This window comes from Endozoicomonas sp. 8E, from assembly GCF_032883915.1.
In the GTDB taxonomy this organism is placed as follows: Bacteria; Pseudomonadota; Gammaproteobacteria; order Pseudomonadales; family Endozoicomonadaceae; genus Endozoicomonas_A.
Map to the genome: position 1 here is coordinate 461199 of NZ_CP120717.1, position 346302 is coordinate 807500.

A 346302-nucleotide genomic window follows, 5' to 3' on the forward strand; every position below is an offset into this window, starting at 1 on the left:
CGGTGATGGCACAATTGGGTCAGGGGTAAAGCGCGGTCAGTACTCGTCCTCAAGGTCGTCCTGACTGTCCCAATCATAGAAGTTCTTCAGATGCTCATAATTGAGCATCCACTCCCTCTGTCGCGAGTACGCACCAGCAGCAGTGGGGACGGCGGGTGGGATGACTCTACCAATAAATTCCAGGGGTTCTCCCTCTCGATAGATCTGAAAGTCGGTGACTTCCTTCTGGTCTTTGAGGCCTTGTAACCAGTACTGACAGAGTTCAGCCAGGTCGATTGAGATATTATTTGCCTCATCCAGCCGATTTTCTTCGAATATCAACTGTTTGAGCATCTGATAAATCTCAAGATCCTCTACCGCTATCTGTTTATTAAACCGGCTCATTTCAAGCCTCTCAATATCCCGGACTATTGAGGCTGGAAGACTGTTGGAGAGCGCTGTTTCGGACTGTTCGACACCGATATGAAGACGGGGCTGATGGCTGCCAGTGACGTCCATGGCAACTACTTTCGCTACTTCCGGGTGCACATCATCAAAATCAGTCAGCAGCTTCTGACAACGTTTTCTCTCTGTATCACTGCCGTTGCCTTCAAGGAGCTTAGCGGTGTTTGGCGAGGTAGCAGCGAGTCCCACCTGATAGGCATAGATGGCTTCTGTGGGAAACTCCTGGGCTGCAGGATGCTCATACTTTCGCATCAAATTCATGAGTATGGGGAACAACATCGCTTTTCTTGCTGAATGTGCTGAATCCTGGCGGCTGTAGTTTTGTCCTGATAATAAAGCCGGAGTCCCGACAGAAGCTTCTTCCATGAGCGGATTGCTTTGCCTCAACACAACAGCCTTATCTCCTTTTAAGTCAAAATCTCTGGTTTCAGTGCTACCTTGATAAAGTTCTGCCTGATAGTACTTGAGCGTTGCGATCACTGGGTCACTGGTTGGAGTCGCCAGATCCGGCTGCGGGTCTTCTTTCGAAGAGGGAAACTTCAGTTTAGAGGTCAACGGGTCAAACAGAAGTTTCTCACTATTGTCATCTGTCTCCGAAAGATGTTGTGGTACTGCATGAATGCCAGGTCTGTGGCTATCAGGTCTGGAAAACTCTGGTGATTTCTCCAGTAAAGTTGGTTCAATGCGAATACCTCTTCCTTTCAAATTTGGTTGAGGTAAGGGAAGCCCCATGTCCAGCAAAGTTTGCTCGCTGCTTTCCAGTTCCCTTTTTGCTTTGGCGAGGTCCTTTTGCAGAGCGGCTTTTTTTTCTGAGGTGTAATACCGGCTGACTTCCGTAAACGTCTTTGCCAGTGACTCCCTGATTACTCTTGCAGCCTGAGGATCTCCCATGTTCTCGTCGGCAGGGATAATATTGGTCATCTTGCCATTACTGCCAACATGAATGACCAGAAGAGGTGTCTCTTTACTGTCAGGGATACCTGAAGCAATCTGCTGGCTCAAGCTGGCTGCAGACCTGGCCAGCGTTGCGCGGGTTTCAAGAGCTTCTACCTTGAAGCTTTGCTGAATGAAATGCTTTTCGGCTTCTTCCGGGGTTGTCGGAGAAGGAGTGGCAGGCCCGGGCCTGGTGTTGGGAACAGGTGCGGTTTTTGCTGTTTTTCGCTGTCCCAGAGACGTTTGCGGCAGATGATTCTCTCCCCTGGGAAGCACAGGCCTGGTTTCATCGCCTGGCTGACTGCCCGGCTCGTTGGGTGGCTGTGAGCCATGAACGCCAGGCTTATGGGGATGGGAAGGAGGTATGCTCATAGTATGCTTCCGTTGAAAACCGGTCAGAGGCCATATTCGTATTGGACTTCCCTGATCGTATTGTGATCAGGACTGATGTTTTCAAAGTAATCATTAATACCCTCTCGAATGGCATCTGCTACTTCCTCCTCACTGGCTTCAGGGTGACGATAAAGATCGTCAACAAATACGCCGGTGCGAAGAACAGGTAGGGTGGGGTGACCTTCCCGGGCTGCCCAGTGGTTGTATTTGTTCTGTGTAGTAACAAGGTTTTTAGCGGTTAGCCGGACACTTTGGAGAAAATGATCTTTGTTATCAAAATGGTCACTGGAACCGTTCGGAGGCACCACATAAATCATGGCGCGGTTCTTCCTGATACCGACCGGACAGTGCTCATCCTTGAAAACGTTGACAAGGACAGTCCCCTGATTTTCGGTTTCGTCGGTGACGAAACCATACATGGCTGCCAGAGGCGTACCATCAGTGAACTCCTTGCTAGAAAAGACAATTTCCGAGAGTCCTTCGGCCTCTTCAACTTCTGAGTGTCCTTCGTCCTCTTCAATTTCTGGGTGTCCTTCGGCCTCATCAATTTCTGAGTGTCCTTCGTCCTCTTCAATTTCTGGGTGTCCTTCGGCCTCATCAATTTCTGGGTGTCCTTCGGCCTCATCAATTTCTGAGTGTCCTTCGGCCTCATCAATTTCTGAGTGTCCTTCTTCCTCTTCAACCTCCGGTTTTGCCAAAAAATCCTGCTGAGCCTTTCTTATGGCTTCTTGCTGGGCAGAGGTGAAAAATTCTCCAAACCGGGCATTAATTTCGTTGGCTTCTTCTCCAAATAGTAAGTCGATAGGGCCTGCATTCACAGACGCGATATTCCCTGTTTGCCCTTGATCAGACTCAGTCTCCCTCGTCAGGTAGATATCAGAAAATTCACCTCCCGGGTTCATGGGTAGCTGACGTTCTATGGGCCTCACAAAAATGCTATGCGGTTCGAGAGGTCCAGTTGGCCTGATGCTGGTGTCTTCATCAGGGATGTCAAAGGGCATAAACGGCCTGGGAGTGGGAGGGGGCACGTATCTGGAAGCATCTTTTGGAATTAAAAGAAACTGGCCTTCAGCCGATTGTTTGTCGGCGGCTTCGCCAAGGTTAAGTGGTCTTGCCGGAGCCCGGGCGGTGAACTGATTTTCATCAATGACCAGTGTGATTTTTGGGATCGGAGGAGTAGGTACGGTGCCACCGTTCTCTTCGATGTCTCTACTGATATGAATCAGTTTTTCTTCAGTGTTTTCTATCTGTTTTCTGAGTGCAAGTTTCTCTTCGGGACCATTCTTTTGGTCAATCACTGTGAGTTTTTTCTGCAGTGACTCCCTGAGTTTGATGGCTTTTTCCGAGTCGGTTGGCAGCTCAGGGTCTGGTGGTAAAACGGAGGTCATTTTGCCATCTTTTTTTACATAAACAATTTCAAAAGGCAGGTTATCCTGAAACTGTGATGGATCACGAAGGCATTCTTTCAGGTCAGGGATGTAGTTCAGGAAATCATGCTGGGCGTGAAAGCAAAGAACCTGATTGAACTGTTCATGGTATTCATTCTCCAGAGCGTTTAACAGGCTGAGCCGGGGCGTGGCAGATGTCGCTAGCATTTTGCGTCTGCTGATCGGGGTATCAGGTGCTTCGCGGTGACCACCGGGGATTGCATTGGGTTTTGTGTGCGGTGTGATCTCCCCTGTGCCTGACGAGGACGGAGTTTGAGACTCGGGCACAAACGGGATAGATCCCGGACGCTGCGAAGGAGGTATATTTCCGCTACCAGTTGGCATAGCTTATTCCCGAATTAGTTGACCTTAAATGCTTTTCTGTACTCACGAGTGTTTAACTTATTGCTTTGTTATCGGTCGGTAGAAGCAACAAATGAGATAGGGAGATGAAATCGCTATAATGTCGGGTTAAATGACCCCGGCAATGCCCGCAGTCTTCTATATCAGAGACTGGCAGCACAGGCTGGAAAGGCGGTCAGCTATTCCCGATCGGACACCGGGGCTGACTAGCCAGGAGCGAAAGCAACCGATAGAGCCGTTGATGAGTAAACAAGATACAGACTTGAACCAGAAAGAAGCCGTGAGCCAAAAAGACTGTGCTCAGCGCTTTATATTTGAGAATGCCGACCTTCGTGGAGAGATTGTCTCCCTCAGCAGCAGTCTGACAGAGTCTCTGTCAGCTCACGACTACCCGGTAACTGTTAAGGCATTGTTGGGAGAGCTGGCGGCGGCTGCCGTCCTGCTGAGTTCCACCCTCAAGTTTGAAGGTATTCTGAGCCTGCAGGCCAAGGGTGATGGTCCTCTGTCGTTGTTGATGGTTGAGTGTACCGATCAGAAAACCTTTCGTGCTCTGGCGCGCTGGGACGAAGAGAATACCGACAAGCTGACCGCTAAAGGCCTGTCAGGTCTTCTGGGGAATGGCCAGCTGGTAATGACCATTGACCCTCACAAAGGCAATCGTTATCAGGGTATTGTGCCTCTGCATCATGAAACCCTCGCAGAAGGTCTGAATGCTTATTTCAAACAATCCGAACAGCTGCCAACCCGTTTCTGGTTGGCCAGTAATGGTGATCAGGGAGCAGGTATTCTGTTGCAGGCTTTGCCAGCCAGTATTGAGCAGGAAGAAGGTGAGCGTCAGGAATCCTGGAGTCGTATGGTCATGCTGGCGGATACGGCAACTGAAGCAGAAATGCTTGAGCTGGAGCACGAGTCTCTGTTGCTCAGGCTGTTCCATGAAGAAGAAGTGCGGGTTTTCGATCGCGAAGCGGTGACCTTCAGTTGCAACTGTTCACGTCCTCGCAGTGCAAAAATACTGGCCAGTCTGGGCCGGGAAGAAGCTGAGTCCATGGTAGCGGATCTCGGAAAGATCGAGATGGGTTGCCAGTTCTGTAGTCAGACTTATACTTTTACGGTACAGGATGTGGCTGAGATCTTTCGGGGTAATGAGCCCAAGACGCACTGAATGGCCTCGCAGCTTTTGCGAATCCTCACTTCGGCCGGAGAACTTCCGGCCAAATCCTCACTCCCTTGAACTCAGACAATCAATCTTTAACAGAGAAATAGGCCATTTAAGCGTTTATCTGAACCAATATATCCCCTATCATAGGTGCCGCTTCATCGATTATCATAGAATCACAAATGCAAACATAACAACTTTTTTGAAGCTTGGGAGAGCTCTTAATGGCAGAAGTTAGCGCAAATGTTGAGCTGAACAAAGAGGCTCTGGCCAGACTTGGCATCAGAGACGTTGCAGACATTGTTTACAACCCGTCCTACGAGCTTCTATTTGAAGAGGAGACACGTCCTGAGCTGGAAGGTTATGAGAAAGGCGTGGTAACCGAATTGGGGGCTGTCTCTGTGGATACGGGCATATTTACCGGCCGTTCCCCAAAAGATAAGTACATAGTAAAAGATGATACGACCCGCGATACTCTGTGGTGGTCTGACCAGGGTAAAAATGACAACAAGGCGATCACCCAGAGCGTCTGGACTGATCTGAAAGGCCTTGTTACCCAGCAGTTATCCGGCAAGCGTCTGTTCGTGATCGATGGTTTCTGTGGTGCCAACGAAGAAACCCGCCTGAGTGTTCGTTTTATCACTGAAGTAGCCTGGCAGGCACACTTCGTTAAGAACATGTTTATTCGTCCTTCTCAAGGGGAGTTGGAAGGTTTCGAACCTGACTTCGTGGTCATGAATGGTGCCAAATGCACCAATCCAAACTGGCAGGAGCAGGGCCTGAACTCTGAGAACTTCGTAGCCTTTAACCTGACTGAGCGGGTACAGATTATCGGTGGTACCTGGTACGGTGGCGAGATGAAAAAAGGTATGTTCTCCATTATGAACTACCTGCTGCCTCTGAAAGGTATGGCTTCCATGCACTGCTCAGCGAATGTTGGTAAAGACGGCGATGTTGCAATATTCTTCGGCCTGTCCGGTACCGGTAAAACCACCCTGTCTGCTGATCCAAAGCGGGCATTGGTAGGTGATGATGAGCATGGCTGGGATGACGATGGGGTCTTCAATTTTGAAGGCGGTTGCTACGCCAAGACCATCAATCTGAGTAAGGAAAACGAGCCGGACATCTTCAACGCTATTCGTCGTGATGCGCTGCTGGAGAATGTGACGGTCCTTGAAGACGGCAGGATTGATTTTGCCGATGGCTCCAAGACGGAAAACACTCGTGTCTCCTATCCGATTGAGCACATTGAAAACATTGTTAAACCTGTCTCAAAAGCGGGTCATGCGAGCAAAGTGATCTTCCTGACGGCTGATGCGTTCGGTATTCTGCCTCCGGTATCCAGACTGACACCAGAGCAGACCAAGTATCATTTCCTGTCTGGTTTTACAGCCAAGCTGGCCGGTACTGAGCGTGGCATTACTGAGCCAACGCCAACCTTTTCTGCGTGCTTTGGGGCAGCTTTTCTGACCCTGCATCCGACCCGATACGCTCAAGAGCTGGTTAAAAAGATGGAAGCCAATGGTGCAAAGGCCTATCTGGTTAATACCGGCTGGAATGGCACTGGCAAACGTATCTCCATCAAGGCCACCCGTGCCATCATTGATGCCATCATTGATGGCAGCATTGATGAAGCAGAAACAGTGACAGTTCCTTACTTTGGTCTGCAAGTTCCAACCCGGGTTGAAGGTGTGGAAGATGGCATCCTGAATCCTCAGGATACCTATGAGAACAAGGAGGATTGGGATAATAAGGCCCGTGATCTGGCTGATCGCTTTATCACCAACTTCAACAAGTTTACTGATACCGAAGAGGGTAAGGCTCTGATTGCCGCTGGCCCCTCACTGGACTGATGTAAATAAAAACTGTCGTTCAATAGGTGTTGTAAATGCTATTGTCCGGCAGTTTTTTTATGCTCGCATTTTTTCCACACAAAGGAAAACAGCCCGGTGCTATCCGTTATTTTGCCTTCCGGAACCATCAATTGGCTGACTACTGGTGAAAGACACTGATAAGATAATTAACCTTTCTCAAGCTAATGAGTCTGGCGATAAGGCCATAATCAAAAAACAATATTCGCCCCGATCTTGTAATAATTCCATTCATTTACTGGCAATTTGATGATTTAGTGCCATTCTGTTGATCTGCTTTTAGAGCAATCTGTGAGAAGCGAAGTTTTAACATCAGTAGTATGAATACATGCTCTGGATGTAGTTTCTCGATCTCTATTGCATGTTGTTTACACAAGTCAGGCTACAAGTAATGTTTGCATTGCTTAGCGTGTTTTACTGAGCTTGTGAAAGTTTAATATGGTCATTAACTGATAGAGTTTTGTTTTATGTTAAAAAAAAGAACTTTGTCTAACGTCATCCATTTTCTTGTATTGCTTCTTGTTTTTTTAATATCGGCAGCAGGCCACTGTGATGAGACTTATCACATATTTTCCCAGCCTTATGCGCCCCCGTTGATTAATGAGCTGAGGCCACTCCCACCCAATGTTTTGAGCATGATGCTTAATTTTCATGGAATACAGGGCAAGAGTGTACTACCGGTGGATTTATCTGGCTATGAGCCTTCCATAAGCTATGAAAAGTTCATGCGTTGGGTAGATACTTTTTTCTTATCCGGCCGCTTTAAGGATTATTCCTGGAAAGTCAGGTCAGTGTCTGATGGGGCTGGCACATCAAAAGATTCATCAGAGACTCCACCCGGTAATAATAATGAGGTTGAAAATACTGGTCATTCAGACACTCAGCAGTCAGCAGCAGATGCAGGCACTCAGCAGTCAGCAGCGGATTCAGACACTCAGCAGGTAGCAGCAGATTCAGACACTCAACAGCCAATGACGGAAAGTGAATCTATTGTAGACGAAGCTCCTGTTGGTAAGAAAAAACATGTAAGTAAGCGACGTAACAAAAAAGCGGCCAAAAATTCAGCTAACACTCTCGAGGAAGAGTTGAGGCTACAGGCACTCAAAGTTGAAGCAGCTTCTCTAGGAATTACATGGGAAGAAGTTACTACAGATCATATGCCTGAAAGTTGTCCTTTGATCATCTGGATGATAATGCATGAAGTTGATGATGCACTAAGGTCTATCGCAGGCTCTGATGAAGTCAACGAGGACTTCTCCGAAGCGTTGGAAAAATTCGACCCGGCATTAGAGCTGGTATTGAGAGCAATGTTGGAGGTAACGGAAGGCAGCAGAATAGCAAAACTCGCCAAGCTCTGGATCAAGCATGGGCTCATAATAAACAACAATCATTTGGATGTTGAAAGTTGGCTGCTCAAGGAAAAAGATTTGTCTTATTTTAACTTTGAAATTGAGGATACACCTCTGTTTTACGAAAATCGTTTAAGACCATGGGGAAAGAGTTACATGATTCACAACGGGGTAACATCTAAACAATTGTATGCCAATAAGTTGAACAAAAAAGATTTCCGTTCGCAGGTATTATGGAACCTTCTTTTTCACTTTAGTGAATTAGAAGAATACATAGAGAATAAATCCCTTGCTGAATTTAAAGTGTTCGAGAACACTATCCTGTCTGTTTTAGATGATTTATTCCGTGAGACCAGCAATATGAAGCACGATGAATTGGCCCTGATGGTAATGTGGCTCGACATGGAAATTGACAGATGCAATATCGATTTTAATTGGAGGGATAAACTCCGGGAACTCAGGATAGACAGAAGTAATGCTGTCGGCTTGATGCGCCGACAAAAAACTTCATTATCCAGCCATGCTGCCAAAAGGCGCAAATCAGAGGATGAAGATAAAGATAAAGGAGAGGTAAAGCGCAAGCGTTCCAAAGACACTGATGAAAACTCTGTTTCAACCAAGTCAGGGCGTAAAGTCGTTGTTCCAGTGCGATTCAAAGAATAGTTTTGCACAGAAGTCAGGGCTGCCTCTTTCACAAATAGACGAAGAAGGATTAAGATAACGCTGGTCGTTTTATCACTAACTTCAGCAAGTGTATTGATACCAATGAAGGCAAGGCCCCCTCCGCTGCAAGCCTGCCACTGGACTGATGTAAAAAACTGTCGTTCAATAGATGCCTTGGTGAGCAGTTGTCCGGCAGTTTTTTGCGAGGAGCTTTTCCACAGCAGGGAAGATCCACAGAAAGGAAGACAACTCGCTGCCATCCGTTATAATTCGCCTTTTCGATAAATTCAAAGCTAACATTGAGTGGGTTCTATGGAGATCATCTTTCAGCGTATTGCTGAAGAGCTGAACGTTCGTCCGGCGCAGGTCACCAGTGCTGTTGCGCTGCTGGATGATGGCGCTACAGTCCCTTTTATTGCCCGTTACCGTAAAGAGGCTACTGGTGCTCTTGATGATACCCAACTGCGTACGCTGGAAGAGCGTCTAAGGTATCTTCGTGAGCTGGAGGAGCGTCGTGAAACGGTTCTGAACAGTATTCGGGATCAGGAGAAACTGACGCCTGGACTGGAAAAGGATATTCGTGCTGCGGACACTAAAACCCGCCTTGAAGATCTTTATCTTCCTTACAAGCCGAAGCGCCGTACTAAAGGTCAGATCGCCATTGAAGTCGGTCTGGAACCACTGGCTGATCGACTGTTCAACGAGCCGGATACCGATCCGGAAGCAGTCGCAGCTGATTTCGTTGATGCCGATAAAGGCGTTGCTGACAGCAAGGCGGCACTGGAAGGTGCTCGCTACATTCTGATGGAAAGGTTCAGTGAAGACGCCGAGCTGCTCGGTAAGCTCAGGGATATGCTATGGATTCAGGGCATTCTTTCCAGCCGCTGTGTTGAGGGTAAGGAAGAAGAGGGGGCGAAATTCCGGGATTACTTTGAGCATGATGAGCCGATCAAACAGGTTCCTTCTCATCGCGCCCTGGCTATTTTTCGTGGCCGTAATGAAGGTGTGCTCCAGTCTAACATTCGTCTCGAGAATGAACCTGAGTCGCGCCTGGAAACACATCCCTGCGAAAAAATCATTGCTGATCACTGGGATATTTCAGATCAGGGCAGAGCGGCTGACAAGTGGCTTAAGGATGTCGTACGCTGGACCTGGAGAGTAAAGCTCCTGACTCAGCTTGAAACCGACTTGATGACCCGTGTCCGTGAAAGTGCAGAGGAAGAAGCGATCAAGGTGTTTGCCAAAAACCTGAAAGATCTGCTTCTGGCAGCCCCTGCAGGCCTGCGCCCAACTCTGGGTCTTGATCCGGGTCTGCGAACGGGTGTCAAAGTGGCTGTCGTGGACGCTACGGGCAAACTGGTAGAACACACCACCATCTTCCCTCACGCTCCTCAGCGTCAGTGGAAAGAAGCTCTGGGTACTCTGGCAACGCTCTGTCTGACACATGGTGTTGAGCTGGTCAGTATTGGCAACGGTACGGCATCCCGTGAAACGGATCGTCTCGTTGCTGAGCTGATGAGAGCTTACCCAAAACTGGGTCTGACTAAAATTGTCGTCAGTGAAGCCGGGGCGTCGGTTTATTCTGCTTCTGAACTGGCAGCCCGTGAATTTCCTGACCTGGATGTTTCTATACGTGGTGCAGTATCCATTGCCCGACGTCTGCAAGACCCACTGGCTGAGCTGGTCAAGATTGAACCTAAAGCGATTGGTGTGGGCCAGTATCAGCACGATGTCAGTCAGACTCAGCTGTCACGCTCTCTGGAAGCAGTCGTTGAAGACTGTGTGAACGCTGTCGGCGTTGATGTAAACACAGCTTCCAGTGCTTTGCTGACCCGTGTGTCCGGTTTGAACAGAACACTGGCAGATAACATCGTTGCTTTCCGTGACCAGAACGGTGTGTTTTCCGATCGTGAGGCGCTCAAGAAAGTAGGTCGTTTTGGTCCCAAAGCCTTTGAACAGGCAGCCGGTTTCCTGCGCGTCATGAAGGGTGAAAACCCACTGGATGCTTCTGCGGTTCACCCTGAGTCTTATCCGGTTGTGGAGAAGATCGCCCGTCAGTCCGAGCGTGCAGTGCATGGCCTGATTGGTGACTCCCTGTTCCTGAGGTCTCTGGATCCCAAAACATTTACGGATGAAAGCTTTGGTTTGCCCACCGTGACCGACATTATTTCTGAACTGGATAAGCCTGGACGTGACCCCCGTCCAGAATTCAAAGCGCCAGAATTCCAGGAAGGTGTTGAAAAAATCAGTGACCTGAAACTAAACATGGAGCTGGAAGGCGTTGTCACCAATGTAACCAACTTTGGTGCCTTTGTTGATGTCGGTGTTCATCAGGACGGTCTGGTTCATATTTCTGCGTTGTCCAATAACTTTGTAAAAGATCCCGCTGAAGTGGTTAAGGCCGGTGATATCGTCAAGGTGAAAGTCATGGAGGTAGACGTCCAGCGCAAGCGAATTGGACTCTCTATGCGCATGAATGACAAGGCGGAAGAAGTGGCTCAGGCAAGGCAGCAGCCTCGTGGTGAGCGCTCCGGTGGCACAAAACCTCAGAATCGTGGTGGTAAAAGAAACAACCATCAGGGTAAAAAAGAGCAGTCCGCCGGGTCTTTTGCTGACCTGTTTGCCAATGCTAAAAAACTTAGAAAGTAAACAGGTCAGGGAGCAGTCTCCAGGAGGCTGCTCACGATCTGGAAGGTTTCGCGGTCATTCGATGGGTGCAAGGCCGATTCTAACGTTATATAGTCCGCCCTGAGAAATGATTACCGCCTTCTGCACTGCTCGCAGGCTCCTGGGAGGCTGACTGGGAATAGCGCCCGTCTAGGCGACCCTTAGCGAGGACGGCACAGTGTTGATCTCGAAAAAACGCATCTGGATTGGAATTGTATTTTGACTAGCCAGTATGAGTGTCGTCTGCAACTACTACAGCAGTCGTCCAACCAAAACCTGCTCAGTGGTATACAACACGGAATCGAACGTGAAGGGTTGCGGGTATCGGCTGATGCACGTTTGTCGCAGTTTTCTCATCCGCAAGTGCTGGGTAAGTCCCTGACGCACCCTTATATTACGACTGACTACTCTGAAGCTTTGCTGGAGTTCATCACTCCGGTCTACTGCAAGGTGGAAGATGTTATGAAGTTTCTGGAAGAACTCCATAGCTACACCTGCAAAAACCTTGATGGTGAATTGCTCTGGGCGGGCAGTATGCCAGCTTTGCTGGAAGGTGAGCAGAGTATTCCTATTGCCCGTTATGGTGACTCCAATTCGGGCAAAATGAAGACGGTCTACCGTGAAGGGCTGGCGCATCGATATGGCAAGGCGATGCAGACTATTGCCGGCATTCACTATAATTTTTCGCTGCCAGAGTCATTCTGGCAGTTGTTGTCTGATGCCAAATCTTCAGATCGTTCGCTGGAAGATTTCCAATCAGAATCCTATTTGGCAATGATCAGAAACTTTCGTCGTTATTCCTGGCTGCTGATGTATCTTTTCGGCGCTTCCCCCGCAGTCAGCAGGAGTTTCTTTACTCAGGAAAAACCCTTCGAGTCACTGACACAGCTGGATGAAGACACCTTGTATTTGCCCTGGGCAACTTCTTTGAGAATGAGTGATCTTGGCTATACCAATAATGCCCAGTCATCCTTGAGTATTTGTTACAACACTCTGGGAGAGTATGTTTCCAGTCTTGCTAAAGCCATTAAAACGCCTTATCAGCCTTATGAAGAAATCGGACTCAAAAATGGCGATCGTTACTTACAGCTGAATACCAACCTGCTCCAGATTGAGAACGAATATTACAGCAACATTCGACCCAAGCGAATTGCCAAACGGGGTGAGAAGCCTCTAACCGCATTGTCGAACTATGGTGTTGAATACATTGAAGTGCGCTGCATGGACATCAATCCCATGGAGCCACTGGGCTTGTCTTCGGTTGATGCTGCATTTCTGGATGTGTTCCTGGTGTTTGCTGCATTGATGGACAGTCCTGCAATTGATCATGCAGAGTGTCAGAGAGTGACCGGGAACTTTGCCCTAACGGTTTCAGAAGGAAGACGTCCCGGATTGAAGTTAAATGATGAGCAGGGTCCGGTCCCTCTGACTGACTGGGGATTGCGTTTAATCGACAAGATGGTGCCCGTTGCCCAGATACTGGATAAGGCAAATGAGTCTCATCTCTTCTCGGAATCCCTGGCTCAACAGAGAGCGAAGCTGCAGGATTCTGAGAACACACCTTCAGCCAGAATCCTGCAGGCACTGAAAAACAGCGGAGACAGTTATATTGATTGGATGCTCAAGCAGTCTGAAGTGCACTCCCGCTATTTCAGTCAGCAAAATATTCAGCCTGAAAGGTTGGAGTATTTTGGGCGTATAGCCGCAGAATCAAGAGAAAATCAGGAACGATTGAAAGCTTCTGATACGACACATTTTGATGAGTTTCTGAAACGTTATTTTGAATCTGAATGATTCGTGATTTTTTGAAAAACCGGATCTGGTGAGTAAGCAAATGACCACCAGATCCTGTCATATTCTCTCACAAATGGGGCTTTTTTCTGACCAGAACAACCTTTCTTACCGGGGTGAAAGTTGTTCTCTACTGTTTGCCCCCGTTTTGTTTTTCTGTGAAAAAGATTTTCACCCGTGAGGGAGGAAAAAAATTGTTTCAGTTGCTCATGGCTGATTTACGCGATCGATCAAGCCCTGTTTTTGAATCGGCCTGGAACTCATCGCACGGGAGTGAGAATCTTATTTTTTGACTGCTTTAATAAATAATTTTTTTGAATCAAAGCAGACTCTCTTATCTTTTATAGAATTAAAAAACGCTAAAAACCCTGAAAAAAACGACTTTTAGTGCGATCGTCTAAATATAATCAAGATCGAAATTGACTGTAAATTGAAATTACCTCTTGCCGCAAAAAATCCACTGTCATAACCTAGCAACTGAGTCGCCGTTTCCAAGGGGCGAGAAAGTGATCCCGTTTCAAGTAGATGAGATCCAAACGAAGAGGAATAGTCATGCTGGAGGGGTGCAAAACGGCCAGAGAACGTTGGGGTGGCGTATCAGAAATCATTGACCGCTGGCTAAACGAGCGGCAGGCGCTGATCGTTCTCTATTGCTCAATCAATGGAGTGAATCAATTTCACGATGATAAAAGGCCTGTTGCAAACAAATTGAAAGAAATGTGCCAGATTCTGGTTGATTATGTTTCAGCGGGTCATTTCGAAGTTTACGAACAACTGATTCAGGAAGGTATCGATTTTAATGATGGGGGATTGGAAATGGCACAGTCCATTTTGCCGAAACTGGAAAAAAATACGCAGGTTTGTCTGGATTTTAATGATGGTTGTGAGTCCCTCAGCAGTGTCATTATGCTGCAGACCCGCCTGTCTGAACTGGGTGAAGCTTTAGAAGAACGGTTTTCTCTGGAAGACCAGATGATTGAAGTGCTTCACGAGTCCCACAGAGAATTGCTTGCCTCGCAGTAATACCGCTGGCAGATAGTCCGAATATCTGCCAGTAGTATTAAGGAAACTTGCTCAGCCTGTGGCGGGCTGTTTACTTCTTTTTCTCTTCTTTTTCCTGTGAGTCTTTTTTCACACTCAGCAGCTCGACTTTAAAAATCAGCACCTCGCTAGGCCCAATTCTTCCAGGAATACCTCCGGGACCATAAGCAAGCTCCGAAGGAATATAAAGCTCCCAAACGGAACCTTCTTGCATCTGTTTCAGACCTTCAGTCCAGCCTTTGATGACCTGATTCAGTTTGAACGTTGCCGGTTGGTTTCTGCTGTAAGAACTATCAAAGACTTTGCCATCCAGAAGGCGTCCTTCGTAATGGACAGTCACTTCACTGTTTTCTGCTGGTTTGATGCCTTGACCGCTCTTAATCACTTTGTACTGAAGGCCACTTGCCAGTGTTTTGATACCTGACTTTTTCGCGTTATCTTTCAGGAAAGACAGACCCCTTTCAAGGTTCTTTTTTGTCTCCTCTGCCAGTTGAGCCTGACGCTTTTTCTCCTGATCCTTACGAGCTTTTTCGATCAGCCTGAACATTTCCTGCTTGTCAAAAGCCAGTGGTTTGTTCTCCAGAGTATCCTCCACTCCCTGAGACAATGCGTCGGAGTTAATGCCCTCAAACTGCTTGAGTTGCTCGGCTAAAATTGCACCCAGACTGTAGCTGAGTTTGTCTGCTTCTGTTTTCAGAGCAGCAACTGATTGCAGGGAACAGGACACCAGGGCGATGCCAGCAAGCACTTTTAGTCTCATGAAGTTTCTCTATTTATTTTGAAAGTGCAGCTCTTCCTGACTTTGCAGTTATTGTTTTCATGTTCCGGCCAAGCTGCACTTCCGGCTCATGGCTATTTGTATTGGTTCGACTCACGAAGGGTCAAATTTTTCTTGGTACAAGAGTTTCTCTATCTTTGTGCAAACATAGAGAGATAGCAAGTGTTCTGGAACGTTACTTTTACAAAAAGGCCTTAAATTTAAGGGTTAAATGACTTTCGCCGATGATAAAATGAAAGACGACAAGTTTTTTTTTGAAGGAAAAAAAACATTTTATATAAAAAAATGTATAAAAAAATTTGCAGTCGTGTGATAAGCACTCTATTTTCTAATTAAAACTGGATATAAATTATTCAGCTTTTATATAGAAGTACTTCTAAAGGCAATGACGAGGGATGACCAAATGCCTGTAGCTAAAAGGAAACCAGCCGCTAAAAAGGCTGTTAAAAAACCAGCAGCTAAAAAGACAGTGGCAAAGAAGCCGGTTGCTAAGAAACCAGCAGCTAAAAAACCGGTCGCTAAAAAAACTGCAGTGAAAAAAACTACTCGCAAGGTAGATCCGGTTAAGAAGCTTGAAAAAGAAGTTGAAGCACTCAAGAAGAAATTGGATAAGGCCAAGGAGTCTTTGAAGAAAGCAAAGACAAAAGCCAAAGCTGATGCCAAGAAAAAAGCCCCTGCAAAGAAGGCTGCTGCTAAAAAGAAAGTGGTAGCGAAAAAAACCTCTGCCAAGAAAAAGGCCCCTGCCAAGAAAAAAGCACCAGCTGGTAAAGCAGTTGCCAAAAAAACGGTTGCTAAGAAAAAGGCACCGGCTCGCAAAGCAGCAGCCAAGAAGGCGGTAGTTAAGAAAAAAGCCCCAGCTCGCAAGGCCGCTGCTAAAGCTCCAGCCAAGAAAAAAGCCAAGAGCTAATCGCTATGCAGTATATGCAGGAGAGGGAAGCCTCTCCTGCAATAATTCTAAATATCTCTCTCCCTCTCGCCATCTATCAGCGAGTACTTCTTTGTGGCAATGATTCCGTTGCCACTTTTTTGGAAGTAGCCTGGCCCGAATTTTGACCTCGAATCGCCTGATCACTCTGCATGATATTAACGTCTCGTTGTATATAGATCCCTGTATCCGCAGCGGGTTGATATTCCCGTAGGAATGCCAGTGAAACAGTGTATAAGTACTCAACCATACGAAATCATATTTTCTGACTTATTGTTCAGGCACTCGCGGCAACTGCTCCTGCGTTGCTCTAGCAGCCTGTCGGACTTAAGACTGTCCTACACGGCAACTGCTCCTGCGTTGCTCTAGCTCCTGCATCCATGCAGTCGTGCTGCGTTGCAACTCTGGTCACATAGCTTGCTATGTTCCCGTCGTTGCGCCTTGCAGAGCACCTGCCCAATAAGCCAGAAATATTCGATTCCGTATGGCTGAGTACTTATAATGCGCGCCATGATTAATTTGAACTCAGTCAGTTTATTGCGCTCTGGCAAGGTTTTGCTGGAAGAAACCAGCGCAATAATTCATCACGGCCAGCATGTTGGACTGGTAGGAGCCAATGGGTGTGGCAAGTCGAGTCTGCTGTCCCTGATTATGGGAAACCTGCAACCGGACAAGGGCGATGTCAGTATCGACTCCGGTCGCGGGATTGCTCACATGGCTCAGGAGGTTCTGGCTCTGGACCAGAAGGCCGTCGATTATGTGTTGGACGGTGATGAGACACTCAGGAAAATAGAAAAAGCTATTGAGCGTGCCGAACGAGACGAAGAGCACAGCAAGCTTGCTGAACTTCACGAAAAACTGCTCCAGGCGGATGGCTATACAGCGCGTTCTCGTGCTGAACAATTGCTCCATGGTCTTGGATTTTCCCATGAACAAATTGAGCGCAGTGTAAAAGATTTCTCTGGTGGTTGGAGAATGAGATTGAATCTGGCTCGTACCCTGATGTCTCCTTCAGATTTACTGTTCCTTGATGAGCCAACCAATCACCTTGACCTGGATGCCATCGTCTGGCTGGAAAGTTTCCTTAAACGTTATCACGGCACACTGATTATTATCTCCCACGACCGTGATTTTCTGGACGCAGTGATTGATATCACCCTTCATATCGAGCATCAGAAACTGAATACTTATCGTGGCAATTATTCTGCTTTTGAACGCATGCGTTCTGAACGTCTTCAGCAGCAGCAGGCTGCCTTTGAAAAGCAACAAAAGCAGCGCGCTCACATGGAGAAGTTCGTTGAGCGGTTTCGTGCCAAAGCGACCAAGGCCAAACAGGCACAGAGTCGCTTGAAAGCACTGGCCAGACTGGAAGAAATAGCACCGGCTCATGTCGATTCACCTTTCAGCTTCAGCTTTCCTGATCCTGAAAAAATATCTTCACCGCTGTTGACCCTGGAGAAAGCCGAACTCGGTTATCAGGGCAGCACACTTATCAAGCTGAAAATGAATATCCTGCCTGGCAGTCGCATCGGTTTGCTGGGGGCTAATGGTGCGGGTAAATCAACCTTGATCAGGACACTGGCAAGAGAGCTACCCCTGGTAGCTGGTCAGAGGCATGATGGAGAACACCTGAGAGTGGGATACTTCGCCCAGCATCAATTGGAAAAGCTGGATGCCGATGCCAGCCCATTGCTTCATTTACAACGAATGTCGCCTGAAGCGCGGGAACAAGAGCTGAGAAACTTTCTGGGTGGTTTTGGTTTTCATGGTGATAAGGCCCTGGAAACGATTGAAGGCTTTTCTGGCGGTGAACAGGCGAGGCTGGCACTGGCAATCGTAGCCTGGCAAAAGCCTAACCTGTTATTGCTTGATGAACCGACCAACCATCTTGATCTAGAGATGCGTCATGCCCTGACTATGGCTCTGCAGACATTCGAAGGAGCCGTGATATTGGTGTCGCACGATCGTAATCTCCTGCGCAGTACTACAGATGATCTTTTTCTGGTTCATGATGGCCGGGTTGAAGATTTTGAAGGTGATCTGGAAGATTACAGCCTCTGGTTGACTCAGCAGCGCCATGAAGATAAATCAGAAGCACTTTCTGAAACGGTTCAATCGGCGCACTCTGCACAGGTCCGCAAAGAGCAAAAGCGTCTTGAGGCAGAGCGTCGCAAACAACTCAGGCCGATGAAAAAGAAAGTGGACTCTCTGGAGCAAAAACTGGAGAAGCAACAATCTTTGCTGGCGGATTTGGAGTCTGAACTGGCCAGTCCAGCACTCTATGAAAGTTCAGAAAAAGAGCGTTTGAAATCTTTGTTGGATCAGCAGGCTCAATACAAAAAAACGATTGCACAAATCGAAGAAGATTGGATGGAAACGCTGGAGCAACTGGAAGCAATGGAAAGAGAGTAGGCATCTTTTGCCGTCTGATAAATATCAGGCGGCAAAATCAGGGAATATCGTATAGAAGAGTATGAGTTGTCAGAGATCGATCATAATCTTTCTGGCAGCCTCTTTTGCCTGGCGCAATAAAGGGCAGGAACTCCATTCCAGAAAAACGGGTCATGAATCTGAAGTATGACCTTATTATGCTTGCTCGTATGCCACTTCTTCAGCCTCGTCGGATACACTGTCCAGTTTGCCTAGCAAACTACCCACCCTTTCGCTCCAAGAGCTCAGTTCCTGTTTTAGATGAGTGTTTTCATCTTCCAGACGGGTATTGGTTGAACGCAATTCCTCAAGCTCCATTCGAGTGAGCTCAAGTTTGTCGATCAGGTTCTGAAGTTTGTTTTCAAGTTGGCCTAAGGATTCAATGGACATAATTGTTACTTTTTCACCAGGAAATAGTTCGGACGAAATCAGCTTGTCTGTAACCGACGGCCGCCAGCCTGTTCTGTAAGCAGCAGTCCGGCAGGCTCCTGTGCAAATTAAGGGCGGCTTTTGCACTGGCTCTACGATAGCACATACTTCAGGCTAAGTTCAGATAAGTTACTTATATGCAGGCTATACTTGCGAAGTAATTACAAAAGAATGCGGGTGATAGGTGAATGTTTGTGACACTGTTCTGAATCGAATCTATCGCTTCTGAAATGCTTTAAAAAACGACGATCATTTTATAATGCCCGGGCAGTCTGCTACCGACATACCAATCGTCTTTTCAAGTTCTTTTTCAAAGAGGCTTTTGCGACAGCCACTAAAGTCGGGGCAGCAGGAACATATTCGCGGTAATTGAGACCTTTGGCGTGGTCCACCGGAGTTTTAATGACGCCAGTTAGAAATTTTGATGCTTTTCAGAGTTGCACGGGACAGCCAGATGGTCCTGTGCGATGAGGTGAGATGCCTCAAGGAGTTTTGCATGAGCGAAACTGCACTACCTGACGCAACCATTGTCTCTGTTCTCAATGTCGAGGATGAGGCCATGAGGGCCTTTTACATCTCCCTGACCTGTAATCAGAGTGTTGACGAATACATTCATGATCAGCATCTTTACTTTTCTTCACGTCAGGTAGAAGGTGTTTTTCTGAGTCATCTGCTGGCCTTGACGGAATTGGCCCTGGATCGCTGTTTTCTGCTCACTCGATGACGGCAATGAGTGTTGTCGGGCTGAACTGACTCTTGTGATACCCGGCTTGCGTACTGACAACTACCCACCAAATAGATACACTTCCCAGCTACGAATGTAAATGCAGGTCGTGCTTCCGGGCTGACTGGGGTCAGTCTGATGTTCATGCATATCTGTGGACAATTTGCGCAAAGCACCATGAGCAAAAGAACCGTTTTTCACCACTTGACGTGTTGGAAAGTGTTTCACGGTAACAAGTGATAGATAAGTAACTATGCCAGAAACTATTCCCCCTGACTCGGTGGGCCTGGTCGAACCCGAAACGGTCCATTTTGATCAGCCCCTTCAGTTAAGTTGTGGCCAGACCCTGAACGAATATGACCTGGTAATTGAAACCTACGGTGAGCTGAACACCGAAAAGAGTAATGGTGTTTTGATCTGCCATGCGCTCAGTGGCCATCATCATGCAGCCGGTTACCACACCATGGAAGATCGCAAGCCTGGCTGGTGGGATAACTTTGTTGGTCCGGGTAAGCCTCTGGATACCCGGCATTTCTTTGTTGTCAGTCTCAACAATCTCGGGGGCTGTCATGGCAGCACCGGCCCAACCAGTATCAACCCGCAAACCGGCAAACTTTATGGCTCTGATTTTCCCATAGTCACCGTAGAAGATTGGGTCGAGAGTCAGGCCAGACTGGCAGATCATCTGGGTATTCGACAATGGGCTGCCATTGTCGGTGGTAGCCTTGGTGGCATGCAGACGCTTTACTGGTCTATGGCTTATCCTGAACGACTGCGTCATGCTGTTGTTATTGCCTCTGCACCGAAACTGTCGGCACAGAATATTGCCTTCAATGAAGTGGCTCGACAGGCCATTCGCTCCGATGAAAACTTTCGGGATGGCCAATATCTTGAAGAAGGAACCCTGCCCAAGAACGGTCTGGGACTAGCCAGAATGGTAGGCCACATTACCTACCTGTCGGATGACGCCATGGGACAGAAGTTTGGGCGTGAACTGAAGAATGAAGAGTACAGTTTCGACTATGGTGTTCAGTTCCAGGTAGAGAGTTATCTTCGCTATCAGGGGGAAAATTTCTCTGGCAGCTTTGATGCCAACACCTATCTGTTGATGACCCGGGCCCTGGATTATTTTGATCCGGCCCGGAAGTTTAATGATGATCTTGCTCAGGCTTTGTCTCCGGCTAAAGCACGCTTTTTGCTGGTTTCATTCACTACCGACTGGCGTTTCTCCCCGGAGCGTTCCAGAGAGATCACCGATGCACTTCTCAAGGCGGGCAAGCAGGTCTCTTACCTGGAAGTGGATGCACCCCAGGGCCATGACGCTTTCCTGATGAACATTCCCCGGTATGTGAACGCCGTTTCAGGCTATATGAAACGAGTCGCTGACGAATGCAGGGAGACTGCCGTATGAGTACCCGTGTTGATTTTGCCATCATCAGTGACTGGATTGACCAGGGCAGTCGAATTCTTGATCTGGCCTGTGGTGAGGGCACTCTGCTGGCGGATCTGGGGAGAAACAAACAGATCAGGGGTTATGGGCTGGAGATTAATCCACAGAATATCCAGAACTGTATTCAAAACGGCGTCAATGTTCTTGAGCAAAACATTGACCAGGGTTTGGGCAATTTTGGCGATCAAAGCTTTGATACCGTGGTGATGACTCAAGCTCTGCAGGCTTTGCAATTTCCTCATCTGGCACTGGATGAAATGCTGAGAGTAGGTCGGGAATGCATTGTCACCTTCCCGAACTTTGGTCACTGGCGTTGCCGTTGGCATCTGGCTACCAAGGGTAGAATGCCGGTATCCAAATTTATGCCTTATACCTGGTATGACACGCCTAATATACACTTTTGCACGTTTAAGGATTTTGAAGATCTTTGTCGTCAGAAAAAGCTGAAGATCATCAATCGTATGGTAACCGATAGCGCCAACAGGGGAGGCTGGAGAACCCGCCTGCTGCCCAATCTGATGGGAGAAGTGGCTATCTATCATTTGACTCGAGGAGAGTGAAGTCATGGCTTGTGTAAGGCTGCTTAGTTTACTGTTGGCGCTTGCCGTTTATTCAGGAGCCCATGCTGCCGCAGTGCCTGAAGCCCGTGTTATGAATGACAAACCGGCCCGGTTTGGCGATTATGAAGTCTATTACAGTGCCTTCCCCAGCACCTTTATTCAGCCCGGCATAGCCAAGACGTATGATCTGGAGCGCGGGCCCAAAAATGGCCTGGTCAATATGGTTGTCAGAAACGTCAGGGACAGTGAAGAAGGCAAGGCGGTAAAAGCCTCTTTTGATGGTAATGCCGCCAACCTTCTGGGTCAGCAGTCGACTCTGAAATTCAAGGAAATAAAAGAAGGTGATGCCATCTATTACCTGGCAGGTTTCCGGTTCAGTAATGAAGAAATGCTAAAATTCACCATCAAAGTACACCCTGAAGGCTCCAGTCAGAGTCATATCATTCAGTTCAGCCAGAAATTTTTCGAGGGCGGCCAGTGAGTTCGATGCTAAAAAAAGAGCCAAAAAAAGTGGTATTGGCCAGTGGTAACCAGGGCAAGCTGAGGGAGCTCCAGCAGATGCTGTTGGGGCTCGACTTTGAAGTGTTGGCTCAAAGTGAGTTCGGTATAGGTTCTGTTGAGGAAACGGGGCTGACCTTTATAGAAAACGCCTTGATCAAGGCCAGAAATGCAGCAAAAATCTCAGGTCTTGCAGCTATTGCTGATGATTCCGGAATTGAAGTGGATGCCCTGAATGGCCAGCCAGGCATTTACTCGGCACGATTTGCCGGTGAAGATGCCACCGACAAAGCCAACAATCAGAAGCTTTTGCAGAGCCTGGACGGATTACCCAAAGAGCAGAGAACCGCTCGTTTTCACAGCGTACTGGTCTATATGCGTCATGCTCAAGACCCAACCCCTGTGATCTGTCACGGCAGCTGGGAAGGCTACATTCTGGAGGCGCCCGCAGGCAATCAGGGTTTTGGTTATGATCCGCTTTTTTATGTACCTGATCACAACTGCGCAGCGGCTGAACTCAGTCGGGAACAGAAAAACAGTATCAGCCATCGGGCCAAAGCCATGGCGCAGCTTCTGGCGCAGTTAAAAGAACGCTCCTGATAGACGACTTTTTTTCTTTATGCGGCCGGTGATGTCATCTGGCTGCTTTAATCACCTGACCTGATTCTCGATATGCTCGAACTCCCTCCATTGAGCCTTTATGTACACATTCCCTGGTGTGTCAAAAAATGCCCCTATTGCGACTTCAACTCCCATGCACTCAGTGATGGTATTCCTGAAGAAGCTTATGTCGATGCCTTGCTGGAAGACTTTGACAGCGAAGTGAGTTCTCTCCAGGGGCGAGCCCTTCATACGATTTTCTTTGGTGGCGGTACCCCCAGTTTGATGTCTGCCAAAGGCTTTGATCGTTTTCTCTCTGAGCTGGAAAAACGAATCCGTTTCTCGCCGGATATTGAAATTACCATGGAAGCCAACCCCGGCACCTATGAGCATGATCGGTTCAAAGATTATCGAAAAGCCGGTATCAACCGATTGTCATTGGGGGTTCAGAGTTTTCAGGATGAAAAGCTCAAGGCGCTGGGCCGTATTCACAGCTCGGAAGAAGCACTCAGAGCGATCGAGTCCCTCAGGGGGATGGGCTTTGATAACTTCAATATTGATCTGATGCACGGACTGCCCGGGCAAAGCATTCAGGATGGCCTGTCAGATCTGAAAAAAGCGATTGCACTGGAACCGACTCATATTTCCTGGTACCAGCTCACCATTGAACCCAATACGGTTTTCTATTCAAAAACGCCGATCTTGCCAGAGGACGATACCCTCTGGTCCATCCAGGAAGAAGGGTGGGATTTACTGGCAGAGGCGGGCTATCAGCAGTATGAGATTTCAGCCTATAGCCGACCCGGTAGGCAGGCAAAACATAATCTGAACTATTGGCAGTTTGGTGATTATATCGGTATTGGTGCAGGGGCTCATGGCAAGATCACCGAACGGGAGACGGGCAGGATTTATCGAAACTGGAAAACCAGAATGCCTTCCGATTATCTGGCAATGGATAAACCCTTTGAATCGGGCAGCAGGATATTGACTGGGGATGATCTGCCGATTGAGTTTATGATGAATGTTCTGCGTCTTAACCGGGGGGTTGATCACTCATTGTTTCAGCAGAGAACCGGAATGGCACTCTCTGACATAGACGCTCAATGTCAGCTGGCGATTGAAAAAGGGTTACTGGAGCAGGATCGACTACAGCCAACAAAGCAGGGGCGACTCTTTCTGAATGATCTGTTGGCTTTGTTTACGAATGGGTGATTTTCTCGCTCAGGTAGCGACTGGGCGCCATTTTTTGGAATCTGTTGCGAATTGTTTACGCACTCAAAACGGAGGGTGAACTATGGAATGGATAACAGACGGCATTATTTTTCTGTCAAAGTTAGCTCGTGAGCATCTTGATGTCATCGCTATGGCCCTGACAGCGGTAGCCGTGGCATTTGTGGGGCGTTTTATTGCCTCATGGAGCAGTGGCTGGATGAACCGGCTGCATGCTGCAGTGAGAATCCCTGCAAGAGCTGTTTTGAATCTTGCCCTGTTCGGCGCCATCTTCTATTTTGTGCCTCAGTGGCTCGGCAATTTACTGGGCTACTTCAATCATTACACTCTCGCTCCGGTGTTGCTGGTAATCGCAGTCTGTGTCGGGATATTGTCGGAGAAGCTGGGGCATTGAGAAGAGGAGCAGCGAAGCTCTGCTCCTTCTGAATGCGGTAAGGTTTATTCCGTTCTTTCGAACAACAGATCCCAGACTCCGTGACCCAGCCTGTGACCGCGCTTTTCAAACTTGGTCAGCGGTCTGAAGTCTGGCCGTGGTGCGTATTGACCTTCACTTTCCTGATTTTTAAAACCTTCAGCGGCCGTCATGACGTCCATCATTTGTTCGGCGTAGTTTTCCCAGTCTGTGGCCAGATGAATAACGCCACCCACCGCCAGTTTCGGTCTGATGGCTTCAATAAATTTGGGTTGAATCAGGCGGCGCTTGTGATGACGCTTTTTGTGCCAGGGATCAGGGAAATAAATCTGAACTCTGGACAGGCTGCCATCGGCAATGCACTCGCGAAGCACTTCAACGGCATCATCGCAATAGCTGCGAACATTGGTGACGCCTGCCAGCTGGGATTCATTTAACAGACTGCCAACTCCCGGGCGGTGAACCTCAATACCGATAAAGTTCTTGTCGCTTTCGGCTTTTGCCATGGCCACCAGTGACAGTCCCATGCCGTAACCGATTTCCAATACGACAGGTGCCTCCCGGCCAAAGGCTTCACTGATATTTAATGGGCCGTCTTCTTTTTGTAGACCCCACTTGTCCCAGCATTCATCCCAGCCACGACGCTGCCCTGTGGTCATACGACCTGCGCGCAGGACAAAACTTTTGATTTCCCGACGTTTAGTCGGGTCAGGGGTGTGATCAGGTTCAACTGAGCTGGTCATGAGAAGTACGTAATCTGCAAATGAAAAAGTCGGCGTAAGATACCTAAACTGCGTTGACTTGGAAACCTTCGGCAACTGGATTCAGGTTTGCACATGTGTTTGTTATCCAACCTTGAGTACAGCGGAGTCATCCTTTCTGAACTGGTCGTGCTTTAACTTGAACACGTTTATCAAGTTGGTGAGCGTTCTAAAACGGCTGATTGAGTCTTCAATATCCTCTGAGCTAATGGGGTCAGAGTACTTGGAAGGGAGGTTTTCAGGGGCATCAGGTTCCATCTTGCCATGTAACTTTTTTCCATCTGATTTTAAAATGGATAAAAAAATTTCTTCCAGCTTTCTGATAGCGGCTTCAACATCCGAGTCATTAAAGCAGTCTATTGAATAGTGATCTTCAGAACCTAGAGCTTCAAAGATATTCTTTTCTGCTAAGGAAAATTGATTCTTTAATTCCTCGAGTAAGGATGAAGTGACAAAAGCTGTTTCAATGAGGTCAGCATTGGTTTCGTAGAGCTTTCCATCATTGGCTGCCTCGTATTTAACGAGATTAATACTCAGTGACATGGTTGACCTCCTGTGGAGTCTGGATCAATCAAAAAGCAATGCTCACGTCTCCCTTCAACAACCGGATCAAGGTAGCCAGTCGTCTCCCATTATTTGCTCAAAAGTCCAGGGGCAATCATCCGGGAAGCTGCTGGCATTGAGTTTTCTGCTTTTTTGCTTGATGTACCTGTTCATTTGTTTGATGGCATCAATTCTGGCTTCTGCGTAGGCATCATGCATAAACTGGCGGCTAATCAAAAGATGCTTTTGCTTCTGAACTCATCGGTAAAAGTCAGTCTCGTAAAGATTATCCATAAATCACCTCCATGAACTTCCTAATGTAGGCAAAAAGTACGAGAGCATCAAAAACATTAATCATAAAGCTCGGTGACAGCAAAAATGGCCAGAAAAAGCCAACCCAGCATGAGCGAGACGCCACCCAGTGGAGTGATCGCACCCAGCCAGCCAACTCCGGTGATGGCAAGAATATAGAGGCTACCGGAAAAGAGGATGATACCCGCCAGAAACAGTCTGGCGCTCCATCTCAGCTTTCTGGAGTCTTTGAAATGGAGGGCAAGAACGGCAACAAGAACCAGAGCCAGACTGTGGTAGAACTGGTAATCCGTCGCTGTTGCCCATACGTCTATGTAGCGTTCGGACAGCTGATCTTTCAGAGCATGGGCCCCGAATGCGCCCAGAGCCACGGACAAAAAACCGCAGAGGGCACCGGGTAACAGGTAGAGTCGGGTCATTTTTTATCCGTAACTTTTGTCGGCAACAGATCAACAACACTCCCCGCTGCGAGTCTCAATCCTTCCTGAAAGTACAGAGAGCTTTTTTCATGATCTTCCATATGAGCCAGAAGGCGCCCCAACTCGTTATAAGTATCAATCCGTTTGCTGAGTCTCAGGCTGGTTTCAAAGTATTCCCTGGCTTTACCCCAGAGTTCATTACGGAGAGACAGACGACCCAGGGTCAGTAGCAGGTCGGCGTCGTTAGGTCTTTCATTGAGCATGGTTTCGGCAAAATGCAACTGCTTCTTCACATCCTTGCCCTTGATCTTGCCGTAGAGTAGAGCCATGTCGCTGCTGTAGTGCTTCCTCAGGTTTTCTCTAAGCAGAGTTTCAGCTTTCTCTTGTGCTCCCAGGTCCGTCAGACACTTACCATAGCGGTAGATCATGGCAGAATTATGCTTCTGGCTGGACGACAAACTGTTCCAGATTTGGGTTGCAGGTTCTATTTTCTGGTCCAGAGAGGTAAAACTGCGACCATTATTGAAGGCCTGATTGAAAAGAGCTTCAAAGCACTGAAGCTCAATGGTGCGATACTCTTCATCGGAAACGACTTTTTGCTTTTTCAGCTTGGGTAACAGGGCTGCGAGGGATTGCCAGTCATTCAGGCGGGTATAAACCTGCTTCAGCATCTTCAGGACGTAGGCATGTCGTGGGACTTGCTTGTGCAGCTTGGTCAGGGTAGCCAGCGCCTGCTCCAGTTGACCGGATGACAGTTGCAGCTGAGCCTGGGTAATACCAATAGCCAACTCTGCGCCGGGCTCCTTGTGATCGGCTCGCCGAAGGTATTCGGCAGAGGCTTCAGGGTCATCATTTTCATGAGCCGCCCGGGCGGCAGCAAGATAATTCAGTAAAGGTGAGGAGCCATAGTCCGCTGCCTGAGAAAGCAGTCGCTCAGCTTTTTTCCAGTGTCCCTGAGTAAACTCGACAAAGCCGCGGGTTGTTAATTTACGGGCTCGCCTTTCTTTGGCACCCGAAGTCATTGGATAGATAAAACCAGTGACGTCAAAAATCAGTTTCAGGATAATCCAGATAAGCCATAACGCACCTATGGCAAGACCTATCAGTAAAAACAGTCCCCACAGTGTGCTTTCGAATGTTGTCGTGTTGTAAGAGATAAGCACATAGCCGCTGTCACTGATCATGGTGTTTGCCAGACCAAAAGTAATGCCCAGAATCGCCAGGAAGATGATAAAACTCTTCATTTCCGGGGCTCCTCTGAAGAGTCAGCAGGTGCTTCTGAGGGCTGAGAACGTTCTGTCTTGTTTTCAGTAGCTGTCTGATCAGTCATTTCAGGTGTTTTTTCGGCTGGACTGTTCTGAACAGTCGGAGCACTCTGGACAGATTCAGTTTGCCCTGTCGTATTTTTTTTATTCTCCGGGGTATCGTTTAACTGGCTGGATTTCAGCAAGCTCAAAGCACGGCTGATATTGATGGTTACAGGTTTTACAGTGATTTTGTCTAAAGCCTTCAGCTCGTCGAGCATTGCGGTGGCCTGAGCTCCTGACAGGGGGAAGTATTTTTCTATCCAGTTTGAAGCCTGTTGCAGGCTACTGTTGTAGATAGCCTGGTCTCTGGAGAGGACTGACAACTTGGCCTGCTCCAGCATCAACTGAAGGTTTTGGCGAATGATAATACTCTCTTCGGGTGACAGCAGTGAGGTAATTTTCTGATCACGATCCGGAGTGAATCTGAACAGGCTGACAAAGCTCTCCCAGGTATTCTTCAGCATTGAGAGGGCGACAGCCTGCCATTTGGCAGTCTCTGTAGATGGAGCGCTTGCGGATGGAGTGCCTGCGGATGGCATTGCAGAAGATTTTGGTACGGTTGCTAAAGGTTGTTGCAGAGTCTTTTTTTCCATCAGGGGCAATTGGTCAATCTGCCGGGTGAGCGCTTCAAGCTTCAGGTAGAGCCCTTCCTGATCGAGATCCGGGAGGCCGTTGAGAGAAGCTATATCTTCTGCCAGAGCTTCTCGCACGGGATACAAATTATAGTTGTCCAGCTCAAGCAGCATCTTGTCAGCACTGTCAAGGAGAGCCTTGGCTGATTGGATATCAGATGACATGAGCAGGCGCTGGTTAGCGAGACTGAGCAGGTATTCTACTTCTGCCAGCTTCCAGCCATCCTGACTGCTGCCGGTGAGTTCCTGAAGGTTTTTGGTCAGGCTGTCGGTGCGACTGAGCAAACGTTCACTTCGACTTTCCTGTTCGTGGAGTCCGGTTTTGATAGGCGTGAGATCACTGTTTATTTCAGCGAGCCTGGCCTGAAGTCGTGCAATTTGGGTTTGTTGCTGTTCCTGCCCTTCAATAAGGGAGGGTTGTTTCTGCTCCCACTTTATGAGCTGCCAGCCAAAACTGCCACTTAATCCCAGTGCAATGACTGCAAGCAACAAGGCCAGGACAGAGAGCTTTTGTCCTGGTTTTGATGCTGATTTTTGAGGCTGTTTTCTGGAGCCTGCTGAAGTCGGCTTGCTTTCCTGTTTTTTGGAAGGCCCTGCTGACCTGGCCAGTTCTTTCGGTTCGGCCTGCTCGAGTTTACTGGCGTTCTGATCTTTCTTGCTCACGTTAACCCTTCGCTGTTAATCAGGTTCAGTACCGAGACCATGGCGTGATTGTCGGCGCCCCGGGCGGTATAAACCCGTTTGAATGCTTGAGCCTCTGGCATTCTGGCAATTCTATCGCTGGGAACCACCAGATAGCACTCCTGACTTAAAGCCGGAGAAAGGTAGCCCACAGTATTGGCCAGAATCTCACCACTGCTGGTCAGTATGACATTAATAGCATGATCTTTGATCAGCCTGTTCAGATAATCTTTCGGGTAATCGGGCTTCCGGCGTTCATAAAGTTCCAGGCAATCCACCTGGGCTCCCCGATTTCTGAGGGTGGTCTCCAAAAGCTCTCTGCCACCTTTTCCTTTCAGAATCAGTATTTTTTCTCCACTGACCTGCTGCAGGCTCTCCAGTCGCAACAGTGCTTCGCTGTCCCCGGGCTTTTGTCGTATTTCCGGGCAAGTAGCCTCAATGTCATTATTCTTAAGCCATCGTCGTGTTTTTGGGCCGACGGCATACCAGTGGATTTTCAAAGGCATTTGTGGCCAGTAATTCTCTATATGTTCCAGACCCAGCCTGGCGGCATTCTGACTGATCACAATGACTTTGCTGTAATGATCCAGCTGTAAAATCCGGTCTCGCAGCGTCTGACTTTCTGCCAGCGGTTGGATTTGGATCATCGGTAAAGACCATGCCATGGCTCCCAGGCTCTGAATCATGGCAACCAGTGGTTCTGCCAGCTCTGCGGGGCGAGTAACCAAAGCCCTGATCTCACGGCTGTTTATCATGACATGGCTCACATTAATGCAGCAACTCTGCGAGAATTCGGTCCGCACCCTGTGCCAGTAAGGATTCAGCCAACCGGACACCGCCTTTCTCGCCATCGGAAGGTGCACAATAGACTTCTGCGCTCAGTATGACTTTGCCATCCGGTTGACCCACAAGGCCCCGGATGTAGAGCTGGTCGTTGATGAGTTCAGAGTAGCAACCAATGGGTACCTGACAGCCGCCATTTAATTTTCGGTTCATGGCTCGTTCTGCAAGGACTCGTGTTGCCGTTTCTTCATGATGCAACGGGGCCAGAAACTGTTTGATCGATTCATCGTCAGAACGAATCTCAATACCCACCGCACCCTGACCCGCCGCTGGCAGACTCAGTTCAGGGGGCAGGGCCGTTTTGATCCGATTTTTCATCCCCAGTCTGATCAATCCTGCCGCTGCAAGAATAATGGCGTCGTATTGGCCATCGTCCAACTTGGCCAGACGTGTGTTAACGTTGCCCCGCAGGAATTCAATCTTTAGATCCGGTCTTTTTGCCAGAATCTGGCATTGGCGGCGCAGGCTGGATGTACCCACGATGGCGCCCTCAGGCAGATCGCTCAGCTGGTTGTAGGTGTTGGAAACGAATGCATCCAGTGGGTTTTCGCGAGGGCAGATAACACCCAGCTCAAGCCCTTTTGGAAACTCCATAGGTACGTCTTTCATGGAGTGAACGGCGATATCAGCCCTGCTCTCCAGCATAGCCGTTTCCAATTCTTTTACAAACAGGCCCTTGCCACCGATTTTGGCCAGAGGTGAATCCAGAATCCGATCACCCTGGCTGGTCATCTTCACCAGCTCCACCCGGATACCCGGGTGAAAGTGCTCCAGACGCTCTTTTACATATTCAGCCTGCCAGAGGGCCAGGGCACTTTTTCTTGTCGCGATGCGGATGATTTTCATGGGAGGCTTTCAATCAATAAACGTTCAAACTATAAAAAAGGACAACGATGGCTGAGCGGTGCTGTGTCTTATGGAGTGGCCTGATTGATAAGCTGATAAGGCCAGCATACAGATTCATTCATCTATGAAGATTGGGATAATACGATAGTCTGTAGTTGTGACCAACCGTTACTTTTTCCTGAAGGCAGTTGCCGGAGGTTAAAATAGCAACTAGCTTGTTATTCCACTGGAGGCGCTTATGACAGACCTTTATCTCAGCCTTAAACCGTGTCTGTTCACAGGTTTCGGCTGAGACCTGCAGCAGAGATTGGGGGGATCTCAAAAGCGAAGACTTTTTGCCCGATGCCAGACTTGGCCAAGCCTGGCACCCGTAGGCTTCACAGCGATTGCATAAACTTCTTCATCAGTGGCACATGCCGACGGCTTACTGAAAGAGGCTTTTCGACACCACTGAGCTGGATAGAGTAGTGACCCTGCTCGTCACGAATCATCCTCTCTATGGCTTTTCTGGCCACCAGAGCGTTCCTGTGGATTCGAACAAATCTGGAATTAAACTCGGACTCCAAGTCTTTCAGTGGGTCATCAATGAGCACTTCACCGTTTTTGTGATAAACCGTGATGTATTTGCTGTCTGCCATAAAGTAGTAGATATCATCCAGAGGAACCAGCTCTATTCCTCTGAGTGTCTTGGCAGCGATATGACTGCGGGCGTTATCATTCAGATCATCTTTGAGGCTGGCCAGCTGCAATCGATTAACTTTAGCGGCTCCGGTCAGCGCTTGTTGCAGATCTTCAAGCTTGACAGGCTTCAGCAGGTAGCCAACCGCCTGAACCTGAAAAGCTTCAATGGCGTGAGTGTCATAAGCGGTGCAGAAAATGATAGCAGGTGGACGCTCCAGCTTGCTGATATGAGCGGCTGCCTCCAGGCCTCCCATAACAGGCATACGAATATCCATCAAGACAATGTCTGGCTGGTATTTACGACAAAGTTCAAGGGCTTCAATGCCGTTACCTGCATCGTACTCCAGAGCCTGGAAGCCCTCTAAACGTCCCAACAGGTGTCGCAGACGGTCTCTTGCCAGCGGTTCATCATCGGTGATCAGTATGTTCATGGTTATCGCCACCGTAAGGGTAAGTGATCAATGTTTCAAACTCCTGGGTATTTCCACTCTCACCCTCAAACAGCTGAGCTTCTACACTGGCTTTGTTACCAAAAAGCATATTCAGTCGGGAGCGGATATTTGCCAGAGCCAACTGATTCCCCTGAGCCCCTTTGGCAAAGCTGGAAGGGCTACTCTGGACCGGGTTTCGGACTCTGATAGTGATGTTATCGTTGCTCCTGCGAATATCTACACTCACAGTGCCACCTTTTTCCAGTGGCTGGATGCCATGATAAACCGCATTTTCAACAATGGGCTGCAGAGTAAGGGGCGGAATGTCAACGTCTTCAGGGGTTAACTCAATATTCCACCGGGTTTGCAGACGGTTTCCCAGCCTGTGCTGTTCAATTCTCAAATAGCGCTGACAGAGCTCGATCTCCCGACTCAGAGTAATATTCTTGCCATGATCCTGAAGGCTGGAGCGAAAGAGGTCCGACAAATCTTCAACGGCCTGCTCGGCCTTGTCCTGGTCAATATGAATCAGACTGGCAATGATATTCATCGAATTAAAAAGAAAGTGAGGGCGGATTCGAGCCTGCAAAGCCTCAAAGCGAGCGGCGTGGCTGGCTTTCTGCTCTTTTCTGGCTTCCTGTTGAACATAGAAATAGCGCAGCAGCATGGTTGTGATGATGAGAGCAACGGTGACATGCCTGATCAGCTGGGTCCATTCCGGATAGGTTTCAATAAAAGCATCCCGCCACAGAAACCATTGTGCTGCGAGAGTGAATAGCAGAGTGATAGTAGCCACGACGGCAAGACAGCTGCTGATGATAACCGTCAGCTTCTGACGCTTCAGAATGGGCCTGAGTCGGCAAAGAACAGCGCCTGAGACCAGAGAGATCCACTGGACAAACATGGACGTCATGGCCAGACGGTTCCAGTCAAGATCACCCGGACCGGGTAAAGTGAGTACCTGAATCAGGACAAAAAGCTCAGAGACCAGAACCAGCATAAAGACGGCACCGGGAGAGCATAAATCCGGCAGGAAAAAGTCGTCTTCATCCTGGATCCTGGTGGTTTTAAATGGCAAGAGTGAGCATCCTGTCTCTGGTATTTGAAAATTTATAAAAATTCACAAAAATAGAATAATTATTCTTATTTGGTTGGGTGCGCTATCAAAAATCACCCGGTTACCCTTATAATGCCGCAGCCAGCTTCAGTCATCCACAGGCTGGCTATAAAAATCAGAACAATGATGCTGCCGGTATGAAGAAATCAGCCTGCAGAACGCGAAACAGCCATGAGCTAACCAACAGCCATGAGCTAACTAAAGAAAGAGGTAGAACATGTCTGATAGCAGCAATCAGCAGTGGGGCGGAAGGTTCAGCGAGGGGGTGGATGCATTTGTCGCTCGATTCACCGCCTCCATTGATTTTGATCGTCGCCTTTATCGTCACGATATTGAAGGCTCGATGGCTCACGCTCGAATGCTGCAAAAATCAGGCATTCTGAGTCAGGATGAGCTGTCTGCCATTCTCGATGGACTCGAAAGCATCCTGAAAGATATCGAAAACAACAACATCGACTGGTCTATCGAGCTGGAAGATATTCATATGAATATTGAAGCCAGACTGACAGACAGAATTGGTGATGCGGGTAAGAAACTGCACACTGGTCGTTCCAGAAACGATCAGGTGGCGACCGATATCCGTCTGTGGCTCAGGGAAGAAATTGACCATATAGCTGATGAGTTAAAGCGTTTGCAGACAGGTCTGGTCAATCTGGCAGAGCAGGAAGCTGACACCATTATGCCGGGCTTCACTCATCTGCAAACCGCACAACCCGTGACATTTGGACATCACCTGATGGCTTGGTATGAAATGCTGGTAAGAGACAGCGAGCGTCTGCAGGACTGCAGAAAGCGGGTCAACGTATCACCTTTGGGAGCGGCTGCACTGGCGGGTACAACTTATCCGATTGATCGTGAATTCACTGCCAAGGCTCTGGGTTTTGATCGCCCATCCAGAAACTCATTGGATTCTGTCAGTGACAGGGACTTCGCCATCGAGTTTTGCTCGGTGGGTGCACTGCTGATGACGCACCTGTCGCGTATGTCGGAAGAGCTGGTACTTTGGACATCGGCTCAATTTGATTTTATTGATCTGCCTGATCGTTTCTGTACCGGTTCATCCATCATGCCTCAGAAGAAAAACCCGGATGTACCCGAACTGGTAAGAGGTAAGACAGGAAGGGTGAATGGCCACCTGGTCAGCCTGCTGACGCTGATGAAATCTCAGCCACTGGCCTACAACAAAGACAATCAGGAAGATAAAGAACCACTGTTTGATACCGTAGATACCCTCAAAGACTGCCTGCGAGCCTTTGCCGATATGGTTCCGCATATCCAGTCCAGGAAAGCAAACATGAAAGAAGCCGCTCGCCGCGGATTCAGCACCGCGACCGATCTGGCAGACTACCTGGTCAGACAGGGCATGCCATTTCGCAATGCCCACGAAGTGGTTGGCAAAGCAGTGGCCTATGGCATTGAGAAGAACAAGGACTTGTCAGAGATGACTCTGGAAGAACTCACGGTTTTCTCAGACTCTATTAAGGAAGATGTGTTCGATGTGTTGACGCTGGAAGGGTCTGTTGCTGCGAGGGATCATATAGGCGGGACTGCGCCGGGGCAGGTGAGGTTGGCTGTGAAGCAGGCTCTAAGTCAGTAATTTCCTTCATCTGCTTGAGCTTTGAACGTGTATAAGAAGTCCTGTTTTTCTACACAGATCCAACAAACATGTATAGAGAATTTCGGTTTTCTATACATGTTCTGATAACCTGTATAGAAAATGGCACTTTCCTATACATATTGGGAGTAACTGTGGCCCCCCCTTACCAACCGACAGATCTGCCCCTGCCCCGGGAAAATGAGCTGGAAACACGGCAGGTATTAAAAAAACTGGCTTTAGCCCACCGGCATCTGGCAGAACTGAAAGGTGTAGTACGCTCCATTCCCAATGAAACCATTTTGATCAGCACCCTGACGCTTCAGGAAGCCAAAGACAGCTCAGAAGTGGAGAATATTGTCACAACTCATGATGAACTGTTTAAAAACAACCTGACGGCGTCACCCTACAACCCTGCAACCAAAGAAGTTAAAAATTACGCCAGAGCATTGAGCCGCGGCTTCGACACCGTCAGGAAAACGGGGATGCTTCGCTTTCAGGACATTCTTGATATTCAGCAAACACTGGAAGAAAACCGGGCAGGCTTACGCAAATTGCCTGGTACCGAACTAAAAAACATCTCTACGGGTGAAGTCGTCTATACCGCTACTAAAAATCTAACATAATCTGTAATTATGTAGACTTATCTACGCCGTCGACATGGATGCACGACGAATCGTATCTGACTCCACTCTTGCGTAGGGTTTAGCGTCGAGCTGTAACGTGTCTCGACCATAATTATCAAGGTTAAAACTCGCACTGTAATCCCTATCATGCAGAGTTTTACATTTTGGACACCGCCACTCACGATCAGACAGAGTAAGATTGTCATTTACGTAGTCGCAAGTATGAACCGCACACTTCTTCGAGCTGGGAAAGAACCGATCTGCAATCACAACCTGGCATCCTCTCAGCTCTGCCTTGTATTCAACAAGTTCTCTCAGCTTACCGAAACCTGCATCACTGATTGCTCTTGCCAGTTTGCGGTTTTTTACCATGCCTTTGACATTCAGATTTTCGAGGGTGATTATTTTGAATCTTGAAGTCAGATAATCACTTACCTCATGTAGTACGGCTGTTCGCTGGTTACTTATCCGGTAATGCAGTTTGGCAACCGCTCGCTTGGCTTTCACATAGCGGTTGCTTCCCTTTGTTTTGCGGCTTAACGCCCTCTGTTTCCTGTTAAGGCGTTTCAGAGAGCCTTTCAGTTTCTGATTAGCAGCAAAGGTTTTGCCATTCGAACAAATAGCTAAATCCTTGATGCCAAAATCAACGCCTACAGACTCATTGCTTTGTGCTTTTGGGTCGTAATCCTGAGTGTCTACCAAAATAGAAGCGAAATACTTTTCGGCTCGCTTACTGATCGTCACCTGACAGGGTGTTCCTGTAAATCTCAGCTCCTGGCGCATCTTGATGCGGGTTTTCAGTTTCTCAATGCGAAGTGTTCTGCCATCAACATCAAACTTGGGTTTTTCTCTGAGAGAAAAACTGTCGTGTAGTCCTCGCTTCTTGAATCTTGGATAACCTGCTTTTTCTCCTTTCTTCACCCGACGAAAGAAGTGAGTAAAGGCGTCATGAAGATCGTCGATTGTGTTCCTGGTCACACGTTGGCTGACTTCGGCATACCAGGGAAACTCAAGCCTGAGTTCTTGGTATTTTTCATTCGCAGCCTTCTTTGACCATTTAACGCCTTCTTGATTGAAATGGGCTAACAGTTGATTGAACGCATGACGACGGGAACCACAAGCCCTATCAAGATAATCGGCTTGTTGTTTTGTCGGTCTGAGTTCAATCTTGTGAGCTAACAACATCTCGCAAAGTCTCAAGCATTTTTTCGTATAACCTGAGTTCGCCAACCTTCTATAGAACAGTAGGCTTCCAGTAACTCTTGCTGCCTGTCTAAGTCTGGCTTTTGGTCGTGACTGGATACTCTGCAATAGCAAAGCGTAGGCGCAGCTTCGTTACTGTAGCCCATCAATTCAGACACGTCGTAGTAACAAGTTCCAACTTTGGTCTTTCTGGCAGGAAGCAGCTCACCTGTACTTTCCGATTTTCGTAGTGTTACTGGGTCTGTACCATGCAAACGAGCTGCCTCACCTATCTTCAGTAATCACTTATCCATGCTTGAGATTTTATAAGATAGTTTTAGATTATAATAGATTTCTGCGAACTGTTTTTAACCCCTCCTCAAAACCCGGAAAGGGTTGAGTCTCTGATGACAAATCTGGTGGCTTATCTCAACGACAGTGAGCTTTCAGACAACGATCCACTGGTAAAAATGGCAGTTATTCACTTCCAGTTTGAGAGTATTCGTCCATTTTACGACGGGAATGGCCGAACAGGTCGAATCATCAATATCCTCTACCTGGTCACTCAACAGTTACTGGACCTGCCAGTGCTCTACTTAAGCCGTTACATTATTCGCAACAAGGCTGAGTACTACTCACGATTACAGGCAGTAAGAGACCATGAGGAGTGGGAAGGCTGGTTACTGTTCATGCTTGAAGCCGTGTCAGAAACATCGAAAGAAACCACAACTCTGATTGATGAAATAAAAAACCGGATGCAGGCTGTAAAGCATAGAATGCGTGAAGAACTCCCCAAAATCTACAGTCAGGATCTGCTAAACCATCTGTTCAGCCACCCTTACACAAAAATAGAGTTTATTGAAAAAGAGCTGAATGTCAGCCGACTGACTGCCACCAAATACCTGAATCAGCTGTGTGACAAGGGGTTTTTGAACAAGCAAAAAATGGGGCGAAGTAATTATTATATTAACGAGCCTCTGGTTACACTGTTTTTGAATATTGGTCAGTGATTGGAGAGCAACTTTCCGGTCAGGGTTTGTTGCAATGTCTGGTTGGTTAGTGAAGGTATTTTGGATTCCTGCATGTAAGAAGTGTGGTATCAGGCTGTAAAGTCTAAGGTTATTCACACACAACAAGGACAATCAGGAAGATAAGGAACCACTGTTATTAAGCAGATACCTTCAAAGACTGCCTGCGAGCCTTTGCTGATATAACTCCACATATCCATTCCAAGAAAGAAAACATGCAGGAAGCCGCTCGCATTGGATTCAGCACCGTGACTGATTTGGCTGATTAGCTGGCCAGACGAGGCACGCCATTGCGTAATGCCTTCGAAGTAGTTGGCAGAGCAGTGGCCTATGGTATTGAGTAGAGTCAGGGCTTCTCAGATGTGAGTCTGGGAGAGTTGAACGACTTCTCAGAATCCATTGGGGAAGATGTGTTTGATATGATGAGGTTAGAGGGTGTTGTTGTTGCGAGGAATCATATTGGAGGAGAGCTTACTGGGTAGGTTGGGTTGGCGGTGAAAGTCGCACGAAAGTAAAATTATGGGTGGGATCAATAAATGTTTGAGTAGTGACCCCTATGACTATTTGGTATAGTGCTGTGCAATTTTTCAAGACAGACTATTTTTATGAGTATGCAAAGCAAGTCTGACTATAAAGTCATATTACTTAGTAATTATTTTGGGCGATGGCCTTTTTGGATTGACTTTTTCTTTGAGTCGTGCAGAAGAAATACTAATTATACATGGATTATTTATACTGACTGTGTAATACCCGATTCTGTCCCGAATAACATAATTTTCAGGCCAACTTCTTTTGAAGAATACTGTCATTTGGTATCAAAGAAATTGAAAATTAATTTTCGACCAAGTAATCCGTATAAGTTATGTGATATAAAGCCAGCATTAGGCTATATCCATTCTGACGACTTGCATGAGTGTGATTTTTGGGGATATACGGATATTGATGTTATATATGGCCGACTTGAAACATTCTTCACACCAGAGAAAATGTCTAAATACGATATAATTTCTTCGGGATTCAGAAGGGTTTGGGGTTTTTTATGCCTACTTAGAAATTCTTCAGAAGTGAAGTCTTTGTTCAAGAAAGTACCAGATTGGAAGGAAAAGTTTGAAGACTGTAACCATAAGGCATTTGATGAAAAAGACTTTAGTGATCTTTTTGTAAAGTGCAAAAATTTTCCTTCACTTCTTAGAAAAATAATAAATAAATTTGAAGGAAATGCACGAAGAGTTTGTTTTGATGAGGCGTGGTGTAATCCTGACTGGAAGTACGGGTGGATTGATGGGAGTACGAAGTATCCCAAAAATTGGTACTGGAAGAACGGAATTCTTACCAACGACCTTAATGGGGATAGAGAGTTTTCATATCTGCATTTTATTCACTGGAAAGCCGATGAGTGGAGGGGGATTTCTGATTGCCGAAGTAGCTTGAGTTTATATAAAAAAAACCACTCTTTTTGGACTATAAACAGTAAAGGTATAAGCATATCTGAATAAAGTTTTTGTGCTTCGTCAGGATAAATGGATAGATTGCATGGGCTTTTCTGATGATGCAAAAATATAATTTTTCTGTGCGCCCAGAGATTCTGATTTTTAACAATCCTAATTGCTTCAGAACCTGATTTTTTTGCTTGTAAAACTTTTGATAGATGGCGCTATAATTCCTGAAAAACAGCAGATTATTTTTAGCTGTGAACTTTTTGAATGTAATTCTTTTTATCAGTTGTAACAAATTATTTTTTACCATTGAGAAAGTTCTGAAAAACTACAGTACTACATTAGCTAAGTTGCTTTTTTTACAATTTTGAAAGGTTACTCAAGGCCAATGGCGGTAAGCCTAACCTAACCTTCTACTTTTAGTTGTTGTTAAAAATGGGAGATTACAAAATATCTTCACCCGCTTTTTTCAGCGGTTATTCCTCCTTCCTAAGAGCTTTTCAAAAAGCTTTCGTCTTTTCTTGTAAAGTCTATCTCCCAGATTCTTTTTTCCAGGGGTTCTCCAGGAGCCATCCCAGTCATGTTTTGTATAACAATTTTGTAGTTCTTCTTCAGAGCTAGGGTAGAATAAAGCTCTTTGTAAAATTCTTATGTTGCCAAGATTTTGGGTTTCAGATGAAGACAGCCCTTTTTGTTCAAGAAGTGGAGTAAGTACTTTAGGTCCGGTTACCCGGTCATTTCTTGCCATCATCCGGCCTAACCTATTGTCGTACTGATTAAGAAAGCTTTTAATAAAGCTTGATTTTTTTTGTGCGGCTATTACTGCAGTACCTACATAGTGTTTATTGGAAGAAGCATCTGTCTCAAATCCAAATAAGCATTCTACTTCGTTAGTTAGCTCATCTTCGAAGTTTTTAATTACTTTTATGTCTGTATCAAAGTAAATGCCACCATAGTTATAGAGGGCATAGAGTCGAACATGATCTGCCAGAAAGGCCCATTTTTTAGCTGCAAGAACACGCTCTACGTACACATCATCGGAAGGTATATTGTCTTCATGCCAGTGTTTGATTTCATAATCTGGGAAAGCAGCTCTCCAACCTTCAATATATTCTTTTTGATGTTCAGGAAGGGAACCTCCAAACCAGCAATAGTGAATGATTTTTGAGTGCATTTTATACTCCAAATATGACTAAGCCACCCCTTGTGATGGCTAAACTTAGTGAATCTAGGTTCGGTGTTTTTCAGGAGTTAAAATATAAAAAACTTTAGACTACCAATGGGTGAAAGTTTCAGTTTGTTGGAAATCATAGTAGTATTATATATCTGGAAAACTATTGACCAGATTGTCGATTAGCCTGCTCAAATTGGGTCTATGATATTTTTGATGAATAAGGTCAAGAGTTTTGCCAAGACAAAAATTCTCATCAATGATTAATGGGGTCGGTTCATCAATGTTAAAAGAAGAGTAATAGTCAACAAATTTATAGTTATCTATTATACCATCTGAAAACTTTACGCGGTTATTTGGAATTCCAAAAGAGTCAGCAACAATAAGGCCGTGCATGCTTGATGAAATAATGAATTCACACTGCTGTATCTCACGAAGCACCTCTTCTACTGGAGAAAAAACATCTATAAGTTTTATGCTTGATAGACTTCTTATAAGCTGGATCTCTTTCGAACCCTTGTCAACATAATGCGGTACTACACCCAAACGGTATTTTTTCTTAACCGCCCCTTTACCTAGCCACCACTCATTGGATAGGAGTCCAGGATCCCCATATGCAGGTTTAATGGATTCTGATCCAACTATATTATCATGGGTCTTTTTACCACGAACCGCGTGATAGTAATGATGTGCAGAGAAAGTCTCACTGGGCTTCCCAATACCACTACCCCAGACATGAAGCGGTCTAGGAAAAAAAATGAATCTCTTGGACTTGACCTCTTTGCCAAGTATTGTACCTAACGAAATCATATCGGCAGACTTTATTGGCGAATATTCTACTTTTTCTCTTGAGATCATTTCGACAATGAGTGGTGATAAATAGTCCCCAAAGTTTCTTTTTGATGAGTCAGCTCTGCCTTCTCCTCGGCACCAGTAAAGTTTTATAGCCATGAAAAATACCTTTAGAAACTGGATGCTGGAGTTAAATTACGTGAGTAATAAGTGTTCAATAATGTCGCACTTATTTGTCGTTCTTGTGTTGCATATGAAAAGTTTTTTGTAGCGTGATCTTGAGAGTTTTTTAGAATATATTTCTTTAAGTTAATATTATTACTCACTAAATTTATTTTCTTTGTAAGTTCGTTGGAATCGCTATATAGTATGCAGTTTTCCAAGTCTTTTAATCCAAGCGCTTCCTCTTCTCCAAAGCCTTGTCTCCAAGCACATAGAATACAGCCAGCAGCCATTGCTTCAAAATTCTTGATCATGTACTCGCCCAATCCTTTATCGGCACTAACAAAGTACTCTATTCTGTTGAGCATTTTAACGTACTCAATTCCGGGATCTGTTTTCAGTATTTTTAGGTCAGTATGTTTTTTTAGGAAAAGTAGAGTTTCTCTTCTTTTTTTATAAACTTTGTTTTCAATGTTGCCAATAAAGCCAAGTGTTATGTCCCTATCCCGATTATAGTTTTTGATGAGTGTATGATCGTATGCTTTTGTTATGAAGTAAGAACATACTCCTTCTCTGGATAGTTTTTCAGCGGTTGAATAACCTGATGTCATTACCGTAGAGTCAGGTAAATTCTTATAAAATCGAGAAAAAATACCATACCACTGAGATGATTGTATGTAGTTTTGACATGCATCTTCCTCTAGGAAAAAAAGGTTCCTAATTGTTTTAAAAAAATACGGCTGTTTATGTATATTTTTGAAATGAAGATCAGAAATTACTGCATCGTAGTCACTAAAATTGACTTTCCTTAGTCGCCAGCTAAGCCACTTTTGTTTGCTTTTGTCTAGGTAAATCAGTTTTAGATCGTGATCTTTTGCCAAGATTTGGTACATAGCAGAGTTATCTGGTCTGCGCTTGCTAGATACTAGTGCCAGAATTTTCATACGTCATTCCCGATCGCTACCGCCTTTCAGCTTGAATGCAACTTCTGAAACTGCGACTTGATCCTGCTCTTTATTTCTGTTCTGTATGTTTTTTAGATTGGATTTTAGCGAGTTTTAGCTTGTAGACTGTGACTACTGAATACGCATGTTTATTTTAGTTTTTTTTGTTGTTTTATCTATAGGTAAAAATACTTTGATTTGTTGATAACCTCTGGGCATAAGAGAGGCTGTTTTTACCGCCTTAATTCGTATTGGAGCCATTTAAGGTGGTAAAAACAGTCGCAGTCTAACATGTGTCTGATATCCTCAAGCAACAAACTAGTCAATTACAGCTCATAAGCCGTATTTTTTGATAAACATGACTGGAGTAAATATTAAAGATAAATCTTACCAGAAGAGCACAGGTGCCTGACTGAAAGAACATTGCTCTGAAAAAATAGTAATTGGCTTCAGAATTTGGCTTTGTCTATTGAGTGGGGTTGATCATGCTCACCTCTCAAAATCCAATTTTCAGCCGATCTCGATATAGACTTCAGTTTATTGGGAGACATTCTGGCTACCACCCCATAGGTTCTGTTTTTTCACTAGGCCAATGACATCATAAGCGAGTTTTTTTTGTTGTTTGTCGTCAAAGCGCTGATAGCTGGAATTATAGTGCTTGTAGAAGAGCAGTCTGTCTTTAGCAGAAAACTGATCGAATGAGATCCTTTTTATTAATTGAATCAGGTTTTTCTTAACTAGGCTAATTGGTATTACGTTATGTTGAGAGTTTCTCTCAATATCGATCATGACAAAAAGTGGAGGTAGACTCGGCTCCATTAAAATATTGCCTGCACGCAGGTCACCATGAACTATACCTGCCCTGTGCATTTTACCGATGTAAGAGCCAAAGGCTTTTATAAACTCTTGACGCTTTTGTTCGTCGCACTTAGGTTTTTTTAAAATATATTCAGGGACTGCACCGGAAGGGCCTGATGCCGTTATTAGATAGTGATGATGGTTTTTGAGCACACCTGTTGCAACAATTTCAGGAACCTCAAAGCCTGCATTCATGGCTATATGAGCTTGTTTCACCCAAACTTCACAGCGAGTGCCACGAAACTTCATCTTAAGCTTTTCCAGAAAACTTTTAGGAATAAACTCTTTGAAATAGCAAACAGGGCTTCCATTATAGCGTGCCATTTTGGCCTGTTTGGAACAGCTGATCCACTCCCAGTTTTCAGGAAGGATATTGTTTTCAAGTTGGGAAACATCGTCTTCAAAGTTAGGCTGCATAGAACGGCTTTTTTGCTTACTGGCTCAGACAATCTGCTGGAGCGAGAGTATACCAGATCATTGATCTGAGGAGTGATTTATCCTGAACTTTCTAATCGTCTGGATCAGATCCGATACACATCCCGGTCGCAAAAACCAGTCATGACCGTCATGTAATTGCCTTCTCACTGTATCTAGCTTAAAAAATACCCGGGTATGACATTTTCCAGTTGGCGCAGGCACTTCTAAGGAAAAAACGGTGCGAAAGCCATTAAGTAGCGAGAGTAACTGTCGATGGCGGATATAAGCAGCAGACTAACCAGAGGAAACTGTATGCCTGCAGTCCAGCCATCTAAAGCACAGACCCATTATCTACCCAGAGATAATGACTATGTTTATTCTCACAACCGCTTTGGTCGTGGTTGCCATTATATTGGCCGGTTTCTGTCCCGGCCGGTTTCGCTGGTCGCCGATTCGGCAACAAAGCTGTTTGCCCATGAACGACCGGGCAAAAGCAACACGACTTCCGAGAGTGAAAAAAAGAAGCAAAATGTACCACTGTGGGCCAGAAAAGTAGCCCGGGCAACTGCTGTTACGCTATTTCTGGTGCCCTCGCTGGCATTGGGAATGATGGGATTCTCCCTGCGCATGATCGGCAATCTGTTCAGGAACGAAATTTCCCTGATTCAGACTACTGTTCCACCCGCCGTTTATAATCCTGAACGGGGCCTGCATTTGATGACCTATAACATTGGCCTCATGCCCTCGTTTATACGCAATCTGAACGACCTGCGCTCATCACAGCAGCGCAGCCAGGAGATTGCCGAAGCATTAACCCGGAATCCTGACGTTACTCCTGATGTTGTCTGCTTCCAGGAGGCGTTTGACCAGCAGGCGACGAAGCAGCTCTGTAAGGATCTCAGTGGCCACTACCATCATATTGTTCACAGTGTTGCCCCCCGTGAAACCGGATTGAGTAGTGGTCTGGCCATTGCCAGCAAATATCCCGTAAAGGAGGCAACATTCAGGCCTTTCTCTGATCTGGCTGCAGAAGACCAGCTGGCCAATAAAGGATTGCTGCGGATCGTGCTGGATCTCGGTAACGATAAAACGGCCGTGGTTTATAATACGCACCTTCAGGCCAAAGACGGAAAAACCTATGAGACGATTCGCTATGAGGAGTTGCTTCAGGTAAGAAAATGGATTGAGGAAGATAGCAATAACGACAGGCTTAATAACGTACATCATCATGGCACCTTCCTGATGGGAGACCTGAACAGTGCACGGTCAGACGAGCAGGGTGTGATGAGTAAAAAGTCGGAGTACGATAACGCCATGCAGGCACTGGGGGACAGTTTTTCCAACAGCTACTACGACACCCATGATAAAGGAAATGATACCCGGCTGCTTGACCGCAGCGAGTCGTTTTTTGTCAATAGCGATCAGGAAACCATCAAGCCGGAAGATCGTCTGGAGCCGAATGGCACATGGTATCTTGGAGCCGGAAACAGAATGCATCGACCTTGGGGCAGCAGGGGCTGGAAAGAACATCCCAAGGTGGCAATGCAGTGTATTTATGATTACCAGATGGTGTATGGAGACTCTGAAGAAAAATGGGCAGCCCATGCAGAAATACGGCAAATGGGACTTGATATTGATAATGACCTGGAAAGCGGGCTATCTGACCATTTGCCAGTTTCGGTTATCTACCGGGAAACGGAAGGATTTTCTGCTGCCATTGCCAGTTTGAAGCCGGAGGATTTTAACGCCCCGGAGGTCAGGGAACTGGTTAATAAGCTGAAGCATGCCTATGGTCATCAGTCCAGTAATCAGATTAGTGAGAATATACTTGATCCAGAGTTCGCAGGCGTCAATCCCTTGCATAAAATTGCTAAACTCAGGGATCAGTACAAAAGGGAATCTTTGATTGTGAACGAGCTTAACCAGCTCGAAAAAATAGTCAGGCAAAGTATGAATCCTGTTTTCGGAACGTCTGGGTCGAACACCGGGTAAAACTCAATTTCTGTAATGCAGTTTTTTACCGCCTTCAAACTCGAAGGTAATGCACTCTTGATTAAATCCGCAACGAGCGCAACACTCGCTGTTATGGATAAGGTTCAAGCTACCTTGTCAAACACTTAAGAAAGACATTTCTGGCACCGTTGATATCACGATCAACGGTGAAGCCCTCACCCTTTATAATTTTGGAAGAACCTAATTTTTCGTCAATGGTCCCGTTCCATGATTGAGTCTTGGATGTATAGGCTTCGTTGCAATCAACTACATGCTTTCCATACTTTTTTGCGTACCACTTAAGCCGCTTTTTGAATTGGTAGTGATTGAGGTCAAGCATCTGGCGGCAGGTGTTACGGCGAATGGTGCGAACCTTCTTATCTTTGCGTGTGACCATACCTCTTGTCTCAAAGGTTGGCAAAAATACAACGTCGTAGTTCGACACCAGCTCGAACGCCAGCCGGTTATGCAGATCAAGAACAATGTCATCCTTTTTGCGTTTCAGCCGGTCAATTTCCCTGTTGAAATGAATAATCCGATCTCTTGCCCACTGGGGCATGTCGGGGAACTTAACGCCCTTCTGCGTGTTCAGGATTTTTTGCTTTTGACTGATCAAGCTGTCCACTTGTTTCATCAGTGGGAACAGCTTTGTTTTTGCAACGTTATCACCCGCTATCAATGCCTCTTTTTCGCTGTAGCACGTGGCAAAGGTGCGAACTCCGGGGTCAACTCCAATGCATCTAACCTTCCCTTGGATTTCGGGATTTAGCTCAATATGTTGTTGAACCTGAATGAACCAGCGACCTTTGTCGTAGGTTACGACACAAGATTTACCAATCGCTTCTGCTGGCACATCTTCTGCCAGGTGAATCTTGCCAAGAGCCTGTACGCAGGGATTTAATCCCTTTGGCAAACGGTCAATAGAGAATGAGTGCCTGCTACCTTTGCGGCTTTTGAAACTGATTTCTGCAAAGCCCTCTTTAGCTCCCTTGAGCTTCTTGTTGTGCTCGCAGACCGCTTTGAATGTGGTCGCTGCCGCCAGTGTTCCATTATCAGAAACAATCGAGTTATAAGCCCTGCCACTTTCTTTTTGCTCCTGCTCCACTTGAGCTTTAATGGCGGGTCGCATGTTGATGAATTTTCCGCTGGCATCTTTATAGTCATCGTTACGGAAACGCTCAACAGCAAGGTTGTACGACCTCCTATAGAGCATCAGGGCATCGTGATAGGCTTGCTCATTCTCTGGGTAAAACCTGATCTTTTTTGACGCTACTATCTTTGCGTCTTTTAGCAGATCGCTTCCCGTAGTGGCTATTGCAGAATGAGGTAATGAAACCGATAAGCTCTTGGGTGTCGAATGGCTCACAGGCGTTATCCGGGTCATCCAAAACTTCGATTTGTCCTCCCGATAATTCAACAAGCCACTTGATAAGTTCAAATCCTGATCGGGCAAGGCGATCTTTTGTGGCAACCACAATATGGGTTGGATTTCCGCACACCGCTGATTCCAGAATGGTTTGCAGTGTTTTTCGCTCAAAGTTGAAAGCACTGGCAATGTCGCTGAGAAATTCTGCGTCAGGATGTTTTTGGAGTAAGATATGCTTTTGCGTGTCGATGCTGGATTTTTGCTTTCCAGAACTGACTCTTGCATAGCATATCTTCCTTTACTGGCTAATGAATATGCGGAAGTGACCACCACTGGTTTGCTTCACTTTTTCGTAGTGACCGCTTTCGATCTTGCGCCTTATAGTTTGGCTGGTCAAGCCTTCAATCTTGGCGAGCTTTGTAGCTGAAACCCACAAGATAAATTCACCTTTTAATGATTTATCTTGTGTCTAGCGTAATTGATTTTGCGATTGTTGCAATTTTATTTGACTGACCCAAAGGGCCTAAAGCATGGGAACCAGAGTTTTGCTACATCCTCAGGTGGGAGAGGATTTAGAAGTCGTGCTTTCCAAAATCCATGTTTGTTACAATAGTTGGTCTGCAAAGGTACTACGGATTCATGCATGAGCCAGCTGTTACATCAATTACTGTTTGATCAGGCCGAAAAAGCACCTCTGTCTCAGGCTCTGGGGATTAAATCTCAGTGGTATGATTATGCTTCGGTTGCCCTGCATGTAAAAAGCGTGGCTTCAGGCTTGCAGAGTCTGGGATTATCGAGGCACGCAAGAGTCGCTGTTTATCTGCCAAAAACTGCTGAAGCAGTATTCAGTTATCTTGGAACAACGGCGGCCGGTGGCGTCATGGTGCCTGTCAATCCGGTGTTGAAAGCACCTCAGGTGTTGCATATTCTGACGGATTGCAAAGCCAGTGTTCTGATTACTAATAAGGCTCGCTTCAAGCAGATTGAGGCCAGCCTGACCGATTGCCACGATTTGAGTCATATCATTTTGGTGGATGGGCACTCTGAAGAGGAAAGTCGTGTTCAGGTTATTGCCTGGTCAGATTTCCTGAAGGAGGAGAAGGCCTGGTTTCAACCGCCCTCTATTGATATGGATATGGCCGCGATTCTCTATACCTCCGGAAGTACCGGTAGGCCCAAGGGGGTGGTACTTTCTCATCGTAATATGGTGACCGGAGCTTATAGTGTCTCTGAATATCTCGAAAATACTCATCATGACCGACTCTTGTGTGTACTGCCGTTTAGCTTTGACTATGGTTTCAGTCAATTAACCACTGCCTTTGCCTCCGGTGCCAGCTGTTATCTGCTGGAGTATCTGCTGCCCGGAGATATCATCAAACAAGTGGCTCAGCAGAAAATTACCGGCCTGGCTCTGGTGCCACCCCTTTGGGTACAGCTTTCTGAAATGAGCTGGCCTGAAGAAGCCGCATTGAGTCTGAGGTATTTCACGAATTCTGGTGGAGCTATGCCATCGTCAACCCTGGATGCACTTAGAAATAAATTGCCACAGACTTCACCTTATTTAATGTATGGCCTGACAGAAGCCTTTCGATCGAGTTATCTGCCACCCGAAGACGTGGACCGTCGTCCAGGCTCCATGGGCAGGGCTATTCCCAATGCTGAATTACTGGTTATCAATGAGCATGGACTACCCTGTAAACCCCATGAGCCGGGAGAACTGGTGCATCGGGGAAGTCTGGTGGCACTGGGCTATTGGAATGATCCTGAACGAACCAAAGAGCGTTTCAAACCCGTACCTTTGTCGATTCAGGAAATTCCAACCCCTGAGCTGGCTGTCTGGTCGGGTGATACTGTTACCCAGGATGAAGACGGTTATTTGTATTTCGTCGGTCGCAAAGATGACATGATCAAGACGTCAGGCTATCGGGTAAGTCCCAGTGAGCTTGAAGAGCTAATGTACGCATCTGGAATGGTATTGGAAGTGGCTGCTATTGGTGTTTCCCATGACCAGCTGGGTCAGGCTATCGTACTTATCGTGGTATCTGCGACAGATGAGCCTGTTGAAGAGAAAGCAGTTATCAAGTATATCCAAAAACACATGCCAACCTATATGATGCCTTTGCGGGTAATTACTCAAAGTGCTTTAGCCAGAAACCCTAACGGCAAAATAGACAGAAAAACCTTAGCTGCAGAGTATGAAAATCTGTTTGTATCCGGAGAAAGTAAATGAGCAAGCAGCATGATCGTCTGCAGAGAATTTCAGTCAAGAATAATCATCTTCAGGTCGCTGGCCGTCCTGCTGAGCAGCTGGTGGCCATGGCCGGCGGAACACCTTGTTACATATACGACAGAAAGTCTCTCACTGAGCGGGTACAGTCCCTACGTTCGGTGATGCCTTCTGACTTAAAGTTGCATTATGCGATCAAAGCCAATCCAATGCCCGCTGTTGTTTATCATCTGGCAGGTCTTGTCGATGGCCTGGATGTGGCTTCCCAGAGGGAAATGATGGTCGCTATAAGTTCGGGTATTGATCCTGAATCGATTAGCTTTGCCGGGCCTGCAAAAAGAGTAGAAGAACTCAGGGCGGCTGTGGCCGCCAGTATCGTGATTAATGTTGAATCCAGTTTGGAACTGGAGAGGCTTTACCAGCTTTCCTTGGAGTTGCCGATAAAGCCCAAAATCGCTTTTCGGGTCAATCCTGATTTTGAACTTAAGTCCTCTGGCATGAAAATGGCTGGAGGTCCGAAACAGTTTGGTATTGACGCAGAATTAATGCCTGACGTGTTATCCGGGCTGGATACCGAAAAAGTAGACTTTTATGGTTTTCATATTTATTCCGGCTCACAGAATCTGAATCCGGATGCATTGATAGATGCTCACGGGAAAACATTTGAGCTGGCTGCACGACTTTGTGATTTGGCTCCTGTTCCGGTTCGGCATGTCAACATAGGTGGCGGCTTGGGGATTCCCTATTTTCCGGGTGAACAGGCGCTGGATCTTATCCCTGTTGCTGAACATTTGAAAAAGTTGATGGAGGCTCGCTCGGGCCGATTAAAAAACGCTGAGATAGTCATGGAGTTAGGCCGATATCTGGTCGGTGAAGCGGGTTACTATTTCTGCCAGATTACTGATAAAAAAAAATCCAGGGGGCAAACCTACCTGATGACAGATGGAGGGCTGCATCACCACCTGTCGAACTCTGGCAATTTTGGTCAGGTTATCCGTAAAAACTACCCCGTGCTGATTGCCAGTCGCATCGCATCGGAAGAGAAAGAAATCGTTGAGATCGTTGGGCCTTTGTGCACGCCTCTGGATATTGTTGGGGCCAAGCTGGAGCTGCCTGTAGCCGGAGTGGGTGATCTGGTTGTTGTACTTCAGTCAGGCGCCTATGGAGCCACGGCCAGTCCGCAGAAGTTCTTGAGTCATCCCGAAGTGAAAGAGATTTTGATTTGAGATGGGTCAGTTAATAGCAACAGGTTTGTGAATAAAGCAGGTGAGCAAGTATGAAAACTGTTCTGGTGAAGGTGTCGGACTTTCGAGAAAACTTGCAATTTTGGCTTTCCCGGGTCAGCAGCGGAGATAGCCTTGCCCTGTCCAGGCATGGCAAAACTATCGCCCGTATTATCCCAGAGCCAGATGGGCAGAGTGAGGCCAGGAACAGACTAAACAACATGGCCTCTCGGTCTCAGATAGATGATGTTATGTCCCCAATTGGGGAAAGCTGGGATGCTATGTCAGATTTCGTATAAAAAAACGTTCAGGGGGCTGACTTTTCTGATGACCGATCAGGACTTTCTCAGCCATCCTTATGTCGGGGAATTACTCATGTGATGTCTGCAACAGATAAACCAGAAGCTAAAGTACGTGAGGCGGTGGCTGAGGATTTTGCCTGGGTTTATCCTTTGTTAAGGCAGCTAAACAGCACACGATTTACAGAAGCCATATGGAAGAGGCTGTTTACTAATCTTTGGGGACAGGAGAATTGGTCAGCGGGTTACGTTCTGGATACGGGTGAAAAAATAGTGGGTTTTCTTGGCGGGCTCTATTCTGAGGAAATTGTTGGCGGGCAGAGGCAAGTGACCTGTAACCTGACAGCATGGATTGTTGATGAAGCATATCGCAGTTCCTCCTTGATGCTATTGATGCCTTTTTTGCGTAAAAAGTCCGTGGTGCTCACCAGCCTGACCTCTTCACCTGAGGCCTATGCCGTTTATAAAAGGCTTGGGTTTAAGGATCTTGATACCCACGCCAGAGTCATTTATCCATGGCCACCTTTTATGCATTCTCCAGAGTTGGTCACTGATCCAGAGAAGGTGAGAAAACTATTGAATGATCAGGAGCGCCAGTGTTTTGATGCTCATCTTCCTTTGGATGTTGGGCAGTATGTGATCAGGAAGGAAGATCGTGTCTGTTATTTATTGATTACTCGTCGTTTAAATCGAGGTCACATACACCGGGTAGGCGATGTCGAACTGTTCAGAGAAACCATCAGCCAGGTGCGATGGCCTCTCTGTAAAACATTGGGTGTTAAGGCATTACAGGTTGATGAGCGGTGGCTGGCTGGAAAACGATTGTTGTTGTCTCGTTTGAAACGCTTTTCTCAACCGAAGCAATACAGAGGCAGCATTCCGGCAGACAGGGTGAATGCCAGTTACTCAGAATTGGTGGTCTTGGCAACAAACTGAAGTGCTGCTTTTTGTCTCTAGAGGCCGTAGGAATTGTTTGAGTTGGTGGTTTTGTAAGCTTAGGTCGTGCCTTGGTTTCGCCTGATCTCATTGGCCAGCCAGTATTTAATCAGTGACTGATAAGGCATATCTCTTTTTTTGGCCTCTTGTTTAATGCCGTCCAGCAAGCTTTCCGGCAGCCGTAAGGATATGGTCTTGGTTGAAGGCTTCAGGTTCGGCAAGGTAACAGCTTCAGCCTTGCACCAGTCCACATAATCACTTGAGTCGTGGTGTTCCCAGAACGCTCGCTCTTCTTCCTCGGTTTTGAAATCAGGTCGTTTTCGTGTATCGCTCATAGGCTGTTTCGGAACAAAAAATGACTCAGGAAACCTGATCAATATAGCTCAACAAACTACCAACCGTTTCGAAGATGGTGGCATCAATATCATCATCTGCCACGTTGATGCCAAAAGACTCTTCCATAGCAGTGATCACACCCACTACAGCCATGGAGTCAAACTCAGGAAGAGCGCCCAAAAGCTGGGTCTCTTTGTCAAAGGCCTGGGTGTCGACTTCCAGCACTTCCGCCAGTATCGTTTTGAGTTCGTCAATGTGTGCCATTTATATTTCCTGGTACTGCCGATCTGGAGCCCGGCCCTTGAACAGTCTGTACAAATAAATCAGAGAGGCAACTCTATAGAGTTTCGGGGTCGGCATCAAGCCAGAGATGTTGGCAAATCTGCTGCATTCTGGTTGACTCTTTGAGTTCCGCTCAGTTTATTGAAGACAGCAAATAACGACCATAAACACTTTATCAAAAGGCCTGCCGCCAGCTCTTGAAACTCTGACTCATTAATCCAGCCATTTCTTCATAAAATCTCTTCCAGAGAGGCAATTTGTTTCTCTGTCGTTTGAACGAAGCAGTGGCTTTGGATGCAGAATAGGATGAGCTGGGCTCATAAGGTGATTGCTCCGTAAAGAGGTTCCACCCAAACCATCATACACCTCATCATTTAAGGGGTACGATTTGTATTTCTCTCTAATTACCAAACCACCTGGTGGCCAAGAAATTAGCCCAGAATTGTCTAAGCGCACTTTTCTAATATCTTTGATTGGTGACTTTTAAGAAAAGATTGTAGGCTATGAAGGTGATTGCATTTGGTATTTTGAAGCCTTTTTCATAAGCCCAGCATTTTATGTCATTTTTTATTTTTGGGTTGTTCTTTATTAGTCGATATAAGAAATATGAAAAGTTACTCTTGCAGTTGCAAAAAATACTGACAAAATTATATAGTCTTTCTAAAGTATGTTTGTATTCTTTGAACTCATCTCTGCTGATTTTATGCTTGTTTTTTATTACTTCGTAATGAAAAAATATTTCTTTGTCTTTAAATGAATAGCCGAGATTTTCTGAGTTTCTTTTTATGGAGCTAGTTAGGGCGTATTTGTTTTTTTCTACTAACTTTTTAGAAAGTTGGTTTGAATGTATTCTGTATTTCACTAATGGCTTTTTAATGATTCCTAACTGACATCTACTTTCTGTTATAGTTCTCATTAGGAAGTCGTAGTCTTCAGCAAAGTCTATAGAACTATCGAATTGTAAGTTTCTTATTGACTCTGCTCTCATCATTACTGTAGAGCAAGGTATAGTTTTTCTGAAAAAAAAGTAATTGAACTTTAGGCTGTTATCTTTCTCTGGATAAGACTTTATTTTGTTTTTCTTAGTATTGAACTCTTTTATCCATGAACCACAAACATCAATATTATTTGATTTCATGTAGTTGATTTGTTCTTCTAGTCTGAACGGATAGCATATATCATCAGAATCTATAAGAGCAATATAAGATCCCGAAGCAACTGATAAGCCTTTGTTTCTAGCTTTCGATACTCCAAAATTTTCTTGCTCTAAATACTTTATTCTTTTCTCCCGGTCTTTTATTTTTAAAATAACATCCTTTGTTTTATCAGTGGAACCATCATTGATAACTATTATCTCAATGTTATTATAGGTTTGGTTTATTATTGAAATTAAGCAATCTTCAATGTAAAGCTCAGAATTGAAAGCGGGTATAATTACACTAATAAGATTTTCTTGGGTGTTCATTGGTAAGCTTTATCCGCATTGGGGAAAATTCCTTTATTAGATAGAGAATGTGTTATCCCCAGGTTCTTTGTTACTTATCTTTAGTCAATTTATATAAATTCTTACTGATTTCTTGAAAAACTTAAAGGCGAGGCATTAGTTTTTATTTTAATAGCTATAGCTATTCCTAGAGGTAGCCAGAAATTAATCCAGTATATATGTGGCTTTGTGAAAATTTTGCTCACATCGGTTATATAAGAAAAAAGTCCTATGCACAGCAAAGCAATTGCAATTTTAGTATTGATGTTTTCTCTACTGGTATATAAGTGTTTTATCAGTAAACATATTAAAAGTACAAACAAAAATAAGCCAATAAAACCCAGCTCATAGAATACTTGTAGATATATATTATGAGCGTGAAAGGCTATAGTTCTATTTTGATTGTATGGTATTTGAAATTTTGCTCCGACACCGTGACCAAACCAAAACCTTTCAAGAGACTTTTTGTAGGTTGTAATCCAAATGCTTCCCCTTTCACTAAATGTTTTATTAAGAAAATCTTCTGATTCTTCTAATGACTCCATGAATTTAAAGTTTGAGCCAGTTACACTTATTCCAGACGAGTTAATTTTTATTTCGTTAGTGGCATAAATTGACTGACTGTTATTTAATCTGTCTGAAATACTTGTTGATATTTGGTCAGAAAAGTAAATTATAGAGCTTGAAATTGTTATAGCTAGCAGTGCAATGGTTGATTTTTTATTCTTTATAAGAATCCATGAAAGAAAGTAAGATAAGAATAAGGAGATTATGGGGCCTCTGGACCAGGTAAGCATGACATAGGTGTTGAGTATTAATAATGAAGTTAACTGTAAGAAAGATCTGGCTTTTGATGATTTTCTATCCGAAAAAAGCACAAATAAAATAGCTGAAAACGAACCGTAATAGATAGCGGCCGGGATTGGGTTGTCGAGATTTCCAAAGCCCCAGTCACCCATGTTGCTGATTCTATATTCTCGAACTCCGGTGGGTGCATCCAGAATAAAGAAGTGATTCAATAATGAGATAGCTGCACCAATAGAGATTATTAGTGCTGATGTTTCGAGTATTCGGCTGAAATCCCAATAATCTGAACGAAGTAGCATATATATGCTGAATATAAATAAAACAATGTATATACCATCTTTGACAAACCTACCTGCATCTTCATCTGTGTCCGACCACAAGAAGGACAGAATGTATAGGACTATAAAACATAGGGTCAATATTGTTAAGGTATTGAGCCTATGTTCTTTGAATACTTCCTTACCCGAAGAGAGGAACAGTATAAATGCAGGAAGAATAAGCCAAGTATAAGTTTGAGAGATATGTGAGCTGTTGTTTGGAAGTATGATCTGACCTGTTAGGAAAATAATCATACCAAATGGAATAATCCATTTTAAAATAATGTGGTTGGTTTTATCTTGTATCGATATATTCATAAATAAAAAATATAAGATTCTAGCTCTATATGCTATCTCTTTAGAATCCTAATGCCTAAGTATTTTTTGGGTTGAAGATTTGACTAGAAATACAGCGAATATAAGCATATCCTTCGCCTTTTCTTTATTTGGTAGAGCAATGACTGAACGCAAGAAGCAGATTTTACAGCTTCAGAACAGCTTTAATGTCATGTCTTCTGACTTGGCAGAACAAATCATCAAGGCGTTGCCATCTGATCAGTACGAAATTACAACAGCCTTTCTAAAAGGAAAGCCAGAAGCGGGACAACCCGTTAGTGCTGCCGGAAATTCGGTCTATTTTGATTTTAGTAATAAGCAGCTCAAAGGGATTCGACGCTGGTTTGCTATACGAAAATTGTTACGCTTTTGCCGAGAACATCATTTTGACGGCATCATATGCCATCGCTTCAAACCGGCTCACATCATGCTCAACCTTGCCAGGAAGCTGAACACAAAAGCTTTTATCAGTATCGCCCATGGTTTTGGTGATTACGACCGCTCTTACCGGCAAAAGCTGGTTAACAGACTGGTCGATGAACGCTGGTGCTTTGTAGGGGTATCGAAGCCGGTTCAGAGCTATCTTATGAACACTATAAATCGCTTGAATGAGAGCAATACGGCAGCGATCGGTAATGCTATTGATATTGAACAGGCTGTTTCGGTACAGCTAAGCCGTGAGCAGGCGAGGCTAGAACTGGGGTTGCCTGACGATCGTTTTATTTTTGGCACTATAGGTCGATTGGTCGAGATTAAAGGCCATGCTGTAATGATTGATGCTCTGGCTCACATTAACCGGAAATATCCGACTGCTGCAGTGGCCATTATTGGTTGGGGTGAGGAAGAACAAAGCCTCAGGCAGCAGATCAATAACCTTGGTTTGCAAAACAGTGTTTTCCTGCTTGGAAAGAGAGAAGAAGCCATCAAATATGTTAAGGCATTTGATGTCTTCACTCTGCCCTCCTTCACAGAAGGTCTGCCCCTCGCGTTATTGGAGGGCATGTCGGGAGCTTTACCCATCATAGGTTCAGATATAGATACCATAAAACCTTACATAGAAGGGTTAGGGCAGGTATCTAAAGCGGGTGATCCGGAGAGTTTGGCTAAGGCCATGGAATATTATCTTTCACTGCCACCTGCTGCTATGGCAGAGGAGGGTCGTCATCTCTACGAGGCACTTTGTACAAGACACAATATTAATGATTTTCGAGAGTCCTATCGCGATCTGTTGGATAAGATGCTAACCCGAAAAAGTTGAGCCATACGTAATTAAAAACTGGTTACATTGAAATATGAAATCGTTATTCAGAGCCTTGAAACTATCAGGCATTTTTGCGGTGCTGGCTGTAATTGGTGCAGGCATGTACCTATACACCAGCTGGCTCTGGATAATGCTTTTCTTCATGGCCTATATTCTACACGGGCTATTTTTTGCCGATCATATTTACTATCGAAGACACTGTGATTATCAGTGGGAAGTCGATAGTAAAGATTTCCAGCAAGCCGTGTTTAATGAATCTGTTTTGATGTTACCTGAATCATTAAGAACAGGGGAGCACACTGTTTTTCTCAAAGTTAAGATCAGTGCGAAATTTACCGGAAAGCTTTTTGATCCTGCTCTGAGGATTCTATCCAATGGTCAGAAGTACGCCCAGTTCTTTGAGCGCAGTTGTAAAGGCTTCCGTTATATCAATCTAACCCCTGCTATAGAAGCGTTGGAGTATGCAGAGACATTGAGTCTCAGTGGCAGGCATTGTCGTTTTGACAAAGAAAATGCCGAACTGATTGCATTTAAAAAGCCTGATCTGGTGGGCAAAAAAGTTTTATTTATCTCCCCTCACGCGGATGATGCCGAAATTGCGGCTTTCGGTCTCTATAAAAATACCGACAGTCTTGTTGTAACCATTACCGCCGGAGAGGCTGAGCCAGAAACTTTTGATCGCTACATCAGCGATAAACAACAGGCTGCCATTATGAAGGGCAGGGTAAGAGCCTGGGACAGTATCATGGTGCCACAATGGGCAGGACTGAAGAGTGATCGGGTGATCCAGCTGGGTTACTTTTGCAAGCATTTAAAAAAAATGTACGACAGCCCTGACCAAACCATGACATCTGAATATGCAGGGATATCGGATACCCGGGTTTTTCGGGAGTTTAACCATATCAAGCTGGCTTCTGATAACCATGGCACAGCCAGCTGGCAGCAGCTGGTTGATGATCTTGCAGAGCTTGTCTTCCTCTTTCAGCCTGACTATGTGGTGACACCACACCTTAATGTAGATGTCCATCAGGATCATCAATACAGCACTGTGGCTATCCACGAAGCGATTATAAATAGTGGTCAGACAGATGTTTTTGTCATGTATTACGCCAACCACTTGGCCAATACAGATATGCACCCGTTTGGTCCATCTGGTTCCATTGTATCCCTGCCTCCTGTGACTGGTGATGCAGTGAAACTGTCGGGTGCATTCTCCTACACCCTGAATGATTCAGAGCAAAAAAATAAGATTATGGCCATAGAGATGAACCATGATCTACGAAGGCCTGTCCGATTCAAAAAGTGGTTGAGAAAGCGTCTTCAGAAAGCACTGATCAAGCGCTATCGACCAGACTATGGAGAGGACGAGTTTTTTAGAAAATCAGTTAGGTCTAATGAGATTTTCTTTTATTAATCTTTCACGGTTACTTCCAAATACAGTATATTGCAGAACGAATAGCTTTTCTTAGAGATGCAATATGTAGTAATGCTGCTGGTGATTGTTTTACTGCATTTAAATAGTACCTTAGGGCTTGGCTGTATCTACCTGACATATAGAGTGACCTGAAAAGAGATAACAAGCGTCGTACAGTATAGTCGGCTTTATACTTCATCATATTCTCTGGAATCTTACCATTAGAGAATACTTCCTCAACCAGATCCAAGCCAATAGACAAGTCCTTATCTACATTATGTCTCATGCTAGTTGAGTGTTTGTGGATTTTAGCTACGGGCTTGTTTAGAGATTGACAATTAAAGTTGGCAAGAATGTAGGCAAAAACTGGAATATCTTCAACGCATCGAAATTTTTCCGGATATTTATAATTGTCAAAAACACGACGGTGCATAGCGGATGCGCCATGAGAAACCGGAATGCTATCTTCAATTAAGTACTTTTTAAACCTCTTTTCTGGGTTTGATGGTATTGGAGGCCTAGGACGGAGTCGTTCATTGCCTTCGGGTGTAACTGAAATATGTGCTCCAATAATAAAATCAGGTTCGGAGTGATCTTTTATAAATAACTCAAGATTATGGAGCGAATTTTCAGTCAACTCATCGTCTGCATCCAAGAAAATGAGATATTTTCCGGAAGTCACCTGAATACCAAGGTTTCTGACTGCAGCTTGACCTCGGTTGCTCTGATTAATAACACGAAAATGATGCTTACTTTTTTTCTGTAAGTCGCTTAGTAGCTCTTCAGTATTATCCTTCGAGCCATCATTAATAACTAATAATTCAAAACTTTCCTTGTTCTGCTTAAAAACAGAATGGATAGCTCTTTCAAGTGTATGAGCATAGTTATAGGTTGGTATTATAATACTGAAAAGTGGATTATCAACAGACTTTCTTATTTCAGACATTGTCTCGAAGTTCTTTTATTAGGCTTGAAAATAGAGAATAAGCCTTTGGTTCTTCTTTCCAGTTTCTATCAAAGCGCTCCAAATCTTTAGGGTGTTTCTCGAAAAATCGAATTTCTGACTGGAAGGATTTTAATGAATCCAAGTCAATCAGGAACGCATGATGATTTTGGATGATGAAGTTATGTGCTTTCAAATCACCATGAATAATCAGAGATCGTTTCAAGGTATAAAGTATGTCATCTATTTCCTGAGCAACCGCAGGCCATTCAGGCTGAGGCTCAGCGCCTTCAGCAAAATATTTCATAGCATGAATACTTTCGACATATTCATGAATAACATAGCTGGTCTGTTTAAAAGGCCCCCAGCGCTTTTCCAGAAGGGCGACGGGCCGTGCTGTCGGGATGCCAATGCTCTCCAGTAACTGAGTAGCATGCCAGGTTACAGCTGCTCTTGATGGAATAAGGCTACGAGTCAGGCTGTAGAGAAACCCTTTTGAATTGTACCTTTTGATGAAATACTGTTTTTTCCCGGATGTCACAACTGCGACGGTCGTGGCTTTACCTGTCTTGATGATATGGCCTTGTCGGATAAAGGGGCCGGGGTCAGCAAGAAGGTTTGAAAGCTCCGGGCATTCATCTCTCTGATCGGTAATAGCCAACTGAAACCAGGACTTCTGATAACTAAATCCCCTCCTGGGCTTTAGACATTCTTGCAGCTTTAATTCTTTCTGCTTGCGAATACGTTGTATTTTGTTCAACAGTTCGAGTGGGGCTTTGTGCGTCTCAAGAAAGCGATCAAACTTGGGTGGTAGTTCGGCAAAATGTTCAGGTTGTTCACCAGCCAACAAAGCCTGGCGGATAAACTCGGACTTTTCGGAATCAGAGCTCAGTGCCTGCCATTTCTGAAGGAATGGATCAGGCATATCACTCCCTTCCTTCAAAGAAGTTCAGAATTTTGCGGATTCGAACCTTGTCACTTGCCTTCAGTCGGCCTCCACAATAGAGCCGATAAAATCTTAGCCGCTGAGTGCGCGTAAGATGCTGCTTGCCCATCTTATCCAAACAGGCCAAGTCTTTGATAATGCCTCGCTCCAGGAAAAAGGGAAGAACCTTCTGGCCAGCAGGACAGTCAATGAAACAGATTTCAGGCTCTTCATTTTGGGAAACCAGAATATTTCGCCACTTGAGATCAGTATGGATGAAGCTCTGGCTATGCATGATCCTGACAGCTGGCGCTAATTGTTCAATAACTTTGGCCATCCAGATTCGATCTTTTAGCCAGGGAATACTGTCTCTAACCATCTGGCGAAGGTCCAGTGTATTGGGAGCCTCTTCAGTCACCAGAGCACCGCGCGTCATGACACCCCATTGGATCTCCTGTCCATAAGCGACCACTTTGGCTGCAGGGATACCGTGTTCATGGAAAAACAGCATACTTTCCCACTCACCCCGGATACGGCTTCTGCCAATGTAACGGCGAAGATTTTTTCCGCCGCCGGTATATCGTTTCAGATAGTAACCTTTACCATCAATTTCAATACGGCTCATGGAGCTTATGATATCCCGGGTAATTTCAACACCTGTCAGAGCAAAAGTGCTACTGAGTGTGGAGACAGCATTGCCGACTGGCGTGTCATTATAGGATTCCGTCAGTGTCCAACTGGACGACATCAAAAAAGGAATGCGCATATTTCAACATGGCCCATAACTGGGCGGAATCTTCATAAATTCAAAGCTTGGATATTGCGGTTGCAGATGGGTATTCCAAACGGTCTTTCTCATCAGGAATCGTAGTGTTGACATCCTCCCCGCCTTAAAGAGGCTGTCGCAAAACTCTGGTTCCCATGCTCCAGCGTGGGAACCCATACCTATCTCGCGCTGCAGAGTACGCTTTTCAGGGGAGGTATGCATTCCCACGCAGAGCGAGGCTGTCGCAAAACTCTCACCAGTCTGGGAACAGTTGACTCCCGTCATTCCCGAATTCATTCCCGCGAAGGCGGGAATCCACACTGACTCACCATCAGAACCATACTGCCCGGAGTCCCCCTGGCCTTGTCATCCCCGAGAAGGCAGAGATCCACCGTTGGCACTGGATTCCCGCCTTCGCGGGAATGACGACCTCAGAGCGTGGGAACGAGTTGTATGTCCATTAGGATTTTGTCAGCATCTATGTCCCATTTCTTTTTGGCGCATTCGTTTGTAAAGTTTTGTCGTTTTCATTTCTGCTGTTTTTCACCGGTTCAGGTATTGTTCCAGAACTTCTCTCAAAGGCATGCTGTTTCACACCTCCGGTATATCGTTTCAGGTAGTAGCCTTTATCACCAATCTCTGTACGGCACATGAAGCTGGTAATATCCCGGGTGGTTTCGCACCAATCACGGTAAAAGTGCTCTCGAGCGAAGCGACAGCATTGCCAACCGGTGTGTTATTACAGGATTCCGTCAGTGTTCAACTGGCTGACTTTGGCTCCTGTTGCCAAGGGGCAGTTATTTGCCTTTGAGATAGCCTTTTCTCCTTTGAGAATCTCATTGATGGCTTGAGGAGGTCGACCCATTCTACGAGCTAGCTCTGCTTGGGTAATATCCATCTCTTCAAGCACTTCCTCCAAATACTCACCCGGGGGAATGGCCAAATCGGACATGTAAGTCTGTTCAGTCATCATAGTGCTTGCTCACTTCTTCAATCATTGCGATATTCAGCGTGTCACCCTCGACGGTGAATATCAGTCTGTAAAACCCCGTCAGATTAATAGCATACTGCCCTTTTCTGTCCCCCTTGAGAGGGCGACATTTTAAGATTGGCAATCTCATTAGCACAAGTAAGAAAAGGAGGAAAATGTAGGTTTAGGGCTAAGTTTTAGGCGCCACTCTTTCCTGTTTTCGTTCCATGCGCTGATACAGTTTTACGGCTTTCTTCTCAATGCGAGTGAGCAAGGCGCTGTATTGTTTCAATGTGTCTCTGAGAGACAGCCCTGTATAGGCTTTCAAAAAACGAAAAACATCATTTCGAGAGATGCCATAATCCATGGCAGAGAAGTAGAGTCCAGATAAGTCTTTCAGTCGCCAGCGCTCGGGAATTTTATCCCGAATCTGGGCCCGGTGAAGATCAATCAGATAAAACTTCAAGTTTTCCAGATCAGGGGCCTGAGTTTTTGGCATCATGAAATGGCAAAGATAGTAATCACGATGGTTGATGCCATTGTCATGGAGTTTTTTGCTGATTTCTGCCAGCTTCAACGTCATGGCTCGCTTCAATCCAAAGCCAGGAGGAGCAGTTTTCCAGTGCTCGCAAAAATCCTCCAGAGTCACCATATTCGCCAGTTCTTCCGTCACCAGGAAAGAGCGACGTGTGGCAGGGTTCTTCCCGGTTTCTCCATAAGCGACAGGTGTCATGGTATCAATGCCAATGTCATGGAGTTTGTTCAGAGCTTCCCATTCGTTTCTGGCACCAAGAACGGGTTTACGCAAATGCACAAAGTTCTCAAGAATTTCAAACCAGCCCACACCGCCATGCACTTTGGCAAAATAGCCTTTGCCATTCAGTTCAAATCGAAAGGTACGGCGAGCCTCAAGTGCTCTGTAGACCTCTCCATCCATGGCTTCCAACAGTGATTGAGGGTCCTTGCCTTGCCAGGCTTTTTTAAAATCGTCTCTAAGATATAGCATTAAGAAATCGAGAAGTGGTCAGACTTTCGATCAGCCTGTTCAATAATAATATCAGCAGCCCGCTCAGGCAGACTATACAGGTCTTCAGACTGACTGAATGCAATGGCATTGTTCTGCCATTCCAGCCAATGCTCTGAATCAAGCATTGTGCTGACAGCCTCATTCAGAGAATCCTGATTAAACGGGCTTGGTAGTACAATGCCTGCTTTAGCATCACGAATATAGTGCGCATAGCCACAGACATCGGTGGTCAGCACAGGCAACCCAGCAACCAATGCTTCTAGCAGAACGGTACCGGTATTCTCGTTGTAAGCTGGATGAATCAGCAAGTCGGCACCCAGCAGAAACCGGGGGACATCATCTCGGCCAGCAAAAAAGCGAAGTTGGTGCTCAATACCTAATTGTTTGGACAGTGACTCAAAGGTTTTTTGTTTGTCCTGACCAATCACAAAGAAGCGAGTGCTCTGTTTCTGACGAGCGGGTAATGAAGCAATAGCCCTGATGGCTCGATCCAAACCTTTGGTTTTGAAACCTGAACCCACCATCAGAACGAGCTTATCCCTATCCGTGAGCGAAAACTCTTTTCTGAATTCTGCCCTTAGGGTCTCGGCATTTTCAGGTCGACAGCGATCCTTTGAAATACCCGGAGGAAGCAAATGAATGCGCTCTTCAGGAGTATGGTAATACCGCTGAAAGACAGGTTTTTGCAGTGCAGATATTAGCAGGGAAACGGTTTTGCTTTCCTGAGAGAAAACCGCTTCTTCAAAGGCTTTGTAATATCGAAAGCGTGATGTGAGTCGATACCACCAGCCTTTTGACAGGGCTTTATCCAGATAACAGGTGTCAGCGGCATAATAGACATCCAGCCCCGGCATTTTATTAAACCCTACCAAAATGACTTCTGGCTGGTCGGCTAATGTTTTGCCGATCTGCTGTTGGAAGCTCTTCATCCTGACGTGGTTTGAATAGCCGTTGACTTTAAGAAGCCGGATATCAAAGCCGTCAGGCTTTTCGCCCTGCCAGCAGGTGGTAAAAACAAGAACTCTATGACCTCTTTTCTGGCATTCAAGCGCAATCCTCAGAAAATCTCTCTGTAACCCCCCAAAAGGAAAATACTTATAAAGCGCAAAAGCCAATATCATGAAGACGCCCCTTGCAGAAGCTTCTCCAGGTAGGACCAGACATAATCCGGGGTCATAGGGGTAAAAATGTCCGGTTCGGCTTTAGGGAGCTGGCATTCAGGGCACTGGTCAACGGTCAGATGAATCTGTGAGCTTCCGTAGGCTCCCACCCGGTCAGGACGGGTCGGGCCGTATAGAGATACAGCGGGTGTTTCCAGAGCTGCCGTCAAATGGCCCAGTCCTGTATCCACAGCAACAGCCGCTTTAGCATTCGCTATGACCCCGGCAATACCACTCAGGCTGAGGCGTGGCAGCACCTCAATATTATCGGAACATTTTGCGATGCAGTGGGCTCGCTCTTTCTCTTTTTCGTTGCCCCATGGAATGACGATATGCATTCCGGCTGCCTGAACTTTCTGGGCCAGTTGGCACCAGTAAGTTTCTGGCCAGTGTTTGGTGGGCCATGTGGTGCCATGAATAAAGACGACATAGGGTTTTTTTTGAATCAGGTCGTCATCGAATCGGGATTGGTCAAGCAAAAACTGTCCGGGTTCTACTGGCAATTCGTAGTTCAGTGATTTGGCAAACAGCTGTCGTACACGCTCGACGGCGTGTTGCCCCCAGTTAACTGTTTTTGGGAAGTCATAAAACATGGCAGAAACGGGCTCCCGGGCTGAGTTTTTATCCAGCCCGAACTTAGGGCCCCGTGCCATTCGCGTAATTAGAGCGCTTTTCAATAATCCCTGGGCATCAATAACTGCATCGTATTTTCTGAATTTAATATCTTTGCGAAAACGACGCCACTCGCCTGAGTGAACTGTGTTCAGTATCGATTTTCGCCATCTTCTCACCGCCACAGGTATGACTTTATCGACAGCAGGGTGCCAGCGTGGGATTTCCGCAAACCCTTCTTCTACAACCCAGTCAAACCGGATGCCCGGAATCGCTTTGGCAGCATCGGTGAGGGCTGGAAGTGTGTGAATCACATCGCCCATGGACGTGGTTTTTACAATAAGAACTTTCAACCCTGAATCTCCAGAGTCTGTTCATTAGAAAGTCGTTCCAGGGCGTCCAGAACCATTTCGGGTCCCAGCTTTTTCATACAGTCCATGTGTTCCAGAGGGCATTCACGTTTAAAGCAGGGGCTGCATTCCAGTCCCAACCAAAGTGTTTCACTGTTGTCGTTCATTGGCGGGGTATGAGCCGCAGTGGTCGAGCCATAAACGGCCACCAGAGGTCGAGAAAGTGCAGCGGCAATGTGCATAAGGCCAGAGTCATTGGACACCACAGCGTGGGCCAGAGACATCAGGTCAACGGCATCCGCCAAAGTGGTTTGCCCTGCCAGATTAAAACAACGTTTATGCAGGTTTCTGGGCAGGTAGCCCATGATTTCCTGGGTGACGGCATGGTCTTTTTCAGAGCCGAACAACCATATTTGCCAGCCTTTCTGAGCCATCGTCAAAGCCACTTCGCCGTAGTAACCGGCGGGCCATTGTTTCGAGGGGCCAAATTCAGCGCCAGGACAAAGCGCCAGAATGGGCAAGTCATCAGACAGTTGGTAGCGATGCAATGCTTTGGCAACACTCTGGCTGTCAACACTCAAGGCAGGTTTGGGCAGAGGGGAGGGCAGTGGCGACTTATCCGGATAGGCCAGAGCAACAAAGCGTTCAACCATAAGAGGGTATTGCTCTTTATCCAGAACTCTCAGGTCGTTAAGCAGGCCATATCTCATTTCTCCCCGCCAGCCAGTTCTGACAGGAATGCCGGCAAGGAATGGAATCAGAGCAGACTTCAGTGAATTGGGCAGAAGAATGGTCCGGTCATAACCTTGTGCTTTCAGGTCTCTGGCTATTCTTCTGCGCGCGGCCAGATTCAGGCTGCCATGGCCTACAGGCATATCAATCCCGTTCCGGACTTCAGGCATGCGCTCAATGATGGGGCGGCTCCAGCCTGGTGCCAGTACGTCGATGACAGCCTCTGGATGTTGTCGTTTCAGGGCAATGAACAAAGTTTGAGCCATTACCATATCCCCCACCCAGGAGGGACCGACAATCAAGTACTTCACGTTGCTGCAGTTCCTGTTTCTGAGAGGCTGTCTATTCCCGGGCAGCCTCCGGGGGATCGATCCAGAATCGATCTCTTGTAATTGGGCACGCTACCGCCCTCAGTGAGAGCAGGCTGTCACCGATGGCAGAATAAGAACACTGGACAGTGTCCAGTTTCAAATATGCAGAGCAACACTTATGGAGAGAGGGTGTCGCAAAACTTCCACCGCTCGTTCCCACGCTCTGAGGGTGTCGCAAAACTCTCTCCAGCGTGGGAACGAGTTGACTCCCGTCATTCCCGGCTTCATTCCCGCGAAGGCGGGAATCCACACTGACTCACCACCAGAACCATACTGCCCGGTGCCCCCCTGGCCTTGTCATCCCCGAGAAGGCAGAGATCCACCGTTGGCGCTGGATTCCCGCCTTCGCGGGAATGACGGGAGTCAACTCGTTCCCACGCTGGGACCCACAGGGCCTGAAAGCATGGGAACCAGAGTAATATGCAAGAGTATCCCGCTGTATACAGGTCGGAATACATTTCACCCCTGTAAATAAAAAGCGGCGTAGATTATACGCCACTTTTTTTGATCAATAACTCAGTAATTGTTACAGCTTACGGAATGAAAGCCAGTGAGTTACATCACATGAGCCAGCCATTCCGGGTAAGCTTCCCGCTGGCCCTGAACCTGATCAAAGTACATGGTTTGCAGCTGTTCGGTGATGGGGCCGCGTTGACCACTGCCGATGATGCGGCCATCGTGCTCGCGAATAGGCAGCACTTCAGCGGCTGTTCCTGTGAAGAAAGCTTCTTTGGCAATATAAACTTCGTCACGGGTAATGCGCTTTTCCCTGACTTCCAGACCCAGTTCCCCGGCAAACCGGATAATGGTGTCACGGGTAATCCCTTCCAGACAGGAAGTCAGCTCAGGTGTGTAGAGAATACCATCTTCTTTGACAATGAAGATGTTTTCACCACTGCCTTCTGCCACGTAACCTTCGTTGTCCAGCAGCAGAGCTTCTTCGCAGCCGCTGTCCAGTGCTTCACGCAGTGCCAGCATGGAGTTCATGTAGTTACCATTGGCCTTGGCCTTGCACATGGTGATGTTAACGTGGTGACGGGTGTAGGAAGAGGTACGGATTTTGATACCTTTCTCTTTGGCGTCAGGGTCCATGTAAGAAGGCCAGTTCCATGCCGCAATAATGCAGTGAACGGTTAGCCCTTCTGCACGAAGGCCCATGCCTTCAGAGCCCAGGAAACACATGGGGCGGAGATAGGCACTGTCAAGACCGTTCTCACGAACCACCAGCTTTTGGGCTTCGATCAGCTCTTCACGGGAGTAAGGGATCTTCATACCCAGAATATGGGCACTTCTAAACAGTCGATCCGTATGTTCTTCCAGGCGGAAGATAGCAGGACCCTTGTCGGTGCTGTAGGCTCGAACACCCTCAAAGACGCCCATGCCGTAGTGCAGGGTATGGGTCAGAACGTGGGTTTGTGCTTCTCGCCATGGAACCAGCTTGCCATCAAACCAAATAACGCCATCTCTATCGGCGAAGGACATGCGAAAACTCCCGATGCAATCCAGTAATTTTAACCATGAGAATGTAGCTAAGTTCATCGCCAAATGGGCAGCTTTGTTTTCTCACGGTGGTATTGTGATTTTATTGAAGACCCTGTTTTTAGTGAAAGTCTGTTCATCACTTTGGGTGACAAAAGTCTTTCTATGCTCATGGTTGTTTCGTTTTCATGGCTACTCAGCCCGGTAGGTCTCAAGCCCGGCTGGCAGGCCGCTGTGGATAGGGCGGCCATGATTCTGTCTGTGCTTCGGTTATCTGCAGGCAGATGAGTATTGGATCATACTTTGCTACTGATTCCAAACCGCCGGGCTGTTGCCAGAGGACAGCGCCGGGATATTCATTCCAGCCATAGCTGCCAAAGCGCTTCAACCTGTCGGACGAAGGGCTCCACCAGGGGGATTTCCACAAAGGATGGCTGGTTTTGCAAAGCTTTTAAGTGAGCCGCTTTTCTCAGGGCTTTATAAGCTTCTCTCAGTCCTTTACCTTCACTGGCCGTCAGGTAACCGGCTTTTTCCAGTGACTCCGAGATTCGAATGTTATCCGGAAATTGCGCAATTTCCGGGTGAGTGTGTGCATGGGCTAATACAGCGTATTGCATAAGAAACTCAATATCGACAATGCCGCCGCGATCATGCTTTAAATTGAAGAGGGGTTGCCCCAGTTCATCCCGCCGGGACTTTGTCAGATACTCTTGCATCTTATGGCGCATCCTGATGACCTCTGTTTTCAGGGTGGCAGGGTCCCTGTCAATGGCCAGAATACTTTTGCGAAGTGATTCAAACTGTGCTGTCAGCTGTTTATCGCCAGCCACTGCCCTGGCCCGGACCAGAGCCTGGTGCTCCCAGGTCCAGGCGTCATTGCGCTGGTACTTCTCGAAAGATGTCAGTGAACTGACCAGCATTCCTGAAGCGCCGGAAGGGCGCAGACGCATGTCGACTTCGTAGAGTCTTCCGGAAGGGGTTTGAGCGGTGAGGATGTGTATGATTCTCTGTCCCAGTCGTGTATAGAAGGTAGAGCTTTCTATGGGGCGTGGGCCGTCTGTTTCTTTATTTAAGGCGCCGTTATGCACGAACACCAGATCCAGGTCCGATCCCGGACTGAGTTCAATGCCACCCAGTTTGCCGTAGCCAATGATGATAAAGCCGGGGTCACAGATGGAACCGTCTTCACCCACAGGGTGCCCGTGTCGCTCAACCATGGTTTTCCAGGCGAGACCGACCACCTGATCCAGCAAGGCTTCGGCAATCCAGGTCAGGTAATCGCTTTCCTTCATTAAAGGTAATGTACCTGCGACCTGTGCTGCCGCTACTTTCAAAAGATGTGACATCTTGAAGTAGCGCAGCGCTTCCATCTGGGCTTCCAGATCATCTTCCGGAATATGAGTCAGTTGTTGTCTGAGGTCGTGCTCCAGTTCGGCTTTTTTGGGTGGGTTATAGAGGTCACCGATATCCAGGAACTCATCCAGCAAGGCGGGATGTCGGGCAATCTGGTCTGCTATCCAGGGGCTGGCGGTACACAGACTGATCAGGTGTTCCAGAGCTTTGGGGTTTTCCATCAGCAAAACCAGGTAGGCCGTTCGGCGCAAAACACTTTCAATAAGCGGAAGAATTCGGGTCAGTGCCAGATCAGGCTGTTCGCTATGAGCGATATGCTCCAGCAGCGAAGGCATGAAGTGGTCAAGTCGCTCACGGCTTTGGCGGCGGATTCTGGTGATGGCTTTGCCATCCCTGAGTGCTGACAGACGTCGCCTCGAAGCTTGTGGCTCTGAAAAGTGGTTCTCCTGAAATTGTTTTAATTCTTCGTCTTCGTTGAGACTGCCCTGCCAGAGAAGCTTCCAGTGTTCCTCAACCTTCTGTTCCTGATCGTTGGATGCTTCCGGTAAGGACACAACCTCATCAAAGTGTCCCAGGACCTGCTCTCTGTGATGATCCAGCTTACTCATCAGGGAAGACCAGTCCTGATGCCCTGCACTAAAAGCGATTCTTTCCTGTTGCAGGGTGTCGACAGGCAGCTCCTGAGTCTGTCTGTCTTGCAGCGCCTGAATAGCATGCTCTAAATTTCGAAGGTATATGTAGGCTTCAGTTAATGCCTGTGTGACGCACTCTGGCAGGTAATATGACGAGAGTCGGCTGAGAATGTTGAGCAACCCCTTTTCCTGAAGACTTCGATCCCGGCCGCCGTGGATCAGCTGAAATGATTGGGTAATGAATTCAATTTCTCTGATGCCGCCAGGACCTAGTTTGATGTTGCCCTGCATGCCTTTGCGCTTCACTTCTCTTTGAATCAGGGCCTTCATATCCCTGAGAGCAGAAATAGCACTGAAATCAATGTACTTTCTAAAAGTGAATGGTTTCAGAGTATTGAGTAGATTCTGACCTTCCGGGATATCTCCGGCAATGGCTCTGGCCTTGATCATGGCATAGCGTTCCCAGTCTCTGCCCTGATCCTGATAATACTGCTCCATAGCGGAAAAACTCATGGCCAGCGCCCCGCTGGTACCATAAGGCCTCAGTCGCATATCAACCCGAAATACAAAGCCGTCCACTGTTTGATTGTCCAGGACTTTGATCAGACGTTGCCCAAGCCGGATAAAAAACTCCTGATTATCCAGAGAGCGGACTCCACCCACCGTTTCACCCTTATGGGGATAGGTGAACATCAGGTCGATGTCGGAAGAAAGATTCAGCTCCTGCCCACCCAGCTTGCCCATGCCGAGTACGATCATCTTTTGTGGTTGAGGTGTTTCTCCATAGGAAGCCCCCATCGGGGTACCCCAGGTTTTGCAGGATTCTTCATAGAGCCAGTTCAGAGACTGATCGACGCAGGCATCCGCCATGGCAGAAAGATCCAGTGTGGTTTCCTGCATGGAGCACAGACGGTTGAGGTCACGCCAGATGATTTTGACCATCTCCCGGTTTCTATAAACCCGGAGTCGCTGCATCAGGTCATTTTCGTTGAGAACTTCCTGAGTGAGCTGGCGGAGGCTATCCTGATGCCTCTCGGGTTTGGGGCTTTTTAATAAATCCGGATTCTGATGGAGTTGGACAACAAGATCCGGATGCTTCAGGCATTGTTCAAAAGCAAAGTCGCTGCCCGCCCAGGTTTTATAAAGTTGGGAGAGAAATTCGGGAGATAATGAGTCAGATCTGTCAGCCAGATCTTTTGCCCGACAGGTTTCCAGAAACTCCTCCCATTGTTTGTTCAGGATGGTTTTTACCGATGCAGGGCAATTCATTCGCTCAAGGCTTTTGATTGACTTAAGGCTGTGATCTGGCAACGCCATTAGTGGAAGCCCTCTTTAGCAAGGTGGGTGAGCAGTGCCCGAACTTTGGGGGTTGAGCCACGGTGACTGGGGTACAATGCATATAAGTCCACAGGCTCGAACTGCCAGTCGGGCAGAATATTGATGAGCGTACCTTCTGCCAGGGCACGCTTTGCCATGTATTCTGGCAGTTCGGTGATACCCAGCCCCTTGATGGACATTCTCATCAGCATGGAAAAGTCATCGCAGCGCACACTTGGCTCAAACTTCAGGGTCCTGTTTTCCTGTTCGCAAAAGAGATGCCAATCGGGGTTGCGCTCCTTTGCACTCATCAACATTAATGGATGCTCCAACAAGTCGCCGGGGGTTTTGATTTTATGTTTTGCAAAACCCGGAGCCGCATAAAGACGCAGGTGGATGGAGCACAGTTTCCTGGCAATCAGTCCAGAGTCCGGCAAGTCTCCAATTCGAAACGCCAGATCATACCCTTCTTCAATCAAATCAACACGTCGATTGGTCAAACTAAGATCAAGTTCAACCTCAGGGTAGAGTTGGCAGTAGCTGGCAAGGTGATCGCCAAGCAGTGACTGACCGACACCGAGAGAGGTACAAACTCGCAGGCGGCCCTGAGGTTTCTCCAGCATGGATTCCACTGCGCTGCCCGCGGCTTCATATTCCTCTTTGATTCTTTTGCAGTACTGATAGTAGCGCAGACCGATTTCAGTCAGGTGCAAGGTTCTGGTTGAACGCTCCAACAGCCGCACATTCAATTGGGACTCAAGCCGGGTGATCTTGCGACTGATGTTGGATTTCGGCGTATTCAGTGCTTCCGCTGCCTGAGTAAAGCTGCCTCTCTCGACTACCGTTGCAAACACCATCAGATCATTAAGGTCAGTCATTTGTTATCAAATATTGAACAGTGTTTTGTATGAATGAATATATATCAACTTTGGATAACAAACTAATCTGGTCTCATCACTTAGCAGCAAACAGGGATTGAGCGATGGAAATTTTGACCTTAGACCAACTGCCACAAGGCGGTTTTGCCGGACTGGAAGAAAAACAGGTCGTCACAGATCAGCGAGTATTTGGTGCTCGAAAGCGCCCTGAAACAGCCAACGGCATTGGTAACTTCGTTTATCTCGCTGATGCCAGCTTCTTGCCCCATGGCGAGACAGGTATGCACCCTCATCAGGAGATCGACGTCATCAGTGTAATGGCAAAAGGTCGGGTAAGCCACGCTGGATCTCTGGAACACGGCAAAGGTTTAGTCGCCCCAGAGGCGCAGGTACAACGAGCGGGTGGCGAAGGGTTCGCACACAACGAAGTGAATCCGGACAAAACCCCCAATCAGTTGATTCAACTGTGGGTTCTGCCGGAAACAAAAGGCGAGCCAGCGGGTTACAAGGCTTACACCCCGGAAACCAACGTCAGGACACGTATCTATGGAGGAAGCAAAAAACAGAAGGAAACGTTTGATAGCCACACCGTGATCGAAATGGTTCAGGCCACGAAAGGGTATCAGACTGAGCATAGCGGTGAGGTTTTGGCTTACCTCAGTACTGGCAGGGCAAGCATTAATGGCGAGACCATTCAGGCTGGCACTTTGGTAAGAGCGACGGAATTGAACTTTGTTGCCCAGCAAGAGAGCCAGCTGATCTTGATTTTTACCGAATCTTTTAATGAAACAGAGCACTGATAAGGACATGACCATGACAACAAAATACTCCGAATTTTTAACGCCGGACAACGCAGTATTGACAATGATCGACCATCAGACGGGTTTGATGGTTGGACTGGGTGATGAACACCCGACGGTGCTCAAAAATAACATTGTCGGCCTGATCAGAACGGCAAAAGCCATTGGACTGCCATCGGTGGTCACCGCCAGCTTGCCCGAGGGACCAAATGGTCCGGTGATGCCCGAAATTACCGACGTACTAGGCGGGGAAGTGATTGAACGTGAAGGGCAGATCAATGCTTGGGATAGCCCGGCGTTCAGCCAAGCCATTGAGAAAACAGGCCGCAAAAAGATCATCATGGCCGGTGTCGTAACCGACGTATGTTTATTGTTTCCGGCATTGTCCGCCATTGAAGAAGGCTACGATGTGTATGCCGTGATCGATGCTTCGGGTACCTGGAATAAAACGGTTCAGGAAGTCACGATACAGCGTTTGACCCAGGCGGGTGTGAAAGTGACGACCTGGGCTTCGGTTCTGGCAGAGCTGATGAACGACTGTCGCAGTGAATACGGTGAAGTATTGGGACAGGTATTGGCTGAGCATACGACCAAATACGGTTACGTGATGAACAGTTATTTCGCAAGAGGATAGTCATGGGTGGCGAGCTCAACGGCTCGCCATTCAACCGTCATTGGATGGCGCCATTTTCACAACTTGTTGAAGCAGTGTCCTTATCCGGAATTAAAGAGTTTTTAAGTTGGTTAACCAGTCTTTGCAAATGAGTAATATCTTTTATATTTCTTACCGAAGAATAAACATATTCATAAGTTCTTGTTGGGTCAGTTGTATACATTGTGCGGGGTTTAGGGGAGTCATCATCCTGAGTTATCCTGTTGCCGTCTGCATCTTTAAAACAAGCCTCCCAGAAAAGATCAATGGCTTGATCGCGTTTGTTGGCGGAAAGGGCAAAGAAAATTAATGCAAAATTACCAACCGCCTCATACTTGTCTTCCAGGGATGAGCCTTGTTGAAGAATAATGTTTACACGTTCTATCTCTCGACGGGCAATCTTCTCTACCAGAGCCTGTCGATCTGTATTCAAGCCTTCGATGACATTTTCTGTGAACTGATGCAAGTTAAAGCTTTTACGTGCATGAAATTTTCTTGACATCTTGGCTATACGGACAAGGGAGTGGCAGAAGCCCAAGCGGAAGGTATGGGTACAACTGGCACAATAATCAACAATATATTCATAGTCTTCCCCCAGGGCATTGCACATTGCAGCAGCAAGATGTACATATACGTCGCCGATTGCTTGTTTTTCCATGAGCCTTTTGCAATTCAGCACAAACATAATTGGATCAACGAAAGACTTTTCTAAAACTTTGAAAGGTATTTCTTCATCATCCTCTGAAAGATCAGGGTTGGGTTGATGAGTATTCCGGGACGGATCATCACCTCTATGATCAGACGACGGACGAGGTATCGGATGTTCAGTCTCTCTTTGAGCACGGGAAGGAGAGTTTTGCTGGCCCCCTCCAGCCAACCCGCTACTACCGGATGGCGGTTGGACTTGACAAACGCCATGACAGGAGCCGACGTAACAATTGAAACCGTACGTGTGCCGGTGTTGTTCAGGGCCCTGGTTACCGCCGCCAGAGCCGGAAAACCTGAGCCAGAAAGGAGGGCCTCTAAGTTGGGTGGTTGATCCAGAGGCCTGCTGACCGGATGATGCTGATGGCGGGTTCTGTTGGCTACTATTTTGTGGGCCACTTTGTTGTTGACCCCGCCCGGGGAGCATCATAGTGGTGATCTCAAATGGGTGCTCCTGATCTGTCTCCGGTTGATCCACCGGGTTGAACTGCGGCGAATCCTTGTTCCAATATCTCTCCAATAGCCAGCCAACGGTGACAAACACTTCTAATGGTATTCTTGAATAGGGTTTGGCGTTCAGAGCGGCGTCACTGGTGGTCATCATCAGTTCGTTAGCAACCAGAAAATGAGCGGCGTGAATCAATGGCCAGTAGATCGACTCAAAAAAGGCAGTTTTTACCCCGTAACCCTCAAGATTGAGTGGATGATCATCAGGCGGAAAAGTTGATTCTGCACAGCTGTTTGTGTCGGCAGGATAAAACGGGTCGCCTGGCAATGTATGCTGGTCTGGCTTTATAGAAAAGCTATCTTTTGAAAAGCTTTCATCCTGTTGAAACTCGACAACAAAACGTCCTGTTAATGATTCGGCCTGACAGACGACAGACAACCACGAAAGCAGTAACAGCAGCGGCGCAGAGAACGAGTTTTTCATTAGATATCACTTTGATAGTCTGTTGCTTGTTCCAGTGCTTGGGTATTCATTTTACAGAGGGGAAAGTTAGACCAATAAAGTGATAGATCAAAAAAATAAGCGTGTTTTTTTCAAAAACAAACGGTGTCATCCCTGATCTATGCTGCGAATACCTCTATTATTCACCATCGGTTTTCTGGTTGGGCTTATTTTCACTGCTTGTTGAGGCAGTGCTTTTATCCGGAATTAAATAGTCTGCAAGCTGATTAACCAGTCTTTGTAAATGAGTAATATCTTTTATATTTCTTACTGAATAATAAACATATTTATAAGTGTTTGTGGGTTCAGTTGTGAACACTCTGGAGTATTCAGGGGAGGGTTTATCCCGAGCTATCTTGTTGCCATCTGCATCTGTAAAACACACCTTCCGGAAAAAATCACCCGCTTCTTTTAGATGGTGTGCGGAAAGAGCAAAGAAAATTAATACAAAATTACCAACCGGCTCATACTTATCTTCCATCGATGAGCCTTGTTGAAGAATAATGTTTACACGCTCTATCTCTCGACGGGCAATCTTCTCTACAAGCGTCTTGCGGTCTGTATTCAAGCCTTCGATGACATCTTGTCTGAACTGGTGCAAGTTCAAGCTTTTATTTGTATAAAAGTCTTTTACCACATTGGCCATACAGCTAAGGGAGTGGCTGAATCCAAAGTTGAAGTTATGGGTAATATTGGCACAACAATGAACAATGTATTGATATTCTTCGCCCAGGGCATTGCACATTGCAGCAGCAAGATGTACGTATTCGTCGTCAGCGTCGTGTCTATTCGCGAGCACTCTGTAATTCAGAAAATTTAAAATTGGACGAACGAAAAATTCAGATATAAGTATGGATATTTTTTTGTCAATCTTTGAAGGATCAAGTTCTTCAGAATCTGATAAAGCCCGGGTTTCTCGAAGAGCCATTTTGGCAGTACACTCTTCAAGGCTGGGTAAATGAGGATTTCGGGACGGTTCACTACCTATGTTACCAAACAACAGACGAGCTATCGAAGGTTCAATCTCTCGTCGAGCAGGGGAAGAAGAGTCTTGCTGGCCCCCTTCAGCTAAATCGCTACTATCGGATGCGCGTTGGAGTTTACAAACGCCATTACAGGAATCGACGTAACAATTTGAGCCGTATGTATGCTGTTGTTGTTCAGGGTCCTGGTTACCGCCACCAGAGCCGGAATGCGTAAACCTGAAGTTTCCAGGTTGGGTGGTTGATCCAGAGGTCTGCTGACCGGATGATGCTGATGTTGGGTTTTTTTGGCCACTATTTTGTTGGCCACTTTGCTGTTGACCCTGCCCCGGGAGCATCATAGTGGTGATCGCAAATGGGTGATCCTGACCTGACTCCGTTTGATCCCTTGGGTTGAGCTGCGGCGAATTGTGGTTCCAATATCTTTCCAATAGCCAGCCAACGGTGGCAAACACTTCTAATGGTATCCTTGAATAGGGTTTGGCGTTCAGGGCGGCGTCACTGGTGGTCATAATCAGTTCATTAGCAACCAGAAAATGAGCGGTGTAAATCAATGGCCAGGAGATCGACTCAAAAAAGGCGGTTTTTACCCCGTAACTCTCAAGATTGAGTGGATTATCATCAGGCGGAAAAGCTGACTCTGCATAGCCGTTTGTGTCGGCAAGGTATGACGGGTTGCCCCGCAATGTATGTTGGTCTGGCTTTGTAGAAAAACTCCCTTTTGGAAAGCTTCCATCCTGTTGAAAATTGACAACATAACGTCCTGTCAATGGTTTGGCCTGGCAGACGACAGATAACCACGAAAGCAGTAACAGCAGGGCGACATAGAACGAATTTTTCATTAGATCCCACTTTGATAGGCTGTTGTTTGTAGTGCATAGGTATTCATTTTCCAGAGAGAAAAGTTAGACCAAGAAAGTGATAGACAAAAAAAGAAGCGTGTTTTTTTCAAAAACGAACGGTCGCAGCTGGAAAAAAAAGCCCGCTACGGTAAAACAGCCCTGGGCTTTTTTTATCATTCACAGTCGGTTTTCTGGTTGGGCTTATTTTCACAACTTACCGAAGCAGTGCCCTTACTCGGAATTAAATAGTCTGCAAGCTGATTAACCAGTCTTTGTAAATGAGTAATATCTTTTATATTTCTTACTGAAGAATAAACATATTTATAAGTGTCTGTGGGTTCAGTTGTGAACTCTTCGGAGTATTCAGGGGACGGATTATCCCGAGTTATCTTGTTGCCATCTGCATCTGTGTAACAAAGCTTCCAGAAAAAATCGCTCGCTTCTTTTAAATTGTTGGCGGAAAGGGCAAAGAAAATTAATACAAAATTACCGACCGGCTGATACTTATCTTCCATCGATGGGCCTTGTTGAAGAATAATGTTTACACGCTCTAACTCTCGACGGGCAATCTTCTCTATAAGAGTCTGGCGATCTGTATTCAAGCCTTCGATGACATCCTCTCTGAACTGATCCAGGTTCAAGCTTCTATTTGCATAAAAGTCTTTTATCACATGGGCCATACGGCTAAGGGTGTGACAGAAGCCAAAGTTGAAGGTATGGGTAAAACTGGCGCAACAGTCGACAATGTATGCATATTCTTCACCCAGTGCATTGCACATTGCAGCAGCAAGATGTACGTATTCGTCGTCAGTGTTGTGTTTATTCACGAGGACTCTGTAATTCAGAAAATTTACAATTGGACGAACGAAAAATTCAGTTAAAAGTCCGGATACTTTTTCGTCAACCCCTTCAGAATCTGATAAAGCTGCGGTTTCTTGATGAGATACTCTAACAAGACTCTCTCCAAGGCTGGGTAAATGAGGATTTTTGGACGGGTCACTACCTATGTTACCAAACAACAGACGAGCTATCGAAGGTTCAGTCTCTCGTCGAGCAAGGGAAGAAGAGTCTTGCTGGCCCCTTTCAGCTAACTCGCTTCTGGATGGCGGTTGGACTTTACAAACGCCATGACAGGAACCGACGTAACAATTGAAACCGTATGTATGCTGCTGTTGTCCAGGGCCCTGGTTACCGCCGCCAGAGCCGGAAAGCCTGAGCCTGAAAAAAGCTCTAGGAGAGGCCTGCTGACCGGATGATGCTGATGTTGGGTTTTGTTGGCCACTATTTTGTTGGCCACTTTGTTGTTGACCCTGCCCGGGGAGCATCATAGTGGTGATCTCAAATGGGTGATCCTGAACTGACTCCGTTTGATCCATTGGGTTGAGCTGCGGCGAATTGTGGTTCCAATATCTTTCCAAAAGCCAGCCAACAGTGGCAAACACTTCTAATGGTATCCTTGAATAGGGTTTGGAGTTCAGAGCGACGTCATTGGTGGTCAAAATCATTTCATTAGCAACCAGAAAATGAGTGGCGTAAATCAATGGCCACGAGATCGACTCAAAAAAGGCGGTTTTTACCCCGTAACCCTCAAGATTGAGTGGATGATCATCAGGCGGAAAAGTTGAGGCTGCATAGCCGTTTGTGTCGGCAAGGTATGACGGGTTGCCCGGCAATGTACGCTGGTCTGGTTTTATAGAAAAACTCCTTTTTGGAAAGCTTCCATCCTGTTGAAAATTGACGACATAACGTCCAGTCAATGGTTTGGCCTGGCAGACGACAGATAACCACGAAAACAGTAACAGCAGGGTGGCATAGAACGAATTTTTCATTAGATCCCACTTTGATAGACCGTTGATTGAAGTGCATAGGTATTCATAACCCAGAGAGAAAAGTTAGACCAAGAAAGTGATAGACCAAAAAAAGAAGCGTGTTTTTTCAACGACACCCCGGGAATAGCAGGGGCCGGATTCTGTTACCGGCACGGGTTTCGCGGACCTTCTTTTAAGGCGTCGTCAGCCTGTTGAAAAAATGGGTCTTGTGTATTCCTGCCAGGTGGTCACAGTGTCATGCCTGATCTATGCTGTGGCTCAGTTTTTGCCGGGGTGGTTATAGACAAAGAGCAGATTGCTGGTGAGATTGATCCTGCTCAACAGCTGAGCATCAGCTTTAGGACAAGCTTCAGCTGGAAGCAGAAAATTGCTTTTCCATTAACTGGCATCAAAGCGGATCAAAGTCGGGTCCGGGATATCAGCTCATGGCAGGACAATACGCCAATATCGTAAGAGTTTTTACGCCAATCCGATGAATCGTCAGCATTTTTCTTTTTCCAATAGGGAATTTCGACTTTTCTCTACGTAAATTCAGAGTAAAGTCCAGCGCGGAAATTGCTATCGGGGTATGCACTGACAGAGTTTTTTCTTGTTTGATAATAGTTATGTCATGGGAATTTCATGAATAAATGTAATGATGTAGCGGCTTTTGATATATTTCTGTAACTTTACTGTGCCTAAGTACTGGTACTCATTGCGGATTTTGCTTATCTTGTAGTTCAATTGCAAAATTGATCGAAATCAATTTTCTGAAGTTTTAAACTCTGTCTTCTTTGCACCCGGTTAAACCTCTATCCGGGACCAATCGTCCCCTTGGAAGCCTGATGGCACAGTGGTTGGACCTGAAGCTCAAGCAGACTGGACAGATTTTTCATAGATAACAGTTTGGCGCTGGGAGCCATGACAGGGGTAGCCCTCAAGCAATCTGTTCTTGTCCGGGCTCCTGAGGCTCACATCGTTTGATCATTGGTTTTCACTGGTGATATGGGTTGAAGAAAGCGGCCCCTAAGAGCCTCGACTACCCTGACAGACAGAATTTCACTGGCACATTGATGAACAACCGTCTTTTAAAAGTGTGGTTGTTCATCTCAGATTGAAGCGATTTATTTGCTCAAGGCTGAGTCGCTAAAGTGTACTCTGGTTCGGGTAATCGAAATGGAAAGATGCATCAGTGGCTGATGACCCCTTCACAGATGCCTTTTTTAGAACTGGTTACAGCGCTCAATTCTCGGAGCAAACTATATGCATGACATCGATCCCATCGAAACCCAGGAGTGGCTGGAAGCCCTGGATTCCGTACTGGAAAAAGAAGGGGAAGACCGGGCTCATTACCTGATGACCCGACTTTCCCAGCATGCCAGAGCGAAAGGCACCCAGCTGCCCTATGCGATTACTACCCCTTATCGCAACACCATTCCGCCTGAGAAAGAGGCGAGAATGCCGGGTGACTTGTTCATGGAACGCAGAATCCGTTCCCTGGTTCGTTGGAATGCGCTGGCAATGGTCATGCGTGCTAACCAGAAAGACAGTTCACTGGGCGGTCACATTTCTTCCTTCGCTTCCAGTGCAACCCTTTATGATATCGGCTACAACTACTTCTTCCATGGTTACAACAATATCCGTGAAGGCGATCTGGTTTACTACCAGGGGCACACGGCTCCGGGTATTTATTCCCGTGCTTTCCTGGAAGGTCGTCTGAGCGAAGACCAGCTGGACGGTTTCCGTCAGGAGGTAGAAGGCAAGGGGCTTTCTTCCTATCCTCACCCCCACCTGATGCCAGACTTCTGGCAGTTTCCCACGGTATCCATGGGTCTGGGCCCACTGCAGGCCATCTATCAGGCACGTTTTATGAAGTACCTGATCAACCGTGGTATGGCCCCGGAGCAGAACCGTAAAGTCTGGGCTTTCCTGGGTGACGGTGAAATGGATGAGCCGGAATCCACAGGTTCAATCTCTCTGGCGGGTCGTGAAAAGCTGGACAACCTGATCTTCGTGGTGAACTGTAACCTGCAGCGTCTGGACGGACCGGTTCGTGGTAACGGCAAGATCATGCAGGAGCTCGAAGGCGTATTCCGTGGCGCTGGCTGGAACGTGATCAAGGTGACCTGGGGGCGTCACTGGGATCAGCTGTTTGCTCAGGACAAAGATGGTATGCTTCAGAAACTGATGGACGAAGCCGTCGATGGCGACTATCAGAACTGTAAAGCCAAGGGCGGTGCCTGGACACGTGAACACTTCTTCGGTCGTTACCCTGAAACCAAAAAGATGGTGGAACACCTGTCTGACGACGACATCTGGCGTCTGAACCGGGGTGGTCACGATCCATACAAGGTTTACGCAGCCTACCATGCTGCGGTAAACACCACCGACAAGCCAACGGTTATTCTGGCCAAGACTGTAAAAGGTTACGGCACCGGTACCACGGGTGAAGCCTCCAACGTTAGCCACAACGTCAAGAAACTGCCTATCGATGACCTGAAACAGTTCCGTGACCGTTTCGACCTGCCGATCAAAGATGAAGATCTGGCCAGTCTGCCTTACTTCAAGCCTGCAGAAGACAGCCCTGAAATGGTTTACATGCGAAAGCATCGTGAAAAACTGGGTGGTTTCATTCCTCAGCGTCGCGAGCAGTCGGATGTACAGTTGGAAATTCCTGAACTGAGTGCCTTCGACGCTGTTCTCAAAGGCAGTGGTGAGCGAGAAATCTCAACCACCATGGCCTACGTACGTGTTTTGGCGGCTCTGGCGAAAGATAAGAACGTCGGCAAGCACATCGTACCGATCATTCCTGATGAAGCCCGGACTTTCGGTATGGAAGGCATGTTTCGTCAGCTGGGTATCTACTCTGCTGAAGGTCAGATGTATGAGCCGGTCGACTCTGATCAGGTGATGTTCTACAAGGAGTCCAAGCAGGGTCAGATTCTGGAAGAAGGTATTAACGAAGCCGGTGCCCACGCTGCCTGGATCGCGGCGGCGACTTCGTACAGTAACAACAACGTACCCATGATTCCTTTCTATGCTTTCTACTCCATGTTCGGTTTCCAGCGAACCGGCGACCTGGCCTGGGCTTCAGGCGACATGCAGGCTCGTGGTTTCCTGATCGGCGCGACTTCCGGTCGTACCTCCCTGAACGGCGAAGGTCTGCAACACCAGGATGGTCACAGCCACATTCTGGCTTCCACTGTTCCTAACTGCATCAGCTATGACCCGACTTACGGCTACGAGCTGGCGGTGATTGTTCAAGACGGTCTGCGTCGCATGTATAGCGACAACGAAAACGTGTGGTACTACATTACCACCATGAACGACAGTTATAAGATGCCCGCTATGCCGGAAGGCGATGCCGTCATTGAAGGCATAGTGAAAGGTCTCTACTGCTTCGAGGAAAACGCCGGAAACGACGGCCTGAAAGTACAGCTGATGGGCTGTGGCACTATTCTTGAGGAAGTGCGTGCTGCTGCTGACATTCTGCGTAACGATTTCGGTATCGAGTCTGATATCTGGAGCGCCACAAGCTTCAACGAACTGCGTCGTGATGGTATGGCGGCAGCTCGTCACAACATGTTGAACCCTGATTCCGGAAGGCGTGCAGGCTGGGTCGAACAGCAGCTGACTGGCCGCAAGGGTCCGGTTGTTGCCGCCTCTGACTACATGAAGATCTACGCCGACCAGATTCGCGAATTCGTACCAGGTACTTTCATTGCCTTGGGTACCGATGGCTTTGGTCGTTCCGATACCCGTGAGAAATTGCGTGAGTTCTTCGAAGTGGATCGTTACTTCGTTGTTATTGCTGCCCTGTACGGTCTGGTAAAAGACGGTGAACTGGAAGTGTCTGTCATGAAAGACGCTATGAAAAAGTTCAACATCGACGGCGACAAAGCTAACCCACTGTACTGCTGATTTCATAAGGTTATCCCGAATGAGCGATGAAATAATCAAGATCCCCGATATCGGCAGTGGCAGTGCAGAAGTTATTGAAATCTGCGTTGCCCCCGGTGATTCAGTTTCTGCCGATGACTCCCTGATTGTTCTGGAGTCAGACAAGGCATCCATGGAAGTGCCTGCACCCCGTGACGGCAAGATCTCCGAGATCATGGTCAAGGTAGGCGACAGTGTGTCTGAAGGTGATGACATGCTGAAAATGACGGCAGGTGCCGCAGATCAGGAAAGTTCTGTTATTGCCACCGAAGCGGCTCCAGCTCAGGCTGCACAGCCAGAACCCATAGCTGCGCCAGCTGCTCCAGCAACTGGCAGCAGTATTCAGGACGTTCTGATTCCAGACATCGGGGCAGAAAACGTCCCAGTTATCGAAATCTGTGTTGCTGTGGGTGACGAGATTTCTGAGGAAGATTCTCTGGTTGTCCTGGAGTCTGACAAGGCGACCATGGAAGTTCCTTCACCTTTCTCTGGCGTAGTAAAAGAGATCTGCGTGAAAGAAGGCGACGAGATGAGTCAGGGCGATCTGGTGGTGAAAGTCGAAACCACGGGTGGTGCTGCTCCTGTTCCGGCTCCTCAGACGGAAGCTCCCCAGGCCGCCGCAACGGCTCCAGTCGCTGCGCCTGTTGCGGGTGGTGTTCAGGAAGTGACGGTGCCCGATATTGGTGCCGAAGACGTCCCCGTTATCGAAATCTGCGTAGCCGTGGGTGATGAAATCGCTGAAGAAGATTCCCTGATTGTTCTGGAATCTGACAAAGCGAGTATGGATGTACCTTCTCCTTTTGCCGGTGTTGTCAAAGAGATCTGCATTAAAGAAGGTGACAAGCTGAGCCAGGGCAACCTGATTGCCAGGATTGAGACTCAGGGCAGTGTTACTGCTCAGGCTGCTCCTGCGCCACAGGCTTCTGCCCCCACACCGCAGGCTTCTGCACCGGCAGCATTGGCTCCTGCGGCTGCCAAAGCACCAGCACCTGCTGCTCCGGCTTCTGCTCAAAAACTGGTTGAACTGGAAAAAGCCAATCGAAATTTCCACGCAGGTCCAGCGGTTCGCAGGCTTGCCCGTGAGTTTGGTGTTAACCTGGAACGGGTAAAAGGCACAGGCCCACGCAGCCGTATCGTGAAAGAAGATGTTCAGGCCTATGTTAAGGCTAGGCTGACTGAAGCTGACAAGCCTCAGACAGCTGCCGCCACAGGGGGGGCGGGCATTCCTCCGGTGCCTGCCCAGAATTACGCCAAGTGGGGTGAAATCGAAGAAGTCGCCCTGAATCGTCTGCGTAAAGTAGCGGCTCAAAACTTCCAGCGCTCCTGGCTGAATGTGCCCCACGTCACCCAGTTTGATGAAGCGGATATTACTGAACTGGAAGCTTTTCGTAAGGCCAACAAGGCAATGGCTGAGGCCCAAGGCACCAAGCTGACTCCGCTGCCTTTCTTCCTGAAGGCCGTGGCTTACGTTCTGAAAGAGATGCCGGTATTCTGCTCTTCCCTCAGTGAAGACGGTGAGTCGGTTATCTACAAAAAGTACATCAACATTGGTGTTGCTGTAGATACTCCTGACGGCCTGCTGGTACCTGTCATCAAAAATGTTAACCAGAAAGGCATCTGGGATCTGTCCAGAGAGTGCATTGAGCTGGCTGGCAAGGCCCGTGACAAGAAGCTGAAACCTGACGAAATGCAGGGGGGGTGCTTCACCATCTCCAGTCTGGGTTCAGTCGGTGGTACCGCCTTTACCCCCATCGTGAATGCGCCTGAAGTAGCGATTCTGGGTATCTCCAAAGCATCCATGAAGCCTGTCTGGAACGGCAAGGACTTTGATGCACGCCTGATGTGTCCACTTTCACTGTCGTACGATCACCGCGTGGTGAACGGTGCCGATGCCGCCCGTTTCACCACCCTGCTAAGCAATCTATTAGCTGACATGCGTCGTCTTCTTCTGTGATCCCCGGATTCCGGTGAATAAAAAAGCCCGCGACTGTTTTGCAGTGCGGGCTTTTTTTTAGCCGGTACAATTTTTTTGGGAGAAAAGCACGCTTGCTTTCTTGAACTATCACTTTCTTGGTCTAGCTTTAGCGGTCTAAAAAATCGAAACATAAAAATAGATGTAAGGATAGAGTTTTGAAAAAAATACTCTCTGCCCTGCTGCCACTGTTTTCGTTGACTGTCAGCTGTCAGGCCGAACCGTTGCACAGACATTTTATTGTTGAGTTTGAGCAGTGGGGAGGCTCCCCGGGCACGATCTTTTCCGTAAAGCCTGTCCAGCCTGCATTCTCAGACCACCCCTCATACCTTGCCGTCACAAACGGCTATGCAGAATCCGTTTTGCCTCCTGATGACAAACCACAAAAACTGGGTGATTACGGGGTGAAAACGACCTTTTATGATTCGATCTCGTGGCAATTGATTTACGCCACTCATCTTCCGTTTGTTTGCGAACTGGTTCTGGCCACCCATAACGCCGATATGAGCGTTAAACCTTCTTCATCGCTTCCTTTAGGAGCACTATTCGCTGTCGGCTGGCTTATGGACAGCTATTGGAACCCCGATTCTCCGCTGTTTAACCCGATGGGTCAACTGGAGGCAAGTCAGGTCCACCCGTTTGCGATCACTACCATGATGCTTCCCGGGCAGGGCCAGGGAAAAAAAGACCAGCAAAACCCACCATCATCATCCGGTCAGCAGGCCTCAGGAGCAGCCGCCCAGATTACCGGTTTTTTCACCAGCCCTACGGATTTTGGCTCTGGCGACGGTAATGAAAACCCTGAACAACAGCAACATACTTTGTGTTTCAATTGCTTCGTTGATTCATGTAATGGCGTTTGTAAACACCGACCATCACCCGATGGCGATAGGCCTGCTGAATGGGGGCCGAATCCCGGAACAAGTTCGACTGGCTGCGCGAGAGTAAAACACGAACAAATCTTGCCTTCCGGAGTAAAGACTCGTGAGCGGGCGCGGCAGATGGAATTGTTGCACTTAAGTACTAAAAAACGGCGAGTTCAGGAAAGAATATCCGTCATTGATCGATTGAAAGAATGTCAGATCCTGTTGGCCCATGAAATTAGAGCTGAAGAAAAGGCCCGAAAGGCAGGAGTAACACCCGAACAAAACTCGCCTTCTGCGTCAGTAGTGCCTTTCGGGCAGCAGCTGACAGATTGGTGGAACCCCAGGGACCCAATTCTGCGGCATCAGAAAAAAAGAGTTGTCCTGGGGCAATTGAAGGAATGTGAACTCAGGTTGGCTGAGATTTCGGCTGAAGAAATTGCCGAAAGTTTCAAAATTCAAAACGAGTTACTGGTTTGTGACCTGAGGGTGGTCGAGGAAGGCCAGCAGGTTTTATGCGGGAAGGCCTTCAACACTGCTCAAGCTCTGTCGGATCACAAAAGAAAGCAGCATTGAAATCGTAAGGCTGAGACGAAGCAAGATGATGACCCCATGGAGTGATCACAGCTCTGCGTTCAGCAGGGAGGCTTTTGTCTATTCCATCATGTTGGGTAAGCTCTTTACTGAAAGAAAAACACGCCTACTTTCTTGATCTCTCACTCTTCTGCTTGATCTCTCACTCTTCTGATCTAAATTTCTACTCGGGAAAATAGAAATACAAAGCATAAAAGTAGACGTAAGGTAAAATTTTGAAAAACTCGATACTGCTGTTGCTCATATGCTGTTTGTCTGCCATCTGCCAGGCCAAGTCGTTAAAAAGAAGTCTTGTTGTCGAGTTCGAACAGAATGGAGGTTTTCAAAGCGGGAGCTTTTCCATAAAGTCTGGCCAGCATCCATTATCTGGCATCCTGTCGTATCCTGCCGATAAAAACGACTATGCAGGATCGACTTTACCGCCTGAAAACGAATCATTCCGACTTGGCGGTTACGATGTAAAAACATCTCTTGTTGAGTCAGTCTTGTGGCAGTTAGTTCACGCCACTAATCTGCCGGTAGTTTACGAACTGGTTCTAACCACTCATGACGGCACTCTGAGCGGTAAACCTTATTCATGGCTGCCTGTGGAAGCGTTTGTCGCTGTCGGCTGGCTTATGAAAAACTATTGGAACCCTGATTCACCGCTGTTTAACCCGATGGATCAAGTGGAGACCAGTCACTATGACCCGTTTGTGATTACCACCATGATGCTCCCCGGACGGGACCAACCATCAAGCCAACCATCAAGCCAACAATCAAGCCAACAACCAACCCAGCGTGCCTCAGGAACTCTTACCCGTCTTACAGACTCTTTTGCCAATCTCCTGTCATCCGGTTTTGGCGGCGACGACCAGGGCCCTGATCAACAACAGCATACTTTGGGTTTAAATTGTTACGTTGACTCCTGTCATGGCGTTTGTAAACTCTTACAATCATCTGATAACTCAGCTGAAGGGCCGCTCAATTCTGTAAAGAGTTCGACCGCCCATGAGGGAGCTACATCCGGACAGGCCTCATCCCCGGATATCACTGGTCGATCCTTCACATCGCCACTGGTTTATTTCGACAGAAACACATTTATGCCAGTTACTGATGCCCCCCCAGATGAACTCAATAATCAATTCTTTGTTGATTTCTCTGACATTCACCGCATTGATATCAACCTGACAAATGGTTGCAAGAATCCGAGGTCGCTATTATGGGTATCTCCGAGGCATCCATAAAGTCTGTCCGCAATGGCAAGGACTTTGATGCAGGTCTGATGTACCTACTGTCATTGTGCTGATAGTTGCGCGGTCAATGGTGCCGATGCTGCCTGTGATCCCCGGATTTTAGTTTCGTGCTCCTAATCCTCTCATCTATCCTCACTGCTCCTATCCCCAGAAAACAGAGGGTAGAACCATTAACAGTTTACTCTCCCAGGTATTGGTCTTTTTGCCTATCGTCTGCTGGTTTGAGCCGCAGACTTACCGCTCTATCGTTGAGGTTCATCAGAATGGGGCTTCGACAAGCCAGAGTTTTTCTATAAAAACTGGGCCGGGCACATTATCTGCAATGGCAATCACCGATTGGAGGCCGATCCAAAACAAAACACCATACATGACCAGCACAAACGGATATTCAGTTTCAGGCATGCTACCCGATGACAAACCCTCTAGGCGAAACAAACTTCAGATCATCACTTTGATGTACGGAACGGGCGGCGCTGACTATTCCCGGACAACAGGGCCAGAGGATCATGGTCAGTCATCCAATAGACATTCAGAAAAATCGCATTATCTATACGACAACGACCATAATGATGAAAATTCGGGCCAGCCCACCGACTCCCGACATAGCCTTGACAAAAATTGCCATGAACAGCCCTGTTGTAATCAACGAGGAGTCTGTATCTTCGCTCCTTCCACAAGTACACGGTGTCGTTCAACCTCAGATGACTCTTTGGCTTGCAGAACAGATGTCTATTTGCAGACAGACAATCAGGAATCTGGCCCGGTAAGCCGTCCTGCTGAAGCACCGACAGTTGTCTCAGGAGCTGACAGCACAACCGGTTCATCATTAAAATTAAATCCACCTCCTGCGAAAAAACAAAAGAAGGCAGGCTCCAAAAAATGCCGATGTGATTACCCCGGCTGTGAAAAATTACTCAGCTCTCAAGCCTCATTGTCCAGTCACAAAAGTCATTATCACACCGGGGAGCAAACCTGCCCTGAGTGCAAGAAGATCCTGCCAAACGCTCAATCCCTGTTGAATCACAAAAGAAAAAATCACAGCGGAGAGCAAACTTGCCCTGAGTGCCAGAAGACCCTGCCAAACGCTCAAGTCCTGGCGCTTCACAAAAGAAAAGATCATACCGGAGAGCAAACCTGCCCTGAGTGTCAGAAGACCCTGCCAAACGCTCAAGCCCTGTCGGATCACAAAAGAAAAGATCACAAAGGAGAGCAAATCTGCCCTGAGTGCCAGAAGCCCCTGCCAAACCCTCAAGCTCTGGCGGTCCACAAAAGAAAAGATCACACAGGAGAGCAAACCTGCCCTGAGTGCCAGAAGACCCTGTCAAACGCTCAAGCCCTGTCGGTTCACAAAAGTCTATATCACAAAGGAGAGCAAACCTGCCCTGAGTGCCAGACGACCCTGCCACACGCTCAAGCCCTGTCGGCTCACAAGAGAAAGGATCACACCGGAAGGCAAACCTGCCCTAAGTGCCAGAAGACCGTGTCAAACGCTCAAGCCCTGTCGGTTCACAAAAGTCTATATCACACAGGAGAGCAAACCTGCCCCGAGTGCCAGACGATCCTGCCACACGCTCAAGCCCTGTCGAATCACAGAAGAAAAGATCACACCGCAGAGCAAATCTGCCCCGAGTGCCAGACGCCCTTGCCAAGTGCTCAAGCCCTGTCGAATCATAAAAGGCAACACCGGAAACGAAAGCTTGATGATACAAAGTCAAGTGATTGATTTCTGATTGTCATTTCGCGCTGCAAGCTTTTTTAGACCGAAAAAATGCCTGTTTTCTTGATCAATCACCCTCTTGGTCTAGCTTCCTATCTGAAAAAAAGAAAGACAAGAAACAAAGCACGAAACAGGTGTAAGGTAAAGTTTTGAAAAACACACTCTCTACGGCACTGCTGTTGCTGTTGATTTTGTTCTCTGTCATCTGTCAGGCTGCAAAATTGAAAAGAAGTTTTGTTGTCGAACTTGAACAGGGTGGAGATTCTTCAATCCGGAGCTTTGCCATAAAGCCTGAGCAGCTTATATTGTCAGGCAATCCGTCATACATCGCAGACACACACGCCTGTCGGGGCCCAGCTTCGCCGCTTGGTGACAAACCACACAGAATTGGCGGTTACGGAGTGGAAACGTTCCTTATTGGATCGGCCTCGTGGCAATTGATTTACGCCGCTAGTCTGCTGGTTGCCTACAGACTGGTTCTGTCCACAAATGACGCTGCTCTGAGCGGAAAACCTTATTCATGGCTACCTGAAGAAGCACTGATCGCTGTTGGCTGGCTTTTGAAAAGCTATTGGAACCCCCATTCATCGCTGTTTGACCCGATGGATCAAATGAAGGCCAGTCAGGATGATCCGTTTGTGATCACCACTATGATGCTTCCCGGACAAAGCCAAAAACAAAATGGCCAGCAACAAAGTCAGGCATCAGCCTCATCCGGTCAGCAGGCATCAGGGTCAACCACCCATGTTACAGGCTCTCACCCCCCCCCCCGTCTTCCGGATCTGGCGGCGGTGACGAAGGCCCTGAACAACACCAACATACTTTGGGTTTAGATTGTCGCGTCAATCCCTGTAATGGCATATGCATCTTCCGACCGCTACTAAAAATCTAACATAATCTGTAATTATGTAGACTTATCTACGCTGTCGGCATGGATGCACGACGAATCGTGTCTAACTCCACTCTTGCGTAGGGTTTAGGGTCTGGGCGACCCCGTCGAGCTGTAACCTGTCTCGACCGTAATTATCAAGGTTAAAACTCGCACTGTAATCCCTATCATGCAGAGTTTTACATTTTGGACACCGCCACTCACGATCAGACAGGGTGAGATTGTCATTTATGTAGTCGCAAGTATGAACTGCACATTTCTTCGAGCTGGGAAAGAACCGATCTGCAATCACAACCTGACATCCTCGCAGCTCTGCCTTGTATTCAACCAGTTCTCTCAGCTTACCGAAACCTGCGTCACTGATTGCTCTTGCCAGTTTGCGGTTTTTTACCATGCCTTTGACATTCAGATTTTCGAGGGTGATTATTTTGAATCTTGACGTCAGATAATCACTTACCTCATGTAGTACGGCTGTTCGCTGGTTACTTATCCGGTAATGCAGTTTGGCAACCGCTCGCTTGGCTTTCACATAGCGGTTGCTTCCCTTTGTTTTGCAGCTTAACGCCCTCTGTTTCCTGTTAAGGCGTTTCAGAGAGCCTTTCAGTTTCTGATTAGCAGCAAAGGTTTTGCCATTCGAACAAATAGCTAAATCTTTGATGCCAAAATCAACGCCCACAGACTCATGGCTTTGTGCTTTTGGGTCGTAATCCTGAGTGTCTACCAAAATAGAAGCGAAATACTTTCCGGCTCGCTTAGTGATCGTCACCTGACAGGGTGTTCCTGTGAACCTCAGTTTCTGGCGCATCTTGATGCGGGTTTTCAATTTCTCAATGCGAAGTGTTCTGCCATCAACATCGAACTTGGGTTTTTCTCTGAGAGAAAAACTGTCGTGTAGTCCTCGCTTCTTGAATCTTGGATAACCTGCTTTTTCTCCTTTCTTCACCCGACGGAAGAAGTGAGTAAAGGCGTCATGAAGATCGTCGATTGTATTCCTGGTGACACGTTGGCTGACTTCGGCATACCAGGGAAACTCAAGCCTGAGTTCTTGGTATTTTTCATTCGCAGCCTTCTTTGACCATTTAACGCCTTCTTGATTGAAATGGGCTAACAGTTGATTGAAAGCATGACGACGAGAACCACAAGCCCTATCAAGATAATCGGCTTGTTGTTTTGTCGGTCTGAGTTCAATCTTGTGAGCTAACAACGTCTTGCAAAGTCTCAAGCATTTTTTCGTATAACCTGAGTTCGCCAACCTTTTGCAGAACAGCAGGCTTCCAGTAGCTCTTGCTGACTGTCTAAGTCTGGCTTTTGGTCGTGACTGGATACTCTGCAATAGCAAAGCGTAGGCGCAGCTTCGTTACTGTAGCCCATAAATTCAGACACGTCGTAGTAACAAGTTCCAACTTTGGTCTTTCTGGCAGGAAGCAGCTCACCTGTGCTTTCCGATTTTCGTAGTGTTACTGGGTCTGTACTATGTAAACGAGCTGCCTCACCTATCTTCAGTAATCACTTATCAATGCTTGAGATTTTATAAGATAGTTTTGGATTATAATAGATTTCTGCGAACTGTTTTTAACCCTCACACGTGAGCGATGAACCGTTTGCAGGGTCGCTGAGTTCCGGAGCAATTGCGGGACAAGTAATTGCGACACACGATAGAGAGGGAAGCTTGCTAAACACATCCGTTAATTGCACTGATAACATTACACCGATCTCTGACATAGTGTTTGCCAATGCCGAACCTGCCCCGGTTCTGCTGATGAAGATGATTTTGAGGCTAATTAAAATCGGTCGGGGGATAATGGCCAGAATAATGGGTGAGGAAGCAGAAGAAGAATTCTTCAGACAAGTACTGGTCGGAATAATGAACGAGGAATTGATCAAAGAACTCGGTGGAGAATTCATCAAAAAATCGGTCGAAGAATTTGCTGGAGAATACACCGAAGAAGTAGTCAAAGAAATAGCCAAAGCAATAACCAAAGAAATAGCCAAAGAAGTAACCAGAGAATGGCTCATAATGACCAAAAGTGGATAGGGCAGCAGCAACACCAAAAACACGTTTATTTCCTTGAACAACCGATTACTTGATCTATCTTTCCTCTTTTAAAATAAGAATTGAATACTATAAGCTACAGACTGGAATGTAATGAAAAACTCTCTGTCTGCGGCACTGCTGCTGCTGTTGCTTTATTCGTTATCTGTCATCTGTCAGGCCAAACCATTGACAAGGAGTTTTGTTGTTGTGCTTGAGCGGAGTTCAGGTTCTCCAGACGGGAACTTTTCTATAAAGCCTGGCCAGCGTAGATTAGCGGGCAAACCGTCATACATTGCGCAGACAAATAGCCATTCAGGTTCAAATAGGCTGTTTAATGACAAACCACACAGACTTGGCGGTTATGGGTTAAAAACGACCCTTATTGAGTCTATTTCATGGCAGCTGCTTTATGTCACTCAACTGCTCGTTGCTTATGAACTGATCCTGAGTACTAACATTCCTTCAGGCGCCAAACCTTGTTTAAGGATGCCAGTAGATGCGTTTGTCGCGGTCGGCTGGCTCCTGAAAGGCTATTGGAACGCCAATTCAGCGCTGCCCAACACGATGGATCAACTGGGGGCGGCTTCTATGATGTTACAGTGGGATGACCCCTATGCGATCACCACAATGACGTACCTCGAACATGGTCAACAAAAAAACCAGCAACGAAACCAGCCAGTGGTATTATCAACTGATCAGCAGGCCCCCGGGGCAAACAGCCAAATTAAAGGTACTTTCAACAGCCCCGGGCATTCCGGCTCTGGTGGCGGTAATGAAGGCTCTGAACAAAACCGGCATACATTGAGTTTCAACTGTTTCGTCGATTCTTGTATTGGTGTTTGTAAACTTCGACCACCACTGCGAAACAGAGAGTCAGCTGAACAGTCGCTGAATTTCCCAGATAGTTCGGTATGCGACACTCTTCATGCTGATCCACCCGATTTTCACTGTGAACAGCCCCACAATCGAGAGAACTCTGCATCGACTGATCCTGACACATTGAATGACCCCCCCGTTTATATCATTTCTGATCTTGGCACATTGCTTGACCCCCCTGTATATATCATTTCTGATTTTGGCACATCGATTGATCGTTCTGTTTACCTACCTGATGATGTCGACAGAGAGATGGATCCTTCTATTTATCTCCCTGATGACTTCGACACATTGATGGATACTTCCACTTATCTTCCCGATGATTTTGAAATATTAGTTGACCTCTCTATCGATCCTCCCGCTGATTTTCCTGTCACTCAAAGCATTTGTATCAACTCAACAAATAGCCAGACACTTCTACACTCAATCAATGCAGTTACAGCCCATACAAAGAATGATGAAAGGGAAGATATCTCTGACAAATAATGTTCAGTGAGAATGGCCAGCAGCAGAAATGCCGTGATGCCATCGAAAAAGCTCAATGCCTGGCGGATCACAAAAGAAGATACTGCGGAGCAGGCTGACAAACGTGACCTGATTCCTCCAGAAGTTGGGGAATGATTCGACTTCCAGCCAAGCTTGAACAAAAAAACCAACAACTGTTATGCAGCAGCAGGCTTTTGTTAACCGCTGCAAGCTTTGGTTTTTGCCAGAAAAAGATGCTTATTTCTTGATCTATCACATGACTGGTCTAGTTTCCTATCTAAAAAAGACAAAACAGATGTAAGAATAAAGTTTTGAAAACACCCATTTCTGCGGCATTCCTGTCGGCACTGTTGCTGTGGTCCATGGTCTGTCAGGCTAATTCATGGACACCTGTAGAAGCGTTTGCCGTTGTTGGTTGGCTTTTGAAAAGCTATTGGGACTCCGATTCACCGTTGTCTGACCCGATAGAACAGCTGAAGGCAAGTCAGGATGACCCGTTTGTGATTACCGCTATGATGCTACCCGGACAAAACCAACAACAAAATGGCCAACAAGACCAGCCATTGGCAGTATCCGGTCAGCAGGCCTCAGAGGCAACCACCACCCAGCTCACAGGCTCTCACACCAGCCTCCTGTCTTCTGACTCTGGCGATGGTAACGAAGACCCTGAACAACACCAGCAGCATACTTTAGGTTTAAATTGTTACGTCGATTCCTGTTATGACATTTGTAAATTCCGATCATCATCCGATCAAGGAGAGTCAGCTGAAGTAATGCTCAATTTCGAAGAAAGCTCGGGTCACACAGAAGTAGTAACATTCGGACAAAGCTCATATCCTCACCCGGAAATAACAGAGCTCGATCCTTTTATCCCGCCTTTACGCTCAATGAATGCAGGGGCCGCCAATGTAATCGATCATGCCGTGAGAATAGTCTGTGACGGGATAAGTATCGGTAAGAATGGTGAGCAGCGGCGATGCGGGATGTTCCTGGAAAATGTCGAAGAGCTTTCTTACCATCTGCCTTTCACCACACCGATTGATATTTGCCTAAAATCTGTTGTCAAAGAAATAAACAGACATTCAGGTACACCAACATGCCTCAAGCTCAATACCAGTCTAAGAACCTCAACCACCTTGGCTTGGTTGCCGCTATGTGTCGGGAGTTAAAGATAGCCGAATACATTGATGCCCGTATCACAAATGACTCCGATGTTCGTAATGTCACTATTGGACAAGCTGTAGTTGCAATGATCATCAATGGCTTGGGCTTTACGGGGCAAACTCTGTACATGCTCCCTGAGTTTTTTGAGGATAAGCCGATTGACCGCCTTATCGGGGAAGGTATACAGGCTGAACACTTGAACGACAAGGTACTTGGTCGGGCTCTCGACAGTTTGTACGACGCTGGTGTTAGCGACTTGTATCTCAATCTGGCCGTCAAGGTCGTCAATCATCTGAAACTTCCTTGCAAGGCATTAAATCTGGATGGCACCAGCTTTCATGTGGATGGAGTCTATAACAGTCATGACAATCCAGACGACTTAAATTGTATTCATATCTGCCAAGGTTACAGCCGTGACCACCGGCCTGACCTGAATCAGGTAGTCTTGCAGTTAATGACTGAAAATCAGGCGGGCATCCCTGTGTTTATGGCCCCTGCCAGCGGTAATGTAAACGACAAAACCTGTTTTCAGGAAATTATCAAAAATCATCTGTCATGTTTTAAGGCCGCTTTGAATAGCCGCTATCTGGTTGCTGATGCTGCCATGTATGTTGCAGAAACCCTTCAGTTGCTTGATGAGCAAAAGCAGCTGTTTATCTCCCGGGTGCCCCTGAACATCAAGGAGGCAAAGGAGCTGGTCTGCAAAGCGCCAACCATGTCGCTGGTGCCTGTTGAAGGCTATGAAGATTACTACTCAGCTGAAGTGCCTTCCTGCTACGGAGGGGTTCAGCAACGATGGTTCCTGTTTCTCAACAAAAAGCGCGGGCTTAGTGAACGGAAAACATTGACCCGAAAGATGCAAAAGCAGTCACTGAAAGAGGCCCGTGATCTGGAGAAGCTGAGCAAAAAGGCCTTTTTGTGCCGGGACGATGCATTGAAGGCTTTTGCCTTGTGGCAGAAACAATCGAAACTTTGCCAAAGCGAAACAGAGCCAGAGGTTATCCGTAAACCCTGCTATTCGGGCAAAGGAAGACCATCGCCGGATAGCAAGCCTGATCACTTCGAGTACTTTGTGCAGGCTGAATGCTTTGTTTCCTGCGAGAAAAGGGAGCATGCAGAAGCCTCACTGGGTTGTTTTATCCTAAGCACCAATGAACTGGATAAAAATAGTTTGAATGCCTCTGAGCTGCTGTCTACTTATAAGTCGCAACAAAAAGTTGAAGGCGGCTTTCGGTTCCTGAAGAGCCCGGACTTTCTGGTATCTTCGCTCTATCTGAAGAAAGCGGAACGTATTGAAGCCCTGTTAATGGTGATGACTCTATGCCTGATGGTCTATGCTGCTATCCAGCACAGAATCAGGCAGGAACTGAAAAAGCAAAGTCGTGTATTTCCAGACCAGAAAAAAAAGCCCTGCCAGAACCCAACAGCAAGATGGGTATTTTTCTGTTTCCAGGGGCTTAGTGTATTAACGGTCAATAATCAGGAGGAGCATGTGATTGGCTTGAAGGAAAGGCAGTGGACGATCATTCAAATTTTGGGCATTTTTTACGAGTCCATGTATTCCTGATAGGGGTGGTGAAAGGCGGTTACCATAAAAGCATATACCACGCTTGGCAACACGGTCAGCACGTCTGTTGCGAGCCAGTGCGCAATACGGATGGCGAGTGGGAGCCATGTGCAAAGATCTTACGCGATGCTAAAAAGCTGTTGCGCCACAAAAGAATACACCACACTGGACCACAACTTTGTTTTGAGGCAATGAGCGGGGGGGGAAGGCGCGCAGCAGATATGTGAGATGACACAAGCCGCAACTCCCACCCAGATTACAAATGCTATCACCGGCCTCCCGTCTACCGGCTCTGGTGTCGGTGATGAAAACCTTGAACAACATCAGCAAGAGCACGGACCAGCTAATCCCACTTTATACCAGACAGATTCAAGGGCTGTATTGTCACAGAAGTGGATATCACCAGAATTGATGTCATGCTGGGTAGCATTCTTGAGCAGGCTTCAATTTCATCCATCTTTCTATTTTTAACCGAACAGCAGTAAGTACTCAGCCATACGGAATCGAATATTTCTGGCTTATTGGGCAGGTGCTCTGCAAGGCGCAACGACGGGAACATAGCAAGCTATGTGACCAGAGTTGCAACGCAGCACGACTGCATGGATGCAGGAGCTAGAGCAACGCAGGAGCAGTTGCCGCGAGTGCCTGAACAATGAGTCAGAAAATATGATTTCGTATGGTTGAGTACTTAGACGTCATTTACACTCTGGTCAGGGATAGCGTGTATTCTGGCCTCTTATTTCTGGCAAACTTTCACCTGATGCAACCTTTGGTTTTTGACAGAAAAACAGGATTATTTTCTTGATTTGACACTTTCTCTATCTATCTTTTCTATAGGTCAGTTGCGGGAATGGAATGATGAAAAAATCACTCTGCATGTCACAGCTGTTGCTGATTGCTTCGTTATCTGCAATCTGTCAGGGTGCGTCGTTGAAAAAACAATTTGTGGTGGGCTTTCAAAAGGATAATGCAGGTTCTTCAGTCCAGAATATTTCTATAAAGAATGGTTCTTATACAGTGTCGTGCAATCAGTCTGCCAACAATAGCGGCTATGCAGGGTCAGCTGCTCTGCCTGATGACAAACAACGCGGACTTGGCGGATATGGGTTAACAACCCTTATTGATTCCTTTTCGTGGCAAGTGATATGCCTTAGCAATCTGCTGGTTTTCTATGAACTGACCGTTACCAACAATGCCGCTCTTGGCCAGAGAGATATTCTATTGCTACTCTGGGAAGCGGTAATCGTTGTCGTCTGGTTTGTTAAGAACTATAGGAATCCTGATTCACCGCAGACGGGTCAACCGGAGGCGGGTCAGGATGGACCATTTGCGAATACCAGCATGGTGCCCCGCGGAAATGGCCAACAGCAAGGCCAGCAACAAAGCGACCAATCAGAATCATCCAGTCAGCAGGCCTCAGGGGCAAACACCTCCCAGACTCTGTCACCGGCTCTCTGACTTCTGATTTCTGCCTTCTGACTCTGGCGGTGGTAATGGAAATCCTGAACAACACCAGCAGTTCATTTTGCTTTAAATTGTTTCGTCGATCCCTGTCAAGGCCTTTGCCAATATCGACCATCATCTGATAGCAGAGAGTCAACTGAAGGGCCGTTTGATTTCGAAGAAAGTTTGACAGGTGATACAGGAGCAACATCCGGACAAAACTCATATCCTCGGCAGGAAATCCAAAATAAGGTAGAGATCCAAAATGATTTTCACGAGCCAATTAACCAGCAAGAGCCCGGACCCGTTAATCCAACTTCATCCAAAATAAATGCAGGGGAAGCCACTAGAACTCGTAACAGGATAATCGAATGTGAGGCGATAGTGATCGGGAAAGGCTGCCAGCGGCGGCTATGCGGGAAGCTCCTCAGGAGCGCCAGGATGCTGTCTGATCACAAAATGAAATGCCACGTTGAACTGGGATTTTGTGATCTGATAGTGGTCGCCGGGGTCGGCCAGAAGCGACTATCTGGGATGGTCTTAATATTCCAGATCAGCAGATTCACAATTTAAAGCTTATCAATCTCTTTCTTTTCGTCTGAGGCTGTTAGTTCTTTCTTGAGCCCGAAAATCTGTCCGCTTCGCCTGAAGCTGCTACACTCCTTCCACTTGCGCTCTCCACTACTGACCATTCGACATTAGTAGCGTTTTCAATTCATCAGGTCAGCTTTCATCTCAAGCACTGATGACTTTGGCAGATATTTGAAGGTATTGGGAAAATATGAACTGTGTCACTAGCGGAATCGACAGAATGAAACTGGTTCTAAGCTCTGACGATTGTTGGGGAAGTTCAAAGCTTGTAGTCATTGGTTTGCTCTGTTTGACACTCTCCACCTTGACGGCTGCAGATACAATGTCGAATGGAATCTTTCAGTTAATCAACCAGCGGTTGAACTATATGCAGGATGTAGCCTTATCCAAGGCCAAAAGCCATAGTGCGGTCGAAGACCTGGCCAGAGAAAAGCAGGTGCTTGAGAAAGCATTGGTCGATGCGCAGCAGGCAGGTATACAACCGGACTCTATTGTTGGTTTCTTTCAGGCACAGATGGATGCTGCCAAGGCGATTCAATATCGCTATAGGGCTGACTGGTTATCTACCCATCCTGAAAAGAGTGAATATCGGGATTTAGCTTCTGAGGTCAGGCCAAAGCTTTTGGAGCTTGGTGATGAAATAGTGGTTAGAATCAGCGAATACCTGAAAGATGGAGGGTCTTTTGATAATAATCTGCAGAAAGATTTTGTCAGAACGGTGAATACAAAGCATCTATCTGAAAACGATAAAAAGAAAATGTTTGAAAGTCTTCAGATGATACGTTTGATCAAGAGCTAGTGCAGTGCGTTGAAAGCTGTACTGCATATCATTTTCAAACCAGTCATCAGTCCACTTGGCTCGCTGCTGAAAAATCATACTCCCGGCTGAAAAAGGCAAAATGGTCTCAAATCTCTTACGGTTTTTGACTGAGCGATAGTAAGTACTCAACCATACGAAATCATATTTTCTGACTTATTGTTCAGGCACTCTGACTGCGTTGCAACTCTGGTCACATAGCTTGCTATGTTCCCGTCGTTGCGCCTTGCAGAGCACCTGCCCAATAAGCCAGAAATATTCGATTCCGTATGGCTTAGTACTTAGACGTCATTTATACATTCTGGCCAGAATGGTTTGTATTCTGGCATCTTCTTTCCGGTTGATTTCACATGGTGCAACCTTTGGTTTTTGACAGAAAAACACGTTTATTTTCTTGATCTGATACTTACTCGATCTATCTTTCATGTCTATAAATCATATGCACAAGTGGAATGATGAAAAACTCACTCTACATGGCACTGCTGTTACTAGTTGCTTCATTATCTGTCGTCTGTCACGCGGAATCGTTGAAAAGACGATTTGTTGTCGAGTTTCAACGGGGTGATGCAGGTTCTCCAATCCAGAATTTTAGTATAAAGATCGACTCTAACACATTGTTGTTCAACCAGTCAGACATTGCCGACAAAAACAGTTGTGCAGGGTCGGCTTCGCTGCCTGATGATAGCCCACGCGGAATTGGCGGTTGTGAGCTAAAGACGACCCTTATTGAATCTCTTTCGTGGCTATGGGTTTACGCTACCAGTGCGCTGGTTGCTGACGAGTTTCTGATCACTAATACAGCTCCTCGCTTCAGAGCTAATCTATGGTTAGGCGTCGGAGCCTTTATCGCTGTCGGCTGGATTATTAAAAGCTATTGGAACCCCGATTCACCGTTGTTTAAACCGATGGGTCAACTGAAGGCAAGTCAGGATAACCCATTTGCGAACACCATCATGATGCTCTCCGGAAATGGTCAACAGCAAGGCCAACAACAAAGCGAGCAATCAGAATCTTCCAGTCCGCAGGCCTCAGCAAACACCTTCCAAATTCAAGGTTCTGTCACTGGCTCCCTGTCTTCTGACTCTGGTGGCGGCAACGAAGACCCTGAACAACACCAGCAGCATACTTTGGGTTTAAATTGCTTCGTCGCTTCCTGTAATGGCGCTTGTATATTCAGACCATCACCGGAGAGCAGAGAATCAGCTGAATTACCGCTGAATGTCGGGGAAAGTTCAACAGGACAAACAGGAACAACACCAGAACAAAGCTCATATCCTTGCCCGGAAATCCCAAATAACGTTCAGCCCAAAAATAATTTTCACGAGCCAATGAATCAGCAAGAGCCCATTCCGGTTAAACCAACTGTAAGCCCAACAAATGCAGGAGCTGCCAATACAGCCGCTGGCAGGAGGTACGAATGTGAGGTGATAGTGGTCGGGCAGGATGGCGACCAGCGACCATGCGGGATGATCTTCTGGAGTGCCAAAAGGCTGGCGTGTCACAAAATCAGATTCCACTCCAGACTGAGTACAGGGACAGCCTGTAAAACTCGTCTCAAAGAATTTGTCTGTGACGCAATAGTGATTTTGGAGAATGGCAGGCAGCTGCCGTGCGGTTCGTCCTTAAGGAATAAAAAAAAGCTGTCGATTCACAAAAAGAAATACCACGTTGAGCCAGCATTCTGTGACCTGATAGTGTGTGGGGAGGATGCTAATCTGCGAGTATGCGGGACGGTCTTCATAAATAGTCTACAGCAGCAGAGTCACAGCCAATTATATCACGAAGGTGAATGGGATATCAGATGGTCGCATCCCGGAAGAAGTGACCACATTACCGGGTCACATTTTTGTGATCTGGCTTTGTTAGTGGATGACGGCGTGGGGGGAATGCTGCGGCGACTATGCGGAGTGATCTTCAATAGTACTGAAGAACTGCTTCTTCACAGAAGAACATTCCACCAGAATCGATACCCATCTGAATAAAATAATCGAAGGGTTTGAAAACGCATCAATCTCACATATCTTTTGATTTTTAACCGAACGACGGTAGACGTCATTTCTAATCAGATCATGGATGAATTGTATTCCGGCATCTTCTTCCCGGCAATTTTTACCTGATGCAACCTTTGGTTTTTGACAAAAAAACGTTTTTTTGATTTGTCACTTTTTCGATCTATTTTTTTCTTTACAAATTAGAATGTAGAGATGGAATAATGAAAAACTCGCTCTTTGCGACACTGCTAGTGATAATACCTGTCTTTTGCCAAGCCGAACTGTTGACAAGGCGTTTTGTTGTCGAATTTCAACACGATGCAGGCTCTTCAACCCAAAGCCTTTCTATAAAGGGTGATACCAATACACAGTCGTGCATCTCGGCAGACATCGCTGACACAAATGTCTATCCAGGTTCAGATTTTTTATCTGTTGATAAACGACATGGACTTAGCGGTTATGGGTTAAAGGCAGCCTTTATCAGGTTCATTTCATGGCAATGGCTTTACGCCACAAATCTACTGGTTGCTCACGAACTGATCTTTACCATCCACGACGCCGCTCTGGGCGCCAAGCCAATTTCATGGCTGCCTTTAGAAGCATTTGTTCTTGTTGGTTTGCTTTTGAAAAGCTACTGGAGCACCGGTTCACTGCGGTTTGATACGTTGGAAAAGCCAGAGGTGGCCTCTATGACGAAGCAGGGGGATGAGCCTTTTTCAATCACCAGGATGATGCTCCCCGGAAATAGCCAGCAACAACACGGCCAACGAAACCAGCAGTCATCATCATCCGGTCAGCAAGCCTCAGGAACCACCTCCACCCAACTTACCAGTTATTCCAGTAGTCATCTGTCTTCTGGTTCTGGTGGCGGTAACGAAGGCTCTAAACAACGCCAGCATACTCTGGGTGTAGCTTGTTACTTCGATTCCTGTCATGGTGTTTGTAAACTCCGATCATCAACCGGTAGCAGGGAGTCCGCCGAAAGGCCACTGAATACTGGTGTTTTTCCAGCTCAATTTTCCAGTCAAAGCACTGATATCAAGCAGACGATCCGCCATGATAGGACGGGCGTGGCTATTTCATCCATAAACTCAGAAAAGAGCATTGTTAGTGGCATGAGAAGAGAGTTACTGAGCTTCGCTGGCTCTATGCTTTGGAAGAATCCGCGTGTGTGTGCAGTGGGAACATCCGGTGGGACCAGAGGTCAACTTCAGTTGGAAGTAATGGCTGATTACAATTGCAGTCAGGAAGAAAGGCAACAGTTAAGCACCTATGTGGAGCGTTTCCTGCGGGAAAATGTTCCGGAGCGGTTACGCAATGAATTTAAACTCATAATCAAATATGAGGGACCTCTGGAACCCTTGTAGGCAGTTTTCTATCTATTTTTCATGTCCATAAACCATATGCACGACTGGAATAATGAAAAACACACTCTTGGCGACGTTGCTAGCGGTAATATCTGTCTTCTGCCAAGCCGAACTGTTGACAAGGCCTTTTGTTGTCGAGTTTCAACAGGATGCAGGCTCTTCAACCCAGAGTTTTTCTATAAAGAGTGACCCCAATACACAGCCGCACATCTCGTCAGGCATCGCTGACACAAATGGCGATTCAGATTTTCTACCTGTTAATAAACGACATGGACTTAGCGATTATGGGTTAAAGACGGCCTTTATCAAGTCCATCTCTTACGCCACAAATCTGCTGGTTGCTTACGAACTGGCCCATAACGCTGCTCTGGGCGCCAAGCCAGTATCATGGCTACCTTCAGAAGCTTTTGTCCTTGTTGGTTGGCTTTTGAAAAGCTATTGGAAACCCGACTCACTGCTGTTTAATCCGTTGGAAAAACCGGGGGTGGCCTCTATGATGTCGCAGGGGGATGAGCCTTTTACAATCACCAGGATGATGCTCCCCGGAAATAACCAACAACAAAACGGCCAAGGAAACCAGCAGCCATCATCATCCGGTCAACAAGCCTCAGGAACCTCCTCCAACCAACCTGGCAGTTATTCTACCAGTCCTCTGTCTTCTGGTTCTGGTGGCGGTAACGAAGGCTCTGAACAACACCAGCATACGTTGGGTTTAGATTGTTACGTGGATTCCTGTCATGGCGTTTGTAAACTCCGATCATCAACCGATAGCAAAGCGTCCGCCGAAGGGCCGCTGAATACTGGTGTTTTTCCAGCTCAATTCTCCACTCAAGGCACTGATATCAACCAGACAATCGGCCCTGATAGCGTGACTATTTCATCCATAAACTCAGAAGTGGTATGCACCACGCCCAATCAAGGGGGCGATGCAAATGCCCGGTGCCACAGTGGATCATTGTTGCATAATGCAGTATCGAGAGGTCATAGTAATACTGTCCAATTTCTGTTGGCTGATGGTGCTGACCCCGATGCCCCGGACCACAATGGCCACTGTCCGCTATGGTTTGCGATAAGGGATGGACATGCTGAAATCGTTGAACTATTGCTTCATAGCGGTGCCAGTCTGTACCATTCCGGTTACTTTGACCGTGCGCTGCTGTTGTGCTGGGCGATACGCAGTGGTCCGCAAATGACAGCCACTCTTCTGGCAAACGGCGTGGAACCAAGTGATCCCAGAGGCTTTATCTTTCCATTGTCTGTTGCGGTACGCTCAAGTGATCTGAAGGCGATCAAGCTCCTGCTGGCCAATGGTGCCAATCCAAATGTTCGTGATTCTGAGGGCGTTAAAGTTATCCATGAAGATCTGCAAAGTGAGCTAGGTTATGGGTACGGGTATTATTCAGAAAGAGTAGAAATCGTCACCATTTTGCTGGCCAGGCACTTTGTTCCATTTGACCAGCTATGGGTTCCCCCGAATGTCAGTAATAAGCACAATAAGCCCGATTTGAGCTTACTCCATCTGGCTGAGAAGAACGGGCATATCAAAGTTGCTAACATTCTGAAGAATTATACACCTGTACCTTATCAACCGGCGTCGCTACAGTGTTGGGCCCGTGCCTCTATCCGCTCGCGGCTGGTGCAGAACCGGGCTAATTTTTGGCAGACCCTGCGCGCCGATTCCCATTGCCTGCAGCTGCCCAGGCACCTGAAAGCTTTTGTGTACCGACCGCTATCCTTCTAGCAAAAACGTCATAAACCCTCGCCCAAACGGTGGGTAAAGGAGCGGACATTACAGGTCGCGGTAAGAGGCCTTCATATTGTTATCAATAAATACCCTGAGGGGTATCTTTTACCTGATTCAACCTTTGGTTTTTGACAAAAAAACGTTTTTTTGATTTTTCACTTTCTCAATCTATTTTTTTCTTTAGAGATCAGAATTTATTTAGAGATGGAATAGTGAAAAACTCACTCTATGCGACACTGCTAGCGATAATATCTGTCTACTGCCAAGCCGAACTTTTGACAAGGCGTTTTGTTGTCGAATTTCAACAGGATGCAGGCTCTTCAAACCAGAGCTTTTCTGTAAACAGTGGCCTCAATACACAGCCGTGTAAGTCGTCAGACATTGCTGACAAAAATAGCTATCCAGAGTCAGATTTTCTGTCTGTTGATAAACGACATGGACTTATCGGTTATGGGTTGTTAAAGACGGACTTTATCAAGTCCATTTCATGGCAATGGCTTTACGCCACGAATCTGCTGGTTGCTTTCGAACTGGTCTACGGCGCTGCTCTGGGCGCCAAGCCAACATTATGGCTACCTTCAGAAGCTTTTGTCTTTGTTGGTTTGCTTTTGAAAAGCTATTGGAACACCGACTCACTGCTGTTTAATCCGTTGGAAAAACCAGAGGCGGCCTCTATGATGACGCAGGGGGGTGAGCCTTTTGTAATCACCACTATGAAGCTCCCCGGAAATGACCAACAACAAAACGGCCAAAAAAACCAGCAGCCATCATCATCCGGTCAGCAAGCCTCAGGAACCACCTCCACCCAACTTACCGGTTATTCCAGTAGTCATATGTCTTCCGGTTCTGGTGGCGGTCACGAAGGCTCTGAACAACACCAGCATACTTTGGGTTTAGATTGTTACTTCGATTCCTGTCATGGCGTTTGTATACTTCGATCATCAACCGATAGCAAAGTGTCCGCCGAAGGGCCGCTGAATCCTGGTGTTTGTCCAGCGCAGTTCTCCAGTCAAAGCACTGATATCAAGCAGACAACTGGCCATGACAGGACGGGCGTGGCTATTTTGTCCAGAATCTCAGAAGAGAGCATTATTAGTGACATGCAAAAAGAATTTATGCATTGTGTTAGTTCTCTGCTTTGGAAGCATGTACGCGTGTGCGGGTTGCATATGACTGGTAAGGCCAGAGGTCAACTTCAGTTCAAAGTAATGGCTGATTACGATTGCAGTCAGGAAGAAAGGCAGCAATTACGCACCTATTTGGAGGGCTTCCTGCTGGAAAATGTTCCGGCGCGGTTGCGCAATGAGTTTAAACTCACTATCGAATACGGTGGGCCTATAGAAGCTTTGTAGGCAGGCTTTTCTTATGGCGTCGAGTATATCGGATCTTTTCGGTAAAAGGCTTTGCAATTTCTCAGTGTGGGCTAAAACTCCAAACACGCATCTGGTCTCACATATCTTTTGATTTTTAAACAAGCGACAGTAGACGATAATTATACTCGGGTCAGGGATGGCTTGTGCTCTGGCATCTTATTTCCGGCAAATCTTTACCTCATGCAACCTTTGGTTTTTGACAAGAAACGCTTTTTTTGATTTGTCACTTTCTCTATCTATCTTTCTTGTCTGTATACCATATGCACGAGTGCAATGATGAAAAACTCATTCTATGTGGCAATGCTTTTACTGCTTGCCTCATTATCTGTCATCTGTCAGGCCTACCTGTTGGCAGAAAGTTTTGTTGTCGAGTTTCAAAAGGAGGATGCAGGTTCTTCAATCCAGAGTTTTTCTATAAGGCGTGACCTCACTACTTTGTCACTTAACTCGTCAGATATTGTCGACACAAACGGCTATGCAGGGTCCGGTTTACCGCCTGAAGATGAAACACATGGATTTAACAGTTACAGGTTAAAAACCACCCTTATTGAGTCCATTCCATGGCAATTGATTTACGCCACCCATCTGCTGGTGGCTTACGAACTGACCCTGATCACCCATGACACTCCTCTGAGCGCTAAAGCTTTTTTATGGATAACCGTAGAAGCTTTTGTCACTTTAGGCTGGCTTTTAAAAAGCTATCGGAACTCCGATTCATTATTGTTTAAACCGATGGAACAAATTAAGGCAGCCACTATGGTGACACAGGGAGATGACCTGTTTACGATCACCACGATGATGCTTCCCGGAAATGGTCAACAACAAGGCCAACAACAAAGCGGGCAAGAAGAATCATCCGGTCAGCCAGCCTCAGGAGGAACCACTAGCCAACTTACAGGCTTTCTCACTAGCCCACTGTCTTCTGACTCTGGCGGTGGTAATGAGGACCCTGAACAACACCAGCAGCATACTTTTGATTTAAATTGTTACGTCGATTCCTGTAATGGCGTTTGTATATTCCGACCATCATCCGATAGCAGAGAGTCAGCTCAAGGTTCGCTGAATTCGGAAGAAAGTTCGACAGGCGATACAGGACCAACATCCGGACAAAGCTCCTATCCTCTCCCGGAAATCTCATATAACGTTCAGATCCAAAATGATTTCGACGAGCACATTAACCAGCAAGAGCCCATTCCAGTTAACCCCAATTTACGCCTGATAAATGCAGGGGCAGTCAATAGAATTCGTAACAGGAGAAACGAATGTCACGCAATAGTGATCGGGCTGGATGGAGAGCAGCGGCCATGCGGGATGATCCTCAGGAGTGTCAGAATGTTGTGGCTTCACAGAAGTAAACACCATGCCAGGCCACATTTCTGTGACGTGAGAGTGGCTGAGGAGGACGGCGGACGGCGGCTATGTGGGAAGATCTTCGGGAATACTGCAGAGCTGCTCCACCATAAATTAAGGCATGCAATAATGCAGAATAGAAGACTTCATGGAAGGCTTAATAGAAGGCGTTGAGAGTACAAGTCAGGAACGTGCTATGATCTCATATGCCTTTCGTTTTTTTTAACAGGACAGAGGAGTTTTTGTCTACCCTGAACAAGGGGATATCCTGCCCTCTTCTTCCCGGCGAATTCTTATCCGCTGAGGCCTTTGGTTTTTGAAAAAAACACTCTCTTCGTCATTGCTGTTGTTGCTGATGTCGGTGACTGTTATCTGTCAAGCCGAATCATTGAAAAGACATTTTATTGTCGAGTTTCAACAAAATGAAGGTGTTCCAAAAGGGAGCTTTTCTATAAAGCGTGATATTAATTCATTGTCGTGCAATCCGTCATGCCTTGCTGACATAAATTATGACGCAGAGTCAATTTTTCCGCCTGATGACAAACAACCCAGTGTTGGCATTTACGGTGCAACAAAGTCCCTTATTGAATCGATCTCGTGGGAGTTGATTTATGCCACTCATCTGCTGGTTGCTTACAAACTGGTTCTTACCACCAGCGACAACCCTATGAGTACCAAAGCTAATTCATGGATACCTGTAGAAGCATTTGCCGCTGTCGGCCTGCTTTTAAAAAGCTATTGGAGCCCCGAATTGCTGCTGTTTAACCCGATGGATCATCGGGAGGCGACTTCTATGATGACAGAGGGAGGTGACCCATTTGTGATCACCACTATGATGCTCCCCGGGAATGGCCAGCAACAAAGCCAACCAAATAATAAGCAAGCAAAATCATCCGGTCAGCAAGCCTCAGGGGCGACTAACACCCGGATTTCAGGCTCTATCACCGGCTCCCTGACTTCCGGCTCTGGCGGTTCTGGCGAAAGCCCTGAACAACAACATACTTTCGATTTAAATTGTCATGTTGATTCCTGTCATGGCGTTTGTATACTCCGATCATCATCCGACAGCAAAGAGTCTGCTGCAGGGTCGCCGAATTCCGAAGAAATCAGGACAGGTCGCAGGGCAGCAAAAGCCGGACGAACCACCACCTCCAACTTGTTGCCCGACGCGATTCCAGATCGTTTTTTTTCCAACCATTTGCCTGGACTAAATGATCCATTACCTGAACCTGTCGTTGTTTTTGAAACTCTAATTAGCTTACGTGAGGTAGATGGTATCAGCCAGCCAATCTATCATCCCCACATTCGGCATGTGGGTGAAAGGGCAGCTTATAGACCCAGGAGTTTAGACTGTGACGAGCTGGTGGACGAAGGGGATGGCGAGCGGATACCATGCGGGAAGATCTTCAGGAATGCCAGAAAGCTTGCGCGTCATAAAAAAAGAAGGCATTGAGAACGCAAGTGTGTTGATCTGGAGCAGAATGCCATTAGAAGGTAGAGCCCTCTTCTTCCCGGCGAATTCTTACCCGGTGAGACCTTTGGTTTTTGAAAAAAATGCTTTTTTTCTTGCTCTATCAATTTTCTGATCTAACTTTTCCGTTCAGAGAAAACACAAAGCGGATGTAAGGCTTAAGTTTTGAAAAAAACACTCTCTTCGTCATTGCTGTCATTGCTGATTTCAGTGACTATTGTCTGCCATGCCGAATCGTTGAAAAGACATTTTATTGTCGGGTTTGAACAGGATGAAGGTGTTTCAAAAAGGAGCTTTTCTATAAAGCGGGATATTAATTCATTGTCGTGCAATCCGTCATACCTTGCCGACATAAATGATGACGCAGAATCAATTTTTCCGCCTGGTGACAAACCAGACAGTGTTGGTGGCTACGGCGCAACAAAGTCCCTTGTTGAATCGATATCGTGGGAGTTGATTTTTGCCACTCATCTGCTGGTTGCTTACAAACTGGTTCATACCAGCAGCGACAGCCCAATGAGTACCAAGGCGAATTCATGGGTACCTGTAGAAGCATTTGCTGCTGTCGGCCTGCTTTTGAAAAGCTATTGGAACCCCGATTCGCTGCTGTCTAACCCGATGGATCATCGGGAGGCGACCTCTGTGATGACACAGGGGAATGACCCATTTGTGATCATCACTATGATGCTCCCGGGGAATGGCCAGCAACAAAACCAACCACAAAATGAGCAAACTGGTTCATCCGGTCAGCAAGCCTCAGGGACAACAACCAGCACCGGGATTTCAGGCGCTATCACCGGCTTGCTGACATCGGGCTCGGGCGATGGTGGCGAAAGCCCTGAACAACCCCAACATACTTATGGTTTAAGTTGTTACGTCGGTTCCTGTCATGGCGTTTGTCAACTCCGATCATCACCTCGTAGAATGGCGAATAATGAACAAAGTTTGTTTAGCCAGGTTGTAGAGGGGCTTCTCACTCCCGTCCTGTATTTGGCTGGCATCTATTTTACCCCCTGCGCAGCGCGGACTGGCCAAACGAAACGTTCAGAGGGCCATAAACAACCCCAACATACTTACGGTTTCAATTGTCACATCGATTCCTGTCATGGTGAGTGTAAATTCCGAGCACCATCCGATGGCTGAGACCCGGCGCATACACTTCGTACCGGGCCAATGTCTACAAAATCTGTGATGTGTGCGGGGCACCCTGCTTGAATGCTGACGCCCTGAGAGAACAAAGCATTAGACTTTATCGCAAGCGGTGATAGCGAAGCAGTTACTCAAGGGACATTTTCTTACCCGTTGCGACCTTTGGTTTCCAGAATCGTTCCCATGTTGGGACCCACAGAGCCTAAAAGCGTGAAGAACAGAGTTTTGCGACCCTCTCTGGGCATTGGAAGAAATGGTTGTTTTTGAAAAAAATGCTTGTTTACTTGATCTATCAATCTCTTGGTCTAACTTTCTTGTTCAGAAAAAGCACAAAACACATCTAAGGATTAAGTTTGAACAAAACACTCTCTTCGTCGTTGCTGCTATTGCTCGCGTGGCTGACTGTTATCTGTCATGCCGAATCTTTGAAAACACATTTTATAGTTGAGTTTGAACACGACGGAGGCGTTCCGGAAGGAAGCTTCTTTATAAAGCGTGATCTTGATGCGTTGTCGTATAATCCATCATCCGTCGCAGACATAAATGATGACGCAGGATTAATTTTGCCGCCTGATGACAATTCACACAGAGTTGGCGGTTACGGCGAAACAAAGTCCCTTATTGAATCGATCTCGTGGGAATTAATTTACGCTAGTCATCTGCTGGTTGCTTACAAATTGATTCTGACCACCGGCGACACCCCTCTGAGCGCCAAATCTTATTCATGGATGCCCGCTGAGGCGCTTGCCGCTGTTGGCCTGCTTTTGAAAAGCTATTGGAACCCCGATTCGCTGCTGTGTAACCCGATGGATCAATTGGACCCGGTATCTATGTTGGCACAGGGAAATCACCCGGTTTTGATCACAACCAAAACAAACCCCAAAAACGGTGAAGGACAAAGCGGACAACAAAACCAGCCACAAAACCAGCCATCTCAATCGCAAGCCTCAGGAACAACTCCCCATCTTACAACGGCTTTGTCCAGCCTCATGGCCTCAGGCTCCGGGGGCGGTAATCAGGGCCCTGAGCAACCCCGGCATACTCTGAGTTTCAATTGTTATGTCGATTCCTGCAATGGCTTTTGCAGACTCCGACAATTCGGTAGCAGTGAATCAGTTGCAGGGTCACGGAGTTCCGAAAGAAGTTCGACGGGCCACACTAATCGTGGCATGACAGGAATGCGAAACTATCAGCTAGGAGTCGGTAGTTCTCTGCTTATTGTCATTCCATCAATTGCATTTCGCGAACGACAAAACTCAGCAGCAATCGGCCATCTTGTGGCTGGTTTCGACCCCTCGACTACCAGTGAACCTTGGGTTCGTATCGTCTGGTCACGTTCACTAGCCGACAGGTTCCCACTTGATCGATTTCGGCCATATGGCGTTATGGTAAGCGACGCTCATGGTCATCTCAGGGAGCTTGGGAACCACACTATGGGTTCTAATTGTTCCTTCGATTCCTGCAATGGCTTTTGCAGACTCGGACAATCCGGCGGTAGTGGATCAGCTGAAGGGTCACTGAGATCCGAAGGAAGTTCGGCGAGCCACACTAATCGTGGCATGACGGGAATGCGAAACAATCAGCTAGGAGTCGGTGGTTCTTTGCTTATTGTCATTCCATCAATTGCATTTCGCGAACGACAAAACTCAGCAGCAATCAGCCATATTGTGGCTGGTCCCGACCCCTCGACTACCAGTGAACCTTGGGTTCGTATCTGCATAGGACGTTCAGAAGCTGCCAGGTTCCCACTTGATCGATTTCGGCCATATGGCGTTATGGTAAGCGACGTTCATGGTCATCTTAGGGAGCTTGGGAACCATACTATGAGTTCTAATTGTTTCTTCGATTCCTGCAATGGCTTTTGCAGACTCGGAGAATCCGATGGATCAACTGAAGTGTCGCTGAGATCCGAAGTAAGTTCGGCGGGCCGAACACAAACCTTTCAGCCACAAGCCGGTGGATCTTCGGTGAGTGTCATGCCATCAAGGGCAAATAGTGAAGGACAAAACTGGCGACAAAACCAACCACAAAGCCAGCCATCTCAATTGCAAGCCTCAGGAGCAAGCTTACATTTTCTGCCTGGTTTCAACCTCACGTATTGCGGCTTTGGCCGTGGATCTCGGTTTCCTAACGCCATACCACCCGAGTTATTACCAATTTCGCGACTTCCGCCAATAAGCGACGCTCATAATCATTCAACGGAGCTTGCGGGCGTCCCGGAAGATTCCAGCGATACCCATGGAGCATGGTGGGATGTTGATTCCGATATGGATGTCGATCCCTATGAAGAGTAGTCCACAGTGTTCAATAAACCTGTGACTTGTTCCCGGGCTCCAGAGGTCGTCGCAAAACTCTGGTTCCCACGCTGGGATCCACAGGGCCTGAAAGCGTGGGAGTGGGTTGCGAGAGTTTTGCGATACCGGCAAAAGCCGGAGATTTGGGGGTCTAAAACTTTATTACAAAGCAGCAATGAAGTTTTTCAGAGTAATAATAATCAAAACCAGTACCATCAGGGAAAAGTCCAGCCCTCCCAAAGGCGGAATCACTCGTCTGACCCTGCTGCTCAGTGGCTCGGTCAGTTGATGCAGCAGCATCAGGCCCGGGTTGTAACTGCCGGGCGCTACCCAGCTGGCAATAGCGATGATGATCAGGCTGAACATATAGATGTTCAAAATTTCACCTGCCAGCTCCTTAAGGCTGACAATCAGCACCTGGGGAAAAGGAATCGCATCGGCAGCAAAACCCTGAACCATAAAGAGTACGTAAACCAGCAGTATCTGCAAGATCAGGGCAAGGACCAGAGCTGCCAGATCCAGGCCACCCATTCCCGGAATCACTTTCCTTAGAGGATTCAGTAGCGGCGAAGTGACTTTGACAATGGCCTGGGAGATGGGGTTATAAAAGTCTGCTTTAACCAGTTGCAGCAGAAAGCGCAGCAATACAGCCATGATGTACAGACCTCCCAGGGTCTGTATCAGAAAGACGAGGCTGGAGGAGAGTGCTGACATAAAAATCCTTCGTGTTCAAACAGCCATGAGCGTTAAATTCAGCCATGAGCGTTAAATAAAAGTGAGCAAGCCGGGGAAGCAAGGTGGCTTATGTGGCTGAGCCCAATATCCTGACCAGTTTACTATGAAACTTCCGGGTGCGGGAAATAGAGGCTATTGCCTGACGGCACTAGTCAGCCAGCTGTTCTGCCAGTTCCGCACCCCTTTCTTTTGCAGCCTTAACCGCTTTGTAAACCACCGCTTCAAAGCCTTCCTGGCGGAAGGTTTTTAAAGCCCGTTCAGTGGTGCCACCAGGGGAGGTGACTCTTCTGCGAAGCTCGGCAGCATCAACATCACTCTGAACAGCCATGTTTGCAGCTCCCAGAGCGGTTTGCAATGAAAAACGTTCAGCGGTTTCATGATCCAGCCCCAGCCTGACCCCGGCTTCTGCCATGGCTTCCATCATCAGGAAAAAGTAAGCCGGACCCGAGCCTGACAAGGCGGTGATGGTATCGACCTGTTCTTCTTTGTCCAGCCAGTGAAGAATGCCAATGGGGGAAAAAATCTCATTGGCAATGGCTTTCAGTTCATCCGTCACCCGGGGATTGGCGAACAGACCCGTCGCACCACAATGCAGGAGTGATGGGGTATTAGGCATACTGCGGACAATCGGCAGGCCGCCGCCACTCCAGACATCGAGACTATCAAGGCGGATACCGGCGGCTACAGAAATAATGAAGGGCTTTTGCGCCTGAAGCACGGGGGCCAGTTCAGTCAGAACCGCCCTCATCTTCTGAGGTTTGACAGCAAGCACCACAATTTCAGCCTTTTCTGCTGCTTCCAGGTTGCTGGTAGATGTATGAATACCGAGTTGGTCAGAACATTTTCTGGCACTTTCCTGTGTTTGGCAGGAAGCGAATATTCTGTCTTTCGGCCAGCCGTGTTCAATCAATCCACCCATGATACTGGTAGCCATATTGCCAGCACCGATGAATGCGATGGTCTTATTGGTCATTCCTGACTCCTTGGTGGTTCCGACTTCTGGCCCCGAAAAGAGCCGTACCAATGCGAACCATGGTTGCCCCTTCAGCAATGGCTGCCTCAAGGTCACTGGTCATTCCCATGGACAATGTGTCCATAGTTAGATGGTGCTCATGATTAAGAGATTCAAGGGTATTTGCCAGCTTTTTAAAGGGAGCCCGCTGTTTAGCTTCATCTTCTTCCGGTGCGGGTATTGCCATGAGCCCGCGCAGCCGAAGCCTGGGAAGTTGGGATATGGCTACTGCCAGTTCGGGAAGTTCTGTCAGAGTGGCTCCGGATTTGCTTTCTTCTTCGCTGATATTGACCTGAAGACAGATATTCAGGGGCGGAAATTGTTCCGGGCGTTGATCATTCAGTCGTTGGGCAATTTTAAAACGATCGACACTGTGTACCCATTGGAAGTGACTGGCAATATCGCGGGTTTTGTTCGATTGGATCGGTCCGATAAAATGCCAGACCAAACCTTCCAGATCCCTGAGTCGGGTGATTTTATCCACAGCCTCCTGCAAATAGTTTTCACCAAAATCCCTCTGACCCAGCTGCCAGGCCTCGGCAATCATCCCGGCAGGCTTGGTTTTACTGACTGCCAGAAGTTTTACCTGGCTTTCCCGGCCGCTGGCTTGCTCGGCTTTGTGAATTCTTTCAAAAACCTGGTCGAATTGACTTTTTAATGAGGTCATCAGCCTGTACAGTAGTTGATTAATAGGTAGAAACCGATATTTCGGTTGAACATAAGAAGGAGTCCCGGTCTATTTTACCTGCGTCCGGGTTTCAGGGGGAAATTCATGGACATAACCGAACTGCTGGCCTTCAGTCACAAGCAAGGCGCTTCGGATCTTCACATCTCAGCCGGCCTTCCGCCCATGATTCGTATAGACGGTGATATTCGCCGGATTAACCTGCCTCCCATGGATCACAAGCAAGTTCACAGCCTGATCTATGACGTCATGAACGACAAGCAGCGAAAGGACTACGAAGAGAAGCTGGAAACCGACTTTTCGTTTGAGGTCCCCGGTGTCGCCCGCTTTCGTGTCAACGCTTTTAACCAGAGCCGCGGAGCCGGTGCTGTATTTCGTACTATCCCCAGTAAAGTGCTTTCGATGGAAGACCTGGGCATGGGCCAGGTGTTCAAGGATATTGCCCTGAAGCCCCGGGGTCTGGTGCTGGTGACGGGTCCTACAGGTTCCGGAAAGAGTACCAGTCTGGCGGCCATGATGGATTACATCAATGACAACAAGTATGAGCATATACTAACCATCGAAGACCCCATTGAATTTGTTCACGCCTCGAAAAAATGTCTGGTAAACCAGCGGGAAGTTCACAGGGATACCCACAGTTTCAGCGACGCACTGCGCTCGGCACTTCGTGAAGACCCCGATATTATCCTGGTGGGTGAGATGCGCGATCTTGAAACCATTCGTCTTGCGCTGACGGCTGCAGAAACCGGTCACCTGGTTTTCGGGACTCTGCATACCACCTCCGCAGCCAAGACGATAGACCGTGTGGTGGACGTATTCCCGGGAGCTGAAAAAGCTATGGTGCGCTCCATGCTTTCAGAATCCCTGCAAGCAGTTATCTCCCAGACCCTGCTCAAGAAAAACGGCGGCGGACGTGTGGCAGCCCACGAGATTATGATCGGTACTCCTGCTATTCGTAACCTGATCCGCGAAGACAAGATTGCCCAGATGTACTCTTCCATCCAGACCGGTGGTGCCCTGGGTATGCAGACACTTGACCAGTGTCTCCACGAGCTGGTGAGAAAAGGCTTGATTGCCAAAGATGTGGCTCAGGAAAAAGCCCGGGACCCGGAAAACTTTTAACCATGGATATCAATCGTTTACTAAAAGTGATGGCCGAAAAGAAGGCCTCTGACCTCTTTATCACGGCTGGCTTTCCACCCAGTTTTAAACTCAATGGCAGGATTGTGCCTGTCACCAGGGAGCCTCTGACACCTGCCATGACCCGGGACATGGTCTACGGTGTGATGGATGAAGATCAAAAAGCCGAATTTAATCGCGAGCATGAATGCAACTTTGCAATATCAGCCTCTGGAATAGGCCGCTTTCGTGTCAGTGCTTTCTACCAGCGAAATTTGGCTGGCATGGTATTGAGAAGGATTGAGACCGAGATCCCGACGCTGGATCAGCTGAAGTTGCCGAAGGTGATTAAAGAGCTTTCCATGAGCAGAAGAGGTCTTGTGCTTTTTGTTGGGGCCACCGGTGTTGGTAAATCGACTTCCCTTGCGGCGATGCTCGGGCATCGGAATGAACATGCCTGCGGGCACATCATCAGTATTGAAGACCCGATTGAATTTATCCATCAGCATCGCAAATCCATTGTCACCCAGCGTGAAGTAGGCATTGATACAGAGTCCTATGCCGTGGCTCTGAAAAACACCCTGCGACAGGCACCGGATGTCATCATGATTGGTGAAATCAGAACCCGTGAAACAATGGAATATGCCCTGGCATTTGCGGAGACAGGGCATCTCTGTCTGGCGACACTGCACGCAAATAATGCTAACCAGGCACTGGAAAGGATTATCCATTTCTTCCCGGCGGATCGTCATGGTCAGATATGGATGGACTTATCCCTGAACCTGAAAGGCCTGGTTGCCCAGCAGCTGGTGAGAACCCGGGATGGCAAAGATCGCCGGGCAGCCGTTGAGGTTCTTCTCAATACACCCTTGATTCAGGATACTATCCTTCACGGTAATGTTCATGAACTCAAGACCATTATGAAGAAGTCTCATGAGCTGGGTATGCAAACCTTTGATCAGGCGTTGTTTGAGCTTTATAACAATGGAGAAATCACTTACGAAGAAGCTCTGTCGCATGCGGATTCACCTAACGATCTGCGTCTCATGATCAAGCTGGGGCCAAAGACTGATGGGGAGCATCTGACCAAAACGGCAGACAAGCTCAGTTTACAGCATGAGGAGATCTACTAGCTGGACAGACAGCCCGATTGAAGCCCTGTATCAGAGCTCCCCAAGGGAGGGAGTATCGTAGTCCGGGCACTCTTTAATGTAATTCTGTTGAAGGGTTACAAGATCCTCTTTGGTGAAAATATCGGTATGGATGTCTGCTTTGGTGAGACGGTTCAGACAGCGTTCCTGTTTTGTAGCCGTTCCACGCAATTCTCTTGGCAGCAGAATGACGTTCACCAGCTCCCTGTTGCCTTTCATATCCACCTGCTCCACTAAACTGCCTATACAACATAACGCACAATCTGGCAGGCCTTTCGTCATTCGCTGTGCGTAGTCTGCCTTCATCCCATAACCAATGAGCGCGCTGGGTGTCAGTTTACGCCGGATCTCAAATTTCTGAGGCGAAATAATCGACAGGTGTTCAATACTTCCGAAGCAGCGGTCACCGCCTTCAACGAGCAAAGTCTGGGTCAGTGTCGTGTTATTGGGGACCTGCTTATGCAGTGATATGCCCTCAACCAGAAAGGCATGGCTGAACGTGCCGCTGCCTCCGTAACTGGCGGAATAACTCATCAACACCTGCTGGTTTTCCATCTGCCCAATCAATTTATAACTGGAGTATGTTGGTAAGCCGGTTTCACTGTTGTGTTCGGGTTGATCATTTTTTTCAAAAACAGCCTGCCATGGGGTAGGCTCCTTGAAAGGGTAACTGAGGTATTTGTTCGTGCAGCCATTCAGGTCGATGGTCTTCTTGCCTGACGACTGGCTGCCTGTTTCCAGACTGGCGAAAGGTTCAAAGCAGAGAGGGTGAATAATTTCTCTCTCACCGGCCCGGGATTTCAGGTACAGGGTACCCAGAAACAGAATCAAAAGAGTTGAAAGAGCGTAGCTAGAGTACCGGGTTGTTCTCATCGTTCATCCAGCCTTCCAGTATAATTTGTGCTGCCATACCATCGACCGGATTAGAGCCATAGTGCCCACTATGGCCCAGTTTGTTTGCCCAGTCTTTGGCTTCAAAAGAGCTTAGACGCTCATCAGCTTCGAAGAAAGGCAGGTTGTAACGACCATGGAGACGTTTGCCGAATTTTCTGGCTCGCATCGACATCTGGGACTCGGTGCCGTCCATGTTCAGGGGGATACCCACCACGACTGCATCAGGCTGCCATTCTTCAATCAGCGCAGCGACATCGGTCCAGTTTGGAATACCATCTTTTGCTTTGATAGAAGCTAATGATGTTGCTGTTCGGGTCACAGCCTGACCGACAGCCACACCAATATTACGTGTACCAAAGTCAAAGCCCATCAGGGTCTTCAGTTTTTTTTCAGTCATGTCTTCTTTAACATCGCCAGAGGGAGCCTTTTGCTGAGGGGAGCTATGAGTGGCCAACCTGATCAGAGAGCAGCCGAAGATCGACACCCAATGATTTGGCGGCAGCATCCAGACGTCGCTGGAAAGGCGTTTCGAAAATAATCTGTTGATTGGCCTTGCAGGTGAGCCAGGCATTATCAGATAACTCTTTTTCAAGTTGACCGCCACCCCAGCCGGCATAGCCCAGGGCCACCAGTGAAGCATCAGGGCCTTCATCCCGGGCCATGGCGAACAGAATGTCCCTGGAAGTGGTTAGCGCAAGCCCATGACTGATTTCAAGACTGGAATCCCATCGATCGCTGCCAGAGTGGAGAACAAAGCCCCTTTCAATCGCCACCGGGCCGCCGGCATAAATGGTGTCGGGACTGAGGAAGCATTCGTCCGCATCGCGGATGCCTACCTGACTGAACACTTCACCCAGCGTCAGATCGGTCGGGCGATTAACAATGATTCCCAATGCTCCGGCGGGATTGTGTTCACAAACCAGAGTCAGAGTACCTGCAAAAGAAGCATCTGCCATGCGAGGCATAGCAATCAGGAAGTGGTTTTTGAGGCTTTGAAAGGTTTCACTGCTCATGGTGGGAGTATCAGGGTAAACGGTCCCGATGGCAAATAAAGTGCTCAATGAATATTGGCCCAGAAACGTTACTGGCTGAATAGTCTGTTACCTTTTTCAAAGCGCCAGGTACGAATGATCTCTACAATGTCGTAATCCCGTAAATCGTCTGTGAAGGGTGCATAGGGAGCCGCTAATCTGACGATTCGGATAGCCGCGTCATCCAAAATGCTGAAACCCGAAGATTTTAAGATTTCGACACTGGACAGAGTGCCATCACGGTTAATTGCCACCATCAGACGGAGTTCGCCGTACAGTTGTTGTTGGCGGGCTTTGGCAGGGTAGTTCAGGTTACCGATACGTTCGACCTTCTGTTTCCAGGCATTTTTGTAAGCGGCACCGGGCTCAAGCATGGTGGAGGCTGAGGTCAGTCGTTTCACATTAGGGCGTCTGGCATAGGCCTGGCGCTGGTCACTGAGCTGAGCTTCGAGGCTGGCAATCTCCTGACGCAGATCGATCTGCTTGCTGGGCTCGGCCTTTTTGGGTTGCTCTTGTGTGGGTTGGTTAATAACGTCACTGTCCTGAACCTTTTTCTCGCTCTCAGCTCGGGTAACGACCTGAGGTGTTTTCTTTGCCTCTGTTTCAGGCGCAGCCGCTTCCTGAGGCTGAAGCTCAACCTCGCTGATTTTGTTGTCCTGTATATCGGCTTTTCGGTCGGTAGTGGGTGTGGCTTTTTTTTCAAGTGTGCCACTGCCCTGCTGATTCAACTGGGCCAGAAAGTCGGCATCTTCCGGCTTTTTCTGGCTCTTGTAGGTCGCAAGGGTGACTTCAAGCGTTTTCGGAGGTGGCGCTTTGTCTTCAAGTCCAAAAGAGAGGCCGAGCACAATCACGGCATGAATAGCGGCTGCCATGAACAGGGTAAAGCCTAAGCGGTCGGCAGAAGAAACGGTCGTCATTGACGGAGTGGGCCTCTTGGATAGTGCATCCTGAATCTTATAGTTGATCTCCCTGGGGCCTGGAAGGTTATCACAATACCTCACCAGCTACATAAGCATTGTCATCAATGAGCATAGGGTACGCAAGTACTGCTTGCTGGGTTTGGGGACATATTTCCAATGGGTGTAGGTGTCAGGGCTACTCACTTGCCGTATGGTAACGAAAATTGTGTATTATTGAGGTCTGAGAAAGTTCGGTACGCTCATCATTATGAAATTTACGTTTAAAAATCTGGGGTATGTGGATCAGGGATCAATAGAGTTGGGAGAGATGACTCTGATCTGTGGTCCAAATAATGTCGGCAAAACCTGGCTCAACTACGCTATGTATGGCTTGTTGAAAGATTACCCTTTTACAGCCTCGTTTAATCTTGAACCTGAGATGTTTAAGAATTTGAAGGAGCACGGAACTGCAAAGCTCTCGTTGACAGACTATGCGGGAAAGCTCGATCAGATTCTCAAGAACATGTCTGATCGTTTTAGCCACAATCTTGGGAAGTACTTCAACACGGATTCCGACCTGATGTCGAAAGCCAGGGTGGGTCTGAAGCTTGAAAACTACACGCTGGATTTGAGTGAAAATATCCATCGAGTAGTGAGATTGGGTAGAAAGGATGTGCTACTTATCTCTAAAGAGGCAGGGGATAATACTCTTATTGTCACGCTTCAGGATACTGATTCAGATCTACCTGAGCCTGCCGTTATTGATATTGTAGAGCGGGAGCTGGCCAGGACGCTTCTTGGTGCTTGCATATTGACACCTTTTGTACTGACTTCTGAAAGGACTGGTATTTCTCTTTTCTATAAAGAGCTGGATCTTAGTAAGAATATTCTGGTTGAGCATTTGTCCGATAGCAGCAAGAAAGGGATTAACCCATTCAGGTTGTTGAATAGTATGCGTTCCAGATATGCAGAACCTATTAAGGATAATATCGATATTATTCGTGATGCTGATAATATTGCAAAGAAAAAAAGTTTTCTTAAAGAAGATAAAGCAGGTGAATACAAGCCTGTTTTTGATGCGTTAAGAGAGATTATTGGTGGCGGTTTTAAAACTGTAAATGACCAGGTCCTTTATCAACCTGTTAAAGAGAGAAACAGGGATAAAACAGCTCTACCCATCTATCTGGCTTCTTCTTCGATTAAGTCACTGTTTTTGTTGGATCTGTATATCAATTCTATAGCTGAAAAAAACAGCATTCTGATTATTGATGAGCCAGAGTTAAATCTTCACCCAGATAAGCAAAGGCAAATGGCCAAGTTACTGGCCAGGTTAGTTAATGCAGGCATTAAAGTTGTTATGACTACCCACAGCGATTTTCTGGTGCGTGAAATAAATAACAGAATCATGCTTAATGTTGATTTCAAAGGGCGATCCAACCTCATGAAAGAACATAAGATGGTCAAAGAAGATATATTACGGCCAGAACAGGTTAAGGCGTACACAGTACACTCTGATCATAAAGTTCATCAGTTGGAGGTCACTGAAGAGGGTATTGATACCGATGTTTTTGATCAAAAAATAGAGGATGCCAATGCATTGCAAGATGACATTTATTATCAGATGAGTTGAATTCAGGGGCTTGGTTTTATGAGATCTGAATTTCTTGCTTTGCTTGCGCCAGAGGTTATATTGCCCATAGTGGAAAGGTCAGGCATGTTTACAGTTACTGTTAAAGAAACTGGAGCAGATGCAAAACTCAGGAGTCTGGAAATAACAGGCCTTACTGATGAAGATATTGCTTTTACTCTGGATTATCGGTCATCTGGTCGGTTGAAAGCATGTTTTAAACAGCTTTCATGCTATCTAAATGTTCAGCATGACAAAGTTAATAAAAGCTGTGATTTTGTTATTTTGACAAGAAACAAAGGGAGTTTAATTGCTGTTGTTGGCGATATGAAGTCAAATAAACCAAGAGAAAGTGAGGTAAGGCTACAGCTTCAGAACTCTGAGCTTTTTGTTGAGTATCTATTTTCTCTTGCTAAAACATGGCACTCGGTTAAAGAAGAATTATCCTTCAAGAGGGTTTGTGTCCATAGCGGAAAGTCAATGATTAAGAAAAGATTAACAAGGGCAAAAAGATCATCCAATAAAGAGGATGGTAAAGTACACTTCCATTCAGTTCGAGGCAGGATGGCAAGAATACGGCTGAACGAATTAATAGAATGAATTGATACAAGCCGAGCTTATGTCTCCATCCTCACAGTAAGGGGTTTTATACTCGTTAGATAGTTTTACTTGAGTAAAACCGCTACTAAAAATCTAACATAATCTGTAATTATGTAGACTTATCTACGCCGTCGGCATGGATGCACGACGAATCGTGTCTAACTCCACTCTTGCGTAGGGTTTAGGGTCGAGCTGTAACGTGTCTCGACCATAATTATCAAGGTTAAAACTCGCACTGTAATCCCTATCATGCAGAGTTTTACATTTTGGACACCGCCACTCACGATCAGACAGAGTAAGATTATCATTTACGTAGTCGCAAGTATGAACCGCACACTTCTTCGAGCTGGGAAAGAACCGATCTGCAATCACAACCTGGCATCCTCTCAGCTCTGCCTTGTATTCAACAAGTTCTCTCAGCTTACCGAAACCTGCGTCACTGATTGCTCTTGCCAGTTTGCGGTTTTTTACCATGCCTTTGACATTCAGATTTTCGAGGGTGATTATTTTGAATCTTGACGTCAGATAATCACTTACCTCATGTAGTACGGCTGATCGCTGGTTACTTATCCGGTAATGTAGTTTGGCAACCGCTCGCTTGGCTTTCACATAGCGGTTGCTTCCCTTTGTTTTGCGGCTTAACGCCCTCTGTTTCCTGTTAAGGCGTTTCAGAGAGCCTTTCAGTTTCTGATTAGCAGCAAAGGTTTTGCCATTCGAACAAATAGCTAAATCTTTGACGCCAAAATCAACGCCTACAGACTCACTGCTTTGTGCTTTTGGGTCGTAATCCTGAGTGTCTACCAAAATAGAAGCGAAATACTTTCCGGCGCGCTTACTGATTGTCACCTGACAGGGTGTTCCTGTGAATCTCAGCTCTTGGCGCATCTTGATGCGGGTTTTCAGTTTCTCAATGCGAAGTGTTCTGTCATCAACATCGAACTTGGGTTTTTCTCTGAGAGAAAAACTGTCGTGTAGTCCTCGCTTCTTGAATCTTGGATAACCTGCTTTTTCTCCTTTCTTCACCCGACGAAAGAAGTGAGTAAAGGCGTCATGAAGATCGTCGATTGTGTTCCTGGTGACACGTTGGCTGACTTCGGCATACCAGGGAAACTCAAGCCTGAGTTCCTGGTATTTTTCATTCGCAGCCTTCTTTGACCATTTAACGCCTTCTTTATTGAAATGTGCTAACAGTTGATTGAACGCATGACGACGGGAACCACAAGCCTTATCAAGATAATCGGCTTGTTGTTTTGTCGGTCTGAGTTCAATCTTGTGAGCTAACAACATCTCGCAAAGTCTCAAGCATTTTTTCGTATAACCTGAGTTCGCCAACCTTTTGCAGAACAGCAGGCTTCCAGTAACTCTTGCTGCCTGTCTAAGTCTGGCTTTTGGTCGTGACCGGATACTCTGCAATAGCAAAGCGTAGGCGCAGCTTCGTTACTGTAGCCTATGAATTCAGACACGTCGTAGTAACGAGTTCCACCTTTGGTCTTTCTGGCAGGAAGCAGCTCACCTGTGCTTTCCCATTTTCGAAGTGTTACTGGGTCTGTACCAAGTAGACGAGCTGCCTCACCTATCTTTACTAATCTCTTATCTATGCATGAGATTTTATAAGATAGTTTTAGATTATAATAGATTGTTGCGAACTGTTTTTAACCCTGTCGCGGTTGTACTTGGGTAAAACATCAGGAGAAAAGTACCATGACATCTATAGCTGTCAGAAAGTCCGGTGGAGCAAGTATCGTCAGTATACCCAAAGTCGTACTGAAAACCTTAGGTATAAAAGTAGGATCAAGGCTGAATCTGTCCATTGAGGACAACAAGATTGTCTTGTCCCCCGTCGAAGAAGAGTTAACTCTTGAAGCTCTGCTTGAAGGAAGTCCGGCTGAACGTCTGGTCATGACAGACGAGGACAAAGAGTGGCTGGGCATGTTACCTGCTGGTAAGGAAATTTGATGTACATACCCGATCGGGGCGATATTGTATTCATCAATTTTGCACCCAGTATTGGCAAAGAAATCATGAAAACCCGACTTGGCTATATGCTTTCCCGGAGACTTCTTAACCAGCATAGAGGGTTCGCCATCATTGCTCCTGTTACCCGTATCATTCGAGGCGTCAAACTAGCAGCCTGTCGGACTTGAGCGTCCGTAGCGAGGATTGCGAGAAATTGAGGATAAAAATTTCTGATTCCGAGGAGAATAGCGAGCTATTTGACGAGGAAGCAGGAATTTTTAGACCAATTTATCGCAACCGCAGTAGGACAGTCTTAAGTCCGACAGGCTGCTAGAGGTGCTGTTAACCAGAACAATGACGACCCACGGGTCTATTCTGGTTCACCAGATGAAATCCATGGACTTTGAGTGCCGGGCTGCTGGTTTCGTAGAGAAATCGCCGGAATCAATCATCGATCAATCAGACAAGATAGCGAAGTTAATTATCGCCTGAAAATTTATTAATCACTATCGATTGTTAGTCTTGCCAACAGAGTTGTCATTATGGTCAGGATGACTTTTCTATATCTTTTTAAAACATACTTACTGCTTGTCCTGAGTGATAGGTATCTTGATTAACTGCCACGGAGGTGATTGATATGAATACTCAAGGATTTTCAGCTGCCAATTACATTCATAGATTGGATAATATGATGATCGACCGAACACTCATTGATGGAATTAATGGGTTCGAAGGTGGCGAGAAAAAAGCAAAATTTTACTCGGAGCAAGCAAACAGATATTACCATGTTTCTGTCCGCCCCAGTAGTGATGAATATAGATTTGTTGATGTCGATGTCGCCGCTGAAACGGGCAGGAAAAATATTTTTAGCCGTATTATTGGTGCAGTTGTTGACGCATTTAAAAGGTCTGATGAAAATAAGATGAAAGTTTTTGGAACTCGTGCGCATCAGATGAAGGATAAACTTGAAAATGATATTCTGAATAAGGCTATAGATACTGCTATTGGTCGAACTAAAGATATTTATAATAAACCTGACGACGATAAAAAGATTATCGAAGATGGATTTAAAGCCGCAACTCAGTTTAATAAAAAATTTGGTATTAGAGAGGTTGAAAATGAAACTCGTTTTACCCTGGCAAAATCTCTTTTTCAAAAACATGGTGATGAGTCTTTTCTTCTTCAATTGTATAAGGAAAATAAATCCAAAGTCATGTGGCTAGAAGAAAACCTTATGCGCCTTTTAGGCAGCGAAGCCATGTTGTATTACAACAAAATGGAATCCAGGCTTCTTAAAATCGAAGAAATATTGAATCGAAAAATTTATGTCAGGATCAAATGAATTGGACTGATTTAGATTGAAATGATTTTCGATGAACAGGGGGGTAAAAAAATCCCCCTCCTTTTTTTAACTCGTTTCCACGCTGGAGCATGAGAACGAGAAACCTTCTTCCCGGTAAATTTTACCCATTACAACCTTTGGTTTTTGACAGAAATATGCACTTATCCTGTTATTGGTCTACTTTGCGTGAACAGAAGTAAAAAGTGTATGGACATAATGTCGAAAAAAATACTTCCTGCGGTGCTTCTTTTGCTGCTCCCGTTGTCCGTCATTTGCGGGGCCGAGGAGCAGGTAAGACATTTTGTTGTCGAGCTTGCAGAGGATCAGGATACAGACTGGTTTTTTTCTATAAAGCCTAACTTGAATTCATTGTCGGGCAGCTCATCAGGTATTGATGACACAAACGGCCTTACAGACTCGGGTTTACTGGCTGATTTCACACCTGCTGGGCTTAATGGTTACGGGTTAGCAGACACCTTTACCGAGTCAAATTCATGGCAATTGTTTTATGCCACTCAACTGCTGGTTACTTGCGGACTGGCTCTGACCACCCATGAAGCCCTCTCGGGTTCCAAAACTTATTCATGGCTATCTGAAGAAGCACTTATCACCGTCGGCTGGCTTTTGAAAAGCTTTTGGGACCCTGATTCATTGCTGTTCAAGCCAACAGATCAACCGGAGGCAATTTGTATTTCGACACAGGGAGATCATCCGTTTGCGATCACCACCATGGTGTTGCCCGGGCAGGGTGAACAAAAAAATGACCCAGCAAACCAGCCATCAGCATCATCTGGTCAGCAGGCCTGTGGAACAATTACCCAACCTGGAGCTTCTTTCACCAGCCCACAGGATTCCGGCTCTGGCGACGGTAACGGAGACCCCGAACAACAACGCCAACATACTTACGGTTTAGATTGTTACGTTGGTTCCTGTCACGGTGTTTGTCAGTTACGACCACCATCCGATGGCAGTGAGCTGGCTGAATCAGGCGATGATGAGTGCCCTATATGCCTTCAAAAGTTCACTGATTTGTATGTTGTTTCCTGTTGTTCGAAGAAAATTGACAAACACTGTTTGCGAAGGATATTTCAGACCACTCAACAACCATTAATAAAAGCCTGCCCATTTTGCAGAGCAGACATGAGTTCTACAGCACAATTAGTGGATTTTGCAGTAAGCGAAGAGGCACAGCAGGACTTACCAGGCTCTTATAACGAGCCCCAGCCTCTTTTTACCATTTCCACACAGGCGGCTTATTTCGCTGCCACATCAATAGCAGGGGGGCACCTGACCTGTGGCTTGGCCACAATCAACGAAGATGGCATGGCGCGGCCATGCAGGGCGGTCTTCATGAATGCCTCAGCCCTGAGGGACCACAGGAGAAGAAATCACACCGGAGAGCAAACCTGCCCTGAGTGCCAGAAGATCCTGCTAAACGCTCAAGCCCTGAGGGACCATAGGAGAAGAGATTGCACCGGAGAGCAAACCTGCCCTGAGTGCCTGAAGATCCTGCCAAACGCTCAAGCCCTGTCGGTCCACAAAAGAAGAAATCACAGCAGGTAACCAATGGCCAGAGAGGGCGGCCAGATGCGGTCATGCGAATATTTAACTCATTACCATGCTCTGAGGGTGTCGCAAAACTTCAACAGCTTGTTCCCATGCTCTGAGGTCGTCATTCCCGCGAAGGCGGGAATCCAGCGCCAACGGTGGATCTCTGCCTTCTCGGGGATGACAAGGCCAGGGGGGCACCGGGCAGTATGGTTCTGGTGGTGAGTCAGTGTGGATTCCCGCCTTCGCGGGAATGACGAGAATGAAGCCGGGAATGACGAGAATGAAGTCGGGAATGACGGGAGTCAACTCGTTCCCACACTCTGCGAGAGAATGCATACCGTTGTGGCATGGGAACGAGAAACCTTCTTCCCGGTGAATTTTTACCCGTTGCAACCTTTGCTTTTTGACAGAAATATGCACTTATTCTGTTGCTGGTCTACTTTGCGCGTACAGAAATAAAAAGTGTAGGGACGTAATGGTGAAAAAAACACTTCCTAAGGTGCTTCTTTTGCTGCTCCCGTTGTCCGTCATTTGCGGGGCCGAGGAGTTGACAAGACGTTTTGTTGTCGAGCTTGCACAGGATACAGACCAGGTCTTTTCTATAAAGCCCAACCTGAATACGTTATTGGACAGCTCGTTAGACATTGACGACGCAAACAGCTACACAGACCCGAGTTTACTGGCTGATGCCACATCAGGTGAACTTAACGGTTACGGGTTAGCAACAACCTGTATTGAGACGATTTCCTGGCAGTTGCTATACGCCACTCAACTGCTGGTTGCCTGCGGACTGGCTCTGACCACCCATCAAGCCCCAACGGGCTCCAAGCCTGATTCGTGGCTACCTGAAGAAGCACTCATCACCGTCGGCATGCTTTTAAAAAGCTATTGGAACCCTGAATCATCACTGTTCAACCCGGCAGATCAACCGGAGGCGGCATCTATTTTGACACAAGGGGATCATCCGTTTGCAATCACGACTATGGTACTTCCCGGAAGGAGTCAAAAAGAAAATGGCCAACAAAGCCAGGCATCAGCATCCTCCGGTCAGCAGGCCTCAGGAAAAACCTCCCGCCTTAAACGCTTTTTCGCCAAGCACCTGTCTCGACGCCGCGACGGTAAAGAAGACCCTGAACAACCCCAACATACTTACGGTTTAGATTGTTACGTCGATTCCTGTCATGGCGTTTGTCGATTCCGGCCACCACCCTCTGGCGGAGGGCTGGCGCAAGCCGTTGAGAATTGCCCCGTCTGCCTTGACAAGCTTACTGATGTGATTGCAACTCCCTGTTGTTCGCAGAAAATTGACAAACACTGTTTACAAAAGGTAATTCTGAGCAGTTCACAATGTTCCTGCCCACTTTGCAGAGGGGACCTGTCTTCATTAGCACAATTACCGGATTTCAGATCATGCTCAGAGGTACAAGAGGACTACAACGAGCCCACGGCTGCCGGTTCCTCACAAACGGCCTCTTTCGTTAACACTACGCAGCATAATACACACACTTTGGGGCCAAGCTGTTTCGTCGATTCCTGTAATGGCATTTGTCGACGCCTGCCACCATACCATCGGAGAAGGCTGGCTGAAGCAGAAGCTCATCCCATTGCCCCAGCGATCTTTTTCGTTGGCACTACGCAGCATAATTTGCATACTTTGGGTTCTAACTGTCCCGTCTATCCCTGTTATGGCATTTGTCGACTCCTGCCACCATACCGTTTTGAAGCAGAAGGTCGGGCCAGTTCCTCACAGAGGGCCTCTTTCGCTGCCATAACAAGAACATGCGGGCAACTAATCTGTTGTGTGACCCGAATCAGCGAAGATGGCCAGCGGCAGGTATGCGGGCGGCTCTTCAGGAATGTCGTGGTCCTGGTGGCTCATAGAGAAGATCACGCTGGAGAGCGAACCTGCTCTGAGTGCGAGAAGCTAAGCAGGAGAGCTCTTTGGGATCACGTAAGAAAAGATCACAGCAGGTAACGAGTGGTGGGAGAGGGTGGCAGCCGTGGGAACGGGTTTTGCGACCCTCTCGGTCAGCCTCCTAGACAGACAGCTTTTCCTCAATCTTATCCATCAACCTGTCACCAATGCTAATATCAAACTGTTCATCCAACTGTCGTATACAGGTGGGCGAGGTGACATTGATTTCGGTCAGATATTCTCCGATAACATCCAACCCCACGAACAGCAGACCTTTCTCTTTCAATACTGGCGCCACCTGCTCAGCGATCCAGTAGTCTTTTTCGGTCAGCTTCTGGCCCACACCACTGCCACCCGCGGCAAGGTTGCCACGCAGTTCACCCTCCGCCGGGATACGTGCCAGAGCGTAAGGTACCGGTTCGCCGTCGATCAATAAAATGCGCTTGTCGCCTGCTTTGATCTCAGGAATGTATTTTTGGATCATGGCCTGTTGTTGCCCGTGTTGGGTCAGGGTTTCAACAATTACACTGAAGTTCTGATCATTCGGGTGAGTTCTGAAAATAGACGACCCTCCCATACCATCCAGCGGTTTGAGAACCACATCACCGTGTTTTTCAGCAAAAGCTTTCAGGTGTCGTGCACTGCGGGCCACCATGACCGGAGGTGTACACTGGGGGAACAGGGTGGCAAACATTTTTTCGTTGCAGTCACGAATACTCTGGGGTTTGTTGACCACCAGCGTGCCAGCGGCCTCAGCCTGTTCAAGCAGATAGGTGCTGTAAATAAACTCCATGTCGAAAGGAGGATCTTTACGCATCAGGATGACATTCAGGGTGCTCAGCGGCTGTTCTTCCCGATCTCCCAGAGAATAAAAGTCATCGGGATTGTAGCGGGCCTGCAAGGGACGCATACTGCCATAGGCGACACCCTCTGACTGATACAGGTCTTCCTGCTGCATATAGAACAGCTCCCAGCCTTTTTTTTGGGCTGCGACCAGCATCGCCAGAGTACTGTCCTTTTTGTATTCGATGGACGCAATAGGGTCCATCACGACGCCGAGTTTTATAGTCATTGCAAGTCCGGGGCGATCAAAAACCGCAGTGTATCCTTAATTGAGTCCTTCATCTATTTTGCAGGTGCAGCCAGAGCCTCTCCCATCCTGATCTTCGATCCGGCTTCGAAGGATTCAAGCCAGTCAACCTGATCTTTGCCAAAGAGCACAATGGCTGTAGAGCCCATCTTGAATCGACCCATTTCGTCACCCCGTTTCAGGGAGGCCTGTTTTGCCGAGTCTTCGCCGTACTCAAAGGTACGAACTTTTTTTCTGATGGGGGTCACCAGTCCGGCCCAGACGGTTTCAATACTGGCAACAATCATGGCACCGACCATGATAACGGCCATCGGTCCGCGCTCAGTATCAAAAATAGCCACGACACGTTCATTACGGGCAAACAGGTTTGGAATGTTTTCAACAGTGCCCTGATTCACCGAAAACAAGCGACCCGGAACGTGGATCATTTTTCGCAGAGTGCCACCGAAAGGTGTATGAACACGGTGGTAATCACGGGGAGAAAGGTAGATCGTGGCAAACTTTCCACCCATGAATTCCTGACCCAGATCACTGTCCCCGCCCAGCAGTTCAATCAGGCTGTAGTCGCACCCTTTGGCCTGGAAAATCCTGCCATTTTCGATGTCGCCGAGCTGGCTGACTTCGCCGTCAGCAGGGCTGACGATCAGGCTTTCGTCTTCAGGCAGGGGACGCACCCCTTGTTTCAGGGAACGGGTGAAGAAATCGTTAAAGTGAAGGTATTCTTCAGGCGTTTCGCGATCAGCCTCGCTCATATCAACATCATATTGTTTGATGATACGGCGGATCAGCGCATTCTTGAACCTGGGGCAGGTGCTCTCAACAAAGCAGTATACCGCCCGTGAAATAAGGTGGTGCGGCAGAAAATATTGGATAAAGGCAAAAAATCGTTCTTTCACAGTCAGGACTCATCCTGTTTTTGAGAGTATTGGATTGTAATGATGAGAGCAGGGGCTCACAAGTAGACGCTGACTCAGGTTTCTACGGGGGTATCTGGCAGATTGCCCCACTCTGACCAGGAACCATCGTAAGCTTTGATAGACAGGCCCAGAGACTTGCCCACCAGATAGGTAAAGCCCGAACGATGATGGCTCTGACAATGGGTAATGACGTTTTTGTCCCGGGTAATGCCCAGCTGTTCAAGAATATCGGCGATGTCCTTGCGAATTCTGAGGTTACGGTCATGATCCATGGCCAGTGTCCATTCAAGGTTTACGGCACCCGGGATGTGCCCTCCTCTTTGTGAGAAGCGTTTTTCTCCCCGATATTCATCAGCTGATCGGGCATCCCAGATCATAGTGTTTGAGTCTTTCAGTGAATTCATGATGAGCTCTTTGTTGGCAATCACAGAGTCATCAATCTTCAGATCAACTCGTGTAGGTTCAGGGCGGTTAATAGTGCTTTCGGTGGGATGACCTTCTTTCAGCCAGACGTGTGCACCGCCGTTCAGGTAGCTGTATTTCTTGTGTCCGATCACATCCAGCGTCCATATGAAACGACCTGCCCAGCCACCGCCTTCGTCATCATAAACAACAATATGTTTGTTTTTGCTGTAGCCAATGTTGGAGAGCATCTGGTTCAGCTGTTCAACGGCAGGAAGTTTGCCCGCTGCCGGTTTTACACCGGAAAGCATGCTCTGTGGAGCAACACTCAGGGCACCGGGAATGTGGGAGTGGTTGTATAGTTGCGGGTTGCAAAGGTCTACTATCAGCAGGTCTTCGTGCCCCAGAAGAGGTTCCAGCTGATCAGCTTCAAGGATCAGTGGCAGATCGTCTATTGAATTCATTGTACTTCTTCGTTCATGGCTGATGAGAAAGTGCGATAGCCTATGCTAACACGGACCCGTCAGAGGTCCAGAGAGTCGACAATCTGTTTGTAGCTGAACATTCGCTCTTCCAGAATTTCGCCATCTTCCAGAGCCTGCTTCAAGGCACAACCCGGTTCTTTCTCATGTTGACAGTCACGGAATCGGCAATGACCAAGGTAAGGTCTGAATTCCCTGAAACCTTCAAGAACCGACTGGGCATCAATATGCCAGAGGCCAAATTCCCGAATACCGGGTGAGTCAATCAACATGCCACCTGCGGGGAAGTGGAAGAGCTTTGCGGCAGTGGTGGTATGCATGCCTTTGCCGGTGGCTTCGGAAAGGTCACCGACACGGATATCAACACCGGGTAACAGGGCATTAACCAGGGAGGACTTTCCCACACCACTCTGTCCAACAAAGACACTGACATGCTCATCCAGCAGAGCTTTGAGAGGCACCAGTCCATCTTCTGAGCGGGTAGAAGCCCGAAGGACCTGATAACCAATGTTTTCATAAGCCGACAGCATGTCGTCCATCAGTTCCATGCCTTCTTCATCCAGCAGGTCGATTTTGTTCAGCAAAAGAACCGGTTCAATGCCTACCGTCTCGGCAGCAACCAGATAGCGGTCAATCAGATTGGTATGGGGAATGGGCACAGGCGCTATGACCAGCACGATATAGTCAATATTGGCGGCAACGGGTTTGATTCGACCATGGTTGTCAGGCCGGGTGAGCAGGCTGGTGCGATCTTCGAGGGCAACCACCACCCCGGTTTCGTCTTTCAGGGACGGACGCCATACCACCCGGTCTCCGGTGACCAGGGGCGGGAGGTTGGTCCGCAGGTGGCATCGACGAACAGCACCGGTTTGGCCCCACGGCTCGATATCCAGGGTTGCACCATAGTGGGCAATGATCAGACCTTGTTGTTCAGGTCCCAGGTTATCGTCCTGCATTTTTTGCTCAATAAGCTGTTCTCGCTTCCGGGCCCGGGCAATGCGTTCCTGCTGGACTTTCTCTATGCGCCATTTCTGTTTGCGCGTTAGTTTGCGCTTACTCATGGTTTACTCAAGGTTTTACCTGGTCTGCTGGATAGGTTCTGGCTTTTCATGGCAATGGCCAGAAATAGCCTTTGTCTCGCTGATGCCCACATCTTTAAATGGATAGACAGAAGGTGCCAATCGATACTGAGCTACAGAGCGGTCAGAAGGAAGCGAGTGTAGGTTTCACGGAGAGATTATGATCGGTTAGACTTAATAAGTCAGCCATGGCTTTCTTCATTTGCCGATATTTTTTGTGAAAATGTCACGGGATCGGGATAAAGGCTATTTCAAATGTTAGAATCCGGGCCGTATTCATTGCCGGGCTGGTACATCTCTCTAAAGGAAATCGGGTGCTTGATGGCTAAAGCAGATAATCTTGTCTGGATCGACCTGGAAATGACGGGGCTTGAGCCCGAACATGACCAAATTCTGGAAATTGCGACCATTGTTACAGATGATCAGCTGAATTTTATTGCTGAAGGCCCCGTGATAGCGGTGCATCAGAGTGATGAAGTACTTAACAATATGAATGAGTGGTGTATCAAAACCCACGGTGAAACAGGGTTGACCCAGAGAGTCCGTGAAAGCCAGATCAGTCTGAGTGAGGCCGAGCAAATGACTCTGGCCTTTCTCAGACAGCACTCCGAGGCCGGTGCATCTCCCATGTGCGGTAACAGTATTGGTCAGGACCGTCGCTTTCTGAACTGTTACATGAAAGAACTTCATGAGTTTTTCCACTACCGTAATATCGATGTCAGTACCTTAAAAGAGCTGGCAAAAAGGTGGCAGCCTGGGCTGCTTGATCAATTTACCAAGAAAGGCACTCATCTGGCGCTGGAAGATATTCGTGAATCCATAGAAGAGCTTCGTTTCTACCGCCAAAACTTTATTAAATCCTGATCAGTTACAGAACAGTGACTCTGAACAGTGGCTCTTAAAAAGAGTGGCTGTTCTTTTTCGTTATTGCAGCAAAGACCTGATAGCTTCAGTCAGACATATTGGTTAAGCTGCCCACCTCTCCTTGTCTTCAGCCCGGTTCTGCTGAATGACGCCAACCGGGAATGTTTCATGAGTTTTGACTCGCTGGGATTATCAGCTCCCATCCTCCAAGCTGTGGCAGAGCAAGGCTATGATGCCCCTTCGCCTATTCAGTCTCAGGCTATTCCTGCCGTACTTGAGGGCCACGACGTCATGGCAGCGGCCCAAACAGGCACCGGTAAAACGGCAGGCTTTACCTTGCCCATACTGGAGAAGCTGGCAAAAGGACCCCGTGTCCAGGCCAATCAGGTGCGGGCGTTAATTCTGACACCCACCCGTGAGCTGGCCGCTCAGGTGGCTGAAAGTGTGGAAACCTACAGTCGCCACCTTCCTCTGCGCTCTACCGTGGTATTTGGGGGCGTCAAGATCAACCCCCAGATGATGAGATTGAGAAGAGGCGTAGATGTGCTGGTGGCAACGCCGGGCAGGCTACTGGATCTATTTAGCCAGAATGCTGTGAAGTTCAAACAGCTGGAGGTGCTGGTGTTGGACGAAGCCGACCGTATGCTGGACATGGGTTTTATTCATGATATTCGCAAGATTCTGGCAATCCTTCCCAAAAGCAGGCAGAACCTGCTGTTTTCGGCGACTTTCTCCGATGAGATTCGAAATCTGGCAAAAGGTCTGGTGCATTCGCCGGTAGAAATCTCGGTCACACCGAAAAATGCCGCCGCTAAAACTGTAGACCAGTGTGTTTGCCCTGTGGATAAAAACAAGAAAGCCGCACTGCTGACTCAGTTGATCAAAGAGAATGACTGGCGTCAGGTGCTGGTATTTACCCGAACAAAACACGGTGCCAACCGGCTGACGCGGCATCTTGAGGGTAAGGGGATTCAGGCCGCAGCTATTCACGGCAATAAAAGTCAGAATGTCCGGACAAAAGCACTGGCTGAGTTCAAAAGTGGTGAGATTCGAGTTCTGGTGGCCACCGATATTGCTGCGCGAGGGCTGGATATTGATCAGTTGCCGCAGGTTGTTAACTTTGAGCTTCCCAATGTGGCCGAAGACTATGTTCATCGAATCGGTAGAACAGGCAGGGCCGGTGCCACCGGACAGGCAGTTTCTCTGGTGTGTGCTGATGAATTCAAACAACTGGTGGCAATTGAGAGGTTAACCCGTCAGGTGATTGATCGAGAGGAAATCCCGGGTTTCAAGCCTGTGAATGCACTGCCAGAATCCAGACTGGATACCCGTCCTCCCAAGCGCAAGAAGCCTAAAAAGCCAAAGAAACCCAGAATAGAGCATCAGGATGGTCAGCGCTCGGGGGAGGTTTCCAGAGGCCATAAGCCCAATACGCCTGTCAGACGTAAGCAAGGGGCAGAAACCAAAGATGCGCCCGGAAAGCCAAGGCGAATAGTACCCGGGTCCAAGGCCGTTTAAATCTTTAATTAATTCCTTCAAACAGGTGACTGGGAAATATGCTGGTGACGTATCAGCCAATGTCCGGAATGATTTTCCAGAAAAATAGTAACCCTGATATGAGCACCTTCGGCACCTTTCACGGGTAGCATCATGCAGAGACAGGCGGCTTCGCCATAGTGATAGACAACCGGTTCTGCTTCCAATGCTGCTGTGCAGGATTCACTGGCATTAAAATAGTCTGTTAACCGCTGTCTCAATGCTTCCCGTTCATTCAAATTGACATGCAGTCCGAAGCTGTGGGGCTCGTCGTCTTTGACAAACAACGACATGATGCCACGGAGATCTTTGGTTTGAATGTAATGGTTGTATTGTTTGACAATATGAAGAAAGGGCGTGAGTGAATCACCCGATAACTTTACAGACATGATCAAAAACCTCTGGAATCTGCGTCTCAGTAGCCCCTAAGGGTAGCCCATGCACAGATTTAATCTTGAGCATTTGGGTGGTGTTGTTTAAGCGCCCATGCCACATGTTCTTTTACCAGTTCCGAGGGGTAGTTCTGGCGCTGGTGAAGCGCTGACATGACTTTATCCGTTGTCGGGGCGTTGCCTAAACCCACTGCCAGATTCCGCAACCAGCATTCAAAGCCCGCACGCCGGATCGGTGAGCCTGCGGTGCGCTCCAGAAATTCTTCTTCTGTCCACAGAAAGAGATCCGCCAAATCACTGTTATCCAGATGGTGACGAGGCTGAAAGTCAGTTTCCTGTGTGTGTCTGGCAAATCGATTCCAGGGGCAGGTGAGCTGGCAGTCATCACAGCCAAAAATTCTGTTACCCATTTTGCTGCGAAGCTCTTCGGGTATGGGGCCACTGTTTTCAATGGTCAGATAGGAAATGCACTTTCTGGTATCCACTTTGTAGGGCTCGACAATCGCCTGGGTAGGGCAAATATCCATGCAGGCGGTGCAGCGGCCGCAATGGTTCTTCTCATAAGGTTCGTCCGTGGGCAGAGGTAAATTAGTAAAGAGTTCTCCCAGGAAAAAGAAAGAACCTGCCTTACGGTTGATAATCAGGGAATGTTTGCCCATCCAGCCCAGACCCGCCTGCTGGGCGAGAGGTCTTTCCATCACTGGGGCACTGTCAACAAATGCCCTATAGCCGTGGTTCGGGGCCACTGCTTCTATTTTCTTTCCGAGTTGGGTTAAGCGTTTGCGAATGAGCTTGTGGTAATCACGTCCCAGGGCATAGCGGGAGACATAGGCTTTTTCCGGTTCATTAAGAATCTTGATGGTTTCGGTTTCTGCAGGCAGATAATCCATTCTGGCGGAGATAACCCGGATGACACCTTCATGAAGCTTTTCAGGATGGCACCTGAGTTCCTTATACCGCTCCATGTACGCCAGATCACCGTGGAGGCCCTGATCCAGCCACTGCTGAAACTGTTTTTTGTCCCGCTCCGGGATTCGGGCTTCAGTAATACCCACATGCTGGAAGCCTAAATGTCTGGCCCAAAGACGAATATCGTCAGCCAGCTTTTGATAATCAGGGCTTTCAGAAGAGTAGTTGGAGATAGACACGTTGATCAGTTGCTGCCAGGAAAAATCTGAGATTATAGACGAGCATTCTAACACACCCCTGGTCGAGAATAATGGCAGACCGCAGAAAGGGCAATCCTGGGCTACTTCTTAGACGGAATCGAAGCTGTTCAGCTGTCAATATTAAGGTAATCTATGGAGGTAGGAGTGAGTGCTTATGTACGATAGCGATCAAATTGGCATCTTTGACCGGCTCTATACTGCAGAACAAGTTCGTCGGCTTGATGATGTAGCAATCAATGATTTTCAGATCAATGGCTTTGAGCTGATGAACCGGGCTGCCGGTGCGGTTTTTCGCTCTCTGATGAACCATTGGCCAGACCTTCTTCTTGGCAATCGGCTTCAGGTCTTCTGCGGTGGTGGGAATAATGGTGGAGATGGTTATCTGGTGGCCATGCTGGCAGCTAAACGTGGGATTTCGGTTTCAGTAAATTTCCTCTCTTCTCCGGAAAAGCTGTCAGGAGACGCCCTGTCAGCCTATAAAGCCTGTATCGCAGAAGGTGTTGATGTTGAACCTTATACACCTCAGACGCCGCTGTCCGGTGATGTATTCGTCGATGCTCTGCTGGGAACGGGGCTGGGTAGAGACGTTGAGGGTCGCTATCGAGACGTTGTCATTCGAATCAATGAATCGGGTCGGCCTGTTCTTGCTGTTGATATTCCATCCGGTCTTTGTGCTGACAAAGGCATCGCTATGGGCGTTGCCATAAAGGCAGATGTGACGGTGACATTCATAGGTATGAAACTGGGGTTGCTTTCAGGCAGGGGAAAAGAGCTGTCCGGGCAGGTTGAATTTGCTGATCTGGATGTGCCGGGGGAGGTGTATGAAACTGTGCCGAATGAAGCGCTGAGGTTGTCAGAAAACAGACTGAGTTGCTGGCTTCGGCCCAGAGCCAGAGATGCACATAAAGGCGACAATGGGCATGTTATGGTGGTGGCCGGGAACCATGGTATGCCCGGAGCTGCCATTATGTCGGCAGAAGCTGCATTATATTGTGGTGCCGGTCGGGTCACAGTGGCTACCCGTCAGGAACATCTTTTGGCTCTGGCAGCCCGGCGTCCCGAGTTGATGGCTTCGGCCGTTTCGGGTGGAGAAGATCTTCGTTCGCTCCTGGAAGGGAAAAATCTGCTGGTTGTGGGACCCGGTCTGGGAAAAGATTCATGGGCCCGCGAGCTCCTTGCTGAAGTGCTGAAAGCTCAGTGTCCTGTGGTAATCGATGCCGATGGTCTCAATATCATTTCGGAAGATCCGGCGTTGCTTAAACATCGAAAGTACCCGATGATTCTCACACCCCATTCCGGCGAAGCGGCAAGATTGCTTGAAACCCGAACTTCAACCATTAATGCAGACCGGGTTAAAGCTGCAAAAGAACTCTTTGACCGTTTCGGTGCAGTGATCGTATTAAAGGGGGCGGGCACGCTTGTATACGACGGAAAAGTCCTCAACCTGTGCCCGGATGGTAATCCGGGTATGGCTGTGGCGGGTATGGGGGACGTACTCAGCGGTGTGATTGCCGCACTGGCAGCTCAGGGCGTAGAGCCCCATGATGCAGCAGCTTTGGGGGTCTGGCTGCATGCGACAGGTGCAGACCATCTGGCGGGGCTACAAGGTGAACGAGGGATGCTGGCACTGGAAACCGTCCCTCACATAAGAAGTCAGCTGAATAAAATAGCAAAACAGCCTTGAGCTATAGAGACAGCTTTGGCTACGGACACAATAAATAATGAATGGGTGCCCTTACCCGTTCCAGTAAAGATAATAGTGAGTGTATGGAAGGCAGGATTGAGCTGCTGATTGATAATGAGCAGGAAATGGTTCAGCTGGGCAACAAGCTGGCTGAGGTAAGCAGTGGTCATGCCGTCATTTATCTGGTCGGAAACCTGGGGGCCGGAAAGACCACTTTATGCCGGGGTATTCTGCATGGTCTTGGTCATCAGGGGGCGGTGAAAAGCCCGACTTATACCCTGGTGGAGCCCTACTCAGTTGAAGGTCAGCAGGTCTATCATTTTGATCTGTATCGACTGGCTGATCCTGAAGAGCTTGAGTTCATCGGGGGGCGGGATTATTTTGAAGAAGACTGTCTGTGTCTGATTGAGTGGCCCTGCAAAGGTGAGGGAGCTCTGCCGGATGCCGATCTGGAAGTACAACTGGATTACAACCTGCCCGGACGCAAGGCTCTCATCAAAGCGGGAACCGAACGTGGGCAGGGTATGTTGAGAAAACTGCAGGGACGGCAGGAGGGAGAATGTCGTCGAGGATAAGGAAATTCTTTTTTGCTGCTTTGTTGCTATTGCCTCTGCCATTGTTTGCAGCCCAGGTTGACGATGTCCGTGTCTGGCGATCGCCTGATAAGACCCGTCTGGTATTTGATGTCTCCAGTGAAGTGGCTCACTCGCAATTTTTTCTGGACAACCCTCGAAGACTGGTGCTGGATATTCGTGGCACCCGGAAGCCCAAAAGTTCAGTCAATCCCCGACTCGGCTCGACCCCTATCAGCAAGATTCGTTATGGGGTTCGAAACAAGAAAGATTTGCGGATTGTCCTGGATCTGAGAAATAAGGTCACCAGTAAAAGCTTCCTGCTTAAACCCAATGCCACATACGGCTATCGTCTGGTGGTAGATCTCTTTGATGATCCCACAAAAACAGCAGAGCCGGTAAAAGAGCCCATTAAAATATCTTCCAAAAGAGATATTGTCGTGGCGATTGATGCCGGCCACGGTGGCGAAGATCCGGGGGCACTGGCCTATGGAGGGGGGCATGAAAAGGTCGTCACGCTGAACATTTCCAAAGACCTCGCCGCTCTGTTGAACCAAGAGCCCGGCTTCAAGCCTGTTCTGGTAAGAACTGGAGACTACTATATCCCCCTGCGTGAACGTGCCGCTATTGCTCGTAAAGCAGGAGCCGATCTGTTTATATCCATTCATGCTGACGCTTTTACGGACCCCCGTGCGAATGGTGCCTCGGTGTATGCCCTGTCCAGAGGGGGAGCAACATCAGAGACTGCCCGCTGGCTGGCTCACAGAGCAAACTCGTCTGATCTGATTGGTGGTGAAGGGGGCATATCCCTGAGTGACAAAGACGATATTCTGGCGGGTGTTTTGCTGGATCTGTCCATGACTTCGACGCTGTCTTCGAGTCTGGAAGTCGGTGACAGGGTGCTGAAGAATATAGGTACGATCAACAGGCTGCATAAAGAACAGGTGGAGCAAGCTGCTTTTGTGGTTCTGAAGTCTCCTGATATTCCCTCTATTCTGGTGGAAACCGGTTTTATCTCTAATCCAAAAGAAGGGCGTAAACTGAAAACCCGAAGCCATCAACGTGCTATGGCCCGACAGATATACAAAGGCGTGAAAGGCTACTTTGTGAAGAAGCCACCGCCCGGTACTCTGATCTCCAGGCTCAAGGCTGAGGGTAAAATAGATACCCGTCCAGACCAGTATGTGATCCAGGCCGGTGATACCCTGTCAGAGATTGCCAATCGCTTTGATATCAGTCTGAGTTCATTGAAAACAGCCAATAATCTCAGTCGATCAGACAGGATCAGAACTGGACAGATGTTAGTGATTCCCAACTAAAAGACACCTGAAGAGAATGTCAGTAATGCTGACAGGCTGGTCAGTCTCTTCCCGGGTTTTTTCCTATACAGTGCCATTGTGTGGAAAATCCAGGGAGGATCCGGCTATGCAACTGAGGGCTTCAGTTAACTTATTACCCACCTATCTGAACCAGGCATCAACCGATGAGCTGTCGGCTTATGGTTGTCAGGACAACCTTCTCAATGAGAATAACCGGGTCAACCGGTCCGGGCATCGGATTTTCAGCGATACCTTCACCAGGCTTGATAGTCGGTCCATTGCACAGTTTGAAAGTCTGACGCTTTCTTCCCCTGATCTTGAAGAGCCTGAAGTCGATCTGTCAGATTTACTGGAATCCTATGAGGTGATTTCAGAGTACCCTGAGATAGATTCAGCCCTCAGGATCATGTCTGGACTGAATGCCCCTTCTACACCCCAGGCTGTTTCTGTCATGTCTGAACATCACTTGGCTTTAAGGATGCGCTTATTGGTGCCTGAGCAGGTCTGGAAGCAGAAAGAAATACAAAAGGAACCCGAAGCTCAGAAACAACAGGACAGTTTGGCAGAAGAGACTGAAACCCCGGCAAAACAGACAATAGGACAAAAAGAGCCGAAAGAAACTCCGGTGATTGATGTGCTGACGGGTCTGCCCGCAGAAGAGCTTGAAAATAAAGTCTGGGAGTTTCTGGTCAAAGTTGTCGGTATTGCCTCCCCTGCAGGCAAAACAATTAAGGGGGCCGCAACCCTTGTCGTCTCAAAGGAGAAAATAGAGAAGCTTCAGACAGGGCTTAAGAATATCCTGAAAGGTCAGGTTCATTATGAAGTCAGTGAAAACATAGGACGTCGTATGCTTCAGCTGTCAAAGGTTTGTGGTTCTACCAGTCGATCACTGCCAGTATTGACTCTGTTGGGGTACACCATTCCGGGCTATCGGGTTGTACCGGCCATGCTGACACTCTGGCGACTCAAGGATTTCAAGGATGAGATGGCTGCGTTGTACTACGACCAGAACGCCATGCCTGCGTTGACGGACTTTACCTTGAGCTGGATGCCCGCTTTATTATCCAATCTCTTCTAACGACTTGGCAAAAGTCGATGGAGGCTGATAGTCTTTCTGGCAATAAAACCGGACTGACTGACCTGCCTTTTATGAAACCTATTCGTTTACTCGATACCCGACTTGCTAACCAGATTGCTGCCGGTGAGGTGGTTGAACGTCCTGCATCGGTTGTTAAAGAACTGTTGGAAAACAGTCTGGATGCTGGTGCCAAACGAGTGAATATCGAGGTAGAAAATGGTGGTGTCAAATTGATCCGTATTCGTGATGACGGACATGGCATTGCCAAAGATGATCTGGCGCTGTCTCTGTCGCGACATGCAACCAGCAAGATTTCCGAACTGGAAGATCTGGAAGGTGTCGGGACTCTGGGCTTTCGTGGTGAAGCCCTTGCATCGATCAGCTCGGTTTCACGATTAACATTAACGTCACATGTTGATGGTCAGGAGTCCGGTTGGCAGGTTCGTACGGAAGGGCGCGACATGGAGGCTATTGTTAATCCGGCACCCCATCCCGTAGGTACGACGATTGAAGTCAAGGATCTGTTCTTTAATACCCCTGCAAGGCGAAAATTCCTGCGGACGGAAAAAACCGAGTTTTCCCATCTTGAAGAAGTCGTGAAGCGTCTGGCTCTGTCCCGGTTTGATGTTGGGTTTGGTCTCAGGCATAACCAGCGCAGTATCCATCAGCTAAGACCCTGCGGTACTCAGGCTGAGAAAGATCGCCGGGTGGCTTCCCTGTGTGGTCCGAAGTTTATTGAAAACTCGGTGATTGTTGATGTTAATGTTTCGGGGCTCAAGCTTTGGGGTTGGGTAGGATTGCCAACGTTTTCCCGTTCCAGTGCTGATCTTCAATACTTTTTTGTCAACGGCAGGGTGATCAGGGATAAACTGGTCGCACACGCTGTTCGTCAGGCCTATCGTGATGTTCTCTACGGGGGCAGGCATCCAACCTTTGTCTTGTATCTTGAGCTTGATCCGGCGCTGGTGGATGTCAACGTTCACCCTACCAAGCATGAGGTTCGATTCAGGGATGGTCGAACCGTCCATAATTTTTTGTTCAGTACGCTGCATCGTGCCCTGGGAGAGGTGTCTCCGGAAGATCAGTTGCCATCAGCCGCTCTCTCCTCACAGCCCCAGGCCCGGGCCTCAGGGGTTGAAGGCGGCGAGTTCAAAAGTCAGGAAAGTATGCCGCTGTCGCCAGCTCCGGCAACCGCTTCCTATTCTTATGGTGCGTCCTCCGGGCAGTCATCAGCGTCGGCAGGTGCAAGACAGGCAAGAGAAACACCCCAGCCAGAACAGATTCAGAAGCAGATTCAGGCCTACGGTGAACTCTACGCTTCTGGTGCCACTGAGCGAAGCTCTGTCGAGGAAAGTCAACCACTGGCCGTCAATGATGCGCCAGCTGCTCAGCCTGCCGCTGTTAGTCTGCCAGAGCAGACAGCAGATATCCCACCCCTGGGCTTTGCCATAGCGCAGCTGAAAGGCATTTATATTCTCTCTGAGAACGAGCAGGGGATGATTCTGGTGGACATGCACGCTGCTCACGAGCGCATTACCTACGAGCGGATGAAAATTTCCTGGCATGCCGATGGCATCAAAGCCCAGCCCCTGCTGGTGCCAAAATCAATTGCTGTCAGTGATCGAGAGGCGACCTGTGCAGAAGAGAACTATGAGTACTTCAAAAAGCTAGGATTGGCCCTCGAGCGAATGGGACCGGAAACGCTACTGGTTCGACAAGTGCCGGTCATGCTTCACAGTGCTGATGTTGAAAAGCTGGTTCGTGATGTGCTGTCAGACCTGATGCAGCACGGTGACAGTGATCGTGTGGAAAGTCAGATGAATGAAGTGCTGGCCACCATGGCCTGTCATGGTTCGGTAAGAGCTAACCGTCGTCTTTCAATCGAAGAGATGAACGCTCTGCTCAGGGATATGGAGCAGACGGAACGCAGTGGACAGTGTAATCACGGACGACCCACCTGGACGTTATTAACACTGGATCAGTTGGACAAACTGTTTTTACGAGGGCGTTAGGGGCCGATACTCACACTGCCGTCATTCCCGGCTTCATTCTCGTCATTCCCGGCTTCATTCTCGTCATTCCCGGCTTCATTCTCGTCATTCCCGGCTTCATTCTCGTCATTCCCGGCTTCATTCTCGTCATTCCCGCGAAGGCGGGAATCCACACTGACTCACCACCAGAACCATACTGCCCGGTGCCCCCCCTGGCCTTGTCATCCCCGAGAAGGCGGAGACCCACCGTTGGCGCTGGATTCCCGCCTTCGCGGGAATGACGACCTCAGAGCATGGGAACGAGCTGTTGGAGTTTCGCGACACCCTCGCTCTGCGTGGGAACGCCCACACCTGAAAAACTGACTCTACACGCGAGACAAGGTATGGGTTCCCACGCTAGCATGGGAGCCAGAGTTTTGCGACACGCTCAGAAGCGGGAATCCAACACGCATTGTACTCCTGCTTTCGTGGGGGTGGCGGCATTTGAGTGCGTTATGGATATAAGGCTCAGTAGCACCAGCAGCCTGTCGGACTTAAGACTGTCCTACACGGCAACTGCTCCTGCGTTGCTCTAGCTCCTGCATCCATGCAGTCGTGCGGTTGCAATAAATTGGTCTAAAAATCCCTGTTTCTTCGTCAAATAGCTCGCTATTCTCCTCAGAAACAGAGATTTTTATCCTCAATTTCTTGCAATCCTCGCTACGGACGCTTAAGTCCGACAGGCTGCTAGATCGACCAGGAAATACCCAGTTGCAAGGCCTGATAATCGGTCTGATTGTCATCAGCTTTGCTGAACTGGTAACTGCCGTAAACTTCCACGTCGCTTGTCAGACTGTGCCCAACTCTCACCTTCATTCGCCAGGCATCGCTGCTACTGATATCAGCGGGTAAATAGGCCATCCGGGGAATTATTTTCTGTCGCAGTTGAATGGTTCTCAAGTCATCATCATTAAGATCCTTGTTGTAGTCAATCTGAATACCAAGACGTGTTTTGTCGTTTATCGCATCCAGAAAAACACCTGCTGCGGCATTTTTGAAATCCAGCTCCTGATCACCGAATACCATAGAGGACAAGTTATCCCCGGACTCGGTAAAACCGTCGACCGATGATTTATGATAGCTGGCGGAAACAATGGGGCCTGCCTTGAGTTGTCCATTGTCGTAGAGTGCATAACCCGCATCCATGGTTAAACCATAGAGTTTGCCTGAACTGGAGCTGCTTTCTTTGCGTGTCAGAGCACCCAGATGGAAACCACGTTTGTTGTTGTAATCGAGGTCAAGATAGTTCAATGCCGTATTGGAAAAGAACCTGTCTCCCTGATAACTGGTAAAAAGGCTGCCACCAATACTGTTGGTTTTATAGTCGGACTGCTCAGGTTTGTAGTGTGTTTCAGCACCCTGTAGGGCGGCACCCAGCTTGAGTTCTTCTGTCAGTTGGTAGTGTAGGCCTGCATGGATTACGAAACCCTTATTGTCATTGGCTTTCCTGCCAACAGCGTCATAAATCTGGTTTTCTACGCCGGCTCCGCCACCGAAGAATGACAGGGTGCCCGGCTCTGCGTCTTTCCAGCGATGCAGTGCCAGCTCATTAAAAATACTGCTGTCCAATGTGGTTGAATGAGAGTCTGCGATTCTTGGCAGGCTGCCGACTTCGGTAGCCGCCCTGATGGCTGACAAAATGTAATCGCTCCCTATTTTGTGCATAGCGCTGCTGGGGTGCAGGCCATCCCAGAATAAGGACTTTTGTGCAACCCCGGTTATGATACGATCTCTATCGTCTCCGCCCTTGACTATACCGGGATCGGGCTTTTCGCAGGGTACGCCTGTGGGGGTGCCTGAAACCATACAGGTGATGTCTGCGTTTTCAGCGGAAAGATCAACAAAACCAAATGCTGCCGGGTTACCGGACACCTCTTTCACCAGACCATACAAACTCAGATAGAGGATATTGGCAGTGGACTTCTGGACTTCTGCAAGGACGGCATCATCAATCGCTTTGCTGACCATTCTGAGTCGATCACGCGTACCACCCAGCAAATGTTCTCCTCCCGGCGTTTCTCCAAGGTTGGGAACATTGAGCATAATGATATATCGAGCGCCATAGCTATGGAGTGCATTGGCAGCGCCTGTCAGGTCCTGAGCGGCTTTCAGGGGAGTTCGAGCGTCGTTTGTCACGAATTCAACGTCATTGCTGCCGCCCAGAATCATGTACATGGCTTTTTTATCTGCCTGTCCATGGCTTCTCATGAAGAAACTGTCTTGCTTCTGATTCTTGAAAAAATCCAGGTTTAAAGGCACGTAGGGGGTATCTGATGTGACGGATAAAAGGATTTCCTCACTGGAGTTGCCACTCACGGAAAAATTATTGCCGCCATCCATAGAGGGGCGAAAATCAAACCCCATTGTGCCGGCAATATTCTGGTTGTATAAAGTTTTGTCTGAGAACTTTAATGGAACTAGCCGTCCGGCATAAGGGACTTTCAAATTGCCGGTATCTGAGATACTGTCTCCAAAACTATAAAACTGACTATAAAGTTCATTAGCTTTTACAGGGGATAGTATTAAGGAAAAGGCTGCTATTGAAAGTACTTTTCGGCAAGAGGGTGATAAAAAGGGGACTGCTTTCATGGTAAACCTGTGTTTTCGATCAGTTTGTGTCAGTCATTCCATTGTTTGTGTGTTCCAAAAAAATTGAGTAGCCTGTCCGAGAATAGACTGCCTTGGTGTGGTAGCAACAAATTGGCAAAAAAATTTTTAACATCTTCGCTCAGACTTGCGGAACTCTTTGGTAAGTCTTCAGTCTATAGCTTTTGATCATGGGAAGGCTTCAGGTACACTCAGCTCCCCGTTTTTTTCTGAATAAAGCATTATTTTTCTGTTTATGGCATCCGAACCGAGTACACAGACTCTTACTTCTGAAGAAAAACAGCCACCGGCTATTTTTCTGATGGGACCCACTGCATCGGGCAAAACAGATCTGGCTATCCAGCTGGCGGAGAGACTACCCTGTGAGTTGATCAGTGTTGATTCGGCGCTGGTCTACAGAGGCATGGATATAGGAACGGCCAAGCCCTCTGCTCAGGAGCTGGCAAGGGCTCCTCATCGGTTGATTGATATCCGGGACCCTTCCGAGCCTTATTCTGCAGCTGACTTCCGTGAGGATGCTCTCAGGGAAATGACGGAAATTACTAATAAGGGAAACATACCTCTGCTTGTGGGAGGTACCATGCTCTATTTCAAGGCGCTTCGAGATGGTCTGGCAACTTTGCCAGCCGCAGATGCCGGGATCAGGGAAACCTTGATGAGAAGAGCGGAGTCTGAGGGCTGGCAGGCGCTCCATGAGGAGCTTCAGACAGTTGATCCTGTAGCCGCTCTTCGAATTAAACCGACGGATACCCAGCGCCTGCAAAGAGCTTTGGAGGTCTATTATGCTACAGGCAAGGTGCTTTCGCGTTGGCATCAGGAGCAGGAAACCAGTCGACTGCCTTATAATCTAGTGAATCTGGCCATTGCTCCCGAGGATCGATCAGTGCTTCATCAGCGCATTGAAACCCGCTTCAAACTTATGCTGGAGCAGAACTTTGTGGATGAAGTCAGGGCTTTATTCGAGCGGGGAGACCTGGATATTTCCCTGCCTTCTATCAGAGCGGTTGGTTATCGTCAGGTTTGGGGGTATCTTCAAGGAGAGATGGACTATTCCACCATGATGGAAAAAGGGATAATCGCTACCCGACAACTGGCCAAGCGACAGTTGACCTGGCTCAGAAGCTGGCCCGATATTCACTGGCTGGACAGTTTGTCGAAAAACCGGTTGGAAGATGCCTTGAAATGGCTGAAGCCCGTCCTCAAATAAGGAATAATAAGAAAGTGATTTCTGTGCAAGTCTCCTGACCTCGGCTTTGTATTGGTTAAAGCATTAACAAAGTGTATTGGAAAAGGCTGGTACGTGAGCACCTGCAATAGTTTCTGCAGGTCCGGTATGAGTAGCTAGTATTACCTATTGATGGCAGTGTGGGGCATCGCTTACTGTTGCCCAGCTAAATTTCTGGGCTGTACACAGATTGAACAATCAGGTACTGGCACTGCCGGTCGAGCGAATAGCCCAACTAGAAGTGAACAAAGGCTATTCAAAACCCGAGAATTAATAAGGAGTACAGAAATGTCAAAAGGGCATTCTCTACAAGACCCTTACCTTAATGTGCTGCGTAAAGAGCGCGTGCCGGTTTCTATTTATTTGGTAAACGGCATTAAACTCCAGGGACAGATCGAGTCTTTCGATCAGTTTGTAATCCTTCTGAAAAACACTGTTAGCCAGATGGTTTACAAGCACGCAGTATCAACTGTAGTGCCAAGCCGTCCGGTTCGACTGCCAATGCAGGGTCAGGAAGGTATGGGCGAGCACGACGAGCAAGAATAAGTTTTTTGCTGATTGATTAAAAGGCGCTTTTATAGCGCCTTTTGACGTTTATAAGATTCATAAACAGGTCATGTACGATTGAAGCATTTCAAGCATGAAAAATGTTTTGTGGAAAAAACAGCTGTGTAGAAAAATAACCGGGCAGTATACTATTAAGGCTGGCAGTCTGTTTTAATGGTCAATTCAGACCGTCTCAATATTTCCTGTTCTGTTAATGAATGGTTAATGATCCCTATCGAAAGAAAATAATTTCAGGAGTTCTGTTTGTTTTTTGAGCGCCATGAAGGTGGTGAAAGTGCAATCCTTGTTCATCCGGATATGAGTGAAGACAAGGAACGGGAAGATCCGCAGGAATTCATGGAACTGGTTCGTTCCGCAGGTGTTGAAACCCTTGCTTTTATCTCGGTGAATGTCCGGTCTCCTTCTCCCCGCTATTTTGTCGGTCCCGGTAAAGTTGAAGAAATCCGTCAATCTGTGCTTCACCACAAAGCTGAAGTCGTTCTGTTTAACCACACCCTGTCACCCAGTCAGGCCAGAAACCTTGAAAAAGAGCTGGAATGTCGTGTCATTGACCGCACCGGACTGATCCTGGATATTTTTGCCCAGCGTGCCAGAACCTTTGAGGGTAAGCTGCAGGTTGAATTGGCTCAGCTTGAATATATGAGTACCCGCTTAATCCGTGGCTGGACTCACCTTGAAAGACAGAAAGGGGGGATTGGTCTGCGGGGGCCGGGTGAGACCCAGCTGGAAACCGACCGTAGATTGCTCAGGGCAAGAATCAAAAGCATTACCCGGCGATTGGAAAAAGTTCGTAAACAGCGTGACCAGGGGCGGCGCTCCCGAAAGAGGGCAGAAGTGCCGCAGGTTTCTCTGGTGGGTTATACCAATGCAGGCAAGTCGACATTATTTAATAGCATGACTCAGTCGGATGTTTATGCACAGGATCAGTTGTTCGCAACACTGGACCCAACATTGAGAAGACTGGATCTTGCTGATCTGGGTCCGGTGATTCTGGCAGATACGGTTGGATTTATTCGACACCTGCCTCATAAACTGGTGGAAGCCTTTCGGGCGACACTGGAGGAAACCCGTCAGGCAGATTTGCTGTTGCATGTGATCGATGCTCATGATCCGGAACGTCTGGAAAATATCAGGGAAGTGCATGAAGTTCTGAAAGAAATTGATGCCAATGAAGTACCCACTCTTCAGATCTATAACAAGATTGATCTGCTGGCTGAGGTGACGCCTAAAATCCAGCGTGATGATAATGGACAACCTGAAAGGGTCTGGGTCTCTGCAAAAGACGGTGCAGGCCTGGAGTTAATCGAACAGGCTATTACCGAATTGCTGGGTGATGATATGGTTCAGGGGCGTCTGATGCTTCAGGCCAATCAGGGAAAAATTAGGGCACGCTTGTACCAAATAGGGGCTATCCAGTCAGAAGAGTATTCTGACAAAGGTGAACTGTTGCTGGATATTCGCATGCCCAGGAGTGACTTCGAACGGGTGGCAAAACAAGAAGGGTTAGAGACAGATTGTCTGATTGAAGGGTAGGATTATTGTTAATGAATAGTCAGTAAGGTGTCAGGAAGTTGCGGCGATTACTAATATGAGCTTGCACTTCCTGCTGTCCAAACTCTACAATCTGGCCTAGGAGCCTTTGTGACTTAGGGCGGTTTCGTACTCAAAAGTTTAAGTCCGATTCACAGATCTGTCAGGCCGATCGCCTTATAGATTTTACGTACTGTTGTAAAGACAATAACCCCGTCGTCACGGCGAAGGTCAGCTTTACAGCAAAATAGTTTGCTCACAGAGCCAGTTTGGACGATGCAAGTCCTGACGCACCAGCTGGGCAAATAATTCGTTACTGACTCTACGGAGACATATATGGCCTGGAACGAGCCGGGTGGAAACAGCCAGGATCCATGGGGTAGTGGAAATAATAAGGGTGGTGGCAAAAATCAGGGGCCACCTGATCTGGATGAAGCATTCCGCAAACTGCAGGACAAACTGAACTCAATGTTTGGTGGTAGCAAGAGTGGAGGAGGTTCAGGTAAAGGGAGCAATCACTCCGGTTCCTCCTCAGGAATGTTTATCGGAATCATTGTTCTGGCGATTGTCGCCTACCTCTGGAACGCAATTTACACCGTCGATGAAAAAGAGCGCGCCGTTATTCTGCGCTTTGGGGTATATACCGAGACCGTTGGTCCGGGTCTACACATATACTTCCCGCCCTTTGAAAGCAAGTTTCAGGAGAAGGTGACCGAACTCCGTACCTATAACCTGAGACAGCAGATGCTGACTGAAGACGAGAACATTGTTGAAGTCTCCATGTCTGTCCAATACAACATTGACGACGTTAAAAATTATGTTCTGAATGTTGCCAAGCCTTTGATGAGTCTTGAGCAGGCCACCCAGAGTGCGCTGCGTCATGTGGTCGGCAGCTCCGAGATGTACCAGGTACTGACCCAGGGACGTGAAGTTCTGGGGCAGGAAGTTCGTGCCCGTTTGCAGGAATACCAGGAAAACTATGGGACAGGTCTGCGCATCGGTAAGGTCAACATTGAAAGTGCCCAGCCTCCAAAAGAAGTTCAGGCTGCTTTTGATGACGTAATCCGTGCACGGGAAGACGAGCAACGTGCCAAGAACAAAGCAGAAGCTTACGCTAACAAGATTATCCCTGAAGCTCGTGGTAAGGCTCAGCGGACCATTGAGGAAGCTAATGCTTACCGTGATGAAGTCATTGCCAGGGCTGAAGGTGAATCAGATCGTTTCTCCAAGCTGTTGACAGAGTATAAGCGTGCACCTGAAGTGACACGTGAGCGTCTCTACATCGAAACCGTTGAAGAGGTTCTGAAGGGCACCAGCAAGGTACTGGTGGACGTCAAGGGTGGCAACAATATGATCTACCTGCCACTGGATAAATTGACCCAGGGCAAGTCATCCATGCCAGCCCAGCCAGCTGAGCTGAGCAGTCAGGATTTGACTGACATCAGTAATCGCGTTGCAGAGGAGTTGAGCAAGCGAGTGAACAGTGCACGTAGCAGTGGGAGGGTTGGTCGATGAGTCAGAAAGGTTTTACAGCTCTGATCGCTGGTCTGGTCATCCTGGTTCTGGCCTGGAGTTGTCTCTTTGTCATCAGCGAACGTGAGCGTGCAGTGCAACTGCGTTTTGGTCAACTGGTGAATCCTAACCTGAAGCCGGGTCTGCACTTGAAATTCCCGTTTGTAGATAACGTGCGTATTTTCGATGCCCGTCTGCAACACCTCGAAGTGCCATCAGAACGTTTCCTGACGTTGGAACAGAAAGCGGTTATTGTGGACTCTTACATCAAGTGGCGTATAGCGGATGTAGCCAAGTTCTACAAGGCGACAGCCGGCGACATTTATCGTGCCAACACACTGCTTTCCCAGCGTGCTGAATCCAGGATGCGTAACAAGTTTGGTGGTTTGACATTGAATGAAGTGGTATCCGGTCAGCGTGACAAACTGATGAATGATATCACCAGCAACCTGGATAAAGTGGCCAGAGAAGAGCTGGGCGTGACTGTGGTGGATGTCCGGGTTAAAAAAGTAGACCTACCACCTCAGGTCAGTGACTCGGTCTTCGAACGTATGTCTTCCGAGCGTGAGAAAGAAGCTCAGGAATACCGCTCCAAAGGTCAGGAAATGGCTGAAGGTATCCGTGCTAATGCAGACCGGGAACAGCGTGTTATTCAGGCAGATGCTTACAAGGAAGCAGAAATTGTTCGAGGTGATGGCGATGCCAAGGCGGCAGAAGTTTATGCCAGGGCTTACCGTCAGGACCCTGAATTTTACTCATTCTATCGTAGCCTTCAGGCTTATAAAGGGTCCTTTGACAGCAAAGGCGACATCCTGTTGCTGGAACCTGATAATGACTTCTTCAACTATCTGAACCATCACTCAGGTAGCAAAAAGTAAGCGGACAGCCGGGCATGGCATTGTGGAAGTTCGGATGGACTGAAGCAGTGCCGCTGCCCTTCATGGTTGACCAGAGACCTGTGAGTATGTTGCAACCTCGGCGCCTAGCCTGGCAATTGCCTTCGACTTCTTTACGGGGTTGAGGGAACCCCCCTTGTGCTGCACAGCGAAACAGGCTACGAATAGAAGCTCTGTAGGGGTCAATTTCGTAAGGAATCTTGATTTAAAAGGGTGGGTATTCGCCAGCAGGTATAGCTGTAAGCTTATTAACTCAAGCTGAATGATTCCCGGCCTCACTCCCGTCATTTCCAGCTTCAATCCCGCCATTTCCAACTTCAATCCCGTCATTTCCAACTTCAATCCCGTCATTTCCAGCTTCAATCCCGTCATTCCCAGCTTCACTCCCGTCATTTCCAGCTTCAATCCCGTCATTTCCAGCTTCAATCCCGTCATTTCCAGCTTCAATCCCGTCATTCCCGGCTTCACTCCCGTCATTCCCGCGAAGGCGGGAATCCACACTGACTTGCCACCAAAACCTTACTGCCCGGTGTCCTCCTGGACTTGTCATCCCCGAGAAGGCGGTGAACCAATGTTGGCTCTGGATTCCCGCCTTCGCGGGAATGACGACTTTCTTCGCGGGAATGACGACCTCCTACTTAGCGACCATCATGATGTTGATTTTGATCTGGCCAAAGTCCCAGTTGGTGTGATCCAAACAGACAAGCCAGTTCCCTACGGGCACCATCTTTGTCAGTGAATGGGTGTGTTGCACGATAGGTGACTGCTTGAGGTAATGGGCTTGCTGAATACCTGCTATCGGTCATCTATTCACCCTCTCATATCAAGCTTTGTCTCGAAATTGTCCCCTACAGAGGAATAGAGGTTAGCAGAATTGTGGACGATATTTTGGCGTTCGCATACTGGCCAGAAAAATTGTCTGTGAGGAGAATTCCTGAAAGAACATCAGGTGGTTAGACGTAAGTACAACAACCATCTCTTGTTTTACGATACTGAGATGGTTGTTTTGGCAGAATATGAATTAAACAGTGGAACTACTGTTTTTTTAAAAACTCTATAGTTGAGGAAGATTATATCTTTTCTCTATTGAGCTTCTAATATCATTTCGGTCTATTTTTTTAAGGGTACTTAGGAAGTCCCTAAAGGTAATAGGTCGACGAGAGCCTCGCTTCCATTGGTGCAGCATTGCCATCACCTTTTCAAAAAGTTGTCTGTTATCATGATCTATAGCCTCTAATTGGGGTTCTCTAAAACCTGCTTCCGTACGTCTGGCAAACATTTTCCATTTAGTACCTATCTCGTAACCATAGTCCGTGAATATTTCTTCTGGTAAAGGGGAGTCCAGAGTGTATCCTGTTGTTTGCTCGTGCCGGGGTTCTGCCGCTGTTCTCAGAGCAGCCTGGGCTTCACTGACAGGTGTGGATGACTGTTCCTGAGCCAGTTCATCAGCCAGTTCTCTGGTAACCTCGCCAAAGACGAAAAACATACTACTTAAGAACGCATTTTTTTGCTCTGAACTGGTTGAGTTCAGTAAATTAGTAAGTTCTTTTCTGGCAATCTTGGCAAAATCAATGAAAAGCTCACGTTGATCCTGAGAAAGTTTGTGCATGAACTTGCCAGATTCCATGAGTGATGTGCTTAAAATAGCCAAGCCGGTGAATATAGCTTTAACTTCTTCAGGTGTGGATGGATTATTGTCAGAAACATAAAATCCAAGGCCATAAAGTGTTTGAGATTGCAAATTCCTTTCTAATTTATGTCTGTTAGATTGAGTAATAAAGGTATGTTGTCCAAAGCCCCAGGGGATAATATCTAGCTGACCATCCCTATAATTCGGAAAGCCAAAACGATAATCTCTAAACAGTTCTCTGGATAACTCGCCTAAATATCTGAATGTGTCATATTTTGAAGGAACCGTTTTCTCTGCCAGTAAATCACTGGTTTGTTTAAATATTTGATAAATAAAATCCATTAATTCTTTTTTCTTTTGGCCATCTACTTGTGAATATACGAGATTATATAATTCGTTATGTGTCGCAAGATTATTGCCTATTAGCTCATTGGCTAATTTGTTTTCTGTGAATTGATCAAAATAGGCCTGGGTCTCAAATATTTTCCGGTGACGGGCAAGTGTCTTAACAATTCTTGCCACCTCAACATGTCTGTCGATTCCATGATTCTTGGCCAGTGCACCGACCTGTAGAATCAAGTTGCCAGCAGATATTGAACCTCTGGAAAATTTAATCCAGTACTTGTGAAATTTGTCCAGAGTCTCTTTATGCTGTAAAAAACTTTCAGTTAAAAGGTTATAAAGTTCATACTTCTTGTAGAAAGTGCTGCGGTGAAAAAGACTCAATTCCCGTTCTTCATAGATCAGATCAACGAGCCATCGTGACAGTCTGATGGCTGAAGTATCAACCCACTCTGCCATGGCTACCGGCACTTCCTTTGTCCTTACTATAGGAGGCGGTTCGCTGAGATCCCGCTCAAATGCAACCATACCATCATTAGCGCAGTCGAAGCACATATTGTTAAAGACTACAGGTTTTTGTTTCTGACAATGTTGGCAATACACGTTGTTGGGTGCCCCACCGGAACCATCGTCTTCCCCATTTCCGCTTCCACCGAAGGTGCGTCGATTTTGATGACTGTAGTCCTTTTGAGATTGCCTGTAGGAGGGAGGATCTTTCAGATCAACTCTGGTACCTTTTGCAGTGGCTTCAGTGCCTTTCGGGCAGCTGATTCCCGTTGGGCAGCTGCCCGGAAATACTGACACACTGCGTAATTGTTTAGGGCTTAAAATGAACTCCTGTTCTGTATAACCACGATAGTCTTCTGTCTGTTCCGGGTTGTTGCTCTGATAATGATCAAATGCCGCTTCCGGATTATCTGGATTCCTGAGCAATGCCATAAAAAGTCCCGGACTCCGTTCAAGGTTTGCACCCTTTATCTTATTCCACAGTTGTTGTGAAATAAGGATGGTCTGCTCATTCCAACCCCGCTTGATTTTGAGAACAATCCGGGTATCCCAAACTCGTTTCTTAACGGCCTGACCGTTAGTGTCGGGGAGACGCACCAGGACCATTCTACTGACCAGTTCACTCATCAGTTCAAAAGAGTAAAGGGGAGCCGTACCACCTCCCGGCCTTTTTTTAAATAAATCGTCTGAATCATCGCCACCACCAAAACCGTCACCGCCAGAGTTTGTGTATGGCCCGCTGTTATCGGCGGTCTCAGGGGTTTCAGGTACTACAGAAGGCCCATTGAAACGGCTGGTATCATCAGGATTATTGAACCCGTTTTCCGGAATCTGGGGGTTACGGAAAAAAATATCGACAAATGATAGCTGTTTATTGCCGGAAGTATTGTTACCAGAAGTGTTGCTGCCGGAAGGTAACGGTAGACTGGTGCTTTCTGAAAAAATACCACTACAGTCTGGTTGTATTTGCCATGCATTATTGTCTTGAACCGATAGAACCAACGACGTTTTACCCGCCGGTAAACGCCATCTGGCCAAGTATTCATGTTGCCAGCCAGCACTGTCTGGTGTCAGTTCGACCACCCTCATTCCTCCGGCTTGAATATCAGGCATACCACGCCCTGTTAAAGCCTCTGTAATTACTGGTGGGGAGGGGACATTTCCCGCGGATAACGAGGGAGGGGTTCTGAAACAAAAATGAAATATATCGCCTGCCTTGCTATTCAGACGGATATAAAGTTGATTTTTTTTCAGTTCAATTGTCTTGCTTTTATCCTCAGCAGTTTTTAGATCGTAAACGAGGTGAAGAGGCGGACTGTTCTCTATAAACGACATTTTGTTAATAAATTCCGTTGTCTCCGGGGATTTGAAGGGGCTCCCCCACCCCGTCCAGCTCAGCAGGTTGGAAACAGCAGAGCTATGACCGGAAATCGGCAAAATGACAGACAGAATGAATAACAGAAGCAAGCGAGCCATAGTGAGAAGTCTTTCTACTTTCATAATTGAATTTGCCCATAGATTTTTATTGTTGAGGCATAACAATAGACTCTAAATCTGAAGCTGTATTATTTATCTCCCGTCTGTTCATTCTGCTAGCTCAGAAGAATTGCACGGGAAGACATAAACGGTAACTTCACGTTTTTTGTGTTTTTCAAAATAGACGCTATCCTTTGTGTGCGTTTTCCGTGCCTTAAGAACTTGGGAATGAAGAAAAGATATTGAGGCAATCGTTTCTGATCAAAGGTAATTGGTTGCGCTTCTCTTAGGCAGGCACGGTTGTAATTGTGGGTCCTGCGTGTTGCCAAAACCTGCCGGTTATCAATTATCGGCAATTCTGTTAACATATTTGCCAGCGTCGGGGATACAAAAAAAGGCAATGCGCCATCCAAAATCGTCTTTAGAGTGAGGGCCTTGAGCGGGTTTCATTATATCCAGATGACCGCTTCCCAACGGGTAGGCTCACAAAAACCGGGTTACGATGATTGACGATAAAAGGAACGAAACAGTTCTGCTGCTCTTGCTGGCTGAACGGGGACTGATAAATTATCGACTGCTGGTCGTGAACTCTGCTTCAGCCAGTGGTATGATACCGCAAACCGGGTTCTGCCCGGTTTTTTTGTGGACCTGTCCGGACTAAAAGCTTTGGGGAGTCATCCTGTGGATATGTTGCAACATCTGGGCATAGCCTTGAGTCTGATGCTGGTTCTGGAAGGCGTCTTGCCTTTTCTGTATCCCCAGCGCTGGCGCAATATGGTCACAAAATTGTCAGAGATTGATAACCGGCAGCTGCGTATGGCAGGTTTTGGCAGCATGTTGGTAGGACTCATAATTCTGAGTATGCTCACGTAAAAGCGGAATAGTTTATCGCTCTGGGAGCCTGTCGGACTTAAGCGTCTGCAGTAGGGCAGCCTTTATCCGACAGGCTCCCGGGACAGTGGTGAAAGCGAAAAAAAGAGGGCTGTTATGACCGTCGCAGATCGCTGGTTATTGCCGGATGGCATTGAGGAAATTCTTGCTCCAAGAGCACGTCAGGCAGAAATGCTTCGTCGTGAGATGCTGGATTTATTCGATTGCTGGGGCTACGAGCTGGTGATTCCTCCTCATCTGGAGTTCATGGAGTCACTGACAGCTGGCGTGGGCCGCGATCTGGAGTTGCAGACGTTTAAAGTAACGGATCAACTCACGGGTAGAACGATGGGGTTAAGGGCGGATACCACGCCAGCTGTTGCCAGAATTGACGCCCACACCCTGAAAGCAAAAGGGCCGGTTCGACTTTGCTACGCGAGCAGCGTGTTTCACACTCGTTCAGCGTCGTTGGGAGCCACAAGATCGCCCATTCAGCTGGGTGCCGAACTTTATGGTCATGGCGGCGTCGAGAGTGATATTGAAGTCATTTCCCTGATGCTGGAAACACTGGCAGCGATCGGTATTGAGTCTGTGAACCTCGATCTGGGTCATGTGCGGATCTATCGTTCATTGGTGGAGTATGCCGGACTGAGTGAACAGCAGGAGCAGAAACTGTTTGATGCTCTGCAAAGGAAAGCGGAGTGTGAAGTATCTGAACTGCTGGCCAGCTGGCAAATCTGTTCGGGCACCGCAAAGATGTTTAAAGCGCTGACATCCCTGACAGGTCATGCCAGTGTCATCAATGATGCCCGTGCGTTACTGAAAGACGCGCCTGAGGCTGTTTTCAAAGCACTCGACCAGCTGGAAGTGATTGCCGGCAAGGTCGCTGAGCTTTACCCGTCAGCTAACCTCTACCTCGATATGGGTGAGTTGCGCGGTTATAACTATCATACAGGCGTCGTGTTTGCTGCGTATGTACCCGGAAAGGGACAGGCGATCGCCAAAGGCGGTCGATACGACGGCATTGGGCGGATCTTTGGCAGAGCCCGCCCTGCTACCGGGTTCAGTACAGACCTGAAAACGTTAATTGAGCTGAAGAGCCTTCTGGGTCTGAACACAGATGCCAGTGACGAACGAATGACAATATTTGCCCCCGTTGATGCAGATCCTGCTGCTGTGCAGAAACTGCGTCGTCAGGGACAACGGGTAGTTTACCAACTGCCTGAACAAGAGACAGACGCTGCGGGCACGGGTTGCGACCGGCAGCTGGTCTGCCGTGACGGAGAGTGGGTTGTAGAATGACCCGGAAGTTTGATCGAAGCTGATTTCAGTTAAACTTCTCCGGCCTGTCACAGATGCATGAGAGTCGGTTCAGAAAATGTCTGGAACTGAAGTTAGCAGCCTGTCGGACTTAAGCGTCCGTAGCGAGGGTTGCAAGAAATTGAGGATAAAAATCTCTGTTTCTGAGGAGAATAGCGAGCTATTTGACGAAGAAACAGGGATTTTTAGACCAATTTATTGCAACCGCACGACTGCATGGATGCAGGAGCTAGAGCAACGCAGGAGCAGTTGCCGTGTAGGACAGTCTTAAGTCCGACAGGCTGCTAGTCATGTCTGTTTATTTTAGAAAGTAAGAGACCGTTTACCATGGGTAAGACTGTTGTCGTACTCGGCACTCAATGGGGTGACGAAGGTAAGGGCAAAATCGTTGACCTGCTGACTGAGCAGGCAGAAGCGGTTGTGCGCTTCCAGGGCGGCCATAACGCCGGCCATACATTGGTGATCGACGGTGAAAAAACCGTTCTGCACCTGATTCCTTCCGGTATTCTGCGCGAAGGCGTCGTATGCTACATCGGTAATGGCGTAGTTCTGTCTCCTGAAGCTCTGCTGAAAGAGATTCACAAGCTGGAGGACGGTGGCGTTCCTGTCCGTGAACGTCTGCGAATCAGTCCATCCTGCCCGCTGATTCTTCCTTATCACATTGCCCTGGACCAGGCTCGTGAAGTTGCGCGTGGCAAGGACAAAATTGGTACCACCGGTCGTGGTATTGGCCCTGCCTACGAAGACAAAGTAGCTCGCCGTGGACTGCGTGTTGCCGACCTTCTGCACCCTGAGCGTTTTGCCCAGAAACTGAAAGAAGTCATGGAGTACCATAACTTTGCTCTGGAGCACTACTACAAAGTTGATACGGTAGATTTCCAGAAGACTCTGGATGAAGCACTGGCCATGGGTGAACAGATCAAACCTATGATTGAGCGTGTGACCGACAAGGTTCATGAGCACCATGGCAAGGGTGACAACATTCTTTTTGAAGGTGCTCAGGGCTCTCTGCTGGATATCGATCACGGTACCTACCCATTCGTCACTTCGTCCAACACCACAGCCGGTGGTGTTTCTACCGGCAGCGGTTTTGGCCCTCTCTACCTGGACTACGTTCTGGGTATTACCAAGGCTTACACGACCCGTGTCGGTTCTGGTCCTTTCCCGACTGAGCTGTTTGACGATATCGGTATGCACCTGGCCAAGAAAGGCAATGAGTTTGGTGCGACCACTGGCCGTCCCCGTCGTTGTGGCTGGTTTGACGCTGTGGCACTGCGTCAGTCTGTCCAGATCAACTCCGTATCCGGTCTCTGTCTGACCAAGCTGGACGTTCTGGATGGTCTGGAAACTATCAAGATCTGCACCGGCTACAAGAATGCCCGGGGTGAGTCCATTACAACCCCTGTAGATGCAGAAGAGTACGAAGCAATTCAACCGGTTTATGAAGAAGTGCCCGGCTGGAGTGAGTCTACATTCGGTGCCAGAAGCCTGAATGATCTGCCGGAAAATGCCCGCGCCTACATCCGTCGTCTGGAAGAAGTGGTGGGAACTCCTATCCACATCGTTTCTACCGGCCCGGATCGTGTAGAAACCATTATTCTGGAACAGCCTTTCGGCTGATCCAGTCCCCCGGCAGGTTCACTGGCGGGGGGGTCTTCTCCATCAGAACCTGTAAGAAACACCGGCCATGTAAACCAGTGGGTCCAGTTCTGCGTCCAGCTTATAGCGGTTTCCATCATTGTCCTTGAACTTCGCTGTGGTATTGATATCCATATACCATACAGCAGCATTGACGGCCCAGTGCTCGTTCAGTTGATAATCAAAGCCCAGTTGCCCACTCAGACCCATTGAACTGTCCATTTCCAGATCGCTGAAGGTATCACTGGCGGAGCCTTTGAAATCTTCACTGAAGAAGACGGTGTAGTTCAAACCAAGTCCCAGGTAAGGCTGGAACCTGGAGTTTTTGTCCATTGGGTAGTATTGCAGGCTCACAGTCGGTGGCAGGTGTTTAACTTCGGCAAAATCCCCCAATCCTGCCAGATCACCTTTTCCTTTCAGAGTGTGTTTGAATGGTGTCGCCGCCAGCAGCTCAACACCAAACTTATCCGACAGCATGTAGGTAAAGGAGAGTCCCAGCTGAGTGTCATTATTGACGTCAACTGTTTTGTTTTTTTCCTCAACCCCGTTGGTTTTTAATCCCCCACTGTCAACATTGGTCTGAACGCTGGCTACTCCGCCCCGGAAAATAAAATCTCCGGCCTCATAAGCCTGAGCAGAGGTAGCAGAAACAGCAATTGCTGCAGCAATAGTGAGTGAGAGAACGTTTCTGTTCATGGTGGTCCCTTGTAGGTGGGTGTAGAAAGTTTCATTGTTAACTATTAACATTTTAATTAATTGTTCGTGGTGCAATATTGATCTGAATCAATGCATCGTCGTGTCTGCCAACGCATATGCGGTAGGAATTAAGTTGAAAGTGTGGGCATACTAAGCAAAGATGCGCGCTAGCAGCCTGTCGGACTTAAGCGTCCGTAGCGAGGATTGCAAGAAATTGAGGATAAAAATTTCTGTTTCTGAGGAGAATAGCGAGCTATTTGACGAAGAAACAGGGATTTTTAGACCAATTTATTGCAACCGCACGACTGCATGGATGCAGGAGCTAGAGCAACGCAGGAGCAGTTGCCGTGTAGGACAGTCTTAAGTCCGACAGGCTGCTAGTTACCCGGAGTAGGGTTACACTGCATACAGACATTATTTGATCACAGAGAGGTTGATAAACCCTATGCCCAAAAAAGGGTGGAAAGAACTGGACTCCCAGGCTGCCGATGAAGCAGCCCGCTACGACAACCCGATTCCCAGTCGTCTTTTTATTATGGAGACTCTGGAAAAGAGAGGAGCTCCGGCAAGCCATAAGTTACTCTGCCGTGAGCTGGGTGTAACTGTGCCTGAGCAGCAGGAAGCTCTGTTATTCCGCCTGAAAGCTATGATTCGTGACGGTCAGCTGTTGGAAACCCGGAAGGGAACCTATGGCCTGTTGAGTAAAATGGATCTGATCAAAGGGCGTATTCAGGGTAATAAGGACGGCTATGGTTTCCTGATTCCTGATGAGGGCGGCGAAGACTATTACCTCTCATGGCGTGAAATGCGCAAGGCTTTTGACGGTGATCGTGCAGTCATTCGTGAAACCGGCGTGGACCGCAGAGGACGACGTGAAGGTCAGATTGTTGAAGTCATAGAGCGTAATACCACCCAGTTGGTGGGTCGCTTTTACATGGAAAACGACAATGTTTTTGTCGTGCCGGAAAACTCAAGAATTGATCGCGAAATTCTTATCAAGCCGGGCCCTTTGATGCCCAGCCATGGACAATATGTTCTGATTGAAATCCTTGAGCAGCCTGGCCGACGTGTTCAGCCGGTGGGCCTGATCAAAGAAGTATTGGGTGAACGACAAGATGCCGGAATGGAAGTGGACGTTGCATTACGCACCCACGACATTCCTCATGAGTGGCCTTCTGAAGTTGAGGAGCAGGTGGCCCGGTTCAAGCCGGAAGTGGCTGAGCGGGACAAAAAGCACCGCGTTGATCTGAGAGCGACGCCTTTCGTTACCATTGATGGTGAAGATGCCCGTGACTTTGATGATGCAGTCTACTGTGAAACCAAAAAAAGCGGCGGCTGGCGTTTATTTGTAGCCATTGCCGATGTTTCCCATTACGTGAAACCCGGAACAGCGCTGGACAAAGAAGCCTATAACAGGGGCACTTCTGTTTACTTCCCGGGACATGTTATTCCCATGTTGCCGGAAGTGTTGTCTAACGGGCTCTGCTCTCTGAATCCTGAAGTGGATCGCCTGGCCATGCTGTGTGAAATGACCATCAGTAGCAACGGTAAAATTTCCGGTTACAAGTTCTACGAGGGCCTGATCCGCTCCCATGCCCGTCTGACCTATACCCAGGTTTGGGAAATGCTGTCAAAGCCGCTCAGTGATGAGGGCAAGGCTTTACGTCGCGAACGAAAAGCGGTTCTTCCCCATGTAGAAGAGCTCTATAACCTGTTCAAGGTTCTGAAAAGTATTCGTTCTGATCGTGGCACCATTGATTTTGAAACGGTAGAAACACAGATCGTTTTCGGTCGTAACCGAAAAATCGAAAAGATTGTCCCCGCAGTCCGCAATGACGCGCACAAACTGATTGAAGAATGTATGCTTTGCGCCAATGTCTGTGCGGCCAAATTCCTTCAGAAACACAAAGTTCCCGGGCTCTATCGCGTGCATGAAGGGCCTACTATGGAGAAGCGGCTCAATCTGAACAGCTTTGTTGCCAGTCTTGGATTATCGCTGCCTGCTGGCAAGCTGAAGCCTGCTCACTTTCAGGCTTTGTTGGCATCGGTCAAAGATCGCCCCGATTACAATGTGATCCAGACAGTGGTTCTGCGTTCTATGAGCCAGGCCGTGTACACCTCGGATAATCAGGGGCACTTCGGACTGGCTTTTGACGAGTATGCGCACTTCACTTCGCCGATTCGTCGTTATCCTGATCTGCTGGTGCACAGGGCTATCCGTCATATTATTCGTTCTTCTGTTGAAACCCGGCATGTCGTTCGTGTGGGTGCCAGAGAGATGAATAAAAAGACCATTTATCCCTACGATGGCAATGAAGTGCTGGCCATGGGAGAGCACTGTTCCGCGACAGAACGCCGGGCAGACGAAGCTACACGGGATGCTATGGATTGGCTGAAGTGCGAGTATATGCAGCAGCATATCGGACAGACGTATTCCGGTGTCATTTCATCCGTCACGGGCTTTGGCCTCTTTGTCGCCCTGAATGATATTTATGTAGAAGGTCTGGTACACGTCACTAGCCTTCCGGATGATTATTATCATTATGACGCTGTTCATCATCGTATGGTGGGTGAAAGAACCGGCAGAAGTTATCGATTAGGTGATGATATCGAAGTCATGGTCGCCAGCGTCAATCTGGATGACCAGAAAATTGATTTCGAATTATCCTCAGGGACTGCGCTTAGACCCTCACGTTCCCGTAAATCTCGAAAAAGCCCCTCAAAAGGTGGCAAGCCATTAGCCAGTGTGGCCAAGAGTCGGGCCGCAAAAAGAGCTTTGCTGGATGCAGCAAAGTCTGAAGAATCGGGCAAGAAGACCACAGGTAAAAAGAAAAAACCCACTCGCAAGCAAAAAGCCAAGACTAAAAGTACCGGCAAGAAATCCGGGAAACCCTCAGCCGTTAAGAAAACAGAAACGAATAAAAAGTCGTCTGCAAAACCGGCTGGCAGACAGCCGAGAAAGAGAAAGGCTAAGTGATTTGTAAAGCGGTCAGGCGGCAATTTCCAATTTGACGCCTAATGCTTTCAGCAATCGGTGGACAGTGTCCCATCGAGGCTGGACTTTGCCATTAAATGTTTTATAGAGGCTCTCACGATTCAGGCCGGTTTGCTCTGCTAACTGAGCAATGCCCTCATGTCTGACCACATGCCCAGAGCTGTAATAAAAACAGCCGGATCATTATCGAGAGAGGCCTCAGTCAGGAGCCAGGGAATGTCTTCATCGGTTAGAGCATTCCCAACCATATCGTAGCCGCCAAATCCCGCGCTTCCAGATTTTTTGATCAGCAAGTTGATCTTTCTTTGTAATCTGCTCTGACATTAACCAGAATCTTGAGTATTATCCGGGCTCAATAGCCTATTCCGAGTGTTAAGATGTCAGTCAACACCGACACAGGAAACAACCTCATGGCCAGATATAGCCTGGCTGAAGAGATTGCAAACAGTATCACCCACGGTCTGGGAGCCTTGCTCAGTGTTGCCGGTTTGACCCTTCTGGTGGCGTACGCTGCCGAGCAGGATGATGTCTGGCGCATTGTCAGCTTCAGTATCTATGGGGCAACGCTGATACTGCTCTTTCTCTCTTCCACGCTCTATCACAGTATCCAGCACGAAAAGACCAAGAAGGTCTTCAAGCTGCTGGATCATTGTTCCATCTATCTTCTGATCGCCGGTACCTATACCCCGTTCTTACTGGTCAGCATGAGGGGAACACTGGGCTGGATAATGTTTGCCGTTATCTGGCTGCTGGCTATTGCGGGCATTGTTTTTAAAGTCTGGTTTGGTCCACGCTTTAAGAAGCTGTCGGTAACCACATACATTCTGATGGGCTGGCTGGTACTTTTTGCGTCAAAAGAGTTGGCCAGCAAGATATCGCTGGAGGGCATCTACTGGCTGTTAGCGGGTGGCCTCTCTTATACCCTTGGGGCGGTTTTTTACCTGTGGAAAAGGCTGCCTTTTAACCATGCTATTTGGCATGTGTTTGTCCTGGGCGGAAGTGTCTGTCATTTCTTTGCTGTTTTTTTTCACGTACTGCCTGCCAGTTAGCTCCCTATCAGGCTACAAGGAAGCACAGTTGTCTCTGCTCGTTCATAGATATAGCGGTCATCCAGCCTTCGCGTTAATGGAAGTACCAGTTGATGGCCAAGACACTGACAATGGTGGTGATCAAACCGAAGAAGGTAATGATGTATTGTCGGTTGATGGAACCCATCTCGAAACGGACATCGGTGATTTCGGAGCGCACATCGGTGATCTCAGCACGGACACCGGCTATCTCTTTACGCAGTTCAGAGCGCAGGCTGCTTATCTCTGAACTGAGTGCCTGATAACTGCGTTCATTTTGCAATTGTACCTGCATAATAGCCTCTTGCAGTACCAGGACATCTTTTTTACTGGCATTGTAATCAGGATCAAGGGAAGCACTGACTTTGCTGGCCAGCTCTTCATCAATGCCAATACGCTTTAACTCCGAGAACAACGACTTTTCCACAACAACTCCAACAACAAAGAATCACAGCATAGATCAGGGGCGACATTATGACCACCCGGCAGGAATAGACCACAGAGCCTCATTTCCAGTATAGGGATGCCATGGGCATTTCCTTGAGTAAGTTCTTTTAGGAGGAGGTTAATCGGTTTATGGACACAGGTTGTTCCGCATTTGATCACCAGATCAACATTCCACTGAAGCCTTGGGCTCTGCTAATATGCATTCCAATCCTGATTCCAACCCTGCATACGAATTCCCGTAATGAGTAATGATGTTGTTTTTGGCCTGCACGCTGTGCAGAGCCTGTTTGAGCATTCTCCTGAAAAAGTTTTGGAACTTTTGATCCAGAAAGGTCGCACTGATAAGCGCATTAATGCGCTGGTGGAGGAAGCCCGCAACCAGAGCGTGACGGTGCGTTTTGTCGAGCGCGGCCGACTGGACTCGAAAGTTGAAGGGGTGCACCAGGGCATAGTGGCCCGTGTTGCGCAGGCGAAAGTTTACCGGGAGGGCGATCTGGAAGACCTTCTGAACACGCTGGATGAGCCGCCTTTTCTCTTGATACTGGATGGTGTGACCGATCCTCATAACCTGGGTGCCTGTCTAAGAACCGCTGATGCCGCAGGTGTTCACGCCCTGATTACGCCCAAAGACAAATCTGCCAGCCTGAATGCGACGGCTCGAAAAGTGGCCTGTGGCGCTGCAGAGAATGTCCCGCTGGTACAGGTGACCAATCTTTCCAGAACCATGGAGTGGCTGAAAGATCGCGGCATCTGGATGATTGGCACCGCTGGTGAAAGCGCTTCTGATATTTACAAGACAGACCTTAAGGGGCCTCTGGCTCTGGTGATGGGTGCTGAGGGTAAGGGTATGAGAAGACTGACCCGTGACAAGTGTGATTCTTTAATCTTTATCCCCATGGCAGGGTCAGTCAGCAGTTTGAATGTTTCTGTGGCGACAGGTGTCTGCTTGTTTGAGGCGGTTCGCCAAAGACAGCTAAGTACCTAACCAGTTGGTTTCGCATATTCTGGACGGCGGCTTTTTCCACCCTTCTGCGTTCCAACTCTGGTTGCGTAGCTATGGCTACGCGCCCGTCGTTGCGCCTTGAAGGATGAAAAAATCCACTCGCCAGAATATGCGAAACCAACTGGCCAGGTACTTATAGAAATCCGAAATTCTCAGGATGGTTTTTCTCTCAAGAGAGCGTCCAGATGTTCAATGACCACAACCCAGTCAGCGTCTTCATTGTATGCCTGTTGAATAAAAGCCTGCTGGCTGTCTGAAAAGAAGTCGGCTTGCTCAATTTTTACCCGGCGGGGCATTTGTTTATGCTCTTCGATGAAGGCATTGATTTCTTGATCGCTGCTGGGCAATCCAAGCTGATCAAACAGATCGTTCATGGTGTGATGAGCAGGTTCCATTGAGACCTCCTGATGGAATCTGTTTTCGTAACGTCAGGATAGCAGGCCACTGTCTTTTGAAAAGATAAAACCGGATTCCAAAGGTGAAAAATGTGAGTACAAAAAAGAATGTCGTTTTATTGGATCGGGCTACTCTGGGTGACGGCGTATCACTGGAAGCGTTTCATCAACTTTCATTACCGCTGGAAATATACGATCAGAGTCAACCAGAAGATATAGTTGAACGTTGTCGTGATGCGGTAGCGATTTTCACCAATAAAGTGGTGATTGATGAATCGATACTCTCTTCACTCCCCGACCTTCGATATATCGGAGTACTGGCAACAGGAACAAATAATATCGATCTTGCTGCCTGTGATTTGCGAGGAATTAAAGTCCAGAACGTAGAAAGTTACAGCACCGCATCTGTTGCCCAACATACCATGGCTTTGATTCTGTCTCTGGCGGGCTCTGTTCCTGCTTACACTCAAGATGCTATCAACGGCAACTGGGAAAAAAGCGACAGATTCTGTCTACTGAATCATCCGATCATCGAACTGGAGGGTAAAACACTACTCATTGTCGGTTATGGTGACTTGGGTAAGGCCACTGCCAGACTGGCAGAAGCTTTCGGTATGAATGTGTTGAAGGCTAAAGTGCCAGGTTCGCCGACAACCTCTGAAGACAGGTTGGAGTTGGACGAAGGGTTGAAACAGTCAGATGTCGTCAGTCTGCATTGTCCTTTGAGTGAAAGCACTGCCAACCTGATGGATCAGAGAAGGCTGTCACTGATGAAATCCGGGGCTATTCTGATCAACACCGCCAGAGGCGGGCTGGTAGACGAGAGTGCTCTGGTTTCGGCACTGGAAGCAGGGCGACTGGGTGGCGCCGGGTTTGATGTGTTGACAGAAGAGCCCCCCAGGCACGGAAATATCCTGCTCAGCACGTCTCTGCCAAATTTGATGGTCACTCCCCATTGCGCCTGGGGAAGTCTCGAGTCGAGACAACGTCTGGTCAATCTCGCGGCAGAGCACTATAAACGTTTTCTTCAGGAGTAGGAGTCAGTTTCCTTAATTGCACTGCAAGCCTCTGAATTAGAATGATCATTATTGGTTAGTGGTTCCGTCTTTGTGTGTCTTGATCTCTGAACTTTTGCTATCATTTGAATCGTGTTGCGCTACGAACTACATTTATGCATGATTAAGTCATTTAAGCACAAAGGTCTCAAACGCTTCTACGAAACTGGAAAGCCATCGGGTATCCAGACCATGCACGCGAGAAGAGTCAAGGCTCAGCTACAAGCCATCGACACTGCAAACGTAATTGATGATATTGACACGGCCTTCATCCACTGGTAGGAGACAGGAAAGGAGTATGGTCAATAACAGTTAAAAAAAACTGGCGCATCACATTCGAATTTACTGATGGCAATGCATACATATTGAACTACGAGGATTATCACTGATGAGAATGCACGATCCACTCCACCCGGGAGAGTTTATAAAGCAAACCTACATGGAACCAGCCAAAGTTAGCTGCAGGCAACTGTCTGAGGCTCTGGAGGTCTCACCCTCAACTTTGAACAGGATTTTGCAGGGAAAAAGCGCTATATCCACTGAGATGGCCAGAAGACTTTCCATGGTTATTGGCAGAACTACGGAAAGCTGGCTGGTTATGCAGAACAACTACGACATCTGGCAATCAGAGCAGTCAGTAAAGCTCAATACTCTGAAGCCTTTCAAATTTTCTTTTGCGTGATTACTCAGGCTCTTTTTTGGAATCAGGGGTATAGGTAAAGCGATAGAAAATATCCACAGCCTGAGCCAGACCACTGACGACCTGAAGGTAGAGTCTGGGCATGAGTTCATAGCGAACTTTCACTTCGCTGACTGAGTCAAAAACCCCTGCGCCGTACTGCAGGCGGAGACCGGGGGCTATGTAGCCACCGATGGTGATCCGGGTATCATCGCCGCTGCCTTCAGTATCCAGAGAGACATCGCTGAAACCAAAGGTTTCACCAAGCGATGTGGCGATACCACCAAATTGGGAAACACCAAGCCCTACCAGCATTGCCTGGGCACTGGAACTGTCATCTCCTTCCAGACCCCTGCCTCGCAACAGGTAGGAGAGTTGCTCCTGTTGCGGCATTTCCGGGCTGGAATAAACGGTCCACTCTGGTTTTTTTACAGAGCCACTGACTTTAATGCCGACCTCAACATTATCTTCGATGGTTTCCGGATTTCGAATGGCATTGACCAATAGATAGGGGGAATCGATAGGCCCCTGGAAAATGATTTTTCCTTCCTTGATTAGTAAATCCTGGCCCAGCTGGTGGTAACGACCTCCAATTAAATTAATGGTGCCACTTCCTTCGAGGGGTTTGTCAGGAAGCTGAAGAAGATCCAGATGCCCTGCCAGCCTGGCTTTGAGACCGAAAGCATTCAGCCGGATATCGTCTCCCAGTATGACTCGTACCTTCATCGAAAACAGCTGTAAGGCCTGTTCGTGTAGCTCAGAAGTTTGTCCTTCCTGGACTATTACTACATCATCTGAGACTGAAACAGCACTCTCCGGAAGACTGTTGATGGTAATGCGACTCCAGGGAATTCGGATAATACCCGTCAGTGTTATCTTTTCAGACAGTATCAGCTTAAGATTGGGAGAAATTCTGATCTCCCCCATGCCGGGGTATTTAACATCCAGGCCTTGCCCTTTCAGGGTGATGACACCGGCAGGCTGCCGAAAATCTTTCCAGTTCAGCTGACCTCCCAGATCCAGTGAGCCCTTACCTACCTGCATTTTGCCTTCTACTGTGCCTGAGTCACCGTTCACATTCAGATAAGTATTAAGTTCAGAAATGCTGACAATGTCGCGTGTGGTATTGGCATAACCATTTTCAATGGCCAGTCGGCCATAAAAAAGAGGTTTGGCAAGAGAGCCTTCCAATCGGCCCCGGGCAGAAAAAGTACCTTTCAAATCGCTGACTTCAGGCAAGAAAGGCGCAAATATTTCCAGCAATAACTGCTCAATATTCAGCTGGCCACTGAGGGCTTTCCGGTTTTTCAGGTCATTGACGACTATGGTCAGGTGACTGCGTCCCAGTTTGTCCGAGAGGAAGTTTAGAGAGCTTTGCAACTGATTTTTGGCGATTCTGGCCTCCATGTTGAGCTGACTGTAATCGCCGGAAAGATCATAAGCCTGAAGTTTTCCAGGGCTGGAAGAAAGCTTTAACGACAGTTCCGGCTGGTTATCCTGCCAGCTTACTTCTCCCTCTGAGTTAAGCATTGCCTGCCAGTCAAATTTGTTGGGGAAAAAGGCTTTGAATCTTTCAGGTGCCAGTTGCTCAATGTGAAAGGAGAGATGTCCTGAATCTTTGCCCAAGTGGCTGGATTGAGCACAGATACTGGAAGGGGATGATTCCAGACAGAATTCAGAGAATGAAGCACTGGCTGGCGAAGCTGTGATATCAACAGGTTTTTTCAGTGACCAGTCTCCGAATTCTGTGTTCAAGTCACTGCGGGTGAGCTGTCCCTGCCATTCCTTGTTGAGGTAGCTGCCAGCCAGTGTGATGACGCTCTTGAGCTCTTTACCCTGGGTTGAGAGCCGAACCTGATGTTGTTTTTCATTGCCTCTGGCTTCAAGCAAGATCTGGTTGAGCGTGTGTGTGCCCTGGTTCAGTGCCTCTACGCTGATGCGAGCCTGCCCCAGAATCTGTTCTTTTTTTTCAATTTGACCTTTTGCCGAGAGGCCTTTGATGGCTGTGTCCAGATAACGAACAGAGGAGCTGTCCAGTTGAAAGTTCAATCTGGGGTGCTTTTTGCTCCCGGATACATGGATTGAACCTTTCACCTCACCCTTAAGGCCGGGGTAAAGTTCTGCCAGTTTTGAAGCACTGAGTTCCGCTTCTATGTCCCATTGTTTATCAATAAGACCATGGGCGCTTAACTGGTTTTCGCCGACTTTGGCATTGAGGTGGTCTAACTTCCAGTTATAGAGATGATTGATGTCCATTGTGCCGGAAAGAGAGACTGGCCTGTCCCTGAGTTTTCCAGTGATATTCATTTCAGAAATCACCAGATGCCAGGTTTTACCGTCCAGATTAAAACGGCTTGCCAATACACCGTCGAGCCTTCCCGGAAACTCAGGTAAAAGGTTGGCTGTGTTGAGCCTGTTGAGTTTCACCTTCCCATTCCAGGCAATGCCTTTTGTCCAGCTGAGCCGACCTGAAAGATCTGCATCACCTTCAGGGGTTGAGAGATTGAGACGATGAATCGCAATATGCTCAAGGTCTCCCCTTGCCTGGAGTAAGACCTTTACCCGGATTTCTTTTTGAGTCCCGGAAGTGGCCAGGACATTAGATTTGGCCGTGGCGCTGGCATCCAGTTGATAGTCGGCCAGAGAACCTTGAAGGCTGGCCTTCAGGTTTTCTGGTTGAAGCTTTTTATCGAGGGAGGCTGGTTGAATATCAACAGCTGCTGACAGTGGATAATCCCCACTCAGTGTTATTTTTCCGTGCAGGCTGGCTTTGCCCAAAGTATGTTCAACCTTGAACTCTTGGATATTGATTTGCGATTGCCGGGCATCAGACGACAAAAGTATATTACTGACTTCTTCCTTAATCTCACCCTGTTCATAAGTGCCTTTATCCAGAGTCAGCTTTTTGAGAGTTATGGGCAGAGGTAGCTCTATCTCTGGCAATATCAGCCTGTCGCTGACAGGTGCTTGTTCTTTATAAGGCGCTGGTAGTTTAATGAAAAGATTTTTCAGCCCCAGTTCATCAATGACCAATCTTCCTTCGAGCAGCATTTGTGGTTGCCACTGCAAAGAGAGTTGGTTAGCTGTGAACGCCATATCCTGATCCACCCAGCCTGGATTCTGAAAGACAAGGCCGTTGGAAATTGATCCCTTAATCAGTTCACCCTGAAGTTCAGGCAATTGTGAGCGAGCCAGGTTCCACAGCCAGAGGTTGCCGGTATGAGTCAGCAGCAAAAACAACATCAGGCAAAGGAGAGTGACAAGAGAGGTTAAGATACCCAGAGCCGTCTTCATATTTCTGGCCCCATAGAAAAGTGCAGTTTATAGGGGCTGCCAGGTTCACTGACAGCGAAGGCCAGATCTAATCTCAGCGCACCCAATGGGGTTATCCAGCGGATGCCGAAGCCGGCCCCGGTTTTCCAGTCGTCCCTGTAGTCATTGGTGGCAGTCCCATAGTCAACAAAAACAGCGGCTCGCCAGTGTTCCAGAAACTGGTAATTGTATTCCACACTGAGCGCTGTCATATATTTTGCACCCGTCAATTTATCGTTGTCGTCTTTCGGGGCAATACTTTCATAGTCGTAGCCTCTTACTGTCTGGTCACCTCCAGTGAAGAAACGAATGGAAGGGGGTATTTTGCTGACGTCGTTTATCCAGATGGCTCCTTGTTCAATTCTGCCAATGAAACGGTGTTTTTCTGCCAGTGTTGCTAAACCTTTGGTACGTCCCCATAGCTTCACAAAGTTCTGATCAGAGGCAAAGAGCTTATCCGAAAATTCTGCCGTGGACATGATCAGGTAGCCGCTCCGGGGGTCGAGCTTCCCGCCTCTGGCGTGGCGTCGGGTCATGGAGATACCGGGGATGACCAGAAAGCTTTCGCCACTCTGAAGGCCCTGTTTGTAGCTTTCGTACTGAATTCTTAAAAACAGGTCACGGTCCCAGCCTTGTGGGTTTTTTTTCCATTTATGGATGGAAGTCGATCCAAGGTTACTGGTGGTGTCTTCCTGCTGCTTGTATTGGTAACCCAATTGAAGGTCATAGAATTCAGTTAATGGGTTACCGTAGGGGATTTTATAGCTGGAAGTCAGTTCGGCTCTGGGGGCTGAGAGCAGAGCCTCATTGGTCAGGCTGTGCCCTTTGTCATTGATCATGGGGATATCCCAGGTCAAAGAAAGCCTGGGGCCTTCATCGGTAGAATAACCGACACCGGTTTCAATCTCATGATACCTCTTGGGGCTGACACCGATATAAACAGGGACATGGTAGTCTACGGTTTTATCCCGCATGGGTAGGATATCGATTTGCTGGAAATAGCCTGTTGAGGCCAGCTCTTTGTTCAAGTCGCCCAGCCGCACGGATTGATAGTTTGAGCCGGGCTTAAAGGTCAACATTTTCTCGATCAGGACCCGGGTGTTTTCAGGGATTTCACCATAAACAATGTCCCCGAACCGGTAACGTCTGCCAGAGTCGAAAACCAGTTCGACATCCGCCGCATTCTCTTGCGGATAAACTTTGACCCTGTGGGTTTGCATCTGAGCGTCAAAAAAACCAAGAGACTGGGCCTGGGTGTTAAGCTCCGTTTTAAGTTCTTCGTATTCTCCGCTATTGAAGACAGCGCCTTTTTTGAGGGGGGAGCGTTTGACGATCCTCTTGAACGACCGGTTTTTTCGGGCCTCTCCTTTCAGCTCTATTTTGAAGGTGCGGATAATTACGGGTTGTCCCGGATCAACATGAATGTTGAGCTGGTCAGTGTCCTTGCCACCCATCTTCATGGAAATGGTTGGGTTGAAATAGCCCAGTGCTTGCAGAGATTTCTGAACTGCCTCAAGAATACTGCTTTGATAGTCAGGCAACTCCCCGGGCTCAATAGCAGGTAAAGTTTGCAGGAAGCGTTCGGCATTCCGCTTCAGCCCGTCTTCCAGACCCTTAACCTCATAGGTCAGATGGGATCGTGCCTGGCAGACAGAAGGAAGGGCTGAAAGCAAAAGTGCGATAATCGATAGAAATTTATTCAGTTTACCCACTGGCGACCATTTGTTGAGAGTAAAGTTGTTGAGAGAAAGTGGTGGGGCTGAACGATATCCTAGAAGGTCTGTCGATCTATCTCAATAAAAAGCAGCATCAGGCAGTAGATTCCTGGATTCTCCTGCGTTTTAACGTCGGCTGCCATCGGTTTATAATTCTTGCAACCATGGTCACACTTCTCTAAAATCCTCCGCTCTTTGTAAGCTGGGCGTGGTGTGCAGGCATCTTTCGGGTGACTGTCATCTTCGATCCATCTCCTTGCCTTACTGCTCTGTGAATGGAACCTGTGTTTCACTCAAAGTGTGGGAGGCTGTTTAACCCGTAAGGAGCAAATAATGCGTCATTACGAGATTGTTTTTCTGGTACATCCTGACCAGAGCGAGCAAGTACCAGGCATGATAGAGCGTTACACACGCGCTATCAGCGAAAACGGTGGTCAGGTACACCGTCTTGAAGATTGGGGTCGTCGTCAGCTGGCTTACCCAATCAACAAGATCCACAAGGCTCACTACGTTCTGATGAACATCGAGTGCAGCAATGAGATCCTGGACGAACTGACAGATAACTTCCGTTATAACGACGCAGTTATCCGTAACATGGTGATCCGTCGTGATGAGGCCGTTTCCGAGCCATCCATCATGATGCAGGCTGAAGAGAAGCGTGAACGCCGTGACGATCGTCGTGAAGAGCGTCGTGAAGAGCGTCGTGAAGAAGCTGCTGAGGCTGCTGAAGCTCCGGAAGCTGCTGAAGAAGCTGCCGAGTAAGTCGTCCTTGATACTGCTTTAGCTCAAGACTGTCTCAGCTCAGGGCAAGCAGAATTAAGAACATCACCATTTGTTGAATTCAAGGAGACGTTGCAATGGCACGTTTTTTCCGCCGCAGAAAGTTCTGCCGTTTCACCGCTGAAGGCGTGAAAGAGATCGATTACAAAGATCTGAACACCCTGAAGGCTTATGTTTCTGAAACTGGCAAGATCGTACCAAGCCGTATCACCGGCACCAAAGCCCGTTATCAGCGTCAGCTGGCGACAGCTATCAAGCGTGCGCGCTACATCGCACTGCTGCCATACACTGATCGTCACTGATCAGTCGGCAAACTCTGGAACTGAAGGTATTGCTTGATGCGTAAACTGGCGGAGCTGGCAATGAAAAGCCCGAAACATTCGTTGTTTCTGGCGGTCATATTTGCCTGTATTCCCATGCTTTTCTGGTTGAGTGCGGCCATTGTATCCCTGGTGATACTGCGTCGCGGCATTGACCACGGACTGAAAGTCCTGATGTGGGCTCTGTTACCCGGAATAGCCTGGGCCGCCTTTGGTCAGTACAGCGTATTGATCGGGTTGGCAACGACAGCGTTGCTGGCTTGTGTCCTGCGCCAGACTGTCTCATGGCCGAAAACTCTGTTGGCTGTTGTGCCGCTGGGAGGCCTCGTGGCTTTTGCCATGTACCAGATATCACCGCAGATGATCAGTGTCATGGCTGGCACTGTGATGGAGTTTCTGAAAAAGAGTCTCCAGGGCAGTGGCAGTCTGGAGGCTCTGCAACCGGGTGAACATCTGAGACAGGTCCTGGAGTACGGCGTAGCGGGTGCCCTGGCCTGGGTGCACATACTGTTTTGTATCCTGGCTTTGATACTGGCGCGCTCCTGGCAGGCCGATCTCTACAACCCCGGAGGATTCGGTGAAGAATTCCGCAAGGTGCGTTTGCCCGCAGCTGTCGGGGTAAGTCTTCTGACCATCACTTTGATGGGGTCGGCACTGTCACCTATGATGACGGCCCTGGTACCCATCGCATCGTTGCCATTGTTTATTGCAGGAATGGCGCTGGTCCACGGGCTGGTAAAACTGCGTCAACGGGGCAGCTTCTGGTTGATTGGCCTATATATGCTGTTAATCACCCTTACGCAACTGGCATACCCGGTTATTGTTTTGACTGCTTGTCTTGACAGTCTGTTTGATTTTCGCAATCGCGTGAATAAACAGATTCAGGGCTGACAGGCACTAGGTATAAGGTAAGAGGCTAGCGATGGACGTTATCCTGCTTGAGAGAGTTGCCAACCTTGGCAACCTGGGCGACAAGGTAACTGTTAAAGCCGGTTACGGTCGTAACTTTCTGATTCCTTTCAGCAAGGCTGTGCCTGCTACTAAGGAAAATGTTGAAGCTTTTGAAGCTCGTCGTGCCGAGCTGGAAAAGGCTGCTAACGAAAAACTGGCTGCTGCCCAGAAGCGTGCAGCTGAAATGGCTGAAATCGAACTGACCCTGACCGCCAAAGCGGGCGACGAAGGAAAGCTGTTCGGTTCTATCGGCTCACGTGATCTGGCTGAAGCCATCACTGGCGCTGGCGTTGAAGTAGCCAAGAGCGAAATTCGCATGGGCGAAGGTCCCATTCGCGCTACTGGCGAGTACGACATCGCTATCCAGCTGCACACTGACGTTGCAGCGACTATCAAGGTATTCGTTGAAGCTGAATAAGTTCGGTTTTAGCTACGCTTGATATAAAAATACCCGTGGATTTCGGTCCACGGGTATTTTTTTATGTGCCTTCTGTCTCACCTCTTCATTGGCCGTCATATCAGTCAAAAGATTGTTTTAAATCTGTCATCTTAAATACATTTTGCTGTAATTCTTGTGTCGTTTAATGAGCCTGCTTTAAAGGATATTCACAACAAATAAAGCTGGCTTGAACGAGTAGATATTACATGAGCAAATATACTTTTGATCCGACGGTGTATAACTCCAGTGATAACAAGCCGATTTCGGCAGTGCTGGAAAAAGAACTATCCCGTCGCGGTGTTCTGAAACGTGGGGGCGCGCTGGCAGCATTTACTGCACTGGCCAGCTTTGGTTTAACTGGCTGTAACGATGATGACTCTGACGACGTTTTTTCATCAGAGCTCTCTCTCGGCTTTGACTCTATTACCGGCTCCAAGACCGATGCTGTGTCTGTACCTGCTGGTTACTCCGCTCAGGTTCTGGCGCCATGGGGAACACCACTGAATGATCTGGCGGCAGACTGGAAAGATGATGGTACAAACAGTTCCACTGATCAGGCGAATGCTACCGGCATGATGCATGATGGTATGCATTTCTTTCCCCTTGAAGGCAGCAGTACTGAAGGTCTGCTGTGTATAAATCATGAGTTTATTGATCAGACGCGACTGCATCCGAATGGCGCAACTGACAATAATGGTGAACGCCCTGCTGAGGAAGTTCGTAAAGAAATTAACGCTCATGGTGTTTCAGTGGTTCACATCAAACTGACTGATGGCGTTTGGGATGTGGTTAAAAACAGCAACTACAACAAGCGCTACACCGCAGGCTCTGAAATGGATCTGACCGGGCCCGTGGCAGACAGTGATCTGCTGATTACCAAATACACGGACGAAAAAGGGAATAAAGCCCTTGCCCGGGGCACCAACAATAACTGTGGTAATGGTCACACTCCCTGGGGGACTTATCTGACCTGTGAAGAAAACTGGCCTGGCTATTTTACCCGTACCGATGACCCGTCTAACTGGACTGAAGAACAAATACGTCTGGGTATCAGTGACAGGGGGACCCGTTATGATTGGGATACTGTTCCATCTGCTTCAGAAAACGAAACCGGCGAGTTTGCCCGTTTTGATGTAACTCCGGGCTCCGGAGATGAGACTGAGGATTTCCGTAATGAAGCCAATGGCCACGGATACATTGTAGAAATCGACCCCTATAATCCTCAGGCTAAAGCGATCAAACGGACGGCTCTGGGTCGCTTCCGTCACGAAGACTGCTCATTTGGCAAACTGGAAGAAGGTCAGCCCGTTGTTTTCTATTCTGGCCATGACAGCCGGTTTGAGTATATCTACAAGTTTGTTTCCAAAGAACTCTGGAACCCGGCAGATGCTGACTCTGAAGATCGTCTCGCCACCGGTGCCAGGTACATGGATGAAGGTACTTTGTACGCCGCTCGCTTTGATGAAGAAGGCCAGGGTGTATGGTTGCCCCTGACTCCTGATGCAACCACCAAAGACGGTGGAAGATTGGGTGATGTCTCAGGATTCACAACTCAGGCTGAAATTATCCTGAACACGCCGGGTGCAGCTGATTTGGTAGGTGCCACCCCCATGGACCGACCTGAATGGACTGCGGTAGATCCGAAAACCGGCTCTGTTTATGTAACGCTGACAAACAACACTGATCGTGATAATCAGGACGGCGATTCTGATACCGACACCAACGTCGCCAACCCTCGTGAAGGGAATGAGTATGGCCATATTATTCGCTGGAATGAAGGGGCTGACCCAAGCCAGTTTACCTGGGAGTTCTTCCTGTTCGGTTCTTTTGCATCTGAAAGCACCCTGGTGAACCTGTCCGGTCTGAATGAAGCCAATGAATTTGGCAGCCCGGATGGTCTGGCATTTGATGATCGTGGTTTGTTGTGGATTCAAACAGACGGTGGTGCGAATGAGAACACGAATGACCAGATGCTGGCTATTATTCCATCTGAGCTGAACAATACAGAGGATATGCTGGCAGTTAACGCCGACAACCAGGATCAACTGAAGCGTTTCTTTGTGGGGCCAAATGGTTGTGAGGTGACTGGTCTGGCATTTACACCGGATCATCAGAGCTTCTTCCTGAATATGCAGCATCCATCGAACTGGCCTGCCACTGGGGCGATTGACGCAACGGATGAAAGCGGTGCTAACAGGGCGCGTTCTGCCACGGTAGTTGTTATGAAAGACGGTGGTGGTGAAGTGGGGGTTTAATAGCCGTCACCTGACTGCCAATATAACAAAGCCGGTGAGTGGAATGCTCATCGGCTTTTTTGTTGTGAAAAACTTTTTGCTATGTCGTTTTCCATTGGCTGGTGGCGAAACAAAACCAGCTGATCAGGTACTTAAGTACTCGGCCATACGGAATCGAATATTTCCGGCTTATTGGGCAGGTGCTCTGCAAGGCGCAACGACGGGAACATAGCAAGCTATGTGACCAGAGTTGCAACGCAGCACGACTGCATGGATGCAGGAGCTAGAGCAACGCAGGAGCAGTTGCCGCGAGTGCCTGAACAATAAGTCAGAAAATATGATTTCGTATGGTTGAGTACTTATATATCATTGCGCCAGAGCCAATCCAGTGGCACTGCCATGCAGTTTTTTGTTTTGAGTGGCAGTGCATTGTTACCACAATAAATCAATACGCCACCTTTAAAGTGTTTGTCGGCCTGGCCAGCAAGTCGCCTTAAGCCTTCTCCGTCTTTTTCCTGAATACTGATAGCTTTTTTAATTTCTATACCGTAGATATCACGATTGTGTTCGATGACCAGATCCACCTCCACCTGATCTTTATCCCGGTAATAACTGAGGTGGACAGGGTCATCCAGCCATTCGGTCAGAGCTCTTATCTGCTGTATTACAAAACTCTACAGAATGGGACCGAAGGGGGTCGAATAGTCCTGCCACTCTTCAGCTTTCAGTCGATTCAGCATGCTTGCCAACCCACTGTCTGCGATATGAATTTTAGGTGCTTTTACCAAGCGTTTGGCCGCATTATTATGCCATGCTGGCAAACGGTAGAAGAGAAACAGGTGCTCCAGAATACTGATGTATTTATCGGTGGTCTCGCGTCGTATTTTCAGGTCAGTGGCAATGCTACTCCTCTTCTATTTTGGGTTGTAAATAGCGTGGGAAGTATGGCATCAGAAGGTGCTTCAAGTTTCGGCTAATTGTCTATTACTCTAGCGTCTAATTGCCTATTTAGTTTCCGGCTAAATGCCGGTTTTCTTTCTTTGCTTGTTTTTTTATCTAATAAAAACAAATAGTTAGATTGTTCTTTTGATTGCTTAAGTATATGGTTTTTTGCAGGCCAAAAATGGCCTGCTACTCGCTTTAAATCTTGCCGGGATTTCCCGGTGAATAGGAACCTTGGCGGGGTTCGTTCATTCTCAAGAAGACTTTTTCATAAAAGGCGTCATCCGGGCAAACAGCAGTCCAAGTTCAAACAACAGCCACATAGGTCCAGCCAGCAGGCTCTGGGAGATAACGTCGGGTGGTGTCAGAAGCATACCGATTACAAAACAACCCACTACGATATAGGGACGCTTTTTAGAAAGGGATTCAATAGTGCTAATGCCAGACCAGATCAGTAACAGGGTTGCGACAGGAATTTCGAAGGCCAGCCCGAAGGCAAAAAACAGTTTAAGAATAAAGTTCAGGTAGCTGCTGATGTCGGTCATCATGGTGACCGTTTCAGGCCCGGTCGTGGTAAAGAAACCAAAGATCAGTGGGAACACCACAAAATAGGCAAAAGCGACACCGGCATAAAAGAGTATGACGCTGGTTATAAGCAATGGAATGGCCAGATGTTTTTCATTCTTGTACAGGCCAGGAGCGATAAATCCCCAGACCTGATGGAGAATGAAGGGAATAGCTAAAAACAGGGAGAGCACGAGGCTGAGTTTAAACGGGGCAAAGAAAGGAGAGGCTACATCGGTGGCTATCATGCTGGTGCCTTCGGGCATTAGCAGGCGCAGAGGCTCGGAAACCAGCTCGTAAATATCGTTGGAGAAGTAAAACAGTCCGACAAAGAACAGCAGGGTAATCACCATACTTTTCAGCACCCGTGCACGTAACTCGAGCAGATGCTGAATCAGGGGTTGTTCTGATTGAATCGTTGGAGTTTCAGTCTTCATAAATGTCTCGGCAGGCATCAAACAAAGGCAGCGCTCAGGCCGCCTTTATTTTGGAATCGGATGGTTTGGAGGGATTTCCAGAGGCTAAGGTTGCTTCCTGCTTCAGAGATCGGACCTCTTTATTCAGCTCTTCCAACTGCAGATCCTGTTTGATCTCATTGACCTTTAGCTCTTTATTGACCGTTTCTTTTATATTGCTGGCGCTGCTACGCAGGTAATTGATCCATTGCAGAGTGGTTTTTATGGCGTGAGGCAAGCGCTCGGGCCCCAGAATCACCAGGGCGAGCACTGAGATAACCAGCAGTTCAGCAAAGCCAATATCAAACACGCTGACGTCCTCAGGCTTTGTTATGACTCAGTTCTCTGCTCTTTTCGGTGTCCTGGCTATTGGTCGCAGGGTTTTCTGCTGAAGCTGAGTCATCGCTGATGCTCTTCTTGAAGCCTTTGATCGCTCCACCCAGGTCACTGCCAAGACCCTTAAGTCGTTTGGTGCCAAACAGCATGACAAGGATCAAAAGTACGATTAACAGTTGCCAGATACTGATACCGCCAAGGCCCATAGTGATTTTTCCTTTATGATTCTTTGAAAGTGGTCACTATAGCGTTTCATTATGGAGAAATTATGACAAGCCTCCAGCTGTAGAGCATAATCCGGACACTTGGAATTCATCCTCAATCAAATCATATGCGCCAGCAGTTTAGTCACTCATCAAGTTGCTGTATTCTGTAAGCTCCGATTTTGGTATTCATGAATCATGCTGGAAGCACTGCCCCAAGAAAGCGAACTGCCCATTGATGAAGCAACCGTAAGCCTGAAGACCCCCCCTCATTCCATTGAGGCGGAGCAGTCTGTGCTCGGTGGACTGCTGCTGGATAATGAAGCCTGGGATAAAGTGGCTGACAAGATCACGGCTGACGACTTTTATCACCCCCGTCACAAAATTATTTTCTCGTCGATGGCTAAATCGGCGAATGAGACGCTTCCCTTTGACCCCCTGACACTGGCCGCCACCCTGGAGAACCAGGACGAACTGGAACAGGCCGGTGGTATGGTGTACATCACCGAGCTGGTGGCCAATGTTGCCGGTATTGCCAATATTGAGGCTTACGCCGGAATCATTCAGGAGCGTTCCGTTTTCAGAAAGGTGATCAATGCCAGTCAGAAGATGGCTGAAAGCGCCTACAATCCGGAAGGTCGGGACAGCCAGACAGTATTGGATGAAGCTGAACGGCTGGTTTTCAACATCGCTGAGGAGCGCCCCAAAACCGGTGGTCCGGTAGGTGTTCGGGAAATCCTGGATAACACGGTTCAGAAAATTGATGAGCTTTTTAACGCTGGCGATGCCATTACCGGTATCACCACAGGCTTTAGTGATCTGGACAATATGACGTCAGGTATGCAGCCCTCGGATATGATTATTGTTGCGGCCAGGCCGTCGATGGGAAAAACGACGTTCGCGATGAACCTGGTCGAAAACGCCCTGCTAAATACCGAAAAAGTGGTCATGGTCTTCAGTCTCGAAATGCCCTCTGAGCAGCTGATGATGCGTATGTTGTCCTCTCTGGGCCGGATCAATCAGGGCAAAGTGCGTTCCGGTAAGCTGGAAGAAGACGACTGGCCGAAGCTGGTGTCAGCGGTGGAGAAAATCAAGGACAAAAAGCTGTTTATTGATGACACCGCAGGCATCAGCCCTTCAGAAATGCGTTCCCGAATCCGTCGTGTGGTGCGTGAACATGGTGACATGGCCATGATTATGATCGACTATCTGCAGCTGATGCAGATTCCCGGTTTCAGCGAAGGTCGTACCAACGAAATTTCGGAAATTTCCCGATCCCTGAAAGCCATCGCCAAGGAGTTCAACGTACCGGTGATTGCGCTGTCTCAGCTTAACCGGTCTCTGGAGCAACGCCCCAACAAGCGTCCGGTCAACTCCGACCTCCGTGAATCCGGAGCGATTGAGCAGGATGCCGACGTCATTATGTTTATCTACCGTGACGAGGTCTATAACCCGGATACCGAGTTTAAGGGTATTGGTGAGATCATTATCGGTAAGCAGCGTAACGGCCCTATCGGCTCAGTAAGGTTGGCCTTTATTGGTCAGTACACCCGGTTTGAGAATCTTGCCCCCGATGCTTATGTCAATTTTGATGATGAATAAGCAGGAAGTTATAGGTTTCAAACCTGTTCAGAAATTTGCGACTGATATTCTCGAAGGAGGAAAGGTTGCTTTTAATCAACGTCGTAAAAAGTACGGATTTAATTGAATATGCTGAAATCAGAGCTACTGGAAATTATTGCCAATGGCGAAAACTCAGGCGTTGAATTCAAGCGAGATGATATTCGTCCTGAGCAGCTTGCTGAAGAAGTAGTAGCGATGACTAATCTCAAAGGAGGTATGCTGCTACTGGGTGTGGAAGATGATGGCTCCATTAGCGGTATAGCACGAGACAGACTGGAAGAATGGGTGATGAACGCTATTGCAGATAAAGTTCATCCCATGTTACTGCCTTACTACGAAGAAGTTCAGCTTGATTCTGATAACCGTGTTGCTGTGGTCAGCTTTACGGAAGGGGTATCAAAACCCTATGTGTTAAGGCATAAAGGCCGTGAAGATGTCTTTATTCGGGTTGGTTCAACATCCAGAAGAGCCACAAGAGAGCAACAGGCAAGATTGTTTGCCAGTGGCGGAATGCTACATACCGAAGCTTTGCCTGTAGCAGGCTCCAGCTATAACTCTCTGGATCATGAACGACTGTCTGATTATCTGAAAAATGTTCTCGCAGACCCTGATATTCCCCAGAATAAGTCTTCATGGGTTAATCGGTTAATTGGATTAGGGTTTATGGCTGAGGGTATCAGCTCTCCAGTTTGTACTGTTGCGGGTATGGTATTGTTTGGTACTTCCCCCAGACGTTATTTGAGGCAGTCCGGAATCAGGGTAGTTGCGTTTGATGGAGAAGATAAAACCTATCAATCGAAGATTGACAAGATATTGGATTTTCCATTGGTTGGGCTCTGGAAAGAAGATGAAGCGGGTGAGCGTCGTTTGTCAGAGATGCACTTTGGGCTTATTGAGAGGCTCGTTGATCTGATTGAACCCTATATCAGCGAAGAGTCTGGAGAAATAGACAGTCACTTTCGCAGGGAAAGGCGCTGGTACTACCCTAAAGCAGCCGTAAGGGAACTGGTTATTAACGCTCTTGCGCACAGGGACTGGACCCGGTCTGTCGATATTGAAATAGGTATCTATAATGACCGTCTGGAATTAATCAGCCCCGGCACTTTACAGAATTCTATGACCATCGAAAAAATGTTGGCGGGTCAGCGCTCTCCGAGAAATCCTACTGTAGTCGAGGTTCTCAGGGATTACGGCTATGTCGATGCCAGAGGAATGGGTGTACGAACTAAAATCGTACCTCTCCTGAAACAATATAACGGGAACGAGCCGCACTTTGAACTAACGGAAGACTACCTTAAGACAACCTTCTACAAGAAAAAGTAGGAAAAAGTAAGAGGAAGGAAAATCTGCGACCAATTGTTGGGCATGTCGGTGAGGATATAAGGGGTTGGCTCATGTGTATGCCACCCTTGCTGCAAGCGTGAGGCTTTCATACACCACATAATGGGCAGCTTCGAGGATGTTCTGCTCTCGCTTTATTTAAACACAGTTTGCAAAACCAGTGGTACACACAAGCTGATGCTCCCGGGTATTGGACTTGGTTTAGACAAATTGCACAACTTCCAGCCAAAAGATAAAAGCTTGCGTAGTCAACAAAATATGAAACCACGTAAGTGACAATTCCTGAGGCAAAAGAATGACCTAAAATGTACAATATATTCAACCAGCTCTTTTCTCTCTCGTTATCAGCGTCCAGAAAATGTAAGTTCAAGATGTAATCTTGCAACGCTGATTGAATATCCGGCTCATTACTATGGTAAAGTTCAAAATACCCATGCTGTAAATTACAAATGTTTAACAGCTGGGATTTTGCTCGTTTGTTACCCATATTGATAGTCATAAACTTACTGAGCCCTTCTCCCATCACTACGTTTAGACTGTATTTTGATAAAATTTCAACTTGCAATAATTTCTCGGGATTATTTAGCTCAATGCAAACATTTGTTAAAACAAACCTGTTAAGAACACTAACTGCTTTTTCTTCTTTTTCTAAATTTTTAGCCTTATTTGACATGAATGAAGTTTCAAACCACCCATCCCCTTTTTGACCATATATTGAATCTAAATGCACGAGGTTATGCTCTGATGATATGTTTTTTAAATCTATGCTTAACTTTAATTTCCCGTCAATAGAAACAGGGTAAATAATTGAATTGTTCAATAACTGAATGCAGTCTGACTTATTTTCACTTTGCAATAATGTTTTATTCAGTAATTCAAATTCTAAAATGATGCCATAGGCATAATTACTTTTAATGATTTTTGGTTTCAGTGATCTGGATTTACGATCAAGATGCCTTGAAGCAAATCTTCTATAAATTATGTAGCTTTTCAAAAGAATTGTTGAAATTGCTGACGACGTCGTTAAGTAAAAAGGCCTGAAATTCTGAGTGTATCCCAGATCATAGTGCCCCTTAAGCTGAAAGTAATTAATGGTTGGTATAATTGGGAGCATTACAGCATTCATTATCACAATATCATCTATGGGAATTTCTTCGAAATAAGCAAACAAAGTGCTTGAGTAAAAACATAGGCAAAAGATAAGTAAACGCATTTTTATTTACTAAATCAAAAGTATCCAGAGTGTATAGCAAAGCCTAAAAAAAATTCCAGTCGACTGCCTTTGGCATTAGTCGGAAGAAGTGTGAAAGTTTTTTCTATTTTTCCAGTGGATGATTCACGAGCCAAAATCCACGCTAGCCTTGGCTGTGATCGGAGGTAGCACTATTTTAGTTGCTTTATTCTCGTTCGAAATTCTATCCATTGTCCCTGACGGCGCGGCTGCCAGGATAACAAATACAGGCAAAGGGTTGGCATGTTGCGTTCGCCACCCTTACTGCAAAGGTTACAGGTTCTAAAAAACAAGCTCGCTCCTGGGTGAAATTTTGTCTCGCATTTTTATAACTTGTTTTTGCTTAGACTCTTCATTAATGAAACTTCTGCTTAATAATTGTCGTGTTTCTAAAGGAAGCTGATCATGCCAGATATCAGGATCTTCAGATAAAGTTTTTGCATCAGACTCGTTGAAATTATCTGAGAAGCAAGCATTGTTAAACTTATAAGTTAACTTGTAATATTTATCGTTTAGGGCACCACATTTCATTTTCAACTGTATATTTGATAAAAATAGCGCAGCATTGATAAGGCGTGATGATGGAGGCTCATAAAAACGTGTTCCTTTTTTATGGACGCTATCAAAATCGATTAATTTTATTTTATTTTTCAGACAAATCATATTTTTAGGTTTGAAATCCCTGTGCGTAACACCTATCGACTCAAGATAATTTAAAATCTCAAGAACCTGAAAAATAATTTCATGAAATTGTGAAACTGATAATTTTGAGAAATTTTCATTTAAAAATTGATAGAGGTTGCTTTTCCCTAATTCCATCACAATATACATTTTATCATCTTCTTCCATAACACCAAAGTATTCAATAATATTAGGGTGGGGATTGGCTATTAAGGATTGTATGGTCTTTTTCTCATCAATAGCATTATCCGCTTTCCAACCTATCAAAGGAATAACTTTTATAGCTATATCACATTGACGTTCAGTTACGCACTTTGACCGATACACATCACCGCATGCGCCACCATCAATTTTATCATTAAGCTCGAACATATGAGCTTTTGGTATACATCCCTGTGCAAAGCCATGAAAACACTTATCTTCACTTTTAGTTTGTAGGTCAATTTTCATCCTTTTAGAGGGTAAGCCTGCAATATCCATATTAACTCCCTGGTTTAATCCGTCCCATAACTATTTGACTCCCGATAAAGAATTTAGTTCCCTGAATTGTATGACATAACATCAGCACTAATATCAATTTTCATTACACGCCCAGAACCGAGAAAGATAATCAAAATATAAAGAGCTGCCAGTAGTTCAGCTTTATCAAGAATGCTTATATTCACTCTATTATGTGCAAACAGTATATCGCAAGTTCCTGATGCAGCCTCCGTATTAATTGCCAGTGTTGCCATCAATATCATTAGCGTAAATTTATTTTTCATGGTCTCTAAAATCTTTTTTTTGGAGTATGATGTCTTTAACAAAATCGAGCCAAAAAGGCTCCAAATAAAAATGATCATCATCAAAGCAGCCAAAGAAACAAGTCGATAGATCATGGTTGGAAGCTGGTTAAAGTTTCTGTCGCCAGATACAGCGGGTTTTCGATATAACCGGAGGTCTTTTGGTATTGCAGGTTAGTTGTTTATGCCATTCTTGTTTAAAACCAGACAGAAACCATCAACATCGTAGAATACACTCATCATAGGCGCAGGAGTCTCTGTCAGCTATCTATAGTCTGCAACTAAAAGATGGCTAAATTGCCGGGGCTCTTGTCTTTTTGACGAGCAGACTGTTGATGGTGAACTGAGAGTGACCGCCAGGTTCCAAATTACTGCATTGAATACTCTCCCTGATATGAGACTCCGACCATCAAATTTCATTGAAATGGGGGCCAGGAGTAAGGCTTACTTTGGGCCTGAGCCACCTCCTGAAAAGAATGATCATAATGAACAAGTATGTGTAATCGGAGATCTGATTGAACAGACTCGTCGATGTGTTGATCTATTCGATGGCGGGCTTGATAAAGGGCTAAGCGAGTACCTGCCTTACGAGCCAACCCCTCCGTCTCAGGATTGATATCGCTTTTTTTGATTTATGACTCTCAATAACCAGAAGTTTTCGCCCCGTTGCTGCCCGGAGCGGTGCGGCGTAACCAGGCGCTATCCCTCTGCTGAAGCAATAAGAATCTGTCCCGCCATGCCAGCTGGAGCAGTACCTACTGAAATGACAGTAACTTCCTCTTGACTGTTTATGCCATAACCAATAACCAGACCGCAGGCATCTTGAAGAAATAGAGTGAATTGATCCGGGTCGATTTTGAAAAAGCCCATGATTTCAGAAATAAAAGTTTCAGCAAGCTGAGGCGCCAGATTATACACTGCCAGTGCCGCAGAGAGCTTATTTTTCAATATTTCCTCATTGGGTACTGAAGCAGATACAGGGCAGGTTATTAGAATTAAGCTAACAATCATCGGTAATATCAGTAGACGCATTTACAAGCCTCATCAGTTTAAAATGTGTCGTGAGTATAGGCCGTAATAGTCATGCTCAAGTGGTTATGAAAATGAAATCTTGTATTCCGGACGCAATAATCAACAACTCATTTAACTTCTTGCTCGAATACCCTGTGGGTCAGGATAGACTGCAGGTGCAGTCATTTATACTTAACGTTTCTGTATAGAATCTCCAGAAGCAGAGTCCTGAGTTAAGCTCAACTGTTCCCGTAAACTGAAAGCACGGGTTCATCCAGATTAGCCATCTGCTCCCTCAGCTCCAGAATATGTTCTGACCAGTAACGCTCGGTATTGAACCAGGTAAATGCCATGGGAAAGGCCGGATCCGTCCAGCGTTTGGCCAGCCAGCCGGAGTAGTTGATCAGCCTCAGGGTTCGGAAGTATTCCACCAGATTGAGTTCTATGGGATCAAACTCGTGAAATTCTTCATAACCTTCCAAAAGCTCTGCCAGTTGAATGGTCTGGCTGGCCCGGTCACCGCTCAGAAACATCCATAAGTCCTGAATAGCGGGTGCCATGCAGGTATCGTCGAAGTCGACAAAGTGAGGGTTATCATTCCGCCAGAGAATATTGCCGACGTGGGCATCGCCATGTACCCGAATCATTTTCGGGTGGTATTGGGCTTCGATACTGGCAAGACGATCCAGAATGTCCCGGGTCAGAGTTTCATAAGCTTCTTTGAGGGTGGCGGGAATAAAATCATGGTCCAGCAGCCAGGTGACATTGTCGATGCCGTATCTTTGCAGATTAATGGCCGGGCGATGCTGGAATGGTGCCGCTGAGCCCAGTTTATGTAACCTTCCCATGCAACGACCCAGCACCAGCAGATGATCCAGGTTATCCAGTTCCGGTGGGTAGCCTCCCATGCGTTTGAACAGGGCAAACCGGAAGCCCTCAAATTCATGTAAGGTTTCCTGATTCTCGTTTCGGAGGGGGGCCACAATCGGAAATTCCATGCCCTGCAGTTCCAGCGAGAAGTCGTGTTCTTCCAGAATCTGCTCCCGGCTCCAGCGCTCCGGACGATAAAATTTGGCAATAATCGGCAAGCCATCTTCAATCCCAACCTGGTAAACACGGTTTTCGTAGCTGTTCAGAGCCAGGTTTCTGGCGTCACACAGGTATCCCTGGCTTTCCACAGCGTCCATCACCCGGTCAGGCGTCAGTCTCTCATAAGGGTGCTGGATATCTGAACTCATAATAGGCTCCCATCATCGTTTACTGCTGAAGTTTACTATGAAACTCGCCTCGGGAGTGTCAGGTTTACTGACCTTTTTGTCAGTTTCTCAGAAAACTATTTCTATTTTTGGTGAGTCCAAGAGTTATTCATGATCTTTTGAGGAAAGCGGAAATGGATGTTCAAAGGGCTTCTTTTCCCGGCAACAGGTTAGCGACTGAACAGGGTCGTTCCCGGAATCCGTGTGACATCATTGTATCGGCTGTTTATTGCGTACTGGGTAAGCTCAGGCTGATTGATGTGCCTCAGGAGATGGTGGCCTCCAAAGTCTTCTATAAGAATAAACACTTCTCGGTGATCTCTGAGCTCTGGGAGTCCCCTTTGGGTCAAAATATCTACATGAGAAAGTGTGCTGTGCACAGAGGGGCTAAACGGTATCTCAGGATTGAAAAAGAGCTTCTCAGAGCGGCTCAGGGTCCGAATATTGTCAGGCTTATTGAAACAGAGGATGACACTATACTGATGCCCTTCGCAGGCAAGTCACTTCAGCATATTTTGCATTATCATAATGGAAGACTGCCACTGCCCATCTTTGAGACCTTTGCCCAACAGTTAATGAAGGGTGTGGCTCACCTGCATGATGCAGGGATCTGGCATCTGGATTTGAAACCAGGAAATCTGATAGTAAATAAAGAAAAGACTCTCACCATCATTGATTTTGGTCTGTCTCAGTATGCGGGTCCGATTGAAAAGTCAGAAGCATGTACAGAAGGCTATAAACCTCCTGAAATGTTTTATAAGGGACCTGAGGTTATTTCCAGTAAAACCGATATTTTTTCAGCAGGAGTTTCTCTCTTCAGAATATTGATGAATAAAACGCTTTTTCCCGAGGGCTTTGATAAGAGCGTAATGGTGAAGCAAGACGTTTATTATGAGTACCTGAATGATCAATTAAAAGACGTAGAGTCCATTGACCCAGGCCTTGGGGTCTTACTCAGGTTGATGCTGGCCTGGTATCCACAGCATCGGCCTGATGCAAAGAAGATACTGAGCCATCTCATGAGATCCTGACCGTAATATCAATAATGAGCCTTCCAGTCGGTAAAGCGTCTGAAGACGCAGTCCTGATCCAATTAAGCTGTCGGAGCTTACTCCGTAACTCACCTCAAAAGAGTTAGCTTTACTGACCTTTCTGTTAGTCCTTCAGGAAACTTTTTTAATTGTTGGTGACTCTTAAACCTGAATCAAGCTCAAATAAGGACAAAACAAACAATGAATGCTCACATTCCAGCTATTACTGGCAATGGTTCGCAGACAATAGTTGCTCAAGGTGCTGCTTCTAACGGCAATAGTTCACCGACTTATCAAAGTTGTCTCAGGAATCCCTGTAACATCGCTTCATCGGCTTATCACTACGTGTTGGGCAGGTTCAGGCGGACTCATGTGAATGAGCATGTGAATGCGCGAATGCTGGACTCAAAATTACTCTGTTACAGTGGTTACTTCGTTTTGAGGAAGGAGACCTGGGAGCTCCCTGAGGGTAGAAAAATCTACGCGAGAAAGTGTCTTAACAACAGAGCAGGTAAAAAGCTTCTCATAAATGAAAAGAAGATGCTCAGGGCTGCTCAGGGTCCGAATATTGTGCCGTTTATTGAAACGAAAGACAAAAGTCTATTGATGCCCTTCGCAGGCGAACCACTTATCTGTATTTTGGCTCGGGATCGGAGTCGAGGGCTACCACGACCCAAGTTTGAGAGCTATGCCCAACAACTAATGAAGGGTGTAGCTCACTTACATCATTTAGGGATCTGGCATTTGGATTTGAAACTCGCCAATGTCTTAGTGGATGAGAGCGACGAAGATAAACTCACCATTATTGATTTCGGTCTGTCTCAGCATGCTGGTCGGGCTAAAAATAAGGATCCGGGTACAATGGGTTATAAATCTCCTGAAATGATTTGTCGGGGACACAAGACCCTTTCTGCGAAAACCGATATTTTTGCAGCAGGGGTTATTCTTTTTGAGTTGTTGACGAATTACAAACTCTTTCCTCAATCTATTAATTTCCTTAACAAGGGATTTGTGGCGAAGGAAGACTCATATTACGAGTACCTGAATAGTCGACTGCAACTAGTGGAGGTTATTGATAATCACTATGCGCAATTAATAAGGTCAATGCTGGTCTGGAATCCAAAGGACCGGCCTGATGCAGACGAAGTGCTGGGTTTTTTGCAGTAAAAAGCATTACCTTTGAAATCATTTTAGTCATAAAAAACAGGCATAATTCATTTGTTGTTAAAAACAGACTTTTCTAGCAGCCTGTCGGACTTGAGCGTCCGTAGCGAGGATTGCGAGAAATTGAGGATAAAAATTTCTGATTCCAAGGAGAATAGCGAGCTATTTGACGAGGGAGCAGGAATTTTTAGACCAATTTATCGCAACCGCACGACTGCATGGATGCAGGAGCTAGAGCAACGCAGGAGCAGTTGCCGCGAGTGCCTGAATAATGAGTCAGAAAATATGATTTCGTATGGTTGAGTACTTAACTTCTTATATCACAATGACGGAAATGTTTTTATCGTCGGCTCTGTTTTCAGTGCTGCTATTTACATTTACTCTTACCCAAGAATGAGATTCTGAGACAAATTTGAATTTATTTAAAGTGTTATTGTTGAATGCTAAAGTCTGGACAATGCAATCTGATATACTTCATTCCTGTTTCTTTTCCCAATGGAAATAACAGTTACCGTGATTGTCTTATCTGATACTGAATAAACCAACCTGTAACCAAGCTTTTTAAGCTTTATTTTGTACAGGTTCGGAGAGCCAGATAACTGTGCAGATGGAACCCTTGGATTTTCCAATCTTCTCTCAAGTGTTTTGGAGAAACTTTTCCTAACATTAGGTTTGAGCTTTTTCCACTCTTTTAAAGCAGCTTTTTTAAATTCAAGCTCATAAGTCATCGAGAGAAACCTTTACAGTTTCTTCGTTTTCTCTTTCCCTGACAATTTCCAGCAATTCCAAATCTTCAATAAGATCCATCATTGCTTCATACGCTTTTGCAGGAACACAGTAAAAAGCTGGCTCATTCCTGTTCAGTACAGCGATTGGTAATCCTTCCCCACTGGCTACAACTTTCATGGGGTTGGCTTTAAGCTCTGAAATACTGGCGACAGTATCGGTTAATATTTGGTTAGACATAATATTTTCTCCACAAAGGATCGAATGCTAGACCTGTAAAGAAGTCCTGTCAATTATCAGAAGTGGATTCAATTTCTTCCTGAAGGCTATTCTTTCTCTCTTTAAGTTCTTCCAGCTTTCTTTCTGATACCTTTACAGAATCTTCTAGCCAATCCAAACGCATTTGTAACGACTGCAATAGAGAGGTTAAAGATCCTGGCGGTAGTCAGGTGTTCTCGCCAGACACCAGATATCCACACGTTCCACACCCTGCTTTTTCAGCAGCCGGGTGATTTCCGAGACCGTTTCTCCGGTCGTAACAACGTCGTCTACAATAGCAAGATGTTGGTGGCTTGGTCTGCCCGTCATCGAGAAAGCATTCCTGATATTGCTCTTGCGTTTTGAAGCCTTCAGACCCTGCTGAGGGGCTGTGTGCTTGCGTCGTTTGATTAGACGAGTTTCCAATTTAATGGGTTGGCAGGGCTGAAGATCTTTTACCAGTCGCCTTGCCAGCAGTAGCGCCTGATCAAAGCCTCTGGCCCGCAGACGTTTATTGTGCAACGGAACCGGCACTATTGCCTGAGGCCACTCCCGGCCATCGTAGTGGTGAATCAGATTACGAATTAATTGATCGGTCACAGGTGGCAGGTAGATCAGTTGCTGATGGTATTTGATCTGTTTGAGAAGATGGTCAACGGGAAACTCGTAATTAAAGGCAGAATAACAGGCGTCAAATACCGGTTTTTTCTGGAGGCAGCGGGCACAGAGTTCCAGAGCATTAAGTGGAACAGGAATGCCACAAGACTGACAGTGTTGTTCTGCAACAGGCAACGACTTCATGCAAAGGCCGCAAACGGGCTGATTCATCGGTGTATCGGCCCTGCACAACAGACAGCTCATGGAAACAAACTGTTTAAGATTTAACCATTTGTAAATACTGTTACGTTTTAACAATTGACGCATAGTTTCAATTAATTATCATCGAAGCTGTTTTTAATCTTGATTTCAGATCATTGGCCTGACTAACAACAGAGAGCTTCTTCCCGGAAGAATCAGTGAAAAACATGACTAACCCTACAAGCCTCAAGGACTCAGGTTCCAGCGCACTGCGTCATGACTGGGCATATGACGAAGTCGAAGCCCTGTTTCAAATGCCATTCAATGATCTGATCTTTCAGGCTCAGCTGGCACACAGGGAACATTTTGATCCTAACCGGGTGCAGGTTAGTACACTGCTGTCCATCAAGACAGGTGCCTGCCCGGAAGACTGTAAATATTGTCCTCAGAGTGGTCACTACAACACCGGCCTGGACAAGGAAAAGTTAATGGCAGTGCGCAAGGTTCTGGAAGAAGCCCGCCGCGCCAAAGCCTCCGGGGCGACCCGCTTCTGCATGGGAGCTGCCTGGAAAAACCCTCCTGTAAAAGACATGCCTTACCTTCTGGAAATGGTGAAAGGGGTCAAGGAAATGGGTCTGGAAACCTGCATGACCCTGGGTATGTTAAATGCAGATCAGGCTGCACAGCTGGCCCGGGCCGGTCTGGATTATTACAACCATAATCTGGACACCTCGCCAGAGTTTTACGGCAGCATCATCACCACCCGTACTTACTCAGATCGTCTTGATACCCTTGCCCATGTGCGTGATGCGGGAATGAATATCTGCAGTGGTAGTATCGTTGGTCTGGGTGAAACAGAAAGAGACCGTGCCGGTATGTTGATCCAGCTGGCCAACCTGCCCAAACATCCGGAAAGTGTGCCCGTGAACATGTTGGTTCGCGTCGAAGGTACGCCTCTGGCTGATGTCGAAGCCGTCGACGGTATCGATTTTGTTCGTACCATCGCAGTTGCCAAAATCATGATGCCTGCTTCCTGTGTACGCCTGTCTGCCGGTCGTGAAAACATGAGTGATGAGCTGCAGGCTCTGGCTTTTCTGGCGGGCGCCAACTCAATCTTCCTGGGTGACAAACTGCTCACGACGGCTAATCCCAAAGAGAGCCGAGACCGACAACTCTTCAACAAACTGGGTATCAACAGAGGTGACGCCAACGGGCTGGAAGAGCAGGCGCTGGAGGCCATATGCCCTCTGCGCGAGCGGGACTCTTTATTAGATAATGAGTTGAATAACGAACAGTATTACAACGCCATGGGTCAGCAGGCTTCCTGATGGCTTTCGATCTTGAGAATGACCTTCAGGCCCGCCGGACCCGGGGCCTTTACCGGACAAGGAAAACGCTTGAGGCACCTCAGGGGGCAGAGGTGGTGGTCGATGGCAAGCCCTATCTGGCTTTCTGCAATAACGATTATCTGGGTCTGGCTAATCATCCCGACATCTGTGCTGCCATGGCTCGAGCCACTTCTGATTACGGGACCGGCGGTGGCGCTTCCCATTTGGTCATTGGCCATAGTCGTGCACATCATCAGTTGGAAGAAGAGCTGGCAGAGTTCACCGGTCGAGAACGGGTTTTGCTGTTTTCCAATGGCTACATGGCGAATCTGGGGGTCATCACTGCCTTGCTGGGTAAAGAGGATGCGGTTTTTCAGGATCGTCTGAATCATGCTTCTCTGCTGGATGCCGGTTTGTTATCCGGGGCAAGGTTTCAACGATATCTTCACAAAGATCTGGCAAACCTTGAAACCCGCCTAAAGCGCACCGATGGGCGGCGCAAGCTGATTGTTACTGACGGTGTTTTCAGTATGGACGGTGATCTGGCTCCTCTGAAAGCCTTATCAGAACTTGCCCATCGACAGGACGCCTGGTTGATGGTGGATGACGCCCATGGTTTCGGTGTTCTGGGTAACAAGGGTGGCGGAGTTGCTGAACATTGTTCTCTGGGTCAGAGTGACTTGCCGGTCCTGGTAGGGACCCTGGGTAAAGCGTTTGGTACGGCAGGTGCTTTCGTTGCAGGGAGCGAAGCCCTGATTGAAACTCTGATCCAGTTTGCCCGAACCTACATCTATACCACTTCATTGCCTCCGGCCATCGCAGAGGCAACGAGAGTGAGTCTTGGAATTCTGAAGGAAGAAAACTGGAGACGAGAGCACCTGGACAAGCTGGTTCAATACTTCAGAAAAGCGTGTCAGCAGATGGGGCTGAAACTTATGGACTCGCACTCTCCGATTCAGCCTGTTATTGTCGGGTCTGCAGATACCGCTGTAGCCATGAGTGACGCTCTGGCAGCACAGGGTATCCTGGTGACGGCCATTCGTCCCCCCACGGTTCCTGAAGGAACTTCAAGGTTACGCATTACCTTCAGTGCAGCTCACAAACAACAACATGTAGAACAGCTGCTGCATGCACTGGAAAGAACGGTACGCCCATCACAGGAGGAAGTAGCATGAGTTTACCCATTGTTCTGGTTAGTGGTTGGGCGATGCCTGCAGCTGTCATGGAGCCTCTGGCGAGTGCTTTGGACGGCGATGGTCGAGTGTCTGTGGTACAGCTGCCGGGTCTGGTCCGGGAGCGTAGAAAATATGACTGGAAGCAACTGCTCGACTACCTCGACATGCATTTGCTGGACCCTCCCGTCATCCTGGTTGGCTGGTCATTAGGAGGTACTTTGGCCTCTATCTACGCCAGTCAGAATCCAGACAAGGTGGCCGGTCTGGTGACACTGGGCTGTAATCCCTGCTTTGTCAGAAACAAGGACTGGTCAGAAGCAATGCTGCCACAGACCTTTGAAAGTTTTTATGCCGGAATGCAAGAAGATTCTGTGGCCACCGTTGACCAGTTTTCCCTGCTCTGCTGCATGGGCAATGGCAATCGAAAAGAGGTCGCCAGACATTTGCAAAACGCGATTCGCCGGGACGCAGACCTGGAATCAACCATTCTTCTGCAATTGCTGAAGCTGCTAGGTACCAGTGATGTTCGTTCACAGCTGGCTGATATTCGTTGTCCGGTATTGCATTGTTTTGGCAAGGATGATGCGCTGGTGCCCATTGATACCGGCAAGAGAATTGAGCAGGACTACCCGGGTCACAACGTTCTGATGATGGAAGGCGGTCATTGCTTTTTCCTGGATCAGGGCTCTGGTGCCATCAGACAGGTAGCGGACCAGGTTAACCGCCTATGCAACCGAAGCTGAAAGCAGCTGATTGTGGGGCGCAAGCCCAAATCAACAAACAACGTGTTGCTGCCAATTTCAGTCGCGCTGCAACCACTTACGACTCCGCTGCCGCGCTTCAGAAGCGTGTAGCAGCCAGAGCTATGATGGGGCTGCCAACGGATGTTTGTCCCGAGTATGTATTGGACCTTGGTTCAGGTACGGGTAGCCAGACTGGGTTACTCTCCGGACATTTCCCCGATGCCCATGTGACCGGTTTGGATCTGGCTATGGGCATGCTTAAGTTCGCCCGTTTGCAGTGCGACTCAGCTTCCTGGTGTTCAGGTGATATTGAGTCACTGCCGTTTAAGTCAGAAAGCTTTGACCTGGTGTTCTCCAGTCTGGCCATTCAATGGTGCTCATTTGAGACGGTCCTGGAGGAAATCTATCGGGTGCTCCAGCCGGGTGGGGTCTTTGTTTTCTCCAGCCTGGCCAGTGGCACTATGGCACAGTTGCAAGAAGCCTGGCGACAGGTCGACAGTCATGTCCATATCAACGGCTTTGACAGTTTTGAACAGCAAAAGCTGTGTTTGCTTGAATCAGGCTTCAGGCAGCAGTCTTTTAAACAGCAGACTGAAACGCTTTACTACCCTGAACTGTTTCAGATGTTGAGAGAATTAAAAGCATTAGGGGTAAATACCGTGCACGGTCGGCCATCCGGTTTGGTAACCCGGAGGCGGTTGACCCAACTGCAGGAAGCGTACGAGTCTTTTCGGGCGGACGCCGGTTTACCCCTCTCCTATCAAGTGTTGTACGGAATTTTAAGAAAACCAGCCCATGCCTAGAACGTTTTTTGTCACTGGCACCGATACGGATGCCGGGAAGACTTTTGTCATCTGTGCAATGTTGCAGGCTGCCCATCAGCAAGGGTTTAAAACACTGGCCCTGAAACCGGTGGCTGCGGGCTCCGATGAGACTTCAGACGGCCCAAGAAATGCTGATGCTCTGAACCTGATGAGTGCCATGAATGTCAAGTTGAGTTATCCACAGGTTAATCCGGTTCTTTTTGAAGCACCCATTGCCCCCCATATTGCGGCACAGGAAGAAGGTCGGCGTATCACTGTTGATCGTCTGACCGGTTTTTGCCGTGGAGCCCTGATGACCCGTCATGATCTTTCTTTCATTGAAGGCGCGGGTGGTTGGCGAGTCCCCCTGAACGACCGGGAAATGCTGGCCGATCTGGCTAAGTCGATGAACCTTCCGGTGATTCTGGTAGTAGGAATGAAGCTGGGGTGTATCAGTCATTCCCTGCTGACGGTCGAATCCATTGTGCAAAGTGGTTGTCAGCTGGTGGGTTGGGTGGCCAATCAGGTGGATCCCGATATGAGCCGTTTTCAGGAAAATGTTGAAGCCCTCAAGCAGTCAATTCATGCGCCCTGCCTTGGCGTTGTCCCCTGGTGTTCTGAAGGTCAGCCGGGTGATGCGGTAGCCAGTCTTGATCTCTCTCCCTTGACTGTATGATCTTTCTTCAAAAGCAGGGGACAGTTCCTGCTTTATAATAGTTTCTTTCCTGTCTTCCGATAAAAAACCAATAGTGAATATTGGAACTTAATCCCATGGTCAGGAAAGTCGACGAAACGCCTTCGCATCAGAATGCAACGGACACACATCCTCAGCAGGTTCAGCCAAAGTCTGGCAGGTGGAAAGGACGCTTTAAAGTCACTGTTCCAGATGGACTGAAAAGGAAGCTGGGTCATCTCAAGAGCAATCCATTCAAGCGTACTTTTGGACAAAGACGAATCAAAAGAATGACGATGGAGGAGTTCAAATTTCGCTTGAAACGCTTGATACCTTCAAACTGGGCCAGCCGGGCGATTCCACGACTGGATGCTCAGATCAATGGCAAGGTGATATCGGCCCTGTCTTCTCTGAAAGAAGGAAAAACAGAAGCCTTTATGGAAGGTATTTTTTCTGTGCGACAGCTGATGCATCAGAGAGCTTTTTACACGGGGGAGGGCCATGCCCAGGAAGATTTTCTGAACAATATTGAAAAAGAAATTCTTAACCATCCAGAGCAGTATTCAGGTCTTTCATTGGCTGAGTTTGCTGAAGCAGGAAGCTATCTGAATCGTCTTCGTGAAGCTGTGGATCAAGCTTATGACCGTTTTCAAGACGGCCATGTGTTGGCAACCAATCATCTCCTTACCCTGTCCAGTGCTCGAAGTTTTCTGGTAAAACTGGGCCAGTTAACACTTGAAAAAGAAGCTTGTGAGGAATGGCTTCGAAAAAAGCCCGACAATGATCAGGATATTCTGAACACAGTCACCGAGACAGTGAGCCGCTTGCCTCCCGGGAGACTCCAATAAAAGAGCCAGTCTACAGGTTTCTCTGCAAATCCCTCGCAACACAGGCGTCGGATCATGCCGCCCTTTCGGGCAGCGGCATCCGGAGGTACTTCATACTGTTTGCTGAGTAACATGATGCCTTTTTTTTGCTACCTTGCCCCGGCGTTGATCAGGAGTCTCTTGCAGTCGGCATTGCCCATCTCGGTTGCGATGAAGAGAGGAGTGATGCCATCCGACAAGACGGCGTTGAGGTCAGCCCCGGCGTTGATGAGGAGTTCCGCGCAGTCGGTATTGCCCATCTCGGCTGCGATGTGCAGCGCAGCGGCGCCGTTTTCAGCCTGGGCGTTGATATCCACCCCGGCATTGATCAGGAGTTTCACGCAGTCGATGTGATTTTCTTGTGCAGCGATAAACAGTGGGCTGGTGCCATCCTCAGCCTGGGTGTTGATATCCGCCCCGGCATTGATCAGGAGTTTCACGCAGTCGATGCTATTGTTCTGGACAGCGTTGAATAGCGGGGTGGTGCCATCCTTACTCGGGATTTTGATATCCGCCCCGGCGTTGATCAGCAGTTTCACGCAGTCGGTATTGCCCTTCTGGGCTGCGATGAACAACGGGGTCGCGCCATCCTTAGTCCTCCATGTATTGAGATCGGCCCCGGCGTTGATCAGGAGTTCCACGCAGTCGGGCTTATTTTCTTGTGCAGCAATGAACAGTGGGGTGCAGCCATCATTATTCTGCTTGTTAAGGTCCGCCCCTGCTTCGATCAGGAGTTTCACGCAGTCGGTGTTATTTTCTTGTGCAGCAATGAACAACGGGGTGGCACCCTCCTCGATCCAGACGGCGTTGAGATCCGCCCCCTCTTTGATCAGGAATTGCACGCAGTCGGTGTTATTTTCTTGTGCAGCCATGAACAGTGGGCTGGCGCCATCATCTGTCTGGGCGTTGATATCTGCTCCGGCGGTGATCAGGAGTTTCATGCAGTCGATATGATCTTCTAGCGCAGCTGCGAGTAGTGGGGTGGCGTCTTCCTCAGCCCGGGCGTTGATATCCGCCCCGGCGTTGATCAGGAGTTTCAGGCAGTCGATATGATTTTGTAGCGCAGCGATGAACAGTGGGGTGTCACCATTCTCATCCCGGGCGTTGATATCCGCCCCGGCGTTGATCAGGAGTTTCAGGCAGTCGATATGATTTTTCTGCGCAGCGATGTGCAGTGGGGTGGCACCATTCTTGTCCCGAGCGTTGATATCTGCCCCGGCGTTGATCAGGAGCTTCATGCAGTCGATATGATTTTTTTGTATAGCGATGAACAGTGGGGTGGCACCATTCTTGTCCCGAGCGTTGATATCTGCCCCGGCGTTGATCAGGAGCTTCATGCAGTCGATATGATTTTTTTGTATAGCGATGAACAGTGGGGTGTCACCATGCTCATTCTGGGCGTTGATATCCGCCCCGGCGTTAATCAGGAGTTGCACGCAGTCGGTATTGCCTTTCGCAGCAGCGATAGACAGCGGGGTGAAGTCATCCTTAGCCCTGGTGTTGAGGTCTGCTTTTGCCTCGATAAGGGCTTTCAGGCAGTCGGTATTGCCCATCTGGGCAGCCATGAACAGTGGGGTGGAGCCTTGCTCAGTCCCAGCATTGAGAGCTGCCCCGGCATTGATCAGGAGATTCACGCAGTCGGGATTATTTTCCTGGGCAGCGAGGAACAGTGCCGTGGCGCCAAGCTCACTGGCGGCGTTGAGATTCGCTCCGGCGTTGATCAGGCGTTCGACGATAGCCTTGTGCCCCCGGTAAGATGCGATCATCAAGGCATTGAAATCATCATGCGTAATGGCATTGACATTGACGCCTTGTGCCAGTGACCTCTCCACCTGATCCAAATCCCCATCATAACAGGCATTATAAAATGCCTGATTGGGGAAAAACGTATCCGGGTGAGAATCACCGGTGTTCAGATTCACTATGGGCATCGGGTCTTGCCGGCACATCGCGCACTGTCTTGAGCCAACGGGCTGATAAACAAATTGTTTTGCAATACAGTCCAGATGGAAGCGGTGGCCACATTGGGTTCGACATTGGGTTTTGACGCCCACTGGCACTGGATCGTGGCCATGAAAATCAGCCAAACAGACAGGACAGACATTATCCTCCGGCTTTACGTCAGTTACCATGGAGAGAGGGGCGAGCAATACCATCCATAAGTAAAACAATTGTGAAACCAGCAAAATAATATGGGTCAGACACAAGAACAGTAGGATAGTTCATTTATGTGACTATAAAGTTCGCTGTGGCTGAATAATCACCTATTTCAAAAACTCAGAAGATGGGAACACATGAAAGCTGTGTTTACTGGATAGCACAAGACCTTTCATTTGTTTCCTTCACTGCCCCTGTTCCCGACTCTGCCCTGACGTAATCAGGAGTTCCATGCAGTCGGTATTGCCCATCCTGGTTGCGATGGGCAGTGGGGTAGTGCCATCCGGCAGGGCAGCGTTGATCCGCCCTGACCTATCGCACACCGGCCTGTGGCAGTAATTCGCTGTTTTACTGGATTACGTAATACCTTATTCCTGCATTGCCTCTGTTTCCTGCCTGGCCCCGGCGTTGATCAGGAGTCGCGCGCAGTCGGCATTGCCCATCCGGTTTGCGATGACCAGTGGGGTTTCGCCGTCCTTATTCCGAGAGTCGATATCCGCCCCTTTGACGAGCAGGAGTTGCACGGAGTCGGTATTGCCCTTCCCGGCTGAGAAGAACAGTGGTGTTTCACCATTCTCATTTCGTGCGTCGGGATCCGCCCCATTCTCGAGCAGGAGTTTCACAATATCGATGTTATTTTCCTGGGCAGCGAAGTGCAGCGGGGTGATGCCATGTACAGTGCGACTGTTGACATTCGCCCCGGCTTTGATCAGGCGTTTCACGCAGTCGATATTATTTCTCTGGACTGCGATGGCCGTTGGGGTGACGCCATTCTTATTCCGGGCGTCGGGTTCCGCCCCTATGCTGAGCAGGAGTTGCACACAGTCGGTATTGCCCATCAGGGTTGCACAGAACAATGCTGTGGCGCCATTTTCATTCCGGGCCTCGATATCTGGCCCTCTGTCGAGCAGGAGTTGCACGCAGTCAGTATTGCCCATCAGGATTGCCAAGGACAGCGGGGTTTCGCCAGCCTTATTCCGGGTGTCGATATCCGCCCCATTGTCGAGCAGGAGTTTCACACAGTCGACATTATTTTCCATGACTGCGACGGATAGCGGTGTGGCACCATTCTTATCCCGGGCATTGGGATCCGCACCTTTGTCGAGCAGGAGTTGCAAGCAGTCGGTATTACCCTTATCGGCTGCGATGAAAAGCGCAGTGGCTCTATTTATATTCCGGGCGTTGACCTCAGCCCCAGCGTTGAGCAAGCATTCGACGACCTCCTTTTTCCCGGAGAAGGATGCTAGCATCAAGGCAGTGAAATCGTTAGTGCTAACGGCATTGACATTGACTCCTTCTGCCAATGACTTCTCCACCCGATCCAAATTCCCTTCATAGCATGCACTTGAAAACACCTCATCGGGGAAGAATTTAACCGGGTAAGATTCGCCGGTGATCTTATTCACCACAGGCATAGGGTCTTCCTGACACATCTTGCACCGGCGTGAGCCAACAAAATGATTCGAAAGACAGTCCAGATAGAAGCCGTGACCACATTGGGTTCGACATGGGGTTTTGACGTTCATAGTCGCCACATCGCGGCCATGGAAATCAACCAGACTAGGGCAGGTATCAGCCTTCGACGTTACTTCAGTGCTCATGGGGAGAGCGGAAAGGGGAGTAGTATTCATAAGTAAAACCTCCGTGTTATTTAATGAGTTGTATAGATTTGACACAAAAGAAGTAAATTAGTTCATTTATGTGGCTATAAAGTTCGCTGCGGCTAAATAATCACCTATTTCAAAAACTCAGAAGATGAGAACACCTGAGAGCCATGTTCACCGGACAACATAATGTCTTTTTTTTGTTTTTTTCACCGCCTCTGTCCCCTCTCTGCCCCGGCGTTGGTCAGGAGTCTCGCGCAGTCGGCATTGCCCATCTCTGTTGCGATGGCGAGTGGGGTGGTGCCATCCGACAAGGCGGCGTTGATATCTGCCTCGGCCCTGATCAGCAGTTTCAAGCACTCGATATTGCCCTCCCGGGCTGCGATGAACAGCGGGGTCGCGCCATCCTCAGTCCTGCGGGCGTTGAGATCAGCCTCGGTGTTGATCAGGAGTTCCACGCAGTCGGTATTGCCCTTCTGGGCTGCGATGAATAGCGCGGTGGTGCCATCCTCGCCCGGGATGTTGGTATCTGCCCCGGCCTTGATCAGGCGTTTCAGACACTCGGTATTGCCCCTCCGGGCTGCGATGAACAGCGGGGTCGCGCCATCTTCAGTCCTGCGGGCGTTGAGATCGGCCTCGGCGTTGATCAGGAGTTCCGCGCAATCGATGCTATTGTTCTGGGCAGCGAGGTACAGCGGGGTGATGCCATCTTCAGTTCGGGTGTTGATATCTGCCCCGGCCTTGATCAGGAGTTTCAGGCAGTCGGCGTTATTTTCCTGGGCAGCCAAGAGCAGCGGGGTGACGCCGTACTTAGGCCCGGCATTGAGATCTGCCTTGGCTTTGATCAGGGCTTTCACGCAGTCGGTCTTGCCTTTCGCAGCAGCGATGAGCAGCGGGGTGTTGCCATCCTCATCCTTGACGTTGAGGTTTGCTTTGGCTTCGATAAGAGCTTTCAGGCAGTCGGTATTGCCCATCTCGGCAGCGATGGACAGGGGGGTCGCACCATTCTTGGCCCCAGCATTGAGATCTGCCCCTTTATTGATCAGGAGCTTCACGCAGTCGGTGTTATTTTCCTCGACAGCGAAGAGCAGTGGGGTGCCGTCATCCTCATTCCGAGCGGTGTTGACGTCCGCTCCGGCGTTGATCAGACGTTCGACGACATCCGTGTACCCCCTGATGGATGCCAACATCAAGGCAGTCAAACCATACGTCATAACGGCATTGACATTGACGCCTTCTGCCAGCGACCTCTCCACCTGATCCAAATCCCCGTAATCACAGGCATCATAAAATGCCTGATTGGGGAAAGATGTATCCGGGTGAGATTCACCGGTGTTCAGATTCACTACAGGCATCGGGTCTTGTCGGCACATCGCACACTGTCGTGAGCCGACGGGCTGATAAACAAATTGTTCTGAAACACAGTCCAGATGGAAGCGGTGGCCACATTGGGTTCGACATTGGGTTTTGACGTCCACTGGCACCACGTCATGGCCATGGAATTCAACCAAACAAATAGGGCAGACATCGGCCTCTGACTTTACGTCAGTTCCAATGGGGAGAGGGGGGCGAGCAATGCTATCCATGAGAGTAGACCATCCTTGATAACCAATAAATAGTGAGAATTAGACATTAGAAAAGTACGATAGTTCATTAATGTGGCCATAAAGTCCGCTGTGGCTGAATAAGGACCTATTTCAAAACATCAGATGCAAATCCGCCGCAATACCGGCATCGGGTCATGTCGACCTGTCGCACACCGGCCTCATTCACCTTCCCTGCATTGCCTCTGTTTCCTGCCTGGCCCCGGCGTTGATCAGGAGTCTCGCGCAGTCGGTATTACCCATCTCTGTTGCGATGGCGAATGGGGTGGTGCCATCCGACAAGGCGGCGTTGATATCTGCCTCGGCCCTGATCAGGCGTTTCAGACACTCGATATTGCCCTCCTGGGCTGCGATGAACAGCGGGGTCGCGCCATCTTCAGTCCTGCGGGCGTTGAGATCGGCCCCGGCTTTGATCAGGAGTTCCACGCAGTCGGTATGGCCCTTCTGGGCTGCGATGAATAGCGGGGTGGTGCCATTCTCACCCGGGATGTTGGTATCTGCCCCGGCCTTGATCAGGCGTTTCACGCACTCGGTATTGCCCATCTCGGCTGCGATGTGCAGGGCAGTGGTGCCGTATTGAGTCCGGGCGTTGAGATCCGCCCCGGCGTTGAGCAGGAGTGTCAGGCAGTCCGTGTTATTGTCTTGTGCAGCAATGTGCAGTGGAGTGCCGCCATCATTATTTTGCTTGTTAAGGTCCGCCTCTGCTTCGATCAGGAGTTTTAAAATATCGGTGTTATTTTCTTGTGCAGCAATGAACAATGGGGTGGCACCACCCTCGATCCAGACGGCATTGAGATCCACCCCCTCTTTGATCAGGAGTTTCACGCAGTCGGTGTTATTTTCCTGTGCAGCCATGAACAGTGGGCTGGCGCCATCCTCAGTCCGGGTGTTGATATCCGCCCCGGCGTTGATCAGGAGTTTCAGGCAGTCGATATGATTTTCTTGCGCAGCGATGTACACAGGGGTGGCACCATTCTTATTGCGGGCGTTAAGATCCGCCCGGGCTTTGATCAGGAGTTTCAGGCAATCGGTGTGATTTTCACGAGCAGCGATGTACAGTGGGGTGTCGCCATTCTCAGTCCGTGGGTTGAGATCCGCCCCGGCGCTGATCAGGAGTTTCACGCAGTCGATGCTATTACACAGGACAGCGATATACAGCGGGGTCACGCCATCTTTAGTTCGGGCATAGAGATCTGCCCCGTCCCTGAACAGGGCTTCCATGCAGTCGGTGTTATTTGTCTGGGCAGCGAAGTGCAGCGGTGTGATGCCATTTTCAGGCCCGGCATTGAGATCTGCCCTGGCTTCGATCAGGGCTATCACGCATTCAGTATTGCCTCTCGCAGCAGCCATGATTAGTGGGGTGTTCCCATCCTTATTCTTGGTGTTGAGGTTCGCCTTGGCTTCGATAAGGGCTTTCAGGCAGTCGGTATTGCCCAACTCGGCAGCGATGGACAGAGGGGTGGCGCCATCCTCATTCCGAGCGGTGTTGACGTCCGCTCCGGCGTTGATCAGACGTTCGACGACATCCGTGTGCCCCCTGATGGATGCCAACATCAAGGCAGTCAAACCATACGTCATAACGGCATTGACATTGACGCCTTCTGCCAGCGACCTCTCCACCTGATCCAAATCCCCGTAATCACAGGCATCATAAAATGCCTGATTGGGGAAAGATGTATCCGGGTGAGATTCACCGGTGTTCAGATTCACTACAGGCATCGGGTCTTGCCGGCACATCGCGCAGTGTCGTGAGCCGACGGGCTGATGAACAAATTGTTCTGAAATACAGTCCAGATGGAAGCGGTGGCCACAGTGGGTTCGACATTGGGTTTTGACGTCCACTGGTGCCAGATCGCGGCCATGGAAATCAGCCAAACAAATAGGGCAGACATCGGCTTCCGATTTTACGTCAGCTCCAATGGGGAGAGGGCGGCGAGTAATACCATCCATAAGTAAAACAACTTTGAAACCAGCTAAATAGTTTGGATTAGACATAAGAACAGCAGGATAGTTCGTTTATGTGGCTATAAAGTTCGCTATGGCTGAATAATCACCTATTTCAAAACATCAAATGCAAATCCGCTGCAATAACGGCATCGGGTCATGCCGACCTGTCGCATACCGGCCTCATTCACCTTCCCTGCATTGCCTCTGTTTCCTGCCTTGCCCCGGCGTTCATCAGGAGTCTCGCACAGTTGGCATTGCCCATCTCGGTTGCGATGGCGAGTGGGGTGGTGCCATCCGACAAGGCGGCATTGAGATCGGCCCCGGCGTTGATCAGGAGTTTCACGCAGTCGGTATTGTCCTTCTGGGCAGCAATAAATAGCGGGGTTCTGCCATTCTCACTCGGAATGTTGATATCCGCTCCGGCCCTGATCAGGAGTTTCACACACTCGGTATTGCCCATCTCGGCTGCGATGTGCAGTGCAGTGGTGCGGTATTTAGTCTGGTGGTTGAGGTCCGCCCCGGCGTTGATCAGGAGTTTCAGGCAGTCGATGTTATTTTCTTGTGCAGCAATGAACAACGGGGTGGCACCATTCTCAATCCAGACGGCGTTGAGATCCGCCCCTTCGTTGATCAGGAGTTTCAAGCAGTCGATGTGATTTTCTTGTGCAGCCATGAATAGTGGGCTGGCGCCATCCTCAGTCTGGGCGTCGATATCCGCCCCGGCGTTGATCAGGAGTTTCATGCAGTCGATATGATTTTCTTGCGCAGCGATGTACAGTGGGGCGGCACCATTCTTTTTCCGGGCGTTGATATCTGCCCCGGCGTTGATCAGGAGTTTCAGGCAGCCGGTGTGATTTTTTCGTGCAGCGATGTGCAGTGGGGTGGAGCCACTCTCACTCCGGGGGTTGAGATCCGCCCCGGCGTTGATCAAGAGTTTCACACAGTCGATGCTATTGTTCAGGGCAGCGACGTACAGCGGGGTGATGCCATCTTCAGTTCGGGTGTTGATATCCGCCCCAGCCTTGATCAGGGCTTTCATGCAGTCGGCGTTATTTTCCTGGGCAGCCAAGAGCAGCGGGGTGACGCCATACTTAGGCCCGGCATTGAGATCTGCCTTGGCTTCGATCAGGGCTTTCACGCAGTCGGTCTTGCCTTTCGCTGCCGCGATGAGCAGCGGGGTGTTGCCATCCTTATCCTTGACGTTGAGGTTCGCCTTCGCTTCGATCAGAGCTCTCACGCAGTCGGTATTGCCCAACTGGGCGGCCATAGACAGTGGGGTGGAGCCATCCTCAGTCCCAGCATTGAGATCTGCCCCGGCATTGATCAGGAGTTTCACGCAGTCGGTGTTATTTTCCTGGGCAGCAACGAACAGTGCCGCGGCACCAGCCTCAGCGGCGGCGTTGAGATTTGCTCCGGCGTTAATCAGGCGTTCGACGATAGCCTTGTGCCCCCGGTAAGATGCGATCATCAAGGCAGTCTGACCATTATGTATAACGGCATTGACATTGACGCCTCCTGCCAGTGACCTTTCCACCTGAACCAAATCTCCGTCATAACAGGCATAATAAAATGCCTGATCGGGGAAAAAGGTATCCGGGTGAGATTCACCGGTGTTCAGATTCAATATGGGCATCGGGTCCTGTCGGCACATGGCACACCGACGTGAGCCGATGGGCTGACCAACAAAACACCTTGAAATACAGTCCAGATCGAAGCGGTGACCACAACATTGGGTTTTGACGACCACAGGGGCCAGACTTCGGCCATGAAAGTAAGTCAAACAAATAGGACAGTGATCGGCCTTCAGTGTCCATGGGGAGAGGATAGAGAGCAATGCGATCCGTAAGAAGAACATCTGCGTTGGTCAAGCAATTGGCAAGGACTTGATACAAAAAAATTATGGTAGTTCATTTATGTGCGTATCAAAGTTTGCTGTGGCTAAATAATCACGCATTTTAAAACACAGAAGCCGGTAATATCTGAAAGCCGTGTTTACTGGATAATACAACGCCTTTCTTTTGCTCCCTTCCTTGCCTATCTTCCCTGCCTTGGCCCGGCGTTGATCAACCGTTCGACGATAGCCTTGTGCCCCCGGAAGGATGCGGTCATCAAGGCAGTGTAACCATCATGTCTGAAGGCATTGACATTGACGCCTTCTGCCAGTGACCTCTCCACCTGATCCAAATCCCCGTCATAACAGGCAGCATAAAATGTCTGATTGGGGAAAAAGGTATCCGGGTGAGATTCACCGGTGTTCAGATTCACTGCAGGCATCGGGTCTTGCCGGCAAATCGCACACTGTCTTGAGCCAACGGGCTGAAAAACAAATTGTCTTGAAATACAATCCAGATGGAAGCGGTGTCCACATTGGGTTCGACATTGGGTTTTGACATCCACTGGAGCCACATCCTGGCTATGAAAATCAGCCAAACAAATTGGACAGACATTGACCTCCGGCTTTACGTCAGTTCCCATGGAGAGGAGGGCGAGCAATACCATCCATAAGTAGAACATCTGTGAAACCAGCTAAATAGTACGGACTAGTACATCACTCCGATTTGATCGTCGGGTAAAGCTTCTTGAGTTTTACCCGAGCATCCTCGGTCGTAAATCGCCATTCCATTTTGCTTTCTACACCATTACGCTGGGACTCCCACGCTTCAATCTCTGATTTCAGTGCGGCCTGATCGGGTATGCGTCTACTTAAACACTGACGACTGAGAATACTCAATTCAATCTCTGCCATGTTGAGCCAGCTTCCATGCTTGGGTGTATAGATGATTTCCAACTTACTGGCCAACCGATGAGCCTCTCCTGGTTCAAAGGCTTTATAAAGAGATGCAGGTGTATGTGTGTTCAGGTTATCCATGACAAGACGGATGACATCAGCTTTTGGGAAGTGAACATCAACCAGCTGTTTGATCTGGTGAGCCCAGTCGCAGGCAGTTCGGCTATCAGTCACCTCGATATGTCGCCAACCTTCCAGTGGCGCAAAAAACATGAAGAGAGAACTCACACCATTGCGCTCATACTCATTGTCATATTTTAGGGGTTGGCCAGGCTTCATAGGGAGTGGAGTCCTGACCTCCAAAGTATGCTGCTTACTGCTCTCATCCATACAGATCAGTGGTCGATTCGGATCATGTGGTTGTTGATAAACATCCAAAACACGTTCCATAGCGCAAACAAATTCTGCGTTTGCTTTTTTTGGAATACACCACTCCTTTTTCTGCCAAGGCTTCAACTCGTTTTTTTTAACTCTCGGCCAATGGTTTGATGCGAGATGGAATTGACATGCTCCAACTCAACCATACGGTCAGCGAGAAGCTGTAGCGTCCAGCGGCTATGACCTTCTGGTGGTGTTGAGCAAGCCAGAGCTGTCAATGCCGCCTGCTGCTCCCCCTGGAGTTTTCTTGGGCGGGCAATGCCATTGAACTTGCTATTAACAGCAATATCCAGCCCTTCAAGTACACAGCGTTTGCGTGTTCTCTGAACCGTTTTCGTTGAAACACCACAGGTTTGGCTGGTCTGGAGCTCCGTCAGTTTTGGCCCGTTTTCATCGAGACACAGGAGGATCTGGGCATGAATACGTTTATGCTTGGCCACCTTGGTCTGGTGAATGAGGTCTTTTAATTGCTGCTGTTCGTCTATGGACAGGCGGATACGGTATTGAGCTGGCATAGGTCACCCTGATCTGAATCAGGGAGAAGAATGCCAGAATGGAAAATTCCGGCATTGCTGCAGGACAAAGAAACTGGAGTTATGTACTAGGAGCCTGACCGAGAATAGACTGCCCTACACGGCAACTGCTCCTGCGTTGCTCTAGCTCCTGCATCCATGCAGTCGTGCGGCGGCAGCAAATTGGTCTGAAAATCCGCTTTTGTTCGTCAAATAGCTCGCTATTCTCCTCACAAAACCGAATTTTCATCCTCAATTTTCTGCCGTCCTCGCTACGGGCGCTATTCTCGGTCAGGCTCCTAGACATAAAAACAGCAGGATAGTTCATTTATGTGACTATAAAGTTCGCTGCGGCTAAATAATCACCTATTTCAAAAACTCAGACGATGGGAACACCTGAGAGCCTTGTTCACCGGGAAGAGAGAAGCCCATTACTTTCAGAGGGTGTCGCAAAACTCCAACAACTCTTTCCCTCGCTCTGAGGGTGTCGCAAAACTCCAACAACTCGTTCCCATGCTCTGAGGTCGTCATTCCCGCGAAGGCGGGAATCCAGCGCCAACGGTGGATCTCTGCCTTCTCGGGAATGACAAGGCCAGGGGGGCACCGGGCAGTAGGGTTCTGGTGGTGAGTCAGTGTGGATTCCCGCCTTCGCGGGAATGACGAGAATGAAGCCGGGAATGACGGGAGTCAACTCGTTCCCACGCTGGAGAGAGTTTTGCGACAGCCTCAGAGCGTGGGAACGAGTTGTTGGGCTTTTGCGACAGCCTCCTTACGGCGGGGAAGATGTCAATTTTCCTGCATTGCCTCTGTTTCCTGCCCTGCCCCGTAAGAGATCAGGAAATTCTCGCATGAGGTATTGCCCAGCTTGGTTGCGATGGACAGTGGGGTGTTACCATCGGGCAAGGTAGCGTCGGGATCCGCGCCCCTGTCGATCAGGAGTTTCACCATATCGGTGTTATTTTCTCTGGCAGCGAAGTGCAGCGGGGTTGCGCCATATTTATTCCGGGCGCGGGGATCCGCCCCTTCGTCGAGCAGGAATTGCACGAAGTCGGCATTGCCCTTATCGACTGCGTTGAACAGCGGGGTGCCGCCATCCTGATCCCGGGCGTTGAGATCCGCCCCTTTTTCGAGCAGGAGTTTCACAATATCGGTGTTATTTTTTTGGGCAGCCCAGTGCAGCGGGGTGGTGCCACACATAGCGGGAGTGTTGACATTGGCCCCGGCTTTGATCAGGCGTTTCACGCAGTCGATATTATTTTTCAGGACTGCGATGGCCAGTGGGGTGGTGCCATCGGGCAGGTCAGTGTCGAGATCTGCCCCATTGTTGAGCAAGAGTTCCAGAATGTCGGTTTTGTTGTCCTGGGCAGCGGAGAACAGCAGGCTTCTGCCATGCGCGGTAGGTTTATTGACATTTGCCCCGGCGTTGATCAGGCGTTTCACGCAGTTGATATTATTTTCCCGGACTGCGATGGCCAGTGGGGTGTCGCGATTGTTATTCCGGGCGTCGAGATCTGCCCCTCTCTCGAGCAGGAGTTTTATGCAGTCGGTTTTGCCCCTCAGGGTTGCACCGAACAGTGGGGTGGCACCATTGTTATTCCGGGCTTCGGGATCTGCCCCTCTCTCGAGCAGCAGTTGCACGCAGTCGGTATTGCCCCGCAGGGTTGCACAGAACAGCGGGGTTTTGCCATCCTTATCCCGGGCGTCGATATCCGCCCCATTGTCGAGCAGGAGTTGTAGGCAGTTGGTATTGCCCTCCAGGGCTGCGCGGAACAGCGGGGTTTCGCCATCCTTATTCCGGGCGTCGAGCTCCGCCCCTTTCTCGAGCAGGAGTTTCACAATATCGGTGTTATTTTCATGGGCAGCGAAGTGCAGCGGGGTGTAGTCAATCTTATTCCGGGCGTCGAGCTCCGCCCCTTCCTCGAGCAGGAGTTTCACCATATCGGTGTTATTTTCTCTGGCAGCGAAGTGCAGCGGGGTGTCGCCAAACACAGTGTGCATGTTGACATTCGCCCCGGCTTTGATCAGGCGTTTCACGCAGTCGATATTGCCCATCAGGGTTGCAGAGTGCAGCGGTGTTTTGCCACTCTCATTCCGGGCGTCGATATCCGCCCCTTTCTCGAGCAGGAGTTTCACAATATCGGTTTTATTTTCATCGGCAGCGGCGTGCAGCGGAGTGGACCTACTAGAGGCTTGGACAGCGTTAACATCTGCCCCGTGTTTAATCAGGTGTTCGGCGATGTCTGTGTACCCCTTAAAGGATGCAATTATCAAGGCAGTGTAATTATTCTTCATAGCGGCATTGACATTGACTCCTTCTGCAAGTGACTTTTTCACCTGATCCAAATCTCCATTCCAACAGGCAACTGAAAACACCTGGTCGGGGAAAAACTTGTCCAGGTGAGATTCACCGGTTTTCATATCCAACACAGGGAACGGGTTCTTACCGCAATGCCAGCAGCTGCGTGAGCCTATGGGCTTATAAAGAAATAGCCATGTAAGACAGGCCAGATGAAAGTGGTGGCCACAGCTGGTTTGACATTCCTGTTTGAGGTCCACAGCCGCCACATCGCGGCCGTGGAACTTAACGAGGCAGACAGAACAGATATTGGCCTTCGACGTTGCGTCATTGCTCAAGGGAAGACGGTGGGGATTAATGGCGTCCATAACTAGAATCTCCATGTTATTCAATAAGTTATATAAGTTAGACACAAAAAAAGTACGATAGTTCATTTTTATGGCTACAAAGTTTTTTTAGCCAAGTAATCACGCATTTCAGAACTCAGGGGAGGGAAACACCTGAAAGTTGTGTTTACTGGATAACACAGAGCCTTTCTTCTGTTCCCCTACTTGCCCCTTGGTAAGGGCTTCATCCCTGTTGCTAAAGCCCATCCGCCGGTTCAGCCAATGAGTCGAATGCCGAAAGTGCTTCCCCAAATGGGGTACAGCCCATCCTGGTTGCGATGGTCAGCGGGGCGGCATCCGAAGCCCTGACGTTGATCTTCGCCCCGGCGTTGAGCAGGAGTTTCACGCACTCGATATTGTTTCTCGCATCAGCGGCGAACAGTGGGGTGACGCCAAGCTTTGTCCGGCTGTCGAGATCCGCCCCTTTCTCGAGCAGGAGTTGCATGCTCTCGGAATTGCCTCTGAAGGCTGCGATGTACAGCGGGGTGACGCCATTCGACAAAGTGGCATTGGGATCCGCCCCTGCGTTGAGCAGGAGTTTTACACTGTCGTTACAGCCCTTCTGGACTGCAATGGACAGCGGGGTGGCACTATCTTTAGTTCGGGGGGCGTCGACATTCACCCCTTTGTTGATCAGGAGTTTCACAATGTCGGTGTGATTGTTTTGTGCAGCGAAGAACAGAGGGGTAACGCCTTTCTCAGCCATAACGGCGTTGACGTCCGCCCCGTTGTTAATCAGGACTTCGGCTAATTCTGTGTGCCCTTCAGCGGATGCAATCAACAAGGGATTGAAATCATAACTCATAACGGCATTGACATAGACTCCTGCTGCCAGTGACTTCTTCACCTGATCCACATCTCCATTCCAACAGGCACGTGAAAACACCTGGTCGGGGAAAAACTCGTCCGGGTAAGATTTACCGGTTTCCGTATCCAACACAGGGAACGGGTTTCCCCGGCAATACCCGCAGTTGCGTGAGCCTATGGGCTTGTGAACATATAGCATCGTAAGACATTTCAGATGGAAGATGTGGCCGCAGTGGCTTTCACATTTGGGGTCGTCTTCCGCAGGCGCCACATTGTGGCCATGGAACTCACCGAAACAAATATCACATTTATCGGGCTCCGACGCTAATTCAGTGCTGATGGGGAGAGGGGGGGGATTAAGATTAATGGCATCCATAACTAGAACCTCCATGTTATTTAAGTAAGTTATACAAATTAGACACAAAAAAAGTACGACAGTTCAGTTTTATGGCTACAAAGTTTTTTTGGCCAGGTAATCACGCATTTCAGAACTCAGGGGAGGGAAACACCTGAAAGTTGTGTTTACTGGATAATACAGAGCCTTTCTTCTGTTCCCCTACTTGCCCCTTGGTAAGGGCTTCATCCCTGTTGCTACAGCCCATCCGCCGGTTCAGCCAATGAGTCGAATGCCGAAAGCGCTTCCCCCCAAGTGGTACAGCCCATCCTGGTTGCGATGGTCAGCGGGGCGGCATCCGAAGCCCTGACGTTGATCTTCGCCCCGGCGTTGAGCAGGAGTTTCACGCACTCGATATTGTCTCTCGCATCAGCGGCGAACAGTGGGGTGACGCCAAGCTTTGTCCGGCTGTCGAGATCCGCCCCTTTCTCGAGCAGGAGTTGCATGCTCTCGGAATTGCCTCTGAAGGCTGCGATGTACAGCGGGGTGACGCCATTCGACAAAGTGGCATTGGGATCCGCCCCTGCGTTGAGCAGGAGTTTTACACTGTCGTTACAGCCCTTCTGGACTGCAATGGACAGCGGGGTGGCACCATCTTTAGTTTGGGGGGCGTCGACATTCACCCCTTTGTTGATCAGGAGTTTCACAATGTCGGTGTGATTGTTTTGTGCAGCGAAGAACAGAGGGGTAACGCCTTTCTCAGCCATAACGGCGTTGACGTCCGCCCCGTTGTTAATCAGGACTTCGGCTAATTCTGTGTGCCCTTCAGCGGATGCAATCAACAAGGGATTGAAATCATAACTCATAACGGCATTGACATAGACTCCTGCTGCCAGTGACTTCTTCACCTGATCCACATCTCCATTCCAACAGGCACGTGAAAACAGCTGGTCGGGGAAAAACTCGTCCGGGTAAGATTTACCGGTTTTCGTATCCAACACAGGGAACGGGTTTCCCTGGCAATGCCCGCAGTTGCGTGAGCCTATGGGCTTGTGAACATATAGCATCGTAAGACATTTCAGATGGGAGCTGTGGCCACATCGGGTCAGACATTCCGGGTTGGCGTCCACAGACGCCACATCGCTGCCACGGAACTCACCGTGACAAATGGAACATTTATTGGCCTCCGGCGTTACGTCAACGTTCATGGGGCGGGGTAAGTTAGCAATGGTATCCATAGGTAAAACCTCCATGTTATTCAATAAGTTATACAAATTAGGCACAAAAAAAGTTCGATAGTTCAGTTTTATGGCTACAAAGTTTTTTGTGGCTAAATAATCACGCATTGCAAAACCCAGGGGATGAAAACACCTGAAAGCCCTGTTTACTGGATGACACAGAGCCCTTCTTCTGTTTACCAACTTGCCTGGGCCTCGCTAATGGCTACCACGCAGTCGGTATGTCTCATCCAGGTTGCGATGGACAGCGGGGTGGTGCCATCCGGCAAGGCGGCGTTGATATCTGCCCCGGCCCTGATCAAGAGTTCCAAACATTCGATATGGCCTCCCTCAGCAGCTACGAACAGCGCAGTGGTGCCGTATTTACTCCGGGCGTTGAGGTCCACCCCTTTCTTGAGCAGGAGTTGCAAGCAGTCGATCCTGCCTTTAAGGGCTGCGGCGTACAGCGGAGTGACGCCATTCAACAAGGCGGTGTTGGGATTCACCCCGTTGTCGAGCAGGAGTTTCACGCAGTCGGTAGAGCCCGTCTGGGCTGCCATGGACAGTGGGGTGGCGCCATCCGAAGTCCGGGGGGTGTTGAGATTTGCCCCATCGTTGATCAGGAGTTTCGCAATTTCGGTGTGATTTTCTTGTGCAGCGAAGAACAGCGGGGTGACGCCATCCTCATTCCGGGCGTTGATATCCGCCCCGTAGATGAGCAAGAGCTTCACACATTCGGTATTGCCTTTATGTGCTGCGATGTGCAGCGGGGTCATGCCACGGGACAAGACGGCGTTGGGATTCGCCCCGGCGGTGACCAAGAGTCTCACGGAGTCAGAAGAGCCCGTCTGGGCTGCCATGGACAGCGGGGTGCAGCCATTCTTAATCCGGGGGGTGTCGAGCTTCGCCCCCTTACTGATCAACAGTTTCACAATGTCGGTGTGATTGTTTTGTGCAGCGAAGAACAGAGGGGTAACGCCTTTCTCAGCCATAACGGCGTTGACGTCCGCCCCGTTGTTAATCAGAACTTCGGCCAATTCTGTGTGCCCCTCAGCGGATGCAATCAACAAGGGATTGAAATCAGAACGCATAACGGCATTGACATAGACTCCTGCTGCCAGTGACTTCTTCACCTGATCCACATCTCCATTCCAACAGGCACGTGAAAACAGCTGGTCGGGGAAAAACTCGTCCGGGTAAGATTTACCGGTTTTCGTATCCAACACAGGGAACGGGTTTCCCCGGCAATACCCGCAGTTGCGTGAGCCTATGGGCCTATGAGCATATAGCCTCGTAAGACATTTCAGATGGAAGATGTGGCCGCAGTGGCTTTCACATTTGGGGTCGTCTTCCGCAGGTGCCACATTGTGGCCATGGAACTCACCGAAACAAATATCACATTCATCGGGCTCCGACGTTAATTCAGTGCTGATGGGGAGAGGGGGGGGATTAAGATTAATGGCATCCATAACTAGAACCTCCATGTTAAGTAAGTTATACAAATTAGACACAAAAAAAGTACGATAGTTCAGTTTTATGGCTATTGAGTTTGCTGTGGCTAAATAGTCACGCATTTCAAAAATCAGGGTATGGAAACACCTGAAAGCTGTGTTTACTGGAGAACGTCGTGCTTTTCTTTTGCTTCCTGGCTTTTCCCGGTCTCGATAAGGACTTTTACGCAGTCGGTGTTGCCCATTCTGGTTGCGATGGACAGCGGGGTGGAGCCATTCTTAGTCCGTGCGTTGATATTCGCCCCGGCGTCGATCAGGAGCTTCACGCAGTCGGTATTACCTTTCAGAGCTGCGATGTACAGCGGGGTGATGCCAATCGACGAGGCGTCGTTGGGATCCAGCCCGGCTTTGAGCAGGAGTTTCAGGCAGTCGGTATTGCCTCTCAGGGCTGCGATGTACAGCAGGGTCATGCCACTCGACAAGACTGCGCTGGTAAACGCTCCGGCTTGGAGCAGGAGTTTCACGCACTCGGTGCAGCCCTCCTGGACTGCGATGGCCAGCGGGGTGGCGCCATCCGAAGTTCGGGGGATGTTGGGATCCGCCCTGGCACTGATCAGGAGTCTCGTAACGTCGGGGTCATTGTTTTGTGCAGTTAAGAACAGTGCGGTAACGCCATCCTCAGCCCGAGCGGCGTTGACGTCCGCCCCGTGTCTAATCAGGAGTTCGGCGAGGTCTGTGAACCCCTCACTGGATGCAATCATCAAGGCTGTGAAACCAGCATTCATAACGGCATTGATATTGACTCCTTCTTCCAGCAACTTCTGCACCTGTTTCAAATCCCTGGAACAACAGGCACTACGAAACCTCTGATCGGCGAAAAATTTATCCGGGTAAGATTCACCAGTGCTCGTATTCAACACCGGGATCGGATTTTGTCGGCAAAGCTTGCAGCGGCGTGAGCCTAAGGGCTCATCAACAAATTGCCCCGTAATACAGTGCAGATGGAAGTAGTGGCCACAGTGGGTTTGACATTTGGGGTTGAGGTTCACAGGCGCCACATTGCGGCCATGGAAACCACCGTGACAAATAGAACAGACATCGGCCTTCGACGTGAGTTCAGTGCTCATGGGGAGAGGGGAAGGAGCTATAGCATCCATTAGTAAAGCCTACGTATTATTTAATAAGTCATAAAATCAGACACAAAGGAATACGCGTAGTTCATTTTTATGGCCTCAAAGTTTTTTGTGGCTAAATAATCACCTATTTCAAAAACTCGGAAGATGAGAACACCTGAGAGCCGTGTTTACCGGATAACCTAGGCTTTGTTATCCGACGGTGACAGGGCGCTAACCAGTGCGGCCTTGACTGTTTTTACTGCCAGGTTAAAAGTCATTTAAGCGCCTTCTAAGAAGTCTTTGACCAGGGTTTCCAGGTGCGAGAGGGTGGGTATTCATAGCCATTGAGGTTAAAGGCTATAGCGGCGGGGTGGGTTCTAAAGGGTTTTGGGGTTTTGTTGTCCCATGGCACTACCTTGCAAGTGCTCCAAAGGGTGGGAACCAATCTCCATTCACCCTGAACTGAGATTGGGTGCCGTTGATAGAGGGAACCTACCGATTACATTGAAACCGTGTACTAGGCGAGCTTACTGGAGATCTGGGTTAGCATGTCTTCCATATTGCCAAAACGCTGGTCCATCTTGTCAAAACGCTGGTCCATCTTGTCAAAACGCTGGTCCATCTTGCCAAAACGCTGGTCCATCTTGTCAAAACGTTGGTCCATCTTGTCAAAACGTTGGTCATGATCTTCTAAATTATCGTAGATTTGCATTAACAGGTCTTCCTGCTTGTTAAAACGTCGGTCATGATCTTCTAACTTATTTAAGCTCTGCATTAGCAGGTCTTCCATATTGTCAAAACGCCGATCATGATCCTCTAAATATGTTTCAACCTTGACAAAACGCTGGTCAACCTTGTCAAAACGCTGCCCGACCGACGCAAATTTCCGGTCATGTATTGTCAGGTGACGCTTTAATTCCTGATGAAAATGAAGCAAAAACGACAGGCTATCGCCCAAGCTTGCGGTGACTTTCAACCATCTCTTTTGTTCTTCTTCCACTACCGTGACTCTTGCCTCAAGACTCATACTGCTTTCCCATGTGGCTTTTTGTTTGTGAGGTGAGCATAGCAGTTGCAAAGCGGGTACAAGATTTTTATTAACAAACTGCGATTCGTACCTTACGGTTCGAGCTGTGGCTGCAAAATCTGTCATCGGGATTGCAACCCTTCCCTGCCTATGTTCCCTGCCTTGCCCCAGCGTTGATCAGGAGTTTCTCGCAGTCGGTATTGCCCATTCTGGTTGCGACGGCAAGTGGGGTGGTGCCATCCCACAAGGCGGCGTTGATATCTGCTTCGGCCCTGATCAGGCGTTTCAGACACTCGGTATTGCCTGCCTGGGCTGCGATGAACAGCGGGGTGGCGCCATCCTGAGTCCTGGGGTTGGGGTTCGCCCCGGCATTGATCAGGGCTTCCACACAGTCGGTATTGCCCATCGCGGCTGCGATGCACAGTGGAGTGGCGCCATTCGGCAAGGCGGCTTCGAGATCCGCGCCTGCATTAATCAGGAGTTTCAAGCAGTCGGTATTGCCATTCTGCGCAGCGATGGGCAGTGGGGTGGCGCCATCCTGAGTCCTGGCCTCGAGGTCAGCCTTGGCTTCGATCAGGGCTTTCACGCAGTCGGTATTGCCCATCTCGGCTGCGATGAACAGTGGGGTGGCGCCATCCGGCAAGGTGGTGTCGAGATTCGCCCCGGCTTCGATCAGGAGTTTCAGGCACTCGGAATTGCCATTCTCTGCAGCGATGGATAGCGGGGTGGCGCCATCCGACAAGACGGTGTTGAGATCCGCCCCGGCATTGATCAAGCGTTTCAGGCAGTCGCTATTGCCATTCTGTGCTGCCATGAACAGCGGGGTAGCGCCATCCCCAGCCTGCGCTTTGACATCCGCCCCGGCTTCGATCAGGGCTTTCACGCAGTCGGTATTGCCCATCTCGGCTGCGATGAACAGCGGGGTGGCGCCAGCTTCAGTCCGGGCGTTGAGATCCGCCCCGGCTTCAATCAGGATTTGCAGGCAGTGGGTGTTATTTTCCTGGGCAGCGATGAACAGCGCAGTGGCACCACCCTTAGGCCGGGCGTTGAGATCTGCCTTGGCTGCGATCAGGATTTTCATGCAGTCGGCGTTATTTTTCAGGGCAGTGATGTATAGCGGGGTTGCACCATTTTTAGTTTGTGCGTTTGGATTCGCCCCGGCTTTGATCAGGAGCTCCACGCAGTCGGTGTGATTTTCCCGGGCAGCGAAGAACAGTGCAGTGGCACCAACCTCACAGGTAGCGTTGAGATTCGCCCCGGCGTTGATCAGGCGTTCGACGATAGCCTCGTGCCCCCCGTCGGATGCCATCATCAAGGCAGTGTAATCATCCTGCCTTACGGCATTGACATTGACTCCTTCTGCCAGTGACCTCTCTACCTGATCGAAATCCCCGCCATAACAGGCATCATAAAACGCCTGATCGGGGAAAAATGTATCCGGGTGTGATTCACGGGTGTTCAGATCCTGCAGCGGCATCGGGTCTTGCCGACACATTGCGCACCGACGTGAGCCGATGGGCTGATCAACAAAACACTTCGAAATACAGTCCAGATCGAAGTGATAGCCACAACAGCGGGTTTTGACGACCACAGGCGCTACTTTACGGCCATGAAAACCAGTCAAACAAATAGGGCATTTATCGACCCCCGAGGGTACGACAGGATTCCCGGGGGCCGAGGTGCGAGCAACGCTATCCATAAGTAGAGCATCGTGTGCCAGTCAATTAGTGGTACAGGTTGGATACAAGAAGAGTTAAATAGTTCAGCTCTGTGGCTATAAAGTTTGCTGTGTCTTGATAATCACCTATTTCAAAAACTCGAAACATGGGAGTAGCTGTGCGTCGTGTTTACCGAATAACATAACGCCTTTCTTGTGTTCCCTGCCTTGCCCCGGCGTTGATCAGGAGCTTCTCGCAGTCGGTATTGCCCATACCGATTGCGATGGCCAGTGGGGTGGTGCCATCCCACAAGGCGGCGTTGATATCTGCCTCGGCCCTGATCAGGCGTTTCATACACTCGGTATTGCCTTTTTGGGCTGCGATGAACAGCGGGGTCGCACCATCCTTAGTCCTCCGGGCGTTGAGATCCGCTTCGGCGTTGATCAGGAGTTCCACGCAGTCGGTATTGCCTACGTGGGCTGCGATGAACAGTGGGGTGGAGCCATCCGGCAAAGTGGTGTCGAGATTCGCCCCGGCTTCGAGCAGGATTTTCAGGCAGTCGATGTTATTGTTCAGGGCAGCGATGAACACTGGGGTGGCGTCATCCTTGGTCCGGATGTTGAGATCTGCCTTGGCGTCGGTCAGGAGTTTCACGCAGTCGGTGTGATTTTTCTGGGCAGCGATAAAGAGCGGGGTGGCACCATCCTTGTTCTGGGCGTTGAGATCCGCCCCGGCATTGATCAGGATTTTCACGCAGCCGGTGTTGCCTATCTGGGCTGCGATGTATAGCGGGGTGGAACCATCCCTGATCCGGGCGTTGAGGTTCGCTCCGGCATGGATCAGTAGTTTTACGCAGTCGGTATGGCCTCTTGCAGCAGCACTGAACAGCGCTGTGCAGCCATTCGACAGGCTGGCGTTGGGATCCGTTCTGTCGTTGATCAGGAGTTTCAAACAGTCGATGTGATTTTCTTGTGCAGCGATGAGCAGCGGGGTGACGCCATCCTTATTTCGCGCGTTGAGATCTGCCTTGGCTTCGATCAGGGCTTTCACGCAGTCGGTATGACCTCTCGCAGCAGCGATGATCAGCGGGGTGCTGCCATCCTTATTCCGGGCGTTGGGGTCTGCCTTAGCTTTGAGCAGGGCTTTTACGCAAGCGGTATGGCCTTTCGCAGCAGCGATGAACAGCGGGGTGGTACCATCCTCAGTCCCAATGTCAGGATCCGCCCCGGCGTTGAGCAGGCGTTTCACGCAGTCGGTGTGATTTTTTTGTACCGCAATGAAAAGCGGGCTGACGCCATCCTTAGCCTTGGCGTTGATATCCGCCTTGGCTTCGATCAGGGCTTTCAAGCAGTCGCTATTGCCCATCTCGGCCGCAATGTAGAGCGGGGTGGCACCATCCTTGAAGCGGGCATTGAGATTCGCCCCAGCCTTGATCAGGAGTTTCACGCAGTCGATGCGATTTTCCTGTGCCGCAATGAAAAGCGCGGTGATGCCACCATCCTTAGTCCTGGCATTGAGATCGGCCTTGGCTTCGATCAAGGCTTTCACGCAGTCGGTATGGCCTTTCGCAGCAGCGATGATCAGCGGAGTGAAGTCATCCTTAGCCCTGGCGTTGAGGTCTGCCTTGGCTTCGATCAGGGCTTTCACGCAATCGGTATGGCCATTCCCGGCAGCGATGAACAGTGGACTGCTGCCACCTTCAGTTCGGGCGTTGAGATCCGCCCCGGCGTTGATCAGGTGCTTCACGCAATCGATATGGCCATTCATAGCAGCGATGGCAAGCGGGGTGCTGCCATCCTTAGCCCTGGCATTGAGGTCCGTCTTGGCTTCGATCAGGAGTTTCACACAGTCGGGGTGATTTTCTTGTGCGGCCATGAACAGCGGGGTGGCGCCACCCTTGGTCTGGACGTTGGGATCCGCCCCGGCTTCGATCAGTAGTTTCACGCATTCGGTATTGCCCATCTCGGCTGCGATGATCAGTGGGGAGGCGCCATCGGACAGGGCGGCGTCAAGGTCCGCCCCGGCTTCGATCAGGAGTTTCACGCAGTCGGTATTGCCCGTCTCGACTGCGATGAGCAGTGGGGTGGTACCATCCTTGGTTCGGACGTTGAGGTCCGCCTTGGCTTCGATCAGGCGTTTCACGCAGTCGGTATTGCCATTCTGGGCTGCTAGAAGCAGCGGGGTGGCACCATCCTTAGTCCCGGCGTTGAGATCCGCCCCGGCTTTGATGAGGGCTTTCACGCAGTCGGTATTGCCATTCTGGGCTGCAAGCAGCAGCGGGGTGCCGCCTTGCCTGGTCTGGGCGTCGGGATTCGCCTTGGCTTCGATCAGGGCTTTCACGCAGTCAGTATTGCCTTTGGCAGCAGCGGCAAATAGTGGGGTGGCACCATCTGCAATCCTGGCGGCGTTGAGATCAGCCCCGGCTTCGAGCAATATTTTCAGGCAGTCGGTGTTATTTTCTTGTGCTGTGATGAACAGTGCGGTAGCACCATTCTTACAGACGGCTTTGAGGCTCGCTCCGGCGTCGATCAGGGATTCGACGATCGCCGTATGCCCTCCCATGGATGCCATCATCAAGGCAGTGAAATCATTATTCGTAATGTCATGGACATTGACATTGACTCCATCTGCCAGAGATCTTTCCACCTGATCCAAATCCCCTTCAGAACAGGCACGAAAAAACGTCAGATCAGGGAAAAATGTATCCGGATGAGATTCACCGGTGTTCAGGTTCAGCATAGGCATCGGGTTTTGTCGGCACATTGCGCACCGTCGTGAGCCGATGGGCTGATCAACAAAACACTTTGAAACACAGTCCAGATCGAAGAGGTGGCCACAACATTGGCTTTTGACCACCACAGGCGCAACAACACGGCCATGAAAATGGATCAAACAAACAGGGCAGGGATCTGCTTCCTCTGATACTTCAATATCCTTGGGGGCAGGGTTGCGAGCAATGCCGTCCATAACTAGAACATCTGCGTTATTGAATAAGCAATGCAGGTTGGACAGAGGAAAAGTATGATAGTTCAATCAGGTAGTTATTAAATTTGCAGTAGCCATAATCACCTAATTCAACAACCCGGGAGATGGGAACCCCTGAGAGCCGTGTTTACTGAACAAAACAACGTCTTTCTTTTGTTTCCTTGTCTGCCTCTGTTCTGAACTCTGCCCCGGCGTTGATCAGGAGTTTCGTGCAGTCGGAATTGCCCATCGCGGATGAGATGAACAGCGGGGTTGTGCCATCCGGCAGGGCAGCGTTGAGATTTGCCCCGGCCCGGATCAGGAGTTCCACGCAGTCGGTGTTATTTTCCTGGGCGGCGATGAACAGCGGGGTAGCGCCATTCTCAGTTCGCGCGTCGATATCCGCCCCGGCGTTGATCAGGAGTTTCACGCAGTCGCTATGGTCGTTCCGGGCTGCCATGAACAGAGGGGTAGCACCAGTCGTAATCCTGGCGGTGTTGAGATCCGCTCCGGCTTCGATCAGGATTTTCAGGCAGCCGGTATTGCTATTCTGCGCTGCCATGTACAGCGGGGTGGCGCCATCTTTATTCCGGACGTTGAGGTCCGCCTCGGCGTTGATCAGGAGTTTCACACAGTCTGAATTGCCTAACGCAGCCGCAACGTGCAGCGGCGTGGTGCCAGACCTGGTCCGGGCGTTGATATCTGCCCCGGCGTTGATCAGGCGTTTCATGCAGTCGGTATTAGTGAACTTAGCAGCGATGAACAGAGCGGTGGTACCATTAGAACGGGCGGCGTTGATATCTGCCCCGGCGTTGATCAGAAGTTTCACGCAGCCGGTATTACCGTACTCAGCAGCGATGAACAGAGCGCTGGCACCATTAGAACGGGCGGCGTCGAGGTTTGCTCCAGTGTTGATCAGGCGTACGACGACATCTGTATGCCCTCTGCTGCATGCTAACATCAAGGCTGTGAAATCATCAGTCCTAAAGGCATTGACATTGACTCCTTCTGCCAGAGATCTTTCCACCTGGTCCAAATCCCCTCCAGAACAGGCACGAAAAAACGTCAGATCAGGGAAAAAGGTATCCGGGTGAGATTCACTGGTGTTCTGATTCACCACAGGCATCGGGTTTTGCCGACACATAGCGCACCGGCGCGTGCCGATGGGCTGATCAACAAAGCACATCGAAAGACAGTCCAGATCGAAGCGGTGACCACAACATTGGGTTTTAACGACCACAGGCGCCCCACTTCGGCCATGGAAGTTAGCCAGACAAATGGGACAGTGATCGGCTCTTAGTATCCATGGAGAAAAGGTAGCGAACAATGCCACATACAAGTAGAACATCTGTGTTGGTCAATAAGCAGCGTGGGTTGGATGCAAAAAAGCATATCACGAGCGTCGGCAATCAGCAGCCTGTTCAGTCGGCTGAGGCATTGCTCTTCCTGATCCTGCTCAGCATGTAGCAGTGCCAGAAGCCGGGTGTCGAGCTCTTCCCGATTGTCGACGTCACTTCTTAATTGAGTGAGTACATCGCCCATGGTGTACTCAACGCCCTTGATGACTAACGGTTCGTTATTGATGAGCAGCATTGTGATCCGGTCGGTCTCCCGGAATTGCTGCGCGATTCTTTGCTCGCTGGCCTGGGCTTTCTTTTTGGTCTGGTAGTTGTAAAGTGAGACGACCTCGTTAAGGCGCTGGGTCTCCGGTTGCAGGTGTTGGGCTGACATGGATAAAGCGTTAACTTGTGCTACTTTTAACAGCTGGCAAACCTTAATTAACGTGCATACAATAATTCTATGAAGTATGAATGCGATGCTGCCAAGGACGCCATCAACCGTGCCAAACACGGCATGTCGTTGTCTGAGGCTGAGCGCTTGGAGTGGGATACACTCTGGGCATGGGAAGACCAACGCTTTGACTATGGAGAGCAGCGCATGGTTGGTTTTGCCCTCTGGGGTGAGCGACTTTATTGCGTGGTGTATACCGACCGTGGTGAGACGAGACGTATTATTTCCCTTCGAAAAGCCAATAACCGGGAGAAAACTGCTTATGCGAATCAAGACTAAATCCGGTCGGTGGATCCAGATGAACACCGACGAAGAAGAGGCAGCCATCAATGCAGGCATTGCCGCTGATCCTGACACATATGAGCTCACTGACGAGGAGTTCAAACAACTACGACCAGTGGGGCGTCCCAAGGCCGAAGAGACCAAGGAGCGGATTTCTATCCGGCTGTCACCCGAGGTGGTTGAATTTTTCCGCGCCACTGGCAAAGGCTGGCAGACCCGTATGGATGAAGCTTTGCGTGAATATGTGGTCAGGCATTCAGGGTGACAGCTCATGCGGTCTCCCCCTGCTTTGATTTCACCAGATCCCCAGCCAGCAGAAAAGCCACTTCACGGGCTCCGACAATCAGAAATCGATTCAACCGGCTGACGCAGAGTTCTTGCTGATCCTGCTCGGCGTGGAGCAGGGCCAGAAGGCGGGTGTCCGGCTCTTCTTTGAACATCTGTGCTAGTCAATAAGCAGTGCGGCCTAGCAGCCTGTCGGACTTAAGCGCCCGTAGCGAGGATTGCGAGAAATTGAGGATAAAAATTTCTGCTTCTGAGGAGAATAGCGAGGCTATTTGACGAAGAGGCAGGAATTTTTAGACCAATTTATCGCAACCGCACGACTGCACGGATGCAGGAGCTAGAGCAACGCAGGAGCAGTTGCCGCGTAGGACAGTCTTAAGTCCGACAGGCTGCTAGGGACAGGGTTGGGAGCAATGCCGTCCATAAGTACACATCTGTGTTAGTGAATAAGCAATGCCGGTTGGACACAAGAAAAGTAAAATAGTTCAGCTACATAGTTATAAAATTTGCGGTAGCCAAATAATCACCCATTTCAAAAAACCGGAAGATGGGAACCCCTGAAAGCCGTGTTTACTGAACAACATAACGTCTTTCTTTTGTTTCTTTCTCTGCCCCTGTTCCGAACTCTGCCCCGGCATTGATCAGGAGTTTCGTGCAGTCGGAATTGCCCATCGCGGTTGCGATGGTCAGCGGGGTTCTGCCATCCGGCAGAGCAGCGTTGAGATTCGCCCCGGCCCTGATCAGAAGTTTCACACACTCGGTATTGCCCTCTCCGGCTGCCATGAATAGGGGGGTTCTGTCATCCTTAGTCTTGGCGTCGAGATCTGCCCCAGCTTCGATCAGGAGTTTCAGGGAGTCGATGTTATTTTCCTCGGCAGCGATGATCAGTGCTGTGGCGCCAGCCTTGGTCCGGACGTTGAGGTCTGCCTTGGCTTCGATCAGGCGTTTCACACAGTCGGTGTGATTTTCTTGTGCAGCCATGAACAGCGGGGTGGCGCCATCCCTGGTCTGGGCGTTGAGATCGGCCCCGGCATTGATTAGGCGTTTCACACAGTCGGTATGGCCTTTCGCAGCAGCGATCAGCAGTGGGGTGCTGTCTTCCTTATTCCTGGCGTTGAGGTCAGCCTTGGCTTCGATCAGGGCTTCCAGGCAGTCGGTATTGCCATTCTGGGCTGAGATGTACAGCGGGGTGGCGCCATCCGACAAGGTGGCGTCGAGATCCACCCTGGCGTTGATCAGGAGTTTTACGCAGTCGGTATGACCAAACGCAGCGGCGCTGAGCAGTGGTGTGCAGCCATTCGGCAGAGTGGCGTTGGGATCTGCTCCGTCGTTGATCAGGAGTTTCACGCAGTCGATGTGATTTTTTTGTGCAGCGATGAACAGTGGGGTGACGCCATTCTTATTTCGTGCGTTGAGATCTGCCCCTGCTGCGATCAGGGCTTTCACGCAGTCGGTATGACCTCTCGCAGCAGCGATGATCAGCGGGGTGGTGCCATCCTCAGTCCGGACGTTAGGATCCGCCCCGGCGTTGAGCAGGAGTTTCACGCAGTCGGTATTATTTTCCTGGGCAGCAACGAACAGCGCAGTGGGGCCATTTTTAGTCTGGGCATTGAGGTCTGCCTTGGCTTCGATCAGGACTTTCACACAGTCGGTATGGCCTTGCGCAGCAGCGATGAACAGCGAAGTGCTGCCATCCGGCAAGCTGGTGTTGGGATCCGCCGCGGCTTCGATCAGGAGTTTCACGCAGTCGGTATTGCCATTCTGGGCAGCGATGAGCAGCGAGTTAGTGCCATCCTTAGTCCGGGTGTTGAGATCCGCCCCGGCTTTGATCAGGAGTTTCACGCAGTCAGTATTGCCATTCTGGGCAGCGACGAGCAGCGAGGTAGTGCCATCCTTAGTCCGGGTGTTGAGATCCGCCCCGGCTTTGATCAGGAGTTTCACGCAGTCAGTGTTATTTTCTTCTGCAGCGATGAACAATGCGGTGGCACCGCTCCTACAGACGGCGTTGAGATTTGCCCCGGCGTTGATCAGGCATTCGGCGACCACTGTATGCCCCCCGATGGATGCCATCATTAAGGGAGTGAAATCATCATTCGTAATGTCATGGGCATTGACATTGATTCCTTCAGCCAGTGACTTCTCCACCACCTCCAAATCCCCTTCAAAACAGGCACGAAAAAACGTCAGATCGGGGAAAAAGGTATCCGGGTGAGCTACACCAGTGTTCAGATTCAACACAGGCATCGGGTCTTGCCGGCACAATGCGCACCGTCGTGAGCCGATGGGCTGATCGACAAAACACTTGGAAATACAGTTCAGATCAAAGAGCTGGCCACAACATTGGGTTTTGACGACCACGGGTGCTACAACACGGCCATGGAAATGGGTCAAACAAATAGGGCAGTGATCGGCCTTCAGTGTCCATGGAGAGAGGGTAGCGAGCAATGCCACGTATAAGTAGAACATCTGTGTTGGTCAATAAGCAGTGTGGGTTGGATGCAAAAAAGCATGTTTTTACTGGATAGCACAAGGCCTTTCTTGTTTTCCCCTCCTTACCTTACCCCGGCATTGGTCAGGAGTTCTACGCAGTCGGTATTGCCCACCTTGGTTGCGATGGCAAGTGGGGTGGTGCCATCCGACAAGACGGCGTTGGTATCCGCCCCTGCGATGAGCAGAAGTTTCACACACTCGGTATTGCCTTTCGTAGCGGCAACGTGCAGCGGGCTGGCGCCAATCTCAGTGCGGGCGTTGAGATCCGCCTCGGCGTTGATCAGGAATTGCACGCATTCGGTGTTATTTTTTTGGGCAGCCATGAACAACGGGGTGGCGCCATTCTTAGCCTGGGCGTTGAGATCCGCCCCGGCGTTGATCAGGAGTTGTACGCATTCGGTGTTATTTTCCTGGGCAGCGATGAATAGCGGGGTGGCGCCATACTCATTCCGGGCGTTGAGATTCGCTCCGGCGTTGATCAGGCGTTGCACGCATTCGGTGTTATTTTCCTGGGTAGCGATGAACAGTGCGGTGGTACCATTCGAATGCGCAGCGTCAAGGTTCGCCTCAGCGTTTATCAGGCGTTCGACGACATCAGTATGCCCTCTGCTGGATGCCAAGATCAAGGCAGTGAAATCATTAGTCATAACGGCATTGACATTGACTCCTTCTGCCAGAAACCTCTCCACCTGATCCAGATCCCCGTTTAAACAGGCAAGATAAAATGTCCGATCGGGGAAAAATGTATCCGGGTGAGATTCACTGGTGTTCTGATTCACCACAGGCATTGGGTTTTGCCGACACATCGCGCACTGGCGTGAGCCAATGGGCTGATAAACAAAACACTTCGAAATACAGTCCAGATCGAAGCGGTGACCACAACATTGGGTTCTGACGACCATAGGCGCTGCACTTCGGCCATGGAAGGGAGTCAAACAAATAGGACAGTGATCGGCCTTCAGTGTCCATGATGAGAGGCTAGCGAACAATGCTACACATAAGTAGAACATCTGTGTTGGTCAATAAGCCGTGTGGGTTAGATACAAAAAAGCATGTTAGCTCATTTATATGGCGATCAAAGTTTGCTGTGGCCAAATAATCACCTGTTTTAAACACTCAGAAGATGGGAACACCTGAGAGCCCTGTTTACCGGACAGCATGACGCTTTTCTTTTGTTTTCTTCACTGCTTCTTTTCTCATCTCGGCCTCAGCGTTGACGAGGAGTCTCACGCACTCGGTATTGCCCATCTCGGTTGCGATGGACAGCGGGGTGGCGCCGTCCGAAGTCCTGGCGTTGAGATCCGCCCCGGCGTTGATCAGGAGTTGCACGCATTCGGTGTTATTTTCTTGTGCAGCGATGGACAGCGGGGTGGTGCCATCCTCAATTTGCGCATTGATATCCGCCTTGGCTTCGATCAGGATTTTCAGGCTGTAGATGTTATTTTGCTGAGCAGCCATGAACAGTGGGGTAGCGCCATCCTTAATCCTGGCGGCGTTGAGATCTGCCCCCGCTTCGATCAGGAGTATCAGGCAGTCGGTATTGCCGTTCTGGGCTGCGATGAACGTTGGGCTGGCACCACTCTTAATCCGGATGTTGAGATCTGCCCCGGCGTTGATCAGCATTTTCATGCAGTCGGTATTGCCCTCCTGTGACGCGACGAACAGCGGGGTGGCGCCATCCTCAGTCCGGGCGTCGAGAAGTGCTCCCGCTTTGATCAGGAGTTCCACGCATTCGGTGTTGCCTTTCGCGGCAGCGACTAATAGCGGGGTGGCACCATCCGACAGGGTGGCGTTGAGATCCGCCCCGGCGTTGATCAGGCGTTCCACGCAGTCAACATTACCCTTTTGGGCAGCGATGTACAGAGGGGTGGCACCATTCTTATTCCGGGCGTTGAGATCCGCCCCAGCGTTGATCAGGCGTTCCACGCAGTCGGTATTGCCCTTCCGAGCAGCAACGTACAGCGGGGTGCTGCCATACGAAGTCCGGGCGTTGAGATCCGCCCCGGCGTTGATAAGGCGTTTCATGCAGTCGGTATTACCGAACTCAGCAGCAATGAACAGTGCGGTGGCGCCATTCGAACGGGCAGCGTCAAGGTTCGCCCCAGCGTTGATCAGGCGTTCTACAACATCCGTGTGCCCCCAGCTGGATGCCAACATCAAGGCAGTGAAATCACCAGACATAACCGCATTGACATTGACTCCTTCTGCCAGAGACCTCTCCACCTGATCCAGATCCCCGTGAAGACAGGCATTATAAAAAGTCTGATCGGGGAAAAATGTATCCGGGTGAGATTCACTGGTGTTCTGATTCACCAAAGGCATCGGGTCTTGCCGACACATCGCGCACCGGCGTGAGCCGATGGGCTGATTAAAAAAAGACCTCGAAATGCAGTCCAGGTCGAAGAGGTGGCCACAACATCGGGTTTTGACGACCTCAGGCGCGACACTTCGGCCATGAAAGCAAGACAAACAAATGGGACAGTGATCGGCCTTCAGTGTCCATGGGGTGAAGGCAGTGAGCAATGCCATCCATAAGTAGAACATCTGTGCTAGTCAGTAAGTAGTGGGGCCTGAATTCAAAAAAGGATGATAGTTCATTTATGTGTCTATAAAAGTTTGCTGTGGCTAAATAATCACCTGTTTCAAAAACCCAGAAGGTGGTAACACCTGAAAGGTGTATTTACTGGATAGCACAAGATCTTTCTTCTGTTTCCTTGACCGCCCCTGCAGCCTGCTTTTCCCCGGTGTTGATAAGGAGCCTCACGCAGTGGGTATTGCCCATCATGAGTGCTATGGACAGTGGGGTGGCGCCGTCCGAAGTCCTGTCGGCATCGAGATCCGCCCCGGCGTTGATCAGGATTTTCAGGCTGTCGATGTTATTTTGCTGAGCAGCCATGAGCAGCGGGGTGGTGCCATCCGAAGTCCTGGCGTTTAGATCCGCCCCGGCGTTGATCAGGAGTTGCACGCATTCGGTGTTATTTTCTTGTGCAGCGATGAACAGCGGGGTGGCGCCATCCTCAAATTGCGCATTGATATCTGCCTTGGCTTCGATCAGGATTTTCAGGCTATCGATGTTATTTTGCTGAGCAGCGATGAACAGTGGGGTAGCGCCATCCTCAATTCTGGCGGCGTTGAGATCCGCCCCGGCTTCGATCAGGAGTATCAGGCAGTCGGTATTGCCGTTCTGGGCTGCGATGAACGTTGGGCTGGCACCACTCTTAATCCGGATGTTGAGATCTGCCTCGGCTTCAATCAGGATTTTCAGGCTGTCGATGTTATTTTTTTGGACAACGATAAACAGCGGAGTAGCGCCATCCTCAGTCCGTGCGTTGAGATCTGCCCCGGCGTTGATCAGCATTTTCATGCAGTCGGTATTGCCCTCCTGTGACGCGATGAACAGCGGGGTGGCGCCTTGCGAAGTCTGGGCGTCGAGAAGTGCTCCCGCTTTGATCAGGAGTTCCACGCATTCGGTGTTGCCTTTCGCGGCAGCAACTAATAGCGGGGTGGCGCCATCCGACAGGGTGGCGTCGAGATCCGCCCCGGCGTTGATCAGGCGTTTCACGCAGTCGGTATTACCGTACTCAGCAGCGATGAACAGTGGGGTGGCACCATTCGAACGGGCAGTGTCAAGGTTCGCCCCAGCGTTGATCAGGCGTTCGACGACATCCGTGTGCCCGCTTCTGGATGCCAACATCAAGGCAGTGAGATCAGCAGTCATAACGGCATTGACATTGACCCCTTCTGCCAGAGACTTCTCCACCTGATCCAGATCCCCGTTTAAACAGGCAAGATAAAAAGTCTGATCGGGGAAAAATGTATCCGGGTGAGATTCACTGGTGTTCTGATTCACCACAGGCATCGGGTTTTGCCGACACATCGCGCACCGGCGTGAGCCGATGGGCTGATTAAAAAAAGACCTCGAAATACAGTCCAGGTCGAAGCGTTGACCGCAACATCGGGTTTTGACGACCACAGGCGCTAAACCTTGGCCATGAAAGTCAGCCAAACAAATGGGACAGTGATTGGCCTTCAGTGTCCATGGGGTGAAGGCAGTGAGCAATGCCATCCATAAGTAGAACATCTGTGCTAGTCAGTAAGTAGTGGGGCCTGAATTCAAAAGAGGATGATAGTTCATTTGTGTGCCTATCAAAGTTTGCCGTGGCTAAGTAATCACCTATTTCAAAAACTCAGAAGATGGGAACACCTGAAAGCTTTGTTTACCCGATAGCACAAGGCCTGTCTTGTTATCCCTTCCTTACCTTGCTCCGGCGTTGGTCAGGAGCTCCACGCACTCGCTATTGCCCATCTTGGTTGCGATGGACCGCGGAGTTGTGCCATCCGGAGTCCTGGCGGCGTTGAGATCCGCTCCTGCGTCGATCAGGAGTTTCACAAAGTCGTTGTTATTTTCTTGTGCAGCGAAGAATAGCGGGGTGGCGCCATCTGAAGTCCGGGGGGTGTTGAGATTCGCCCCGGAGTCGATCAGGAGTTTCCCAATGTCGGTGTTATTTTGTTGTGCAGCGTAGAACAGCGAGGTGGCGCCATCCGTGGTTCGAGCAATATTGACGTCCGCCCCGTTTTTTATCAGACGTTCGGCGATGTCTATGTGCCCCTCACTGGATGCTATGATCAAGGCTGTGAAATCATCAATCATAACGGCATTGACATTGACTCCTTCTGCCAGTGACTTCTCCACCTGAATCAAATCCCCGTCATAACAGGCATCATAAAATCCCTGATCGGGGAAAAATGTATCCGGGTGGGATTCACCAGTGTTCTGATTCATCACAGGCATCGGGCATGCCCGACACATCGCGCATCGGCGTGAGCCGATCGGTTCATAAACAACTTGTCTCGAAAGACAGTCCAGATGGAAGTGGTGGCCGCACTGGGTTAGACATTGGGTTTTGACGTCCACTGGCGAAACATCGCGGCCATGGAAATGAGCCAAACAAATAGGACAGACATCGGGCTCCGACGTTACGTCAGTTCCCACGGGAAGAAGAGTGCGAGCCATGCCATCCATAGGTAGAACATCTGTGTCAGTCAATAATGTGGTGAGGTTAGACATAAGAACACTACGTAAGTTCACTTGTGTGGTTATAAAGTCCGCTGCGGCTGAATAATTTACTTCGGCCATGAAAGGGAGCCAAACAAACAGGACAGTGATCGGCCTTCAGTGTCCATGGGGAGAGGGTAGCGAGCAAGTCACCAGCAGCGCCGTTGCTGGATTGGGCAAAAATATCCTGAGCCAGTTGCCGTTCTGCCGGATCGTCGCTTGCGCTCAAATGCTGCAATGCCTGAAGCACATTGACTTTATCGTGCATGTCCTTTTTCTGAATCCTGCGATCATGCAAACCTTTCTGCATCCCCATCATTTCTTTGCGATACTGACGGTTCTCCTTGGCATCAATGGCCGAATTGACCAGCCCAAAACCACGGGCAAAGCCCCCGGCAAAGGCGTCTGTGCTTTGGTAATTCATTTTGATTCCCTTCTGTTATTTGCCTACAGTGGTAGGGCAATGGAGGTATTTTATGGAAAACTTGTACGACACTGATTTCTACACATGGTCCCTTGAGCAAGCTGAGCTTATCAGGCAAGGCCGTTTCGATGAACTTGATTTAGACAACCTTATCGAGGAAGTTGAGGACATGGGCAAAGCTCGTCACCGTGCCCTTGAGAGTTGCCTGGAACAATTACTCATGCACCTTCTTAAATGGCAGATGCAGGCCAGTAAGGATGATTTTTATGACATGAAACAATGGTTCCGAAGCTGGCTAGTGAGTATGGGTAAACAGCGTGATGCTGTTCATAAGGAATTAAAAAAGAATCCCGGCTTGCACAACAAACTGGATGAGATTTTTCTTGATGCTTACGACTATGCCCGAAAGCTGGCCGCCAGAGAAATGCAGTGCAAACCCGACGCTTTCCCGCCTGAATGCCCATGGACCTACGAACAAGTCATGACTGAAGACTGGCTGCCGGAGGCTGACCATGAGTAGCTTATATCACACCGATTATCACCAATGACTCAGCCAGCAGCGGGAGTTACTGGCTCATCGCCAGTTTGACAAATTTGACATCGACAATCTGTTGGAGGCGATGGAGCACGAGATGGGCAATGACGCTGACACTTTGGAGTCTCATTTGTCAATTTCGCTTTTGCATCTTTTAAAGTGCGACTATCAGAAACGGATTCTGCAAGATTTGTGGGTAGAGCGGCATGTTATTCAGAAATGGATGCCAAGTATTTATTACTCCCGATCAGCGATTAAACAGCAGGTTAGAAAACACCCACACCTTCAGCCTCTGATTGATGGGTTATTGGCTGAGGCTTACATCGACGCTAAAAAGCAGGCCATCAAAGAGATGAACAATTACGCCGGAAACGAAGCACAACGCCTGAACAAGAACAGTTTTCCCAAGGAATGCCCATGGACTTTCGACCAGATAACGACTGAAGACTGGCTCTCCGGCGATTAAAACAGCGCAGCAGCTCCAATCCCCGCCACCGTCCCAATGGTGCCAAAGACCCCGCCCTGGTTCTGGGCACTCTGCTGAACCGCCGCCTGATTGCTCTGGCTTTCCAATGGGGCTGTTGAGTTAATCTCCTGCAAACCCTGACCCTGTGGGCTTCTGCCAAGATTCATCAAGCCTGTCCTCAGACTGTCCTTGCTGCCCCAGGCCACACCGGCACCGGCAAGGCTGCCCAACATGCCGAACTTGGCACGATCAACATAATTGTCAGCCTGCTGCTATAAGAAAAACATCTGTGTTGGTCAATAAGTAGTGTGGGTTGGATACAAAAAAAGGAATGGTAGTTCATTTATATGGCCATCAAAATTAGTTGTGGCCAAATAATCACCTGTTTTAAAAACTCAGAAGATGGGAACACCTGAGAGCCATGTTCAGTGGACAACACAACGCTTTTTTGTTCCCTTCTTTGCCCGTGTTCACTACCTCGCACCGGCGTTGATCAGGAGTTGCATGCAGTCAGTGTTATTTTCCTGGACAGCGATTAATAGCGGGGTGGCGCCATCCGAAGTCCGGGCGTTGAGATCTGCCCCAGCGTTGATCAGGAGTTTCACGCAATCGGTGTTATTTTCTTGTGCAGCGACGAACAGCGCGGTGGTGCCATCCGAAGTCCGGGCGTTGAGATCTGCCCCAGCGTTGATCAGGAGTTTTACGCAATCGGTGTTATTTTCTTGTGCAGCCATGAACAGCGGGGTGATGCCATCCGAAGTCCGGGCGTTGAGATCTGCCCCGGCGTTGATCAGGCGTTTCACGCAGTCGGAATTGCCCTTTATGGCTGCAAAGAATATCGGGGTGGCGCCATTCTCATTTCGGGCGTTGATATTCGCCCCGGCGTTGATCAGGAGTTGCACGCATTCGGTGTTATTTTCCTGGGCAGCGATTAATAGCGGGGTGGCGCAATCCTCAGTCTGGGCGTTGAGATCCGTCCCGGCGTTGATCAGGCGTTGCATGCATTCGGTGTTATTTTCTTGTGCAGCGATGAATAGCGGGGTGGCGCCATCCACAGTCCGGGCGTTGAGATCTGCCCCGGCGTTGATCAGGCGTTTTACGCATTCGGTGTTATTTCTCTGGGCAGCGATGAATAGCGGGGTGGCGCCATCCACAGTCCGGGTGTTGAGATCCGCCCCAGCGTTGATCAGGCGTTGCACGCATTCGATGTTATTTTCTTGTGCAGCGATCAACAGCGGGGTGGCACTATCCTTAGTCCGGGCGTTAAGATCCGCCCCGGCGTTGATCAGGCGTTGCACGCATTCGGTGTTATTTTCCTCGGCAGCGATGAATAGCGGGGTGACGCCATCCTCAGTCCGGGCGTTGAGATCCGCCCCGGCGTTGATCAGGCGTTGCACGCATTCGGTGTTATTTTCCTGGGCAGCGATTAATAGCGGCGTGGCGCCATCCTCAGTCCGGGCATTGAGATCCGCCCCAGCGTTGATCAGGCGTTCGACGACATCCGTGTGCCCGCCGCTGGATGCCAACATCAAGGCAGTGAAATCAGCAGTCATAACAGCATTGACATTGACCCCTTCTGCCAGAGACCTCTCCACCTGATCCAGATCCCCGTTTAAACAGGCACGATAAAACGTCTGATCGGGGAAAAAATTATCCGGGTGAGATTCACTGGTGTTCTGATTCACCACAGGCATCGGGTCTTGCCGACACATCGCGCACCGGCGTGAGCCCATGGGCTGATCAACAAAACACCTCGAAATACAGTCCAGATCAAAGAGATGGCTGCAACATTGAGTTTTGACGACTACAGGCGCGACACTTCGGCCATGAAAGGGAGTCAAACAAATAGGACAGTGATTGGCCTTCAGTGTCCATGGGGAGAGGGTAGCGAGCAATGCCACACATAAGTAGAACATCTGTGTTGGTCAATAAGCATTGTGGGTTATACACAAAAAAGCATGTTAGTTCATTTATATGGCTATCAAAGTTTGCTGTGGCCAAATAATCACCTGTTTCAAAAACTCAGAAGATGGGAACACCTGAGAGCCCTGTTTACCGGACAGCATGACGCTTTTCTTTTGTTTCCTTCTCTGCCTCTGTTCCCATCTCTGCCTCAGCGTTGATGAGGAGTTTCGCGCACTCGGTATTGCCCATCTCGGTTGCGATGGACAGCGCAGTGGCGCCATTCAGCAGGGCAGCGTTGAGATCCGCCCCAGCGTTGATCAGGAGTTTCAAGACGTCGGTATTGCCATTCGCAGCAGCAACGTGCAGCGGGGTGACGTCAGTCTTAGCCCGGGCGTTGAGAGCCGCCCCGGCGTTGATCAGGAGTTTCAAGACGTCGGTATTGCCATTCGCAGCAGCAATGTGCAGCGGGGTGGCGTCAGTCTCAGCCCGGGCGTTGAGAGCCGCCCCGGCGTTGATCAGGCGTTGCACGCAGTCGGTATTGCCCTTCAGGGCAGCGATGAACAGCGGAGTGGCGCCATTCAGCAGGGCAGCGTTGAGATCCGCCCCGGCGTTGATCAGGCGTTGCACGCATTCGGTGTTATTTTTTTGGGCAGCGATTAACAACGGGGTAGCGCCATCCTCAGCCCGGGCGTTGAGATTCACCCCGGCGTTGATCAGGAGTTGCACGCATTCGATGTTATTTTGTTGGGCAGCGATAAACAGCGGGGTGGCGCCATCCAGCAGGGCAGCGTTGAGATCCGCCCCGGCGTTGATCAGGAGTTGCAAGCATTCGGTGTTATTTTTTTGAGCAGCGATTAACACCGGGGTGGCGCCATCCGTCAAAGCGGTGTTGACATCCACCCCGGCGTTGATCAGGAGTTCCACGCAGTCGGTATTGTCTTTCGCAGCAGCAACGAACAGCGGGGTGGCACCACCCTCATTCCGGGCGTTGAGATCCGCCCCGGCATTGATAAGGCGTTTCAAGCAGTCGGTATTACCGTACTCAGCAGCGATGAACAGTGCGGTGGCACCATTCGAACGGGCAGCATCAAGGTTCGCCCCAGCGTTGATCAGGCGTTCGACGACATCCGTGTGCCCGCCGCTGGATGCCAACATCAAGGCAGTGAAATCAGCAGTCATAACGGCATTGACATTGACCCCTTCTGCCAGAGACCTCTCTACCTGATCCAGATCCCCGTTTAAACAGGCAAGATAAAACGTCTGATCGGGGAAAAAATTATCCGGGTGAGATTCACTGGTGTTCTGATTCACCACAGGCATCGGGTTTTGCCGACACATCGCGCACCGGCGTGAGCCGATGGGCTGATTAACAAAACACCTCGAAATACAGTCCAGATCGAAGCGGTGACCACAACATTGGGTTTTGACGACCACAGGCGCGACACTTCGGCCATGAAAGTGAGCCAAACAAATAGGACAGTGATCGGCCTTCAGTGTCCATGGGGAGAGGGTTGCGAACAATGCCAAACATAAGTAGAACATCTGTGTTGGTCAATAAGCCGTGTGGGTTAGATATAAAAAAGCATGTTAGCTCATTTATATGGCTATCAAAGCTTGCTGTGGCCAAATAATCACCTGTTTAAACACTCAGAAGATGAGAACACCTGAGAGCCCTGTTTACTGGACAGCATGACGCCTTTCTTTTGTTCCCAACTCTGCCCCGGCGTTGATCAGGAGTTCCACGCAGTCGGTATTGCCTTTCGCAGCAGCGGCGAACACTGGGGTGGCGCCATCCTTAGTCCTAGCGGCGCTGAGATCCGCCCCGGCGTTGATCAGGAGTTCCACACAGTCGGTATTGCCTTTCGCAGCAGCAACGTACAGCGGGGTGGCGCCAGTCTTAGTCCGGACGTTGAGATCCGCCCCGGCGTTGATCAGGCGTTCCACGCAGTCGCTATTGCCATTCGCAGCAGCGGCGAACAGTGGGGTAGCACCATCCGTAATCCTGGCGGCGTTGAGAGCAGCCCCGGCTTCGATCAGGATTTTCAGGCAGTCGGTATTGCCGTTCTGGGCTGCGACGAACGGAGGATTGGAGCCATTATTAGTCTGGGCGTTGATGTCCGCCCCGGCGTTGATCAGGAGTTTCACGCAGTCGGTGTTATTTTCTTGTGCAGCGATGAACAGCGGGGTGGCGCCATTCCTGGTCCGGGCGTTGAGATCCGCCCCGGCGTTGATCAGGAGTTTCACAGAGCCGGTGTTATTTTTTTGTGCAGCGATGAACAGCGGGGTGGCGCCATCTGAAGTCTGGGAGATGTTGAGATCCGCCCCAGCGTTGATCAGGATTTCCACGCAGTCGGTATGGCCTTTTGCAGCAGCAACGTACAGCGGGGTGGCGCCATCCGAGGTCCGGTAGATGTTGAGATCCGCCCCGACTTCGATCAGGATTTTCAGGCAGTCGGTATTGCCGTTCTGGGCTGCCACGAACGGAGGATTGGAACCATTATTAGTCTGGGCGTTGATGTCCGCCTCGGCGTTGATCAGGAGTTTCACAGAGCCGGTGTTATTTTTTTGTGCAGCGATGAACAGCGGGGTGGCGCCATTCCTGGTCCGGGCGTTGAGATCCGCCCCGGCGTTGATCAGGAGTTTCACAGAGCCGGTGTTATTTTTTTGTGCAGCGATGAACAGCGGGGTGGCGCCATCTGAAGTCTGGGAGATGTTGAGATCCGCCCCAGCGTTGATCAGGATTTCCACGCAGTCGGTATGGCCTTTTGCAGCAGCAACGTACAGTGGGGTGGCGCCATCCGAGGTCCGGTAGATGTTGAGATCCGCCCCGGCTTCGATCAGGATTTTGAGGCAGTCGGTATTGTTCTTCCGGGCTGCCATGAACAGAGGGGTGGCACCATCCTTAATCTTGGCGGCGTTGAGATCCGCCCCGGCTTTGATCAGGATTATCAGGCAGTCGGTATTGCCGTTCTGGGCTGCGATGAACAGCGGGGTGGCGCCATTCCTGGTCCGGGCGTTGAGAAGTGCTCCCGCTTTAATCAGGCGTTTCACGCATTCGGTGTTGCCTAACGCAACAGCAGCGAACAGCGGGGTGGCGTTATCCTCAGTCCGGGCATTGAGAGCCGCCCCGGCGTTGATCAAGAGTTTCACGCAGTCGGTATTACCGTATACAGCAGCGATGAACAGTGCGGTGGCACCATTCGAACGGGCAGCGTCAAGGTTCGCCCCAGCGTTGATCAGGCGTTCGACGACATCCGTGTGCCCTCTGTTGGATGCTAACATCAAGGCAGTGAAATCAGCAGTCATAACGGCATTGACATTGACCCCTTCTGCCAGAGACCTCTCCACCTGATCCAAATCCCCGTTTAAACAGGCACTATAAAACGTCTGATCGGGGAAAAAATTGTCCGGGTGAAATTCACTGGTGTTCTGATTCACCACAGGCATCGGGTTTTGCCGACACATCGCGCAGCGGCGTGAGCCGATGGGCTGATCAACAAAACACCTCGAAATACAGTCCAGATCGAAGCGGTGTCCACAACATAGGGTTTTGACGACCACAGGCGCTACACTTCGGCCGTGAAAGGGAGCCAGACAGATAGGGCATATATCGGCTTCCAGTGTCGAGGGGGAGAAGGCAACGAGCAATGCCACACATAAGTAGAACATCTGTGTTGGTCAATAAGCCGTGTGGGTTAGATACAAAAAAGCATGTTAGTTCATTTATGTGGCTATCAAAGTTTGCTGTGGCCAAACAATCACCTGTTTTAAACACTCAGAAGATGGGAACACCTGAGAGCCGTGTTACTGGACAACATAACGCCTTTTTTTGTTCCCTACTCTGCCCCGGCGTTGATCAGGAGTTCCACGCAGTCGGTATTGCCTTTCGCTGCAGCAACGTGCAGCGGGGTGGCACCAGTCATGGTGCGGGCGTTGAGATCTGCCCCGGCGTTGATCAGGAGTTGCACGCATTCGGTGTTATTTTCCTGGGCAGCGATGAATAGCGGGGTGGCGCCATCCTCAGTCCGAGCGTTGAGATCCGCCCCGGCGTTGATCAGGATTATCAGGCAGTCGGTATTGCCGTTCTGGGCTGCGATGAACGTTGGGTTGGCACCACTCTTAATCCGGCTGTTGAGATCTGCCTCGGCTTCAATCAGGATTTCCAGGCTGTCGATGTTATTTTTTTGGGCAGCCATGAACAGTGGGCTGGCGCCATCATCTGTCTGGGCGTTGATATCTGCCCCGGCGTTGATCAGCATTTTCACGCAGTCGGTATTGCCCTCCTGTGATGCGATGAACAGCGGGGTGGCGCCATCCGAAGTCCGGGCGTTGAGAAGCGCTCCCGCCTTGATCAGGAGTTCCACGCATTCGGTGTTGCCATTCGCAGCAGCAACGAACAGCGGGGTGGTGTTGTCCGACAGGGTGGCGTTGAGATCCGCCCCAGCGTTGATCAGCATTTTCACGCAGTCGGTATTGCCCTCCTGTGATGCGATGAACAGCGGGGTGGCGCCATAAGAATTACTGGCGTTGAGAAGCGCTCCCGCTTTGATCAGGAGTTTCACGCATTCGGTATTGCCTCGCGCGGCAGCGGCGAACAGCGGGGTGGTGCCATCCGACAGGGTGGCGTTGAGATCCGCCCCGGCGTTGATCAGGCGTTTCACGCAGTCGGTATTATCGTACTCAGCAGCGATGAACAGTGCGGTGGCACCATTCGAACGGGCAGCGGCAAGGTTCGCCCCAGCGTTGATCAGGCGTTCGACGACATCCGTGTGCCCTCTGCTGGATGCCAACATCAAGGCAGTGAAATCAGCAGTCATAACGGCATTGACATTGACCCCTTCTGCCAGCGACCTCTCCACCTGATCCAAATCCCCGTTTAAACAGGCATTATAAAACGTCTGATCGGGGAAAAAATTATCCGGGTGAGATTCACTGGTGTTCTGATTTACCACAGGCATCGGGTTTTGCCGACACATCGCGCATCGGCGTGAGCCGATGGGCTGATCAACAAAACACTTTGAAACACAGTCCAGATCGAAGAGGTGGCCGCAACATTGAGTTTTGACGACTACAGGCGCGAAACTTCGGCCATGAAAGTGAGCCAAACAAATAGGACAGTGATCGGCCTTCAGTGTCCATGGGGAGAGGGTAGCGAACAATGCCACACATAAATAGAACATTTGTGTTGGTCAATAAGCCGTGTGGGTTAGATACAAAAAAGCATGTTAGCTCATTTATATGGCTATCAAAGCTTGCTGTGGCCAAATAATCACCTGTTTAAGCACTCAGAAGATGGGAACACCTGAGAGCCGTGTTACTGGACAACATAACGCCTTTTTTTTGTTCCCAACTCTGCCCCGGCGTTGATCAGGAGTTCCACGCAGTCGGTATTGCCTTTCGCAGTAGCGGCGAACACCGGGGTGGCGCCATCCTTAGTCCTGGCAGCGCTGAGATCCGCCCCAGCGTTGATCAGGATCTTCACGCAGTCGGTATGGCCTTTTGCAGCAGCAACGTACAGCGGGGTGGCACCATCCTTAACCCTGGCTGTGTTGAGATCCGCCCCGGCTTCGATCAGGATTTTCAGGCAGTCGGTATTGCCGTTCCGGGCTGCGACGAACGGAGGATTGGAGCCATTATTAGTCTGGGCGTTGATGTCCGCCCCGGCGTTGATCAGGAGTTTCACAGAGCCGGTGTTATTTTTTTGTGCAGCGATGAACAGCGGGGTGGCGCCATTCCTGGTCCGGGCGTTGAGATCCGCCCCGGCGTTGATCAGGCGTTTCACGCAGTCGGTGTTATTTTCTTGTGCAGCGATAAACAGCGGGGTGGCGCCACCATTATTCCGGGTGTTGAGATCCGCCCCGGCGTTGATCAGGAGTTCCACGCAGTCGGTATTGTTTTTCGCAGCAGCAATATACAGCGGGGTGGCGCCATCTGAAGTCTGGGAGATGTTGAGATCCGCCCCAGCGTTGATCAGGATCTTCACGCAGTCGGTATGGCCTTTTGCAGCAGCAACGTACAGCGGGGTGGCACCATCCTTAACCCTGGCTGTGTTGAGATCCGCCCCGGCTTCGATCAGGATTTCCAGGCTGTCGGTATTGCCGTTCCGGACTGCGACGAACGGAGGATTGGAGCCATTATCAGTCTGGGCGTTGATGTCCGCCCCGGCGTTGATCAGGAGTTTCACAGAGCCGATGTTATTTTTTTTTGCAGCGATGAACAGCGCAGTGGCGCCACCCTTAACCCGGGCGTTGAGATCCGCCCCGGCGTTGAGCAGGAGTTTCATAGAGCTGGTGTTATTTTTTTTTGCAGCGATGAACAGCGCAGTGGCGTCAACCTTAACCCGGGCGTTGAGATCCGCCCCGGCGTTGATCAGGAGTTTCATAGAGCCGGTGTTATTTTTTTGTGCAGCGATGAACAGCGGGGTGGCGCCATTCCTGGTCCGGGCTTTGAGATCCACCCCGGCGTTGATCAGGAGTTTCACGCAGTCGGTATTGTTTTTCGCAGTAGCAATAAGCAGCGGGGTGGCGCCATCTGAAGTCTGGGAGATGTTGAGATCCGCCCCAGCGTTGATGAGGATTTCCACGCAGTCGTTATGGCCTTTTGCAGCAGCAACGTAGAGCGGGGTGGCGCCATCTGAAGTCCGGGAGATGTTGAGATCTGCCCCAGCGTTGATCAGGATTTTCACGCAGTCGGTATGGCCTTTTGCAGCAGCAACGTACAGCGGGGTGGCACCATCCTTAACCCTGGCTGTGTTGAGATTCGCCCCGGCTTCGATCAGGATTTTCAGGCAGTCGGTATTGTCGTTCCGGGCTGCGACGAACGGAGGATTGGAGCCATTATTAGTCTGGGCGTTGACGTCCGCCCCGGCGTTGATCAGGCGTTTCACGCAGTCGGTATTACCGTACTCAGCAGCGATGAACAGTGCGGTGGCACCATTCGATCGGGTAGCGTCAAGGTTCGCCCCAGCGTTGATCAGGCGTTCGACGACATCCGTGTGCCCTATGCGGGATGCCAACATCAAGGCAGTGAAATCAGCAGTTATAACGGCATTGACATTAACCCCTTCTGCCAGAGACCTCTCCACCTGATCCAAATCCCCGTTTAAACAGGCACTATAAAACGTCTGATCGGGGAAAAAATTGTCCGGGTGAAATTCACTGGTGTTCTGATTCACCACAGGCATCGGGTTTTGCCGACACATCGCGCAGCGGCGTGAGCCGATGGGCTGATCAACAAAACACCTCGAAATACAGTCCAGATCGAAGAGGTGGCCGCAACATTGAGTTTTGACGACTACAGGCGCGACACTTCGGCCATGGAAGGGAGCCAAACAAATAGGACAGTGATCGGCCTTCAGTGTCCATGGGGAGAGGGTAGCGAGCAATGCCACACATAAGTAGAACATCTGTGTTGGTCAATAAGCCGTGTGGGTTAGATACAAAAAAGCATGTTAGCTCATTTATATGGCTATCGAAGCTTGCTGTGGCCGAATAATCACCTGTTTCAAAAACCCAGAAGACGGGAACACCTGATAGCTGTGTTCACTGAACAGCACAACGCTTTTTTTTCCCTTCTCTACCTCTGTACACTACCTCGCACCGGCGTTGATCAGGAGTTGCACGCAGTCAGTGTTATTTTTTTGGGCAGCGATCAACAGCGGGGTGGTGCCATCCTCAATTTGCGCATTGATGTCCGCCTTGGCTTTGATCAGGATTTTCAGGCTGTTGATGTTATTTTGCTGAGCAGCAATGAAAAGAGGGGTGGCGCCATCCTCAGTCCGGGCGTTGAGAGCCGCCCCGGCTTCGATCAGGAGTATCAGGCAGTCGGTATTGCCGTTCTGGGCTGCGATAAACAGTGGGTTGGCACCACTCTTAGTCCGGGTGTTGAGATCCGCCCCGGCTTTGATCAGGATTATCAGGCAGTCGGTATTGCCGTTCTGGGCTGCGATGAACAGCGGGGTGGCGCCATCGTCAGTCCGGGCGCTGAGATCTGCCCCGGCGCTGATCAGCATTTTCACGCAGTCGGTATTGCCCTCCTGTGATGCGATGAACAGAGGGGTGGCGCCAGTCTTAGTCCGGGCGTTGAGATCCGCCCCGGCGTTGATCAGTAGTTTCACGCAGTCGGTATTGCCTATCGCAGCAGCGGCGAACACTGGGGTGGCACCATCCTTAATCCTGGCGAGGTTGAGATCCGTCCCGGCTTCGATCAGGATTATCAGGCAGTCGGTATTGCCGTTCTGGGCTGCGATGAACGGTAGGTTGGCACCACTCTTAATCCGGATGTTGAGATCTGCCTCGGCTTCAATCAGGATTTTCAGGCTGTCGATGTTATTTTTTTGGGCAGCGATAAACAGCGGGGTAGCGCCATTCTCAGTCCGGGCATTGAGATCTGCCCCGGCGTTGATCAGCATTTTCACGCAGTCGGTATGGCCCTCCTGTGATGCGATGAACAGCGAGGTAACGCCATCCGAAGTCCGGGCGTTGAGATCTGCCTCGGCGCTGATCAGCATTTTCACGCAGTCGGTATTGCCCTCCTGCGATGCGATTAACAGCGAGGTAACGCCATCCGAAGTCCGGGCGTTGAGATCCGCCCCGGCGTTGATCAGGAGTTTCACAGAGCCGGTGTTATTTTTTTGTGCAGCGATGAACAGTGGGGTGGCGCCATTCCTGGTCCGGGCGTTGAGATCCACCCCGGCGTTGATCAGGAGTTTCACGCAGTCGGTGTTATTTTCTTGTGCAGCGATAAACAGCGGGGTGGCGCCACCATTATTCCGGGTGTTGAGATCCGCCCCAGCGTTGATCAGGAGTTTCACGCAGTTGGTATTGTTTTTCGCAGCAGCAACGAACAGCGGGGTGGCGCCATCTGAAGTTTGGGAGATGTTGAGATCCGCCCCAGCGTTGATCAGGATTTCCACGCAGTTGGTATGGCCTTTCGCAGCAGCAACGTACAGCGGGGTGGTACCATCCGAGGTCCGGTAGATGTTGAGATCCGCCCCGGCTTCGATCAGGATTTTGAGGCAGTCGGTATTGCACTTCTGGGCTGCGATGAACAGCGGGGTGGCGCCATGCGAACTCCGGGTGTTGAGAAGCGCTCCCGCTTTAATCAGGCGTTTCACGCATTCGGTGTTACCTTTCGCAGCAGCAACGAACAGCGGGGTGGCGCCACTCTTAGCCCGGGCGTTGAGATCCGCCCCGGCGTTGATCAGGCGTTGCACGCATTCGATGTTATTTTGTTGGGCAGCGATAAACAGCGGGGTGGCGCCATTCAGCAGGGCAGCGTCAAGGTTCGCCCCAGCGTTGATCAGGCGTTCGACGACATCCGTGTGCCCTCTGTTGGATGCCAACATCAAGGCGGTGAAATCATTAGTCATAACGGCATTGACATTAACTCCTTCTGCCAGAGAGCTCACCACCTGATCCAGATCCCCGTTTAAACAGGCACGATAAAACGTCTGATCGGGGAAAAAATTATCGAGGTGAGATTCACTGGTGTTCTGATTCACCACAGGCATCGGGTTTTGCCGACACATCGCGCACCGGCGTGAGCCGATGGGCTGATCAACAAAACACCTCGATATACAGTCCAGATCGAAGCGGTGACCACAACATTGAGTTTTGACGACTACAGGCGCGACACTTCGGCCATGAAAGTGAGCCAAACAAATAGGACAGTGATCGGCCTTCAGTGTCCATGGGGAGAGGGTAGCGAGCAATGCCACACATAAGTAGAACATCTGTGTTGGTCAATAAGCCGTGTGAGTTAGATACAAAAAAAGCATGTTAGTTCATTTATGTGGCTATCAAAGTTTGCTGTGGCTAAACAATCACCTGTTTCAAAAACTCAGAAGGTGGGAACAACGAAGAGCCCTGTTTACTGGATAGCATGACGCTTTTCTTTTGTTTCCTTCACTGCCTCTGTTCTCATCTCTGCCTCAGCGTTGATGAGGAGTTTCACACACTCGGTATTGCCCATCTCGGTTGCGATGGATAGCGCAGTGGCGCCATTCAGCAGGGCAGCGTTGAGATCCGCCCCGGCGTTGATCAGGCGTTGCACGATGTCGGTATTGCCTTTCGCAGCAGCAACGTGCAGCGGGGTGGCGCCATTCAGCAGGGCAGCGTTGAGATCCGCCCCGGCGTTGATCAGGCGTTGCACACATTCGGTGTTATTTGTTTGGGCAGCGATTAACAACGGGGTGGCGCCATCCTTAGCCCGGGCGTTGAAATCCGCCCCGGCGTTGATCAGGAGTTGCACGCATTCGGTGTTATTTTTTTGGGCAGCGATGAATAGCGGGGTGGCGCCATCCTCAGTCCGGGCGTTAAGATCCGCCCCGTCGTTGATCAGGAGTTGCACGCATTCGGTGTTATTTTCCTGGGCAGCGATGAATAGTGCACTGGTGCCATCCGAAGTCCGGGCGTTGAGATCTGCCCCGGCGTTGATCAGGAGTTTCACGCATTCGGTGTTATTTTCTTGCGCAGCGATGAACAGCGGGGTGGCGCCATCCGAAGTCCGGCAGATGTTGAGATCTGCCCCGGCGTTGATCAGGAGTTTGATGCATTCGGTGTTATTTTCTTGTGCAGCGATGAACAGCGGGGTGACGCCATCCTTATCTTGGGCGTTGATATTCGCCTTGGCTTTGATCAGGGCTTTCATGCAGTCGGTATTGCCGTTCTGGGCTGCCATGAGCAGAGGGGTGGCACCATCCGTAATCCTGGCGGCGTTGAGATCTGCCCCGGCGTTGATCAGGAGTTGCACGCATTCGGTGTTATTTTCCTCGGCAGCGACTAACAGCGGGGTGGCGCCATCCTCAGTCTGGGCGTTGAGATCCGCCCCGGCGTTGATCAGGAGTTGCACGCATTCGGTGTTATTTTCCTGGGCAGTGATGAACAGCGGGGTGGTGCCATCCTCAGTCCGGGCGTTGAGATCTGCCCCGGCGTTGATCAGGAGTTTCACGCATTCGGTGTTATTTTCTTGTGTAGCGATGAACAGCGCAGTGGTGTCATCCGCTAAGGCGGTGTTGAGCTCCGCCCCGGCGTTGATCAGGAGTTTCACGCATTCGGTGTTATTTTCTTGCGCAGCGATGAACAGCGGGGTGGCGCCATACTCATTCCGGACGTTGAGATCCGCCCCGGCGTTGATCAGGAGTTTCACGCATTCGGTGTGATTTTCTTGTGTAGCGATGAACAGCGCAGTGGTGTCATCCGCTAAGGCGGTGTTGAGCTGCGCCCCGGCGTTGACCAGGAGTTTCACGCATTCGATGTTATTTTCTTGTGCAGCGATGAACAGCGGGGTGGCGCCATACTCATTCCGGGCGTTGAGATCTGCCCCGGCGTTGATCAGGAGTTTCACGCATTCGGTATTACCGTACTCAGCAGCCATGAACAGTGCGGTGGCACCATTCGAACGGGCAGCGTCAAGGTTCGCCCTTGCGTTTATCAGGCGTTCGACGACATCCGTGTGTCCTCTTCTGGATGCCAACATCAAGGCATTGAAATCAGCAGTCATAACGGCATTGATATTGACCCCTTCTGCCAGAGACCTCTTCACCTGGTCCAGATCCCCGTTTAAACAGGCACGATAAAACGTCTGATCGGGGAAAAAATTATCCGGGTGAGATTCACTGTTGTTCTGATTCACCACAGGCATCGGGTTTTGCCGACACATCGCGCACCGGCGTGAGCCAATGGGCTGATCAACAAAGCACCTCGATATACAGTCCAGATCGAAGAGGTGGCCGCAACATTGAGTTTTGACGACTACAGGCGCGACACTTCGGCCATGAAAGTGAGCCAAACAAATAGGACAGTGATAGGCCTTCAGTGTCGACGGGAAGAAGGCAGTGAGCAATGCCATACAAAAGTAGAACATCTGTTCGTCAATAGGTGGTACGGATTAGATTTAAAAAAAGTATGGTTGTTCATTTGTATGCCAATCAAAGTTTGCTCTGGCTAAGTCATCACGCATTTCAAAACACAGAAGTCGGGAACACCTGAAAGCTATGTTTACCGGGTAACACAGTGCCTTTCTTTTGTTCCCTTCCCTGCCTCAGCTCCCTGCTTTGCTCCAGCCTTGATCAGGGCTTCCACGCAACCGGTATGGCCTTTCAAGGCTGCGATGAAAAGTGGGGTGACGCCATCCATAGTCCTGTCAGCATTGAGATCTGCCCCGCCACCGATAAGGATTTCCACGCAATCGGTATGGCCTTTCCAGGCTGCGATGAGAAGCGGGGTGATGCCATTCCTGGTTCTCGCGTTGAGATCTGCGTTGGCTTCGGTCAGGGCTTTCACGCTGTCGGTATTGCCTTGCAGGGCAGCGATGAATAGTGGGGTGGCGCCAGTCTTAGTCCGGGCGTTGAGATCCGCTCCGGCGTTGATCAGCATTTTTACGCAGTCGGTATTACCCTCTTGTGATGCCATGAACAGCGGGGTAGCGCCATCGTCAGTCCGGGCGTTGAGAAGTGCTCCCGCTTTGATCAGGAGTTCCACGCATTCGGTGTTGCCTTTCGCGGCAGCAACGAACAGCGGGGTGTTGCCATCCTCAGTCCGGGCGTTGAGATCCGCCCCGGCGTTGATGAGGCGTTTCACGCAGTCGGTATTATTGTACTCGGCAGCGATGATCACTGCGGTGGCACCATTCGAACGGGCAGCGTCAAGGCTCGCCCCAGCGCTGATCAGGCGTTCGACAACATCCGTATGCCCACTGCAGGATGCCAACATCAAGGCAGTGAAATCAGCAGTCATAACGGCATTGACATTAACCCCTTCTGCCAGTGACCTCTCCACCTGATCCAGATCCCCGTTTAAACAGGCATCATAAAACGTTCCATCGGGGAAAAAATTATCCGGGTGAGATTCACTGGTGTTCTGATTCACCACAGGCATCGGGTTTTGCCGACACATCGCGCAGCGGCGTGAGCCGATGGGCTGATCAACAAAACACCTCGAAATACAGTCCAGATCGAAGAGTTGGCCACAACATCGGGTTTTGACGACCACAGGCGCGACACTTCGGCCATGAAAGTAAGACAAACAAATAGGACACTGATCGGCCTTCACTGTCCATGGGGAGAAGAGGGTAGCGAGCAATGCCGCGCAAAAGTAGAACATCTGTGTTGGTCAATAAGCCGTGTGGGTTAGATACAAAAAAGCATGTTAGTTCATTTATAGGGCTATCAAAGTTTGCTGTTGCCAAACAATTACCTGTTTCAAAAACTCAGAAGATAGGAACACCTGAAAGCTTTGTTTACTGAATAGCACTGGGGCTTTCTTGTTTGCCTCTCCTTACCTTGCCCCGGCGTTGGTCAGCAGTTCCACGCAGTCGGTATTGCCCATCCTGGTTGCAATGGACAGCGGGGTAGCGCCATCCGAAGTCCTGGCGGCGTTGAGGTCCGCCCCGGCGTTGAACAGGATTTTCAGGCAGTCGGAATTGCCCTTCAGGGTTGCGATAAACAGAGGGGTGGAGCCATCCTCGGTCTGGGCGTCGAGATCCGCCCCGGCGTTGATCAGTATTTTCAGGCAGTCGGTATAGCCCTTCAGGGCTGCGATGAACAGCGAGGTGGCGCCATTCTTAGTCCGGGCGCTGACATCTGCCCCGGCGTCGAGAAGGAGTTTCACGCACTCGATGTTGCCCTTCTGGACTGCGATGAATAGCGGTGCGGCGCCGTCCGACATGGCGGCGTTAAGATCCGCTCCGGCGTTGATCAGGAGTTCCACGCAGTCGGTGCTATTTTCTTGGGCAGCGATGAACAGCGGTGTGGCGCCATTCGACATGGCAGCGTTGAGACTCGCCTTGGCTTCGATCAGGGCTTTCACGCAGTCGGTATTGCCTTTCCAGACTGCGATGACCAGCGGGGTGGAGCCATCATCGGCCTGGGCGTTGAGCTCCGCCCCGGCTTCGATCAGGGCTGTCAGGCAGTCGATGTTATTTTGCTGAGCAGCGATGAACAGCGGGGTGCTGCCATCGGACATGGCAGCGTTGAGATCCGCCCCGGCGTTGTTCAGGAGTTTTACGCAGCCGGTGTTATTTTCTTGTGTAGCGATGAACAGCGGGGTGGCGCTAGACTCAGTTCGGGCGTTGAGGGCTGCCCCGGCGTTGATCAGGAGCTTTACGCAGTCGGTATGGCCTTTCGCAGCAGCAATGTGCAGCGGGTTGGCGCCATCCGAAGTCCGGCAGATGTTGAGATCCGCCCCAGCGTTGATCAGGAGTTTCACGCAGTCGGTATTGCCTAACGCAGCAGCAACGAGCAGTGGGGTGCTGCCATCCTCAATTTGCGGATTGAGATCCGCCTTGGCTTCGATCAGGATTTTCAGGCTGTCGATGTTATTTTGCTGAGCAGCCATGAACAGCGGGGTGGCGCGATCCGTAATCCTGGCAGTGTTGAGAGCCGCCCCGGCGTTGGACAGGATTTTCAGGCAGTCGGAATTGCCCTTCAGGGTTGCGATAAACAGTGGGGTGGAGCCATCCTCGGTCTGGGCGTTGAGATCCGCCCCGGCGTTGATCAGTATTTTCAGGCAGTCGGTATAGCCCTTCAGGACTGCGATCAACAGCGAGGTGGCGCCATTCTTAGTCCGGACGCTGACATCTGCCCCGGCGTCGAGAAGGAGTTTCACGCTGTCGGTGTTGCCCTTCTGGGCTGCGATGAATAGCGGTGTGGCGCCGTCCGACATGGCGGCGTTAAGATCTGCCCCGGCGTTGATCAGGAGTTCCACGCAGTCGGTGTTATTTTCTTGGGCAGCGATGAACAGCGGTGTGGCGCCATTCGACATGGCGGCGTTGAGGTCTGCCCCAGCTTCGATCAGGGCTTTCATGCAGTCGGTATAGCCCAATGTAGCAGCGATGAGCAGCGGGGTGGAGTCATCTATAGTCCGAGCGGTGTTGAGATCCGCCCCGGCTTCGATCAGGGCTGTCAAGCAGTTGATGTTATTTTCTTGGGCAGCGATGAACAGCGGGGTGGTGCCATCCAACAAGGCGGCGTTGAGATCCGCTCCGGCGTTGATCAGGAGTTTCACGCAGACAATGTTATTTTCCTGGGCAGCGATGAACAGCGGTGTGGCGCCACCCGACATGGCGGCGTTGAGATCTGCATCAGCTTCGATCAGAATTTTTACGCAGTCGTTGTTATTGTGCTGTGCAGCGATGAGCAGCGGGGTGGCGCCATTCCAAGTGCGGGCGGCGTTGACGTCCGCCCCGGCTTCGATCAGGCGTTGGACGACGGCCTTGTTCCCGTTATTGGATGCCAACATCAAAGCAGTGTAATCATAAGTCATAACCGCATTGACATTGACTCCTTCTGCCAGTGACCTCGCCACCTGACCCAAATCCCCGTATAAACAGGCAAGATAAAACGTCTGATCGGGGAAAAATGTATCTGGGTGAGATTCACTGGTGTTCTCATTCATCATAGGCATCGGGTCTTGTCGGCACATCGCACACTGGCGTGAGCCGACGGGCTGATCAACAAAACACCTCGAAATACAGTCCAGATCGAAGCGGTGGCCGCAACATTGGGTTTTGACGACCACAGGCGCTACATGACGGTCATGGAAGTGAGCTAAACAAATAGGACAGGGATCGGCTTCCAGTGTCCATGGGGAGAGGGTAGCGAGCAATGCCATACATAAGTAGAACATCTGTTTTGGTCAATAGGTGGTACGGATAAGATACAAAAAAAGTATGGTAGTTCATTTGTATGCCTATCAAAGTTTGCTGTGGCTAACTAAATAATCACGCATTTCAAAACACAGAAGCCGCGAACAACTGAAAGCTGTGTTTACCGGGTAACTCAACGCTTTTCTTTTGTTCCCTTCCTTGCCTCAGCTCCCTACTTTGCCCCAGCCTTGATCAGGGCTGCCACGCAGCCGACATGGCCTTTCAGGAATGCGATGTAAAGTGGGGTGACGCCATCCATAGTACAGGCGGCAAAGGGATCTGCCCCGCCACTGATCAGGATTTCCACGCATTCGGTATGGCCTTGCCAGACTGCGATGAGAAGCGGGGTGGCGCCATCCCAAGCCCGGGGGGTGTTGAGATCCACCTCGGCGCTGATCAGGAGTTTCAGGCACTCGGTGTTATTTTCTTGTATGGCGAAGAACAGCGGTGTGGCGCCATCCAACCTGGCGGCGTTGAGATCCGCCCCGGCGTTGATCAGGAGTTGCACGCAGTCGGTATTGCCTTTCGCAGTAGCAGCGAACAGTGGGGTGGCACCATCCATAATCCTGACGGCGTTGAGATCCGCCCCGGCGTTGATCAGGAGTTTCACGCAGTCGGTATTGCCTTTCGCAGCAGCAACGAACAGTGGGGTGGAGCCATTATCGGTCTGGGCGTTGAGGTTCGCCCCGGCGTTGATCAGGAGTTTCACGCAGTCGATGTTATTTTCCTGGGCAGCCATGAACAGTGCGGTGACCCCATCCTCAGTTCGTGCGTTGAGATCCGCCTTGGCTTCGATCAGGGCTTGCAGGCATTCGATGTTATTTTCTTGTGCAGCAAAGAAGAGCGGGGTGGCGCCATCCTTACTTCGGGCGGCGTTAAGGTCCGCCCCGGCATTGATCAGGAGTTTCAGGCATTCGGTATTGCCTTGCTCAGCAGCGATGAATAGCGGGGTGGCGCCATCCTTGGTCCGGGCGTTCAGATCCGCCCCGGCGTTGATCAGGAGTTTCAAACAGTCGGTGTTACCCTTCAGGGCCGCGACGAACAGCGGGGTGGCGCCATCCGAAGTCCTGGCGGCGTTGATATTCGCCCCGGCGTTGATCAGGAGTTTCACGCAGTCGGTATTGCCCTCCTGGACAGCGATGTAAAGCGGGGTGGCGTCATTCTGATTCCGGGCATCGAGATCCGCCCCGGCGTTGATCAGGAGTTTCACGCAGTCGGTATTGCCCTCCTCAGCAGCGACGAAAAGCGGGGTGGCGCCATTCTCATTTCGGGCATCGAGATCCGCCCCGGCGTTGATCAGGAGTTTCAAACAGTCGGTATTGCCCTCCTGGGCAGCGACGAAAAGCGGGGTGGCACCACTCTCATTCCGGGTGTTGAGATCCGCCTCGGCCTCGGTCAGGAGTTTCACACAGTTGATGTTATTTTGTTGGGCAGCAATAAGCAGGGGGGTGTCGCCATTCTTGGTTCGGGCGTCGAGATTCGCCTTGGCTTTGATCAGGGCTTTCAAGCAGTCGATATTGCCTTTCGCCGCAGCGATGAGCAGCGGGCTGGCGCCATCCGAAGTCAGGGGGGGGGTGAGATTCGCCCCGGCGTCGATAAGGCGTTGCACGCAGTCGGTATTGCCTGCCTGAGCTGCGATGTATAGCGGGGTGGCGCTATCCTTAGTCTGGACGTCGAGATCCGCCCCGGCCTTGATCAGGATTTCCATGCAGTCGGTATTGCCTTTCTGGGCTGTGATGAAAAGCGGTGTGGAGCCATCTGAAGTCCGGGGGATGTTCAGATCCGCCCCGGCCTCGATCAGGAGTTTTACGCAGTCGCTGTTGCCCTTCCAGGTTGCGATGAAAAGCGGGGTGGCGCCATCCGAAGTCCTGGCGGCGTTGAGATTAGCCCCGGCGTTGATCAGGAGTTTCACGCAGTCGGTATTACCGAACTCAGTAGCGGTTAACAGTGCGGTGGCACCGTTAGGACGGGCAGTGTCGAGGTTCGCCCCAGCGTTTATCAGGCGTTTGACGACATCCAGGTGACCCCTGCTGGATGCTAACATCAAGGCAGTGAAGCCACCAATCATAATGGTATTGACATTGACTCCTTCCGCCAGTGACCTCTCCACCTGATCCAAATCCCCATATATACAGGCACGATAAAACGTCTGATCGGGGAAAAATGCATCCGGGTAAGCTTCGCTGCTGTTCTGATTCACCAAAGGCATCGGATCTTGCCGACACATCGCGCACCGGCGTGAGCCGATGGGCTGTCTAACAAAAGACTTCGAAATACAGTCCAGATCGAAGAGGTGGCCACAACATTGGGTTTTGACAACCACAGGCGCAAAACTTCGGCCATGGAAGGGAGCCAAACAAATAGGACACTGATCGGCCTTCAGTGTCCATGGGGAGAGAGTGGCGAGTAATGCCAGGTATATGTAGAACATTGTGTGCCAGTCGATAACTGGTGCGGCTTGGGTACAGGAAAGGAATGATAGTTCATTTATGTGTCTCTCAACGTTTGTTGTGGCTAAATAATCACCTGTTTCAAAAACTCAGAAGATGGGAACACCCAGAGCCATGCTTACTGGATAACGCAACGCCTTTCTTTTGTTCCCTTCCTTGCCTCAGTTCCCTACTTTGCCCCAGCGTTGATCAGGAGTTCCACGCAGTCGGTATTGCCCATCTCGATTGCGACGGACAGCGGTGTGGCGCCACTCAGCAGGGCAGCGTTGAGATCCGCCCCGGCGTTGATCAGGAGTTGCATACATTCGGTGTTATTTTTCTGGGCAGCGATTAACAGCGGGGTGGCGCCATCCTTAGTCCGGGCGTTGAGATCTGCCCCGGCGTTGATCAGGAGTTGCACGCACTCGGTGTTATTTTCCTGGGCAGCAATGAATAGCGGTGTGGCGCCACTCGGCAGGGCAGCGTTGAGATCCGCCCCGGCGTTGATCAGGAGTTGCACACATTCGGTGTTATTTTTCTGGGCAGCGATTAACAGCGGGGTGGCGCCACTCTCAGACCGGACGTTGAGATCCGCCCCGGCGTTGATCAGGAGTTGCACGCATTCGGTGTTATTTTGCTGGGCAGCAATGAATAGCGGGGTGGTGCCGGACTCATTCCGGGCGTTGAGATACGCCCCGGCGATGATCAGGAGTTTCATAGATTCGGTGTTATTTTCCTGGGCAGCGATTAACAGCGGGGTGACGCGATACTTAGCCCGGGCGTTGATATCCGCCCCGGCATTGATCAGGAATTGCACGCAGTCGGTATTGCCTGTCCAGACTGCGATTAAAAGCGGGGTAGCGCCATTCTCATTCCCGGCATTGAGATCTGCCCCGGCGTTGATCAGGAGTTTCACGCAATCGGCATTACCGTGGCTAGCAGCGATGGACAGTGCGGTGGTACCATCCGGAAGGGCAGTGTCGAGATTCGCCCCAGCCTTGATAAGGCGTTGGGCGACGTCTATGTCCCCACTGATGGATGCCAACATCAAGGCAGTGAAATCTTTAGTCATAACCGCATTGACATTGACGCCTTCTGCAAGTGACCTCTCCACCTGATCCAGATCCCCGTTTGAACAGGCACGAAAAAATGTCTTATCGGGGAAAAAAGTATCCGGGTGAGATTCACTGGTGTTCTGATTCACCACGGGCATTGGGTCTTGCCGACACATCGCGCACTGGCGTGAGCCCATGGGCTGATCAGAAAAACATTTCGAAATACAGTCGAGATCGAAGAGCTGGCCACAACATTGGGTTTTAACGACTACAAGCGGTGCACTTCGGCCACGGAAGGGAGCCAGACAAATAGGACATTGATCAGCCTTCACTGTCCATTGGGAGAAGGCAGCGAGCGATGCTAAAAATAAGTAGAACATCTGTGTTAGTCAATAAGTAGCTCCGGTTAGACACAAAAAAGCATAATAGTTCATTTATATAGTTATTAAAGTTTGCTGTGGCTAAATAATCACGCACTGCAAAACTCGGAAGATGGGAACACCATAAAGCCGTGTTTACTGGATAGCACAACGCCTTTCTTTTGTTTCCTTCCTTGCCTCAGTACCCTACTTTGTCACGGCGTTGAGCAGGATTTCCAGGCAATGGGTTTTGCCCTTCAGGGCTGCTGCGGACAGCGGGGTGCATCCATTCTTACTCCGGGCGTTGAGATCCGCCCCGGCGTTGATCAGGAGTTCCACACAATCGCTATTGCCTTTCGCGGCAGCAACGTACAGCGGGGTGGCGCCATCCGAAGTCCGGCAGATGTTGAGATCCGCCCCGGCGTTGATCAGGCGTTTCACGCAGTCGGTATTGCCTTTCGCGGCAGCAATGTACAGCGGGGTGGCGCCATCCGGAGTCCGGCAGATGTTGGGGTCCGCCCCGGCGTTGATCAGGAGTTTCAGGCAGCCAGTGTTATTTTTCAGGGCAGCGATGAATAGTGGGGTGTTACCATTTTCAGTCCGGGCGTTGGGACTCGCCCCAGCCTTGGTCAGGAGTTTCACACAGTCGGTGTTATTTTCCTGGGCAGCGAAGAACAGCGGGGTGGCGCCATTCTTAGTTCGGGCGTCGAGATTGGCCTTGGCTTTGATCAGGGCTTTCACGCAGTCGGTATTGCCTTTCGCAGCAGCGATGAGCAGCGGGTTGCTGCCATTTGAAGACAGTGGGGTGTTGAGATTCGCCCCGGCGTCGATCAGGAGTTGCACGCAGTCGGTATTGCCCTCCTGAGCTGCGATGTATAGCGGGGTGGCGCTATTCTTAGTCCGGGCGTTGAGATCCGCCCCGGCGTTGATCAGGAGTTTCACGCAGTCGGTATTACCTTTCGCAGCAGCAGCGAGCAGTGGGGTGGCACCATCCGTAATCCTGGCGGCGTTGAGATCCGCCCCGGCATTGATCAGGCGTTTTACGCATTCGGTGTTATTTTTTTGCGCAGCGATGAATAGCGGGGTGACTCCATCCTCAGTCCGGGCGTTGAGATCCGCCCCGGCGTTGATCAGGAGTTTTAAACAGTCGGTATTGCTCTTCAGGGCTGCAACGAACAGCGAGTTGGTGCTATCCGAAGTCCTGGCGGCGTTGATATTCGCCCCGGCGTTGATCAGGAGTTCCACACAGTCGCTATTGTCCTCCTGGACAGCGATGAAAAGCAGGGTGGCGCCAGTCTTGGTTCGGGCGTCGAGATCCGCCCCGGCGCTGAGCAGGAGTTTCACGCAGTCGCTATTGCCCTTCCAGGCAGCGATTAAAAGCGGGGTGGCGCCATCCGAAGTCTTGGCGGCGTTGACATTCGCCCCGGCGTTGATCAGGAGTTTCACGCAGTCGATATTACCGTACTCAGCAGCGATGAACAGTGCGGTGATACCATCCGAACGGGCAGTGTCGAGGTTCGCCCCGGCATTGATCAGGCGTTCGACGACGTCCCTGTGCCCCCTGCCGGATGCCAACATCAAGGCAGTGAAATCAGCAGTCATAACCGCATTGACATTGACTCCTTCTGCCAGTGACCTCTCCACCTGATCCAGATCCCCGTTTATACAGGCACGATAAAACGTCTGATCGGGGAAAAATGTATCCGGGTGAGATTCACTGGTGTTCTGATTCACCACAGGCATCGGGTTTTGCCGACACATCGCGCAACGGCGTGAGCCGATGGGCTGATCAACAAAACACCTTGAAATGCAGTCCAAATCGAAGCGTTGACCACAACATTGGGTCTTAACGACCACAGGCGCCACACTTTGGCCATGGAAGGGAGCCAAACAAATAGGACAGTGATCGGCCTTCAGTGTCCATGGGGAGAAGAGGGTAGCGAGCAATGCCACATATATGTAGAGCATTCTGTGCCAGTCGATAAGGGGTGCGGCTCAGGTACAGCAATGGAATGATAGTTCATTTATGTGTCTCTCAAAGTTTGCTGTGGTTAAATAATCATCTGTTTCAAAAACTCAGAAGATGGGAACACCCAGAGCCATGCTTACTGGATAACACAACGCCTTTCTTTTGTTCCCTTCCTTGCCTCAGTTCCCTACTTTGCTTCAGCCCTGATCAGGGCTTCCACGCAGTCGGTATTGCCCATCGCAACCGCGATGGAGAGCGGGGTGGCACCATCTGAAGTTCTGGCGGCATTGAGATCTGCCCCGGCGTTGATCAGGAGTTCTACGCAGTCGGTATGGCCCTCCTGAGCTGCGATGTATAGCGGGGTGGCGCTATTCTTATTCCGGGCGTTGAGATCTGCCCCGGCGTTGATCAGGAGTTCTACGCAGTCGGTATGGCCCTCCTGAGCTGCGACGTATAGCGGGGTGACGCTATTCTTAGTCCTGGCGTTGAGATCTATCACGGCGTTGATCAGGAGTTTCACGCAGTCGATATTACCTTTCGCAGCAGCGGCGAGCAGTGGGGTGGCACCATCCGTTATCCTGGCGGCGTTGAGATCCGCCCCGGCATTGATCAGGAGTTTCACGCATTCGGTGTTATTTTTCTGGGCAGCGATGAATAGCGGGGTGGCTCCATCCTCAGTCCGGGCCTCGATATCCGCCCCGGCGTTGATCAGGAGTTTCACGCAGTCGATATTACCTTTCGCAGCAGCGGCGAGCAGTGGGGTGGCACTATCCGTAATCCTGGCGGCGTTGAGATCCGCCCCGGCATTGATCAGGAGTTTCACGCATTCGGTGTTATTTTTCTGGGCAGCGGTGAATAGCGGGGTGACTCCATCCTTAGCCCGGGCGTTGAGATCCGCTCCGGCGCTGATCAGGAGTTTCAAGCAGTCGATGTTATTTTCCTGGGCAGCGAAGAACAGTGCGGTGGCACCAGTCGAACAGGCGGCGTCGAGGTTCGCCCCAGCGTTGATCAGGCGTTCGACGATCGCCTTGTTCCCGTTCTTGGATGCCAACATCAAGGCAGTGAAACCATAAGTCATAACCGCATTGACATTCACTCCTTCTGCCAGAAACCTCTCGACTTGATCCAGATCCCCGTTTATACAGGCACGATAAAACGTCTGATCGGGGAAAAATGTATCCGGGTGAGATTCACTGGTGTTCTGATTCACCACAGGCATCGGGTCTTGTCGGCACATCGCGCACCGGCGTGAGCCGACAGGCTGATCAAGAAAACACCTCGTAATACAGTTCAGATCGAAGCGGTGACCACAACACTGGGTTTTGACGACCACAGGCGCTTCACTTCGGTCATGGAAGGGAGCCCAACAAATAGGACATTTATCAGCCTTCAATGTCGAAGGGAAGAAGGCAGCGAGCAATGCCATACAAAAGTAGAACATCTGTGTTGGTCAATAGGTGGTACGGATTAGATTCAAAAAAAGTATGGTAGTTCATTTGTATGCCTATCAAAGTTTGCTGTGGCTAAATAATCACGCATTTCAAAAACTCAGAAGATGGGAACATCTGAAAGCCGTATTTACTGGATAACACAACACTTTTCATTTTGTTCCCTTGCCTTGCCTCTGTTCCTTATTTTGCCCCGGCCTTGCTCAGGACTCTCGCACACTCGGTATTGCCCATCTCGATTGCGATGGACAGCGGGGTGGCGCCATCCTCAGCCCGGGCGTTGAGATCTGCCCCGGCGTTGATCAGCAGTTTCACGCATTCGGTGTTATTTTCTTGTGAAGCGATGAGCAGCGGGGTGGCGCCATTCAGCAGGGCAGCGTTGAGATCCGCCCCGGCGTTGATCAGGAGTTGCACGCATTCGGTGTTATTTTTTTGGGCAGCGATTAACAACGGGGTGGCGCCATCCTTACCCCGGGCGTTGAGATTCGCCCCGGCGTTGATCAGGAGTTGCGCGCATTCGATGTTATTTTGTTGGGCAGCGATAAACAGCGGGGTGGCGCCATTGAGCATGGCAGCGTTGAGAGCCGCCCCGGCGTTGATCAGGAGTTTCACGCATTCGGTGTTATTTTCTTGTGTAGCGATGAACAGCGGGGTGGCGCCATCCTTATAGCGGCTGTTGAGATCTGCCCCGGCGTTGATCAGGAGTTTCACGCATTCGATGTTATTTTCTTGTGCAGCGATGAACAGCGGGTTGGCGCCACCCTCATTCCGGGCGTTGAGATCCGCCCCGGCGTTGATCAGACGTTCGACGATATCCGTGTGCCCGCCGCTGGATGCCAACATCAAGGCAGTGAAATCAACATTTATAACGGCATTGACATTGACTCCTTCTGCCAGTGACCTCTCCACCTGATCCAGATCTCCGATTAAACAGGCAAGAAAAAACGTCTGATCGGGGAAAAATGTATCCGGGTGAGATTCACTGGTGTTCTGATTCACCATAGGCATCGGGTCTTGCCGACACATCGCGCAGCGACGTGAGCCGATGGGCTGTTTAACAAAAGACTTTGAAATACAGTCCAGGTCGAAGCGGTAGCCACAACATTGGGTTTTGACGATCACAGGCGCTTCACTTCGGCCATGGAAGGGAGCCAAACAAACAGGGCAGTGATCGGCCTTCAATGTCCATGGGGAGAGGGTAGCGAGCAATGCCACACTTAAGTAGAACATCTGTATTGGTCAATAAGCCGTGTGGGTTAGATACAAAAAAGCATGCTAGTTCATATGGCCATCAGAGTTTGCTGTGGCAAATAATCACCTTGTTTTAAAGACTCAGAAGATGGGAACACCTGAGAGCCATGTTCACTGGACAACATAACGCCTTTCTTTTGTTTCTTTCACTGCCTCTGCTCCGCTACTAAAAATCTAACATAATCTGTAATTATGTAGACTTATCTACGCCGTCGGCATGGATGCACGACGAATCGTGTCTAACTCCACTCTTGCGTAGGGTTTAGGGTCTGGGCGACCCCGTCGAGCTGTAACGTGTCTCGACCGTAATTATCAAGGTTCAAACTCGCACTGTAATCCCTATCATGCAGAGTTTTACATTTTGGACACCGCCACTCACGATCAGACAGAGTAAGATTGTCATTTACGTAGTCGCAAGTATGAACCGCACACTTCTTCGAGCTGGGAAAGAACCGATCTGCAATCACAACCTGACATCCTCGCAGCTCTGCCTTGTATTCAACCAGTTCTCTCAGCTTACCGAAACCTGCGTCACTGATTGCTCTTGCCAGTTTGCGGTTTTTTACCATGCCTTTGACATTCAGATTTTCGAGGGTGATTATTTTGAATCTTGACGTCAGATAATCACTTACCTCATGTAGTACGGCTGTTCGCTGGTTACTTATCCGGTAATGCAGTTTGGCAACCGCTCGCTTGGCTTTCACATAGCGGTTGCTTCCCTTTGTTTTGCAGCTTAACGCCCTCTGTTTCCTGTTAAGGCGTTTCAGAGAGCCTTTCAGTTTCTGATTAGCAGCAAAGGTTTTGCCATTCGAACAAATAGCTAAATCTTTGATGCCAAAATCAACGCCCACAGACTCATGGCTTTGTGCTTTTGGGTCGTAATCCTGAGTGTCTACCAAAATAGAAGCGAAATACTTTCCGGCTCGCTTAGTGATCGTCACCTGACAGGGTGTTCCTGTGAACCTCAGTTTCTGGCGCATCTTGATGCGGGTTTTCAATTTCTCAATGCGAAGTGTTCTGCCATCAACATCGAACTTGGGTTTTTCTCTGAGAGAAAAACTGTCGTGTAGTCCTCGCTTCTTGAATCTTGGATAACCTGCTTTTTCTCCTTTCTTCACCCGACGGAAGAAGTGAGTAAAGGCGTCATGAAGATCGTCGATTGTATTCCTGGTGACACGTTGGCTGACTTCGGCATACCAGGGAAACTCAAGCCTGAGTTCTTGGTATTTTTCATTCGCAGCCTTCTTTGACCATTTAACGCCTTCTTGATTGAAATGGGCTAACAGTTGATTGAAAGCATGACGACGAGAACCACAAGCCCTATCAAGATAATCGGCTTGTTGTTTTGTCGGTCTGAGTTCAATCTTGTGAGCTAACAACGTCTTGCAAAGTCTCAAGCATTTTTTCGTATAACCTGAGTTCGCCAACCTTTTGCAGAACAGCAGGCTTCCAGTAGCTCTTGCTGACTGTCTAAGTCTGGCTTTTGGTCGTGACTGGATACTCTGCAATAGCAAAGCGTAGGCGCAGCTTCGTTACTGTAGCCCATCAATTCAGACACGTCGTAGTAACAAGTTCCAACTTTGGTCTTTCTGGCAGGAAGCAGCTCACCTGTGCTTTCCGATTTTCGTAGTGTTACTGGGTCTGTACCATGTAAACGAGCTGCCTCACCTATCTTCAGTAATCACTTATCCATGCTTGAGATTTTATAAGATAGTTTTAGATTATAATAGATTTCTGCGAACTGTTTTTAACCCTACTCTGCGCCAGCATTGACCCGGAGGAGTTCCACGCAGTCGGTATTGCCCTTCAGGGCTGCCGCGGACAACGAGGTGGCGCCATCCGAAGTCCGGCAGATATTGAAATCCGCCCCAGCCTTGATCAGGAGTTTCATGCAGTCGGTATTGCCCTCCTGGGCAGCAATGTAAAGTGGAGTGGCGCCATCGTCAGTCCGAGCGGCGTTGACGTCTGCCCCGGCATTGATCAGGAGTTTCAAACAGTCGGAATGGCCCTTCATGGCTGCGAAGAATATTGGAGTGGCGCCAGTCAGCAGGGCAGCGTTGAGATCTGCCCCGGCGTTGATCAGGAGTTGCACGCATTCGGTGTTATTTTCCAGGGCAGCGATTAAAAGCGGGGTGGCGCCATCCTTAGCCTGAGCGTTGAGATTCGCCCCGGCGTTGATCAGGAGTTGCACGCAGTCGGTGTTATTTACCTGGGCAGCGATGAATAGCGGGGTAGTACCATAGCCAGTCCGGGCGTTGAGATCCGCCCCGGCGTTGATCAGGAGTTGCACGCATTCGGTGTTATTTTCCTTGGCAGCGATGAATAGCGGGGTAGTGCCATACTCAGTCTGGGCGTTGAGATCCGCCCCGGCGATGATCAGTAGTTTCACGCAGTCGGTATTGCCCTTCAGGGCTGCGTAATGCAGCGGGTTGGCGCCATCCGAAGTCCTTGCTGCGTTGAGATCCGCCCCGGCGATGATCAGGAGTTTCACACAGTCTGTATTGCCCTCCTGGACAGCGATGAAAAGCGGGGTGGCGCCATCCTTGGTTCGAGCATCGAGAACCGCCCCGGCGATGATCAGGAGTTTCACGCAGTCGCTACTGCCCTTCCAGGCTGCGATGTAAAGCGGGGTGGCACCATCCTTAGTTCGGGCTTCAAGATTCGCCTTGGCTTTAATCAGGGCTTTCACGCAGTCGGTATTGCCTTTCGCAGCAGCGATGAACAGCGGGGTGCTGCCATCCGAAGTCAGGGGAGTGTTGAGATTCGCCCCGGCGTCGATCAGGAGTTGCACGCAGTCGCTATTGCCCTCCTGAGCTGCGATGTATAGCGGGGTGGCGCTATTCTTGGCCCGGGCGTCGAGGTCAGCCCCGGCCTTGATCAGGATTTCCACGCAGTCGGTATTGCCGGGCTCAGCAGCGATGTACAGTGCGGTGGCACCATTCCAATGGGCAGCGTCAAGGTTCGCCCCGGCGTTGATCAGGAGTTTCACGCAGTTGCTATTGCCCTTCCAGGCTGCGATGAAAAGCGGGGTGATACCATCCGAAGTCCGGAGGGTGTTGACATCCGCCCCGGCGTTGATCAGGAGGTTCACGCAGTCGGTACTACCGTACTCAGCAGCGATAAACAGTGCGGTGGCACCATTCGAACGGGCAGCTTCGAGGTTTGCCCCAGCGTTAATCAGGCGTTTGACGGTATCCATATGACCCCAGCGGGATGCCAACATCAAGGCAGTGAAGTCACCAATCATAACGGCATTGACATTGACGCCTTCTGCCAGTGACCTCTCCACCTGATCCAGATCCCCGTTTATACAGGCACGATAAAACGCCTGATCGGGGAAAAATGTATCCGGGTAAGATTCACTGGTGTTCTGATTGACAATAGGCATCGGGTCTTGCCGACACATCACGCAACTGCGTGAGCCGATGGGCTGTTTAACAAAAGACTCCGAAATACAGTCCAGATCAAAGCGGTGACCACAACATTGGGTTTTGACGACCACTGGCGCTAGGCTTCGGCCATGGAAGGGAGCCAAACAAAGAGGACACTGATTGGCCTTCAGTGCCCAAGGGAAGAGGGCGGCGAGCAATGCCATACATAATTGGAACATCTGTGTTGGTCAATAAGCCGTGTGGGTTAGATACAAAAAAGCATGTTAGTTCATTTGTATGGCTATCAAAGTTTGCTGTGGCCAAATAAACACCTTGTTTTAAAGACTCAGAAGATGGGAAAACCCAGAGCCGTGTTTACCGGATAACACAACGCCTCTCTTTTGTTTCCTTCACCGCCTCTGTTCCCTACTCGGCCCCGGTAAGGGCTTCCACACAGTCGGTATTGCCCATTTCGGTAGCGATGGACAGCGGGGTGGCGCCATTCGGCAAGGCAGCGTTGACATCTGCCCCGACGATGATCAGGAGCTGCACACAGTCGGTATTGCCCTTCAGGGCTGCCGCGAACAGCGGGGTGGCGCCATCCTTATAGCGGCTGTTGAGATCTGCCCCGGCGTTGATCAGGATTTCCACGCTATCGGTATTGCCCTTCAGGGCTGCAATGAACAGCGCGGTGGTGCCATCCTTAGTCCGGGTGTTGAGATTTGCCCCAGCATTGATCAGGAGTTTCATGCTTTCGGTGTTATTTTCTTGGGCAGCGATTAACAGCGGGGTGGCGCCATCCTTAGCCCGGGCGTTGAGATCCGCCCCGGCGTTGATCAGGAGTTTCACGCACTCGGTGTTATTTTCCTGGACAGCGATATAGAGCGGGTTGGCGCCGTCCTCAGTCGGCGCGTTGAGATCCGCTTTGGCTTCGATCAGGGCTTTCAGGCAGTCGGTGCTATTTTCCTGCGCAGCGATGAACAGCGGGCTGACGCCAGCCTCAGTCTGGATGTTGATATCCGCCCCAGCATTGATGAGGAGCTTTATGCTGGCAGTATTGCCATTCGCAGCAGCAATGTGCAGCGGGGTGCTGCCATCCTTAGCCCTGGCGTTGAGATCCGCTTTGGCTTCGATCAGGGCTTTCATGCAGTCGGTGTTATTTTCCTGGGCAGCGATGAACAGCGGGGTGGCACCATCCTCAGTCCGAGCGGCGTTGACGTCTGCCCCGGCCCCGATCAGGCGTTCGACGACTTTCATGTGCCCGTCAATGGACGCCAACATCAAGGCAGTGAAATCATAAGTCATAACGGCATTGACATTGACTCCTTCTGCCAGTGACCTCTCCACCTGATCCAAATCCTCGTTTAAACAGGCACGATAAAATGTATGATCGGGGAAAAATGTATCCGGGTGAGATTCACTGGTGTTCTGATTCACCACCGGCATCGGGTCTTGTCGGCACATCGCGCACCGACGTGAGCCGATGGGCTGATCAACAAAACACTTCGAAATACAGTCCAGATCGAAGCGTTGGCCACAACATTGGGTTTTGACGACCACGGGCGCTACACTTCGACCATGGAAGTAAGCCAGACAAATAGGACATTGATCAGCTTTCACTGTCCATGGGGAGAGGGTAAAGAGCAATGCCACACATAAGTAGAACATCTGTGTTGGTCAATAAGTAGCTCGGGTTAAATACAAAAAAGCATGATAGTTCATTTATATGGCTAACAGAGTTTTCTGTGGCTAAATAATCACGCATTGCAAAACTCGGAAGATGGGAACACCTGAAAGCCGTGTTTACTGGATAGCACAACGCCTTTCTGTTGTTGCCTTCCTTGTCTCAGTTCCCTACTTCGCTCCAGCTTTGATCAAGGCTTCCACACAGTCGAAATTGCCCAGCTCGGTTGCGATGGACAGCGGAGTGTCGCCATTCGGCAGGGCAGCGTTGAGATCCGCCCCGGCGTTGATCAGGAGTTGCACGCATTCGGTGTTATCTTCTTGTGCAGCGATGAGCAGCGGGGTCGCGCCATCCTTATTTCGGGCGTTGATATTCGCCTTGCCTTTGATCAGGGCTTTCATGCAGTCGGTATTGCCTGTCGCAGCAGCGGCGAACAGCGGAGTGACGGCATCCCTGATCCTGACGGCGTTGAGATCCGCCCCGGCGTTAATAAGGAGTTGCGCGCATTCGGTGTTATTTTCCTGGGCAGCGATTAATAGCGGGGTGGCGCCATCCTCAGCCCGGGCGTTGAGATCCGCCCCGGCGTTGATCAGGAGTTTCACGCATTCGGGGTTGTTTTCTTGTGTAGCGATGAGCAGCGGGGTGGCGCCATCCGGTAAGGCGGTGTTGAGCTCCGCCTCGGCGTTGATCAGGAGTTTCGTGCATTCGATGTTATTCTCTTGTGCAGCGATGAACAGCGGGGTGGCGCCATCCTCAGTCCGGGCGTTGAGATCCGCCCCGGCGTTGATCAGGAGTTTCGCGCATTCGATGTTATTTTCTTGTGCAGCGATGAACAGCGGGGTGGCGCCATCCTCAGTCCGGGCGTTGAGATCCGCCCCGGCGTTGATCAGGATTTTCACGCATTCGGTGTTATTTTCCTCGGCAGCGATGAATAGCGGGGTGGTGCCATCCTCAGTCCGGGCGTTGAGATGCGCCCCGGCCTTGATCAGGCGTTCGACGACATCCGTGTGCCCTCTGATGGATGCCAACATCAAGGCAGTGAAATCAGCAGTCATAACAGCATTGATATTGACCCCTTCTGCCAGAGACCTCTCCACCTGATCCAGATCCCCGTTTAAACAGGCACTATAAAACGTCTGATCGGGGAAAAAATTATCCGGGTGAGATTCACTGGTGTTCTGATTCACCACAGGCATCGGGTTTTGCCGGCACATGGCACAACGGCGTGATCCGATGGGCTGATCAACAAAACACCTCGATATACAGTCCAGATCGAAGAGGTGACCACAACATTGGGTTTTGACGACCACAGGCGCTTCACTTCGGCCATGAAAGGGAGCCAAACAAATAGGACAGTGGTCGGCCTTCAGTGTCCATGGGGAGAGGGTAGTGAACAATGCCACACATAAGTAGAACATCTGTGTTGGTCAATAAGCCGTGTGGGTTAGATACAAAAAAGCATGTTAGTTCATCTATATGGCTATCAAAGTTTGCTGTGTCCAAATAATCACCTGTTTCAAAAGCTTAGAAGGTGGGAACACCTGAGAGCCATGTTCACTGGACAACATAAATCCTTTCTTTTGTGGCCTTCACGGCTACTTTGCACCAGCCTTGATCAGGGCTTCCATGCAGTCGGTATTGCCCATCGCGGTTGCAATGGAGAGCGGGGTGGCACCATCCGTAATCCTGGTAGCGTTGAGATCCGCCCCGGCGTTGATCAGGAGGTTCACGCAGTCGATGTTATTTTCTTTGGCAGCGATGTAGAGTGGGGTGGTGCCATCCGACGCGGCGGCGTTGAGATCCGCCCCGACGTGGATCAGGGTTTCCACGCAATCGGTATGGCCTTTCCAGGCTGCGATGAAAAGTGGGGTGACGCTATCCTTAGCCCTGACGGCGTTGAGATCTGCCCCGCCGTTGATCAGGATTTCCACGCAATCGGCATTGCCTTTCCAGACTGCGATGAGAAGCGGGGTGGCGCCATCCTTAGCCCGTGGGGTGTTGAGATCCACCCCGGCGTTGATCAGGAGTTTCAGACAGTCGGTGTTATTTTCTTGTATAGCGATGAACAGCGGTGTGCTGCTATCCGAAGTTCTGGCAACGTTAAGGTTTGCCCCTGCTTCGATCAATATTTTCAGGGATTCGATGTTATTTTTAAGGGCAGCGATGAGTAGTGCGGTGGTACCATTCTTAGTTTTCGCGTTGAGATCTGCGTTGGCTTCGGTCAGGGCTTTCACGCTGTCGGTATTGCCTTTAAGGGCAGCGATGAATAGTGGGGTGATACCATTCTCAGTCCGGGCGTTGACGTCCGCCCCGGTGTTGATCAGGAGTTTCAAGCAGTCGGTGTTATTTTCCTGGGCGGCGAAGAACAGCGGGGTGGCGCCATCCGATAAGGCGGCGTTGAGACACGCCCCAGCGTTGATCAGGAGTTTCACGCAGCCGGTATTGCCCTTCTTTGCAGCGATCAACAGCGGGGTGGCACCATTCGAAAAGGCGGCGTTGAGATTCGCCCCGGCGTTGATCAGGAGTTCCAAGCAGTCGATGTTATTTTCCTGAGCAGCAAAGAGCATTGCGGTGGCACCACCTGTGGAGGTGGCGTTGAGATTCGCCCCCGCTTTGATCAGGCTTTCGACGATTGCTTTCTGCCCCCCGTCGGATGCCATCATCAAGGCAGTGAAGTCATCATGCGTAACGGCATTGACATTGACTCCTTCTGCCAGTGACTTCTCAACCTGATCCAAATCCCCGTCATAACAGGCATCATAAAACGACTGATCGGGGAAAAAGGTATCCGGGAGAGATTCACTGGTGTTCTGATTCACCACAGGCATTGGGTCTTGCCGACACATCGCGCACCGTCTTGAGCCGATGGGCTGATCAACAAAACACCTCGAAATACAGTCCAGATCGAAGAGGTGGCCGCAACATTGGGTTGTGACGACCACGGGCGTTACATTTCGGCCATGAAAGTAAGCCAGACAAATAGGACATTGATCGGCCCTCAGTGTCCATGGGGAGACGCTGGCGAGCAATGCTATCCATAAGTAGAACGTCTGTGTTAGCCAATAAGGAGCACGGGTTAGATACAAAAAAACATGGTGGTTCATTTATGTGGCTATCAAAATTTGCTGTGACTAAATAATCACTCATTTCAAAATCTCAGAAGATGGGAACACCTGAAAGCCGTGGTTACTGGATAACTCCCCGACTTTCTTTTGTACCCTTTTATGCCTCAGTTCCCTACTTTGCCTCAGCCTCCGTAAGGACTTTCACGCAGTCGGTATTGCCTAATTCGATTGCAATGGACAGCGGGGTGGCGCCACCTTTAGTCCAAGGCGTTGAGAAACGCCTCGGCTTTGATCAGTGCTTTCTCGCATTCGGTATTGCCCTTCGTAATAGCGGCGACCAACGGGGTGGCGCCATCCAAAGTCCTGACGGGATTGAGATCCGCCCCGACGTGGATCAGGATTTCCAGGCAATCGGTATAGCCTTTCCAGGCTGCGATGAAAAGTGGGGTGGCGCCATCCGAAGTCCTGACGGCGTTGAGGTCTGCTCCGGCGTTGATCAGGATTTCCAGGCAATCGGTATTGCCTTTCAAAGCTGCGATGAAAAGCGGGGAGGTGCCATTCGAAGTTCTGGCGGCGTTTATATCCGCCCCAGCATTGATCAGGAGTTTCACGCAGTCGGGTTTATTTTCCTGGGCAGCGAAGAACAGCGCGGTAGCACCACTCGGACGGGCGGCGTTGGGGTTCGCCCTGGCGTTGATAAGGCGTTTGACGACGTCCGTGTGCCCCCAGTAGGATGCCAACATCAAGGCCGTGAAATCATCAGTCATAATGGCATTGACATTGACTCCTTCTGTCAGTGACTTCTCCACCTGATCCAAATCCCCGTCATAACAGGCATCATAAAACGTCTGATCGGGGAAAAATGTATCCGGGAGAGATTCACTGGTGTTCTGATTCACCAAAGGCATCGGGTTTTGCCGACACATCGCGCAACTGCGTGAGCCGATGGGCTGATTAAAAAAACACCTCGATATACAGTCCAGATCGAAGAGTTGGCCACAACATTGGGCTTTGACGACCTCAGGTACTGCATCACTGCTATCGAAGTAAGTTAAACAAATAGGACATTGATCCGCCTTCAGTGTCCAGGAGAGGGTAGTGAGCAATGCCATCCATAAGTAGAGCATCTGTGCTAGCCGATAATTAGTGCGGGTTAGGTGCAAAGAAAGTATGGTAGCTCATTTGTATGGCTATCAAAGTTTACTGTGGCTAAATAATCACGAATTTCTAAAACTCAGAAGATGGGAACTCCTTAAAGCCGTGTTACAGGATAATGCAGTACCCTTCATTTGTTCTCTTCGGAGTCTTGGCCTTGATAAGGGCCAGTGCGCAGTCGATGTTGTTCATCTCGATTGCGATGGACAGCGGGGTGGCGCCATCACTGGTTCTGGCCGCGTTGATATCCGCCCCGGCGTTAATCAGGAGTTTCGCGCAGCTGGAGTTATTTTCCTGGACAGCGAGGAACAGCGGGGTGGTACCATCCGGCAAGGCGGCGTTGAGATCCGCCCCATTTTTGATCAGGAGTTCCACGGAGCCTGAAGAGCCTCTGGAGGCTGCAATGAGTAGCAGCGTGTTGCCATCCCTGAACCGGGTGTTGAGATCTGCCTCGTCTTTGATCAAGAGTTCCACGCACTTGAAATAGCCTCTCGAAACAGCGATGAACAGAGGGGTGGCGCCGTCCTCAGTCCGGGCGGTATTGACGTCCGCCCCGGCCTTGATCAGGCGGTCGACGATCACTTCATCCCCCTCATTGGATGCCAACATCAAGGGAGTATCCTTCTTCATGACGGCATTGACATTGACTCCTTCTGCCAGAGACCTTTCCACCTGATCCAGATCCCCGTTTACACAGGCAAGATAAAATGTCCGATCGGGGAAAAATGTATTCGGGTGAGATTCACTGGTGTTCTGATTCACCACAGGCATCGGGTCTTGTCGGCACATCGCACACCGGCGTGAGCTCATGGGCTGATCAGCAAAACACCTCGATATACAGTCCAGATCGAAGCGTTGGCCACAACATTGGGTTGTGACGACCACAGGCGCTTCACTTCGACCATGGAAGTCAGCCAGACAAATAGGACATTGATCAGCCTTTACTATTGACGGGCAGAGGGTAGTGAGCAATGCCACCCATAAGTAAAACATCTGTGTTGGTCAATAAGTAGCTTGGGTTAGATACAAAAAAAGTATGGTAGTTCATTTGTATGACTATCACAGTTTGCTGTGACCAAATAATCATGAATATCAAAAAACCGGAAGATGGGAACACCTGAAAGTTGTGGTTACTGGATAACACGACGCCTTTCTTTTGTTCCCTTCCTTGCCTCGGACTCAATAAGGACTTTCGCATAGACGGTATTGCCCAATTTGGTTGCACTGGACGGCGGGGTGGAGCCACCTTTAGTCCAGGGCGTTGAGATGCTCCTCGGCTTCGATCAGTGCATTCACGCATTCGGTATTGCCTCTGGCAACTGCGGCGCCTAGCGGGGAGGCGCCATCCAAAGTCCTGTAGGCATTGAGATCCGCCCCGGCGTGGATCAGGATTTCCAGGCAATCGGTATTGCCCTCCTGGGCAGCAATGTAAAGTGGAGTGGCGCCATCGTCAGTCCGAGCGGCGTTGACGTCTGCCCCGGCATTGATCAGGAGTTTCAAACAGTCGGAATGGCCCTTCATGGCTGCGAAGAATATCGGAGTGGCGCCAGTCAGCAGGGCAGCGTTGAGATCTGCCCCGGCGTTGATCAGGAGTTGCACGCATTCGGTGTTATTTTCCAGGGCAGCGAAGTACAGCGCGGTAGCGCCACTCGAATGTGCGGCGTTGGGGTTTGCCCCGGCGTTGATAAGGCGTTCGACGACGTCCATGTGCCCTCCATAGGACGCCAACATCAGGGCCGTTAAATCATCATTCATAACGGCATTGACATTAACTCCTTCTGCCAGTGATCTTTCCACCTGTTCCAAATCCCCGTCTAAACAGGCACGAAAAAATGTCTGATCGGGGAAAAATGTATCCGGGTGAGATTCACTGGTGTTCAGGTTCACCAGAGGCATCGGGTTTTGCCGACACATCGCACAACGGCGTGAGCCGATGGGCTGATCAATAAACCACTTTGAAACACAATCCAGATCGAAGAGGCGGCCACAACATTGAGTTTTGACAACCACAGGCGCTGAATCACGGCTTTGGAAGCAAGCCAAACAAATAGGACATTGATCGGCCTCCGGTTTCCAGGGGGAGAGGGCAGCGAGCAATGCCATCCACGAGAAGAACATCTGTTTTGGTCAATAAGCACGGGTTAGATCCAAACAAGCATGATAGTTCATTTATATGGCTATCACAGTTTGCTGTGACCAAATAATCATGAATATCAAAAAACCGGAAGATGGGAACACTTGAAAGCTGTTTTTACTGGATAGCAAAATGCCTTTCTTTTGTTTCCTTCCTTTCTTTGGTCGCAGTAAGGGCTTCCACGCAGTCGGTATGGCCCAACCTGGTTGCGATGGACAGTGGGGTGGCGCCATCCGAAGTCCTGGCGGCGTTGAGATCCGCCTCGGCGTTGACCAGTGCTTTCACACATTCGGTATTGCCTTTCTCAGCAGCGGCGAGCAACGGGGTGGCGCCATCCGAAGTCCTGGCGGCGTTGAGATCCGCCCCGAAGTGGATCAGGATTTCCACGCAATCGTTGCAGCCCCTCCAGGCTGCGATGAACAGCGGGGTGGCGCCATCCGAAGTCCTGGCGGCGTTGAGATCCGCCCCGGCGTTGATCAGGATTTTCACGCAATCGGTATTGCCTTTCCAAGCTGCGAAGAAAAGCGGTGTGGCGCCATTCGAGGTCATGGCGGCGTTGAGATTCGCCCCGGCGTTGATCAGAAGTTTCACGCAGTCGGGGTTATTTTCCCGGGCAGCGAAGAACAGCGCGGTAGCACCACACGAACGGGCGGCGTTGACGTTTGCTCCGGCGTTGATAAGGCGTTCAACGACGTCCGTGTGCCCTCCGGAGGATGCCAACATCAAAGGTGTGAAATCATCGGTCATAACGGCATTGACATTGACTCCTTCTGCCAGTGACTTCTCCACCTGATCCAAATCCCCGTCATAACAGGCATCATAAAAGGTCTGATTGGGGAAAAATGTATCCGGGTACGATTCACCGGTATTCCAATGCAAAACAGGGAGCGGGTTTTGTCGGCAATACCCGCACTGGCGAGAGCCTGTGGGCTGAATAACAAATTGCCTCGTAATGCAGTCCAGATGGTAGAAGTGGCGACATCGGGTGATGACGAACACAGGCGCTCTATAACGGCTGTGGTAGCAATCCAGACAAATTTCAAGTTGATCGGCCTTCAGTGTCCATGAGAAGAGGGCAGCGATCAATGTGATCCATAAGTAGAACATCTGTACTGGCCAATAAGCAGTGCGGGTTAGGTCCAAAGAAATCATGATAGTTTATTTGTATGGCTATCAAAGTTTGCTGTGACTAAATAATCACGAATTTCTAAAACTCAGAAGATGGGAACTCCTTAAAGCCGTGTTACAGGATAATGCAGTACCCTTCATTTGTTCTCTTCGAAGTCTTGGCCTCGATAAGGGCCAGTGCGCAGTCGATGTTGTCCATCTCGATTGCGATGGACAGCGGGGTGGCGCCATCACTGGTTCTGGCCGCGTTGATATCCGCCCCGGCGTTAATCAGGAGTTTCGCGCAGCTGGAGTTATTTTCCTGGACAGCGAGGAACAGCGGGGTGGTACCATCCGGCAAGGCGGCGTTGAGATCCGCCCCATTTTTGATCAGGAGTTCCACGGAGCCTGAAGAGCCCCTGGAGGCTGCAATGAGTAGCAGCGTGTTGCCATCCCTGAACCGGGTGTTGAGATCTGCCTCGTCTTTGATCAAGAGTTCCACGCACTTGAAATAGCCTCTTGAAACAGCGATGAACAGTGGGGTGGCGCCATCCGAAGTCTTGGGGATGTTGGGATCTGCCCCGGCATTGAGCAGGAACTTCACGCAGCCGGTTCTGCCTATGTCAGCAGCAAAGTACAGTGCGGTGGCGCCCGTCACAGTTCGGGCGTTGATATCCGCCCTGGCCTTGAGCAGGCGTTTCACGCAGTTGGTCTTGCCCTGCTGGGCAGCCATCATCAGCGCGGTGGCGCCGTCCTCAGTCCGGGCGGTATTGACGTCGGCCCCGGCCTTGATCAGGCGGTCGACGATCACTTCATCCCCCTCATTGGATGCCAACATCAAGGGAGTATCCTTCTTCATGACGGCATTGACATTGACTCCTTCTGCCAGTGCTCTGAACACCTGTCTCCGGTCCCCGATTGAACAGGCATTATAAAACATCAGATTGGGGAAAAATTTAGCCTGGTGAGATTTACCGGTGTTCAAATTCATCACAGGGAACGGGTCTCTCCGGCAATACGCGCACTGGCGGCGGTCTATGGGTACTTCAAGAAATAGCTGCGTTATACAGTCCACATGGTAGCGGTGGCCACATTGGGTTTGAAATACAGGTTTGATGGCCACAGCCGTCACATCGCGACCATGGAAGTCTTCCAAACAAATAGGACAGGCATCGTTCGTCGACGCTACGTCAGGTCCCATGGGAAAAGGCGAGTGAGTAGTGGCATCCACCAGTAAAACCTCCTCGTTATTTTATTCAATGAGTTATCCACATAAGTCTTGGACACCAAAAAAGTACGATAATTCAGTTTTATGGCTATTAAATTTGCTGTGACTAAATAATCACGCATTTCAAAACACAGAAGCCGGGAATACCTGAAAGCTGTGTTTAGCGGGTAACACAACGCCTTTTTTTTGTTCCCCTCCTTGCTTCAGTTCCCTATTTTGCCCCAGCCTTGACCAGGGCTTTCGCGCAGTCGGTGTTGTCCTTCCGGGTTGCGATGGACAGCGGGGTAGTGCCAAGCTCAGTCCGGCTGTTGAGATCTGCCCCAGCGTTGATCAGGATTTCCACGCACTCAGTATTGCCGCTGATGGCTGCCGCGAACAGCGGGGTGGAGCCATCCGAAGTCCTGGCGACGTTGAGATCCGCCCCGGCGTGGATCAGGATTTTCAGGCAATCGGTATTGCCTTTCCAAGCTGCGATGAAAAGTGGTGTGGCGCCATCCCGAGTCCTGGCGGCGTTGATATTCGCCCCGGCATTGATCAGGATTTCCAGACAATCGGTACTGCCATGCCAGGCTGCAGTGTAAAGCGGGGTGGCGCCATCCGACAAGGCAGCGTTGAGATCCGCTCCGGCGTCGATCAGGAGTTTCACGCAATCGGTATGGCCTTTCCAGGCTGCAATGTAAAGCGATGTGGTGCCACCCGACAAGGCAGCGTTGGGATTCGCTCCGGCGTCGATCAGGCGTTCGACGACGTCTATGTCCCCCATGCCGGATGCCAACATCAAGGCAGTGAAATCATCAGTCATAACCGCATTGACATTGACTCCTTCTGCCAGAGACCTTTCCACCTGATCCAGATCCCCGTTTACACAGGCAAGATAAAATGTCCGATCGGGGAAAAATGTATCCGGGTGAGATTCACTGGTGTTCTGATTCACCACAGGCATCGGGTCTTGTCGGCACATCGCGCACCGGCGTGAGCTGATGGGCTGATCAGTAAAACACCTCGATATACAGTCCAGATCGAAGCGTTGGCCACAACATTGGGTTGTGACGACCACAGGCGCTTCACTTCGACCATGGAAGTCAGCCAGACAAATAGGACATTGATCAGCCTTTACTGTTGACGGGGAGAAGGTAGTGAGCAATGCCACCCATAAGTAAAACATCTGTGCTAGCCGATAAGTAGTACGGGTTAGATGCAAAGAAAGTATGGTAGTTCATTTGCATGGCTAACAAAGTTTGCTCTGGCTAAATAATCACGCATTGCAAAACTCGGAAGATGGGAACACCTGAAAGCTGTGTTTACTGGATAGCAAAATGCCTTTCTTTTGTTCCCTTCCTTGCCTCGGACTCAATAAGGACTTTCACATAGACGGTATTGCCCAATTTGGTTGCACTGGACGGCGGGGTGGAGCCACCTTTAGTCCAGGGCGTTGAGATGCTCCTCGGCTTCGATCAGTGCTTTCACGTATTCGGTATTGCCTCTGGCAACTGCGGCGCCTAGCGGGGAGGCGCCATCCAAAGTCCTGTAGGCATTGAGATTCGCCCCGGATTGGATCAGGATTTCCAGGCAATCGGTATAGCCTTTCCAGGCTGCGATGAAAAGTGGGGTGGCGCCATCCGAAGTCGTGGCGGCGTTGAGGTTAGCCCCGGCGTTGATCAGGAGTTTCACGCAGTCGGAGTTATTTTCCTGGGTAGCGAAGTACAGCGCGGTAGCGCCACTCGAATGTGCGGCGTTGGGGTTCGCCCCGGCGTTGATAAGGCGTTCGACGACGTCTATGTGCCCTCCATAGGACGCCAACATCAGGGCCGTTAAATCATCATTCATAACGGCATTGACATTGACTCCTTCTGCCAGTGATCTTTCCACCTGTTCCAAATCCCCGTCTAAACAGGCACGAAAAAATGTCTGATCGGGGAAAAATGTATCCGGGTGAGATTCACTGGTGTTCAGGTTCACCAGAGGCATCGGGTTTTGCCGACACATCGCACAACGGCGTGAGCCGATGGGCTGATCAATAAACCACTTTGAAACACAATCCAGATCGAAGAGGCGGCCACAACATTGAGTTTTGACAACCACAGGCGCTGAATCACGCCTTTGGAAGCAAGCCAAACAAAAAGGACATTGATCGGCCTCCGGTTTCCAGGGGGAGAGGGCAGCGAGCAATGCCATCCACGAGAAGAACATCTGTTTTGGTCAATAAGCACGGGTTAGATCCAAACAAGCATGATAGTTCATTTATATGGCTATCACAGTTTGCTGTGACCAAATAATCATGAATATCAAAAAACCGGAAGATGGGAACACCTGAAAGTCGTGGTTACTGAATAACACTCCGACTTTCTTTTGTTCCTTTCCTTACCTCATTTTCCCTGCTTTGCCTCGGCCTCTGTAAGGACTTTCACGCAGTTGGTATTGCCCATTTTGGTTGCGATGGACACTGGGGTGGAGCCATCCAAAGTCCTGGCGGCATTGAGATCCACCCCGACGTGGATCAGGATTTCCACGCAATCGGCATAGCCTTTCCAGGCTGCGATGAAAAGCGGGGTGGCGCCATCCAAAGTCCTGGCGGCGTTGAGATCCGCCCCGGCGTTGATCAGGATTTCCAAACAATCGGTATTGCCCTTCAAAGCTGCGACGAAAAGCGGGGTGGTGCCATCCAAAGTTCTGGCAGCGTTGGGATTCGCCCCGGCGTTGATCAGACGTTCGACGACGTCCGTGTGCCCCATAATGGATGCCAGCATCAAGGCAGTGAGACCATTAACCATCACGGCATTGAGATTGACTCCTTCTGCCAGTGACCTCTCCAACTGATCCAAATCCCCGTCATAACAGGCATCATAAAATGTCCAATCGGGGAAAAATGTATCCGGGTGAGATTCACAGGTGTTCTGATTCACCACAGGCATCGGGTCTTGCCGACACATCGCACACCGGCGTGAGCCGATGGGCTGATTAAGAAAACACCTCGTAATACAGTCCAGATCGAAGCGTTGGCCACAACATTGGGTTTTGACGACCTCAGGCGCTGGATCACGGTCATGGAAGTAAGCCAAACAAATAGGACATTGATCAGCCTTCACTGTCCATGGGGAGAGGGCAGCGAGCAATGCCACAAATAAGTAGAGCATCTGTGCTAGCCAATAAGCAATGCGGGTTAGGTGCAAAGAAAGTATGGTAGCTCATTTGTATGGCTATCAAAGTTTGCTGTGACTAAATAATCACGAATTTCTAAAACTCAGAAGATGGGAACTCCTTAAAGCCATGTTACAGGATAATACAGTACCCTTCATTTGTTCTCTTCGAAGTCTTGGCCTCGATAAGGGCCAGTGCGCAGTCGATGTTGTTCATCTCGATTGCGATGGACAGCGGGGTGGCGCCATCACTGGTTCTGGCCGCGTTGATATCCGCCCCGGCGTTAATCAGGAGTTTCGCGCAGCTGGAGTTATTTTCCTGGACAGCGAGGAACAGCGGGGTGGTACCATCCGGCAAGGCGGCGTTGAGATCCGCCCCATTTTTGATCAGGAGTTCCACGGAGCCTGAAGAGCCCCTGGAGGCTGCAATGAGTAGCAGCGTGTTGCCATCCCTGAACCGGGTGTTGAGATCTGCCTCGTCTTTGATCAAGAGTTCCACGCACTTGAAATAGCCTCTCGAAACAGCGATGAACAGGGGGGTGGCGCCATCCGAAGTCTTGGAGATGTTGGGATCTGCCCCGGCATTGAGCAGGCGTTTCACGCAGCCGGTTCTGCCTATGTCAGCAGCAAAGTACAGTGCGGTGGCGCCCGTCACAGTTCGGGCGTTGATATCCGCCCTGGCCTTGAGCAGGCGTTTCACGCAGTTGGTCTTGCCCTGCTGGGCAGCCATCATCAGCGCGGTGGCGCCGTCCTCAGTCCGGGCGGTATTGACGTCGGCCCCAGCCTTGATCAGGCGGTCGACGATCACTTCATCCCCCTCATTGGATGCCAACATCAAGGGAGTATCCTTCTTCATGACGGCATTGACATTGACTCCTTCTGCCAGTGCTCTGAACACCTGTCTCCGGTCCCCGATTGAACAGGCATTATAAAACATCAGATTGGGGAAAAATTTAGCCTGGTGAGATTTACCGGTGTTCAAATTCATCACAGGGAACGGGTCTCTCCGGCAATACGCGCACTGGCGGCGGTCTATGGGTACTTCAAGAAATAGCTGCGTTATACAGTCCACATGGTAGCGGTGGCCACATTGGGTTTGAAATACAGGTTTGATGGCCACAGCCGTCACATCGTGACCATGGAAGTCTTCCAAACAAATAGGACAGGCATCGTTCGTCGACGCTACGTCAGGTCCCATGGGAAAAGGCGAGTGAGTAGTGGCATCCACCAGTAAAGCCTCCTCGTTATTTTATTCAATGAGTTATCCACATAAGTCTTGGACACCAAAAAAGTACGATAATTCAGTTTTATGGCTATTAAATTTGCTGTGACTAAATAATCACGCATTTCAAAACACAGAAGCCGGGAATACCTGAAAGCTGTGTTTAGCGGGTAACACAACGCCTTTGTTTTGTTCTCTTCCTTGCTTCAATTCCCTACTTTGCCCCAGCCTTGATCAGGGCTTTCGCGCAGCCGGTGTTGCCCTTCTGGGTTGCGATGGACAGTGGGGTAGTGCCAAGCTTAGTCCAGCTGTTGAGATCTGCCCCGGCACTGATCAGGAGTTTCACGCAGTCGGTATAACCCTTCAGGGCTGCGATGAACAGTGCGGTAGCGCCATTCTCAAACCGGGCGTTGAGATCCGCCCCAGTGTTGATCAGGAGTTTCACGCAATCGGTGTTATTTTCTTGTGCAGCCGCGAAGAGTGGGGTGGCGCCCTCCTGAGTTCGGGCGTTGAGATCCGCCCCGGCGTTGATCAGTAGTTTCAAGCAGTCGGTATTGCCCTTCTGGGCAGCGACAAACAATGCGGTAGCGCCACTCCTGTTGACGGCGTTGAGATCGGCCTCAGTATGGATCAGGAGTTTCACGCAGTCGGTATTGCCCTCCTGGGCAGCGACCATCAGTGCGGTGGCCCCACTCAAAGTTCGTGCGTTGATATTTGCGCTGCCTTCGATCAGGGCTTTCAAACAGTCGGTATTACCATTCTGGGCTGCGATGAACAGCGGGGTGGCACCATCCAGCAAGGCGGCGTTGATATCCGCCCCGGCGTTGATCAGGAGTTTCGCGCAGTCGGTATTGCCTATCTGGGCAGCAATCCACAGCGCAGTGGCGCCACCCTTAGCCCTGGCGTTGAGATCCGCTTTGGCTTCGATCAGGGCTTTCAAGCAGTTGGTGTTATTTTCCTGGGCAGCATGGAGCAGCGAAGTGCCGCCATCCTCAGTCCGAGCCGCGTTAACGTCTGCCCCAGCCTTGATCAGGCGTACGGTGACATCCGTGTGCCCGTTGCTGGATGCCAGCATCAAGGCAGTGAAACCATCATTCATAGCAGCATTGACATTGACGCCTTCTGCCAGTGACCTCTCCACCTGATCCAAATCTCCGTCACAACAGGCATCATAAAGCGTCTGATCGGGGAAAAATGTATCCGGGTGAGATTCACTGGTGTTCTGATTCACCACAGGCATCGGGTCTTGCCGACACATCGCGCATCGGCGTGAGCCGATGGGCTGATCAAAAAAACACCTCGAAATACAGTCCAGATCGAAGCGTTGGCGACAACATTGGGTTTTGACGACCACGGGCGCTACACTTCGGCCATGAAAGTCAGCCAGACAAATAGGACAGTGATCAGCCTTCAATGTCCATGGGGAGAGGGTAGCGAGCAATGCCATACATAAGTAGAACATCTGTGTTGGTCAATAAGTAGCTCGGGTTAGATACAAAAAAGGTATCGTAGTTCATTTGTATGGCTATCACAGTTTGCTCTGACCAAATAATCATGAATATCAAAAAACCGGAAGATGGGAACACCTGAAAGCTGTTTTTACTGGATAGCAAAATGCCTTTCATTTGCTCCCTTCCTTTCTTTGGCCGCGCTAAGGGCGTTGACGCAGTCGGTATAGCCCAACCTGGTTGCGATGGACAGCGGGGTAGCGCCATCCGAAGTCCTGGCGGCGTCGAGATCCGCCCCGAAGTGGATCAGGATTTCCACGCAATCGGTGTAGCCGCTCGAGGCTGCGATGAATAGCGGGGTGGCACCATCCGTAGTCCTGGCGGCGTTGAGATCCGCCCCGGCGTTGAGCAGTATTTCCACGCAATCGGTGTTGCCTTTCAAAGCTGCGATGAAAAGCGGGGTGGCGCCATTCTAGGCTCTGGCGGCGTTGAGATTCGCTCCGGCGTTGATCAGGCGTTCGACGACGTCCGTGTGCCCTCCGGAGGCTGCCAACATCAAGGGCGTGAAATCATCAGTCATAACGGCATTGACATTGACTCCTTCTGCCAGTGACTTTTCCACCTGATCCAAATCCCCGCCATAACAGGCATCATAAAAGGTCTGATCGGGGAAAAATGCATCAGGGTGCGATTCACCAGTATTCCAATTCAAAACAGGGATCGGGTTTTGCCGACAATACCCGCACTGGCGAGAGCCTGTGGGCTGAATAACAAATTGCCTCGTAAGGCAGTCCAGATGGTAGAAGTGGCCACATCGGGTGTTGACGAACACAGACGCTGTATTACGGTTATGGAAGCAATCCAGACAAATTTCAATTAGATCGGCCTTCAGTGTCCATGAGAAGAGGGCAGCGATCAATGTCATCCATAAGTAGAACATATGTACTAGCCAATAAATAAGCAGTGCGGGTTAGGTACAAAGGAAATATAGTAGTTTATTTGCGTGGCTATTAAAGTTTGCTGTGACTGGATAATCACGAATTTCCAAAACTCAGAAAATGGGAACACCTTAAAGCCGTGTTTACAGGATAACGCAGTACCCTTTATTTGTTCCCTCCGCTGCCTCGGCCTTGATAAGGGCCTCTGCGCAGTCGTTGTTGCCCTTCTTAATTGCGATGGACAATGCAGTCGCACCATCCCAATATCTGGTGGCTTTGAGATCTGCCCCAAAGTTGAGCAGGAGTTTCAGGCATTCGACATTGCCCTTCAAGGCTGCGATGAACAGCGGGGTGGCACCATCCGGCAAGGCAGTGTTGGGATTCGCACCGGCGTTGAGCAGGAGTTTCACGCACTGGGTATTGCCCTCTTGAGCTGCCATGTAGAGCGGGGTGGTGCCATCCGAAGTCCGGGGGGTGTTGGGATTCGCACCCGCGTTGAGCAGGAGTTCCACAAAGTCGGTGGAATTTTCATGCGAAGCTACTAAGAACAGCGGGGTGGTGCCATCCAAAGTCCGGGGGAGGTTGAGATTCGCCCCGGCGTCGATTAGTAGTTTTCCAATGTCGGTGTGATTTTCTTCTGCAGCGAGAAACAACGGGGTGGAGCCATAATTATCCCGGGCGTCGAGATTCGCCCCGGATTTGATCAGGATTTCTGCGCAATCGGTATTGCCTTTCCAGACTGCGACGAACAGAGGAGTGGAGCCATCTGAAGTTCTGGCAGTTTCGAGAGTCGCCCCTTTTTCAATCAGAAGTTGTAAGCACTCGGTATTGCCCTTCATTGCTGCGAGTAACAGTGGGGTGGTGCCCCACACGTCGGCGTTGAGATCTGCCCCGTCGGCAATCAGGGTTCGCACCTTTTCGGTATTGCCCATGAGGACTTCGATGAGCAGTGGAGGGATGCTTTTGAGATCCGCCCCTTTGTCGATCAGGAGTTGCGCACACTCGGTCTTGCCCTCCAGAACTGCAATGAGAAGCGCGGTGAGACCATCTCCAGTTCTGGTAGCGCCGACCTTCGCCCCAGCGTTGAGCTGGCGTTCGATGACTGTCCTGTTCCCACTACAGGATCCCAGCATCAAGGCAGTGAGACCATATTTCATAACGGCATTGATATTGACTCCCTCTGCCAGTGACTTATCTACCTGGTCGTAATCCCCTTGAATACAGGCATCGTAAAACGTCTCATCGGGGAAAAACTTATCCGGGTGAGATTGACTGGTGCTCTGATTTTTCACAGGCATCGGGTTTTGCCGACACATTGCGCACTGGCGTGAGCCGATAGGTTTTGTAAAATATTGACTCGTAAGACAGCCCAGATGGAATGTGTGGCGACAATGGGTCATGCATTTGGTTTTGTCGGCGTCTACTGGCGCCACATCGTGGCCATGGAAATAATCCAAACAAATAGCACAGACATCGTCCTTCGAGCTTACTTCAGTACCCATGGGGAAAAGGGGTTGAGTATTGATATTCATAAGTAAAACCTCCGTGTTATTTAAGAAGCCATACAACTTTAGATACAAAAAAAGTACGATAGTTCAATTTAATGACTAAAAAGTTTGCTGTGGTTAAATAGTTACCAATTTCAAAAACGCAGAAGATGGGAACACCTGAAAGCCGCGGTTACCGGATAACACAAGGCCTTTTTTTCGCTCCCTTCCTCGCCTCAGTTCCCTACTTTGCTCCAGCCTTGATAAGGGCTAGCGCACACTCGATATTGCCCCTCGCGGTTGCGATGGACAGCGAGGTGATGCCATCCGAAATCCGGGGGATGTTGAGATCCGCCCCGGCGTTAATCAGGAGCTTCACGCAATTGATGTTATTTTGTTGAGCAGCCATGAACACTGCGGTGAGCCCATCCTCAGTTTGTGCGTTGAGATCCGCCTCGGCATTGATCAGGAGTTCCAAGCAGTCGGTATTGCCTTTCACAGCAGCGGCCAACAGTGGGGTGGAGCCATCCGAAGTCCGAGGGATGTTGATATCCGCCCCGGCGTTGATCAGGAGTTTCACGCAGTCGGTGTTATTTTCTTGTGCAGCCGCGAAGAGTGGTGTGGTGCCATTCTTGGTCCGGGCGTTGAAATTCGCCCCGGCGTTGATCAGAAGTTTCACGCAGTCGGTATTGCCTCTCATAGTAGCGGCGAACAGTGGAGTGGCGCCATCCGAAGTCCGAGGGATGTCGAGATCCGCCTCGGCGTTGATCAGTATTTTTACGCAGTCGGTAAAGCCATTCATGGCAGCCAGGAACAGCGAGGTGGTGCCATCCCCATGCCAGGCAGTGTTGACGTTTGCCCCGACATTGATCAGGCGTTCTGCGACATCAGCGTGCCTCCAGCGGGATGCCAACATCAAGGCAGTGAGACCATTAGTCATAACAGCATTAACATTGACGCCTTCTGCCGCTGACCTCTCCACCTGACCCAGATCCCCGATTATACAGGCAAGATAAAACCTCTGATCGGGGAAAAATGTATCCGGGTGAGATTCACTGGTGTTCTGATTCACCACAGGCATCGGGTCTTGCCGACACACCGCGCACTGTCGCGAACCGATGGGCTGTCCAACAAAAGACTTCGAAATACAGTCCAGATCGAAGAGTTGGCCACAACATTGGGTTTTGACGACCACGGGCGCTGCACTTCGGCCATGGAAGTAAGCCAGACAAATAGGACAGTGATCAGCCTTCACTGTCCACAGGGAGAGGGTAGCGAGCAATGAAACACTTAAGTAGAGCATCTGTGTTGGCCAATAAGTGGTTCGGGTTAGGTACAAAGAAACTATGGTAGTTCATGTATATGGCAATGAAAGTTTGTAGTGACTAAATAGCCACCAATTTTAAAAACGCAGAAGATGGGAACACCTGAAAGCCGCGGTTACTGGATAACACGACGCCTTTTTTGTGTTCTCTCCCTTGCTTCGGACTCAATAAGGATTTTCACGCAGTCGGTATAGTCCAACTCGGCTGCTATGGAGAGCGGGGTGGCACCACCTTTAGTCCAGGGCGTTGAGATACGCCTCGGCTTCGATCAGTGCTTTCTCGCATTCGGTATTGCCTCTCACAAAAGCGGCGACCAACGGGGTGGCGCCATCCGAAGTCCTGACGGCATTGAGATCTGCCCCGACGTGGATCAGGATTTCCAGGCAATCGGTATAGCCTCTCCAGGCTGCGGTGAAAAGCGGGGTGGCGCCATCCGAAGTCCTGGCGGCGTTGAGATCCGCCCCGGCGTTGATCAGGATTTCCACGCAATCGGTATTGCCTCTCCAGACTGCGATGAAAAGTGGGGTGACGCCATCCTCAGTCCGGGCGTTGAGGTCCGCTTTGGCTTCGATCAGGGCTTTCAAGCAGTTGGTGTTATTTTCCTGGGCAGCCATGTACAGCGGGGTGTCGCCATCCTTAGTCCGAGTGGCGTTGACGTCTGCCCCGGCCTTGATCAGACGTTCGACGACTTCTATGTGACCGCCAAGGGATGCCAGCATCAAGGCCGTGAAATCATCAGTCATAACGGCATTGACATTGACTCCTTCTGCCAGTGATCTTTCCACCTGATCCAGATCCCCGTCGGAGCAGGCGCTATAAAACGTCCGATCGGGGAAAAATGTATCCGGGTGAGCTTCACTGGTGTTCTGATTCACCAAAGGCATCGGGTTTTGCCGGCACATCGCGCAACGGCGTGAGCCGATGGGCTGATCAACAAAACACTTCGAAATACAGTCCAGATCGAAGGGTTGGCCACAACATCCGGTTTTGACGACCATAGGCACTTCATTGCGGTTATGGAAGTAAGCCAAACAGATAGCACATTGATCGGCCTTTAGTGTCCATGAGGAGAGGGCAGCGATCAATGTCATCCATAAGTAGAACATCTGTACTGGCCTAGAAGTACTGCGGTTTGGGTACAAAGAAATTATGGTAGTTTATTTTTATGGCTATCAAAGCTAGCTGTGACTAAATAATCACCTATCTCAAAAGCTCAGAAGATGGGAACACCTGAAAGCTGCGGTTACCGGATAACACAACGCCTTTTTTTCGCTCCCTTCCTTGCCTCAGTTCCCTACTTTGCTCCAGCCTTGATAAGGGCTAGCGCACACTCGATATTGCCCCTCGCGGTTGCGATGGACAGCGAGGTGATGCCATCCGAAATCCGAGGGATGTTGAGATCCGCCCCGGCGTTAATCAGGAGCTTCACGCAATTGATGTTATTTTGTTGAGCAGCCATGAACAGTGCGGTGAGCCCATCCTCAGTTCGTGCGTTGAGATCCGCCTCGGCATTGATCAGAAGTTCCAAGCAGTCGGTATTGCCTTTCACAGCAGCGGCCAACAGTGGGGTGGAGCCATCCGAAGTCCGAGGGATGTTGAGATCCGCCCCGGCGTTGATCAGGAGTTTCACGCAGTCGGTGTTATTTTCTTGTGCAGCCGCGAAGAGTGGTGTGGCGCCAGTCTTAGTCCGGGCGTTGAGATCCGCCCCGGCGTTGATCAGAAGTTTCACGCAGTCGGTATTGCCTCTCTTAGCAGCGGCGAACAGCGGAGTGGCGCCATCCGAAGTCCGAGGGATGTCGAGATCCGCCTCGGCGTTGATCAGTATTTTTACGCAGTCGGTAGTGCCATTCGCAGCAGCCAGGAACAGCGAGGTGGTGCCATCCTCATGCCAAGCGGTGTTGACGTTTGCCCCGACATTGATCAGGCGTTCTGCGACGTCACTGTGCCTCCAGCCGGATGCCATCATCAAGGCAGTGAGACCATTAGTCATAACAGCATTAACATTGACGCCTTCTGCCACTGACCTCTCCACCTGACCCAGATCACCGAGTATACAGGCAAGATAAAACCTCTGATCGGGGAAAAATGTATCCGGGTGAGATTCATTGGTGTTTTGATTCACCACAGGCATCGGGTCTTGCCGACACATCGCGCACTGTCGCGAGCCGATGGGCTGTTCAACAAAAGACTTCGAAATACAGTCCAGATCGAAGAGTTGGCCACAACATTGGGTCTTGACGACCACGGGCGCTATACTTCGGCCATGGAAGCAAGCCAGACAAATAGGACAGTGATCAGCCTTCACTGTCCAAAGGGAGAGGGTAGCGAGCAATGCAACAGTTAATAAGTAGAGCATCTGTGTTGGCCAATAAGTGGTCCGGGTTAGGGACAAAGAAACTATGGTAGTTCATGTATATGGCAATGAAAGTTTGTAGTGACTAAATAGCCTCCAATTTTAAAAACGCAGAAGATGGGAACACCTGAAGGCCTTGGTAACTGGATAACAGAACGTTTTTTTCCGTTCTCGCATGCCAGCATCAAAGCAGTGAAACCATTATTCACAATGGCATCGACATTAATTTTTTCTGCCGATGACTGCTTCACCTGATCCAAATCCCCCGCAAAACAGGCTTAAAAAGCGCTCGATCAGGAAAAAAATCATCGGGATAAGATTGGCCGCTGACCTCATTCACCACAGGCGCTACATCATAGCTCTCGACCATGAAAATCAACCGAACAAAATGAAGGGAAAATGAACAATAGTTGACATTTACTGTAAGCGAACGTAACTTTCAAACGACTGTTTGAAACTGTTGCTATACTTTTACAATCTGTTTCATAAATAAATATAAGACAACCCAGAGGTACCGTTATGCCAGACTATAAGGCCCCCCTGCGCGATATCCGGTTCGTTCGTGACGAGCTCCTGGGATATCAGGAACATTACGCCAGTCTCCCCGGTGGAGAAGAAGCCAGCCCCGATATGGTGGACGCCATCCTTGAAGAAGGTGCCAAGTTCTGTGAACAGGTTCTGGCCCCTTTGAACCAGATCGGCGATGAGCAAGGCTGCACCTGGTCCGAGGACGGTGTAAAAACACCTGACGGTTTTAAAGAGGCTTACCTGCAATACGTTGAAGGCGGCTGGCCTTCGCTGTCCAGTGATCCAGAATACGGTGGTCAGGGGCTGCCTTACTCTCTGGGTCTGGTTCTCAGCGAACTGATGGGAGAAGCCAACTGGGCCTGGGGCATGTATCCCGGACTCAGTCACGGTGCCATGAATACTCTGGAAGCCCATGGTACTGAAGAACAGAAGCAAGCTTACCTGACCAAGCTGGTATCCGGTGAATGGACGGGTACCATGTGTCTGACCGAGCCTCACTGTGGTTCTGACCTGGGTATGCTGCGAACCAAAGCCGAGCCTGCCGCTGATGGTACTTACAAAATTTCAGGTACCAAGATCTTTATTTCTGCCGGTGAGCACGACATGGCAGACAATATTGTCCACATCGTTCTGGCGCGTCTGCCGGGTGCTCCAAAAGGTACCAAAGGTATCTCGCTGTTTATCGTTCCCAAACATCTGCCTGGCAAGCACGGTGAGAGCAATGGCGTAAGTTGTGGTTCCATCGAGCACAAGATGGGTATTCACGGTAACGCCACCTGTGTCATGAACTTTGACGAAGCGACCGGCTTCCTGATTGGTCCGGAAAACCGTGGTCTGCACTGTATGTTCACCTTCATGAATACTGCCCGCCTGGGTACGGGTATTCAGGGCCTGTCTCACGGTGAAATCGCATTCCAGGGTGCTCTGCGCTATGCCCGCGAACGTCTGCAAATGCGCTCCCTGAGCGGTGCCAAGAACACTGAAGGTCCGGCTGACCCAATTATTGTGCATCCTGATGTGCGCCGGATGCTGCTGACCATCAAATCCTTAACCGAAGGTAATCGTGCCCTTCTTTACTACACAGCCAAGAAAGCAGATCTGCTGCACAGTTCTGATGAAGCAGTGCGTGAACAGGCTGATAAGGAACTGGGCTTCCTGACACCTATCGTTAAGGCTTTCCTGACCGAAACCGGTTTTGAGTCTGCCAACCACGCACTTCAGTGCTACGGTGGCCACGGCTATATCAGTGAATGGGGTATGGAGCAGAACGTTCGTGACTGCCGTATCTCCATGCTGTATGAAGGAACTACCGGTATCCAGGCTTTGGACCTGCTGGGAAGAAAAATCTTCCAGAGCGGTGGCGAAACCATGAAGCCATTCACCAAGGAAATTCACAAGTTCTGTAAAGCGCACGCTGAAAACGAAGACCTGAAAGCCTTTGTTGAGCCACTGGCTGCCTTGAACAAGGAGTGGGGCGATCTCACCATGCAGCTGGGTCTTAAGGCGATGGAAAATCCTGATGAAGTGGGTGCGGCTTCCGTCGACTTCCTGATGTACTCCGGTTATGCGACTCTGGCTTATATGTGGGCTGATATGGCTCGCCTGGCCAAGGAAAAACTGGCTGAAGGTACGACTGAAGAAGGCTTCTACAAGGCCAAGATTCAAACTGCACGTTTCTACTACGAACGTATCCTGCCAAGAACACAGGCTCACAAATCTGCCATGCTGTCAGGCACAGAGAATCTGCTGGATATGGCTGAGGAAGATTTCGGTGAACTCTAATCCCGGATAAGAGTTTTCGGACAGGGGGTTGCTTCGGCAGCCCCTTTTTTTATGTCTGATGACTATAAAGTCTCATCCAGAATCACAAAACTGAGGAGTGTAACGGGAAGAGCGATTAGCATCACAATGTGTATAACCGGATTAATCAGCATCAACAGTCCGGCTGCGATCCAGATGTTCTTCACAATCTTTTTCTTGGCTCGATAAGAGCCAGTCAAAGTTCGGCGATAAAAGTGACGATTGTCGGGCAACTGATCCTGCATCCAGTCTGGCTGCCATGTGATTTTCAGCATCATGCTGATCAGGGTTATAAGGTACCGCATAGACAGTCCTTTGAAATATGCGTAGTTACTTAATAATAAATACAGTCTGGTGACTTTTTTCCAGACGTTGTTTTGAATCTAATGTTTTTTGCCTAACCTCTAACGCTGGTCTATAAAAACTCGGCAATAGGCCTTTTTCAAAGTCCGTGGAGATATTAAGTACCTAACCAGAGCTGTACCAGGCGAGGCGATGAGCAAGCAGAAAACACTAATAAATCCCTTATCGGGCTTTTTTACACAATCCATTAATTCTTTCCTGAAGATATTTCTTCTTCTTTTGATACCCTGCGGGTTGGAAGTGCAAGCGGCAGGGAATAATGAAATGAATTACGAGCTTTGGGCTCATCAGGTGCATTCGCAATGGTCAGAGTCGGCGGATATTCTGTTGGCTGCGAACACAGACCGTGAAAGTTTGCAGATGATTGATGAAGGTCCGCATGTGAAAGAAGAGCTCGTTTCAGTCACTGCAGACACTTCTTTGCCTTATGACAGTTTTAACGAGGAAACAGATTGGGTCGATCAAATTTGGGGTCGTCCTTCTCGAGATCATCTTTACCTGGGTATGTGGACCTTTCATCTTGAGGGTGGTGATGATCAGGAAAGCAACAATAAACTGATCGCTCTCTCCTATAAAGGCTATTATGGCGCTACTCTCATTAATACCCACTGTGACAGAGTCTGGTCTGGAGGTGTGCAGCGTACTCTGTATCAACAAAAATATGGCGAGTTCGATATAGAGGCAGGGTATCGCGCAGGGATTGTCTATGGATATAAGGAATATTTAAGCCGTGTCTTCCCTTTGGTTCAGGCTATTCTGGACATCGACTACGAGGGGTTTGGTGTTGAGTTATCCTATGCGGCGGTCGTTTTCTCTGCGGGCTTCTATTACCGTTTCTGATGCTCTGAATGCTTGCCACCCTTATCAAAAAATACCACAAATTGGAGATGTAGTTTTTTTGTAGTTAAAAATTCAAACGTTAGTTTAAAACATTCCTTTTAGCCCCTGTTCCTCTGGGGTAAAATGGGCAGACGCTGATTAAAAACATTAAAATTTCAGGAGTGTCCCCCATGGCAGACTATCAGGCACCTCTCCGTGATATGCGCTTTGTAATGTACGAAGTGTTCAATACCGACAAGCGATGGGGTCAGTGGCCTGCTACCCAGGAAGTGGTTGATCGTGAAACGGCTGATGCCTTCCTGGAGGAAGGTGCCAAGCTGGCTGCAAGAACAGTGGCTCCCCTCAATCGGGAAGGTGATGAGGAAGGTTGCCACTGGAGTGAAGAAGGTGTTACTACTCCGAAAGGTTACAAAGAAGCCTATCGGTTGTTTTCAGAAGCTGGTTTAACAGGCATCGCCGGCAATCCTGAGTATGGCGGCATCGGGATGCCAAAAGCGCTGAGTGCACAATTTGATGAAATGTTCAGCAGTGCCAGTCTGGCCTTTATCCTCTACCCGAGCCTGACATCCGGTGCTGCACTGGCGATTGATGCCCACGCTAGCGAAGAGCTGAAGTCCCTTTATCTTCCCAGACTCTATTCCGGCGAATGGACGGGAGCTATGTGCCTGACCGAGTCACACAGCGGAACAGACCTGGGTATAATCAGAACCCGGGCGGAAGATAATGGTGACGGTTCCTACAACATTACTGGCACCAAGATTTTCATTACTGCCGGTGAGCATGATCTGACAGAAAACATCATTTATCTGGTCCTGGCCAAACTGCCCGATGCACCTGCCGGACCCAAAGGTATTTCCATGTTCCTGGTACCTAAGATAAATGTGAATGAAGATGGGTCACTGGCAGATAGAAACCAGGTTCAATGTGGTTCTCTGGAACACAAAATGGGAATCAAGGGTTCAGCCACCTGTGTCATGAACTTTGATGGCGCCAAAGGCTATCTGGTAGGAGATCTTAACAAGGGTCTTAACGCCATGTTCACCATGATGAACTATGAACGACTCTTTGTGGGTATTCAGGGACTGGGCACCAGTGAAATGTCTTATCAGTCAGCCCTCGAATATGCTCTGGACAGAGTTCAGGGCCGAGCAGCTACCGGTCCACAACAGCCTGAAAAGGCTGCCGATCCGATCATTGTGCATGGTGATGTTCGAAGAATGCTGCTTAATATGAAAGCCCTGAACGAGGGTGGGCGAGCTTTTTCAACCTATGTTGCGAATCTGCTGGATACCGCCAAGTTCAGTGTGGATGAAACAGAAAGAAAGCAGGCTTCAGATCAGGTGGGTTTGTTGACCCCCGTCGTAAAAGCATTCCTGACCGATATGGGTCTTGAAAGCTGTGTTTCCGGTCAGCAGGTATTTGGTGGTCATGGTTACATTCGTGAGTGGGGCCAGGAGCAACTGGTCAGGGATGTTCGTATTGCCCAGATTTATGAAGGTACCAATGGTATTCAGGCACTGGATCTTCTGGGTCGCAAGATCGCTATAAATGGTGGTGCGTCATTCAGACAATTTGCCGCTAATGTCAGGAGTTTTATTGCTGAAGGACAAGGCGATGAGTTCGCTGCTCCTCTGGAAACAGCTTTGGCCAAACTTGAGACCCTGACAGATGATTTGCTGAGTCAGGCTGCCAATGATCCGAATGTGATTAACTCCAGCTGTAATGATTATCTGCATGCATTCTCATACGTTTGTTATGCCTGGATGTGGGCGATGATGGCAAGAGAAGCTCAAGTCAAGTTGTCAGCAGGCACTCAGGAAGATGATTTTTATCAGGCAAAGATGATTACTGCCCGATACTTTTACCAGCGTTTATTGCCCAGAATGGAAGGTTTACTTATTTCTGCGGCTTCTGGAACAGAAGCGCTTTATGAATTGTCGGCTGAGCAATTTTGATGGCGAATAATTCCCATATTTAACCAATAAATAAAGCCTTTCTTCACTCGGGTGTTGAAAGGCTTTTTCATATTACTCAAGTTTGTAAATCGATTGAAAGACGAATAACGCTATGCTTTATTTCAGCTGATTTTGCATTCTTGGGTGATTGTCTATAGTTAAAGTACTGGGCCATTAATCTACATGGAATGTAGAGGCAGGGAAGCAAAATAATGAGCAGGATGCTCACAGGGAGTCAGCCCGGTATTCATTAACCTCGCATTGCGAGGTTTTTCTTTCTTGGAAAAAAATAATTGTGGCTCAGAGTGATTTAAGTGCTTTTGTGGTTTTGATCAAAGCCTCTTCGAGTTCAGGGATTAAGTGAATGGCATCGGATAGCTGATTATCTTTACCCATTTTTTCGATTTCCAGTGCAATACCAGCCAACAACGACGCACCAAAGTTATTACTACTGGATTTTAAGGTGTGGGCCGCTCGAATCATAATCTGTAAGTCTGCTTCTTTTGAGGCGTTCTGGATATCTTTCAACAGTGATGGAGCGTCTTCAAGATAACTTTCAACAAGACTGTCAAACTCATCTTCCATAATATCTTTCAGGGTATTCAGGGTGGTCATATCCAGAATCGGGTCTTGATCTTCTGTTTCAAGGCTGTCTTCACTTTCTATCGTTTCGGAAACAGGTTTAATATCTGATTTGAAATTATTGTCATCAGGATCATTGATGAGCCATTGGGTCAGTTTCTCTTTGAGGGTACTGGCCTTAACGGGCTTACTCAGATAATCGTCCATGCCGGATGCCAGGCATTTCTCTCTGTCTCCCCGCATGGCATTGGCGGTCATAGCAATAATGGGAGTGCGTGGCAGGTTGTGAATACTTTCTCGTTTTCTTATCAGGCCGGTGGCTTCGTAGCCGCTCATTTCCGGCATCTGGCAGTCCATGAGTATCAGATCATACGCCTGATTATGGCTCATGCTGACCGCTTCCTTACCATCTGCTGCAATGTCGGGTGGATTCAATCCGATTTTTTTCAACATACTGACAGCGACTTTCTGGTTAACCATGTTGTCCTCAACCAGAAGAATGCGAATGTGATGACTGAAGGCATTATCGTCGACAGTCAGTTCTGTTATGCCTTCCGGAGCATGACTGATATTGACAGGCTTGAGTGCCTGAGAGTCAGATACATTCAGGTCCAGAACAAATGAGAACGTGGAGCCCAGGTTCAAAGCACTGGATACCTCGATGTCACTGCCCATCAGCTCCAATAACTGTCTGGATATAGTTAGCCCGAGGCCTGTTCCACCAAACTTGCGGGTGGTGCTGCTGTCAGCCTGGGTAAAGGCTGAGAATAGATTGCTCAGTACATCGGGTGCGATACCAATGCCGGTGTCTTCTACTGAAAATTCGAATTTGACCCGGTTTTCCCTGGCTTCCAGCATATTCAGTCGGACAATCACTTCACCTTCTTTAGTAAACTTGACAGCATTACCCACAAGATTGGTGAGAACCTGTCTCAGTCGTACCGGATCTCCCTGCAAAATAGCGGGTAGATCTACATCGGTATAACAGCTTAACTCCAGACCTTTTTCTCTGGCTTCGCCTGCCAGAAGGGCACAGACATCCTCAGCGATCTCTGCAGGGTTCATGTTAATGGATTCAATATCCATCTTTCCCGCTTCAATTTTGGAAAAGTCGAGAATGTTGTTAATAATCAGCAGTAACACATCGGCCGAGTTATAGGCAGTCTCCAGAAGGTCCTGTTGTTTTGGATTAAGGTGTGTATCTTTTAACAACTCCAGCATACCCAGAACGCCATTCATAGGCGTGCGGATTTCGTGACTCATATTGGCGAGAAAAGCGCTTTTAGCCTTGGCTGCTTCAAGGGCTGCTTCCTTGGCTTCATGCAGTTCGGAAATATTATCTTTAAGTTCACGGTTGGCACTGTGTAACTCTCTGGTTCTTTCGGCAACAGAAGCTTCGAGATTTTCGCGGTGTTGTTGCAGTCTCTGGTCTCGCTCTTTTATCTGCATCAACATTTCGTTGAAGCAGTCGTAGAGCTGACCAATCTCATCGTTATCAAATTTTTTAACCTGATGATCATACTGCTCGCTTTTGGTCATCTGGGAGATGGTATTGGCCAGCTCTGTAATGGGTTTGCCCAATAATCTCTGTAGTTTTGAAGCAAGAATAGAAGCCAGAATGATGGAGATCAGGGCAGCCAACAAGGCTAATAACAGATTTTCAGTCAGCTCTATATACAACGGTGACAAATCACCTTGAATGTAGATAGCACCAATCAATTGTTGATCGAGAACAATTGGGCGGTACAAGTGGAGACGGGTACTGCTGAAAAGAGTAACAGCACGTTCAGGCTCTTTTATTGAGAAGGCCCAGGGACTTTGATTGGAACGATGATAGGCAGCAATCTCTTCACCCTCAGCATTTAAAAGAAAAGCGGACTGAACATGGGGAGCGCTGCCAAAACCGGTTAACAGTTTTTTGGCAGAGTTTTCATCTTTAAAAACCAGAGCGGCATGAGCATTGGAACCTACCACTTCTGCCAGAGTTTCCATATGGTCAACCAGAGAGGCCCGGGACTTGATCAGATCGCTGATACTTTGAATGGACAAAGTTACCAGAAGAACCGCATACGCCGTGATGAGCATGGCATAACGCAGTTTTCGCTTGATAGGCAGATTTCTGAACGTCACCATGATTTATTGCATTACTGAATATTGCATGACTGAAAAAGGTTTTCATCCCGAATGGGATGAAAACGAGTGACTAATGTTTTTCTTATGGTTTTCTTACTCAATGACTTTGGCCAGACTTTTTAATTGAGAGCTGATCTTAAGACCTGATTTATCCACAGAGGATTTGTTGATGGTGAAGTTGATCTTCTTCCCTTTTCGAGCCAAACCAATTAATCCACCCTGCTCAGCAAATGAACGACCATCACTGATGGTTAGAATAGGCTTGCCCTCAAGGCTGCGGGTCATTTTTGAAGAGGATGCCTGATCAATACTGTGGATATACAGAATATCGCACAGCTTATCCACAGGAGCATTCAAATCTTTTCGGGTGACAGAAAGGCGTCTGCCCATACTGTTTTTACGGTTGATTTTGACCAACTCACTATTAATTGAACCTTCTCCAATAATACAGAGAGTGAGGCTTTGCTTTTTCTTCGGCCAGCTCACGAATTTGGTGATTTTATAAACAATGGCTGTTTTGACCCTGTCTTCCGGTGTGCCAGCTTTTACTGCACTGGTAAAGAACATCCCTGACAAACTGGCCGTTATCAACAGCAGTTTTATGTTTGATTTGATCATGTTGATTGGCATCGGCATGAAGTTATCCTCCTTCATCCGATTAAAATTGCCAGCGAATCTGGGCGTACCATGATTCCTGAGTTTCTGTTGGTGCCATACCACTCAGTGGTTCGTAGAACTCCCGGTGGTGATTCCTGAAGAGATTCTGTCCCACTATTGAGAACTCAAGACCGTCTCCAAACTTTTTCGCGACTCGCATATCCAGCGATGTGTTGGCTCCGATACTGGCATTTTTCAAGTTGTCCATGTAGCGGACCCAGAAGTCAAAATACCATTGATTAGGCAGGTTCATCGTGGATCGAATGTTTGCTGTGTGGGAGGCGCTCAGATCTTCGACAATTCTTTCATTGGTTTCCAGAAAGTCTGCTTCTGACTGATTTGGCGAGGCATCCACCTGAAGCCAACTATAGGTAAACTGAAGCTTCCACCAGTCTTTTGCATGCCAGTCCGCTACGATTTCCAGTCCGTAGGTTCTGGTATCCAGGCCATTGATTAACGTGGTGGGTAATCGAACGACACCGGGAATCGGGCAGAGATTAAGCAGTGAACCCGATGTTGGTGATGGAACTCTCAGTGCAGCGGTGCCATCAGGGCATACAGTCGTGTCTACGTAAGCGATGATATCTTCGTACTGGTTGTAAAACGCGGTGATATCCAGACGAAAGCTGTTACCAAACTGTTCACGGTAACCTACTTCCAGAGCGGTCAGCTTTTCTGACTTCAGGTCTGGATTACCCCTGATCGGAATCACGTAAGTAATATTATTGGAATTTTCAATCGTAATACCGTCGGTCTGTAATGCGGTTTCGCTGATGGAGGGGGTTTTTACCGCCTGGGAAAGAGCCGTCCAGAAAGTCCTGTTTTCAGTGGGCTTCCAGGTTAAACGAGCGTTAGGCTGAACCTCATAGCCTGTGAAACTGTTGTGCTCGAAACGTGAGCTGAGGGTGAAAGTCCACTGTTCATTGAGCGTGATGTCATCCTGGATAAAGGCACTGAATAACTCTGTTTTTTTCGAGTCTTTGCCCTCAAGCAGAAACATGTAGGGGGTGTTTTCTACCTCGTACCAGGTGGTTCTATAGCCGAGTCCCCAGACCAGATCGTGCTTGCCCCAGAACTGATAGTAGTGCTGAAATTCAAAATCAACCGTGTCACGTTTCTCAGCGATCCGGTAATCAAAGTTCTGATAGTTGTCATAGATCGCTCTGAAGGAGTAATCGTGAGTTTCACTCAGGGTTCTTTTCCAATAAGCACCCAGGTTACCGCCGCGTTGGTCACGGCTGAGCCCATTGACAATAAAACTGTTGGTCATTTGTGGAATCAGCGGCTGAGATTGATCAAACAGGCGTAAGGGAGGTCGGGTGGTTCCCTCGTAAAGGTCGCCCTGAACGGTCATCTCTGAGTCGGCCGTGGTTTTCCACTCTGATTTGAAACCGGCTCTGCGCATATTCCAGTCGTCAGAAGTATCTTTACCTTCAGCATCAACCTGGCCATCCCTTTCGAAGGCTTTCGCATAGACACGGTAGAAACCGGTTTCGCCAAACTCGCCACCATGACGATAGGTTCCAAAGGCTTTTTCCTGGGTACCCGTGCCCGCTGAAAGCAGATTGCCCTGGGTGTCCGATGCTTTCTTGGTTATGACGTTAATGACACCGTTGACGGCATTGGCACCCCAGAGTGCCGCACCGGGTCCCCGGATAACCTCGATCCGGTCGATGTCTTCCATCACGGTGTCCTGAACGTCCCAGTTCACACCGGAAAAGAGTGGCGAGTAAACGGTTCTGCCATCAATCAGAACCAGCAGTTTGTTGGCGAAGATGTAGTTAAATCCTCGGGTACTGATTGACCAGGTATTGGCGTTCAGTTTTGCCACCTGCATGCCCGGTACCATTCTCAAGGCTTCTGGAATGGAAGTGACCCCGCTGCGACGAAGGTCTTCATTGGTGATGACATAGATAGCGGCGGCGGAATCCATCAGACGCTGCTTTTTTCGGGATACTGACGTGACGTCTGGAATCTCCATGGAAATCAGCTCTTCAAGGCTGAGTTCAAAAAGATCCTCATCTTCCTGTGATTCGGCGATAGCCTGACTGCTTGAGAAAATAAACGTGGCCAGCAGTGTGGGTAGAAATTTAGTGTTCAAGGTTCCGCTCCGTGGATCTTGATTAAATCCCAACACTGCTGAAGTTGAAGATTCAAAAAAAAAGGTCTTCTTTAAACCCTAGCTGACCTGTAGAAATTTGAATTGGAAAAGCTGGATTCTGCTTATTGGGCAGACGAAGGTGCTTTTTACGGGATAAAGGGTGCAGGCCCGACAGAGCCTGCAATCAGCCATTTATTCGTCTCTGGCATCCAGTACTGCAGCACCGGCATCAAGAATACCGGCGCCACAACGGCGGGTATTACAGTTGCCACCAGAAGAAAAAGGACGGGCATTGAGCTTGATGATTTCTTCCACTCTGGCCGGTGTGATATTGGGGTTGATTGAGTACATGAGCGCCGCTACTCCGGCAACATGGGGAGTGGCCATGCTGGTACCCTGATAATACTCGTAATTATCCCGGGTAGCAGAAGTGGTGCCCGCATTGGCAGTAGAAAGGACGCCATTTCCGTAATAGCGGGTCTCTCCACCAGGTGCTGAAATATCGACATTACTGCCAAAGTTTGAATACCAGCTGCGGTCGCCGCTGCGATTAATAGCACCCACTGTAATCACATTTTTACAGTTGGCTGGCGTGGCATAAGTGGCGTTGGTGTTTTCATTACCCGCTGCGACAACGACGGTCACCCCGGCATTGACGACTTCATTGATGGCATTTTGATAACTTTGGGGGCAACCATAGGAATAACCACCCAGACTCATGTTAATGACTTTTACCGGATTGTTATTTCGAGTCATGCCGTAAACATCCAGTCCGGCTGCCCAGCGCATGGCATCAATAATATCTGAGGTGTAACCGCCGCATCGGCCCAGAGCGCGCAAAGGCATGATTTTGGCATTCCAGGCAACGCCCGCCACGCCAGTGCTGTTGTTCGATTCTGCCGCAATGGTGCCGGAGACGTGGGTCCCATGCCAGCTGCTCTCGGTGGGGGACGATGGAACCGGTTCGCCATTGGCATAACCACAGGCTCCGGCTGAAGTTACAGCATCGCCTGAATCGGTCGCATTACTGTCACGGCCACCACCGTCATTGGCCATCCACGAATGTGATATGAAATCATGGCCTGACACCACATTGCCATCCAGGTCCTTGTGATAGATGATGCCAGTATCTATCACGCCGACAACAACATTAGCGCCCGTTGTAATATTCCAGGCGGCGGGCAGATTACTGCCAGCTGTGGATTCAAAATAATGCCATTGTTCGTTGTAGCGTGAATCATTGGGTACGCGCATGATTTGCATAATGTAGTCTGGTTCAGCAAAGGCAATCTGGGGGTCGTCTTCCAGACCCTCTGCCAGTGCCTGAACGTCTTTGATGTTCAGGCTGCTGCCAATCTCAAGAATGTCTTTCTGCTTACCTGCAGCAACACCAAAGGAGCCATAACTGGCTCCCTGTTTGATGAATGCCATGGCATTGCCTTCGGTGGGCTTGGGGTGATACTTAACAATGATTCGGTCGGTTACCTGACGGGGCGTTGTCGCATTTTCTATTTCCTGGCTCGTGGCCATCAGGGGAATGAACCCAAGAAAAGTCAGTATTAAAGCAATCCTTGCTTTCATGGCGAGATATCCTTACCTCTGGTTATTGTTGGCGTGATTCAAATCAGTATGGTTGAAGATAAACAGGACGACACAGTATCTTCAAAGAAGTGTCATAGCCGGTCTGTAGTTTCCGCCGTTATTTATAGCTTGAACAGGCCTTTGATAAAGTAGCTGAGGGTTTGCCAACTATTTTTGTAGCTGCATAGATATTCGATTTAGAGATATAAATTCTCTAATAAATGGCAAAAATTACTATATAATTTAAGTGAATGGTGCCAGCAGTGAAGCAGTCTGTATTTGGGATTGCAGAAGTTCTCTCAGAGAAGTCTATCGAGTTCTTTTTATCAGTATCGAGCACTCTTTTGACTGGGATGGCTCAATGGGCGCCGGCGATTTTGCTCACCTTCCTTCCTGTTGTTGTATCAACAATGGAAGCGTGAGCGGAAGCTTGTCAGACAATATCCGGATACGGAGTCATTGTCCGCATGGAGGCGAAGATGATCTGCAGTGCTTATTATGAAAATGCCACTATTTCTAATCCTGAAGCTATTTTTACAGCTCGGTGTGAACGGCATTTTTTGCTCATGGCTGTGTTAGCCCTGATGTTACTGTTCAGTTGCAATGCCATTGCTGGCAAGAACATTTATACCGGCTGGTTCAGTAATAAAGCCGTCAGTGGTTACGATACGGTAGCTTACTTTACGGAAGGAAAAGCCGTTAAGGGTAATGCCCGGTTCAAATACAAGTACATGGGTGTAGAGTGGTACTTTTCCTCAGAAAAACACCTGAAGATTTTCAAGAAGTCGCCCGATAAATATTGGCCTCAATACGGCGGTTACTGCGCCTGGGCTATCGCCGAGAAAAAGCAAAGAGTACCGGCTGATCCGAATTATTGGAAAATTGTGGATAATAAGTTATATCTGAATTACGACGCAGACATTCAAGGAAAGTGGCTGAAGGATATACCGGGCTTTATCAGGCTGGGTAATACGAACTGGCCAAAAATGATGGCTAATTAATCCAGGCAGCGCATTACTCACCAGCGGGGTCCCGGTATCTCGCTCATTTCTCAAATCCATATCGTCACAGCGTCTTCACATCCTGTTCACTGAATTGTCATTTGCCCTTTCTAGTCTTGCTAATAAAGGTCAGCTTATTTATTAAAAAAATAGGAAGTTGGCTAGCCTTATGAGCTGGAGCAAAGCGTTGTAGTTATCTACAGAAGAGGTATGGCTCAAATAGGCCCGTAGCTAAAAAAGCGAGAAAGGGAAAATAGGATGACTCTTCAACGTTCTCCGTTCAGACTTCCACAAAAAACACGGTCTGGCTTACCTGAGGCTGCTGCCGAGTGGTTCCTGGGCCTGAAAACCATCGACCAGATTTATAAAAGAGAGGTGAATGAAGAATACACCTCAGATGATTTTCTCAGGCTGGTACTGAAAATATTTAATATTCAGCACCAGGTGGCTTCAGGGCATCGGGATTCAATTCCGGCGACAGGCCCTTCCGTTATAGTGGCCAATCATCCTTTTGGCGGAATTGAAGGCGTAGCCCTTGCTGATTTATTGCTGCAGGTTCGTCCTGATGTGAAAGTGCTAACGAATGAATTGCTTTGTCGAATTCATGAACTGAAAGAGCTGTTCATAGGCGTGGACATCATCAGCACCGATGCCCGAATGAAAAATGCAAATGCCATCGAAGAAGCCCGAAAATGGGTGAAAGAGGGTCATCAGCTGCTGATTTTTCCTGCCGGAGAAGTATCCAGCCTGGATCTCTCTCTGAGGCAGGTCACCGATCCCAGGTGGAGAAATACCGCTGCCCGAATTATTCGGCAAACAAGGGCCAAAGTGACACCGGTATTCATCGAAGGCCAGAATGGTTGATTATTTCAGACCATGGGATTGATTCATCCCCGTTTGAGAACGGTCAGATTGATCAGGGAGCTTCTAAATAAAAGAGGTTCAACCCTGAGCTTTCGCATAGGCCGGACACTGGATGATTCAGACTACCAATCCATGAGTTCTGACTCAGCGCTGACCAATTATCTGCGTTTGAATACATACCTGTTATCCACACATAAACCGGCTCAGACAAAACGGGTTTTCATGTCACTTAAAGAACGGAAGATGCGGCCCATTGTCGACCCTGTTTCCCCTGAAAAGCTGAAAGCCAATGTTCAACAGTTGTCGGAGGAATGCCTCCTGCTGGAAAAGGGTGAAATGAGTGTTTACTGCGCCCGCTCGGAGCAGCTGCCTGAAGTGTTGCCGGAAATTGGCCGTCTCAGGGAGTTGACCTTCAGAGACGTGGGAGAAGGTACCGGAAAGCCCAGAGATCTTGATCAGTATGATGACGACTATCTGCACCTGTTTCTCTGGAATCAGAAAGAAGAAAAAATTATGGGGGCTTATCGGATCGGCCAGGTTGACCAGATCCTTCGCTCCAGAGGCATCCATGGCATTTATTCCCGCAGTTTATTTCGCTACCACGCTGAGTTTATTAACAAAATGGGCAGTTGCCTGGAGATGGGTCGGTCGTTTGTAGTGCCTGAATATCAGAGGAGCTTGAGTGCCCTGATGATGCTCTGGAAAGGGATTGGTGCCTATGTAGCTGCCAATCCATGGTATAAGGTATTGTTTGGACCCTTCAGCATCAGCAGTGATTACAGCGAGGTTTCCCGTCAGTTAATGGCGGGCTGCCTGTCTGTGAATAACTCGGACGGTGTGCTCCGTGATCTGGTTCAACCGACAACCCCTTTGAAGCCGGGTAAAGAGCGCTTTTGGAATCAGTCCGATTTGATGGGATTAACGGATTTTGAAACGCTCTCTTCTCTGGTTCAGCAAATTGAGAAAGACAAAAAAGGTATACCTGTCCTCTTAAAGCAGTATTTGAAACTGAGCGGGGAGCTGGCAGCTTTTAATGTTGATCCCGGCTTTAACAATGCTCTGGATGGATTGATTATTGTCGATCTTCTGAAAGTGGACGAAAGAGTGCTTAATAAATACATGGGAGCCGCAGGGGCTAAAGCTTTCACGGAATATAACCGGCCTGCGGCATAGGGCTCGTATTTTTTCGCTCAAGGGTGTTTTGAATCAGTCATTGCTTCGGCGGATCCTTCAGTGCGGGCTCGGTGCTGTCTGGTGGAGGTAGCTACACCAAAATTGACGGGCAGACTGATGCCCTCCTGCGTCAGCATCAGGGCGATCAGGGCGAGATGATGGGTGGTATGATTCTGCAGAAAGAGCAGCTCTCTGATGATACTGCTGCTGGTTTCAATGGGGCTTCCCGAGTTCGTGACAGCCACCACTGATACGGTTTCGGGGTAATGTGACATATCCTGACTACCGAGCAGGATGTGGAGATTTTTCAGGTAGTCCATGGCCTGCTCTATAGACTCTTCCAACAGTTGATTCCGGGGACGATTGTCATAATCAATAGCACCGTAATCGAGCCCTTTGAAAAAGCAATGATAGAACTCAATAATGTGCCTGACATGGGTACCTACTGAACTCGGCGAAAGTGATGTGCTCTTTTTATATTGCTCCACGGAGAGATGGAGGAGCACTGACTCCAGCTCAGAGAGCGTGTAGATATTAAACTGGCGGGCATCGGTCAGTGTCATGATGATTCCAGATTATTTTTGTCCCAGATTTAGTCAGTCTGTCATAGTGACAAGCTCTTTGTATAGGTTCCAAACACGGGTCATGTCAACAGAATGTATTCGTCTTTAATGAAACATTGGCGAAGCCATAGTTTCTGGTTAGAATGCCTACCTTGATAAAAACTACAGCCTTTTCGACTACCTTCCAGATAATTGTGCGTTGCCGTCAGTCAGTGGCCGGCCTTGCGACTGGTAGCGGCTGAAAAGAATCAAATTGTTAAGTGACCAGAGGAGTTTTCGATGAGCAGCATTCCATCCGAACTGCGTTATGTACGTTCCCACGAGTGGATCCGAATCGAAGAAGACGGTACTGCCACTATCGGTATTACCGATCACGCCCAGCAAGCTCTGGGTGATGTTGTGTTCGTTGAGCTGCCTGAAGTGGGTTCCATTCTGGCTGCTGAAGATGAAGCGGGTGTGGTTGAGTCCGTAAAAGCCGCTTCTGACCTCTATGCACCCATCTCTGGTGAGGTTATTGCCATTAACGAAGCGCTGGAAGAGACACCTGAAACAGTGAACGGCGCACCCTACGATGAAGGTTGGTTCTTCAAGGTCAAGATCACCGATGAAGGTCAGCTGAGCGAACTGTTGGACGCTGAAGCCTACTCTGAATTCGTAGAGTCCGAAGCCTGATACAGGGCCGGGTCTGACGCTTCCTGAAAAGCCCTGCACAGTCAGGGCTTTTCTACTGACCTTGTTGCTGCATCTCTTTATGTTGCCCTCCCTTCTCTGTATACATGACGTTTCAAAATGAATGATGATCAGCTGCTGCGCTACAGCCGACAAATACTTTTGCCTCAGATCGATATTGAGGGACAGGAGCGCCTGCTCAACGCCCATGTAGTGATTGTTGGTATTGGCGGGTTGGGTTGTCCGGCAGCCATGTATCTTGCAGCAGCCGGAATCGGAAGACTGACTCTTATTGACCCGGATGTGGTGGATGCCACCAACCTGCAAAGACAAATTGCCTTCTCTACCGATGATATCGGGCAATTTAAAGTGCATGCAGCGGCGGCAAGAATCAGCGCCATGAACCCGGGCGTTGAACTGGACCTCATTCCCAAAAAGCTTAAAGAGCAGGAATTACTGAGTCTGCTGGAGAACAGCGATCTGGTTCTGGATGCTACTGATAACTTTGACAGCCGATTCATGGTGAATCGTTGCAGCGTCCGTTTGGGAGTGCCACTGGTCACGGGGGCAGCTATTCGCTTTAATGGTCAGTTAACGGTATTTGATCGCTGGCAGGAAAATGCACCCTGTTATCGTTGCCTTTATCCAGAAAAAGTAGCTGAAGAACTCAGTTGTTCGGAATCAGGCATTCTGGGGCCTGTAGTGGGAACAATCGGTACCATGCAGGCACTGGAGGCGGTCAAGCTTCTGACAGGAGCGGGTAAGACATTGAATGGCAGACTGTTGATGTTTGATGCTGCCAGTATGGAATGGCAAAGTCTTCAGCTGATTGCCGATCCTGATTGTCCGGTGTGTGGTCAGGGAGAGAAGAAGGGCTGAGAGTTTCAGCCCTGATGATTTTTCACTTCACTAAGCAGGCGTTTTTTGTGCTCACTGTCCAGTTCATTCCAGTGGGCCCCGATTAAAGCACCTTCCATTGCATAGAGCAGTACTTTTGAAACTTTAAAGCCTCTGTCTCTGACTCTGCAATAGGCTGCCACGGCGCCTACTTCATGAAGCTGTTCAAGAGTTCGAATACCCACAGCGTTAAGCCACTGCACTGAAGTTTTACCAAGATTTTTTAATTCGATCAGGTCAGTTGCCATACCGGTTTTCCAAATCGTCCCAAGCGTCCTTGGAGGGTGTGCTTGATATTTTTCTGAAAGTCAGAAGGAAATTTCTTTTAATGAGTTTAATGATAGACGAGTCTTTGAGGCTGCTCAGAAAACGGCAGTCGAAGAAGAAAAAATAGATCAATTCAATTGAATCGTCAGGTCAGTGAGCAGTTTTTCACGCCAATGCTTACAGGCTGTATTGAGTACTATAGTGTGTTCTTTTTCCTGATCCGAGAGCGGTTCCTCCCACTGTCGTTGCTGTTTGATCAGACCTATGGTTGCCTCGGAAGCATCGGTGTTGTTGAATTGACGTTTAATAATTCGGCGTTTAAGAACATCATCGGGTGCCACACATTTGACAATAAAATAAGGGTATTGAAGTTCGATGGCAGGCTGACAACATAACGCTCTTTCCTGAAATTTGAGAGAAGCGCCATCAATAACAACAGAAATTCCCTGACTCAATAGAGAGCGAGCGGCTTCCTGAATGGTCAAATAAGTTTTTTGGGTGGCGTCCTGTGTATAAATACTCAGCCCGGCTTCATGGCTCGATGCTTCAGGCTTGAGACCAAATAATCTTTTCCGCTCGATATCTGTTCTCAGCATGATGCAGTTGGCGTGTTTCACCAGTTCTCGACCTGCTGATGTTTTTCCGGAACCCGATAGTCCCTGCATAATGGCAAGAAATGGTTTTTTAGTCTGGCAATAGCTTTCAGCCAGATTGGCATACAGGCGATATTCAGCAAGCGCTTGTGATGTCAGTTGATCGTTAAGATCGTCACCGTGCGACCGGAGCAAGACGATTCTGGCTTGAACCAACGCCTGGTAGGCCCTGTAAAAACTTAATAAACCCAGCCCCCGAAAGTCCCCGCTGATATCCATATATTTATTAACGACAAAAAAAGTCAAGTCAGAGAGACCTCTGGCATCCATATTCACACAGAGGAAGCCAAGATCAGCCATGGAGTCGGTGCCGGCCTTCCGTTCTCGAATCAGGGGTCGCAATGCTCGATAGCGGTCCGAGGACCACTTTTCCAATCTGGCAAGCTGGGCAATATCTTCTTCCTGATCCAGCAAAGGTCTGATCTGATCGAAGTTTTGAGCTACCGGAAACCAGACGTGCTCTTCAGAGCCAGGGTGCTGATGGGGAGTAATGACTTCAATGTCCTGATGAAAATAAGCCAGCTGCACGGCCATATCCAGCAAAGGTTCAAGAGTTAATTGTCCCGATAAGCTGAGGACATCCAGCCAGTTCTCTTGTAGAAATGGGGGCATCGCGATGACATTCGATAGATTGGGAATGGTCACTGAGTATAGGCAGAGGGCTTGACTAAGGCCTCAATGAAGGAAAATTAGACGCAGATGTTGCGGTAAACATCATAACTGGAAGCAATACTTTTTACTGATTGCGCTATGGGAAAGTAATCCGAGGTAAAAACACGGCAAACCATAGAGCTATTGCGGAAAGCTATGGCGTATAATCTCGCACCATGGTCACAAAGAAAAAAACACCGTCCCGAGGCAAGCAGCCGTCAGGACGAAAGAAGAAAGCCCAAAGTGCAGGAGGGCTCAGGCGCTGGTTCCCGGTTCTGGTAAAGCTGGGAATAGTCGGCCTGATTTTGCTTGCTGCTTACTCGGTTTATCTGGACGCTGTTGTTACTCAAAAGTTTGAAGGCAAGAAATGGGCGATTCCTGCTCAGGTGTATTCTCGTCCTCTGGAGCTTTATGAGGGACAGCTCCTCAACCCGAATGAGCTACAGGCTCAACTTCGTCGCCAGGGTTATCAGGCCGTCAGAGATGTCAGGCGACCCGGTACCTTTGCCCGCTCCGGGAATCGCTTCACCATTTACAGCAGGGGTTTTCATTTCCCGGATGGTGCTGAACCTTCCCGTTATGCCAGTGTCGTATTTTCTGGTAATGAAGTCGTCAGTCTTAGAGGAAGAGCCGCCGAAACTATTCCATTGTTAAGATTGGATCCTCAACTGATAGGAGGCATTTATCCCTCAACCTTTGAGGATCGGATTCTTATCCGTGAATCTCAGGCGCCAAAGCAGCTGACCAAAGCCTTGTTAGCGATAGAAGACAAGAATTTTTATGATCACTGGGGGATTTCACCGAGCTCGATAGCCAGGGCATTTCTGGTTAATTTGAGAGCAGGAGGGGTCATACAGGGTGGGAGTACACTGACTCAGCAGCTGGTTAAAAACTTTTATCTCAGCAATGAGCGAACCCTGACCCGAAAAATCAATGAAGCCATTATGTCGGTGCTGCTGGACTTTCATTATTCTAAAGATGACATTCTGGAAACCTATCTGAATGAAGTATACTTGGGGCAGCACGGTCGGCGGGCTATCCACGGCTTTGGTCTGGCCAGCCATTTCTACTTTGCCCAGCCCATTCAGGAGCTAAGCGCTGCCCGTGTTGCTCTGCTGGTGGGGTTGGTGAAAGGTCCCTCCTATTACGATCCAAGACGTTTTCCCGAAAGAGCAAAGGAGCGCAGAAATCTGGTACTCGATGTGATGGCAGATGAAGGTGTTGTGCCTCGCTCTGAAGCTGAACGATCCAAAAAACTGCCCTTGGGCGTTGTGACCCGGGAACAGCTCAATACCAGTGCTTATCCCGCGTACATTGATATGGTGAAAAAACAGCTCAGGGAAGATTACGACGAACGTGATCTTACCTCGGAAGGGTTGAGAATTTTCACCAATATGGACCCCATTATCCAGCGCTTTGCCCAGGCAAGTATGACGGATACGGTGGGTCAACTTGAAAAAGATAACCCTGATCTGCAGGGAGCCATGGTGGTGACCTCGGCCCAGACCGGCGATCTTCTGGCGGTAGTAGGCGACAAAAATCCGGGTTATGTTGGTTTTAACCGGGCTCTGGATGCACGACGTCCTGTGGGCTCATTGCTTAAGCCAGCGATCTATCTGACGGGGCTGGAGCAGCCTTCGCGCTATACGTTAACGACATCTGTCAATGATTCTCCTATTCAGGTAGACGACGGACGTGGTGGACTCTGGAAGCCTGCCAATTACGATGGCAAGTCCAGAGGCATAGTGCCTTTGCAAGAGGCGCTGGCCAGGTCCTACAACCAGGCGGCGATCCAGACCGGTATGGCTCTGGGTCTGAATAATGTCCTGAACACTATTGAGCGTTTGGGGATTGAGAAAAACCTGCCTCCCTATCCCTCCGTCATGTTGGGCGCCGCATCCCTTTCTCTTATGGATGTTGCCTCCATGTACCAAACCATCGCCAGCGGAGGCTTCAGGATGCCATTGCGGGCCATTGATGCGGTAGTGGATGCCCGTGGTCAACCCCTGAGGCGCTACAGTCTCTCGGTTGAGAGAGCTTTCGACTCTGCGCCCATGGAGCTTTTACGACATGCCATGGGTCAGGTCATGAGAGAAGGTACCGGGCGTCGTGCATACTGGAGCATCAGTCAGGATATTCAGTTAGCAGGAAAGAGTGGCACCACCAATGACCTGAGAGACAGTTGGTTTGCAGGTTTTACTGGAAATCTGATGGCAGTGGCCTGGTTGGGGAATGACGACAACAGTCCGACCAACCTGACTGGCAGTAGTGGTGCTCTGAGAGTCTGGACACGTCTTATGCAACAGGTGCCAATCAAGTCGGTGCAGCCTTTGAACAGTGAACAGATTGAGTACGTCTGGACGAAACCGGCAGAAAATGTAAGAACAGGGAAGAGCTGTGAGGGAGCAGTAAAAGTCCCTTATATAAAGGGTTCGGAGCCTGAGGATTATCAGGGCTGTGGTCGAACTGTGATTGAGCCCGCCAAAACTCTGTTTGATTCTATAAAATCATGGTTTGAATGACTGCCTGTAGCGAGACAAAAGTGAAACGATTAATACCTCTGTTTTTTGCAGTCCTCTTAACAGGGTGTTCTGGTATGGGACATTTGACGTACATACCAGCCTCCGATAAAGAGGCCACTCCCTCTCATAAGGGTCGAATGGATGCTCTTGGTACTCTGCTGGATCAGGCATCGGGTGCCATGGCAGAAAATGATCTGAACACTGCTGAAAGTTCCTTGTCCAGAGCCATGAGAATCAGTCCAACTGATCCATCGGTGTATTTCCTGTTGGCGCAACTCAGGAAAAAGCAGGGACATTATGGTCAGGCCCGTGAGCTGGCGGACAGAGCTCTGAGTCTGGGGCCGGAATCAGGTCTTAGACGACAGATTAGTAGCTTTCTGACTTCACTCGATTAGACAGGCTCATTTGTATTCTGCTTATTTGTGCAATTTTCATAGTAAAATACAGTTTGGGCTTTCATGGTAAAAGACAGTTGATGAGCACAGAAGTAAGAGAACTATTGATAGCTCTGGAAGCAGAGTTAAAAAGACTGGATTGCTGGCAGGCTACGCCACCTTCAGTTCAGGCACTGGCCAGTACAACGCCTTTCTGTATGGATACCATGGGATTCACTCAGTGGCTGCAATGGCTGTTTATTCCCCGGGTCCATGCCATTCTTGATCAGGGGGCTGACTTGCCAAAAGGCTCGAACATCAAGCCTTATGCAGAAGAAGCTCTGATGGTGGAGAAAATAGAAGCCACTCATTTACTGGTGCTGGTGGAGCGTTTTGACCATTTGATGAATTGATTTGGATCGCAGGTCAGATGAATACAGACAAAGCGGCAGACAGTATTCATCTGAAGGGCTTTAAACCGTCATCAGTCGTCTGACTTCCTTTTCATTCATCTCACTGCCTGCCCCTGACAGTACCAGTTCACCACGATCCAGTACGGCATATTGATCTGCCAGATCCCGGGCAAATTCAAAGTATTGTTCTACCAGCAGGATGGCCATTTCTCCCCTGTCCCTCAGCATTCCTATAACGGACTGAATATCTTTGATGATGGAAGGCTGAATGCCTTCGGTTGGCTCATCGAGAATTAACAACTCCGGTTGGGTGACCAGTGCCCGGGCAATAGCCAGTTGCTGTTGTTGGCCACCCGAGAGGTCGCCTCCACGACGATGTCTCATATCCAGCAAGACAGGAAAAAGGTCGTATATTTCCCGATCAACTCTACGCTGAGAACGCGGCAGACAGGCAAATCCTGTTTCCAGATTTTCCTGAACCGTAAGCAGAGGGAAGATCTGTCGACCCTGGGGTACGTAAGCAATTCCCTGACGGGCCCGTTGGTGTGAAGTCAGATTATTGATGGACTGACCTTTCCAGAGTATCTGCCCCGACGAGGCTGAAACACGCCCGGCAACGGTATTCATCAATGTGGTTTTACCCACACCGTTGCGACCCATAATACTGGTGACCTGACCTTTATCCGCTGTCAGGGAGACAGACTTCAGTGCCTGACTGGCACCGTAAAACACATCTATGTTCTGAACTTCAAGCATATTATTCTCCAGCACCGGGCTGCTTTTGGGCCTCAGGCTATCTCCCCAGATAGACGTCGATGACTTTTTGATCCTGCTGAACATGATCCAGCGACCCTTCTGCCAGGACACTGCCTTCATGAAGCACCATAACCTTACAGTCAAGCGCTTTGATAAAGGCCATGTCATGCTCGACCACCACAAGGCTTCGCTCTTCAGACAGTTCCCGAAGCAGGTCAGCGGTTCGGAAGGTTTCTTCATCTGTCATACCGGCTGCGGGCTCATCGATCAGCAGAAGCTCGGGGTCCTGAAGCAATAACATACCTATTTCAAGCCACTGCTTCTGACCGTGAGACAGGGATGCGCCAATAAAGTCACGGCAATCCTGAAGGCGGATTCTTCCGAGTGTTTTGTCAATCTTTCTATAGCCCTCTGCAGAAAGAGCTTTGAATATAGACTCAAAAGGTGAACGACGACCTTTAAGAGCCAGCTCCAGATTTTCCCAGACCGTCAGGCTCTCGATGACAGAAGGTTTCTGAAACTTTCGGCCAATTCCCAGATTGGCCACTTCTGCTTCATCGTGTTGGGTGAGATCGATAGAACCTCTTGAAAGCCTTGAGCGGTTCTTATCAAGCAGCCTTGAGCGGCCCTGATTAAGCAGCCTTGAGCGGCTCTTATTAAATAGAACCTCTCCGCTATCAGGTCGGGTTTTACCGGTAATGACGTCCATCATGGTGCTTTTACCGGCACCATTGGGGCCAATGATGGCCCTGAGTTCACACGGGTTGATTAAAAAAGACAGGCTGTTCAGGGCTTTGAAGCCATCAAAGCTGACGGTCACATTGTCAAGATACAGCAGCGTATTATCCGGTATATGTCTATCAACCACGATCGGCTACCTCCTGTTCCCGAGTCCGGGCTGATGGTTTCAAAAACTTCTCACGAACCTGACTGAATAAACCAACAACACCCTTGGGTAACCAGAGTGTTGTGACAACAAACAGTGCACCCAATGCAAACAGCCAGGCATCGGGCATCGCTCCGGTAAACCAGGTTTTGGCATAATTAACGAGCAGTGCACCTATGATTGCACCGTAGAGGGTTCCTCTGCCACCAACGGCCACCCAGATCACCAGTTCAATAGAGTTGACAGGGGAGAACTCACCCGGATTAATGATGCCTACCTGTGGCACATAAAGTGCGCCTGCGATGCCGGCCAACACGGCAGAAACCATAAAAGCAACCAGCTTGTAATGTTCAACCCGATAACCCATAAAACGGGTTCTGCTTTCGGCATCTCGGACAGCCATCAGAACTCTTCCGTAACGGGAATTCACCAGCCATCGACAAATCAGGTAGCCCAGTCCCAGGGCCAGCGCGGAAAACATCAACAGAGCGACACGGGTTGTGTCACTTTGCAGGCTGAAGCCCAGAATATCTTTAAAGTCGGTCAGGCCATTATTGCCACCAAAACCGAAATCGTTCTGGAAGAACATCAGCATCAGGGCATAAGTCAGTGCCTGAGTAATGATGGACAGATAGACGCCGGTGACCCGGGAACGGAATGCCAGCCAGCCAAACAGGAAAGCGAGAATGCCGGGAACCAGAGCCACCATCAATAGAGTAAACAAGAAAGAATCAAAACCCTGCCAGTACCAGGGCAGCTCCTGCCAGCTCAGAAACACCATGAAGTCTGGCAGCTCAGGATTGCCATAGACACCACGGTCACCAATCTGGCGCATCAGATACATCCCCATGGCATAGCCACCAAGGGCAAAGAGGGCGCCATGGCCGAGACTGAGGATGCCGCAATAACCCCAGACCAGATCCAGAGCCAGGGCCAGAAGGCCCAGACAGAGATATTTTCCAAGCAGTGTGACGGTATAACTGCTGACGTGCAGGGCAGAGCCTTCAGGTGCCAGAAGGTTGAGTCCACAGACCAGGATGCTAATGACAAAAACCGAGATCAAAAGCCACTTGCCCGCCGGATCGTCCAGAAGAAAACGACTGAGAGGACCTTTTCCATTTGTTTTTGACGACAACGCTACAGAACTCACGGATCAATCCTCCACCGCACGACCCTTAAGGGCGAACAGGCCTTTGGGTCTTTTCTGAATAAACAGAATGATGAAAATCAGTACCAGGATTTTGGCAACGACTGCACCTGCCCAGGGTTCCAGCAACTTATTGACGACACCCAGGCTCATGGCCGCCACCAATGTGCCCCAGAGATTTCCAACACCACCAAAGACCACCACCATGAAAGAGTCGATGATGTAGTTCTGGCCGAGATTTGGACCCACATTGGTTAACTGGGACAGGGCAACACCAGCAACGCCGGCAATACCGGAGCCAAGGCCAAAGGTCAGTGCGTCAATACGGTGGGTGGGAATGCCCATAGAGTTGGCCATGGCTCGATTCTGGGTAACGGCCCGTACATTCAAACCAAATCGGGTGTAGCGCAGGATAAACAACAGAGTCAGAAAGACGGCCAGACTGAAGCCAATGATGTAGACCCGGTTCCAGGTCAGAGATAAAGCCTCATTGATCACCCATGAGCCACTCAACCATTCCGGTGTTGAGACTGCCTGGTTCAGGGGCGAGAAGACGGTTCTGACGGCCTGTTGAAGTATCAGACTGATACCAAAAGTGGCCAGAAGTGTTTCCAGTGGGCGACCATAAAGGTGACGTATGACCAGTCGCTCAATCAAAATACCGACGCTACCAGCAACAACAAAGGCGGCTGGAATGGCAATAAACAGAGATTGCTCCAATAATGATGGAAAAGCTGATTGAATGACGAAAGTCGTATAAGCGCCAAGCATCATCATTTCGCCATGGGCCATGTTGATAACACCCATAACGCCAAAAGTGATCGCCAGACCAATGGCCGCCAGTAGTAATACCGAACCCAGACTTAAGCCAAAGAAAACACTTTCTATTGCGGAGTAGTATTCCTGTCTTCGATCCATGTCGGCCAGGGCGGTGTCTATGCCCAGAAGAATGTCTTTGTTTCTAGTCTCTGTTTTCGCTGATTCCAGTGCTGAACGAACAAAGGGATCATCAGACTCGGACAGAATTTCAAGACTTTGGATCTTGAGTTCATCACTACCCTGTTGGATCTGATATAAGGCAACCGCTGTTGTCAGGGCTGAATGAACATCTTCATCGGACTCCTTCTCCAGCATGGTTTTCAGAATGGCCAGTGTGTCAGCCTGAAGGTTTCTGGATGTTTCCTTAACTGCCTGAAGGCGCTTTTCCGGGTCTTCAGACTTCAGGTCCCAGAGAGCCAGAGCCGTTCTGATGGAGTTTCGCAGCCGGTTATTGATTCTGATTTTTTTCAGGCTGCGCTTTTTAACTTCACCCAGGACTTCATCCGTAATCGGGTCGGCAATGAGATACAGTCGACCTGACTTATTGCCCGAGATCAGACGACCTGTGCTCTTTTCAATAAACAGTTGGCCAGATAACCACAGGGTTAACAGTTTCTGGCTTTCATCATCACCTTTGGCAGAGAGACGGGTTATGGTGGTCTCCAGTTTGTCCCATGACTTCTCACTCAATTGTCTGGCCAGCTCTTCATTGCTTGTGATGTTGCTATTGGCCAGAGCCTGTGGGGATGAGACAAAGACAAAAAGAAGACAGAGGCATACTAACGGCAATACTTGCCAGAGTCTCCAGATCATAAAATTTCCAGTGAATAACGATGTGTTGGTCTGCCTTGTATTGGACAGACTTTTGGTGATGGCATGAAAGAGCTAATCTCTCATGCCATGTGACTTCAACAAAAGATCACTAATCAGTAGTTCTGACCAGAGCAGACACCTGATTCCAGGTTGTAGTTGCCGCACTTGATCGGGGCTGACCAGTCAGCAACAATTTTTGAGCTTTCAGGCAGATATTGAGTCCAGGCATCACCAATGACGCCCCCTTTGGTTTCCCAGACAATTTCAAACTGGCCATCGTCCTGAATTTCGCCAATCAATACCGGCTTGGTCAGGTGATGGTTGGTGTTCATTACAGCAATACCACCTGTCAGGTTGGGAACAGTGATGCCATACATGGCTGAACGGACGGCATCAACGCTGGTGGTTCCTGCTTTTTCAACAGCTTTTGTCCACATGTTAAAGCCAATATAAGTGGCTTCCATTGGATCATTGGCAACACGCTCTTCATTCCTGGTAAAGGTCTGCCAGGTTTCGATGAACTCATCGTTGATATCACTCTCGGCACTCATAAAGTAGTTCCAGGCTGCCAGGTGGCCTACCAGAGGTGCAGTATCTATACCTGACAGCTCTTCTTCGCCGACAGAGAAGGCAATCACCGGAATGTCTTCAGCAGCAATGCCCTGGTTAGCCAATTCTTTATAGAAAGGTACGTTGGCGTCGCCATTGATGGTGGAAATAACCGCCGTCTTTTTACCAGCTTTACCAAACTTCTTGATATCAGAAACAATGGTCTGCCAGTCAGAGTGACCAAAAGGCGTGTAATTGATCATGATGTCCGACTCTTTGATACCCTTGCTCTTCAGGTAGGATTCCAGAATCTTGTTGGTGGTTCTCGGGTAGACGTAATCAGTACCGGCCAGAACAAAACGATTGACGCTGCCGCCCTCTGAACTCATCAGATAATCAACCGCAGGAATAGCCTGTTGGTTGGGCGCTGCGCCGGTGTAAAAAACGTTTTTGGATGACTCTTGTCCCTCATACTGAACCGGGTAGAACATCAGGCCGTTTAACTCTTCAACCACTGGCAGAACTGATTTTCTGGAGACGGAAGTCCAGCCGCCAAAAATGACATCGACCTTTTCTTTTGCCAGCAGCTCACGCGCTTTTTCTGCAAACAGTGGCCAGTCAGAGGCAGGATCAACAACAACCGCTTCGAGTTTCTTTCCCAGCAGTCCACCTTTCTTATTCTGCTCGTCCACCATCATTAAAACAGTGTCTTTTAATGTGGTTTCACTGATCGCCATGGTGCCTGACAGAGAATGTAAAACACCAACCTTGATGGTCTCTGCAGCCTGGGATATGACCGAAAAAGAAAGGGCGGCGGTTGCGGCAGATGCTGCAACCAGACCCTTCGAGAGTTTTTTGAGGGAGCTCTTCATAGTTTTTATTAATCCTGTTTTTTATCCTTATGTGCGACAGTGTGACAGCAATGTGTATGCCAATATTGGCAGTCTTTGTCGTTCATGCGGAAAAGCTCTCACTTCTAACAGCTGAGTTAGAGTTAATTTCTTAATATCGTCTTGACAGTAGATGCCTTATTTCAGAACATCTTTGATCGCCAATGTGGTGCCTTTGCATTTTTTTGGTGCTATTTAAGCTGACTTTATGGTCAATAATGTCAGCAGTCGTATAAAAATAAAATGGAACATCTTTTGCAGGCCAGAGATGACCTTTAACATTAAGGGCAGAAGTATGGGGCTGGCATTCAATCGACTCTCTATCCCGCGATCTATCCCGCGATCTAACCCGGATACTGATTCCGATCAGGATGACGTTGCGTCCGGAGGCAGCGGCTGGCGTGCCGGTATTGCCGTTGAACTGAAATACATGGACGGCCATACCCGCATGGGCCGTTCGCGGCATTATGGACCACTGAGGATTCAGCGTCCGTTCTGGCCAGAAGGTAAAGACCTGGCCCATCTCTATGTTCTTCACCCACCAGGAGGGTTGGTTGCCGGTGACGAGCTGATTCAGAGTTTTGAAGCCCACTCTGGTGCATCCGGACTGGTTACCACACCTGCTGCGGGGAAAGTCTATTTCAATGGTAATGGCCGTCTTCAGAAACAGCTAACGTCCATGGTCGTTCAAGAGGGTGCCTGTCTTGAATGGTTGCCTCAGGAAACTATTATCTTTAATGGTGCAGAAGCGGAATTGAACACTTCTGTCGAGCTGAGAGGCAATGGTTGCTTCGCAGGCTGGGACATCGTTTGTCTCGGTCGTAAAGCCAGTGGCGAAGCGTTTAAGCAGGGCAGGGTGATCCAGAACCTTCAGCTCACCCGTAACGACCAGCCGCTTTATCGAGAAAGGCTGGAGCTGGCTGCGGATTCGCCCCTTACCCAGTCCGTTCTTGGTCTTAATGGTCAGCATGTTTTCGGTACACTGATCATGACCCTTGAAAAAGACCCCGGCTGCGATCATCTGCATGAAAGACTGGAAGCCCAGGGAGGCTCGAAATGTGCAGCCATTACCTGGCGAAACGGGGTTTTTATTGCCCGTTATCTCGGCAGTTCACCTGAACAGGCCAGAACACTGTTTGCCTGGCTTTGGAATGAGCTTCGTAGTCACTTGAATGGCCGGCAAGGTTGCAAGCCCAGAATCTGGAATACCTGATCGTTGATGCCTATAACCTACTAGGAGCCTGACCGAGAATAGCGCCCGTAGCGAGGACGGCAGAAAATTGAGGATGAAAATTCGGTTTTGTAAGGAGAATAGCGAGCTATTTGACGAACAAAAGCGGATTTTCAGACCAATTTGCTGCCGCCGCAGTAGGGCAGTCTATTCTCGGTCAGGCTCCTAGCAGCCTGTCGGACTTGAGCGTCCGTAGCGAGGATTGCGAGAAATTGAGGATAAAAATTTCTGATTCCGAGGAGAATAGCGAGCTATTTGACGAGGGAGCAGGAATTTTTAGACCAATTTATCGCAACCGCACGACTGCATGGATGCAGGAGCTAGAGCAACGCAGGAGCAGTTGCCGCGTAGGACAGTCTTAAGTCCGACAGGCTGCTAGACGGCAATATTGCATTAAAAGACCACAAGAATTAATTGGAGGGCTCTCATGGAGCTGACCCCCAGAGAAAAAGACAAACTGCTTTTATACACAGCGGCACTGGTTGCGGAACGTCGCCTTGGCAGGGGTGTGAAGCTGAACTACCCGGAGTCCATCGCACTGATTTCCATGCACATAATGGAGGGAGCCAGAGACGGGAAAACAGTTGCTGAGCTGATGAATGAAGGGCGTGAAATCCTGACCCGTGACAATGTCATGGAAGGCATTCCCGAGATGATTCATGAAGTTCAGGTAGAAGCCACTTTTCCGGACGGCACCAAGCTGGTGACGGTTCACAATCCCATTGCGTAGAGCAGGAGGTTTTATGATTCCAGGAGAGGTCATTGCCTGCGAAGAGGCAATTGACATTAATAAAGGGCGGGAGACCTGTGTTGTCACCGTTGCCAATACCGGCGACAGGCCAGTACAGGTTGGCTCTCATTATCATTTCTACGAAGTGAACCCGGCACTGGCTTTTGATCGGGAATCCACCCTCGGTTTCCGGTTGAATATCCCGGCAGGAACCGCTGTCCGTTTTGAGCCTGGTCAGGGTCGACAGGTTGAACTGGTGCGTTTTGCCGGAGAAGGCAAAATCTATGGTTTCCGTGGTGATGTCATGGGTCAGCTTGAGCAGGGAGATAAATAATGGCCAGAATGGAGCGTCAAACCTATGTGGATATGTTTGGTCCGACCGTAGGCGACAAAGTACGTCTTGGTGACACTGACCTTTTCATCAGTCCGGAGAAAGATTTTACCGTCTATGGCGACGAAGTGAAATTTGGAGGCGGCAAGGTTATTCGTGACGGTATGGGCCAGAGTCAGAGAACGGGAGCTGATGCGGTGGATACGGTCATCACCAATGCCCTGATTCTGGATCACTGGGGCATCGTAAAAGCCGATATTGGCATTAAAAACGGTCGGATAGAAAAGATAGGCAAGGCTGGCAACCCCGATGTACAGGCCGGAGTCGACATCATTATCGGTCCCGGCACCGAAGTGATTGCCGGTGAAGGTCAGATTGTCACTGCAGGTGGGGTTGATGCCCATATCCACTTCATCTGTCCCCAACAGATAGAAGAAGCCCTGGCTTCCGGAGTCACCACGATGCTTGGTGGCGGCACCGGACCCGCTACAGGGAGCAATGCGACAACCTGTACACCGGGTGAGTGGCATATGAGTTCCATGCTTCAGGCTGTGGATAGTTTGCCTATGAATATCGGTTTTCTTGGCAAAGGCAACGCCAGTATACCCGCAGCACTGGAAGAACAGGTTCTGGCGGGAGCCATGGGGCTCAAGCTTCATGAAGACTGGGGGACCACTCCCGCTTCTATTGATTGTTGCCTTGGAGTCGCAGAGAAATACGACATTCAGGTAGCTATTCACACCGACACCCTGAATGAATCCGGCTTTGTTGAAGATACTATTGCCGCATTCAAGGGAAGAGTTATCCACACCTATCATACCGAAGGTGCCGGAGGTGGACATGCTCCCGATATTATTAAGGCTTGTGGTGAAGACTTTGTCCTGCCGTCGTCTACAAACCCGACACGTCCATACACTATCAATACGGTTGATGAGCATCTGGATATGCTGATGGTTTGTCACCATCTTGATCCGAACATTCCTGAAGATGTGGCTTTTGCCGACTCCCGCATTCGTCGTGAAACCATTGCAGCAGAAGATATTCTGCATGACCTGGGCGCTTTCTCGATGATCGCTTCAGACTCCCAGGCCATGGGCCGGGTCGGTGAAGTGGTTTGTCGTACCTGGCAGACGGCTCATAAAATGAAAGTACAAAGGGGATTATTGCCTGAAGACTCATCGGCGGGTGTGGATAACTTCAGAGCGCGCCGTTATGTGGCGAAATACACCATGAATCCGGCAATAACCCACGGTATTTCTCATGAAGTGGGTTCTGTCGAGCCGGGTAAGCTGGCTGACCTGGTGCTGTGGAAACCGGCATTTTTTGGCACTAAACCCTCTCTGGTATTAAAGGGTGGAGCGATTGCCATGGCACCCATGGGTGATCCCAATGCGTCCATCCCGACACCACAACCGGTTCATTACCGACCCATGTTTGGGGCTCTGGGTAAAACCGTTTCTGCTACCTCGCTTTCGTTTGTTTCACAGGCCGCTTTTGAAAACGACATCGGCCGTAAACTAGGATTGAATAAAGTCGTTTCTGCGGTAAAAAATACCCGAACGATTCGCAAGAAAGACATGTTGCTGAATACTTGGCAGCCCCATATGGAAGTAAATCCGGAGACCTATGAAGTCCGTGCCGATGGTGAGTTGCTGGTCTGTGAACCGGCCAAAGTCGTACCTCTGGCACAGCGCTACTTTCTTTTTTAATCATTGTTTCACAAGCTTCATTAACAGTTTTTTATGGGCCTTTTTCAAGCAAAAAGACTTTAGAGTTAATGGACCAAAGCCAATCAAGCAAAGGAAAATAAGAAATGCTGAAGTTAACCAGGCGCCTCCAGGAAACTGACGTTCAGCACAATGATGAGCTATTGCTGCCATTTGATGAGCGCAAGAGAGGTCGTTTAAAAGCGACCACCCAGGGAGGAAGAGCAGCGGGAATATTCATCGAGCGCGGCGATGTTTTAAGAGGCGGCACCCTGCTTCAGGCCGACAGCGGTGAAGTCGTATTGATACGAGCCAGCGATGAAGAGGTGACAACCGCCAGTTGTGAGAATGCTCTGACGTTTGCCAAAGCCTGCTACCACCTTGGCAATCGTCATGTTCCATTGCAGATAGGTAATAACTGGCTTCGATTCCAGAAAGATCACGTTCTGGATGAAATGGTGATGTTACTGGGGCTGACGGTAGATCACACGGAAGCTCCTTTTGAGCCCGAAAACGGTGCTTACGCCAAGGGGCATGGTCATCATCATGGTGAGCACAGCCATGAGCCGGTGGAAAGCCATGAACACTGAGGCATTACTTGGCCTTTTGCATCTATCCAGTCCGGCTCTGCCTGTTGGGGCTTTCGCGTACTCCCAGGGGTTGGAAACCGCTATTGATCGACAATGGTGTTTTGATCGGGAGTCCACCAGCCATTGGATCTCCCAGTTGCTCAGGCAGGGAATGGGTCGTCTGGATGTTCCGGTATTCTTTCGACTTTACGACGCTTTTCAGTCTGACGACAGACCGTCAGTTGAGCATTGGAACCGTCAACTGCTCGCCTTTCGAGAAACTCGTGAGCTTTATGATGAAGACTGTCAGGTGGGCAGGGCATTCAAAACCTGGCTGAAGTCTTTATTCCCGGAAGAATCCAGAGCGGACTGGCTGGAGATGCCCACCCAGGCAGCTATGTTTGCTTTATCGAGTTTATGCCACGGCATGGAGAAAGACACTGCTGCTATCGGACTGCTTTGGTCATGGTGCGAAAACCAGGTGACTGCGGCAACCAAGGCAGTACCTCTGGGACAGACCGATGCCCAGAAAATTTTGCACCATCTGGCCAGTGAAATTGGCCCTGTGATCGAGAGCGCTAAAACGATTCATGATCACGAATTGGGTAATAACCTGGTGCATTTCGCCATGGCCAGCAGCTGGCATGAGCACCAGTATTCAAGATTGTTCAGATCCTAGGAAGAAGAAATATGACTAGCAAGCAGCCTCAAACCCTCCGTGTTGGTGTCGGTGGTCCGGTAGGGTCCGGTAAAACAGCACTGCTCACCAAACTCTGTGCCTCCATGCGCCAGCATTATAATCTGGCAGTGGTGACTAATGATATTTATACGAAAGAAGACGCGCAGTTTCTGATTCGTCATGAGGCGTTGGAAGAAGATCGCATCATTGGCGTTGAAACCGGTGGATGTCCTCATACGGCTATTCGTGAAGATGCATCCATGAACCTGGCAGCGGTGGATGAGCTTTGTCAGAGACATCCGGGACTGGAAATGGTTCTGGTGGAGTCCGGTGGCGATAACCTCAGTGCAACCTTCAGCCCTGAACTGTCCGACCTGACTATCTACGTCATTGATGTTTCCGCAGGAGACAAGATTCCTCGTAAGGGAGGGCCGGGTATTACCCGTTCTGATCTGTTGATCATCAATAAAACCGATCTTGCACCTATCGTTGGAGCCTCTCTGGAAGTCATGGACAGAGATGCAAAAAAGATGCGCGGAGATCGTCCTTTCCTGTTCACCAACCTGAAAGCGGAGCAGGGTGTCCGTGAAGTGATCGACTTTATCGTTGACAAAGGCATGCTGGAAGCGAAAATGCCTGAAAAACAGGATCACGAACCCACTGCCGTGAGCGTATAATGTCGCACAATTCACCGTTCGCGGTAATGAAAATAGACAGGAGTAGTACGATATGAAAAAACTGAGAGCTGTTTCTACAGCCACTGCCGCCGTGTTGGCCTCTTCTCTGGCTTTTGCCCATCCGGGAGACCATTCAGAGGGGAGTGTTTTCTCATTGCTGATGCACTTTCTGACTGAGCCCGATCATATGGTCTTTATCGGCGTCGCCGGTGCCCTGGCGTGTTTTTCCTACCGTATCTATAAAAAGATTGCAGGTAAAAAACGTCAGAGTTAATGAACGAAGCCGGGCAGTTGGGCCTGCCCGGTGCTGACCCGGCCCCGGTTCAGAAACAGAACTGCTTCATTTGTTGACGAATTCTCTCCTTCTCCCTTTCCCGGCCTTCATCATCCAGTATTTCAAAACTGCCATCGGCTTTGTTCAGACGTACCTGATCATCACTGTCGAGTGTCTCGAGGTTGGCTGAAAGAGTATTACAGTAAGCCAGAACTTCGGGGTTTTGACTGGTTTGAGAAGGGTTCTCTGGGGCGGACTCAGACTCAACGGAAGGGGGCGGGTCTCCAGGATCTTCTTTATGCTCGTTCACCGTTGAAATGATCTCGGTATCAACATTAACCAGTGGCGGTCTGGAGGAGTAGTGAGCTGTGCCCTTTTCATCAACCCACTTGAAAATTTTTTCTGCCTGAACGGGGAGGTTGAGGCAGGCCGTCAGAAGCAGCAAAACCAGAGCTTGTATTGCTTTCATGCCGATTATCCTTAAGTGTTTGATTTATCATTGGAAACATTACCGAGCCCGGCTTCTAGCCTGATTATATTGAGCTAAAGCTGTTTTTCTGGCTCATGATTGTTTTCAGTCATTACTCTAAATGTAAGCAATTTCTGGCAGAATATTGAAAAAGCTTTAACTTATTGATTTATTAGAATTATTCTTATCAAGTAAAACTGTGTTTCAATAAATACCCCCTCTGATATACCCTGAAAACCCTCAAAATAGCCCCAAGCCTTTAGAGGCTGTCGCAAAGCTCTGGTTCTCACGCTCCAGAGCGTGTCGCAAAACTCCAACAGCCCGTTTCCATGCTCTGAGGTCGTCATTCCCGCGAAGGCGGGAATCCAGGGCCAACTGTGGATCTCTGCCTTCTCGGGGATGACAAGGCCAGGGGGGGCACCGGGCAGTAGGGTTCTGGTGGTGAGTCAGTGTGGATTCCCGCCTTCGCGGGAATGACGAGAATGAAGCCGGGAATGACGGGAGTCAACTCGTTCCCAGGCTGGAGAGAGTTTTTCGACACCCTCAGAGCATGGGAACGAGTTGTATCTTTGGGCTTGAGGTCAAAAGAAGTCGTGAGTTCAAAAAAGTTATAAATCTCTGTGGCCATAAAAAGCTCCTCTGGTAGTAGGAGCTTCTTTGCTGGGGCTTTTCTTGATCTGTCAGGAATGAAAGTTTCAGCATCCCCGGTTTCCTCCATATATTGCAGCAACTGCTCCACACGCTTGCCATAGATCTCCTTATACTGACTTCCCAAATACTCAGTCGCATCCACAATGGCCTGCATATCGGCCCGGTGTGCTGCCCGTTTCTGAGTCAGGGTACTCATCTCCGAAAACTCCGGAGGTAGCTCCGGTGAGCCTTTCCCCACGGGCGGCAGAGGACTACTTTTTCTTCCAGCCGGGACCGTAGACTTCTGTAATGTATTCTTCGGAAGGCTCGTAGCCCAGCGTACTGATCTTGTTGTCCCGTTCTGCCCGATGCATCAGATCTTCTTCAGGCTCGGTGTTTCTGCAGACTCTGGGTGGAGTGGCGTTGGGGAAGTTCCATTCAGTCAGCCATTTGATGACTTGCTGGTTAAGGCTCTCACACACCAGGTCTGCATCACTCTTGATAACCGAGCGAGCCACTCCCTGATGGACTTCAGCCTGGCTGCGACCGCTGCCGTCATCAGTGGTCATCGTCTGGCTGAGAATCACCTTGCTGATGGCTTTGTCCATACGCTGACAGAGCACGTCATAGTCTGCGGTCCCGGATCGAGCCGCCTCGATCAGCTCGATGACAATATTGTCCGGTACTACTATGCCACTGTCGGTTTGTATGGCATCTAATGCCGCCAATGCTTTGTCTCGTTCGATGGGATCTTGTGCCTGTCCGGGTGGCAGCTTGGCCGCTGCAGTGGGCATGCCGAACTTCTCCAGAAAGATCAGCCAGAACTTGATACCGTTGCGCTTGAAGAAGGTGGGCCAGTAAAGCGCATGAGCCAGTCCGAGGCCGTAAGGGTTATCGCTGTGGTCAGCACCGGCTGAAAAGACCCAGAACTTATTCTCTGGCATCAGCTTGCCGTTGGGGTTCTGGACGTTGATCAGTCTCAGGCGGTTTTGCACATCGAACTTGAAACGGGACCTGTCCCTGATCTTGACCGTGTCCAAGGTGACCTGATGACCATCTGTTTGCCAGAGACATTCTGCTACGGAGAGGCCATAGAAAACGCCGTACAGCATCTTGTCGGTAATATCATCGAACACCAGCTGAGTGAGTTGCTCTTTGATAAACTCTGCGGCTGCAACATCTTCAGGACTTGACCTGGTCATCACGCAGGATCTCTTCGTAGAGCTTTAGGTCACGGCCTCGTTGTTGTAAGACAGTGTCAGGGTTTGACAGTAACAGTGACGTATAAGCCTTGGCCATGCGTATGCCATGGTCGGCCTTTGCGATTTCTCCGAGACTAGCTTTCCCTGCCATGATAATATCCTTTTTGGTACGGTTGTTAGTGATATTATACTGCATTTGCTGTATATCCCTATGTTACACGTTCATACAAAATTGAGAGTTCATAAGGAAATCTAATTGACGGAAAAATGGAGTACAGAAGAGCTTAAGGCTTCCGTTGTTGCATATTTGGATATGCATCATAAGGATCTAAACAATGAGCTATTTGTTAAAAAAACATATTACACTGAGCTTTCCGAAAAGTTTGGTAGAACTGAAAAATCATATGAATATAGAATGCAAAATATTTCATATGTATTCTTTCTCATGGGTAGGCAATGGGTTTCAGGATTAAAACCAGCAAAAAATGTCGGTTCAAATAATGCTGAAATTATTGAGCGTCTAATCTGTGAAGTTGAAGGTAAAAGTTATATTGGTGTTGCAGGTTTTGAAACTCAAGTAAGTACCTTCAAAAACAAGGAAATCCTTGATATACCTGTTGGTATTGCAAAACCAACAATATCTAGCGGTAAGGTTACTCAATATACTAGTGATCCAAAAGTAAAAGCATGGGTTCTTAAAGAGTCGCAAGGTAACTGCGAAAATTGCGATTCTCTTGCACCCTTTACAACCGCTGCAGGTGAACCATTTCTCGAAGTTCATCACCTCAAACGCCTTGCTGATGGTGGTTCAGACCGAATTAGTAATGCTATAGCATTATGCCCAAACTGCCATAGAGAATTTCACTATGGACAGAGTAAGTTAGAAAAGATTAATGCTATCTATGCCAAGGTTCCGAGGCTAATCCGAGAGTGAACGTGTCACAAATGCTTCCAGTTCGTTCTCTCCGCTCCTCCCCCCAACGCCGCCTTTGGCGGCGCAGCTGAACTAGACATTATTTCCAGCTGTTGAGGATGTCCCTGAGTAGGCAGGCTTTGTGCCAGCCTCTGCTATGCTGTTCTTCTTTGACATTTAATCAAGGAGTAAACCATGAGTGCGAAACCTAAACCCAAACCTCAGTCGACAGAGATTAATCATATCCGTAACACCCTGACTGACGTAGTTGACGGCCTTGGTCAAACCCGTGGTGAGATGCACCAGAGATTTGACCAGCAGAGCAAAGAAACCAGCGAACGGTTTGACCAGCAAGATAAGCGCCTTGACCAGCAGAGCAAAGAAATCAGCGAACGGTTTGACCAGCAAGATAAGCGCCTTGACCAGCAGAGCAAAGAAATCAGCGAACGGTTTGACCAGCAAGATAGGCGCCTTGACCAGCAAGATAAGCGCCTTGACCAGCAGAGCAAAGAAATCAGCGAACGGTTTGACCAGCAAGATAAGCGCCTTGACCAGCAAGATAAGCGCCTTGACCAGCAAAGCAAAGAAATCAGCGAACGATTTGACCAGCAGGATAAGCGCCTTGACCAGCAAGGTAAGCGCCTTGACCAGCAAGGTTCTGATATTGCCGCTATCAAAGAAATGCTCCAAGCCTTACTCTCCCGCCAATAACCACGCCACCTAACAACACGCTCAACAGGGACGCACATACTGTGCGCCCATCAGCGTCGGGTTATGTTCCTCCGAGGTAAAAATGGAATTTAAAGAATTATCAGAACTGTTATTCGGATTAGTTACAGCTATTGGAACAGTCGCAGTCACACCCTTTAACCCCGGACAAACAAGAAAAGTTCGTGCTGAATTATTAGCGTTCTCTGAAGACATCCAGCAGGTACCATCCCTGTCGTGTTTCGCCCCAGGTGGTGCAGACACTGGGATCGTTCACCTGTTCTGGTTTATCCTCACCACCAAATGTAAGCAATTTCCGTAATTCTGCTGCTTCAGGCTATTGACTCTGCTTCAGTGAAGGTAAAGAATGTGTCCTCCCGGGGCTGCCCAATCAGGTGAATTCGGGGGTTTATGCGACAATCCGGGGGACTTATCCATTCCCTGATAAGAGCATTCCTTGGAACTCTGGCAGATGAGCCTTGCCGGGCGTTATCTGCCGTGTTCCTGACCCTACCCATACAGGAATGTTGAGGCCTTGAATACAGTGTGTACTGCTTTGTACGCTGTCAAAAAAGAGAGGCCGGAGTCCCTAACCGCTCAGGCAGCATGGGCTGTATATGAGCATTAGCTCAGCGGCGTCAAGCCGATTCATTTCTAATAATTAGTACTGCCGAGGGTAAGCAAACGTGGAGCTTTTATCCGGCGCGGACATGGTAGTCCGTTCATTGGCTGATGAAGGGGTAGAGTATATCTATGGGTATCCTGGTGGAGCCCTGTTGCACGTCTACGACGCGATTTTCAGACAAAAAGCAGTCACCCATATTCTGGTGCGCCACGAACAGGCGGCTACCCATATGGCTGACGGCTACGCACGGGCTACAGGTAAGCCCGGAGTAGCACTGGTGACATCCGGGCCTGGCGCTACCAATACGATTACCGGTATTGCCACAGCCTACATGGACTCTATTCCCATGGTGGTAATTTCAGGTCAGGTGCCATCCGGCTTTATCGGGACTGATATGTTTCAGGAAGTCGATATGGTGGGTATTTCCAGACCCATCGTTAAACACAGCTTCCTGGTGAAGAAAGCTGAAGATATTCCGGAGGTTATCCGCAAGGCTTTCCATCTCGCCCAGACTGGACGACCCGGTCCTGTGGTGGTTGATATTCCCAAGGACATCACCGACCTGATCAAAAAATACGAATACAAGTATCCGGAAAAGGTCAAAATCCGTTCTTACAACCCGCCTGCCAAGGGTCATAACGGGCAGATCCGCAAAGCTGTTGAACTCCTGATGAAGGCTCGCAGACCGGTTATTTATGCCGGTGGTGGAGTGGTTCTGGGCCAGGCTTCAGAGCTGCTGACGGAAGTAGCCAGAAAGCTGAACGTACCGGTAACCAATACTTTGAACGGTCTGGGTTGTTTTCCGGGGTCTGATCGTCAGTTTGTCGGGATGCTGGGAATGCACGGCAGCTATTGTGCCAACAAGGCCATGCATGAGTCCGACCTGATTCTGGCGGTGGGTGCCCGTTTTGATGACCGGGTAACCAATAACACTGAAAAGTTCTGTCCGGACGCCAGGATTATCCATATCGATATTGATCCGGCCAGTATTTCCAAAAACGTTGTGGCTGACATCCCCATCGTGGGTCCGGTCGATGCTGTTCTGGAAAACATGCTGGTCCAGATAGATGAATATCAGGGCTCTCAGGACACTGCTGCTCTTGCCGAATGGTGGGCAAGCGTTGATTCCTGGAGAGAAAAAGGTCTGTTCACCTATGAAAAAACTGACGGCATTCTCAAGCCCCAGCAGGTTATTGAGTCTCTTTATCAAGTCACCAAAGGTGACGCCTTTGTGACCACCGACGTAGGTCAGCATCAGATGTTTGCTGCCCAGCATTATCGTTTTAACAAGCCGAATCGCTGGATCAGCTCCGGTGGTCTTGGCACCATGGGTTACGGCCTGCCGGCGGCCATGGGTATCAAGCTGTCCTTCCCTGAAGAACAGGTTGCCTGTGTGACTGGTGAAGGCAGTATCCAGATGAATATTCAGGAACTGTCAACCTGCCTGCAATACGATTTGCACCTGAAGGTGATCAATATCAATAATCAGGCGCTGGGTATGGTACGACAGTGGCAAGATATGCAGTACGACAGCCGTTACTCGCACTCCTACATGGAGTCTCTGCCTGACTTCGTTAAACTGGCGGAGTCTTATGGTCATGTAGGTATAAGAGTCACTCGTCCAGAGGAGCTGTTACCTGCGATGGAAAAAGCCTTCTCTCTGAAAGATCGTCTGGTATTCATGGATATTCAGGTAGATCCCGATGAGCATGTCTATCCCATGCAAATCAAGGAGGGTGGCATGTGTGACCTGTGGCTCAGCAAGACGGAGAGAACCTGATGAGACGGATTATCTCTGTGCTGGTCGAAAACGAACCGGGTGCTCTGTCACGTATTGTCGGGTTGTTTTCCCAGCGTAACTACAACATTGAAACCCTCACCGTTGCACCTACGGAAGATGCGACACTGTCTCGTCTGACAGTGACCACCTCCGGTAATCCACAGGTGATTGAGCAGATTACCAAGCAGCTGAACAAGCTGATTGATGTGGTCAAGCTGGTGGACCTGACCGAAGGTCATCATGTTGAACGTGAGCTGATGCTGATCAAGGTTCGTGCAAGCGGTCCGCTGAGAGCTGAAGTGAAACGCACAGCGGATATCTTCAGAGGTCAGATAGTCGATGTCACCAGCTCGGTTTATACCATTCAGCTGGCCGGAACCCAGGACAAACTGGATGGCTTTATTGCCGCCATTGGTCAGGCCCAGGTGCTGGAAGTGGTTCGCAGTGGTACTACGGGCATTGCCCGTGGCGAGAAAGTTTTGAGTTTGTAACGCTTCTTTTAACTCCTTTCTTATTGATACCTCTCCGGCTCTGACCGGGGAGGCTTTCTCTTCTAACCTGTATTCTTTTTAAAAGCAGCGGTTCTAAAGTTATCTATACTGTCCGGCGTTATAAATCACGAATTGGACGTATCGATGGTCAGATACCGAATTGGACGGCAGAATACTTTAAAGGTACTCATCGTTTTTTTTGCGCTTTCCGGGCACGGTTATTTACAGGCTGAGACAAAAACATTTAGATACGCCGTAACAGGTCTGAGCGTGCTGGCGGCACTTACGTTTATAGTATCGTGGAATGTTTCTGGTGAGGAAGATGACTTCATCCCTTTTGTTACTGGAAGGCGAGCAGCTATGGGCTACCCTGTCCAATCTATATTTCAGGGTGTGGAGAATTATCGACCTGACCGTTGGATTATTACCAGTAAACTGATCGGTGAAACGGAAGGACCAAGGTTTGTTAAGCTGTCTGATGTGGAATACTGGTGGAGTCTTTTTCATTTTAATACAGACCCGAGAGCGATGAACCTGTTCAACCATCTTGAAAAAGATTACCAGAGATGGAAGAACCTCACTCAGGCCAAATCAGGAGATTTACCTTCTGATTTTCTGCACTACTCGTCCCTGGTCGCCAGCAACTGTGAAGCCATTCATATTAATGTTAATACTGCTGACAATAACCTTAAGGCATTCCATGGAGGCGATTACCTGAATAGCCGCATGCTCTGTCAGAACTGGCTGGGCGATTTTATTAAATGGCATGCCTATTTTCCCAGTCGCTACAATAAATCAATCCCGGTGGTTCTGGTGCCTGACTGGCGTGAAGGGAAGGGAATCATCTCCGACGGATCGACGTTGAGTAAGGTGATCGGAGGCGGCAGTGTCACTTACCTGTTTAATGCTAACTATGACTTTCGCAAGTTGCGTTCACTTTATGGCAACTCTGATCAGGAGTTAATTGTGGTAACGGATCGACCCGGCTATCAACTGAAGAGGGTTAGACGGTGGCCGTCGTGGTTTTATAGCATCTTCCTGCCCGAGCCTTTCTGGTTAGAACATACACGTTGTGACCCAGTGGCTGGGGGATGTCGTTTCAAAAATTTCTCCGGGAGTGCGGAGAAAGTGACTCCTTACCTGCTGAGCCACCCCGACACAGGAAAGCAGATTCTTATATTTCATCATGGTGAGACCCTTGTCGCCTGGAATCTGGGTTCACTCTGGTCATCCGAAAATAAGGTGGTTTCCATACGAGCAAAAAACAACCGATTTAAGCTGAACCTGACCGAAGCGTTTGACCTCGACACAACAAACTAAATAGCCGTCTACAACAGCCGCTACTAAAAATCTGACATAATCTGTAATTATGTAGACTTATCTACGCCGTCCACATGGATGCACGACGAATCGTGTCTAACTCCACTCTTGCGTAGGGTTTAGGGTCTGGGCGACCCCGTCGAGCTGTAACGTGTCTCGACCATAATTATCAAGGTTAAAACTCGCACTGTAATCCCTATCATGCAGAGTTTTACATTTTGGACACCGCCACTCACGATCAGACAAAGTAAGATTGTCATTTACGTAGTCGCAAGTATGAACCGCACATTTCTTCGAGCTGGGAAAGAACCGATCTGCAATCACAACCTGGCATCCTCTCAGCTCTGCCTTGTATTCAACCAGTTCTCTCAGCTTACCGAAACCTGCGTCACTGATTGCTCTTGCCAGTTTGCGGTTTTTTACCATGCCTTTGACATTCAGATTTTCGAGGGTGATTATTTTGAATCTTGACGTCAGATAATCACTTACCTCATGTAGTACGGCTGATCGCTGGTTACTTATCCGGTAATGCAGTTTGGCAACCGCTCGCTTGGCTTTCACATAGCGGTTGCTTCCCTTTGTTTTGCGGCTTAACGCTCTCTGTTTCCTGTTAAGGCGTTTCAGAGAGCCTTTCAGTTTCTGATTAGCAGCAAAGGTTTTGCCATTCGAGCAAATAGCTAAATCTTTGATGCCAAAATCAACGCCTACAGACTCATTGCTTTGTGCTTTTGGGTCGTAATCCTGAGTGTCTACCAAAATAGAAGCGAAATACTTTTCGGCTCGCTTACTGATCGTCACCTGACAGGGTGTTCCTGTGAATCTCAGCTCTTGGCGCATCTTGATGCGGGTTTTCAGTTTCTCAATGCGAAGTGTTCTGCCATCAACATCAAACTTGGGTTTTTCTCTGAGAGAAAAACTGTCGTGTAGTCCTCGCTTCTTGAATCTTGGATAACCTGCTTTTTCTCCTTTCTTCACCCGACGAAAGAAGTGAGTAAAGGCGTCATGAAGATCGTCGATTGTGTTCCTGGTGACACGTTGGCTGACTTCGGCATACCAGGGAAACTCAAGCCTGAGTTCTTGGTATTTTTCATTGGCAGCCTTCTTTGACCATTTAACGCCTTCTTGATTGAAATGGGCTAACAGTTGATTGAACGCATGACGACGAGAACCACAAGCCCTATCAAGATAATCGGCTTGTTGTTTTGTCGGTCTGAGTTCAATCTTGTGAGCTAACAACATCTTGCAAAGTCTCAAGCATCTTTTTATGTTTCCTGCTTCGGCTGCCGTACAGTCTTGCGTTGAATACAGTGATTATTTCCAATACATCATTGGCTAGCTCTTCCTCAAACGAAGGCTGATCGCCTTTATGTACAATGACTATTTCTATTCCCTGCAATTCACATAGGGAGAAAACCAATTCAGAACCGAACCTTAGCAGCCTGTCTTTATGTGAAATCACCAGTCGTTTAATCTGGCGTTTCATTATCAACTCAAGCAGCTGATTGAGTCCTTTTTTCCGGTAGTTCATGCCAGAGCCAAGATCACGTATAACCTGAGTTCGCCAACCTTTTGCAGAACAGTAGGCTTCCAGTAACTCTTGCTGCCTGTCTAAGTCTGGCTTTTGGTCGTGACTGGAGACTCTGCAATAGCAAAGCGTAGGCGCAGCTTCGTTACTTAAGCCCATCAATTCAGACACGTCGTAGTAACGAGTTCCGCCTTTGGTCTTTCTGGCAGGAAGCAGCTCACCTGTACTTTCCCATTTACGTAGTGTTACTGGGTCTGTACCAAGTAAACGAGCTGCCTCACCTATCTTCACTAATCTCTTATCCATGCTTGAGATTATATAAGATTATTTTACATTATAATAGATTTCTGCGAACTGTTTTTAACCCTCAAGTCGGGATGGTCTGCTCATTTCCAGAGAATGTTTTTCGAGTAGCATTCCTGCCCCGTATTCTGTAAACAGAAGCTGTTCTGTAATTATCTATACTGGATGGCGTTATAAATCACGCATTGGAAATATCGATGCTTAGACATCTGGTTGGACAGCAGAAGATTTTAAAGGCATTCATCGTTTTTTTTGCGCTTTCCGGGCACAATCATCTAAAGGCCGGGATGAGGGCATACAAAGACACTATTGTGGGGCTGGCGATTCTGGCAGGGGTGACAATAGGAATATCGTACTATGTTTTCACGGAAGATGAATTCATTTTTTATGTCAGTAAAAAACAGTCAGCTTCGGGCCATCCTGCCCACCCTTTGTTTATAGGCGTGGTCAATTATCAAACTAATCGTTGGATTATTACCAGTAAGCTGATCGGTAATACAGAAGAACCACAGTTCGTTAAGCTGTCTGAAGTAGAGTACTGGCGGAGCGGCCGTAAGGCAGTGATCGAGCAGAGACTGAATAGCCTGTTCAGTCATCTTGAAAAGGATTATCAGAGATGGAAGAATCTCACTCAGGCCAAACTGGGACATGTGCCTTCTGGTTTTCTGCACTACTCGGCCCTGATCGCCAGCAACTGTGAAGCCATTAATACGGGTATCAAAACCCTCAAAGCATTTCATAAATCTGCAGATGATTATCTTGATAGCCGCGCACTCTGTCAGAACTGGCTGGATCGCTTTGTTAAGTGGCATTCCTATTTTGCCAGTTACTACAATAGGTCAATACCGGTGGTTCTGGTGCCTGACTGGCGCGAAGAAGTAGACATTAAGGATGAATCGACGCCCAGTACAGTGATTGGTGGTCATTTACACAGTAGTGTCGCTTATTTATTTAATGCCAATTATGACTTTCGCAAGTTGAGTTCACTATATGGCGACTCTGATCAGGAATTAATTGTGGCAACGGATCGATCCGGTTATCAACTGAAGAGGATCAGTCTGTGGGCCCTGCGACAGTTCGACGTCTTCCTGCCAGAACATCAGAGGCTTGTCTGGTCTGAGCATGTACCTTGTGACCCAGTGACCGGGGGCTGTCGCTTCAAAAATTTTTCCTGGAGTGCAGGGCAAGTGACTCCTTACCTGCTGAGTCACCGTGATACAGGAAGGCAGATTCTTATATTTCATCATGGGGAGACCCTTGTCGCCTGGTGTCTGGGCAAGCGATGGTTTGACAAAAATAAAGTGGTTATGAAGAAAGCAAAAAACAATCGATTTGAGCTAAACCTGATCGAAGCTTTTAACCTGGAAGTGAAAACGGACTGATCGGACTGTCCTCCACGGAAATCGCCTATAGAAGCTCCCAGAAAGCACGAATCAATGGGCTTTTGAGTTTTTTGTCCAGCACACACAGTCCCACATCGTAAGCTGCCAGCCAGGGGGTGATGTTCAGAATCTTAACCTTGTCAGACAGTGGGCTGTTATCCAGTACAATCTGGGGTACAACGCCAACTCCAAATCCCAGGCTGACCATGCTGACAATGGCTTCATTACCAGCGACTTGGGCGTATATTTTTGGCTTGATGCCCTTGGTTGAAAACCAGTGATCAACCCGCTGTCGTCCGATACCTTTTTCTGACAGGATCATGGGCGTTTTGCTCCACTCTTCAACCGTCCCGGGGGGTGGAATTTCACCCGAAGCAGGGCCTATGAAGACCAGTGGTGAAAGTCCGATGCTGTGAAACTGAATTTCTGAAGATAAACTATCCGGACGGGCAGAAATGGCTATATCTTCTTTTCCAGAGCTGATCAGGTCAATGGCTGAGTCAGGGTCGCCGGTATGAAGCTTGATTTCAATGCTCGGATAGCGTTGTCGAAAGCGCTTGAGAATGTCATAAAGAAAGCTGTAGCTGGCTGTCACGGAGCAATAAACACTGATCTCACCCTTCAACTCTTTGGATTCGGCTATCAATTCGTTGCGAATCGCTGACCACTGAATCAGGGTTTCCCGGGCATATCTCTCGAACCTAATGCCTTCTGTGGTAAGACTGACACTGCGATTGTCCCGTTCAAACAGGTATACCCCCAAATTATTTTCCAGATGCTGAATGCTTCGGCTCAGGGTAGATGGACTGACATGGCAGGCTGCGCTGGCACGGCCGAAATGGAGCGTTTCAGCGAGACTCAGGAAATGCCTCAGTGGTTTCAGATCCATAATGACCGTTTTTCACCCTCACTCATGGCTGTTTTTCACCTTTGCTCAAGCATGTTTCGTAATATGAAACGTTGTATTGCAAATATATCATTTTACGAAATGATCTGTCTGCTTTAATCTCCAAATCAACGTTTTCAGCCCGGACAAGAAAAGATAACCCGGGGCGTTTTATTCAGGAGTCCGCCATGAAAGTTTATTACGATAAAGACTGTGATCTCTCCCTTATCCGTGGTCAGAAAGTATCCATCATTGGCTATGGCTCTCAGGGTCATGCCCATGCCAATAACCTCAAGGACTCCGGGGTAGATGTCACTATTGGTCTGCGCAAGAACTCCGCTTCAGTTGCCAAAGCCGAATCTGCGGGCCTTAAGGTACTGGACGTAGCTGCTGCAGTCGCCCAGGCTGACGTAGTCATGATCCTGACTCCGGATGAATTCCAGTCTCAGCTGTATAAGCGTGAAATTGAGCCTAACCTGAAGCAGGGTGCAACCTTGGCATTTGCTCACGGTTTCGCTATTCACTACAACCAGATTGTTCCGCGCGCTGATCTGGACGTCATCATGATTGCCCCTAAAGCACCGGGTCACACTGTGCGTTCCGAGTTTGTTAAAGGCGGTGGTATCCCAGATCTGGTTGCTATCTATCAGGATGCTTCCGGAAAGGCCAAAGATCTGGCCCTGTCTTACGCCTGTGGCGTAGGTGGTGGTCGTACCGGTATCATCGAAACTACGTTCAAAGATGAAACCGAAACCGATCTGTTTGGTGAGCAGGCTGTGTTGTGTGGAGGTGCTGTAGAGCTGGTTAAGGCCGGTTTCGAGACCCTGACCGAAGCAGGTTATGCTCCTGAAATGGCTTACTTCGAATGTCTGCATGAGCTGAAGCTGATTGTCGACCTGATGTACGAAGGCGGGATCGCCAACATGAACTACTCCATCTCCAACAATGCCGAGTATGGTGAGTATGTAACCGGTCCAAGAGTCATCAACGATGAATCTCGTAAAGCCATGCGCGAAGCTCTGAAAGACATCCAGAACGGTGAGTACGCCAAGAAATTCATCACTGAAGGTGCAATGAACTATCCGTCCATGACTGCATATCGTCGTAACAACGCTGCTCACCCGATTGAAAAGACCGGTGCCAAGCTGCGTGAAATGATGCCCTGGATCACCGAGAATCAACTGGTTGATAAAGATAAGAACTGATTGTTAAAAACAATTTTTCAAAAAAGGCGCCTTGTGCGCCTTTTTCAGTTTAAAAAGCACAAATTTTTTCTGATAGATGACGCTGTTCGTAAAGTCGTCTACCTTGCGACTATGATAGCTTTCAGGAAACGAACAATGCCTGCCAGGCAAAGGAAGCCAGCCATAAATCGACTCATGATCGAATTTTGAATAACGGCTAATGGATTATGATTAATTTGGGCAGGGATACAGTTAAAGCTGTAGTCTTTTTATTTCCGGAGCGCATTTTACAATAGTTGCGATGGTTGTGAATTAAGAGACCGTAGGCAGATTTTCTGGAGCAGTACGTTGAGAAAAAAAATCGCCCATTTGAAAACCCAGCCTCACATTATGGCAATACTGGGTTTGGTCTTAGCGACACTCTGTTGGGGGGGCAACCTGGTAGCGGGCCGGATCAGTGTGGGAGATATCCCTCCCGTCGCGCTGTCATTCTGGCGATGGGTTCTGGCTCTTCTGATTCTGTTTTCGTTCACCGCAAAGCAACTGATTCAGCAGAGAAAGCTGATTTTTAAAAGTCGTTATCAATTACTGGTCCTGGGGTTCTTCAGCATTACCTGCTTTAACACATTACTCTATATCGCAGCTCAATCCACACAGGCGGTAAACCTGGGTCTGATACAAATAGCTCTGCCCATCATTACCATGATTCTCGCTATTCCTCTGTTGAATACTTTTCCTAAAAAAAGGCAGTTGTTTGGCATGGGAATGGCTATTCCAGGACTGTTGACGATTTTCACTAAGGGAGAGTGGTCATCGATGGCCAGCCTGGATTTTGGCAAAGGAGATATGATCATGTTGTTCGCGACCTGTTGCTGGGGTTCTTATACGGTTTTGCTCAAGCGTTTTGAATTGCCTTTGTCCGGGGCTCAGCTATTAACCATAATGGTCGCGATTGGGGTGGTGATCCTCTTGCCCTTTTACCTCTGGGAGCTATCGATGAAAGGTGGCTTTGCCGTGAGTCCGAAAGCACTTTTCCTGATCAGTTACTCAGTTCTGTTTGCTTCATTGGTCGCCTACATGTCATGGAATTTCGGCGTGTCTTTGCTCGGGGCAAACAATGCGGCTATGTTTAACCTCCTGATCCCGGTGTTTTCAGCCATGTTCGCTATTCCCATCCTTGGAGAAACGCTTTATCAGTACCACCTGGTAGGGGCTGGGTTGATCTTTACAGGATTATGGATAACCAATAGAAAATATTCTTCAACAGACAACCCGGGTTAGACTCCGTGTGTGAATGGATGAGGGCTTAAGCCAGTGCCAATGGTTCAAGAGGTTTAAAAGATCACAGACATGTTTTTTTGGAGCAGTAACTTGAGAGAAAAAATGGTCCATTTGATTGCTCATTCCCACATTCTGGCAATACTGGCGGTGGTGTTAGCGACTCTCTGTTGGGCGGGGGAGAACCTTGTCGCAAACCAGATGAGTGTAGAAGGCATTCCTCCCATCGCGCTGTCATTCTGGCGATGGACTCTGGCTTTTCTGATTCTGTTTTCGTTTACCGGCAAGAAACTGATTCAACAGAGAAAGGAAATCTTTCAAGGTCGCTATCAATTACTGGCCTTGGGATTCCTCGGCATTTTCTGCGCTAACACACTGCTTTACATCGCTGCTGAATCTACACAGGCAGTGACTTTGGCCCTGATAGAGATGATTCTACCTGTCATTACAATGATCCTGGCGGTTCCTCTGCTGCATGTTTTTCCTAAAAAAAGGCAGCTTCTCGGTATGGGAATGGCGATTCCCGGACTACTCACGATTTTAAGTAAAGGAGAGTGGTCAATGCTGGTCAGTCTTGATTTTGGCAGAGGAGACATGATCATGTTTCTTGCTATGTGCTGCTGGGGTCTTTATACCGTTTTGCTCAAGCGTTTTGAACTGCCTTTATCCGAGGCTCAGCTGCTAACCACACTAATCGGAATTGGGGCGATGTTTCTTTTGCCCTTTTACCTCTGGGAACCTGTGAGTGAGCGCAGCTTATCCATTAGTCTGGATGCACTTTATGTGATCATTTACGAGGTTTTGTTTGCTACTCTGGTCGCCTATCTTTCATGGAACTTCGGCGTGTCTGTGTTGGGACCAAGCACTGCGGCGATGTTTCACTTTTTGATACCCGTGTTCTCAGCTATGCTCGCTATCCCCATTCTTGGGCAGACGCTTTATCAGTTCCACCTGATAGGGGCAGGATTAATCTTTACAGGGTTGTGGATAAGCAATAGGTAATATTCTTCAACAGGCAGTCCGGGAGGGACAGACTCCCGAGCAATCTTTCCTCACCCAAAGTGAAGTAAAGGTAGCTCTGATCACTCATGACTGTTGCAAGGTGGCAACGAACTTGCGTGACTCATCAATGGAGTGCTGCATATCTCTTAGCAGGCGATCAATGTCCAGCTTAATGGCACCAAATTGGCCCTTGAGTGCCGCAATAGCCCGTGCATTGAGGTTGTGTTTCAGATACAAAACCTGATCCCGGAAGGCATTCAGAACCGGTTGCATGCGTTTTTCTGATTGTTCCACGCTGGCCAGCATTTTTTTGTACTGATGACGGGTCTCATTCAGCTGCAGTTGACTGGCACGACGAAGACCGGCGCTGGAATAGAGCTCCAGCTCTTCTTCCCACTCTTCAAAGAGTGCTTCCGAGACATCTTTAACGGCCTGGATGCGCTTACGAACCTCATCTGCAGAAGCTACGCTGTCCTCGTAATCAGTGTTAAGCTGGTCATAAAGTGCTTCCAGATCACCACCATTAAAGTTGACGACGCTGCGGAACTGTTCCAGTGCCGAGCTAAATTGCTCTTGAGCTTCTTCCTGAGCGGCCTGAGAACTCTCGATGCGGTCGACCAAAATCTCGCGCTTGTAAACGCCTACCTTTTCCATGGCGCTGTAATAAGTACTCTGGCAGCCTGTCAGAAAGACCGAAAAAATAACCAGCAGGACGGGTATTCCTGCCCGGAATGCTGAGGGCATAGTGCTAATCTTCCTGATTTTTAATGGCGTCAATGACTTTCTGGTTGCGCTTGTCTGCCAGGTGACTGTTAACAACAAACAGGGCATGAATGATTCCGGGAATCCAACCCAGCAGGGTCAGGATAATATTAAGGATCATCTGACCCGGTTTGCCACATAAAAGAACGGCTACCGGGGGTAAAAGTATTGCCAGAAAATAACGCATAACGTCTCCCTGAGTGTGTTTTAGTTGCAGCCTTTGCGGACCAGCGGGTTGCCTCCATCATAGTCTGTCATTTTATGCTGCAGTAGTAGTTTATTGCCGAGCAAGAAGATCAAGCAGTCTCAGCACTTCTTCCTGAAGATTTCTGGAGGCCAGGGCCAGATTAGAAGCAAATTCTTCTGCTGTGCCATGTTTACTGTCCATCAGGTCTGTCACCGATTTTACCGCAACCATAGGCGTCTGGTAATGGGAGGCTACCCAGGCAATGGCCGCGGCTTCCATCTCTTTGTTGACCATAGGTTCCTGACGCAGAATGGCTTCATCGGTTGGACTCATATCGAGAGAGTTGCCGGTGCAGACAATAGAGGTGGGCAAATCCAGTTTTCGGGCCAGGTCCACTGCCACTTCGCACTGAAAATTACCGTCTCCATAGGCTTCGTAATGGTCGCCCATGGGGATACGACGGTCAAAGAAACGAATGCGCTCGCCAATATAAACGTCACCAATTTTACTGCCCTTGTCGGAAAAACCACCACAGGTTCCGGCATTGATGACAAGTTCCGGTGACAAGAGGCGAAGTGCTTCATACGCCGCCAGGGTTGCTGGCTGGGTGCCGACATTTTCTACACCGTGAACAGAGTCGGAGCCGTTGGTAATCAGATTGATGCTCAGATTCTTATACTCACCCGCAAAGGTTTTGCAGGGTAGCAGGGGATTTGTGTCGTTTGTTTCGGTCAGGCCCAGTTTCTCAATGAGTGGCGCTGCTTCCTGTTTCATGGCCACAACCATTGTAATTCTTTTCATAGCGATCAATTTGGTTGGTAATGGAATTTTATAGTTTCTCGTTATAAGAAGTTAATTCCAATAGGTAAAACCTTATATTTTTATCTGCCTTCCTCCCCATGCCATTTCGGCATTAATCCTTCGCTTTAGGCATTTCACAAGCTCCCTGGGAGTCTTAATTATAGGACCATAGTTTCTAATGATGTTGCTAATCTTGCAGTCACCAATTAAATGGAGTGTGTCGTGTTAGGAGTACTGGGCGGAATGGGGCCTCTGGCTACCGTAGACTTTATGCAAAAAATCATTGCTTTGACGCAAGCCAGTAAGGATCAGGAGCACCTGCCCATGCTAGTGCATAATGTCCCCCAGATTCCTGATCGCAGTGCCTGTATTCTTGACGGTTCCGAGGATCCTTTTCCGGCTTTGTTGAGAGGGTTGAGAAGTCTTGAACGAGGCGGTGCCCAGTGTGCAGTGATACCCTGTAATACTGCGCATTTCTGGTTTGATAAGCTGCAAAAACAGGCACGAATTCCAATGATCAGTATTCTGGGTTGTGTGCAACAACACATCCGACGAAATAATCTGCGCAAAATAGGTGTTATGGCCACCAGCGCTACGGTTTCAGCCATAATGTACCAACCGCAGATAGAGGACGGTGGTCGTGAATGCCTGATACCTGATCAGGGAATGCAGACGCTGATGATGGCTGCCATCTATGATATTAAGGCAGGGCGTCTGGAGCAGGGCAGTCAGAGTATGAAAGTGGTTTTTGATGATCTGGTCAGTCAGGGCGCTGAGGCCGTTATTCTGGGCTGCACAGAAATTCCCGTAGGTCTTGCCGACGTTGTGAAAACAAATCCTGGACAGTGCATTGATGCAACAGCGCTGTTAGCCGGAGCTTGTGTTGACTGGTACAGTCAGCAGGAAGAAAAAGAAGCTGCTTGAGAAGCGGGTGTAAGTTGAACTGAAGTCTGGGAGTCGTGCCTGAATGAATCTGGAAACCAAGTGGCTGGAAGATTTTCTGGCATTGGCCGAACTGAGAAATTTTTCCCGTGCTGCTGATTTTCGAAACATCACACAGCCTGCTTTTGGTCGAAGAATTCGTTCTCTGGAGCAGGCGGTCGGTTTTGAGCTGGTAGACAGGGGAACGGTACCCATCAAGCTGACTCCGGAAGGGCGTTTGTTCAGAACAACGGCCAGGAATCTGCTTCGTCAAATGGAAGAGGGTCTGGGTCAGTTACAGGGCGTCGTCTCCGGGCAGGCCATTGATTTTGCAGCAGCTCACTCCCTGTCGGTGACTCTGTTACCGGAATTGATTGAGCAGGTGAGTAAAGATGGGCAATTACTGCAAACCAGAGTAGAAAGTATTGATGTTGATCTCGCGGTAGAGGCGCTGCAGGAAGGTAATTGTGATTTTCTCCTGGCGTTCAATGTTGAAGCTTTAATGCAGCCGCCCTTTGAATATCTGAGACTGGGGATGACGCGTCTGTTGCCTATTTGTCTGCCTGATGATCGGGGAAAACCGATGTTTCCTGATACTGGTCCTGACACTGTACCTCTACTCCGCTACAGCCCCAATGCTTTTATGGGGCGCAAGGTCAACAGTCTGTTGAGTGCATCGGACGTTCCCGTACTCTTTCAGACGGTAATGGAGTCTTCCCTGACTAACCTGCTCAAGGAAATGGCTCTTAAGGGCAAAGGGGTTGCCTGGTTACCGGATTATTCCGTACAGGATGAGCTGAAGTCTGGTCAGCTGGTCCCCTATTCTGAAAGAGCTGACTGGACGGGCTCTATAGAAATTCTGCTTTATCGAAACACGGTTCGACTGCATGACAGAGCTGAAAGGTTATGGGCTGAGTTGAGCCAGCGTTGTGAGTCAGGATGGCAGCTTATGGAAACAGTCTATTCCCGGTCAGGCTGCTAGACCTCCCCGTCAAGTGGAGGGCAGTTAAAAGCCAGCTGTTTTTTCTGCCGACCACTCATTGCTATTTAGGAATGCGGCGACAGGCTTCTCGTCGGATTTAGAATTTTCCGGGAGCTCTGGTCATTTTTTGCAGTGAGTTAAGGCGTTTTGATTTTTAGTCAAGGCTATGCATCCAGTCCGGGATCAATAGATTCGCTTCGACGATCCTTCTGAGTTTAATCAGTGCCAGGATCTGAGCTTTTTTGGTGCGAAAGTTCTGATGTAGGCAGAAGAAATGCCAGATTGTCTTGGTGGTTTAACATGATACTTTCGTGCTGACGAGCGATCGTATGACTTGCCAGGGTCATGCAGTATTCATGCCTTTCATGGTAGAGTGTGTTTTTTCACCTTTATGTCGATGAGCAGATGCTGAAATGAGCGATAAACCGGAACGACCCGAAAATGGAAAAGATGCTGTGGACGGTCTGTTTCCCGTCGATGAGCACTTTGAAGAAGTGGTCGAAGGTGGGGAGACCGTTCGTCACAAAGGCATTTATATCCTGCCTAACCTGTTTACAACAGGTAATCTGTTCTGTGGTTTTTACGCCATTATCAGTGCTCAGGCGGGTTTTTTTACCCAAGCCTGTATTTCGGTCTTTGTTGCTATGATTCTGGATGGCCTGGATGGTCGTGTTGCCCGGATGACCAACACCCAGAGTAAGTTTGGTGCGGAGTACGATAGTCTGGCAGATATGGTGACTTTTGGTGTGACGCCTGCCATGGTCGCTTACAGTTGGGCTCTGAATGATCTGGGTAAAGTGGGCTGGATGGTTGCCTTCATTTATGCAGCTTGTGCTGCTTTGCGTCTGGCCCGTTTCAATACTCAGCTGGAAGTAACAGATAGCCGCTATTTCACCGGCCTGGCCAGTCCTGCTGCAGCAGCACTGGTCATTGGTATGGTATGGGCGCTGAGTGATTTTGGTATCGACGGCAACATGATGGGTATTGCATTGCTGGGCGCTCTGATTACAGGTCTGGCGGGTGTGCTGATGGTCAGTAATTTTAAGTACAACAGTTTCAAAAAACTGGACCTGAAAGGACGGGTGCCTTTCATTTTTATGATTGTCATGGTTTTGGCTTTTGCCGTTGTCTTTACCGATCCACCCAGAGTGCTTATGTTGATTTTCCTGAGTTATGCCTGCTCCGGACCGATAATGTTCCTGATTGGAAAAACCAGAAAGCAAACGGCTTCTGAATGACTCAGGAGCTAAGCAGTTTTACTCTGGTTCCCACGCTGTGATCCACAGCACCTGAAAGTCTGGGAGCCAGAGTTTTGCTAAACCCTCTTCCATGAGGAGGACACAAATACACACTTATTTTCTTGATCTATCCTTTCTCTCTGAAAACCAGAAGACAGGGATAGGATTATTAAGCACTCACTCTATTCAGCGTTGCTGTTGCTGTTGCTGTCGTCGTCTGTCATCGGCTATGGCAAGCCGTTGGCAAGACGTTTTATTGTCGAGTTTGAACAGAATGTAGATTCTCCGGGCCAGAGCTTTTCTGTAAAGCATGATCTGCGGACATGGTCTGGAAGCCCGGCAGACATTGTCGGACAAAACGCTTACGCAGAGCCCTATTTGTCAGCTGATAACAAACGACACAAACCCGACACTTACTGGGTAAAAACAACCATCATTGAGTCGATTTCGTGGCAAAGGCTTTGTGCCACGAGTCTGCTGGTTGCTTGCGAACTGATCCTGACTGGCAAAGACACTCCTCTGAGCCTAAACCCCTATTCCTGGTTACCTGTAGAAGTGATTGTCACTTTCAGTCGGCTTTTAATAAGCTATTGGAACCCCGATTCACCGCTTTTTAAACCGATTGATCAACAAGAGTCGGCGTTTATGTTGACACAGGGGGATCACCCGTTTGCAAACATCACCATGATGTTTGGCTCTGAACATGATCAGCAACAACACCAGCCATTAGAATCGTCCGGCCAGCAAGCCCCAAGAGCCAGCCGCCACCGGACAGGCTCTTTTAACAGCCCCCGGAATACTGGTTATGGCCACGGTAGCGGAGGCTATGAACAACACCAACATACGCAGGGTTTAAATTGTTTCGTCCACCCTTGTTATGGCGTTTGTCGATTCCGACAATCTACCGATTCATCCGATAACGATGCGCAGAATTGTGAAGGAGTTTTGGCAGAGAGGACAGGAGTAACCAATGGACACAGCTTATGCACCCATTTGGCCAATATACGCTGTTATAGTTGTGACTCTGAAGAAGGGGGGGCAGATTCAAACACCATAGGTGCCGCCTATGCAATTTCTCCAGACGGGCAAGTAAGGTGCAACGCTATCCTGAGGCTGTCGCAAAAGCCCAACAACTCGTTCCCATGCTCTGAGGTCGTCATTCCCGCGAAGGCGGGAATCCAGCGCCAACGGTGAATCTCTGCCTTCTCGGGGATGACAAGGCCAGGGGGGCACCGGGCAGTATGGTTCTGGTGGTGAGTCTGTGTGGATTCCCGCCTTCGAGACTGTCGCAAAACTCTAACAACTCGTTCCCACGCTCTGAGGGTGTCGCAAAACTCCAACAGCTTGTTCCCATGCTCTGAGGTCGTCATTCCCGCGAAGGCGGGAATCCAGCGCCAACGGTGGATCTCTGCCTTCTCGGGGATGACAAGGCCAAGGGGGCATCGGGCAGTATGGTTCTGGTGGTGAGTCTGTGTGGATTCCCGCCTTCGAGACTGTCGCAAAACTCTAACAACTCGTTCCCACGCTCTGAGGGTGTCGCAAAACTCCAACAGCTTGTTCCCATGCTCAGAGGTCGTCATTCCCGCGAAGGCGGGAATCCAGCGCCAACGGTGGATCTCTGCCTTCTCGGGGATGACAAGGCCAAGGGGGCATCGGGCAGTATGGTTCTGGTGGTGAGTCTGTGTGGATTCCCGCCTTCGCGGGAATGACGAGAATGAAGTCGGGAATGACGGGAGTCAACTCGTTCCCTCGCTGGAGAGGGTTTTGCGACAGCCTCCTTCGCGGGAATGACGAGAATGAAGCCGGGAATGACTGGAGTCAACTCGTTCCCTCGCTGGAGAGGGTTTTGCGACACCCGCCTTCGCGGGAATGACGGGAATAAAGCCGGGAATGACTGGAGTCAACCCATTCCCACGCTGGGGAGAGTTTTGCGACAGCCTCTCCTGGTCGGGGAGGCTGGTCAACTGCGGCAATGCGGAAAGGTCTGTGAGAATTCTAAAGCCCTGTCGAATCACAAAAGTAACTTCCACAGCGGACAAAAAACCTGTGACTTGACCGTGGTCGGACAGGATGGCCAACAGCGGCCATGCAGGATGGTTTGCAAAAATGCTAAAGAGATGTCGAATCACAAAATAAGAGATCACAGTGCGCCACGAACTTGCGATGTGAGAGTCGTCGGGAAAAATGGCCAGCTGCGACCATGTGGGAAGTTCTGCAAAAATGCCCGGGTCCTTTCGAATCACAAAAGGATACATCGAAAACGTAAGGCTACTGATGTTGAACAGGACAATGTTCTCAGTCCGTGAACTGACACCCGCATTTTCAGAGACTGTCGCAAAATTCCAACAACGCGTTCCCATGCTCCGAGGGTGTCGTGAAACCCAAGAGCAATGAGAACTAAACAAAAAATCGAAGTGCACCAGAACCCATCAGGATATGTTTTCTCCTGCTCCTTTCGGTTATGGGTAGTGCCTGTCAGAAAACCCCTGAAAAATCTCTGCTAATTCTGACAGGCAGGAACTGATAGAGGCCAGCTTCCAATATCAAGACGGATAAAGAGCACTTTCCACATCATATTGCTTAAAATGCAATCAAAATCGATAATCTGTGGCCACTCCAAGCCCTCAAGCATGGCATGATTAAAAGCATAGGGACAGGCATCAGGTAGCATCAGGAAAAGCAAAAACACAGGAGCAAAAATACATCGGATGCGAGGAACAGTCCAACATAGCCAGAAGCCACCCGCCACAGAATGAAACGGGTCATGGGCTATGCACAGGCCTATCTTCCACCTGCTCTGGCTAATGAGGCTGCTTAACGGTTTTGCAACACCTTCGGAGTATGACACGAGTTGATTAGCGCACAGTGCTTCCTCTTCTCTGCCTCTCCTGCCATTGAGTATCCATATCGACTCGGGCAGAAGATGGAGGCAAGACATCTACACCTCGGATGAGGTCTGCAGCCCTCTCCGCCACCATGATCGTAGGGGCATTCAGATTGCCATTGGGAATGGTTGGGAATATGGAGGAGTCCACTACTCTCAATCCTTCCAGTCCTTTAACCCTTGTCTTTGGATCGACCACAGACATGTTATCCGTTCCCATCTTGCAGGAGCAGGATGGATGATAGGCACTTTCTACGGATTCCCGAACAAAGGCATCGATCTGTTCATCGGTTTGGACGCTTTCTCCCGGCTGTATTTCTGAGCCCCGGTATTCATCGAACGCCGGTTGGTTGATGATTTCCCGGGTCAGTCGAACGCATTGTCTGAAGCCTTCCCGGTCTTCTTCGTGGGACAAATAGTTGAACCGAATACCGGGGTGAGCATCTGGATTGGCTGACACCGCTCTCACCCAGCCGCGGCTTTTGGGTTTGTTGTGGCCGATATGAAGCTGGAAACCGTGTCCGTCAAAAGCACTCCTGCCATCGTAGCGCATCGCAGCTGGCAGGAAGTGGTATTGCATATCAGGCCATTCAACGCCTGCTTTTGAACGGATAAAACCACAAGATTCAAAATGATTGGTCGCACCCAGCCCGTTCCTCATGAACAACCAGCGAGCACCAATGAATAATTTACTGAGCGGGTCGAGTTTACCGTTGAGAGTAATAGGCTTTTTGCAGCGAAACTGAAAGTAGAATTCCAGATGATCCTGCAAATTTTCACCAACACCAGGCAATTCATGTTGCACTGTTATATCTGCGTCTTCTAATACCTTGCGAGGGCCTATTCCTGATAATTGAAGAATATGAGGTGAGCCAACAGAGCCTGCCGAAAGAATGACCTCTCTAGTGACCAGTACTTTTTTGATGAGCCCTTTATGTTTATATTCGACGCCTGTTGCCTTTTTGCCTTCCAGCAGAACACGCCGAACCTGGGCATGGGTCACCACCGTTAAATGATTTCGCTTCATTGCCGGTCGAAGATAGGCGTTGGCAGTGGACCAGCGTATACCGTTCTTAACGGTCATGTGCATGGTTCCAAAACCTTCCTGTCGAGCACCGTTGCAGTCAGTGGTTTCCATGTAGCCTGCTTCTACCCCGGCCTTTATAAAGGTGGAATAGAGAGGGTTTTTCATTTCATTACCATTATTGACCGCTAAGGGACCACTGTCTCCCCGATAGTCATCGGCACCGAAAGCCCAGGTTTCTGCTTTACGAAAATAGGGCAGGCAGTGGCGATAATCCCAGTTGGTAGCTCCGTGCTGATGCCATTCATCAAAGTCTTTGGCATGGCCCCGAACATAGACCATGCCATTGATGGAAGAAGAGCCACCCAGTACCTTACCACGGGGGCACTGCATGCGACGGTTGTCGAGAAAGGGTTCAGGCCGGGTTGTAAACTGCCAGGCATACTTTTCGGTATTCATGGGAATGGACAGAGCCGCCGGCATTTGAATAACAATGCTCTTGTCACTGCCGCCGGTTTCAATTAACAGAACACGGCTGTTGCCGTCTTCTGTCAGACGATTGGCCAGAACGCATCCGGCAGAGCCGGCTCCGACAATGACATAGTCATATTGTGTCATGCTCGTGCACCTTGAATGCGAAGTTAAAAAGGACTGTCCAAAGGTGTCATACCCACATACACCGCTTTGACCTGGGTGTAATGTCTCATTGTTTCAACACCATTTTCACGACCTATTCCGGACTGCTTATAACCACCTACTGGCATTTCAGCCGGTGAGGTACCGTAATGGTTGATCCAGCAGATGCCTGCCTGAAGCTGACGAATCACACGGTGGGCACGGGTGATATCCTGAGTAAAGACTCCGGCTGCAAGGCCGAGTTCGGTATCGTTAGCGCGGGCAATGACTTCTGCTTCATCTTCGAAGGTGAATACTGTCATAACGGGCCCGAAAATCTCCTCGCGGGCAATGGTCATATCATCGCGGCAATCGGTAAAAATGGTGGGTTCAACAAAAAGGCCATCGGCTGCTGCAGAGGGACTGGCTGCTTTGCCTCCGGTCAACAAAGTGGCGCCTTCCATAATGCCCTGGTGGATGTAATTAAGAACCCGTTGATGGTGTTTCTCTGATATTAGTGCACCCATGTTGGTGCACGGGTCCATGGGGTCGCCCAGCACAATATTGCCTTCAGTACGCTGTCGTAGTTTTTCTATAAATTCGGGATAGATACGCTTGTGAACATAAACCCGTGTACCGTTTGTACAGACTTCGCCCTGAGTGTAGAAGTTGCCGAGCATGGCTCCGGAGGTGGCATTATCAAGATTGGCATCCTCAAAGATAATCAGTGGGGACTTTCCGCCCAGCTCCATGGTGACCTCTTTCAATGAAGAGGCCGCACCGGTCATGACTTTTTTACCGGTGCTGACCTCTCCTGTGAAAGATACCTTGGCGATGTCCGGATGATGAGCCAGCCAGGCGCCGACTTCACCGTCGCCCTGAATGACATTGAAGACGCCAGCGGGCATGCCCGCCTCGACAAATATCTCAGCCAGCTTCAGGGCACCTAAAGGCGTCTCCTCAGAGGGTTTGAAAATCATACTGTTGCCGCAGGCCAATGCGGGTGCAGCTTTCCAGCAGGCAATCTGTAGAGGGTAGTTCCAGGCACCTATCCCGGCACAGATGCCCAGTGCTTCGCGGCGAGTGTAATAAAAGTCATCACCCAGGCACTGCTGATTGCCTTCAATGGAAGGAGCCAGCCCGGCAAAAAACTCAATAGAGTCTGCGCCTGTAACCACATCAACTACAGACGCTTCTTGCCAGGGTTTACCGGTATCGAGAACTTCAATTCGAGCCAGCTCATCGTTACGCTCACGCAAAAGGCTGACAGCACGGTTCAGGGTTCGACTGCGCTCCATACCAGTCATTTCTGACCAGATTTCAAAGCCTTTTTGAGCACTGGCAACCGCAGCCTGGCGAATGCTGTTGTCGGCTTTCTCCATGGTATAAATGATTTGACGAGTTGCGGGATTGATTACCGGAAATGTTTCTCCGGTCTCATTGGCCAGGTATTGGCCATCAACAAAATTCTGATAGCAGGGTGATAACACAGCTAACTCCCTTGTTTATGCAGAGGTGCAAAGTTAAGGACTCTGTAATTCTCAGGGAACGACAGTAGAAATACCGATTTAATTTTATGTGAAAATGACAAAAAAGCTGCTAAGTGATTCAGTGAGTGAAGGGATGGAATATTTGCAGCCGATATGACGTCTATATTTTCGAAATGTGAATCTGCGCCATTAAAACGAACGTAAATGGTAAAAAAGAGAATTGCCCGGGAGAGTATCAATGCTGATCAAGACCAGAAAGTCAGGAGACATTCGCAGCAGTGAAATAACCTCAGAAAGTGTTTACAGGGAGCGTCGACGTTTTTTGAAAATGGGTGGGCAGTTTGCCTTTGCCGGTATGGGGCTGGCTCTGACTGGCTGCACTGATGCTGCAGATCCCCGGTCAGCCAGGAAACCAGCGGGTGCAAACCATGATAACCTTCCACAGCTTTCTGCTCCAGATTGGCTGCAAAAGAAAGTAGCCAGCTATCAATCCAGTCGCTTCACAACCGATGAAACTTTAACCCCTTATGCCAGCGTGACTGGCTACAACAACTTTTATGAGTTTGGCTATTCAAAAGACGACCCTGCCAAATACGCTAAAAATATGAAAACAGATCCCTGGTCGTTAGTGGTTGACGGAGAAGTTGAGAAACCCGGGAAATACACGTTGGAAGATATGCTCAGACCCCATGATGTTGAAGAGAGAATCTACCGTCTTCGTTGTGTAGAAGCCTGGTCTATGGTCATTCCCTGGGTCGGCGTGTCACTGGCCGACATGCTGAAGCGTTTTCAGCCTACTTCCAGGGCAAGGTACGTTCAGTTCGAAACACTCTATGATCCTGAACAGATGCCGGGTCAACGCTCTCGTTTCAGTTCCATCGAATATCCTTATGTCGAAGGGCTGAGAATCGATGAAGCTATGAATCCTCTGTCTTTTATGGCGATTGGTGTTTATGGCAAGACTCTGCCACCGCAAAATGGAGCCCCTTTAAGACTGGTTGTCCCCTGGAAGTACGGCTTCAAGAGCATTAAGTCCATTGTCAAAATCCGTTTCACAGAAACCATGCCACAAACCACCTGGGTTAAATCAGGCCCTAGCGAGTATGGCTTTTATGCCAATGTGAATCCCGAAGTCGATCATCCCCGCTGGAGTCAGAAACAAGAGCGCAGATTGCCTAACTCCATCTGGGAGCCAAACCAGATTGAAACTCAAAAGTTCAATGGTTATGGCGAAGAAGTGGCCCATCTCTATAAGGGAATGGATCTCAGGAAATTTTATTAAAGGTGGCGTTATGGACTGGGTTGCAAAGTTAAAGTGGTTTGTTTTTCCACTCTGTCTGGTGCCATTGGTCTGGCTGATCAATGCTGTTATCAATCATCAACTGGGACCCGACCCGGCAAATACGCTGACCCGGGATTTGGGTGAGTGGGCTTTAATCTTCCTTTGCATCAGTCTGGCGGTTACCCCGGCAAGAAAAATCACAGGTATTAACAAGCTGATCCGGTTTCGGAGAATGTTCGGACTCTTTTCGCTCTTTTATGCCGTGCTGCACCTGATGGCTTATGTTGCATTCATGCTGGGCTGGCAGTGGCAAACCCTGTTGGAAGATCTGTATCAGCGTCCCTATATAATAGTGGGTGCTCTTGCGATTCTGATTCTCTCAGCATTGGGAGTCACATCTACCAGAGCAATGATGCGCCGGTTAGGGAAAAAATGGGTGAAGCTGCATAAGCTGGTCTACCTGGCTGCAGGTTTGGCGGTTCTGCATTTTGTCTGGCTTTCAAAAAGTGACTATACCGAAGCGGTAATATTTGGTTCTGTAATGGCAGCTCTGATGCTGTTCAGATTGCCCGTCAGGGGCCACCGCTCGTAGCAAACTTTTATACCTTTTATCAATGAAGAAATTTCACACAGATCCTTTCGCTATATTGAGAAGTACGTTTACAAAGGATACAGGTGTGATGAAACAGAAATCTCTTCTTGCGCTTCTGATGGCTCTATTCAGTCCTGTTTGTTTGAGTCATCTTATGCCCGGTGACTCTGGTCTGACCGAAGAAAGC

The 346302-nt window shown here is 49.1% G+C and carries 315 protein-coding genes and 6 pseudogenes (2 of these 321 running past the window's edge); 145 read left to right on the plus strand and 176 right to left on the minus strand.

All coding sequences use genetic code 11. From position 1 onward, the window contains the following. Positions 1-29, plus strand: partial view of a PTS fructose transporter subunit IIB gene (locus tag P6910_RS01790; protein WP_410493870.1) — the final stretch only. The gene continues 223 nt to the left of window position 1, outside the view; 29 of the gene's 252 nt are visible here — the last part of the coding sequence; the start codon falls outside the window, past its left edge; it ends in the stop codon at positions 27-29. A gap of 7 nt (positions 30-36) precedes the next feature. Here the strand turns inward: P6910_RS01790 and P6910_RS01795 are convergent, their stop codons facing one another. Beyond that, positions 37-1749, minus strand: a complete 1713-nt coding sequence (locus tag P6910_RS01795; RefSeq protein ID WP_317144579.1) for a hypothetical protein — start codon at positions 1747-1749, stop codon at positions 37-39. Between the two features lie 23 nt (positions 1750-1772). Next, on the minus strand, positions 1773-3365 hold the full coding sequence (locus tag P6910_RS01800; protein ID WP_317144580.1) for a hypothetical protein: 1593 nt from the start codon (positions 3363-3365) through the stop codon (positions 1773-1775). Between the two features lie 436 nt (positions 3366-3801). Between P6910_RS01800 and hslO the strand changes: the two genes are divergently transcribed. The 6 genes from hslO (at position 3802) to rsd (ending at position 14080) form a co-directional block, all read left to right on the plus strand. Next, the gene (gene hslO, locus P6910_RS01805) at positions 3802-4722 is read left to right on the plus strand and encodes an Hsp33 family molecular chaperone HslO (protein ID WP_317144581.1); all 921 of its coding nucleotides are present in this window, start codon (positions 3802-3804) and stop codon (positions 4720-4722) included. A gap of 218 nt (positions 4723-4940) precedes the next feature. Further along, positions 4941-6569: a phosphoenolpyruvate carboxykinase (ATP) gene (gene pckA, locus P6910_RS01810; protein ID WP_317144582.1), complete on the plus strand. Its 1629-nt coding sequence runs from the start codon at positions 4941-4943 to the stop codon at positions 6567-6569. A gap of 485 nt (positions 6570-7054) precedes the next feature. After that, positions 7055-8599, plus strand: a complete 1545-nt coding sequence (locus tag P6910_RS01815) for a hypothetical protein (RefSeq protein ID WP_317144583.1) — start codon at positions 7055-7057, stop codon at positions 8597-8599. 312 nt (positions 8600-8911) lie between these two features. After that, positions 8912-11248, plus strand: coding sequence for a Tex family protein (locus P6910_RS01820; RefSeq protein ID WP_317144584.1), 2337 nt, complete (start codon positions 8912-8914; stop codon positions 11246-11248). 237 nt (positions 11249-11485) lie between these two features. After that, positions 11486-13060 (plus strand): glutamate--cysteine ligase, encoded by a 1575-nt coding sequence (gene gshA / locus P6910_RS01825; RefSeq protein WP_317144585.1) that lies wholly within the window; start codon positions 11486-11488, stop codon positions 13058-13060. A gap of 549 nt (positions 13061-13609) precedes the next feature. Continuing rightward, positions 13610-14080, plus strand: coding sequence for a sigma D regulator (gene rsd / locus P6910_RS01830; RefSeq protein WP_317144586.1), 471 nt, complete (start codon positions 13610-13612; stop codon positions 14078-14080). A gap of 70 nt (positions 14081-14150) precedes the next feature. On the opposite strand, the gene P6910_RS01835 is transcribed toward rsd, so the two are convergent. Continuing rightward, positions 14151-14858, minus strand: a complete 708-nt coding sequence (locus tag P6910_RS01835) for an FKBP-type peptidyl-prolyl cis-trans isomerase (RefSeq protein ID WP_317144587.1) — start codon at positions 14856-14858, stop codon at positions 14151-14153. Between the two features lie 421 nt (positions 14859-15279). On the opposite strand from P6910_RS01835, the gene P6910_RS01840 reads away from it, so the two are divergent. Next, complete coding sequence (locus P6910_RS01840; protein ID WP_317144588.1) at positions 15280-15783, plus strand: hypothetical protein; 504 nt, start codon at positions 15280-15282, stop codon at positions 15781-15783. A 519-nt stretch (positions 15784-16302) separates the two neighbouring features. Next, positions 16303-18213 (plus strand): ATP-binding cassette domain-containing protein, encoded by a 1911-nt coding sequence (locus P6910_RS01845; protein WP_317144589.1) that lies wholly within the window; start codon positions 16303-16305, stop codon positions 18211-18213. A gap of 174 nt (positions 18214-18387) precedes the next feature. Here the strand turns inward: P6910_RS01845 and P6910_RS01850 are convergent, their stop codons facing one another. After that, complete coding sequence (locus P6910_RS01850; RefSeq protein ID WP_317144590.1) at positions 18388-18621, minus strand: cell division protein ZapB; 234 nt, start codon at positions 18619-18621, stop codon at positions 18388-18390. A 535-nt stretch (positions 18622-19156) separates the two neighbouring features. Here P6910_RS01850 and P6910_RS01855 point away from each other — a divergent pair. The 7 genes from P6910_RS01855 (at position 19157) to P6910_RS01885 (ending at position 24116) form a co-directional block, all read left to right on the plus strand. Beyond that, positions 19157-19384 carry a hypothetical protein gene (locus P6910_RS01855; protein ID WP_317144591.1) on the plus strand — a complete coding sequence of 76 codons (228 nt, stop codon included), beginning with the start codon at positions 19157-19159 and terminating at the stop codon, positions 19382-19384. Between the two features lie 253 nt (positions 19385-19637). After that, positions 19638-20795: a homoserine O-succinyltransferase MetX gene (locus P6910_RS01860; protein WP_317144592.1), complete on the plus strand. Its 1158-nt coding sequence runs from the start codon at positions 19638-19640 to the stop codon at positions 20793-20795. After that, a complete protein-coding gene (metW, locus tag P6910_RS01865) occupies positions 20792-21394 on the plus strand; it encodes a methionine biosynthesis protein MetW (protein ID WP_317144593.1) in 603 nt (200 codons plus the stop codon). The genes P6910_RS01860 and metW overlap by 4 nt, the downstream gene beginning before the upstream one ends. Before the next feature lie 4 nt (positions 21395-21398). Further along, positions 21399-21875 (plus strand): DUF4426 domain-containing protein, encoded by a 477-nt coding sequence (locus P6910_RS01870; RefSeq protein WP_317144594.1) that lies wholly within the window; start codon positions 21399-21401, stop codon positions 21873-21875. 5 nt (positions 21876-21880) lie between these two features. Next, positions 21881-22492 (plus strand): XTP/dITP diphosphatase, encoded by a 612-nt coding sequence (locus P6910_RS01875; RefSeq protein ID WP_317144595.1) that lies wholly within the window; start codon positions 21881-21883, stop codon positions 22490-22492. 72 nt (positions 22493-22564) lie between these two features. Further along, positions 22565-23704 carry a radical SAM family heme chaperone HemW gene (gene hemW, locus P6910_RS01880; protein ID WP_317144596.1) on the plus strand — a complete coding sequence of 380 codons (1140 nt, stop codon included), beginning with the start codon at positions 22565-22567 and terminating at the stop codon, positions 23702-23704. An 82-nt stretch (positions 23705-23786) separates the two neighbouring features. Next, on the plus strand, positions 23787-24116 hold the full coding sequence (locus P6910_RS01885; protein ID WP_317144597.1) for a DUF3392 family protein: 330 nt from the start codon (positions 23787-23789) through the stop codon (positions 24114-24116). A gap of 44 nt (positions 24117-24160) precedes the next feature. On the opposite strand, the gene trmB is transcribed toward P6910_RS01885, so the two are convergent. From trmB to P6910_RS01935, 10 genes are all read right to left on the minus strand, one after another. Next, positions 24161-24877 (minus strand): tRNA (guanosine(46)-N7)-methyltransferase TrmB, encoded by a 717-nt coding sequence (gene trmB / locus P6910_RS01890; protein ID WP_317144598.1) that lies wholly within the window; start codon positions 24875-24877, stop codon positions 24161-24163. Positions 24878-24979: 102 nt separating this feature from the next. Then, positions 24980-25438: a hypothetical protein gene (locus P6910_RS01895; RefSeq protein ID WP_317144599.1), complete on the minus strand. Its 459-nt coding sequence runs from the start codon at positions 25436-25438 to the stop codon at positions 24980-24982. A 66-nt stretch (positions 25439-25504) separates the two neighbouring features. Then, positions 25505-25657 (minus strand): DUF29 family protein, encoded by a 153-nt coding sequence (locus tag P6910_RS01900; RefSeq protein ID WP_317144600.1) that lies wholly within the window; start codon positions 25655-25657, stop codon positions 25505-25507. A 131-nt stretch (positions 25658-25788) separates the two neighbouring features. Then, a complete protein-coding gene (locus tag P6910_RS01905; protein ID WP_317144601.1) occupies positions 25789-26169 on the minus strand; it encodes a DUF423 domain-containing protein in 381 nt (126 codons plus the stop codon). Continuing rightward, the gene (locus tag P6910_RS01910; protein WP_317144602.1) at positions 26166-27413 is read right to left on the minus strand and encodes a heme biosynthesis HemY N-terminal domain-containing protein; all 1248 of its coding nucleotides are present in this window, start codon (positions 27411-27413) and stop codon (positions 26166-26168) included. The genes P6910_RS01905 and P6910_RS01910 overlap by 4 nt, the downstream gene beginning before the upstream one ends. Next, positions 27410-28771: a uroporphyrinogen-III C-methyltransferase gene (locus P6910_RS01915; protein ID WP_317144603.1), complete on the minus strand. Its 1362-nt coding sequence runs from the start codon at positions 28769-28771 to the stop codon at positions 27410-27412. The genes P6910_RS01910 and P6910_RS01915 overlap by 4 nt, the downstream gene beginning before the upstream one ends. Beyond that, a complete protein-coding gene (locus P6910_RS01920) occupies positions 28768-29544 on the minus strand; it encodes a uroporphyrinogen-III synthase (RefSeq protein ID WP_317144604.1) in 777 nt (258 codons plus the stop codon). The genes P6910_RS01915 and P6910_RS01920 overlap by 4 nt, the downstream gene beginning before the upstream one ends. A 13-nt stretch (positions 29545-29557) precedes the next feature. Next, on the minus strand, positions 29558-30478 hold the full coding sequence (gene hemC / locus P6910_RS01925; RefSeq protein WP_317144605.1) for a hydroxymethylbilane synthase: 921 nt from the start codon (positions 30476-30478) through the stop codon (positions 29558-29560). Positions 30479-30855: 377 nt separating this feature from the next. Further along, positions 30856-31590: a LytTR family DNA-binding domain-containing protein gene (locus P6910_RS01930; protein WP_317144606.1), complete on the minus strand. Its 735-nt coding sequence runs from the start codon at positions 31588-31590 to the stop codon at positions 30856-30858. Continuing rightward, on the minus strand, positions 31568-32668 hold the full coding sequence (locus P6910_RS01935) for a sensor histidine kinase (RefSeq protein ID WP_317144607.1): 1101 nt from the start codon (positions 32666-32668) through the stop codon (positions 31568-31570). Before P6910_RS01935 ends, P6910_RS01930 begins: the two co-directional genes overlap by 23 nt. Before the next feature lie 256 nt (positions 32669-32924). Here P6910_RS01935 and argH point away from each other — a divergent pair, with 256 nt between their 5' ends. Both argH and P6910_RS01945 read left to right on the plus strand, forming a co-directional pair. Next, on the plus strand, positions 32925-34304 hold the full coding sequence (gene argH / locus P6910_RS01940; protein ID WP_317144608.1) for an argininosuccinate lyase: 1380 nt from the start codon (positions 32925-32927) through the stop codon (positions 34302-34304). A gap of 152 nt (positions 34305-34456) precedes the next feature. Continuing rightward, a complete protein-coding gene (locus P6910_RS01945) occupies positions 34457-34927 on the plus strand; it encodes a Fic/DOC family N-terminal domain-containing protein (protein ID WP_317144609.1) in 471 nt (156 codons plus the stop codon). A gap of 21 nt (positions 34928-34948) precedes the next feature. Here P6910_RS01945 and P6910_RS01950 read toward each other — a convergent pair whose 3' ends face one another. Then, complete coding sequence (locus P6910_RS01950; RefSeq protein ID WP_317144610.1) at positions 34949-36112, minus strand: RNA-guided endonuclease TnpB family protein; 1164 nt, start codon at positions 36110-36112, stop codon at positions 34949-34951. A gap of 11 nt (positions 36113-36123) precedes the next feature. Then, positions 36124-36384, minus strand: a complete 261-nt coding sequence (locus P6910_RS01955) for a recombinase family protein (RefSeq protein ID WP_317143674.1) — start codon at positions 36382-36384, stop codon at positions 36124-36126. Positions 36385-36471: 87 nt separating this feature from the next. On the opposite strand from P6910_RS01955, the gene P6910_RS01960 reads away from it, so the two are divergent. Further along, a complete protein-coding gene (locus P6910_RS01960) occupies positions 36472-37119 on the plus strand; it encodes a Fic family protein (protein ID WP_317146497.1) in 648 nt (215 codons plus the stop codon). A gap of 629 nt (positions 37120-37748) precedes the next feature. Beyond that, a complete protein-coding gene (locus tag P6910_RS01965; protein ID WP_317146498.1) occupies positions 37749-38633 on the plus strand; it encodes a DUF6625 family protein in 885 nt (294 codons plus the stop codon). Between the two features lie 409 nt (positions 38634-39042). Here P6910_RS01965 and P6910_RS01970 read toward each other — a convergent pair whose 3' ends face one another. The 4 genes from P6910_RS01970 to P6910_RS01985 all read right to left on the minus strand — a co-directional run bounded on the left by P6910_RS01970 (position 39043) and on the right by P6910_RS01985 (position 42917). After that, positions 39043-39747: a glycosyltransferase family 32 protein gene (locus P6910_RS01970; protein ID WP_317144611.1), complete on the minus strand. Its 705-nt coding sequence runs from the start codon at positions 39745-39747 to the stop codon at positions 39043-39045. A 144-nt stretch (positions 39748-39891) separates the two neighbouring features. Continuing rightward, positions 39892-40695 (minus strand): polysaccharide pyruvyl transferase family protein, encoded by an 804-nt coding sequence (locus P6910_RS01975; RefSeq protein ID WP_317144612.1) that lies wholly within the window; start codon positions 40693-40695, stop codon positions 39892-39894. An 11-nt stretch (positions 40696-40706) separates the two neighbouring features. Continuing rightward, entirely contained in the window at positions 40707-41642 is a 936-nt protein-coding gene (locus tag P6910_RS01980) for a hypothetical protein (protein ID WP_317144613.1), read from the minus strand. Between the two features lie 537 nt (positions 41643-42179). Further along, positions 42180-42917: a lipopolysaccharide kinase InaA family protein gene (locus P6910_RS01985; protein WP_317144614.1), complete on the minus strand. Its 738-nt coding sequence runs from the start codon at positions 42915-42917 to the stop codon at positions 42180-42182. Between the two features lie 312 nt (positions 42918-43229). Here P6910_RS01985 and P6910_RS01990 point away from each other — a divergent pair, with 312 nt between their 5' ends. Beyond that, positions 43230-44909: an endonuclease/exonuclease/phosphatase family protein gene (locus P6910_RS01990; protein ID WP_317144615.1), complete on the plus strand. Its 1680-nt coding sequence runs from the start codon at positions 43230-43232 to the stop codon at positions 44907-44909. 109 nt (positions 44910-45018) lie between these two features. Here P6910_RS01990 and P6910_RS01995 read toward each other — a convergent pair whose 3' ends face one another. Beyond that, complete coding sequence (locus P6910_RS01995; RefSeq protein ID WP_410493910.1) at positions 45019-46224, minus strand: RNA-guided endonuclease InsQ/TnpB family protein; 1206 nt, start codon at positions 46222-46224, stop codon at positions 45019-45021. Further along, positions 46145-46567 carry an IS607 family transposase gene (locus P6910_RS26645; protein WP_410493911.1) on the minus strand — a complete coding sequence of 141 codons (423 nt, stop codon included), beginning with the start codon at positions 46565-46567 and terminating at the stop codon, positions 46145-46147. The genes P6910_RS01995 and P6910_RS26645 overlap by 80 nt, the downstream gene beginning before the upstream one ends. Between P6910_RS26645 and P6910_RS02000 the strand changes: the two genes are divergently transcribed. From P6910_RS02000 to P6910_RS02015, 4 genes are all read left to right on the plus strand, one after another. Continuing rightward, on the plus strand, positions 46508-46702 hold the full coding sequence (locus P6910_RS02000) for a hypothetical protein (protein WP_317144617.1): 195 nt from the start codon (positions 46508-46510) through the stop codon (positions 46700-46702). The genes P6910_RS26645 and P6910_RS02000 overlap by 60 nt on opposite strands. Before the next feature lie 216 nt (positions 46703-46918). After that, a complete protein-coding gene (locus P6910_RS02005; RefSeq protein ID WP_317144618.1) occupies positions 46919-48505 on the plus strand; it encodes an acyl-CoA ligase (AMP-forming), exosortase A system-associated in 1587 nt (528 codons plus the stop codon). Beyond that, positions 48502-49728 carry a pyridoxal-dependent decarboxylase, exosortase A system-associated gene (locus P6910_RS02010; protein ID WP_317144619.1) on the plus strand — a complete coding sequence of 409 codons (1227 nt, stop codon included), beginning with the start codon at positions 48502-48504 and terminating at the stop codon, positions 49726-49728. Before P6910_RS02005 ends, P6910_RS02010 begins: the two co-directional genes overlap by 4 nt. A gap of 377 nt (positions 49729-50105) precedes the next feature. Continuing rightward, entirely contained in the window at positions 50106-50960 is an 855-nt protein-coding gene (locus P6910_RS02015) for a hypothetical protein (RefSeq protein ID WP_317144620.1), read from the plus strand. A gap of 59 nt (positions 50961-51019) precedes the next feature. Here the strand turns inward: P6910_RS02015 and P6910_RS02020 are convergent, their stop codons facing one another. The 4 genes from P6910_RS02020 to P6910_RS02035 all read right to left on the minus strand — a co-directional run bounded on the left by P6910_RS02020 (position 51020) and on the right by P6910_RS02035 (position 54503). Beyond that, positions 51020-51295, minus strand: coding sequence for a BrnA antitoxin family protein (locus P6910_RS02020; protein ID WP_317144621.1), 276 nt, complete (start codon positions 51293-51295; stop codon positions 51020-51022). Positions 51296-51320: 25 nt separating this feature from the next. Further along, positions 51321-51560: an acyl carrier protein gene (locus tag P6910_RS02025; RefSeq protein WP_317144622.1), complete on the minus strand. Its 240-nt coding sequence runs from the start codon at positions 51558-51560 to the stop codon at positions 51321-51323. Positions 51561-52038: 478 nt separating this feature from the next. Further along, complete coding sequence (locus tag P6910_RS02030; protein ID WP_317144623.1) at positions 52039-53043, minus strand: glycosyltransferase family 2 protein; 1005 nt, start codon at positions 53041-53043, stop codon at positions 52039-52041. A gap of 101 nt (positions 53044-53144) precedes the next feature. After that, positions 53145-54503 (minus strand): O-antigen ligase family protein, encoded by a 1359-nt coding sequence (locus P6910_RS02035; protein WP_317144624.1) that lies wholly within the window; start codon positions 54501-54503, stop codon positions 53145-53147. Between the two features lie 139 nt (positions 54504-54642). Between P6910_RS02035 and P6910_RS02040 the strand changes: the two genes are divergently transcribed. Beyond that, on the plus strand, positions 54643-55779 hold the full coding sequence (locus P6910_RS02040) for a glycosyltransferase (protein WP_317144625.1): 1137 nt from the start codon (positions 54643-54645) through the stop codon (positions 55777-55779). Between the two features lie 34 nt (positions 55780-55813). Next, entirely contained in the window at positions 55814-57196 is a 1383-nt protein-coding gene (locus tag P6910_RS02045) for a PIG-L family deacetylase (protein WP_317144626.1), read from the plus strand. Between the two features lie 10 nt (positions 57197-57206). On the opposite strand, the gene P6910_RS02050 is transcribed toward P6910_RS02045, so the two are convergent. The 4 genes from P6910_RS02050 to P6910_RS02065 are packed head-to-tail and all read right to left on the minus strand — an operon-like array spanning position 57207 to position 60115. Beyond that, a complete protein-coding gene (locus P6910_RS02050; protein WP_317144627.1) occupies positions 57207-58142 on the minus strand; it encodes a glycosyltransferase family 2 protein in 936 nt (311 codons plus the stop codon). Further along, positions 58135-59064 carry a lipopolysaccharide kinase InaA family protein gene (locus tag P6910_RS02055; protein WP_317144628.1) on the minus strand — a complete coding sequence of 310 codons (930 nt, stop codon included), beginning with the start codon at positions 59062-59064 and terminating at the stop codon, positions 58135-58137. Before P6910_RS02055 ends, P6910_RS02050 begins: the two co-directional genes overlap by 8 nt. 1 nt (position 59065) lies before the next feature. Further along, positions 59066-59830 carry a lipopolysaccharide kinase InaA family protein gene (locus P6910_RS02060; RefSeq protein ID WP_317144629.1) on the minus strand — a complete coding sequence of 255 codons (765 nt, stop codon included), beginning with the start codon at positions 59828-59830 and terminating at the stop codon, positions 59066-59068. 3 nt (positions 59831-59833) lie between these two features. Continuing rightward, positions 59834-60115 (minus strand): hypothetical protein, encoded by a 282-nt coding sequence (locus tag P6910_RS02065; RefSeq protein WP_317144630.1) that lies wholly within the window; start codon positions 60113-60115, stop codon positions 59834-59836. Here P6910_RS02065 and P6910_RS02070 point away from each other — a divergent pair. Next, on the plus strand, positions 60102-60344 hold the full coding sequence (locus P6910_RS02070) for a hypothetical protein (protein ID WP_317144631.1): 243 nt from the start codon (positions 60102-60104) through the stop codon (positions 60342-60344). The genes P6910_RS02065 and P6910_RS02070 overlap by 14 nt on opposite strands. Positions 60345-60569: 225 nt before the next feature. On the opposite strand, the gene P6910_RS02075 is transcribed toward P6910_RS02070, so the two are convergent. The 5 genes from P6910_RS02075 to waaF all read right to left on the minus strand — a co-directional run bounded on the left by P6910_RS02075 (position 60570) and on the right by waaF (position 64992). Next, on the minus strand, positions 60570-60803 hold the full coding sequence (locus P6910_RS02075; RefSeq protein WP_317144632.1) for a transcriptional regulator: 234 nt from the start codon (positions 60801-60803) through the stop codon (positions 60570-60572). A 187-nt stretch (positions 60804-60990) separates the two neighbouring features. Next, positions 60991-61806 (minus strand): lipopolysaccharide core heptose(I) kinase RfaP, encoded by an 816-nt coding sequence (gene rfaP, locus P6910_RS02080; protein WP_317144633.1) that lies wholly within the window; start codon positions 61804-61806, stop codon positions 60991-60993. Continuing rightward, on the minus strand, positions 61806-62948 hold the full coding sequence (locus P6910_RS02085) for a glycosyltransferase family 4 protein (protein WP_317144634.1): 1143 nt from the start codon (positions 62946-62948) through the stop codon (positions 61806-61808). The genes rfaP and P6910_RS02085 overlap by 1 nt, the downstream gene beginning before the upstream one ends. Next, positions 62945-63952 (minus strand): lipopolysaccharide heptosyltransferase I, encoded by a 1008-nt coding sequence (gene waaC / locus P6910_RS02090; protein WP_317144635.1) that lies wholly within the window; start codon positions 63950-63952, stop codon positions 62945-62947. The genes P6910_RS02085 and waaC overlap by 4 nt, the downstream gene beginning before the upstream one ends. Next, positions 63949-64992: a lipopolysaccharide heptosyltransferase II gene (gene waaF, locus P6910_RS02095; protein WP_317144636.1), complete on the minus strand. Its 1044-nt coding sequence runs from the start codon at positions 64990-64992 to the stop codon at positions 63949-63951. The genes waaC and waaF overlap by 4 nt, the downstream gene beginning before the upstream one ends. 229 nt (positions 64993-65221) lie before the next feature. On the opposite strand from waaF, the gene P6910_RS02100 reads away from it, so the two are divergent. Beyond that, positions 65222-65527, plus strand: a complete 306-nt coding sequence (locus tag P6910_RS02100; RefSeq protein ID WP_317144637.1) for a hypothetical protein — start codon at positions 65222-65224, stop codon at positions 65525-65527. Between the two features lie 80 nt (positions 65528-65607). On the opposite strand, the gene P6910_RS02105 is transcribed toward P6910_RS02100, so the two are convergent. After that, positions 65608-66534, minus strand: a complete 927-nt coding sequence (locus P6910_RS02105) for a branched-chain amino acid transaminase (protein WP_317144638.1) — start codon at positions 66532-66534, stop codon at positions 65608-65610. 63 nt (positions 66535-66597) lie between these two features. Here P6910_RS02105 and P6910_RS02110 point away from each other — a divergent pair, with 63 nt between their 5' ends. Further along, positions 66598-66819 carry a hypothetical protein gene (locus P6910_RS02110; protein ID WP_317144639.1) on the plus strand — a complete coding sequence of 74 codons (222 nt, stop codon included), beginning with the start codon at positions 66598-66600 and terminating at the stop codon, positions 66817-66819. Positions 66820-66887: 68 nt separating this feature from the next. Here P6910_RS02110 and glnE read toward each other — a convergent pair whose 3' ends face one another. Beyond that, a complete protein-coding gene (glnE, locus tag P6910_RS02115) occupies positions 66888-69833 on the minus strand; it encodes a bifunctional [glutamate--ammonia ligase]-adenylyl-L-tyrosine phosphorylase/[glutamate--ammonia-ligase] adenylyltransferase (RefSeq protein WP_317144640.1) in 2946 nt (981 codons plus the stop codon). Then, positions 69833-70711 carry a LysR family transcriptional regulator gene (locus tag P6910_RS02120; RefSeq protein ID WP_317144641.1) on the minus strand — a complete coding sequence of 293 codons (879 nt, stop codon included), beginning with the start codon at positions 70709-70711 and terminating at the stop codon, positions 69833-69835. Before P6910_RS02120 ends, glnE begins: the two co-directional genes overlap by 1 nt. 104 nt (positions 70712-70815) lie before the next feature. Here P6910_RS02120 and P6910_RS02125 point away from each other — a divergent pair, with 104 nt between their 5' ends. Both P6910_RS02125 and P6910_RS02130 read left to right on the plus strand, forming a co-directional pair. Continuing rightward, positions 70816-71511, plus strand: a complete 696-nt coding sequence (locus P6910_RS02125; RefSeq protein WP_317144642.1) for a pirin family protein — start codon at positions 70816-70818, stop codon at positions 71509-71511. 13 nt (positions 71512-71524) lie between these two features. Further along, positions 71525-72145 carry an isochorismatase family protein gene (locus P6910_RS02130; RefSeq protein ID WP_317144643.1) on the plus strand — a complete coding sequence of 207 codons (621 nt, stop codon included), beginning with the start codon at positions 71525-71527 and terminating at the stop codon, positions 72143-72145. A gap of 37 nt (positions 72146-72182) precedes the next feature. On the opposite strand, the gene P6910_RS02135 is transcribed toward P6910_RS02130, so the two are convergent. The 3 genes from P6910_RS02135 to P6910_RS02145 all read right to left on the minus strand — a co-directional run bounded on the left by P6910_RS02135 (position 72183) and on the right by P6910_RS02145 (position 77471). Continuing rightward, the gene (locus P6910_RS02135; protein WP_317144644.1) at positions 72183-73799 is read right to left on the minus strand and encodes a hypothetical protein; all 1617 of its coding nucleotides are present in this window, start codon (positions 73797-73799) and stop codon (positions 72183-72185) included. Positions 73800-73956: 157 nt separating this feature from the next. After that, positions 73957-75642, minus strand: coding sequence for a hypothetical protein (locus P6910_RS02140; protein WP_317144645.1), 1686 nt, complete (start codon positions 75640-75642; stop codon positions 73957-73959). 173 nt (positions 75643-75815) lie between these two features. Continuing rightward, a complete protein-coding gene (locus tag P6910_RS02145; RefSeq protein WP_317144646.1) occupies positions 75816-77471 on the minus strand; it encodes a hypothetical protein in 1656 nt (551 codons plus the stop codon). A gap of 237 nt (positions 77472-77708) precedes the next feature. Between P6910_RS02145 and P6910_RS02150 the strand changes: the two genes are divergently transcribed. From P6910_RS02150 to P6910_RS02180, 7 genes are all read left to right on the plus strand, one after another. Beyond that, positions 77709-77924, plus strand: a complete 216-nt coding sequence (locus tag P6910_RS02150; RefSeq protein ID WP_317144647.1) for a hypothetical protein — start codon at positions 77709-77711, stop codon at positions 77922-77924. Between the two features lie 789 nt (positions 77925-78713). Further along, complete coding sequence (aceE, locus tag P6910_RS02155) at positions 78714-81371, plus strand: pyruvate dehydrogenase (acetyl-transferring), homodimeric type (RefSeq protein WP_317144648.1); 2658 nt, start codon at positions 78714-78716, stop codon at positions 81369-81371. Between the two features lie 19 nt (positions 81372-81390). Next, positions 81391-83343, plus strand: coding sequence for a pyruvate dehydrogenase complex dihydrolipoyllysine-residue acetyltransferase (aceF, locus tag P6910_RS02160; RefSeq protein ID WP_317144649.1), 1953 nt, complete (start codon positions 81391-81393; stop codon positions 83341-83343). A gap of 176 nt (positions 83344-83519) precedes the next feature. Continuing rightward, complete coding sequence (locus P6910_RS02165) at positions 83520-84800, plus strand: hypothetical protein (protein ID WP_317144650.1); 1281 nt, start codon at positions 83520-83522, stop codon at positions 84798-84800. A 233-nt stretch (positions 84801-85033) separates the two neighbouring features. Further along, on the plus strand, positions 85034-86044 hold the full coding sequence (locus tag P6910_RS02170) for a hypothetical protein (protein ID WP_317144651.1): 1011 nt from the start codon (positions 85034-85036) through the stop codon (positions 86042-86044). Between the two features lie 211 nt (positions 86045-86255). Next, positions 86256-87776, plus strand: a complete 1521-nt coding sequence (locus P6910_RS02175) for a C2H2-type zinc finger protein (RefSeq protein WP_317144652.1) — start codon at positions 86256-86258, stop codon at positions 87774-87776. A gap of 143 nt (positions 87777-87919) precedes the next feature. Further along, entirely contained in the window at positions 87920-88603 is a 684-nt protein-coding gene (locus tag P6910_RS02180; protein WP_317144653.1) for a hypothetical protein, read from the plus strand. A gap of 120 nt (positions 88604-88723) precedes the next feature. Here P6910_RS02180 and P6910_RS02185 read toward each other — a convergent pair whose 3' ends face one another. Both P6910_RS02185 and P6910_RS26650 read right to left on the minus strand, forming a co-directional pair. Beyond that, the gene (locus tag P6910_RS02185; RefSeq protein ID WP_317144654.1) at positions 88724-89863 is read right to left on the minus strand and encodes an RNA-guided endonuclease TnpB family protein; all 1140 of its coding nucleotides are present in this window, start codon (positions 89861-89863) and stop codon (positions 88724-88726) included. A gap of 14 nt (positions 89864-89877) precedes the next feature. Then, on the minus strand, positions 89878-90030 hold the full coding sequence (locus P6910_RS26650) for a recombinase family protein (protein ID WP_410493871.1): 153 nt from the start codon (positions 90028-90030) through the stop codon (positions 89878-89880). 214 nt (positions 90031-90244) lie between these two features. Between P6910_RS26650 and P6910_RS02190 the strand changes: the two genes are divergently transcribed. The 14 genes from P6910_RS02190 to P6910_RS02255 all read left to right on the plus strand — a co-directional run bounded on the left by P6910_RS02190 (position 90245) and on the right by P6910_RS02255 (position 110377). Beyond that, positions 90245-90694: a hypothetical protein gene (locus tag P6910_RS02190; protein ID WP_317144655.1), complete on the plus strand. Its 450-nt coding sequence runs from the start codon at positions 90245-90247 to the stop codon at positions 90692-90694. 111 nt (positions 90695-90805) lie between these two features. Further along, positions 90806-92056 carry a hypothetical protein gene (locus P6910_RS02195; protein ID WP_317144656.1) on the plus strand — a complete coding sequence of 417 codons (1251 nt, stop codon included), beginning with the start codon at positions 90806-90808 and terminating at the stop codon, positions 92054-92056. A gap of 311 nt (positions 92057-92367) precedes the next feature. Beyond that, positions 92368-93225, plus strand: a complete 858-nt coding sequence (locus P6910_RS02200) for a hypothetical protein (RefSeq protein ID WP_317144657.1) — start codon at positions 92368-92370, stop codon at positions 93223-93225. After that, positions 93153-94787 carry an IS1634 family transposase gene (locus P6910_RS02205; RefSeq protein WP_317142404.1) on the plus strand — a complete coding sequence of 545 codons (1635 nt, stop codon included), beginning with the start codon at positions 93153-93155 and terminating at the stop codon, positions 94785-94787. The genes P6910_RS02200 and P6910_RS02205 overlap by 73 nt, the downstream gene beginning before the upstream one ends. Positions 94788-95642: 855 nt before the next feature. Further along, complete coding sequence (locus tag P6910_RS02210) at positions 95643-96245, plus strand: hypothetical protein (protein WP_317144658.1); 603 nt, start codon at positions 95643-95645, stop codon at positions 96243-96245. 796 nt (positions 96246-97041) lie between these two features. Next, a complete protein-coding gene (locus P6910_RS02215) occupies positions 97042-97620 on the plus strand; it encodes a chorismate mutase (RefSeq protein WP_317144659.1) in 579 nt (192 codons plus the stop codon). A gap of 470 nt (positions 97621-98090) precedes the next feature. Continuing rightward, complete coding sequence (locus P6910_RS02220) at positions 98091-99620, plus strand: hypothetical protein (protein WP_317144660.1); 1530 nt, start codon at positions 98091-98093, stop codon at positions 99618-99620. 230 nt (positions 99621-99850) lie between these two features. Further along, on the plus strand, positions 99851-100996 hold the full coding sequence (locus tag P6910_RS02225) for a hypothetical protein (RefSeq protein ID WP_317144661.1): 1146 nt from the start codon (positions 99851-99853) through the stop codon (positions 100994-100996). Positions 100997-101111: 115 nt separating this feature from the next. After that, positions 101112-102737, plus strand: a complete 1626-nt coding sequence (locus P6910_RS02230) for an ankyrin repeat domain-containing protein (RefSeq protein ID WP_317144662.1) — start codon at positions 101112-101114, stop codon at positions 102735-102737. Between the two features lie 215 nt (positions 102738-102952). Next, positions 102953-104092, plus strand: coding sequence for a hypothetical protein (locus tag P6910_RS02235; protein WP_317144663.1), 1140 nt, complete (start codon positions 102953-102955; stop codon positions 104090-104092). A gap of 294 nt (positions 104093-104386) precedes the next feature. Next, positions 104387-105637, plus strand: coding sequence for a hypothetical protein (locus P6910_RS02240; protein ID WP_317144664.1), 1251 nt, complete (start codon positions 104387-104389; stop codon positions 105635-105637). Positions 105638-105779: 142 nt separating this feature from the next. Beyond that, positions 105780-106916, plus strand: a complete 1137-nt coding sequence (locus P6910_RS02245) for a hypothetical protein (RefSeq protein ID WP_317144665.1) — start codon at positions 105780-105782, stop codon at positions 106914-106916. 183 nt (positions 106917-107099) lie between these two features. Continuing rightward, positions 107100-108077 (plus strand): hypothetical protein, encoded by a 978-nt coding sequence (locus P6910_RS02250; RefSeq protein ID WP_317144666.1) that lies wholly within the window; start codon positions 107100-107102, stop codon positions 108075-108077. Between the two features lie 359 nt (positions 108078-108436). Continuing rightward, positions 108437-110377, plus strand: a complete 1941-nt coding sequence (locus P6910_RS02255; protein ID WP_317144667.1) for a hypothetical protein — start codon at positions 108437-108439, stop codon at positions 110375-110377. Positions 110378-110539: 162 nt separating this feature from the next. Here the strand turns inward: P6910_RS02255 and P6910_RS02260 are convergent, their stop codons facing one another. From P6910_RS02260 to P6910_RS02270, 3 genes are all read right to left on the minus strand, one after another. Further along, the gene (locus tag P6910_RS02260) at positions 110540-111091 is read right to left on the minus strand and encodes a YggT family protein (protein WP_317144668.1); all 552 of its coding nucleotides are present in this window, start codon (positions 111089-111091) and stop codon (positions 110540-110542) included. 169 nt (positions 111092-111260) lie between these two features. After that, positions 111261-112085, minus strand: a complete 825-nt coding sequence (gene proC, locus P6910_RS02265; protein WP_317144669.1) for a pyrroline-5-carboxylate reductase — start codon at positions 112083-112085, stop codon at positions 111261-111263. Continuing rightward, on the minus strand, positions 112075-112791 hold the full coding sequence (locus tag P6910_RS02270) for a YggS family pyridoxal phosphate-dependent enzyme (protein ID WP_317144670.1): 717 nt from the start codon (positions 112789-112791) through the stop codon (positions 112075-112077). Before P6910_RS02270 ends, proC begins: the two co-directional genes overlap by 11 nt. A gap of 105 nt (positions 112792-112896) precedes the next feature. Here P6910_RS02270 and P6910_RS02275 point away from each other — a divergent pair, with 105 nt between their 5' ends. Both P6910_RS02275 and P6910_RS02280 read left to right on the plus strand, forming a co-directional pair. Beyond that, positions 112897-113931: a type IV pilus twitching motility protein PilT gene (locus P6910_RS02275; protein ID WP_317144671.1), complete on the plus strand. Its 1035-nt coding sequence runs from the start codon at positions 112897-112899 to the stop codon at positions 113929-113931. Between the two features lie 2 nt (positions 113932-113933). Beyond that, positions 113934-115061 (plus strand): PilT/PilU family type 4a pilus ATPase, encoded by a 1128-nt coding sequence (locus P6910_RS02280; RefSeq protein WP_317144672.1) that lies wholly within the window; start codon positions 113934-113936, stop codon positions 115059-115061. 30 nt (positions 115062-115091) lie between these two features. On the opposite strand, the gene P6910_RS02285 is transcribed toward P6910_RS02280, so the two are convergent. The 4 genes from P6910_RS02285 to P6910_RS02300 are packed head-to-tail and all read right to left on the minus strand — an operon-like array spanning position 115092 to position 117921. Then, positions 115092-115952 carry a hypothetical protein gene (locus P6910_RS02285; protein ID WP_317144673.1) on the minus strand — a complete coding sequence of 287 codons (861 nt, stop codon included), beginning with the start codon at positions 115950-115952 and terminating at the stop codon, positions 115092-115094. Next, positions 115930-116370, minus strand: a complete 441-nt coding sequence (ruvX, locus tag P6910_RS02290; protein ID WP_317144674.1) for a Holliday junction resolvase RuvX — start codon at positions 116368-116370, stop codon at positions 115930-115932. Before ruvX ends, P6910_RS02285 begins: the two co-directional genes overlap by 23 nt. A gap of 43 nt (positions 116371-116413) precedes the next feature. Next, positions 116414-117034 carry a YqgE/AlgH family protein gene (locus tag P6910_RS02295; protein ID WP_317144675.1) on the minus strand — a complete coding sequence of 207 codons (621 nt, stop codon included), beginning with the start codon at positions 117032-117034 and terminating at the stop codon, positions 116414-116416. A 20-nt stretch (positions 117035-117054) separates the two neighbouring features. After that, positions 117055-117921 carry an energy transducer TonB gene (locus P6910_RS02300; RefSeq protein WP_317144676.1) on the minus strand — a complete coding sequence of 289 codons (867 nt, stop codon included), beginning with the start codon at positions 117919-117921 and terminating at the stop codon, positions 117055-117057. 250 nt (positions 117922-118171) lie between these two features. On the opposite strand from P6910_RS02300, the gene P6910_RS02305 reads away from it, so the two are divergent. Continuing rightward, the gene (locus tag P6910_RS02305) at positions 118172-119533 is read left to right on the plus strand and encodes an AAA family ATPase (RefSeq protein WP_317144677.1); all 1362 of its coding nucleotides are present in this window, start codon (positions 118172-118174) and stop codon (positions 119531-119533) included. An 18-nt stretch (positions 119534-119551) separates the two neighbouring features. Next, positions 119552-120130: a hypothetical protein gene (locus P6910_RS02310; RefSeq protein WP_317144678.1), complete on the plus strand. Its 579-nt coding sequence runs from the start codon at positions 119552-119554 to the stop codon at positions 120128-120130. Positions 120131-120253: 123 nt separating this feature from the next. On the opposite strand, the gene P6910_RS02315 is transcribed toward P6910_RS02310, so the two are convergent. Both P6910_RS02315 and P6910_RS26655 read right to left on the minus strand, forming a co-directional pair. Continuing rightward, positions 120254-121417 carry an RNA-guided endonuclease TnpB family protein gene (locus P6910_RS02315; protein ID WP_317144679.1) on the minus strand — a complete coding sequence of 388 codons (1164 nt, stop codon included), beginning with the start codon at positions 121415-121417 and terminating at the stop codon, positions 120254-120256. 11 nt (positions 121418-121428) lie between these two features. Then, positions 121429-121767: an IS607 family transposase gene (locus P6910_RS26655; RefSeq protein WP_410493912.1), complete on the minus strand. Its 339-nt coding sequence runs from the start codon at positions 121765-121767 to the stop codon at positions 121429-121431. Positions 121768-121831: 64 nt separating this feature from the next. On the opposite strand from P6910_RS26655, the gene P6910_RS02320 reads away from it, so the two are divergent. The 5 genes from P6910_RS02320 (at position 121832) to P6910_RS02340 (ending at position 124991) form a co-directional block, all read left to right on the plus strand. Beyond that, on the plus strand, positions 121832-122086 hold the full coding sequence (locus P6910_RS02320; protein ID WP_317144680.1) for an AbrB/MazE/SpoVT family DNA-binding domain-containing protein: 255 nt from the start codon (positions 121832-121834) through the stop codon (positions 122084-122086). Further along, positions 122086-122274: a type II toxin-antitoxin system PemK/MazF family toxin gene (locus P6910_RS02325; protein ID WP_317144681.1), complete on the plus strand. Its 189-nt coding sequence runs from the start codon at positions 122086-122088 to the stop codon at positions 122272-122274. The genes P6910_RS02320 and P6910_RS02325 overlap by 1 nt, the downstream gene beginning before the upstream one ends. Positions 122275-122422: 148 nt before the next feature. Further along, positions 122423-122578 (plus strand): hypothetical protein, encoded by a 156-nt coding sequence (locus tag P6910_RS02330; protein ID WP_317144682.1) that lies wholly within the window; start codon positions 122423-122425, stop codon positions 122576-122578. A 145-nt stretch (positions 122579-122723) separates the two neighbouring features. Further along, entirely contained in the window at positions 122724-123428 is a 705-nt protein-coding gene (locus P6910_RS02335) for a hypothetical protein (RefSeq protein WP_317144683.1), read from the plus strand. A gap of 216 nt (positions 123429-123644) precedes the next feature. Continuing rightward, positions 123645-124991, plus strand: coding sequence for an RING finger protein (locus P6910_RS02340; RefSeq protein ID WP_317144684.1), 1347 nt, complete (start codon positions 123645-123647; stop codon positions 124989-124991). A 42-nt stretch (positions 124992-125033) separates the two neighbouring features. On the opposite strand, the gene P6910_RS02345 is transcribed toward P6910_RS02340, so the two are convergent. Further along, positions 125034-125399 (minus strand): hypothetical protein, encoded by a 366-nt coding sequence (locus tag P6910_RS02345; protein ID WP_317144685.1) that lies wholly within the window; start codon positions 125397-125399, stop codon positions 125034-125036. 100 nt (positions 125400-125499) lie between these two features. Here P6910_RS02345 and P6910_RS02350 point away from each other — a divergent pair, with 100 nt between their 5' ends. Then, positions 125500-126954 carry a hypothetical protein gene (locus P6910_RS02350; protein WP_317144686.1) on the plus strand — a complete coding sequence of 485 codons (1455 nt, stop codon included), beginning with the start codon at positions 125500-125502 and terminating at the stop codon, positions 126952-126954. A 61-nt stretch (positions 126955-127015) separates the two neighbouring features. On the opposite strand, the gene gshB is transcribed toward P6910_RS02350, so the two are convergent. The 4 genes from gshB to rsgA all read right to left on the minus strand — a co-directional run bounded on the left by gshB (position 127016) and on the right by rsgA (position 130846). Continuing rightward, positions 127016-127966: a glutathione synthase gene (gshB, locus tag P6910_RS02355; RefSeq protein WP_317144687.1), complete on the minus strand. Its 951-nt coding sequence runs from the start codon at positions 127964-127966 to the stop codon at positions 127016-127018. 53 nt (positions 127967-128019) lie between these two features. Continuing rightward, a complete protein-coding gene (gene asd / locus P6910_RS02360) occupies positions 128020-128880 on the minus strand; it encodes an archaetidylserine decarboxylase (protein ID WP_317144688.1) in 861 nt (286 codons plus the stop codon). Positions 128881-128954: 74 nt separating this feature from the next. Next, complete coding sequence (locus tag P6910_RS02365) at positions 128955-129767, minus strand: sulfurtransferase (RefSeq protein WP_317144689.1); 813 nt, start codon at positions 129765-129767, stop codon at positions 128955-128957. Between the two features lie 59 nt (positions 129768-129826). Beyond that, a complete protein-coding gene (rsgA, locus tag P6910_RS02370; protein ID WP_317144690.1) occupies positions 129827-130846 on the minus strand; it encodes a small ribosomal subunit biogenesis GTPase RsgA in 1020 nt (339 codons plus the stop codon). A gap of 339 nt (positions 130847-131185) precedes the next feature. Between rsgA and orn the strand changes: the two genes are divergently transcribed. Both orn and P6910_RS02380 read left to right on the plus strand, forming a co-directional pair. Further along, the gene (gene orn / locus P6910_RS02375; protein WP_317144691.1) at positions 131186-131728 is read left to right on the plus strand and encodes an oligoribonuclease; all 543 of its coding nucleotides are present in this window, start codon (positions 131186-131188) and stop codon (positions 131726-131728) included. A 168-nt stretch (positions 131729-131896) separates the two neighbouring features. After that, on the plus strand, positions 131897-133246 hold the full coding sequence (locus P6910_RS02380; protein WP_317144692.1) for a DEAD/DEAH box helicase: 1350 nt from the start codon (positions 131897-131899) through the stop codon (positions 133244-133246). A gap of 17 nt (positions 133247-133263) precedes the next feature. Here P6910_RS02380 and P6910_RS02385 read toward each other — a convergent pair whose 3' ends face one another. Beyond that, positions 133264-133653 (minus strand): nuclear transport factor 2 family protein, encoded by a 390-nt coding sequence (locus P6910_RS02385; protein ID WP_317144693.1) that lies wholly within the window; start codon positions 133651-133653, stop codon positions 133264-133266. 59 nt (positions 133654-133712) lie between these two features. Then, the gene (gene queG / locus P6910_RS02390; RefSeq protein ID WP_317146499.1) at positions 133713-134798 is read right to left on the minus strand and encodes a tRNA epoxyqueuosine(34) reductase QueG; all 1086 of its coding nucleotides are present in this window, start codon (positions 134796-134798) and stop codon (positions 133713-133715) included. A 181-nt stretch (positions 134799-134979) separates the two neighbouring features. Between queG and P6910_RS02395 the strand changes: the two genes are divergently transcribed. The 5 genes from P6910_RS02395 (at position 134980) to mutL (ending at position 141490) form a co-directional block, all read left to right on the plus strand. Continuing rightward, complete coding sequence (locus P6910_RS02395) at positions 134980-136509, plus strand: NAD(P)H-hydrate dehydratase (RefSeq protein ID WP_317144694.1); 1530 nt, start codon at positions 134980-134982, stop codon at positions 136507-136509. 41 nt (positions 136510-136550) lie between these two features. Further along, positions 136551-137084 (plus strand): tRNA (adenosine(37)-N6)-threonylcarbamoyltransferase complex ATPase subunit type 1 TsaE, encoded by a 534-nt coding sequence (gene tsaE / locus P6910_RS02400; RefSeq protein ID WP_317144695.1) that lies wholly within the window; start codon positions 136551-136553, stop codon positions 137082-137084. Next, positions 137069-138400, plus strand: a complete 1332-nt coding sequence (locus P6910_RS02405) for an N-acetylmuramoyl-L-alanine amidase (protein ID WP_317144696.1) — start codon at positions 137069-137071, stop codon at positions 138398-138400. The genes tsaE and P6910_RS02405 overlap by 16 nt, the downstream gene beginning before the upstream one ends. Positions 138401-138506: 106 nt before the next feature. Continuing rightward, positions 138507-139478 (plus strand): hypothetical protein, encoded by a 972-nt coding sequence (locus tag P6910_RS02410; RefSeq protein WP_317144697.1) that lies wholly within the window; start codon positions 138507-138509, stop codon positions 139476-139478. Between the two features lie 71 nt (positions 139479-139549). Continuing rightward, the gene (gene mutL, locus P6910_RS02415; RefSeq protein ID WP_317146500.1) at positions 139550-141490 is read left to right on the plus strand and encodes a DNA mismatch repair endonuclease MutL; all 1941 of its coding nucleotides are present in this window, start codon (positions 139550-139552) and stop codon (positions 141488-141490) included. Here the strand turns inward: mutL and P6910_RS02420 are convergent. Together P6910_RS02420 and P6910_RS02425 are read right to left on the minus strand one after the other, a co-directional pair. Then, positions 141487-141642, minus strand: coding sequence for a hypothetical protein (locus tag P6910_RS02420; RefSeq protein WP_317144698.1), 156 nt, complete (start codon positions 141640-141642; stop codon positions 141487-141489). The genes mutL and P6910_RS02420 overlap by 4 nt on opposite strands. A 553-nt stretch (positions 141643-142195) precedes the next feature. Further along, positions 142196-144097, minus strand: a complete 1902-nt coding sequence (locus P6910_RS02425) for an autotransporter domain-containing protein (protein WP_317144699.1) — start codon at positions 144095-144097, stop codon at positions 142196-142198. A 253-nt stretch (positions 144098-144350) separates the two neighbouring features. On the opposite strand from P6910_RS02425, the gene miaA reads away from it, so the two are divergent. The 6 genes from miaA (at position 144351) to P6910_RS02455 (ending at position 150584) form a co-directional block, all read left to right on the plus strand. Beyond that, the gene (miaA, locus tag P6910_RS02430) at positions 144351-145322 is read left to right on the plus strand and encodes a tRNA (adenosine(37)-N6)-dimethylallyltransferase MiaA (protein WP_317144700.1); all 972 of its coding nucleotides are present in this window, start codon (positions 144351-144353) and stop codon (positions 145320-145322) included. Positions 145323-145628: 306 nt separating this feature from the next. After that, on the plus strand, positions 145629-145886 hold the full coding sequence (gene hfq, locus P6910_RS02435; protein ID WP_317144701.1) for an RNA chaperone Hfq: 258 nt from the start codon (positions 145629-145631) through the stop codon (positions 145884-145886). A 264-nt stretch (positions 145887-146150) separates the two neighbouring features. Further along, positions 146151-147440, plus strand: coding sequence for a ribosome rescue GTPase HflX (gene hflX, locus P6910_RS02440; RefSeq protein ID WP_317144702.1), 1290 nt, complete (start codon positions 146151-146153; stop codon positions 147438-147440). Positions 147441-147773: 333 nt separating this feature from the next. Further along, on the plus strand, positions 147774-148952 hold the full coding sequence (gene hflK, locus P6910_RS02445) for an FtsH protease activity modulator HflK (protein ID WP_317144703.1): 1179 nt from the start codon (positions 147774-147776) through the stop codon (positions 148950-148952). Then, on the plus strand, positions 148949-149827 hold the full coding sequence (gene hflC / locus P6910_RS02450; RefSeq protein WP_317144704.1) for a protease modulator HflC: 879 nt from the start codon (positions 148949-148951) through the stop codon (positions 149825-149827). The genes hflK and hflC overlap by 4 nt, the downstream gene beginning before the upstream one ends. 280 nt (positions 149828-150107) lie before the next feature. Continuing rightward, on the plus strand, positions 150108-150584 hold the full coding sequence (locus tag P6910_RS02455) for a hypothetical protein (RefSeq protein WP_317144705.1): 477 nt from the start codon (positions 150108-150110) through the stop codon (positions 150582-150584). 315 nt (positions 150585-150899) lie between these two features. On the opposite strand, the gene P6910_RS02460 is transcribed toward P6910_RS02455, so the two are convergent. Both P6910_RS02460 and P6910_RS02465 read right to left on the minus strand, forming a co-directional pair. Beyond that, entirely contained in the window at positions 150900-152756 is a 1857-nt protein-coding gene (locus P6910_RS02460; protein WP_317144706.1) for a death domain-containing protein, read from the minus strand. Between the two features lie 338 nt (positions 152757-153094). Further along, a complete protein-coding gene (locus tag P6910_RS02465) occupies positions 153095-153370 on the minus strand; it encodes a hypothetical protein (protein ID WP_317144707.1) in 276 nt (91 codons plus the stop codon). Positions 153371-154487: 1117 nt separating this feature from the next. Between P6910_RS02465 and P6910_RS02470 the strand changes: the two genes are divergently transcribed. The 3 genes from P6910_RS02470 (at position 154488) to P6910_RS02480 (ending at position 157610) form a co-directional block, all read left to right on the plus strand. After that, a complete protein-coding gene (locus P6910_RS02470) occupies positions 154488-154673 on the plus strand; it encodes a DUF2065 domain-containing protein (protein ID WP_317146501.1) in 186 nt (61 codons plus the stop codon). Between the two features lie 114 nt (positions 154674-154787). Continuing rightward, the gene (locus P6910_RS02475) at positions 154788-155972 is read left to right on the plus strand and encodes an ATP phosphoribosyltransferase regulatory subunit (RefSeq protein ID WP_317144708.1); all 1185 of its coding nucleotides are present in this window, start codon (positions 154788-154790) and stop codon (positions 155970-155972) included. Positions 155973-156317: 345 nt separating this feature from the next. Further along, positions 156318-157610, plus strand: coding sequence for an adenylosuccinate synthase (locus P6910_RS02480; RefSeq protein WP_317144709.1), 1293 nt, complete (start codon positions 156318-156320; stop codon positions 157608-157610). A gap of 42 nt (positions 157611-157652) precedes the next feature. Here the strand turns inward: P6910_RS02480 and P6910_RS02485 are convergent, their stop codons facing one another. Further along, positions 157653-158324 (minus strand): OmpW/AlkL family protein, encoded by a 672-nt coding sequence (locus tag P6910_RS02485; RefSeq protein ID WP_317144710.1) that lies wholly within the window; start codon positions 158322-158324, stop codon positions 157653-157655. A gap of 445 nt (positions 158325-158769) precedes the next feature. On the opposite strand from P6910_RS02485, the gene rnr reads away from it, so the two are divergent. Beyond that, positions 158770-161301, plus strand: a complete 2532-nt coding sequence (gene rnr / locus P6910_RS02490; protein ID WP_317144711.1) for a ribonuclease R — start codon at positions 158770-158772, stop codon at positions 161299-161301. 12 nt (positions 161302-161313) lie between these two features. On the opposite strand, the gene P6910_RS26660 is transcribed toward rnr, so the two are convergent. Next, positions 161314-161469: an addiction module antidote protein gene (locus P6910_RS26660; protein WP_410493872.1), complete on the minus strand. Its 156-nt coding sequence runs from the start codon at positions 161467-161469 to the stop codon at positions 161314-161316. Then, on the minus strand, positions 161439-161612 hold the full coding sequence (locus P6910_RS02495; protein WP_317144712.1) for a hypothetical protein: 174 nt from the start codon (positions 161610-161612) through the stop codon (positions 161439-161441). Before P6910_RS02495 ends, P6910_RS26660 begins: the two co-directional genes overlap by 31 nt. Before the next feature lie 117 nt (positions 161613-161729). On the opposite strand from P6910_RS02495, the gene trhA reads away from it, so the two are divergent. Next, a complete protein-coding gene (trhA, locus tag P6910_RS02500) occupies positions 161730-162368 on the plus strand; it encodes a PAQR family membrane homeostasis protein TrhA (protein ID WP_317144713.1) in 639 nt (212 codons plus the stop codon). 73 nt (positions 162369-162441) lie between these two features. On the opposite strand, the gene P6910_RS02505 is transcribed toward trhA, so the two are convergent. Beyond that, the gene (locus P6910_RS02505) at positions 162442-162813 is read right to left on the minus strand and encodes a hypothetical protein (RefSeq protein WP_317144714.1); all 372 of its coding nucleotides are present in this window, start codon (positions 162811-162813) and stop codon (positions 162442-162444) included. A gap of 261 nt (positions 162814-163074) precedes the next feature. Here P6910_RS02505 and rlmB point away from each other — a divergent pair, with 261 nt between their 5' ends. Next, on the plus strand, positions 163075-163818 hold the full coding sequence (gene rlmB / locus P6910_RS02510) for a 23S rRNA (guanosine(2251)-2'-O)-methyltransferase RlmB (protein ID WP_317144715.1): 744 nt from the start codon (positions 163075-163077) through the stop codon (positions 163816-163818). A 170-nt stretch (positions 163819-163988) separates the two neighbouring features. On the opposite strand, the gene P6910_RS02515 is transcribed toward rlmB, so the two are convergent. Beyond that, positions 163989-164231 carry a DUF2789 family protein gene (locus P6910_RS02515; RefSeq protein WP_317144716.1) on the minus strand — a complete coding sequence of 81 codons (243 nt, stop codon included), beginning with the start codon at positions 164229-164231 and terminating at the stop codon, positions 163989-163991. Positions 164232-164323: 92 nt separating this feature from the next. Between P6910_RS02515 and P6910_RS02520 the strand changes: the two genes are divergently transcribed. The 4 genes from P6910_RS02520 to P6910_RS02535 all read left to right on the plus strand — a co-directional run bounded on the left by P6910_RS02520 (position 164324) and on the right by P6910_RS02535 (position 165968). After that, positions 164324-165268, plus strand: coding sequence for a D-2-hydroxyacid dehydrogenase (locus P6910_RS02520; protein ID WP_317144717.1), 945 nt, complete (start codon positions 164324-164326; stop codon positions 165266-165268). A gap of 138 nt (positions 165269-165406) precedes the next feature. After that, positions 165407-165568: a type II toxin-antitoxin system RelE/ParE family toxin gene (locus tag P6910_RS02525; RefSeq protein WP_317144718.1), complete on the plus strand. Its 162-nt coding sequence runs from the start codon at positions 165407-165409 to the stop codon at positions 165566-165568. Between the two features lie 23 nt (positions 165569-165591). Continuing rightward, positions 165592-165675: a type II toxin-antitoxin system RelE/ParE family toxin gene (locus P6910_RS02530; RefSeq protein WP_317146502.1), complete on the plus strand. Its 84-nt coding sequence runs from the start codon at positions 165592-165594 to the stop codon at positions 165673-165675. A gap of 5 nt (positions 165676-165680) precedes the next feature. After that, positions 165681-165968, plus strand: a complete 288-nt coding sequence (locus P6910_RS02535) for a HigA family addiction module antitoxin (protein WP_317144719.1) — start codon at positions 165681-165683, stop codon at positions 165966-165968. Here P6910_RS02535 and P6910_RS02540 read toward each other — a convergent pair whose 3' ends face one another. Further along, positions 165969-169259, minus strand: coding sequence for a translocation/assembly module TamB domain-containing protein (locus P6910_RS02540; RefSeq protein WP_317144720.1), 3291 nt, complete (start codon positions 169257-169259; stop codon positions 165969-165971). Then, positions 169256-170989 carry an autotransporter assembly complex family protein gene (locus tag P6910_RS02545; RefSeq protein WP_317144721.1) on the minus strand — a complete coding sequence of 578 codons (1734 nt, stop codon included), beginning with the start codon at positions 170987-170989 and terminating at the stop codon, positions 169256-169258. Before P6910_RS02545 ends, P6910_RS02540 begins: the two co-directional genes overlap by 4 nt. 336 nt (positions 170990-171325) lie before the next feature. Here P6910_RS02545 and rpsF point away from each other — a divergent pair, with 336 nt between their 5' ends. The 5 genes from rpsF to P6910_RS02570 all read left to right on the plus strand — a co-directional run bounded on the left by rpsF (position 171326) and on the right by P6910_RS02570 (position 175737). Next, positions 171326-171754: a 30S ribosomal protein S6 gene (rpsF, locus tag P6910_RS02550; RefSeq protein WP_317144722.1), complete on the plus strand. Its 429-nt coding sequence runs from the start codon at positions 171326-171328 to the stop codon at positions 171752-171754. Between the two features lie 95 nt (positions 171755-171849). Further along, complete coding sequence (gene rpsR / locus P6910_RS02555; RefSeq protein ID WP_034835335.1) at positions 171850-172074, plus strand: 30S ribosomal protein S18; 225 nt, start codon at positions 171850-171852, stop codon at positions 172072-172074. A gap of 36 nt (positions 172075-172110) precedes the next feature. Beyond that, positions 172111-172983 (plus strand): hypothetical protein, encoded by an 873-nt coding sequence (locus tag P6910_RS02560; RefSeq protein WP_317144723.1) that lies wholly within the window; start codon positions 172111-172113, stop codon positions 172981-172983. 31 nt (positions 172984-173014) lie between these two features. Continuing rightward, on the plus strand, positions 173015-173461 hold the full coding sequence (gene rplI, locus P6910_RS02565) for a 50S ribosomal protein L9 (RefSeq protein WP_317144724.1): 447 nt from the start codon (positions 173015-173017) through the stop codon (positions 173459-173461). A gap of 227 nt (positions 173462-173688) precedes the next feature. Next, a complete protein-coding gene (locus P6910_RS02570) occupies positions 173689-175737 on the plus strand; it encodes a PhoX family phosphatase (protein ID WP_317144725.1) in 2049 nt (682 codons plus the stop codon). 338 nt (positions 175738-176075) lie between these two features. Here P6910_RS02570 and P6910_RS02575 read toward each other — a convergent pair. The 4 genes and pseudogenes from P6910_RS02575 to tatA form a co-directional block, all read right to left on the minus strand. Further along, a pseudogene (locus P6910_RS02575) lies at positions 176076-176618 on the minus strand (ATP-binding protein). Positions 176619-176912: 294 nt separating this feature from the next. Then, positions 176913-177659, minus strand: a complete 747-nt coding sequence (tatC, locus tag P6910_RS02580) for a twin-arginine translocase subunit TatC (RefSeq protein ID WP_317144726.1) — start codon at positions 177657-177659, stop codon at positions 176913-176915. 34 nt (positions 177660-177693) lie between these two features. Beyond that, positions 177694-177987: a Sec-independent protein translocase protein TatB gene (tatB, locus tag P6910_RS02585; protein ID WP_317144727.1), complete on the minus strand. Its 294-nt coding sequence runs from the start codon at positions 177985-177987 to the stop codon at positions 177694-177696. Between the two features lie 10 nt (positions 177988-177997). After that, complete coding sequence (gene tatA, locus P6910_RS02590; protein WP_317144728.1) at positions 177998-178219, minus strand: twin-arginine translocase TatA/TatE family subunit; 222 nt, start codon at positions 178217-178219, stop codon at positions 177998-178000. Positions 178220-178414: 195 nt separating this feature from the next. On the opposite strand from tatA, the gene dnaB reads away from it, so the two are divergent. Continuing rightward, positions 178415-179818: a replicative DNA helicase gene (gene dnaB / locus P6910_RS02595; RefSeq protein WP_317144729.1), complete on the plus strand. Its 1404-nt coding sequence runs from the start codon at positions 178415-178417 to the stop codon at positions 179816-179818. 108 nt (positions 179819-179926) lie between these two features. Further along, on the plus strand, positions 179927-181162 hold the full coding sequence (locus tag P6910_RS02600) for an RNA-binding domain-containing protein (protein ID WP_317144730.1): 1236 nt from the start codon (positions 179927-179929) through the stop codon (positions 181160-181162). A 106-nt stretch (positions 181163-181268) separates the two neighbouring features. Here the strand turns inward: P6910_RS02600 and P6910_RS02605 are convergent, their stop codons facing one another. From P6910_RS02605 to P6910_RS02615, 3 genes are all read right to left on the minus strand, one after another. Continuing rightward, positions 181269-182306 carry a hypothetical protein gene (locus P6910_RS02605; protein ID WP_317144731.1) on the minus strand — a complete coding sequence of 346 codons (1038 nt, stop codon included), beginning with the start codon at positions 182304-182306 and terminating at the stop codon, positions 181269-181271. A gap of 387 nt (positions 182307-182693) precedes the next feature. Next, on the minus strand, positions 182694-183572 hold the full coding sequence (locus tag P6910_RS02610) for a protein kinase family protein (protein WP_317144732.1): 879 nt from the start codon (positions 183570-183572) through the stop codon (positions 182694-182696). A 53-nt stretch (positions 183573-183625) separates the two neighbouring features. Beyond that, positions 183626-183970 (minus strand): hypothetical protein, encoded by a 345-nt coding sequence (locus tag P6910_RS02615; RefSeq protein WP_317144733.1) that lies wholly within the window; start codon positions 183968-183970, stop codon positions 183626-183628. 253 nt (positions 183971-184223) lie between these two features. Between P6910_RS02615 and P6910_RS02620 the strand changes: the two genes are divergently transcribed. Further along, the gene (locus P6910_RS02620; protein ID WP_317144734.1) at positions 184224-184490 is read left to right on the plus strand and encodes a hypothetical protein; all 267 of its coding nucleotides are present in this window, start codon (positions 184224-184226) and stop codon (positions 184488-184490) included. An 83-nt stretch (positions 184491-184573) separates the two neighbouring features. On the opposite strand, the gene P6910_RS02625 is transcribed toward P6910_RS02620, so the two are convergent. Together P6910_RS02625 and P6910_RS02630 are read right to left on the minus strand one after the other, a co-directional pair. Next, complete coding sequence (locus tag P6910_RS02625) at positions 184574-184906, minus strand: hypothetical protein (protein WP_317144735.1); 333 nt, start codon at positions 184904-184906, stop codon at positions 184574-184576. Positions 184907-185124: 218 nt separating this feature from the next. Next, positions 185125-186123, minus strand: coding sequence for a serine/threonine protein kinase (locus tag P6910_RS02630; RefSeq protein ID WP_317144736.1), 999 nt, complete (start codon positions 186121-186123; stop codon positions 185125-185127). A 152-nt stretch (positions 186124-186275) separates the two neighbouring features. Here P6910_RS02630 and P6910_RS02635 point away from each other — a divergent pair, with 152 nt between their 5' ends. Together P6910_RS02635 and P6910_RS02640 are read left to right on the plus strand one after the other, a co-directional pair. Next, complete coding sequence (locus P6910_RS02635; RefSeq protein ID WP_317144737.1) at positions 186276-187172, plus strand: protein kinase domain-containing protein; 897 nt, start codon at positions 186276-186278, stop codon at positions 187170-187172. Between the two features lie 372 nt (positions 187173-187544). Next, positions 187545-188339: a protein kinase domain-containing protein gene (locus tag P6910_RS02640; RefSeq protein WP_317144738.1), complete on the plus strand. Its 795-nt coding sequence runs from the start codon at positions 187545-187547 to the stop codon at positions 188337-188339. Positions 188340-188779: 440 nt separating this feature from the next. On the opposite strand, the gene P6910_RS02645 is transcribed toward P6910_RS02640, so the two are convergent. The 3 genes from P6910_RS02645 to P6910_RS02655 form a co-directional block, all read right to left on the minus strand. Beyond that, on the minus strand, positions 188780-189064 hold the full coding sequence (locus P6910_RS02645; protein WP_317144739.1) for a type II toxin-antitoxin system RelE/ParE family toxin: 285 nt from the start codon (positions 189062-189064) through the stop codon (positions 188780-188782). Continuing rightward, positions 189054-189302 carry a type II toxin-antitoxin system Phd/YefM family antitoxin gene (locus P6910_RS02650; protein WP_317144740.1) on the minus strand — a complete coding sequence of 83 codons (249 nt, stop codon included), beginning with the start codon at positions 189300-189302 and terminating at the stop codon, positions 189054-189056. The genes P6910_RS02645 and P6910_RS02650 overlap by 11 nt, the downstream gene beginning before the upstream one ends. A gap of 186 nt (positions 189303-189488) precedes the next feature. Next, positions 189489-190181 (minus strand): ComF family protein, encoded by a 693-nt coding sequence (locus tag P6910_RS02655; RefSeq protein ID WP_317144741.1) that lies wholly within the window; start codon positions 190179-190181, stop codon positions 189489-189491. Positions 190182-190345: 164 nt separating this feature from the next. Between P6910_RS02655 and bioB the strand changes: the two genes are divergently transcribed. From bioB to P6910_RS02685, 6 genes are all read left to right on the plus strand, one after another. Further along, the gene (bioB, locus tag P6910_RS02660; RefSeq protein WP_317144742.1) at positions 190346-191446 is read left to right on the plus strand and encodes a biotin synthase BioB; all 1101 of its coding nucleotides are present in this window, start codon (positions 190346-190348) and stop codon (positions 191444-191446) included. Beyond that, positions 191446-192621, plus strand: a complete 1176-nt coding sequence (gene bioF / locus P6910_RS02665; protein ID WP_317144743.1) for an 8-amino-7-oxononanoate synthase — start codon at positions 191446-191448, stop codon at positions 192619-192621. The genes bioB and bioF overlap by 1 nt, the downstream gene beginning before the upstream one ends. Further along, positions 192618-193364, plus strand: a complete 747-nt coding sequence (locus P6910_RS02670; protein ID WP_317144744.1) for an alpha/beta fold hydrolase — start codon at positions 192618-192620, stop codon at positions 193362-193364. Before bioF ends, P6910_RS02670 begins: the two co-directional genes overlap by 4 nt. Continuing rightward, entirely contained in the window at positions 193349-194167 is an 819-nt protein-coding gene (gene bioC, locus P6910_RS02675; protein ID WP_317144745.1) for a malonyl-ACP O-methyltransferase BioC, read from the plus strand. The genes P6910_RS02670 and bioC overlap by 16 nt, the downstream gene beginning before the upstream one ends. Beyond that, entirely contained in the window at positions 194160-194843 is a 684-nt protein-coding gene (gene bioD / locus P6910_RS02680; RefSeq protein WP_317144746.1) for a dethiobiotin synthase, read from the plus strand. The genes bioC and bioD overlap by 8 nt, the downstream gene beginning before the upstream one ends. Positions 194844-194938: 95 nt before the next feature. After that, complete coding sequence (locus P6910_RS02685; protein WP_317144747.1) at positions 194939-195688, plus strand: hypothetical protein; 750 nt, start codon at positions 194939-194941, stop codon at positions 195686-195688. A 128-nt stretch (positions 195689-195816) separates the two neighbouring features. Here P6910_RS02685 and P6910_RS02690 read toward each other — a convergent pair whose 3' ends face one another. Then, positions 195817-197637, minus strand: coding sequence for an ankyrin repeat domain-containing protein (locus P6910_RS02690; protein WP_317144748.1), 1821 nt, complete (start codon positions 197635-197637; stop codon positions 195817-195819). Between the two features lie 54 nt (positions 197638-197691). Between P6910_RS02690 and P6910_RS02695 the strand changes: the two genes are divergently transcribed. Next, positions 197692-197868 (plus strand): hypothetical protein, encoded by a 177-nt coding sequence (locus tag P6910_RS02695; RefSeq protein ID WP_317144749.1) that lies wholly within the window; start codon positions 197692-197694, stop codon positions 197866-197868. A 180-nt stretch (positions 197869-198048) separates the two neighbouring features. Here P6910_RS02695 and P6910_RS02700 read toward each other — a convergent pair whose 3' ends face one another. The 18 genes and pseudogenes from P6910_RS02700 to P6910_RS02780 form a co-directional block, all read right to left on the minus strand. Further along, positions 198049-198186 (minus strand): hypothetical protein, encoded by a 138-nt coding sequence (locus tag P6910_RS02700; RefSeq protein ID WP_317144750.1) that lies wholly within the window; start codon positions 198184-198186, stop codon positions 198049-198051. 45 nt (positions 198187-198231) lie between these two features. Further along, complete coding sequence (locus P6910_RS02705; protein WP_317144751.1) at positions 198232-199494, minus strand: ankyrin repeat domain-containing protein; 1263 nt, start codon at positions 199492-199494, stop codon at positions 198232-198234. 182 nt (positions 199495-199676) lie between these two features. Beyond that, positions 199677-201053, minus strand: coding sequence for an ankyrin repeat domain-containing protein (locus P6910_RS02710; protein WP_317144752.1), 1377 nt, complete (start codon positions 201051-201053; stop codon positions 199677-199679). 183 nt (positions 201054-201236) lie between these two features. Then, complete coding sequence (locus P6910_RS02715; protein WP_317144753.1) at positions 201237-203021, minus strand: ankyrin repeat domain-containing protein; 1785 nt, start codon at positions 203019-203021, stop codon at positions 201237-201239. Positions 203022-203202: 181 nt separating this feature from the next. Continuing rightward, positions 203203-204651 (minus strand): ankyrin repeat domain-containing protein, encoded by a 1449-nt coding sequence (locus P6910_RS02720; protein WP_317144754.1) that lies wholly within the window; start codon positions 204649-204651, stop codon positions 203203-203205. Positions 204652-205052: 401 nt separating this feature from the next. After that, positions 205053-205292, minus strand: a complete 240-nt coding sequence (locus P6910_RS02725; RefSeq protein WP_317144755.1) for an ankyrin repeat domain-containing protein — start codon at positions 205290-205292, stop codon at positions 205053-205055. Between the two features lie 21 nt (positions 205293-205313). Then, positions 205314-205532: pseudogene (locus P6910_RS26665) on the minus strand (hypothetical protein); the annotation flags it as partial. A 34-nt stretch (positions 205533-205566) separates the two neighbouring features. Next, a protein-coding gene (locus tag P6910_RS02730) for an IS630 family transposase (RefSeq protein ID WP_317141894.1) occupies positions 205567-206699 on the minus strand; the annotation gives its coding sequence in 2 pieces (ribosomal slippage) (positions 205567-206279 and positions 206279-206699; 1134 coding nt in all). A gap of 406 nt (positions 206700-207105) precedes the next feature. Next, positions 207106-207387 (minus strand): hypothetical protein, encoded by a 282-nt coding sequence (locus P6910_RS02735; protein ID WP_317144756.1) that lies wholly within the window; start codon positions 207385-207387, stop codon positions 207106-207108. A gap of 95 nt (positions 207388-207482) precedes the next feature. Further along, positions 207483-209360 (minus strand): ankyrin repeat domain-containing protein, encoded by a 1878-nt coding sequence (locus P6910_RS02740; protein WP_317144757.1) that lies wholly within the window; start codon positions 209358-209360, stop codon positions 207483-207485. A gap of 214 nt (positions 209361-209574) precedes the next feature. Beyond that, positions 209575-210561: an ankyrin repeat domain-containing protein gene (locus P6910_RS02745; RefSeq protein ID WP_317144758.1), complete on the minus strand. Its 987-nt coding sequence runs from the start codon at positions 210559-210561 to the stop codon at positions 209575-209577. A gap of 215 nt (positions 210562-210776) precedes the next feature. After that, positions 210777-211757, minus strand: coding sequence for an ankyrin repeat domain-containing protein (locus P6910_RS02750; RefSeq protein ID WP_317144759.1), 981 nt, complete (start codon positions 211755-211757; stop codon positions 210777-210779). A gap of 176 nt (positions 211758-211933) precedes the next feature. After that, positions 211934-213205 carry an ankyrin repeat domain-containing protein gene (locus tag P6910_RS02755; protein ID WP_317144760.1) on the minus strand — a complete coding sequence of 424 codons (1272 nt, stop codon included), beginning with the start codon at positions 213203-213205 and terminating at the stop codon, positions 211934-211936. 143 nt (positions 213206-213348) lie between these two features. Continuing rightward, the gene (locus tag P6910_RS02760; RefSeq protein WP_317144761.1) at positions 213349-214344 is read right to left on the minus strand and encodes an ankyrin repeat domain-containing protein; all 996 of its coding nucleotides are present in this window, start codon (positions 214342-214344) and stop codon (positions 213349-213351) included. Positions 214345-214819: 475 nt separating this feature from the next. Next, entirely contained in the window at positions 214820-215455 is a 636-nt protein-coding gene (locus tag P6910_RS02765) for a hypothetical protein (protein ID WP_317144762.1), read from the minus strand. Between the two features lie 22 nt (positions 215456-215477). Continuing rightward, on the minus strand, positions 215478-216806 hold the full coding sequence (locus P6910_RS02770; protein ID WP_317144763.1) for an ankyrin repeat domain-containing protein: 1329 nt from the start codon (positions 216804-216806) through the stop codon (positions 215478-215480). A 370-nt stretch (positions 216807-217176) separates the two neighbouring features. After that, the gene (locus tag P6910_RS02775) at positions 217177-219954 is read right to left on the minus strand and encodes an ankyrin repeat domain-containing protein (RefSeq protein ID WP_317144764.1); all 2778 of its coding nucleotides are present in this window, start codon (positions 219952-219954) and stop codon (positions 217177-217179) included. A gap of 145 nt (positions 219955-220099) precedes the next feature. Further along, a complete protein-coding gene (locus P6910_RS02780) occupies positions 220100-221077 on the minus strand; it encodes an ankyrin repeat domain-containing protein (RefSeq protein ID WP_317144765.1) in 978 nt (325 codons plus the stop codon). A 6-nt stretch (positions 221078-221083) separates the two neighbouring features. Between P6910_RS02780 and P6910_RS02785 the strand changes: the two genes are divergently transcribed. Further along, positions 221084-221251 (plus strand): hypothetical protein, encoded by a 168-nt coding sequence (locus tag P6910_RS02785; protein WP_317144766.1) that lies wholly within the window; start codon positions 221084-221086, stop codon positions 221249-221251. Here P6910_RS02785 and P6910_RS02790 read toward each other — a convergent pair. Beyond that, a complete protein-coding gene (locus P6910_RS02790; protein WP_317144767.1) occupies positions 221248-221682 on the minus strand; it encodes a hypothetical protein in 435 nt (144 codons plus the stop codon). The two genes, P6910_RS02785 and P6910_RS02790, sit on opposite strands and share 4 nt — an antisense overlap. A 69-nt stretch (positions 221683-221751) precedes the next feature. Between P6910_RS02790 and P6910_RS02795 the strand changes: the two genes are divergently transcribed. Further along, positions 221752-222021 carry a BrnT family toxin gene (locus P6910_RS02795; RefSeq protein WP_317144768.1) on the plus strand — a complete coding sequence of 90 codons (270 nt, stop codon included), beginning with the start codon at positions 221752-221754 and terminating at the stop codon, positions 222019-222021. 19 nt (positions 222022-222040) lie between these two features. Then, positions 222041-222289, plus strand: coding sequence for a BrnA antitoxin family protein (locus P6910_RS02800; protein ID WP_317144769.1), 249 nt, complete (start codon positions 222041-222043; stop codon positions 222287-222289). 4 nt (positions 222290-222293) lie between these two features. Here the strand turns inward: P6910_RS02800 and P6910_RS02805 are convergent, their stop codons facing one another. The 7 genes from P6910_RS02805 to P6910_RS02835 all read right to left on the minus strand — a co-directional run bounded on the left by P6910_RS02805 (position 222294) and on the right by P6910_RS02835 (position 230279). Further along, on the minus strand, positions 222294-222464 hold the full coding sequence (locus P6910_RS02805) for a hypothetical protein (RefSeq protein WP_317144770.1): 171 nt from the start codon (positions 222462-222464) through the stop codon (positions 222294-222296). A 415-nt stretch (positions 222465-222879) separates the two neighbouring features. Next, positions 222880-224775: an ankyrin repeat domain-containing protein gene (locus P6910_RS02810; protein WP_317144771.1), complete on the minus strand. Its 1896-nt coding sequence runs from the start codon at positions 224773-224775 to the stop codon at positions 222880-222882. 86 nt (positions 224776-224861) lie between these two features. Further along, on the minus strand, positions 224862-225587 hold the full coding sequence (locus P6910_RS02815) for an ankyrin repeat domain-containing protein (RefSeq protein ID WP_317144772.1): 726 nt from the start codon (positions 225585-225587) through the stop codon (positions 224862-224864). A 358-nt stretch (positions 225588-225945) separates the two neighbouring features. Beyond that, complete coding sequence (locus P6910_RS02820) at positions 225946-227121, minus strand: ankyrin repeat domain-containing protein (protein ID WP_317144773.1); 1176 nt, start codon at positions 227119-227121, stop codon at positions 225946-225948. A 358-nt stretch (positions 227122-227479) separates the two neighbouring features. After that, positions 227480-228658, minus strand: a complete 1179-nt coding sequence (locus tag P6910_RS02825) for an ankyrin repeat domain-containing protein (protein WP_317144774.1) — start codon at positions 228656-228658, stop codon at positions 227480-227482. Positions 228659-229054: 396 nt separating this feature from the next. Further along, positions 229055-229591: an ankyrin repeat domain-containing protein gene (locus P6910_RS02830; protein WP_317144775.1), complete on the minus strand. Its 537-nt coding sequence runs from the start codon at positions 229589-229591 to the stop codon at positions 229055-229057. 283 nt (positions 229592-229874) lie between these two features. Beyond that, complete coding sequence (locus P6910_RS02835; RefSeq protein WP_317144776.1) at positions 229875-230279, minus strand: hypothetical protein; 405 nt, start codon at positions 230277-230279, stop codon at positions 229875-229877. Positions 230280-230331: 52 nt separating this feature from the next. Here P6910_RS02835 and P6910_RS02840 point away from each other — a divergent pair, with 52 nt between their 5' ends. Both P6910_RS02840 and P6910_RS02845 read left to right on the plus strand, forming a co-directional pair. Then, positions 230332-230799 carry a DUF29 domain-containing protein gene (locus P6910_RS02840; protein WP_317144777.1) on the plus strand — a complete coding sequence of 156 codons (468 nt, stop codon included), beginning with the start codon at positions 230332-230334 and terminating at the stop codon, positions 230797-230799. 43 nt (positions 230800-230842) lie between these two features. After that, a pseudogene (locus P6910_RS02845) lies at positions 230843-231280 on the plus strand (DUF29 family protein); the annotation flags it as partial. On the opposite strand, the gene P6910_RS02850 reads toward P6910_RS02845, so the two are convergent. The 38 genes and pseudogenes from P6910_RS02850 to P6910_RS03025 all read right to left on the minus strand — a co-directional run bounded on the left by P6910_RS02850 (position 231277) and on the right by P6910_RS03025 (position 282773). Next, on the minus strand, positions 231277-231513 hold the full coding sequence (locus P6910_RS02850; protein WP_317144778.1) for a hypothetical protein: 237 nt from the start codon (positions 231511-231513) through the stop codon (positions 231277-231279). The pseudogene P6910_RS02845 and the gene P6910_RS02850 sit on opposite strands and share 4 nt — an antisense overlap. Before the next feature lie 240 nt (positions 231514-231753). Then, entirely contained in the window at positions 231754-232974 is a 1221-nt protein-coding gene (locus tag P6910_RS02855) for an ankyrin repeat domain-containing protein (RefSeq protein ID WP_317144779.1), read from the minus strand. 358 nt (positions 232975-233332) lie between these two features. Beyond that, positions 233333-234505, minus strand: a complete 1173-nt coding sequence (locus P6910_RS02860; RefSeq protein ID WP_317144780.1) for an ankyrin repeat domain-containing protein — start codon at positions 234503-234505, stop codon at positions 233333-233335. Between the two features lie 357 nt (positions 234506-234862). Continuing rightward, a complete protein-coding gene (locus P6910_RS02865) occupies positions 234863-236632 on the minus strand; it encodes an ankyrin repeat domain-containing protein (RefSeq protein WP_317144781.1) in 1770 nt (589 codons plus the stop codon). Between the two features lie 389 nt (positions 236633-237021). Then, positions 237022-238143, minus strand: coding sequence for an ankyrin repeat domain-containing protein (locus P6910_RS02870; RefSeq protein WP_317144782.1), 1122 nt, complete (start codon positions 238141-238143; stop codon positions 237022-237024). A 356-nt stretch (positions 238144-238499) separates the two neighbouring features. Next, positions 238500-240368 carry an ankyrin repeat domain-containing protein gene (locus P6910_RS02875; protein ID WP_317144783.1) on the minus strand — a complete coding sequence of 623 codons (1869 nt, stop codon included), beginning with the start codon at positions 240366-240368 and terminating at the stop codon, positions 238500-238502. Between the two features lie 405 nt (positions 240369-240773). Next, the gene (locus P6910_RS02880) at positions 240774-242696 is read right to left on the minus strand and encodes an ankyrin repeat domain-containing protein (RefSeq protein WP_317144784.1); all 1923 of its coding nucleotides are present in this window, start codon (positions 242694-242696) and stop codon (positions 240774-240776) included. 359 nt (positions 242697-243055) lie between these two features. Next, the gene (locus P6910_RS02885) at positions 243056-244828 is read right to left on the minus strand and encodes an ankyrin repeat domain-containing protein (protein ID WP_317144785.1); all 1773 of its coding nucleotides are present in this window, start codon (positions 244826-244828) and stop codon (positions 243056-243058) included. A gap of 356 nt (positions 244829-245184) precedes the next feature. Continuing rightward, the gene (locus tag P6910_RS02890) at positions 245185-246063 is read right to left on the minus strand and encodes an ankyrin repeat domain-containing protein (RefSeq protein WP_317144786.1); all 879 of its coding nucleotides are present in this window, start codon (positions 246061-246063) and stop codon (positions 245185-245187) included. A gap of 399 nt (positions 246064-246462) precedes the next feature. Next, the gene (locus P6910_RS02895) at positions 246463-248811 is read right to left on the minus strand and encodes an ankyrin repeat domain-containing protein (protein WP_317144787.1); all 2349 of its coding nucleotides are present in this window, start codon (positions 248809-248811) and stop codon (positions 246463-246465) included. Between the two features lie 191 nt (positions 248812-249002). Further along, positions 249003-251039: an ankyrin repeat domain-containing protein gene (locus P6910_RS02900; RefSeq protein ID WP_317144788.1), complete on the minus strand. Its 2037-nt coding sequence runs from the start codon at positions 251037-251039 to the stop codon at positions 249003-249005. Positions 251040-251072: 33 nt separating this feature from the next. Further along, a pseudogene (locus tag P6910_RS26670) lies at positions 251073-251261 on the minus strand (RING finger domain-containing protein); the annotation flags it as partial. Between the two features lie 188 nt (positions 251262-251449). Further along, the gene (locus P6910_RS02905) at positions 251450-252472 is read right to left on the minus strand and encodes an ankyrin repeat domain-containing protein (RefSeq protein WP_317144789.1); all 1023 of its coding nucleotides are present in this window, start codon (positions 252470-252472) and stop codon (positions 251450-251452) included. A gap of 408 nt (positions 252473-252880) precedes the next feature. Continuing rightward, positions 252881-254416, minus strand: a complete 1536-nt coding sequence (locus tag P6910_RS02910; RefSeq protein ID WP_317144790.1) for an ankyrin repeat domain-containing protein — start codon at positions 254414-254416, stop codon at positions 252881-252883. 413 nt (positions 254417-254829) lie between these two features. After that, on the minus strand, positions 254830-255861 hold the full coding sequence (locus P6910_RS02915) for an ankyrin repeat domain-containing protein (protein ID WP_317144791.1): 1032 nt from the start codon (positions 255859-255861) through the stop codon (positions 254830-254832). A 412-nt stretch (positions 255862-256273) separates the two neighbouring features. Beyond that, on the minus strand, positions 256274-257320 hold the full coding sequence (locus P6910_RS02920; RefSeq protein ID WP_317144792.1) for an ankyrin repeat domain-containing protein: 1047 nt from the start codon (positions 257318-257320) through the stop codon (positions 256274-256276). A 260-nt stretch (positions 257321-257580) separates the two neighbouring features. Further along, entirely contained in the window at positions 257581-258720 is a 1140-nt protein-coding gene (locus tag P6910_RS02925; protein ID WP_317144793.1) for an RNA-guided endonuclease TnpB family protein, read from the minus strand. Positions 258721-258734: 14 nt separating this feature from the next. After that, the gene (locus P6910_RS26675) at positions 258735-258887 is read right to left on the minus strand and encodes a recombinase family protein (RefSeq protein WP_410493871.1); all 153 of its coding nucleotides are present in this window, start codon (positions 258885-258887) and stop codon (positions 258735-258737) included. 207 nt (positions 258888-259094) lie between these two features. Further along, positions 259095-260729, minus strand: coding sequence for an ankyrin repeat domain-containing protein (locus tag P6910_RS02930; RefSeq protein ID WP_317144794.1), 1635 nt, complete (start codon positions 260727-260729; stop codon positions 259095-259097). Between the two features lie 409 nt (positions 260730-261138). After that, entirely contained in the window at positions 261139-262380 is a 1242-nt protein-coding gene (locus tag P6910_RS02935) for an ankyrin repeat domain-containing protein (protein ID WP_317144795.1), read from the minus strand. A gap of 186 nt (positions 262381-262566) precedes the next feature. Beyond that, complete coding sequence (locus tag P6910_RS02940) at positions 262567-263592, minus strand: ankyrin repeat domain-containing protein (protein ID WP_317144796.1); 1026 nt, start codon at positions 263590-263592, stop codon at positions 262567-262569. 399 nt (positions 263593-263991) lie between these two features. Then, entirely contained in the window at positions 263992-265224 is a 1233-nt protein-coding gene (locus P6910_RS02945; RefSeq protein WP_317144797.1) for an ankyrin repeat domain-containing protein, read from the minus strand. Positions 265225-265718: 494 nt separating this feature from the next. Continuing rightward, positions 265719-266588: an ankyrin repeat domain-containing protein gene (locus P6910_RS02950; RefSeq protein WP_317144798.1), complete on the minus strand. Its 870-nt coding sequence runs from the start codon at positions 266586-266588 to the stop codon at positions 265719-265721. Positions 266589-266724: 136 nt separating this feature from the next. Then, positions 266725-267609, minus strand: coding sequence for an ankyrin repeat domain-containing protein (locus P6910_RS02955; protein WP_317144799.1), 885 nt, complete (start codon positions 267607-267609; stop codon positions 266725-266727). 255 nt (positions 267610-267864) lie between these two features. Continuing rightward, the gene (locus P6910_RS02960; RefSeq protein WP_317144800.1) at positions 267865-268512 is read right to left on the minus strand and encodes an ankyrin repeat domain-containing protein; all 648 of its coding nucleotides are present in this window, start codon (positions 268510-268512) and stop codon (positions 267865-267867) included. Between the two features lie 355 nt (positions 268513-268867). Beyond that, positions 268868-269857 carry an ankyrin repeat domain-containing protein gene (locus P6910_RS02965; protein WP_317144801.1) on the minus strand — a complete coding sequence of 330 codons (990 nt, stop codon included), beginning with the start codon at positions 269855-269857 and terminating at the stop codon, positions 268868-268870. 136 nt (positions 269858-269993) lie between these two features. Beyond that, entirely contained in the window at positions 269994-271088 is a 1095-nt protein-coding gene (locus P6910_RS02970; RefSeq protein WP_317144802.1) for an ankyrin repeat domain-containing protein, read from the minus strand. A 208-nt stretch (positions 271089-271296) separates the two neighbouring features. Continuing rightward, positions 271297-272250 (minus strand): ankyrin repeat domain-containing protein, encoded by a 954-nt coding sequence (locus tag P6910_RS02975; RefSeq protein ID WP_317144803.1) that lies wholly within the window; start codon positions 272248-272250, stop codon positions 271297-271299. Between the two features lie 254 nt (positions 272251-272504). Then, positions 272505-273053 (minus strand): ankyrin repeat domain-containing protein, encoded by a 549-nt coding sequence (locus tag P6910_RS02980; protein ID WP_317144804.1) that lies wholly within the window; start codon positions 273051-273053, stop codon positions 272505-272507. Positions 273054-273451: 398 nt separating this feature from the next. After that, complete coding sequence (locus tag P6910_RS02985) at positions 273452-273997, minus strand: ankyrin repeat domain-containing protein (RefSeq protein ID WP_317144805.1); 546 nt, start codon at positions 273995-273997, stop codon at positions 273452-273454. Between the two features lie 358 nt (positions 273998-274355). Beyond that, positions 274356-275450, minus strand: coding sequence for an ankyrin repeat domain-containing protein (locus P6910_RS02990; protein WP_317144806.1), 1095 nt, complete (start codon positions 275448-275450; stop codon positions 274356-274358). A 208-nt stretch (positions 275451-275658) separates the two neighbouring features. After that, positions 275659-276684, minus strand: coding sequence for an ankyrin repeat domain-containing protein (locus P6910_RS02995; protein ID WP_317144807.1), 1026 nt, complete (start codon positions 276682-276684; stop codon positions 275659-275661). Positions 276685-277043: 359 nt separating this feature from the next. Further along, a pseudogene (locus tag P6910_RS26680) lies at positions 277044-277832 on the minus strand (ankyrin repeat domain-containing protein). A gap of 141 nt (positions 277833-277973) precedes the next feature. Further along, the gene (locus tag P6910_RS03010; protein ID WP_317144809.1) at positions 277974-279362 is read right to left on the minus strand and encodes an ankyrin repeat domain-containing protein; all 1389 of its coding nucleotides are present in this window, start codon (positions 279360-279362) and stop codon (positions 277974-277976) included. 199 nt (positions 279363-279561) lie between these two features. Next, complete coding sequence (locus tag P6910_RS03015; RefSeq protein WP_317144810.1) at positions 279562-280620, minus strand: ankyrin repeat domain-containing protein; 1059 nt, start codon at positions 280618-280620, stop codon at positions 279562-279564. A gap of 137 nt (positions 280621-280757) precedes the next feature. Next, positions 280758-280895 carry a hypothetical protein gene (locus P6910_RS26685; RefSeq protein WP_410493913.1) on the minus strand — a complete coding sequence of 46 codons (138 nt, stop codon included), beginning with the start codon at positions 280893-280895 and terminating at the stop codon, positions 280758-280760. After that, entirely contained in the window at positions 280876-281748 is an 873-nt protein-coding gene (locus P6910_RS03020) for an ankyrin repeat domain-containing protein (RefSeq protein WP_317144811.1), read from the minus strand. Before P6910_RS03020 ends, P6910_RS26685 begins: the two co-directional genes overlap by 20 nt. Positions 281749-281936: 188 nt before the next feature. Next, positions 281937-282773, minus strand: a complete 837-nt coding sequence (locus P6910_RS03025; protein WP_317144812.1) for an ankyrin repeat domain-containing protein — start codon at positions 282771-282773, stop codon at positions 281937-281939. 6 nt (positions 282774-282779) lie between these two features. Between P6910_RS03025 and P6910_RS03030 the strand changes: the two genes are divergently transcribed. Beyond that, positions 282780-282986, plus strand: a complete 207-nt coding sequence (locus tag P6910_RS03030) for a hypothetical protein (protein ID WP_317144813.1) — start codon at positions 282780-282782, stop codon at positions 282984-282986. A gap of 528 nt (positions 282987-283514) precedes the next feature. Continuing rightward, positions 283515-285305 carry an acyl-CoA dehydrogenase C-terminal domain-containing protein gene (locus tag P6910_RS03035; RefSeq protein ID WP_317144814.1) on the plus strand — a complete coding sequence of 597 codons (1791 nt, stop codon included), beginning with the start codon at positions 283515-283517 and terminating at the stop codon, positions 285303-285305. A gap of 62 nt (positions 285306-285367) precedes the next feature. Here P6910_RS03035 and P6910_RS03040 read toward each other — a convergent pair whose 3' ends face one another. Continuing rightward, positions 285368-285628: a hypothetical protein gene (locus P6910_RS03040; RefSeq protein ID WP_317144815.1), complete on the minus strand. Its 261-nt coding sequence runs from the start codon at positions 285626-285628 to the stop codon at positions 285368-285370. Positions 285629-285818: 190 nt separating this feature from the next. Between P6910_RS03040 and P6910_RS03045 the strand changes: the two genes are divergently transcribed. Further along, positions 285819-286526, plus strand: coding sequence for a hypothetical protein (locus tag P6910_RS03045; protein WP_317144816.1), 708 nt, complete (start codon positions 285819-285821; stop codon positions 286524-286526). A 170-nt stretch (positions 286527-286696) separates the two neighbouring features. Then, a complete protein-coding gene (locus tag P6910_RS03050; protein WP_317144817.1) occupies positions 286697-288481 on the plus strand; it encodes an acyl-CoA dehydrogenase C-terminal domain-containing protein in 1785 nt (594 codons plus the stop codon). A gap of 300 nt (positions 288482-288781) precedes the next feature. Here the strand turns inward: P6910_RS03050 and P6910_RS03055 are convergent, their stop codons facing one another. From P6910_RS03055 to P6910_RS03070, 4 genes are all read right to left on the minus strand, one after another. After that, a complete protein-coding gene (locus tag P6910_RS03055; protein ID WP_317144818.1) occupies positions 288782-291196 on the minus strand; it encodes an ATP-binding protein in 2415 nt (804 codons plus the stop codon). 93 nt (positions 291197-291289) lie between these two features. Next, positions 291290-291832 carry a YfiR family protein gene (locus P6910_RS03060; protein ID WP_317144819.1) on the minus strand — a complete coding sequence of 181 codons (543 nt, stop codon included), beginning with the start codon at positions 291830-291832 and terminating at the stop codon, positions 291290-291292. A gap of 22 nt (positions 291833-291854) precedes the next feature. After that, positions 291855-293954, minus strand: coding sequence for a TonB-dependent receptor (locus P6910_RS03065; RefSeq protein ID WP_317144820.1), 2100 nt, complete (start codon positions 293952-293954; stop codon positions 291855-291857). A gap of 192 nt (positions 293955-294146) precedes the next feature. Beyond that, complete coding sequence (locus tag P6910_RS03070; RefSeq protein WP_317144821.1) at positions 294147-295535, minus strand: S8 family peptidase; 1389 nt, start codon at positions 295533-295535, stop codon at positions 294147-294149. A gap of 479 nt (positions 295536-296014) precedes the next feature. Between P6910_RS03070 and P6910_RS03075 the strand changes: the two genes are divergently transcribed. The 3 genes from P6910_RS03075 to P6910_RS03085 all read left to right on the plus strand — a co-directional run bounded on the left by P6910_RS03075 (position 296015) and on the right by P6910_RS03085 (position 298573). Then, on the plus strand, positions 296015-296536 hold the full coding sequence (locus P6910_RS03075; protein WP_317144822.1) for a YHS domain-containing (seleno)protein: 522 nt from the start codon (positions 296015-296017) through the stop codon (positions 296534-296536). A 258-nt stretch (positions 296537-296794) separates the two neighbouring features. After that, a complete protein-coding gene (locus P6910_RS03080) occupies positions 296795-297400 on the plus strand; it encodes a 1-acyl-sn-glycerol-3-phosphate acyltransferase (RefSeq protein ID WP_317144823.1) in 606 nt (201 codons plus the stop codon). A gap of 33 nt (positions 297401-297433) precedes the next feature. Further along, a complete protein-coding gene (locus P6910_RS03085; protein ID WP_317144824.1) occupies positions 297434-298573 on the plus strand; it encodes a lysophospholipid acyltransferase family protein in 1140 nt (379 codons plus the stop codon). Between the two features lie 17 nt (positions 298574-298590). On the opposite strand, the gene P6910_RS03090 is transcribed toward P6910_RS03085, so the two are convergent. Beyond that, on the minus strand, positions 298591-299136 hold the full coding sequence (locus P6910_RS03090; protein WP_317144825.1) for a DinB family protein: 546 nt from the start codon (positions 299134-299136) through the stop codon (positions 298591-298593). A 279-nt stretch (positions 299137-299415) separates the two neighbouring features. Here P6910_RS03090 and gcvH point away from each other — a divergent pair, with 279 nt between their 5' ends. Beyond that, entirely contained in the window at positions 299416-299808 is a 393-nt protein-coding gene (gene gcvH, locus P6910_RS03095) for a glycine cleavage system protein GcvH (RefSeq protein ID WP_317144826.1), read from the plus strand. A gap of 117 nt (positions 299809-299925) precedes the next feature. Then, the gene (locus P6910_RS03100; protein WP_317144827.1) at positions 299926-300684 is read left to right on the plus strand and encodes a molybdopterin-synthase adenylyltransferase MoeB; all 759 of its coding nucleotides are present in this window, start codon (positions 299926-299928) and stop codon (positions 300682-300684) included. 5 nt (positions 300685-300689) lie between these two features. Here P6910_RS03100 and P6910_RS03105 read toward each other — a convergent pair whose 3' ends face one another. Both P6910_RS03105 and P6910_RS03110 read right to left on the minus strand, forming a co-directional pair. Continuing rightward, on the minus strand, positions 300690-300950 hold the full coding sequence (locus P6910_RS03105; protein ID WP_317144828.1) for a TfoX/Sxy family protein: 261 nt from the start codon (positions 300948-300950) through the stop codon (positions 300690-300692). Between the two features lie 147 nt (positions 300951-301097). Further along, positions 301098-302234: an AAA family ATPase gene (locus P6910_RS03110; protein ID WP_317144829.1), complete on the minus strand. Its 1137-nt coding sequence runs from the start codon at positions 302232-302234 to the stop codon at positions 301098-301100. Between the two features lie 215 nt (positions 302235-302449). Between P6910_RS03110 and mrcB the strand changes: the two genes are divergently transcribed. From mrcB to P6910_RS03125, 3 genes are all read left to right on the plus strand, one after another. After that, positions 302450-304795 carry a penicillin-binding protein 1B gene (mrcB, locus tag P6910_RS03115; protein ID WP_317144830.1) on the plus strand — a complete coding sequence of 782 codons (2346 nt, stop codon included), beginning with the start codon at positions 302450-302452 and terminating at the stop codon, positions 304793-304795. An 83-nt stretch (positions 304796-304878) separates the two neighbouring features. Beyond that, positions 304879-305190 (plus strand): tetratricopeptide repeat protein, encoded by a 312-nt coding sequence (locus P6910_RS03120; RefSeq protein ID WP_317144831.1) that lies wholly within the window; start codon positions 304879-304881, stop codon positions 305188-305190. 80 nt (positions 305191-305270) lie between these two features. Further along, positions 305271-305582, plus strand: coding sequence for a YqcC family protein (locus P6910_RS03125; protein ID WP_317144832.1), 312 nt, complete (start codon positions 305271-305273; stop codon positions 305580-305582). 60 nt (positions 305583-305642) lie between these two features. On the opposite strand, the gene urtE is transcribed toward P6910_RS03125, so the two are convergent. The 5 genes from urtE to urtA all read right to left on the minus strand — a co-directional run bounded on the left by urtE (position 305643) and on the right by urtA (position 311424). Continuing rightward, entirely contained in the window at positions 305643-306338 is a 696-nt protein-coding gene (gene urtE / locus P6910_RS03130) for an urea ABC transporter ATP-binding subunit UrtE (RefSeq protein ID WP_317146503.1), read from the minus strand. Positions 306339-306375: 37 nt separating this feature from the next. Beyond that, on the minus strand, positions 306376-307206 hold the full coding sequence (locus P6910_RS03135; RefSeq protein ID WP_317144833.1) for an ABC transporter ATP-binding protein: 831 nt from the start codon (positions 307204-307206) through the stop codon (positions 306376-306378). Then, positions 307199-308287, minus strand: a complete 1089-nt coding sequence (urtC, locus tag P6910_RS03140; protein WP_410493914.1) for an urea ABC transporter permease subunit UrtC — start codon at positions 308285-308287, stop codon at positions 307199-307201. Before urtC ends, P6910_RS03135 begins: the two co-directional genes overlap by 8 nt. A gap of 90 nt (positions 308288-308377) precedes the next feature. Continuing rightward, positions 308378-310003, minus strand: a complete 1626-nt coding sequence (gene urtB / locus P6910_RS03145; protein WP_317144835.1) for an urea ABC transporter permease subunit UrtB — start codon at positions 310001-310003, stop codon at positions 308378-308380. Positions 310004-310116: 113 nt separating this feature from the next. Beyond that, entirely contained in the window at positions 310117-311424 is a 1308-nt protein-coding gene (gene urtA, locus P6910_RS03150; RefSeq protein ID WP_317144836.1) for an urea ABC transporter substrate-binding protein, read from the minus strand. 286 nt (positions 311425-311710) lie between these two features. Here urtA and P6910_RS03155 point away from each other — a divergent pair, with 286 nt between their 5' ends. From P6910_RS03155 to P6910_RS03190, 8 genes are all read left to right on the plus strand, one after another. Beyond that, entirely contained in the window at positions 311711-312655 is a 945-nt protein-coding gene (locus P6910_RS03155) for an urease accessory protein UreD (protein WP_317144837.1), read from the plus strand. A 445-nt stretch (positions 312656-313100) separates the two neighbouring features. Then, positions 313101-313403, plus strand: a complete 303-nt coding sequence (gene ureA / locus P6910_RS03160) for an urease subunit gamma (protein WP_317144838.1) — start codon at positions 313101-313103, stop codon at positions 313401-313403. A 13-nt stretch (positions 313404-313416) separates the two neighbouring features. Next, the gene (locus tag P6910_RS03165) at positions 313417-313737 is read left to right on the plus strand and encodes an urease subunit beta (RefSeq protein WP_317144839.1); all 321 of its coding nucleotides are present in this window, start codon (positions 313417-313419) and stop codon (positions 313735-313737) included. Then, positions 313737-315443: an urease subunit alpha gene (gene ureC, locus P6910_RS03170; protein WP_317144840.1), complete on the plus strand. Its 1707-nt coding sequence runs from the start codon at positions 313737-313739 to the stop codon at positions 315441-315443. The genes P6910_RS03165 and ureC overlap by 1 nt, the downstream gene beginning before the upstream one ends. 104 nt (positions 315444-315547) lie before the next feature. After that, positions 315548-316030, plus strand: coding sequence for an urease accessory protein UreE (gene ureE, locus P6910_RS03175; protein WP_317144841.1), 483 nt, complete (start codon positions 315548-315550; stop codon positions 316028-316030). Beyond that, entirely contained in the window at positions 316002-316688 is a 687-nt protein-coding gene (locus P6910_RS03180; protein ID WP_317144842.1) for an urease accessory protein UreF, read from the plus strand. The genes ureE and P6910_RS03180 overlap by 29 nt, the downstream gene beginning before the upstream one ends. Before the next feature lie 11 nt (positions 316689-316699). After that, positions 316700-317365 (plus strand): urease accessory protein UreG, encoded by a 666-nt coding sequence (ureG, locus tag P6910_RS03185; protein ID WP_317144843.1) that lies wholly within the window; start codon positions 316700-316702, stop codon positions 317363-317365. A gap of 52 nt (positions 317366-317417) precedes the next feature. Further along, on the plus strand, positions 317418-317639 hold the full coding sequence (locus P6910_RS03190; RefSeq protein WP_317144844.1) for a HupE/UreJ family protein: 222 nt from the start codon (positions 317418-317420) through the stop codon (positions 317637-317639). Between the two features lie 49 nt (positions 317640-317688). Here P6910_RS03190 and P6910_RS03195 read toward each other — a convergent pair whose 3' ends face one another. The 5 genes from P6910_RS03195 to P6910_RS03215 all read right to left on the minus strand — a co-directional run bounded on the left by P6910_RS03195 (position 317689) and on the right by P6910_RS03215 (position 320091). After that, on the minus strand, positions 317689-318108 hold the full coding sequence (locus tag P6910_RS03195; RefSeq protein WP_317144845.1) for a DUF4124 domain-containing protein: 420 nt from the start codon (positions 318106-318108) through the stop codon (positions 317689-317691). A gap of 240 nt (positions 318109-318348) precedes the next feature. After that, positions 318349-318483, minus strand: coding sequence for a hypothetical protein (locus tag P6910_RS03200; RefSeq protein WP_317144846.1), 135 nt, complete (start codon positions 318481-318483; stop codon positions 318349-318351). Continuing rightward, complete coding sequence (locus P6910_RS03205) at positions 318452-318955, minus strand: hypothetical protein (RefSeq protein ID WP_317144847.1); 504 nt, start codon at positions 318953-318955, stop codon at positions 318452-318454. Before P6910_RS03205 ends, P6910_RS03200 begins: the two co-directional genes overlap by 32 nt. A 55-nt stretch (positions 318956-319010) precedes the next feature. Beyond that, positions 319011-319940 (minus strand): DUF935 domain-containing protein, encoded by a 930-nt coding sequence (locus P6910_RS03210; protein ID WP_317144848.1) that lies wholly within the window; start codon positions 319938-319940, stop codon positions 319011-319013. Beyond that, entirely contained in the window at positions 319921-320091 is a 171-nt protein-coding gene (locus P6910_RS03215; protein ID WP_317144849.1) for a hypothetical protein, read from the minus strand. Before P6910_RS03215 ends, P6910_RS03210 begins: the two co-directional genes overlap by 20 nt. A 105-nt stretch (positions 320092-320196) precedes the next feature. Here P6910_RS03215 and P6910_RS03220 point away from each other — a divergent pair, with 105 nt between their 5' ends. Beyond that, on the plus strand, positions 320197-320874 hold the full coding sequence (locus tag P6910_RS03220; protein ID WP_317144850.1) for an HNH endonuclease signature motif containing protein: 678 nt from the start codon (positions 320197-320199) through the stop codon (positions 320872-320874). A 156-nt stretch (positions 320875-321030) separates the two neighbouring features. On the opposite strand, the gene P6910_RS03225 is transcribed toward P6910_RS03220, so the two are convergent. After that, positions 321031-321543, minus strand: coding sequence for a hypothetical protein (locus P6910_RS03225; protein ID WP_317144851.1), 513 nt, complete (start codon positions 321541-321543; stop codon positions 321031-321033). 103 nt (positions 321544-321646) lie between these two features. Here P6910_RS03225 and P6910_RS03230 point away from each other — a divergent pair, with 103 nt between their 5' ends. From P6910_RS03230 to P6910_RS03245, 4 genes are all read left to right on the plus strand, one after another. After that, positions 321647-321883, plus strand: coding sequence for a hypothetical protein (locus tag P6910_RS03230; protein WP_317144852.1), 237 nt, complete (start codon positions 321647-321649; stop codon positions 321881-321883). 364 nt (positions 321884-322247) lie between these two features. Continuing rightward, entirely contained in the window at positions 322248-323966 is a 1719-nt protein-coding gene (locus P6910_RS03235; RefSeq protein ID WP_317144853.1) for an acetolactate synthase 3 large subunit, read from the plus strand. Next, on the plus strand, positions 323966-324457 hold the full coding sequence (ilvN, locus tag P6910_RS03240; RefSeq protein ID WP_317144854.1) for an acetolactate synthase small subunit: 492 nt from the start codon (positions 323966-323968) through the stop codon (positions 324455-324457). The genes P6910_RS03235 and ilvN overlap by 1 nt, the downstream gene beginning before the upstream one ends. A gap of 144 nt (positions 324458-324601) precedes the next feature. Next, positions 324602-325777: a hypothetical protein gene (locus P6910_RS03245; protein ID WP_317144855.1), complete on the plus strand. Its 1176-nt coding sequence runs from the start codon at positions 324602-324604 to the stop codon at positions 325775-325777. A 96-nt stretch (positions 325778-325873) separates the two neighbouring features. Here P6910_RS03245 and P6910_RS03250 read toward each other — a convergent pair whose 3' ends face one another. Both P6910_RS03250 and P6910_RS03255 read right to left on the minus strand, forming a co-directional pair. Further along, complete coding sequence (locus tag P6910_RS03250) at positions 325874-327016, minus strand: RNA-guided endonuclease TnpB family protein (RefSeq protein WP_317144856.1); 1143 nt, start codon at positions 327014-327016, stop codon at positions 325874-325876. Continuing rightward, positions 326994-327608 (minus strand): IS607 family transposase, encoded by a 615-nt coding sequence (locus tag P6910_RS03255; RefSeq protein WP_317143726.1) that lies wholly within the window; start codon positions 327606-327608, stop codon positions 326994-326996. Before P6910_RS03255 ends, P6910_RS03250 begins: the two co-directional genes overlap by 23 nt. 194 nt (positions 327609-327802) lie before the next feature. Here P6910_RS03255 and P6910_RS03260 point away from each other — a divergent pair, with 194 nt between their 5' ends. Beyond that, positions 327803-328987 (plus strand): hypothetical protein, encoded by a 1185-nt coding sequence (locus tag P6910_RS03260; RefSeq protein ID WP_317144857.1) that lies wholly within the window; start codon positions 327803-327805, stop codon positions 328985-328987. Positions 328988-329012: 25 nt separating this feature from the next. Here P6910_RS03260 and ilvY read toward each other — a convergent pair whose 3' ends face one another. Further along, a complete protein-coding gene (ilvY, locus tag P6910_RS03265) occupies positions 329013-329876 on the minus strand; it encodes an HTH-type transcriptional activator IlvY (RefSeq protein ID WP_317144858.1) in 864 nt (287 codons plus the stop codon). A gap of 185 nt (positions 329877-330061) precedes the next feature. Between ilvY and ilvC the strand changes: the two genes are divergently transcribed. From ilvC to P6910_RS03280, 3 genes are all read left to right on the plus strand, one after another. Further along, a complete protein-coding gene (ilvC, locus tag P6910_RS03270; RefSeq protein WP_317144859.1) occupies positions 330062-331078 on the plus strand; it encodes a ketol-acid reductoisomerase in 1017 nt (338 codons plus the stop codon). Between the two features lie 327 nt (positions 331079-331405). After that, entirely contained in the window at positions 331406-332338 is a 933-nt protein-coding gene (locus tag P6910_RS03275; RefSeq protein ID WP_317144860.1) for a DMT family transporter, read from the plus strand. A 90-nt stretch (positions 332339-332428) separates the two neighbouring features. Continuing rightward, positions 332429-333337 carry a DMT family transporter gene (locus P6910_RS03280; RefSeq protein WP_317144861.1) on the plus strand — a complete coding sequence of 303 codons (909 nt, stop codon included), beginning with the start codon at positions 332429-332431 and terminating at the stop codon, positions 333335-333337. 84 nt (positions 333338-333421) lie between these two features. Here P6910_RS03280 and P6910_RS03285 read toward each other — a convergent pair whose 3' ends face one another. The 3 genes and pseudogenes from P6910_RS03285 to P6910_RS03295 form a co-directional block, all read right to left on the minus strand. Next, positions 333422-334081, minus strand: coding sequence for a DUF2959 family protein (locus P6910_RS03285; protein ID WP_317144862.1), 660 nt, complete (start codon positions 334079-334081; stop codon positions 333422-333424). Between the two features lie 70 nt (positions 334082-334151). After that, positions 334152-334286 (minus strand): annotated as a pseudogene (locus P6910_RS03290) (YqaE/Pmp3 family membrane protein); the annotation flags it as partial. A gap of 90 nt (positions 334287-334376) precedes the next feature. Further along, positions 334377-335087 carry a hypothetical protein gene (locus tag P6910_RS03295; protein ID WP_317144863.1) on the minus strand — a complete coding sequence of 237 codons (711 nt, stop codon included), beginning with the start codon at positions 335085-335087 and terminating at the stop codon, positions 334377-334379. A gap of 222 nt (positions 335088-335309) precedes the next feature. Between P6910_RS03295 and P6910_RS03300 the strand changes: the two genes are divergently transcribed. From P6910_RS03300 to P6910_RS03315, 4 genes are all read left to right on the plus strand, one after another. After that, positions 335310-336011: an aspartate/glutamate racemase family protein gene (locus tag P6910_RS03300; RefSeq protein WP_317144864.1), complete on the plus strand. Its 702-nt coding sequence runs from the start codon at positions 335310-335312 to the stop codon at positions 336009-336011. 43 nt (positions 336012-336054) lie between these two features. Then, entirely contained in the window at positions 336055-336990 is a 936-nt protein-coding gene (locus P6910_RS03305; protein WP_317144865.1) for a LysR substrate-binding domain-containing protein, read from the plus strand. Between the two features lie 413 nt (positions 336991-337403). Then, a complete protein-coding gene (pssA, locus tag P6910_RS03310) occupies positions 337404-338228 on the plus strand; it encodes a CDP-diacylglycerol--serine O-phosphatidyltransferase (RefSeq protein WP_317144866.1) in 825 nt (274 codons plus the stop codon). A gap of 204 nt (positions 338229-338432) precedes the next feature. Next, positions 338433-339422: a hypothetical protein gene (locus tag P6910_RS03315; protein ID WP_317144867.1), complete on the plus strand. Its 990-nt coding sequence runs from the start codon at positions 338433-338435 to the stop codon at positions 339420-339422. Between the two features lie 102 nt (positions 339423-339524). Here P6910_RS03315 and P6910_RS03320 read toward each other — a convergent pair whose 3' ends face one another. Then, positions 339525-339671: a hypothetical protein gene (locus tag P6910_RS03320; RefSeq protein ID WP_317144868.1), complete on the minus strand. Its 147-nt coding sequence runs from the start codon at positions 339669-339671 to the stop codon at positions 339525-339527. A 123-nt stretch (positions 339672-339794) separates the two neighbouring features. Next, a complete protein-coding gene (locus P6910_RS03325) occupies positions 339795-339968 on the minus strand; it encodes a hypothetical protein (protein WP_317144869.1) in 174 nt (57 codons plus the stop codon). Between the two features lie 68 nt (positions 339969-340036). Between P6910_RS03325 and P6910_RS03330 the strand changes: the two genes are divergently transcribed. Next, the gene (locus P6910_RS03330; RefSeq protein ID WP_317144870.1) at positions 340037-340534 is read left to right on the plus strand and encodes a hypothetical protein; all 498 of its coding nucleotides are present in this window, start codon (positions 340037-340039) and stop codon (positions 340532-340534) included. Between the two features lie 549 nt (positions 340535-341083). On the opposite strand, the gene betA is transcribed toward P6910_RS03330, so the two are convergent. Further along, entirely contained in the window at positions 341084-342754 is a 1671-nt protein-coding gene (betA, locus tag P6910_RS03335) for a choline dehydrogenase (RefSeq protein ID WP_317144871.1), read from the minus strand. Between the two features lie 23 nt (positions 342755-342777). Further along, complete coding sequence (gene betB, locus P6910_RS03340) at positions 342778-344241, minus strand: betaine-aldehyde dehydrogenase (RefSeq protein ID WP_317144872.1); 1464 nt, start codon at positions 344239-344241, stop codon at positions 342778-342780. 238 nt (positions 344242-344479) lie between these two features. Between betB and msrP the strand changes: the two genes are divergently transcribed. From msrP to P6910_RS03355, 3 genes are all read left to right on the plus strand, one after another. Then, positions 344480-345523 carry a protein-methionine-sulfoxide reductase catalytic subunit MsrP gene (gene msrP, locus P6910_RS03345; protein WP_317144873.1) on the plus strand — a complete coding sequence of 348 codons (1044 nt, stop codon included), beginning with the start codon at positions 344480-344482 and terminating at the stop codon, positions 345521-345523. A 10-nt stretch (positions 345524-345533) separates the two neighbouring features. After that, positions 345534-346115 (plus strand): protein-methionine-sulfoxide reductase heme-binding subunit MsrQ, encoded by a 582-nt coding sequence (locus P6910_RS03350; protein WP_317144874.1) that lies wholly within the window; start codon positions 345534-345536, stop codon positions 346113-346115. 88 nt (positions 346116-346203) lie between these two features. Then, a protein-coding gene (locus P6910_RS03355) for a hypothetical protein (RefSeq protein WP_317144875.1) crosses the window boundary here: on the plus strand, positions 346204-346302 show its beginning. Its footprint extends 480 nt past the window's final position; 99 of the gene's 579 nt are visible here — the first part of the coding sequence; it begins with the start codon at positions 346204-346206; its stop codon lies off the right edge, out of view.

Excerpts from the sequence above, each read along its gene's own strand:
- P6910_RS02410 (WP_317144697.1), top strand. The coding sequence starts at position 138,507 with ATGCAACTGAGGGCTTCAGTTAACTTATTACCCACCTATCTGAACCAG.
- P6910_RS01920 (WP_317144604.1), bottom strand. The coding sequence starts at position 29,544 with ATGATAAACAGCCGTGAGATCAGGGCTTTGGTTACTCGCCCCGCAGAG.
- P6910_RS01840 (WP_317144588.1), top strand. The coding sequence starts at position 15,280 with ATGCCTGTAGCTAAAAGGAAACCAGCCGCTAAAAAGGCTGTTAAAAAA.
- P6910_RS02795 (WP_317144768.1), top strand. The coding sequence starts at position 221,752 with ATGAAGTATGAATGCGATGCTGCCAAGGACGCCATCAACCGTGCCAAA.
- P6910_RS02685 (WP_317144747.1), top strand. The coding sequence starts at position 194,939 with ATGGTCAGGAAAGTCGACGAAACGCCTTCGCATCAGAATGCAACGGAC.
- P6910_RS02305 (WP_317144677.1), top strand. The coding sequence starts at position 118,172 with ATGAAATTTACGTTTAAAAATCTGGGGTATGTGGATCAGGGATCAATA.
- P6910_RS02275 (WP_317144671.1), top strand. The coding sequence starts at position 112,897 with ATGGACATAACCGAACTGCTGGCCTTCAGTCACAAGCAAGGCGCTTCG.
- P6910_RS01855 (WP_317144591.1), top strand. The coding sequence starts at position 19,157 with ATGAGCGAAACTGCACTACCTGACGCAACCATTGTCTCTGTTCTCAAT.
- P6910_RS02840 (WP_317144777.1), top strand. The coding sequence starts at position 230,332 with ATGGAAAACTTGTACGACACTGATTTCTACACATGGTCCCTTGAGCAA.
- P6910_RS03035 (WP_317144814.1), top strand. The coding sequence starts at position 283,515 with ATGCCAGACTATAAGGCCCCCCTGCGCGATATCCGGTTCGTTCGTGAC.
- trmB (WP_317144598.1), bottom strand. The coding sequence starts at position 24,877 with ATGACCAGCTCAGTTGAACCTGATCACACCCCTGACCCGACTAAACGT.
- P6910_RS02870 (WP_317144782.1), bottom strand. The coding sequence starts at position 238,143 with ATGCCTGTGGTAAATCAGAACACCAGTGAATCTCACCCGGATAATTTT.
- aceE (WP_317144648.1), top strand. The coding sequence starts at position 78,714 with ATGCATGACATCGATCCCATCGAAACCCAGGAGTGGCTGGAAGCCCTG.
- tsaE (WP_317144695.1), top strand. The coding sequence starts at position 136,551 with ATGGGTGCCCTTACCCGTTCCAGTAAAGATAATAGTGAGTGTATGGAA.
- P6910_RS02060 (WP_317144629.1), bottom strand. The coding sequence starts at position 59,830 with ATGCGCATTCCTTTTTTGATGTCGTCCAGTTGGACACTGACGGAATCC.
- P6910_RS02120 (WP_317144641.1), bottom strand. The coding sequence starts at position 70,711 with ATGACTGACCTTAATGATCTGATGGTGTTTGCAACGGTAGTCGAGAGA.
- P6910_RS02915 (WP_317144791.1), bottom strand. The coding sequence starts at position 255,861 with ATGCCTGTGGTGAATCAGAACACCAGTGAATCTCACCCGGATACATTT.
- P6910_RS03190 (WP_317144844.1), top strand. The coding sequence starts at position 317,418 with ATGAAAAAACTGAGAGCTGTTTCTACAGCCACTGCCGCCGTGTTGGCC.
- P6910_RS01895 (WP_317144599.1), bottom strand. The coding sequence starts at position 25,438 with ATGTCACTGAGTATTAATCTCGTTAAATACGAGGCAGCCAATGATGGA.
- ureE (WP_317144841.1), top strand. The coding sequence starts at position 315,548 with ATGCTGAAGTTAACCAGGCGCCTCCAGGAAACTGACGTTCAGCACAAT.
- P6910_RS03110 (WP_317144829.1), bottom strand. The coding sequence starts at position 302,234 with ATGCCCCCATTTCTACAAGAGAACTGGCTGGATGTCCTCAGCTTATCG.
- P6910_RS02535 (WP_317144719.1), top strand. The coding sequence starts at position 165,681 with ATGCACGATCCACTCCACCCGGGAGAGTTTATAAAGCAAACCTACATG.
- P6910_RS01900 (WP_317144600.1), bottom strand. The coding sequence starts at position 25,657 with ATGCATGATGCCTACGCAGAAGCCAGAATTGATGCCATCAAACAAATG.
- P6910_RS02465 (WP_317144707.1), bottom strand. The coding sequence starts at position 153,370 with ATGAATACTTGGCCAGATGGCGTTTACCGGCGGGTAAAACGTCGTTGG.
- P6910_RS03350 (WP_317144874.1), top strand. The coding sequence starts at position 345,534 with ATGGACTGGGTTGCAAAGTTAAAGTGGTTTGTTTTTCCACTCTGTCTG.
- P6910_RS02880 (WP_317144784.1), bottom strand. The coding sequence starts at position 242,696 with ATGCCTGTGGTGAATCAGAACACCAGTGAATCTCACCTCGATAATTTT.
- P6910_RS02765 (WP_317144762.1), bottom strand. The coding sequence starts at position 215,455 with ATGACAGATTTTGCAGCCACAGCTCGAACCGTAAGGTACGAATCGCAG.
- pckA (WP_317144582.1), top strand. The coding sequence starts at position 4,941 with ATGGCAGAAGTTAGCGCAAATGTTGAGCTGAACAAAGAGGCTCTGGCC.
- P6910_RS03250 (WP_317144856.1), bottom strand. The coding sequence starts at position 327,016 with ATGTTGTTAGCTCACAAGATTGAACTCAGACCGACAAAACAACAAGCC.
- glnE (WP_317144640.1), bottom strand. The coding sequence starts at position 69,833 with ATGGCGTTGCCAGATCACAGCCTTAAGTCAATCAAAAGCCTTGAGCGA.
- aceF (WP_317144649.1), top strand. The coding sequence starts at position 81,391 with ATGAGCGATGAAATAATCAAGATCCCCGATATCGGCAGTGGCAGTGCA.
- P6910_RS01820 (WP_317144584.1), top strand. The coding sequence starts at position 8,912 with ATGGAGATCATCTTTCAGCGTATTGCTGAAGAGCTGAACGTTCGTCCG.
- P6910_RS03195 (WP_317144845.1), bottom strand. The coding sequence starts at position 318,108 with ATGAAAGCAATACAAGCTCTGGTTTTGCTGCTTCTGACGGCCTGCCTC.
- P6910_RS03045 (WP_317144816.1), top strand. The coding sequence starts at position 285,819 with ATGAGCAAGCAGAAAACACTAATAAATCCCTTATCGGGCTTTTTTACA.
- hflK (WP_317144703.1), top strand. The coding sequence starts at position 147,774 with ATGGCCTGGAACGAGCCGGGTGGAAACAGCCAGGATCCATGGGGTAGT.
- P6910_RS02935 (WP_317144795.1), bottom strand. The coding sequence starts at position 262,380 with ATGTTCTACTTATGTGTGGCATTGCTCTTTACCCTCTCCCCATGGACA.
- P6910_RS02460 (WP_317144706.1), bottom strand. The coding sequence starts at position 152,756 with ATGGCATTGCTCAGGAATCCAGATAATCCGGAAGCGGCATTTGATCAT.
- P6910_RS02670 (WP_317144744.1), top strand. The coding sequence starts at position 192,618 with ATGAGTTTACCCATTGTTCTGGTTAGTGGTTGGGCGATGCCTGCAGCT.
- P6910_RS02610 (WP_317144732.1), bottom strand. The coding sequence starts at position 183,572 with ATGGATATTGCAGGCTTACCCTCTAAAAGGATGAAAATTGACCTACAA.
- P6910_RS02485 (WP_317144710.1), bottom strand. The coding sequence starts at position 158,324 with ATGAACAGAAACGTTCTCTCACTCACTATTGCTGCAGCAATTGCTGTT.
- P6910_RS02820 (WP_317144773.1), bottom strand. The coding sequence starts at position 227,121 with ATGCCTTTGGTGAATCAGAACACCAGTGAATCTCACCCGGATACATTT.
- P6910_RS03070 (WP_317144821.1), bottom strand. The coding sequence starts at position 295,535 with ATGAAAGCAAGGATTGCTTTAATACTGACTTTTCTTGGGTTCATTCCC.
- P6910_RS02760 (WP_317144761.1), bottom strand. The coding sequence starts at position 214,344 with ATGGATGCTATAGCTCCTTCCCCTCTCCCCATGAGCACTGAACTCACG.
- P6910_RS02650 (WP_317144740.1), bottom strand. The coding sequence starts at position 189,302 with ATGTCTAACCAAATATTAACCGATACTGTCGCCAGTATTTCAGAGCTT.
- bioD (WP_317144746.1), top strand. The coding sequence starts at position 194,160 with ATGCCTAGAACGTTTTTTGTCACTGGCACCGATACGGATGCCGGGAAG.
- P6910_RS02125 (WP_317144642.1), top strand. The coding sequence starts at position 70,816 with ATGGAAATTTTGACCTTAGACCAACTGCCACAAGGCGGTTTTGCCGGA.
- P6910_RS03025 (WP_317144812.1), bottom strand. The coding sequence starts at position 282,773 with ATGCCTGTGGTGAATCAAAACACCAATGAATCTCACCCGGATACATTT.
- ureG (WP_317144843.1), top strand. The coding sequence starts at position 316,700 with ATGACTAGCAAGCAGCCTCAAACCCTCCGTGTTGGTGTCGGTGGTCCG.
- P6910_RS02800 (WP_317144769.1), top strand. The coding sequence starts at position 222,041 with ATGAACACCGACGAAGAAGAGGCAGCCATCAATGCAGGCATTGCCGCT.
- P6910_RS02380 (WP_317144692.1), top strand. The coding sequence starts at position 131,897 with ATGAGTTTTGACTCGCTGGGATTATCAGCTCCCATCCTCCAAGCTGTG.
- P6910_RS02475 (WP_317144708.1), top strand. The coding sequence starts at position 154,788 with ATGACCGTCGCAGATCGCTGGTTATTGCCGGATGGCATTGAGGAAATT.
- P6910_RS01990 (WP_317144615.1), top strand. The coding sequence starts at position 43,230 with ATGCCTGCAGTCCAGCCATCTAAAGCACAGACCCATTATCTACCCAGA.
- P6910_RS01975 (WP_317144612.1), bottom strand. The coding sequence starts at position 40,695 with ATGGCTATAAAACTTTACTGGTGCCGAGGAGAAGGCAGAGCTGACTCA.
- P6910_RS02540 (WP_317144720.1), bottom strand. The coding sequence starts at position 169,259 with ATGAAGACGGCTCTGGGTATCTTAACCTCTCTTGTCACTCTCCTTTGC.
- P6910_RS02240 (WP_317144664.1), top strand. The coding sequence starts at position 104,387 with ATGATGAAAAACTCATTCTATGTGGCAATGCTTTTACTGCTTGCCTCA.
- P6910_RS03260 (WP_317144857.1), top strand. The coding sequence starts at position 327,803 with ATGCTTAGACATCTGGTTGGACAGCAGAAGATTTTAAAGGCATTCATC.
- P6910_RS02825 (WP_317144774.1), bottom strand. The coding sequence starts at position 228,658 with ATGCCTGTGGTGAATCAGAACACCAGTGAATCTCACCCGGATACATTT.
- P6910_RS02150 (WP_317144647.1), top strand. The coding sequence starts at position 77,709 with ATGCCTGATCTATGCTGTGGCTCAGTTTTTGCCGGGGTGGTTATAGAC.
- P6910_RS02645 (WP_317144739.1), bottom strand. The coding sequence starts at position 189,064 with ATGACTTATGAGCTTGAATTTAAAAAAGCTGCTTTAAAAGAGTGGAAA.
- P6910_RS02335 (WP_317144683.1), top strand. The coding sequence starts at position 122,724 with ATGAATACTCAAGGATTTTCAGCTGCCAATTACATTCATAGATTGGAT.
- P6910_RS02950 (WP_317144798.1), bottom strand. The coding sequence starts at position 266,588 with ATGCTCTACTTATGGATGGCATTGCTCACTACCCTCTCCTGGACACTG.
- P6910_RS02310 (WP_317144678.1), top strand. The coding sequence starts at position 119,552 with ATGAGATCTGAATTTCTTGCTTTGCTTGCGCCAGAGGTTATATTGCCC.
- P6910_RS03305 (WP_317144865.1), top strand. The coding sequence starts at position 336,055 with ATGAATCTGGAAACCAAGTGGCTGGAAGATTTTCTGGCATTGGCCGAA.
- P6910_RS02855 (WP_317144779.1), bottom strand. The coding sequence starts at position 232,974 with ATGCCTGTGGTGAATCAGAACACCAGTGAATCTCACCCGGATAATTTT.
- P6910_RS02215 (WP_317144659.1), top strand. The coding sequence starts at position 97,042 with ATGAAACTGGTTCTAAGCTCTGACGATTGTTGGGGAAGTTCAAAGCTT.
- miaA (WP_317144700.1), top strand. The coding sequence starts at position 144,351 with ATGGCATCCGAACCGAGTACACAGACTCTTACTTCTGAAGAAAAACAG.
- hfq (WP_317144701.1), top strand. The coding sequence starts at position 145,629 with ATGTCAAAAGGGCATTCTCTACAAGACCCTTACCTTAATGTGCTGCGT.
- orn (WP_317144691.1), top strand. The coding sequence starts at position 131,186 with ATGGCTAAAGCAGATAATCTTGTCTGGATCGACCTGGAAATGACGGGG.
- P6910_RS02755 (WP_317144760.1), bottom strand. The coding sequence starts at position 213,205 with ATGGATGCCATTAATCTTAATCCCCCCCCTCTCCCCATCAGCACTGAA.
- P6910_RS01885 (WP_317144597.1), top strand. The coding sequence starts at position 23,787 with ATGGAATGGATAACAGACGGCATTATTTTTCTGTCAAAGTTAGCTCGT.
- P6910_RS02885 (WP_317144785.1), bottom strand. The coding sequence starts at position 244,828 with ATGCCTGTGGTGAATCAGAACAACAGTGAATCTCACCCGGATAATTTT.
- P6910_RS02220 (WP_317144660.1), top strand. The coding sequence starts at position 98,091 with ATGATGAAAAACTCACTCTACATGGCACTGCTGTTACTAGTTGCTTCA.
- P6910_RS03040 (WP_317144815.1), bottom strand. The coding sequence starts at position 285,628 with ATGCGGTACCTTATAACCCTGATCAGCATGATGCTGAAAATCACATGG.
- P6910_RS02790 (WP_317144767.1), bottom strand. The coding sequence starts at position 221,682 with ATGTCAGCCCAACACCTGCAACCGGAGACCCAGCGCCTTAACGAGGTC.
- P6910_RS01950 (WP_317144610.1), bottom strand. The coding sequence starts at position 36,112 with ATGTTGTTAGCTCACAAGATTGAACTCAGACCGACAAAACAACAAGCC.
- P6910_RS01845 (WP_317144589.1), top strand. The coding sequence starts at position 16,303 with ATGCGCGCCATGATTAATTTGAACTCAGTCAGTTTATTGCGCTCTGGC.
- P6910_RS03125 (WP_317144832.1), top strand. The coding sequence starts at position 305,271 with ATGAGCACAGAAGTAAGAGAACTATTGATAGCTCTGGAAGCAGAGTTA.
- P6910_RS02615 (WP_317144733.1), bottom strand. The coding sequence starts at position 183,970 with ATGATCTATCGACTTGTTTCTTTGGCTGCTTTGATGATGATCATTTTT.
- P6910_RS02195 (WP_317144656.1), top strand. The coding sequence starts at position 90,806 with ATGAAAAACTCTCTGTCTGCGGCACTGCTGCTGCTGTTGCTTTATTCG.
- proC (WP_317144669.1), bottom strand. The coding sequence starts at position 112,085 with ATGACCAATAAGACCATCGCATTCATCGGTGCTGGCAATATGGCTACC.
- P6910_RS03050 (WP_317144817.1), top strand. The coding sequence starts at position 286,697 with ATGGCAGACTATCAGGCACCTCTCCGTGATATGCGCTTTGTAATGTAC.
- P6910_RS02515 (WP_317144716.1), bottom strand. The coding sequence starts at position 164,231 with ATGGAACCTGCTCATCACACCATGAACGATCTGTTTGATCAGCTTGGA.
- P6910_RS01910 (WP_317144602.1), bottom strand. The coding sequence starts at position 27,413 with ATGAAGAGTTTTATCATCTTCCTGGCGATTCTGGGCATTACTTTTGGT.
- P6910_RS02975 (WP_317144803.1), bottom strand. The coding sequence starts at position 272,250 with ATGTTTTACTTATGGGTGGCATTGCTCACTACCTTCTCCCCGTCAACA.
- P6910_RS02965 (WP_317144801.1), bottom strand. The coding sequence starts at position 269,857 with ATGTTCTACTTATGGATCACATTGATCGCTGCCCTCTTCTCATGGACA.
- P6910_RS02635 (WP_317144737.1), top strand. The coding sequence starts at position 186,276 with ATGGATGTTCAAAGGGCTTCTTTTCCCGGCAACAGGTTAGCGACTGAA.
- P6910_RS03255 (WP_317143726.1), bottom strand. The coding sequence starts at position 327,608 with ATGGATAAGAGATTAGTGAAGATAGGTGAGGCAGCTCGTTTACTTGGT.
- rplI (WP_317144724.1), top strand. The coding sequence starts at position 173,015 with ATGGACGTTATCCTGCTTGAGAGAGTTGCCAACCTTGGCAACCTGGGC.
- betA (WP_317144871.1), bottom strand. The coding sequence starts at position 342,754 with ATGACACAATATGACTATGTCATTGTCGGAGCCGGCTCTGCCGGATGC.
- P6910_RS02105 (WP_317144638.1), bottom strand. The coding sequence starts at position 66,534 with ATGTCCTTCGCCGATAGAGATGGCGTTATTTGGTTTGATGGCAAGCTG.
- hemC (WP_317144605.1), bottom strand. The coding sequence starts at position 30,478 with ATGAAAATCATCCGCATCGCGACAAGAAAAAGTGCCCTGGCCCTCTGG.
- P6910_RS03090 (WP_317144825.1), bottom strand. The coding sequence starts at position 299,136 with ATGACACTGACCGATGCCCGCCAGTTTAATATCTACACGCTCTCTGAG.
- P6910_RS02895 (WP_317144787.1), bottom strand. The coding sequence starts at position 248,811 with ATGTTCTACTTATGTATGGCATTGCTCGCTACCCTCTCCCCATGGACA.
- P6910_RS03295 (WP_317144863.1), bottom strand. The coding sequence starts at position 335,087 with ATGAAAAGAATTACAATGGTTGTGGCCATGAAACAGGAAGCAGCGCCA.
- tatC (WP_317144726.1), bottom strand. The coding sequence starts at position 177,659 with ATGAAGACTGAAACTCCAACGATTCAATCAGAACAACCCCTGATTCAG.
- P6910_RS02745 (WP_317144758.1), bottom strand. The coding sequence starts at position 210,561 with ATGGATGCCATTAATCTTAATCCCCCCCCTCTCCCCATCAGCACTGAA.
- rpsF (WP_317144722.1), top strand. The coding sequence starts at position 171,326 with ATGCGTCATTACGAGATTGTTTTTCTGGTACATCCTGACCAGAGCGAG.
- P6910_RS02085 (WP_317144634.1), bottom strand. The coding sequence starts at position 62,948 with ATGATATTGGCTTTTGCGCTTTATAAGTATTTTCCTTTTGGGGGGTTA.
- P6910_RS02715 (WP_317144753.1), bottom strand. The coding sequence starts at position 203,021 with ATGGATGGTATTACTCGCCGCCCTCTCCCCATTGGAGCTGACGTAAAA.
- P6910_RS02780 (WP_317144765.1), bottom strand. The coding sequence starts at position 221,077 with ATGCCTGTGGTGAATCAGAACACCAGTGAATCTCACCCGGATACCTTT.
- P6910_RS02030 (WP_317144623.1), bottom strand. The coding sequence starts at position 53,043 with ATGAACACCCAAGAAAATCTTATTAGTGTAATTATACCCGCTTTCAAT.
- P6910_RS02955 (WP_317144799.1), bottom strand. The coding sequence starts at position 267,609 with ATGTTTTACTTATGGGTGGCATTGCTCACTACCCTCTGCCCGTCAATA.
- P6910_RS02480 (WP_317144709.1), top strand. The coding sequence starts at position 156,318 with ATGGGTAAGACTGTTGTCGTACTCGGCACTCAATGGGGTGACGAAGGT.
- P6910_RS02455 (WP_317144705.1), top strand. The coding sequence starts at position 150,108 with ATGATTCCCGGCCTCACTCCCGTCATTTCCAGCTTCAATCCCGCCATT.
- P6910_RS02130 (WP_317144643.1), top strand. The coding sequence starts at position 71,525 with ATGACAACAAAATACTCCGAATTTTTAACGCCGGACAACGCAGTATTG.
- P6910_RS02470 (WP_317146501.1), top strand. The coding sequence starts at position 154,488 with ATGTTGCAACATCTGGGCATAGCCTTGAGTCTGATGCTGGTTCTGGAA.
- P6910_RS02900 (WP_317144788.1), bottom strand. The coding sequence starts at position 251,039 with ATGCCTTTGGTGAATCAGAACAGCAGCGAAGCTTACCCGGATGCATTT.
- P6910_RS01970 (WP_317144611.1), bottom strand. The coding sequence starts at position 39,747 with ATGCACTCAAAAATCATTCACTATTGCTGGTTTGGAGGTTCCCTTCCT.
- P6910_RS02630 (WP_317144736.1), bottom strand. The coding sequence starts at position 186,123 with ATGAGTTCAGATATCCAGCACCCTTATGAGAGACTGACGCCTGACCGG.
- P6910_RS02810 (WP_317144771.1), bottom strand. The coding sequence starts at position 224,775 with ATGTTCTACTTATACGTGGCATTGCTCGCTACCCTCTCTCCATGGACA.
- P6910_RS02805 (WP_317144770.1), bottom strand. The coding sequence starts at position 222,464 with ATGTTCAAAGAAGAGCCGGACACCCGCCTTCTGGCCCTGCTCCACGCC.
- P6910_RS02830 (WP_317144775.1), bottom strand. The coding sequence starts at position 229,591 with ATGCCTGTGATGAATCAGAACACTGGTGAATCCCACCCGGATACATTT.
- P6910_RS02065 (WP_317144630.1), bottom strand. The coding sequence starts at position 60,115 with ATGACGGGAGTCAACTGTTCCCAGACTGGTGAGAGTTTTGCGACAGCC.
- P6910_RS03020 (WP_317144811.1), bottom strand. The coding sequence starts at position 281,748 with ATGTTCTACTTATGGATGACATTGATCGCTGCCCTCTCCTCATGGACA.
- urtE (WP_317146503.1), bottom strand. The coding sequence starts at position 306,338 with ATGCTTGAAGTTCAGAACATAGATGTGTTTTACGGTGCCAGTCAGGCA.
- P6910_RS02340 (WP_317144684.1), top strand. The coding sequence starts at position 123,645 with ATGTCGAAAAAAATACTTCCTGCGGTGCTTCTTTTGCTGCTCCCGTTG.
- mutL (WP_317146500.1), top strand. The coding sequence starts at position 139,550 with ATGAAACCTATTCGTTTACTCGATACCCGACTTGCTAACCAGATTGCT.
- P6910_RS02110 (WP_317144639.1), top strand. The coding sequence starts at position 66,598 with ATGGGCAGCTTTGTTTTCTCACGGTGGTATTGTGATTTTATTGAAGAC.
- urtB (WP_317144835.1), bottom strand. The coding sequence starts at position 310,003 with ATGATCTGGAGACTCTGGCAAGTATTGCCGTTAGTATGCCTCTGTCTT.
- P6910_RS02770 (WP_317144763.1), bottom strand. The coding sequence starts at position 216,806 with ATGCCGCTGCAGGATCTGAACACCCGTGAATCACACCCGGATACATTT.
- rsgA (WP_317144690.1), bottom strand. The coding sequence starts at position 130,846 with ATGAGTAAGCGCAAACTAACGCGCAAACAGAAATGGCGCATAGAGAAA.
- P6910_RS02890 (WP_317144786.1), bottom strand. The coding sequence starts at position 246,063 with ATGCCTGTGGTGAATCAGAACACCAGTGAATCTCACCCGGATAATTTT.
- P6910_RS03100 (WP_317144827.1), top strand. The coding sequence starts at position 299,926 with ATGAATGATGATCAGCTGCTGCGCTACAGCCGACAAATACTTTTGCCT.
- ilvY (WP_317144858.1), bottom strand. The coding sequence starts at position 329,876 with ATGGATCTGAAACCACTGAGGCATTTCCTGAGTCTCGCTGAAACGCTC.
- argH (WP_317144608.1), top strand. The coding sequence starts at position 32,925 with ATGTCTGATAGCAGCAATCAGCAGTGGGGCGGAAGGTTCAGCGAGGGG.
- P6910_RS02045 (WP_317144626.1), top strand. The coding sequence starts at position 55,814 with ATGAAATCGTTATTCAGAGCCTTGAAACTATCAGGCATTTTTGCGGTG.
- P6910_RS02425 (WP_317144699.1), bottom strand. The coding sequence starts at position 144,097 with ATGAAAGCAGTCCCCTTTTTATCACCCTCTTGCCGAAAAGTACTTTCA.
- P6910_RS03320 (WP_317144868.1), bottom strand. The coding sequence starts at position 339,671 with ATGCCCCCTTGGCCTTGTCATCCCCGAGAAGGCAGAGATCCACCGTTG.
- P6910_RS02140 (WP_317144645.1), bottom strand. The coding sequence starts at position 75,642 with ATGAAAAATTCGTTCTATGTCGCCCTGCTGTTACTGCTTTCGTGGTTA.
- P6910_RS01860 (WP_317144592.1), top strand. The coding sequence starts at position 19,638 with ATGCCAGAAACTATTCCCCCTGACTCGGTGGGCCTGGTCGAACCCGAA.
- P6910_RS02025 (WP_317144622.1), bottom strand. The coding sequence starts at position 51,560 with ATGGCACACATTGACGAACTCAAAACGATACTGGCGGAAGTGCTGGAA.
- P6910_RS02945 (WP_317144797.1), bottom strand. The coding sequence starts at position 265,224 with ATGCCTGTGGTGAATCAGAACACCAGTGAATCTCTCCCGGATACCTTT.
- P6910_RS03285 (WP_317144862.1), bottom strand. The coding sequence starts at position 334,081 with ATGCCCTCAGCATTCCGGGCAGGAATACCCGTCCTGCTGGTTATTTTT.
- P6910_RS02750 (WP_317144759.1), bottom strand. The coding sequence starts at position 211,757 with ATGGATACCATTGCTAACTTACCCCGCCCCATGAACGTTGACGTAACG.
- P6910_RS02995 (WP_317144807.1), bottom strand. The coding sequence starts at position 276,684 with ATGCCTGTGGTGAATCAGAACACCAGTGAATCTCACCCGGATACATTT.
- ilvN (WP_317144854.1), top strand. The coding sequence starts at position 323,966 with ATGAGACGGATTATCTCTGTGCTGGTCGAAAACGAACCGGGTGCTCTG.
- P6910_RS02145 (WP_317144646.1), bottom strand. The coding sequence starts at position 77,471 with ATGAAAAATTCGTTCTATGCCACCCTGCTGTTACTGTTTTCGTGGTTA.
- P6910_RS02570 (WP_317144725.1), top strand. The coding sequence starts at position 173,689 with ATGAGCAAATATACTTTTGATCCGACGGTGTATAACTCCAGTGATAAC.
- ruvX (WP_317144674.1), bottom strand. The coding sequence starts at position 116,370 with ATGACTGAAAAAAAACTGAAGACCCTGATGGGCTTTGACTTTGGTACA.
- P6910_RS02910 (WP_317144790.1), bottom strand. The coding sequence starts at position 254,416 with ATGCCTGTGGTGAATCAGAACACCAGTGAATCTCACCCGGATACATTT.
- ilvC (WP_317144859.1), top strand. The coding sequence starts at position 330,062 with ATGAAAGTTTATTACGATAAAGACTGTGATCTCTCCCTTATCCGTGGT.
- P6910_RS01815 (WP_317144583.1), top strand. The coding sequence starts at position 7,055 with ATGTTAAAAAAAAGAACTTTGTCTAACGTCATCCATTTTCTTGTATTG.
- P6910_RS03230 (WP_317144852.1), top strand. The coding sequence starts at position 321,647 with ATGGAATTTAAAGAATTATCAGAACTGTTATTCGGATTAGTTACAGCT.
- rlmB (WP_317144715.1), top strand. The coding sequence starts at position 163,075 with ATGAGTAATGATGTTGTTTTTGGCCTGCACGCTGTGCAGAGCCTGTTT.
- rnr (WP_317144711.1), top strand. The coding sequence starts at position 158,770 with ATGCCCAAAAAAGGGTGGAAAGAACTGGACTCCCAGGCTGCCGATGAA.
- P6910_RS02075 (WP_317144632.1), bottom strand. The coding sequence starts at position 60,803 with ATGATGACTGAACAGACTTACATGTCCGATTTGGCCATTCCCCCGGGT.
- P6910_RS02405 (WP_317144696.1), top strand. The coding sequence starts at position 137,069 with ATGTCGTCGAGGATAAGGAAATTCTTTTTTGCTGCTTTGTTGCTATTG.
- P6910_RS02315 (WP_317144679.1), bottom strand. The coding sequence starts at position 121,417 with ATGTTGTTAGCTCACAAGATTGAACTCAGACCGACAAAACAACAAGCC.
- tatA (WP_317144728.1), bottom strand. The coding sequence starts at position 178,219 with ATGGGCCTTGGCGGTATCAGTATCTGGCAACTGTTAATCGTACTTTTG.
- trhA (WP_317144713.1), top strand. The coding sequence starts at position 161,730 with ATGGCCAGATATAGCCTGGCTGAAGAGATTGCAAACAGTATCACCCAC.
- P6910_RS02625 (WP_317144735.1), bottom strand. The coding sequence starts at position 184,906 with ATGCGTCTACTGATATTACCGATGATTGTTAGCTTAATTCTAATAACC.
- P6910_RS02395 (WP_317144694.1), top strand. The coding sequence starts at position 134,980 with ATGTACGATAGCGATCAAATTGGCATCTTTGACCGGCTCTATACTGCA.
- P6910_RS02260 (WP_317144668.1), bottom strand. The coding sequence starts at position 111,091 with ATGTCAGCACTCTCCTCCAGCCTCGTCTTTCTGATACAGACCCTGGGA.
- P6910_RS01870 (WP_317144594.1), top strand. The coding sequence starts at position 21,399 with ATGGCTTGTGTAAGGCTGCTTAGTTTACTGTTGGCGCTTGCCGTTTAT.
- P6910_RS01795 (WP_317144579.1), bottom strand. The coding sequence starts at position 1,749 with ATGAGCATACCTCCTTCCCATCCCCATAAGCCTGGCGTTCATGGCTCA.
- P6910_RS03075 (WP_317144822.1), top strand. The coding sequence starts at position 296,015 with ATGATCTGCAGTGCTTATTATGAAAATGCCACTATTTCTAATCCTGAA.
- P6910_RS02960 (WP_317144800.1), bottom strand. The coding sequence starts at position 268,512 with ATGCCTCTGGTGAACCTGAACACCAGTGAATCTCACCCGGATACATTT.
- P6910_RS02320 (WP_317144680.1), top strand. The coding sequence starts at position 121,832 with ATGACATCTATAGCTGTCAGAAAGTCCGGTGGAGCAAGTATCGTCAGT.
- P6910_RS02285 (WP_317144673.1), bottom strand. The coding sequence starts at position 115,952 with ATGAGAACAACCCGGTACTCTAGCTACGCTCTTTCAACTCTTTTGATT.
- P6910_RS03060 (WP_317144819.1), bottom strand. The coding sequence starts at position 291,832 with ATGCCGATGCCAATCAACATGATCAAATCAAACATAAAACTGCTGTTG.
- P6910_RS02040 (WP_317144625.1), top strand. The coding sequence starts at position 54,643 with ATGACTGAACGCAAGAAGCAGATTTTACAGCTTCAGAACAGCTTTAAT.
- P6910_RS03155 (WP_317144837.1), top strand. The coding sequence starts at position 311,711 with ATGACCTTTAACATTAAGGGCAGAAGTATGGGGCTGGCATTCAATCGA.
- P6910_RS03210 (WP_317144848.1), bottom strand. The coding sequence starts at position 319,940 with ATGACCAGGTCAAGTCCTGAAGATGTTGCAGCCGCAGAGTTTATCAAA.
- P6910_RS02205 (WP_317142404.1), top strand. The coding sequence starts at position 93,153 with ATGCCTCAAGCTCAATACCAGTCTAAGAACCTCAACCACCTTGGCTTG.
- P6910_RS02775 (WP_317144764.1), bottom strand. The coding sequence starts at position 219,954 with ATGGACGGCATTGCTCGCAACCCTGCCCCCAAGGATATTGAAGTATCA.
- P6910_RS01850 (WP_317144590.1), bottom strand. The coding sequence starts at position 18,621 with ATGTCCATTGAATCCTTAGGCCAACTTGAAAACAAACTTCAGAACCTG.
- P6910_RS01800 (WP_317144580.1), bottom strand. The coding sequence starts at position 3,365 with ATGCTAGCGACATCTGCCACGCCCCGGCTCAGCCTGTTAAACGCTCTG.
- P6910_RS02705 (WP_317144751.1), bottom strand. The coding sequence starts at position 199,494 with ATGAATACTACTCCCCTTTCCGCTCTCCCCATGAGCACTGAAGTAACG.
- P6910_RS02985 (WP_317144805.1), bottom strand. The coding sequence starts at position 273,997 with ATGCCTGTGGTGAATCAGAACACCTGTGAATCTCACCCGGATACATTT.
- gshB (WP_317144687.1), bottom strand. The coding sequence starts at position 127,966 with ATGACTATAAAACTCGGCGTCGTGATGGACCCTATTGCGTCCATCGAA.
- P6910_RS02280 (WP_317144672.1), top strand. The coding sequence starts at position 113,934 with ATGGATATCAATCGTTTACTAAAAGTGATGGCCGAAAAGAAGGCCTCT.
- P6910_RS26650 (WP_410493871.1), bottom strand. The coding sequence starts at position 90,030 with ATGGGCTACAGTAACGAAGCTGCGCCTACGCTTTGCTATTGCAGAGTA.
- P6910_RS03180 (WP_317144842.1), top strand. The coding sequence starts at position 316,002 with ATGAGCCGGTGGAAAGCCATGAACACTGAGGCATTACTTGGCCTTTTG.
- P6910_RS02385 (WP_317144693.1), bottom strand. The coding sequence starts at position 133,653 with ATGTCTGTAAAGTTATCGGGTGATTCACTCACGCCCTTTCTTCATATT.
- P6910_RS02325 (WP_317144681.1), top strand. The coding sequence starts at position 122,086 with ATGTACATACCCGATCGGGGCGATATTGTATTCATCAATTTTGCACCC.
- P6910_RS26675 (WP_410493871.1), bottom strand. The coding sequence starts at position 258,887 with ATGGGCTACAGTAACGAAGCTGCGCCTACGCTTTGCTATTGCAGAGTA.
- P6910_RS01980 (WP_317144613.1), bottom strand. The coding sequence starts at position 41,642 with ATGAAAATTCTGGCACTAGTATCTAGCAAGCGCAGACCAGATAACTCT.
- P6910_RS02865 (WP_317144781.1), bottom strand. The coding sequence starts at position 236,632 with ATGCCTGTGGTGAATCAGAACACCAGTGAATTTCACCCGGACAATTTT.
- hslO (WP_317144581.1), top strand. The coding sequence starts at position 3,802 with ATGAGTAAACAAGATACAGACTTGAACCAGAAAGAAGCCGTGAGCCAA.
- P6910_RS03205 (WP_317144847.1), bottom strand. The coding sequence starts at position 318,955 with ATGAGTACCCTGACTCAGAAACGGGCAGCACACCGGGCCGATATGCAG.
- P6910_RS03245 (WP_317144855.1), top strand. The coding sequence starts at position 324,602 with ATGGTCAGATACCGAATTGGACGGCAGAATACTTTAAAGGTACTCATC.
- P6910_RS01875 (WP_317144595.1), top strand. The coding sequence starts at position 21,881 with ATGCTAAAAAAAGAGCCAAAAAAAGTGGTATTGGCCAGTGGTAACCAG.
- P6910_RS02720 (WP_317144754.1), bottom strand. The coding sequence starts at position 204,651 with ATGCCCATATTGAATCTGAACACCGGTGAATCTCACCCGGATACCTTT.
- P6910_RS02815 (WP_317144772.1), bottom strand. The coding sequence starts at position 225,587 with ATGCCTGTGGTGAATCAGAACACCAGTGAATCTCACCCGGATACATTT.
- P6910_RS02135 (WP_317144644.1), bottom strand. The coding sequence starts at position 73,799 with ATGAAAAACTCGTTCTCTGCGCCGCTGCTGTTACTGCTTTCGTGGTTG.
- P6910_RS03330 (WP_317144870.1), top strand. The coding sequence starts at position 340,037 with ATGACTGGAGTCAACTCGTTCCCTCGCTGGAGAGGGTTTTGCGACACC.
- P6910_RS03080 (WP_317144823.1), top strand. The coding sequence starts at position 296,795 with ATGACTCTTCAACGTTCTCCGTTCAGACTTCCACAAAAAACACGGTCT.
- P6910_RS02980 (WP_317144804.1), bottom strand. The coding sequence starts at position 273,053 with ATGCCTCTGGTGAACCTGAACACCAGTGAATCTCACCCGGATACATTT.
- P6910_RS02005 (WP_317144618.1), top strand. The coding sequence starts at position 46,919 with ATGAGCCAGCTGTTACATCAATTACTGTTTGATCAGGCCGAAAAAGCA.
- gcvH (WP_317144826.1), top strand. The coding sequence starts at position 299,416 with ATGAGCAGCATTCCATCCGAACTGCGTTATGTACGTTCCCACGAGTGG.
- hflC (WP_317144704.1), top strand. The coding sequence starts at position 148,949 with ATGAGTCAGAAAGGTTTTACAGCTCTGATCGCTGGTCTGGTCATCCTG.
- P6910_RS02035 (WP_317144624.1), bottom strand. The coding sequence starts at position 54,503 with ATGAATATATCGATACAAGATAAAACCAACCACATTATTTTAAAATGG.
- rpsR (WP_034835335.1), top strand. The coding sequence starts at position 171,850 with ATGGCACGTTTTTTCCGCCGCAGAAAGTTCTGCCGTTTCACCGCTGAA.
- metW (WP_317144593.1), top strand. The coding sequence starts at position 20,792 with ATGAGTACCCGTGTTGATTTTGCCATCATCAGTGACTGGATTGACCAG.
- P6910_RS02300 (WP_317144676.1), bottom strand. The coding sequence starts at position 117,921 with ATGACGACCGTTTCTTCTGCCGACCGCTTAGGCTTTACCCTGTTCATG.
- P6910_RS03215 (WP_317144849.1), bottom strand. The coding sequence starts at position 320,091 with ATGGCAGGGAAAGCTAGTCTCGGAGAAATCGCAAAGGCCGACCATGGC.
- P6910_RS02710 (WP_317144752.1), bottom strand. The coding sequence starts at position 201,053 with ATGGATAGCATTGCTCGCCCCCCTCTCCCCATTGGAACTGACGTAAAG.
- urtA (WP_317144836.1), bottom strand. The coding sequence starts at position 311,424 with ATGAAGAGCTCCCTCAAAAAACTCTCGAAGGGTCTGGTTGCAGCATCT.
- P6910_RS02740 (WP_317144757.1), bottom strand. The coding sequence starts at position 209,360 with ATGGACGCCATTAATCCCCACCGTCTTCCCTTGAGCAATGACGCAACG.
- P6910_RS02055 (WP_317144628.1), bottom strand. The coding sequence starts at position 59,064 with ATGCCTGATCCATTCCTTCAGAAATGGCAGGCACTGAGCTCTGATTCC.
- P6910_RS01965 (WP_317146498.1), top strand. The coding sequence starts at position 37,749 with ATGCAAAGCAAGTCTGACTATAAAGTCATATTACTTAGTAATTATTTT.
- P6910_RS02725 (WP_317144755.1), bottom strand. The coding sequence starts at position 205,292 with ATGCCTGCAGTGAATCTGAACACCGGTGAATCTCACCCGGATACCTTT.
- P6910_RS02690 (WP_317144748.1), bottom strand. The coding sequence starts at position 197,637 with ATGCCCATAGTGAATCTGAACACCGGTGATTCTCACCCGGATACGTTT.
- P6910_RS03015 (WP_317144810.1), bottom strand. The coding sequence starts at position 280,620 with ATGCTCTACTTAAGTGTTTCATTGCTCGCTACCCTCTCCCTGTGGACA.
- P6910_RS02875 (WP_317144783.1), bottom strand. The coding sequence starts at position 240,368 with ATGCCTGTGGTGAATCAGAACACCAGTGAATTTCACCCGGACAATTTT.
- P6910_RS02905 (WP_317144789.1), bottom strand. The coding sequence starts at position 252,472 with ATGCCCGTGGTGAATCAGAACACCAGTGAATCTCACCCGGATACTTTT.
- P6910_RS02940 (WP_317144796.1), bottom strand. The coding sequence starts at position 263,592 with ATGCCTGTGGTGAATCAGAACACCAGTGAATCTCACCCGGATAATTTT.
- P6910_RS03010 (WP_317144809.1), bottom strand. The coding sequence starts at position 279,362 with ATGAATATCAATACTCAACCCCTTTTCCCCATGGGTACTGAAGTAAGC.
- P6910_RS02605 (WP_317144731.1), bottom strand. The coding sequence starts at position 182,306 with ATGAATGCTGTAATGCTCCCAATTATACCAACCATTAATTACTTTCAG.
- P6910_RS02015 (WP_317144620.1), top strand. The coding sequence starts at position 50,106 with ATGTCTGCAACAGATAAACCAGAAGCTAAAGTACGTGAGGCGGTGGCT.
- rfaP (WP_317144633.1), bottom strand. The coding sequence starts at position 61,806 with ATGCTATATCTTAGAGACGATTTTAAAAAAGCCTGGCAAGGCAAGGAC.
- hemW (WP_317144596.1), top strand. The coding sequence starts at position 22,565 with ATGCTCGAACTCCCTCCATTGAGCCTTTATGTACACATTCCCTGGTGT.
- bioB (WP_317144742.1), top strand. The coding sequence starts at position 190,346 with ATGACTAACCCTACAAGCCTCAAGGACTCAGGTTCCAGCGCACTGCGT.
- P6910_RS02930 (WP_317144794.1), bottom strand. The coding sequence starts at position 260,729 with ATGCCTATTGTCAATCAGAACACCAGTGAATCTTACCCGGATACATTT.
- P6910_RS02270 (WP_317144670.1), bottom strand. The coding sequence starts at position 112,791 with ATGACCTCATTAAAAAGTCAATTCGACCAGGTTTTTGAAAGAATTCAC.
- pssA (WP_317144866.1), top strand. The coding sequence starts at position 337,404 with ATGAGCGATAAACCGGAACGACCCGAAAATGGAAAAGATGCTGTGGAC.
- P6910_RS02020 (WP_317144621.1), bottom strand. The coding sequence starts at position 51,295 with ATGAGCGATACACGAAAACGACCTGATTTCAAAACCGAGGAAGAAGAG.
- P6910_RS02000 (WP_317144617.1), top strand. The coding sequence starts at position 46,508 with ATGCTTTTGCGTGTCGATGCTGGATTTTTGCTTTCCAGAACTGACTCT.
- P6910_RS02560 (WP_317144723.1), top strand. The coding sequence starts at position 172,111 with ATGCGTAAACTGGCGGAGCTGGCAATGAAAAGCCCGAAACATTCGTTG.
- P6910_RS02850 (WP_317144778.1), bottom strand. The coding sequence starts at position 231,513 with ATGTTGGGCAGCCTTGCCGGTGCCGGTGTGGCCTGGGGCAGCAAGGAC.
- P6910_RS03165 (WP_317144839.1), top strand. The coding sequence starts at position 313,417 with ATGATTCCAGGAGAGGTCATTGCCTGCGAAGAGGCAATTGACATTAAT.
- dnaB (WP_317144729.1), top strand. The coding sequence starts at position 178,415 with ATGCTGGAAGCACTGCCCCAAGAAAGCGAACTGCCCATTGATGAAGCA.
- P6910_RS02835 (WP_317144776.1), bottom strand. The coding sequence starts at position 230,279 with ATGAATTACCAAAGCACAGACGCCTTTGCCGGGGGCTTTGCCCGTGGT.
- P6910_RS01985 (WP_317144614.1), bottom strand. The coding sequence starts at position 42,917 with ATGCAGCCTAACTTTGAAGACGATGTTTCCCAACTTGAAAACAATATC.
- P6910_RS01835 (WP_317144587.1), bottom strand. The coding sequence starts at position 14,858 with ATGAGACTAAAAGTGCTTGCTGGCATCGCCCTGGTGTCCTGTTCCCTG.
- ureA (WP_317144838.1), top strand. The coding sequence starts at position 313,101 with ATGGAGCTGACCCCCAGAGAAAAAGACAAACTGCTTTTATACACAGCG.
- msrP (WP_317144873.1), top strand. The coding sequence starts at position 344,480 with ATGCTGATCAAGACCAGAAAGTCAGGAGACATTCGCAGCAGTGAAATA.
- P6910_RS02225 (WP_317144661.1), top strand. The coding sequence starts at position 99,851 with ATGAAAAACTCGCTCTTTGCGACACTGCTAGTGATAATACCTGTCTTT.
- P6910_RS02210 (WP_317144658.1), top strand. The coding sequence starts at position 95,643 with ATGATGAAAAAATCACTCTGCATGTCACAGCTGTTGCTGATTGCTTCG.
- P6910_RS02010 (WP_317144619.1), top strand. The coding sequence starts at position 48,502 with ATGAGCAAGCAGCATGATCGTCTGCAGAGAATTTCAGTCAAGAATAAT.
- P6910_RS01930 (WP_317144606.1), bottom strand. The coding sequence starts at position 31,590 with ATGAACATACTGATCACCGATGATGAACCGCTGGCAAGAGACCGTCTG.
- P6910_RS03105 (WP_317144828.1), bottom strand. The coding sequence starts at position 300,950 with ATGGCAACTGACCTGATCGAATTAAAAAATCTTGGTAAAACTTCAGTG.
- P6910_RS02860 (WP_317144780.1), bottom strand. The coding sequence starts at position 234,505 with ATGCCTGTGGTGAATCAGAACACCAGTGAATCTCACCCGGATAATTTT.
- P6910_RS02050 (WP_317144627.1), bottom strand. The coding sequence starts at position 58,142 with ATGTCTGAAATAAGAAAGTCTGTTGATAATCCACTTTTCAGTATTATA.
- P6910_RS02365 (WP_317144689.1), bottom strand. The coding sequence starts at position 129,767 with ATGAATTCAATAGACGATCTGCCACTGATCCTTGAAGCTGATCAGCTG.
- P6910_RS02655 (WP_317144741.1), bottom strand. The coding sequence starts at position 190,181 with ATGAGCTGTCTGTTGTGCAGGGCCGATACACCGATGAATCAGCCCGTT.
- mrcB (WP_317144830.1), top strand. The coding sequence starts at position 302,450 with ATGGTCACAAAGAAAAAAACACCGTCCCGAGGCAAGCAGCCGTCAGGA.
- ureC (WP_317144840.1), top strand. The coding sequence starts at position 313,737 with ATGGCCAGAATGGAGCGTCAAACCTATGTGGATATGTTTGGTCCGACC.
- P6910_RS01905 (WP_317144601.1), bottom strand. The coding sequence starts at position 26,169 with ATGACCCGACTCTACCTGTTACCCGGTGCCCTCTGCGGTTTTTTGTCC.
- P6910_RS02920 (WP_317144792.1), bottom strand. The coding sequence starts at position 257,320 with ATGTTCTACTTAAGTGTGGCATTGCTCGCTACCCTCTCCCCATGGACA.
- bioC (WP_317144745.1), top strand. The coding sequence starts at position 193,349 with ATGCAACCGAAGCTGAAAGCAGCTGATTGTGGGGCGCAAGCCCAAATC.
- P6910_RS02600 (WP_317144730.1), top strand. The coding sequence starts at position 179,927 with ATGCTGAAATCAGAGCTACTGGAAATTATTGCCAATGGCGAAAACTCA.
- rsd (WP_317144586.1), top strand. The coding sequence starts at position 13,610 with ATGCTGGAGGGGTGCAAAACGGCCAGAGAACGTTGGGGTGGCGTATCA.
- bioF (WP_317144743.1), top strand. The coding sequence starts at position 191,446 with ATGGCTTTCGATCTTGAGAATGACCTTCAGGCCCGCCGGACCCGGGGC.
- P6910_RS03055 (WP_317144818.1), bottom strand. The coding sequence starts at position 291,196 with ATGGTGACGTTCAGAAATCTGCCTATCAAGCGAAAACTGCGTTATGCC.
- P6910_RS02525 (WP_317144718.1), top strand. The coding sequence starts at position 165,407 with ATGATTAAGTCATTTAAGCACAAAGGTCTCAAACGCTTCTACGAAACT.